Genomic DNA, 415,684 nt, shown 5'->3' on the forward strand with positions numbered 1-415,684 from the left:
CGAGTTCGAAGCCGAGGACGGCAAGAACGTCGAACACCGCCACGGACGCTGGCAGGAAGCGGTCAAGCGTTCGCGCGACTGGGCGCGGGAGGCCTAAGCGATGGAGTCGGTGTTCCTGCAGCTTCCGATTATCGACGTCTCCGTCGGGGAGTTCCTCGTGCTCGCTATCGCGGCGCTCGCCGGCGGCGCGTTCGGCGCGGCGCTCGGTGCGCTCCCAGCGTTCATCTTCACTGGTTTCGCCGTGTTTCTCGGTGAAGGCCTCAACGTCCTACAGTCGGAACTCGTCTCGCGCGGCGTCATCGATTCGGCGTTTCTCGACATAACGGGTGCTATCGGGTTCGGCATGGTGTTCGGCCCACACATCGCTTTCGCTGGCGGTGTCGCCGCATCCGCGTACGTCGGCAAGCGATACCCGGAGATGGAACCGGCCGGATGGGACTACCACCCCGGAAAAGTCATCACCGCGGCGTACGGGACGAAACCCGACATCCTCGCGGTCGGTGCGGTCTTCGGCGTTATCGGGATGGTTCTCAACCAACTCATCGCCGGTCTCGGTGTCCCGACCGACAGCATCGCGCTGACGGTGTTTCTGTCCGCGTTGCTCGCCCGCCTCGTCTTCAGCTACCCGCTGATTGGCTCTCCCGGTGGCAGCTCGCTGTTCGACATGGGGCCGTTCGAGCGGGGCGAAACTCGTCCGCTCCCTGACGGCGGGGCCGAACAGTCGCAGATGGCGACCGAACCGTGGCTCCCCCACCAGTACAAATGGAGCGGTGTCACCGTCATCGGCGTCGTCGGCGGAGTACTCGGAGGCTTCATCTGGCTCCAAACGGGGAGCATATTCTTGGGCTACGCGTTCTCCGCGATGAGTCTGCTCTTTCTCAATCTCGGCGTCGAGAAGATTCCCGTCACTCACCACATCACGTTGCTGGGAGCGGTCGGTGCCGTCATCGCAACCGAGATGGTCGGTGGACCGGTCGCCGCTCTCGTCGTGGCCGGCGTCTTCGGTGCGGTGTGCGGTCTCTTCGGTGAGGCCACCCAGCGGGTGTTCTACTCGCACTCCGGAACACACGTCGACCCACCGGCGATGGCGATTGCGCTGTTCATGTTCATCATCGGCGTGCTCTACCTCGTCGGCCTCATCCCCACCTCGGGGTATCTGGGCCTCTGAACCGCATATCCGTAGAGCCGACTCGACACGACGTTTCGTCGGGTCGGTTTCGACGGCACTGACACCGAACGCACTCCCGTTCTCCCGGACGAGACCCTGAATCGGTTCGGTTTAGTAACGTTGACCCGCAGACGAAACACCACGACAGCCCTCGATTACGAACGCGACCGACGACAGATGGATATCAAGGAACGAATCGACCGACGCCGACGCTCCGAACCGGAGCGTGGACTCGTCTCGGACTACGAACCGCTCAGTCCGGTGTTTCACGTAGCCGAGCCGACCGACCGAGGGCAGATACTCGAACAGCTACTGGACGTTCTCGACCCCGTGTTCGAGGGAGACCTCCCTCCGACAACACACATCCACGGACCGAAGGGTTCCGGCAAGTCGGCCGTTCTGACGGCGCTGTTTGCACAACTCTCCGAACTCACCCGGCACTCGCGCTCTGCGATTCTCACGACGACGCGTGCGGAACCCGTCCGACTTCCGGCGTTCGTCTACATCGACGCCCGCGAGGCACCGACCGATTTCGCACTCTACCGGAGCGTCGTCGACGAACTCGTCGAGGAGTCGGTCCCGAAGCAGGGAATCAGCACCGACGCGCTCTGTGACCGTCTCTCGGAACTTCTCGACGACGGCGTCGTCGTCGCCGTCGACCACGTCGACGAACCGGGGACCCTCAGCGTTGCCGCGGTCCAACAGTTGTTCGAACCGTTCGGTGACGCTGTCTCGCTGCTCACGGCCAGCCAATCCGAACCGACAGGAGAGACAGCTTCGCCCGACCGGTTGGTCGCCTTTCCCCAGTACGAGCGACATCAACTGGTCGACCTGTTGGCCCGCCGTACGTCTCTGGGCCTCGCCAACGACACGATGACGCACGAGCAGTTGCGGCGTGTGGCCGAGTGGGCCGACGGCGACGCTCACGACGCACTCGCGGCGGTGTTCGGTGCGGTCGACACCGCTCGCGAGAACGGCCGCGAACGCGTCGCCGACGAGGACGTCGAAGCCTCGATGGACGAAGTACCGTGGCAGTGTGTCTCGCTCGGCCGCGTGCTCGCGCTTCCGCGTAACCGTCAGCAGGTTCTCGTCGCGCTTCTCACGCTCGACGACGACCAGCGGCGGTCGGTGACGGCGGCGGCGACGGCGATTGCGGCGTCGTCGACGGTCGACCTCTCGGAGGCGACAATCAAACGGTTTCTCTACGAACTCGCGGAGGTCGGCATCGTTCAACGGGTGAGAAACGAGGACGACGACGGCATCGGCCGACCGTCGAGTCGTGTCGAACCTCGGTTTCCGACCCGCGTATTCGACCGACTGCACGAGATTCGAGCGAGAAACGACCCGGAGCGGTGAGTGTCCCGTCGGGCACGGTGAAACGACTGTCCGAGTACACGCTCTCCGGGAAACACGCTGAGGACGGTGGGTACGACTTCTCCTCGCTCAGTTTTCGCTCGCGGTGCTCGTTGACGCGAGCACACGCTCACGATGAAGCGCTCGGAAGAACGTCCGGGTGCGAGAATCGAACTACGGTCGTTTCGCTCACTCCGTTCGCTTCACTCTCTGATTCGATTCTCTTCGACGTGACCTCTTCTCGCTTAGTGTTCGTTCGCGATGCTCGCTGGCGCGAGCACACGCTCACGATGAAGTGCTCGGAAGAACGTCCGGGTGCGAGAATCGAACCACGGTCGTTTCGCTCACTCCGTTCGCTTCACTCTCTGATTCGATTCTCTTCGACGTGACCTCTTCTCGCTTAGTGTTCGTTCGCGATGCTCGCTGGCGCGAGCACACGCTCACGGTGAAACGCTCGGAAGAAGGTCCAGGTGCGAGAATCGAACCCGCGTCTCAGCCTCCACAAGGCTGAAGGATGGTCCACTACCCCAACCCGGACACACCCAATCGTACTCCGCTGTGATTCAAATACGTTACGACTTGCCTGAGAGTGGCATCCGGCGACAGGGCGCACGGTTTCCTCGCCCAGAGAGGCGAGACGCTTTTGGGGCCGACCCGTCTATCGTCGCCCAACAGTGGCCATCACGGACAAAATCTACCTGAAGAACCACCGCCAAATCGCCTCCCAACTGGAGACGAGCATCCCGAAAGGCGCGTTCAAGGGCGCGACGCTCGACGTGTTGTACACCGGCGACGGCCTCGAAAAACTCGACGAGGCGACCCGCGAGCGCGTGCTGGATTTCGCCCAAGACTTTCTGGACTGCGACTGCGACACCAACCCCTACTGCGGCCATCCCGAACGCAAGTTCGTCAGCTATCTGCTCGACCTCCGCGCGCAAGGGCTGGGTCCCGACGCCATCGTCGACGTGATGACCGACGACTACATGCTGTACGCGTACCCCGGCGACGTGCTCTCGTTTCTCGACCAGTCGGTGCGGACGCTCGAAGCCGTCGAGTCGCTCGCCGCTGTCGACGGCAACCAAGAGATGCAGCAGAAATCCGCCGAGGCGAAGCGGTCGCTGACGCGGTAACGAGAGACGAGAAGAGAGAAAACTCCGGAGTACTCAGCCGAGACGGAACGGTTGGTCGTCGCGGTCGCCGTCGAGTTCCTCCAGTTGGATGACGTCGTCGTCGTTGCCGTCGAGTTCTTCGAGTTGCTCGCGGAGGTAGTTGACGTAGCGCTTGTGTTCTTCGAGTTGCTCGCGAAGGTGTTCGGCCTCCAGTTCGAGACGCTCGTGCTCGCGGATGAAGCTCTTCGGTACCTCGACTGTCGGTGGGAACCCCGTCGTCGCGTCGTCGTGACTCCGTTCTAACTCGTCTTCGGGGACGACGCGTACTTGGCCGTCGTGGGCAACGAGCGTGTCTACGTAGTCACGGAACACCGCCGACAGCGAGATGTCCCGCTCCTCGGCGATTTCGCGGAGGGTCTCGAATGCGTCCTCGTTGACGCGAAACGAGATCGTCTTGTTCTTGTTGCCCATGGCAGGGGTTCGGGCTTCGTGCTACTTAATCGTTCGTCAGACGAGCAACCAGTCCGTTCGGCTGTACGTCACGTCTTCGAACCAGCATCTCACTGACCGCCGCTGACGGCCGACTGGACGAACGTCTCGGCGCTTCGGTCGTCGACGTCGAACTGCGCGCCCGTCACGTCGACGGTCGAGTCGACGACGCTGACACGGTCGGCGGCGACGACGCGCACCCCGTCGCGTTCGCGACCTGACTGTCGAATCTCGCAGTTTCGAACTGTCGAGTCGTGCCGGCGGTTCCGGATATCGACGGCCATGCGTCCGAACTTCCCAACGCCCGCGGCGTCGCCGCGAATCGTCACATCCACCAGTTCGAGTCGCCGGTCCAGCGTCGCCGCATCGACCGTCTCGCCGCGTTCGACCATCGACGGCGCGTAAAACTGGCCGTCTTTCGCCGCGAGCGACCGGACCGCGTTGACGCCGTCGGCGTCGACGCTGATATCCGTCGCCTCGACGCACAGTCGACCCGCTTTCGCACCGTGGACAACGCCGCCCGAGATGCCCGGCATCGCCTCTGAATCGCTGTTTTCGTCGCCGAACGCGTCGCCGACGACCACGTCGCAGTCGGCGATACGAGTGTACTCACCCTCACGCGCCCAGATGCCACGCGTCGTCGACTCGTTCGGCAGCGTCTCGGGGTTGTCGAGCATCACCTCCACCCCGTCGACCAGCGCGTTCGGCCCGCCGGTTCGGACCTGCGCGACGTTGCTGTTCGCGTACCGTCCGCCGCGGACGACGAGCGGGCCGGCGTGTGCGCTGGCGTACAGTCCTTCGGTCCAGCCCTCCATCCGGCAGTCGACGAACGCGACGCACCCACCCGAGCGGAAGTCGTCGCTCGCTTCGAGGGTCGGGTCGACGAAGACGGCCGACGCCATTCCGCCGTCGGAGAGGTCGACGCGTTCGACGAGCAACTCGGTCGACTCGCCGGCGCATTCGAGAAGGAGCGCCTGATTGCGGGTGTGGTCGCCCGACTCGTCGTTCGGGTCGTACGCGCCGACGACGCGGTAGTCGCGGAGGCTGTTCGTCCCGCCGTCGACGACGAGTTTCGTCCGCGCGGGGGCTTCGGGGGACTGTTCGAGGTCGAATCCCTCGACGTGGACGTCGCTCGCGTCGCGGAGATGAAGCACGTCGTGCAGTCCCGACCCGTTCGAGACCAGCGTCGCACCGTCGGGCGCGTACAACGCCACGTTCGAGAGGCTGTCTTTCCGAACTGGTTCGAGCAGATATCTGCCGGGCGAGAACCGAACGAGCGTGTCGTCGTCGAGAAACCGGGCGACGTCGAACGGTCGTTCGCCTGTCGTGTCGGCTCCGACGTCCGCGGCGTCGACGACGGTCGTGTAGTCAGCGGGGACGGGTGAGTCGACGACCGGAGTCTCTGGAGGTGTTCGCATTCGAGGTGGAGGTACGCTCGGAGGGCGTATCAGTCGCGTGGCCGTCGTCAGCGGGGAGTGAGATTCGACGCCGAGACGCTCGACTCAGGCGTGACCCTCTCGGCGGGTCGGGCCGCGCTCTGACTCCGGTCGATTGGCTTCGTCGCTCTCGTCTTTGGCGTCGGCCTCGTCGGCGTAGGCGTCGATTCGCTCGTCGTCGAGGTGGTGTTCTCCGTCGTCTTCAGCGGTTTCGACGCCCATTGCCTCGTAGACGCGCCGCCAGTCGGCGCTCGGCGAGTCGCGGTCAGTCGGCATCGCGCTTCTCCTCCCCGTCTTCCCGGCCGTTCTCGGCGTCGCACCGGAAACAACCATCCCGAAGGCGTGGGTCGACGCTCTCGAATCCGCAGCGCTCGCAGCGCCAGTAGCGGTAATCGAGGCGACCGCGTTCGTCGTAGGCGGCGTGCGGTCCGGTGACGCCGCTCGTTCGCTGCTCGGTTCCCGTAGCTTCTTGTGAGAGTGGGCTATCAGTGCTCACTGGGCTTTCAGTGGATTGGATGCCCGGCGTTCGGGTGCTGCAACACCCGACGCGTTTCCGCTCGCGTCGTACCGGGCGGCGTTCGTCTGTCTGTTCTGTGCTTCTACAGCCGCGGCTCTCGGTGCGACTTCGTCGTCAGTTCTCGCAACTTGAAACCGACGCGTTGGGGGATGGTGGCGCGCGTGAGGCGCGCCGGTGGTGTGTCGCGTGTGGCGTCGGCCGAAAGCGACTACGCTTCGACTTCGAGTTCGTCGGTGGTTTCGAGGCTCTGGAGCGCGGCGATGGCGGCCTGTCGGTAGCTGTCGACCGGCAGGTCGTACTGCTCGCGGGCCATCCGGCCGTACTCGTTGCCTTCCTCTTCGAATCTGTCGACGCGTTCGAGCGTGCGCTCGGCCGTCTCGACGACCCAGCGGTCACGCGTCGCGGCGTCGACTTTGCTGATGGATTCGGGGCGGACCGAGACGTTCACCGTGCCGTCGTCGGTTTCGTACGTTCGCGGCTTGCCGACGATGGAGACGTACGAAGGTGCGTCGAGTTCGCGCAGGGCGCTCGCCGCCTCGGGCTGATACTGCCCGGCGTAGACGAAGAACGTCCCCGTTGGGTCGACGATGCGGCCCCGCCAGTACTCGTTGTCCTCGCCGACGTCCTCTTTCTCGGTCAGCGTACCGACGAGGAACACGCGGTTGGCCTGCGCGCCGGAGGGCAGAAGCAGGTAGACGGGCGCTCGCTCGTCGTCGGACTCTTTGAACGTGTATGCAGCGTCGTTGAACTCTTGAGCGAAGACGCGGCGGGCGACTTCGCGGGTGGGTGCGGATTGACTCATTTACATCGACCTCGCTTTGATGAGCACGGCCTCGGCGTCGACCGGACCGGTGAGCTGTTCGAACTCGTTGACGAGCACGTAGCGGCCGAGCGTCGGCCCGGAGACGCGGTAGTAGCGTCCGAGCACGTCCTCGGCCATCTCGTCGGCGACGATGGTCGTGTCGAGTGCGTCCATCGCCATCTGTTTGGCTTCCTCCAGCGTGATGCCGGTGAGTTCCTCGGTCATCTCCTTGTTGAAGATGATCTCCTGCACTTCGTTACCGTTGTCGAGGACGCCTTTGATGCGCAGGTCGAACTCGCCTTCGACGTTGCCGTGTTCCGAGCAGCGGCCGTTCTGGAGCACGCGCGTGCAGCCTTCCTCGGGGCAGCGCTTGATCAGCCCCGACCCGCTCTGGATGTCGACGAACGCGCCCTCGACGCTCACCGAGTCGTCGCCGACTTCGATGTCTTCGTCGAGTTCGGTGATGGTCGTCGTCCGGTTGAGTTTTACCGAGTACCGACCTTGGTACTCGTCGGTGACGACGTTCTGCAGCGAGTACACCGAGCCTTCTTTCAGTTCCGGAAGTTCGGACGTGGTGAAGGAGACGAACTTGATGGTGCCGGACTCGTCGCCGAGCAGGCCGACCTGCGAGATGGAGTCGCTACGCGGCTCCCACAGTTCGACGAGTTTGACCGTGATGTCGACCCACTGCTCGTCCTCGTCGATGTCCGAGACTTCGACGGCCTGACTCCCGCCGCCGCCGGCACGAATCGCGTCGCGTTCGAGGCCCGCCTCGTCGAGGTAGTGGTTGACGACGCTTCGGCGCGCTTCGTCCACGGGCACCTTGTACTCGTTGACGAGGTTGTCCAGTCGCTCTTCGATGTCGTCTTCGTCCACGTCGAGGTGGTCCGAGAACTGTTCCGCAATCTCCGCTGCGTGTGTACGCAAATCTGTCATGTGGTCTCACTGCCTCTTCTTTGGTTTCCTACGAGAGGCATACGTCCGTTGGCTCCTACCCCTATAAAAAGTTGCGCCACCGCGACGAAAGTGAAGACGTGGGTTTGACGCCGTCTCTCCCCCGTCTACGTCGGACGCGCGTCTGACGCTCGGGGCGCTCGTTTTCGCCCGTCTCCAGCCCTCGATTCGGCCACACTTGCCGGTACTCGTGTCCGCGAGCGAAAGTGAACCGGTGACTCCTGTCCGTCGAAAGCGCCATCCAGACCAGCCTGCGCCGTCGACTCCACGAGGGTTATTACTTCGCAACCACAATTCGAGCACATGGACCCGCGTCTCGAACGCTTCGTCCGACAGACGGTCCGCAAGGCGGGTCGACAGTGGGCAGAGTCCAAGCGTGCCTACCGCGAGGGACAGTCCGGCGGCATCCCCGAGGAACTGCCCACCGACGAGGAGGGCCGCGCGAAACTCGTCTGCCGTCGCTACGCCGAGCGGAGAGCCACCGTCGTCGACGAGGAGGGTCGTCCGGCCTGCTTCGACGCTGACCACCCCGACTGTCAGGGCTGTGCGGAGGACGTCCGCGCGGGCGTCGTCGAGACGTGGTGAACTCGGCTTCCCGACACCGCCGCAGTCGTTACCGTCGCCACTGTCGCCGCAGTTTTCTCCTCACCACGAGTTCGTGAGCTATGGACAGACCGCTCGTCGCACTCGTGCTCGCAGGCGGCACCGGCACCCGACTGTACCCCGCCAGTCGGAGCCATCGCCCCAAGCAGTTTCTCTCGCTCTCGAACGCCGGCGACGACTCGCTGCTCTCACAGACCGCCGAGCGTGCGAGTTTCGCCGACGAACTGTTCGTCTGTACCCGAAACGACTTCGCCGACGAAGTATCCGAACACGCCCCCGATGCGACGGTGCTCGTCGAACCCAAAGGCAAGGACACCGGCCCGGCGCTGACGTACGCGACCCACCGAATCCGCGAAGAAATCGGCGACTGTGTCGTCCTCGTTCTGCCGAGCGACCACACGGTTTCTGGGGATTTCGAATCTGTCGCCCGCGCGGGCGCTCGCGTCGCCGCGGAGACGGGCGCGCTGGTCACTTTCGGCGTCGAGCCCACTCGCCCAGAAACTGGATACGGCTACATCGAATCCGGCGAGAAGCGAGACGAACCGGAACCACACGCCGAACTCACGGCGTTCCACGAGAAACCGGATAGCGAGACGGCGGCCGACTACGTCGAATCGGGCTATCTCTGGAACGCGGGCATCTTCGCGTGGACCCCCGAGTCGTTCCTCACGGCCGCCCGCGACTCGGAACTCGCACCGCTCGTCGACGCACTCGACGACGGAAACGCGAGCGAAGGATTCGCAGCCGTCGACGACGTGAGCGTCGATTACGCGGTGATGGAACGCGCCGAACACGCCGCCGTCGTCTCGGCGGCGTTCGAGTGGGACGACTTGGGGTCGTGGGACGCGCTGGAGCGCGTGTTGGACGAAGACGACGCCGGCAACGTCGCACTCGGGGACTTCTTGGCTATCGACGCCGCGGACAACGTCGTCGTCAGCGACGACAAACACGTCTCCGTGGTCGGCGTGGAGGGATTAGCCGTCGTCGCCTACGACGACCGAGTGTTGGTGATGCCGAAAGAACAGGCCCAGCGAGTGCGGGAGGTCGTCTCTGCGCTGAAGGAGGAAGAGAGATTCTAACGTTCGGACCGCTTAGGACCGCATCTTCCCGCCGTCGACGGGCAGCGCCACACCGTTGATGAAACTCGCCCGGTCGCTGGCGAGAAATGCAACAGTATCGCCGAGTTCTCCGGGGTCGCCGATGCGGCCCATCGGAACGCCGTCCGACCAGCCCTCCAGACCTTCCTCGTAGCTGTCGACGTCCCCGCGTTCGACCGCATCTCCGACGAGTTCCTCGACGCGCGAGGTCTCGTGTGCACCCGGCAGCACGGCGTTGACCCGCACGTCGGGAGCGAACTCCCGCGAGAGCGACTTCACGAGGCCGATGACGCCCCGACGGACGCTGTTCGAGAGGATGAGGTCGTCGATGACCTCGCGGACACTCGTCGAGGTGATGCAGGTGATGGTCCCGGCGTCGCTCTCTTTCAGGTGCGGTTCGGCTTCTTTGACGGTCCAGACGGCGCTCATCACGAGCAGGTCGAACGCGCCGTACCAGTCTTCCGAAGACATGTCGTCGAAACTGCCGCTCGGCGGCCCGCCCGCGGAGGTGACGAGGTGGTCCAGTCCGCCGAACTCGTCGACGGTCGCCTCCACGAGCGCTGCGATGTCGTCGCGGTCGGTGAGGTCCGCCGGTACTCCGAGCACCTCGCCGTCGCCGACCGACTCCAGTTCCTCTGTCGCCTCTTCGAGTCGGTCTTCGTCGCGGCCGCAGACGACGACGTGTGCGCCCTCTCTCGCCAACGATTCGGCGCTCGCGTGGCCGAGGCCGCTCGAACTCGCCGTCACCAGTGCTACGTCTCCGGATACTCCGAGGTCCATGTGGTGTGCGAGGACAGTGCACGCAAAAGCGTCTTTCGAGTCGGCAAGCCATGCACTCTCGTCGATTTTCAACAGTGAGCTATGGACTGAGTGCGACTGTCCGCACGGAAAGCTTATCCTACGCTGTCAGTATCTGGAATCGTGAAACGAAGAACAGTTCTCCGAACTGCTGCTGTCTCTCCGCTGCTCGCGGGTTGTCTCTCGGTCGGCCGACGCGAACCGGACCCGTCTAACACCCCTCCAGTGGCAGGCGACTCTCTGTGCGGCAACACGAAGGAGTCCGAGGGGACCAAGACCGAGCACTCACCAGACCCTCTCACCTGTGGCGATTCCACGAAATCCAATCTACGAATCATCAACGAGAAATCCGACTGGGCTCCCCTACGGCTCGAACTGTTCGACGCAGCGACCGACGAACTGCTCTCCTCGTCTGACTACGACCTCGGGCCGAACTCGACGTACAGTATCGTAGATGTTTGCTCTATTTCGAACACATATCGTATTCAGGCTAAATCTGGACTCTTTTCGGACTCGTTGACGTGGGACCTCTCGCGCTCCTGCACGCCAGCGGAGGTTCGAGTCGGGAAGTACGCCGGTCTGCGTGTGAGCCAGATTGGTGAGGGATGAGTGATTGGGACTCTCGTTGACGCTTTTAACCGGATTCACAGTGATAGTACAGAACTCTCTCTTCCCCGCCTAGCCGGATATCGATATCCACATTGACGCAGGAAAACCCTGCCTCGGCCAAGTCGGTCTCGGACCACCCGCTCTCGTCGATTCTGGTTCGGAGGATATACCGCTCGGATTCGGAACCAACGCCGCGCCATTTTTTCGTCGAATCGTCGACGAGACGGTCGCCGTCGTACACCGCAGCATCGAGTCTGACGGACTCCTCGAACGTCAGTTCGTCGTCGACGACGATTTCAATATCGAGGGTGTGAGCGGTGTCGTCGGCGTTCCGTGCTAACAGCCCCGAGACCTCTATCGTCTGCTCGGTGTTGGAGGAACAACCGGCAAGCGCGAATGCGGCTACCAATCCCAAGAGGCTACGCCGCTTCATCGGGCGTAGTTGAGAAAGGTGGCTATATTATTCTATCTGTGTTTCCTTACGCAGAAATCAGACGGTAAACGGCTCTGGACGTTCCTGCCTACGTCGACCGCCGCACTCTCACCGCGCCCTCGCTCGTTACGCCGACGAGAAGGGGCACCCGAACTTCGCGCCCGCGGATGGCGTCGCCGGCGGCGTCGCTGACGATTTTCATCAGGTCGGGCGCGGTGTGGTTCACCTTCACGCCGGCGGCGTCGCAGGCGTCGTACACCTCTTTCGGCACGTCGTAGAGGTCGGTTCCCTCGGGGACTTCGACGCGGACGGGCGCGGTCAGCGCCTCGGCGAACGCCACCGTCTCGCGGGCTTTTTCGACGTTGTCGCGGGCGCTGGCTTCGATGCTGGAGACGTTCGCGCGCGAGGTGCCGAGAAACGCTGCGATGTCGGACTGACGGACGCCGCGTTCACGTAGCGCGAGCACCTCCGCCTGCCGACGCGTCAGGACGCTCTCGTCGGGCGCAAAGCCCGTCTGTTCGAGTATCTCGGTCACGTCCCCTTCGTCCATACGGGTGCGTCGAACGCCGTGGTGAAAAAGGGTACAGAAAAAGCGAAAGTCGGGACTGTCCGTGGATGCCGCGGCGGCGGCGAGCGTCGGTTACGAACCCCAGAAGTTGTCGCGGCTACCGAGCGCCGTGGGTCGTTTCGGCCCCTCGTCGTCGTCGCTGCTGGTCGGTTCGGGTTTCGGTTCTCCCTCCATCTCCTCCTCGGGGTCCATCGGCAGGCGCTCTATCTCGTCGGCGAGCGCGTGACTCGACTTCACCTGCGTAATCTTCACCAGCGCCCGCGCGTCCGGAAGCACGCCGTCGACCATCACGATGAACCCGTCGTCCGTGCGCCCGACACCGGCACCGCTCTCGTGGATGTCGGTCACTTCGACGACGACTTCTTCGCCGGGTTTGACTGGTTGCTGTTTCAGGTCGCGGATAGGCATGCTGTAGTGGCCACACCACTCGGCACCGCCGCGGTCACCGTAGTGTTGACACCCCATTCCTTGGATTCGCTCTGAGAAACTCGGGCAATCGTCGGCCAGTGGACAGTCCGGCATGGGCGTGAGTACTCAGGGTGCCGTCTAAACGCTTGTGTATCGCTCACCGGGTCGAAACCCGTTTTGCCGCCCCGTTCCAAAGAACCGACATGAGCCGCCACGTTCCGGAGTTCGCACTCGTTACCGGAGCGTTGCTCTCGCTGTCGTTTCTCGTCTCTTCGCTCGTCCTCACCGGCGACGTGCTCCGGTCGACGCTCGTCGCCGTCTTCCTCGGCTACCCGTTCGTCGCCTACGGCGTCGTCCACGACGACGACCCGACCAACGTCCTCCCGCCGATGGCCGTCCTCGCTCTCGGGGGCCTCGTGGGCGTCGTCCTCCTCGCCGAAGCGACGCTCGGCGGGAGTCGCGCGGCGACGCCGCTTTCGGGCTTCACCTTCGGCGTCCTCTTGGGACTTCTGGCGCTCCTGCCGCCACTCGTCTACTACCTCCGATACGGCGCAGCGGTGAACCCACTCACGCCTGGGAAGACGGCCCTCGGCTGTTTCGTCGTCGCCGTCGGCCTCTTGGCAGTCGGCTTTCTCGCCGACACCGTGCTGTACGCGACGGCTGACGCGCTTCTGGTGTCGCTCACCGGCGCACTGTACGCTGCCCGACGCGGGGCGCTTCCCTCGCCGTCGACGCGCCGACTACTCGTCTTCGGTGGCGTCGCTGCCGGCGTCTGCTTGCTCGCCGTCGGCAGCGCACTCGGCGTCACCCTCGACGAGTGGGTCGTCGTCGCGGCGGCGCTGACGTTCGGCCCCAGCGCGTACTACGCGTTGACGGTCGAGTACGCTTGAGAACCGGGTGCGCCGAAAAACCGGAGGGCGAGTCGACTCTACGCCAGCGACGTCCGCTCGACTACCGTGCCCTCCCACCTTTTTCCTTCGTCGTCGCACTCGCTTCGCTCGTGCTCCTCCTCGCAAAAATCTGGACCAAAAACCACACTTTCGCAACTACGCCAGCGGCGTCCGCTCGACTACCGTGCCGTCGACGGTCGGATACTGCTCGACGATTTCGCCTTTCTCTACGTCGCCCTCCTCGACCATCTCTTCGAGGAGCCACCACGCGAGTTCGACGTGGTCGGATTTCACCGTGTAGAACTCCTCGGGGACGCCGAGTTCCTGTAATCTGGCTTCGGGTTCCCACGTCTTCCCGTAGACGAGGGTGCCGTCGTCGGTTATCTCGTCGAACTCCCGGCGGATGTTGCGTGCCATCCGCTTCAGGCGGTTTCTGTGCTGGGCGGCGTCTTTGAACACCGAGGTGCAGAAGTAGACGCGTTCGTGGTCGCCCATCACGTCCAAGATAGCCTCTTTCGAGCCGTCGACGGCCGACATGTGGCCCTCTTGGAGTTCGTATCCTTCCTCCTGCATTCGTCGATAGTTGCCGTCGGACATCTCGAACTCGTTGATGTTGCAGAAGTCCGCCGCACCCTCGTCGAGGAACTCGAGGAACTCCTCTTCGGCGCGGATGCCCGGAATCTCGAAGGCGGGGGTGAGTCCCTCCTCGCGGGCGATGTAGAGGATGTCCTCCCACTCGGTGCCGTGCATGTCGCCCCACAGTTCCAACGGCGGGTGGAACCGAATCTCGTCGAGACCCGCCTCCGAGAGACGGCGCATGTTCTCGCGACCGCCCGGAATTCCGGTGTAGAGGTGGGTGTGGTGGTCCTCGCCGAACTCCTCTTTCAGCAAGCGGAGGTACCGACAGGTCTTGTCGAGCGCCTCTTGGGGTTCGCCGCCCGTGATAGAGGTGCCGAGTGCGTCCATCCGCTTGGCCTCTTGGATGATATCTTCGTCCTCCTCGACGAGTCGCTCGTTGGCGTACACGTCGGTGACGTTCTTTCTGTTCTCGCCGAGAGGGCAGTAGAAACAGTCCCGCTGGTCGCAGTACCCGTAGACGAAGAGTACCATCTTCCCTCCCATAGCGCACTGTTCGCAGCCCTTCGAAATCATTCGCTTGTCAACCGTCTATTCGGCGCAGCGTCAAAAGGCGTGCGACTCGTCGCTCGCCCGGGTGTGGCGCCTGTTCGCATTCGTCGACCCCGTCGCGCGACGGGAGAAGTCGGTGGGGTGTTGACGACGACGAGCGCGATAACCGACCGACCGAACGCCGGCGAACGCGTCCGCGCTCCCGAAAGCAAATATAGCATGCTGGCGTAGCCGCTGACGATGCTGCTCGTCCTCTGTGTCGACCTCGACGACGACCTCGGCCGCAAAACCGGTATGAAGACGCCGGTAGTCGGCCGAGACGCCGTCGAGGAAGCCGCAGTCGCGCTTGCGACCGTGGACCCCGAGGACTCGGACGTGAACGTGCTGTTTCAGGGGATTCACGTCCACGACGACCTCGTCGCCGAGTTCGAAGCCGGCGACCCCGACGACGCCGAAGAGGTGGAAGTCGCCGCCGTCACGGGGCTCAACGGCAACGACGTGAAAGCCAACCGCGCCGTCGGTGACGAAGTCGACGAAGTGTTGGCGAGCCTCCAAACGGGTGAGAACGTCCGTGCCGTCGTCATCACCGACGGCGCACAGGACGAGTCCGTGCTTCCAGTTATTCGCTCGCGGGTCCCCATCGACAGCGTCCGCCGCGTCGTCGTCCGGCAGGCCCAAGACTTGGAGTCGATGTACTACACCATCAAGCAGGTGCTCGACGACCCCGAGACCAGAGGGACGATTCTGGTTCCACTCGGCATCCTGCTTCTCATCTACCCGTTCGTCACCATCGCGACGCTGTTCGACGTCGCGGGAGCGACGGTGCTCGGCCTTATCTCGGCTTTACTGGGACTGTACGTTCTGTTTCGTGGCCTCGGTTTGGAGCGGTTCGTCGACGACGCGGCGGCGCGCGCGCGCAACATCTTGTACGCGGGCCGGGTGACGCTCATCACCTACGTCGTCGCCGCGGCGCTCATCATGGTCGGCGGCGCACAGGGTATCGAGACCATACGGGCGGTCGAAGGGGCTGTCGGCGGTTCGCTCACCGTCCCGGCGGTACTCGCAGCGTTCGTCCACGGTGCGGTCCAGTGGTTCGCTGCGGCGGGCGTCACCAGCAGTCTCGGGCAGGTGACCGACGAGTATCTCGTCGACGAGTTCAAGTGGCGTTACCTCAACGCGCCGTTCTACGTCGTCGCCATCGCACTCGTCCTCTACGCGCTGTCGGGCTTTTTCCTCGCGGGACTGTTCCCGACGGGTGAGTCGATTGCGCTGGTTCGGACGCTCACACTCCCGGATTTGGCGCTGGCGCTCACCGCAGGGACGCTTCTCGGCGTCTTGAGTACACTCACGTTCGCCATCGCGGAGTCGAAGTTCCCGACCGGCGCGGAACCGGCGTGAAGAGGACGCAGAACAGAGAGCGAAGAGAGAAAAAGAGAGACATCAGCGTTCGCGGACGACGACGAACTCCGCGAGGTCACGGAGATACTCCCGGGCGGCGGAGTCGGGAACGTCGGTCGCATCGAGTGCGTCGAGTGCGGCTTGCGACTGCGCGTGCGCCCGGCCGTCGGCTTCTTCGGGCGTCAAATCGGTAATCTGGACCAGCGACGGCCGTTCCATCACCTCGTCCTGTCCGGCGGGTTTGCCGAGTTCGTCGGCGTCGGCGGTCGCGTCCAGTACGTCGTCGCGGATTTGGAATGCGATGCCGACGCGTTCGGCGTACTCACCGAACGATTCGACGGCGAAGGGGTCGGCCCCGCCCGCCACTGCGCCGACTTCGGCGGCAGCGCGGAACAGCGCGCCCGTCTTCCGTCGCGCGAGTTCCATGTACTCCTCCTCGTTGGTCGGTTGGGCGACGAGTTCGGTGGCCTCGCCCTCGCCGAGTTCGACCATCGACTCGGCGACGACCTGCATCGCCTGTTCCTCCGAGGAGAACAGCGCGAACGCCTCGCCTAACAGCCCGTCCGAGGCGAGAATCGCCGGGCCGTAGCCGTACTCGGCCCACGCGCTCGACGATCCCCGGCGGAGGTCCGAGCGGTCGATGATGTCGTCGATGACGAGCGAGGCGTTGTGGACGAGTTCGACGCCGACGGCGAAGTCGACGGCGTCGGCGGGGTCGCCACCGACGGCCTCACAGACGAGGAGCGTCACCGTCGGCCGCACGCGTTTGCCGCCCGCGAGCGAGACGTGGCCGAGTTGCTCGGCCAACTCGTCGGGTTCGACCGACTTTACGACCGCTTCGAGGCGGTCGTTGACCATCTCGACCCGGCGCTCCAAATACTCCATTGGCTAATTCTCCGAGGCGACGAGGCAAGTACGTGACGGATTCCGGAGAACACACCGCCTGTGACCGATTCCCGACGCCTCTCTCCGACCGTTTCACACCGGCCGTCTCTCTCCGGTCCGTCTACGGGTCGTGTCGTGCTCGCAGACAGAGAAACGTCGGTTCTTTTGACACTCGTTCGTACGCCTCCGGACGCTTCTCACGGAACTGCTTCGTCGGTTTCGCCTCTCGAACGCGCTCCAACCGGAATCCGGCTTCGAGTATCGGGTTCAGGAGGGTTTCGAGCGGTCGCCGGTGGAACGGTACCGCTACAGGGTCGCCGAAGTCGGTCCACGTCTCGGTCACCGTTTCGACCTCGAAGTAGTCGTCGGGGTCGAGTCGCTGTGTCTCGGCGACTGGATGCTGGACCGAACAGACGACCAAGCCGTCGGGACGAAGGACCCGCGCGAGTTCCGAGAACAGCGACTGCCAGTCCTCCACGTAATCGAACGCGAGCGAGGCGTGGACGAGGTCGAATGTATCCGAACGGAACGGGAGCGGCCGACTCAAGTCCGCACGGACGAACGCGGCGTCTCTATCGGTTCGTGCTTTGGCGTGACCGAGCATCTTCGAACTCACGTCGAGTCCGACGACGTGTGCGCCCCCGTCGAGCAGTTCCTCGGTCGTGATTCCGGGGCCGCATCCGGCGTCGAGAACGGACAGTCCGTCGAGTTCCGGAAACAGCTGTCGCGTCGACGGCCGTTCGAGGTCCGCGTTGAACGGTTTCGTCGGCGCACGCGCCGCGAACTCGTCGGCGAGGGCTTCGTAGGCGTCGAGTACTGAGCGCTCGTCGGTCATGGGACTCACTCGAGGTAGAGTCGAATAATAGCGGTTCTGGAGTTCGAGTCCGTTACTCGAACTGCTCGATAAGTTCGGGAACGACCTCGAACAGGTCGCCGACGATACCGTAGTCGGCGATGTCGAAGATGGGTGCGTTCGGGTCGGTGTTGATGGCGATGATGGTGTCAGCACCTTTCATCCCGGCGACGTGCTGGACCGCCCCGGAGATACCGACCGCGAGGTAGATGTCGGGCGTGACGACCTTACCGGACTGGCCGACCTGTCGGTTCGGCGGCAGCCACCCGGCGTCGACGATAGGCCGCGACGACGAGAGCGTCGCACCGAGGGCGTCGGCGAGTTCCTCGACGAGTTCGAGGTTCTCCTCCTCTTCGATACCGCGGCCGACCGAAACGAGGACGTCTGCGTCGGTGATGTCGACGTCGCCGCCGGCGACTTCCTCGAACCCGAGTACGCGGGAACCGAGGTCGCCGTCGGGGCTGTAGTCGAACGCCGAAATCTCGGCGTCACCGGTGTCGGCGACGGCGGGCCACTCGCCGCCGCGAATCGTGACCGCGACGCGTTCGGCGTCGACCTCGATAGTCGTCTCGACCTTCGAACCGTACATCTCGCGGATGGCGGTCAGGCCGCCGTCGTACGAGAAGTCGACCGCGTCCGAAACGAGCGGCAGGTCGAGCGCGTTGGCGACGGCGGGTGCGTAGTCGAGGCCGTTGACGCTGTTGGGCATCAACAGAACCGTCGGGTCGACCTCGTCGTAGAGCGCTTCGACCGCGCCGGCGTACACGTCGTGGTTGAACTCCTCGCCGTTCTCGACGGTGTGAACCGTGTCGACGCCCGTGAGGTTGAGTTTCTCTCCGAACTCCTCGACGTTGCCGCTGATGACGGCGACGTGGAGGTCGCCGCCCGTCGCGTCGGCGAGCTGTCGGCCCGCGCTGACGAGTTCGTAGCTCACGTCGCGGAGGCTGCCGCGTCGGTGGTCGGCGATTGCGAGCACGGTCATTGTGCGCCCACCCCCTTCTCCCGCAGGACTTCAGCAAGTTGGGCGGCCGTCTCCTCGGCGTCACCCTCGAAGAGAGTGGCGTCGGATTCGCTTTCGGGTTCGCTCATCCCGGTGAGGGCGATGGGACTGTCGAGCGCGGAGGCGTCGAACCCGAGGTCGTCGAGGCTCATCGGCGCGATTTCCTTGCGCTGGGCCTGTCGAATTCCTCGAAGACTCGCGTAGCGCGGTTCGTTGATACCCGTCTGGATGGTGAGCACCGCAGGGAGGTCGACTTCGGTGAGTTCCTCGACGCCGCCTTCGAGTTCGCGGCGGACGTTGGCGACGCCGCCGTCGGCGTCCAAATCCAGTTCGTTGACGACCGCGGCCCACTCGAAGCCGACCTCGTCGGCGACGGAGACGCCCGTCGCGCCGAAGCCGTCGTCGGCGGCCTGCACGCCCGTCAGCACGAGGTCCGGGTCTTCCTTTTCGACGACGGCGGCGAGCAGACGCGTCTTCGCGGCCACGTCGAGCAGGTCGACGCTCTCGAAGGCGTCGTCCCAGACGCGAATCGCGCGGTCGGCACCCTTGGCGAGCGCCATCCGAATCGTCTCCTCGCTGCGTTCGGGGCCGATGGTGACGCTGACGACTTCCACATCGTCGCCGGCCTCTGCTATCTGGACCGCCTCCTCGACGGCGTAGTCGTCCCACTCGTTGAGGTCGTACTCGAGGTACGCCTCGTCGATTCCGAGCCCGTCGATTTCGAAGTCGTCTTCGACTTCGGCGACTTCCTTGACGGTTACGAGAATCTTCATCATCGACCACTACCTCCACTCGCCGGTAAACGTTTTCGGAACGTGGGGGCGACCGTGACGACACGTGACAAATTCGTACTCGGGTTCGAGTTCAACGGAAAGCCGACCGGTCAGTTCTCGTCGCTGCCCTCGCCGTTGTCGTCTCCCTCGTCGGGGAGCGAAATCAGGTTCTCGCGACCGAGACGGAGTTTCTCGACGCGTCCCTCGTCGGCCAGCGAGGAGAGCAACTGCGACACTTTCGCGTCGGACCACCCGGTTTCGCCGACGATGTTCGACTGTCGCATCCGTCCGCCGTTGCGTTCGAGGAGGTGTTCGACGCGTTCACCGTCCGACAGCAGCGAGAGGTCGACGTCGTCTTCTTCGGTCTCTTCGGGGTCGTCCGGTGGTGGGGCGACGGTTGCGGACCCGCCGTCGCCGGTCGTACGAGGTGTCTCCGGCCCGTCGACGGTGACGATGTTCTCGTCGACGTCGTCGAATCCCTGCCGACGGCGGAGGACGACGGCCGCGAGCATCGCCGCGAACACGAGCACCGCGCCGACACCGGCGATGATTCTGAGGTCCCCCTCAGCATCCCCTCCGGGCGTAGCTCTCCCCGACCCCTGATACTTGTACGACACGAAGATGACGTTTCCAGTGTCGGACTCGTCGGTGAGGTCCCGAGGCCCCTCGGCGACGAGCGACGAACCGTTCCGGGTCGCCTGGAAGTTCCGGTTTATCTCCCAGTTCGTCGGCGTCCGGATGACGAGTTCCTGACCTGCCTCCAGACGCGGGAACCACGTACCGCCGTTCGGCGTCTCGAATGCGTCGCCGACGATGAGGTCTTGGTCCGTTCTGTCGGCGAACTTCGTCCACGTGAACGTCATGTTCAGCGTGCCCGTTCCGTTCTCGACGGTGCCCTCGTAGGTGACGTTACGAATCTCCATCTCCCGACCGGTTGCCTCCGAAGAGAGTGCCGCGAACTGCTCGAAGGTTCGTTCGTCTATCGTCGCGTTGGCTTCGTCGGTGCGAAGGTCCGAAACGTACTGCTCGAACGCCGCCGTGCTGTTGTTGCCCTGCAGTCGATAGCGTGTGACGACCGACCAGTTGGCGTCGCCACTCCCTTGCACGTCGATGATGAGTCGCGTGTCCGGTGGGGCTTCCGTCTGGAGGACCGCTCGCTCTCCGCCGTCCGCGCCGGCGACGGTGGCGGCGACGGCCGGCGGTGCAAATCCGGCCGAGAGGACGAGGAAGGCGAGCACGAGGGCGACGTACCGCATACGGTTTGTCAACTCTCGGGGGTATGGCAAAACGCTTTCCATCGAACGTCCGACAGACAGTCGTCAGGACGTGTCCACCGGCCTGAACACGGCTGTTCGAACGGTTCGTTTTCGATATCTCCCCGACTGCGCCGGACCCGAGCGCGCTCCGGTTGGGGTGCGAACACCGACGCGAGTCGGTTACCTGTGCTCGTCACGGGTTTCCTGTCGGGCGCTCGTCGTGTATCCCGACAGCGACCGGTTTTAATATGATGACTGTGTACGCGCCGTTGATGAGACAGTTCGCCGCTTCCATCACTGCCCTCCTCTTGCTGCTCTCGTCGGTCGCCGGTGTCGTCGTCGCCGCACCACCGGCCGTCGAGTCGACATCGGCGCTCGCCACCGATTCGGAGCCGGCACTCGCCGAAATCGACAACGAGACGAGTGTCTTGACGCTGAGCGACGACGAGGACGTCGCCGCGTTCGGCGCGCCCTCCGCGAACCTGAGCGCCTCGCTGTCGGTCCGTGACACGCGAATACAGTCCGAACTCCGGACGCGGACGACCGCACAGCGACTCGCCGCGATAAACGACGAAAGCGAGCGACGCAGGGCAGTCCTACGGACGCTGACGGAACTCGAAATCCGTGCCGACGACCTCCGTGCGGAGGAACGAGCGGCGCTGGCCGCACACACCGACGGCGAGATATCGGCGAGCCAACTTCTGGTTCAGTTGGCACACGTCCACACCGAGGCGGCCGAACTTCGGTCGAACGCCACGATGCTCGCCCGGACGGCCAACGAAATCGACGGCCTCTCCATCGACGGCCGAGTCGGGTCGGTCCGACTCGAACTCCAGACGATGCGCGGGCCGATTCGAGAGCGCGCCGCCGACGCACTCCGCGGTGGCGTGGCGCCGACCCGGACCTACGTCCAGACGACCGACGACGGCGTCGTTCTCTCGATGGTCGACGACGGCGTCTACGTCCGCGAAGTGTACGACGCCTCGAAGCGGACTACCGGCGCGTCCGGCCGAATCACCGTCGGCGAACTGCCCGAGGTGATAGAGCGAGCGTATCCGGTCATCATGCAACGCGGCGAGTTCAACAGTCCGACCGGCGTTCAAGCCAGCAACATCTTCGTCGGCAAGGTGCGCTACATGGGTGGCGACCTCACCGCCTACGTCGACCGCAGCAACGACGGACAGGTGTTCAGAGAGGTCCAGCGCATCCGCCTCGACGAGGCCTACGTCGCGCAGTCGACCAACAGCACGCGTTCGGGTCTCGAACTCCGGGTTAATCCGACGTACGCTGGCGGTCCGCTCCGTATCGAACTCGTCAACGCGGCGACCGGCGACCCCGTCCAAGGGAACATCAGCGTCGGCCGGCCCGACAGCAACGAACAACCGACGTACCTCGGCCGGACGAACGCTAACGGCGTCCTCTGGACGACGGCCCCCGGCGACGAGTTCGTCGTGCAAGCGATTCGTGGCAACTCCTTCGTCTCGGTCGAACTCACGCCCGAGGACCCGATGAACGTCAGCGACCCGACCGACTCGCTCGTCGCACCACCGACACACGCCCGCGTCGTCGCTAACGCGTAGCGTCGTCTTTCTGCAGTTCGTCGTGCTCGCGCCCGTTCCGAACCCTTATGACCGATAGCGAGGCCACTCGGTGGCGTGTCGTCTCACGCTCGCCACGCCCGCGCTTCGGTTCCTGTCGTCGGTGTCGTGCTGTTGCTCTTGCTCTCTGTCGGTCTCGCCGCCAGCGTCGGAGCGTTCGCACTCGACCACGCCGAGAGTGTCGGCGACGGTGGGACGCGTGCGGCGCTGTCGCTCACGGCATCCGAGGAGACGCTTCGGTTCGTCCATCGTGGCGGAGAACCGCTCGACGTGCGACGACTCGACCTGCGAGTTCGCGTCGATGGAGTCGCACTCGACCACCAACCGTCGGTACCGTTCTTCTCTGCTAGTGGCTTTCGCCCCGGGCCGACGGGGCCGTTCAACAGCGCCGCCGACGCCGAGTGGACCGCTGGTGAGACGGCATCGGTCATCGTTGCCGGGACGAACGACCCCGAACTGACCGTCGGGTCGTCGGTCAGCGTCGACGTGCAGTACGACGGTCAACCGCTCGTGCGTCTGTCGGCGGTCGTTCGGTAGCAACAGTCGCTCGCTGTTGGCAGCGAGAGAGCGTGTCGTACGCCGACTGCGAGCGTCCGCTCCCGACGAAGCAACGACAACGAATGCCAACGAATCCGCGAAAAGGTGTCTCAGAGCGCTCGTCGCGCTACTTCTCGGGTGCGCGAGCGACGGTGGTGATGGCGATGTCGGGGTCGTACGACGGCCCCATCATCACGTGTTCGATGTCCTCGAAGCCGGCTTCCTCGAACATCCGGTCGGCTTCCTCCTCGTCGTAAAACAGCATGATGGAGTCGGCGACCTTCTGCATCACCGTCGTCTTCGGGTAGTTCGGGCCGACGACGAGTACCTCGTTGCCGGGTTTGACGACGCGGCGGAACTCTTCGAGCGCGTCGACGGGGTTCGGCCAGTACTCGATAGAACCGGACGACCAGATAACGTCGAAGCTGTCGTCTTTGAACGGCAGTCGCTCGGCGTCGCCGCGGTAGAAGCGGACTTTGTCGCGTTTGCCGAACTTCTGGAACGCCTTCTGCATCTGGTGGATGCTCTGGTCGATACCGTGGACGTTGTCGGTGTGCTGCAGCAGCCCTTCGGTGCCGAATCCGGTGCCACAGCCGACGTCGAGCACGCGGTCACCCTGTTCGATGTCGAGCAGCGCGAGTGCTTCCGCGCGCATCTCTTCGTTCCAGATGAACGGGTTGACCTGGTCGTACACCTTCGAGAGGTACTTGTAGAACAGCCGCGCCCGTCCTTTGTCCTCGAGGATACCCATTAGCGGCGCTTCGGACTCGGCGGGCATAATCCTGCGGATTCTCCGTGCGCGACGGGTCACGCGGGCGGACTGATTCGTTCGTCGACTCGTCGGGTCGGACGGTGGGTCGACGCGCGTCGCGTGCGTGTCTGTGCGACCGGCTTTCGCAAACACCTTATACGCCGGTGGTGCAAGTTTCCAACGATTAGTGAGTATGCCGAGACCAGAGGTTCTCGAACGGATAAAGTCGGCCGAGTCCGACGCCGACGACATTATCGCGCAGGCGGAGCGCGAGCGTGACGAACTGATCTCCGACGCCCGCGACCGCGCCGAGCAGATTCGGGCCGAGGCAGAATCGGAGGCGTCCGAGATGGAGGAACGCCGCCTCGCGGAGGCCCGCGAAGAGATCGAGGCCGAGCGCGAGGCTATCATCGAGGAGGGTGAAGACGCCCGCGAGGAACTCGTCGCCGAGGCGCAGTCGAACGTCGAGGAGGCGGTCGAGTACACCGTAGAGCGGTTCGAGGAGGCGGTGCATGCTCAGACCTGAGCAGATGAGCAAGGTCTCGGTTACCGGGGCCAAACGGTTCATGGACGACGTCATCGAGACGACACACGAGCTGAACCTGCTCGACGTCTCCGACTACGACGGCTCCTGGGAGGGGTTCTCGCAAGGGACGCCCGTTGCGGGTGCCGAGGAAGCGTCCGACAAACTCGTGACCGTTCGCTCGCTCGAAAGCATCCTCGACGTCGACGGCGACGACGCGGGTCCGACCCGCATCGTCACCGACGAGGCGCTGGAGGCCGAACTCGCGGAGGTCCGCGCGGAAGTCAACGAACTCGACGACCGCCGCGACGAACTCCGCGACGAACTCCGAACCGTCCAAGAGGATATCGACGCCGTCGAACCCTTCGCGGACCTCGGTATCGACCTCGACCTGCTGTCGGGATACGACACGCTGCAGGTCGCCGTCGGTGAGGGCAACCGCGACGACGTCGAACGCTCGCTCGTCGACGCCGACACCGTCGACTCGTTCGAAATCTACGAGGGCGACGACGTGTTCGCCGTCTTCGCGTACCCCGCGGACAGAACGAACGAAGACGCCCTCGACGAGGCGCTCGTCGGCACGGACTTCTCGACGTACGAGGTTCCCGAGTCCGAATCGAGCCCCGAGGAGTACGTCGGCGAACTCCGCCACCGCAAACAGCAGCTCCAGTCGCGCATCGCAACGGTCGACGACGAACTCGAAGAGGTCAAAATCGACGCCGCGGGCTTCCTGCTCGCCGCCGAAGAACAGCTCTCTATCGAGGTCCAGAAGACCGAAGCGCCGCTGGCCTTCGCGACGACGGAGAACGCCTTCGTCGCCGAGGGCTGGATTCCGACCGAGCGCTACACCGAGTTCGCCAGCGCGCTCCGCGACGACGTCGGCCAGCACGTCGAAGTCGAGGAGATAGAGCGCGCGAGCTTCAACAGCGACGGAGAGGAAGTCAGCCGCGAACAGGTGCCGAGCGGCACCGGTGGCGAACCGACCGCCGCCGACGGCGGCTCCGACGAACCGGAGGCGCGCGCCGACGGCGGCAGCGTCGTCACGAAGAACGACGACCCACCGGTGGTTCAGGACAACCCCGGCGCGGTCAAGCCGTTCGAGGTGCTCGTCAACGCGGTCAGCCGACCGAAGTACAGCGAGTTCGACCCCTCGGTGTTCGTCTTCCTGACGTTCCCGGTGTTCTTCGGGTTCATGATTGGCGACCTCGCGTACGGGATTCTCTACACGGCCATCGGGTATTTCCTCTACACCCGATTCGAGGACCGCCCGGCGTTCAAGAGTATGGGCGGTATCACGCTCTTCGCAGGCGGGTTCACGATGCTGTTCGGCATCCTCTACGGTGAGTTCCTCGGGCTGCACGTGCTCGGCGAGGTCATCTGGGGCGGCCACCCGCCGATGGAGAAAGGTCTCTCGCCCGCCGGTATCTACTGGGCTATTGGCTGGCTCGTGGTGAGCGTGTTCATCGGCATCATCCACCTCAACATCGGGTGGATTCTCGACTTCTTCGAGGTCGCCGAACACCACGACATCAAGCACGCAGTCCTCGAGAGCGGTTCGTGGCTGCTGATGATGAACGGCCTGTGGGTCTGGATTTTCAGTCTCCACTACGGCGACGCGAAACCCGCGTTCCTGTTCACGCTGTTCGACGGTAGCGGTGCTGCGCCGGAGTCCAGCCAGCAGTATATGCAGGCGATGTTCGAACTCGGCTTCAACGGCTTCCCGGCTATCGTCGGGATGGTGGGTCTGGGTGCGTTCTTCCTCGGACTCGTCCTCTTGGCCATCGCCGACCTCGCGGAGGTCGTCGAGTTCCTCAACGTGCTCGTGAACGTGCTGTCGTACGCCCGTCTCGGCGCAGTGCTGCTCGCGAAGGCCGGCATGGCCCTCGCAGTCAACCTGCTCGTGTTCGGTGCGTACCAGTACGAAGGTGAGATTCACTTCCTCACCAGCTACGGGCCGGAGTACGCCGCAAACGAGTACGGCGCGGAGGCCATCATGTTCAGCGGCCTGTTCCACGGCGGGGCAGCGCTGTTCCTCGTCGGCATCGTCGTGCTCATCTTGGGCCACGCGCTGGTGCTGGTGCTCGGTATCACGAGCGCCGGCCTGCAGGCCGTGCGTCTCGAGTACGTCGAGTTCTTCGGCAAGTTCTACGAGGGCGGCGGCCGCGAGTACGAACCGTTCGGCTACGACCGCAAGTACACGACCGAAGACTGACCCCGTCGGGACGGCCGACCTCGGGTCGCTTCGGTTTCGATTCTCTCCGCTTCTGACGACAATTTTCTCCAGCATGTGATAGCGAGTAGCAAACGCCACAGCGGCCGAATTGGCCGTCTGCTTTGGGAAGTTTTATGACCGCAGTACGGTCAACTACCAACTGTTCGGAGACGACTAACCGGAACCACACACCTATTCACCATGTACGAAACCCTACCAGAACTCGCTAACGTTGCACTGCAGGCTGAAGGAGCAAGCGGCCCGGCGCTCGACGGCGCCGCCGCCGCCGGTCTCGCGGTCGGTCTCGCCGCACTCGGTGCCGGCTACGCAGAGCGTGGCATCGGTGCCGCCGCAGTCGGCGCTCTCGCCGAGGACGACAGCCTCTTCGTTCAGGGCCTCATCCTGACGGTCCTGCCGGAGACGCTCGTCATTCTCGCGCTCGTCGTCGTGTTCATCCTCGGTTAAACCACCTCTCTCTTTCCACCATGAGTTTGGATACTGTCGTTGAGGACATTCGGGACGATGCCCGCGCACGTGCGGAGAACATCCGCGAGGAGGGCCAAGCGCGTGCCGACGAAATCGTCGCCGAAGCCGAAGCCGACGCAGAGGAACTGCTCGAAGAGCGCGAACGCGCCGTCGAGCGACAGATCGCCCAGGAGCGCGAACAGGCGCTCTCCAGCGCGAAACTGCAGGCGAAGCAGCAGCGCCTCGAAGCGCGCCGCGACGTGCTCGAAGACGTCTACGAGCAGGTCGAGGCCGAACTGGTCGCTCTCGACGGTGCCGAGCGCGAGACGCTCACCCGTGAGCTACTCGACGCCGCGTCGACGGAGTTCGAAGACGAAAACGAAGTGTTCGTCTACGGACGCGCCGACGACGAGACACTGTTGACGAAGATTCTCGCCGACTACGACGGCTACGAGTTCGCGGGTGACCGCGACTGTCTCGGTGGCGTCGTCGTCGAGGGACGAAACTCCCGTGTTCGGGTGAACAACACGTTCGACTCCGTCCTCGACTCCGTCTGGGAGGACAACTTGAAGGACGTGAGCGCCCGACTGTTCGAACAATGAGCGCAACCGGCAGCTCGAATCCGGAGTACGTCAACGCCCGCGTCCGAGCACGACGCGGTGCACTGTACGACGACGAGGACTACCGCAAACTCGTCCGGATGGGCCCCGCCGAAATCGCTCGCTTCATGGAGGAGTCGACGTACGAAGAGGAGATAAACGCCCTCGGGGCCCGTTTCTCGGGCGTCGACCTCGTCGAGTTCGCGTTGAACCGCAGCCTCGCAAAGCAGTTCAACGACATTCTCGACTGGGCCGGTGGGCGTCTGTACGACCTCATCGCCCGTTACCTCCGGAAGTTCGACGCGTGGAACGTCAAGACGGTCATCCGCGGCATCTACGCCGACACGCCGCGCGAGGAGGTCGAAACCGACCTCATCCGCGCCGGCGAGTTCGACGACCGTCTCGTCGAACGACTGCTCGAAGCGACCACCATCGAAGAGGTTGTCGACCGTCTGAGCGGCACCATCTACGGCCCGCCGCTTCGGACGGCGTACGAAGATTACGAGGAGTCGGGCGTGCTGGTCCCGCTGGAGAACGCCGTCGACCGCGCGTTCTACGAGAACCTGCTCACCGGCCTCGTCACGAACGAGGCGACCGAGCAGTACCGCGAGTTCCTGTACGCCGAAATCGACTTCCGCAACGCACGGAACGCACTTCGTCTCGCCCGCAGCGGGGCGAACATCGACCCCTCGGAGTACTACATCGACGGGGGTCGCCTGTTCAGCGCCAGCGAGCTATCGCAGTTGGCGTCGAGCCCGGAGGAACTCGTCACCCGTATTCGTGAGAGTACCTACGGTGACCGCCTCTCGGCGGCGCTAACCGACCTCGACCGCGCCGACAGCCTCATCGGCTTCGAGCGCGCACTCGAAGCGGCGCTTCTGGAGTACTCCGAGAGTCTCGGCCACGTGTTCCCGCTGTCGGTGTCGCCGATTATCTCCTACATTCTCGCCAAGGAGCGGGAAGTAGAGAACATCCGCGCCATCGCCCGCGGCCGCGAGGCAGGGCTTTCCGAGGACGAAATCGAAGAGGAACTGGTGATACTATGAGTCAGGAGATAGCCGTCATCGGCAGCCCCGACTTCACCACCGGCTTCCGTCTCGCCGGCGTTCGGAAGTTCCAGAACGTCGCCGACTCGGAGAAAGACGAGCATCTCGACGCCGCCGTCGAGGAGACGCTCGCCGACGACGACGTCGGCATCATCGTGATGCACGACGAGGACCTCGCGCACCTCTCGCGTAACGTCCGGAAGTCCGTCGAACAGAGTATCGAACCGACGCTCGTCACGCTCGGTGCGGGCGGCGCGGGCGGTGGCGGACTGCGTGACCAAATCAAACGAGCAATCGGTATCGACCTAATGGAGGACGAGAACCAATGAGCCAAGCAACACAAGAGACCGTCCGAGAGGACGGCCTGATTCAGAGCGTGAGTGGTCCGGTCGTGACCGCTGTCGACCTCGACGCCCGGATGAACGACGTCGTCTACGTCGGTGACGAAGGGCTGATGGGCGAAGTCATCGAAATCGAGGGCGACCTCACGACCATCCAAGTGTACGAGGAGACCTCGGGCGTCGGCCCCGGCGAACCCGTCGAGAACACGGGCGAACCGCTGACCGTCGACCTCGGTCCCGGCCTGCTCGACACCATCTACGACGGTGTCCAGCGACCGCTCGACGTACTCGAAGAGAAGATGAACAGCGCGTTCCTCGACCGCGGTGTCGACGCACCCGGTATCGAGATGGACGAACAGTGGGAGTTCCTGCCCGAAGTCTCCGAAGGCGACGAGGTCGCCCCCGGCGACGTGGTCGGGACCGTCGAGGAGACGGTCACCATCGACCACAAGGTGCTCGTCCCGCCGAACTTCGAAGGCGGCGAAGTCACCGCCATCGAGTCCGGTTCGTTCACCGTCCAAGAGACGGTCGTCGAACTCGACAACGGCGAGGAGATTACGATGCACCAGGAGTGGCCGGTCCGTCAGGCCCGTCCCTCCGCGGAGAAGAAGACCCCGCGTATCCCGCTCGTGTCGGGACAGCGCATTCTCGACGGTCTGTTCCCCATCGCCAAAGGCGGAACGGCCGCGATTCCGGGGCCGTTCGGCTCCGGCAAGACGGTCACCCAGCACCAACTCGCCAAGTACGCCGACGCCGACATCATCGTCTACGTCGGCTGTGGCGAGCGTGGCAACGAGATGACCGAGGTTATCGAGGACTTCCCCGAACTGGAAGACCCGACGACCGGCAACCCGCTGATGGCCCGGACGTCGCTCATCGCCAACACCTCGAACATGCCCGTGGCCGCACGCGAGTCGTGCATCTACACCGGCATCACCATCGCGGAGTACTACCGCGACATGGGCTACGACGTGGCGCTGATGGCCGACTCCACCTCGCGGTGGGCCGAGGCGATGCGCGAAATCTCCTCGCGTCTCGAGGAGATGCCCGGTGAGGAGGGCTACCCCGCTTACCTCGCCGCACGCCTCTCGCAGTTCTACGAGCGCGCCGGCTACTTCGAGAACATCAACGGGACCGAAGGGTCGGTTTCGGCAATCGGTGCGGTGTCGCCGCCCGGCGGCGACTTCTCCGAGCCGGTGACGCAGAACACCCTGCGTATCGTCAAGACGTTCTGGGCGCTGGACGCCGACCTCGCCGAACGGCGACACTTCCCGGCTATCAACTGGAGCGAGTCGTACTCGCTGTACAAAAACCAGCTCGACCCGTGGTTCGTCGAAAACGTCGCCAGCGACTGGCCCGAGGAGCGCCAGTGGGGCGTCGACGTACTCGACGAAGAGAGCGAACTGCAGGAAATCGTCCAACTCGTCGGCAAGGACGCCCTGCCGGAGGACCAGCAGCTGACGCTCGACGTCGCACGCTACCTGCGTGAGGCGTACCTCCAGCAGAACGCGTTCCACCCGACGGACACCTACTGCCCGCCGGAGAAAACCTACCTGCTCCTGACGGCCATCCACCACTACCACGACGAGGCGTTCAAGGCGCTCGAAGCCGGCGTGCCCGTCGAAGAGATTACGGCCATCGACGCCGCTCCGCGTATCAACCGCGTCGGCGTCCAGGAAAACTACGAGGAGTACATCGCCGACCTCAAAGAGGACATCGCGGCGGAACTCCGGGAGCTCTACTAATGAAAGAGTACCAAACCATCACCGAGATTAGCGGTCCGCTGGTGTTCGCCGAAGTCGACGAACCCGTCGGCTACGACGAAATCGTCGAAATCGAGACGCCGAACGGCGAGACCAAGCGCGGCCAAATCCTCGAATCCTCGGACGGCCTCGTCGCCATCCAGGTGTTCGAGGGAACCACCGGTATCGACAAGAACGCGTCCGTCCGTTTCCTCGGCGAGACGCTGAAGATGCCCGTCACCGAGGACCTCCTCGGACGGGTGCTCGACGGCTCCGGCCAGCCAATCGACGGCGGTCCGGACATCGTCCCCGACGACCGACACGACATCGTCGGCGAGGCTATCAACCCGTTCTCGCGGGAGTACCCCGAGGAGTTCATCCAGTCGGGTGTCTCCGCTATCGACGGGATGAACACCCTCGTCCGCGGGCAGAAACTGCCCATCTTCTCGGCGTCCGGGTTGCCGCACAACAACCTCGCGCTCCAGATTGCGCGTCAGGCGACGGTGCCCGAGGACGACGAGAGCGAAGACGACAGTTCCGAGTTCGCAGTCATCTTCGGCGCGATGGGTATCACCGCCGAAGAGGCAAACGAGTTCATGGAGGACTTCGAGCGCACCGGCGCACTGGAGCGCTCCGTGGTCTTCATGAACCTCGCGGACGACCCCGCAGTCGAGCGGACGGTCACCCCGCGGATGGCACTCACGACCGCCGAGTATCTCGCCTTCGAGAAGGACTACCACGTGCTGGTCATCCTCACGGACATGACCAACTACTGTGAAGCGCTGCGTGAAATCGGTGCAGCGCGTGAAGAGGTGCCGGGCCGACGTGGCTACCCCGGATACATGTACACCGACTTGGCACAGCTCTACGAGCGTGCCGGTCGTATCGAGGGCCGCGAGGGCTCCGTCACGCAGATTCCCATCCTCACGATGCCGGGTGACGACGACACGCACCCGATTCCCGACCTGACGGGCTACATCACCGAGGGTCAAATCTACATCGACCGGAACCTCAACTCGCAGGGTATCGAACCGCCCATCAACCCGCTGCCGAGCCTCTCTCGGCTGATGGACGACGGTATCGGCGAAGGACTCACCCGCGAGGACCACGGCGACGTCTCCGACCAGATGTTCGCCGCCTACGCCGAGGGTGAGGACCTCCGCGACCTGGTGAACATCGTCGGCCGCGAAGCGCTGAGCGAACGTGACAACACGTACCTCGACTTCGCGGACCGCTTCGAGGAGGAGTTCCTCGACCAGGGCTTCGACACCAACCGCACCATCGAGGAGACGCTCGAAATCGGCTGGGACCTGCTGTCGATGTTCCCGAAGACGGAACTCAACCGTATCGACGAGGAACTCATCGAGCAGCACTACCGCGAAGACGTCGGCGACGAACCCGCCGAAGAAGTCGCCGCGGACTAACCTCGACACTTTCTCTTCGTTTATCACCGCCGTCAGCGATAGCACCGCCTCGTGTGTCGGCCGCAGCGGCGAGAAAACAGAAAAAGGTTAACCGCCTCCATCCGCAAGCTTCCGACAACAATGGCCGAAGACGTCAAACCAACCCGCAAGAACCTCATGGAGATAGAGGACCGCATCGAACTCTCCGAGCGAGGCCACGACACCCTCGAACAGAAGCGTGACGGCCTCATCATGGAGTTCATGGACATCCTCGACCAGGCACAGGACGTGCGGTCGGGACTCTCCGACGACTACGAACGCGCCCAGCACAAAATCAACATGGCGCGCGCGATGGAGGGTGACGTCGCCGTCCGCGGTGCGGCCGCGGCGCTCAAAGAGTACCCCGAAATCACGACCCAGTCGAAGAACATCATGGGCGTCGTCGTCCCGCAAATCGAGTCCTCGCGCGTGAAGAAGTCCATCGACCAGCGTGGCTACGGTCTGCTCGGCTCTTCGGCACGTATCGACGAGGCCGCCGACGCCTACGAAGAGCTTCTGGAGTCCATCATCCTCGCCGCCGAAGTCGAGACGGCGATGAAGAAGATGCTCCACGAGATAGAGACGACGAAGCGCCGCGTCAACGCGCTGGAGTTCAAGGTGCTCCCCGACCTCTACGAAGGTCAAGAGTACATCGAGCAGAAACTCGAAGAACAGGAGCGCGAGGAAATCTTCCGCATGAAGAAAATCAAGGCCAAGAAGGAAGAAGAAGAGAAAGAAGCCAAAGAGGCCGACAAGGCCGCCGCGAAGGAACCCGGCACCGCCACGGCCGACTGAACTCCTCTACTCACACTCTCGGTTCTCTTTTTTCGTCTCCGCCCACTCGACAGTCGTCGGTGTCGCTCTCGTCGGCAGGCTCGGAACTGGCCCGTCGTTACCGAAAGCCACGCGTTTTTCGGCGTCGCCCTCGTCTCTCCCTGTATGAGTTGTCCAGTCTGTGAGTCACCGACTCTCTCCGTTGTCGTCCCCGAAGACCTCCGCGAGTACGCCCCCGAACGGAGCGAAATCGTCGAGTTCTGTACGGTCTGTCTGCGGACGCACGCCGGAGGCTCGGAGGAGTCGGCCGCGCCAGTGGACGCCGCCGACGCCGAGTTCTCTCACGTTCTCGAGTCGTTTCCCAGCGGCCGCGCGGGCGTCGCCTTCGCGCTGTTGCTCGGCAAACTCGACTCACTCGCCCTCGAACGCGCCGCTATCGAGACGCTGTACGCCGAAACCGAAGAGGCGGGTGGCGACCCGATGTTGACGCTCGACCGCATCGCCGCCGCGGGGTCGGTCCAGCCACACTTCGACATCGACCGACGTCGCCCGCAGTTAGCGCAGTTCGTCGACGACTGAGTTCGTCGGCCGAAGCCGTCGACGAGACCTATCCGAACCGCGCGGCGAGTTCATTGCGCAAGTCGTCGGGCGTCATCTCCTTCATCGAAAGAAGGACCAGAAGGTGGTAGACGAAGTCGGCGCTCTCGTGGGCCAACTCCTCGGTGTCGTCGTCTTTCGCCGCGAGAATTATTTCGGTCGACTCCTCGCCCAGCTTTTCGAGCACGGCGTTTTCGCCTTTCTCGTGGGTAAACAGCGATGTCGTGTACGAGCCTTCGGGTAGGTCCTCCTTGCGCTGTTCGACGAGTTCGAAGAGGTCGTCCAGAATGTCGTCGGCGTCGGCCGAGTCCGCGTCCGCCGACGGGTCCGTATCGCTCATACTCGGCCGGACGCGCGCCGTCGGTGAAAAACGTGTGTTTTGTCGCGGCTTACCGCTCGGAAGCCCCGAGACGACGCTCCAAAAACGACTCGAACAGTCGAAGCGTCTGCTGTCGCTGATTCGCGTCGGTCGTGTGGTGGCCGCGTTTCTCTATTTCGTGGTACTCGAACGCGCCGTCTTCGCCTTCTTCGTAGCCACGCTCTCTCAGCGCGTCGCGGAACACTCGCGCCTGCGACACCGGGACTCGGCGGTCGTTGACTCCGTGTGCCATCAGCAGCGGCGCAGCGAAATTTCCGGCGTGGGTGACGGGACTGCGCTCGCGGTAGCGTTCCGGATTCTCCTCGGGCGTGCCGAGATACTTCTCCATGAAGCCGGTTCGGAACTGCGGCATCGCCTCCTCGTACAGCAGTTCGAGGTCGGTGAATCCGACGACGGGGGCACCGGCCGCGTAGAGCTCCGGATACTGAATCATCTGCCAGTACGTCGAGTAGCCGCCGAACGACCCGCCGAAGACGCCGACGCGGTCTCTGTCGAGCCAGTCGTACCTTCCGAGGACGTGTTCGGTGGCGGTGGCGATGTCGCCTTGTTCGGCCCCGCCGAAGTCGCCGACGAGTTTCTGGGCGAACTCGCGGCCTCGACCGCTCGACCCGCGGAAGTTCACCTGCAGTATAGAGTATCCGCGGGAGAGCAGGTACTGCGTCCGGTAGTGGAACGTCTTTCTGTCAGCACGCCGCGGCCCGCCGTGGACGTTGACCAAAAGCGCCGACGGACGCTCGCCGGAGTCGTAGAACAGCGCCCCGATTTCGAGCGTCTCGTGAGGGTCGTGTTCAATCGCTTCCTGCCGGGTCTCTGGCACGCCGTCGGATTCGACGGTAAAGTACTCGGCGTCGACGAAATTGTCCGAACTGAACCGGCCGTAATCGGGGCGAAACAGCGTCTCTGTAACGTTCGTGTCGAGGTCGTAGGCGACGAGTGCCGTCGGGCGGACCGGTGTCGTGTAGGAGAGCAGAACCCGGTTCTCAGTGAGTAGGTTCGTGCTTCGCCACCCGAACTCGGCGACGCCGTCGGTGAGCGGACACTCGAACTCCTCGCCGGTGTCGACGTCGTAGACGACTGGAACGACGGCCGCGTCGCGGACGCGTTCGGTGAGAAACTTCGCCCCATCGGCAGTAAAACACGCAGGCGACTCCTCGTAGTCGAGGCCGCCGTACCACCGGGCTTCGTCGGCAGCGAGGTCGTAGACGCCGCAGCGGCCGAAATCCTCACCGTTGTCCGAGATTAGCAGTCGCTCACCATCGGGTGTCCAGTCGTGTGGGTCCGTCTGCGACCCGACGACGCCGACGGCGAGTGTCTCTTGATTCGCCCCGTCGATGTCGACGAGATACGTGTCTCTATTGTCGGCGTTCTCGGACTCGTTGGCCGCGTAGGCGACGCGCTCACAGTCGGGTGAGAGACAGGACTCCCAGACTTGGTCGTGGTCGGTGAGTCGCTCCATCCCGTCGGTCGGGAGCGCGTAGCGATACAGGTTCATCTCTCTCTCGTGGTTCGAGGCGACGAGCAGCGTCTCGCCGTCGTCGCCGACGGCGTGGAGGTTGGTCTGGCCGTCGGTTTCGACGACGGGTTCCGTCGCGCCGTCGCTCGTCAGCGCGTAGATATCGTTCTGCTCGTCGCCGTCGGCGTCGCGGTGAAAGAACAGTCGCTCGCCGTCGGCCGACCACGAGAGCGGCCACCACGCCTGTAGGTCGGTGCCGTCGCTCCACTGTTCGACGTCGCGGGTGTCGACGTCGAGAACGAAAATCTCGTTTCGGCCGGTCGTGTCGGAGTAGAACGCGACACGCTCGCCGGACGGTGAGGCGCTCGGTCTGGTTATCTCCGGGAGAGTCACCAACTCCTCCAGTAGCGTGTCGCCAGTCATGTATCAGCGAAAATACAATCACTGCAGTTAAAATGTCGTGTCGGATGAGTTTCCTGCGACGTTCCCTACCGCGACGCCGCCGCCTGCTCGAAGAACGCCAGTCGGTGCAGTCGAACGTCTTCGGTCAGTTCCGGGTGAAAGGAGGTAGCGACGACCGGACCCTGTTTCACCGCGACGGGCGTGTCGTCCCAGCGCGCGAGCACCGACACGTCGTCGCCCACCTCGTCGATGAGCGGTGCGCGGATGAACACCGCCGGGAAGGGGTCGGAGAGGCCGTCGACGTCGAGCGGAGCCTCGAAACTGTCCTTCTGGCGGCCGAACGCGTTGCGGTCGACGGTCACGTCCAAGACGTCGAGATTGTGGACGCGTTCGTCCTTCGCGTCGCGGGCGGCGACGATGAGGCCCGCGCAGGTGGCGAGAACGGGTTTGCCGGCGGCGACGTGGGCGCGAATTTCCTCGTCGATGCCTTCCTGTCGGAGCAGCCGCGAGATAGTCGTCGACTCGCCGCCGGGCATGAGGAGGACGTCGCAGTCGGAAACGAGACCCGAGTGACGAATCTCGACGAGTTCCGCATCTTCGCCGTGGGCGTCGGCGGCGCGTTCGACGGCGCGGGCGTGTTCGGACACGTCGCCTTGGACGGCGACGACGCCTGCGGTGAGCATACGCTCCGTTGGAGGGTGTCGCGGAAAAAGAACGCGTTGTCGCGGCGCTTACGCGACGAGGTTCAACACGAGGACGCCGATGCCGAACAGGAGGCCGAACGCGACGATAGTTTTGGGGTCGAATCGGATGGCGTTTCGGTCCTCGGCGTCGAAGTAGCGGACGAGACCCGCACTCGACATCAGGCCGCCGCTGTTGTCTCCCTTGCTCATGGAGGCACCTCTGTCGGTCGCCCGCCTAAACGTTTCGACTCGCGCTCTGACCGGTCTCGGCAGCGAACGAAGCACGGAACTCGGTACGAGGTGGCGGAATCGGCGGTCGATTTGCCCCTGATTTCGACCCATCGTGACCGACGGCGCTCGGGTACGCTCGTCGAACAGGTGAGAAACTCTTATGCGCGCCGATAGGTAACCCCGTGTCGGGATAACCATGACTGTTCGACTCAAGGACTTTTACGCGGACTGGTGCGGCCCATGTAAGACGCAGGACCCGATTCTCGAAGAACTGGAGGCCGACTACGGCGACGTCGACTTCGAGAAAGTGAACGTCGACGAGGAGCAGGACATCGCCAACCAGTATCAGGTCCGCTCGCTGCCGACGCTTGTCGTCGAGAACGACGACGGTGTCGTCGACCGATTCGTCGGTGTCACCCAGCGCGAAGACATCGAAGCAGCGCTGCAGGAAGCGGGCGCGTAGGCCGCACTCACTCGGTTTCTCGCCGCCGGACGCCGCCGCCGAGTTGCGACGCCGGCGGTGGGGCGTTCTCGCAAGCGTTATACGACTCGCACGGAAAGCAAGTTCCATGCCTAGCTTCGAGCACGCCGTCAACCGAACGCTTGAGAAACAGATCTGTATGCGCTGCAACGCTCGCAACCCGATGCGCACCGACTTCTGCCGCAAGTGCGGCTACAAGCACCTTCGCCCGAAGTCGAAGGAACCGCGCAACGCATAATCGCTCAGGTCTCTCTTCTATACAGCACGACGAGCACGCCGACGAGTGCTAACTGTGCGACTTTGTCGACGAGGGCGACGGTGCTGAACAGGTCGCCGGCGTTGAGCGCGACGTACGCGAGAATCTGGACGACGGTGATGGCGATGCCGGCGAGGTACAACGGACCGCGCGCGACGCCACGAATCAGTAGAACGACGCCACCCAGATAGCCGAGTCCAGCGAGAACGAACAGGATGCCGAGCGTACTGGGGACGTTGGGAACGCCGAGTGCGAGATGGATGACGCCCGTAACCGCGGCGAGAGCGATGCCGAGGTAGTGAAGTGTCCCCAGTGAGGCGGCGTCGGTGTGGCGAATCTGTGCAGTCGTCATAGCTCGTAGTGGTTCGCTGACAACATAACTGTCCGCACCATCCGAAAATCGCGTCTCTCGTCGCTACTGGTCGGGGTACTTGGGTTCGCGGCGCTCTGCGCGTTCGAGCGCGCGTTCGACCACGTCGCGGACGCTATCGCCACTCTCGTCGTCGCTCGCCTCGAACACGTTGCCGTGGCCGGCGTACATCGCTGTCACCGTCTCGGGCAGGTGCTCCAAGAGGTCGTGGAGGCTCTCGATGAGTCGCTCTCGGGACTGCCCGGCCATGTCGGTGCGGCCGAAACTGCCGTCGTCGAACGCGCCGTCGTTGTAGACGACGACGTCGCCGCTGTACAGTTTCGTCTCGGTGACGAACGAGACGTGGTCGGAGGCGTGTCCCGGCGTGTAGACGACTTCTGCCCTCTCGTCGCCGATGGGCACTCGCTCGTCGGGTTCGAGCGGGTGGGTCCGCCGCGGGTGGTCACCGTAGGCGTAGAGGTCGGCGTCGAACGCGTCGAGAACCGCGTCGAGTTCGCCGATGTGGTCGGTGTGTTGGTGGGTGAGCACGACGTTGTCGAGTTCGTCGGTGTGCTTGCGAACCACGTCGACGATGCCCGGCATCGTTCCGACGTCGACGAGCGTCGGGTGCTCGCCGAGGACGAGATACGCGTTGCAGGTGAACTCCTCGGCGTCCGCAGTGACGCAAATCGGTTCCATACAGACTCTCTCGGTTCCGACGGTGAAAACAGCGGTGAATGCGGCGTGATTGTCATTGTGTCTCATTCATTCCGAGAGGTTTTTCAGTGCGAATCAACAACGTTTAGATGCATGGGCTTTGGGAGCTACGACGAATCCGAACAAGACAAGCAGGAGTACAGCACCGACTTCGACGAAGAAGACGGCGTTGCAACCAGTGAGAACACCCACAAGGGGAGCGTGGAGTTCGACATCGGTGCGTCGAACGAGGAACTCCTGAGTACGCTCAAAGACATCAAAGACGAGTGAAACGCGGCGCGCGAGTACTCGGACTCGCGTTCTCCGACGGTGACGACGAGAGCGTCCTCGGCGGCGTCGTCGTGCGCGCGGACGGCGTCGTCGACGGCGTCGCGTTCGAAACCTGTACCGTCGGCGGTACGGACGCGACGCAAGCAGTGGTCTCGCTCTTCGAATCGCTCGGCCGAGCGGACGTTCGTGCTCTCGTTCTCGCGGGCATCGCCCCCGCGTGGTTCAATCTCGTCGACCTTCGGGCGGTCACCGCGACCGTCGACCGCCCGGTGCTTTCTGTCTCCTTCGAGCGAAGCTCTGGACTCGACGACGCGCTCTGCGAGCAGTTCTCCGGCGACGCACTCGTCGACCGACAGCGAATCTATCGCGCCCAGCCACCGCGCCGCGCCGTCGATATCGGCGACGAGACGGTGTTCGTCAGAGCCGTCGGCTGCGCCGACGACCGGGCGGCGGATATCGTCCGTACGGTGACGCTCACCGGCGGCCGACCCGAACCGGTGCGGGTCGCACGACTCGCCGCGCGCGGCGCGCGTCGCTGGGCTATCGACCGAACGGAGACGGGCGGTGTGCTGCTCACCGACGAGTCTTCGGACGAGACGAGCGACGAAACGACCGAGAGTTAAGGCGCTGCCGCCCGCGGATATCGCATGGAGGAGATGGACGGACTCTGTGTCCGCGACTGTACTCGGTGTCCCGAACTGGTCGAGTCGAGGAGTCGAATCGTCAACGGCACCGGCCCCGACGACGCCGAGTTGGTGTTTCTCGGTGAAGCGCCGGGGGCGAACGAGGACTCCGAGGGCGAACCGTTCGTCGGCCGCTCCGGAAGCGTCCTCGACAGCGCGTTACGCGACGTCGGCCTCGCACGTGCGGACGTCCGAATCACGAACTGCGTTCGGTGCCGTCCGCCGGAGAACCGCGACCCGAAAAAGGACGAACTCGCGAACTGCCGCGGCTATTTAGAGACCGAACTCCGACGCGTCGACCCGTCGCTCGTGGTCTCGCTCGGAAAGGTTCCATCACAGCATCTGTTGGGCCGTTCGGTCGCCGTCACCAAGGAAGCTGGAACGGTCGAGGACGTTAGAATCGGCGAGGAGTCGATTCGCGCACTCGTCTGTCTCCACCCGGCGGCGACGCTGTACGACCGAAGTCAGAAGGAGACGTTCGAGGAAGTCATCGCCCGCGCTGCCGACGTGGCTGGCGTCGGCGAGGGCGACGGCGGCCAGTCGAGTCTCGGCGATTTCTGAGCGCGGACCGCCAACTGTGGTGTTTGTTAGCTACCTTGTCATTGACTATCTCTGATATATAGAACACATAGAAACTACTAAATGCTGATAGTCGATGCTGTTCTTCATGTCCGACAAGTTCGGCTGGGCATCGAATCGGCGTACGTTTCTGAAAGCAACCGGTGCGGCGGGTATCGCGGGACTCGCTGGCTGTACCGACGGTGGGTCCGAAGACACCGGCGGCGACACCGGCGACAACGCAAGCGGTGGCGACACCGGCGGCAACGAGACGGGCGGCGACTCGGAGTCGACGGGGACGACGACGGGCGACGCCGAAGAGTCGGTCGTTCGATTCCTCCTGAACCCGGCGGAAGCCGACGTTGCAATCATCGACCAGTACCAGCCGATGTTCGAGTACCTCGAATCCGAGGTCTCGGTCAGCATCGACCCGACGCGCGCGGCCAGCTACACCGCGACGCTGCAGGCACTTCGCAACGACCAAGGCGAAATCGCCGACACCTCGCCTTCGGCAGCCATCGCGGGTAAGGATGTCGTCGACGTCGTCGGCATCCGCGTCGCCTACGGCGCGGCGCAGTACTTCTCGCTCATCACGACGACGCCTGACAGCGGCATCAGCCAACTCTCGGACCTGCAGGGCGAGACGGTTGCGATGGGTGACGTTCTCTCCGTGAGTGGCACGCTCGTTCCGCTGACGATGCTTCAGGACGCCGGACTCGACGTGGGCAACGCGCCGGACGGACAGGCCGGTGACTTCAACGCGGAGTACTCCGACCACACCACCGCGCGAGAGCAGATGATAAACCGTGGCGACGTCGCCGCCGCGTCGACGGGTGCGTTCTCGACGGCCGCACACGTCCCGAAAGCGCAGTTCGACGAGATGTCGCAGGACTTCGTCGACATCTCCGCGGAGTACGACAACGCCGGCAGCGCGGACCCGACGCTCGAACTGCTGTCCGTTTCGGACCCACTGCCGCGCGCGCCGCTCGTCTCGCGCAGCAACTGGGAGGACCCCGTCCGCGAGGACATCGAGCAGGCAATCTTGAACGCGACCGAAGACGACCTCAGCCACGACGAGGGCTACGACGGCGAACCGCTGTGGTTCACCGGCGTTCAGGAAGGAACCATCGACGACTACCAGCCGATACAGAAAGTGCTCGACGAACTCGGACTCGAGTTCGAAGACCTTTCGTAGACTGACTTTCGACTGTTTTTGACCAGCAAAATGAGTAACATTACTGTTGACGGGGTCACCAAGGAGTTCGGCGACACCGTCGCCTTACGCGACGTCAGCTTCTCGGTTCCGGAGGGCGAGTTCGTTATCGTACTCGGCGTCTCGGGGTCCGGTAAGTCGACGCTTCTTCGCTGTATGAACGGATTGACCAGTCCAACTCGCGGAGAAATTCGTGTCGACGGGACGCCCGTCAAGGACCCGCGAAAGGACATCGCGATGATTTTCCAGCAACACAACATCATCGGACAGATGAGCGCGTACTCGAACGCGCTCACCGGGTCACTCAGCCGAACTGGCCTCCTCAAAAGTCTACTACAGTTACAGGATACTGAAGAGAAATACCGCTCACTCGACGCGCTCGATACGGTCGGCCTCCTCGACGAGTCCCGCCAACGGGCCAGACAGATGAGTGGCGGCCAACAGCAGCGCGTCGGTATCGCCCGTGCGCTCGTCCAGCGTCCGAACATCCTCCTCGCCGACGAACCGGTGGCGAGTCTCGACCCCGGTAGCTCACAGCAGGTGATGCGGTATCTCCGGCAGGCCGCCAAAGAGCGCGACCTAACCGCCGCTATCAGCCTCCATCAGGTGAACCTCGCCCGGAAGTTCGGCGAGCGCTTCATCGGCCTCCGGAACGGCGAACTCGTCTTCGACGGCTACCGCGACGAGTTCTCGATGGACGTTATCGACGAGATTTACGGCGACATCGACACCGAAGGCATGTTCGAGGCCAGCGACGACGAAAACGCCGACGAACAGGCGGTGACGAAATGAGTACCGACACAGCCGCAGACAACCAGACGAAGACGGAACGAGACTCGCGTCTCCAAGCACAGTTCGACGAGATTCGACGGGGCCGCCGCATCCGATGGCTCCTCACCGGCCTCGGCATCACAGTCGTGTTGTTCTTCTTCTACAACGCGCTGTACACGACCGAACTGTTCCAAGCGGACCTGCCGCGATATTTCCCGGCCTTCCTCGACGCGCTCACCGACTACTTCCCCTTCCTCGACTTCTCGGCGTTCCCCTTCGTGGACCCGGGTGGGTTCGGGCAGTACTGGTCGTTCATCCAAGAGCGAAACCTCATCTACAACTCCAGTGCGGACCTCACTGACCCGTCGACGGGCGGTCCGTTCGCGCTGTTCGGCGTCGCCGGTCTGACGCTCGCAATGGGCTTTGCGGGGACGATTCTGGGCTTCCCACTCGCACTGCTGTTCGGAATCCTCGGCTCCGAGCGCGTGATGCCGTTCCCGTTCAACTTCCTGTTCCGCGGGGTCATGTCCTCGATTCGAGCCATCCCGGCACTGGTGTGGGCGCTCATCTACGTCCCGCTTGGCGGCCTCGGTCCGGCGACTGCAGTGCTTGCTATCGCCACCGACACCGTCGGGAACCTCGGGCGTCTGTACACCGACGAACTCGAGGAAGTCGAAGACGGTCCCATCGAGGCGATGCGCACGACGGGTGCGAGTCGCCCCCAGACCATCGTCTTCGGGATGTTGAGCCAAGTGACCACGCCCTTCATCGCGTGGACGCTGTACATCTTCGAGATAAACGTCCGCATCGCCGTCACGCTCGGTATCATCGGCGGCGGCGGCCTCGGACTGATACTGTCGGTCCAACAGAAGCTGTTCAACTTCACGAACATGATGGCGACTATCCTCGTCATCATCGTGCTCATCATCAGCGTCGAGATGTTCAGTCAACGGGTCCGCTCGCGGCTTCGCGCCGACGAGAGCCCGGAGGGCCTGCTCACGCTGTTGCTGGGCTTCCCGCGTCGGATGGCCGAGTCGCTGACGAAGTAACGTCGTCTGACGTCTCTTTCTTCTGCCCCTTCTCTCGCTGTTCTCCTTCCCTGTTCTCGCTGTTCTTTCTCTGTTCTCGCTTCCCGCGTTCTTTTCTCCGCGGTGGTCCACTCCGGCCACGCCCACGCCCACCGCCACGTTCGCCCGGACGGAAACACACTTAGACGCGCACTCTCCTATCTTCACGCATGAGTACGACATCACCAGCGCCCGACGAGGCGCTGGCCTCCGTGGTGGTGGTCGACTACGGCCTCGGCAACCTCCGAAGCGCCGTCCGCGGCCTCGAACGCGCGGGCGCTGACGTGACCGTCACCGACGACCCCGAAAGCTTCGCCGACGCCGACGGCATCGTCCTCCCCGGCGTGGGCGCGTTCCGCGAGGGGATGGAGAACGCCGACCCGTATCGAGAATCCCTCGAAGCGGCCAACGAACGCGGTCAGCCAATCTTCGGCATCTGTCTCGGCATGCAGATGCTGTTGACGACGAGCGAGGAGGCCGAACACGCCGGCGAGGGCGACGTGGAGGGTCTCGGCTTCGTTCCGGGGACGAACGTCCGGTTCGCGGAGGGACAGAAAGTGCCGCACATGGGCTGGAACGAACTCGCCGTCGAACGCGACCACCCGCTCGTCGAAGGAGTAGATAGAGAGCACGCCTACTTCGTCCACTCGTACTACGCCGTCCCCGAGAACGACGAGGCCGTCGTCGCGACGACGGACTACGGCGTCGAGTTCCCCGCTGTCGTCGCAAACGAGGCGGGCAACGTCTTCGGCACGCAGTTCCACCCCGAGAAGAGCGGTGAAACTGGATTGCAGATTCTGCGGAACTTCGTCGAGTTCTGCGCTAATCGCTGAGTTTCTCTCTCCGGATTCCCGGGTTCCTCGTCGCCACATCTGTCACACCCGACGCGTTTTTCCCCCGTTCCCGACAACAACGCGGCAATGCAGGCAGTCACCCTCGGTCCGGCGGGAACGTACTCGCATCGCGCCGCCAGCGCCGTCGCCGACGACGTGACCTTTCGAGAGTCGGTCGCAAGCATCGTCGACGCCGTCGCCGACGGCGAGTTCCGACGCGGCGTCGTCCCCATCGAGAACAGCATCGAAGGCAGCGTCACCGAAAGCTTGGACGCACTCGCCGACCGCGAGGTGAGCGTCGTCGGCGAACTCATCACGCCGATTCGTCACGCACTCGTCGCCCAAGGCGAGTCGTTCGACGTGGTCGCCAGCCACTCACAGGCGCTCGCGCAGTGCCGCGGCTACCTCGACGAGAACTACCCCGACGTGTCGCTGGAAGCCGTCGCCAGCACCGCCCGCGGCGTCGAACGCGCCCGCGAGGACCCTCACGTCGCCGGCATCGCCCACCCCGACACGGCCGGGGCGGACCTGCGCGTACTCGCCGAAGACATCCAAGACCGCTCGTCGAACGCGACGCGATTTTTGGTCGTCGCACCCGCCGACGAGCGGTCGGAAGCCGGTGGAAAAACTTCGCTCGTCGTCTACCCGAACGCCAACTATCCCGGTCTCTTGCTCGAACTGCTCGAAGCGTTCGCCGAACGGGATATCAACCTCTCGCGCATCGAGTCGCGTCCGAGCGGCAATCGCTTGGGCGACTATCTGTTCCACATCGACTTCGAGGCCGGCCTGTACGAAGCGCGTGCGAAGGAAGCCGTCGCCGACGTCGAAGAGATTGCGAAGAAGGGCTGGGTCCGCCGTCTCGGGTCGTACGATACCCGTCACGTCCTGTACTGAATCACCGTCCCGACGACCGATGTCCGCGAGGCGAACGACGGGCAATATTCTTACTTTCGGCCGACCCACTCTCTCGTGTCATGTCGGACCGCAACAACCCGTTCGAAGAGATAGAGCGTCTGTTCGACCAACTGGGTCGGAACTTCGAGTCGTCGGGAATGTCGAAACTCAGAGATATCGCCATCGACCTCGAGGAACACGACGACGCGTTCGTCGTCACCGCCGACCTCCCGGGGTACGAAACCGAGGATATCGACCTCGCCGTTCGGGACCGCCAACTGACGATTCGCGCCGAACACGCAGACACCACCGAGGACCGCGACGGCGACGACAGGTATCTCCGCCGGGAACGAACGCGACGAAGCACCTCCCGAACCGTCCACCTCCCCGAACCGGTCGAAGAGGAAGCCTCGGACGCCTCGTACCGACACGGCGTACTCACCGTTCGACTTCCCAAACGGCGCCACTCGGAGGACGAGGACGGCCATCGAATCGACATCGAGTGACTACATTAATTCTTGAAATATATTTTGGAACATGGCTCTAGGTGCGCTTAGAGCGGCTATAGCGTGCGAAATGCTATCTGCGTTCCAGCAACGTTTATACTCGAAGCGCGCCTCATATGCCGTCGGTGAATTAGAATGATGCGACGTTCCAACCCGTTCGACGAGTTCGAGGACCTGTTCGAGCGAATGAGCAAGCAGTTCGAGGGAATGAACCGACAGGTCGAGGAGACCCGTCCCATGTGGAACACCACGGGTATCTCCGTCGACGTCGCCGACGAGGACGACGAGTACGTCGTCACCGCCGACATGCCCGGTTTCGAGAAGGAAGATATCGACCTCTCGCTGTCCGGTCGGACCCTCACCGTGAGCGGTTCCCGCGAGATGGCCCGCGACGACGACTCCAGCGAGTACCTCCGCCGCGAACGCCGCAGCGAGTCCGTCAGCCGAACCATTCGCCTCCCCGAGGACGTCCGCGAAGACGACACCCACGCCACCTACTCCAACGGCGTGCTCACGGTCCACCTCCCGAAACGTACCGCTTCCGAGGAAGACGACTCCCACCGCATCGACATCGACTGAGTCCGTTCGTGATTCGGTCGTTTCGGCCCTCACCGGCCCTCGTGCGTGGTTCGCGGTTCTTGCGGTTTCTTGTGTAGTTCGGTCTTCGTGTGGGTTCGGTCTTCGTGTGGGTTCGGTCTTCGTGTGGCTCCGGACCTCGTTCGGTCTCGTGTGGCTCCCTCCGCCCCGCCTGTACCTCGGTCCCAATTCCATTTCCGGCCCCCGACTCCACTTCGGTCCAGACCCCTCCGTGGTTATCGGTCGCTGGCCGATTTTTCGCCTTTCGTGTCAGTAATCCAAGAGTGACTCTCCGAGTCGTGAGATATAAGTGAACTCTTCTCATACCCGTCGCCGTGACTTCGTATCGTCCGTCGCTGCGAACCGCACTCGTCGGTGGTGTCCACTGGGCGACGACGACGGCGTTCCTGTTCGCATCGCTGTTCGTCGGCGTCTCAATCGGCCTCGAATCGCTGGGTGTCTCGGCGCGTCCGGACCCGACGGCGTCGTTCGTGGTCGGCGTTCTCGCGGCGTTCGTCGGCGGCGTCCTCTGGGTCCGCCGTCGGACGTCTTCGCCCAACTCCGCCCGCCGAGCACACGCCCGGCGCGTCGAATCACTCGTCTTGCTCGTGGGGTGTGGCTTCGGTTTCCAAGTCGTCGCGTTCGGACTCGTATCGAACACGTCCCCCGGGACCGCTGTCGCAGCGGAAACGTTCGTCCCGGCCGTCGCCAACGTACTCGCGGCGGCGACGGCGTACGTCATCCCGTACGCGCTCGACGTCCACCCGTCGTCGGTCGCTCGCGTGTTCGATAGCGAGACGGTGTAAAAGTAGGTCCGCGGGTCGTCGTTCCGGCGCTCAGTCGATGTGAATCGCCGGTCGACCGGGACTCGCTTTCCGTGCGACGCTGTCGTCGGCTTCCTCAGCGCCGAGAACGCGTACTTCTGCGTCGAACTCCCGTTCTATGAGCCATGCGGCGCGTTCCAGTTCGGTGCGCTCCTGTTCCGCCGAGAGTGTCGCAGGCAGCGACTGTCGCTCTTCCTGAAGGTCCTGTCCGAACGTTGCCGCGGCGTCACCCTGCGCGCGAATCTCGTCGACCTGCATCAGTTCGCTGATTACGTTTGGGGCGTCGGACTCACGAGCGAGGTCTTGCGCGCGGAACTTCCACGGCGCAGCGACGACGACGTCGACGCGCTCGGGGTCGTCGATGCCGGCGACGTCGACGATGTGGCGAACGTCCGACCGCGTGTTCTCGACCAGCCGGCGCGCCAACGAGAGGTCCGCGGCGTCGCCCTCGAAGCTCGGCCAGTCGGCCTCGACGACGAACCCGTCGCCACCGAGGGTCTCCCACAGTTCCTCGCAGACGTGCGGTGCGACGGGAGCGAGCAGTTTGACGACCGTGCGGAGGCCACGTTCGACGGTCGGACCGTGCGGTGACTCCGTCTCGCGGTACTGTGCGAGCAACGAGGTCAACTCCCGCGTCTCGCGGAGCGCGGTGTTGAACGTCAGCGACTCGAACTCCTCGCGGGCCGTTGCGACGGTGGCGTCGATATCCCGTTCGACGTAGGCTGCCGTCTCGTCGTTCGCGCCGTCGTACTCGGTCTCGACGAACGTCCGGACCGCCTGCGCGAGTCGCTGCAAGTAGCGGTGACTCGACTCGACGCCCTCCTCGCTCCAGTCGAAGTCCCGTTCGGGTTGGGCGGCCTGCATCATGAACAGTCGCGCCGTGTCCGCGCCGTACTCCTCGACGATACGCTGCGGGGAGACGACGTTGCCCTTCGACTTCGACATCTTCTCACCCTCCAGTTGGACCATCCCCTGCGCCAGCAGGTTCGAGAACGGTTCGCGGTGGTCGAGTCCCTCGGTGTCGGCGAGCACCTTCGTGACGAACCGGCTGTACAGCAGGTGCATCACGGCGTGTTCGATGCCGCCGACGTACTGGTCGACCGGCATCCAGTCGTTGGCTCGGTCGACGTCGAACGGGGCGTCGACGAGTTCCGGCGAGACGTAGCGCAGGAAGTACCACGAGGAGTCGACGAACGTGTCCATCGTATCTGTCTCGCGGACGGCGTCGCCGCCGCAGTCGGGACAGGCCGTCTGCTTCCACTCCTCGGCGGCGTCCAGCGGGTTGCCGGTCGTGTTGACGAACTCGGGCAGTTCGACGGGCAACTCCTCCTCGGGGACCAGTACCGGGCCGCAGTCGTCGCAGTGAACGACCGGAATCGGCGTTCCCCAGTAGCGCTGTCGGGAGATACCCCAGTCTCGCAGGCGGTACTGCGTGGTGAACTCGGCGCGCTCGGTCTCTTCGGTGATGCGCTCGCGGGCGGTCTCGCTGTCGAGGCCGCTGTACTTGCCGGAGTCGACGAGCACGCCGTCTTCGGTGTAGGCCGTCTCGCTCACGTCGGGTGCAGCCGCGTCTCCCTCCTCGGATTCGGCGGCGACTACGGGACGGATGTCGACGCCCATCTTCTCGGCGAAGGCGTGGTCGCGGTCGTCGTGGCCGGGGACGCCCATCAGCGCGCCGGTGCCGACGTCCGACAGCACGAAGTCGGCGACGAAGACGGGGAGTTCCGCGCCCGTCACGGGATTCGTCGCGGTCAGACCGGTTTCGACGCCGTTCGGTTCGTCGCCCTCGGGGTCGGCTTCCTCCTCGACGAACCGTCGGACTGTGTCGTCCTCTGCGGCCAGTTCCTGTGAGATGGCGTGGTCCGGAGCGAGCGCGAAGAACGTCGCGCCGAAGACGGTGTCGGCGCGGGTCGTGAACGCCTCGACGGAACCGTGGTCTTCGACCTCGAACGTGAGGCGAGTGCCGTGCTGGCGGCCAATCCAGTTACGCTGCATCTGGCGAACGGAGGCGGGCCAACCGTCGAGTTCGTCGATGTCGTCGAGCAGTTCGTCGGCGTACTCGGTGATTCGCAGGAACCACTGCGAGAGTTCGCGCTGTTCGACGGGCGTGTCACAGCGCCAGCAGAGTTCGGCCTCGCCTTCGACTTGCTCGTCGGCCAGCACCGTCTCACAGGAGGGACACCAGTTCACCTCGGCGTCGCGCCGTTCGACGAGTCCGGCGTCGTGGAAGCGGCCGAACAGCCACTGGTTCCACTGGTAGTAGTCGGGTTCGCAGGTGGTGACCTCGCGTTCCCAGTCGTAGCCGAACCCCATCGACTCCATCTGCTCGCGCATCGTCGCGATGCAGTCGAGCGTCCAGTCGCGGGGATTCGTGTCCCGCTCCTTGGCGGCGTTCTCGGCGGGGAGGCCGAACGCGTCCCACCCCATCGGGTGGAGTACGTTGTCGCCGCGCATCCGTCGATACCGGGCGTAGGCGTCGGTGATGGTGTAGTTCCGGACGTGGCCCATGTGGAGTTTCCCCGATGGGTACGGGTACATCCCCAAGACGTACGTCGGGTCCTCGGCGTCGTCGTCCGTGTGAAACACGTCCGCCTCGGCCCACGCCGCCTGCCACCGTTGCTCGATTTCCGTGTGGTCGTAGTGGTCTTGCGCTTGCATTTGAGAAACCGCGTTGCCGCAACGTTCTCTTGTCGAACTTCTATAGGTTGCTATCTGCCAGTGTCCACTTTTGTACGGCAGTTGAGAGGAGCACGCAGTTCTTTACCCTCGCCCGTCTGGACTCCGATATGAGCGACTACGACCCGCAGGAACTCGAAGCGCGCTGGCGGGAGCGCTGGGCCGAGACGGGCCGGTACGAGGCCGACCCGGCGGACGCCCCCGACGACGAGGAGACGACGTTCATCACCGTGCCGTATCCGTATCCCAGCGGCGGGATGCATATCGGCCACGCCCGAACGTACACCGTCCCCGACGTGTACGCCCGGTATCGACGACAGCAGGGCGACAACGTCCTGTTCCCGATGGGCTGGCACGTCACCGGCACGCCAATCATCGGCGCAGTCGAGCGCTTGAAGAAGGGCGAAGAGACGCAACTGAGCGTCCTGAAGGACACGTACAACGTCCCCGAGGACACCCTCGAAGAACTGGAGACGCCGATGGGGTTCGCCCGCCACTTCATCGAACAGCACTACAAGCAGGGGATGAAGTCGCTGGGGTTGTCGGTCGACTGGCGTCGTGAGTTCACGACCAACGACGACCGCTACTCGAAGTTCATCACCTGGCAGTACGAGACGCTGAAAGACCGCGGCCTGCTGGAGAAAGGTCTGCACCCGGTGAAGTACTGCACGAACGAGCGGCAACCGGTGACGACCCACGACCTCTTGGAGGGCGAAACCGCCGAGTACCAAGAGTACACCCTAGTCCGCTTTTCGTTCGAGCGAGACGGTGAAACCGTCGTCGCCCCGATGGCGACGCTGCGACCCGAAACCGTCCACGGCGTCACGAACGCGTACATCGACCCCGACGCCGAGTACGTCGTCGCCGACGTAAATGGAGAATCGTGGTTCGTCTCCGCCGAAGCCGCGGAGAAACTGCGTCTGCAGGCGTACGAGGTAGCGGTCCACGAGACGGTCAGCGGCGAGGAACTCGTCGGCGCGCGCGTCACGAACCCCATCACCGACGACGAGGTGCTGGTGCTGCCTGCTTCGTTCGTCGACGCCGACAACGCGACGGGCGTCGTCATGTCCGTCCCGGCGCACTCGCCGGACGACTTCGTGGCGCTGCAGGAGGCGAAAGCCGACACCGAGCGCCTGCAGCAGTACGGTATCGACCCCGCGGAAGTGACGGCTATCGACCCGATTCCGATTCTGGAAATCGAGGACTACGGCGAGATTCCCGCACAGGTCGCCGTCGAATCTCGGGGCATCGAGTCGTCGGACGACCCGGCGCTGGCGGAGGCGACGAAGGAACTGTACAACACGGAGTTTCACAGCGGCGCGATGCTCGACATGTACGGCGAGTATTCGGGCGAAATCGTCGAAGACATCCGCGACCAGTTCCGCGACGACTACCGCGACTCCGGAGCGTTCGACACGATGTACGAGTTCTCCGAGGAGGTCATCTGTCGCTGCGGTGGCGACGTCGTCGTCGCCGAGCAGGACACGTGGTTCCTGCGCTACAACGACGAGGCGTGGAAGGCGAAGACGAAGGAAGTCGTCGACGGGATGGACGCCATCCCCGAGAACACCCGCGGCGAGTACGACCACACCATCGACTGGCTGAACGAGTGGCCCTGCATCCGCAACTACGGATTAGGGACGCGCCTGCCGTGGGACACCGACTTCGTCATCGAACCGCTGTCGGATTCGACCATCTACATGTCCTACTACACGGTGGCACACCGTCTGCAGGACGTGCCGGTCGACGAACTCTCCCGCGAGTTCTTCGACACGCTGTTCTACGGCGCAGAGGCGACCGACGACCCCGACGAGCGCGCGCTGGAACTGCGCGAGGAGTGGGACTACTGGTACCCGGTGAACTACCGGTTCTCCGCGAACGACCTCATCTCGAACCACCTGACGTTCTACCTGTTCCACCACGCCGAGCTGTTCGACCAGCCGAACTGGCCGCAGGGCATCGTCGTGATGGGGATGGGGCTGCTGGAAGGCGAGAAGATGTCCTCCTCGAAGGGTCACGTCGTCCTCCCCGGCACCGCCATCGAGAAGTACGGCGCGGACACCGTCCGCTTTTTCCTGCTCAACTCGGCGGAACCGTGGCAGGACTACGACTGGCGCGACGACCAAGTCGAGAGCGTCCGCAACCAGTTGGATCGATTCTGGAACCGCGCTCAGGAGCTAATAAACGGCCCCGAAGGCGACGAAGAACTGACGCACATCGACCACTGGCTGTTGTCGAAACTGCAGGACACCGTCGAGAGCGTCACCGAGTCGATGGAAACGTCTGAAACCCGGAGTGCGAGTCAGGCCGCCTTCTACGGCTTCGAGGAGAACCTCCGGTGGTATCGCCGCCGGACCGACACCGAGCGACCGGGCGCACGCTGGACCCTGCGGAAAGTGTTGGAGACGCGTCTGCGACTGCTCGCTCCGTTCGTCCCGTTCATGGCGAACGAACTCCACGAACAGTTGACCGGTACCGCCGCCGAAGACGCGCCGTGGCCCGACGTCGACGAGAGTCTGATTCGCCCGGACGTCGAACTGCAGGAGCGTCAAATCGAGCGCCTGACCGACGACGTGCACGACATCGTCGGCGTCACCGAAACGGACCCCGACGTGGTTCGGGTGTACGTCGCCGCCGACTGGAAGCGCGAGGTGTTCGACGTCGTTGCCAGACAGCGTCTGGCAGCCCGTCAGACTCCGTCTGACGACGTCGCCGACGCCGGCGACGACGTGGGCGCGGTGATGGGCCGAGTGATGCAGAACCCGGACCTGCGCGAGAAAGGCAACGAAGTGAACCAACTGGTCCAAGACCTCGTCGACGTAACGCGGGGACAGGACGACGACTCGGTCGACGCGATGGCCGAGATGGACGAGTACGCGACGTACGAGGAGACGACGGAGTTCCTCGCCCGCGAGTTCGACGCCGACGTCGAACTGTACGTCGAAGGCGAGGACGCCTACGACCCCGGCGACAGAGCCTCTGCGGCGGTGCCGTTCCGCCCGGCGATTCACATCGAGTAACTGGAGTCGGCGACGAGTCAGGCCCCCGTCAACCGGTCGGCGACGCCGACCATCGCCGCGCCGACGACGCCGAGCGCCCCGGAAACCGCGAAGGCGGGCGCGTAACTCGCAAACGCGTCGTAGACGAGTCCTGCAGAAGGAGGGGCCAAAAGCCCCGAAATCGCAAACGAAACCGAGACGAGGCCGAAGACGACGTTGATGTTGTCGGCACCGAACAGGTCCGCCGTGAGTGGCGACAACAGCGCACCGTTGCCACCGTAGGCCGTCCCGTAGACGAGTGCGAAGACGTACACCGCCGCTGCGGACTCCGTCATCGCCAGCACCATCGTGGACAGTCCCATCGTCGCCGAGCAGGCGACGAACACCTGTGACCGGCCGAGTCTGTCGGCGACGCCGCCGATACCGAGGCGGGCGACGCTCGTCGCCGCGCCGACGAGGGTGAGCCCCAAAACACCGACGCCGCGGCCGAGTCCCGCGTCGGCGGTGTAGACGACGAGATGCGCGAAGACGACGTACAGCGACGCGTAGATGAACACCCATCCGAAGAGAACGAGCAGAAATGCGGGCGTCCGCGCGACGGCGACCGTCTCTCGAAACTGCGTCCGCCACGGCAGCACCTCCCGTTCGAGGGGCGCACCGCCGTCGAACTCCACCTTGGCGTCGATGTCGAGGCGGCGCGGACTGTCGGCGACGAGTACGGCGGCGACGGCCAGCATCGCAAGCGCCCCGAGGAGGAACACGCCGTACGTCCAGCGCCAGCCAACAGCGACGATGAGTGCCGACGCGGCGGGCGTGGCGACCAGCATGCCGACGCCCGTTCCCGAACTGGCGATACCGCCGGCGAACCCGCGGCGGCGCTCGAACCACCGCGGGACCGTGGCGAAGGCGACGACGTAGACGACGCTCAGCCCCAGCGAGGTGACGACGCCGTAGAACAGGAGTACTTGGAGAAACGACGTGCTCAGCGCCAAGCCACCCAACCCGACGGCGAGAAAGCCCATCGACGCCAGAAGCAGCGGACGCGTGCCGTATCTGTCGACGAACCCGCCGACGACGGCCGCGCCGACGTACATCACGAACGTCTGGACGCCGAAGATGAGCGACGTCTCGCCGCGAGAGCGCCCGAACTCGGCGAGCATCTGGTCGAAGAAGACGCCGAAGGAGTACGAGACGCCGAAAACGACTGTCGAACCCAGAAAGCACGCGAAGGCGACGAACCAGCCGTAGTAGACGGCCGACCGTTTCACCCACGAGTACACGGAGTCACACCTCCAGACGGTCAGCGCGTTCGTAGGGGTCGAGTGATGCTCTCGCTTCCATCGTCACCGGTCGGCGCCGTCGTTTCTCTCGCCGTCGGCCTTCTCGCTCCCACCCGGTGTGTGCGGCAGGTCGGCGTCGCCGTACTGGTCCCGGAGTCGTTTCTTGTCGAACTTTCCAGTCGCGGTTTTCGGCACCTCTTCGACGAACACGACGTTGTCGGGAAGCCACCACCGCGGGTAGCTCTCTTCGAGAAACGCGAGCACGTCGTCGCCGGTGAGCGACGCCTCCGGTTTCGGCTGAATGCAGGCGACCGGTCGTTCCTGCCAGCGCTCGTGCGGCACACCGATGACCGCCGCTTCGAGCACGTCGTCGTGCTCCATCAGCGCGTTCTCCAGTTCGATGCTCGAAATCCACTCGCCGCCGCTCTTGATGACGTCTTTCACCCGGTCGACGAGTTCGAGGTAGCCGTCCTCGTCGACGACGGCGATGTCGCCGGTCTTCAGCCAGCCGTCTTCGAAGCTTCCGCGGTTGGCCTCCGGTCGATTGTAGTACTCGGAGACGACCGTCGGGCCGCGGACGTACAGTTCGCCGGCGGCCTCGCCGTCCCACGGCACTTCCTCGCCGTCGTCGCCGACGAGTTTCATCTCCATCCCCGGCGAGAGCAGTCCCTGTTTGGTCCGCTTCTCGAAGCGCTCGGCGCGGTCCCACTCGCGCATCCCTGTCTTGGGCCGCGAGACGCTGCCGATGCTCATCGTCTCGGTCATCCCCCACGCGTGTTCGATGGTGACGTCGTGTTCGTCTTCGAAGCGGCGCATCACGGCGCTCGGAGCGGCGCTGCCGCCGACGACGATGCGTTCGAGACTGCTGATGTCGGCGTCGTGGTCGTCGAGGTAGTCGAGCAGATTTATCCACACCGTCGGCACGCCCGCGGTGAGCGTCACCTCCTCTTCTTCGATGAGTCGCGCGAGCGTCTCGGCGTCCGGCGACGGCCCCGGATACACCTGTTTCGCGCCCGCCATCGCCGCCGAGAACGGCAGTTCCCACGAGTTGACGTGGTACATCGGGACGACGTGCATCACCACGTCGCTCTCGTCGACGCCGAGCGCAGACGGCGTCGCCACCATCATCGAGTGACTGTACATCATCTTCTGGGTGTACTCGACGCCTTTCGGCTTGCCCGTCGTCCCCGACGTGTAGCACATCCCCGCCGGTTGTTCCTCGGAGAGGCCGGGCCACTCCATGGGGTCGGCGTCGGCGACGAACGACTCGTAGTCGGTGACGCAGTCGAGGTCGGTGTCGGGAACCTCGTCGTCCATCACGACGAGTTCGCGGACGCCGTCGAAGCGGTCCCACAGTCGCTCTATCGTCTCGAACGGTTCGCCGGGGTCGACGAGCAACACCTCGTCGCCGGCGTCCTCGACGATGTACTCGACGTGGTCGTCGGGGAGGACCGCGTTGATGGTGTGCAACTGCGCGCCCATCAACGGGATGGCGAAGTACGCCTCGTAGTGGCGGTGGGTGTTCCACCCCACGGTTCCGACGCGGTCCCCCGGTTCGACGCCGAGCGACGACAGCGCGCCGGCGAGTTTCCGCGCCCGCTCGCCGAACTCCCGATACGTGTAGTGGGTCATCCCGTCCGGACCCCGAGAGACGACCTCCTTCTCGGGGAAGAGCTTCGTCGCACGCCAGAAGAACGGTCGAAGGGTCAGCTCCGTGGATGACATAATCTACCGTGACAGACGGTAGTCACCCCCATTAGTTCTGTTGGCACCGGTAGGGTTCGTCGGTGGTCGCCCGCTCACTCTCGGAGCGCTGCCTCGATAGCCTCGTCGGAGGATTCATCGCGGCCGCTCGCCAAGCCGGTGGCGTGAACGACGACAGCGGCGATATCGACGGCGGAGACGGAACTGCGGCAGCTGCCGACATCGGTGACTGCCACGAATCCGGCGACACCGACTGGCAGGCCGTCTTCTGGGATATCGGCGGCGTTCTCCTCGACGTCGACTCCGCACGCGACTCGCACCGCCGGTTCGCCGAGACGCTCGTCGAGACGTACGACCTCTCGTTGCCCATCGACGAGGCGCTGGAGACGTGGCGAAGCGAGGTGGGTCGTCACTTCCACGAGCGCGAGGGGACCGAGTTCCGGTCCTCGCGCGTCGCCTACGAACAGGCCGTCGCCGCCGTCGTCGGCGAGTCGGTTCCGACGGACGAATGGGAACCGCTGTTCTACCGCGTCCAGCGGGAGACGTTGCGGCCGAATCCGGGTGCAGTCGAAACCGTCGAACGCCTCGGCGAAACCGACCTCCACGTCGGCGTCGTCAGCGACATCGATACGGCCGAAGCGCGACTCATCTTCGATACTTTCGGCCTCGCGGACGCGTTCGACTCGGTGACGACCTCCGAGTCGGTCGGCTGGACGAAACCCGACCCGGCGATGTTCGAGGCGGCGCTCGCGGCCGCCGACGCGTCACCGGAGACGGCGCTGATGGTCGGCGACCGCTACGAACACGATATCGCCGGTGCGGCCGACGCCGGTCTGGCGACTGTCGCGTACGGGGCCGAGAACGGTCCCGCCGTCGACTATCGGGTCACCGACCTACGGGAGATTCTCGACATCGTCGGCGTTGACCGCTGAGCCACGGAACCGACGACTCCTGTCCGATGTCGGCTCCTCTGCCGCCGGCGATGAAGTTTAGACGATTGTTCGTGAACTGCTACCGATGACCAACAAGCGACGATACGAGGACCGACTCGTCGACGAGCGCAGACTCCGGACGTATCTCGCCTCGGAACTGGGCGACACCGAGACGTTCGCCGTCGAATGGCACCAAGAGGGCCACTCCAACGAAACGCTGTTCGTCACGTGGGGTGACCGCGAACTCGTGTTGCGGCGGCCGCCGCCGGGTGAGACGGCCGACACCGCCCACGACGTCGGCCGGGAGTTCCGCGTGATGGACGCCTTGCAGAGAACGGACGTTCCGGTCCCGCCGACGGTACTGTACTGCGAGGACGACTCGATAATCGGCGGCGAGTTCTACCTCATGGAGCGTGTCGACGGCGACGTGGTCCGCCTCGACGAACCCGAGCGCCTTGCGACTCCCGAACACCGGACCGAACTCGGCCACGAACTCGTCGACTCGCTTGCGGCGATTCACGCCCTCGATTTCGAGTCCGTGGGACTCGGCGAGTTCGGCCGTCCGGAGGGCTACCTCGACCGGCAGGTCGACCGCTGGAGAAAGCAGATGCAGTGGGCCGCCGGGCGGACCGAGCGCCCGGAGGGCCTCCCCGGCCGCGACGAAGTGGAGTCGTGGCTCGAAGCCAACGTGCCCGACTCGCCCGAACACACACTGGTCCACGGCGACTACAAACTCGACAACGTCATCCTCGCGCCCGGGACGCCGCCGGAAATCGGTGCCATCGTCGACTGGGAACTCTGTACGCTCGGCGCGCCACTCTCCGATTTGGGCTGGATGCTCCTCTTTTGGCACGACGACCCCGATGACGAACCCCCGATTCCGGAACTGATGCCGTCGTTCACGGCGCGGGAGGGGTATCCGACCCGCCGCGAACTCGCCGCGCGCTACGAGGAGCAGTCGGGTATCGCCGTCGACCACTCGACGTTCTATCTGGCGCTTGCGACGTACAAACTGGCGGCGGTCTGTGAGATGTTCTACGCTCGGCATCTCGCGGGCGACAGCGACGACCCGCTGTACGCCGCCATGGACGAGGGGACGCCGAGACTCGTCGCGTACGCGGAGAGCGTCATCGAGGGGTCGGAAGGGTGGTGAGCGAATGAGTCCGACCGAGACGCTGCACTTCGAGGAGTTAGCCGTCGGCGACACGTTCGAGACGGGCGGGCGCACCGTGACCCGCGCCGAAATCATCGCGTTCGCCGACCGTTACGACCCCCAGCCGTTCCACGTCGACGCCGAAGCCGTCGAGGACTCGGTCTTCGACGAACTCGTCGCCAGCGGGTTGCACACGATGGCACTCGCCAACCGCCTTGCGACCGACGACTTCTACGCACGCACGTCGGTGATGGGCGGGACGGGCATCGAGGAGGCGAACTTCCTCGCACCGGTCCGCGCCGGCGACACGCTCTCAGTCTGTGTTGAAATCGTCGAAAAGCGGCCGTCGGCGTCGAAACCCGACCGTGGTCTCGTCACCGTCGAGCAGACCGTCTCGAATCAAGACGAGGAGACGGTGTTGACGCTGCGAATCACGAGTTTCTTCGGGCGGCGGTCGGCGAGTGAGGAGTGAATTGGCTACGGCTGAGGCTGTCTGATTCGACATTCTGAATTCTGCTAATAGGCGGGTCGAACCCTTGCTTTCGAGCTAAGCCCACCAGAAGTGACCAATCTTCGTTCCATCATTCATCGATTAGATGCTTTCAGGCAGTCTCGATACCCCTGCTATCGAACGCATCGACCGCCTTTTCGAGTTCCCCGGAAGAACTCCTGAACAGCGACTTCGGGACCAATATCATTCGCTCACGTATCGAGTCGTTTGTTCGGTAGTTGATACTGAGTGCCGCCGTCAACACCTTCTCTCTCGCTTCGACGGACACTACACTGTCTATGGGTATCTCGTCTTCACCCGACGTGCCGAATCCGTGTGTTATCCGCAGATAAAGGTAAACCAACACAGACAGTGTGAACACCATTCCCAGCAACAGGACGACGCCGCTCTCCTGTGTGAAAACCACATAGAGCGAAAACAACGGAACGTACACTACGAGCAGGTAGAAATAGAGTTTATTCACGTAGTACGCCGTCTCCAACTGACCTCGCAGACTCTCTTCGATTTCTATCGAGTCATCGGTGATAGTGCATACCCCCGAGACCGTGCGAAACTCGTTCACACCGACATATTTGATACTCTAAATATAGATAGTTATCGTCCAATCGCCCTCAGTTAGAGAGGGTACACAGCCCGCTCAACTATGCGACTTCCGAGAGTCGAGAGAACCGCTCACTCCCCCTCGGGCCGTTTCCGAATGTACTCTAGCGTCTCACAGACCAACACCGTCCGCCCATCGTCGGTCGTCACCTCGTCGCGGAACGTCACGATACCGCCCGGTGATTTGTCGCGTTTGTCGACGATTTCCCGATGGACGGTAATCGTGTCGCCGACGAACGTCGCCGCCAGAATCCGCATCGAGTCCAAGCCATAATAACAGACGTTCGAGGCCTCGTTTCGGAAGTCGCTCGTGATGAGACCCTCCATCACCGAGTAGGTCAGCGGCGCGTGAACCGGTCGCTCGCCGAACTTGGTGTCGGCGGCGTAGGCGGCGTTCATCTGGAGTTCGTTCATGTCGCCGGTGTTGCCGGCGTGGGTGACGAGGTGAGTCTCCGTGATGGTGCGTCCGCGGGTCTCGAACGTGTCGCCGACCGAGAGGTCGTCGTAGTACCGAACTGGCCCTGACATCGGCCTGCGGTACGCGAACACCCCACATAACTTCTCGCTCGCAGGAAGATTTATACACGATTTATGCTAGCAGATAGCATGAATCTCGAACGCATGCTGGAGCGAACGGCGCGGCACCATCCCGACGCCGTTGCGCTGTCTGGGCGTGGCGTCGACGGCGACCGTAGCTACGAAGCGTTGGCCGACCGAGTCAGGCGACTCGCCGGCGGATTCGCCCAACTGGGCGTCGAACGCGGTGACCGAGTCGCACTGCTGACGAGGAATCACGCCGCGTTCGTCGAAACGTCGTTCGCGCTCTATCGACTCGGCGCGAGCAAAGTCCCGCTGAACTCGATGCTCACGCCCCGCGAACACGACATGCTCGTCGACGACGCCGATGCCAAACTGTTGGTAACGGAGGCGTCGTTCGCCGACCACTGCGAGCAGATGGAAGCGTCGCCGCGAGCGACGGTGGTCGTCGGCGACGGCGAAAGGATTCCCGAAACGTGGGGCGAGAACGCACACGCCTACGACTCGCTTCTCGACGCCGACCCGACCGACCGCCCCGCCGACGTCTCCTTGGACGACCCCTGCGCGGTGATGTACACCTCGGGGACGACGGGTCGACCGAAGGGCGTCCAGCACACCCACGGCACGTGGCTCTCGACGGCGCTCGCGCTGGGAGACGCCCTCGACCAAGCGGAAGGAGAGGTGACGCTGCACGCCGCGCCGCTAACACACGGCTCCGGGTTTCTGGTCGAATCCACGGTTCTCTCGGCGGGGACCAACCACCTCGAAGACGGGTTCGCGCCCGACCGGTTCCTCGACGCGGTCGAATCCCGCGGCGTCAACACCGTCTTCGTCGCGCCGACGATGGTGTACAAACTCCTCGACAACTACGACGGCGGCCGCGACACGAGTTCGCTGAAGAACGTCTACTACGCGGGGTCGCCGATGAGCGCCGCCCGACTCGCCGAGGGGATGGAGCGCTTCGGCGACGTGTTCGTCCAGTCGTACGGCCAGATGGAGTGTCCGATGCTGATTACGCTGCTCGACCACGAAGACCACCGGCGGGCGCTCGACGGCGAGAGCGACCGACTCGCCTCCGCGGGACGCGAAGTCGATATCGCTCACGTCCGACTCGTCGACGACGGCGGTCAGGAAGTCCCGCCGGGCGAACCCGGCGAAGTCGTGGTGACCGGACCGCACGTCACGCCGGGGTATCTGAATCTCGCCGAGAAAACCGCGGAGGCGTTCTCGGACGAATGGCTCCACACCGGCGACATCGGCCGCAGAGACGACGAGGGCTACCTCTACATCATGGACCGCAAGAAGGACATGATAATCACCGGCGGGATGAACGTCGTCCCCAGAGAAGTCGAGGAAGTCGTCATCGGCCACGACGCCGTCTCGAACGCCGCGGTCATCGGCGTCCCCGACGACTACTGGGGCGAGAAGGTGTCCGCAATCGTCGAACCGCGACCGGATGCGGAAATCGACGCCGAGACGCTCGCTGCAGAGGTTGAGACGCGCTGTGCGGAGTCGCTGGCGGCGTACAAGAAACCGAAGACGGTCGAAATCGTCGACGAACTTCCGCGGAGTTCCTACGGCAAAGTGCTCAAAACCGAACTCCGCGAGGAGTACTGGGAGGGCGAGGAGCGCCGCATCTGAGGGCATTCGCGCAGCGTCGCCATCACACCACTTCACACCTCACCACGCGGCTTCGAGGAGCGCGACGATATCGGAGGCGGTGACGCGTTTCGGATTGTTCGCCATCGCCGAGTCGTGCGCCGCAATCTCGGCCATCGCCTCGAAATCGTCGCGGTCGACGCCCACGTCGCGCAGGCGGTACGGGACGCCTATCTCCTCCTGTAACTCCCGAACCACGTCGCACATCGCCTCCAGCGTTGCTTCGTCCGTTGCTTTCCCGCCCTCGACTTCGACGCCCAGCGCACCCGCGAGACGCGCCATCCGCTCGGGGACTGCGTCGTAGGTAAAACGGATGCCGTGGGGGAGGAGGATGCTGTTGCCGTCGCCGTGGGAGACGGGGTGGCGCGCGCAGAGCGGGTGGTTGATGCCGTGGTTGATGCTGATGCCGCCGACGATGCCGAACCCGCTGAGACCCGCGCCGAGTTGTGCGGCCGCGAGCGCCTCTGGGTCACGGTCGTTGACGGCGGCAGGGAGGTTCGTCACGAGCAGGTCGATGGCTTTCTCGGCGGTCGCTTGGTAGAAGGGGTTCTCGGCGTGGCCGTCGGAGTACAGAATCTCGACGGCGTGGTCGAGCGCGTTCATCCCCGTGCTGGCGATAGTCGAGGCGGGTGTCGTCGCCGTCGCCGCCGGGTCGTAGACGCAGACGCGGGGTCGAATCTTCTCGTCGAGAATCACGACTTTGTCACCCGCTTTCTCGTCGGTGACGCCGAAGATGTTCGACACCTCGGCGGCCGACAGCGTCGTCGACACCGCGAAAACGGGCGTCTTCGGGGCAGGGAGGTCCGGGATGTGTGACTCGCCGTCGTCGGTCGTCTGCGTCTTCATCTCGTGGAGTGTTCTCCCCTCCTCGGCCGCGAACACCGAGATGGCTTTCGCGGTGTCGCTGGCGCTGCCGCCGCCGACGCTTACGAGGCCGTCGGCGTCGTGTTGCTCGAACGTTTCGACGCCGGTTTCGACCGTTCCGAGCGGCGTATCCCCCCGTGCGCCGGTGTAGGTGTGGACGTGTCGGTCGCCGAGGGCGTTCTCGACGCTGTCCATCAGTTCCTCGTTCGCCCCGACGTGTTCGCCGCAGACGACCATCGCCCGGTCGACGCCCGCCGCCGCGAGAACCTCACCCATCCGTTCTATCGCTCCCTCGCCCCAGAGAAACCGAGCGGCCTCGTACTGGTGTTCGCGTACCATACGACTGCCGGACGCCGAACTGTGATAAGTGTTGACTGGGGTCGTGATTACCGCCTGAGACAAATGTTCACGAATAACAATCTACATGTGGGCGATGGACGTACCCCCGGCCACGAATGCGCATCGAAGCACTGCTCGAAGCCCGGGTGGAGAAGACGCCGGCGAAGCCGTTTCTGACGTTTCCAGAGACAGGATACAGCTACGAGGAGACGGCCGCCGAGTCGAAGCGCTACGCGAACGCGCTGTCGTCGTTGGGCGTCGAGGCGGGCGACGCTGTCGGCGTCTTCCTGCCGAACTGCCCCGAGTTTCTGTTTCTCATGTTCGCAAACGGCTACCTCGACGGCGTCACCGCGCCGTCGAACCCCGAGTACAAACCCGACGAACTGCGTCACTCGCTGGAACTCTCGCGTCCGGAGTTGCTCGTCACGACGCCGGACCTTCTCGACGTGGCCGAAAAAGCCGTCGAGGGGACCTCTGTCGGGCGAATCCTGACGACCGAAGCCGTCGGCGACTACGAGTCGCTACCGGCGCTCGCGGCCGACGAGTCGACCGAAATCACGGACCACGACGGCGACGACACCTCGGTCGGCCTCCACATGTACACCTCGGGGACGACGGGGCCGCCGAAAGCCGTCGAGTGCCAACACGAAAACTGGACGCTCAGCGCCATCGACTTCCAGAAACGGATGGGCCTCACCCACGAAGACACGCTGTTTACTGCGCTGCCGCTGTTTCACGCCAACGCCCAAATTTACTCGACGCTCGGCGCGGCGGCGGCGGGCGCGGAAGTCGTCGTCTACGAGCGCTTCTCCTCCTCGCGGTGGTGGGACTGGTGCCGCGAACACGACGTAACGGAGTTCAACGCGATGGGAAGCATGCTGAAGATGCTCGACAACGTCGCCGAATCACCGGATGATTCGGAGAACCCGGTCGACCTCGTCTTCTCGGCGGGGACGCCGCCGGAACTCATCGAACCGTTCGAGGAGCGCTTCGGCCTGCGCGTCGTCGAAGGCTACTCGCTCACCGAGGACCCACTTCTGATGCTCAATCCGACCGACCCCGAGAAGCGACGCATCGGCAGTATCGGCCTCCCACCGGCGGAAAAGCGAATCAAAGTCGTCGACGACGACGGCGACCCGGTCCCGCTGGGTGAGAAAGGCGAGATAATCCAGAACTGCCCGGCGTTGATGGCGGGGTATCACCGCCAACCCGACAAGACGGCCGAAGCCGTTCACGACGGCTGGTTCTACACGGGTGACTACGGCAAACTCGACGAGGACGGCTTCGTCTACTTTCTCGACCGCAAGAAGGACATCGTCCGGCGAGCGGGCGAGAACATCTCCTCGTACGAAGTCGAGGGCGTCATCAAAGCGTTGGACGCCGTCGACGAAGTGGCGGTCATCCCGAGTCCCGACGAGTTCTACACGGAGGTCGTCAAAGCGCTCGTCCGCGTCAAGGAGGGCCACGAGTTGACCGAGGCGGAAGTCGTCGAGACGTGCCGCGAGCATCTCGCATCGTTCAAAGTGCCTCGCTATATCGAGTTCGTCGAGGAGTTCCCGTACACGCCGACCGGGAAGATACAGAAACAGAAACTCCGGACGCGCGAGAAGGAAGAAGAGCTGAGTCACTGGGACCGTGAGTCCGAATCCGAGTCCGATTCAGGCTCCGGTTCTGATTCCGATTTGAGCAGCGCGTCCGAGGAGGCCGACCGATGAACGCACTCGACTCCTTCGACCTCTCCGGGCGCGTCGCCGTCGTCACCGGCGGGACGCGCGGAATCGGCCTCGCCATCGCGGAGGGACTCGCCTCCGCCGGTGCGACGGTCGTTCCGACCTCTCGGACCGAATCGGACGTCGAAGCGGCCGCCGAGACAATCGAATCCTACGGCGTCGACAGCCTCGTTTCGCCGACCGACGTGACCGACGACGACGATATCCACGCCCTGTTCGAGGAGACGGCCGACGCCTTCGGCGGCGTCGACGTCGTCGTCAACAACGCCGGCGTCAACCCGGCCGCCGCACTCGGCCGACCCGAGGACGTCGACACCGAGGGCTACGAGTTCGTTCTCGACGTGAATCTGGGCGGCGCGTTTCGTTGTGCACAGGAGTCCGCAAAGTATCTCGCCGAGAGCGACGGCGGGTCGCTCGTCAACGTCGCCAGCGTCGGCGGCCTCGTCGGCTTGCCGCGCCAGCATCCGTACGTCGCGTCGAAACACGGTCTCGTCGGCGTCACGAAGAGCATCGCGCTCGACTGGGCTCCCGACGTTCGTGCGAACGTCGTCGCGCCCGGGTACGTCGCCACCGACCTCACCGAAGAAGTACGTGAAAACGAGACGCTCAAACAGTCGATAATCGACCGAACGCCGCTTTCGCGCTTCGCCGACCCCGAAGAACTCGCCGGTCCCGTGGTCTTTCTCGCCAGCGACGCCGCCAGCTACGTCACCGGTGCGTGTCTCGCCGTCGACGGCGGGTGGACCGCTCGTTGAGAGGTCAGAAACTCACCGATTTTCGGGGGCTAGCGCCTCGATAGTCTCCAGCGTCAGGTCGTCGTCGGCTTGTCGCGGCACGGTGAGCATCGGCCGGTCAAGCAGTTCCAAGTCGAGAATCGTCTCCAACTGCTCGGTTGCTTCGTCGGGCGTTCCGGCGACGCCGAGAGCGCGGACCATCTCGTCGGTGACGGCGTCGCTGGCGGCCGCTCTGTCGCCGTTTCGCCACGCCTCGGCGACCCGGTCGGCCTCGTCGGGGAACGCGGTGGCGACGGCGCGTCGGTAGCCCTCGCCGCTGCCGACGTAGTACGCGAGGTGGCCGCGGACGGCGTCGTACGCCTCGGTCTGGTCGTCGGAGACGGCCGCCGGAACGTACGGCGCGACGGCGGTTTCTTCGGGGTCGCGTCCTCGTTCTCGCGCCGCGTCGGCGACCACCTCGAACGCGTCGTCGAGGGTCTCGAACGGGATATTGTGGGGAATCCAGCCGTCGCAGACGCGACCGGTCGCCCGACGGTTGGCGGGGCCGAGCGCCGCGTTGAACACCGGAATCTCGGCGTCGAGCCCCGGGAAGTCCGCGGTGTCGAACAGTTTCCCTTCGTAGTCGACGGCGTCCGCATCGCTCAGATACGATTTGACGAGTTCGACCGTCTCGTGGATGCGGCGGACGGGGTTGTCGTACTCCATGCCGTGGAGGTCCTCGATGGCCTTGGGCGTGCTCGCGCCGACGCCGAGCGTCACCCGCCCCGGCGCGAGTCGGTCGACCGACGCCGCGGCCATGGCGATGACTGCCGGCGAGCGCGAAAACACGTTGACGATGGCGGTGCCGAGGTCGATTCGTTCGGTTCGGGTGGCGAGTTCGGTGAGTTGGACGAACGCGTCGGTTCCCCAGAGTTCGCTCACCCAGACGGCGTCGTACCCCCACTCTTCGGCGCGCTCGGCGACCGACACCGGCGATTTCTCCGAGAGGTCCGGGAGCAGCAGACCCAGCGGCGTCGACGTCGACACGGGCCTACTCCCCGTACCGCGCGATGTTCTCCAGTTCCGAGTCGTCGACCTCCGAAAACGCGTCGCGGGCGATGACGCGCTTGTGGACTTCGTCCGCGCCGTCGACGAAGCGGAACTGCCGGACGTTCTGGTAGAAGTCCGCGAGTGGCAGGTCCTCGCCGACGGCGTTCGCACCGCACATCTGCATCGCCGTGTCGATGGCGTCTTGGACGACGTTCGAGGCGTAGAGCTTGCTCATCGACACCTCGATTCTGGCCTCGTCGCCGGCCGTGATTCGGTCGGCGGCGTGGCGGACCATACAGCGCGCCGCGTGGAGTTCGGTTTCGGCCTCTGCGACGGCAAAGCGAATCGCCTGCTTTTCGGCGACGGGCGACCCGAACGCCTGTCGCTCGCTGGTGTAGGCTTTCGCCACGTCGAGTGCGCGCTGAGCCATCCCCGAGTAGCGCATGCAGTGGGTGAGTCGCGCGGGGCCGAGACGCTGCTGTGCGATGGAGAACCCCTCGTTCTCCTCACCCATCAGGTTCTCGACGGGGACGCGGACGTCCTCGAACTTGATTTCCGCGTGACTCGTTCCCAGCAGGCCGTCGGCCATGTGCGGAATCCCGCGTTCGATTTCGACGCCGGGCGTGTCGGCGGGAACGAGGATGATAGAACAGCCGCTGTAAGGGTGGGCGTCGAAGTCCGTGCGGGCCATCACGAGGAAGATGTCGGCTTCTAACCCGTTCGTCGTCCACCACTTGTGGCCGTTGATGACCCACTCGTCGCCATCCTTTCTGGCCTCGGTTTTGAGCATCTTCGGGTCCGACCCGCCGCCCTGCATCGGTTCGGTCATACAGAATCCCGAGCGAACCTCCCCGGCGACGAGCGGACGGAGCCACTCGTCTTTCTGTTCGTCGGTGGCGACGAGTTCGAAGGTGTGCATGTTCCCCTCGTCGGGGGCGTCGACGCGGATGGCGGGCGCGGCCAACAGGCTCCGGCCGGCCTCCTCGAACGCCGGCAGCACGTCGCGGAACTGCATGCCCATCCCGCCGTACTCCTCGCTTATCTGCGGCGCGTAGATGTCGCGCTCGCGGGCTTCCTCCTGTAGGACGGCGAGTTGCTCCTCGCTCACCGGCCCATCGCCCAGTAGCTCACGCTCGACGGGGATGACCGTCTCGTCTACGAACTCTCGGACCCGGGCCGCGACGGCCTCCGCCTGCTCGGAATCGTCGTACTCCATAATCGTTCATGCGCGTTCTGTGCTAAAAGCTCTCTCACCGCGGCGATTTCCATGACGTTGAGACACGACCGACGACTTTTCCGGAACCGGACGAACTATCGACTTCTGTGCGGGTTGTCACCACATGACGAAACACGTCACCTACGAGTTCGCCGACGGCGTGAGTACGATACGACTCGACCGACCCGAGAAACTGAACGCGATGACGCTCCCGATGTGGGACGCCGTCGCTGACGGACTCGACCGCGCCGACGACGACGGCGCTCGCGCGGTCGTGCTCACCGGTAGCGGCCGCGTGTTCTGTGCGGGCGACGACATCCAGTCGTTGGCCGACATCGAGAATCCCCGGGACGCCCGCGAACTCGCCGACACCGTCCTCGGCTGTTTCGGCGCTGTCGAACGTTCACCGGTGCCCGTCGTCGCTGCGGCGAACGGGTCGGCGTACGGCGGCGGCTTCGAACTCCTCATCTCGGCGGACCTCACCGTCGTCCCGCGCGACGCCGTCTTCGCACTCCCGGAGACGCGCATCGGCGCGTATCCCTTCTACGGCGCGAAGCGACTCGCCCGTCTCGTCGGGCGACAGCGCGCCGCGGACCTCGCGTTGACCGGTCGCGAACTCGGCGCGGAGGAAGCCGTGGAGTGGGGACTGTTCGCCAGAGCCGTCGACGAAAACGAAGTCGAGGATACCGTTTCCGACATCGTGGCGGCGCTCAAGCGGTCCTCGCCCGCGTCGTTGGAGACGACGAAGACGTGGCTCAACGCCTCGCTGCGCTTTCCCGGTGAAGACGAGGCGATGCGAAACGGGCTGGGTTACCTTTTCTCGGGACCGGATGCCCGCGAAGGAGCACTGTCGTTTCTCGAAAATCGGGACCCCGAGTTCGCCGAGTAGTCGGCGGCGTCCGCCCCGACACCGAAGTTTATGTGCTCCTGTTCGAATCGGCATGGTATGAGCACACAACGCATGGTCGGGCGACCGGGGGCGGTAACCACGACCGGCACGCCCGAGACGACCGACCGGGGGACAGACCGATGACCTCCTACGAGGAACTCCGCGATTCCTTCTCGTGGGACCGAGTGTGGGACGGGTTCGACTGGGACGCTCCCGAGCGGTTCAACGTCGCCCACGAGACGGTCTGTCGGCACGTCGGCCGCGGGCCGGCCGTCTACTGGGAGGGCGCCGCCGAGGGCGAACGCGAGACGCTGACGTACGCCGACCTCGACGCACAGAGCGCACAGGTAGCCAACGCCCTCGAATCGCTGGGCGTCGAACGCGGCGAACCGGTGGCGACGCTCGTTCCTCGTCTTCCAGAACTGTATCCGACGTTCTTGGGAATCTGGCGACGCGGCGCGGTGTACGTCCCGCTGTTCACCGCCTTCGGACCGGACGCCATCTCGGTTCGTGCGGCCGACGCGGGCGTGAAGACCGTGGTCACGACGACCGAGTATCGAGAAAACATCGCCGCCGTCGAGGACGAGATAGGTATCGAGAACGTCGTCGTCATCGACCGCGTGAGTGGCGAGGTAAACGGCGCTGACGCGAGCGTCGGCGACAGGGGTGTCTCCGGCGACGACATCGACTACAGGACGCTCGTCGGTGAGCAGTCGACGGAGTACGACACAGCAGAGACATCGGCGGACGACCTCTGTACGCTGGAGTACACGAGCGGAACAACCGGTCCACCCAAAGGCTGCGAACTCACACATCGCGTGCTGGCGGCACTCTACCCGTATCTGGAGTGTTCGATGGACCTCGGCGACGACGAGACGGTGTGGGGTGCGGCCGACCCCGGATGGATGTACGGGCTGTTGACGGCGGGTATCGCGCCCGTGAGCATGGGCGTCCCGAACGTCGTGTACGAAGGCGAGTTCGACCCCGAGGCGTGGTACGCCGTGATGGAGCGCTACGACGTGACGAGTCTCGCCACGAGTCCGACCGCGTATCGGGGCCTCGTGGCCGCCGGCGACGCCCACGAGTCGTACGACCTCTCGCTGCGGAAAGGAAACAGTGCGGGCGAACCGCTGAACCCGGAGGTGATGCGCTGGTTCGACGAGGAACTCGGCGTGACGGTGTACGACCACTACGGCGTCACCGAGTGCGGGATGGTCGCCGGCAACCACCACGCCTGCGAGATGGCGGTCAAACCGGGGAGCATGGGCCGCCCGCTACCGGGGTTCGACGTGCGCGTCGTCGACCCGGAGACTGGCGCGGAGACCGAACCGGAGGAAGTCGGCGAACTCGCCGTCGCCTGCGGCGAGTCGACGTACTTCGGCGGCTACTGGAACGAACCGGAGAAGACCGCGGCGGCGTGGGTCGAAGGTGAGGACAAAGAACTGTTTCTGACCGGCGACGCCGCCGAACGCGACGGCGACGACTACCTCTGGTTCGTCGGCCGCGCCGACGACGTCATCCTCTCGTCGGGCTACCGAATCGGCCCGTTCGAGGTGGAGAGTACGCTGCTCGAACACGAGGCCGTCGCGGAGGCGGCCGTCGTCGGCGTTCCGGACGAGAAACGCGGCGAACTGGTGAAGGCGTACGTCGTCACCACGGATGGAATCGCTCACGACGACGAACTGGCCGCGTCGATTCGGGAGTTCGTCCGCGAGCGACTCGCCAAACACGCCTACCCCAGAGAAGTGGAGTTCCTCGACGAGTTGCCGAAAACCTCCAGCGGGAAGATTCGGCGCGTAGAACTCCGCGAGTAGCGTCGTCGCCGGTGGACAGTCCCACCGACTCGGTGAACGTTCACTATCTCAGCCGTCGTAGTTCGTCTATGAACTGTCGTTCGGGAACGCCCGACCCGATACCGACCGGGACGGGAGAGCGAGACTGATGGCGAGTTTCTTCGACCCCGGTCACGGTTTTCTCTCCTCGGCCGACGAGATAGCCGTTGCACTGCTCGCACTCGTCTTCTTCGTCGTCGTCGGTAGCGTCGCGGAGTATCTCGGCGATGCGAAGGGCGGCATGGTCCTCGGCGCTCTCGTCGGGTACGTTGCCGTCCTCCTTTACTGGGCTCCGCCCGTCTTCGCCAACGAGTGGCATTACGCGCTCGTCGCCGCAGTTCCGGTCGCCGTTCTCGTCTACTTCTACAGGGGTCGCCGCGATAGGTCGTAACCGGCAGTACCCGTCGGTGACCACTGACGACCGTTCAGGGAACGACGACCAGTTTCCCCAGAAAACTCTCCTCTCGGACCCGTCTGTGGGCCTCCGCCACCTCGTCGAAGCCATACTCGCCGGCGACGTCGACCCGGAGCAAGTCGTCCGCGAGGAGTCTGTCGACGCGCGAGAGCGGGTCGGCCAGTCGCGGCGCGTTGTACATGCTCATCAGGTGAAACTGCAGTTCCTTGCCGCCGGCGGCGGGGACGTTCGTGAACCCCGCCTCCAGATGCCGATTCCGGAAGAGGACGATGCGAGCGTACGGCGCGGCGACGTCGCAGTCGAACTGCAGGTAGCGTTCGAGCATGTGGTCGACGACGACGTTCGGGCCGCCCTCGGTCGCTTCGACCACCGCCGACTGGAGGTCGTCGCGGCGGTAGTCGAGCGTCGTCCGCGCACCGAGGTCCGACAGCGTGTCGTGATACTGTTCGCTCGCCGTCGTGACGACACGAGCGCCCGACGCGGCCGCAATCTGAACTGCGGCGTGGCCGACGCCGCCGCTGCCGCCGTGGATGAGACAGTATTCGGCGGGTTCGAGCGCCGCGTGGTCGACGATAGCGCGCCACGCCGTGACGGCGGCGACGCCCGCCGCCCCCGCTTCGACGAACGAGACGCCGTCGGAGAGGTGGGCAACGCGGTCGGTCGGCGCGGTGACGTACTCCGCCGTCCCCCCGTAGCGGTCGTTGCCGAGGCCGGTGCCGAACACTCGGTTGCCGGCGTCGAACTCGGTGACTTCCGACCCCACCTCGTCGACGACGCCCGCGAAGTCGACGCCGGGGACCATCGGGAGCGTGAACGGCTGGTACGACCCGTCGCGGAAGTACGTATCGACGGGGTTGACGCCCGCGGCCTTCACTTCGATTCGAATCTCGCCGTCGCTCGGAATCGGCTTCTCCACCTCGTCGACGCGGAGCACGTCCGGGTCGCCGTGTTCGTGGTACCGTATGGCACGCATGAGCGGCTATTGACTCGGGGAGAGAAAAATGCGACCCCCGGGAACGGGGATTCGGCCTCGATTTCCTCCCCTTGCGACTACACCGCCTCGAAGTAGAAGACCCCGTCCCGTCGTTCGACGAACTCCACCGGGTCCTCGGGACCGACTTCGGGGTTGTCCTCGATTCGAGCGGTCACCCGCACGGACTCCGCGCCGCCGACGTCGACGACGGCCACCTCGAACGGTTCTTCGCCCTGTTGGTCTGAGCCGGGTACGCGAATCGTCGTCCGCGCGTACACCGTCCCGGACCCGTCGAGCGGCGCGTCCTCGAACTCCTCGGAGCTACACTCGCGGCAGACGAACGCCTCGTGGCCGTACAGTGCGCCACAGTCCGCACAGCGCGTCGCCGGGAACTGTGACGGTTCGGAGTCGGAGTCGAACTCAGACATGCGACGGCCCTCCGAGGACGGTGACGGTGCTCACCGCGCCGCTGCCGCCGAGGTTGTGCGCCAGTCCGACCTCCGCGTCGTCGACTTGATTCTCGTGGTCGCCGAGCAACTGGAGACACACCTCGTAAATCTGTCCGATGCCCGTCGCCCCGACGGGGTGACCTTTCGAGAGCAACCCACCGCTCGGGTTGATGGGTATCTCGCCGTCGACGGCGGTTCGGCCCTCCGCGACAGCCGTTGCGCCCTCGCCTTTCTCGAAGAAACCGAGGTCCTCGGAGTCGCCGATTTCAGCCGCCGAAAAACAGTCGTGGAGTTCGACCACGTCGACGTCGTCCGGCGAGAGTTCCGCCGTCTCGTACGCCTCCTCGGCGGCGAGCGTCGTCGCTTCGAGCGTCGTCAGGTCGTCGTAGCGGTAGGCGGCGCTTCGGCCCGTCGCGTGCCCGCTGCCGAGCACCGAAATCGGCCTGTCGGTGAACGACTCGGCGACATCGGCGGACGCGAGCACGACGGCGGCCCCGCCGTCGGCGGCCGGACAGCAGTCGTAGAGGCGAAGCGGGTCGGCGACGAGTCGGGAATCGACGACGTCGTCGACGGTCACGGGCGAGCGAAAGCGCGCCCGCGGATTCGACGCGCCGTTCTCTCTGTTCTTCACCGAGACGGCGGCGACCTGTTCGCGGGTCGCGCCGTACTCGTGCATGTACCGGTCGAGCACGAGACCGTAGAAACCCGGAAACGTCAGTCCCGTCGCGCCGTCGGTTCCGTGGTCGGCGGCGCTCCCGAGCGCACGGGTGAACTCCGGCGTTTCGGCGTTGGTCATCCGCTCGACGCCGGTGACGACGACCACGTCGTGGATGCCCGTTCGAATCGCCTGATACGCCTGTCTGAACGCGATACCCGAACTCGCGCAGGCACCTTCGGTTTTCATCGTCGGAATCCCCGTGAGGCCGACGCTGTCGGCGACGAGTGGGGCGAGCGTCTCCTGACCTTCCAACATCCCTGCGACGAAGTTGCCCAGATACAGCGCGTCGACGTCGTCTCTGTCGACGCCACTGGACCGAAGCGCTCGTCCGACCGCCGTCACGCCGAGTTCGGCGATGCCCTCCTCGTGGACGCCGAACTCGGTCGTACCCATGCCAACCACACACACGCCATTCATCGGCGCAGTGTCCGTGGGCCCGGCCCTTAAGCATCACGTCGGCGGAGAGCGACGCAGCGAAACCGAAGCGAGTAGCTCTCGAACACGGCCTCCGGTGGCAAATAGTGACTGTACCAGTAGTGCACTTATCCTTCTCTCAAATTTCTGTTGGATGTGATGCGATAACATAGCAAACCATTATGTATGAATTATTCATTCGGGATTGTAGCGCATGGGATTCACTGATCCAGTAAAACGACTCGGCGAATGGTTCGCAGATATTGCAATGGAGTACGTACCTGACCCGTACGTACTCGTCATCCTCCTCACCTTCATCGCCGCGATTGGGGCGTTGTTGGTGGGGACTTCGCCGACAGGCGTCATGGACGCCTGGTTCGGCGGAGTTTGGACATTGCTGGTGTTCATGGCCCAGTTCGCACTCACCCTGATGGTCGGTGACGCCATCGCCAAGTCACCGGCGGTATCACGGCTCTTACGCCGCATCGCTGGGCTTCCCAACTCTCAGTTTTCGGCCGTCGCACTGACTTCCTTCGTCGCAATGGTCGCGGGCCTCATCTCGTGGGCAATCGGCCTCATCGTCGGCGCAGTCATCGCCCGACAGGTCGCGTTCCGTGGCAAGGAGAAGGGACTGAAGCTTCACTACCCGCTTCTCATCGCCGCCGGCTACACGGCGCTCATGATTTGGCACTCCGGCATCACCACGTCGAGCGGCCTCATCATGGCCGACCCCGCCGCCATTCCGTCGACGTTCCCCGAGTACGCACAGGGCGGTATCCCGCTCGGTGAGACCATCGGCAGTCTGACCAACATCGTCACCGTCGTGCTCCTGCTCGCGGTCATCCCCGTCGTGATGGGGAGTCTCCACCCGAAAGGCACCGAAGACATCACCGAACTGCCGGAGAACGTCTACGACGAGATTGCAACCGGTCTGCAGGCGAAAGACGACGCGCCGGACTCCGGTGTCGCCACCGACGGTGGTGTCGCTACTCCCGCCGACGCCGCCGCGGCCGGACAGTCACGTGTCACCGTGGCCGACCGACTCAACGATTCGCGGATTCTCGGCTTAATTATCGCGCTGTTCCCGGCGTACTACTTCCTCTCGGACGTCGTTCAGAGCGGCCTCGGCGCGATCAACCTCAACACCATCAACGCGTTCTTCATCTTCTGTGCCATCGTGCTGTGGGTGACGCCGAAGCGCATCGTCAACCAGATGGACAAGAGCGTGAAGAACGTCGCCGGTATCCTGTTCCAGTTCCCGTTCTACGCGGGTATCGCAGGGTTGCTCACCGGCACCGCGCTCGCCGCAACCATTGCGAGCTTCTTCGCCGAAATCGCCACGCCGCTGACCTGGCCGGTGCTCGGTCTCATCAGCGCGGGTATCGTCAACGTGTTCGTCCCCTCCGGCGGCGGTCAGTGGGTCGCACAGGGGCCGATTCTCCTCGAAACGACGAGAGAACTCGGCATGCCGCTGTACACCGCCGTCGTCATCGAGATGATGGGTGACCAGCTGACGAACATGATTCAGCCGTTCTGGGCCGTTCCGGCACTCGCACTGGCGCAACTGCGCGCCCGCGACATCCTCGGCTACACCACTGTCGCCATGGTCGCCGGCTTCGTCATCATGGCCATCACGATGACGCTGTTCCTCGGTATGGGCATCGGCGCGTAATCATCGACCCGACGCGCATCCGTTTTCGGTTCCGTTTTTCCCTCTCGAACGTCGAGAGACGTTGCCGTCTGTGACGCTCCGACTCGTCGGGTGACTAACGCTTAATCCGACAGACGACGTACGTTCTCCCATGAGTTCCGACGACGAGACGCCGGGGCTGATGACGAAAGCCTACCGCACGGTGACGCCGGGGTACACGAGCCACCCGGACACCGAGATGAACGTTATCGGCCTGACGTACGCGCTGTTGCTGGTGATTCTTATCGTACCGCTGCTGCCGTTCATGATTATCGTCTGGCTGCTCACGCGCGTGTTGGAGCGTGCCGAGCGACGCAGAGGGAGCGACGAGACGGACGCCGAGTAGTGCCGACCGGTTCGGAGTAGCGAACCGACCGACTACTCGGTGACCGTTAGGTAGCCGTAGAGTACGACGACCACGACACTGCCGAGTCCGACGTTTGCGACCCCGGCGAAGAACGCCGTGAGACTCCACGCGAGTGGGTGTTCGGTCGCTCCGACTCGCAGCCACGTCGTTCCGAAATACAGCAGAACGGCGACACAGAGCGGCGGTAAAAGCCCGATGAGGAGGGTGATTCCGATGTCCGGCCCGCCGGGAAGTTGGAGCACCGAACTGGCGAGAGCGTTCATGCGAACCAGTCACTGGCCGTTGATAAAGTAAGTCACGACGTACCGAGTCGAGGTCGTCTCTTCACGCGCCGTCCGTTCGCTCCTTCCGAACGGCGAAGTACAGCAGTCCGACGATGATACTGCCGACCCCCATATCGGTGAGTCCGGCGAAGAACGTCGCACCAGCCCAAACCAGCGGCCGTTCTGCATCGTTCGATGAAGCATGCCGATAGACGATGCTCGCCACCGTTACCGGAACGAGCAACGTTACCAGCAACAGTCGGAGTGGCCCGAGGCCGCCGTGCGGTCTGCCGGACGGAAGGCTCGATTCAGTCGCCATTGGTAGTTTAGACTACACGCCCGTCGGTGAAAAATACTGTCCGAAGCCGAAACCCAAGCCGAAGTCGAGTCCGGACGCCGTACCGATAACAGGTACTGCGGTGCCGGCTTAGCCGTCGAGACCGAGCAGGTCGAACGGGTAGCCGTTGTCGTTCTCGTCGGCGTGTTCGTAGACGACGTGGGCGGCGGCGACGTCCTGAATCGCCAGTCCCGTCGAGTCGAAGACGGTGATTCCATCGTCTGCGGTGCGGCCCTCCCGCTTGCCGACGACGATTTCACCAATCTGGCCGTAGATGTCGTCGTCGTCGAGGACGCCCGCGTTGTAGGGGACGTTGATTTCACCGGAGTGGGTCGTCTGGTCGTAGTCGTCGATGACGAGTTTGGCGTCGAGAAGCACGTCGTCGGCGAGTTCGTGTTTACCTTCGGCGTCGGCACCCATCGCGTTGATGTGGGTGTGGTCGCCGACGGCGTCGCGGGGAACGATAGGCGACTCGACGGGCGTCACCGTCGAGAGCACGTCGCAGGAGGCGGCTTCTTCGATGCTGCCCGCGCGGATATCGAACTCGTCTTCGAAGGTGTCGAGGAAGCGCGCGACGCGGTCCTCGTCGAGGTCGGAGACGACGACTTCTTCGATGGGTCGAATCTGCGAGATGGCGCGCAGTTGCGTGTACGATTGGACGCCCGCGCCGACGATACCCATCGACGTAGCGTCTTCGACGGCGAGGTGGTCGGTGGCGACGGCGGCGGCCGCGCCGGTGCGCTGCATCGTCAGTTCGGTGCCGTCCATGATGGCCAGCGGGAACGCCGTCTCGGGGTCCGAGTAAATCATCGTCCCCATGACCGTCGGCAGGTCGTGGTCGCCGGGGTTGTCGGTGTGGACGTTCACCCACTTGATACCGGCAGCGTCCCAGTCCTTCGCCTCCAAGTAGGCCGGCATCGACCGGAAGTCGCCGTTGTACTGCGGGAGGTCGATGTAGGATTTCGGCGGCATCTGGGCGTCGCCGCGTTCGTAGGCGGCGAAGGCGTCCTCGATGGCCCGGATGAGTTCCGGCATCCGAGCGTTGTGGTGTACGTCCTCGCTGTTGAGGAGCAGCGTCTTCATGCGCGCAAATTTTGCGGAGGGCCTATTTAGTTACTCCTAAGCTTCGACGGAGTTGGCGCGGCCGACGACTCCGAGGCCTCGGCAGTGACGGTCCGTTCGACTGCCTCCAATGGACTGTACAGCGAAAGTTCGATTTCGTCGCCGTCCTCGTCGGCGTACTCCGACGTTCGCATCTCGGTCGTCCATCTTTTCTCCGACCCGGCCGGAACGGACAGCGAAAACGGACCGTACAGCATCTCGTCGACGTTCGGACTTCCGCGAAACGTTCCGTCCGTCTCGCTCGTATTCCGGACGGTAACAGACATCTCGAAGAAGCCGTCGAGCGGCGCGGTTTCGGCTATCTCGACCTCGGCGTACTCGAAGGTCGGTAGTGGCGCGCGAAGCGTTTCCGCGAGTTCATCGGGGGGATTCCACGTCGCCGTCTCGTCACCCGCGGTCGCCGTCAGTCGGAGTTCGTCACCGTCGTACGGTGCCGGGACGGAGAATCCGACCCAGCCGTCCGGCCCATCGGCGTCGAGCAGTTGGTGCGGTCCGCTATCGGGGACGACTGAGTAGCCGGGACGGTTCCCGAAATCGGTGTACTCGCTGGTGTGCCCATCGGCGTCGACGAGGCTGAACCGCGATACCGGGAACGGTGACTCGGTTTCGACTGTTACCGACGCGAAGACGAATCGCGCCGAGTGAGCGGTGCGAACGTCCATCGAGTCGATTCGGGTGACGTAGACCGACTCCTGTGCGGTTATCGCCGACACGGTGACGGAAGCGCCGTCGATGTCTGCCGTCTCACCGATGTGAAATCCCTGCATCGGCGTCGCACTCTCGGCTTCTCCGTCGGTCGTCGTCCGATTCGACCGAGATTCGGTCTGTTGGTTCTCACCGGTTTCCCCCTCGTCAGTTGAAGCAGTCGAGCACCCGGAGAGAGCGACCAAGCCGGCAGCGACGACTGCACGTCTGGAGGGCATGGCTGCCGCTACTCGGGAATCCAGTATCTGTCTTGTGTCTGAAAAATTCGAGAGTCGGTCGAACGCCGATGCGACAGGCGGTAGGTGGCGATGCACTCTCGCTCACCGCGAGGGCCGTCAGGTCCGAGCGGGCCGAGGAGCGAACGGAGCGAAGCGGAGTGAGCGACGAGTGTTTTTGTTCGAGCTTTTACCGAACGAGGGCGGCGTTGCCGCCCGAGTGTAGCGTAAAAGGTCGTGTTACATCGCGCCGCCCATACCGCCCATGCCGCCCATGCCACCCATGCCGCCGGGTGCGCCGCCTTCCTCGTCGTCGTTGCCGCCGGTCGAGAGGTCGCCTGCGGCGATGATGTCGTCTATCTTGAGCACGAGGTTCGCGGCCTCGGTAGCAGACGAGAGCGCCTGCTCTTTGGCGTGTGCGGGTTCGACGATGCCTGCCTCGAACGTGTCCTCGACGTCGCCGGTGAACGCGTTCAGGCCGGCGCGGACGTCGCCGTCCTCGTGGGCCGCGCGGAGGTCGACGAGCGTGTCGATGGCGTCGAGACCGGCGTTCTCGGCGAGTACGCGCGGGACGAGTTCGAGCGCGTCGGCGAACGCCTCGACGGCGAGCTGTTCGCGCCCGGAGACGGAGTCGGCGTAGTCGCGGAGACGCGAGGCGAGTTCGACTTCGATAGCGCCGCCGCCGGCGAGCACGCGGCCGTCGGAGACGGTGGTGGCGACGACGTCGAGCGCGTCGTGGATGCCGCGTTCGAGTTCGTCGACGACGTGGTCGGTCGAACCGCGGAGCAGGAGCGTGACGCCGTGGGCGTCCTCACCCTCGACGTAGAACAGTTCGTCCTCGTCGTCGCGGCGGACCGAACCGAACCCGAGGTCGGCGTCGCTGACGTCGTCGAGGTCGGTGACGACGCTGCCGCCGACGACGTTCTTGAGGAACTCGATGTCGGACTTCTTCGTCCGGCGAACCGCCAGCACGCCCTGCTTGGCGAGGTAGTGCTGGGCGAGGTCGTCGATGCCTTTCTGGCAGAACACGACGTCGGCACCGGAGTCGACGATTTGGTCGACCTTCTTTTTCAGCTGTTCTTCCTCTTGGTCGAGGAACTGCTGGAGTTGGTCGGGGCTGTCGATGGAGACGTTCGTGTCGACGCCGGTCTCCTCGACTTCGACGGGTTCGTTGAGCAGCAGAACGTCGGCCTCGTCGAACTCGACGGGCATGTCGTCGTGAACGGGGTCTTTGTTGATGACCGCGCCGTGGAGCAGTTCGGACTCGCCGGCGGAGCGACCGGTCTGCGTCTCGATTTTGACGTTCTCCATGTCGACGACGTGCGAGCCGTCGTTGGCTTCGACGGTGACCTGCTGGACCGCGCCGACGACGAGGTCCGCGAGCACGTCTTTGTTGAGTTCCGCGCCCTTGCCCGTCATCGAGGTTTCGGCGACCTTCTTCAGCAGTTCTTCGTCGTCGGGTTCGACGCGTTCGGCGATGTTGTCGACTTCCTCACGGGCTTTCTCGCTGGCGAGGTTGTAGCCCTTGATGACCGCCGTCGGGTGGATGTCCTGTTCGAGGAGGTCTTCGGCGTTTTTGAGGAGTTCGCCCGCGATTGCGACGGCCGTCGTCGTTCCGTCTCCGGCCTCGTCTTCCTGCGTTTCGGCGACTTCGATAATCATCTCGGCCGTCGGGTTGTCGATGTCCATCTCTTTGAGGATGGTGACGCCGTCGTTCGTGACGGTGACGTCGCCCATCGAGTCGACGAGCATCTTGTCCATCCCTTTCGGGCCGAGTGTGGAGCGGACGGCCTCCGCTACCGCACGGGCGGCGCGAATGTTGTACGCCTGCGCGTCTTGGTCCTTGACGCGCTGGGAATCCTCTCCGAGAATTATCATCGGCTGACCCTGTTGCATTCGCTGGCTCATAGTCATCCCGGGATTGTTTGTGCTTCTATAAAAGAGTTTTGTGTGGCTGGTAACAAGGAACACGACAGAGTACGGCACACACGTGCGGCAAACACCCGTATGTGGGCCTTATGTTAGCGAATCGTGTTTTGTGCTAACACGAACGGTGAGCCGTCTTTTCTCCCGGAAAATCCGCTCTTTATATACTGAATCTCGGGGACGCCGACGGTCCGACGAGGAGACGCGTCGCTCGTCGGTCGGTTGGTCGATTCTCAAAAAAGCGGTAACGGGGGCCGTCTACTGGTTTCTACCGTTCGACGCGTAGAGGTTGAGGACGTCCTCGTCGAGTTCCTCTACCTCGTCGTAGATTTCTGGTTCGTCGTCCACGTCAAGCGTCCGTACCTCGCGTCGGGCGAGGTGGTGCTCCAGTTGCGCACGCTTGTTTCTGCCCTTTCTCTCGCGGCCGCTTTTCGTGTCAGGCATTTCGTGTTTGTGAATGTCTGCCACCCGTATCAACTTTTCCCTATGACAGCTGTCGTGTCTTTTCTGCAACTAGTATGTGGGTGCGTGTCAGTCCTGCCTGAGTTGTTCACTGCTCGTCGAGCGGTGAGACGCGTTGCTGCGGAGTGTTGTACTACAAAACACCACAACAGGGATTCGAACGACCCGAAACGGTCGCACTCGCTATGCAGTGCTCGCGGTATTGTTCGTCGGAAAACGCCAGGACAGGGATTTGAACCCTGGATCCCAGAGGGAACACGCTTTCCAGGCGTGCGCCTTACCACTCGGCCATCCTGGCTCGCATCGGGATTTGGCCCGTGTCTCGTTTAAACCCTTCCTTTCGCATCGCCCGACAGCACTACGGTACCACGGCCCGAAATCCCGACGATGGCAACGCTCACCACCGAAGACGAAGGGAAAGTACTGGTCGACGCCGTAGGCGAGAAACTCGGCCTCGTGAAAGCCGTCGAACGAAATGTCGCGTACGTCGACCCCGACCCGGGTATCACCGACGCAATTCTGGCCGTCTTCGGCCGTGAAGACGCCGATACCGACGACTTGGCTGTCGATGGCGAGTACATCGAGACGGTGAGCGAAGGCGAGATTCGCCTTCGAGAGGACATCTAACTCGGCGGACACTCACCGCGCGCTCATCGCGCGAGCAACCGCAGTTCTGTCGCGTAGGAGACGCCCGCAGCCACCGCGCCGACGACGAGTGCGATACCGATACGCCCGAGAAAGCCGACCGGTAACGGGCCGGCGACGAGGACGTACCCCTGTGCGAGCGCCAGAAAGGCGAACACGCCGACAGCGCCCCACAGGAGACTCGACTTGACGCGTCGGTTCACTCCAGCGACGCGATGGCTTCGATTTCGACGCCGACGCCTTTCGGGAGGTTGGCGACTTCCACGGCGCTGCGTGCCGGCGGTTCGTCGTCGAAGTACGTCGCGTAGGTCTCGTTCATCTCGTCGAAGTCGTCGATGTCGCTGAGGAACACGGTCATCTTCAGGATGTCGCCCGCGTCGGCGTCTTCGGCGTCGAGAATCGCCATCACGTTGTCGAGCGACTGCTCGGTCTGCGTGGCGATGTCGGCGTCGTCGAGGAGATCGCCGTCCGGCGTCAGCGGAATCTGGCCCGCGGTGAAGAGGATGGAACCGTTGGTCGTCGCCTGACTGTACGCGCCGACTGCCGCGGGCGCGTCGTCCGTGCTGATGATTCGCTTCATGCTCGGGGCGTCGCGGGGCGACGACTTAATACGCGGGGACCCGGCGAGGCAGACGTAGCTTCATCGTCTCCAACGGCGATACGTCTCCTCGTGAATATCTCCCGTTCTGCGCTCGTCGCTGCCGGCGTCGCGCTTTCGGCGTTCTTGGTGGTGGCTACGCTCGTCATCGAACTCGCGTCGTCGACGCTCGCGTTCTCCGTTCTCGTGGGGATTCCCGTGGGTTTCGTCGCTGCGGTTGTCGCGGGAGTCGCGACGAACCGCCGTTACGGTTCGTTCGCGCCCGGTCGTCGCCGACTCGTCGAGTTTATCGCTGGCTTCGGCTACTCGGTCGCCGCACTCGGGGCGCTTCGCTACGCGGTGCCGCCGACGCGGCCACTGCTCGGATTCGAGACCGTTCTCGCCGTCGCTGTCGTCGTCTCGCTCGCTCTCGCCGTCCGGTCGGTTGTCGAACAGTCCCCGTAACGGCGGTGAGTTTAGAACAGCCTCAGCATCCGCAACTCAGACGAGCACTTCGACTTCGTAGCCTCGCTCCCGAATCTCGGCGAGCAACGCGTCGACGTGGTCGGGGCCGCGCATCTCCAAGTCGAGTTCCACCTCGGTATCGCTCATCCCGATGTCGCGGGAGGTCCGGTCGTGGCGGATGGCGTAGATGTTCGCCTGCTGCTCGGCGACGACGTGGATGAGGTCTTCGAGCGACCCCGGGCGGTCTTTGAGCACGGTCCGAATCTTCAGGTAGCGACCGGTTTCGACCAACCCTCGGAGAATCACGGTGGTGAGGGTGTTGAGGTCGATGTTGCCGCCGCACAGCGCCGGGACGATAGTCTCTCCCTCCTCGTAGTCGAAGGTGTCCGAAAGCAGTGCAGCGAGCGCCACCGCCCCCGCGCCCTCGACGAGCGTCTTGCTGCGTTCGAGCAGGTACATCAGCGCGACGGCAATCTCCTCGTCGGAGACGGTGACGACCTCGTCGACGTGTTCGCGGATGACCTCGAACGGGGCCGTTCCGACGTTTCGTGTGGCGATGCCGTCGGCGATGGTTTCGACGCTGTCTAGCTGGTGAATCTCGCCTTTCTGCAGAGAGTCGGCGACGCTCGACGCGCCTTCGGCTTGGACGCCGATGACGCGCACGTCGGGCTTTTTGGCTTTCACCGCGGTGGCGATACCGGAGATGAGTCCACCGCCGCCGATGGGGACGACGACGGTGTCGAGGTTCGGGCAGTCCTCGACGATTTCGAGTCCAATCGTCCCTTGACCGGCCATCACGTACTCGTCGTCGAACGCGTGGACGTACGTCCGGTCTTCGGCTTCCTCTATCTCGTGGGCCGTCGTCTGCGCGTCGTTGTAGTCCGCGCCCGACAGTACCACCTCGCCACCGTACCGTTCGGTCGCTTTCACCTTCGAGATGGGCGCGTGCTTCGGCATCACGATTTTCGAGTTCACGCCCGCGCGCGTCGCCGCGAGTGCGACACCTTGGGCGTGGTTACCGGCGCTCGCGGTGACGACGCCGGCGGCCTTTTCGGCTTCCGAGAGCGTGACGATGCGGTTCGTCGCGCCGCGTATCTTGAACGACCCCGTCCGCTGGAAGTTCTCCAGTTTCAGGTGGACGTCCGCGCCGGTCATGTCCGAATACGTGTGCGAGTACTCTAGTGGCGTGTGCCGTGCAACTTCGTTGACGCGTTCGCGGGCCGCCAGAACGTCCGACAGAGAGAGCATACCGGAGATACCTATCGGTGGTTGTTAATCGTTTATCCTTAGGGGAAAGGGGAATGCACGTGTGACGTGCAACCTCTCGTAGGCGGGGTGCCTATATAAACGTCAGGCACGCGGAGTGAAAGTGAAAGTGCAAGACTGCGTCGACTTCTCTCGACCGTCAGACGCCTGTCGGCCACCCGTCTGTCACCCGAATGTGTAGATGAAATATCAAATTGTTACGCCTCTGAAACCATCACTCAAGTTCGTGAACAACCACGTCTTCGTCCGCAACGTATCGCCGGATTCGTGCTTCGAGTGGCCCCTCCCCCGGCCACGAAATCGGTTCGTCGCTGTCGAGACGGGCGGGGTCGCCGACGTACACCGCGACGTCGTCGAGGCGGTCGTTCTCCCCACTTTCTGACTTTTTGTCACTCTCCGTCGTACCTTCGCTTACCGCGACTCGCGGTACGTCGACGCGGACGTACAGACCGGCGTCGACGCCCTCGTAGCGGTCTAACGCATCCACGTCGTCGGTTCGCAGCAATCGCCCCGCCACTTCGCCGCCGGGTGCGAGCGTCGGATAGCGACCGGAGACGGGGTGGAGGCCGGCGAGCCGAGCGGGGCCGACGAAGACGTACGAGTCGACCAACTCGGCGACGCGCGCGGGGTCGGTGAGCGTCCCGTAGACGAAAACGTCCATGGTACAGAGAGTACCGGCAGCCACTTCCCCCTTCGGGGGGTGTAACACCGATTGCACCTTCGTTCCCGTATGCGCGGAGACGACGAGGGCCGACCGTGAGTCTGTGGCGGCGACTCCGACCGGTCTGGCGGCGGGTGCTCTCCTTGGCGTGGCCGGTGATGGCCGAGCAGACGTTTCGGACGCTGATGCGGACGACGGACGTCATCGTGACGGCGCTGTTCTCGCCGGCGGCCGTCGTCGCTATCGGCCTCGCGGACCTCTACGCGCGCTTTCCGTTACGAATCGGTCTCGGCCTCGGCGGCGGGGCCATCGCGCTGTCGAGTCAGGACACCGGCAGCGGGTCGACGGCGAACCGCGACGAGGCCATCACGCAGGCGCTGTTGATGGGCATTCTGGCCGGGATTCCGTTCGCGCTGTTCGGCCTCTTCTTCGGCGAGTGGGCGATTTCGATACTCGGCGCGTCCGACCGAGTCGCACAGCTCGGCGGACAGTATCTCGCGCTCATCTTCGCCACCGCGCCCGCACGCCACGTCGCACTCATCGGCGCGCGCTCGCTGCAGGGCACCGGCGACACGCGGACTCCGATGTACATCAACGTGTTCGCCAACGCGCTCAACATCTCCGGCACCGTCGTTCTCGGTCTCGGTCTCTTTGGTTTCCCGGAACTGCGCGTCGTCGGCGTCGGCGTCGCTACCGCCGCTGCCAACGTCGTGACGGCGTCGCTTCTCTTGCTTGCGATGTGGAGTTCGTGGAGCGACGCGTCGTTCGCCCGGCCCCGCGATTTGGTCATCGCCCGCCAACTCGTCGAGGTCAGCACGCCTCGCATCGCCGAAGGGTTCGTCGCTACGCTCGCGGAGTTCCCGTTCAACTCTCTTCTCTTGGGCTTCGGTACCGCCGTCAACGCCGGCTTCCAAATCGGCCGCCGGATGTACCAACAGGTGACCGGCCCGCTCTCGCGCGGCTACAGCGTCGCCGCGAGTGTCGTCGTCGGGCAGGCGCTCGGCGACGCCGACCCCGACAGAGCCAGATTCGAAGGCTGGGCCGTCGCGGCGCTCGGCGTCGTCACCGTCGGCGTCGTCGGCGTTCTTCTCGTCGTCGGCGCGGGGTGGTTCGTCCGGTTGTTCTCCGACGACCCCGAGACGGTCTACTACGCAACGAACTTCGCTCGGGTGTACGGACTTTCGGGCGCTGTCCTCGCCGTCTTCGTCGCGCTCTCGGGGGCGCTGCAGGGCGCAAGCGAGACGCGAACACCGTTTCTCGCGCGTGCCAGCGGGATGCTCGGGTTCTTCCTCGGCGTCTCGTGGCTGGTCGGCGAGGTTCTCGGATACGGGCCGGTCGGCGCGTATCTCGGTATCGGCCTGAGCTACCTCTGGATGGCGCTCGTCGTTGCGTGGAGTTTCCGCCGCAGCGACTGGGCGAGTCGGGCCGCACGCATGATGGACGAGCGCGGAAGCGTCGCTGATGGCTGATGGCGGCGGCCGTTCGGGCTGAAAATCAGCGGCGTAGTGTCGGTTTCGCGTCGTTCGACATCGTCGCTCTCAATCCGTCGTCGGTTCGTCTGGCGACGACACGCCCGTTGTCGTAGACGGTGACCTCGCACTCACAGAACCCGAACACGGTGAGATACAGACCATCGGCGTCGGCTCTTCGGTGACTTCCGTCGAACAGGTTGTCGAGCGCGTCCGGGTCGATGACTTCGATGAGCGGCCGTTCGAGTTCTAACGGGGTCGTGTTTCGACACTCGGCGACGGCTTCGACTGCAGTGATAGACACTGGACGGGTGGCTGTCGCCCATTTAGTTACTGCCTCTGACATTCTCGGTAGATTATAAACGGTCCAACCTCATGGGACGTTTCACTATCCACATCGGTTCTCGAATCTCCGGGGGCGATACTGATAGGTCGCCTCTCAATCTTCGCGGTAGAGCAACTCCAGTATCTTCCGCTGTCCGGCCCGGAGGTGGCCGTTGAGAGTCGATTGGGCGATTCCCAACCGTTCGGCAATCTCCCGCTCGCCGCTCGTCCGAGGCGACTCGAAGAAACCGTTGACGAGTGCCGTTTTCAGCGCCTCTCGTTGTCGGTCGGTGAGCTGTTCGCTGAGTTCGGTGCGTACCTCACCGAGCGTCGTCGAGCCTTTCGGCTGCTCCCGACGGGCAGTCAGTTCGACGTGGTCGTACTTCGCCCGCAACATCTCGACGAACGCTCGGACGTCGAACTGCTCGGAGACGGTGACGGTGACGGAGCCGACACCGTCGCTCGCGTCGAACTCCCGAGGGACGACGCCGTGGTCGACGAACACCTGAAAGATGTGTTCGACGCCGACCGTACACTCGCACACGCTCTCGGCTTCCGATTCGTCGATGAGGCGAGGTTTTCCGACGTCCAGTTGTTGGTTCATGAACGCGACCACCGAATCCGCATCGGCCCCGCGTGCGGTGAAGATTGCCTGTAGCCCGTCTTCTTCCGGTGTGAGCAGGTCGTCGAGCGTGAGAGTACAGTCTAACTCTTCGCTCGCGCGAAGATACGAACTGGAGTCGTCTTCGACTGTGAGTTCGAGTTCGACGTCGGAGTCACCGACGAGACTGCGCTTGCTCTCTGCTGCGTTGATAGCGTACGCTGCCGTGTTGCTCAGTTCGCGCAGCACGGAGCGCTCCATCTCGTCGAACACGTTCGGCCGGTCGGCGTACACGCAGAGTACGCCGTACGACGTCCCGCGGTACCGAAGCGGGAGACAGATGAGCGACTGATAGCCGCGTTTCAACGCCTCGCTCCGCCAAGGGTCGAACGGGGGGTCGTCGTGTAAGTTGTCGACGACGACGGGGTCGATTCCTTCGGCCGCTCGTACCGACGGATGCGACGGGTCGGTCAGTTCTCGAAGTCTAGCGAGATAGCCGCTGTCGAATCCGGCGGACGTCCGCGGGGCGACGGTGTCGTCGACGATGCTGTGGCTTCCGACCCAAGCGAACCGGTACGGTCCGGTGGTCGTCAACTGTTCGCACACCGACCGCTCTATCTCCGTTCGAGAGGTCGCGTCGACGAGCGTCTGTAGAATCTGACGGGTGACGTCGTTGACTCGGTTGAGGCGTCCGAGCGTCTGGTTCTGCTCGCGGAGTTGGTTCTGCTGGTCGACGAGACGCGCCTCCCTGTCGGCACGGTCCAACGCCGACTCGGTGTTCGCCGCGAGAATCCGCGCGAAGTTCGTGGTCTCGGGGGCGTCGCTCTCGCCGAAGATGAACACGCCGTGTCGTCCGAGCGGGTAGACGACGACGTCGAACGACGCTGTCTCGTCGTCGATGGCCTCGACGCCGCGAAACACCGACGGGTCGTCGTCGGCGTACACTTGCCACGCGAGCTCCGTATCCGGATCGAGTAGCTGTTCGATGTCGACGAAACGCTCGTCGCCCGGCGACCGAGTCTGTGGCCGAAGTGCGCCGCTTTCCTCGTCGTACAGCGAGACGGAGACGAACGACCCGTCGAGCGCGGTTTCGGCCGCCTCGACAGTGATAGCGGCGATTTCCTCGGGAGAGTCCGCGTTCAGCAGTCGCCCGGTCGCCTCCGAGAGCGATTCGAGTTGCTGTTCGCGTTCTCTGTGTTCTGTGATGTCGCGGACGACACCGACTCGTCCGTACCCACCACCGTCGCTCGGGAACGGCGTAATCGTCGTCGCCGCCGGGAACACGGTTCCGTCGCGCCGCCGAATCCTGCTCTCGACGGTCGCTTTCCCTCGCTCACCGTCGAGTTGCTCCTGCGTTAGCATCTCGACCGTCTCGCCGATGTCGTCGGCGCGAAGCAACTCGCTTTTCGTGCCGAGCAGTTCCGAGCGGGAGTAACCGACGAGCGAGACGAACGCGTCGTTCACCAGCGTGAAGCGAGCGTCGTCGTCGACGACGTACACCGCGTCGTCCACCGTCTCCACTATCGCTTCGTACTGTTCGAGTTCCTGCTCTCTGCGACACTGCTCGGTCACGTCTCGAAAGTACACCGAGACACCAGTCTCCGAGGAGTACGCCCGAACCTCGAACCACTTCGAGAGCGGCGCGAAGTACTCGACGAACGTCGTCGACCCTTCCCGGTCCATCAGTTCTCGGTACTCCGACTCGAACGTCGTGCCGACGGCCTCGGGAAACGCCTCCCACACCGACTCGCCGATGAGTTCCGCTTCGCTTCGCTGGAGCAGTTCCTCGCCGGTGTCGTTGACGTACGTGAACCGCCACTCGGTGTCGAGTGCGAACACCGCGTCGGTTACACGTCCATGCACCTCGCTGAGTTCGGTTCGGAGCTGTCGTCGTTGCCGTCGCAGTCGCTCGGTCTGTTGTTTCTGCTCGGTGATGTCCTCGGCAGCAGCGACGACGTGGCTGAGTTCGCCCGCTTCGTTTCTGACGGGGACCGCGTCGACGAGAAACGACCGACGGTTCTCGGCGGTTCGTTCGACCACCAGTTCCTCGCCGTACACCGGTTCGAGCGTCCGCTCTGCGCGAACGCTCGGCCGGTCGTCGACCGGTATCGGGTCGTCGTCGGCGTCGAAGAACCGAACCGGCTGTTCGGACGTCTCCGGGCCGTTCTCGGCGACGAGACCGAACAGTTCTCGCCCTCGTGCGTTACCAAGTGTTACCCCTGTCTGGCTGTCTCTCACTGCGAGTGCGACCGGCGCGGTGTCGAGCAGACGCTGGACGACCTTGCGCTGGTGTTCGGGCGTCGACGTACCGCCGACACGTTCGGAGACGCTCTCGATAACCCCGACACTCCCGCGGACTCGCTCGTCCGAGCCGATTACTCGACTGCGAACCTCACACTCGAGTGTCGCGTCGGTCGCCGTCTCCAGCGTAGCTGTCGTCGTTCGGTTCTCGGCGACGCCGGTTCGACCGGCCGATTCACCGAGCGGGTGAAGTCTATCGACCGTTTCGGCGTCGAACAGATGCGAGGCGTGTTTGCCGAGCAGCGTCTCTTGGCTGTACCCGGTTATCGACGCGACACCCTCGGAGACGGTGACGAACCGCCCGTCGGTGTCGAGTCGATACAGCGCCTCCTCTGCCACCTCGAACAGTCCGGTGGAGATATCCGACTCGACGGCCCGTCGGTCACGTTCGTCGCAACTGGGGTCGAGCCCTCCGTTTGCGCCCTCGGCGTGTCCCCCGGGGTCGGGTTCGACAGCCGATTCGTCCGCACGGACGTCGGACTCCGGGTAGTCGAGCGAGACGTCCGCTTCGAGGGCTGTCTCGTGGCCCGACCCGTCGCCGTCTGCGTTTCGGACCGAGTACTCCGACCCCGTGCTGCGAAGAACGGCGACGAACTCGTTTCTTGTTCCGGCCTCCGTGGGTCGAACTTCCAGTTCCAGCGGGTGTCCGTCGTCCCCGCGGGACCGTCCGACCGATTCGGCACGACCCTCACGCCTCGCGGTCGCACACAGTGCCGCCGGTGTTTCGTTTTCTTCGTTCGACCGGTAGAACGTCGAAAACGGCTGTTCGAGAACCTCGTCTCTGCTGTGACCCGTTATCCGCGCTGCACCGTCGTTCCACGACACGACCCGTCCCTCGGCGTTCAGAACGAACACCGCAACACCCTCGGCACACTCGAGTAACGTACGGAACTGCACCTCCGTCGCCACAGCGGCCCTGTCGTCCATCGGATATCTGTCCTCGCTCCTGGGACAAAAACGCTGTGTGTGGACGATATTACATTCTCCGTGATGGGTTAGTATCCCGCAGTGGACAGCACGACAGTCTTACACGAGTGGTGATAAAAACGCCGGACCCGGGGCTGGTGGCCGAGCGACGAGGACCAAAAGAAACGAAGAGCAGTCGCCGACGTTACCGCTGCCGTTTGAACGCCCAGCGCGACAGCACACCAACCGCGACGCCCGCGGCGAACGCCTTCGCCATGTCTTCGCGGCGACGCTGCTGGTACTGTTTGGGGAAGTACTCCTCTGCGGCCTCGACGGCGAGTTCGCCGAGTCGAGAGCGGAGTACGTCCGCCTGTTTGTCGGCTTCGGCCTTGGCTCGAACTTTCGCTCGCTGCTTCATCTCGTCGGTGTCGACGCGTCGTTGTGCCATGCAGCGCCGCGTAAGCCGCTAGCGTGTAAAACCCTTGTGGCTCGGTGGTATTCAGTTCCAGCGGACGGTAGATGCACGATACGTCAGCGGACGCGCTCGCCGTCAGCGAGGTACGACGCGACGCCCGACCGTTTCGAGTGCGGCGAGCGTGAGATACGCGCCGGTCCCGCCGACCAACAGTGGAATCCCACCGCGAAGCACCGTCAGTGGAAGGAGACGATAGACTGCGAGTGCGAGCACGTTCAACCCGACCATTCGCTCGGCGTACGCCCGCGGGTGCGGCGGGTCGAGCGGCCCCGTCGTCTCGTTCGCGCGGCGGACGATGCGCCGAAACGCCACCACGACGGAGAGGCCAACCCCGCCGCCGAGTGTGACCGCTTCGACGCTCAACGGGATGTGGTCGGTCCACGCGACCCAGAGGGTGCCTGCGAGAAACGCCACTGCGGCGAGCGCCGGGAGGTAGCCGAGCGTGTTACGAGTCGCCATACCACACAGTACGTCGACACCGGTGGTAAAACGTCAGTAGCGAACACGAGACGGTCAGAAAATACGGCGGGTTCTCGCCCGCCAAAACTCAGTTGCTCTACCGCTCGTCGATATCGACCCACTCGTTGTCCTCGTCGCCGACGTAGCGGGCGCGCGGACGGATGAGTCGGTTGTCGTCGTACTGTTCGAGAACGTGGGCTATCCAGCCGCCGACGCGCGAGAGCGCGAAGATGGGCGTGTAGATGTCGATGGGGATGCCCATCTGGTAGTACGTGGAGGCGGAGTAGAAGTCGACGTTCGGCGCGAGGCCTTTCTCCTCACCGATGTACTCCTCGATGGCGACGCTCATCTCGTACCACTTCGTGTCGCCTGCCGCCTCGCCGAGTTCCTCGGATTTCTCGCCGAGAATCTTCGCGCGCGGGTCTTTGACGTTGTAGACGCGGTGGCCGAACCCGGGCACGCGGCGACCCTCGTCGAGTGCGTTCTTCACCCACTCGGTCGGGTCGCTGTCGCTGTCGTCGACCTCTTTGAGCATCTTCATCACGTTGGCGTTCGCGCCGCCGTGGAGACTGCCCGAGAGCGTCCCGACTGCGCTCGTGATAGCGCTGTGCAGTTCCGCGAGCGTCGACGCGGTGACCATCGCCGAGAACGTCGAGGCGTTCAGGCCGTGGTCGACGTGGAGCACGAGCGCCATGTCGAACGTCTCCGCGAGCACCTCGTCGGGTTCCTCGTCGTTGAGCATGTAGAGGAAGTTCGCCGCGTGACCGAGGTCCTCGCGCGGTTCGACCGGTTCCTCGCCGTTGCGGAGGCGGTTGAACGCCGCCAGTGCGGTCGGAATCTTCGCCGTGATGCGCCGGCCCTTGCGGGCGTTGACGTCCTCGTCGGTGACGTCCTCGACGTCGCTGTCGGGGTCGTACGCCGAGAAGGAGGAGACGACGGTTCGCAGCGCCGCCATCGGTTCCTCGTCCTGTTCGGCGAGTTCGCGGATTTCGTCGTACGCACCGGCTTCGAGGTGGCGTTCCTCGGCCATCGACGACGAGAACGAGTCGAGTTCCTCGCGTGTGGGGAGGTCGCCGTGCCACAGCAGATAAAGCACTTCCTCGTAGCTCGCGTTGCGCGCGAGGTCTTCGATGGTGTAGCCGCGATAGATGAGACGGCCCGCGTCACCGTCGATATGACTGAGTTCGGATTCGGCGACTAGAACGCCTTCAAGCCCCCGCTTTAGCTCGTCTGCCATGTCACGAAGGTTCATGACCCTTTCAAAAAAGCGTTGCCGTTTCCCGCCCTGCCAACCGGGAGCGAAAGCCCGACCAACCCCTCAATCCTTTTGCCGTCAGACCGAGAACGCTCCGGCATGGACCCCGGAGAGGTCAAGTACGAACCCGTGAGCGTGAAAGCGGTGCTCTCGGAGATGAAAGACACCGCCGAACTGCTCATCGACCTCTCGTACTCCGCCGTGTTGCACGGGAGCGACCCCCTCGCCGCCGAGGTGTTGACGCTCGAAGAGCAGATGGACATTCTCCAACTCAAAGCCCGCATGAGCCTCCTGATGTCCGCGCGCAGCACGGAGGACGCCGAGGCGCTTGCACCCGTTCTCGGCGTCGTCGGCGCGGCGGAGAAAATCGCCGACGCCGCCGGCGACATCGCCAAAATCGTCCTCGAAGATATCGGCCTGCCGGAGGCGATGCGCGCGGCACTCCCGGAGGCCGTCGAGGTGGTCGTCCGCGCGGAACTCGCCGACGACACGCCCTACGATGGGCGGACCCTCGAAGAGATAAACATGGAGACCGAGACCGGCGTCCGCGTTATCGCCATCCGGCAGGCGCACCCGACGGGCAAGACGGGGTGGTTGACGAACCCCGGCCCGGACGCGACGCTGCACGCCGGTGACGTGGTCATCCTCAGAGGCCGGTCGGAAGGACTCGAAACGGTGTACGAGACGGCGACGGGCGAACCGTACGAAACACCGGACGCCCCGGACCCGACCATCGACGACTTGGGTCGCGCCGTCGACTCCATCGTGCTGATGAAGAACATGAGCGAACTCGCCGTCGACCTCGCCTACGGCGCGGTGCTGTTCGACAGCGAGGGTGTCGCCGAGGAGGTCCACGAACTCGAAGCCGAAGTCGACGCCCTGCAGTCGCGTTTCGAGGCGTGGGTGCTTCGCGCCGCCGCGCGCGTCGAAGACCCCATCTCGCTTCGTGGTCTCGTCCACCTCGCCACCGCCACCGAGGAGATAAGCGACGCCGCCCTCGAAATCAGCGAAGGTGTTCTCAGAGGGTTGGACACCCACCCGGTCGTCGCCGCCGCCGTCGAGGAGTCCGACGAGATTATCGTCCGTCTCGCCGTCGGCGACGGGAGTACGCTCGCGGACGCGACCCTCGCCGAACGCATGGTGAAAACCGAGACCGGAATGCGGGTCATCGCCGTTCGTCGCCCCGACTCCGCGGCGGACGGAAACGGCGGCGAGTGGGTCGTCTCCCCGGGACCGACGACGGAACTGCACGCCGGCGACGTCATCATCGCCAAGGGGACTCGCGCAGGGGCCGAACGACTCAGCGAACTGGCGGGCGACCCCCGAGAGTTCGAGTAGTCGGCCCACGTTTCTGACGCTCTCTGGTTCAGAGGTCACGCGCCAGTCGAAGCGCCGAGACGACGGTCAACGCGGCGGTGACGAGCATCGCCGTCGTCGTGGCGAGGACGAACGCGAGGAGGAGAAACCAGCCTTCCGGGCCGACGAACGGAAACTCTTGGGTTCCCCCGAACGGCCCGAACAGTTCGAGTACGCGGAACAGATACGCACAGAGCGCCAGCGCCACGCCCGCAAGAACGCCGACTTTCGCGTGTTGTGGAACCGACAGCGCTTGCACGAGGCCGCCCGACTCGGGCCGTTCTGGAACGTCGCTCACGCGTAGAGTATGGTGACAGTCGGTCAAAATCTCGTCGCTCCGGGGCCGCTACGCGTAGGCGGCGAACTCCTCGCCGAAGACGAGAAAGTACGCCGTCCCGGCGACGCCGACGACCGTCGCCACACTGAACGCCAGCGTCGGCGACGAGGCGTACAGCCACCCGCCGACGACGGCGCTCGGAATCGTCACCGCGTTGCGCACGAGGTAGTACGACCCCGTGACCCGGCCGCCGGCGTCGCGTTCGGCGGGGCCGACGATGAGCGCCTTGTGCGCGGGCAGGCCGGCGAAGCGAAGTCCGGAGAAGACGAACAGAAGCGCGAGTACCGTGGCGTTCACCGTCACGACCTGGGGTGCGAGAATCAACATCGCCGGGAACACCGCGTAGACGGCGAAGCCGAGCGCAACGACCGGTTTGAGGCCGACTCGACGCGCGAGGTTGGCGACCGGAACCATCACCAACAGCGCGACGGCCATCTCGATTGCCAGAAGCACCCCGAAGTACGCGTCCGCGTCGAGTGACCCGACGACCGGGAGCGTCACTCCCACGTCGAACAGTTCGGTGACGACGATGACGAAGAACACGTACACCATCCCGTTGGCGAAGCGAACGAGGGTGTCCGCGACGAGAAGCGGGCGAAGCGGGTCGGGAAGCCCTCGGAGGTCGGAGACGATAGCACTCACCCCTGCGAACGACTTGCCGAAACTGTCCTCCGAGGAGTCGTAGAGCAGATGCTGGGCGGCGGTGGCGAGAAGGCCGAATCCGGCGGCGACCAAGAGGACGTAGCCGAATCCGACCTCGAAGGTGTACGACGCCAACAGTCCGGCGGCGATGAGCGGTCCGAGCAGAAACGCCGTCCGTCGAAACGTCTCGGTGCTCGCAAATCCGGTTGCGAGACGGTCCGCGGGGACGCTCTGCTTGACGATGGCGAACGTTGCGCCGAGTCCGAACGACTTCCACGCCTGTGAGAGCACCAGTCCGAAAAAGACGACGACGACGGCGAGATTCGTCGGGCCGACGGCGACGTTCTTCACGAAATCCGCGCCGTACCAGAGCAGAAAACCCAGCGTCGACGTCAGTCCGAACAGCGTCAGCGCCACGCGCGACCCGATGCGGTCCGACAGCGCGCCGCCGGGGTACGGGTAGACGGCGCTGATGAGGTTTCCGAAACTACCGTAGAGACCGATAACGACGCTTCCTGCCCCGATGACGCTCAGATAGCGCGGCATGTACCGACCGGTCATCTGAAAGCCGAGGCTGAACGCGAACATCGCCACCGAGAGTACGAGAACGTCACCTTCCAGTGCGAAAAACTGCTTGAACGGCGAGAGCGGGTCGGCGTCTTCGCGCTGCTGCATGCTTTTTCATTCGTTTCGGGGCGCAAAACTGCTCTGCCACGGAGTCCTATTGCGTTCTCCACAGATATCTTTTCGTCACTGTAGACGATACTCTCACGTCCAATCTGTTGGAGTTTTTAGCACTATAAATTTATAAGATTATTTTAGTTAATTAAATCATGTTACCGCATCTCGTGGTAGATGTACATGAGCGAACACCCACTCGCAACCTACCTGCGCGACCACCCACGAATGATTGGCGTCCTGTTCACGATGACCCTGCTTCTCTCACAGGCGGGCGCTGTGGCGGCGAACAACGCGTTCTGCATCAAAGGCCCGTAGTCAGTCGCGTACGTCCATCTCGTCGCTCCACTGGAGCGTATCGTCCATTTTCACTGGCACTCGCTCCATACCGAGGAACTCCTGCAACTCGGTGGATTTGACCTCGAACTCGCCAACTTTCGAGGCGGCAAGATAGTACCTGTCAACGCTTTCGATGAGCGGCTTCACGATTGACCCGAGGTCAGACGAACCCGCTGGATAGTAGTCTACGCCAATCTCGAACCGTTCGTCCTCTTTCTTTTGCAGTGTGAGCACGCTCGGAACTCCCGTCTCGTTCTGGCACAACGACAACCCTCCGTCGCCGAGTACGATGTATCGGTTCCCGGTGAACACTTCGCGTTGGGCGATGACCAACGCCGACCGGAGCGTAAAGCCGCAGTTCAGCAACCGTGCGAGGGTCTGTCCCAGTTTCGTCGCCGTCGAGTTCGCTACGTCCGAGAGCGTCACGACGCCGCCGTAGCTTCCGGCGTCGACCAGCGCTTCGCCCTGTCTGTACGAACTACAGGCGTTGAGCAGGAACGACTCGACGGCCACCGCGTCGAGTTCCTGTGCGTCGAGAAAGCCGTCGGCGCACTGCATCCCGCGGTGGTCGACGTGGCCGATGTAGTGCAGGAAGTTCGTCGGCCGCGACAGTACCTCGGCGAGTTCCTCGCAAGTGAGGTCGTACTGGATGTCGATTTCGAACTGTAGCAGGTCTCTGAGACCGTACAGTTCGGCGACGACGCCCTCCTCGCGCATCTGCTCGTCGTTACAGACGACGGTGATGTCGATGCTCGTCCGGTCGGAGACGTCCCGTTCGAGACGGCGTCGGTAGGAGGCCGCCGTCGCCTTGCTCGCACCCAGCGGAAACCCCTCGCCGACCCACGCGTGTTCGACGGTCTCCGCCGGCCGTGGATGGACTATCTCCTCGGGTTCGTTCGTCTCGGACGCGCCGCGGACGAACGTTTCCGCTGTTTCGGTAGCCGTTGCGCTCCCTCCGGCCGCTGGCTCCCCTGCAGGCGCCGGTTCGCTTCGTCGGAAGAAGTCGGTCACCGCCTTCGGTTCGGGGTCCGGCGGTGTCAAAGACAACCGGTCGGGACACCGAACCAACGAGAGGTCGTTGGCGACGAACGGGAGCATCTCGACGTTCTCGGCGGTCGGTCGAACGTCCGTCGTGAGGTTCCACGCCGGTAGATGCGGTTCGAGCTCGGCAAAGGGTATCGAGAGATACGCCGCGAGTCGTTCGTCCAGCGGCAACTCGTACAACGAATCGAACGTCACGTCGAACGCCGACTCGACGGTGTGACGCTCGTGGAGGTCGACCGGGTAGTACCCTTCTGTCCGCGTGAGACAGTCCAAGAAGAACACCTGCCGGAGCGTCCGCCCGAGTTCACCCTCGACATCGCCATCGGGTGCGAGCGGGAACGACCGGCCGGCGGCGTCGAGTCGGGCCTCCGACCCCGGAACGACCGTCGCACCGAGGTAGTACGCCAAGGGCGCGCTGGCGTACACCGTCGAGCGTTCCGGCGGAAGCACTAATGTTACGCCTGTCTCCGGCCTTTCGAGGTGAGCGGGGGCCTCGAACGACTCCCCGCGTTCGACGAGTGGTGGATGGCCACGCAGCGTCGGGAACGACCGTTCCGGCGTCGTCGTCTTCAGCGCCGACCCGAGAAGCGAGATGGCGCGCATCGTCTCCTCGGGGTCGTCGGGGGTCGCAATCGTGCCCGCCGGTCGCTCGTGGAACGACCGCGCACCGACGTACACCTGCGTAGGTTCGCCGAACTCGAAAACCGTACTTCGCTCGTCGTAGCGTATCGAGACGGCGGCGTCGACGGCGACGAACAGTTTCATCGGTGCGGTCGTCACTTCGATGTCGTAGCCGTCGGCGTCGAGCGAAAGCCCGTTGCGATTCATCGACTGTGTGACGGTCCGCCCATCCTGCATCCGCACGATTGCGCCCGCCAACTTCGGTAAGCGAAGCGAGGCGGTGTGGAGTTCGACCGCGAAATCGACCGGGAAACAGAACGCCGAGGCGCTGGCTTCGACCGGCGTGGCCGGTTCGGGTGTGTACAGTTCGAACCGCGCGTTCTCGATGCTGTCGACCAGACAGATTCCGTCTCGATTCTCCGCAGGGACGCAGTGCAACGCCGTCACGACTGCCCCCTCATATCTGTATCCACCCCGTCGTTCCGTATCCGGGGACGTGCCATCGCTGTTCGGGGCCGTACGGTTCGCGCTGGCGGAGTTCGATGCGCGCGTCGAACAGATGCGCGAACCGACTTACTCGGGGACTGTCGTCGGCCACCGAGAGGTGGTAGTGACCCATCCCACGGCGGTCCTCGATGGTCGCACAGACACGCCGGAGAAACTCACGGAGCGGCTCGGTCCGGTGCTGTTCGGAGAGCGCACCCAACGAATCGACCGACAGTCGAAGTTCGCTCGGTCCGAACCCGCTGCCGTCGTCCAACGAGGTGATTGCACGCGAGATATCGAGTTCGAGGTGGCGGAGTTCGGCGTCGCCACGCTGGCCGTTCCGGTCGACGCTCTCGGCGGCCGACCGCTCGACGCGTTCGCGTTCGACGACCCGTACGTCGGCGTCGTCTGTGGAGACGCCGACGGGAAGGCGCGCGTCGATACCCTTCGTCGGCGTATCGGTGAGTGTCACGAGCCGTTTCCGCTTCTCGACGGGCGACCCGAGCAACCGTTGTGTCGCCCGCACCGTCACCGACTCCGACACCCCACCTGTGACGAGGATGTTGCAGCCTCGGTCTTTCAACCGCATCAGCTCCGCTCGGAGGGAATCTACCGACTCCTCTCCGCGACTTCGACCCTCGGCACGCATTTGTCTTTTGTTAGTTAACGTATATGATAAAGATTTGGAATCAACGACCTGATTTCGCCTGCCGACCCGGCGACTCACTCGCGGGGACCGAACCCCTAAAGGTAGGTGCGTCCGTCCATCGACCAATGACGACGACGCTCGGAACTGCGAGCGCGGCCCCTGGCGAGTTCGACACGGGCCGACTGGAGGTCGGTGAGGCACGCGACGGCAGTCCGGTCGGGCTTCCCGTCGCGGTGATAAACGGCGCTCGTGACGGTAAGACGCTCTATATTCAGGCGGCAAGCGACGGCGACGAACTCAACGGCGTCGGCGTCGTCCAACAGTCCATCCCCCAAATCGACCCCTCGACGCTGTCGGGGACGATACTCGTCGTCGGCATCGTCAACTACCACGCGTTTCAGGTCGCCCAGCACCGCAACCCCATCGACGACACGAAGATGAACCGGGCGTACCCCGGTGACCGCAACGGCACTTCGACGGAACGAATCGCGGCGGCGACGTTCGAGGCGGCGACTCGCGCCGACATCATTCTCGACCTCCACCAAGGCTCGACGAGTCGAATGATAAACGAGGTGCGGGTTCGCTGCGGTCCGCGCCACCGCCTGCACCGTGAGTGTCTCGAACTGGCGAAGACGTTCGGCTGTGGCTACATTCTCGACCAGAAAGGACCGGACGGGCAACTCGCCCGCGCGGGTCCCGACGAGGGGATTCCGACTATCGACCCCGAACTCGGCGGCTGTGTCGGATGGGACGACGAGAGCATCCGCCTCGGCGTCCGGGGTGTGTTCAACGTGCTCCACGGCTACGGCTTCCTCGATGGCGACGTGGACTCCGAACCCCAGACCCGCGCTGGCGGCTTCGACCAATACGGGTCGCCTGCCGGCGGCCTCGTCGACTTCCAGTGTGACCTCGGTGACCGCGTCTCCGCTGGTCAGACGCTGTTCGAGGTGACCGACGTGTTCGGTCAACTGAAAGGCCGCGTCACCGCCGACAACGCGGGTATCTTCTGGCGCTCGCGGCGACTCCCGCAGGTCGCCTCCGGCGAGTACGTCTGCTCGGTCGGTGTGAACATCGATTCGGTCTAAAACACTCACCTTTTGCGCTGTCATCGAAAAGCGATTCGCGCCTTCGAGGGTTCCTCGGCCCGTTCGCTCACGCCGGGAGAGCGAAGCTCTCCCAAGCTCTCGTTCGTCTCCGGCTCACGAGAACTCCGTTCGCTCGCGGTCGTCCTGCTTGGGACTTCTACGCTCCGCCTACACCGTCCAAACCGTCAGTTACTGGTGCGTAGGCACTGGTTACGGCTGTATGACGAGCCACCTCTCTTGCCCAGATTGCGGCCGAAGCTACGAGGACCGCTGGCGCTGTGAGTGCGGCCATCCCCTCGACTTCGCCGAGCGTCCGCTTCCCGACGGCCCTGCGCCGGGCCCGTCGTCGTTCGACGCCCGCGACGGCCTCTGGTCGTTCTCGGAGTTTCTACCCGTCGAACGCCGCGTCTCGCTCGGCGAGGGGATGACGCCGCTCGTCGAAAGCGACGAGTGGAACGCCCAGTTCAAGTTGGAGTACGTCTTCCCGACAGGCAGTTTCAAAGACCGCGGCGCGACGACGACGCTGTCGCGGGCGGCGGAACTCGGCGTCGACACCGTCGTCGAGGACTCCTCGGGTAACGCGGGCGCGGCAATCGCCACCTACGCCGCCCGCGCCGGTATCGACGCCGAAATCTACGTCCCGGCGTCGGTCAAACAGTCGAAACTCCGCGCTATCGAACGGGCAGGTGCGACGCCGGTCCGAGTCGAAGGTTCGCGCCAAGACGTGACCGACGCCTGCCTCTCGGCGGGCGACTCCGGCGACGGCTGGTACGCCAGCCACGCGTGGAATCCCGCGTTCTTCGCCGGGACGGCGACGTTCGCCTACGAGACGGCGCTGCAGCGCGACTGGGACGTACCCGACGCCGTGGTCACGCCGCTCGGTCACGGGACGCTGTTTCTCGGTGCCTACTCCGGCTTTCGCGCCCTCTACGACGCCGGATGGACCGACCGAATGCCGAAACTACTCGGCGCACAGGCCGCGGGCTACGCCCCAATCGCGGCGGAGTTACACGACGAAACTGCCGAAGAAAGCAACGACGTGGCCGACGGCATCCAGATTCGGGAACCGGTTCAGCGGGAGGCGATTCTTCGCGCCATCGACGACACAGACGGTGACGCTATCGCCCTCGGCGAATCGGTTGTCGCCGACGAACTCACCGAACTCCATCGCAACGGCTTCTACACCGAACCGACCTGTGCGGTCGCACCCGCCGCACTCCGAGCGTACCGCGAACGCGGCGTCCTCGACGCCGACAGCGACGTGGTCGTTCCGCTCACGGGGAGCGGGTTGAAGCAGTAGAACAGTCGATTCGACGTTCCGAGCGTGGCGGATGGATTTTTCGTGTCGCACCGAAAACAGGTCGTCGATGCCCGACTGGACGGACCCCGACACCCTCGCCGAACAGTACGCCGACGCTTCGAACCTCGACGCCCGGGTCGCACTCCACCGCGACTACAGCACTGCAGAACAGGACCTCCACGAGTGGCTGTTCGACCAGTTCGAGTTCTCGTCGGGTGCGCGCGTGCTCTCACTGGGTGCGGGGCCAGCACATATCTGGCGCAAAAACGTCGGTAGAGTTCCCGAAATAGACGTGTTCGTCACCGATTTCTCGGGTGGGATGGTCCGTGAGGCGCGGTCGGCACTCCCCGAAGATGGGCGATTTCGGTTCGCGCAGGTCGACGCCGCGTCGATTCCCTTTGCGGCGGATTCGTTCGACGTGGTCACGGCCAACCACATGCTGTACCACGTCGCCGACCGCGAGCACGCGATTTCGGAAATCGCCCGGATACTCCGTCCCGACGGCGTGTTCTACGCAGCGACTAACGGCGAATCGAATCTCGAAGAACTGCACTCGGTCGTCGAAAAACACCACGGCGGAGACAGTCCGTTTCGCGTCTCTTCGCGCTTTACGCTCGAAAACGGAGGTGCACAGATTCGAGAGCGCTTCGAGACAGTCGAGGTGCGACGACACGACAACTCGCTTCGCGTGACGGCGGCCGAACCGGTGGTCGCGTACGCACTGTCCGGGAACATCGTCGAATCGGAGAACGCTGAGGCGTTCGCTCGTCTCGTCGAGTCACGGATGGACGGCGGCGTCTTCGATATCGCCAAGGACGTCGGGCTATTCGTCGCGCGGAATCCGGTGTAACCCGTCGCTCAAAGCATCTCGTCGAGAGGGATGTACGCGCCCTCGTCGGCCGACACCCACGTGCTGAGCAGTTCTTCGTCGGTCGCGTCCGCTGGAAACAGTGTGCACCGGTCGGGGCCGAAACTGCTTGGCGAGATAACGTGGTCGACTTCGAACAGCCACGAGAGCTCAGGGGGAGTTTTCCACTCGTTTGTCACGGTTAGTGCTTAGAGACCCTCGGTCTTTACTATCGACTCGCTACCGACTGTACGGTTGTATTTACTGCGGCGTAACCTCCGATGTACTCGTCGGAAAGAACCGTTACGCCGAGTTTCGCTCGCGTGCGAGTTCGTTACCGTTCGGGATGCGTCGGCGTGTCGAACCCGCCTCTGACGAGCGGTTTTGCGATGTGTCGGCGCGCGCAAGGCGGCACTTCGTACCAGCCTTCTTCGAGGTCACGGTCGACGTACTGTTCGATTTTTCCCGCCTGCGTCGTCTTGCAGTCCCGACAGCGGTATCCCTGATTTCGACCGGCGCTCTCCATCCGACTGCCGCAGTCCGGACAGTCGGGAACGACCCTCTCGACCCGGTTCAGCGTCCGAACGGCGAACTTTTCCAGTTTCAGCGTGCCGTTCGATACCTCGCCGCAGACGGTGAGTTCGTCGCCCGTTCGAAGCGCCCGGACCCGGTTACGGAAGCGCTTCGTCGGTTCGAAGGCGACACAGGGGAGCGTCTCGCCCCCCTCGCTTTCGTCACCTTCGAGGGTCACGAACACGTGCCCTCCCGCCCGCGTCTCAGGTTCGGCGTACACGCGGCCGTCGAGGCGGTAGGCCCGCCCATCTTCGACGCTATCGAGCGTTCCAGCGCGTAAGTGGGCGTCCGTCCCTTGATTGGTCAGAAACAGCGCCGTCCGTTCGACCGGTTCGCTCTCGATGGCGGCGGCGACACGTTCGACCGACTCGGCGTCGTCACCGCGAATACCGTACAGAATCGGGCCGGGCGCGTTCGGCACGCAGACCGCCTGCCCTTCCTCGGTGTCGACGGTGTCCCACGCCTGTGGGTAGGCGGCCTCCGCGGCGGCGAACACCGAATCGACGTCGACGTCCCGGGGCGTTCCACAGCGCTCGAACTCACGATACGAGATGCGCTCGTACGTCCACTCCTCGAACGCCGCCCACGCGCCGACGGCCGCCAGCGCACCGATGCGTCCGCGGCCACCGTGCCACCCGCGGTGTCGGTAGCCTGCCGCCTCGGCGAGTTTCACTGCATCGTCGGTCGTGTGGAACTCGCGGACGCCGTCGCGCGCGAACTGCTGAATCGATTCGGACACCGCCGTCGGGTCGTCGTCGGCGACGACGACGCCGGGACTCGTTCGGGGGTCGTCACCGACTGCAAGACGGTCGACGACCGACGAGGCGAGTTCCATGGCTGTCTCGGGTGACACGTCGGTGTGAATCGCCAACGCGGCATTTCCTCGCGTTTTGTGCTTCACTGCGGGGTTGAGCCGAATCAGAAGCCGGCGTTCGACGTGCCCGCCGACCTCCCGAACCGCATCGGCGACGAGCGTCGCCGCGTACGTCGTACACATTCCCTGCTCTCGGGAGTCGGTGTCGTCGAGGCCGATGACTGTCACTGTCGGCGATTGTCGGGTGGGCCACATCCCGCTTTCGGGTCGTTGTTCTTCACTTAACGCTACCGGCCATGCGTGAAAGTAATCGACCGACGGCGGGCAGGTGGTCGGCGAAACGCCTATGTAGGTGGACGGGCTTATTACCCCCCATGTCCCGCTCCGCTCTGCTGGGGAACGTCACCGCGATGCTGCGCGACGCCGACTTCGTCGTCAGCGAACGCTGTGCAGTTCGCCCGAAGAGCTTCGACCTCGCCGCTCGCCGCGGCGAGGACCTCCTCCTTCTGAAGGTTCTGGGGAACATCGACGCCTTCGACGCCATCACGGGCGCGGAGATGCGCCGCCTCGGCAACTACCTCTCGGCGACGCCGATGGTGCTCGGCATGCGGACCCGCGACGAGGACCTCAAGCCGGGCGTGGTGTACTTCCGCCACGGCGTTCCGGTGTTCAACCCCGACACGGCGTACGACCTGTTCATCGAGGAGGTGCCGCCGCTCATCTACGCCGCTCCGGGCGGACTGTACGTCGACATCGACGGCGACCTGCTCGCCGACGAACGCGAGCGCCGTGGTTGGAGTCTCGGCCGCCTCGCCTCCGAACTCGGCGTCTCGCGTCGAACCGTCTCGAAGTACGAAGACGGGATGAACGCCAGTATCGACGTGGCCATCCAGTTAGAAGAGCTGTTCGAGCAGCCGTTCAGCACGCCCGTCTCGGTACTCGATGGGGCCGACGAGGTCCACGACGCCGACCCGACGCCGCAGGACCCCGAAGCCGACCCGGAGGACGCCCACGTCGTCACCGTGCTCACCCGCGCGGGCTTCGATATGCATCCGACGGCGCGCGCGCCGTTCAAAGCCGTCGGCGAGGACAGTGGCAGCAGCGAGGAGAACCTCCTGACGGGCCACTCGGCGTTCACCCGCTCCGCCGAGAAGCGTGCCCGCATCATGTCCTCGCTCGGTGAAGTCACGCGAACGCGTTCTGTGTACTTCGTCGAGAAACGCGCCAAGCGCGACTCGGTCGAAGGGACGGCGCTCGTCGGCTGTGACGAACTCGAAGCGATGACCGACCCCGACGACGTCCGCGACCTCATCCGCGAACGCGCCGACGAACCGGCGGACTGAGCGTCGAACGCCCGATTTTCTGGACAGTCCGAATGGCGGACCGACGGCGAGTTCTTGCGTTCGCGTGTTGTATGTGAACACATGGTCTACCCGAGTGCCGAGCGGTCGGGGCGGCTGAGCGAAGCCTTCGAAAATCTCGTCCTGTCGTGGCCGAACGTCCAAGTAGACTATCGACACGGCTACGCGACGTACTGCGTCGGAACCCGACCGTTCGCCGTCGTCGACGGGATGCGCTTGGCACTTACGGACCTCACGGCCGAGTCACGGGCGGCGCTCGAAAACGGGTGGTTCGTCGACCCGTTCCGCGGCGAGACGGGCGTCATGGAGACGTGGTCAACGGTGTGTATCTCGCCGGACGAACTCGAATCGTTGGTGCCGTTCGTCCGCCGGAGCTACGAGACGGCCAGAGAAGTCGGGCGGTAGCGATTAGCTCGCCGACCCGTACGTCTTTTCGAGGTACGCGACGATGTCGTCGCTTTCGGGCATCTACGTCCACCTTTTTCCGCCTCGGGTCCGCAAAGCGGACCGCTCGGCGCAAAAACCTGGGCGAAAAAAGCCGCTCGCTCTCTTCGGTCGCTCGCGGTTTAGCTCGCCGACCCGTACGTCTTTTCGAGGTACGCGACGATGTCGTCGCTTTCGGGCATCCCGTGAACGTCGTGTTCCTCGTCGACGAGTACGGGAACGCCGGTCTGTCCGCTCACTTCCTTCACTTCGGTGCGCTCGGAGTGCGAGCGCGGGACCATCTTCGACTCGTACTCCAAGTCGAGTTCGGCGAGTTTGTTCTTCACTTTCGCGCAGTACGGACAGCCCTCAAGTTCGTACAGGACGAGGTCGGACATCACCGGACGTTGGGTCGCCAGAAAATAAAGCCCACCGGGTGCGTGCAGCGGGCGCGCACACGGTGGAGGACTGTCTGCCTTCGAGTCGTCCCGATTACAGTCGCTGGCGCGTTGCCGCGACGCGTCGTCGGATGTGACCGCGGTTGACGACGAGTTCGGCCGCGGCCCAGCCGGCGAGTAGCAGTGCGCCGAGCACGGCGTAGACGAAGCCCCAACTGGAGAGCCACGCCGGCCGAATCCACGGCGTGAGGTGGCCCCACACCGTTGCGAACTCGCCGACCGGTTCTTCGAGTGGCGTGTCGAGGAACGGGCCGACAATCCAGTTACTGAAGGAGACGCGGTCACCTTCGCCCGGCGAGATGCCGGCGCTACCGGAGAGTTCGTAGCTTCCTTCGGTCCCCATGTCGCTCGTCGTCGGGCCGTTCGACCCGCCCCCGTGGGCGACGCGTTCGGCGTCGTACGGCCCCCACGTCGCGTAGTACTCCCAGACGATTTCGCCCTGCGGCGTCACCTCGATGACGCGGTGGTTCATCGTGTCGGTGATGAGCGTGTTGCCGTTCGGCAGGCGGTCGGCGTCGCGCGGCCACGTCAGTTGGCCTTCACCGACTTCCCACGTCTGGACCCACTCGCCGTCGCTGCTCACCGCTTGCGACACGTTTCCGCTCGCGTTGCTCTCGGAGTCGTTGTCGACGTACTCGTACTCGACGACGCGGTGGTTCTCGGAGTCGGCGACGAGGATGACGGGGTTGCCGTCCTCGCTCATCATGAAGTCGGGGTTGTGCTGCTCGTTGAGCACGTCGTGGTTGTCGTCGGACCCGAGTCGGAGGTCTATCTCGCCGCTGGTTCGGTTGACGAGGATGGCTTGGTCGAAGTTCCGCGGCGAGAGCAACAGATGCTCGTCGCCGACGGCTTCGATGTCGTTGACGTGCGACCAGTCGTCGTTCATCCCGCCGTCGGTGTTGATGTCGTAGTGGTCGCGGAAATACCACTCCCAGGTAATCTCGTCGGTCGTACGGTTGTAGATGAAGATTCGGTCGTCGCTGCGGCCCGCCGAATCGTTCCACTCGCGCATGTTGGCGACGGCTATCTCCTCGTCGTTCAGCATCGTCGCGTCGTGGGTGTCGACGATGTCGAACTCCTCCTCCCAGACGCGTTCTTGCGTTTCGGGGTTCAGTTCGTAGGTGAGCGTCTTGCCGGGGCGCGTCGAGACGACGAACAGATTTCCGTTGTCGAGCGGGTCGACGTCGTAGAACCACGTCGCACCGCGTTTCTCGCCGTCGTACACCCACTCGGTCTCACCGCGTTCGTCGACCGAAACCAGCCGTGCGGGCTTCTTGCGGTTCCCTTCGCCTTGGAAGTGAAATCCTTGGACGCTGATGACCGTCGACCCGTTGGCGCGGTCGGTAACGGTTCCGCGCTGCAGCGACGTCTCGTCGTCGGGGTCGTACGTGACGGCGGCCATGCCGGCCGGGACGAACAGACCGACGACTGCGAACGCGACGAGCGCTCGCAGTATCCACCGTGTGGAGGGCATATCCATGCCCTTCGATTAGTCGTTACTGCTATGAAAGTTGATGTTCACGCCGCCGGTCGGTTCAGCGGCGTTCTCGTTCGATATCCCGAGGCCGGGCGAGACTACAGTTGCCCGGCGAGAACACCGCTGGTGCGAACGAAGAAATAGAAGACGAACGCGGCCGCCAGTGCCCACTGACCTACGCCCACGTCGTCGATTTCACCGGCCGCGAGTTTGACGAGCGGATACGAGATGATGCCGGCGGCGATGCCGTACGCGATGGAGAACGTAAACGGCATCACGAGGATGGTCAGCCCCGCGGGCACCGCCTGCGTGATGTCGTTCCAGGCGATGTCGACGACGTTGCGAAGCATCAGCACCGCGACGACGACGAGCGCGATGTGAGAGGCGTACTGCGGAATCGCCGCCGCCAGCGGGACGAGCGCCAGCGACGCGACGAACAACAGCGCGACGACGAGCGCGGTCATCCCGGTCCGGCCACCCTCCTCGACACCGGTGGAGGATTCGATGTACGTCGTCACCGTGGAGGTTCCGAGAATCCCGCCGACGGTGGTGCCGACGGCGTCGGCCATCAGCGGTTGGTCGATGTCGGGCAGGTTGCCGTCCTCGTCGAGGAAGCCACCGGTCTGACCGACGCCGACGAGCGTTCCGGCCGTGTCGAAGAAGTCGACGAAGAAGAACGTGAAGACGACGAGCGAGAAGGCGAGCGCGTCGACGTTTGACAACCCTTCGATGAACGCGCCGATGAGCGGAGTGATATCGTAGCCCGCGGGGTCGTAGGTGAGCGTCGTATCACCGACGAGTGACGAGGAGAGAAGCGTCGTCCCCTGCGGTGCTTGGTCGGCGGGGAAGGCGTTGTACCCCAGCGCCGACGCCGCGTAGCCGACGACCGAGGTGAGAACGATACCGAGCGCGATAGAACCGCGGACGCCGCGAGCGTACAGCGCGAACGTCACGAACAGACCGACGACGGAGATGATGGCGACGGGGTCCTGTGCGAAAACGGGGTTGAACGTGACGAGCGTCGACGCGTCGCCGGCGACGACGCGCATCGCCTGCAACCCGATGATGGCCAAAAAGAGGCCGATACCACCGCCGACGGCGAACTTGACGGGTTCCGGAACGAGGTTGATGACGTACTCACGCGCGCCGATAGCGGTGAGAAAGATGAACAGCAGTCCTTCGACGACGACGGCGGCCAGCGCCGTCTGCCACGGAATCCCGAGTCCCAACACGACGGTGAAGGCGAAGAAGGCGTTCAACCCTAAGCCGGGCGCCTGCGCGAACGGCCGTTTCGCGTACAGCGCCATCACGAACGTCGCCACCGCCGCCGAGATGAGCGTCACGACGGCGAGCATCTGCACCGTCTGCGCGTCGGTTCGGTTCCCCACGTCGATGGCCGCGCTCAGAATCTGCGGGTTGACGACGACGATGTAACTCATCGTCAGGAACGTCGTGATGCCCGCGAGAACCTCCGTTCGTAAGTCTGTCCCGTGCTCCTCGAATTCGAAGTACGAATCCAGTAACCCCATGTTGGTCGATGATGCATTATCGACTTAAGAATTACCATCTAATCGTGCATAGTTGTGCATCTATGCGGATACGACTCTGTCGAAAAATTCCGGCTCCGGGGTAGAGTGCCGGACCGCTCAGACGCCGATGCCGCCCGCTCGCAGGTAGAAATAAACGACGAACGCGCCCGCAAGCGCCCAGTGACCCGCTCGCGTCTCGTCTCCTTCACCCGCAGCGAGTTTGACGAGCGGATACGAGACGATACCGGCGGCGATGCCGTAGGCGATGGAGTAAGTAAACGGCATCACCAGAATCGTGAACGCCGCCGGGACCGCGTGGGTGATGTCGTCCCACTCGATATCCACCACGTTTCTGAACATGAGGATGCCCACCACGACCACGGCGATGTGCGAGGCGTACAACGGCACCGCCGCGGCCAGCGGGACGAGTACGAGCGACGCGAGAAACAACAAGCCGACGACCAGCGCGGTGAGGCCGGTTCGGCCACCCTCCTCGACGCCCGCGGCGGACTCGATATACGTCGTCACCGTGGAGGTGCCGAGCATCCCGCCGACGGTGGTGCCGACGGCGTCGGCCATCAGCGCCTCGTCGGCGTCGGGAACGTCACCGTTCTCGTCGAGGTCGCCCGACACCTGCGCGACGCCGGTCAACGCCCCCGCCGTGTTGAAGAAGTCGACGAAGAACAGCATGAACACGACCAGCGCGAACGTCGCGGGGTCGACCGTCGAGAGTCCGGCGACGAACGCGCCCGCCAGCGGCGTGATGTCGTAGGTTACCGGGGGCAGCGCCGCGAGGTCGACGCTGCCCGTCCGAACCGCGTCGACCGCGAGAACGCCCGGGTCGACGACGCCGGTGAACGCCGCGACGGCTCCCGCGACCGTCGTCGTGAGCAGTCCGAGGACGATAGCGCCGCGAACGCCGCGCGCGTACAGCGCGACGGTGAGAAACAGTCCGGCCACCGAGAGCATCGCCACCGGGTCGGCGGCGACGGCACCGAGGGTGACGAGCGTCGACTGGTCGGCGACGACCACCCGCATCTCCTGAAGTCCGATGATGGCGAGAAACAGCCCGATACCGGTCCCGACAGCGAACTTGACGGGTTTCGGGAACACCCCCAGCACGTACTCACGCGCGCCGACCGCCGACATCGCTACGAAGAGTAGGCCTTCGACGACGACGGCGGCCAGCGCCGTCTGCCACGGGACGCCCAGCGCTCCGACGACGGTGAACGCGAAGAACGCGTTGAGGCCCATCCCCGGTGCTTGCGCGAACGGGCGGTTCGCGTACAGGGCCATCACGAGCGTTCCGGTCGCAGCGGCGAGAACCGTCGCCACCGCAATCATCGCCTGTACCTCGGCGACGCCGTAGCCCGGAAGCACGATACCCGGTTTCTCGCCGGGTATGCCGGCGAGTATCGCCGGGTTGACGACGACGATGTAACTCATGGTCAGAAACGTCGTCAGCCCCGCCAGCACTTCGGTCCGTGCGTCGCTTCCGCGTGCGACGACACCGAACCGCGATTCGAGCGCTCGTTCAACGCCCGTCGCCGACGGGTCGACTCGGCGCTGCGATTCGTCTGCTGCGTCCTGTTTTTCCATCGGTTACCCTGCCATCGAAGTGGAAGCGTTCGTATAGACGTTGCTATCGAAGGCAGACGGCTATGCAAGAACGTGTGTTTCGGGCTCAGTCCAGCGTCGTCAGCGCGCCGACGGGTGCGTCGGTGAGTTCGCGCGCTCGGCCGAGTCCTTTGTCGCTGACGCCGATGAGCGCAAACACGCCCGTGACGGTCGTATCGGCCTGTTTGGCGATGTCCAACAGCAGTTCTTGGGTCTCGCCGGAGCGAATCAGGTCGTCGACGACGAGAACGCGCTGACCCGACGAGAGCGCGCTGGCGGGGAGATAGTAGGTGAGTTCGATGCCCGAAGCGAGACGCTGGCGCGACTCGATGAACTCCTCGACGGCGGTCTCTTTCGATTTTTTGGCGTAGGCGAGTCGGGCGTCGAAGTACCGCGCCATCGCCGCACCGAGGGTGATGCCGTCGGTGGCGGCGGTGAGAATCACGTCGGGTCGCTCGAAGCCGAAACTGTTGGCGGCGACGGGTGCGACGAGGTCGAGAAACGACTGGTCGAAGACGACACCGGAGTTGTCGACGTAGCCCTCGTCGTCGAAGCGGACGCGCGCTTCCAGTTCCGACGAGAGCGCGTCGCGGCCGACGCCTTCGACGACTTCGCGGGCGCGTTCGCTCCCGGGGAGGACGTGCCCGTTGACGTAGCGATTGAGGTCACCGGCCGGGAGTCCGGTCACCGACGAGAGTTCGTCGTACGTACGCGTCTCCTTCAACATCCGGAGGACAGCGACCGCCTGCAGTTGGAGGGCGGCCTTCTCGGCTCTGTTCATACTCCGCGTTTCGCCTTTGCACAACAATGAACACTTCGATATACTCGACCGCGGATTTACGCACGGGTGTGGTTGTCAGTCGCCTTGTGAAACGCCGGTTATCGGTCCGCCAACAGGTCTGTCGCGGTCAGAAGCGACTGGAGTTCGATGTCGTGTTCGGCGAGCAGTTCTTCGGCACCTTCCTCGCGGTCGACGACGACGAGCACGCGGTCCACCGTCGCTCCCGCTTCGCGCAGTGCTTTAACCGCATCGACGGCGCTCTGTCCGGTCGTTGCGATGTCTTCGAGCACCAGTACTTCCTCTCCTTCGTCGAGGCGACCTTCGATGCGCTTTGCGGTGCCGTACTCCTTGGCCTTCTTGCGGGCGATGACGTACGGTCGGTCGGTCTCGACGGACGTGACGGCGACCAGCGGCACTGCGCCGAGAGCGACGCCTGCGAGTTTCTCGTCGTCGACACGTTCGGCGAACGCCTCGGCGACGAGTTGGAGACACCGCGGGTCGGTCTCGAACAGGTACTTGTCGACGTAGTAGTCGCTCGTCCCGCCGTGGGAGAGTTCGAACTCGCCGTATCTGACCGCCTCCGAGTCGCGAAGCGCTGCGATGAGTTCCTCTTTCGCCATTGGTCGGTGTGGGTCGGGCGAGCGTGATAAACGGGCCGGTTGGCGGCGGTGAGACATCGGTCTCCGTACCGCGAGTGAGTGAAACGAGCGAGCGGGCCGAGAAGCGAACGGAGGTCGCAAAGCGACCGAAGTGAGCGACGAGTGCTTTTGGCCGAGCTTTTGCCGAGGGGCGGAGAAGCCGCCCCGTAGCGCAAAAGGTCGCTTACCAGGGTTCGTCTTTCAAACCGAGCAGGTAGGCGATGCCGTTCGTCACGAGGTGGAGCACGGGCGTGACGAGAACGACGACGACGAGCCGAACCGGCGTGAAGGTGCGCGAGAACCACGACGGCGACAGCAGTTTCGCCAATCCGAGCGCACCGACGACGAAGTCCAGTTGGTCAACGAGTGGGAACGAAGCACCGCGCTCGCGGCCCGTTCGACGCTTGAGAAACGACGCCGCGATGTCGCCGAGCATCGCGCCCACCGAGAGGCCGACGGCCCCACCGAGGCTGAACTCGGGCAGCGAGACGCCGAGTTTCGTCTCCGCGCGTTCGCGGACGAGATTGAGAACGACGGCGAGAACGACGCCGACGACGCTGCCGACGGCGGTCCCGCGCCACGTCTTGCCGTCGCCGAGTAGTCGACGGCCGCCTAACGTGCGACCGCCGTCTATCGGGTCGCCACCGCCGGAGAGCACGGCGGCGTTGTTCGGTACGTACGCGGGCAGCATCGACCAGACCGCAGAGACGAGTTGCGAGATGACCATACGGCGGCCACTCAGCGACAGCATTTAACCGCTCTCCTGTCAGGTCACGGCCGAACTTCCGAGAGGATAACGCTGATAACAGGGTGGTCGTAACTGAGTTGCATGATTCCGCCCATCGCCGGTCGGTTCGTCGCGGGTGAGACGCCAGCAACGGCGCTCGAACACACCCGGCGGACGAACGCCGACGGCGTAAAGGTCATCCTCAATCTGTTAGGCGAACACTACGACAGCCGAGAACCGGCCGACGCCGACGCCACCGCGTACGTCGACCTCCTCTCGGACCTCGGTCGGACCGACCTCGACGCCTGCGTCTCGGTCAAGCCTTCCCAAATCGGCCTCGACATCGGCGAGGACGTGTTCCGCGAGAACCTCGAACGCATCACCGACGCCGCGGCCGAACACGACGAGTTCGTCTGGGTCGACATGGAGGACCACGACACGACCGACGCGACGTTGTCGGCGTACGAGACGTTCGCGGAGGCGACCGGCGGCAACGTCGGTGTCTGCGTTCAGGCGAACCTTCGGCGGACGCGAACCGACCTCGAACGCCTCGTCGACGTGCCCGGGAAGGTCCGTCTCGTCAAAGGCGCGTACGACGAACCCGAAGACATCGCGTACACGGACAAAGCCGACGTCAACGAATCCTACCGCGAGAATCTGGAGTTCATGTTTCAGGAGTTCGACGGCGGCATCGCCGTCGGCAGCCACGACCCGGCGATGATTCAGTACGCCACCGACCTTCACGACGAGTACGGCACCGACTTCGAACTCCAGATGCTGATGGGCGTCCGTGAGGACGCACAGCGAGAACTCGCCGAAGACGGCTACGAGGTGTGGCAGTACGCGCCCTACGGCGGCAAGTGGTTCTCGTACTTCTACCGGCGAATCCGCGAACGCAAGGAGAACGCGCTGTTCGCCCTCCGCGCCATCGCGGGCGTCTGAGGCTCGGTCGACCCAGTTGGGTCGCTCGTCTCAGCAGAAACGAGCGACTCGGTAGAAGACCTCTTAACCCCGCCGGTCGGAGTGTCGTTTGAGAATGTCTACGTGGAAACGCGACTTTGCGAGCGGTCTCGTGGTCCTCACGCCCCTCCTGGTTATCCTGCTCGTTCTCAACTGGTTCTATCAGCAGATAGCCGACCTCCCGATTATCGAGTACTTGGTCGGGCAGATAGAGTCGGAAGCGGTTGCGGTACTGACGATTCTCATCATCTTTCTCATGCTCGTGTTCTCGGTGGGGTATCTCATGCGGACGACGTTCGGCCGCCTCGTCGAGGACGGTATCGACGCCGCGATGAATCAGGTCCCGCTCATCCGCGTGCTGTACAACGCCTCCAAACTCGCGGTCGAAACCGCGCTTACCGGCACCGAAGAACTCCAAACCCCCGTTCGCATCGAGACGTGGAACGGCCTCCGCATGACCGCGTTCAAAACCGGTAAGCGAACCGACGACGGTCGTGTCGTGCTCTTTCTGCCGACCGCTCCGAACATCACCTCCGGGTTCGTCATCGAAGTCGAAGAAGAGCGAGTCGAAGAGATAGACGAACGCGTCGAAGAAGCCTTGACGCGCATCCTCAGCGCCGGATTCGCCGAGGAGTCGGACCCCGGTATCGACATCGACGTCATCGACGAGATGTCCGTCGACGACATCAAACGGACGAACGACGACTGACGGCCGGTGCGTCCTTTCCCACGACTGTTTCTGCGCGTCGGAGACCCGCTATCACTCGGCGCTGTCGCTGCGACGGTTGAAATACGATGACGGCGCAATCCGCCAGCATGCGTTGAGTAAACGCTGCGTCGAGGCCGAGGCGGGTGCGCGAGACACCTCGATGCAGAGTCGACACGAGAACTACCGTACGTCTCGCCTGTTCGCCCCTGCCCCGTCTCTGATTAGATGTAGTCGAACCACTCCTCGTGGTCGTCGGTGCGACGCTCCACGAGGTCGAAGAAGGCCGACTGCAGTTCTTCGGTGACGGGCCCGCGCGACCCGTCGCCGATTTGGACGTTGTCGACCTGCCGAATCGGGGTCACTTCTGCGGCGCTGCCGGTGAAGAACAGTTCGTCGGCGGTGTGGAGTTCGCCACGACTGATAACGGCGCTGTCGTCGACTTCGTAGCCGCGTTCGCGGGCCAGTTTGATGACCGTGTCGCGGGTGATGCCGTCGAGGATGCTCTGGGAGAGTCCCGGCGTGTAAATGGTCTCGTCGCGGACGAGGAAGATGTTCTCGCCCGGCCCTTCGGCGACGTTGCCCTCCTTGTTGAGGACGATGGCCTCGGCGTAGCCGTTGCGCCGTGCTTCCTCGCCGGCCAGCAGGCTGTTGACGTACAGCCCAGTCGTCTTCGCGTTCGTCGGAATCTGGCTGGAGGCGTGCTTGCGCCACGAAGAGACCATCACTTCGATGCCGTTCTCCAGCGCGTCTTCACCGAGGTACGCGCCCCACGGCCACGCAGCGATAGCCACGTCGGTCGGGCAGTCGCCGGGACTGACGCCCAGCGAGTCGTAGCCGTAGTACGCAATCGGCCGGATGTAACAGCTCTCGAGGTTCTGGCGACGGAGGAGTTCGAGCGTCGCCTCGGTCAGTTCGGACGGCTCGTACGGAATCTCCATGTCGTACGGTTTCGTGGAGTCGTAGAACCGCTGGAGGTGTTCGTCCCACCGGAAGATAGCCGGTCCGTTCTCGGTGTCGTAGCAGCGAACGCCCTCGAAGATACCCGTCCCGTAGTGGAGGCCGTGCGACAGCACGTGAATGTTCGCGTCGTCCCAGTCGAGGAACTCGCCGTTCATCCAGATGGTGTCGACGTCCATCTCGTCGAAGCCCATGACGGGTCCATTCGCGGGTGACTGTATAAAACACCCCGTATTCTTCACGGTCTGTCCTCCTCTCTTCGACCTCTCGCCGGGAGAGGGTCTATGTCACCGGAACCCGCAGTTCGACGCATGTCTCTCGAAACCGTCGCTGTCACCGGTGGCAACGGACAGGTCGGCCGAGCGGTCCTCACACATCTGTGCGACCACGGCTATCGGACCGTGAATATCAGTCGTGGCTCGCGGCGCGAGTCCGTCGCCGACGGCTACCGCCGAACCGACCTCCTCGACGCCGGTGAGGTGTACGGGTCGCTCGCAGCCAGCGACGCCGACGCCGTCGTTCACCTCGGGATGGTCCCACGACCCGACTCCGGTCCGGGTCACGTCACCTTCGAGAGCAACGTAATGAGTAGCTACCACGTGCTCGAAGCCTGCCAGCACCTCGGAGTCGGCCGCGTCGCCGTCGCGTCGAGCATGAGCGCTCTCGGCGCGGGTTTCGACCCGGACCCGGTTCGACTCGACTACCTCCCGGTCGACGAGTCACACCCAGTCGACCCGCGGGACCCGTACGCACTCGGTAAGCGAGTGCTCGAGCAGACGGCCGAAGGCATCGCCCGCCGAAACGACGGGCCGCAGACGGTGAGCGCCCTCCGATTCCCCATCGCCATGGACGACGAGCAGATGCGAGAGACGCTCGTCGACGCCGACCGCTCGCTCGACACGCTCCGCGAGGCGTCCTTCTTTCACTCGGCGCGCAACACCCTGTTCGCGTACGTCTACCTCGACGACCTCGCAGACGCGTTTCGTCGCTGTCTCGAAGCCGACTTCGAGGGCTACGAGACGTTCTGGGTGGCCGCCGCGGAGACGACGGTGGACTGCCCGACGACTCAGTTAGCCGCGGAACTGTATCCGGACGCCGAGGTGCAAGGGGAACTATCGGGCTACGAGAGCCTCGTCGATACGTCGAAGGCGAGACGGATGCTTGGGTGGGAGCCGACGCGTCGCTGGCGCGGGGAGTGACGACCGGAGAAACAACAACGCTCGGTTACGCCAGTTCGTCGACCAACTGTTGGCCTTCGAGGTAGACGAAGCCGCGGCGGTCGGCGTACGCGCGGGCGTCAGCGGGCGAGAGTGCTCTGCCGCTCTCGTCGTCGAGCATCTCACAGACGACCACCGCAGCGGGGAGGTCCGCTTCGGCAGCGAGTGCGAGTCCGAGTTCGGTGTGGCCGCGTCGGTCCGCGAGCAACTCGGGCGCACCCCGGAGCAGGTTGACGTGGCCGGGCGAGCGGAACTCGGCGGCGAACTCGTCGGAGCCGTATTCGACGGCCTCTGCGTCGACTGCCGTCGCCGCTTCGGCGAGTTTCGTAATCGTGAGCGCGCGGTCCTCGTCGGTGATGCCCGTGAATGTGTCGCGGTGGTTCACCGGCAGCGAGAACGACGACCGACTGTCGTATCTGAGGTCGTGGTCGCCGGCGCTCGGGTGGTCGAGGGCGTCGTCGAGAAACGGCAGGCCGACGGCGTCGGCAACGGCATCCGAGAGCGCCGCACAGACCAGTCCGCCGGCGTCGTTTCGCAGGTGTGAGACGGCCGTCGGCGTCACCGCGCCCGCGGGGTAGACGATGTCGGTCTCTCCCTCTCGGTCGTCGAAGTCGTGGATGAGCACCGGTTCGCCGCGTCGGAACGCGTCGACTGCGGTTCGAACGCCACCGTCCGTGCTCGTCGTCGCGTCGTCGCTCGCGCGTTGGGTCATCAGACGTCCTCCACGTAGACTGTGACCGTCGTTCCGTCTTCTAATCCGAGGACGTCGCGGAGTTTCTCGGGGGCGATAATCTCCAGTTGGCGCTCGTCGTGGTGGGTTCGCTCGGGAACGATGATGTGGGCCGTCTCGTACGTCGACCCCTCGTGTTCGACCGTCGCTGCGTAACAGGCGGCAGGGCCGAACGTCCGTTCGTCGTCCTCCCAGCCGTCGATGGGGACGGCGTCGAGGTTCGCCATCCCGGCGCGGGTGCGGACCGACTCGTCGGTGAGTTCGACGTTGAGCGTCCCCGCGAACGGTTCGTAGCCGAGGCGCTCTTCGAACTGCGCCATGTACCCCGACAGCGAGATGTAGTGGCGACCTTCGCCCATCCCGCCGGTGACGGTTCCTTCGAGGGTGAGTTCGGTGTCGTCTTCGAAGATGCGGCGATAGTCGGCGTACTCGCCGCGGAGTGCGGCCTCGCCGTCGTCGGTTATCGACACCCACTGTCCGTCGCTGACGATGTCGCGTTCGACGAGTCCGGCCTCGTCGAGCCGTTGGAGGCGGCGTGACGCCGTCTGGTTGGACGCGTCGAGTCGCTCGGCGAGTCCGGCACAGGAGACTTTGACGGGGCCGGCTAATCCGCCATCGAGAGCGACGTGCTTCAACGCGGCCACTTCGTCGTGGCCGACGGCGACTACCGTTTCTGGCATACGTCTCACTCCGGTCGCCGCCCGCATAAGTATGACGAATCTGAGATGCGTCTCAGATGTGTTATGCGGGGTCTACTGTCGAAAAGTACTGCCTACCGAACGTAATGACCTTCTCACATCTAAGTTCATCGGTCGCGGTGATACGTTACCAGCTACCGTGTGACAGCTTCGTCCATTGGTTCGGAAATACATTTATCCGACCCTCGAAAACCAACGGGCATGTTCAGACAGTTTCGCACGCAGGTCGAGTCGGCGCTGACCGACGCGCTGTCGTCGCTCGACGCGCCGACCGACGACCTCGGCGTCGAGGAACCGCCCGAAGACGTCGACGCCGTACTCGCCTCCAGCGTCGCGTTTCGCCTCGCCGGCGAGTTCGGCGCGGCGCCGCCGCAGGTCGCCGCCCAACTCGTCGACGAACTCGACCTCGACGAACACGAGTATATCGACGAAGCGACGACACAGGGTCCGTACGTCAACTTCACCGCGACCGACGCCTACCTCGCGGACACGCTCGACGCCGCAGCGACCGACGAGGAGTTCGGTCGCCTCCCCGACACCGGAAAGTCGGTGGTCGTCGAACACACCAGCGCCAACCCGACTGGGCCGGTCCACGTCGGCCGCGCGCGCAACCCGATTCTCGGTGACGCCGTCGCGCGCGTACTCGACTACGCGGGCAACGACGTCGAACGCCACTACTACGTCAACGACGCGGGTCGGCAGGTCGCGGTGTTCACCTGGGCGTACGAGACGTTCGACGAGTCGGAACTCCCCGAACCCGACCGCGACCGCGCCGACTACGACCTCGTTCGCTACTACCGGAAAGGCAACCAGTTCTTGGAGGAAGCCGACGCCGCCGACGTCGAGGAGGCGGAAGCCGAAATCGAGGCCATCATGCAGGGCTTGGAGGAGGGGAACGAGGAAACCTACGAACGCGTCGAAGTCGTCGTCGACCAAGTGCTCGGAGGAATGCGCCAGTCGCTGGCGCGTCTGCCCGCGGTGTTCGACGAGTTCGTCAAGGAGTCGCGGTTCATGCGCAACGGCGACGCCGACGACGTGGTCAAACGGTTAAAAGAGTCCGAACACGCCGTCTACGAGGAGGACGCGTGGCAACTCGACCTCACCGACTGGGACATCGAGAAGAAGATGGTGTTCCTGCGCTCGGACGGGACGACGCTGTACACGACGCGTGACCTCGCCCACCACGAGTGGAAGTTCGCAAACTACGACGAAGCGGTCACCGTCCTCGGCGAGGACCACAAACTGCAGGCCGAACAGTTGAACGCGGCGCTCGAACTGCTCGGCAACGACACCAGTCAACTCCGCCACGCCATCTACTCGTACGTCAACCTCCCCGAGGGGAAGATGAGCACTCGCGCGGGCACGGGCGTCGACCTCGACGACCTGCTCGACGAATCCGTCGCCCGCGCCCGCGAGGAGGTCGAATCCCGCCTCGACTCGCGCATCCGTGACGACGACCTCACCGAAGAGGACATCGAACGCATCGCCCGCCAAGTCGGTATCGGGGCGGTCCGCTACGACATCGTCTCGAAACAGCCGACGAAGGCCATCACGTTCGAGTGGGACCGCGCGCTCGACTTCGAGGCGCAGTCCGCGCCGTACGTCCAGTACATCCACGCGCGCTGCTGCGGCATTCTCGCCGAAGCGGGCGTCGACATCGCTGAAGGCGGCTCGCTCGACGTCGGTACTATCGACGCCGACCTGCTCGACACGCCGGAAGAGCGCGCGCTCGTTCGGACGCTCGCTCGGTTCCCGGCGGTCATCGAGGAAGCTGCAGACGACCTCGAACCGCACGTCGTCGCCACGTACACCCGCGAACTCGCGGAGACGTTCAACGCGTTCTACCGCGAGTGTCCGGTGCTCACCGCCGAGGGCGAACACAGAGCGGCACGTCTGGCGCTCGTCGCCGGCGCTCGCCACGCGGTCGCCAACGCCCTCGACGCGCTCGGAGTGGAAGCACCGACGTCGATGTGAGGTCGTCCTCGGGAGTGGTTAGAAGAGGAACGGGAGTGCGAAGCCCGCGATGAGACTTCCGCCGACGGAAGTGACTGCTATCGCGCCTGCACCGAGTGTGAGAGCGAGAAACAACACGACCCACCAGAAGGGGACGGGTTCGTCTTCGGCCATACCGTTGCTGTGACGGGTCGCCTAAAAGAACTTCCCGTTTTCACCGCAGCAGTCGACCGAGAAAGCCCGTGTTCTTGCCGTCGCCCGATTCGGATTCCGCCTCACCGGTCTCCTCGTCGCCTCGCTCGCTGTTCTGACCGTCCGTCGAATCGACCGACTCGCCGGACTGCGCGGGGTCGTTCGGGCCGGGGGACTCGCTGGACTCGGCGGCCGTCCCGGATTCGTAGTTCTCGCTGGACGACCCTGATTCGACGCCGAGGCCAGCGGTTTCGGCCTCCGCGACGAGTGCGGTGTCGTACACGCCGCCGTCTTCGTCGTCTCGGTCGACTTCGCTCTCTTCGCCTTCGGCCTCGGTTTCCGAGACGTCGGTCGCCTCGTCGGCGTTCTCGGCTTCGGCGATTGCGTCGGCGACCGGTTCCGCGTTTTCGACGTCCAGTTCCGTCTCGTCACCGTCCGATATCTCGTCCTCATCGTCGATTGCTTCGGTTTCGCCGTCCTCGAACGCCACAGGTCCGTCGGCGTCGATACCGAGTTTCGCCTCCGCACTGGCGATGGAGAGCGCTCCCGTCGCGGCGTCGGCATCGTCCACGTCGTCCGACGGCGTCGGGTCAGTCGCGTCGCTCTCGTCGGCCTCGATTGCTTCGCTGAGTTCGTCACTCTCGTCACTCTCGTCGCTCTCGTTGGCCGTGTCGACCGCCGACTCGCCATCGACAGTCTCGTCGGCGGCGCTATGGTCGTACGATTCGACGGCTTCGGCGAGTGCTCCGTACGCAGTCGCGGCGGGGCTGTCGGGTGCGTGCGCGGCCACCGGTGTCGACGCCGCAACCGCTTCGGTGACGGCGTCGTCGGCGGGGATGGCTTCGACGACTGTCGCGTCGAGACGCGCTGCGACCTCCTCGGCGTTGGGGTTCTCGGGGTCCACGCGCGTGAGGACGACACCGGCGACGGTGCCCCCGAGACGCTCTGTCACTTCGCGGGTCTTGTCGGTGTCGCCGAGTGCGTCGCGTTCGGTGTTGCAGACGAGAAAGACGGCGTCGGCCAGTCCGAGGGGGAGAACGGCGTCGTGGCTCAGACCGCTGCCGGTGTCGACGAGCACGAAGTCGTAGGAGTCGAGTTCGGAGAGAACGGCGTGCAGTTCGGTCGGTTCCGCGGCGGCGAAAGCATCTAAACTGTCGTCGCCGGGAAGCACGTCGACGCCGGCGTCGGCGGTGTAGGTCGCATCGGCGACGGACGCACGCCCGGCGAGCACGTCGTGAACCGTCGCATCAGTATCAGTGACACCCAGTGCGGCGGCGAGATTCGGCATCGCGAGGTCGGCGTCGACGACGGCGACGTCGTGGCCCGCCGCCGACAACGCCGCACTCAGACTCGCCGTCGTCGTCGTCTTCCCGACGCCACCTTTCGCGCTGGCGACTGCGTATATCCAAGCCATGGTTGAGTTGTTCACATCCTCCCGTGACGGGGATATAAATGTAGCCCCCGGAGTCGAAGTCGGCCTGTAGTCGGACCGTAGTCGGCGCACAGTCGGTTCGCGTCCGGTCCACGTCGGCCCGCGGTTGGGCCGTCTCCGGCCGTGAGACGCCCTCGCAGTCGGCGACCCGCCAGTCAAAGCATACTTACCGCCCGACTGGACTAGTAGTGGTAATGAGTGCTGACGCCGAGGGGCCGAGCGACGACCGCCGGAAGTACGAGTTCCGGAAGGTCATAGAGGAGTTGTCGGAGTACGAAGGCTCCGGAACCCAGCTCGTCACCATCTACATCCCTCCCGACAAGCAGATTTCCGACGTGGTCGCTCACGTCACACAGGAGCACAGCGAGGCGGCCAACATCAAGTCCAAGCAGACACGGACGAACGTCCAAGACGCACTCACGAGCATCAAGGACCGTCTGCGCTACTTCGACACGTTCCCGCCGGACAACGGTATCGTCATCTTCTCGGGCGCTATCAACTCCGGCGGCGGCCAGACGACGATGGTCACGAAGACTCTGGAGAGTCCGCCCGAACCGGTCCAGTCGTTCCGCTACCACTGCGATTCGGCCTTCCTGACCGAACCACTGGAGCAGATGCTCTCGGACAAGGGGCTGTTCGGCCTCGTCGTTCTCGACCGCCGCGAGGCGAACGTCGGCTGGCTGAAAGGCAAACGCGTCGAACCGGTCAAATCCGCCTCCTCGCTCGTGCCGGGCAAGCAGCGTAAAGGTGGTCAGTCCGCCCAGCGTTTCGCTCGTCTCCGCTTGGAAGCCATCGACAACTTCTATCAGGAGGTCGCCGAGATGGCCAACGACCTGTTCGTCGCCAAGCGCCACGACATCGACGGCGTCCTCGTCGGCGGTCCGTCGCCGACGAAAGACGAGTTCCTCGACGGCGACTACCTCCACCACGAACTGCAGGACAAAGTCGTCGGCAAGTTCGACGTCTCCTACACCGACGAGTCGGGTCTGTACGACCTCGTCGACGCCGCTCAGGAAGTGCTGGCCGACCAAGAGGTGATGAAGGACAAAGCCCAGATGGAGGAGTTCTTCGAGAGCCTCCACGACGGCAACCTCGCCACCTACGGCTTCGAGGCGACCCGCAAGAACCTGATGATGGGCTCTGTCGACCGTCTTCTCATCAGCGAAGACCTCCGCAAAGACGTGGTCGTCTTCGACTGCGACGGCCAAGAGGAGTACGAGGTCATCGACGCTCGTCACTCCACGCCGACGCACGAGTGCGTCGACGGCGGCGAAGCCGAGATGGTCGAACGCGAGGACGTCATCGAGCATCTGATGGGAATCGCCGACCAGCGCGGCACCGAGACGAAGTTCATCAGCACCGACTTCGAGAAAGGCGAACAACTGTACGACGCCTTCGGCGGCATCGCGGGCATCCTTCGGTACTCTACCGGCGTCTAAGCCCTAAGCCGGCTTTCGGGAGATATCTCTCCCGGCCTCTCTGACTCCGTTCTCCGACTTCTGGAACCCCCCAAATCTCCGCGAACACCGCCTCGCCCGGACTCCGCTTCGTCTCTTTGCCCGACCAGCGCGTCCGTCGCCGTCGACGGAGTAACTCCTGAGCCGTACGGTTCGCTCGCCGACAATAATTGTTAACACGTGTCAGTGAAAACTCCACTCGGAGTGTTCGAGACGCAGTCAGGTCGGCGAGGCGGCGTCTGGTAGAATCGGGCGCTTCAACCGGAGGAGAGCGATGAAAATAGCGAAAGAAGAGATACCGACGAAGATAGACAGTCCGAACGCCGTTGCCCAGCACGGGCGTGGATTCGGTGAAGCGACCGGGTACGAAGCCATCGCCGCAGAACGGTTCACGATATCGGAAGGCACCGACATCTCTGGACTTCTCGAAGGGTTGGAAGACGACCTCTGTCAGTCACCACACTGGGGCTACGTGGTGGACGGGGCGCTCACCGTCACGTACGCCGACGGGAGCGAGGAAGCCGACGAGGGCGGCGACATGTTCTACTGGCCACCGGGTCACACTCTGCGGGCCGACGAGGACACCGAGTTCGTGCTGTTCAGTCCACAGCACGAACACGGCGAGGTACTCGACCACGTTCTGAACAAGATGGAGGAGAGCGCCTGAGCGCGACTCTCCTTCTCTCCGCATTTTTCCTCCGACACGGTCGACCTCCCGAACGCTCGACGATTCGACGCAGCAAAACGGTTCGACGCCGACTTTCGACGTTACTCGAACCGGACGCCCAAATCGTGCAGTCCGTCGTTGTTCATCGCCACGTTCACGAGAAGCGGCGTCACGCTCTCGACTTCCGCCGCGTTGGCGATGCCGCCGGCGTCGAGTGCCCGGAGGCCCTCGATTCCCTCGGTGAGCATCCGAACTGTCTCCTTTGCGTCCGGGTCGTCGCCGACGAGCAGCACGTCGATGTCGAGTTCCGCGTCCAAGTCGGCCAGTCGCCCGGCCGCGAGGTTGTGGAACGCGCCGATAACCGGCACGTCGTCGGGCGCGCTGTCGGCGACCAACTGTGTCACGCTGCCGGCGCTCGGGGGATGGTAGTGAAAGCCGTCGTCGTCGCGCTTCATCCCTGTCGCGGGGCTAACGAGTACGTCCGCGTCGTCGAGTTTCGACGCCACGGAGTCGATAGTGTCGGCGACGTGGTACGGCGGGACCGCGAGTACGACGATGTCCGCTCTGTCCGCGGCCATCGCGTTGTCGAAGCCGTTTATCTTCACGTCGACGCCGCGACTGTCGAGTTCCGTCTCGTACTCCTCGGCTTTCTGTCTGGCGCGGTCGGGGTCCCGAGAACCGATGAGTACCTCGTGGGGCGTGTCGTACGCCCACCGGAGCGCCAGTCCCTCGCCGATGTCGCCGGTGCCGCCGAGTAACGCGATTCGCATGGTGGATGTGAGGCGGGCCGTCCCCTAAACGTTGCGCGAGCGGAGAGAACTGTCGGCAGTTGTCGTCCGATTTCACCGACCGTAACTGGCACCGAGATTTATCCGTCCAGCGTCGAATCACGTCGCATGAACGGTCCCTCCTCGTACGACGTACTCCTCCGACCGACGCCCGATGCCCGGTTCCGACCCGGCCGACTGTTCCTCGGCGACGAAGCGTTTCTGCTGGCCCCCTCCCGTCACGGTCGCCTCGCGCGATTCGCCTACGGTGCCGTCGCCGGTCTGTTCAGTAACCTCCCCGAGTCGTTGGGACTGTACGACCCCCACGCGGTGTCCCGAGCGGAGGCGACACACGACCCGGAGACGCGCCGTATTCGGTACGCGAACCTCGACGCACTCGCGCCCTTCGTCCGCCCCACCGGCTTCTCGCTGGCGCTTCGAGTGACCGACAGTGACAGCGAGATACACCTTCGGTTCCGCTCGAACGACGAGCGCACCGAAGCAGTCGAACTCGCGCGGGCACTCCGTCGTCGCGCCCGTTCCGCGGGCGTCGATGTGAGCGTCTTCGACCCCGGCGGACGGACGCGGGTGCTGTCGCTCGATGCCGAGACCGACGGGTAGCATCTGCCCAACGCTCAAAAATCGCCGAACAATTGGCGAACGCTCAGAACGCCTGCGGACCCACCGCGAAACCGCACTCACTCGCCGTCGGTCGATTCTTCCGACTCCGTTTCCGGCGACCAGACGCCGAGGCGTTCGAACCCGCCGCGGTAGGCCAACCAGAACGCGAGCGCCGGAATCGTCGCCAACACGGCGGCGAACACCATCAGTCGCGCCGTCGGGTCCGGCGGCACCACGAACGGGATTGCGACGAGCATCACGGCGTCCAACGCCAACATGGTGAGCAGGAACGCCCAGAAGCGCCGTCGGGCCATTAGGGTTCTAACAGCGCGGGGAGGTCGTTCACGCTGTCGACGACGGCCGCTGCGCCCGCCGATTCGTACTTTTGTCGGCCTTCTTCGCCGGTGAGGCCACCGGTCAGCACGCCCACGCCGTGGTACGTTCGGCTCGGGTCGGATTCGGCGGCGTTCACCGCCGTTCGGACGTCGTCGAGGGTGTCGCCGACGAACGTCACCGTCTCCGCCTCGAACCGCTCGGCGAGCGTCATCAGCGCCTTCGGGTGCGGTTTGCCCTCCTCCCAGTCGTCCATCGTGAAGCGGTGGTCGCCGTCGAGGTGGAGGCCGACTCTGTCGAGTGCGACGTCGGCTTCGGCGCTCGGTCGGCCGGTGACGACGCCGACGTCGAACCGCGAAGTGAGCGCCGAAATCGTCTCCTCGGTGAGAATGACCGGTTCGTCGTTGATGTACCCCTCCGTCTCGAACGGCGGGTCCCCGCCCTCGAACTCGCGGTAGCGGTCGCTGCCGAGGTAGAGCGCCTGAAACACCTCGTGGAGGCGTTCGGTGTCCCACTTGTCGCGGACTCTCGCCTGCGAGATGCTCGGCATGTCGGCGACGACCGACTGGGCGGCGTCGAGGCCGCCACCGCGTTCGGCGATGTGTGCCGCGAACTCCTCCGGCGGCATCTTCAGCCCTTCTCTCCGGGCGAGTACGTACAGTGCAACGGCGTACGTCAACTCCCAGTCGTTGTTGAACCCGCCGGCGTCTTTGAACGCTTGAAGCGTCTCCACCGGGACGGTCCGTCCGTACACCCGGTCGACGGACTCGACGACGGCGCGGCGGTAGGAGTCGGCGACGTCGACGAGCACTCCATCTACGTCGAGAACGACCGCGTCGGTCTGCATACCAACCGTGCGAACCGGAGACAGGAAATGCGTTCCGGATAACCCCCGAACTCGCCGGCTTCCAACCCCGAGTCGAGAACCCCCGTGTTAGGCTCTCTCGTGTCGGCCACTCTGCATCCGTGAGTTCGCTACCGTCGCTTCGGTTTCGACGAGGGTCCACTGCGCACGTCGGCGTCGGCGACGTACAGCGTCTCGCCGTCCAGTTGTTCGCGTCGAACCGGGACGGTGGGTTCGTCGAAGCCGAGCGTCGTAAACAGACAGTCCGCGGAGACGGCGCGGGCCACCGCCCGAAACGGACGGTGCAGTTCCGGCGGCAGGTTCAGCGCGTACAGCGCGTCGACGCGGTAGTGGTCGCCGGGTGTCGACTCGCTGGCGGTCACGATATCGTCGCGGACGAACCGGACGCCGTCGGGAACCGGAAACTCGCGGACGTCCGTCGCGGTGACGGCGCACCCGGCGTCCGCCAACGCTCGTGCGACGTCGGGGCGACGGCCGACGCCGACCTCACAGAGCGAGTCGTACGTCGACAGTCTGGAGACGAGTGCCGATTCTCTCCGATTGTTCACGTCGGGAAGTTTATGACAGGTCCCAACTTAACCGCTTGCATGCTTGTCGACATCGTGCCTATCGGGGACGTGCCGGCGCAGGTCAAACGAGAGGCCTCCGCCGCGCTGCGGTCGGTTTACAGTTGCGACGTGACGGTTCACGACGAGCAGGGCATCCCCGAAGGCGCGTACGACCGCAATCGAAATCAGTACCGGGCAGAGCAGTTCATCGAACTGGCGAGCCGTGTGGGCAACGGCGAGAAAAACATCGGCGTCACCCCGATGGACCTCTACTACCGACGCCGAAACTACGTCTTCGGCTTGGCGTATCTCAACGGCAACGGGTCGGTCATCTCCACGTACCGCCTCCAGACCTCTTCGGACGGTGGCATCTCGACGAAACCCGCCACCGAAGTGTTCGCCGACCGCGTTCGAAAGGAGGTCGTCCACGAAATCGGTCACACGTTCGGACTCGAACACTGCGACAACTCCAAATGCGTCATGAGTTTCTCTCCGACCGTGCGCGAAGTCGACGTCAAAGAAGAGAACCTCTGCGGCACCTGTAGTCGAACGTTCGGCTGATATCGCGGCCAATGTCGGAGCCAGTCGGTGTTCGCGTCGACTCCGCATCGCTCCCTCATATCGGCGTGTACGTTCCGGTCAGTGTCGTCTCTTCGAGTCTATGACCGTCCATCGCCGCCTCGATTTCCCGCTTCGTCGCCCCGGCGAAAAGCGACAGCGACGTGTCGAGTGCGTAGAGTCGGAAGCGGTAGCGATGGGTACGGTCGGGTGGGCTCGGACCGCCGTATCCCACCTCACCGAAACTGTTCTTCCCTTCGATTGCGTCGTTTCGCCCCGGTGACCACGCCTCGGGAATCGCCAGCGGTTCTGCTTCGATGTTCCAGACGAGCCAGTGGTCCCACACTTTTCCCGCCGGTTCCTCGGCGTCGGGGTCGTCGACGACGAGGACGAGCGATTTTGCCTCCTTGGGGACGCCCTCGACGTGCAATGGGGGATTGACGTTCTCGTGTTCGTAGCCGTAGCGGTCCGGTATCGACTCGCCGTCGTCGAACGCCGGACTCGTGAGTCGAAGCGGCATGGGCGGGAGTTCGACACGCTCGGACAATACCCTTGTCACATCTTCACAATCTCGGACGAGTCTGGCGCAAAACGTACCCACTACGGGTTCTCGATGCGCTCTTCGGGTGGGACGAACGACCCCACCGAGACGGTGTAGAGCGTGAGTGTCGCCACCCGGAGCAGATACGACATCAACAGTGCGATAGGCGCGAAGACGACGGCGGCGACGACGCTGGACAGCCAACGGAGCGTCTCCGCTGTGAGCGTCGGCGACATCGACGAGGGACTCTTGTACACCTGCGTGAAGCAGTAGACGACGACGAGCGCACCGAGACCGAGATAGATGAGTCGCCGCGAAAGCTGTGCGAGGTCCTGCTGGATGGCGAGCGTTTTGAAGAACTGCCGGACGGTAGCCACGCCTTTCAGCAGTTCGAGAACGTGGTCGAACTGCTCGTTTGCGTCCTCCGACAGTCTGTCGTCGTGACGTCGTTTCAGTTTGCGCGTCCTGTCGAGGTGGTCGGCGTACTCGCTGCCGAGACAGATGAGAAGCACCCTGACGGTGCTCTGTGAGTTTCGGGCCTCCGTGAGATGGTCGCCGTAGTCGACCAGTTCCGACGTGTACTCCTCGACTTCTGCGGCCAGCGACTCGTCCTCCTCGCGGAGTCGTTCCTGAAGCGACCCCGCTTCCCGCTGGAGCGCGTCGCCGAGAAACGCCAGAAACGGCCCCGGTTCGTTCGGGCTGTTCGGCTCGCCGACGACGTCTTCGACGGTGCGCCGAAAGTCGAGATTCCCCTCCAAGCGGTCCGAGAGCCCCGACGGCGACCCGAACACCCGCGAGAGGATGAGTTGGTTGATGGAGAGTACGACCGTCACGAGCGTCAACAGTCCCGAGAACACCCCACTACCCATCAGCGTCGCCAGATAACTGCCACTGGCGACGTGGAGAACTCCCACTTCGGTGAGGACTCTGACGACGACGAACACGCCGAGAACGACGACCAGCGTGATGACGCGTCGACTCCCCGTCAGATACAGCCATTTCTCTACGACGTTCAGCGAATCGTCTTCCTCGTTCGCTTGGTCTTCGTCGCTCATCGACGTCTCATCTCGGGTTCGAAATGCGACGACGATTCCGATAAACCGTCTGGCGAAGAACTATGTCGTCTCAGTCGCGGCGTGCGAACTCGTCAACCGTCAAAAACGACCGACAGCGTTAGGGTGCGTAGTAGTACTCGCCCTGTTTCTTCTGCTCGCGGTCCAACTGGCTGCCGGGCTTGTTGATGCGCGGACGGCCGGTTCGCTCGTCGCGGCGGAACGTGATTTCGAGGTCCGAGAGGAAGTCGTTCATCCCGGCGCGCATCTCTTGGGGCATCGACGCGTGACCGTGCTCGGCGGGTTCGCCGTCGAACACCATCAGGCGGTCAGCCAACAGGTCAATCATGTAGATGTCGTGGTCGATGACCAGCACCGTCGCGTCGTGGTTCTCCGCGTAGCGACGGATAGCCGTCGTCGCCTGCACCCGCTGTTCGACGTCGAGGTGCGCCGAGGGTTCGTCGAGCACGTAGAGGTCGGCGTCTTTCGACAGACAGGCCGCGATAGCGACACGCTGGCGCTCACCGCCGGAGAGGTCGGTGAGGTTCTGCTCCATGATGCGGTTGAGTTGCAGCGGTTGCGCGACTTCGGTGTTCCAGTACGACGACCCGAAGTCGTCGGTGATAGACGAGAGGAAGACGTCGACGCGCATCGGCTGGTCGATTTCGATGTACTGCGGCTTGTAGGCGATGTCGAGCAGGAAGTCCAGTTCCCCCTCGTCGGGTTCGAGCTGTCCGGCGAACATCTTCGCCAGCGTCGACTTCCCGATACCGTTGGGACCGACGACGCCCAGCACCTCGCCGTGGTGGATGGTGCCGCCCTCGACGTCGAGTGAGAACTCGCCGTCGCCGTAGGATTTGCTCAGGTCGGGATACTCGACGAGCGGCGCGCTCTTTGCCGTCTCGCGCGGCGCGTGTTGCTCGAAGGTGATAGCGCTCGGTCGGATGCGCATGTTCTCGTTCGTGAGGTAGCCCTTCAGATACTCGTTGATGCCGTTTCGCACCGACTTCGGCGGCGTGACCACACCGAACGCGCTCGGCTCACCGTAGGCGATGTGGAGCGTGTCGGTCAGCAAGTCGAGAATCGCCAAGTCGTGTTCGACGACGAGCATCGAGCGGTCCTCGTCGTCTTCGGCGAGTTCCTGAATCAGGCGCGCGGCTTTCACGCGCTGGCCGATGTCGAGATACGGCGTGATTTCGTCGAGGAAGTAGAAGTCGGCGTCGCGGGCGAGCGTCGCCGCCAGCGCGACGCGCTGGAGTTCGCCGCCCGAGATGGAGTCGATGGCTTGGTCCATCACCGGGGCGATGGAGAGTTCGTCGACGAGGTAGTCGAGTTGCCCGCGTTCGTCGGTGTGTTCGAGCAGTTCGCGGGTCTTGCCGTCGAACTGCTTCGGAATCTGGTCGACGTACTGCGGCTTGCGGGCGACTTCGATGTCGCCGTCCATCAGCCGCTCGATGTAGTTCTGCAGTTCCGTTCCTCGATACCGGTCCAGCACCGTCTCCCAGTCGGGGTCTGCGCCGTAGTCGCCGAGGTTCGGCGTAATCTCTTCGGCCAGAATCCGCACCGCGGTGGATTTCCCGATACCGTTGGGGCCGAGGATACCCGTCACCTTCCCGGGTTCGGGCACCGGAAGCCCGTAGAGTCCGAAGGCGTTCTCACCGTAGCGGTGAGTCGGGTCTTCGGTGAGTTCCTGCGGCAGGTTGATAATCTCGATAGCGTCGAACGGACACTTCTCGACGCAGATGCCGCAGGTTTCGCCGAGACATATCTCCTCGGAGATGCGAATCTGGTCGGGGTCGCCCTCTTCGGTGTCCTCGCCGCGGGTGGTGATGCACTCTTTGCCCGTCCGGTTCGGCGGGCAGTAGTTCGCACACTCGTAGTTACAGCGGTCGGGTTGACACCGGTCGAGGTCGACCACGGCGATACTGTCGTCGGCCATTAGAACGATACACCCGTGCTCAGGAAGACGGTGTAGCTGATGAACCAGAGCGCGAACGTCATGAATACGACGTAGAGGTAGTCCTTCGCGCCGAACCCGTCCATGTCGACGCCGACGAGGCGCAACAGGGGGAACTGCACGAGGACGAACGCCCCGAACACGGCAAGCGAGAGCCTGTTCGCGGCGTCGTCGATGGTCGTCCCCACCACGATGCCGGAGGTGACGGCCGCCCCGATACCTGCGAGACATGAGAGCGTCGTGACGGTCACCCCCCGCATGTGACTGGAGAGACCGGTCGCTGTTTCGGTCGCCATACCCGAAGGTGTGATATGCGGCGTCAAAAGCCGTTCGCTCTCGGTGTGTGCGTGCAATCTGTGATTGTCCGCTTTCGCGGTAGAATAGAGACGGCGAACCAATGCTCGAAACTGATGTTTGGCGGACACGAACTCGTCGACCGCTGGTCGCTCTCGGAGTCGCTCCCGTATCGTGACCCTGTGTCAGACCGCTCTCGCGTCGGTGCTGTCGAGAGTGCAGCGCATGACGGAGTTTGTGAGTGTCAGGTTCTGGAAGGCGTCTCCGTCCCCTAGTTGCACCGAGTTGACGCGTACCATTCCATGAACCTTTATGCTCATGCACCGTTTCGATTCGTAACGATGGCTGGAACAGAACAGGAGAGTCTCGACGACCTCCCCCCAAGCGCAAAACTCGTTTTCAAAGTACTCGAATACAACGGCCCTCTGACTCAGAAAGGCATCGTCCAGGAGTCGATGCTCTCTGCTCGGACCGTTCGCTATGCACTCGAACGCCTCGAAGGCATCGGCGTCGTCGACGAGGACGTTTACTTCGCCGACGCACGACAGAATCTCTACCAACTCACCGAGAAACCGAAAGCCGCCGTCGACGGCGGCTCTGAAGCCTGTACCGCAGAGCAGTAATCGACGACCCGGGCTGAACGTCGATTTCGCAGACTCTTCGCTTTTTACTGTCTCAGAAGGCTTCCGAGCGATACGGCTCCGAGTCGGGAAGTCGCTCAGAAGTCCGATAGTGAGAGTCGTCGTGGTCGTTTCGAGAGTGCGACGCCCCCATGCGAGCGCCAGCGAGCAGCATGTTGTCGTGCCCGCTACGCGGGTACGACAGGTAGTTCGCCGAACGAAGTGAGGCGAACGTCGTCGTACCGGTTATGCCGGTACGACGGTACTTCTGCGAGCGTCAGCGAGCAGCAGTTTGTCGTGCCCGCTACGCGGGAACGACGGTGATTTGCTGCTTGCGGTCGATGGCGTCCTCCAACTCGTCGGCGATGGCGCTGCCCCGCGACACTTGGATGTCGCCGCCGCGGCCCACCGTCGCGGTGAACAGGTACTCGCCGCCGGCGCGGACTTCGACCGTCTCGCCGACGTGGCCGTCCATCCGGACGACGATGTGTCGGGAGGTTATCTCGGGTGTCACGATTTCGCCTTCGGGAGCGTTGATGCCGCCGCTTGCACCGCCTGCACCGCCCGCGCCGCCGCTACCGTTTTCCGCTGACCCCGACGACCCCATCTTCGGGTTCTCCTCGTGGGTCCGAACGTCGATGTCGATGCCGAGGCGCTCCTCGATGTCGGTGATACGACCCCCGCCTTTCCCGATGACGTAGGAGATGTCGTTCTCTTCGACGTACACCGCGGCGCGGTCTTGGCCTTTCAGTTCGACGTCGACGTGGCCGCGAGCGATGGAGCGAATCTCGCGCTCTATCTCCTGTTTAGCGATGCGGCTGACACCGGACTCGTTTCCACGGCCGTCGTCGCCGCCCAGTGGGACGGTGACGACCTGCCGGTTGAACGTGTAAATCTCGAACTCGGGACGTCCGGTCTCGAAGTTGCGGACCTGTATGACCGGACGCGCGAGGTCGTCGGCGGTCAGGCCTTCGGGCACCTTCACCTCGGTCGTCACGTCGTACACCGTGTGAACCTCACCGGCTTCGATGTAGACGACGGTGTCGACGACCTGTGGAATCATACCGAGTTCGACCCGGCCGATGAGTCGCTGGAGCGCGTCGATAGCGCGGGTCGCGTGGACGACCCCGACCATGCCGACGCCCGCCAGTCGCATGTCGGAGAACACCGAGAAGTCGTTCGTCTTGCGGACCTCGTCGTAGATGGTGTAGTCGGGCCGGACGAGCAACAGCGAGTCGGCGGTCTTCTCCATCTGTCCGCCGAGCGCCGTGTACTGCGTGATTTCGGGGCCGACCTGCAGGTCACGCGGTTTCTCCATCGTCTTGACCGCGTAGTCGTTGTCGTTGAGGAACTCCGCGACGGCCTGTGCGAACGTCGATTTACCCGCACCGGGCGACCCGGAGATGAGCACGCCGCGCTGACGTTCGAGCAATCTGTCTTTGAGTTCGTCGACGAACTCGTAATCTTCGAGGCTCGTCTTGGCGATGGGTCGCACGGCCGTGATTTCGATGCCGTCAGAGAAGGGTGGGCGAGCGACGGCGATGCGGTAGTTGCGGAACTGGACGATTTTCATCCCCGGTTCCGACAGTTCGATGAAACCTTGGTTGCTGGAGCGGGCGCTCTGTTCGATGTCGTCGGCCCACTCTTTCATCTGCACCTCGTCGGAGACTTCGTCGGAGATGATTTCGTAGTGCATCTCCGAGAGCGCGCCGCGTTTGGCTTTGGGTTTCGTCCCCGCTTTCAGGTGGACGCTCATCGTCTCGTCGTCGAAGAACTCCTCGATGGCGAGGCTCTCGCCGCCGCGGATGCGCGGTTCGACGTACTCGACGTCGATGCCTTTCGCGCGGCCGACTTCCGCCTGCACCACGTCGCTGGTCAGAAGCGTCGCCTCGTGGTCGTCGGCGATGTCGCGGATGAGCGCGTCGATGTCGCCTTCGTGGGCGGCGTCCTGTTCGCCGACGGACGGGCGACGACCGACGAACTCGACGTTTATCGTCCGGTCGTCGACGTACTCGGCGAGTTTCTGCAACTCTTCGAGTCCCTCCCAGCCGCTGTCGTAGCCGGCGTTGGCCTGTGACTCCAGTTCGCCGACCACCGCCTCGGGGACGAGCACGGTCACGCCGTCGTACGCCCCGCTCTCTACTCGTTCGGACACGCGGCCGTCGATAACCGCGCTCGTGTCCGGGACGATGTTCATACCCCCATTCCGTCCGGGAGCGTCATAAGAGTGTTTAAGCGGTGGGTGTGAACGCCGCACGCGGGTGTCGATAGCACTCCGCAACTGCGTCCTCTGGGTCGCTGTCGCCACCGTTCTCTGGTTACGAATGTCGCCGTGGGCTTCGGGTTTCGCTGTACAAGCCTCAGTTTGTTGACGCTGCTCGTCGCCCACACCGTGTGTTCTATCACGAACCGGAACTCCAGTTCGAGGTCGAAGTCGAAGAACCGGACCCGTACTTCGCGAAGATGCTCCAGCAGGCCATCGGCGGCGCGGAAGGCGAGATGCGCGTCGCGCTGCAGTACATGTTTCAGGCCTTCGCCGTCCCCGCGGAGAAACAGGAGTACCGGACGCTGCTGATGGAGACGGCCGTCGAGGAACTCGGCCACATCGAGATGCTCGCCACCGCCGTGGCGAAAAACCTCCAAGGCGCGCCCGAGCACATGCGGGAGGAAGCCCGCGAGAACGACGCCGTCATCGACGCGATGATGAGCGGCGGCCAGCCCCGACAAGCGCTCTCGGCGGGGCTGCACGCTATGCCCGTCGACAGCAACGGCGTTCCCTTCACCGGCGGCTACATCGTCGCCTCCGGAAACCTCGCCGCCGACATGTACGCCAACGTGATGGCCGAGTCGACGGGTCGGTTGCTGGCGAGTCGACTGTACGAGATGACCGACGACCCGGGGATGAAAGATATGCTGTCGTATCTGGTTGCCCGCGACACGATGCACCAGAATCAGTGGCACGCGGCGCTCGAAACGATGGAGGACCACGTGCCGGTGCCGGCAAGTTTCGACCAGTCGAAGGAGAATCAGGACGTGAACTACGAGTTCATGTCCACGTTCCGCGAGCAGCGCGAGAACCCCGACCAGCGCTGGACGCAGGGGCAGTCGCCCGACGGGAAAGGCGAGTTCTCCTACAGTCCGGAGCAACCCGGCGGCGGGATGCCGGATTTGGAGGAGGTCATCGACGAGATGTACAACAGTCCGAGCGACGAGTAATCCCAAAGCACTCTCGGCGTTTTATCTTCAGTATCTTGATGATGTGTTGATTTGCAGACGTAGTCGATGGCCCCCTCGAAGAAAACGGCTACAGACTCGGAATCGTGTTGCTCGGATACGGAATCTCTCGGCAACTACTCCAGTTGGGCGGCCACCGCGGTCACCTCGTCGTCATATTCGCCACCAGTCTCGCCGCTCTTGCCATCTTCTACGACACGGTAGATGTCGCAACCTCGATGCTCGGTGACCGTAGCCAATCAAAAACCGGGACAGAGTAGTCCAAGTTCACGTCCCTTCCATCGGCGGCGTCCCATCCTCCCTGCGCTCCGCGCGGACGACGAGCAAGCCTGCAACCAATAGCACGACGCTTCCGACCAACCACAGAACGTCGAACGCATCGGGCTGAAGCCCTTGGGTCACGTGGTGCATCTCCAAGAGGTAGTGGTCGACGGTGCCGTCGTAGATGTTGAAGAGTGCCATGCCGACGACGACGGCACCCGCGTAGAGGCCGGCGGACCACGGCACGTCGGGTCGGTCGGCGGTCTTCCAGAGCATCCCGAACCCGACGGCCATGATGGCGAGCATCAGCATCGAGAACGCGCCGTCGGCGAGGAGATTCAACTGCAACGCCTGCGGCGTCGTCGGCGGCACCCACCCGGAGATGAGGTGGTGGGTCCGGAGTATCAGGTGGAACACGAGCACGTCGACGAGGCCACCGAGGCCGACGCCGAGGACGACGCCCGCGCGGAGCAACGGTCGGTCCGTCGTCTGCTCGGCGGTCTCCGCTGCGGATGCCGTCCGTGACCCGACCTCGCGCTCTCGTTGGGTCGCCACGTCAACCGCCCTCTGCGTCGTCGGGGTTCTCGTGTTCGGACGCGACCCACTCGTCTTCGGAGATGTCGCTTTCGCTGCCGTCGCCTCCGCTGCTTTCGTCACCCTCGTTTTCGCCACCCTCGTTTTCGCCACCCGCGTCGCCGCCATCGTCGCCGACGTGTTTGCTCGGGTCGTCCTCGTCGTACTGGGTGTCCTCCTCGCCGCCGTAGTCGCCCTGTACCTTCTCGTCGTCGTTCTCCTCGGGGTGGTCGTCGCTCATGTCGTGAACAGAGACGGACAGCAGTCAGTTAGTGGCGGTGCTGGTACTCACAACGTCCGGAAACGAGCGTTGCTTTGCCGACACACACTCCCTTATTGTATCGCCACTCGCTACCGCACGACATGAACTCCCTCGACGACGTGACGACGTTGACGCACGAACTCGTCTCGATACCCAGCCACGAGGACGAGACGGCCGCCGGCGACGCCATCGAGACGTGGTTGCGCGAGCACACCGACGGCGACGTGACCCGCGACGAGACTGGGAACGTCATCGCCCGCAGAGGCCCGAGCGACGAGAGCGGAGGTGGCAACAGCAGCGACGACACCCCTTCGCTGGCGCTCGTCGGCCACCACGACGTGGTGCCGCCCGCACCCTCCCAACTCGACGGCGAAGAGTACGTCGTCGACACGCGCGACGGACGCCTCTACGGTCGCGGGGCGGCCGATATGAAAGGTGCCGTCGCCGCGTCGATGCTCGCGTTCCGCGACGCCGACCCGAACTGTGAACTCGTCTTTGCGAGTTTCGTCGGCGAAGAAATCGGCGGAACGGGTGCCCGAGCGGCCATCGACGAGGGGTTCGTCCCCGACTACGCCATCGTCGCCGAAGGCTCGACGAACTACTCGAAACCCGGCGTCACCGACGTGGTGGTGGCGCACAAAGGCCGCCGCGGCAGCACCATCGTCGCCGAAGGCTCGGCGGCGCACGCCAGCGAACCCGAAGCGGGCGAAAACGCCATCTACCGTGCCTCGGACGCCATCGACGTCGTCCGCGAACTGGAGTTCCCCGAAGTCGACGTGTTCGGCGAGAATTTGCGGGGAACTGTCGCCGTCACCGGAATCGACGGCGGTACGGCGTGGAACGTCATCCCCGACGAGTGTGAGATAACCGTCGACGAGCGGACCGTGCCGGGCGTCCGCGCCGAACTGGAGCGCGTCGAGGAAATCGACGGCGTGGAGTGGACCGTCGACCAGGACCTGCCGCCGATGGACTGTGACGACGAAGGCTTCGCCGACACGGTGTTGCAGGCGGCGATAGCGGCCCAAGACGGCGACCCCGAGTTGGTGACGAAACCACACGCCACGGACGCCGGGTGGTTGGCACAGGCCGGAACGACGTGCGTCGTCTGTGGCGCGTCGGAACCCGGTGAGGCACACACGAAAACCGAGAGCGTCGGCATCGACGTGCTGGAGCGCTGTTATCGTATCTACCGGAACACAGCGGAGTCGATGTAATACCTGGTCGGACGAACTGGCACGGATGCCCCGTGTGGCGTCGGTACGACTCAGATTTTAATACACCTGTCAGATAACTCGGAGTATGCCCGGTCCCGTCTTCTTGCGCGGCGAACGAGTCACACTCCGACCAATCGAACGGGAAGACGCCCACATCGTCCAACGAGCGTACAACGAACCCGAGTTTCACGACGGCTTCTTGTTGAACGCTCCGAGCAACCGCGAGACGATAGAGTCCCAAATCGAACGGCGTGAAGCGGACGACGACAGCATCGTCCTGTTCGTCTGCGTCGACGAGACGCCGGTCGGACGGGTCTATGTACGAGATATCGAACAGGACCACGGGATGCTCGGCTACTGGCTCTTGCCGGAGGAACGCGGCCACGGCTACACGACCGAAGGGGCGGCGGTTCTCGTAGACCACGTGTTCGAGATAGTCGGCCTCCACCGCGTCTTCGCGTGGACCATCGACGACAACGACGCCTCCCAGCGACTGCTTCGACGCCTCGGGTTTTCACACGAAGGGACGTATCGAGAACACGTCTTCACCAGAGGCGCGTACCGCGACACCGAACACTACGGGCTGTTGTCCTCGGAGTGGCCGGGTGTCGACGCGGTTCTCGACGACTGGCGGTAATCGAACCGCGCGCTCTCGTGGTGAGCGTTCGACGAGTCATCGATTCTGTATCCGTGGTGCCAAGAAGTACAGTACCTCCCCGGTTCCGTCGGCGAACTCGTAGCTCAGTCGCATCGGAAACTCCTCGCCGAGTTCGAGTGTCAGTTCCGTGTCCGTGGGGACGACGCGGTTCATATCGGCGAGGTAGTCGAGCGAGAACAGCGAGTGCGCCGGGGCGACGTCGAGGTCCACGAGGTCGTCGTCGTCCAGTTCGTAGTGAACCGTATCCATGTCACCCTCGGCGTCGACGTACAGTTGTTCCTCGCCTTCGTCGACGCCGACGGCGACGTGGGTCGAGACCATCTCGGCGGCTCGTATCGCTTGGTCGAACTGCCGTCCCTCCACAACGGCGCTGGCGGGCAGTTCGAGCGCGTCGAGGTCCGGTTCCTGCCGGACGACGTCGGGGTCGACGAGCGCCAGCGTGTACTCTAAGCCCCCGATTCGAATCCGAAGTTGTCGCGTCTCTTCGTCGAGTTCGAGATGGACGAGGTCGTCCGAGTTCGCCATGCCGACCACGTCGTCGAGTCGCTCCACGTCGACACCGACGACGCCGCCGTCGGCCTCGTAGGACTCGAAGGCACGTCGGTCGAGAGAGAGTTCGACGACGCCGACCGTCGCGGGGTCCATCGCCGAGATTCGCAAGCCCTCGGCGTCGAGGTGGATGCGGCATTCGTCGACGAGGGTACCGACGGGGGAGAGCGTCTTCGAGAGTGTGTCCGCGCTGGCGACTGCAGTGAACATACGCTATCGTCTCAACTGAGCATCATAAACGCGAGCCAGCCGGAGTGAAAGTGAACGTGGTCCGGTCGGCCTTTGGTGGGTCACGAACCGGCTTCGACGACCGGAAACACCTGTTTAATTAGTATCGATTCGAAAGGTCAGACGATGGCAACCGAAGCCTCCACCGAGTCTGCGCCCGAGGCGTACGACGAACTGGTAGCGAAAGTCAAGCGAATCTCGAACGTCCAGAACGCGGCGGGCGTACTCGGCTGGGACCAGCAGGTGATGATGCCCGACGAGGGGACGCCCGCGCGCTCCCAACAGCTCTCGGCGCTGTCGGCTATCAGCCACGAGTTGCTCGTCGAGGACGGCATCGGCGACCTGCTCGACGACCTCGACTCCGCGGACCTCTCCGAGGAACAGGCCGCCGTCGTCCGCGAGGTCCGCCGAGAGTTCGAACGCGCCGCACGCGTCCCGACCGAACTCGTCCAAGAGATTTCGGAGACCTCTTCGGAGGCGCTTCCGGCGTGGAAGGAGGCGAAAGCCGAAAACGACTTCTCGAAGTTCGCACCCCTCCTAGAGCGCCACGTCGAACTCAAGCGCGAGTACGCCGAACACATCGACCCCGACAAAGACCCCTACGAGGTGCTTTTCGCCGAGTTCGAGCCGTGCCTGCCGCTCGAACAAGCGGAGGAAATCCTCGACGAAGTTCGCGAGACGCTCGTCCCGATGATAGACGAGATTCGAGAGTCCGAATCGGACCTCGCCACCGACGCCTTCGCGGGCACGTTCGACGAGGACGAGCAGATGGAACTCTCGCGTTCGACCCTCGACACGCTCGGCTACCCGTGGGAGCGCGGCCGCATCGACGTCGCGCCACACCCGTTCTCGACGGGGACGATGTTCGACGCTCGCGTGACGACGCGCTTCGACGAGTCCGACCCGCTTGGAGCCGTGTTCTCGACTATCCACGAGTTCGGCCACGCGACCTACACCCACGGCCTGCCGGACGAGCAGTACGGCACGCCGCTCGGCGAGGCGCGTGACCTCTCGGTCCACGAGTCGCAGTCGCGGCTCTGGGAGAACCACGTCGGCCGCTCGCAGGCCTTTTGGCAACAGTTCCTGCCGACCTTCCAAGAGCACTTCTCGCAGTCCGAAGACGTGACCGTCGAGGAAGCGTACGAGGCCGCCAATCAGGTGTACGAGGACAACCTCATCCGCGTGGAGGCGGACGAACTCACCTACCACATGCACATCATCATCCGCTTCGAAATCGAGCGGATGCTCATCTCGGGCGACCTCGACGTCGAGGACGTTCCCGAAGTGTGGAACGACAAGTACGAGGAGTACCTCGGCGTTCGCCCCGAGACCGACTCCGAAGGCTGTCTGCAGGACATCCACTGGAGCCACGGCAACTTCGGCTACTTCCCGACGTACTCGCTCGGTAGCGTGATGGCCGCACAGCTCTTCGCCGCTGCTGAGGAGGATATCGACGACCTCGACGGCCAGATTCGTGAGGGCGAGTTCGACGACCTCCACGAGTGGCTCACCTCGAACGTCCACAGCCACGGCCAGCGCTACGAGACGAACGACCTCGTCGTCGAAGCGACGGGCGAGGACTTCGTTGCCGACTACTTCCTCGACTACGTGACCGAGAAGTACGGCGAACTGTACGACCTCGACTCGGCGTAATTCGAGTTCGAGCGTTTCGTTTCTTTTTTCGGAGTCGTTTGTGCGACCTCTCCTACTGCATCGAACGCAGCGACGACCGCACGGTAGCCGGGCGCATCGAGACGCCTCACCCTCCCCAACCGACTCCTTCGCTCGCACTCCGCGCTCGCTCAGTCGCCCCTCGCACGAGTAGTCGCGTCGATAAAACGGCGCTCTGGCGCGCGCCGGAGGGCGGCTCCGTCCGCCCGACGAATGCGCGAGGGAGCAGTCGGCGCTCGTGCCGACTGCGAGGTTGGGGAGGTCTGAGGCCAGCGGTGGCGGTGCGGTCGTCTCGTTGTGACTCGGCAGCAGTCGTCTGCGCCTCGACCGACCGAAAGCGACAGAGTGCACACCCACCGGCTCGTCCAACCCATTCGAAGCACACGAACTGCCGGTGCCCGGACGTTCATATCCGTCCCAAGTAACCACGAGACATGTCATCGACCCCCGAGACAGCCGAGGCGTACGACGACCTCCTGAGCCAGTACAAGCGCATCTCGAACGTCGACCACGCCTCCGGCTACCTCATGTGGGACCAGCACGTGATGATGCCGAACGGCGGCGCGCCCGCCCGCGCCGAACAGCAGTCCGCGCTCTCGGCGGTCCACCACGACCTGCTCACGAGCGACGACCTCGCTGCGGCCCTCGATGCTGTCGACGAATCCGAACTCGATGGGGAAGAGAAAGCAGTAGTGACCGAAATTCGACGCCAGCACGAACGCGCCGCGAACGTCCCAAGCGACCTCGTCGAAGACCTCACGAAAGCCCAAGCCGAGGCCCACGAGGCGTGGCAAGAAGCGAAAGAAAACGACGATTTCGACACCTTTGCGCCACACCTCCAGAAACTCTTGGACCTCCACTGTGAACGCGCCGAACATATCGACCCCGACCGCGACCCCTTCGAGGTGATGTTCGAGGACCGCGAACCGCATCTCCCGCTCTCGAAAGTCGAGGAAGTCTTCTCGGACCTCCGCGAGACGCTGATTCCGCTCATCGAAAATGTCCGAGAAAACGGCGACGACCTGCCGACACCCTTCACGAGCACCTATCCCGAGAACGCCCAGCACGAACTCTCGCAGGCGGCGCTCGACGCCTTCGGCTATCCCGAGGACCGGGGAAGACTGGACACCTCCGCGCACCCGTTCACGTTCGGCACGCAGTTCGACGCCCGGGTGACGACGCGCTACCACGACGACGACCCGCTGGACGCGCTGATGGCGACGATTCACGAGTTCGGCCACGCCTCCTACCAACTCGGCCTGCCCGACGACAAATACGCGACCCCGTTGGGCGAGTCGGTTTCGAGCGGGATTCACGAGTCCCAGTCCCGATACTGGGAGAACCACGTCGGCCGGACTCGCGCTTTCTGGGAGTTCTTCCTCCCCGAGGTCAAATCACACCTGCCCGACGCTGAGGACGTGACGGCCGAGAACGCTTACGCCGCCGCCAATCGCATCAAACCGGACAACCTGATTCGCGTTGAGGCCGACGAGGCCACCTACCACCTGCACATCATCCTCCGATTCGAAATCGAGCGCCAACTCGTCGCCGGGGAAATCGACGTCGAAGACGTGCCCGAGGTGTGGGGCGACACGTTCGAGGAGTATCTCGGGATTCGTCCCGACAGCGATTCGGAGGGCAGTCTGCAGGATATTCACTGGTCGAGTTGGTTCGTCTCGTTCCAGAACTACACCATTGGAAGCGTGTTCGCCGCGCAGGTGGACGCGACTATCCGCGAGGAGTTCGACGACGTGGACGGGATGATTCGTGAGGGCGACTTTGCGCCGCTGTGGGAGTGGCTCACCGAGAACGTCCACAGCCACGGCAAGCGGTATCCGACGGACGAGTTAATCGAGGAGGCGACGGGCGAACCGTTGACCGCGGAGTACTTCACCGAGTACGTGACCGAGAAGTTCGAAGACCTGTACGGGTTGTAGGTCGCGTTCGTCGTTGATTCGTGGTTTGATGCGGTTTTCCTCGTTGGTTCCGGGAACTCAGTGACGACACGGTAGCCGGGCGTGCCGAGACAGAAACCCAGTGTAAAACAGAACTGTACAGTCTCAGTCGAAACCCTACTCCGGCTGATACCCTTCCAACATGTTTTCCACATACTTCGCCACCACGTCGACTTCGACGTGAACCGAATCGCCCACGTCCTTCTCGGAGAGCGTCGTCACCTCGTACGTCGTCGGAATAATCGCCACCGCAACCGAGTCCGAACTCCGTTCGGCGACGGTCAAGCTAATCCCGTCGAGCGTAATCGACCCCTTCGAGACGACGTACTGGCGCATCCCCTCGGGCATGGCGAACTCGAAGCGCCAGTCGTCGCCGACGCGCTCGATTCCCGTCACTTCGGTCGTCGCGTCGACGTGTCCCTGTACGACGTGGCCGTCGAATCGGCCGTCGGCGGGCAACGCGCGTTCGAGGTTCACCACGTCGCCTTCCTCGACTTCACCCAGATACGTCTTATCTACGGTCTCCGCCGCGAGAAACACCGAGAACCACGCGTCGTCGCCCGCGTTCTCGAACTCCTCGACGGTGAGACAGACGCCGCTGACGCTGATGGACTGGCCGTGGTGTAAGTCGTCGAACCCCGGCGCACTGATACGAAGGCGGCGTCCGCCCTCGGCGTCTTCGACTGCCGTCACTTCGCCGGTGCGCTCGACGATTCCGGTAAACATGCGCTCGAATTGGCGGCAACGGCGTGAAAGCGTTGTGTTCGGTGCCGGTTCGTCGCCGCGGAACCGAGACACGGTCACCGCACCCACCGCGCCCAGCGCACTCGTCGCATTTTTCTCCCCGCGCCGGATACTCGCGGCAATGGCGCTCGGAATCTTGGACACCATCGGACTGGCGGCGACGCTCGTCTTCGCTATCCCCGTGGCGATTTACGGCATCGAACAGTTGGTGAGCGGCGAGACGCTGTTCGGCGTCGCCCTCCTCGCGGTCGCCGCCGCGATGGTGCTCGTCCCCCGATACGTGACGACACCCGACGACATCCCCGGCAAAGCCGCCGAGAAAGCCGTCGGCTCGGCGGTCAAAAGCCCCGAAAAGAACGAAGAGCCGAAACAGCAGGAGTAGCGCCGCCTAGCGCTTCTGCGGGACGATTCCCGTCGGATACGCCGCGAGCACTTCGTAGCCGTCCTCGGTGACGACGACCAAATCCTCGATGCGGACGCCACCCTGCGACGAGTCGTAGACGCCCGGTTCTACCGTGACGACCATCCCCGCTTCCAGCGGTTCGTCGGCCCGTAGTGACGGCGCTTCGTGAAGACTCACGCCGACACCGTGGCCGGTTCCGTGCGTAAACCCGGGTTCCTCACCGACCGAGAAGCCGTAAGCGGCGATTTCGGCGGCCGCTTCCCTGTGGACCGCACTCGCGGCGACGCCCGCACCAGATTCGAGTTCGTCGAATGCGGCCGTTTGGGCGGCTTCGACGGCGACGTACGCGCGGCGCTCCCACCCGCCATCGCCGTCGACGACGAACGTCCGGGTCAGGTCGCCGTAGTAGCCGTGTGGGCCACGCGGCGAGATATCCAAGAGAACTGTCTCGCCGGGCGCGATGTCGTCCGTTCCCGTGAAGTGCAGGTCCGCACACGACGGCCCCGCGCCGATGACAGTGTTGCCCGCGTCGCGGACGCCGTAACTCGCTAGGGTGGCGTTGACTTGCCGGCGCAGTCGCTCCGTCGACAGCGGTGCGCCCTTCCAAAGCAGTTCGCCTCCCTCTGCGCTTGCCTCTGCGAGAATCTCCTCCGCCCGTGCCATTCCACGGGCTGTCGCCCGCTGAACACGACGCAGACAGTCCAACTCTTCTTCGGTCTTCACCGCTCGCGCATCGGTGACGGCGCTCGTCGACTGCAGTTCGTAGCCCCCGCGTTCGAGGTACAGCGCCGTGTCGTGCGGAATCCCCTGCGGGACGAGGACCGTTCCAGTACCGTCGAGTGCGTCGTCGAGAACGGCACGCGCGCGTTCGCCTGCCGGGTCGCCGACGTTCTCCATCCGAACCACGTCGCCGGAGAACTCGCGGTTAGCTTGTTCTTCGAAGAGTGCGGGCGCACAGAGCGTCGCGGTGTCACCCACGAATACGAACGCGTAGTCGCGGTCCGGCCCCGAAAACCGCGTCAGATACCGCATATCGTCGTCGAATCGGTCGCCGACGGCGACGAATGCATCGGCGTCGGCCTCTGCGAGCGCGGCGTTCAGAAACCCGTAGTCGGTACTCGGCTGGTCCGGCCACGACGCCATCGTGGACGTGTTGCCGGCCGATTCGCCTTCGGCCTCGGAGTCGCCTGCCATCGCCTACGGTTCCGGCGCTGGCGGTTCTTGGGCTTCCTCCAGCATCTCCTCGACCGGTTCGTCGCGGATTTCGTTGTGCAAGAGGACGCTGATGGGCAGCGTCGGTGCGCCGTCGACGAGGTTCTCCATGAGGACGAGGCGTTCGCGGGCACGGCTCATCCCGACGTAGAACACACGGCGTTCGTTGTTCGTGAGAACGGGAACGGGACTCGTCGTCTTCGTGAACTCGTCGACGCCGTCGATTTCGATACCCTGCTGGTCGACCGTCGCCGCCATCTGTTCGACGACCTTCTCGGTGAGGTCGGTGGCGACGAACACGTGGTCGGCCTCACGACCCTTCGCGGAGTGGATGGTGCCGATGCGGACGCGGTTGGGGTCCATCCCTTCGTACTTCCCGCCGAAGTACGCCTTGATGGATTTGCGCTGGAAACTCGTCACCTTCCGGACCATGTCGCTGGCGGAGGTCGGGTCGGGGGCGAACGGTGCGAGACTCTTGATTTCGTCCTTCGAAATCTCGATTTCGGCGAGGTCGTCGGTCTCGCTTTCCTCTTCGTACTCGTCGATGAGGTCGTAGAGGTCGTCGCGGTCGTTCGACCCGAACGCCGAGTCCTGCAGCATATCAGCGAGGCGACGCGCTTGCAGGCCGGTGATGGGTTCGTCCTCTTCGATGCGCTCGACGGCGCGGACGTACTCGGTGAGGCGGTCGGTCCACATCCGCTGGTCGGTGAGCACGCTGAACGGGATGCCCTCCTTGATGAAGTCGTCGATGAACTGGAACATCTGGTAGCGCGCCCGGAACAGGAGCATGATGTCGCCGTCGTCCTTCTGGACCGTGTAACGGACGTTGCGGACGAGGTTGAGCATCGACGGACTCTCGACGGCTTCGACGACGCCGCCTTCCTTTCTCGGCTTGAGGTCTTTCTCCTGACGCTTGTCGATGTGGCGAATCTCCTTGTTGACGACGTTGAGGATGCGCGAGGGGAGTCGGTAGGAGTTCGGCAGCACCTCGTCCTCGTCGCGTTGGGCGTCGAGCAGGAGGTTCGGGTCCGCACCCTGCCACGCGTAGACGACCTGGTCGTCGTCGCCGGCGATGAGCACGCGCTTCATGTGCGGTTTCCACTCCTCGTACACCTCGTACTGCAGCGTCGTGATGTCCTGGAACTCGTCGATGACGAGGTAGTCGACGCTCGGCAGCAGCGAGCGCTGTTTCACCCGCTGGAGCATGTCGGCGAAGCCGACGAGACCGTTCGTCCCCTTGTAGTTGCGCCACGCCCGAATCGCTTCGGGGATGTCGACGCGGTCGTCCGAGGAGGGCCACGTCGGCGTGTACTTGTTGCCCTCTTGGGCGTTCGGGTCGATTTCCGGCGGGAGACGGACTTTCTCGACGTTCCACTGGAAGGGAACGTCGTACCAGTCGGCGACGTCTCGCTGGGTCCGCTGGAGCCACTGACTCGTTGCGATGACCTTGTTGCCGATGGTCGTCGACCGGGCGGTTCGACGGCCCTTGCCGCCGTACTCGTCTTCGTACTCGATGCCGAACTCCTCGGCGAACTCCTTTTTGTTCTTCTCGCCGACGACGTCGCCGCGTGAGAGGTTGAGCAGTTCGTACGCCTTCGCGTGCATCGTACAGACGTTGCCTTGGAGCGCGCGAGGGGAGATGTCGAGACGCTCGGCGAGGCGTTCTCTGACCTCTTGTGCGGCCGCACGGGTGTAGGAGACGACCAGGATGTCGCGGAACTCTACGTCGTCTTGTTCGAGTAACTCTTCGACGCGGTTGAGGAGAGCGGTTGTCTTACCGCTACCCGGGCCACCGAACAGTCGGGTGACGGTGGGCGCTGTCTCAGCCATTATCCCGGTTCACGCCCTACGGTGTGATAAACCACGTGGCTTGTTTCGGTGGGGCCGAAACGGGTATCGAACACTGCCTGCACGGCCCTCCGCGAGTGCGAGTTACGCGCTGACTGTGGCTACCGCTCGGAGCTTTCGAACAGACAAAAAACAGGGGGACCGTGCTGAATCGTTCTCTACGCGTCGTTCAGGCGTAGGGGTCCCAACCGCAGACGCTACACGTCATCGCGTCGTCGTCGTGAAGCGCTCCGCAGTCGGGACACTGTTTCTTGTTATACGATTGGTCCCAGCGTTCGGGTTCCGTCTCGTGACCTCGGTCAGCCAAAAACTGGTCGAACACGTCGTCGCTGGGTGCGGATGCCATACATGCTGTGCTATGGCATGACAGTACATATCCTTTTGGGCTCTCTCGCGTCTCTGGCGGTTTCGGGACTTCACGAGGTTGCGGCGCTCACGAACAGTCGGCTCTACTCGACGGTCGAATGGGCTTTTCAGGCCTCGGAATCGGACGAGGCTCCTCCACCTTGTTCGAGTCGCTCGTACAAGTAGTACGAGTACACCACGGTCACGGCGGCGGTCAAAACGGCGGGTACGACGAGAAAGTAGAGGGCGTAGTCGCCGAAGAGAAGACCGACCAGCGTGGCTATCGCGGTGAGTTTGAACAGTCGCCCGCCGAGTGCATGCGTTCGCCGCCACACCTCGTCGCTGCTGAGAGTCCACGGCGTCCGGATGCCGACGAACCAGTTTCGCTCCGCGTTCGCAACGACGACGCCCGCGTAGTAGAGGAGTCCGGCGCTTCCGGCGAGAACGAGGGCGGTGAAGTCGAACTCGTAGCCGAGATTGAACGCGACGACGCCAGCGTGAACGACGAGCATGTATCCGGTGAAGACGACGACGAACCAGTCGTAGTACGGACGGAACGCGGCGATATTCTCGCCGAGCGGGTCGATGCGAGGAATCGAAGCGAACACGACGAGGAGGCCCGCCGTCATCGCGGGAACGAGCCAAAGTGCGAGCGACTTGGGGAGCGTTCCGTTCGGTTCTCCCGCCGTGTTCCAGTTCGTGACGAGTCGGGCAGGGAGCGAAGGGGCGGCGAGCAGACTCAGGAGTGCGGCGAGAACGACGAACCCGGCCGCAAGTCCGAACCGCCGATGAGTATTCATGCGGACTGTTATGACCGCGTTGCAGATAAACAGGCGCTCGTTTCCTGTGACACCCTCTGGAACATGCCCTCGGTTGGGAGCTTCCGAAGCCGAAAGCCGCCGACTACGTCGATTCCTCGACGACGCTCTCGTCGCGGACGGTTTTGTCGTCGTGGACCGCCCAGTAGGTGTTACGGTAGCGCTTGATTTTCCGGTAGAGCAGGTAGCCGAAGAAGCCGTCGTAGAGGATGACGTACGCGAGGTAGGCGGCCAGTTGCGGCACGGCGAACGGCACGACGACCTGCATCGCCAACCAGATGAGTCCCGACCCGAGGCCGACGGTGGTGTTGTACGTGCCGTGGATGAACGCGGCGATGAGCAGGCCTTTGACGACGATGGGGCCGCGGTTCTCGTTGTTGAACTTTGCGAGACCGAGGTAGTAGCCCGCGAACGCCGAGTAGATGACGTGGCCCGGGCCGGCGAGCGCACGAACCGCCGTAATCTGGCCGCCGACGCCGATGAGTTCCGCACCGAACTCCAACTGTGCCGGTTCGACGCCTTGGGTGATGTACAGTGCGTTCTCGATGGTCGCAAAGCCGAGACCGGCCATCGCCCCGTACACCGCACCGTCGATGACGGCGTCGAAGCGGTCGCTTCGGTACGCGTACAGTCGCACTGCCAGAAGCTTGACCGTCTCCTCGACGGGGCCGACGATGAGATAGTAGAAAAACACCATGCCGACGACCGGAATCAACTGGAAGTACGGCGAGAACGCGCTGTTGATGAGCGCCGCGAAGTTCGCCGTCAGCACTCCCAAAAGAAACGTGGCGACGAGCAACGACAGCGGTTCGTTGCTCGTCACGTCGGAGTAGTAGACGTAGCCCGCCAGTGCGAGTGCGGGAATCACCGACAGGACGGTGAGAACTCCGATTTCGAGCGGCGAAGTGATGGAGAAGCCGACGATACCGATGAGAAGCGCCAACGCGACGAGGATGATAACGGACCGGAACGTCACCGCCATCAGCTTCCAGAGAAACACCGACAGTCCGTCGAGCGAACTCCGCTCTTCCCACGTCGAGACGTCGTAGAGGTCGAGTGACCCCGAGGACGCACGTTCGATAGGGTCCCGTTCGTTCGTCATGTCGCTATATCACCGGGAACTATCTAATCTCTTGGGCCTGCTCGCATCGCTCGCAGCGGATACTGTCGCACCGAACACGACGCTAACGGCGCCACGAACACAGACGAGGTACGCTGAAAACCCCTCCCGCCCAACGTCGGGTATGCACTTCGATTCGCGCACACAGGCGGCGCTCCGGGAGGTCGGCCTCGACATCGACCGAATTCGTGAGGCGTCCGACCTCGTCACCGAGGCGGTCGCAGACGATGCGGACGCGCTCTCGGCGTTCTTCGCCGATGCTGATTCCATCTACTCCGATATGGAACTCGCCCACAGCAGCGACGAGATTCAACAGCACAGCGTCGACCACGTCGACCTCTACACCCACGGCGCGAGTATGCGCGGCTACCTCCAGTTCGACTCGTGGGGCGTCCCCATCGAGGGCGGACGAATCCTCTCCGACGACGTGGTCGAACTGACGCTCGGACCGACGGTCCACGACCGGGTGCGATTCGCCCGCAACGCCGACCTGCTATGAAGGTCCGCGTCCGCGGTATCTACACGACGGCGCTGACTCGATTGTTCCTCGACGCCGGCGACGACGTGGTTCAGGCGTCGGGACCCATTCGACGGCGCTTCGACGAGTCGTTCGACGCCGACAGCCACGACGTGGCCGTCGAGACGACGACCGACCGACAGGGTGTCGGCGTCGCCGGCGACGAGACGGCCGTCGAAGACGCCCGCGAACGACTTCGAGGGGTCGGTGTCGACGCGTTCGCGTGGACCGACCCAGCACCCGAAGGCGCAGTGTTCGACGCAGAGGTGACAGAAACGCTCGGCGGCGGCGCGGTCGTCGACCTCGGCGTGACCGACGGCTACCTGCCCTACAGAAATGCCGACGACCACGTCGAAACGGGCGACGCGCTCAGAGTACAGGTGACCTCGTCGTCGCCGCCGTGGGACGACGACCGGCCGCAGCTAGGAACAGAAATCCGCGCCCACGACGGCCTCGTGACGCTCGTTCCCGGACAGGAAGGGACGACGGTGGCGACGCACGACGACGCGGCCGGGCGGGAACTCGCCGGGATGACCGACCTCTTAGACCCCAAGATTCCCGACGGCTGGGGCATCCGCTGGCGGCACAGCGCGACGGAAGCCGACATGGGGGCGCTCCGAGAAGCGCTCGACGGCGCGGCCGAGCGCGCCCGAGCGATGGACGCAGCGCTCTCCGAGCCAATTGAAGACCCCGGCGTCGTCGTGCCCGCCGCCGGTGCGTGGGTCTGGTTCGGCCGCGAGTCCAGATTCGAATTGGACGCGCTCAGACGCGAGGTGTCGACGACGATGCCCGGCCACCATCGAACGAAAGCCGCGGCGAACGCTGCGAGTTCGGGCGTGGACCTCGCGGAAGCGCTCTGTACGCTCGACGGCGACGGCGAGTTCCCGTTCGGTGTGGTCGCCGACCAGTTCGGCCCCGTCGAAGGCGACACGGTGAGCATCGGTCACGGGAAACCGGACGGTCGGCTCATCACGCTCGGGTCGGGCGAGGTGGTCGAACGCGACGACGAAGGCACCGTCGCCGTCGAACGGTCGATGTCCGGCGGCGGACGCTACGACGCACTCGGCACACGGCGGGAATCGGGTGACACGGCGCTCACGAAGTTCCGCGAAGGTCGGTGGTGGTATCCGACGGTGTATCGAGGCAGCGACGGCGAGCGCAAAGGAACGTACGTCAACATCTGCACGCCCGTCGAGTGCTTCCCCGACGAGATTCGCTACGTCGACCTCCACGTCGACGTGGTGAAACACCCCGACGGGAGCGTCGAACGCGTCGACGACGACGAACTCGACGCAGCGGTCGAAGCGGGACACATCTCCGAGCAACTGGCGGAGAAGACGCGGGCCGTGGCGTCGAGTCTGGAGACCGCCCTCGGGTCGTAGTCGCGCTGTTGGGGTCGTAATCGTGTTCTGGGGGTCGGGTCGGCGTCTCGTCACCGGGGGTCGCAGGTCAGGAACGTGCTGGTGCCGTTGTCGAGGAACCGAAACCCGCTTTTCGTCAGCGAACGGTCACTGCCACACCCTGTCCGAGACGGCGTGTAGCCCGTTGTAACCCACGTCCCGTTCTCTTCGACGAACGCGACGAGGCTCACGTTGGCGTCGGGTGGGACGTTTTCGCCGACACCGAACGTCGCCGCGGTCGGGTCGAGGTTAGTTCGGACGGTCGACGCGGCACCGACTCCCGTCACCGACGGTGCGTCCGCGAGCGCCCGGCCCAGTTCGGGACTGTCGGCGGCGAGACGCGAGGTAGAACCGTTCGGATGGATGACTCGGTACTGTTCGACCGGATGCGCTCCGAACGAGACGACTACGCGAATCGCCGAGTCGTTTCGGTCGTTTTCGACCCACCACTCTACGTCGTGAGTCGTCGACGCCGTCGGATCGGTCGTTTGCGTGCGGGCGTCCTCCGTTTCGACCACGGCGGGCGTCGCCGAACGGGCGTCGGTTCCTGTCGGCAGCGGCGTTTCGGATGCGGCGGGCGTCTCGCTCGGGACGGAAGTCGGTAGCGGCGCGACGGGAGAGCCACCGCACCCTGCGAGGAGAACGGTGAGAGCGACGAAAAGCGGCAGGCTCCGGGTCATCTACTCGATACGCGACGAGTGTGTAGATAGTCGTGTCGAAAACACAACCACACTGGTGGTTGCGACAGACGGAGAACGCGCTCACGAGGGAAGAAGCGCTGAGAGAACGTCGTCCGTCGCCGTCAGAAGTGCTCGGCGGACTCGTTGGAGAACTGCAGTTCCCCGCCGCGGCCGCCTTCCACGGTGCTACTTCCTTGGTCGCCGGTGCTCGGCACTTTCACCGTCACGTCGCGGACGTCCTCGAAGTCGCGGATGAGGTCGGCTTTGATGTTGGTCGCGGTGACGTTGCTGATGCCGCACCCCGAGCAGGTTCCGCCGAGTTCGACGACGACTTCGCCCGTCTCCGGGTTCGCTTCGCGCACGACGCTCGTCCCGCCGTGCATCTGGATGATGGGCATCTGACCGACCATCCAGTTCTCGATTTGCTCTTTGAGGCTGTCGTCGCTCATTGGCGATGTTTGGGTCCCCACCTATGCGTAAGTTGTGGTTCGCTGTGGCATCCTTCGTGAACAATCGGGACGAACCCGCCGCCGGCCTCCGCTTGCGAACCCGCTACCGGCCCCCGCTTGTTTTGTCCCTGCACCGCGAACAGTGCGGGTACATGGAAGCTCCCGTCGTCGCGGCCCGGTTGTTCGCCGGACTGCTCCTCATTCTCGCAAACGGCTTCTTCGTCGCCATCGAGTTCGCACTCACGAGGGTCCGGCAGTTCCCAGAGTCCGAATTCCAAGGCTCGAAGGCGCTCGAACGCGCGTGGAACATGACCGACCGCCTCGAAATCTACCTCACGAGCTGTCAGGTCGGCATCACCGCGACCAGCATCGCCGTCGGTATCGTCGCCGAACCGGCGCTGGCAGCCATCTTCGAACCGTACATCGAAGGAACGTTCCTCGCCTCGATCAGCGCAGGTGCGATTCTGGCGTTCCTCATCATCAACCTCGTCCATCTTACCCACGGCGAACAGACACCCACCTACCTCGGTGTCGAACGCAGCAAGTGGGTCTGCAAGTACGGCGCGACGCCGCTGTACTACTTCGCGATGTCCATCTACCCAATCATCAAACTCGGTGACGGCGTCGCCAAGTGGACGCTCCGTCTGTTCGGCGTCGAACTCACCCGCTCGTGGACCGAAGCCGAGGAGGACAGCGTCGAGAACCGCGCGGACCTCCGCCGACAGATGGCGTCGATTCTCGAAGCGGGCGACCTCTCGGAGGAGCGCCGCGAGGAAGTGATGAACGCGCTCGAAGTAGGTGAGCAACCGATTTCGGAGGTGATGGTCGACATCGACGAGGTGGCCATGCTCTCGACCGAGTTCTCCGTCGAAGAGAACCTCGCCGTCGTCGAGGCGAACCCACACACGCGATTCCCGCTCACCGGCGAGTCGGTCTCCGACTTCCGCGGCATCGTCTACGCGCCGACAGTCGTCAACGCGTACGAGGAACTCTCGTCGGGCGAGGCGACGTTCGAAGATATCGCCGCACCGCCGCTGACGTTCGACGCCGGGATAACGGTGAGCGAGGCAATCGACGGGCTTCAAGAGGAAGAACAGGAGCTGGCGTTCGTCGAAGAGAACGGCGAAATCGTCGGGTTACTCACCGCGACCGACGCCCTCGAAGAGGTGATGGGCGAGATGCGCGACCCGACGGACAGGAAAGCCGACACCGACGTTCAAGCGACGTCGTAGCCGCATCGGCCCTGCGACGCGCGTTACTGATTGTTCCCGTCTCGTCGCTTCGCCCACCACGCGCCTGCGCCGAGCGCCGTCACCGCCGTGCCAACGCCGAACCCGGGAGCAACGATAGCCGACGAGTCGTCGATGTCGCCGCTATCACCCGCACTCGCCGGAGTTCCGGCATCGCTTCCACGGCTCGCATCGTCTCCCGAGTTCGGTCCCGGCGTCGGGGTCAACACGTCCACGTCGCTCGCGTCCGCCTGTCCCAACGACGGCGGGTTCGTCTGCTGACCTGCGTGGTCGGGGAAGACGTACAGTCGCCCCGGCGTGTCGCCCGTCCCCCTGCTACTGGCGACGAGCATCTGTCCGGGACGCGCGAGGCGGGCGGTCCAGAAACTCGCCTCGGCGGGTTCGCGCCACCACGCAAGTTCCTCCGGGTTCCGCGGGTCCGAGATGTCGTGGCGTTTGACGCCGCCTCGGTACCACGAGGTGTACAGTCTCCCGTCGCGCAGTTCGAGGTTGTGCGCGGTGGTCCAGACGCCGTCGTACGTCGGGTCCGGCGACGCCGGCGGTTCGATAGTCGAGAGCCGTTGCGGGGCCGTCCGGTTCGAGATATCCCACAGTTCGACGCCGCTCGGCCCACCGACGAGTTGGCCGTCGCTGCGGACGCCCCACGACTCCTTGCCGACCGCCAGAAGGGTTCCGTTCTCGTTCGTCGCCACGTAGTGGTCGTTACCCGGCGGAATCCGCGACTCCAGTCGGGCATCTCCCCCATCGCCGGCGGCGAGTTCCGACGGCGGAACGCTTTCGAGACGACCGATGGTCCGCGGATTCGACGGCGTCGAGACGTCGACCATCCACGTGCCGGCGTCCCAGTGGGCGAGGTAGGCGACGCCGCCCTGTACCCAGATATCGTGGACCGTTCGACGGCCCGCGGAGACGGCCTCCCACTCGGGGTTCTCGTCGAGAAGCGACCACTCGCCGACCTGCTGCGGTTCGTCGCCGCGCACGTCCACGACGACGAACGGGTTACGGTCGTACTCGTTGGCGGTCAGATACGCGTAGCCGCCGCTGACGTAGCAGTTGTGAATCGGGTGGTCGGTCTCGAAAAAGGCGAGCGTCTCCGGGTTCGCGGGGTCGGAGACGTCCTCGACGAGCATCCCCGAGAGCGCGCCCGGGATGCCGTTCGCGGGGCCGACGACGAACAGCCGATTCCCAGAACCGTCGAGTTTCACGTCCCACACCTGTCGAAGTGGGCCACCCTCACGCTCGGCGAGGAGGTCCTCTCGGCTGGCGACGACTTTCGGTTGGTCGGCGACGGAGATGTCGACGACGGCGTAGCCGTTGGTTGAGGCGACGAACGCCGTCTGTCCGTCGGGTCCGACGACAGCCTCCTTCGCACCGTTCACGTCGACGAACCCGTACGGCCGATACGGCCCGGGATGAGCGGCCGCTCGGTCGGTCGTCAGCGAGGGTACTGCGGACAGTCCGAGCGCGGCGGCGCTTCCGCGCAGCACGTCACGTCTGCGCATGGGTGTTACTGTGCGTGCAAATGAATAAGCGACGCGGGTACGTGTTCGGTACGGAATTACTGTGTTCGGCTGATAGTTCGGCCAGTCGAAGTCGGGCCGTACTAGCCGGTGTGCGCTACAGTTGCGCTCGGTCGCCTGTGCCTCCGGTCATTGCACTGGCGAGCGCACCGCGAACCACGACGTCGTCGCCGAGCGTCGTCAGTTGGATGTCGGGGACGTTGATGAACACCATTTCGTCCATCTTCCGGCGGATGGGTTCGAGAATCTCCTCGGGGTTGTTCAGCGCCACCGCGCCGCCGATGAAGATGACGAGCGGCGCAAAGGAGTGAATCGTGTTGGCGACGCCCATCGCGTTCCAGTGGCCGACTTGGTCGATGACGTAGTCGGCGAACTCGTCTTCGCCGGCGTTCTCGAACACGTCGATAGCCGAAAAGTCGGGGTCTTCGACGGGGAGAACGGTGTCGACGGGGTCCTCGGCGTGCAGTTCCTCCGCATAGCGCGGGATGTTGTTCCCCGAGCAGTACGCTTCCCAGTGACCGTCGTGGCCGCACCCGCAGGTTCTGAACCCGTGGGGGTCGATGGTCATGTGACCGACTTCGCCCGCGTTGCCGTCCCACCCGCTGAGTACCTCGCCGTCGACGCAGACGCCCGCGCCGATACCCGAGGAGATGGTGAGGTACACCATGTCGTCGGGGTTGCGGTCGGAGTAGAACCGCTCGCCGATGACGCCCGCGTTCGTGTCGTTGTGGAGGTAGATTTCGTCGGTCTCCAAGAGGTTCGACAGTGGCCCTGTCAGGGGGATGCGGTCGATAGTGTCAGGCAGGTTCGCCGGTTGCTCTATCGCTCCTTCCGCGAGGTCCAGCGGACCGATAGAGCCGATGCCTGCGGCGACGGCGTCGGTCGGGTCGACGCCTGCTTCGTCGCAGGCCTCGCGGACGACGCTGAGCACCTCTTCGGTGACCGCGATTCCGGTTGGGCCGCGCGGCGTGCCGTGCTTCGTGTTTCCGAGGATGGTTCCGTCGTCGTCGGCGACGACTGCTCGGACGTTCGTCGCGCCGAGGTCGACGCCCACGTAGTAGGCCATTGTACTCACAACCACGGTCACGCCACTTAACTGCACAGATTCGATGCGTCAGATGCCGGCGCTTATCTCACGTAATCAGCCAGTAGGCACCCCCTACTGTACGGATTAAGTCACCGAATAACAGTGTACTCGGTCTCTAGTTACTGTTTCCGGCGTTCGCCGTGTTCGTCGGCAGTTTCGGAATCAACCACGTCAAAAACGCGTCGGGACTGCGCGTCTGCGTCCACACGCGACCGGGACCTTCGAACTCGCAGACGAGTCCCTCGCCGCTGAACAGCGTTGAGCGGAGGCCACCGATGGCTCGCACGTCGAACGACGCCGACGACTCGAAGGCGACGATATGGCCGGTGTCGACGGTGTACGTCTCACCGTCGGCCAGTTCTCGTTCCCGAATCGCGCCGTAACTGGAGAGAAACGCCGGTCCCGACCCTTCCAGACGGAGCAAGAACACTCCCTCGCCGCCGAAGAACGACCGTCCGCCACCGAACTGCGTGTCGAGTTCGATATCCCGCGCCGACGCGAGATACGACCCCGACTGGACGAACAGCGTCTCGTCTTCGAGGTAGCAGTCGACGATATCTCCCGGCAACGGCGGTGCGAGCGTCAGTTCGCCCGCCTCGCGGGCCGTAAACGTGTTCTGAAAGAAGCTCTCGCCCCCGAGCAAACTCCGCTTGAGCGACCCGAAGAGGCCGCCGTTCGCGCCCGTCTCGACGTCGATACCGGCGTCGCAACTGACCATCGACCCCGCTTCCGTACGAACCGCCTCGCCGCTCTCCAACGAGAGCGTGAGAAGCGAAAAGGAGGGTCTGAACTCGATTTCGTGCTCCATGTGGGTGTGCGCCACACGGAAGAAGATGAGTGTTCGCCTCGTTTCGGGCGGTCTCAGTTCTCGGAACGGACGAACGTCACCGGACACGGTGCCGAGAGCATGACTTCCTGTGCGGTGCTGCCGAAGACCGCTTTTCCGGTGGGAGAGCGCTGGCGGCCGCCGACGATAATCTGGTCGGCATCGACGCTCGAGGCGAGGTCGACGATGCTCGTACCGTGCTTACCGACGGCACCGCGAACGTCGTAGTCGATACCCGACTCGTCGAGCATCTCCGTCAGGTCGCGTATCGTCGCGTGGCGCGACGCCACGTCGTCGGGCGAGACTTCCTCGGCCGTCGTGTCGAACTCCAGTTTGTCTATCGTCTCGTCGTACTCCTGTCGGGTGAAGACGTGTCCGAGAACGACTGTCGCACCGGTCGGGCCGGCGATGTCGACGGCGACTTCGCCGAGTCGTTCGATGCGCTCGGCGTCTCCCGCACCGACTGCCAACAGAATCGTGTCTACTGCCATATCCATGCGTAATCCGGTCCCGGACTTAAAAGTGACGGAGGATTTACTCAATAACGAATAAACATTTCATGCCGCCTGCGGTCGCTCTACACCGATGGATGTGAGCAATACACATGAAAATTGTCCCGAACCCATCGATGGAGAGTCCGCGACGGTCCACACTTTTGCTCGCAGCGACCGATTGTGGCGTATGCTCGCTCCCGACCTCTCGGGTCGTACCGTTCTCGTCACTGGTAGCGCGAAAGGCATCGGCCGCGAACTCCTGCTCTCGGCGGCCGACTGCGGGGCCGACGTCGCCGTCCACTACCATTCGAGCGCCGACGAAGCCGAGGAGGTGGCCGCCGAAGCCGAAGAACGCGGCGTTTCGACGACCACGGTCCAAGGCGACGTGACCGACCCCGACGGCGTCGACGAGTTGTTCTCGACCGTCGAATCCGACCTCGGGAGCGTCGACGTGCTGGTCAACAACGTCGGCGACTTCGCGCCTTCACACTGGGAGGATATCGAGTTCGACACGTGGCAGCGCGTCGTAGAGACGAACTTCTACGGGACGTATCTCTGCTCGAAACGCGCGCTCTCGGGGATGCGCGACAACGACTGGGGCCGCATCGTCAGCGTCGGCTACGCAGGGAGCGAGAAGGCACTCGTCTATCCGAAGAACTTCCCGTACTTCGTCGCCAAAACTGGAGTCTTGATGTTCACGCGGATGCTCGCCGCCGACACCCAAGATTCGAGGATTACGGTCAACGCCATCTCGCCGTACGTCGTCGAGAACTCCGACGAGTTCCCCGACGAACTGCCCCGCGGCCGTCCGGCCTCCTTCGAGGATATGTCACAGGCGATGTTGTTCTTCCTCCACGAGGACAGCGACTACATCAGCGGCGAAAACATCGAAGTCGACGGCGGGTGGCTGCCGGAGACGCTCTGACACGACCTTTTGCGCTGCGGAGCGGCTTCGCCGCTCCTCGGCAAAAGCTCGACCAAAAGCACAGCGTCACCCCCTCAGGCGCTTCGCGCCTTCGAGGGTTCCTCGGCCCACTCGCTCGGCTTCGCCTCGCTCGTGGTCGAACTGCTGGCGGTGACCCTCCACCGGCCGGTCGTCGCTCGGCTGTTGTACCGCGAGCGACCGTAGGGAGCGAGCGGGCCGACGACCGAGCGGAATCGTTCGAGACGGCTTCGCCGTCTCGTGATGACGAAAATCGCCAGTGGCGATTTTCGAACCACGAAGTGAAGCGAGGGAGGAGTGCTTTTGGTCGAGCTTTTGCCGAGGGCTGGCGGAGCCAGCCCGCAGCGCAAAAGCTGGGTGTTCTAGACGTCAGGCGCGTCGTCTTCGACGGCGCGCTTCATCGACTCGCGGCGCGACTTCGCGTCCCGGCCCGTCACTTCGAGCAGGAAGTCGTTCTTGGCGCTGACGGCGTCTTGGGCGGCGTCGGCGTTGCCCTCGGCGATGACCTCTGCGGCGTCGCGCTCTTCGAAGTGGACGGCGAGTTGGTCTTTCTTGCCGCTGAACGTCGCCGCGCCGGCGACGATGCGCTCGAAGACCGGGTTGTCGGGGTCGCCGACGACGTACAGTTCGTGACCGTCGTGTTCCTCGGTGCCCGTGACCGGGCCGAAGTAGCCCTCGATGGTCGCTTTGAGGTCGGGTGCGTTCTCGTCGAGCGTCTCGCCGCGTCGCATCTTGTACTGCTTCATGCGCCACCGTTCGCGAGGGGATGGTTTACTTGTTTCGTCCGAGTCTGCCCTATATACCCGTGTCAGACGCTGACGGGTAGTTTGGCGCGCTCCTCGCCCTCACCACTCACTGCAAAAAAGGCTGCGGCTAGCGCTCGCGTTCGGTGATGTAGCCCCGACGGCACTCGGGACAGATGTCGCCTGCACGGAGCGAACTCCCGTTGGCGGGGCGGGCGAGGCCGCACTCCGGACAGGCGTACTCCGTCGGTACGTCCTCGCTTCGCGTCTCCAGTTCGACGGCCGATTCGGCACGGGTGAACCCCTCGGCGGTGTCGCTCGCGCCGTTGAGTTGCCCGTTGCCGTTACTGATGAACTCCGCGTCGTAGCCGTCGCGGTCCGGATACTCGGTGTCGTAGTCGCTGCGCTCGGGAGCGAGGCCGCCGAACGTTACGTCGGTTGCCGACCCGTCCGAAGGTTCGGCGTCGAACCCTTCGTCCTCGCCGGCGACTTCCGGCCACGGCGACGGGTCGTCTTCGGCCTCGTCTTCCTCGACGCTCTCACCGTTCTCGATTCCCTCGTCGCCTTCGAGTTCTTCGACGGTCGGCATCCGGTCGTCGTCTTCCGCACCGACGTTCGCCTCGGGCCACTCGCCGGGTTGTCGCTCCCGTTCCGGTTCGGGTTCGGGGTCGTCGTCCTCGTCGTCGAGAATGATGCCGTCGTCCTCTTCGGCGCTCTGCGGTGGCTCGAACTCGTCGTTCTCGTCGAACTGTTCGTCGATGGTGTCGCCGGTGAGTTCCGTCTCCGCTTCGAACTCGTCCGCCGGGTCGTCGTCGTGCGCCGCTTCAGCACCCGGAACCGCGGTAACCTCCTTGTTCTCGCTGACGACCTGCGTCTCGCCGCAGCGGACGCACGTTTTCACCTCGCGGATGGTGACAACCATCTCTTCGCCGCTTTCCTCCCGCTCGCGCTCTAACTCCGGTTCGCCGAAGTCGTGGCCGAGCAGACACCTGAGTCCCATTGCCGGGACTTCCGACCTCCGTGACTAAAAACTACCCCCTCGGCGTCTGACGCGCGGCCGACGCCGACGGGGGGGTGACGGCAGTCGACGGCGAGAGTCGCCACGGTCAGACGGGGTCGACTCGTCGGTGTTTGTCTCGGCCGCCCCCGACGTTCTACGACTTCTCACGACCTCTCCGACCGCTCGAACCCGACAGCGGGGACGACGACCACGGCCCGAGGACAGTCTTTTCGGTCGCCGGTAACGGTAAACCGGTTGAGAGGCATGCATACTGTATGAGAGCCAAGCGGGAGTATCGCAACAGAGGCGACGTAGACGTCGCGGTACTCGACGCGCTCGTCGACAGAGCCGACGACGGAATGACGGTTCTGGAACTACGAGCGGCCGTCGACGCCGACATCGACACGCTCGAATCCGCACTCGCGGACCTGAAAGCCGACAGTCTCATCACCGTCGACCAGACCGACGAACGAGTCGTTATCATGCCCGCCGACCGCGTCGTCCCCGACGCCGACGAAACCGTCGAAGCCGACCAGAGCCTCTTCGACTCCGTACGTGACCGACTCGGCCTCTGAGCCGACTATCGATTCGGAAACAATTGACCCGGGAACCGTCGACCCGGGTGGACACCGTTTTTATCGCGCGCCGACCTACGCCCCGTCGATGACTCTCGTCGGAGACCTCCACGACGACCACGGCGCGACCTACGAGACACGCGACGACCGGCGCGTCGTCGCCCACTACGGCCGCCCCGAGCGCACGCACAAAGCGGTCAGACACGGCGTCGGCGTTATCGAAATGGGGTACGGCGTCGTCGTCGTCTCCGGTGACGACCGAATCGAGTACGTCGACAACGTCGTCTCGAACCGCGTCCCCCGCGAAGACGGTGAGGGGACGTACGCGTTGCTCTTGGACCCACAGGGTCGTATCGAGGCCGATATGTACGTCTACAACGCCGGCGAGCGACTGCTACTTTTCGTGCCGCCACAAGTCACTGAGTCGCTCGTCGCCGACTGGCAGGAGAAAGTGTTCATTCAGGACGTCGAGATTCGAGACGCCTCCGGCGAGTTCGGCGTCTTCGGCGTCCACGGCCCGCAGTCGACGGAGAAAGTCGCCTCCGTGCTCAACGGCGCGGGCGCGCCGGAACCGCATCTCTCCTTCGTCCGTGGGTCGATGGGCGACGCCGGCGTGACCGTCGTCGCTTCCGACGCGCCGACCGGCGACGAGGGATACGAGGTGGTCTGCGCTGCGGACGACGCACCGGACGTGTTCCTGACGCTGCTCGTCCACGGTCTGAACGCCGTCCCGTTCGGCTATCGAACGTGGGAGACGCTCACCGCCGAGGCCGGGACGCCGCTTTTCGCCAGCGAACTCTCCGGACGATTGCCGAACGTTCTCGGCCTCCGAAACGGCCTCGACTTCTCGAAAGGCTGTTTCGTCGGCCAGGAAGTCGTCTCGAAGGTCGAGAACCGCGGCCGGCCGAGCAAGCGACTCGTCGGCCTCCTTCTCGACGAACTCCCGGACTCCGGCGCAGCGGTGTTCGACGGCGACACGTCGGTGGGCGAGATTACCCGCGCCGTCGACAGTCCGACGCTCGACCGACCTATCGCGCTCGCACTCGTCGACTTCGACCTCGACGAGACCGACCTCACGGTCCGCGTCGACGGCGAGGAGACGCCCGCGACGCGAACGGAACTGCCGTTCGTCGACGGCAACGACCGCTCGGGGCGGTTGCCGGTGTACGATGCGCTGACGCAGGAGTAGAAACGGAAACCGGACAACGCAAACACGACGACGCGACGACGCGACGATTAGGAGAAGAACGCTTTCAGTTGTTCTGCCGAAAAGAGCGACGACGGTCGGTCCATGTGGACGCCGATTCTTCCGGACATCGCTTTGAGTCCGGCACGCTGGACGGGTTGCGGCAGCGAGTACGCCCGTCGGACCCAGTGGCCGAGTCGAATCTCGCGTTCGAGGTCCGTCCGCCACGCCGTCTCGTACTCGCCGAGCGTCCGCGGGCGGTCGGGGTCGATTTCGCGGACCGCGTGGTCGGCGGCGGTCATCCCGTAGAGAATGCCGCCGCCGGTGAACGGTTTCGTCTGCGCGGCGGCATCACCGACGAGGAACACCCGACGAGACGTGACCGACGGCGGTGGGCCGATGGGAATCGCGCCCGAGCAGAAGTGACTCGTCTCCACGTCGTAGGTGCCGGTCAGCACGTCGAACATCTCTCTGACCTCTTTGCCCGGCGGCGCGGCGAGGCCGTACTCGACGCCCGCGTCGCCGCGGGGGATGCGCCACGCGAAAAAGCGCGGCACGGTCAGATGAACGTCGACGAAGTCGCTGTGGTCGGGTTCGTCGTCGAACGCCAGCACGCCGTGGAGCAACTCGCCGGGTTCCGGCAAGCCGACTTCACGGCGGACTTTCGAGATGGGGCCGTCGCAACCGGCGACCATCTTCGCCTCGAACGTCTCCTCGTCGCCGCCGACGCTCGCCGTGACGGTGACGCCGTCGGCGTGTTCTCTCACGTCCGTGACGGTGTGACCTTCGCGTACGTCCGCGCCGGCGTCGCGGGCGGCCTCCGCGAGCGTCCGGTCGAGTTCGACCCGGTCGATGACGTTCGATATCTCCTCGTTTTTGTAGAAGGGGTTCGCGGCCGTGTCGGGGCCGCCGATGCGGAAGTTTGCGCCGTAGATACGGTTCTGAAACAGTTTCTCCTTCGCCGCGTCGGGGACGTACTCCCAGATGTCGGTGCTGACGTGGCCCGAACACGCCAGCGGAGTGCCTACCTCCCCTTTTTCGAGTGCGAGCACGTCGTATCCCGATTCGGCGGCACGTCGGGCGAAACGTGCACCGGCGGGACCGACGCCGACCACGACGAAATCGTACATCGGTCGTGACTGACCCGCCGGACGATTATATACCTTCTCGGTTCGGTCGCTTGTCGGACTGGCCTTGTGGTTACGATTGCGGTTCCGAAACGACCGCCAGTCCGCGCGCCGTCTGCGACTCGTAGGCTTCGGGCCACGGAATCTCGACGCGTTCCCACGATTTGCCGCTGTTCGGCGACCGGAAGATACCGCGGTTCGACAGCGCGTAGAACGACCCGTTGCCGTCGGTTGCGAGTACGGGGCGCGTCACGCCCTCGCCGGTCGGCAGGCCGTCGAGTCGCGTCCACGCTTCGCCGGGTCGCCGTCGGTAGACGTACGATTCGGCCGAACTGGCGTTGTGCGCCGACCGAGCGCCGCTGGCCGCCGAGACGAGGACGTTTTTCGCCTCGCGGCCGACGGCGACGCTCCAGCAGTAGCGGTGGTCGAGGCCCTCCTGCGGGTGGTCCCACGTCTCGCCGCCGTCGTCGCTCTCGGCGTAGCCGTCGCCCGCGGCCGACCACACGCGTCCGGAAGCGTCGGGATGCGTGGCGAGGCTGTGGTTGTCCCGTCGCGCCGAGGGGGCACGGTCCTCCCACGTCTCGCCGCCGTCGTGGCTCTGGACGAGCGCTCCCGCCTCGATACCGACGTAGAGATGCTCGGAGTCGGCCGGGTCGACCGCTATCCAGCGGACGTGGTGTGTATCCGGTCGTGGCGGGAACGACCAACTGTCCGCCGACGGTAGGTCGGTCAGCCCCCCGCACTGTTCCCACGTCTCGCCGCCATCGTCGGAACGATACACCGCGCTCGGTTCGGTGCCGACCCAGACTCGGTCGGGGTCGCTCGGGTCGACGGTCACCGACATCACGGGGTCGGTGAGCGTCTCGTCGCCGACGCGGTACCACGTCTGCCCTTCGGTGTCGGTCCGCCAGAGGCCGGCGTCGAACGTCCCGCAGAACGCCACGTGACCGCCGGGAGCGGCCGCGACACACTCTATCTGGTGGTCGGTCAGTCGCTTGTCGACGAGTCGCTCGCCGGGGCCGCCGCGGACGATGAGGAGGACATTTCGCAACGCCGCGTACTGTGTTGTCATACCTCGCGGTTTGGCCGCGGTCCAAATAAGCCCGCTGGCGAACCTTCCGGACCGTCCGGTCAGCGAGAATTTATCAGTGAGAGAAAGACCAGACGCTCTCGATGTAACGTCGTGCCGCGACGGGGTCGAGGCGGCTGCCCGGCGACCCCCGCGCGGAGAGAATCGTTTCGCCGGCTGTTCGCCCCTTCCGGAGCGTTGCCCTTCTCTGTTTCAGTCGTCGGTGGTCGGCTTCGCGGGTTCGCGTTTGTCCGCACGCGGCCCCTCGATGTCGACAGCGGGGAGCATGTCGCGGAGGTAGCGTCCCGTATACGACGACTCCTCGCGCGCGACTTCTTCGGGCGTTCCGGCGGCGACGACTTCGCCGCCGTGTTCACCGCCCTCGGGACCGAGGTCGAGAACGTGGTCAGCGTTCTTCACCAAGTCGAGTTCGTGTTCGATGACGGTGACGGTACTGCCGTTGTCGACCAGTCGGTGCAGTACGTCGATGAGCTTCCGCTCGTCCTCTTTGTGCAGCCCCGTCGTCGGTTCGTCGAGCAGGTACAGCGTGTCGCCGGTGTCGCGCTTGCCCAACTCCTCGGCGAGTTTGATGCGCTGAGCCTCGCCACCCGAGAGCGTCGTCGACGGCTGTCCGAGCGTCATGTAGCCGAGGCCAACGTCTTTGAGCAACTGCAGACGGCGACGAATCTGGGAGTTCGCCTCGAAGAACTCGTAGGCGTCGTCGACTTCCATGTCCAGCACGTCGGCGATGGTCTTGCCCTTGTAGGTCACGTCGAGCGTCTCGTCGTTGTAGCGCTTGCCACCGCACTCCTCACAGGGGACGTACACGTCCGAGAGGAAGTTCATCTCGATTTTGACGTCACCTTGGCCGCCACACTCCTCGCAGCGGCCGCCTTTGACGTTGAACGAGAAGCGACCCTTCTCGTAGCCGCGCTGTTTCGACAGTTTCGTCTCCGCGAACAACTCGCGGACGTAGTCGAACACGCCCGTGTACGTCGCCGGGTTCGACCGTGGCGTCCGACCGATGGGCGACTGGTCGATGAGTCGCACCGTCTCTATCTGGTCGATGCCGTCGATAGCGTCGTGGTCGCCGGGGTCGACGGAGGTGTTGTTGTTCATCTCGCGGGCCAGTCCCTTGTAGAGGATATCGTGGATGAGCGTCGACTTCCCCGACCCCGAGACGCCTGTGATGGCCGTAAAGGTCCCCAGTGGTAGCGATACTTCGAGGTCTTTCAGGTTGTGCTGTCGAGCGCCGCGAACCGTCAGTTCGCCGTCGCGCTCACGGCGCGTCTCGGGTACTGGGATGTCTTTTCGTCCCGAGAGGTAGTCGGCCGTAATCGAACCCTCGGCCTCACACACCTCGTCGAAGTCGCCTTGCACGACGACCTCACCCCCGCGCTTGCCCGGCCCCGGACCCATGTCGATGATGTTGTCGGCGCGGCGCATCGTCGCCTCGTCGTGTTCGACGACGAGCAAGGAGTTGCCGAGGTCACGGAGGCCTTCGAGCGTGTCGAGCAGTTTGTCGTTGTCGCGCTGGTGGAGGCCGATAGATGGCTCGTCGAGCACGTAGAGCACGCCGACGAGTCCGGAACCGACCTGTGTCGCCAAGCGAATTCGCTGACTCTCACCGCCCGAGAGCGTCGACGCCTCCCGGTCGAGCGTCAGGTAGTCGAGACCGACCTCGGTCATGAAGCCCAGTCGCGCGCGAATCTCTTTGAGAATTTCCTCGGCGATGGTGCGCTCGCGGTCGGTGAGGTCCGCCTCCAGACTCTCGAAGTGTGCGAGTGAGTCGCCGATGCTCATTCGGTTCACCTCGGTGATGGCGGTGCCGTCGACGTAGACGGAGCGAGACTGCGGCTTGAGCCGCGTGCCATCACAGGCCGGACAGGTCGTCACGGCCATGTACTCCTCGATGTGCTCGCGGGTGCCTTTCGACTCCGTCTCGACGTGACGGCGTTCGAGGTTCGGGATGACGCCCTCGAAGCGTTTCGTCTTCCGACGGGTGCCGTTTCGTGTCTGTCGTTCGAAGACGACCTCCCGGTCGGTCCCGTAGAGGAACTGTCGCTGCACGTCGTCGTCGAGGTCTTCGAACGGCGTCGAGACGCTGACGCCGAAGTGCTCGGCAACCGAGTCGAGTCGCGTCCGGTAGTACGACCGCTTGTAGCTCCACGGCTCGAAAACGTGTTTGATGGGCTTCGAGGGGTCTTCGACGACGAGGTCTTGGTCTATCTCCTTCGTGTTCCCGATGCCCTCACACTCGGGACACGCGCCGTGCGGCGAGTTGAACGAGAACGACCGCGTCTCGATTTCGGAGAAGTCGATGCCACAGTGCGTACAGGCGAGTTCCTCGGAGAACTCGACGACGAGACGCTCGTCGCCGCCGCCGGCGAGGTCACCGGTTGCACGGGCCTCCGTGCCGAGGTGGAACTCGTCTTCGGCCGGCGGGTCGGGAACGATAATCTTCAGCGTGCCATCGGCCTCTTCGAGTGCCGTCTCGACAGAGTCGGTGATTCGTGAACGCGCTTTCTCGGATATCTTCACCCGGTCGACGACCACGTCGACGGTGTGGTCGTAGTTCTCGTCGAGGTCGGGTTTCTCCATGGCGAGGTCGAACTCCTCGCCGTCGACTTCGACGCGCGAGTACCCTTCGGAGACGAGTTCGTCGAACAGGTCCTCGAACGCGCCTTTCTGGTCGCGGACGACCGGCGCGGCGATTTTCGCACGCGTCCCTTCGGGGAGTTCGAGAATCCGTCGAACCATTTGTTGGGCGCTCTGCTCGCCGACTTCGCGGCCACACTCCGGACAGTGCGGTGTGCCGACCCGAGCGTACAGCAGACGAAGATAGTCGTGCAGTTCGGTGACGGTCCCGACCGTCGAGCGAGGGTTGTTTGCGGCGTTCTTCTGGTCGATAGAGATAGCCGGCGACAGTCCCTCGACGGACTCGACCTGCGGTTTGTCCATCTGACCGAGGAAGTTGCGGGCGTACGCCGACAGCGATTCGATGTACCGGCGCTGTCCCTCGGCGTAAATCGTCTCGAACGCGAGTGACGACTTCCCGGACCCCGACAACCCCGTGACGACCGTAAACGTTTCACGTGGGATGCGAACGTCGAGGTCTTTGAGGTTGTGTTCTTCGGCCCCTCGGACCTCGATGTAGTCCTTGCTCATCTGGAAACACGCTAAGTAGGGAACACCTGAATACTCGTCGGTCCTGCATGGCGTTCACACCCATGGAACGCCGACCATACAGCCGTTATTCGGTCCCTTCCGACTGTAGGAACCGGGTTTTCGAGCCGTCTCTGTGGTGGTGGTGGCGTATTACCGAAACAGCACGTTCGGATTTTCGAAACAGTCGCTAAGGGGGTACATACTGGATAATTTGTCTGAATGGGAGAACAAACCATCGGGACGAGGAGATATTCAGCGGCGCGTACTTTTGGTGCGCAAACACGTGCACCTTTCTATGCTGGTTCGGCAAGTCAAGCGCGCACGACAGAAATCATTCGACCTCACGCCCAACTGGGTGAAACCGGCTATCCAGAAAGCGTTCTACGTTCTTCATCCGGACGCCTCTTGGGAGACGTACAAAGACAAAGAGCTCACTCGCCAAGCGTTCATCGAGCGGTTCTTCGACAGTGAGGCGGAACTCGACTCGTACGAGGCCGAGTTCATGAACGGCGTCATCGCCGAGAACCTCAAACGGGCGTACGACGAACTCGGCGACGAGACGTTCTACGACATCCACAAGGACGACTGCGTACGCTACTACGCGTATATCCGGAAGTACAAACCCGAGACGGTCGTCGAGACGGGTGTCTTCCACGGCGTCTCTACGCTGGCGATGCTCGCTGCGCTCGACAAAAACGACCACGGGACGCTGTACTCTATCGACTACTCGTCGCTTCTGGACCCGACCGACGACGCCGACGTGGAACGGTACGAGCGTCGTCGACCCTCCTGCGCACAGCGCAACAGCCACCTAGTGCCCGAGGACAAGGAACCGGGCTGGATTGTCCCCGAGAAACTTCACGGCCGATGGGAGTACGTCGCCGGTCGGAGTCAGCGCGAACTGCCCAAACTGCTCTCGAAACTCGGGTCGGTGGATATGTTCGTCCACGACTCCGAGCACTCGAAGACGGGGATGCTGTTCGAGTTCGACCTCGCGTGGGAACACCTTTCGCCGGGCGGCATGCTGTTCTCGCACCACGTCGCCTGGAACGACGCGTTCGAGACGTTCGTCACCGAACGTGCACCGAACGCCGAGCACGGCAAGACGGCCGTCCACTACGTCCACTTCGACAAACACAGTCAACCGGGGTGGGGCAAGTACGCGCGGAAACCGTTCACCCACGTGACGAACGACACCCTATCGGCTCCACGACAGGCAGTATCGGACGACTAATTCGGGCGTCGGAGTCGCTGCCTCGGTGACTGACGCTCTTTGACCCGGCCGAACTTTCTGTGGCCGTTCTTTCTTTTCGATGTTTTCGCCTACCGAGTGAACGAACTCGTACGGGAGGCCATTCCACCGAGGAAGTCGTATATTACGCGTTGCTACGGTGCATCTAATTATGTTGGGGTAGGTTGTGACGTAGAAGTATGCAGGTCCCGTCTCTCAGCCGCGTACGTCGTGCTGCATACACGAGTGTCCCATCGTGGACCAAACCGTTGGCGACGAGATGTTTCTACACGCTCCACCCCGGTGCGTCCTGGTCGCTGTACGAACAGAAAGCGCGTTCCCGCGAAGCGTTCGCCGACCGCTTCTTCGACAGCAGAGCGGAGTTCGAAGCGTACGAAGCGGAGTTCGAACAGAGTCAGGTTCCCGGCCTCCTCTATCAAGCGTGGCAGGAACACTCCCAGCCGATATACGACTCGCACAAAGAGGAGTGTGTTCGCTACTACGCACTCGTCCGGAAGCTTCGCCCGACCTCGGTAGTCGAGACGGGCGTCTACAGCGGCGTGTCGACGCTGGCGGTTCTCGCCGCACTCTCGGTTAACGACCATGGCACGCTGTACTCTATCGACTGCTCGACGCAGTTCGACGAGTTCGACGACGATACGAAGCGCCACTACGAGCGCCGTCGCCCCTCCTGTTGTGAGGACGGCAGTCACCTCCTCCCGGGCGGGAAACAACCCGGATGGATCGTCCCCGACGACCTCCGCGACCGCTGGCAACTCGTCGCCGGACGTCCGCAGCGAGAACTGCCACATCTGTTGGAAGAACTCGGCGAGATAGACCTCTTCGTCCACGATTCGGAACACTCGAAGACGGGGATGCTGTTCGAGTTCGACCTCGCGTGGGAACACCTCTCGCCGGGCGGTGTCCTCGTCTCGCCGCACGTCGGTTGGAACGACGCATTCGACACGTTCATCTCCGACCGCGCCGCCGAGAGCGGCGAACTCGCCGTCCACTACGTCCACTTCGACGAGTACGACGGTCCCGGATGGTGTCGATACGCCAGAAAACCGGCCGTGGACCGCGAAAGGACGAGCGCTCACCAGTCGGTGAAAACAGCGCCAAAGTCAGTCGCCGACGACTGACCGCGGTCGACTTTTCGCAGTTAGTTCAGTTTCTGCCGAGCGATGCGGACGCCGGTCGGCGCGAGGATGAGTTGGTCGTCGCCTTTCTGGACGATGTCGCCGTCGACTTCGCGGGCGACCTGCTGGAGTTCGTCGACGATGTGTTCGACCGTCCGGTCCTGCGTGCGGAGTCGCGTGATGTCCGCGATGACGAAGTCGCCGTCGTAGACGGCGTCCTTGATGGCGATGACGTCCTGCTGGCCGGCGATTTCGGCGATGTGGACGGTCATCCCCGCGTCGCCCTGTGCGGTGTCGAAGTCGTCGAGGTTCAGTTCGACGTAGTCCTCGGTGGAGCGCTGTCCGTTCCCGAGAATCTTGCTCATAATGCCCATGGAAGCTACAGCGGTGGGTCGCCCAATAGTTCTTACGTCAGACGGCCGTGATTCGCCGAGTCCGTACGCGGTGAAACACACGAGTCGGTAGCCACCGGGTGAACGCCTTTCTGTCCCCCTCTGGTGACGACGGTATGAGTACGACGACATCCGAGTTCGTCGACCGAACCGTCGTCCGAACCGAGCGGACGCTCCGCGACCGGCCGTTCGTCACCGGTGCGTGGGCCGGGGCCGTCGCAACCGCGGTGATGACACTGTTTCGGCTCCCGGTTTCGCGGTCGCTGCCGCCAACCGGGGCGTTCTGGGAGCGGTACGCCGGTGGCGACCCGGACGCTCTCACTCCCGCGTTTCTACTCCACGTTCTGTACGGCGTCGGCGGCGGCGTTGCCTTCGCTGTCGTCGGGCGAGCGCTTCGTGGCCGGGAACTGACGACGACACTCGCCGCCGGCGTTCTCTACGGCCTCGTTCTCTCGGTGTTCGGCGTCCGGGTCGTTCTCGGTCGTCTGCTCGGGATGGAACTCGACCACGACGAGGCGGTCGTCTTCCACGCCGGCCACGTCGTCTACGGTCTCACGGTCGGTATCTGGTTCGGGACGCGCGAACCGCACGACGGTCGATGAGAGTCGAAGCACCGGGCGGTGGGGATTCGAGACGAGTGGCGACGACACTCGCTGCGACACTCGTCGTCGCGGCGACACTCTGCTCGCCCGCACTCGTCTTCGAGTGGTACGGACCCGTTCTCGTCGGCCTCTGCGCGCTCGTCGTCGCCGGCGGTCTCTGCAGGGCGTTTCTCGTGACCGCCGTCGCCTGCCTCCCGAACCCCGACCCACCGGAACTTCCGATGGCGTCTCCGCCGAACCCGCCGACGGTGGGCGTTCTCGTCACCGCCTACAACGACGCCGACACCCTCGACGAGACGCTGGACGCCTGTGATGCTCTCGACTATCCTGAAGACCGACTGCGAGTGCTCGTCGGATTCGAGGCCGCTTCGACCGACGACACGGAGGCGGTCGCCCGCCGCGCGGCCACGAGCGACTCCGGCGTCCGTGTCCGCGTAATCGAGCGGTCGGCACCCCCGGCCGGAAAGGCGGCGGCGGTTAATCACCTGCGTTCGCACCTCGGTGACGACGTCGACGTCGTGGCGAGTCTCGACGCGGGGCAACGTCTCGAACAGGGGTCGCTCTCGCGCGCAGTTCGATGGCTGGCCGACACGGAGACGTGGTGTGTCAAAGGCCGAAGCTACGGACGCAACGCCGACGAATCGTTGTTGGCGCTCTGTGCGACCGTCGAACGCCATCTCGCCGAACGTATCGCGTTCGTCGCTCGCTCGCGTCTGGGCTGGTTCTCACTTTTCACCGGCGGGCAGGCGTTCTTTCGGGTCGAGACGCTGGACCGACTCGGCGCGTTCGACGAGACGGCGTTGCTCGAAGACGTGGCGATGGCGACGCGAATCCACGCTCGTGGGGGTCGCGTTCGCGTCGACCCATCCATCGTCGCCACCGAACGCAACCCCACGACGCTCTCGGCGTGGGCCGGACAGCGGAGACGCTGGGCACGCGGCGGTATGCAAGTCGCGAGGCGGTCGCTCGGTCGGTTGCTCCGAAGTCCGACTGCTTCGGTCCCGACGCGCCTCGACGCGGCGTACACGTTCGCAGTGTTGCTGTGGGTTCCGGTCGCTGTTCTCCTCTCTCCGCTCGTGGCACTGACGGTGACGACATCGCCGACGACTGCGGCCCTCGGTTCGCTCTCGGGGTGGCTCCCACTCATCTCGATGGTATCGTGGGCCTTTCCGTACGCGCTGTTCCTGCGTGACGCTGTCGACGGCCGCCGCCACGACGGCCGCGAATACGCTGCACCGCTGTTGTTGCCGGCGTACTTCGCACTGCAAAGCGTCGTGGTGCTGGCCGCCTTCCTCGACGAGTTCGTCCTTCGTCGACCATCGGTGTACGTCACGAGTCGCAGCGAGGAGTAAGTCGGCACGACGGCCGAGTTCGTCCGACGGGTGAGACCAACGGCGTGGAGTCGGGCGAGAACGAGCACGCGACGTAACGTCGGGACGTGCCGGTACACGGAGTTTTTTGCGACGATACGCCAACCCGTCGACTGTGACGTTCAGCATCTGCGTCCGCGAGGAGTACGAAGACGATGACGGGAACGACCAGACACGCTTCGGCGTCGCGGTGACGACCAGACTGCCCGGCGTTGGGACGCTCTGTCCGTTCGCCAGCGAGAACGGCGCAGTGGCGACGCAGAGCCTCGTCAACGTCGATTTAGGACGCAAGGGCATCGAGTACATCGACGACGGCCTCGCCGTCGACGACGCCTTGCAGTCGCTTCTGAACGCCGACGAGGGGCGTGAGCAGCGACAACTCCACGGCGTCGATGCTGAGGGGACGTTCGCGTTCTCCGGCGACGAGTGCAACGGTTGGTACGGCCACATCGAAGCCGAGAGCTACACCGTCGCCGGGAACCTGCTGGTCGGCGAAGATGTCGTCGAGGCGACGGCCGATGCCTACGAGTCGAACGCGAACGGTGACGCGCCGCTGGCAGAGCGACTCGTCGATGCGCTCGAAGCAGGGCACGCAGTCGGCGGCGACAAACGTGAGGAACTGCCCGTTCAGAGCGCTGCGCTGCTCGTGACGCGCACGGAAGACGAACCCAGCGGCTTCACCGACGACCTGCGCGTCGACGCCACGGAGACGCCCGTCGCCGACCTCCGAGAGACGTACGAGGAGGCCAAGCGCGGCTACGAAATCATCCTCGAACAGCACGAGGCGGAGGAAGAAGCGGCCGAGGAACCCGGCGACTCTGAGCGCTCCAACGACGTCGACGCCGACTCCGACGACGAATCGTCCGACGCGTCCGCTAGCGAAGCAAAGTAAAAACGCAAAAACGTCGTCCGAGAGCGGTGTTGTCAGACGGTGAACTGGTAGAGGTCGTCGCCGACGTAATGGACCGACTCGACGACTTTTCCGGCGTCACCGACGAGCTCTGCGCCGTTTTCGAGCGCCCGCCCGACGGCCAGCACTTTCCCGTGTGTCTCCTCGACGATGGCCACTAAGTCACCGGCTTCGATGTCCTCGTCGGCGTCGACGATGCCCGGGCGCATCACGTCCGCGCCGCCGCTGACGAACGAGACAGCACCGGCGTCGACGGTAACGACGTGTTTCTCCGGCGGGTACTCGTTGGCCCCCTCGACCGTGAGAAACGGTTCGTCGCCCAGATACAGTACCGCGGGCGACCCGTCGACCAACACGAGGTCGAACTCGGTGCCGGTGAGTTCGACGAACTCGTACGTGTCACCGTCGAGGTCGACGCCGAGCGCCTCCGCGAGCGTCTCCTCCAGCGATTTGATGTCGTCGCTTCGGAGGTGATGCCGTGATTTGACGTTCATACGCCCTCCGTGACGTTCCGAGCGAATAAATCGCCCGCTCCGTGCGTTCGGGCGGTCGAATCGCTGGCCGCCCCGCCGGCGTAAACACGCGATTTACACGTTTCACCGACGAACACTGTCTCGGCAGTGGACGGGCGTCTGACACCGCACAAACGCTAAGTACGACCCCACCAACCTCTCTTCCATGTGGCGCTCCCGCACGGGCCGGGGCCGGAAAACCGTCGTCTGCATCGCCTGCGGTTCGTCGGTGTTGCGGTCGGAGGCCCGCGAGTACGACAAGGAGGGTGACCGCTGGAACCGCCACGGCAAACAGTTCGAGTATCTCTGCAAAGACTGCCATCGAGAACTCTGCTGGCAACCCCGCGGCGAACTGGAGTCGCTCATCCTCGATATCGAACAGGACGGCCTGCCGCAGTCAGAGTTTCTGACGCGGTATCTGCACGCGGTCGAAGACCGGTACGGTCGACCCGAAGAGTAGCAACGCACCCGCGACGACGGCGACGGTGACGCGTTTTCGAGGCGAGAGTCCGTCGTCTGACCCCGACACGACTAACTACCTCTCGCCCAATCTCTCGCGTATGTCGAACGACGCGCAAGCGCAGGCTGGCACCGCCGAGGGCCAGGGTCCCGTCGAAATCGACCCTGAACTCGACCGCCACCTGCAGAACAAACGCGAGGAACTGTTCGAGGAGTTCGAGATTCGAGACGGGTTCCCGCCGGAGGTCCGCCGCGAAGCCAAAGAGCGAACCGAGAACGTCGAGGAGGAGATTCACGAGGCTGTCTCGGAGCGTCGTGACCTCCGCGAGATGACGACGTGGACGACCGACCCCGCCGACGCCCAAGACTTCGACGACGCTATCAGCATCGAAGAGGACGACGAGGCGTACACGCTGTGGGTCCACATCGCCGACGTGAGCCACTACGTCCACCCCGGGTCGGAGATGTGGGCCGAAGCCGTCAAACGCGGCAACACGGTCTACCTCCCCGCTTACACCGTCCACATGCTTCCGCCGATTCTCGCGGAGACGGTCTGTTCTCTGGTCCCCAACGAAGAACGCCTCGCACACACCGTCGAGATGCGACTCGACAAGGAGAACCTCGGCTACGAGTCAATCGACATCTACAAATCCGTCATCGAGAGCGACGAACGTCTCACCTACAGCCAGTGTGAAAAGCGCCTCGACGACCCCGACGCGCCGCTGCACGACAAGATTACGCTCGCGTACGAACTCGCCGACCAGATGCACGAACAGCGCAAAGAAGACGGCTCGCTCGTGTTGAATCCGAGTCGTGACCACGCGCACACCATCATCGAGGAGTGCATGCTGAAGGCGAACAAAGCCGTCACGCACGAACTGATGTGGAGTCGCGGCGTCGAAGCGATGTACCGCGTCCACCCGCAACCGACGCCCGACCAGTGGGACAAAGCGCTGCGCGAAATCACCGAACTCGACAACGTCAGTATCCCCGGCGGGTCGTGGGACGACCCTCGGAAGGCCGTGAACGCGGCACTCGAAGAGGCGCCACCGCGGATGCTCAACAAGATTCAGCGCGCCGTCCTGAAAGTGATGCCCCGCGCCAAATACATGAACGACCCCTTCGGCGGCCACCACGCGCTGAACTTCGACATCTACGGGCACTTCACCTCGCCCATCCGCCGTCTCTCGGACCTCATCAACCACTGGATTGTCCACGAGAACGACGTCCCCGAGGACCTCGTCGAACTCTGTGACCGCGCCTCCGACCGACAGAAGGACGCCGAAACCGCCGAACGCCTCTACAAACAGTTCATGCAGGAAGTCGGTCTCGACCCCTACGCGGTGAACAGTCGCGGCCTCGTCGTCGTCGACGAAGACGAGGAGAACGACGATGGAGACGATGCCGGTGGAGACGGAGACGCCGCCTCCGACGCCGACGAGTAACCACATCTCTCTCGGACTCTTCTCTACTGTTCTAACGTTCTCCCCGACGAATCGGTCGGCGACGCCGCCGGGTGTCACACGCGCGACAACCTATTTGCCGGTCGCGTCCTTCACTGTCGTAATGAAGGCACTCGCCGCGTTTCTCACGTGTCTCCTCCTCGTCGTATCCTCGGTTCCGGTCGGGGCTGTCTCGGCAGGGCCGGGAGCGTCCGACGCACCAACTGCAAGCGACTTCGACGCGTCGACACCGCTCACACAGAGCGACGGGTCGACACTGCAGGTCTCCGCGCCACCGCTGCAGGTCGCCGGGCCCAACGCACAGATAGAACTCAACGCGACGGGTCTCGTCGCCCAGACCCGAAACCCGGCGACGGTGACGCTGTCGAACCCGACGACGACGCCGATGCGGAACGTCACCGTCACCGTCGGCATCCAGGGCGGTGACGCCGTCGTCGCCCGACAAACGGTCCCCGTTCTCGCCGCCGGAGCGAGTCAGGAACTCTCCTTTGCGCTCCGTCCGAACGAGGCTGGCGAGCGTCGGGTGACGGTTCGCGCATTCTACACCGTCAACGGCGACGAGGCGACGACGCGCTACCGCGAATCAGTTCGCGTGAGTCCGCTCGAAGACGATGTCGCCGTCCGCGTCGAGTCCGCACAGAGCGGCGAGGCCCAGCAGGACGCCGGCGGGCAACTCGGCGCACTGCTCGGCGGAGGCGGCGGACAGGGCGCACTCCAACAGAGTGGCGACGGTGAGGCGCAACCGGGTCAGATAGACGTCGTCGTGACGAACTTCGGAAACGCGCCGATACGCAACGTCGTCGTCGTGCCCGTGAGCAACGGGACGGAACTCCCGCGGCAGTCCATCGCTGGCCCACTCGCACCCGGCGAGTCTGCGCGAACGACCGTCGACCTGAGTTTCGTCGGTCGACAGGACAGCGTGACGTTCGAGGCGCGCTATCGCGTCGGCGGACGCGACAGCACCGCCCGGACCGAGTTCCCGTTCGACCCCGCGTCCGGGTCGATTTCGCTGACGAACGTCAACCTCTCGATGGGTCGAGACGGCGTGTTGCGCATCACCGGCAACGCGGGCAACCCCGGTGAGGGCTCCGTTCGAGGCGTCACCGTCTCCGTCGGCGACGCCGAACACGTCACCCCGACGTATCCCGTCCGCGACTACTTCGTCGGCACCATCGACGGCAACGAGTTCGCGCCGTTCGACCTCACCGCCGAAGTCGACCGCGAGAACGTCACCGTCGTTCCCGTCGACGTGACGTACGTGACGAACGGCGTCCGCTACACAGAGACGGTCGAACTCCCGTACGACCGCTCGCTGTCGCCGCCCGAACGCGAGCGTGGTATCCTCGCGCCCCTCTCGACTGGGGCGAGCACGCTCGTCGCGCTCCTCGGTGTGAGCCTCGTCGCGGTCGCAGCGCTTGTCGTCGTCCGCCGCCGCCGATGACCGACCAATCAGCGACGTTCGGCGCGGAGTCGGAGTCGAACGCCGACTTCGGCGAGGAGGCCGTCTCCGCGCACGACGGGCCGACGCTCGAACTCCGAGGTGTGAGAAAGGAGTACGAGACGGGCGGCGAGACGGTCGTCGCCCTCGGCGGGCGCAGTTCGGAGGGCGACGAACTGACCGGCATCGACTTCTCGGTCGCCCCCGGCGAGTTCGTCGCCATCGTTGGCCCCAGCGGCAGCGGAAAATCTACGCTTCTGAACATGCTCGGACTGCTGGACGAACCGACCGTCGGCGAGCGGTATCTCTTGGGACGAGACGTGACGACGCTCGACGACGAGGCGCAGACGAACGCCCGGAAGGAAGCCATCGGCTTCGTCTTTCAGGATTTCTATCTCATCCCGACGCTCTCTGCGACCGAGAACGTCGAACTGCCGACCATCTTCGAGAACGACCCCGAAGCGACCGAGCGAGCGCGCGATTTGCTCCGCCGGGTGGGCCTCGGTGACCGCCTCGACCACACGCCCAACGAGTTGTCTGGGGGGCAGAAACAGCGCGTCGCCATCGCCCGCGCGCTGGTCAACGAACCACGAGTGCTCTTGGCCGACGAACCGACCGGCAACCTCGACCAAGACACCGGCGCACAGATTCTCGACGAGTTCCGTCGCATCTGCGAGACTGGCGTGAGTGTCGTCGCGGTGACGCACGACCCGCAGGTGACGGAGTTCGCCGACCGGACGGTCCGTCTCGTCGACGGCGTCATCCGGGACCGCGACGCCGACGGCGCGGGGAGTGACGTGGTCGACGTACGCGCCGGAGCCGGTGAAAACGCACGGTCTGAGTCGGAGGCCGACCGATGAAACTCGACCGGCGCTTTCCGGCGGTACTCATGGCGTGGCGGAACCTCGACCGGAATCGGTTGCGGTCGGCGTTGGCGGCGCTCGGTATCGTCATCGGGGTGCTCGCCATCGCCACGCTTGGAATCTTCGGCAACGTCCTCCAGTTGTCGGCGACGAACGAACTCGGCGCTATCGGCAATCAGGTCGTCGTCGGGCCGAACCAGGACGCGGGCGTCACCTCGCTGAACACCCGCGAGGTGGAGACGATACAGCAACTCACCAGCGGACGAGGAACCGCGGTGCCGCTCATCAGCGACGGCGCAGTCGTCTCCAACGGTCGCGGACAGTCGTTTGCGACCCTCTACGGCATCTCGACGCCGACGGCGCTCTTTACCGCCTCGGAGGGGACACTCCCCGACCGACATAGACAAGGCGCAATCGTCGGCTCGTCGCTGGCGGACCGACTCGACCTACAGGTAGGGAGTATCGTCGACATCGAGGGCAACGAGTACCGCGTCATCGCCGTTCTCGCGCCGACAGAAGACATCTCGCCGGTGTCGCCCGACGACGGCGTCGTTCTCCCACCGGAGGAGTTCGTCAGCGACGAGTACAATCAGGTGGTCATCCGCGCCGACTCCGGGGAGGCGGCGACCGATATCGCGGCGTCGGTCCGCGAGCAACTGAACGCCCGCGAGGAGCGCGTCACGGTGTTCGAGTTCTCGACTATCCTCGACCAAATCGGCGAGTTCTTCGCGCTGTTGAACTCCTTCCTCCTCGGTTTGGCGGGTATCTCACTCGTCGTCGCCGGGGTGAGCATCTTCAACGTGATGTTGATGAGTACCTCGGAGCGTCGCGGAGAAATCGGTGTGTTACGTGCCGTCGGTGTCCAGAAAGGCGACGTACTGCGGATGCTGGTCGTGGAGGCGGCGCTGCTCGGGACGGTCGGTGGGGCGCTCGGGGCGGTGCTGAGTGGCCTCATCACCGCGGGCCTGTACTACTTCACGCCGGTAACGCTGGCGGTGGCTCTGGACCCGAGCAACGGTCTCTATCTCGTCGGTGCGTTCGTCTTCGGCGTCGTCGTCAGCCTCGTCAGTGGCCTCTATCCAGCATGGAAAGCCGCGAACGAACCGCCCGTCGAGGCGCTTCGTGGCTGAGTTTCGTCGCCGGCGAGAACAGAACGCGGTTCAGTACGTGCTACCGCGACTGTCTTCGACGATGAGGCGCGCGACGAGTGCGAGGAGGATAATCGGAATGCCAACGCCGGAGATGATAAGCAACAGGAGGATGAGCGCTTTGATGAGCGTCCCCTGGCGGTCCCACACGCGACGCGTCACGTTGTCGATACTCCGCGCGACGTTCTGTATTGCTCCCATAGCGGGAGATACGACGTTCGACGGAATCACTTTTGGGGCCAGACACAAGCGGGTTGACAGGTACTCGACGGGTGCTTAGCTACAGACGAGCGTCGTGCCGCGGTTTCGGTTGTCGTCACCTCCCGTGTACGACGCGTCGTACTCGATTCGAATCCGATGTTCGGCGATGGGTTTGTTGCTCGGTTCGTGATACAGCGTGACGACAGCAGCGTCCGCTCCCGTGTCACAGAGTGAGACACCGCTCACGTCGTAGCGAAGTTCGTCACCGGCGCCGAGTGTCCCACTCACGAGCGGCGGGTCCACCACCCGTTCGTCGCCTGCAGTGACGACGATTCGTATCTCCTCGCGACTGACGGTCGCTCCGGCCTCGTGAGCGACGAGAACGTACTCGGCGATAGCACCTTCCGTGTCGTACTGAGCCTCTATCTCGGTGTCCGTCGCAACCTGTGGAGCGGCCTCCTCGACGCCGATACCGAGGAAGATACCGCCGGCGGTCACCGCCAAGAGGACGACGATTGTGACCAGCAGTGTGACCCCGACGACGGGGCTGACGGCGCGGCTGTCGGGGTGCATGACGTTCGTTTATAGGAGAATTTCGATGGTGAAATAAATCTATCCCGGCGACCCCACGTTCGGGGTGACGGCGACGCTTCCGCCCCAGCAGTTACGTTTCTGGGCGTTGCTCTATTCGGTATGCGAACCAGTACAATCGTGTTGCTCGTCGGTATCGTGCTGCTGTTCATCCCAATTCCGCCGTTTGCGACCATCGCTGGGATTCTCACCATTCTCGCGGGCTTGGCGATGCGGTTCCTCGGCGGCAGCTAATCCGGTCGCTGCCGAGTAGCCGAACGCTCTTTTCGTTCGTTGTGCATCCGCGTTCGAGTGGGACGTCTCGCGTTGTTTCGCCAAAAAATAGTGGAGTCGTCGAGTGCTCCGCGTCGCTGCTTACTCGTCCGACTCGTCGTCGTGGCTCGTGTCGTCGCTTGCGACGTCGACCCAACCATCGATTTCGCCGTTGACGCTCACGTAGTCGCCGTCTTCGGTGACGCCGACAACCGTGACTTCATCGTAGTCTTCCGGCACCAAGTCGAACGAAACCGTCTCGGACTCACCGGGTTCGAGCGTCACGTCGAACTCCTTCAGGTACGTTTCGACTGTCAGGCTGACGCGTTCGTCACCGGTGTTCTCGATGGTCACGTTCTCTGGTTCGTCGGAGTAGACAGTGACGTCGTAGTAGTCGTGGCTCGTGTCGTCACTTGCGACGTCGACCCAGCCGTCGATTTCGCCGTTGACGCTCACGTAGTTGCCGTCTTCGGTGAGACCAACGACCGTAACCTCACCGTCGTCCTCCGAGACTAACTCGACCGAAATCGTCTCGGATTCGCCGGGTTCGAGTGTCACGTCGAACTCCTCCAAGAACGTCTCGACTGTCAGGTGGACGCGTTCGTCACCAGTGTTCTCGATGGTCACGCTCTCGGGTTCGTCGGAGTACGCAGTGACGTCGTAGTAGTCGTTGCAGGCGTCGACGGTGACGGAGTTGTCCGTGTCTCCGTCGACCGGAATCTCCGTTCCGGCGTAGTAGTCTGCCAGCGCGTGACCGTACACTCGCGTGTCGTCGTGGTAGCCGGTGTCGATAGTCGTCGTCTCGCCCGCGTCGAGTGAGACCGATTTCAGGTCGGTGCCACCCCAGTTCTCGTCACCATTCGTTCCGTAGAAGAACTCGACCTCGTACTCGTTCGGGTTGCTGACGGTGAGTTGCCCACAGTCATCGGAGACGAATTCGACGGGTGCGGCGGTGTCTGTGAACACGTCCTGCTGCGAGCGCAGTTCGACCGGAATTGGACCGTTCTCGCCGTTGACGAGGTAGTCGCTACCGTTCTCGGACCACGTCACCGCGATAAGTGCGCGTTCGGTGTCCGAGACGCTTCTGTACGGTGTTATCGTCTTCGTCTCCGTCGCGTTGACCGAGACGCTACTGCTGGTACCGCCGTCGGCCCACCAGATTTCGATGTCTTCGTCGGTCGGGTTCGTCACGTTCACGCCCCACCCCGAGTCCTCCACGGTGATGGACTTCTGCGCCTCGTAGTCGACTGTGACCGACGCCGGTTCGTCTTCAGTACTCACCGGGGTGTCGTCGTCGACAGTCAGTTCCATCCAGCCGTAGGTGCTGCCGTACACCGCCTCGGCGCTTCCACCCTCGGCCATTACGTCGATGTCGTCGCCCTCGACGGGAACGAACGCGCCGTCGTCAGCGCGCATCGCTTGCGCGTAGATTTGGACGCGTTGGCGGGAGTCGTCGCGTTCGACATCGAGCGTCTTCGTCTCGCCTGCATCGAGCGTCACCGACTCGTTGAGGGTGTCCGCACGCCATCCGTAGGCGACTTCGACGGCGAACTCGTTCGGGTTCTGCAGGGTAATCTGTTCGGCCTGTTCGGAGGTGAGGTATATCGGCGCGAACTCCTCGACCGGGCCGCTGTCGGCTTCGACGTTCGTCCGCTGCGGCGTCGCCGCGAGGTTGCCGTTCAGGGCGACGAGCGCATCGTCGCTGACGCGTCGCGCTTTCGCGGCGACGGTGCCGTCGTTGTCGACGGACACTTCTCGCGTCTCACCGGCCGCCACGACGACGTGGTGGTCGGTGCCGTCGACACGGTAGGTGAACTCCACGTCGAACTCGTTCGGGTTCGTCACCGTGACCGTCTCCGAACTCTCGGAGACGACGTGAACCGACTCGACGGTCGAGTCCGCACGTTCGAGGTCGATGCCGGTGTCTTCTGCCTTCGTCGCGTTCTCACCGTTCAGCGGGACGACGGTCCCGTCGTGTGCGTGTCGCGTCTTCGCGTACACGTCGAGCGAGCGATTCTCGCCGAAGGCGTCGGTGTTCAACAGCAGCGTCTCCGTCTCGCCCCCGCGGACGTACACCCGCTCGGGGCCGTCCAAGTCGAGCGTCAGTCGGACCGCAAACTCGTTGGGGTTCGTGACGGTGAGTTCTTGGGCGCTCTCCGAACTGAGTTGGACCGACTCGACGGTGTCGTCGGAGTCGTCGCTGTCGTGTGCATCCGTCGAACCGTCGGACCCGGCCGAGTCGCTCGACTCGTCACCGGTGTTCGACTCGTCGACCGCACCCGCGTTGGAACGGTCGTCCGAGCTCGACGACTGTCGGTCGTCTGCATCGTTGGAGGGTGTGCTATCCGAGTCGTCGGAACTGTCTGAATCCGGTGAGTCGTCCGAGGACGTCTCGGGGTCGTCACGCTCGTCGGCGCTTCCAGAGTTAGTATCTGACTCCGTGGACGCTTGTGACGATTCTTCGTTTGCGTTCGAGTCGGTGTCACTTACACCGCCGTCGTCGGTCTCTCCGGTTTCGACCACCGCGTTGTTCTCCGCCGCCGGGTCGCTGGCGTCGGTGTCGTTCGCCACCTGCCCGAACGGAAGTCCCACGAAGGCGATAGCGCCCGCGAGGACGACTATCGCTGCGAGACCAACCGCCAGGAGGGCGTGCTGTCTACGTCGTGTTTTCGGCTCGTTCGCCATCGAGTCATCAAACACCTGAATTGTGTATTGTTATAGACGGACGACACGAACCGCAGGTTCCCCCTTCGTCTGATAGTGTCGAACTTTGTATGTGTATCTCCGACGTTCTTTCGTCTTCTACCCGAAATACACAACGCCATCTAACACAGCTAAATGTCTCGTAAGCACCACTCAGACGCTATTTATTCGGTGTCAACAATAGTGATACACTCGTATCCCAAGCGTGACGTTCGCCAGACGTCGGAGGTATTGACAACGAAAGTGATACTCGTTGGTGAGAGAAAAAATCTGCATCTCAGGGAATTTCCACATCGACAAACAGCAGGGACACCCGTTTCTCGCCCAGAAACGTCAAAAACCGCGGTGGACTCGCGGGGGTCACGCGAACGAGCGGAGCGAGTGAGTGTGACTACGCGAGTCCATTGACTGGAGCGAACGAAGTGAGCGAAAGGAAATGGACTCGCGGGGATTTGAACCCCGGGCCTCTTCCTTGCGAAGGAAGCGATCTGCCACTGATCTACGAGCCCTCGTCTGCAACCCAACTAACCCGTCGGCTGTACTTGTAGCTTCTGTTTTCGCGCGCCTCCGCGAGGAACTCACACGCTGAGCAGGCGGAGTCGTCCGGCGACGAGGCCGAGAACGAACCCCGTGCCGTGCGCGACGATAGCGATGTTCGGCCCCGCACTGAGTGCTGCGACGAGGGCCGCCGCAGCGACGACGAGGATAACCTTCCCTCGTCCGTCCAGATTCAGGCGACCGAGTACCGAGTCGGTCACCGGGTTCGCCGCGAGGAGATAACCCGCGAGCGCGAATATCGCGCCGCTCGCGCCGACGACGGGGACGGCTTGACTGAACACCGAGTCGAACCCGATTTCGGCGAGTCCGGCGAGGATGCCGGTCGTCAGGAAGAACGCGTGGTACCGCCACCGCGTCGTCCCCTGTTCGACGAGAAAGCCGACGACGACGAGGGCGACGGCGTTGCTCAGCAGGTGACCGACGCCCGCGTGTGCGTAGACACTCGTGACGAGCGTCCACGGGTCCTGCCCGACGGGCGGCGAGAGCGCGAACAGACCGACAGGGCTTACGACCAATCCGGCGGCGTTTCCGAGCAAGCCGAGGAAACTCTGGACGAGGAAGACGACGCCGAAGACGACGAGCGTGTCCAACGTGGGACTGCCCCAACGGGAGACCATACCGGAAAAACGGTCTACGCCCGCAAAAGCGTACCTGCGGCTACGGCGGTGAAAAATCGAAGAAAGGGGATGGTGGAGACACCGTCGGACTCCGACGGGCCGTAGCGTCAGTCTTCGAGGACGATTTCGATACTGACGTCGTTCGGCACTTGGATGCGCATGAGCTGGCGAAGCGCGCGTTCGTCCGCGTCGATGTCGATGAGACGCTTGTGAACTCGCATCTCCCAGTGCTCCCACGTCGCGGTGCCTTCTCCGTCAGGCGACTTCCGACACGGAATCTCGAGCGTCTTCGTCGGCAGCGGAATCGGGCCGCTGAGGCTGACGCCCGTCTTGCTCGCGATTTCGCGGACGTCGTCGCAGATGTCGTCGAGGTCCTCGGGGCTCGTGCCGGCGAGGCGAACGCGTGCTTGCTGCATTTATCGCTCGTTGACCTCGAGCACCTTGCCGGCCGCGATGGTCTGACCCATGTCGCGGATGGCGAAGGAACCGAGTTCCGGAATCTCGCCGGACGGCTCGATGCTGAGCGGCTTCTGTGGTCGAATCGTCACGATAGCGGCGTCGCCGGACTTGATGAAGTCCGGGTTCTCCTCTGCGACCTCACCCGAGGCGGGGTCGAGTTTCTGGTCGATGGACTCGACGGTACACGCGACCTGCGCCGTGTGGGCGTGGAAGACCGGCGTGTAACCGGCGGTGATGACCGACGGGTGCTGCATGACGACGACCTGCGCCTGGAACGTCTCGGCGACCTTCGGCGGGTCGTCGGCCGGGCCACAGACGTCGCCGCGGCGGATGTCGTCCTTGCCGACGCCACGGACGTTGAAACCAACGTTGTCGCCGGGTTCGGCCTTCGGGACCTCTTCGTGGTGCATCTCGACGGTTTTGACCTCGCCGGAGACGTCAGACGGCTGGAACGAGACGTTCGCGCCGACGTCGAGGGTACCGGTTTCGACACGGCCGACCGGGACCGTACCGATGCCGGAGATGGTGTAAACGTCCTGAATCGGGAGTCGGAGCGGCGCGTCCGTCGGCGGCTCGACTTCCGGCAGGTCGTTGAGTGCTTCCAGCAGCGTCGGGCCGTCGTACCAGGACGTGTTGTCGCTGCGTTCTGCGATGTTGTCGCCCTCGAACGCCGAGATGGGGACGTACGTCGCGTCGTCGGAGTTGAAGCGGACCTGGTTGAGCAGGTTGCCGACTTCTTCCTTGACTTCCTTGTAGGAGTCTTCGGAGTAGTCGACGACGTCCATCTTGTTGACGCCGATGATGAGCTCGTTGATGCCGAGCGTGCGGGCGAGGAACACGTGCTCGCGGGTCTGCGGCGCGACACCGTCGTCGGCGGCGACGACGAGAACCGCGTTGTCAGCCTGCGAGGCACCCGTGATCATGTTCTTGACGAAGTCACGGTGGCCGGGGCAGTCGACGATGGTGAAGTAGTACTTGTCCGTGTCGAACTCTTGGTGGGCGATGTCGATGGTGACACCACGCTCTCGCTCCTCTGCGAGGTTGTCCATCACGTAGGCGAACTCGAAGCCGCCTTTGCCCTTCTCTTCTGCTTCTTCGCGGTGCTGCTCGATTACGTGCTCCGGAACCGACCCTGTCTCGAACAGGAGTCGGCCCACGAGCGTGCTTTTTCCGTGGTCAACGTGACCGATAATGGCCAAGTTCTGGTGCGGTTTGTCTTCGCTCATTGTTTAGCTCACGCGCTAAGGCGCTATGTGGAGTTTCTTTTGGTTGAGGACCCTAAAACGATTTCGATACGTCGCACGACCCACCCCGACGCAGTCTTGCGGTTTGACACTGCTTACCGTGGGGTAAGCGCTACCGACGGCTACTCGAGTCGGCGAACGTCGGACAGAACTGCGCTGGCTGTCTCGGGGCCGCCCGCCCCTCGACCGCTGATGTTCAACCGACCCGCGTGGGTCGTCTCCAGTTGGACGATGTTTTGAGTGCCGGTCACCGCGAGCGTCCCGTTTTCGGGGACGAGTCGCGGACCGACGCGAACGCCGTCGGGCGTCGCTTCGCCGATAAGCCGAATCGTCTGGCCGTCTTCGGCCGCGAGTTCGAGCGCGCTCCCCGGGATGTCACGAATCCCTTCGACCGTCGCGTCGGCCAGCGAGTAGCCGCCGTCGTGGAGCACGTTGCCGAGAATGACGCATTTCAGCGCCGCGTCGGTTCCTTCGACGTCGAAGGAGGGGTCTGCTTCGGCGACACCGAGGTCTTGGGCCTCCGAGAGCACGTGGTCGTAGTCGAGTCCCTCGGCGGTCATCCGCGAGAGGATGAAGTTCGCCGTCCCGTTCAACACGCCTCGGGCGGCGGTGATGTGGTCCGGGCCGAAGTCGTCGATGGCCGACAACACCGGAATCGCGCCGCCGACGGTGGCTTCGAACAGCACGTCGCCGTCGCTCCCGTGTTCGAGGTCTCGGAGGTCCTCGTACCGTTCGGCGACCGGTCCTTTGTTCGCCAACACGACGTGTCGATTCGACTCCAGTGCCGCCCGCACGTGCGAGAACCCGGGTTCGGCGTCGCCGAGCGTCGTCGGCGTCGCCTCGACGAGTACGTCGTACTCTGCGGCCAACGCGTCGCTCACCTCCATGTCGCCGACGCTTCCGTTCGCTTCTTTTCGGGAGAGCGCCGCGGCCACGTCGACACCGTCGGCGTCGACGACGGCACCGCGTGAGTCCGCGAGCATCGTCACCTCTTGGCCGTAGTCGGCGGCCAACTCGGCGACGGAGCGACCGACTGCGCCGGCACCGACGACGGCGACTCTCATTTCGACCCCTCCGCGAGCGGTTCGACCACTCGAAGTTCCTTCCGGTCGGCAATCTCCCGGACGACGCCGAGCACGTCCGCACGCTTGCCCGCCTGCGTCGCCAGTCGGAGTCGGGCGCTGGACTCCTCGTCTCGACCCTCGGGTGCCGACACCGAGAGGTCTTCGAGCGTCGCACTCGCACACTTCTCGATACTCCGAAGCGTGTCCGAGAGGTCGGTGTCGACGAGGTGGCCGACTAAGAGAACCGTCAACTGCTCGCCGTAACGTTCCGCACCCGCCTGAATCACGTTGACGCCGTTCTTGCGGAGCGCGTCGACGACAGTGCCGAAGCGGTCCGGCGGACACTCCAAGTCGACTTCCACGGGAATGTGTCCACGCGGCGTGAGGTTGCCGCGTTCGTGGTAGATTGAGAGGAGGTTGCCGCCGTTGTCGGCGATGGGTCGCAGCGCCGCGAGCAACTGGCCGGGTTCGTCGACGAGTTCGAGTCGAACCGTGTGCGGTTGCGGCGTTTCGCTGTCGCTCATCGACTCACCTCCGCGACGCCGCACCCGCCTGTTGTCGACAGGGAGCGGTCGCTTTCTGGCTCCGTGTCGATACTCCGCGGCTGGTGTGCGCCAATCCGCATACTACGCCTCTGACGCTACGTGCGTTATAACTCTTCGTCACTCGCAATTCTGTCCGAGAGTCGCTGCACTGTCACGACTGGTCCGTGTTTCGTACGGGTATAGTCGACCACTGCCGACAGTCACCGCGTCGACGACGCCGCAGCGTCGAACGCGACTACAGTAAGCAATGGCACGCGAACTGCGTCGACAGCGGCCGACGTACAAAAACAGGTGGGAGCTACGAACCGAGTTCGGAGCACAGCACAGACGCGTCCACGGCGTCGAACGGTTTCGACGACGCCCGGAAGCGTTGCGACCGAGCAGTCGACTCGGTTACTCGACGACGAATGGTTCGACCGCTTCCAGCACTTCGTCCATCGACAGCGCTTCGTCGAACGCGTTCGGGAACGGAATCTCGCCGTTGGCGAGGTTCAACATCCCGGCGTGGCGCGCTTCGACGCTGTGGATGCTGAGCGCCGGCGGGATGAGGTCGGCGTTCTGAATCAGCGGGGCCGCACCGGCGTACGCGGCGACGCCGGTGTTCTCCAGCACCTGTGCCGTCGCGATGAACTCGTTTGCGTCTTCGAGGGGGAACTGGAACTCGGGTTCGACGGGGGTGCCGCCGAGGTCCTCGATGGTCGACGTGAGCACGTCGACGTGTGCCTTCTCGTGGTCGCGGATGACGCCGATGAAGTCCGTGACGGACCAGCGGATGCTGGCGTCGAGTCGAGCCACCGAGTTCGCGTTGGCGATGTCACGCTCGTCGAACATCGAGAGGCCCTCCTCGTAGAACTCGTACTCCAGTTTCTCCAGCGTCAGCGCGTAGTTGAGGATGTCGACGTCGGACGGCCCCTCCATCTCGTCGCCGTCTCCGTCGCCGGTGTGGTCGTCAGCGGCGGCCGTCCCCGCGCCGCCGAGCGCCAACATCGCGCCGATGCCGCCTGCCTTTGCGGTGTTCGAGAGGAACGACCGCCGGTCGGGTGTCCAGTCGCTCAGTGTTCGTCGTCCGCTCGCCGTGTCGTCCCGGGTGTTCTCGTCGGTCATAGGTTTGGTGCGCACCGTTTTGCGCATCATAGAGGAAGACAGATTGATAAAAAGGCATTTTCCGGATTCAGACCCAAATTCTATCTTGACGAAACGATTGTAAATTACTATTTCAACCGAGAAACAATCAGAATAAGAAACAGTCTTCTGAAAGTGGCGGACGCTCGGAGCCGCGAAAGAACGGAAAACGAGCGCTGAGGCCCGCAGTTAGATGTAGTCGATGGCCGGCGAGAGTTCGAGCTTCATGCCCTTGCGCTCGCGAATCTCCATGATTTTGTCGCGCTGGAGACTGTCCGAGAGCACGCGGAAGCCGGCGTTCTCGGTGTTCCACGACGCACGACCCTCGGTCGCAGAGCGGATGTCCGAGGAGAACCCGATCATCTCTTCGACGGGCGCGATGCCTTCGATGACCATGAGGTCACCTTCCTGGTACATGTCGTCGACGCGGCCACGGCGACCCTGAATCTCGCCGGAGGCCGAGCCCATGTAGTCGGAGGCGACGTCGATGCGGACGTTCTGAATCGGTTCGAGCAGTTTGATGTTCGCGTCGATGAGCGAACGGTGGACTGCTTCACGAACGGCCGGGATGACCTGTGCGGGACCACGGTGGATGGTGTCCTCGTGGAGACGGGCGTCGTGCAGGCGGAGCAGGGTCCCCTGCACCGGCTCTGCGGCCAGCGGACCGTCGTCGAGCGCCTCTTCGAGACCCTCGATGACGAGTTCCATCGTCTCGTTGAGGTGCTGGATACCCTTCGTGTCGTCGATGAGGATGTTGGTGCCGAAGATGTGTTCGACGTTCTGGGAGGTGTCTTTGTCCATGCCGGCTTCCTGCAGCGCTTCGCGGCGCTCCAGTTCGGGCATGTCCATCGCCACTTCACCGAGCTTGATGGAGTCGACGATGTCCTGGTCCATCGGCTCTGCGGTGATGTAGAACTTGTTGTGGCGGTTCGGGGAGACACCCTCGACTTCGCGGGATTTCTCCTGCGGCTGCTCGCGGTAGACGACAATCGGCTCACCGGTGTGGACCGGGATGCCTTGGTTGTCGCGGATACGCTGCGTGATGACTTCGAGGTGGAGTTCACCCTGTCCGCTGATGAGGTGCTCGCCGGTGTCCTCGTTAATCTCGACGCGGATGGTCGGGTCTTCCTTGGCGACCTGCTGGAGCGTCTGGATGAGCTTCGGCAGGTCGTCCATGTTCGTCGCCTCGACGGACTTGGTGATGACCGGCTCGGAGATGTGTTCGATGGACTCGAACGGCGTCATCTCGACGCTGGACACCGTGGAACCGGCGATGGCGTCGCGGAGGCCGGTGACGGCGGCGATGTTGCCGGCCGGAACACGGCTCACTTCCTCACGGGAGTCACCCATGAAGATACCGACGGACTGAATGCGGTTCTTGCCCGCAGTACCGGAGACGTAGAGTTCCTGACCCTTTTCGAGGGTGCCGGAGAACAGACGTCCGGTAGCGATTTCGCCCGCGTGGGGGTCCATCGAGATGTCGGTCGACATGAAGACGACTTCGCCTTCGTCGTCGACGAGACGCATCTGCTCGGCGAGTTCGGACTCGGCGTCGCCACGCCAGATGGTCGGGACACGACGAGGCTGGGCGTCGAGCGGGTCCGGGAAGTGCTCGGCGACCATGTCGAGAACGACGTCCGACAGCGGCGTGCGGTCGTGGAGTTCGTCGCGGTTACCCGACTCTTCCATGTCGATGATGTCGCCGAAGGAGATACCAGTCTCTTCCATCGACGGGATGGAGACACCCCACTTGTACAGCGCGGAGCCGAAGGCGACGGTCCCCTCATCGACGGAGACGGTCCAGTCGTAGTCTTTCTCCTCGGTCATGCCGCGGATGAGCTCGTTAACGTCGGTAATGACGTCGAGGAGCCGCTCCTGCATCTCCTGTGGCCCTTCCTGCAGTTCGTTGATGAGGCGGTCGACCTTGTTGATGAACAGCGCCGGCTTGACACCCTCGCGGAGTGCCTGCCGCAGCACCGTCTCCGTCTGGGGCATCGCGCCCTCGACGGCGTCGACGACCACGAGCGCACCGTCGACGGCGCGCATCGCGCGCGTCACGTCGCCACCGAAGTCGACGTGGCCCGGGGTGTCGATGAGGTTGATGAGGTGGTTCTCGTCTTCCCACTCGTGGGTCATCGAGACGTTCGCGGCGTCGATGGTGATGCCGCGTTCCTGTTCGTCCTCTTTGGTGTCCATCGCGAGCTGCTGTCCAGCAGTCGCGTCGGAAATCATGCCGGCACCGGCCAGCAGGTTGTCCGAAAGTGTCGTCTTCCCGTGGTCAACGTGAGCGGCGATGGCAATGTTCCGGATCTGCTCCGGCTTGTCCATCAGTTTCTCACATTCCTGTACGATTTTCTTTCGTCGGCCCATTATGAGTGCCCCTACCGGCAGGAGGGTCAAAAGGGTAGTGTTTTGCCGACGCCGAATCCGTCGAAAACGGCCGTCTGAGGTAGCTCCGTGTGGGAACATATCACTTGGCAAACGCTCGAACTGCCGTCCGAAACGAGTGCCCGGTATCGGCCGTCACACTGCCCCGTCTCGTCCGCCGTATCCGAACGTCTCATCGCCCTTTCGCCCACGACGAGAGTTGGCACAAGAGTCATACCGTCTCGAACCGTGTCACTAATACGCATGGACCTTCGCGTGCAGGGGCCTGCCGCCCCCGACGCCTTTCTCAGCGCGGCAGACCTGTTAGAGACGGAGTACGAGTTGTCGTGGCCGGTTCACGTACGCGTCAGAGACGACCCCGACGAACGAACGTGGGCAGGACACTACAGCAACGCCGCCGGCGACTACCACGTGTTGAACATCTCACGACAGGCCGCGACCAGCGCGATGGCGCGCGAACTCGCCCTCCACGAGTTCTCACACATGGCCCGCTACGAGCAGTCGCATCCCTCCCACGTCCAGTCGACCGAAGAGGCGTTGTATCTCGCACTGACGGGCCGGAGCGTCGAACGCCGCAAGCTCGCGCACTGTTACCAGATTGCCAACCACATGAAAGATATCTACGCCGACGACATCACCATCTCGGTCGCCCCGGCGGAGAAACTCGTCTACTTCCTCGAATCACAGTTGGCGGCGGCGCTCGCCGACCAACCGTCGGCCGTTCCGCGCGCGGACTGGACCCGAACGACTGCCGCGTCGGACCCCGAAATCACGGCCGTCAACGCGGCGTTTGCGCTCGCACTCGTCGAACGTCACGGGCTCGTCGACGACGACCACCGCCTGTACGACCTCGCGCACGCGGCCGACGACGACGCGCCCAACGTCCGTGTCGACGAGTTCAAACGCCAGTTCCGTTCGCTGGCCCCCGAGACGAACACCAGCGACTACCGAAAGGCGCTCGTCGACGTGACGCGAGCTTACGCCGTCGGCAGCGGTGGCGGGCCGCAGGCCGCCGACTGATGTAGCCGTTCGGTCGCTCGCCGTTTCGCGTCCGCATAGACCCGTCGCTGTCGCTCAGCGCCGAAAAAACGAAAGAGAAGATTCGCAGATTAGCGGGCCGCGGCGGCGACGCGCTCGCGTTCTTCCTTCTGGCTGATTGGGTACGACTGAACGTCGTACTCGGCCGCACCGAGAAGCTGCTGTGCGAGTGCCTCGGACGCCGATGTCGTCGACTTGTAGCTCGCGGAGGCGACGCCGTCGGCGATGAACTTCAGCGCCTGGTCGACGCGACGCTGGGGTGCGACGTCGACGGCCTTCGGGACGGAGATGCCACCGTACTTCAGGCGGACCGTCTCCTCGCGCGGGGCCGCGTTCTCGACGGCGCGGACGAGAATCTGAACCGGGTTCTCCTCGCTGCGCTCGTGGACGATGTCGAAGGCGTCGCGGACGATGCCGAGTGCCTTCTGCTTCTTGCCCGTGTTCTCCTCGGTCTGCATCAGGCGGTTGATGAGACGCTCGACGACGGAAATCTCGGACTTGCGGAACTGCTTGGAGGCGTGGCGACCCATCGTGTGCGCGATGGGCGTCACGTTGAGGTAGCGCTGGGTGCTGGGGTCGGTGTACTCGATTTCGGAGACGTCCCAGACGCCGAACAGGAGCGCGTTCGTCTGCGCTTCCTCGCTGTCGGCCGGTGCCTCGGGTTCGGGGGATTCGTTCTCTGCGTCAGACATCTTAGCGTACCGGTTTCTCCGCGTTACCGCGCACGAGTTCGAGCATCGCGACGCCGTTGACTTTCTCTACCTTGTAGTTGACACCGGAGAGGTCACCCATGGCGCGACCCTTCGCGCCACCGATGCCCGCGATGGTCACCTCGTCGTGTTCGTCGATGAACGAGATGGCACCGTCGCCGGGGCAGAACGCCGTGACCTGCTTGCCGTTCTTGATGAGCTGAACACGGACGCATTTCCGAATCGCCGAGTTCGGCTGTTTCGCTTCGATTCCGACCTTCTCGAGGACGATACCGCGCGCCTGCGGTGCGCCTTCGAGGGGGTCCGATTTCTTCCGAAGACCGCGCTCGCGCCGTGCGTACTCCGAGTCGGACCATCGTCGCTTCTGACGGTCCTTCTTGAGTTTGCGGGCGGCGTATTTGCCGTTCGCCATAGTGCAAGAGCGTACTTAGTCGAGCTACTTAAGCGTCCTCTTTTCGACTCGGCGAAACGGCCTCAGATTCCTTCTTTCACCCCGCTACTCGAATCTGCGCCCGTTTCGTCCGTTCGAACGAATCGTTCTCAGCGCGGCGCAGGTCGAACGCGGCGCGGAGAACTCTTCGTTTCTCACTCGCCGGCGAGGCTACAACACCCGAAACGCTGTCGGCGCCGGCAACGTTACCGACTCGCTGCACTCACTCGCGGACGCGTCCGACTTCGAGGTCACCGCCCATATCCACCGCCGACGTCGCACCGAGCGTGATTCCAGCGTTCTCACACCGCGCTTGCACCCGCCGTGCGTACTCTGAGAACGTATCGAGAACTGTCCGTCGTGACGGGTCGGAGACCCAGAACAGCACTTCCAAGCGGATGTGGTCGCCCTCGAAACCGGTGACACGAACCTTCGGTTGCGGGTCAGAGAGAATAGCCGGGTCCGTCACCGCCTCGTCGCGAAGTATTCCGATTGTCTCCTCCAACTCCTCCTCGTAGTAGACGCCCACCGTCTCGTTGACGCGGAACTGATTTTGGCCGTAGGGCTTCGTGATGACGTTCGTCGTTAGCTCCGTGTTCGGAACGCTGATTATCTCGTTGTCGACGGTTCGGACGCGCGTCACCCGAAAGCCGATGGTCTCGACGACGCCCTCGGTGTTCCCCCACGCGATGTAGTCGCCGACGTTGAAGTCCGGGTCGACCACGAGAAACAGCCCGCCGACGAGCGTTCCGAGTACCTCCCGACCGGCGACACCCACGGTCAACGAGACGATGGCGACGGCGATGGTCGACCGTGTGAGCACCTCCGTGTAGCCGGCTGCCGCCAGTGCCGCACCGAACGCGACGGCGACGATGACGATGTGCAGGTAGAGTTCGACAGCACCGACTATCGTCGGGTTGTTCACGTTTCGGACTCTGACCGCCCGCAGCAACAGCGGTTCGACGACCACGCGACCGACTCCGTAGACGACGACGAACGCGACGAGGAGTTTCGTCGCACGGGCCACTACCCCATCACCGAGCAACAGTTCTACGAACGAGTTAGCGACCTGCAACGCTACGACTGCTCCCATACGGACTGTACGATAGCCCGACCAATAGCTCTGGAGGCTCTGAAACCCCTCGACATCGATGTCTTCGACCACCCTAACGTCCGCTGTCTGTTGTGTCGCGGTCGTCAGTGGTAAAACAGCAACTCGAACTCGTCACCACAGTCACCGCATCGAACGGGCTTCCCACAGAGTTCTCCGTTGAGCATCGGGTCAGCACTCGATTGGTCGGCCGTCGGTTGGCCGTCTTCTGCCGTACTTCCTCCGTCGGTGGCGACTGCGCCACCATCGACGCCCTCGGTCTCCGGGTAGTCGGCACCGTGGTTCGATGGGCTCGGTTCGGATTCGTCGTCGGAAAGGCCGAGCGTCGCGTCGACGCGCTTGTCGCAGGAAGGACATGGTATCGTGACGGACGGTCGACGCTGTTCTTCCGTGGCCGTGTCTGACCCCGAGACGGCCGGTTGCGGTTCGTCGGAGGCTGACGGCTGGTGCTCGGATTGTGACATACTGTGACAAGACGGCACACTGACGGTTAGTTATAGAGCTTGTAAACCTGAGAAGGAACAGCCCACAATCGGTAGACGGAAGCAACCTCACCGAGTAGGATGGCGCTACGGCCGCGACGCGTTCACGTCAGTTGGATGTCGTCGATGTCGTAGTGTCGCCGCGCCAATCGCCGCGCCGTCTCGATATTCTGACCGCGCTTGCCGATAGCGACGCCGCGGTCACCGTCGGCTACTTCCACGTAGGCGACCCGGTCGTTCTGGTCGCTGATGGTCACGTGTCGGACCGTCGCCGGTGCCAGCGCGCTGGCGACGAACGCTTCCGGCGTGTCCGCATCCTCGACGAGTTCGACGGTGCGACCGAGTTTGCGTTCGAGTCGCTGCACCGTCTTGCCGCCGGGTCCGATGGCTTTGCCCATCTCGCCCGCGCCGACGAGGACGACGATTCGGTCGTCGTACACCAGACAATCGGTGGCGCTCGCGCCCGTCTCCTCGTCGAACGCGCCGAGATAGCGGCGAGCGTCGTCCGACAGCGTGACACGCATCGGTTAGTCGTCCGAGGGTTGCTCGGTGTTCGCGCTGAACGAACCCATGCGGAGGTCGACGTCGCCGGTGCCGATAGCGACCGGCTTCCCGACGATGACGTTCTCGATGACGCCGTTGAGGTCGTCCTCTTCGCCGTGGATGGCCGCGTCGAGCAGGTGGTTGACCGTGACCTCGAACGCTGCACGCGCGAGCACCGACTCCTTCGACCCCGAGATACCGTGGCGGCCGATGGACTCGATGGTGCCACGGTTCGTCATGATGTCTGCGACGAGCATCAGGTGGCGGACGTTCACGTCGTCGAGGCCCTGTTCTTCGAGCGTCTCCATCGTCTCGTTGATGATGGCTTCGCGGGCGGCTTCGACGCCGAGATTTCGGTGAATCTCGTGGATGTTGTTACACGTCGTCCGCGAGGCGTCGACGCCTTCGATGGCGAGCACGTCGCCGAACGCCGACCCTTCGGTGTAGAGGACGAACTCCTCGCCGTCGTCGGTTTTCTCCTTGCGGATGACGACGCGAGTGACCTCCTCGATGCCTTTGAACACGACGTCGCGGAGTTCTTCGACCAGTTGCAGGAGCCGACGGTAACTCGGCTGGTCGGGGCCGAACTCGATGACCGTTCCGACCTGCTGGGTCGAGACGCCGAGAGCGTCCTCGATGGTCTCGGCTATCTCCTCGGCGACTTCTTCGACGTTCGAGGCGCGGGGCCACCGCTCCATCAGCGTATCGTCGTTGAGGTCGACCTGCACGAGCATGTCGGCGACGTTCGTCGATACGTCACCGAGTGCGAGGATTTTCGAGGCCTCGATGCTCCAGACGACCTCGTGGGCGCGTTCGCGGTCCTCGGCGTACTCGTCTTCGAGGTGGACCGTCATCATCGGCGTGTCCGGCGTCTTCCGCGCGTCCACGAGTTCGATGAGACGCGGCAGTCCCTGCGTCACGTCGATTTCGGCGACGCCCGCGTAGTGGAACGTGTTCATCGTCATCTGCGTTCCCGGTTCACCGATGGACTGCGCGGAGACGGTCCCCACGGGGTCCAGCGGGTCGACACGCGTGTCGAGGTAGCGGACCTCGACGGCGCGAGCGATGTTGTCGGCCTGCTCGACGCTGACGTCGTCTCGGTCTTCGATGGTGCGGTACACCCGGTCTTTGAGGCGTCGCGGGAGTTGGGTGTCCTCGACGACGGCCTCCATGTCGTCTGTAATCTCAGTCATCGGATTCTACCTCCGGCGCTCGCGCGTCGCTGAGTCGCGGTTCGGCGTGTTCGGAGAGATTCGTCGGCGGTTCCTCGCGGCCGAGGAACTGCTGACGAGTCGCCTCGTCGTCGAACTCGGCGTCCATCACGCGGTCGGCGATGCTGTCGACGTCGATGTCGTTGTCCTTCGAGGAGGACACCTTCACCGGCGACGTGCCGTCTTCGCCGAACTCGAACTGAACGATGGTGCCCGAGGTGTCGCGCACCGTGCCGTCGTACTGCGTCTCCAGTTCGGAGAGCGCGTTGATGAGACGACGCTGCAGGTATCCGGATTTGGAGGTCCGGACTGCCGTGTCGACGAGACCCTCGCGGCCACCCATCGCGTGGAAGAAGAACTCCCGCGGCGTCAGGCCGCCACGGTAGGAGTTCTCCACGAACCCGTGGGCTTCCGCGGAGAGGTCGTTCGGTTTGTAGTGGCTGAGCGTACGGTCTTCGTAGCCGCGGTTGATGCGCTCGCCGCGAACTGCCTGCTGGCCGACACAGCCGGCCATCTGCGTGAGGTTCAGCATCGACCCACGCGCGCCCGAGCGCGCCATGATGACTGCGGGGTTGTCGTCGCCGAAGTGGTCGTCGGCGATTTCACCGGCGGAGTCACGCGCTTTGCCGAGCGTCTGCATAATCTTCATCTCCAGCGTCTCGTCGACGGTCCGACCCGGCAGCGATTCGAGTTCGCCCGCGTCGTACGTGTCGATGAGCTCCTCGATGCGCTCGTAGGCGTTCTCGATGGCCTCGTCGACCTGCTCGCCTGCCTCCTCGGGGATGGACTCGTCGTCGATACCGATGGAGAACCCGAAGTGCATGATAGCACGCATCGCCAGCGAGGAAATCTCGTTGACGAAGATGCGTGCACGCGTCTCCGAGTACACTTTGGTGATGGTGTCGACGATTTCCCCGCCGAACGCGCCGACGGCGTCCTCGTCGATGGTGCCACCGAGCAGTTGACCGTCCTCGATGAGAACGTCGTCGCCGGTCGACGAACTGAACTCGAGAGACAGGTCGTCGGGCAGGAGTTCCGAGAAGATGGAGTGGCCGGTCCAGTACGCCTTGCCGTCCTCCTCACCGTCGGGTTCGGGCAGTTCGTCGACACGAGTCGCTCGCAGCAGGTCCAGCGCCTGCGTCTCCGTGAAGTGGGGGTTCTCGTGGGTCAGCAGGTAGGTACCCGAAATGTGGTCCTGAATCGCGCCGATGATGTTCTCACCGAAGCGCGGGCTGAGAATCTGTTCCTGCACGCGCATGAGGACGCGCGCTTCCGCGCGGGCCTCCTCGTTCTGCAGCGCGTGCATGTTCATCTCGTCGCCGTCGAAGTCAGCGTTGTACGGCGGACAGACGACGGTGTTGAGTCGGAACGTCTTGTACGGCATCACGACCACTTCGTGGGCCATGATGGACATCCGGTGCAGCGACGGCTGTCGGTTGAAGATGACGATGTCGCCGTCGACGAGGTGTCGGTTCACTTCCCAACCGAGTTCGACTTTCTCGGCGAGTTCCTCGCAGTTCTTTTCGGTCACCTTCAGCCGTCGGCCGTCGGGGCGCTTGACGTAGTTCGCACCCGGGTGGCTCTCGGGGCCGTTGCGGACGTACTGCTGTGCTTCCTCGATGTTCCGCTCGGTGACGTTCATCGTCTGGGTCATCTCGCTGGCGACGCGGTCCGGAACACCGACCTCGTTCAGAGAGAGCGTCGGGTCCGGCGAGATGACGGTACGCGCCGAGAAGTTGACACGCTTTCCGGAGAGCGAACCGCGGAAGCGACCTTCTTTGCCTTTGAGGCGCTGACTGAGCGTCTTCAGCGGACGGCCCGAGCGGTGTCGTGCCGGCGGCGTACCCGAAATCTCGTTGTCGATGAACGTGGTGACGTGGTACTGCAGCAGTTCCCAGAGGTCCTCGATAATCAACTGCGGCGCACCGGCCTCGCGGTTCTCCATGAACCGCTGGTTGATGCGGATGATGTCGACGAGTTTGTGGGTTAGGTCGTCTTCGGAGCGCTGGCCGTTGTCGAGTGTGATGGACGGACGCGCCGTGACCGGCGGCACCGGCAGTACGGTGAGAATCATCCACTCGGGGCGTGCGCGCTCGGAGTCGATGCCGAGCGTCTCCATGTCGTCGTTCGGGATGTCCTCGAACCAGTCGCGGATGTCCGAGGGCATCAGCTTGTTCATGTCCTCGACGGTGAGGTCGATGGAGAGTGCCTTCTCGATGGCCTTTCGGTCTTCTTTGCGAGGTCTGAACTCGCCGGAGAGAATCTGGTTGACGCGCTGGAGGTCGATGTCGGTTTTCTCCGCGAGTTCCTGCGGAGCCATCCCTTCGCGGTCTTCTTCTTCGTCGGGTTGCATCGCCTCGGCGATGAGTTCGGAGTACTCGCCCGAGAGGACGTCTTGGACCTCGTAGTACGTCGTCGGTTTCTCGTGTTTGATGTCGTGCTGCGGTTCGTTGCAGTGCGGGCAGCGTTTCGCTTTCCGTGCCTGCCGGACCGCGGCCTTCATCACGTCGCTCCAGTCCTCGCTGAGTTCTTCGGCGCGCTGCATGCGCGAGCGGAACTCGGCCTGCTCGTCGTCGGTCAGCGCGAGTCGACCGCACTGGCGACACGTCGAGCGCAGGAGTCGTCGGATGAGCTTCGTGAAGCCGACGTGGATGACGGGCGCGGCCAGTTCGATGTGACCGAAGTGCCCGTTACACGACCCCGAGTGCTGCCCACACGTTCGACACTCCAGACCGGGGTCGATAACGCCCAGTCGCGGGTCCATCAGGCCCATGTCGATGGGGTAGCCGTCGTCGTCGTAGGTGTCCGCAGTGATGACTTTCGTCGCGGACATGTCTCGATACGTCTCCGGGTCCATCAGCCCGAAGCGGATGCCGCCGATTTCTTTCGGTGTTTGCATTGACATTTAAACTGCGTCCTCCAGTTCGAGTTTCGGCCGGATGCCGAGCGCTTTCATCTCGTCGAGGAGGAGTTTGAACGCGTAACTCACCTCGACGCGGTGGATGTTGTCCTCGTCGCCGGTGACGGGGTCGTAGATACGCCGCTGTTCGCGGTCCTCGACTGCGACCATCCCGGTGTCCGCCGAGATGTACACTTCCTCGCGGTCCGAGGAGTCCAGCAGTCGTTCCTTGAGGGCCATCGCCGCGCCGTGGCCGATGAGCACCTCACGCTCCATCTCACCCACACGGAGACCACCCTCGCGGGCGCGACCCTCGGTGGGTTGGCGGGTGAGCACCTGCACGGGGCCGCGCGAGCGGGCGTGCAGTTTGTTGCTCACCATGTGGTACAGCTTGTGGTAGAAGATGACGCCCACGAAAATCTGGGCTTCAATCTTCTCGCCGGTGACACCGGAGTACATGACCTCCTTGCCGGAGGACATGAAGCCGTGGTCTTCGAGCGCGCCACGGAGTTCGTCTTCGTTCTCGCCTTGGAACGCCGTCCCGTCAACGCGCCGGCCTTCGAGTGCGCCGACTTTGCCGCCGAGCATCTCCAGCACGTGGCCGACCGTCATCCGCGACGGGAGCGCGTGCGGGTTGAGAACCAGGTCGGGGACGAGGCCGTCCGCGGTAAAGGGCATGTCCTGTTGTGGTGCGAGGTGGCCCACGACGCCTTTCTGTCCGTGTCGGGACGCGAACTTGTCGCCGAGTTCCGGAATCCGCTCGTCGCGCACCGAGACCTTCGAGAGCTTCGAACCGTCCTCGCCCTCCATCAGCGTCACCGTGTCGACGACGCCGTCTTCGCCCGAACGCATCGTGACGGACGTCTCGCGGCGTTTCTGCGGGCTGAGTCCACCCATATCGTCGGGTTCTTCGAGGAATCGTGGAGGAGAGGTCTTGCCGAGAAGTACGGAGTTCTCGTCGACCACCGTTTCCGGATTGACGAGGCCGTCGTCGTCGAGGTGCGTGTACGCGTCTTCCCCGCGCGCACCGCGCACGTCCTGCGACGGAATCTCGAAGCGGTCTTCCTGACCGCCAGGGTAGCGGCGTTCCTCACCCTCGTAGGTGCGGAAGAAGTGCGACCGAGCCAGCGCGCGGTCGACCGACCCTTTGTTCATGACGAGCGCGTCCTCGATGTTGAACCCCTCGTAGCTCATCACGGCGACGACGAAGTTCTGCGCCGCCGGACGCTCGTCGAAGTTGATTTGTTCAGTTGTCTGCGTCTTCACCATCGCCAACTGCGGGTAGTGCATCAGGTGCTGACGCGTGTCCGGGCGAATCCGGTAGTTCGCCGACGGGATGCCGAGCGACTGCTTCATCATCCCTGCGCCCATCGTAATGCGGGGCGAGGCGTTGTGTTCCGGGTACGGAATCATCCCGGCACCGATACCGAAGATGAGCTGTGGGTCGATTTCGAGGTGGGTGTGGTCGGCGGTGAGTTCGTCCTCGTCGACGCCGACGAAGATGTCCTCTTCCTCTTCGGCGTCGATGAACTCGATGTAGCCGCGGTCGACGAGGTCTTGGAACTCGAGTTCGCCGCTCTCGACGGCCTCTATCTCCTCGTCGCCCAAGAGGGGCTCGCCGTCTTCGACGACGATGAGCGGACGACGGGCACGGCCCGCGTCCGCGTTGATGATGACTTCGCGGGTTCGACCTTTCACCGAGACGTTGACCATCTCGCTGACGTCGCCGCGTCGTCGTGCTTCCCGAATCTGTTCTGCGAGCTGGTGCGGGTCCGGATGGGTCCCGACCAGACTGCCGTTGACGTATACTTTCGCCTCTCGTGCCTGAGCCATGTTAGTCGTCCGCCGTAGTTGGTTCGACGCCTTCGAGTCCGGGCATCCCCTCGACACCCATCGACGCCAGTTCTCGTTTCAGTGCCTGTTCGTCCTCGACGTTCTGGGAGAGCTCCATCGCCTGCGCGAAGTTCTTCACCAGCCCACAGTTCGGTCCCTCGGGAGTCTCGGAGGGGCAGATGCGACCCCACTGGGTCGCGTGCAGGTCACGTGCTTCGAAGTGCGGTTGTGAGCGCGACAGCGGCGAGCGGAGGCGACGCAGGTGGGAGAGAACCCCCATGTAGTCGGTCCGGTCGACCAGCTGTGAGACGCCCGAACGCCCGCCGACCCAGTTCCCCGTTGCGATGGGGTGTTCGAGTCGCTCGGTCAGCACGTCGGAGCGAACGACGGTGTTGACCGTCAGATTCCGGTTCCGCATGTTCGCGCGTTCGAGCTGGTACTTCACGTCACGCGCCAACTTGTTCAGTGCCGTCCGGAACAGGTCTTTCATCAGGTCGCCGGAGACCTTGAGACGCTTGTTCGCGTAGTGGTCTTTGTCGTCGGCTTCGCGGCGCTGGAGTGCGAGTTCGAAACACGCCTCGGCCATCCGGCAGAGGTAGAACGCCTTGTTGATGCGGACTTCCTCCTCCTCGACGCCCTCTTCGTGGAGGTGCGGCAGGAGGTAGCGGTCGATAACGTAGTTGGCGCGTTTCAGCTGGTAGTTTTTGCCTTGGCCGGAGGCGACGCGCTTGCCGAGGGTCTCGATGGCTTCCTCGGTCGTCTGCACGTCGGCTTCCTCCAAGTTCTCCAGCATGAACTTGACAATCTCGGGGTCGTCGGAGACGCGGTGGACGATTTCCTCGTCGGATTCGAGGCCCAGCGCGCGCACGAGCGTCACGAAGTTCACCGAACCCGAGACCGAAGGGAACGAGACTTCGAGCAGGCCGTCGCGGCCGCGCTCACACAGTACGAGCGCACGGTAGCCACGACGCTGCGAGAACGTCTTTGCGACCTGAATCTCGTCGCCGTACTTCGTGTCGTACTCGGCGAGAATCTTGTTCGGCGCGAGGTCCTCCGAGGTCATCAGCACGCGCTCGGAGCCGTTGACGATGAAGTAGCCGCCGGGGTCGACGGGGTCTTCACCGATTTCGACGAGTTCGTCGTGGTCGAAGCCGGAGATGTTGCAGCGTTCGGAGCCGACCATGATGGGCATCCGGCCGACTTTCGTCTCCGTGGAGTCGACGACGACTTCTTCTTCCTCCTCGCCGCCGCGAACGATGGACATCTCCATGAACACGGGCGCCGAGTAGGTGATGTTGCGCAGGCGTGCTTCCTGTGGGTACAACAGTTCCTCGCTGCCGTCGGCCTCCCGCACGCGCGGGGTGACGACACGCACGTCACCGAGTTCGACGTAGACGGGTTCCTCGCCCTCCTTGTCGCCGATGTCGGTGTCGATGGTCTCTTTCTCGTCGACGACTTCCTGCATACCGCGTCCGAGGAAGGCGTTGAACGAACGGAAGTGGTGCTCTGCGAGCCGTTCGTCCGAAAAGTACTGTCGGGAGATGCTGCGTCGGTCTTCTCGATTCATTCGATCACCAGTCGGTATACGACTGCTTGGTCTGTGGTTCGCGAGTCGCGTACGATTCTGACGACGTCACCGGACTCGGCTTCGTCCGGGACCGCCGGGTCTTTGCGTTTGATCTTCGGCAGGTTCGTCCGTTCGACGTTGTACTCCTGCAGCACCTCGTCGACGGCCTCCTCGTCGACGAGCGTGTGCTCCGGGACAAGTTTGTGTTGGCTTACGTCTACCATGGGTGGGGCTTGTGGGAAGAAGCTCTCACGAGATACTACAGCGGCATTGACGACCCACCCATATAACACTTGTCAACCGCGCGGCGCACCGCTATCCGGCCGTGGGAAACTCCACGACGGGGGACCTGCGTTACCCTGCAACTGAACGTGCCTAATTATATGCCTTCCGGCCACGCGGGTCGCGGTATCTCGGCACACGGTGCCTTCGGATGGTAAGTGTTATTTACGACACCGCAAAACGAATGAGTGCAGCAAGCCCGGGTGGTGTAGTGGCCTATCATACGACCCTGTCACGGTCGTGACGCGGGTTCAAATCCCGCCTCGGGCGCTTTCTCTGAACTTCAACCCCTAAGCGAGTCGCTTGTGGCCAACTACGGAAGTCTTCTCGTGTACAGTTACAAACCCGGTCCACGTGAGCTGTTTCTGTATGAACACATCTCGGCGAGGTGATGAAACCGAAGCGATAGTACTTGCTTCCCTGATGAAAGTTGGACTATCGGTTTCGGTCCCATTCGGAGACAGTGACCGCTACGACCTCCTCGTTGACGACTACGAGACTCTCTATCGCGTCCAATGCAAAACTGGAAGCTGGGTAAACGGCTCTATCCGGTTCAATCTCTACAGTTCCACTGTGGAGGAAAGTGGTCGGGTCGATACCGACTACACGCCCGACGAAATCGACGCGTACGCTGTGTACTCCCCGAAAACTGAACACGTCTACTGGGTTCCTATCGGAGACACCGGAAACGGTGAGATGCGACTGCGGGTCGAAGACCCGCACCCCAAAGCGCCGAAGTCCCGAATCAACTGGGCCGAGGAGTATCGACTCACGGAACAGATAATATGAGTCCGGTTCTGCGGGTCGAGACGAGGACACCTGGTCGCAACGGATATCGACACCCATTAATAACCCCGACCAGTACGTTTGGATGCGTTACAGGCCCGGGTGGTGTAGTGGCCCATCATACGACCCTGTCACGGTCGTGACGCGGGTTCAAATCCCGCCTCGGGCGTCATTTTGCCGCGAACAACTCCGACGAGCACCGCGTAGCGTGTGCTCGTACACCCTGAGCGGGAGACGGCCAACGGAAGGGATTCGTGTCAGGGAGCGAAGCGAGCAACGAGCGAAACGACCGTGGTTCAAATCCTGCCTCAGGCGTTATTCTTGGTTCGATTGTTGAGTGAGAGACGTTCGTCGGTCGTACCCAGACCCGCTCACCCGAACACGTACAGAAGCCCACCGACGAGGAAAAACAGCGACAGGAGCAAGAGCAGCGCGACCATCACCGCCAGAAACGGCTTTCCGGTCGCACCGTCGACGAGTCGAGCGAGTATCGAGGGGTTCGCCGAGTCGTCAGCCATGTCTCGACGTTCGGCCTCCGGCGGCCTGTAGCTGTCGATGTTTCGACCCGTGCTCGCGACCAGCTTCGGTGAACTGACTCGCCCGCGGACTCCCCCCACGGTGAGCGGTCTCACGCTCACGGATTCGAACCGCGTGTGCCGACTCGGTCGTGTCGTCGACGACGAGTGCATCGCCGGTCCGCGTCGGCAGCCGCTCGCGTATCGTCCCAGCAAGGTACGTCGGTTGCGCGGCCGTCAGCGCGTCTACGTCGGCCTGCATCGTCAACCGATGGGCGACGAGGAGGTCCGCCTGCGACAGCGCCACGTCGGGCAGTGCGCTCGGGCGCTGCGTCGCAGCGACGAGACTTACACCCGGCGCACGTCCCCGCGTGAGCACCGTCCGTAGCGCATTCGCAGCGACGCCGTCGAAGAACACGTGTGCCTCGTCGACGAACAGCCACGGAACTCGTGTCGAATCCTTCGGCCCCTCCGGACCTTTGGGGTTCGCGCGTGACGCACTCGACACACGGCGCTCGTACAGCCCCCCAGCGACCGCCGCACAAACCGCGTTCGAGGGTGCGTCCGCAACTCCCGAGAGGTCCAACACGGTCACTTCGTCGCCGAGGAAGTCGGCGGCGACGAGTCCATCGGAGTCGAACACGCCCCACGACTCGGCCAGTTCGAGGTGGTTTCGGGCCGACCGTCGGACGTCCTCCGTCGCGTTCGCGTCGGCGACGTGTGTTTGCATCGCCGCGAGCGACGACGACTCGCTCGCTGCTTGCCAGACGAGTGCTCCCACTGGACTCTCGGCGTCCAGACCCACCAGTGTAGGCCACGACGACGCCGGCAACGTATCCGCCGCGACGGTGGGGTTTCTGACGACGGTGGCGGAGATTTCGGCCGCAGACCCTTCGTTGGCCGCCAATCCGGAGAACACGCCCATCGGGTCGACGACGACGGGTGCGACGCCGTGCGCTCGCGCGGCCGCTTCCGCGAGCACACCTAGCGTGTACGACTTACCGCTACCGCGCTTGCCGACGACGAGCGCTGCGTGAGGGCTGTCGAGGTCGATACCGACGGGTGCGGCGTCGCTGCCGTCGCGGGCGCGGTACGTCCCGAGTCTGCCGGTCGGCCGAGGAGTCCGAGATTCGGCGGCGGCGTCTCGGGACTCGTTCTCGGCTTCGCTCTCGTCTCCCGTGTCCTGCCGGTCGCTCCACGAATCCGTCCCTTTGCGTCCGAGTACTTGCACACCATCGGGAAGCCTCGCGTTCGGCTTTCAACCCTCGGACGAGCGTTTATCAGTGAAGACGGAACCAGACCGGCGTATGTTCGACCGATGTAAACGGCAGTTCGGCAGCCTCAGACGACAGTTCGACGGGTTCCGCCGGGACGAACGCGCTATCGAAGGCCTCCCTATTCGCCTCGTCATCGCGCTCGTGGTCGGCGTCGCCAGTCTCAGCGTGATGATGAACATGATAACGGGGATTCAGGGACTGGCGGTCGTCGAGGTGGACGTTCGTCCGTCGCCGGACGTCGTCTCGCCCGGCGAGGAGACGCTGACGCTCACCGCCGTCGACGCGAACGGTGACCCCGTCGCCGACGCGACGGTCGTCGTCAAAAGCGGCACTGCGGGTCTCGAACAGGTCCAGACGGCGACGACCGATACGAACGGCGAAGCAACGGTGAGAATCGACTCCTCGCTCGGCGCGAATCAGGAAGACGGCACGCTCGTCGTGGAAGTCAAGCCACCCGCAGGAAGCGAGTTCGTCGACCGCCGAGCGAACACGAAGATACTGGTGATTCGCGGCGTCTGAGTGGCGGGGTAGCGCGCACCTGTCTCTCTGTCCTCTCCCGTCTCGTCTCAGAGATGCTCGTCCCAGTCGACCCAGTCCTGTTCCCAGCCAGTTCGCGCGTGCCACCCGCTCTCGTTGTACTCGCGGTCCTCGCGCACCGTCCGGTTCCGGGCTAACCCATCGGGTTGCTCGCCGTCGACGAGCATCGGGGCGAACTCCGCCGGGCCGAAGCGTTCGACGACGCCGTCAGGGCCGGCGGCGTCGGGACCGGACTCGACGGCGACGAGCGTCTGCTGTGGCCCGCCCATCGGAAAGACGAGTCTCCCCGACGGCGCGAGTTGGTCGACGAGCGCACGCGGCGGCCGAATCGCGGCGGCTTCGAGGAGAATGCGGTCGAACGGCGCGTACTCGGGGTAGCCGTTCGCGCCGTCGCGGCAGTCGACCAACACGCCCTGGTAGCCGGTCTGAGCGAGGCGCTGGCGGGCGTAGTACACCATCCGACGCGAGATATCTATTGCTTGGACGTTCGACTCGCCGACCAGTTCGGCGGCGACGGCGGCCGTGTAGCCGACGCCCGCGCCGACGACGAGGACGTTGTCGTCCGCCGCCGGGTCGAGCGCGGAGAACAGGCGTGCGACCGTCGACGGTGCGAGAATACGACTGCCGTCTTCGGTCGTGTCCTTGTTCGCGTAGGCGTGGTCGTCGACGTACTCGTGGCGCGGGACGGTCCGCATCGCAACGTCGACTCGCTCGTCCAGTCGCTCGCCGAGCGCCTGTTCGAGGCCGTCGACCATATCCTCGCGCAGTACCGCGGGGTCCATACTCCCCTTGCGGGACGACGACTAATCAACTCCGCGCTTGTACCCCCCGACCGCCTGCCGGTCGGTGCCGGGGACGTCGTCGACGCGAACGTCTTCGAGACCCGCCTCGCTGAACCACGTCCGGAACTGGTCTTCGTCGTACGCGCCGCCGTGGCCGCTGGCCAGTGCCTCCGTCGCCGCTCGAACCGTCGTCGCCGTCGCGGCACGTCCTCGGACTGGTTCGACGAACACGGCCGCGCCACACGGTGAGAGGGCGTCTCTCACCGTCGACAGCAGCGTTCGGTTCTCGGCGACGGTGAGCGCCCGACAGAGGTCGTCGCCGAAGACGAGGTCGTACGACCCGTCGGCGAGCGTCGCCAACGACCGCGTTTCGAGGGTCACGTCCGCGTGTTCGAGCGTCGGAGCGACGTACTCGATAACGTCGTCACCGTCGCACATCGTTACCTCGAAGCCGCGGGCGGCGAACTCGCGGGCGTAGACGCCGGAGCCGCCGGCGACGTTCAGCACACGCTCTGCCTGCGGTGCGATGCGAACCGCGGCAGTGACGCTGGCTCTGACGACGGACTCGTCGGTCGCAGCGTGTGCGCCCAGTCGGTTCACCATCGACCCCGCGGACTGCTCGGGCGGATGTCCGGTCCGCATCGTCTCCGGAAGCGCCACGTAGCTGTCGAGGATGTCGAGTGCGTGCGGCAGGCGTCCGATAGAGCGGACGTCACGTTTGGCGAGAAATCCGAGCGCCCGATTCGTCACCTCGAACTCGTCGCCGACGCGTTCGAGAAACCCGAGGTCGGCGAGTGACTCGACGACCACGCGCGCCGCCTCCGGCGTCACCTCGGTTTCGGCGGCGACGGCGTCGGCCGTCCCGGCCCGACTCGTCAGTGCGTCGAGGACACCCGTCTCGCGGGCCGCCCACAGCAGAAACAGGGTTTCGGTGTCGAACCCCGAACGATGTACGGTCGGCATGGTGGAGAGTAGGGGCCAGCCGAGAAAAATCGGTCGCCCCGAGCGGTGAGGTCGTCGGGAGGCCACAGGGCGGTTGCGGGAACGTCGCGGCCCCTCCACCGTCGCCTCAGTCGCCGCGTCGCATCGGAACGAACCGGACGCCGCCGTGCGTCTCGCGGTCGATGCCGCCGTCTTCGCGTCGCCACGCGCGAACGAGCGTCTGCCGTCCGCGGCCGACCGGTCCGACGAGACATCCCCCCGGGCGAAGTTGTTCGAGGACGTGCACCGGGAGCGAGTCGGGTGCGCAGGTCAGATACGCGCGGTCGTACGGCGCGTGCTCGGCCCATCCCTCGTAGCCGTCGCCAGTACGAACGCGAACGTTGTACCCGTGTTCACTGAGTGTTTCGCGGGCTGAATCGGCCAGATTCGGGTCGTACTCGACGCTGTAGACGCCTCCTTGTTCGCTCCGCTCGTCGTCGTTTTCCGGCAACTGGCCCAGCGCTTCGGCGGTGACCGCGGCGTGGTAGCCGCAGCCAGTACCGATTTCCAGCACCCGGTCACCGGGGTCGAGGGAGAGAAGGTCGGTGACGATGGCGACCATGTGGGGTGCGCTGATGGTCTGGCCGCCGCCGATGGGAAGCGGTCGGTCCCGGTAGGCGCTCTCGTGGTGTTCGGGCGGGACGAAGGCGTGGCGAGGGACGGTTCGGAGCGCCTCGGCGGTCGACTCTCGGTCGATGCGCCCACGCTCGGCGAGTCGGTCGACCATCCGTCTGCGGGCGGTTTCGAAGTCCATTGGTGGAACCTCCGCCGTCGATGTCGGCGCAGATACCGGCGTAGTCGCCGTCAGTTCACCACGCCGACCACGCCGAACTCGTCTCGTCGCGGCCGTAGATGCGTTTGATGTCTTTGGCGAACACCATGTCGCCGTCGCGGTCGAACTTGTCGAACCGGTAGTTCGTCGCGTTCAGGCGGACGTGGATACCCTCGATTTCGAACTCCTCGTCGTTCAGTTCCTCCGTCTCGCCGACGACGAACTCGTAATCGCCGGGCACGCTGAGTTTGAAACTCCGCGTCTCGTCTCGGCGGCCGTCGCCGGGGTGGAGCGTGACGGGAACCTTCACGTTGTCGACGACGCGCGTCCACACCGTCGAGACGTCCTCGGCGGGCGCTTCCTCGACGCGCTGGTCGTCGCCGATATCGAGCGAGGTGATACGGACGAGCATGATGGCCTCGGGCGTGTCGGCGATGAACTCCTCGCCGACCGCCAGCGTCTCCTCGGCGGGAGCGTCGACTTTGGTGCTGAACGACTCGCCGTCTTGGGAGACGATGACGCTCAGTTCGATTTCGCGTTCCTCTTCGATAATCGTCTTGTGCGTGTGACCGCACTCGGTGCATCGGACGGTCGTCTGTCCACCCGGTTTGAGTACCTCGTGGACGGTCTCCGTCCCCGGTGAGCAGGACGGACAGACCACCGCGACGCGTTCGCTTTGGCTCATACGACGGCGTAAACCATCTGGGCGTAAAAGTCCGCGCTTCTCCGGACGACAGACGAAGCCCCTCGAACGGCCGCGACGGGGACCGTGGCCCGCCTTGACGCACGGATTCACACGATTAACCAACGACAGTACTAACCGTGTCGACGTGGTTGGTCAACTGTGGCACACGAACCGCTGTAGGGACGGTCGACGACCGGTGATACGCTCGACCGAGACCGTCCTGTGGACTGGGGGAACACAAGATGGACGACGACTCATTCGACAGTCAGACGACGGGGGGTAACGGGGAGACCGACGAACCGGAGGCGTTTCCCGACGCCGTTCGGGTCGAAGACACCGAGGCGTTTCCACTCGACGCGGTGTTTCAAGTGCTCAACGACCCGCGCCGACGGTACGTGCTGTACCACATCGAGTCGTGTCGCTATCCGGCGACGCTCTCGGAGGTCGCAGAGCAGGTCGCCGCCTGGGAGTACAAACGTGACCCCGAGCGGATTCCCAACGAGGCAGTCGAGCAGGTTCGCGCCGATTTGCATCACTCACATCTTCCGAAGCTATCGGACGCCGGAATCGTCGAGTACGACGCCGATGCGAACGTCGTGACGATGGCTGAGTGTACCCGACCGCTCGACGAGTTCGTGGAGTTTACTCGCCAGTACGAACAGTATCAGAAGTAGCGTACAAGCAGTACCAGAAGTAGCGCCCGAACAGCGTCCCCACGAAGGGCGTTCGTCTTCGGTCGCTTATCGAGGAAGCTCGACTTCCGCGCCGTCCGCGTACACGGTCGGGTCACGGATAATCCCGTCAAGATGGAGCGGTGCGACGGTGTCGCCGCCGATACCCGCGTCGTCGCCGATAGCGATGTGGACCGTTCCGGCCGCCTTCTCGTCCAAGAGGACCGACCCGACCAACTCGTCGACGCCGACGTTCGTGCCGATGCCCAGTTCCGCAAGGTTGTACGCGTCTCGACCGACTTCCTCGGCTCCCGTCTCGACCTGTTCTCGCACGTCGTCGTCGGAAATCTCGGTGACGAAGCCGTCTTCGACCTCGAACCGGAGTTCCTGTCCCTCGTCGAGGAGGCCGTACGGCATCATCGTCCCGTCGACGACGTAGGTACCGTCGACGGTTTCGGGGCTGACGAACACCTCGCCCGCGGGGAGGTTCGAGAACTGCCCCTCGTCGTGGACCATCCCGGTGTCCGAGAGCCACTCGCGGTCACCGGGGACGAACGTGATGTCGGTTCCCTTCTCGGTAGTCACGCGAACCTCGTCGGCGTCGACGACCTGTTCGAGAACCGTGAGGCTGTGGCGCGCGATGGCCTCGTAGTCGGCGTCGAGGCCGGCGAGCATCACTTCCTCGGTGATTCCGGGCATCGTTGCGCCGCGAGCGCCGGCGTCGCACGCCTCGCTGCGTGCGCGAGTGTGACTCAGACTCTTCGTCGTCGGCGCAACGAACACGTCGGCGTCGCGCATCGCCGCCGCGACGGGGGCCGGCGGTTCCGCACCGTGTTGTGGTCCCGGTGGGTAGCGAACGATAACGGCGTCGTCGGAAATCTCGCTGGCTACCTCGTACAGCGCCTCGCCGATAGGCGCGCGTTTGTCGTCGGTGACGACCGCACAGGACTCGTCGGACTGGAGGTTCAGACACTGTTCGAGTGCCGTCTCCGCGGCGGCGCGGAGCGCGTCGTCGGTGTCGTGGTCTGTCATACCCGAGAGGCCGTCCGGCGACGGGTTAGGCTTTGTCACATCGGTCGCTCCGACGCCGAGTAATATTCTCACTGAGTTGTCGAAATATCCGCGCAGAGTGTCCACGAAACCGAAACATGGTTACTCGCCACGGAGTTAATTTCTAAGCGTTAAGCTCCGAAATAACTATGTCCTTCCCGGTAGCAGGTCCGAACATGCTCAAGGTGGGCGTCAATGGCTACGGAACAATCGGCAAACGCGTCGCGGACGCGGTCTGCGCGCAACCCGACATGGAACTCGTCGGGGTCGCAAAGACGCGGCCGAACTTCGAAGCCGAGACGGCAGTCCGAAACGGTTACTCCCTCTACGCCGCGCTTCCAGAGCGCGTCGACCAGTTCGACGACGCGGGCGTTCCCCTCGCAGGCGTCGTCGACGACTTGGTCGCCGAAAGCGACGTGGTCGTCGACACCACTCCCTCCGGAATCGGCGCACAGAACCGCGAGTTGTACGAACGCCACGACACGCCGGCCATCTTCCAAGGCGGCGAAGACGCCGACATCGCGGACGTGAGCTTCAACGCGCGCGCCAACTACGACGAAGCGACCGGTGCGCAGTTCGTCCGCACCGTCTCCTGTAACACCACCGGCCTCTCACGACTGCTCGCACCGCTCGACGAGACGTACGGCGTGAAGAAGGCGCGCGTGACGCTCGTCCGCCGTGGCGGCGACCCGGGACAGACCGGTCGTGGCCCGATTAACGACATCCTACCGGACCCCGTCACGCTGCCGTCGCACCACGGCCCCGACGTTCAGACTATCTTCCCCGAGTTGAACATCGATACGCTCGGGCTGAAGGTTCCCGCGACGCTGATGCACACCCACAGCGTCAACGTCACGCTCGAATCGACGCCGGCGGCCGAGGAGGTCCGCGACCTGCTCGCCGGCGAGTCACGACTGTTCTTCGTGCCCAAACACGCCGGTATCGACGGCGCGGGGAAACTCAAGGAGTTCGCCATGGACGCCGGCCGTCCACGCGGTGACCTCTGGGAGAACTGCATCTGGGAGGAGTCCATCGCCGTCCAAGACGACGACCTCTACCTGTTCCAAGCGATTCACCAGGAGAGCGACGTGATTCCCGAGAACATCGACGCCGTCCGCGCCATCACCGGCAGTGCGAGCAAAGAAGAGAGCATCGCGCTGACGAACGAGTCGCTCGGTGTCGGCCTCGACAGCGTCTTCGCAGGTCAGAACCAGCCGTTCGTCGCCGCCGACGATTAACTGCGCGTTCGAACTCCCGTTTCCGCGCACCCGACCGCCTGCGCGCCGCGGACGCAGCGAACAGACGCCCCCTTTTACGCAACCTCGTACGACGACACCTCACCGGTTTCCGTGTCGAGAACGGCGACGTGGAACCTGTCGTCCGCACCCAGAATCGGTAGACCGCCGGGGTTGACCCGGACCGTCTCGCCGCGTTGTTCGATTTCTCGCTGATGGGTGTGGCCGTGGAAGACGTAGTCGTAGTTTCCTGAGTCGACGAGTGCGTCCACGAGCGTCCCGCTCGTTCCGTGGTAGACGGCTATCTCGCACCCGTCGAACGTGAGTTCGCCCGCCTCGCCGAGGTAGGTTCCGAACGAGTCGACGGCCGACTGCAGGTTCCACTCGCCGTCGTTGTTGCCGCGGACGGCGTAGAACTCGAACTCCGAATCGAACGGCGTCGCCGAGAACGGCGCGACGACGTCGCCGCAGTGGACGACGGCGTCGACGGATTCCGACTCGAAGTGGTCGACGGCGGCTTGCACACAGTCGAGGTTGTCGTGGGTGTCTGAGACGATTCCGACGAGCATAGCGACGGTTCGGGCGTGAGAGATAAAATCGTGGTGTCAGTCGAAATCGAAGTCGACGAACGGGAGACGGTCTTCGAGTCCGGCGAGAATGGTGAAGCCGGCAACGACGAACAGAACTGCGCCGACATACGCGACGAGCGGGTACGGATCGAGTCCGACCCGTTCTATCGGCTCGCTGAATAGGTTGATTCCTAAGAGTCGAAGCGAACTGAACGCCCAAACACCGGTTGCGAGTGCAAGCGACCCGGCGAGTCGCCGATTATCCGGGCCGAGGCTCTCGCTTCGATTCGGATACGAGTTTTCGTGGCGGTACTCCCAGTAGAGAAACAGGAACGGCAAGGCTCCGAACACGAACAGCATCGACGACGTGACGACTGCTGTGAACAGGTCGTCGCGGTGTATCCAGAACACGAACGCGCCGACGAGAAGGACCCAGCCTCCGAAGAAGGCGAACCGAAGATACAGTCCTCTGGGACTTTGCTCGGTTGTCATAGCCACGTGACAGTTAGTTGGATAGAACGATAGCAGTTCCGGCCAATCCACCCATCCAGAACCGCCTTCGAGCGAGTTCCTCTCCGGCGACGAACTTTGGACCGAAGCAGTTAGCTGTCACCTCTCCAAAACCAGCCCGTGAACACCGACGCCCTCACCAGAATCGGCATCGGCCTCGTCGTCCTCGTGTGGCCGCTCTACCGCGTGTTCAACTATCTCAGCTACGCGCAGTCGGCGAACCTCCTCGATGGCGCGAACAGCGCACTCTGGTGGGGTCCGGCCGACACCATCACCGTCGTCCTCTTCTTGCCACTCGGTCTCTATCTCGTCGGCACCGGTCTGCGGGCGACGACGCGGCACCGCGCCGACTGAGTTAGTTCTCCTTCGCTTGCTGTTCGAGCACTTCGACCACCGGGAGCGGTTCGCCTGTCAGCGCGCGGATGTACGCCCCGCCGGCGATGGAGACGTGTGAGAAGTCGTCCTCGTCTAGGCCGTACATCTCGATGGCGCGGGAGGTGTCGCCGCCGCCGACGACCGAAAAGCAGTCGGTCTCCGCGATGGCTTCGAGAACGCCCACGGTACCGTCGGCGAAACGCTCGTCTTCGAACATGCCGAGTGCGCCCTTGACGAACACCGCCTCGGACTCGTGGACGGTCGGGGCGTACCCCTCCACCGTCTCGGTGCCGACGTCGAGGTAGCCCGTCTCTTTCTCGTCGATACGCTCCACCGAAACCTCGGCGCGGTCACCGTCGTCGTTTTCGTATGCCAAATCGACCGGGAGGCGAACCTGGTCGGCTCTCCGGTCGAGTACGTCCTCGATGACGTCTTGGTTGTTCTCCCACTGCTCGTCGAAGAGGTCCATGTCGCCGACGTCGGTGCCGACCGGATAGCCCTCCGCGCGGAGGAACAACTCGCCGGCGATACCGCCGACGAGGAACTGGTCGACCTTCTCGCCGATAGCGTCCATCACGCCGATGACGTCGGTCGCTTTCGTCCCGCCGACGACCATCGTCACCTGTCCGTCGAACTCGCGGGTGGCGATGCTGGAGTTCGCCTCGTACTCGGTCTCCATCACGCGCCCCGCGTAGGCGGGCAGCACCAGCGGGAAGCCGACGAGCGAGGCGTGTCTGCGGTGTGCCGCCGAGTACGCGTCGTTGACGTAGGCGTCGAACTTCGGGGCGAGCGTCTGGACGAACTCGGTCTCGGATTTCTCCACCGGTGACTCCTCGGGCAGTTCGTCGTCGACCATCCGGACGTTTTCGAGCAAGAGGATTTCACCGGGTTCGAGCGCGTCGATGGCCGCCATCGCCTCGTCACCGTAGGTGTCGGCGACGAACTGTACGTCCGTTCCGACGTGTCCTGCGAGGATATCGGCGTGCTGTTCCAGCGAGACGAAGTCGTCGTCGCCGGGGCGGCCTTGGTGGGCCATCAGGACGACGCGGTGGTTGTGGTCGACGAGTTCCGACACGGTGCTCGCGTGGCGCTCGAAGCGGCGGTTGTCCTGTACCTCGCCGTCTTCGACCGGCGAGTTCAAATCGAGGCGGACGAGGACTCGCTGTTCGGCGTCGAGGTCGTCGAGCGTGTTGAACGAAGCCATCTCCTCTACACAGTCGCGCGACTGCTACTTAGTCGTGGGCGAATCAGCCACTCACACGGACCCGACGGTGGTGGCTCGTCGGTTCGGCAACGCAGAAAAACGGGGACTCAGCTGTGAGTCGGGGTTTACTCGTCGGTGATGTAGCGCGCGACGTCGAGCATCCGGTTCGAGAAGCCGTACTCGTTGTCGTACCACGTCAGAATCTTGGCGAGACCGCCGTTCTCCAGTACGTTCGTCGAGTTCAGGTCGACCGTCGAGGAGAACGGTAGCCCGAGGATGTCCGTGGAGACGACTTCGTCGTCGGTGTAGCCGAGCACGCCCGCCAGTTCGTTGTCGGCGGCGTTCCGGAACGCCTCGTTGATTTCGTCGGCGTCGGGGTCACCCTGCAGGTCGACGACGAGTTCGGTGATGGAGCCGTTCGGCACAGGCACGCGAATCGCCATCCCGTCGAGTTTGCCGTCGAGTTCGGGCAGAATCTCGGTCGTCGCCTTCGCCGCACCCGTCGTGGTCGGGATGATATTTTCGGCGGCGGCGCGCCCGCGGCGCGTCTTGCCCTTCGGCGCGTCGATGAGGCTTTGGGAACCGGTGTAGGCGTGGACCGTCGTCATCAGCCCGGAGTTGATGCCGAACTCGTCGTTGAGCACCTTGGCCACTGGCGTGATGCTGTTGGTCGTACAGGAGGCGTTCGACACCACGTCCTCGCCGTCGTACTCGTCGTGGTTGACGCCGTACACCAACTGCTTGACCGGCTTGTCACCCTTCGGCGGCGCGGAGATGACGACCTTGTCCGCGCCCGCTTCGACGTGGTCGTGGGCGTCGTCGTACGTGCGGAAGATACCCGTACACTCGAAGGCGACGTCGACGTCGAGGTCGTCCCACGGCAGTTCGGCGGGACTCTGGACGTTGAGAACCTCTGCGGAGGTCCCCTCGATGCTCAGGTGGCCGTCCTCCAGCGTCACGCCGTCGAGTCGACCCATGACGGTGTCGTACTTGCCGAGATACCGCATGTCCTCGCCGTCCATCACGTCGTTGATGGCGACGAGTTCGATTCGGGGGTCGTCCATCACCGCGCGGAACACGTTCCGCCCGATACGTCCGAAGCCGTTAAGCGCGATGCGCACGACTTCCGACTCGTCGACTTCTTCGCCGGCCGCTAGGTACGATTTTTCACTCATAGCTGAGTTAGTGCCTGAATAGTATTTAAATCCCGCCTCGTATAGTGGTTTTGGAACGTCTCATTCCGCCGAATCAATCGGGATAAACTCACAAAAACGAAACCGACAGAAGGCTTTTGAGCGAATACGACTTAGCGTGCCGCATGAAGCGAGACGACCGTGACGACCCCTTCGGCGACATTTTCGGCGAAATCGAACGCATGATGAACGAGATGACCGGCGGGTTCGACGACCGAACCGGCTTTGCGAGCGAAACGCACGTCGACGTTATCGACGAGGGTAACCGGATTCGCGTCGTCGCCGACCTCCCCGGCGTCGACAAAGACGATATCGACCTGAAGTGCGACGGCGAACGGCTCACTATCAGCGCCGCGAGCGACCGCCGCGAGTACGACGAGCGCATCCAACTGCCCGCCCGCGTCGACGAACACTCCGCGAGCGCGACGTTCAAAAACGGCGTCCTCCAAGTGACGCTCGACCGCGTCGAGGACTCCGCCGAAATCGACGTCGAGTAGCGACGCCGCGCCGACATCGTCGTCACTCCCTCCACGTTTCGTCCCACACACCGCCAGCGACCGCTCTCGAACCCTCGGGCTCTTCTCACTCGACCTGTCGCTTCACGAGCGCCGCCAGTCGGTCGTAGAAGCCCGAGTCGTACTTCGCGTCGTCGTCGATAGTCGGCCGCGCGTTCGTCTCGCCGACCACCAGCCGATTTTCGGTTTCGAGCAGGTCGACGCCGAGATACGGAATTTCCAGCACCTCGGCCACGTTCTCGGCGAGACGGCGGTGTCGGTCGGGGAGTTCGACGCCCGTCGCTACCGCCCCGCGGTGGACGTTGTGTTTCCACCGGCCGTCCTCTCGTGCCTCGGTCGACAACCGGCGTTCGACGCCGCCGACGCACTCGCCGTCGACGACCATCGCTCGGTAGTCGCGCGCGTCGGGCAGAAACTCTTGGAGCAAGTAGGACTTGTCACCCGTCGCGTTGTAGTCGTGGACGAGACGAAGGTAGTCGGCCACCCCGGACAAGGAGTCGGGGTCGTCGACGCGGACGATTCCCGTCCCGCGAGTCGTCGAGTTCGGTTTGACGACCAGTGGACCGTCGAAGGATTCGGCGGCCGCGAGGAGTTCGTCGTCGTCGACGGGGTTCGACACCATCGTCGTCTCCGGCACAGGGAGGTTCGCCCGCGAGAGCGCCGAAATGACGCCGGCTTTGTTCCGCGAGGTAAGAACCGCTTCACGGTCGTTCACCCACGGAAGGTCGTGGAGCGCGTCGAGTGCCCCGCCTTCCATGAGTCGCGTCGGGTAGACGAACCCCACGTCGAACGTCTCCGTCGGTGACTCGGTGAGTCGTATCGTGCGCCCCTTCGCGGGGAGGTGACGGACGTCGATGTCGCGGGACGACAGCGGGTCGCGCATCCGCTCGAACGTCTCGGAACTGGTCGTCACCGCGAGTCGGAGCATGCGCTACGGGTTCGCTGGAGGAGGGAAAAGCGTGTGTGTCCGCCGTCGGACAGTGCCGTCGCGTCGATTACGCGACGAGTTCTTCTTCGCCGCGTTCGACGACGATGCGGCACGGCGGCGACATCTTGTTGTACGCGCGGCGGAAGGCGTCTTTGACGATTTCTGCGTCCTCGGGGTTGCAGTAAGCCGTGAAGACGGCGTCGTTGCGCTGGACGCGCGCGGCGGTGCCGACCGGCTTCCCGAACGCCTGACGCATTCCGTCGGAGACACGGTCCGCACCCGCACCGGTCGCCTGCTTGTTCTCGCGCAGGACGTGGTGGGGGAACTTGCGGAGCACCATCTTGTAGTTCGGCTGGCCGACGTGCTTCAGGAGCAGGCGGTTCGCCGACAGGCGCGCGGATTCGAGCGAGCCGTGTCGAATCTGGCACTCCTCTTCGACGCGGAGGCTAATCTGAACCGGGTAGTCCTCCGGACCCGTCTGCAGGTTACCCATGTTGTGCTGTGCAATCTTCGAGCCAGGAATCCCCGTGATGTACTCTCGCCGAGTGTACGGCTTTTTGGAGATCTCCCGGTACATTGAGGCCGGTTTGTCTGCCATAGTTACTTGCGCTGAACAAGGCCAACGCCGTGAATAAAGCCTTCGATGCGTCTTCTCCCCGATTTGCCAGTCGTTGCCACGGCTGTGGCCCTTCCGGCACACTCGTACTCGCCAGTTCCGTCGGCGGTACCGCTCGGATTCCTCCCTCGTTCGGTCTGCAGTACCGTTATCACTCCGCGCGTCCGACTGCGACCGATGATTCTGGTTCTGGCAAACGAAGTGAATCCCAAAGCGAACTACTTCGTTCACGAACTCGCCAGCTACTTTCCGGACGCCGTCGTCCACGACTACGCCCGCGACGGCGGCCCACGAACCGTCGCGGCACTGGACGATATCGAAAGCGTCGACGACGTGTCGACCGTCGACGGCGTCGTTCTCTCGGGCAGCACCGCGGGCGTCTACGAGTCCGACGCCTACCCGTGGATGGACGACCAGCGAACGCTGGTTCGTGACCTACTAAACGAGAACGTGCCGACGCTCGGCGTCTGTTTCGGCCACCAACTCGTCAACGACGCGCTCGGCGGCACTGTCGAGCATCGTGGACTGAAAGCGACACTCGTTTCGCTGGACCTCGCAGACGACCCGCTGTTTTCGGGCGTAGACGAGACCGTTCCGATGGTCCACGGTGACGTGGTCGTCGACGCCGGAACGGGGATGGAACCGATAGCTAGCGCCGACTACTATCCGCTCGTTGCGACGCGACACGAGAACGCGCCGCTGTGGACGACGCAGTTCCATCCGGAGTTCACGAGCGCGCTCCACGGACGAGTTCGACGCGACTTCGGCTGGACCGACTCCGAACGAACGTTCGACGAGGTGACGGCCGCACGCGTGTTCGAGAACTTCCGGCGACTCGCGGGCGACTCGGTGTAAGCTCTGGGCATCGTATCGCTCCCGTCATCTACTCCTCGCTTTTCTCCGGTGGCCGCCCCGTCGTCGGGTCCAGTGCGACGAACTCCAAGCCGTGTTGGTCGAGAAGCGCCGCCGCACGGTCTGTAACCGACGGCGCGACCAGAATCCCGCGAACCGTCGCACCGTCACCGAACTCCTCGCGGAGTGCAGCGACGTACCGCTGTAACTGCCCTGCCGCCGAGGGACCGACCCGCCGCCGTTTCAACTCTACCGCGACGGCGACGCCCTCGTCGTCTTCTCCATATATGTCGATTGGCCCGGCGCTCGTCTCGCGCTCTGTCGCCAGCGGGAGAAAGCCGGACTCGACGAGTTCGGGGTCGTCGAGGATGTGCTGTCGAAGGTCCTCCTCGCTGCCCTGCAAGTCGAGGTCTCGCCCTCCCGTGACCGACAGCGCCGAGAACTGGTGAACCGCCTCGAAGCGAACGTCGAGCGTCTCCGCGGGAGTCGTGCGCTCGCTGCGAATCCGGAACTGACCGTCCCGGACCGCGGCGTGGTGTTCGCTGCCCGGCGGTTGCCAGTTGACGGGTGTTCGTTTCTCGTCGGTGTGGACGAGCGCCGCGCCGTCGGGCTTGAGAATCACGAGTCGGTTGCCCAACCCGAGCGTGCTCGCGGCGCGGCCGTCGTACTCGACGGTGCAGCGGCCGAACAGCGTTATCATGTCACCGCGCTCGAACGCGTCTTCGGTCTGCCAGAGCACTTCGCGGTGCGTCGGACGAGACAGCGTCACCGCGTCCGTTCGGAGACCTGTCTCGGCACCGGCGATGTTCTCGTCGTCTTCGGCATCGTGGTCGGAGTCGCCATCGTCACCGCTCTCGACTTCTTCGACTTCCCCGACCCGCTCGTCGTCCGTCATTCGTGGTTTTCGAACCTTCGGGTGGTAACGACAAAAGCGACTCGCGTCCGGGCGGTTGCGATGGAGGCAATGATGTAGCCGTCGCTCGCCGGGAGAGTCCAATAAAAGGGTGTTCGAGAGTAATCGCGTTCTGAAAAGAACGGCGTTTACAGTCGGGTGACGTTCGTCGCGCGCGGACCTTTCGGGGCCTGCTCGATGTCGAACTCGACTTCCTGACCCTCTTCGAGGTCCGGGCCGCCGACGTCTTCCATGTGGAAGAACACGTCGTCGTCTGCGTCTTCAGTTTTGATGAATCCGTAACCGCCAGTGTCGTTGAAAAAGTCAACCGTACCAGTTGCCATTACTTTTGAGAGGAGTCCGTCGGTACTCATAACCCTTCCGAGTCTTCGGTGTTAGTTGAATCGAACAACCCGGCGAGAGCGGCGCTCGGCGGTGAACTCGTGCACCCCGCTCTCGAATCTCCTTCTCCGGTCGTTCTCCTCGAAGCACGCTACAGATACCGTTCGAGCAGGTCGCCGTCGTGGAGTCGCTCCGGAAGCGTCTCGAACCAGCGCGCCGCAGTTATCTCGTCCGCCGAGACGCCCAACTGCTCTGTACTCGGTATCTCTCCTTCTGCACGCGCCGCGTAGACGACGTACTCGGCCGAAAATGCAGCCTCACCGGCTTCGTTCTCGTAGCTCTGGTCGACGACGACGACCACGTTTTCGATGGTCGCCTCCAACCCGGTCTCCTCCCGTACTTCACGCTGGGCGGCCGCTACCGGGCGCTCGCCGGGTTCGACAGCGCCGCCGGGGAGAATCCAGCCACGGGACCACCGATTCTGTACCAAGGCGGTTCGTCCCTCGGAGTCCCGCACCCGCGCCGCGGCAGTGCGTGCGGTTCCGTTCTCGGCCCACTCGCGGAACGACGCCAGTCGCTCCTCGGAGAGTCGTATCGTCTGTCGCTCGCGGGGGGCGTCTGGAGCGAATCGGTCGGGCATCTCGGGTATCTCAGGCACCTCGGTCATTTCGGAAGCTCAGTCGTCTGCGACTGCCGACCCCGGACGGAACTTCCGACTGACGAGTTTCCACTTGCCGGTGGAGAAGCGGTAGTAGTTGAGCGCCGCCGGCACCGTCGTCTCCGCGACGAACGAGAGATACAGCCCCCAGTAGGCGAGTTCGGTCGTCGCACCGAGATAGGCGACCGGAATCGAGAACGCGAACATTCCGAGCGCTTGGCTGAGGAACGGCCACGTCGTGTCGCCGCTGGCGTCGAGCGGACCCGCCGAAGCCCCGCTGACGCCCTGTGCGATGACCGCGAAACAGGAGACGTAGACGAGCGTCACCGCGGTAGAGAACGACGGGTCGGCGCGCGACCCGACGAACCCGAGGACGATGGGTTCGGCGAACACCGCGACCACCGCCGCCGCGACGACGTACGTGGCGACCGAGAACAGCACGATTTCTCGGCCGTACGCCTCGGCGGTCCGCTCGTTTCCGGAGCCGAGTTCCTGCCCGACGAGACTGCTCGACGCGAGGCCGAAGCCCCACCCGGGTGTGTTCATGATGCCCCAGATGCGGCGACTGATGACGTAGGCGGCCAGCACCGGCGCGCCGAACATGCCGACGATTGCGAGCATCGGGAAGTTGGCGACGGTCCACACCATGCTCCGGCCGACGACCGGGAGGCCGATTTCGACTATCTGTCGCATCGTCGGCCAGTCGACGTAGCTCCCGGTGAGGTCGACGGTGACGGGCAGTTCACCCGCGCCCGGAAGTCGCCCGGTGACGACGCCGACGGTGAACGCGACGGTCACGAGAACGTTCGCCAAGAGCGTGCCGTACGCCGCGCCCGCGACGCCCAAATCGAAGCCGAAGATGAACAGCGCGCTGAAGACGATGTTCGATATCGCGCCGCCGGCGCGGACGAGCATAGGGGTCCACGCGTCGTCGACGCCGATGTAGATGCGACTGCCGATGAGGTTGACGCCTGCAAAGGGGACCGCAAAGCCGACGATTTGGAGGTAAACCGCGCCGAACGTGATGGCTTCGGCCTCGTTGTTGATGAGACCGACGAGTTCCGTCGGGAGGAAGACGAACGCGAGCATCACCGGAATCGTCGCGGCGACGACGACGAGAAGACTGGAGCGAACGGCTTGGCCGAGTTCGTCGAACGCGTTCGCACCGTATCGCTGTGAGACCAACGCGATGGTTCCGGCGGCGAATCCGCCACCGAGCGCGAACGCGATACCCCAGTAGGCGCTCGCCAGACCGACGCCGGCGATGGCGGCGGGGCCGATAGCGATACCGACCATCGCCACGTCGACGGCGTTTTTCGACATTCGGGCGACGCCGGTGACGATGCGCGGCCAGGAGAGGTCGGTGGTTCGACGGACTCGCTCGGGGGCGACGAGACCGATTCTCGCCAGTGCGAGTCCGATGAGTAAGATTACACCTCGAATAGGATTTGGAAAGCGGGACACTCGTTACTGTAGTATTTCGAACCGAAACCATAGGTCTTTCTTCATCGGAACGCCGTGCGAATAGATGTCTCGCTACCATGCCTCACACCGGCGTAGTCCGAGGCTCGGAGCCTCGACGCACCCGGCACCTGCAACCCGAAGCACGATACCGCTCGGTGTGGCACACTCTCGTGATGTTCAGAGCTATCCGCTCGCTGTTGCGAACGATAATCAACTTCATTATCGCCGTCATCACGTTCCCACTCCGACTGCTTCGGTCGTTGCTGTAACCCGAGCTATCGAAGGGAACGGCCCGACTACTCCGTGAGCGACCGTTTCATGAAACCCCAGTCGTCACGAATCTCGGCTGGGGCGTGTGACTCATCGTACGCGGGCGTGAACTCGAACCCGAGTTCACCGTACAACGAGCGTGCGCTCTCGTGGTACGGCGCGACGCCCAGTCGGAGCGTCTCGAAGCCGTCGGCTCTCGCCGCCGCAAGCAACGACTCCACGAGTTCACGCCCGATACCCCGTCCTCGATACGACGGTCTCACGTAGAGTCGCTTGACCTCCGCCGTCGTCTCGTCGAGTCGCTTCAGTTGAATCGACCCGGCCGGTTTCTCCTCGGTTCGCTTCTCGCGGTGGAGTGCCAGAAACAACGGTTTCTCAATCGTCGCCGACGCGAGTCGTTCGAGGTCGGCGGCGACTATCTCCTCGGGAGATGCACCGAACTCCTCGTCGTCGAACCAGGCCCGTCCCTGTTCGTTTGCTTCGACGAAGTAGTCGACGAGCAACGCACGGAGTTCGTCCTCGTACCCGTCGAGGTCCGTTCGGACCACTGCTGTCGTCTTCACGTCAGTTGTCTGTCGGTCGAGTCGAAAAGAACCCACTGGTCGCTGAAACGGTGTCCCGTCGGACACCGACGAACGTCTCATCTATCTCCGTTCTGTACTCTCCGTTCGGTCGTAACGAACGTATTTGCCGCCAGCAGGTGAGTATACCCCGACTGTGCCGTCGCTGCGCCCTCACTGCATCGTCGGTTCGGCGTCGTGGCGTCGTCGTTGCGCCAGTCACGAGTGGGTATCCAATGAGTGGTCACGAACCAGACACCGAAAACAGCACGAACGAACAGGCGTTAGAGGTCCTTAGAGCCGGGCTGAGGGGCCTCCACGACCAGCTAGAAGAGCAAGCCGTCCACAACGTGGCGCAGGTCGCGTACTCGACTGACGGACGGACGTTCGAGTACGAAGCGCCGCTCTCGTTTCCCTTTCCGGTCGGCAGCTACGTTCTCCTACAGAGCGCTGACGGCCAAGAGTATCTGGGTCAGATAACGACGAAAGAGACCGTCAAACAGCAGGGTGCGGAAGTCGACTTTTCGATAGACGAACGGCAGGCCGACTTGTTCCCGGAGGGACTGAGTATCACCGGCATCAGAGACCGTCTGCGTGTACTGGCGCTCGAAGGGTCCGGCGTTCTTCTCGGGACCGTGAGCGCCGACAGCATCTCCCCAACCACGAGCAGCGATACCTTCCGAAAGGCCACCGTCGCTCGGGTCGATGCTGCTGTCGTCAGTCGCTATCTGTCCGGCTCCAGTGAGCGTGCGAAACTACCGGTCGGACGGGCGCTGTACGTGGACGGTGAGGCGACTGTCAGCCTCGACGCAGGCGGGTTTGCCCGACACACGTTTCTCTGTGGTCAGTCCGGTTCGGGGAAGACGTTCTCGCTCGGTATCGTCCTCGAACAACTGTTGCTCGAAACGGACCTCCGGATACTCGTTATTGACCCCAACTCCGACTTCGTCAATCTGAACCAAGTTCGCCCCCACGAGGAGGTCAACCAGTTCCGGTCTGCTCCGCTCTCCGAAGACGCGTACGACGCACTGAAAGAGCGCTATCAGGATGCGACCGCCTCGCTACAGGTCTGTCGACCGGCGTCGATGGCCACCGACGGTGACGACGTGCTGCGGGTTCGCTTCGGCGACCTCAGTCGACGCGAACAGGCGACGGTTCTCGGCCTCGACCCGCTCGAAGACCGCGAGGAGTTCAACGCCTTCTGGAACACGATAGACGATATCGGTCGACAGGACTACTCGTGGGACGACGTGCGAGACGCCGTCTCTCACGACTACTCGGCGGAGGCCCGCCAGCTTGGTATGCGCATCGAGAATCTGGGCCTCGCCGAGTGGGAGGTGTGGTGTTCGCGGGGTGAGACGTCGCTCGTCGACACGATTGCGCACTCCGACTGGCGGTGTCTCGTCCTCGACATCGGAACGTCCGGGTCGCCGTCGGAGAAGATGGTCATCACCAACGCCGTCCTCACCCGCCTCTGGGAGGAGCGTAACCAGCGTCGCCCGACGCTCGTCGTCGTCGACGAAGCTCACAACGTCTGTCCACGGAACCCGGCCGACGATTTGCAGTCGATTTCGACCGAAGCGGTGGCTCGTATCGCGGCCGAGGGCCGTAAGTACGGACTGTACCTACTGCTGTCGACGCAACAACCCGGCAAGATTCAGGCGAACACTCTGTCGCAGTGTGCGAACCTGCTGCTGATGCGGATGAACTCCACCCCGGACTTGACGCAGTTGGGGGATATCTTCTCACACGTCCCCACCAGCCTGCTCGAAGAGGCGAGCAAGTTCGGACTCGGCGAAACGGTGATTGGGGGACGTCTCGTCGGGAATCCGACGTTCGCCAAGTTCGAGGGTCGGCTGTCGGTCGAAGGTGGTGGCGACGTCTCGAAGGCGTGGGCGACACCCCACGAGTGAGTCCCGATTTCGACGAGACGCCTCGCTGTGAAGTCGGAATCAGAAGAATGCCGCCTCCCGGATTTGAACCGAGTCGAGACGGACCGCTCGCTTCGCTCGCGGTTGCGACTCGCCGGGTTCAGAATCCGCTCGCAGAGCAGTTTCACCGCTCACCGCCGCAGTCGCTCCGCTCTTTCGTCGGTTCGCAGGAAAATGCCGCCTCCCGGATTTGAACCGGGGACAGCTCGATCTTCAGTCGAGTGCTCTCCCAGTCTGAGCTAAGGCGGCGCACTCTGATGGATGCGGATGGTAGCAAAAAGGATTTCGGAACACGGCGACGGGATTCGACGGACAGTCAAGGAGACACGACCCGCGAGGCGACGTTCGCTTACGCGACTTTCCGCCGTTCTTCGAAGCTGAACGTCCCGCTCGCGGTCGTCACCGTCGTCTTGACGGTGATGTAGCCGTCGTTCTGCTTTATCTTGTAGGCGTCCATGTAGCCGAGTTCGACGCGAATCGTCTCCTGTTGGCTCGCCGCGGCGTCGACGGAGCCCACTTCGACGTTGCCGTCCCACACTTCGTCGTCGTCCGCGAAGATGTGAACCTCCACGTCGATGTCGTCGATGGACTCGTTGCCGGTGTTTCTGACCTCTGCGGTCACGTCCCGACACGTCGTTCCGCACTCCTCGATTTCTCCGACCGAGAACCGAAGGGGTTGGTCGTACGCGTCCTGTACGGCTTCGTCGCCCCCGTCGCCTCCGTCCGACGCTGCGCTCGTATCGTCGCTTCCGCCGTCGGTTTTCACGTCGGGAGATGCGTCGTCGCCGACCTTATCGGTTATGCCATCCACGCCGGCCAAGTCCGCCGGTGTGAACCCGAGCGCCAGTGCGCCGCCGACGCCGGCGACGACGACGAGTGCGAGTACGCCGACGCCTGCGAGTGCAGTTCGGAGCATTAGATATTCACCACTAGTAGATAGTCAGCATCAGCTACTTGTATATATTTGTTACTGAATATATGAGAAAATACGTCGAATCAGTCACGAACTGAGGCGCCGAATTCGGCGAAAAATACCGTCAGAGGCCGTCCTTTCCGACACCAAAGTTGGAAATCTGATACATCTCTCCCCGATTTCGTTCGCTCACCGACGGCGAGCGCTCTCGTGGTCACGTTCGGCCGGTCTCCGAGCAGGGCGGTGATTTTTCACCGTGGTTTGCGATTGCTCGCTCGTCGAACGATGGACGATTCGTCTGCTCCGCCGACCGACCGCGTCGTAACACTTCTCGAACGGACCGAGTCAGCGGAGGCTGTCGCGTGTCTCGAACGGTTTCGCACTGCATCGGCCGAGACGCGAAAACGCGTCGTGAACTCGGTTCGACAGCTCACCGACGAATCACCGGCGTCGACGGAGCCGATTCTCCCGGTATTGGCGTCGTTTCTCGTCGACGAAAACAGGTCCGTCCGACTCACCACCGCGAAACTGTTCGTCGCCATCGCGGAAGCCGCCCCGAGCCTTCTCGTTCCGAACATCCCGTCGCTTGCGAGCCGATTGGCCGACGACGACGAGTTCTACTACGTTCGCGCTCGCGCAGCGGAGGCGCTCGGCTACATCGCACTCGAACATCCGACCGCTGTCGCGTCGCCGGAGACACTCGCGGACCTGCGAGTCGGTCTCTCGTTCGACGAACCCGAGGTGAAAGAGAAGTTGGCGAAAGCGCTCGAACTCGTTGCACTCGGCAATCCGAAACGACTCAGACATCAGGTGTCGAATCTCGCCTCACATCTCGACGACGAGCGCGTTCTCGTCCGATATCATCTGTGTACTGCTCTCGTCGTCGTCGGGTGCGAGTATCCAGCGGCACTCGCCGATGGAAAGCCCGAACTGGCGGACCGACTGTCCGACGAAAACGTCTACGTTCGCGGACGGGCGGCAGAAGCGCTCGGAGTTCTTTCGCGGGGGACTTCTGAAGCAACGTCCCTCCCGGAGGTGGCGCTCTCGGCGTTGCGGGACGACGACGAGTCGTTCGTCGCTGACCGCGCTCGGTTCGCACTCGGCACGCGAGACGGCGAGACGGATTCGAAGGCGTCGCCCGATAGCATCGGAACCGTCGAGGCAGTCAACGGAACGACCGACGAGTTCGTCGAGCGTATTGTTTCTCCCGGCGGCGACGACGAGTGTCGAAACTGCGGACTCTCGTTCTCCGAGAGTCGTCCCCCGATGTGCCCTCGCTGTGGCGTGCCCTGCTGAGCCTTATTTTAGGCCAGCCGAAAATCCGGAACGGTTATTAGGAATTAGGCAAGCCTAAAACCACTGGGCTGGCGCAACCTCCTCGGAGACTCGCATAGTTTAGGCTGGCCTAAAAACCGAAGCTGTTAAATTGTTTTAGGTGAGCCTAAATCACATGTCGAACGACGCGGACGAGAGCAGAACAGCAACACGACGGGAGTATTTGCAGTACGGCGTCGTCGCCGGTGCGGGCCTGCTGGCCGGGTGTGCCGGTGACAGTCAGTCGAACGCCGCGAACGAGTCGGCGTCGGGAGAGACGCCGACCGAATCCACCGCGACTCAGACCGAGACGGACTCGACCACGACCGAAGCGGCGGACGAATCTACCGAGACTCCCGCTTCGAGAGAGTCTTGGACCGTCGAAATGAAACCGCGGACGGAGATCACCTTCGAGCAGATTCCCGAGTCGGCCGTCGTCTACCGAGCGGATTACGCCGACATGATGATTGCACTCGGACAAGGTGACGCACTCGTCGGGATGCAGGACACCCAGAGCTTGCCGATGGAGATGCTCGACGAGCTTCCAGATGTTTCGGTGGCCCCCGACGGGATTACTCCTCTCCGTGAGGGTGGCGAGTACGACAAGGAGGTGTTCTACGAAATCGGTGCCGACCTTCATCTCATCGACCCGAACAACGCGAAGAACTACTTCGGGTTCGACGAAGCCGACATCACCGAACTGGGTACGAACGTGGCTCCGTGGCTCGGAAGCTTCATCCGCAGACCACAGGACTCTATCGGTCCAAACTATCCGTACTACACCCTCTACGAGGCGTTCGAGAAGGTCGCTGCTGCGTTCCGAGAGCGCGAGCGATACGAAGCACTGGCTACAGTACACGACGAACTCCTGATGTCCATCTCCGAACAGTTGCCACCGAAAGCAGAACGTCCGACGGTGGGACTTGCGTACCTCATCCCCGGCGAGGACTATGTCGGGTCCGGCGTCTTCTACCTCAACGACGCGACGCAACCCGGGATGGCGATGAAGCAGTACCACGACCTCGGCGTCGGGAACGTCTGGGAACGAGCGGACGTGAGCATGGACGGGCAGGTCAACTACGAGGCACTGCTGCAAGCAGACCCCGACGTACTCATCGCGCACAACGCGTTCGGATACACCGACTCTATCGAGGAGTTCCGGACCGGTGTCGTCGACGTAATGCGTGAGGACGAACTCGGAAGCCAGTTGACTGCCGTCCAGAACAGTCGCGTCTATCGAGGCGGAAAGAACGTGCAGGGGCCGATTATCAACCTCTTCCAAACCGAAATCGCTGCAAAACAAATCTACCCGGAGACGTTCGGTGAGTGGCGAGGGCTCGGAGAAACCCCCGAAGAAGAACGGTTGTTCGACCGCCAGCGACTCTCGGCTATCATCAACGGAGACAGCTGAACGTGACCGAAGAGACTGCTCCACGGACACGAAACCACAACCGAGAGTCCAAGCTCCCGGAGCGAACTGGACGCAGCAGTATGCGCGCCCGTCAGTGGGCTATCGCGTACAGCTTCCGTGAACCGGCAGACTACGGCGTTCCGGAGTTACCTGCGTGGACGGTGCGCCGGAGAGGCCGAAGCGGGGTCTCCTTCGCCGAAAACGAAGAGTCTGGACCGTTTATCCGCGCGGAAAACCCGGTTCGGGTGCGACGATAGCGGAGTCGAAACCAGATGACAGAACACGAAACGACGGAGACGACGGGCGGACCGCAAGGGCGACTCAAATCCGCTGCCAGCGCGCGCTGGAACGACGCGCGAAGCGCCGAGATGTGGGGGCAGTACGCCGACGGGGTGACACAGCACGACGGCCGACGAGCGTGGGAACGCGTTATCCGCGATATCGTCGGTGACGACTCCCGACGAGTCCTCGACGTGGGGACCGGTGCGGGCTTTCTCGCTGGACTGTACGCCCAACTGGGTCACGATGTCGTCGGCTGTGACTTCTCCGAACCCATGCTCGAACAGGCCCGCGAACGCGCCGAGAGAGACGGCTTCGACGCCCGGTTCACTACCGGCGACGCCGAGGCGCTCCCGTTCGACGACGCGAGTTTCGACGTCGTGACGAACCGCGTGATGATTTGGTCGCTTCCGAATCCGGGCATCGCGGTCCGCGAGTGGTACCGAGTGCTTCGACCCGGTGGACAGGTGGTGCTGTTCGGCAACCATCCCGAGGACCCGACACGGAGCCTCACTGAACGAGCGGTTCGTCGACTGTACGCCGCTTCGCTTCGCGTCCGACGGGGGAAGTCGGCGAACAGTCTCGACGACGACACCCAGCGCACGTGGTACGAGGCCAAGACCGACCTGCCGTTTCACCACGCGCCACCGTCGAAGATTCGGTCGCTGTTCGACGCCGCCGGATTCGTCGACACCCGCATCGTCGACGTCGCGGAGACGTTCGACCAATGGCGAACGCTCGGTCCGTGGCGCGAACGGGTTCCGTGGCACGTCGTCGTCGGCCGAAAACCGGAGTGAGAGAGACGAACGATGGTTGGAGCGACGCTCGCCGAAATCCGCAAACACGTCGAAGCACTGGCGAGCACCGACGGGACGTACGTCGTCCACTGTGGACGGACGGGAGAGCGACCGATTCCGACCGCTGGAAAGAGCTTCGAGAGTCGTCTGGTCGCCGAACACGCCGTCTACGCCGCCACCCAGTACCGCGCGGCACTGCGGCGATACGACCCACGACTCCCGCAGTACGACCTCACCGTCTCACAGGATATCGGGTCGTACCGGTCAGGAAGTCAGGAACCGACGGAATCGCCTCGTGAGGCGTCCCCATCTGCTGCTTGCGACACCGACTTCGGGTCGGCGACGCCGTCGGTGCACTCCCCGCTGGTCGAGTTCTGTCACCGCGTCGCAGCGGGGGTGTTCGAGACGCTCTGTGAGTCCGGCCACAGGGCTGTAGAGACGGCGGTGATGCACGTCTACTTCGACCTCGCGGAGTCGGTTCGACATCCCGACGAACTCTGTCTCTGTCTGCTCGAAAGCATCGCCGCCGAACTCACCCATCGGTTGACGCCGGCCGAGCAAGCCAGTGTCCTCGCGGAGACGGTCACACGTCTCCCGCCAATCGAAGCGGCCGACGACCCCGTTTCGGCGACGCTGGAGACGCTCGCAGCACGTGGCTTCCTCTCGACGTACAGCCAGTCACCGTCGTCGGTCGACCTCGACGCTGGAAGGCGGTCGGTGGTCGTCCGGGTTTCCGAGTACGCACTGTCTCCACGAGCGGACCACCTTCCCGTGCTTCCGTTCGTAGTCGAACTCTCCCGGCACCGACCCGAGTGGCCGCTCTCGTCGCTTCGAGTCGTCGACACCGACGACGGGTGGACACTCGTACTCGTGCAGTCGAGAGACGACGCCCCGACTGGTCTCGCCAGCGTGCCAATCGAACACTCGGAGGAGGACTACGGAGAACACAACCAGATGAGTGAGGATACGGATAGATGAGCGGTGTCGTTCAGTATCTCCTCGGCCTGTACATCGCCGAGCATCGGGAGTCGGCACCCGTCTCACCCGGTATCGTCGCCGAGATGGTCGGTCGGTCGCCGGCGACGGTTATCGAGGCGTTTCGACAGTTCGAGGCCGACGGTCTCCTCGTCTACGAACCGTACGACGGCGCGACACTGACCGACGCCGGGCGACAACGGGCCGAAGAGCTACACAGCACCTACGTGACGCTCTCGTGGTTCTTCCGGAGCGTTCTCGACCTCGACGAGTACGAAACGGAGGCGATGGAGATGGCGGGCGTCGTGAGTCCCGACGTCGCTGCGCGCCTCGCAACGACGCTTCCGTTCGAAGACGAGCGACCCAGAGAGTGAGCGAGTCCGAACAGCGGAGAGTCCGTCCGCTCGTAGTCCGTCGACTACGCTGGTCGAACGGCCGACGGATGAAAATACGAATTGGTTGGTCCCGCCCGCGTTCTGTCGATGGGTTTGTTCGATTCGATTAGAACGGCGGCGAGTAGTCTCGGTACTCGTCCATCTCCTCCATCTCTAGCGTCTTGCTGGGCATCACCGCTGCGCGCGGACCGCCCGCACGGCGGACGGTCACCTTCGAGATTTCGTCGACTTCGTCGGGGAGTCGGTGTCGAATCGCCCGCATCGTCATCGGTGCGATACCGCATCCAGAGCAGGCACCGCCGATAGCGACGGTCACTTCGCCGCTTTCCTCGTCGACTTCCTCGATTTCGAAGTAGCCGCCGTGGTCTTGGATTTGCGGGACGTTGTTGCTCAGATAGCTCCGGGTTCGCCGTTCGAGGCCTTCGGCACTCATACACGTCTATTCACGCGGGTATCTGTAATCAATTTATGGTGTTTGGTGGCCCTAAAACAAACGTATGGTTGTTTGGAAGGCCTAAAATTGGATGTATGGGATTTTCTACCCGACGACGAACGAGCTCCGGACCTATCGGAGAGAAACGGTGAGAGAAAGCGCTCGTACAGGCTGGTGCGTTCGGGCGGAGTCGAACTTCGGTCTCTCCACTCGCTCCGTTCGTCGTGATGCGTCGTCAGAAGTGGGTTCGGGCGGATTCGACCCGCGCCGACCTCGTTCGCTACGCTCACTCGTCGTCAGGTTCGACCGTCCTCTCGACACAGATTTGTGATTCACCGTACGGTTCGTCACAGAAATATGGGCTCGGGCGGATTCGAACCACTTCGTCAACCTCGCTACGCTCGGTTGCCGCAAGGTTCGACCGCCCTCCCGTCACGAAAATCCTGCTCGCTGTCGCTCGCAGATTTTAGTGGGCTCGGGCGGATTCGAACCACCGACCTCAGCCTTGTAAAGGCCGCGTCATAACCAACTAGACCACGAGCCCGCGTATCGCCACGAATCGCTCCGCTCGAATAACTGTTTCTCTCTGCGTTCGGGCCCGGAACGCTTACTCGCGTGGGGTCCGTTCACACGACTGTGCGCACGCGAGCTCTCTTCGCCGGTCTCCTCGTCATCTCACTGACGGCGGCGGGCGGCGTCTTCGCACTCGACTACGTCCGGAGTCCACCGGAACCGAGCGAGTACAACACGACGACGGTGACCGCCGTCGACGAAGCCAACGGGACCCAACTCACGGCCGTCGACGTCCGAATCGCCGACACGTTCAGCAAACGCTACACCGGGCTGAGCAACACGACGTCGCTCGACGACGGCGAGGGGATGCTGTTCATCCACGACGACGAGGACCAGTACTCGTACGTCATGCGGAACATGGACTTCCCGCTCGACATCGTCTTCGTCGACGCCAACGGCACTATCACACGGATTCACCACGCGCCGCTGGACCCACCGGGTACGTCCGAAGCACAACTGACGCGCTACACCGGCTACGGGAAGTACGTCCTCGAAGTGCCGATGGGCTACACCAACCGGACCGGCATCTCCGAGGGGGACACGCTCCTGATTCCGAACGAAACGGCCGGCGAGAACGAACCGATGAACCGGAGTATTTCGATTCGTAGGTAATGCTTTTTAAGCGCGAACACTTGTTACGAAGGTAATGGGAACGGCCGTAGACGAAGACGACCCTTTCGAGGCGCAACGGGAGCAGACGGACAACCCGATGCGCCGACTGTTCAGCAAGTACGGCCGGCAGAACACGACGCAGTTCGTCGTCGGGTTGTTCGCTTCTGTCGTCGCGCGTTTGCTCGATTTGCTCCCCCCGGTGGTGCTCGGTATTGCTATCGACGCCGTCTTCGGCGACAAGGAGTACGCACAAGCCGTCGCCGACACGATTCCTATCTCCGCGGCCGCCGTCTCGGGTGTGATTCCGGCCACACAGACCGACCAGTTCTACTTCTCGGTCGGTCTCATCGCCTTCGGCTTCTTCGGCGGCGCAGTGTTTCACTGGACGCGTAACTGGGGCTGGAACTCCTTCGCACAGAACATCCAGCACGCCATCCGCACCGACACGTACGACAAGATGCAGCGGCTGAACATGGATTTCTTCGCCGACAAGCAGACTGGCGAGATGATGTCCATCCTCTCGAACGACGTCAACCGCCTCGAACGGTTCCTCAACGACGGGATGAACTCCTTCTTCCGCCTGTCGGTGATGGTGCTCGCCATCGCCGCGATTCTCTTTTCGATGAACTGGCAACTGGCGCTCGTCGCCCTTCTCCCGGTGCCACTCATCGCGCTTTTCACGTGGAAGTTCGTCGATATCATCCAACCGAAGTACGCCGACGTTCGCTCCTCCGTCGGGACGCTCAACTCGAGACTCGAAAACAACCTCGGCGGTATTCAGGTCATCAAAACCTCGAACACCGAGAACTACGAGTCCGACCGCGTCGACGACGTGTCGATGGACTACTTCGACGCCAACTGGGACGCGATTCGCACGCGCATCAAGTTCTTCCCCGGCCTCCGCGTGCTCGCCGGTATCGGCTTCGTCGTCACGTTCATGGTCGGCGGTCTCTGGGTGGTCAACGGCCCGCCCGGTCCGCTCTCCGGGACTCTCTCGGTCGGCCAGTTCGTTACGTTCATCGTTCTCACCCAGCGGTTCATCTGGCCGATGGCGCAGTTCGGCCAAATCATCAACATGTACCAGCGCGCCCGCGCCTCCTCGGCGCGTATCTTCGGCCTGATGGACGAACCCTCGCGCATCGCCGAGGACCCCAACGCCGAGGAACTCGTCGTCTCCGAGGGCCACGTCGAGTACGACGACGTCACCTTCGGCTACGACGAGGACGAGACCATCGTCGAAGACGTCGACTTCGTCGTCGAAGGCGGCGAGACGCTCGCACTCGTCGGTCCGACCGGGGCGGGCAAATCGACCATCCTGAAACTCCTGCTTCGGATGTACGACGTCGACCAAGGGAAGATAGAGGTGGACGGACAGGACCTCCGCGACGTGACGATTCCGAGCCTCCGACAGGCCATCGGCTACGTCAGTCAGGAGACGTTCATGTTCTACGGGACCGTCCGCGACAACATCGCCTACGGCGCGTTCGACGCGACGGACGAGGAAATCGTCGAGGCTGCGAAAGCCGCCGAGGCGCACAAGTTCATCCAGAACCTCAAAAACGGCTACGACACCGAAATCGGCGAGCGCGGGGTGAAACTCTCGGGCGGCCAGCGCCAGCGACTCTCCATTGCCCGTGCTATCCTGAAAGACCCCGAAATCCTGATTCTCGACGAGGCAACCTCCGACGTCGACACCGAGACGGAGATGCTCATCCAGCGGAGTCTCGACCGCCTCACCGAGAACCGGACGACGTTCTCTATCGCCCACCGGCTTTCGACCATCAAGGACGCCGACCAAATCGTCGTTCTCGAAGGCGGGAAAATCAAAGAACGCGGCACGCACGCCGAACTGCTCTCGAACGACGACCTGTACGCGCATCTCTGGGGTGTGCAGGCCGGTGAGATAGACGAACTCCCCGAGGAGTTCATCGAACGCGCGTCCCGTCGGCAGGCGCGAACCGAAGCCCAAGACGACTGACGGTCGGCGTTCGATACGGGTTCGCTTTTTTCTCGGTCGCTATCGGTCGGTCCGACCCGTCGTCGGTCGACCGTGACGACCGTTCAGAACGATTCTTGGTCTTCTGCGTCTTCGTCGGCCCCGCGGTCGCTGTAGCCCTGACGGCCGACCGCCTCCGACCCGACCATGTTGAGCACCGCCTGCTTGACTTCGCCTGCGTCTTCGAACTCCTCGCCGGCGTCTTCTTGATACGGTTCCATGATTTCACCGAACGTCGTCGTCCCGTTGGGGAGTTCGAGTTCGTGGTCGCCGTACTCGTCGACGAGTTCCTCCGTTGTCGCCGGGTAGTCGTACGATTCGAGTTCCCCCTCCAACTCACCGAACTCGACACCCAACTCTCGGCTGTCGTCGGCTTCGTCGTTACTCATGCGAGTTTGTGGTCAACGCCGCGGCAAAAACCGATTCGCATCGTTCAGTTTTCGTGAACAAATCGCCTGACACGACGGTGGTCGTGGGGGGTCGACACAACGACGCCGACGTCGACAGCGGTCACGGAAGTCGACACAGTGAGGTCAAGCAGACCCCGGACTACAAGCCCTCTCGGCGTGTGCGGCCGATATGCATCTCACCGACGCCACGTGGACCGACGTCCGGGACTTCGACACCGACCTCGCGCTCTTGCCTGTTGGCAGCACCGAACAGCACGGCCCTCACGCCCCACTCGGCACCGACTTTCTGGCCGCCGAAGCCGTCGCCGAGGCGGGTGCGGAAGCGTCGGACCACGACGTCGCCGTAGCCCCCACGATTCCCGTCGGTGTCGCGGAGGAACACCGACAGTTCCCGGGGACGCTGTGGGTCTCCGAGGAGACGTTCCGGTCGTACGTCCGCGAGACGGTGGGGAGCCTCGCGTCCCACGGCTTCGACCGTATCGTCGTCGTCAACGGTCACGGCGGGAACGTGGACGCACTCCGGGAGGTCTGTGGGACGATTGTTCGCCACGACGACGCCTACGCCGTTCCGTTCACGTGGTTCGAGGCCGTCGGCGAGCACGCGACACGGATGGGTCACGGCGGTCCATTGGAGACATCGCTACTCAGACACGTCGCGCCGGAGAGGGTCCGCGAAGACCGAATGAAAGAGGCCACAGAAGGGGCGGCCGAGCGCTGGGGCGAGTGGGTCGCAAGCGTCAACTTGGCGTACGACTCCGCGGAGTTCGCAGAGAACGGTGTCGTCGGCGACCCGAGCGACGGTGACGCGGCACTGGGCGAAGAGTTACTCGACGCTGCGGCGGCGGCGCTGGCGCGAGTGCTAGACGCAGTCGACGAACGGGACGTGTCGCGTCCTGAGCGACGAACGTAGCTGTCGAGTTACTCCTCGTCTTCTTCGTCCTCGTCGTCCTCGTCGTCGGCCGCCGTCTCGTCTTCGCCTTCGTCGTCGTCTTCGTCGTCGTCTTCTGGCTCATCCTCCGCATCTGCCGCTTCTTGGGCTTCGTCGAGCGCGCCACGGAGTTGTGGAATCGTGCTGGCGAGTTCCCCGACGTTCTCGTGGGCCCCGGTAATCTGTTCGAGCAGTTCCTCGACGTCCTCGATGGCCGCTGCGAGGTCCTCTGCGTCCTCGAAGGCGTCGGCGCGTTCGCCGATGGTGTACCACTTCTTCGCCTGTCGGAGGTGGTCTTCGGCGTCGCCGGTGTCGAGCGCCGAACGCAGGCCGTTGAGCACGCCGAGTACGTTGTCGGCTTCGGTCTCCCAGATGTCGTCGCCTTCGGGGAGCGTCTCACGTGCGGCGTCGAGGTGTTTCTCGACGTCTTCGCGCATCTCCGCGGCCGCCTCGCCGAACAGGTCGTCGTCGCCCAGTTGCGATTGGCTCATACCCGGCTTTTCGACCCGACCCATTTTAAACGCACGCCCGAAAGTGAAAGTGAAATCCGGCGACTGTCGCGGTCTCGTGGCGAAATTTCGTGTCGTCTCGGTAGTCGCCGCGAAACGACTGCAACGACCGTGCGGCGATGGACGGCGACGGTGGACGACGGCGACGGTGGACGACGGCGACGGTGGACGACGGCGACGGTGGACGACGACGAGTTACTCTCCGACGCCGACGAGTTTCATCAACGGATAGCCGTCTTCCATCTCCATGCGCGTGCGGACGAGACAGCCCTCGTATCGAATCTCCATCTTGACCTCCATGAGCGACCCCGTCAGTTCGGTGTAGCCGTTCTCGTGGTCGATGGCGGCGTCGACGCGGTCGTCGAGAATCCGCACCGCGACCGCCTCGCAGTGCGGTTGGTTCTCGATGGCTTCTGCCATCGCGGTTTCGAGACTCCGGGCGCTATCGACGCTGACGGGCGTCCCCGCGAACTGGTGGTACAGCGACCCGAACTTGATTCCCGCCTCGAAACACGCCTGCTGTGCGTCGGTGACCATGCGCAGTCGACTCCGTCGGCCGGTTAATGTCTGTCGGGCGACGATGCCCCGCCGTGTCGGGCGGCCGGGGCGTCGGTCGACCGCCTCGAGAACGGAACCGTGCGTTACTTAGCCTCCGTATATCCATCTACACTCGAATGGACGACCCGGTTTTACTGACGGGCGCGGGTGGGCGCGTCGGGCAAGCCATTCTCGGTGGTATCGGCACGGACCACGACTGGCGACTGCTCGACCGTGAACCGCTGGCAGAGAAGAAACTTCCCCCAGGAACGACCCAAGACGACGTATACATCGCCGACGTTACCGACCGCGACGCGCTCTCCGATGCCGTCTCCGGCGTCGGCACTATCATCCACCTCGCGGGTGACCCCCGTCCGGAAGCGCCGTGGGGCAGCGTCCTCCGGAACAACATCGACGGGACGCAGGCGCTGTTCGAGGCGGCCGTCGAAGCCGACGTCGACAAAGTCGCGTTCGCCTCCTCGAACCACGCGGTGAGCGCCTTCGAGACCGACCGCCGGACGCCCGACATCTACCGCCCCGAAAGCGAGTTCCTGCTCGATGGGTCGGAACTGCCCCGACCGGGCAACCTCTACGGGGTGAGCAAAGCCGCCGGCGAGACGCTCGGCCGCTACTACCACGACCAGAGCGATCTCTCTGTTGTCTGCGTCCGCATCGGCAACCTGACGCGCGACCATCCGCCTATCGACTACGAACGCGGGCAGGCGATGTGGCTCTCCTACCGAGACTGCGCGCATCTGTTCGACTGTTGTATCCGCGCCGACTACGGCTACGAAATCGTCTACGGCATCAGCGACAACGACCGCAAGTACTACTCCATAGAGCGCACCCGCGAAGTGCTCGGCTACGACCCCGAAGACAACTCCGCCGAGTTCGAGTGACCCCAACGCTCGTCACCACGAACTACGTTTGAGCGTCCGCTCGTTGTCTTCTCTCTGCCTCGAATCCGACGGCATCCTCACACGCCAACAGGTCTGGAGTCTCAATAGCCAAGCCGTCGTATCCCCCGTATGAACGACACCAAACTCACCGACTTCGACCGTTCCATCTTAGCGCGGTTACGCGGGAGAAGGCTAACCATCACAGAGCTAATCGGCCGTCTGAGCGCAGGAACCGATAGGGAAACGGTTTCGAGACGACTCGCGCTGCTGGCGGACAACGACCTCGTTCGGGAACTGGACGACGGTGGCGGCAGTGACGACGGTGACGATAGTGGCGGCAACAGCGACGACGTCGACGACGAGAACGCCCGATACGCACTCACCGAGAGCGGGCGACGAGTGCTTCAGTCGCCCAACACGGCGGCCGCCGACGAGGCTGTCGACCTGCCGCCGAACGTTCGGGAGGCACTCTCGCAAGCCTCGGTCGGTGTCGACTGTACCGAGACGCTGAAACACGCGTTTACGTTCCTCCGCGAGTGGGGCGAGGTGACGATTCCGGAACTGAAGGCGGGCGTCTTCCCAGAGACGACCACTGGTTACCGCGACGCCGACGAGTGGTGGGACGACTGCGCCCGCGACGTGTTCGCCGAGTTGCCCCGCGTCGACCCCGGAAACGAATCCGACCCGTTCTGGCGATACGTCGGCGACTCGGCCGCCGACGGAACGGCCGAAGACGAACCCCGACGTGACGGGCGGGCGGTGTTACGGAGTCGAGACGACGGTCCCCAGTACGCGAACCTTACGCACGTACTCGTGAGTCGGAAGGTAACGAGAGAAGAGCGAGTCGCAGCGGCAGCGGCATTTGACGCCCTCCGCCGACGAGGCGAAGCGACGACCGACGAACTTCGCGCTGCTGCATCCTCCGGGACTACTCGCGGCCGTCCGAGCGAGACGTGGATTCGAGACGACTTGTTCGGCCTGCTGGTGGATGTTCCCTCTGTCGAACGTCTCGACGCCGACCGGTGGCGACTGAGAACCGACGAGTCGTAGTCGGGCGTTACCGGTCGTTTCGGTCGCTCGCTGCCTCGGTCAGTCCACTTCTACTCACTCGAACAGTCCTTCGACGTCCCGGCGTTTCTGGGTGCGGCGTTCGAGATGGTCGCAGAGACGTTGGTAGACCACTGGCCGTTCGGCGTCGCTTCCCGTCGCAAAATCCATCACGAGCGCGATATACCGCGTCCTGTGGCCATCTTCGAGTTCCTCTCGGGCGGCGCCGACACCAGCGTCGAGACGGTTCTCGTCGAATCGGTCGTCGTGTTCGGCACGGACACGTGCGACGACGGCCGCCGCCTCGAAATCGAGGTCCGCAAGTTCGAGTCCCTTTCCGTCGTACGTGAGTCGAATCGGTCGCCGTCGCTCGATACGTTCGGGGTCGGCGGCGAGTCGTGCGAGTTCCGCTCGGACGCGTTCGACGTTCACGCTCCGGTAGTCGTCCGGAAGACCACCGAGATACTCGCCGGCACTCGTGGCGAGTCGCTGCGCGCCGCTCCAGTTCCGACGACGGGCGTGGTGGACGACGGCGGTGAACTGGATGAGGCCGTGGAGCAACTGCTCGTCGTCGGTTCCGTCGGCGGCGTCCAGCCACCGTCGCTCCCACGCGTCGTGGGCGTCGTGGTACTCGCCGGCGTTGTAGATGGCGACGCCCGCCCGGAGCGCGTTCTCCATGCTGCATACGTCCGCTCGCTCGGACAAAACACTGACGTGAGACCGTTGCTCTCGGCGTTCGGAATCCGCGATTTCGGCTTTTCGAACGAGGCGCGTTCCGAGCTTTCCGCTCGAATATCTCGCCATCCGACCTGTCTTCTCCCTTCATGGTACTTTGTGCCAAACAATCAGCCACAAAGTCAGGTATCTGACGGATACTGTCGGTGACGGTTGATATTCTGCCTTCGGTGGTGTTTATATTTCGTGAATATACCCTCGTTGCTATCACTATTCTTGTAGCGACACTTTTGGATTCACGAAGGGAACCGGACAACTATATGGTAGATGTCAGTAGCGTTCGACGGAGTCACACTCTGTGCAAAATTCTGACATATACACGGAATCTCGAAACGATGACGACCGAACGCAGACTGCTGAGGAGACGCGTTCGACCGGTCGCCGGCCCTTCCTCCGCGGTGTCGGCGCAACTATCGCGGCGGCGGGCGGTCTTGGAACGGCCGGCGCTGCGGCCGCGGACCCCTCGACCTCTCTCAAAGCTGTCGGTGACGGTTTCTACTCGTTCAGAACCTCCGGCGAGATAGTCGACGGCGGACGGGCGAACACCGACAAGGAGGACGTAATCGACGGACAGTCCGCCAACGGTGAGGTCGCCAACAACGGCACCGACTCGTACTACTTCGCGGGCGAACTCACCGCGCTCGACGCCGACGACGGCGTCACCGTCACGGTCGACGGTGACGAGGTCGACCCCTCCGAGTTCGACTCGACGGACGCCGGCGAAGGCCGCGGCGACACACCCGACGAGGAGGAACAAGCCGAAGAAGCGGACGACGAGGAAGAAGTCGGCGGCAACGAGTACGAGACTATCGTCGTCGACGCAGGTGAGACGCACGACGAGAGAGTCTGGGGCGGCGAAACACTCGAAAACGTTCTCTACGACATCACTGCCGACGGTGCAGCACTCAACATAGATGCCAGCGGGACCGACTGGGCTATCCGGAACATCGGTATCAGAGGCGAGTACGAGGACCCGTCCATGGACAACCTCTTCACGTTCGAGGTCACTGACGACGACGCGACTGGCCTCGTCGAGAACGTCTACGCCGCCGAAGGCAGCTACGAGACGGACTTCGCGTTCGTCCGCAAGGCCCACGAAGGCGAACTGACGATTCGGAACGTCTACTTAGAAGGCTGGCAGGAAGGCATCTACGGGAGTGCGCCCGGCATCGCCGACGGTGGCGGCGACGGCCCGGTGTACATCGAAAACTGTTACGCGAAGAACAACGGCGTCGCTAACTACCGCCTCGGCAGCGACGGGTCGTACGTTCGAGACTCCGTCGCCCACGTCGACGAGCGAACCTCGTACTCGGGGTACTCCCGCGGTGTCTGGGTCCGAAACGGCGGTGACGTCGAAGCGTCCGGAATGGACATCCTCCTCGAATACAGCGACGCCGGGTGGGGCGTCGCCGAGAACGACAACATCGAAACTGGTGGCGTCATCGACCTGTTCGACTCACACGTTGATTCTCCTGGCGGGCGCGGAAGAATCGACGGGACAGTCGAGACGAGCGACGTCGGCGACGACCCCGACGTGAGCGTCCCCGACGCGGTTCCCGAGAGCGCCGAGGACGCGGCGAGTCGGTAAACGTCGCTCTCACGGGCGTCGGACGGCGAATCGAGTGCGCCGTTTCGGCGTCTCGCTTCGGTCAACCCGCAAGGCCGAGTTACAAAAGAGTTCGACGTGGGCAGGCTATATCATCTCGATGCTGCTGAGTTCGCCCGACCCGCACCGCTCGCACTCGAGCTGGCGGATATCTGACTCTCTACGCACGAAGTCGGTGTAACAGATATCACACTGGTACCGGAAGCGCGGCGATGCGGTCTCTCGGTCTAAGTGTCGCCTGAGCTGCGTGAGTAATTTGATCGTCTATTCACCCATTTTTCGATACACCGTTGGCTGATTAGTTCTTTTTCAGCCTGAGATAGACTCTCTAGCACGTGGTAGCGTCGCAGCGAGGATTGTGTTGGAATACAAACCCCAGTTCGGTCACCGAGACCAACAGCGGCCAGTGAGTCTACGAGTACGTCTGAAGAAACCGTCCTGACGGAGTCTCACGCGAGCGAGAGGCTCGCCAAGTTGTGAACGAAGGAAACGTCCTGACGGAGATTTGAACTCCGGTCCCTGGCTCCGCAAGCCAAGAGGATAGTCCACTACCCTACCAGGACTCATTCATCGATACACCCGACCCACATAAGTCGCTTCCGATTCGGCGGCACTGAACGGTACGGTATCGCGGCACATTCGATAGACGGCGCACTGTCTCCGCGTCGATATTTCACGTCGGCTCACTGCACCCACACACCGGAATCAAAGTGTTCTGCGAGTGGAAGTGGGATAGGGTCGACTGACTACTCCGAAACGACCTCGAACACTGCCTCGGCGTCGACAGAGAGGTCGTACTGATAGAACTGTCCGCCGGCGCGACCTTTGTTCGTCCGACGCTGCTCGACGAACCCGAGCATCGTCAGGTCCGCGAGGTGGTCTCGAACGCGGTGTTCCCCGAGAGGGTCGCTGCCCGCACCGCGAGCGACGCGTTCGTAGATAGGAAGGAGTTCCTTGAGTCGAAGCGGCGTTTCCTGTCTTCCGTACGCGCGTGCGAGCGAGAGGAGGATGTGCTTTCCGTGCGCGGTCAAATCACGGATACCGTCTTTCAACCGACCGCGTTCGACGCGGGTGACCGCCTCGTCGACGTCGGTCTCTCCGACCGCGTCTCGCCCGTCGGCGTCGGCGACGTTACCCGCTTCACGGAGCAGGTCGATGGCCTGCCGTGCAGAACCACTGTCGCGCGCGGAGATGGCCGCACATTTCGGGATGACCGCCCCGTCGAGGACGTCCTCTTTCATGCCTTTCTCCGCGCGGTCTTCGAGGATGGTTCGCAGTTCCGCGGCATCGTACGGCGGGAACTTGATTTCGTCTTCCTGGAGCGTGTCTTTGACTTTCGAGGAGAGGTTGTCGCGGTACGTGTAGTCGTTGGAGATACCGATGACCCCGACGTGACTCCGTTCGACGTAGCCGTTCGCCGAGGCACGGGGGAGTTCGTAGAGAATCTGGTCGTCGTCGCCGAGGAAGTCGATTTCGTCGAGAATGACGTAGACGGTTCCCTCACGCTGTTCGACCTCCGCGTAGAGCATATCCATCGCGTCGGCGAACCCGTACCCTTTTCCAATCTCCTCGCGGTCGGTATCGCGGCGCATCGCGTTCACCAGCGCGACGGCCGCCTGATACGACGAGGTGTGGTGGCCGCAGTTGACTTTCACGACGTGAATGTCGACGCCTTCGTCGCGGCGTTCGGCCTCCGAGGAGAGCATCTGGGTGACGTGGTCGGTAACGACCGTTTTCCCGACGCCCGTGTTGCCGTAGACGATGATGTTCTTCGGCGTCTCCCCGAACAGGGCGTCTTCGAGATAGCCGATGTACTCGGAAATCTCCTCGTCGCGTTCGAGAATCTCGTCGGGGTCGTAGCCCTCCTTGAACACGTCCTTGTTCGTGAAGACGTTTCGTTCGGTTCTGAATGTCGTCCTCATCTTCTGTCGTCTGTCTGTCTTTCTCGAACGTACGGATATAGCTGACGTTCTATGTGTTCTAACTGTTCTATCTGCTTTACGAACTGAACTGGGCTCCTCGCCGTTTCTTCCAGTCGAAACACCTACACGTGCCGCCGACACCACTTCTCTGTACTACCTGCTCCCGATAGGTCGGACAGACACACCGTTTTCTAAGTGTTCTACCTCTCGAAATCAGGGGACGACGCTGACACACTTTTTGCCCCTATGGGGACCTTTATATTTGAGTTCGAGGCGACACGTCGAGTCGTTCTCTCACCACATCGTTTCGACCAGAACACTTCGGATATGGTGTCCGTGTGTTCTCGACGCGACTCGACGTCTGCACCCCACCGCTCGCATCTCAGTTGACAAACGTGACTGTGACCACCGTCTCCGAACACTTAGAAAACGGTGTGTGACGGACCAGACGGGCCGGCAGCAGTACTCGCTCGGAGATGCAGATTCGAGTCAGAACGAACAGTCGCCGGTGGCCTCGATTACACAAAGAGAATTTTGACCGTTCCGAAAGCATATGAAAAGAGGTCTCGTTGAGCCAGTATGGACCGACGAACGTTTCTCGAACGGACAGCTGTGCTCGCTGCGGTCGGCGTCGCCGGATGTACCTCGACTGGTGCCGACGGTGGAGACAGCGGTGGCAACGGAAACGACAACACTGGGAACGGAACTGACGAGAACGGCACCGAGGACGACAGTGGTGACGATACGACGACAGAAGGAGACTCCGACGGGAGCGACACAGCGATAGCCGACCGAACCTTCGAGCGCACGGGCGAGTGCAACAGTTCCGGTACGACCACCGTCAGTCGCGAGGACGATGCCGTCGTCGTAGAGGGTTGTATCCGCGGTAGAAACGGCTGTTCGGTCCCTGTGCTCGACACCGCAGAATACGACGCAGACGCCGACCGTCTCTCGGTCGTCGTCGGAACGGAAGTCGAGAAAGAAGAAGACGAGATGTGTTCACAAGCGCTCGTTAGCCTCGGCTACGAACTCCGTGTTTCCTTCGACGGTCCCGTTCCCACCGACATCGCCGTTGCTCACGACGGACCCGACGGACAGACGACGGTCACGTCGTCGAATGCGAGCGAATAGTGCCGCAGAACTGACCGAGTCGCGTTGCCGCCGACCCTCGATTTCGGGCTGCACAGGTGTAGCGATTCTCACGAGCGTTTTTCTGCAAAGACGAAACTAAGCCCGAGTATGACTTTCATCGAGACTGACCCTCTAATCGACGGACAGCGTCGCCGTACCACGGCAAGGACAACGCTTAAGCGCGGGCCTTCCCTGCTTCGCTACACGATTATGGGTGTCGCAGATTCTACGGATTGGGAACACCGACCGCAGGGGTGGCGTTGAGATGGGCGCGATAGAGGACGTGTACGAGGACCTCGACACCGACGTCGAGTTCGAGGAGTTCGAAGCGGCCGTAAACGAGAAAGTCGAACAGATGGGCGGCCTCGCCGACGACGAGACGGCGGCGATGCTCATCGCGCACGAACTCCGCGACGAGGAGGTAAACGGCATCGCCGACGTCGCACCCGGCATGGACGAGGTGAAGTTCATCGCCAAAGTCGTCAGCGTCGGCGACCTCCGAACGTTCGAACGCGACGGCGAAGACGAAGACGGCCGCGTCATCAACGTCGAAGTCGCCGACGAGACGGGACGCATCCGCATCTCCTTCTGGGACGAGATGGCCGAATCCATCTCCGAGGGTGAACTCGAAATCGGGCAAGTCCTCCGCATCAAGGGCCGCCCGAAAGACGGCTACAACGGCGTCGAGGTGAACGTCGACCAGGCCGAACCGGACCCCGACGCCGAAGTCGACGTCCAGATTCTCGACAGCTACCGCGTCGAGGACATCTCGCTGGGCCTCTCGGACGTCAACCTCAAAGGCCAAGTGCTCGACAGCGGCACCGTTCGCACGTTCTCACGCGACGACGGCTCGGAGGGTCGCGTCTCGAACCTCGCACTCGGCGACCCGACCGGCCGCATCCGCGTCACGCTCTGGGACGAACAGGCCGACCTCGTCGAGGAGTTCAGTGCAGGCGAAAGCGTCGAAGTCGTCGACGGCTACGTTCGCGAACGCGACGGCAACCTCGAACTTCACGTCGGTTCTCGGGGCGCAGTCGAACGCCTCGACGAAACGGTTCAGTACGTCCCCGAGACGACCGACATCGGGTCGCTCGAAATCGACCAGACCGTCGATATCGCCGGGGGCGTCATCGAAGCCGACCCCAAGCGGACGTTCGAGCGAAACGACGGCTCGGAGGGGCAGGTCAGAAACATCCGCGTGAAGGACGACACCGGCGACGTTCGCGTGGCGCTCTGGGGCGAGAAAGCCGACACCGACGTCGAACTCGCCGACCACGTGATTCTCGCGGACGTCGAAATCAAAGACGGTTGGCAGGAGGATATCGAAGCCTCCGCCGGCTGGCGCTCGACGGTGACCGTCCAGAAGGACGCACCCGTCTCCGGCGGAGACGGCGGTGCGAGCGGGAGCAGTGATGCGGACTCGAACGCCGGCGGTCTCTCCGCGTTCGGTGGGGAATCCGACAGTGACTCCGCTGGCAGTTCCAGTAGTTCGGATACCACGGGCAGTTCCGGCAGTTCCGACACCGCCACCAGTTCGAGTGAGTCCGCTGGTTCCGCTTCCACCGGCACCGCTGCGGCGGCAGTCGAAGCTCAGAACACGAGCGCAGACGGCGAGACGGTCGAGTTCACGGGGACCGTCGTCCAAGCGGGCGACCCGGTCATCCTCGACAACGGAACCGAGACGCGCAGCGTCGACACCGGCGCGAACCTCCGACTCGGCGAGACGGTCACCGTCCGCGGGACGCTCTCGGGCGACCGTATCGACGCCGACGAAGTGCTCTGAACGCGGCGGCCCCGACGCTCCCGACTTTCGGTCCCCGTGCCGACCCGACACGATACGGAACTCGCAGGCTCGGTCACCAACGCAAAGCATTATACACCGCACCGACTGGTATCAGGGTATGAGTGTCGAGTTACCGTTCGCCCCCGTCGATACGCTCATCCGACGGAACGCGGGCGAACTCCGAGTCAGCGCCGACGCGGCCGAAGAACTCGCACGTCGCATCCAACTCCACGGCGCGCGACTCGCCGAGGACGCCGCCGAACACGCGACGGCGGACGGTCGAAAGACACTGATGGCCGAGGACTTCGGCGTCGAACAGGTTGTCAGCCGCGACGCGCTCGAACTCCCCATCGCCCCAATCGACCGCATCGCGCGACTCGACATCGACGACCAGTACCGCGTCTCGATGGAGGCGCGAATCGCGCTCGCAGACATTCTCGAAGATTACGCCAACAACATCGCAAGCGCGGCTACCAAACTCGCCCACCACGCCGACCGACGCACCGTTCAAGCCGAAGACATCGAGACGTACTTCTCCCTCTTCGAGTAGCCATGAAGTTCGGCTACAACGAGACCTGCCTCGACCACGACACCGGCCCGCGCCACCCCGAGACGGCCGACCGTCTCCGAGCCATCCGCGAAGGACTGAAGAAACGCCACGGCGTCGAGTACGTCGACGCCGACCCGGCGACGGAGTCGGAGGTCATGCGCGTCCACGAGGACGACTACGTCCAAGAGGTCAAGGAGTTCTGCGCCAGCGGCGGCGGCAACTGGGACCCCGACACCGTCGCCTGCGAGGAAACGTGGGACGCCGCCCTCGCCAGCGCCGGTCTCTCCCAGTGGGCCGCCCGCACGGCGCTCGACGGCGACGACGGCCGAAACACGCCGTTCGCACTCGGCCGCCCGCCGGGTCACCACGCCGTCTTCGACGACGCGATGGGCTTCTGTTACTTCAACAACGCCGCCGTCGCTGCCCAGACGGTCATCGAGGAAGGCGGCGCCGAACGCGTCGCTATCTTCGACTGGGACGTCCACCACGGCAACGGGACGCAGGACATCTTCTACGACCGCGGCGACGTGTTCTACGCCTCGGTTCACGAAGACGGTCTCTACCCCGGGACGGGCGAACTCGACGAGACGGGCGAGGGCGACGGCGAACTGACGACGTTCAACGCCCCGCTGTCGGCCGGCAGCGGCGACGCCGACTACCAGTACGTCGTCGAATCCGGACTCGGGCCCGTTCTCGACGAGTTCGACCCGGACCTCCTCATCGTCAGTGCGGGCTTCGATGCGCACCGCTACGACCCCATCTCGCGGATGCGCGTCTCGACCGAGGGGTACGCCATTCTGACCGACGCCGTTCGGACGCTCGCCGAGGAGAACGACGCCGCACTGGCGTTCGTTCTGGAGGGCGGCTACGGACTCGACACGCTCTCTGAAGGTGTCGCTACCGTCCACGAGACGTTCGACGGTCGCCGACCGATGGACCCCGAAGAGGACCTCGACGAGGAGACGGTCGAGATGGTCGACGACCTGCTCGACCGATTCGGTCTCGATTCCGCGTAGGCAACGCTCTAAATTCGGCGTAGACGACGCTCTAAATTCCTCATTCTACGGTTTCGGCTCGAAGTACGCACGGAGTTCGGCACCGAACTCGTCGGCCAACGCCGCAACGTCGTCGCCGACGAGCACCTCGTATCGCTCTTCAAGTACCGACTCGACCTGTGCGCCCAGCGCCACGTCGAACAGTGCGTCGCTCGATAGGAACGACTCGGGCGTGGTGAACTCGCGGTCGCGTTCGACGACGTAGCGGTCGCCGTCGATGAACGGTCCGTACACGCCCTCGATTGCTTCGTCTTCCTCGTCTTCCTCGTCTTCCTTGTCTGCGTCGCCGGCGCGGTCGTACTTCTCGAAAAACCCCATCGCGTGCTGTCGGACGGCGACCGGCGGCCCGTCGTGACGCGCGACCTGCGGGAGTTCGGCCACCGAACACTCGACGAACAGCACTGCTCGGTCGTCGGCTATCGCCGTCGCCCGTAGCGGTTCGAATCCCAGTCTGCCGAGTTCCGAGACGACGCCCGACAGCGACTTCTCCAACTGCGGGTAGAGTTGGTCTTCGACGACTTCCGGAGCCTGAAAAACGACGGCGACCGGGTGGGTCCCGCGTCGGTCGAGATGCTCGCGGACGTCGAACCGCGAGTACGACCGCTCCTCCGCCGGGAAGAACAGTTCTTCCCGTGGTTCCGCGAGCAACTCTCGGGCGTAGTGCTGGAGTCGAGCGACGTTCGCCGCCGAGAGGACCGCGGCGACGTTCCGCTCGGGGTCGGTCGGGTCGATGACGACCAACGGGTCGTCGAACGTCGCCCGGCCGTGTTCCTCGGGGTCGAACTCGACGGGCGGGTGCCAGTCGGCAGCGGCGTGAAGCAGCGGTTCGAGGCCGCCGTGTTCCAGAATCAGCAGTTCCGAGAGATACCCCGAGAAGCCCTTCGTACGGAGGTCGCTGCCGTACGCACCGATGCCTTTCAGAAACCGTTTGAACACCCGCACGTCGGCGCGAAGACCCTCGTCCAGCCGAGCGTCGAGGTAGGCGTTGTGGAACGGTGTTCGGTCGACTGCCGACTGGATATCGGTCGCCTCGGCGACGTCGTAGCAGGGGACGAGGTCCACGTCGAACCCCTCGAAGTCGCCTTTGACGTACGGATGCTCGGCGTACTCCTCGTGGCCGCCGGGGAGGACGGCGCGGCCGACTTCCAGTCCGTAGCGTTCGAGGTCTTCGCGCGGGAGGTCCGGCGGGAAACGGACGAACAGGTCGATGTCGCGGTCCCCGGAGAGCCACGTCCCCCGGGCGGTGCTGCCCACTTGGACGGCGTCGGCGTCGACGGGGAGTTCGGAAACGGTGGCCTCGACACGCTCGCGGAGGGCGGAGACGGCCGCGGCGAGGGCGGCGCGTTCGTCGGCGTCGGGGTCGATGCGCTCGCGGACGGCCGCGACGACGCTATCGAGGTCGGTCATTGCTCCGGCTTCGCCCGGTCGTGGCGAAAACGTGTCGGTGCGCGGGCGTGGCGATGCGTGCTGGTGAGTGCCGATGTGGGGACGTGCTGGCGCTCTCGTTTCCAACGCCTCTACGGTGTGTGACCGACAGACGAGGTCGGGGCAAAACGAAAGCCCTATCAAATCAACCCGAATACGAAGAGGTGCAGCAAGCCGTCGTAGCTCAGTTGGTAGAGCACCTCGCTGTTAAGGTGAGGAGTCCCCGACTGTTCACCGCAGTCACGAGGTGGTCCCAGGTTCGAGTCCTGGCGACGGCGCTTCTCTTCGACTTTCCTCCGGTGAGCACTCGCCGTCGATTTCGGATACGACGCATCGTCTACGAAGTCGATAGATAACGCTAAAGGGAAGCCCGATAGTACGACGAAGGGAGGGCCCTTAGCTCAGTCTGGTTAGAGCGCTCGGCTCATAACCGAGTGGTCGTTGGTTCAAATCCGGCAGGGCCCATCCAGATTCTACACTTCCATCGTCAGAACTCGCCAGTGACGATATCGGCGACTCGCTGTCGGTCGAACAGTTGCTCGTCGCCGAACTCGTCGGCGTACAGTCCCTGTGCGGCGCGTTCGAGTTGGAACAAGTGGATAATCGGCCCCTGGTACGTCAGGCCACCGTAGACGACACGGTCGTCTTCGACCGCCTGCAGTTCGCTTGCGATGTCGTGGTTGCGCAGGTGCGAGACGATTTCCTGCTCGAAGTACTCCTGCGTGATTTCTCCCTGAAGCCGCACCGCGATGGCGTCGGGGTCTATCTCCAAAAGCGCCTCGTAGTCGATTGTGGACCCGCCGGCCTGCGCGTCCGTAACGTCGTTCTGTGCGAGTGCGTCGCCGACGTTCAGGTCGTTCCAGTGTTTCGACTGCGTCCCGGAGCCGATGAGGTACGGATAGAACGACTCCGGCGGCATCTCCGCCGGGTAGAGCACCGCTACGTCGGGCGTCTCGCTCGGTAGACGGCTCTCAACGGTTGCGAGAATCTCGTCGTGATACGCTTCGAACGCGTCGTAGCGCTCCTGTTGCTGGAACATCTGTGCGACTTTCTCGAACGCCTCGTACATCGAGTAGTCGGCGTAGTCGTGCCACGAGTAGACGCGCGAGAAGATGGTGTTGCCGAAAAACGGCGCGACGTTGCTGTCGATTTCGTCGACGTCGCTTTGACTCCACTGCAACCGGTTCACCATGAAGTTCGGGTCGACGATGTGGACGTCGGCATCGAGTTCGTAGAAAATCTCCTTACTGGTTCCGTCCTGCCAGAGTTGTGTGAGCTCTTCTTTGTTCACCGAGACGCCCGGCAACTCCTCGTAGAGGTGCGCGCCGAATCGCGCACGCACACCGATAGCCGAGAGGCCGTCGGCCTGCCCGAGTGCAACACCCATATCCGCGTAGTCACCGGTGTACGGGAACCATGTCTGTGGGGCTTCCTCGAACTCGACGGCTCCCACCGGCTCCATAGAGACCGAGTACGGTTTGTTCCCGTTCTCGGTGGTGGTCGTCTCCGTCGACGCTTCCGTTTCCGCTGTAGCTGTCGACGCCGACGTCTCGGCGGCTGCGTCGGACGCCGACTCCGAATCAGTATCACCGGCGCATCCGGCGAGTAGCCCTGCACCGATGACTGCGCTACCGTACTTTACGTACTCGCGTCGTGTCGGCTCGTTTGCGCTGTTCGTCTGTTTTGGCATAGATTTAGGCACACCTAAACAGATAAACCAGTTTCGGAATTTAGGTCGACCTAATCTCTTCCACTCTCGCGCCTATCATCCCATCATCACGACACCGTGATAGGCGGACGTAACACCGATATCTGTCGAGAGGGATTGACGCGGAGTGGAGTCTGTTTTCGAGAGATACGACGTTCCGGACAAGACGTATGGGTGTCTACGTCGTATCGATACTCATACAGCGCTTCGTCGACGAGAGTGCTACCGACTGGTGTGTTCCAGTTTAACAATGACCCTCCTCCGCAATAACAATCTCCGGATTATTAGATGCGTCTAATTCACAAGTTCGGCAGGAACTATTTTGTAGTTCGAGTACCCAGTAGAGAGTAGTTAGCAACTATGACGACTATTCGAGGTCCATCTCCTCTCCGAAGGACCATCTCTCCGACGATGCCTCATCTGAGACGGACGGAACAGCCATCGAGACTGACGAGTTCGGGTACGACCGATAGTGGGGAGGTGACGACCAGATGATTGGCGCACAGGAAGCCATCGACATTTTCGTCTACTCGGTTCGAGACGGCTTCGTTCAGGTCAGCGCGTTCGTCGCCGTCACCGTTCTCCTGTTCAGTTACATCCAGTACCGGACGGGCGGTCGTATCGTCACGTTCCTCGAAAACAACAAACGACTCCAACCCATCGCCGGTGCGCTCCTCGGCTTGACGCCCGGCTGTGGCGGCGCTATCATCGCAATGCCGTTGTACATCCGCGGGACGATTAGTTTCGGTACCGTCGTTGCGACGCTCGCCGCAACCGCCGGTGACGCCGCGTTCGTCATCCTCGTCCTCGCCCCGGAGGCCGCCCTCTACGCGTACGGCATCGCGTTCGTCGCCGGCGTCACGTTCGGCTACGCCATCGACATCTGGGGTCTCGGTGTCGGCCGCGTCGACCGCGCCGTCGACCGCCTCAGCCGACCGATGACCGACGGCGGGTTCAGCACGACGAGCGTCGCCAGCGGCGGTCCAAGCGTTTCCGGCTACGAGATGGACAACTGTGGACACGACCACGGCGGCGATACCGAACCCAGCGGCCCGTTGACGACGTTCAGCCACGCGGTTCACGTGATTTGGTGGGCCGTCGCGTTCTCGGGCCTCGTCGCGGGCGTGCTCTACTTGGCTCGCGGCGCACCCGAGGTCCCGCTGGAACTCGCGCCGACGTTCTTCGGTCTGTTCACCGTCGCCGGGTTGGTCGGCACGACGCTGTCTTTCTACCTCCATTTCGTCGGTCGTCGCTACATCGGCGAAGGCGAAGCGGGACGGATTCGTGACGACTTCCAGAGCGCGTACGAGACGTTCCAGCACGCGGCGATGGAGACGAGCATGGTCACCGTCTGGGTCATCGGCGCGTATCTCGTCTACGAGTACGGTGTCGCCATCTTCGCTATCGACATCGGCGCGCTGACCGCAGCAGCAGGTGTCTTAGCGCCGATTGCGGGCGCAGCGCTGGGTCTCATCCCCGGGTGTGCCCCACAAATCGTCTTCGCGGGACTGTACGCCGAGGGCGCGATTCCGTTCTCGGCGCTGACCGCCAACGCCATCAGCCAAGACGGCGACGCGCTGTTCCCACTGATGGCAATCGACATGAAGGCCGCCATCATCGCGACCATCTACACGACGATTCCGGCGCTCATCTCCGGGATACTCCTGTACTACTTCTGGCCGTTCGCCAGTTTCGGGTTCGGGGTGCTCGGATGACGACACTGGACCACGTTTTCGTGGGCCTGTCCACGGACGTTCCACCGGGAGAAAGCGACCATGTATAATCGAATCCTCGTTCCAGTCGACGGGAGCGACCAGTCCGCAGCCGCTGTCGAACACACGCTCGACCTCGCCGAGAAGTACGACGCGGACGTGCACGCAGTCTACGTGGTCGACACCGGGACGAACCTGTTGACGGTCTCGAAAGACGAAGTCCGCGACACCCTCAGAGACCTCGGAGAAGAGACCGCCGAGGGCGTGCTTCGAGAGGTCGAGGGACGCGTCGGCGACGCGGATGCCGATATCGACCTCGTCGTCGACGTTCTCGAAGGGAAACCCGACGAGGAGATACTCCAGTACGCCGACGAACACGGTATCGACCTCGTCGTTATGGGTACGCACGGACGGACCGGGGTGAAGCGACGCCTACTCGGGAGCGTTACCGAGCGAGTCATCAGAGACGGTGACATCCCGGTTCTGACCGTGGGTGGGCCGTCGACTTCGTAGCCGGACCCGACCGACGTACTCGGCTCTCTCTTTCTCACACCTTCGAACGTCCGACCCACGCAGAGATAACAAGTGAGTTAACGCTCGCTAGACGAGTAGCGTTCACACGAGGCCGACTACCACAGCCACCTATGTCCGAGAACTACGATTTAATCATTGTTGGCGGCGGAATCAGCGGGGCGTCGTTGCTCTATGCGGTGTCGAACTTTACGGATATCGACCGCGTCGCGCTGTTCGAGAAGGAAGACGACATCGCGGCGGTGAACTCCCACCACACGAACAACTCTCAGACGCTTCACTTCGGCGACATCGAGACGAACTACACGCTCGACAAAGCCGAGGAAGTCAAAGAGGGCGCGGAGTTGCTGGCGGGCTATCTCGAAAACGTCGACCCCGACCGAGAGATGCACGCAAAGCGCAGCAAGATGGTCCTCGCCGTCGGCGACGAGGAAGCCGAGAGTTTGGAGGCGCGCTACGAGGACGAAGGATTCGGCGAGCTGTTCCCGAAACTCCGCGCCATCGGCCGCGAGGAAATCGCAGAGCTCGAACCCGCCGTCGTCGAGGGCAGAGACCCCGACGAGCGACTGCTCGCGCTCCAGACGCCCGACGGCTACGTCGTCGACTACGGCGAAACCTCGGCGTCGTTCGTCAGCGAGGCGACCGAACAGGACGGTGTCGACGTGTACACCGGTACGAAGGTGACGAACCTCGCCGACCGAGGCACCGCCTTCAGCGTCGAGACGGACGCCGGCCGGTTCCACTCGGACGCCGTCGTCGTCGCCGCAGGCTCTCACAGCCTCCAAATCGCCAAGGAGATGGGCTACGGCGAGAACATGTCGCTGCTTCCGGTCGCTGGCAGTTTCTTTCTCGCCGACGACCTGCTGAACGGGAAGGTGTACACGCTGCAGATGAAGAAACTCCCGTTCGCGGCCGTCCACGGCGACGCCGACGTTCACGACGACTCCGTCACGCGCTTCGGCCCGACGGCGAAACTCGTCCCGGCGCTCGAACGCGGCCGACTCTCGACGGTCGGCGACTTCTTCGACGTGTTCGGCCTGAGCGCCGATTCGTTCCTGAGTTACGCGAACATCCTCTCGGACCGCATCCTGCTGCCGTACGTGCTCCGGAATCTGGTGTACGACCTCCCGGAGGTCGGCAAACGCGCTTTCTTGCCGAACGTCCAGAAAGTCGTTCCCTCGGCGGAACTCGACGACATCGAACGCGCGAAAGGCTACGGCGGCGTCCGTCCGCAAATCGTCGACACCGACGCGAAGGCCCTCGACATGGGCGAGGCGACGATTCTCGGCGACAACATCATCTTCAACATCACGCCGTCGCCCGGCGCGTCGACCTGCCTGAAGAACGCGATGAACGACGCACAGCGCGTCGTGGAGTTCCTCGGCGACGACTACGAGTTCGACGAGGAAGCGTTCCGCGCGGAGACTATCGACCAGTTCCCGCGTGCGGAAGAACTCGAGACGTAACGGGCGCTTCGTCCTTCGTTTCGACAGCAGCAGTGCCCGTTATCGCGGGCAGTCGTACGTCTCCCGCATCGTGTTCGCCAACATTCCTTCCTTCTCGAAGACGATGTAGACGACGACGAACTGACCGTCGTCGGGGCGCATCACGAACATCTCGCGTGGGTCGTCGTCACCGCGTTCCTCGTTGACGCGTGCGACGAGCGGTTCTAAGGGGAGCACGCCGCTTCGGAACTCGTCGAACAGGTCGCGTGCGCCCGGTTGCTCGGCGAACACGTACAGCGCGCCGTTGGGCCGGCCGTCGGTGTCGCGCGTCGTCCGCGAGTTCATCCCCTCGCCCGCGGCGACGGCCTCGTTCCACGTCTCGCGGGCCGCCTCGAACAACCCCGTCACGTCGTCGACGAACTCGACGAGACTCCGTCGTTCGACGGAAACCGCATCGAACGCGGGCGTGCCGTCGTCGTCCCACGACAGCGTCGCCTCCACGACGTATCCGGGACGCAGCGACCCCACCTCGTCGTCGAGACTGCCCTCGTAGCCGTCGGTCCGAACGTACGTCGGGTCGAACGAGTCGTCGTCGAGTTCGACCAACAGCAGTTCGTCGGGGTCGCGCGGGCGGCCGAGCACCCGGTATCGACCGCGCGTCGTCAGTTCCATGTCCGACGTTTCGTCGTCGCAGACATAAGGCGGACGATGTTCGTAACCGGTCGTCCCGACGAGTCACATCCCGACGAGGGAGTGCCACGATAACAAAACTTATTGCAGATTGACTGACTCGCTTATGTATCATCTCTCTCCCCCTATGAAATCTGTTGGTCGAACGTTGGGCTATCTCACTGTTTTCGGACTCGCAGTCGTGACCGCAGCGGTGTACACGCTGCACGGACTCCAAGGGACGAGTTCCATCCCGACGTTCATCTTCGGGGCGTTCATTCCGTTCTGCGTCGCACTCATCTTGTTTCTCTGTGGCATCTGGCTCACCCACCAGGACCTCGACGACGCCAACGTCGCCAAAGTCGGCTTCTGGTGCGTCGCGGGCGTCGTCGTCACCTGCGGCATCGTCGCGCTGATGATGCTGTATCAGTTCTCGGAGGGCATCGTTCTCGAAAACTGGGGCGTCGTCTTCGTCGGTGGGATGACGAGCGGCGCACTCGTCGGCTTTCTCGTCGGCGTCTACGACGTCCGGCGGAAGGCGACAGAACACCGCTTGGCGACCGAACAGGAGCGGACGGCGCGACTCAACCAACGACTGCGCGTACTCAACCGCGTGCTCCGCCACGACGTGCGAAACCACTCGAACGTCATCCTCGGCTACGCGGACCTCTTGACCGAAGACGACGACCACCTCGACGAACACGCCGAGATAATCGAGCGGACGGCACACGACCTCGTCTCGCTCGGCGACAACGCGCGACGAATCGAACATCTCCTCTCGGACGCCGACCGGACGGTCGTCGACCTGCGGGCGTTGGTCGACCGTGAGGTGGCGACGATTCGTGCCGAACACCCCGACGCGCGAGTAGAGACGGCGTACGACGAGGCAGAGTCGGTCCAGGCGAACCAACTTCTCGGCATCGCGGTGAACAACCTCCTCGAAAATGCCGTCGTCCACAACCCCGACACCCATCCGTTCGTCCGCGTCTCGCTCGACGTCGGCGACGACGGACGAATCGACTGCTGTGTCGCCGACGACGGCCCGGGCATCCCCGAAGAAGAGCGCTCTGTGTTTCGGTCGGGACAGGAGACGCAACTCGCTCACGCCAGCGGAATCGGCCTCTGGCTCGTCAACTGGATTGTCGACGACTCGAACGGCAGCGTCGAGTTCGACGACAGAACCCCGCGCGGAACCGTCGTTCGGGTCTCGCTACCCGTCGCCGACGAAGGCGAACTCGCCGAGAACGCGCCGACGCTCGTTCATCGCTGACCGGCGGAGAGTCGTCGTTGGAGAAGTCGTGACCGGCGGTCGGTCGGCGTCACAGATGTCGAGTCCTCACCGGCGGCGGCGGTCAGTCGTCGCCGATAGATTTGACCGCGCCGCGAATGCCTGCGGTGGTGTCCTCGTCTTGGTAGGTGATGCGCCAGCCGGTGACCCCCATGAACAGGAGAATGAACGGCGAGATGAGGCCGAGGAAGTAGTACGGCGCGTACTCGAGCGTCGGCACGCCGAGAACGCCCGCCATGTAGACGCCGCCCGCGTTCCACGGGATGAGCGCGCTCGTCGTCGTGCCCGCGGCTTCGACGGCACGCGAGAGGTTTCGGCTGTCGAGGTTCTTCTCGTCGTAGATGCCGCGCAGACTCATCCCGGGGACGACGATACTCATGTACTGTTCTGCGGCGAGCACGTTCATGCCGAACGCTGAGACGGCGGTGCCGGCGGTGATGCCCGCGACGCTATGGAGACTCTTACTCAGGTGATACGCCAACACCGCGAGCACGCCGGTCCGCTCCAGCAGTCCGCCCAGCGCCAGCGCCGCGACGACGATGGTGATGGTCCACGACGACCCGATGAGGCCGCCGGTCTCCAACAGACTGTTGACGAGGTCGACGCTCGTCTCGGGGGCCGTGCCGTTCTGGGCGACTTCCCAGACGTGGATGAATCCTTCGAGGCTCAGGCGGTTCTGTGCGACCATGCTGGTGAACGCCCCGGCGAACACGCCCGCGGTCAGCGACGGCAGTGCGGGGAGGCCGTACAGCGCGAGGCCGAACGTCACCACCAGCGGCAGGAAGACGAGCGGACTCACCGAGTACGTACTGACGATGGCGTTCTGTATCTCGCCGACGCGGCCGGCGGGAATCCCGCCCGTCGCCGAGAGGCCGAGATAGCTGTAGAGGACGAGCGAGATGAGAAGCGCGATGCCCGTCCCGACGCGCATCGTCCGGATGTGGGTGTAGAGGTCGGTGTTCGTCACCGCGGAAGCGAGGTTCGTCGTGTCCGACAGCGGCGAAATCTTGTCACCGGTGTACGCGCCGGTGAGCACCGCGCCGGCGGTCATCGGTTCCGGCACGCCGAGTCCCGACCCGATACCGATGAACGCGACGCCGAGGGTCCCGGCCGTCGTCCACGACGACCCGACGGCGAAGGCGACACCCGTCGCCAGAAGCGCCGTCACGGGGAGAAAGATGGTCGGCGAGAGCAGTTCCAACCCGTAGTAGATGAGGCCGGGAATGGTTCCGGCGTCAGTCCACGTGGCGATGAGCATGTAGATGATAAACAGGATGAGAATCGCCTGCATGCCCATACGAAGTCCGTCGACGATGCCTTCGTACATCCGCTGCCAGGAGACGCCGTACCAGAACCGACCGACGAGGCCGGTGAGAACGATACCCCACAGAAGCGGCATGTGCGCGTCGAGTTCGAGCCAAATCGCACCGACGCTCAGGAACAACAACATGCCGACGACCGGAACGAGCGCCTGTCCCAGCGAGGGACGCTCGTCCTCGGGTATATCGTCGTACGCCAGCGGTTCGAACGACAGTGATGCCATGTACACCCCACATATGCGGCTGACGCATTTGTATTTGGCTATTCATGCGCCCCACTTATTGTAACTTCGAGAACACGTGATACAGAGTCCCACGCAAGGTGTGAGGGCTATTGGGTCGGAACGTTCAGCGGAGTTCTTTCTTCGCTGCGCGCAGCAACCCGTCGATGATTTCGGGCGTCGTCGGGTGGTACGCGCGGTCCGGAATCTCGTCGACGCGCATCTGGCGTTCGACGACCACCTGCATCGTCTTCGCCATCACGTCGGCGTGGTAGTGTAGGCCTTGATACCCCAAAACAGTCCCATCGTCGGCGTCGACGACGAGTTTCGCCCGGCCGCGGGTGGCGTACTTCGTTTTGAACACGCCGTCGTCGCTGGCCTGCCGCGAGACGGAAATCGCATCCAAACCGGCGTCTGCGGCCGACTCCTCGGAGTGGCCGACGCGGACGTACGGGTACACCGACGCCCCCGAGAAGATGACGTGGTGGTGGACGTTCTCGTACGGGTCGAGGTCCTCGCCCGCGGCGTGCGCTAACACGTTGTCGGCGGCGAGAAAGCCCTGCTCCTTGGCGACGTGGAGAATGGGTTCGTGCCCGTTGACGTCGCCGACGACGAACACCCGGTCGTCGTCACGGGCCTGCATCGTCTCCTCGACCCACCCCTCCTCGGATTTCAGCCCCGCCGCGTCGAGGTTCAACCCGTCGACGTTCGGCCGCCGACCCGTAAAGAGGAACAACTGGTCGGCTTCGACGAGTTCCTCGGCGCTTTCGCCGGTGAGGTACATCCTGACGCCGCCGTCGTCGGTTCGCTCGACGCGCTGTTCGGAGACGTTCGTCCGCACGTCGATGTCGAACTCCTCTCGATACAGCGCCAACAGGTCGTCACCGAACTCGTCGTCGGCCTCGTCCATCGGTCGGTCGTCGTGTTCGATGACGGTGACGTCGACGCCCGCCTCCGAGAGGTACGCGGCGAGTTCGACGCCGACGTAGCCAAATCCCATCACGATTCCCGACTCGCCGAACTCGGTGGCGTCGAGTACGTCGGCGCTCGTCGAGTAGGGCACCTCGTTTAGTCCGGGCGTGTCGGGGACGTTCACCGCAGAGCCGGTGGCGACGACGACGTAGTCGGGGGTCAACTCTCGGTCGCCGACAGCGAGCGTCCGTGCCCCGGTGAAACGCGCGTTCTCGTGAACAAATTCGACACCTTCTCTCTCCGCCAGCGAGTGAACCGCGCTCCGGCGATGCTCTGCGAAGTTGGTGATATGGGCGTCTTTCGAGGCGACGACGCGTTCGAGGTCGATGTCCGGCGGGTCGCCGACGAGACGTTCGTCGTGGCGGGCGTGATAGCGGTGTGCGGCCGCCGACAGCACCTCTTTGGAGGGCATACAGCCGCGAAGGATACAGAGGCCACCGCCGGGTTCGCCGCCGTCGAGGAGCGTCAGTCGGTCGACTTCGTCCGCGTCGGCGAGGCGTTCGGCGACGGCGACGCCGGCGCTCCCGTACGCTCCGATGATGGCGACGTGCATACCCGATAAACGGCCGCGTGAAAATTAGTCGTTGTGCCCGAACGTCCCGACTCCGACCAGCGGTCTACCGCGAGATGCCAGCGCCGTCTTCGCCGACGACGGCGTCGACTTCCTCGGGTGTGACCACCGCAATGTCGCCGTCGATAGTTCGCTTCAGCGCCGCCGTCGCCGCCGCGTATTCGAGTCCAGTCGCCACGTTCTCGCCGTCGAGTCGCGCCGCGAGAAAGCCGCCGACGAAGGCGTCGCCGGTGCCGACGGCGTCGACGGTGTCGGCCTCGTAGACGGGTTGGTCGTACGTCTCGCCGTCGTGCAGCGCGAGCGCACCCTCGTCGCCGCGGGTGAGGATGACCGTCTCGAAGTCGTAGTCGTCGGCGAGTCCGGAGACGAGGTCCTCGGGCGTTCCGTCGCGGCCGAGCACCTCGCGGGTGTCGCGTTCGGCGGCGACGAGCACGTCGACGGCGTCGAACAGCGCGCGGTAGCCGACGGCGGCCTCCTCGGGCGTCCAGAGCTTCGAGCGGTAGTTCAAGTCGAACACCGTCGTCGTGCCGGCGTCGTTCGCCGTCTCCAAGAGCGTCGCCGTCGCTTTGGCCGCTGCTTCCGACAGCGCCGGCGTGATACCGCTGGTGTAGAACATCTCGCTCTCGCGGATGCGTTCGGTGGGGAGTTCGTCCGCGGAGACGGTGGTGATGGCGGCGTCGGCACGGTCGTAGATGACGTTCGTCCCGCGGGGCGCGCCGCCGTGTTCGATGTAGTACGTTCCCATCCGCGTCGCGTCGTCGTCGCTCCACGCCACGGGCGTGTCGACGCCGTGGCTCTGCAGTTCGACGGTGACGCGCCGACCCAGCGGCGAGTCCGGGAGTTTCGAGAGCCACGCGGAGTCGAAGCCGAGGCGGGAGACGGCGGCGGCGACGTTGCTCTCCGCGCCGCCGATGCGGAGGTCGAGGTCGTCGGTCGTCTCCAATCTGTGTCCCTGCGGCGGCGAGAGGCGAAGCATCGTCTCGCCGAAGGTGACGAGGTCTGTCATGCTCCTCCGTTCTTGCGAGGGTCACATAAGTACGGGGAGTTGCGGCGGATATACCCCGATTGTGGACTCCCCGCTGTACCGCCTACTCGCCGATTACTCCTCCACCCGCCGCCCGGCGTGGCCCGGATAATCGCGCTCGAAGCGCGCTTCGATGTCGTCGCGGCCGAACTCGATAATCACGGGCCGACCGTGGGGGCACGCGTACGGGTTTTCGCACGCATCCAACGTCTCCAACAGTTCTATGACCGACCCCTCGGTCAGCGACGTGTTGCCCGTGATAGAAGGGTAACACGCCAAATCCGCGAGCAGCGAGTCGGCGACGGCGTCGACGGTTCGCTCGCCGCCGTCGTTCTCCTCGGCGACGAACGCGCTCACCACGTCGCGGAGCAACTCGGGGCCGAGCGTCGCACCGAAGACCGCCGGCACGGTCCTCACCTCGACGATTCTGTCGTCGGTGCGTCCGGCGTGGAAGCCGACCTGCGCCAGAGCATCAGAATACTCCTCGAACAGCGCCGCCTCCCGGGCGGTCAACTCCAGTTCGACGGGGTCTGCGAGCGCCTGTGTCGGCGTGTCGCCCGCGAGTTCGTTCTGCAACCGTTCGTAGTTGACGCGTTCGTCGGCGGCGTGTTGGTCGATGAGGACCAACCCACTGGGCGTCTCGGCGACGACGTAGGTGTCGTGGAGTTGGCCGAGCACGCGCATCCGCGGCAGACTGTCGAACGTCGTCTCCGGCGTCGCGTCGTCGCCCGACAGCGTTCGCTGTGTCGTCGGCGCGGTGATTCCGCCCGAAAAGTCGATGTCGTCCGTCTCCGTCGATGTCTCCGGATGACTCGCCGCCAGCGACGACTGTTCGCGTTCGGCGTTGTCGACGCTCTTGGAGCTCTCGGCTGTCGACCCGACTGTCGACGGGTGTTCTGGGGTAGATGCTGTCTCTTCGGGGGCAGTGTCCGTCTCCGACGCGCTCGCTCCGGTGTCGATAGCTGGCGTACTCGTCTCGTTTTCGCTCTCTGTCGACCCGGTCGGTCGGTCGGCCGCGGCTCTCGGGGCGCTGCCCTCTGCCGCCGACTCGTCCGAGCGAGACGACGGAGGCGACGCATCGCCGAACGACTCCGTTCTGTCACTCTCACCGTCCACTCGCGTCGCTCGCCGGTCGACGCGACTCGTCCGCCCGGCCACGTCGCTCGCGGCTTCGTGGGCGGTGCCCGCGCCGCCGACGACCTCCGTCTCGTCTCTCTTGCCCGGTTGGACTTCCGTCTCGTCGGGCGCGGAGAGTCCCCGCGGCGCGGAGGAGCGGACGAGGCCGTGGTCCAGAAGGGCTTCTTCGACGGCGTCGGTGACGGCGCGCTTGGCGCTGGACTCGTCGTCGAAGCGAACCTCCATCTTTCGCGGGTGGACGTTCACGTCGACGGCGTCGGGTTCGACCTCGACGAACAACACGGCGAACGGGTAGCGGTCGGGAGCGAGTTGCCCGCCGTAGGCGTCCAAGACGCCTTCGCGAAGCGTCGCGGCGGTGACGTAGCGGTCGTTGACGAACGTCGAGAGGTACTCGCGGCCCGCGCGGGTGGTTTCGGGGTGGCTGACGACGCCCGACACCGACTGGACGGGACCGGGTCCGGTGGCCTCGAAGTCGACGTGGACCATCGCCTCGGCCACTTCGCGGCCGTAGACCGACAGCACCGCCGACGGTAGGTCGCCGTTGCCCTCGGTGGCGAACACCTCGCGGCCGTTGTGTTCGAGCGAAATCGCAACGTCGGGGTTCGCCAGCGCGTACTGCGTGACGACGGTGTTGACGTGGTCGAACTCGGTGGGGTCGGTCTTGAGAAACTTCTTTCGGGCCGGTGTGTTGAAAAAGAGGTCGTCGACTTCGACGGTCGTACCGGCCGGACAGCCTGCGGGCCGAAGCTCCCCGGAGTCGCCGCCTTCGACGGTGAGTTCGGCACCCGCTCCGGCCGTGCCACTTGCGCCGCCAGCACCGCCGTTGCGCGGTTTCGACCGAACGGTGAGCCGAGACACCGCGCCGACGGTGTGCAGCGCCTCGCCGCGGAAGCCGAGCGTTCCGACGCCCGCATCGAGGTCCGAGATGTCGCGTATCTTGCTCGTCGTGTGTTTCTCGACGGCGCGTTCGAGGTTCGACTCGGTCATCCCCTTTCCGTCGTCGCGGACGCGGATGCCGTCTTTCCCGCCGTTCTCGACGGCGACGGAAACCCGAGACGCGTCGGCGTCGAGACTGTTCTCGACGAGTTCTTTCACGACCGACGCAGGGCGTTCGACCACTTCGCCCGCCGCGATTTGCCGAATCGTCGCGTCGTCGAGCGCACGAATCTGTGGGTTATCGGTGGTAGCCTCGGTTTCGTCGCTCTCCGGAACGTCGCTCACGGGGCGGTCACCTCGACTCCGCGTCGAGTCGGACTGGTCCGCTGATTCATGAACGGAGCTACCGAGAGCAACCTACTTGAACGCGCGGGTCACTGCGGTCCGTTCGACGGGCGCGGCGTCCAAGGGTGCTGACTGTATTCGTCGGCATCCACCGACGTACGTCACCGGCAGAGAGACACGGCGATATTGTCAAATGTTACCATTTAACAATACTCGTCGGGTAGCCTCTAGTATGGCGACGAACGGGGGCGTAAGCGAATCGGAGAGTACAGCAATCGACGGGAGAGTCGTCGAGGATGCAGCCATTCCGATTACGATTCGCGTCGTCGCCGTTGCGATGGCCGGCGGGTTGCTCGGAACGGTGCTGATGTTGCCGGTGCTCGTCGGCGTCCCGGCGGTGTTCGGACTGTTCGACACCGCACCCGTGACGCGCTTTGCCGGATTCGCGGGGTATCTCGGCGTCGACCCGACGCTGGCGCTCGGCGTCGTGCTGTTCGGTGTCGGCGGAACCGTCGTGTTACCGCTCGTGTTTCTCGTCGTCGGGTCGTTTCTCCCGCCGGGCCAGCCGAGAGCGCTCCGCGGCGTCTCGCTGGCGACGATTTTCTGGTGCGGGTTCGTTCCCGCGTTCTGGCCGACCGGTGGAGTGCTGACCGTCGCCCTCTATCTCGTCTTCTCGCTTCTGGCGCACTGGGTGTACGGAGTGACACTCGGCACGGTGCTGGACCGGACCATCGGCATCCCACAGCACGACGTTTGAGGGCGACTCTCTGATTCTCTCGTCCTTCTTGCGTGCTACCGAGCGTTTCTCCGGCCGATGTGGGAGCAGTCTCCTCGTGCATTTAAACCACCACACGATTGACACCATCTACCGTACTCATCGCTCCGTCGTACTGTCTCATTTACGTCACAAAATTGGTATATAGGGTTGCTAACATCCTTACACTAGGCTAGGTGGTAGCAATGCTCATGGGACTGCGGTACGTCCTGTCCGCACTCGCCCTGCAGTCGGAGTTGATTCCACGCGGGTCCAGAACGTTCGTGTTCCAGCGAATCTTTGTCGTCTTCTTGGTTCTCGGGACGCTCGTCGGCATCGTCGTCATCACCTACATGCTCTACACGGCGTACAGATATCGTGACGGCGAGGACCGCGCCGACGACGGAGTCGACCGCCCGACACTCGGCGAACTACCGAGCGTCGGGAGTGGAGGCGGCGGACGAAAACTCCTCCCGTCGTTCACGCTGAGCGTCGTCATCGTCATTTCGCTCATCTCGTGGACCTACGGGACCTTGTTGTTCGTCGAGGAAGGTCCCTCGGCCGAGGAATCGATGGAGGTTCAGGTCGAAGGCTATCAGTTCGGCTGGGAGTTCACCTACGAGAACGGTCACACGACCGACGGCGTCCTCCGCGTTCCGGCGGGTGAACCGGTTCGGTTGCGCGTCACCTCTGCGGACGTGTTCCACAACTTCGGGGTCCCCGAGCTAAAGGTGAAGACGGACGCGATACCCGGCCAGCGGACCGACACGTGGTTCGTCGCAAACGAGACGGGCAACTACACCGCACAGTGTTACGAACTCTGCGGCGCGGGCCACTCGTACATGACGGCGGACGTCGTCGTCATGGAACCCGACGAGTACCGCGAGTGGTACGCAAACACCAGTAACAGTTCGAGTGCATCATGAGCGAGCGACGGCCACCGACCGACACTGACGATGGAACCGCCGGCGAGAGCCTCCCCGACGACGGAACTGTCGGCGAGCGCGTACCCGATGGGGGAATGACTGACGGTGGGACCACCGACGGCGGTACAGCCCACTCGGACCGTACGTTCGTGAGCGGCGAACACGACGCCGACGGCCACGCCTTTCCGTCGACGAGCGAGATACGTCGGTGGCTGGTCACGACCAACCACAAGGACGTCGGCATCCTCTACGTCGTCACTTCGCTCTTTTTCCTGCTTCTCGGCGGGGTACTCGCGTTGCTCATCCGCGTTCAACTGTGGGCACCCCGGGCCGTCGGCGAGACGATACTCAACCCCGCCGCGTACAACCAAGCGGTCTCCGCACACGGCCTACTGATGGTCTTTTGGTTCCTCTCACCCTTCGCGTTCGGCTTCGCCAACTACGTCGTCCCGCTGCAAATCGGCGCGAAAGACCTCGCGTTCCCGCGACTCAACGCACTGAGTTACTGGCTCTATCTCGCGTCCGGCCTCCTCTTTGCCGTCTCCTTTTTCCAAGGCGGCACCTTCGCGGGCGGTTGGACGATGTACGCGCCGCTGAACGTCCCGACGTTCATGCCCGACGTCGGCGCGAGTACGGCCGTTCTCGCCCTCGTTCTCTTCGTCACCTCCGTCACCGTCTCCTCGGTCAACTTCATCACGACGATACATCGGATGCGAGCGGAAGGGCTGACGCTCCGCAATCTGCCGCTTTTCACGTGGACTATCCTTCTGACCGTCTGGATGATGCTGTTCGCCTTCGCCGCTCTGTTGGCGGCGTTGCTCATCCTCTCGTCGGACCGCCTGCTCGGGACGACCTACTTCGCGCTGGAGTCGCCGGGCGGGTCGCTGCTGTGGACCCACCTCTTTTGGTTCTTCGGCCACCCGGAGGTGTACATCGTCTTCTTCCCCGCGCTGGGCGTGATGGCCGAGACGTTCCAGACGTTCACGGGTCGCCGTATCGTCGGGCGCAAGTGGTTCATCGCGGCGATGATTCTCGTCGCCCTCCAGAGCTTCGTCGTCTGGATGCACCACATGTTTCTCACCTCTATCAACCTCCAAATCAAGACGCTGTTTATGGTGACCACCATCGGCATCTCGCTCCCGTTCGACCTGATGGTGTTCGCGCTCATCTACACGATGATAAAGGGCCGAATCCGATTCACGACGCCGTTTCTGTTCACCTTCGGCGCACTCTTGCTCTTCATCATCGGCGGCATCACCGGCGTCTTTCTGGGGGCCGTCGTCCTCGACTACGAGTTCCGCGGCACCTACTGGGTCGTCGCGCACTTCCACTACGTCATGGTCGGCGGCGTCACCGCGCTCGTCGGCGGCCTCTACTACTGGTTCCCGAAGATGACCGGCCGAATGTACGACGAGTTCTTGGGGAAACTACATTTCGGCCTCTACTTCGTCGGGTTCAATCTGCTCTATTTCCCGATGTTCGTCGCGTGGCAGACGCCGCGGCGGGTGTTCGACTACGCGCCCGGTCTCGCCCCGTGGCACAAACTCGCCACCATCGGCGGGTTCGTCCTCGCGGCGTCGTTCGTCGTCATGTTCTACAACCTGACGAAGAGCGCGTTCGCGGGCGACCCCGCCGAAGACAACCCGTGGGCGTACTCGACGACCGCCGAGTGGGCTATCCCGTCGCCGCCGCCGCTGGAGAACTTCCCCGGCGTTCCGACGTACCGCGACGGGACGCTCTCGTTCCGGAGTGACGCGCCGCAACTGACGGCCGAAGCCGACGGCGGGACGGCGGTCGGTTCGACGTCGTCGGCGACGCCGCCAGCGGCGTACGACGCCGCCCGAGAGGCGCACGACGAACCCGCCAGTCACGCGAGCATCTGGCCGCTCGCGCTGAGCGTCGGGATGTTCGTGCTCTTCTTCGGCCTCTCCGGACTCCGAGGCGGGTCGTTCGTCTCCGGTGCGATGGGGGCCGTCTATCTCGCGTCGTCGGCCGTGGGCGGCGCAGTCACCTTCGGGTCACTTCTCCTGTGGGCGCTCGAACCGTTCGACGCGCCGGCGGGCGGGTTCGGCGAGGCGTGGCCGTTCGCCGGCGTCGAGAACGGCAAAGTCGGCATGTGGGTGTTTCTCGCCTCAGACGTGGTGCTGTTCGGCGGCGTCATCGGCGCGTACGTCTTCACGCGCGTCGCCTTCGGCTGGACCGGGTGGGAGCCGATTCCGACCGACCCGATTCCCGGCCTGCTGAACACCTACATCCTGCTGACGAGCAGTTTCACCGTCGTACTCGCACTCGTCGCCGCCGAGAAACGCAGTCGTATGGGCGTTGTGGCGAGTCTCGTCGCCACCTTCCTCCTCGGCGTGGGCTTTCTCGTCAACAAAGGAATCGAGTGGCAACACCTGTTCCACGAAGGCCTGTGGCTCTCGACGAACGTCCGCTCGTCGACGTTCTTTCTCACCACCGGACTTCACGCGGCGCACGTCATCGTCGGGTTGCTCATCACGCTGTTCCTCGTCGCTCGCGCGTGGCGCGGGGCGTATCTCGACGACAGTCAAACGGTGGAGTACTTCGGCCTCTACTGGCACTTCGTCGACATCGTCTGGCTGTTTCTCTTTCCGCTGTTCTACATCCTGTGAGGTGACCGAGAATGGTTTCGACAAAACTGTACACGGCGATTTACGTGGTGTTGTTCGTCTCGGCGACGATTCAGGTACTCGTGGAGTTCGCGGGTCTCGCGTACTGGACGGCGTTTGCGGTCATCATCGTGCTCTCGGCGGTGAAGGCTATCCTTGTCGCGGCGTACTTCCAGCATCTGCGCTTCGAACCGCGCTCGCTCACCTATCTCGTCGTCACCGGCTTGCTCGCGGCGTTGGCGCTGACGCTGGCGGCGTCGTACTCGATTCTCTGAGAGGGTGAGACGATGGCGAATCACTCGAACGAAACGTTGGCTTCCGAGTCCGCCGAGGCTGCCGAATCCGCCCGGTCCACCGAATCGGCGGCGTCCGACGACCCCACTGGCTCCACCCGAACACTGGTCGCCTACGCGCTTCTGTTCTCGGTTCCGGTCGGTGTCGGCGTCGCCGTCGGCGTCTCGCGGGCGGCGGGCGAGGGCTTTCTCGACCCGGTAGTCGCGCTTCCGGGTGTCGTCGCGGCCGTCGGCGTGTTTCTGTTCGTTCTCGCCATCGGCTACGGTGGTAGTCCGGAGTAGCGACGAGGTAGAGGTGACCGACCGACGGTTGAAGTAGGGTGTCGTGGTACCAATACACATGAGTCTCTCGGAGAGTCCGCTCCCGTACGTCGTCTCGCTCGCCGGCGTCGTCATCGGCTTAGCCGTGCTTCTCGTCGGCGAAGCGCTGGGGGCCATCGATGCGCTCGTCGTCGGCGGTGGCGTCGTCGTCCTCGTCGGCGTCGGCGTACTCACCGCCGCAGTGGCGATGCACCCGACACCGGAGGAGATGACCGAAGAGACACACTCCCCGTAGAAGTCGACACCCCGGTGACGGACCGCCGACTACCCGGCGAGACTGAACGCCACGATAGCGAGCACGATGAACCCCGCGTAGACGGCCCCGAGCGCGGCGAACACCTTCAAGTGGAAGACGAACAGGTCTTCGGCTTCGGCTTCCAGCGCGGCGTCGTACTGCGCTCGAAACGACGCGTCGCCCGAACCCTTCGAGCCGTCCCGTGGCCCCTCGCGCTCCGAGTGGACCTCGCCGACGTGGAGCGTCCACTGGCGCTCGCGTCTGAACGGTCGCTCGCAGTACGGACAGACGGCCGCCGGAGTCTCTCCCGGCGGGACGGACGTCTCGGGAACGATTTCGTTGGACATGGTCACGTGAGCGGGGCGGCGAACGGTTGGGCGACTATCCAGAGGCTACTCGTCGTATAGCAGATAGCGACGACGACAAGCGGGTACTGGCTCCGAATCGGCTGCAGTCGGCCCGGAAACAGCCCGAAAGCGCGCGCGTGTGCTACCCAGACTGCGAGTAGATGCCCGGCGACGACGAACACGAGTTGGAGCGTTCCGAACCACGCCGGAAGCACCAGCGTCGGCAACTCGTACGGCGGCGCAAGCGGGTCGAACCCGACGACGACGAGCGTCGGTGCGAGGCCGAGAAAGAAGCCGAGGAAGTGCGCGAGATGGTAGCCCGCGGCGATGGGCAGTAGCGACGGCGCGAACCAGCGGCCGATGAATCCGGGCGTGACGTACGTCTCGGCGGTTCGTCGAGCGAGACGAGCGGACAGACGATACGCCCCGAAGAGGAGTGCGAAGCCGACGAACACCGTGATGAGATGGACGAGAAGCGGCGGGACACCGACACGACTTGCGGCCCGGACGACGTCGTTCCACGGGGCCGTGGAGACGAGGCCGTCGTAGGTCGTCACCCACAGGAGCGCGACGACGAACGCCACGTCGTCCTCGGTCATCGGCGTTGGCTGTCGTGCGAGCGCCGCCCCCGGAAACGAGAGTCCGTATCCGTCGGCGGTCCGTTGTACGGGTGCGAGTCGCCCGTAGAGGTGGAAGACGCGACTGACGGGGTCGACGCGCGCAAACCACGCGTCGCCGTAGACGGCCGCTCCGGCGATAGTGACGACCGAGTAGCCGACGACGACCGTCGCTAGCCATCGCGGGTTCTCCGAGACGGGGCTGACGACTTCGAGCCACACTAGAAACAGGAGTCCGACGACACTCACCCACCTGCCGAGTCGCGCCGGAAGCGGGCGACGACCCACGGAAAGCGACGTCGACAGCGTCCGCCACGGGTTGACGACGGGCCACGAGTTTACGACGAGATACGTCGATATCGTGTACCCCGGCCACCACCCGACCCAGACGACGAGCACTGCGAGGTTTCGCAACGGTTCGGCGGGGCCGACGAACCCCATCACGACGACGCCGACGAGCGCCGCCACGGATAGCCAGCGGACGGCCGGAAGCACGACGGCCCGAGCGTCCGCTATCGACGGGACGCGGATACGGCGCCCGTTGAGCGACCGAATCGCCTCGTGGTCGGTCACGAGCGTCGTGAACAGAAACGAGACGCCGACGACGCCGCCGCCGGAGACGACCACCAACCAGAGCGGAACCGAAACCGGCCGAAGCGACCCGCTGAGCGACCCCGCGTGAGCGAGCGCCGACTCCGAACACGTCGCAACGACAGCGATGACGACGATGGCGACGGTTCTAGCCGCACTGACGACGGGGCAAACTGTCGGTCGGGCTTTCGGCGTCTCCGGTGTCTCCGTCCGAGTGTTCATCGGTGGTCTCTCTTCGGCTTCTTTCGGGTCGTCGAACTCACGACCGGTGAGTCGTCGGACGTCGCAACCGCGGTCGGACCGCCAGAAGCGCCACTGCGCCGACGAAGACGAGTGTCGAGATGTCGATAGAGAGCGTTTCGAGCGCGACGACGCCCGTTCCGCCGACGGCCCCCGCGGCGAGCGACCCGGCGATGGGGAAGCTACAGCCGATACAACTGGCGAGACCGAGAACGCCCGACAGCACCGCCGCGGCGGCGTCGACGAGCGTCGCGTAGACAAGATACGACAGCGCGAGGTAGCCCAGAACGCGATACGGGACGAAGTTGACCGTCACGAGCGACCCGGCGTAGCCGACGCGTGGCCCCCACCCGGGCGCAGCCATCGTGAACTGGAAGCCGTGGACGTGGCTGTGTGTGTGCGCACCGAGTTCGAGTCCTACCAACCCGGCGAGTGCGGCTAGCGCCAGAAAGTACAGCACCGCGACCGTCGCAGCCACGAGTCGTACGTGGCGGGTCGCGGACGCGGGCGTCGTCCGGAGGACGGCAACAGCACCGACGTTTATCCAGACGAACGGGTAGAGCACGTACCGAGGGTTCGTCACCGTCGCGTCCGTGAGCGCGAAGTAGCCAACGAGCGCCAGCACCTCGAATGCGACGAGCGCCAACAGTAAGCGTAGTTCGGCCGACAGACGGCGATAGGGGCCGACGACCGAAGCCGTCCAGTAGCTCATAGTTCGACCCTCAGACGAGGCCCAGCAGTTTGACGACGACGGCGGTGATGAGCAACAGTCCGAGCGCCCACGAGCCGATAGCCGCTGCCTGTGCGCGATTCAGTCCGCGTCCGCGTGCGGAGACGAAACTACCGTAGAACAGATACAGCGCGAGGCCGAGGACGAACCCTCCGGCGAGAACGGTTCCGGCGGTTTGTGTGGCCCACTCCGGCGTGGTCGTTCCGCTGACGAAAACGACCGTCGCCCCGCCGACGGCGACCACCGCGAGTAGGAAGACGACGGCCCACGCGGTGGGACTGTCGGCCGTCCGCGAAACCACTGACCGTTTTTCGGTTCGGGCGACGTTCGAGACGCTTCCCCCGCCGGCGACCGCGTACTGCCGCCACTCGTGTCTGGAGATGTACGCGACGGTCGCAACGAGTACTATCCCGAACAGCACGCTGAGGAGGACAGCCGATTGTGCCATGTGAACATTCCTCTCTATTTCGTTGGTACTCGGTAGTCGGGCAAAAGTGTTCCTTCGGAACGAAGTTGGCCGTCAGTACGACGAGGCCGACGGCGCAGTCGCTGCCGCTCTTTCGGCAGCAGGAGACAGTCGGGGTCGGTTGTATTCGAGTAAGCGAAGGAGGCCGAGTAGGCGGATTACTGCTCGTGAATCTCCCACGCGCAGACGACGGCCTCCGTCTGGGTCTCGCTCAGTCGTTCCGTAGCCGTCTCGCGGACGACCCACTCGTACTCGGTGTGTTCGGCACTGAGCGACACCGTCTTCCCATCGACGGTGCAGTAGTAGTAGACCGCAAAGCGGCCGCGGCCGGCGTCGTTGAGCCACGCGTGGGTGTGAACTGGCTCTTCGACGTCCGGGTCCAGATTCGTCTCCTCCTCGATTTCGCGTTGCAACCCCTCGACGACGGGTTCGCCGCTCCCGAGGCGACCACCTGGGAGTTCCCACCCGTCGTCGCTCGCGCGTCGAACCACGAGCACCTCGCTGTCGGGGCCGAACAACACGCCGCGCAGGCTCACCGTCGCCCGCAGTGGTTCTTCGGTCATCTCTCCTTGTCTAAGTGTGCTTGCCACTCTTGTACCTTCGCCATAAGTTCAATCGGCGAGAGTTCGTCGAGGTTCGTCTCCGACAGTGCGTCCAACACCGGTTCGGGGTCGTCGTACTCCGTGAGGAACGCGGAATCAATCGCGCCGTTCGCGGCGGCGTCGACGGCTCTTTCGCTCGTCGCGCCCGTCTCTCCGCCTTCGTCCGTCCCCGCGGAATCGGCGGCCGTGGCGTCGGCGCTTCCGCCGTCGCCGGCGGCGAACTGCCCCGACTGGAGGTCGAAGACGGCTTGGACGGGTTCGCCGCCCCCGCCGCCTTTCGCCTCGATGGCTTTCTCGGTGCGGAGTCTGTCGAGTACGTCCGTCGCACGTGTTACGACCGGGTCGGGGACGCCCGCCAACTCCGCAACGTGGATGCCGTACGACCGGTTCGTCGGCCCGTCGCGGACGGTTCGAAGGAACGTCACGTCGCCGTCCGTCTCGTCGGCGGCGACGTGGACGTTCTCGACTCTGTCGAGGTGGTCGGCCAGTCCCGTGAGTTCGTGGTAGTGTGTCGCAAACAGCGTCTTCGCGCGCACCTCGTTGTGCAGATACTCCGTTGCCGCCCACGCGATAGAGATGCCGTCGTACGTCGCGGTCCCCCTTCCCACCTCGTCGAGGATGACGAGCGAATCCTCCGTCGCGGAGTGGAGGATGTTACTCAGCTCTTGCATCTCCACCATGAACGTCGAGCGACCCTGCGCGAGTTCGTCGAGCGCACCGACGCGGGTGTAGATGCCGTCGACCAACCCCACTGTCGCCGACCGAGCGGGGACGAAACTCCCCACTTGCGCCAGCAGCGTGATGAGCGCCGACTGTCGCATGTACGTCGACTTGCCGCTCATGTTCGGGCCGGTGACGATGAGAAACGCCCGTTCGCGGTCCAGATACAGGTCGTTCGGTACGAAGTCCGTCGTCGTCTCGACGACCGGGTGCCGCCCCGCTTCGATTCGCAGTGGACCGGCCGCCGTCAGTTCGGGACGAACCCAATCGTTGCCGGCGGCGTGCGTCGCGAGCGAGGCGAGCGCGTCGATTTCGGCGACAGTGCGGCCCACGTCCTGCAGCAGCGCCGCGTGGTCGGCGACCCTCCTTCGTAGTTCTTTGAACAGTTCGTACTCCAACTCGCCGCGAACCTCTTCGAGGCGGAGGATGTCGCGCTCTCGTTCTTCGAGTTCGTCGGTGACGTATCGCTTCGAGTTCTTCAGCGTCTTTATCTCGCGGTACTCGTCGGGGACGCCGTCGGTCTGGGATTTCCCGACTTGGATGTAGTAGCCGTCTGTTTTGTTGCGCGACACCGAGAGGTGGTGGAGTCCGTGCCGCGATTTCTCGCGCTCGGCGAGGCCGTCAATCCAGCGGTTGGCCTCCTCGTGACGCTCGATGAGTTCGTCGAGTTCGTCGTCGTAGCCGCGGCAGATGAGGCCGCCCTGCGTCAGCGTCTTCGGTGGCTCCTCCGCCAGCGCGCCGTCCAACTCGTCGTGCAGCGCCGCGGCGGCGTCGTGGTCCGGACGGGCGACGACGTCGGAAAGCGGCGAGTCGGCGAGACGCCCGTCGATTGCTTCCCGCAGTTCGGGGAGGACCGCGAGCGTGTCCCGTACCGACAGCAGGTCGTGTGCGCCCGCGCTTCCGGAAGCGGTTCGACTCGTGAGTCGTTCGAGGTCGTACGCGCCGTCGAGGGTGTCGCGGACGCGTTCTCTGTCGAGCGCCGCCGACGCGAGCGCTTCGACGCTGTCGAGTCGGTGTTCGATATCGGGTTGCGAGCGTCGTGGTCGGGTGAGCCACTCCTTCAGGAGGCGGCCGCCCGGACTCGTCACCGTGTGGTCGATGGTGTCCAGAAGCGACCCCGAGCGGTCGCCGTGCATCGTCTCGGTGAGTTCCAGATTCCGTTGGGTGGTCGCGTCGAGTTCGAGGTGGTCGGCGACGCGGTACGCCTGCAAGCGCGTCATCGACTGGGCGACGCCGACGCCCGTCTCCTCGACGTACGACAGCGCCGCGCCCGCGGCGCGAATCGCTCGCTCGCCGTTTAGGCCGACGCTGTCGAGCGCCTCGCGGCCGAACTGCTCGCGGAGGGCGTGTTTCGCGCGCCCCGGTGCGAAACTGTCGGCGTCGTGCAAGGAAAGCGAGGCGTCGCTCGACTCGCGGAGGCGGTTCAGAAACTCGTCGTCGTTGCGAATCTCGGGGCCGGGCAGAATTTCGACCGGACCGAAGCGGTACAGTTCGGCGTGGGCGTCGGCCTCCGTCTCCGTGTCGGTGACGAGAAACTTGCCAGTCGTGGCGTCGGCGAAGGCGAGGCCGTAGCCGTCGTCGCCGCGGACGACGGCGGCGATGTATCGGGCGTCGGCGTCCGTCGTCTCCAACAGCGTCCCCGGCGTGACGACGCGCGTGATTTTTCGCGCGTGGCCGTTGTCGGTCTCGTACTGGTCGGCGACGGCGACGCGGTAGCCACGTTCGACGAGCGCCTTCAGATACGGCGTGAGGTCGTTCAGCGGCACGCCCGCCATCGGATACGACGACCCGTGTGAGGACTTCTGTGAGACTTTCAAATCCAGTTTCTCGCCGACGAACTCCGCGTCGTCGGCGAAGAACTCGTAGAAATCGCCGCACTGCATCGCCAACAGGTCGGCGTCCGTCTGTTCTTTGAGAGAGAGGAACTCCCCGACGATTCCCTGTGCGGTCATACGTTTTCTCGGGAAGTGCGCGGCTAAAACACTGCGGGTTCGTCGAGTCGCGGACTCGAAAAGTCGCGGAGTGCCGGCCGAACCCCTACCCTCGACCTGGCACCGCGACACCGAAAGGTGTGTTCGGGAGTTGTTTTGTCTTTTTGTCTCCGAGTCGTGTCACCGAGACGACTGTCTTCTCGAGACGACGGACTCTCGGGTGTTCGACGGGCGAGGCTTTTAACCGAGTGTCACGAACTACCGTCCATCATGAACCGTCCACTCAGCGCCATCGCCGGTGGTGTCACGGGCATCGCCGTGATGTCGTTGCTGTTGCTGTTTCTGGAGGTAGAGACTCGTTCGAACCTCGCCATCTTCGAGGCCGTCGCTCGCTTCGCCGGCATGCCCGGCAACGTGACTCTCGGCTTCATCCTGTTCCTCCTCGCGGGTGTGTTCGCGTGGCCGCTGGCGTTCATGGCGCTCGAACAGTACATTCCCGGGGGCCCCGACCCGGCGACGCGTGGGATGGTACTCGCCGTCGCGCTTTGGGTCGTGTTCGTGCTCACCGGTCGCGGTGACCTCTCGGGTGGCCTGCTCGCCATCTACGTCATCTTCACGCTGTTAGCACACCTCTGCTACGGCTTCCTGCTCGGGGCGGTGTACGGTCGTCTGACGAGCGAGGGGCCGTTGGAGACCGAGCGATACGACCCGACCGACGTTTCGCAGTGAGTGCAACCCGACCTCCCGAAGAGGACTGAATTCGGCCGAATTCTGCGAACGCCACCGCATCTATATCTGCGTACAATCCTAAGTTGAGGCCGTGGTCCTCGACCGTGTCGAAGGACATGATTAGTGTGTTTACAGAGATACCTGGCTTGCTCGTCGCCACTTGGGTGCTACTCGGGTTGGCGATATACGCAGGCTACAAACAGAACTGGCAGTTGCGGAGCGTCGCCGCCGACGGTGGGTACCTCTCGGGACTGGGCTTCGAGTCGGAGAAACCGACGGGGCTGTTCCGGTGGCTGACCACCGTTGACCACAAAGACATCGGTATCCTCTACATCGTCTTCGCGTCCGGGGCCGCGCTATGGGGTGCCACCGACGCGATGATGATTCGGACGGAACTGTTCACCGCCGGGACCGACGTTTGGAGCGCGGAGACGTACAACGCGCTCTTTACGACCCACGGGTTCACGATGCTGTTCTTCTTCGTGACGCCCGCGTTCACCGGCCTCGCGAACTACTTTATCCCGCTTCTCGTCGGTGCCGACGACATGTCGTTCCCGCGCATCAACGCCATCGCCTTCTGGCTGCTCCCGCCGGCGTTCTTCATGGTCCGCGCGGGCCTCATCACGGAGGTGATGGGCAAGATGCTCGCCGCCGTCGGCATCCGCTGGGAACTGTTGTTCTCGCTGCGCCCGCCGACGACGGGGTGGACGCTCTACGCGCCGCGGTCGATTCTCATCACCAACCCGCAGGTCGACCTCGTGCTTCTCGGCCTGCATCTGAGCGGGCTGGCGACCATCATGGCGTCTATCAACATCATCGTCACGCTGTTCACCGAACGCGACGAGGGCGTCACCTGGGGCAACCTCGACATCTTCTCGTGGACGATGCTCACGACCAGCGGTATCGTTCTCTTCGCGTTCCCAGTGCTCGGCAGTTCACTCTTGATGCTCATCACCGACCGTAACTTCGGGACGACGTTCTTCGCCGTCGAAGGCGGTGGTCCCATCCTCTGGCAGCACCTCTTTTGGTTCTTCGGCCATCCGGAGGTGTACATCCTCTTCTTACCGGCGGCGGGGCTGGTGAGTCTCATCCTTCCGAAGTTCGCCGGACGAAAGCTGTTCGGCTTCAAGTTCATCGTCTACTCGACGCTCGCCATCGGCGTGCTCTCGTTCGGCGTCTGGGCACACCACATGTTCACCACGGGTATCGACCCCCGTCTCCGTGCCTCGTTCATGGCGGTGACGCTCGCTATCGCCATTCCGAGTGCGGTCAAGACGTTCAACTGGATGGCGACGCTGTGGGGCGGTAGCCTCCGACTCACCGCGCCGCTCATCTTCTGTATCGGCGGCATCATGACGTTCATCATCGGCGGCGTGACGGGCGTGTTCCTCGCCTCGATTCCCGTCGACGTCGTCCTTCACGGGACGTACTACGTCGTCGGTCACTTCCACTTCATCGTGATGGGCGTCATCACCTTCGCCGCCTTCGCCGCCAGCTACTACTGGTTCCCGCTCATCACCGGACGGATGTTCAACCGGCGACTCGGTCGCATCCACGGCTACCTCAGCATCGTCGGCGTGTTCGTCACGTTCCTCCCGATGATTCTCATCGGCTACGGCGGCCTGCCGCGCCGGTCGGCGTCGTACCCCGAGGCGTTCGAGATTCTCCAGCAGGTGTCGTCGTTCGGTGCGGTCATCATCGGTGTCGGGACGCTCATCTGGCTGACGAACATGGTGCAGTCGTTCCGCCTCGGCCCCATCGTCACCGACGCCGACGTGTGGAACCTCCGCGAAACGGGGCAGTTTACCCGCGAGTGGCAGTGGTTCGAAAAACAACTGGAAGACCGGACGAAGTTCCGCCGCTGAGGCGGTCGGTCGTTCTCCCCGCAACCGGTCGCTCGTTTCCTGCGTTCTACGGTTCGACTCCTCTGAGTTTTCGTTTCAGGTGCCCTCGACGAGTCGTTCCAACTGCTCCGGCGGGACGGCCCCGCGGGCGGCGTAACCGTCGTAGGCGAACGTCGGAACGCCGCTGACGCCCTGTTGATGGGCTTCGGTGAACTTCTCGCGTAGTTCCGCTCTCAGCGTCTCGTCGTCGAGCGCCGACCGAACCTCGTCGCTGTCGACACCCGCGTCCGCGGCGAGTTCGACGAGCAGTTCCCGGTCGCCGATGTCCTTTCCATCTTTCCAGAGCGCATCGAAGACGGCCTCGTCGAACGTCAGCCACGTCTCGTACGGGTAGTGCTGTTTGACGTAGTACGACGCGACCTGTGCGTCCAGCGAGTCGATGTCGGTGGCGATGTCGACGGTCATCTCCACGTCGTATTTCTCTTGGAGGCGACGGACGTTCTCCTTCGCTTGCTCGTAGTACTCGTCGTCTTTGCCGTCGTCGGCCGACTGGTCGATTTCGCCGTCGGGGCCTCGTTTCTGCGCTCGGAGGTCGAACGGATGCCAGTCGATGGCCAGTTCGTCGTCTCTCGACTGCTGGTACTGTCTCAGCGACTCGCGGCCCAGATAACAGAACGGGCAGACGTAGTCCGAGAAGACGGTGACCGTCGCCTGCGATTGCTCGCTCATACGCACGAAATTCGACTGCTCGGTGAAAAAGAAACGGCGTCTTGGCACGGCCGGTACACAAGTATTCTCTCGATACTCGTTCGTGTCGGTCCGTAGAACCATAGTCTCGGACCACTTACTGAGAATATGCACCTTCCAGCGGGGGAGACGACCGCCACCGTCAAAGCGACGGTTCAGAAGGTACGAGACGAGAACCTCACGTTTCTGGCCGGCAGCCTCGCGTACAACGCGTTCGTCTCGCTCATCCCGCTGTTGCTGTTGCTGCTTCTCGCTGCGGGCACTATCGGCGACGAGGCGCTGACCCGCCGAATCACGGTGTTGACGAACGAGTATCTCACGCCGAACGCCCAAGAACTCGTCACCGAGGCGGTCACAAACACCAGCGGTCAGACCGGCCTCTCGGTGCTGGGCGTGCTGGTGCTTCTGTGGGGGGCGCTGAAGCTGTTCCGCGGCCTCGACGTCGCCTTTGCTGAGGTGTACAACACGACGGACGAACTCTCGTTTCTCGGTCAACTGCGCCACGGGTTCGTCGCTTTCGTGACGGTGGCCGTCTCGCTTTTCGCCGTGGGTCTGGCCGGCGGCGTGTTCGCGTATCTTCAACTGCCGTTTCTCCACGTTCTCAACCCACTTTTACTCCTTTGCGGCCTCAGTCTCGCGTTCCTACCGATGTACTACGTCTTTCCGAGTGTCGACGTCCGTCTCGCCGAAGCACTGCCGGGGGCCGTCGTCGCCGCCGGGGGATGGGCGCTGCTCGAAATCGGGTTTCAACTGTACGCCGCAAACGCGGGTCAGTACGAAGCGTACGGCGTCATCGGCGGCGTGCTTCTGCTCGTGACGTGGCTCTACTTCAGCGGTCTCGTGTTGCTCGTCGGCGCTGCTGTCAACGCGGTCATCTGGGAGCAACGGTACTCGGCGGAGTTCGCTCCCCCCGACCACGCCGACTCTACTGCGCCCACTGTTTCCACCACGCCCGCCGCCCCCACCAGCTCTTCTGACCGGACAGAACGTACGAGCGAGGTGCGGTCGTCGCACCTTCTCCCCTCCGGAAGCGACGACACGTCGGTCCGTGCGCCGTCGGCCGATGAACCGGAGACCGCTCTCGACGCCGACGACGCTGAGTGGCAGGCCGGGTCCTCGTCGAGTTCTTCGACTGGCAGTCGCCGCGACGAGAACGACGGCGGCGCTCGTTCGTTTCTCCTCGGCGTCGGTGTCGGTATCTGTGGCTGTGTCGCGCTCTCGACGCTGGCGCTCTGGCGACTGGTTCGGTGATTGGCGATTTGTCGGTGGTCGAACGACCGGTCCGACGAGAGGACGCTGTCGATTCTCGGCGACTCCCTCAGCGCTGACCGACGTTCGACCGACTCTCAGGTAAACCGCAACAAACGGTTATCTCCTGAGTGCGCGTCTACCTCTTCGCTGGCGATTCTATCGCTTTGGGAGTTTTGCCCCGAGGAGTCGAAGCAGAGCGGAGTGACCGCTATGGAACAGACGATAACATTCACCGAACGTGACGAAGGAAAGCGCGTCGTAGATGCAACCGGGACCGAGGCGGGACGTGTCGTCGACGTTCGTCACGGGACGGCGTACGTCGACCCCGACCCGAGCGTCTTCGAGACGCTCAAGGCGAAGTTAGGCTGGGAGACAGCCGACGAAGCGTCGGGTGCGTACCCCCTCCAGGCCGCCGAGGTACAGGAAGTAACCGACGACGAAGTGCGACTCACCCGCCTCTGAGGACCCGAACATGACATTCACACTCCCCCAACTGGCGAGCGTCCTCGCACCGCTGCAGTTCAGCGGCGACTTCCTCTACTACGCTGTCGTCTTCTTCGTGTTAGCGATAGTCGCGTACGTCGTCGGTGCGACCGGCGTCGCCGGAATCTCGATGGAGATAGCGAGAATCCTCGTGCTGATATTCGTCGTCGTTGCGATTATCACGCTGATTCTCTGACCTCACGCAATTTTTGATTTTTCGGCTTCTCTCCGGCGTGGTTAGCCGAGTCCGGACGGGCCAGTCACCGGTCGTCGAGTTCGGGCGACCCCGTCCCCCACGCCGTCTCGCCGTCGCCGCCGCCGGTTTTGAACACGCCGCGAGCATCGGCGACGTGCGTCCCTTCGACGTCTCGTATCTCGATGTCGGTGACGGCGACGCTGTTGCCGTTTCTGACGACCTCTGCTTCGGCGACCAAGTCGTCCTGTCCGGGCGCGAGATAATCGATGCGCATGTCGATGGTCGGCGTCGGTGCGTAGTGCAGTGACATGACCGACGCGCCGCCGACAGTGTCCGCGAGTGCGTAGGCGACGCCGCCGTGGGCGATTTTTCGGCCCGGAACCGACGACAGTTCGGACGTCAACTCGACGTGGCCGCTCGCGTAGCCTTCGTCGACGTCGTCGATTTCGATGCCGAGATGTTCGACGAACGGGAGACCGTTCAGAAGCGACTCCAAACTCATTGTCCGACCGTCTCGGTGACGGCGTAAACCCGTGTTGGAACCCGCGACAACCGTCTTAGGGTTTGTACCCTGATTGCATATCGCACGAACGCTACGGTTTTCCGGGGAAGTTCACGAACCGGTCGAGTTTCTTCTGTCCGCCTTCGAGCACCGACGACCCGTGGAAGACGAGCACGGCGTCGAACTCGTACTCCAGCAAGCGTTCGAGGTTCTCTTCGGCCTCGTTGAGGTCGTCGGAGAACACCGCCGGCGGGAGAATCAGGTACCCTTCTGGAAGCCCGCGCTGGTCGGACCCCGACACGGCGTCGCCGGCGACGACGACACCACGCGCCGCATCCACCAGTGCGTGATTGTCCGGTTCGTGGCCCGGGACGTGGACCGCCTCGAACGGACCGAGTTCGTTGCCGTCGCCGTAGCGGGAGACGTCCGACTCCTCGACGCCTTCCACGTCTGCGAGGTCGGTCTGTTCGGGAACGAACACCTCGGGGTCGAAGCGGTCGATAACGGCCGACAGTCCGCCGATGTGGTCGCCGTCGCCGTGAGTGATGACGACGCGTTCGGGGTCGACGCCGAGGTCGTCGAGTCTCGAAAAGAGGCGGTCGGTCGTCGCGGCCAGACCGGTATCGACGAGCGTCGGCGTCGATTCCGAGTCGTCGGAACCGTCGAAGAGATACGCACGCAGTCGGCGGTCTGTCCCCTCCATCACGGTGATGTCGTACACACCCGAGAGCAGTTCGGTGGGCATACGTGACGGTCGGGGGCGACGACGATAACTCACGGGGCGAGTCGGACGGTGGCCGACAGCGCTCGAACCGAGATTTATTCTGAACGCCTCCGTAGTCGAACCGTGCCGAGTGTTGTCGTCGACGCCGCCATCATCGCTGTCAGTATCGTCGCGCTCTGGACCGGTCACCGTCTCTCGCGCCCCGAAGGTGGGGTGCTCGTCGGGTCGGAAGTCGTCCGCTGGCTGAGTTCGATTCTGTGACGGATTTATCCCGTTACCGGCGTATCTATCCGACGTGAACGTCGGTGTGCTCTCTTCGCTCGTGCTGTTCGTCGTCGCGGTCGCCCTGCTGTGGGTGGGTGCCGAGCAGTTCGTCGAGGCTGCCGTCCGCCTCGCGCGGCGCTTCGGCGTCTCCGCGACCGTCGTCGGACTGACCGTCGTCGCCGTCGGAACTTCACTGCCGGAACTCGCGGTCACCGTCGAAGCGTCGCTCGCCGGTCGGTCGGTGCTCGCCGTCGGCAACGTCGTCGGCAGCAATATCTACAACATCGCCGTCGTTCTCGGCATCGTCTCGCTGGTGCGCCTGATTCACATCCCTCAGCGGGTGCTACACCGGGATGTACTCGCTGTCGCGGGTGCGACGGCACTTCTGCTCGTCGTTCTTTTCGACGGTGCGGTCTCCCGTCTCGAAGGCGTGGTGCTGCTCGCGGTGTACGCCGCCTACGTCGTGGTCCTGGTCCGCTACGGGAGCGCCCCCGACCATCAGACACCCGACGCGGACCCGCCGAAACGCTTCGATACGGTTCGTCTGCTCGGCGGTCTCGTCGTGGTCGTCGTCGCCGGGCAGGTGCTCGTCGGCGCTGCCGTCTCGCTTGCCGAGTTCGTCGGCGTCTCCGACTACGTTATCGGTGCAACGGTGGTCGCGTTCGGCACCTCGACGCCGGAACTCGCCGTCTCTATCGTCGCGCTCAACCGCGGGCGCGGTGGCGTCTCCGTCGGCAACGTTCTCGGGAGCAATCTGCTGAACGTGCTCGTCGTTCTCGGCCTCGCGGCGGCGATTCAGCCGCTGTCTGCGAGCGCCGCTGCCTTCGACGGGGCGTTGTGGCTCGCTGGACTGACGGCACTCTTGGCGATTGCACTCTGGTCGGGCCGTCGACTCACCCGCCCGGAAGGCGGGCTATTGGTCGGGTCAGAAGCGGTTCGCTGGTTGCTCGGCTTCGGATAACGCACCGTCACCGGTGACGCGACGAGAACGGTGTGAACGCTCGGAGAGCAGGGACCGAAAGTCCCTGTTGTCAGAGACACCCTCGGTTGACAGAGGCGCGGTTGCCGGCACCGAGACCCCGAGATATCGAGTCCCTGTGGAACACCGTGTGGACGAACTGGTCCGTGTTTCTCCCCCGTGTCCGAGCACGCAAGCGAGCGTCGGCGCCGGCATTCGAGAGTGCCACACAGTAGTGTATATAATTTGCCACCAGTCGACGGGTGTGAATGGCTGCTTCGTGAACAGAAGTCCGAGAGCAGAATGACCCGGTTCTCACGTCGGCTCCGGTGCTCGGACGGACCCGAAGAACAGCGCTGGCCGCTCAGTCCGCCCGCACCGCACATCCGCCGGTGTACTCCACTTCGTCGACGGAGCTGATTGGGTCGTCACCACAGACCGGACAGTCGGGGTTCTGTCGGTACGGAACCGTCTCGAAACTCATCTCCATCGCGTCGTAGAACAGCAACTTGCCGGCGAGCGGTTCGCCCGCGTCGATGAGCAGTTTGACCGCTTCGGTCGCTTGGATACAGCCGAGCGTCCCCGGAAGCACGCCCAGCACGCCCGTCGTCGCGCAGTCGGGGACCGTCCCGGGTTCGGGCGCTTCGGGGAACAGACACCGATAGCAGGGTCCGCCGGGGACGAGCGTCGTCGCCTGTCCCTCGAACTTGTAGATTGCGCCGTGAGCCACCGGAATCTCGGCGAGTCGGCAGGCGTCGTTGACCACGTATCGAGTTTGGAAGTTGTCGGAGGCGTCGACGACCACGTCGTAGTCGGCGACGAGCGATTCGACGTTGTCGGGGCCGACACGCAGGTGGTGCTGTTCGACGGTCACGTCGGGATTGAGGCGGGTAACGAAGTTCGCGGCGCTCTCGACTTTCGGCACGCCCACGTCGGCGTCGGCGTGGATGACCTGTCGTTGGAGGTTCGAGCGTTCGACCACGTCGTTGTCGGCGACGCCGATGGTCCCGACGCCTGCGGCGGCGAGATACTGGATGACCGGCGCACCCAGTCCCCCCGCGCCGACGACCAGCACGCGCCCGTCGAGCAGTTTCTTCTGTCCTTCTGGCCCGACTTCGTCCATGATGATGTGCCGCGAGTAGCGGTCCAACTGTGTCGCGTCGAGAGAGAGGTCGCTCATGTCCGTGCGTAAGCGAAGCGGTGAGATAAACGTCGGGGCGAGGTCGCGCAGGGTCGACGGTGCGGCAACCGACGACCGCCGAACGACTGCGGTCCTTGGTACTCTGTAGCAAATGGTAATGTGGTGGCTTCCGTACCGTACCCCGTGACAGACACGAAATCACAGGTCGAAGAGATGCAATCGGAGACGGAAACGGAGACCGACGTCGCCGACGACGGTGGTCACGGTGTGATACTGAAACTCGCGCGCCTGCTGTTCGGCGTGGCTGTGGGATACGCGACGGTGACGAACTTCAAGGACATGGAAGGCAGTATCGGCTACGCGCAGTCGAAGAACGTCCCGAACGCGGAGACGCTCGTTCCGTTCGCCAGCGGGATGGGCACAGTCGGAAGTCTCGGACTCATCCTCTGGCGTGCACCGGTGCTGTCGGCCGGGGCCGTCTTCGCGTACCTCGTCGGCGTGACCGCGTTCATGCACGACTTCTGGAACATCGACGACGAGATGGAGAGTCAGAACGAACTGTACCACTTCCTGAAAAACGTCGGCCTCATCGGTGGCGCACTCGCGTTCCTGATTCACGCCGGAAAGAAGTAGCCGCTCGCTGGCTTGCCCGGCCGCTGGTCGACCCGCTCGGCCGCTGGCCGGCGTAGCTTTATCCATCGAGCGAACCACTGTCGGCTATGTCGTCCTCCACCGAAACCACCGCTTCCGAGTCGGTGACTGCCTCCTCCTCGCTCGGGTCGTTCGTCCGACGGAGCGCTGCGCTGTTCGCGCTCGGTCTCGTCGGCATCGTCGCTCTCGGCGCGACGGTCGCCGTCCAACTCGACGCGTCACCGCTCCCGCCGGGCATCGACCTGTCGCCCTCGGTTCTCGTCGTGGTGTCTATGATTCAACCCGCGCTGCTCTTGCTCATCGCCGTCGTCGTCGGGACGTACTGCGCACCGCGTGCGGGTTTCCGCTCGCACGTCGACGAGCGTGTCGCGCGCGGCACGCCGGTGTTCTCGAACCTCCGCCCGGAACTCTCGATTGCTGTCGCCGTCGGCCTCGCGGCGGGTGTCGCCATCGTCGGCTTGGACCTCCTCGCCGCACTCGTCGTCCCGGAAGTCGCCCAGTTGCAACGCGCTGGGGGGACGCCCTCGCTCGCAGCCGTTCTCGTGACGGTGCCGATGCGGTTTCTCTACGGTGGCATCGTCGAGGAACTCCTCCTTCGATGGGGTCTCGTTTCGCTTCTCGTCTATCTGGGATGGCGAGTTCTCGGGTCGGGCGTCGGTCCCTCTCGGCGCGTCGTCTGGGCCGGTATCCTCGTCGCCGCCGTCGTCTTCGGCGTCGGCCACCTCCCGGCGCTTCTCAACACCGCCACGTCGCTCGGTATCTCGACGAGTTCGGGTCTCGTCGTCCGGACGATACTGCTCAACGCCGTCGGCGGCGTCGCCTTCGGGTGGCTGTTCTGGCGACGGAGTCTCGAAGCCGCGATGGTCGGCCACGCCGCCTCGCACGTCGTCCTCGTTGGCGCGTCGCTGTTGGCGCTCGTGTTGTAGTCTCCGGTTCGAGAGGTCGCACCTCGCTTCGTGCGACGCTGTTTTCGGCTCGGTGGTTGCGATTCGAGGTTGTGTCTGCGCCCATCGGCGCGCGCCCTCCGTGAGATGACGGCGACTGAGAGCCGACCATCGCTACCCGACGTCCTTTCCGACGAAGCAACGATTATCAGAATTCGGCCCCTGTGTACGACCGAATGAGAGAGTCACTTGACTCGGCGTTCGGAGGTGACGACGCGTGAGCGTCGGTAGCGCAGTCGTACGAGCGGTGTTCGTCCTCGGTCGGACGATATTCGGCGGGTTGCTCGCGTACATGGGCGTGAAGAACCTCCAGAACCTGAGCGGCCGTATCGCCTACGCGGAAGCAAAGGAGATTCCGAATCCCAAGGTGCTGGTCCCGGCGTCGAGCGGCGCGCTCATCGCCGGTGGCGTCGGCATCGCACTCTGGAAGTACCCACGTCTCGCCGCTGCGGGCGTCGCCACGTTCCTCGCCGGCGTCACGCCGACGATGCACGACTTCTGGAACATGGAAGACGAAGACCGGATGAACGAGCGAAACGCGTTCCTGAAGAACGCGGCGCTGTTCGGTGCTGCGCTGGCGCTTCTCGGCAGCGGTAACGGCGCACACCCGAACGCCTCGCCGGCAGTCGAGACGGCCGAAGCCGACGACACGGAAGCCGTCGAGACGGTCGACAAAGTCGAGTAACTGGTCCGGTCTCGGACCCGATTTCTATCGTCCCCGACCCGGTAGCGACGGCTATCGACACCGTCGTGGCGAGGCTCTTGCGCTTCGAAACCGGAACGTCTGCGGGAACTGAGGCGACGTATTTCCCCGTCGGCGCAGTACGAACGGTGGTGAACATCGTGAAAGGAGAGACGTTCCCTATCCAGTGTCCTATCTGTCGCAACGACGTAACCGACCTCGCCCACCACCTGTCGGCGTTTCACTCGAAGGAGGAACTCGCCGAGCGGGTCGCCACAGCATACAAGGAGCGACTGGGCGAAGAGGGCGTTCTCGGCTGACCGGAGACAGTCCCCTGTTTGCGAGCTATCGAGAGCGCGGAGCAGTCGCTCGTCGGTGAGAATAAACGGAGAGAATCGAAGCGACAGCAGAGACGCGGTTACTTGCCGCGGCCTTTGCCGCCGGTGACGCTCGGGCGGTTGTGCTCGGTGCCTTTGCCGCGGTTGTTGAGGCCGCGGTTCTTCTTGCCCTCGTTGGAGAGGCCACGGAAGGCGCGGCCTTTGTGCTTGTCCGAGCAGATCCAGTTGAGGTCGTCGTCGTTCTCGATTGCCGGGTGGTTCGGGTCGACCAGAATCATCTCGAACCACTTCTGGGAGCCGTCTTCGCCGACCCAGTAGGAGTTGAGCAGGCGGAGGTTCACGTACTTCCGGGAGGCGCGTTCCTCGGCGATGCGCTGGATGCTCTTGCGGCGACCGATGCGGTTGACACCCTGGCGCTTCGAGCGGCGACCCGCCTTGTGGCGGCGCTTGCGGGCATTACCTTTGCGGACCGAGACGCGCACGACGACGATACCCTGTTTGGCCTTGTAGCCGAGTTCGCGGGCTTTGTCGAGGCGCGTCGGGCGCTCGATGCGTTCGATTGCGCCCTGTCGGCGCCAGTCCTGTTTTCGCTGCCACTGGAGTTCGGCGAGTTTACCGTCGCCGGGGGTCTTCCAGGCGTCCTTGATGTGGGAGTAGAAGCTTTTTGCCATGTTAATCACCACGGGCGCTTGCGATTCAGCCGAGAGGCGCGACACCTCGGAAGCCACATTTCGTCCCGTCCGCCGGGAGGCGGGGTCGGGTGCCCGCTGGCGGCCCGTCGTCCAGCGAGTTATCCCTACTTTCCGTCATCGGCGTTTAAGAACTTCGAATCCGAATCCGAGCCATTCGCGTGCGGGTGAGTCACACGTTCTCGGTGGCGTTTCCGACACGTCGCGACTCCGCGCACAGTTCTCGCCGCATCGACACTCGTTAGGTCGTCTCCGCTGAACCCGAACCCATGAGCGCCGACCCAGAGTGGCACCCCTACGACCTGACCGACGACCACACCGTCGTCGGCGACGTGCTCGTCTCCGAGGAACTCGACCCCGACTCGCCGAAACTGCCGTCACGACGGATTCTGGTGTATCTCCCGCCGTCGTACCGCGAGGGCGACGACTTCAACGAGACCGACGGCGACGACGCCTACCCGGTGCTCTACATGCACGACGGACAGAACCTCTTCGACGAACGCACGAGCAACGCCGGCGAGTGGCGCGTCGACGAGACGATGCAGGCGCTCGCCGAGGAGGCACTCGAAGCAATCGTCGTCGCAGTTCCCCACGGTCTCGACAATCGCCACAACGAGTACACACCGCACCCGAGCGAGGAGTTCGGCGGCGGCGACGCCGACGCGTATCTCGACTTTCTCGCCTCGGAACTCAAGCCAGTACTCGACGACGAGTTCCGCACCCGGACCGACCGCGACGCGACCGGTCTGATGGGGTCGTCGCTCGGCGGCCTCGTCAGTCTCTACGGCTACTTCGAGTATCCCGAAATGTTCGGCTTCGCAGGCGTGATGAGTCCAGCGTTCTGGTGGAACCGTGAGATATTCGACTACGTGGAGTCGCAGTCACACGTCTCGGGAAAACTGTACGTCGACGTCGGCGGCAACGAGCGACCCGACGACCCCGAACGCACGAGAGAGTACGTCGAAGATGCCGAACGGATGGTCGAACTCCTCAGAAGCAAGGGATACGACGAGGACGAACTCCGCTTCGTCGTCGACGACGAGGCGATTCACCACGAGGACGCGTGGGCCGACAGGCTACCCGACGCAGTTCGGTTCCTGCTCGGATAACCGCTCTCGCTTGCTCTCGCTTACGCCTGCCAGTCGCCGACGTACTCGCCAGTCGAGTCGACCGGAGCGGTGTACTGCCGGTTCGACCCCGACTCCCAGGTGACGTTACCGCTGCCGTCGATTTTCACGAACTTGAACTCCACCGTCGCGCCCGCGGGGAGGTTCACGTCGTAGTACCACGTCGGGTACTGGTAGACGACCTGATTGAAGAACGACCCCACCGCTCGGTCGGTGTTCCAGTCGCCCAACTCGTGGACGCTGCCGACGACGTAGACGTTCTCACCGCTCACCGTCTCGGCGTTGTTGACGACGAATCTCACGGAGACTTGGTCGCCGCTGAGTACTTCGTAGCCTTCGAACGCGCCGCTCTGGGCGCCGTCGGCGTCGGTGACGGTCACGTCGTAGTAGCCCCCTGAAACCGAGGGGACGGTCGCCTCAATCTGTGTGTCGGACCACGAGACGACCGAGGCGTTCGTCGACCCGAACTGCACGGAACCGGCAGTGCTGCCGAAGCCCTCGCCGCTTATCGTCACGGTGTTGCCGGGTTGGCCCATCGTCGGCCCGACGTGGCCCAGCGTCGGTTCGGTTGTGTTGCCGCTGTACTCCCAGACGCAGACCGTCTGCGGACCGAGCGAGAACTCGTCTATCGACCCGTCGGCGTTGACCGTGGTCGAAAAGCCGCTCAGGAGACCGCCGAGCGCGTCGGAGTACGACCCTTCCGGGAGCGCCGTGTAGACGCCCGACACGTCGTACCAGTCGAGACTGCGGTTGATGGCGACCAACACGACGTTGTCGCCGAACTCACGCTCGTAGACGAACACGTCGCTGTTTATCCAGCGCTGTTCGGTGTCGCCGAAGGCGAGCGCCGCGTTCGATTTTCTGAGTGGGGCGAGCGTCTGGATTACTTCATATGCCGTCGTCGTGGTGTCGAACGACGGCATCGGCTTGCGGTTGTTCGGGTCGTTGCCGCCGGTGAGATACTGCTCCGTGCCGTAGTAGACGGTGGGCGTCCCGCGGGAGGTCAGAAGCACCGCCAGCGCCATATCCGTGTTCCGCGTGTCGCCGCCGGCGACGGTGAACCGTTCCATGTCGTGGTTGTCGATAAAGGGCACTTGGTCGACGACTTGGTCGTGTTCGCTAGCAGTCTCCTGCAGCACCGACCAGAAGCCGTTCCAGTCGTCGCTGAAGTCCCGGAGAACTTGCCGAATCTCTTGCCCGAAGCGGAAGTCGAGCAGGCTCATCCCGCTGTCGTTCGAAAAGTCGTAGTAGCGCTGGTTGTACTGGTCCGCGCCGAGGAACCACTCGCCGAAGGTGAACACCGGGCGGTGGTCGTAGATGGTGTCCATCAGCGTCTTCTGCCACTTCGGCGCCATGTGGGCGACGGCGTCGACGCGGAGGCCGTCGATACCGGTGTCGAGCCACTGCTTGATGGCGTCTTTCAGATACTGGTCGATGTACGCCTCTTGGTGGTCGAAGTCGGCGAGGTTGTACAGGTTCCGGTAGATTTGGTCCTCGTAACTGGAGTAGTCGGTGCCGCCGTTGTGGTGGAAGTAGCTGTTGGGGTCGTCGCTGTAGGCGGCGGCGTACTGGTCGTCGTCGTAGAGGACGCCGTCTTCGAGTTCGCCGTCCGCCGTCGACGGCGAGGTGTGGTTCGGCACGAAGTCGATAACGACTTTGATGCCGTTGGCGTGGGCGGTGTCGACGAGGTTCTGGAACGTCTCCATATCCCCGAAGAAGGGATTCGGGTCCTCGAAGTCGCGCGCCCAGTAGCCGTGGTACGACGCGCCGCTGTCGGAGTCGACTTCGGTGATGTTCTCGAACGGCGGCGAAATCCAGACGGCGGAGACGCCCATGTTGGTGAGGTAGCCGTCCTCGATTTTGTCGATGATACCCTGCCAGTCACCGCCGCAGTACCGCCGGAGGTTCGAGCAGTCGCTGCTGTACAGTTCGCCGCTTGGGTTGTTCGAGCTGTCGCCGTCGTTGAAGCGGTCAGAGACGATTTGGTAGATGACGTCGTCGGTGAAGTCCACCGGACTCCACGTTGCGGCCATCGTCGTCGACTGCTGCGTCGTGTACGACAGCTCTGCGTTGGCGCTGCCCGCACCCGCAGCGCCGATGGCTCCGAGTCCGATTCCTTTCAGTAGATTTCTGCGATTGAGTTTCATCTGGGAATCTCTGTTGAACAATCACTACAGACTTGCACATAAATATTCCTTACAAATTCTGACAAAACTATCTTCGAAAACGAATAACACATCACCAGCAAGCTGCGCAAAAAGCGCCGCAGGGAGCTCCGAGGCCGTACTAACTCTGGAAAAACCGAACGGTGTGGGTGTCCGCTTACCCTTCCATGCCGCTGAACGACAGGCCACCTTCGATGTAGCGCTGTGCGAACAGATAGACGAGCATGATGGGCGTCGCAAACGTAAGCGCGAACGCGGAGAACCGCGCCCACGGGATAGAGTACTCGCTGATGAGCGAGTACAGACCCACCGGCAGGGTGTAGTTGTCGGTCCCTAGGAGCGTCTGTGCGACGACGAACTCCGTCCATCCGGTCAGGAACGTGAAGATGAACACCGTCGCCAGTCCCGCCGCCGACAGCGGCAGGATAACTTCGGTGACGACGCGCCACGGCGGCGCACCGTCGACGACGGCGGCTTCCTCGTAGGATACGGGGATGCCGTCCATGTACGTCTTCAGCAACCACGTGTTGAACGGCACCGCAGTCGCCGCGTAGTAGACGGCGAGTGCGAGTTTGTTGTCGTTGATGCCGAGTTGGACGTACACCGCGTACAGACCGATGAGCAGCGCGATACCGAGGCCACCGCCGACCTGCGTCAACAGCACGTAGAGGAACAGAATCTTCCGGCGGAAGATAAACTCACGGCGCGAGAGCGCGTACGACGCCGGGATGATGAGACACATCGCCAAGATGACCGTCGGGATGGCGACGGTGAGGCTGTTGGCGAAGAACTGCTTGAACGTCGAGGGGTTCTCGACGGGTCCGACGCCGAAGCCGGGGAACATCTCGATGCCGCCGACGGCGATGCGACCGACCGTTCCCGACTGGATTGCGCTAACGTCCAAGAAGACGAGTTGGGGCGTGTTGAACACGACAGCCAAATCGCTCAGCGGGACGTTCAGGCTGATAGAGTAGCCGGGAACGATGAGGTCACCGATGACCCACAGGAAGGGAACCAGCGACGGCTGTTCGGGCAGCAGTCGAAGCCCACTCGTCGAGTAGATAGAGCCGCCGGTACCCGACAGCGCCGCGATGAGTATCCAGTAGATGGGAAACAGCAGCGCCGAAACCAGCACCAACGCCCCGATGGTCGCACCGACGCTCTTCAGCGGTTGGACGGGCGACATCTCGCCGCGGCGAATCGCACCCGCGGTGTAGCGAGCGTCGCGCGCCGCCTCGATTGGCGTCGTGACGACGTTTCGGGTGTCCTCTTTCAGTTTCCGGCCGATGCCGTCGAAGAGGCTCATGCGTCGCTCACCCCGTCGGCGAGGCGGCCACGCTTGACGTTCAGCCACATGAACGCGCCGATGAAGACGAGCGCGATGATGCTAATCGCCGCCCCGCGACCGTACTCGGCGAACGACAGCGCCTCGCGGTAGCCGTAGACGACGATGAGTTCGTTCTGCCGGGCCGGGCCGCCTTCGTTGAAGACGTACGGGATGAGGAACTGCTGGAACGACGCCGCCGCCGTCAGAATCGAAGCGAACAGCACGGGCTTCTTGACCGAGGGTAGCGTGACGTGCAGGAACCGTGAGAAGTAGCCTGCGCCGTCGACCATCGCCGCTTCGTGCAGTTCGTCCGGAACGTCCTGCAGCGCGCTCACGGTGATGATGACCATGAACGGGTACGCCAGCCACGCCTCCGTGATATTGTAGGCGAGAAACGCCATCCAGCGGTTGCTCAGCCACGAGACCGTGCCGAGGCCGAGCGAACTCAGTACCTGATTTGCCAACCCGAACTGCGCGGAACTGAAGATGCCCCGCCAGACGGTGATGGTGAAGATGGCCGGCAGCCCCATCGGGAGGATGATGAGCGAGCGCATGATGCGCTTGCCACGGACCCGGTCGCCGGTGACGACGAGCGCGATACCGAGGCTCAGCGCGATTTTGAGCGTAACGCTCGTCGCGACGAACAGCCACGTCACCCCGAACGAGTTCCAGAACGTCGGGTCGGTCAGTACGTCGATGTAGTTTTCGATGCCGATGAACGTCGCCTCTCCGAACGTTAGAACCGATAGCGCACCCTCGCCGGCGAACAAGTTCGACGGTGCCGCGTCGGTAAACGAGATACCGATGAGGTACAGTATCGGGAACAGCATGAACGCCGAGAATATGAACAGTCCCGGCAGAACGAAGAGAAGCGACGCGTCCCGCTTGTCGAGGAACGGAACGTCCTCGACCCGTTGCGCAACGCGTGAAACGGTGCTCATTGTTCGACGTGATTACTCCCAGTTACTGCGGATTTCCTCTGCGGCCGTCTTCATCGCCTGTTCGACGCTCTGGCCGTTGAAGCCTTTCGTGAGTGCGGCTTTCACGGGGTCCCACACCTGATTCATCATCGGGTCTGCGGGCATCGGGTAGCCCTGTGCGACGGCGTTGGAGAACCCTTGGACGTTCGCGGGGAGGTCGCCGCCTTCGGCGACGCTCTTGAGAACGGGGATGCTGCCGGTCTCTTCGGCGGCCTGCTGCTGGATGTCCTCGTTGGTGACGTACCACTCGATGAACTCCTGAGCGGCGGCGGTGCCGGCGTCGTCGTTCTCCATGCTTTTCGAGAAGTACCAGAGCGTGATTCCGGTGTACGGTCGTGGCTCGCCACCCTCCGGTTTGGGGAGTTTGACGACTTCGTAGTTGACGCCCTTCTCGTTGAGCGTGTTGAGATACCACGGGCCGTTGATGGCGAAGGCGGCGTTGCCCTCGGCGAACGCCGACGCCTGTGGTTCGTACGCCGGGTCGTTCGGCATGTACGGCACGAAGTTGTCGACGGCGAACTGGATACCACGGATGGTCTCTTGGTTGTCGACACCGAGCATATCCTCTTTCGAGGAGTCGAAGTAGTAGCCGCCGAAGGCGTGTGCCCACGCACTCAGGAAGTACGGGTCGGCAAAGGGCATCCCCATGCCGTACTTGTTGTTACCGGGGTCGTGGAACTCGTCCATCACCGACTGCATGTCGGCGACGGTCTCGGGCGCTTCGTCGACGATGTCGGTGTTGTAGACGAGTGCGACGGTCTCTGCGGTGTGGGGCAGACCGACGACGTTGCCGTCGAACTGCGCTGCTTCGGCGGCCGTTCCGGTGAACTGGTCGAGGTTGACGTTCAGCGAGTCGCCACGGCCGACGATGAAGCCACGGTCGAGGTAGTCGCCCGCCAGGTCGTGCGCCCACTCGAACGTTTTCGGACCCTGACCGGCCGGGATGGCGCTGGTCGTCTTCTTGCGCATATCCGAGATGTCCGCACCCTCGATGGTGTGCTTGGACTCGTTGTTGAACGCCTCGATGTTCTCCTCACGCGTCGGCAGTTCCGTGTCCGAGAGCGCGTACCACGCTTTTGCGGTGCCGGCCGGACCGGACGACTCCGTGCTGTCGGAGCCGCTCTCGTTACCGCTGCCGCCGCTGCTCCCGCCGCCGTTACTGTCGCCGCCGGAGGAGTCCGTCTCGCCCTGTTCCTGCACACCGACACAACCCGCGAGCGCGCCGATTCCGCCGGCGACGCCGAGGTTTTTCAGTAAGGTTCTGCGGTCCATTGTCATGGATGAATATGAGAGGAATAAGTAGTTCAAACCTTAAATCTTCGGATGTCCTGCGATTGTTAACACAATCGTTATATACGGGATAGGGAGCCTGAAAGTCGATAATATGGCAATTTGCGCGTCTCCAATGAGAGAACTAATATGTCGCTCAGTTGCCTACACTGAGAATATACTACGAAATTATGCGTCACAGATTTCGATTCGAGAGTAAGAACTATACCGTCGGCTCTCTACTCGTGGAGACAATGGGAACTGTAACGCTCGATAATCTCAGAAAGGAGTTCGACAACGGCCAAATCGTCGCCGTCGACGACGTCTCCCTCGACGTCGCGGACGGCGAGTTCATCACCGTCGTCGGTCCCTCGGGGTGTGGGAAATCGACGACGCTGCGGATGCTCGCCGGGTTGGAACAACCGACCTCGGGTCGCATCTCCATCGGCGACGAGGACGTGACGAACGTCCACGCCCGCAAGCGTGACGTGGCGATGGTGTTCCAGAACTACGCGCTCTACCCGCACAAGACGGTGAGACAGAACATGGCGTTCGGCCTTCGGATGAGTACTGACCTCTCGAAGGACGAACGACACGAACGCGTCCGCGAGACGGCGGAGATGATGGGCATCGAAGACCTGCTCGACGACCGCCCGAACGAACTCTCCGGCGGCCAGAAACAGCGCGTCGCCCTCGGCCGCGCCATCGTCCGCGAACCCGACGTGTTCCTCTTCGACGAACCGCTGTCGAACTTGGACGCCAAGCTCCGGACGACGATGCGCACCGAGATTCAACGTCTCCAAAACGACCTCGCAACCACCTCCATCTACGTCACCCACGACCAGGAGGAGGCGATGACGATGGGCGACCGTATCGTCATCCTGAAAGACGGCAAACTCCAGCAGGTCGGCGCGCCGAAGGAAGTGTACCAGAACCCCGCCAACGCGTTCGTCGGCGGGTTCGTCGGGTCGCCGTCGATGAACTTCATCGAGGTTCACGCGAGCGTCTCCGGCAACAGCATCCGTCTCGAAGACCAGTCGGGTCGCTTCGACTACCGCCTCGACGGGGCCGACTACCCGAGTATCTCCGACGGCGACCGACTCTCGTTCGGCATCCGACCGGAGGACGTCTACGTCGCCGACGCCGGCAACGGCATCGAGACGACTGTCGAAGTCATCGAACCCATCGGCAGCGACAACTACCTCTACTTGGACCTCGCGCCGGACTTCATCGCCCGCGTCGACTCCAGCATCGAACCCGAACCCGACGACACCGTCGCCATCACGTTCGACGAGAGCGACATCCACCTCTTCGACGGCAGCACCGGCGAGTCGCTGGCGTACCGAGAGCAGACGGAGACGGTCACGACTCCGTCGGCGTAACTCCGAGAGTTCGAGACCACTCGCAGTTCAGTTCTCTTCGTTTTCGAGATGGTAAAAACGGAACCTGTCGTAGCCGTGCTGTTCGACAGCACCCGTCGTTGCGACGTTCTTGCGACGTTCGGCTAGCGAACGTACCCGTCGTTCAGTCGGCGAGCGTCGCTGCCCGCGCGGACACTTCGATACCGAGTTCGTCCGCCAGCGCAACCGTCGCCAGTCGGAGCGCGTGCGGCCACCCCAGCGGCGTCGCGCTGTCGGGCGTGCCGTCGTCGAACACCTGCTCGGGCAGGTAGCCCGTCTCCATACAGAGCGGTCCGTCCGGGAGGACGAGAGACAGCAACTCGCCGGTCTGCTCTTCGAACGCCGCTGCGCGACTGTCGCCTTCGTCGCCGAGCAGCGCCGCGGTCGATGCAGCGGCGTGTGCGCCCCACGCCGTCGAGACGGACCAAATCTTCTCGTGGCCTTGCCAACGCTGTCGCCAGCCGTCGCCCTCGTAGCGGACGAGGCCACGTACCTCGCTCTCGTCGGAGTCCGACCAGAGACCCTCGACGGTGTTCTCGACGTGCGAGACGAGACGGTCGAGTCGCTTCTCGTCTACTTCACCGACGCGGGCGTACTGTCGGTGTGCGGCCGCCAGCGCCAGCGTCGCCGAGTCGTATCGGGGGTCGAGTTCGCCCGCCCCGAACCCTTCTGCCTCGTCGGCTTCCTCGCACTCGCGGAGCGCGTAGATGTCGCGGTCGTCGACCCAGAGGTCGTCGAGCGCGTCGTAGATGCGGTCGGCCTGCTCTTTCGCGTGCGCCGTCGTCTCCGCGTCGAGGTCGGCGTCGGCGACGGCGGCGTACGCTTCGAGGAACGTCGCCGCGGTGTGGCTGAACCGGCCGTTCGCGTCTTCCCACGCGTTCTGGCAGGCGATGGGGCGACCGTCGGCGGCGAGCGTATCGTCGAGGCCGTCGAGGGCGTCGTCGAGCGCCGCCACCACTTCTTCGCGGAGGTCGGCGTCCACGTCGTCGACGACCGACGCGAGGAACGTCACGACGCTACCGGTCTGGTCGGCCTGGTAGTCGAGGCCGTCGCCCGCTTCGAGGCGGCCGTTCGCCCATCCGGGCGCGAGCGTGCCGTCGCGGGGCCAGACACGGTGCGGCCACGTGCCGTCGCGCTGTTGGGTGAGCAGGTACGCTCGGGCGCTACGGTCGGCCCACGAATCGAGGTCCAGACCCACGTAGTCGGCGGCCTCGTCGACGAACAGCGAAATCTCGGCGTCGTCACGGAACCACGTGTAGCCGTATCCGCCCGAATGAGCGTAGTAGGGGTCGAAGTCGGGGCCGGCGATGCGGAGGCCGGTCTCCGCCGAGAGCAGTTGGAGCACGCGGACGTCCGCCGCCACCGCCTCGGGGTTCGGCGCGTCGTCGGGAACCGACAGTGTCTCGGCTTCCGCGCTTCGGCGGAGCGAGTCGGCATCGGCGAACGCGGTCGTGAGTTCGTCCAGTCGGCCGAGTGCGGCCTCGCGGTTCGTCGTATGGTCGTCGGTGAGCAGCGTCACGAGCGTCGTACTACCGGATTCGAGGGGAAGGAACGCGACGAGGTCACCGCTGAGGCGGTCCTCCTCGTAGCGGTTCTCCGAAACCGGGCGAGGGAGGTCGACGGCCGTCTCGCCGAGCACCTCGTCGAAGCGCGCCGGAACCTGTCCGTGGAGGTCCGAAAAGCCGGTCGCACTGCCGACGAAGTCGTGTTCGGTCGTGTGGTACAGTTCGACGGCGTCCTCGTGGCGGAGTTGCCCGATTCGCGTGTCCTGAGCGTTCGGCGCGAGACCGACGTAGGCGACGAGTTCGACGTCTCGCTCGTCGTCGCCCTCAAGTTCGATATGTGTCGCGTGCGCGTCGTCGACGGTGAGGTCGTACTGGGAGAGCGTTCCGACCGGCGTCTCACGCTCGGTGACGACGAGCGCCGTTCCCTCGTGATACGTCTGCGAGACGGTGTCGTCGGCGTCGAACCAGTGAACGTCGTCGTCGACGCGGAGACCGAGGCGACTCCGGTCGATGCCGTTGCGCCCGGTCAGCGGGTAGCCGAAGTCCCGAAGCGACCCGTCGCGTTCGACGTGGACGAGTCGGCCGCCGAACCCGGAGAACAGCCCCGTGGTCGACCGGCGTTCGCCCGGGAATCGCGTGTCGTGACCCTCGTGTCGTTTGTAGTCGTCGAGGGCGTCGCGGAGTTGCATTGAGAGTGTGACGCCGCGCCGGGGTAATAACTCTTGGTGTAATTGTTGTTCATAGTTTTCGGCCGAAGCGCAACAGTGATACTGTCTCACTCGTCTCCCCTTGTATGCATCATCCCGGTCCGCCGCGCTTCGTCTCGGTCGGTGAATCCGTCGAACTCGCCCCCAGAACCCCCGACCCGACGGGGTCGTACCGCTGGTCGGTCGCCGCTGCGCCCGAGGAGAGCTCCTTCGACGCGGGTGCGAGTATCCCCGTCGGCACGCCCGCTGGCTACCCGGCGTCGGATGTCGACGAGAAGGCTGAGAGCGACGAGACCGGTCCCGTCGTCCACTTCCATCCGGACGTTCCCGGCGCGTACACCGTCGAACTCGACGCGCCCGACGGCACTCACGAACTGACCGTTCGCGCGTTCCCCGACGAACGACACGCCGCGCAGTTCTCCGTCGCTGCCGAGGAACTGCCCGTCGATGAATCGAAACTCGACGATACCCCGATTTCGGTCAGCGGGCCGTTCAACCACCACCTGATGGCGACGAAGCGCCCGCGCCGCGTCGGCGACGACTACGTGCTCGACGTCCAGTTGCTGCCGGGCGAGCACACCGCCGCCTTCTCCGTCGAGGACGACCTCGCGGAGGGCGTCCGAACCAGCGTCGAGGTCGAGGGACCGGGTCGACCCCGAATCCGACTCGACGCCACCGTCGAAGACGACGAGGTTGTCGTCACCGCGACGCCGAAAGCCGCCCCCGACAGCGAGTTTTCGGACGCCGACCTGCCAGTCGAGTTCTACCTCGACGGCCGCGACGAACTCGGCGAGACGGATGTGACAATCGACGGCCGCGAACTCCGCGTGGCGGCCGACGCACTCTCCGACCGCGCCCGTATCCACGCCGTTACCGCGGGCGAACGTCGTAGTATCGGCGACACCGTCGTTCTCGACGCAACGGGTTCGGACTCCGTCGCGGTCACCCGCCCGAACGACCCGCCGGCGTGGGCCGAGACGCCGACGGTGTACGAGATTTTCGTCCGTTCCTTCGCGGGCGAGACGCTGCCGACGACGTTCGGCGAAATCGAGCGCCGCGTCGAGTATCTCCAGTCACTGGACGTCGACTGCCTCTGGTTGACGCCCGTTCTCGCCAGTCCGACCACCCACGGCTACCACATCACCGACTACCTCGACACCGCCTCCGACCTCGGGTCGCGCGCGGCGTTCGAATCACTCGTCGACCGCTGTCACGACGCGGGCATCAAGGTCGTCTTCGACCTCGTCATCAACCACACTTCGCGGGACCACCCAGCGTTTCAGATGCACGCCGCCGGCGTCGACGAGTACGCCGACCACTTCCGCCGGGTCGACGGCGACCGGAACGTCGTCGACACCGACTGGGCCAGTCTCCGAGACGGCGAGGACGTTCCCGAGTACTACTTCAACTGGTCGCGCATCCCCAACGTGAACTACGACTCGCTTTCCGTTCGCTCCTGGATGCTCGACGTGGTCGACGAGTGGGCGGGCGTCGTCGACGGCTTCCGCTGCGACGTGGCGTGGGGCGTTTCCCACGCCTTCTGGAAGGAGGTCCGTGACCGCGCGCCCGACGACTTCCTGCTCCTCGACGAGACTATCCCGCGGGACGCCGCCTACCACGAGGGCGAGTTCCACATGCACTACGACACGACGCTGTACGAGACGCTACGAGACATCGGTGAGGGCGAGAAACCCGCCGACGCCGTCCTCGACGCCCTCGACGACGCGACGTGGGCCGGATTCCCCGACTCCGCGGTCCACCTCCGCTACGTCGAAAATCACGACGAGGACCGCTACATCGACGAGTGCGACGAGGCGTCGCTGCGCGCGGCCGCCGCGGCGACGTTCACCGTCCCCGGCGCACCGATGATTTACTACGGACAGGAACGCGGCGTCCCCGAACAGCGCGGCCCGATGCGCTGGCACGACGGCGACGCCGACCTGACCGCGTTCCACCGCGCGCTCACGTCGCTTCGCGCCGAGACGCCGACGCTCCGTGAGGGGAGCGTCGAAGCGGTCGACTACGACGTCGTCACCGGCGACGGGAAGGCCGACGCCGACGCGGTGACCGCCTACGCGCGCGAAGACGAGAACGGCCGTTACGTCGTCGTTCTCAACTTCTCCGACGACCCGGCGACGGTATCGCTGGGCGAGAACGTCGAATCGACGGACCTGCTGTCGGGTGAGGCTGTCGTCGCCGGCAACGACCTCGATGTCGTCGACGCCGTCGTGCTTCGCACGGCGTAATCGGACAGTCCGCTCGCTCTCGGTCTTCGTTCTGCTATCGTTCCACGAACGCGCTCGATTTCGTGCGCTCGCTGCAGAAATCCGTTCTCTCGCGGCGATTCTATCACCGAGTCTTAAGTACCCCACCGGGATTTATACACGTATGGACGACGCCGCACTCGGAAACGTGCTCCAACAGTTCGGGCTTTCCGACAAGGAGATAGACACGTACCTCACGCTCTTGGAACACGGTGAGGCGAAGGCGAGCACCGTCGCCGACGCCGCCGGCGTCTCGAAACGCTACGTCTACAGCATCAGCGAGAAACTCGAAGACCGCGGGTTCGTCTCGGTGAACGACCACGTGGTGCCGACGACGATTCGGGCGAACCCGCCCGAGGAGGTCATCGAATCGCTGACGGAGAACATCGAGACGATGCGCCCGGCGTTGGAGGCACGCTACTCGCAGGTCGCCCCCGAGACCGAGCGGTTCGAGGTCATCAAATCGCGCGTAACAGTGCTCAAACGGATTCGTTCGCTCATCGACGACGCCGACGAGGAGGTGACGCTGTCGCTTCCGGCGGCGAACCTGAACGAAGTCGCAGATTCGCTTCGCGCCGCCGTCGACCGTGGCGTCCTCGTGTTGCTCGTCGTCGCCGACGCCGACAGCACACTTCAGACGGAACTTGATGGCGTCGCCAGCGTCGCCCGCGCGTGGACCGAACCGATGCCGACGATGCTCACCGCCGACCAGCGTGTCGGCCTCGTCGCGCCGACCGAGATGATAACCCGGTCGAACAGCGGCGCGCGCGCCATCTCCTTTACCGAACCCCGTCTCGGCCCGGTTATCGTCGGGTCGTTTCTCGGCAACTACTGGCCGATGGCCCAACAGGTGTACGTCGCCGAACCGGTGTCGCTGCCGGCGACGTACACGAACTTCCGCCACGCCGTGTTCCAGACGACGCTTCACCTCCGCGCGAACACCCCGCTTCGGGCGCGAATCCGCGGCCGGCGCACTCGCGGCCGCAACGGCTCAGACGAACTCGTCGGCCACGTCGTCGACGTGCGACAGGGACTCGCCGCGCCCTCGAACAACTCCTTTCCCGTCGAGAACACGCTCGTCGTCGAGACGAGCGAGGGACTGGTCACCGTCGGCGGCGGCGGCGCGTTCGTCGAAGACGTCGAAGCCGAGAGCGTGACGCTCGAACGCGCGGAGATTCGAGAGAGCGACGACGAATAGCACCCTTTCGACGACTCTCCGGTCGTCTCGCTTCTCAGCCGTTCGACTCGACGAGCAACGACCCGCCGAGTGCGAGCAACGCACCGCCGCTGAGCCACCGAAACAGTCGACTGCTCCCGTCGCCGCCGAACGTCTCACCGACTCGCGTCGCAAACAGCGCGACGCTGCCGAGGTACACGAGCGTCAGCACGGCGTACACCGTACCGAGCGTCGCCAACTGTCCCGCGGTTCCGCTACCGTCGACGAACTGCGGCAGAAAGGCTAAAAAGAACAGCGCAACCTTGGGATTCGAGACGTTGACGACGACGCCGCGAAGAAAGCCGCTCCGTCTGGGTGCCGAGGCGGTGGGCTCTCGGGAGTCGTCGACGCCGCCGCCGTTCTCGACGGGCCCTGTCTCGACACGACTCTTTATCCCCGATTTTTCGGCGTTCCCGCCTCGAAGCGTCTGGACGCCGAGGTAGACGAGATACGCCGCGCCGAGATACTTCACCAGTCGGAACGCGAGCGCCGACTCCCGGAGGAGAATCGACAGCCCAGCGGCCGCCGCGGCGGTGTGGACGAGAACGCCGACGCTCACACCGGCGGCCGCCGCGACGCCGACGCGCCGTCGACTCCCGGTCGACTGCGTCAACACGTAAATCGTGTCGGGGCCGGGGGCGAGAATCAGCGCGAGCGACGCGGGAACGAACGCGGCGAGCGTCTCGGGACCGACCATCGTCGAGACGTGCGCCGCCGACTCACTTAGTCGTCTACGCTTCTTCGTCGCGCAGCGGCGGCACGTCGTCGGGCACGTCGAAGTCGTGGTAGTGTTCGCCTTTCTCCTTCGAGAGGATGTCCAGCGCCGCCGCGGCACCGTCGCCCGCCGAGATGACCGCCTGCCACTCTTGGTCGCGGACCATCGCGCCCGTCGCGTACGCGCCCTCGATGCTCGTCTCCATGCTCAGGTCGACGTCGACGGTGTCGTTGTCGTTTTTCTCACAGCCGAGTTCCTCGGCGAGGTCTTTCTTCGCACCCGTCGCGAACACGACGTAGCGGGCCTCGTGGTCGCCGTCGTCGGTCGTGACGGTGAAGCCGTCGTCGGTGGATTCGACGCCGGTCACCTGCTGCTCTCTGAGTTCCGCGCCGCGGTCTTCGGTCTGCCCGCGCGCAATCGTCATGAACTCGTCGCCGCCGAGGCTCCGAATCCCGAGGTAGTTGAACAGATGAGCCTTGTGCATCCACGTCTCGTCGGTGTCGAAGACGACGGTGTCGAGGCCGTTTTTCGCGGCGAACAGCGCCGCGCTCAATCCTGCCGGACCGCCGCCGATGACTGCTACATCCGTCATAGAGCGTACTACGGACTCGTGCCTCATAACGGTTGACCAGGCGGTCAATCTGACTGGTCGCCCGCGTCGGACATTAGACACCGGACGCCGACCCGGAGTCACTCATCGGGTCCCGTCGACACGGCTTCTGACGACTCGCCATCCACCGACAGCAGCGACGCTGACGACGACGGCGACGAGTATCGCAGCCACTGGATTCGCACTCGCCACGTCGAGCAAGCGGTCGAACTGCGTACCAAGAATCTCGCTGGCGACGTGGTACACCGACTGCTGGCGGCCGTAGTAGACGACGGCGGCGACGGCGGCGTTGAACACCAACCCGCCGACGGTGGAGTAGACGAGGAACTTCCACATCGCCATGCCCGCGAATCCGGCGGGCAACGAAATGACAGAGCGGAGTACGGGCAGCAACCGCCCCCACAGCACGGAACTCTCGCCCCACTTCTCGAACCACCGGCTAGCAAATTCGAGTCGCCGTTCGGAGACGTTCACCCTGCCACCGTGGGCTTCGAGCGCCTCGTGGCCCTTCTCGCCGAAAAAGCGGTATGCGACGACGCTCCCGACGGTCACCCCGGCCGTGGTCGCGGCGACGAACAGCGCGAACGAACTCGGCCCCGAGACGAGCAGCCCCGCCGCGACGGGAAGGACGACTTCGCTCGGCAGGAGCGGAAACAGCATCGACGACTCCAGAAACGTGAAGACGAAGATGGCGAGATACCCGTACTGCGCCACGAGGTCCAACGCCGTCTGGGTGAGTCCGGAAGGCACATCCGACTGTACGCGAGCCGAGTGTATCGTTCTTGTCGCCGGCGTAGTTCGCTCGCGTGGACACCCGATGAGCCGTGATAGTGGACTCGACCCGCATGTCGGCACCCGTGTGCCGCGTATCGGTGGATTCCGTATTTTGTATCGCAGCAACTAGTTTACGACTCGCTGTACTCGCGCACCGTCTCGAACGACCCGTCGGCGATAGCCCCCGCGACGGCCGCGATATCGACCGATTCGGGCATCGGCTGCGGGTACTTTCGCTTGAAGTAGCCGACGAGGTTTCGCACGTCGCGTTCGAGGAACTCCGCGGCGTTGTCGTGGTCGGTGTCGACCGCCTGCGGCCAGTCGAAGATGGTGATACCGTCTTCGCTAACCGAGACGTTGTACTCGCTCATGTCCGCGTGGACGTAGCCGCGGCCGTAGGTGACGACGAGTTCGCGCAAGACGAGGTCGAGCACGCCGACGGCCTGCCCGTCCGGAAGCTTCGCACGCGCGAGTTCCACGCCCGGCAGTTTTTCCATCACGACGGCGTGGCGGTTCTGGTCGACCGGTCGGGGAACCGAGACGCTGGGGTAGAGGTCGTGAAGTACGTCGTGTTCGCGTTCGGCGGCTTTTCGGGCGGTGTAGAGCCAGGAGACGTGGTGGTTGTCCGAGGTGTAATCGCGTTCGCGGTTCACCTCGCGAAAGTTGGTGTAGCCCTCGCGGTGGTACTTCAGCGCCAGCGGTTTGTACGACTGTACTTCGTACACGTCGCTCTCCTTGCCGACGCCCAGCGGTGCGCCGATTCCCTCGACGCTGTCGCGTTCGGCGAACGCCCGCAACGCCAAGGCGTCGTACCCCTCGAACGTGAGGCGGTAGCCCTCGTACTGGATGGTCTGTTTCTCGACGAGGTCTCGTCGCATACACCGGTCGAGGCGGTAGTCGACCTCCTCGGCGGTGAGTCCCGAGTAGTCGGGTAACTTCTCGCGGTTGACCCACTTCCCGAAACGCATCCCCTGTTCGACACCCGAGAGGAGATAGAAGTCCTCGGGTTCGAGGTCCACCATCACGCCCGCGATGTTCTTCACCATACCTTCCGGTGGGGTGTCGTCGCCTAAAAGGGCCACGTGTCGCCGGATTTCGTTCTGGTAAACTCTTGATTGCGATACAAAAAATCCCATATCGACCGACGAACGTCTGCGTCGGTGCCGACTCTACTGACGGGTCTCCACTGGCCTACTACTCTACGAGCGCTCGCACGTCATCTCGAATACGCTCTATCACCGCCAGTTCGCGTTCTTCGGGCAGGTCGAGGTGGTGAAAGTCGTTCATGATTCGGACCAGCGCCAGCGCCTCGTACAGCGGTTCGGGCGTCGCAACTGTCTCGGCGCGGTCCGGTGCAGTCGACCGATAACCGGCGAGCATCGCGTTCCGGACCAGCGGACGACGGTCGGTGACGTCGGATAGACCGGCGAGAAACGCGCCGCCGTAGAGGTAGACGGCGAACTCGAAGTCGAACGCCGCCGGCACTGCGAGCGTGTACCCCCAGTCGAGTATCGCCGTCACTTCGCCCGTCTTCGCGTCGACGAGGAGGTTGTGGAGGCCGTGGTCGTTGCGTCCCAAGATGGGGTCGAAGGGGCCTTCCAGCCTGTCGATACCCGCGTCGAACCATCGTCTCAGTTCGGGTGTCAACTCGGAAAAGCGAGAGTCGGCGTGGCGCTCGAGTTCGCTGTCGACGCGTTCGCGCAGATACGTCGGCCAACTCTCGCGGGGCGTTCCGACGGTCAATGTCGCCGGGTCGTCTCCGGGGTGGCCGCCGGTCAGTTCTGGTCCGACGTGGCGGACGTGACCGAAGCTTTCGACCACCGGAACGCCGTGCAGTTCGGCCAGATACGCCCCCATCTCCCGGGCGAATCGCTGGAGTGCGTCGTCGTCGAACCGAACGATGTGTTCGTACGAAGTGGCGTCGCCGCGAACTGCACTCATGAGGTAGTACGGCGTCGGATGCGTCTCGTGGTCGTCGACGACGCCGAGCACTTCCGGAACAGGTATCGACGTCTGCGCGGCGAGGACGGCCTGTAGTCGTGACTCGGTCGGGATAGCCCACGCCTGCCCGTCGGGAGAACACTTCAAGTATCGCGCCCGTTCGACGCCGTCGCGCTCGACCACGAGTCTATACACCGAACAGAACCCGCGTTCGACGGCCGTCGACTCCCGAAGTTCCCACTCTGGTGTCGTCTCGTGAACCATCGCTTCGAGCGTCGGCCCCGAAATCTCGCGGGACTCGGGAATCTCGTCCATGGTCGGAGTGTCGTATCAAGCAACAGGATTCTTCCGGTAGTGTGACAGCCGATACCGAAGGGAGTCGCTGACTCCAGCCCCGACTAGAACGTCACCCGTTCGAGCATCCGACGAGCGAACGGCGGCCGGCGCGACTCGCGCGGGTAGACGGTGACGGTGGTGCACCCCGGACTCGGGAACACCGGTCGCTCGTCGAACAGTGCGTCTCGAACCCTGTCGTCGGCACCGCGGCGTACCAACAGGTCGGGGCGAGACGGTTGCCCGCCGTCGGTTCGAATCGACTCGGCGCGAACCGGAACGGAGAGCATCTCCGAGAGTTCGGACTGGTACTCGGTTATCGTTCGTCTGTGCTCGTCGGTGCTGCGGTCGGCGGGATACCACAGCGAGATGCCGCCGCCGTTCGACGCGGCGACGGCCTCGGCGACGTTCACCGCCAGCGGCGAGTACGGCCCGCTGTCCTCGGAGAGAACTATCCGCTTGGGGTTGTCGTAGCCGAGGTTATCGACGAGCAGCACGTCACAGGGCGCGTGTCGGACGACCCAGTCTATCGGGTCGCCGACCAGCCGAGACCGAAGTCGAAGCGGTTCGTGTTCGGCGACTATCGAGTCGACCCCGCGGTTGGCGGCGAAGTTGACGACGGCGTGCTTCGTGTCGTGGCTGACGATTTCGTCGGCTTCGACGTCGACGCCGAACTCCTCAGAGAGCGCCTCCGTCCGCGTCTCGAAGGAGATGTCCGAGGACGACTGCACCGTCGCGTCCTCCGTCAACGGCGCTTGGTCGGGTATCTCCTCGAAGCGGACGGCAACGACGCGGCCGTCGTCGGGACGGACGAGGTCGGCGGCCAGCGCGACGAGCGCGTGTTCGCGGGCTTCGTCCGCGTTCTTCGTGAGCGCGACGAGCACTTCACGCGGGTTCTCCGACAGACTCGACTCGACTTCCGTGAGCGCGTCCCTGCCGACCTGCCGTCGAATCGCGTCCGTCGCTGCGCCTTCGCGGCTCACCCGTGGCCGGACGTAGAGGAAGTACCAGCCGACGCTTGCGACCGTGATGAGTACGGCCCCGGCGAGCGCGATGGTTCCCATCTGCGTGAGCAGCAGTACGCCGGTGATAGTGCCGAAAATCTGGACCCACGGATACAGCGGTGAGGTGAACTCGGGGTCGTACTCGGCACTGCCCTCCCGGAAGGCGACGACGGCGAGATTTATCATCGCAAACACCATGATTTGGAAGGCGCTGGCGAGTTTTGCGATATCCAGAATGGGGACGAACGCGATGAGAACCAAAAGCACCGCGCCGGTGAGCGTAATCGAGTTGACGGGCGTTCCGAGTCGGTCACTGACCGCCGACAGCGACGGCGGTGCCAACTTGTCTCGGCTCATCGCAAAGGGATAGCGCGACGAGGAGAGAATCCCCGCGTTCGCCGTCGAGATGAGCGCGAGGATGGCCGCGAGGATAACCGCCACCACGCCGACCTGACCGAGCGTCTGTTCGGCAGCGACGGCGACGGGCGTGAGCGACCCGGCGACGCTTCCGGGGTCGGTGACGCCGACCAGCACTGCCACGATAGCGACGTACAGCACGGTCGTGAACGCGAGCGACCCGAGGATGCCGAGCGGAATGTTCCGACCGGGGTTCTCGACTTCCTCGGCGACGCTTGCGACCTTGGTCACACCCGCGTACGAGACGAACACGAGTCCGGTCGCAGCCAACAGGCCGCCGATGCCGGCGTCGAAGAAGTTGGCGTAGTTCGCAGACTGGACGCTGGGGGCGCTCCCGGCGGTGAACCAGCCGAGCGCCGCCAGCATGACGACGACGATGACGACTTGGAGTCGGCCGGTCTGTTTCGCACCGACGACGTTCACGAGGATGAGCACCGCTGCGAGGCCCAGTGCGACCGGTTTCAGCGGGAGGTCGAACAACAAGAGGAGATACGGGACGCCGCCGACGAGCGCGAGTGCACCCTTGAACGAGAGCGAGAACCACGTGCCGACACCGGCGATGGTGCCGAGCAGCGGACCCATGCCGCGTTCGATGTAGATGTACGTCCCGCCCGCTTCGGGCATCGCCGTCGCCATCTCCGACTTCGACAGCGCCGCTGGCACGACGAGCAATCCGGCCAGCGCGTAGGCGACGATGACGGCTGGGCCGGCGATTTCGAGCGCGAGCGCCGGGAGGATGAAGATGCCGCTGCCAATCATCGCGCCGATGCTGATAGCGAGAACGGAGAGCAGACCGAGGTCGCGTTCTAACTCTTTCATCGCTCACCCACGGCGGCGTCGCAGGACAGTACCACGATACGGTGACCAGCGGAGACACGAGAGGATACCGCCGTGTCGCCGGTGGGTCGGCAATCTCCTTGGAGTTCGTTCGAGGTCATGAATTGTGAACCGATATCGGTCGCCGAACCGAGTTGGCGACCGGTTGCTATCGCCGAATAGATACTGAAAACGCATAAACAAGCCGGTTTGATTCTCGATTCGGGAAGTAAAACCGTTACATTTCTCGTATCGTTATCGGAGATTCGTCGGTCTTCACGCTCTAGGCGTTTTTTGGTTGACACAAACTGTCGACACGACCGACGCTCGACGCGGCTAACGCTGACCCGACGGGTGCTCGGCCGTCGTCGAGTGAGACGTGGGAGCACACTTATTCCGACACTCCTCCTCGTCGGACTGTGCAATTCGTTGCGAAGACGCTCGATTTCAACCTCGCGGCCCGCGGCTACGCGGCTATCTCGCCCGCTGCGCTCCGACGCAGTTCGTTTGATGACGGTGACGTTATCCGACTGTCGACCGCCTCCGGGTCGAAAGCGTACGCACGGGTGACGCGAAGCACCTACGAGGACGACGACCGACTCCCCGTGGTCGGCATCGACCACTACCTCCGGGACTTGCTGGGCATCGAGTTCGGTGACCGCGTCACCGTCGACGACGTTTCGGTTGCTCGCGCCGACAGCGTCACGGTCCGTCTGCCGACGGTCGTCAACCTCGCCGGCGACCAAGCCGCGGTCGTCAAACCCCGTCTCGTCGGCCGACCGCTCGTCGAAGGAACTCCCGTCGCACTCGCACTCGATATCGACGACGGCGACGCCGAACAGCATCTGCCGATTCGCCCGACCGAACTCTACCCCGCTGGACCGGTCGTGGTCACCGAAGAGACGGAAGTCGAGGTGGCGCAGGACCTCGAACTCTGGGACGTTCGACACACCCCCGACGCGTCGACGAAGTCGCTTGAGGAGGTGGGAGGACTGGACGCCGAACTCGAACAGATGCGCGAACTCGTCGGCCTCCCCATCGAACACCGCGACCTGTTCGACCGTCTCGGCGTCGAAGCACCCTCGGGACTGCTGTTACACGGGCCACCGGGAACCGGCAAGACGCTCATGGCGACAGCGCTCGTCACCGAGATGGAGACGACGCTCGTCCACCTCAACGGCTCGGAACTCGCCGGTCCGATGCGCAGCGTCGCCGCCGACGCCCTCCGTGAGGCGTTCGAGGAGGCGCGGGCCGAATCTCCCTCGGTGGTCTTCATCGACGAAATCGACGCTATCGCCCGCAAGCGCGACGACAGACGGGCGAGACCCACCGAGAGTCAACTGCTCCCGCAACTGCTGACGCATCTCGACGACCTCAGCGGCCGCGACGACGTGGTCGTTCTCGCGGCGACGAATCGCCTCGACGACCTCGATTCGGCGCTTCGTCGCGGCGGGCGGTTCGACCGCGAACTCGAAATCGGCGTTCCGGACCGCTCGGGCCGGCGCGCGATTTTAGACATCCACACCCGCGAGATTCCGCTGGCCGAAGACGTAGCACTCGACGACTACGCCGCTCGAACCCACGGGTTCGTCGGCGCGGACCTCCGGACACTCGTCGTCGAAGCGGGGATGCACGCCGCCCAGCGCATCGACAGACAGTTCGACCTCTCGACGGTGTCGGCGGCCGCGGCGTTGCCGACAGCGGACCTCGTCGTCACCGTCGACGACTTCGACCACGCGCTCACACAGGTCGAACCGTCGGCGATGCGCGAAATCGCCGTCGAAGTGCCGACCGTCGGGTGGGACGACGTCGGCGGCCTCCACGACGTGAAGCAACGACTCCGCGAGTCCATCCAGTGGCCGCTGAACCACGGGTCGACCTATCGGCAGTTGGACATCGAACCCGCCGCGGGTGTGCTCCTGTACGGGCCACCCGGGACCGGCAAAACGCTGTTGGCGCGTGCCGTCGCCAGCGAGACGCACTGTAACTTCATCTCCGTGAAGGGGCCCGAACTGATGAACCGCTGGGTCGGCGAATCCGAGCGCAACGTCCGTGAACTGTTCGAGAAGGCGCGGACGCACGCTCCCTGTGTCCTGTTCTTCGACGAGATAGACGCCATTGCGGGCCAACGCGGGGCCTCCGCGGGTAGTTCGGGCGTCACCGACCGCGTCGTCTCCCAACTACTGACCGAACTCGACGGCATCGACCCGCTCGAACACGTCAGCATCGTCGCGGCGACGAACCGTCGCAACCTCATCGACGAGGCGTTGCTCCGGCCGGGGCGTCTCGACTACCAACTCGAAGTCGGCCTGCCCGACGCCGAGGCCCGCCGAAAGATATTCGAGATTCACACCGCGGAGAAACCGCTCGCCTCCGACGTTTCGCTCGAAACCTTGGTGGCCGAAACCGAGGGTGCCTCCGGTGCAGAAATCGAAGCCATCTGCCGGGAGGCGGCGCTCGAATCCCTTCGGGCGGCGCTCTCGGATGGCTCGTACACGTTCGACGACGATACCCCGCCGGTAGTGAGAAACAGAGAGTTCGACGCGGCGCTCGAAACGACGCTCGAGCGCTGACGGCGAGACGTGTCTCGCCGACGAAACGCCCGTAAGAATCGCGCCGTTCGAACCTCTCATCTCCAAAATCGTTGCGGTGGGTGGCGATTCGTGCTTCGGCTACCCTGAGACACCTTCTGCGGCGAACAGTTCCTTGAGATTGTCCTCGTCGTCCGGCGAGAGGTTGGTCTCGATGATGTCGAACTCGAACTCGTCCATCTCGTCTTTGATGCGTTCGACCTGTGCGTCCCGTGCGAGCAGGAACAGTGCGGAGTGCCCGGGTTCGATGCTCTCGCTGACTTCTTCGATGAACTCGTCGTCGACGCCGATGTCGCTGAACTTCCCGCCGAGTGCTCCCGAGGCGGCACCGACGGCGGCGCCGAGCCACGGCATCCAAAACAGCGTCCCGATGAGCAGGCCCCAGAACGCGCCGCCGAGCGCACCTGCGCCGACGAGGCTGTGCGCCTGCTTGACGTTCACTTTCCCGTTCTCGTTGCGCTGGACGACTGCTGCGTCCTCCAACGTAATCAGCTCCCGTTTCTGGAGTTGGTACAACTTCTCTCTGGCCGCCTCAGCGCCGTCGATATCGTCGAACGACAGCACGACTAGTGAACTCATGTGAATTCACGAGTTCGTACAGTTACATATCAGATAAGCTTAATTAACGGGGATAGGAGTGTCCCGGCTACCCGAACGTCTGTGGGCTCGGACTCTCTGTCGATGAAGACGAAGCGATGTCAGGCAGGCTTCGTCCGCCGACCGCGGACCGCGTACGCGACGCCCGTCGCCGAGGCGACGAGCGTGCCGAGGACAACGCCGACCACGAGCAACTGTGCGAAAAGCGGCGTCAGCACCGACTCGACGCCCGCCGCCGACAACGCTGCGAGCCACATCGCCGTCGCTCCGGCGAGGAACCCGACTCGGTAGCGGCCGTGCGCGCCGTGGGCGGCGTCGAGACACAGCACTCCGCAGCAGAGAAACAACGCGAGCGTCGCCGAATCCGCCATCGCCTACACGTGTTCCTCTCGGTCGGTGTCGGCGCGGCGGTACCGGTCGACGCGGCGGTAGCCCGTCACGGTCCCACCCTCGTCGAGTTGAATTTCGTACGCGCCCAGAATGTCTTGGGTGTCCGGCACGGACGGCCGTTCGATGACCTCGACCACGCCCTCCCAGCCGTCGTCGACTCGACGGAGTTCGGTGACGCCGTCGAGTTCGTGGCCGATGAGTTCGGTGGCGACGTTTCGCACCGACTCCTTGACCGACATGATGTCGGCGGTTTCGCTTTGGTTCGACGAGTCGTTCTCGTCGCTTTCGTCCTCGTCTTCGTCTCCGGAGCCGTCGGCTTCCGGTTGCGGTTCTCCCTCGGCGACTTCGTCCAACCGCCGACGAATCGCTTCCTTGGCGCTCGAACGGTCTTCTCCCGACTGTTCGGCCTCGTAGGCGTCGCGAAGCGTCGCTTGGTCGTCTATCTCCTGCAGTTCGTCTTCGAGTTCGTCGACTGTGTGTTCGGTTGGGTCTAACTCTGGCATCGGTGGCTCCGGTCGGATTCCTCAGTTTTTGCCGTGGGTCCTGCCCGGACCGCCCGTCGGCGCGAGTACGCCGACTTACGTCGTCGGTTCGTTCGGGTGCGTAGGCGTATCGACTTCGATTTCGTTGATGTCGTAGTCGCCCTCCCCGGACGTCGCTTGCTCTATCTTCGATATCTCGTGTGCGTAGTGCAGGAACGTGTCGACGGACGCGGCGACGATACGAGCCTCGACGGTGAGTATCTCGATACCGACGACCGACACCCGTGCCCAGATGTCGACGACGATACCTTTGTCGAGAATGCGGTCGAGCACTTCCGCGAGACTCGTGCTGTCTGGAGTATTCTGCATCGTACCGTATGAACCACGACTGCAACGTTAGCCACTTGGCCTGCAAATGCAGGGAGTACATATCCGTTCGGCGGAACGTGTTCGAAGTTTGTCGGTCGTCCGCGTATAAACACCCTGCACCTGCCGGCACAAGGGTACACTGGATTGCCGCCGATACTGACGGCAACGGCAGTCGAAGCTCCCATGACTCAGTATCTCTACACGTACGGGGTGACCGACGACGGGTCGTTCGAGATGGACCTCCCGGGCGTCGACGACGCGACGACGGTGTACACCGTCGATTACCGACGGTACTCGGCTATCGTCTCCGACATCGAGACGATGGAACCCGAGGAAACCGACGAGAACGCCCGCCTCCACGACGACGTGCTTCAGGCGGTCATCGAAGACCGAACCGTGGTTCCGATGCGCTTCGGGATGACGTTCAAAAACGGCCGCGCGCTGAAAGGCGTCCTCCGCGGCGGACAGCGCGCGTTCCGCCGGGCGCTGATGAACGTCGACGGGAAGGTCGAACTCGGCGTCAAACTCGTCACCGAGGAGGGCGTCGAAATCGACCGAGACGCCGTCCGCGAGGACGTGACCGAGCGTCTCGGCGCGGTAAGCGACCAACGCGCCGAGAACGACCTGTTCAGCGACCGCCTCGTCGTCAACGACTCCTATCTCGTCGCCCACGAGGACCGCGAGGCGTTCGGCGAGGTGATGGGCGACGTGACCGAGACGTACGAGGGTGAACTGAAAGTACAGTACACGGGGCCGTGGGCGCCGTACAACTTCGTCGACATCGAAATCGGGGCGCAGTGATGTTCATCATCGACGACCTGTTGATACGGCCCTTCGTCACCATCGCGGACACGCTGCACACGATGGCGGTCAAGGAAGTGTACGACGTAGGGACGATTCAGGACGAACTGAAAGAGACCCGACTGCTGTACGAACTCGGCGAGTTGGACAGAGAGACGTACGAAACGCGGAGCGAACAACTACGAGAAGACCTCGAACTGGCCAAAGAGATGCAACAGAAACTGCTCAGCGGTAACGTACAGGTGGCACAGGCGTGAGCGACGACCCAGTCGATAGACACAGCGACGACCCCGGCGAACCCGAAGAGTGGCCCTCCCGCGGCATCGTCGCGCGGGTCCAGTCGCTTCTGGAGACGCTGGCGGCGATGGACAGAGACGACGAGACCCGACGTGTCGGAACCGGGGGCGGCCGCTCCGGACCGGCCGACTTCGACTTCGGCTACTCGATTCGGACGGGTATCACCGACCGACCGGAGAACGGACCCGACCGAACTGACCGGACCTACCGCACCCCCTCCGACGAGTCGTTCGACCCCGAACGCGTCCACCTCGACAGTCGCGTCGACGACGACGGCTACCACGTCGTCGCCGATATCCCCGGCATCTCGGCGTCGCGTATCGACGCGGAACTCCGCGAGGCCGACCGGACGCTCGTGGTCACTGTCGACGACGACCCAGTCGGACGAGTGAAGTTCGACCGCCCGATGCGACTCGTCGAGACCGCCGTCCGAAACCACATCCTCCGAGCACGACTCGAACTGGAGACCGAACCGTGAGCGAGCAAACCACATCCGACTCGGATGCGAATTCGGCGACCGAGTCCGCGGACGGACCGATGGATGCGCTCGCCGATGTCGACGACCTGTACGAGACGGCCGTCGAGATTCTGGGCCGCCTCACCGACGACGGCAACGGCGACGGCGAGGAAGGGTCCACAGGCGAACAGATAGCGACCGACCTCGACTTGCTCGTGGACGTCGCCGTCGAAGCGGCCGAGCTACTCGACGAAATCGAACTCTCGACACTTCTCGACACCGTGAACGTCGACGAACTACCGGAGGCGATTTCGTTCGAAGAACTGCCGGAGGCGCTCGCCGACAGTAATCCGCGCGCCGCGGTGAACGTCTCGAAACTCGTGCAACTCATCAACTTGAGTACGCTGTTGACCGAGACGGACCTCCAGCGTACGCGCGAGGAGTACGCCGAACTGGAGGAAGCCGTCGACGCGTTCACCGACGACGGGATGGTTCAGACCGACGACGACGGGGACGAAGACAAAAACGGCGACGACGACCTGTTCGGCGAGTCGTTCGGGGACTCACTGTTGGGAGGCGACGAGGAGATGTCGATGGTCCAGACGGAGATGTCGCAGGCGGTGATTCAGTCGGAGTTGAGCGCGGCCGTCGAGGAGTTCCGCCGAGGTATCGTCGCCGCCCACCAGAAACTGGACCGACTACGGAAGTACAACGAGAAGCGGTTCCGCCAGCGGGCCAGTTCGACGAACAACTCCCGGAACCCGACCGCTCGGTCGTTGCTCCCGAAATCGCAGTCACCCGTCGGCGCGACACGGTTTTCGACGGTCCCGAAGCAGGTTCGACACTCCGGCGTGGAGGGCCACAAGCGAATCTACGGTCCGCGGTTCGAGGAGGAGAAGGCCGATGAGTAGTGCCGGCCCCACCCGAACGAGCGACAGTCTGGCGGACGTCGTCGAGATGCTTCTGGACAAAGGTATCGTCATCAACGCCGACATCGTCGTCTCCGTCGGGCAGACGGAACTGCTCGGCATCGAACTCCGCGCGGCCATCGCCTCGTTCGAAACGGCCGCCCAGTACGGCTTGCAGTTCCCAGAGGGAACCAACATGGACCGCGTCGAGGCGGCGTCTGGCCGCGACGCGCTTCCCGGGGACGAGAACGGGCCACTCGCGCCGGTCATCGACGCAGCGAACGCCGGTGACGACGAATCGAGCGAGGGGACCGACGACACCCACGACTCGGGAGCAGGCGAAAGCAGCGACGATGAAACGTCGCAAACGGCCGAAGAGGACGACGCCGACGACGAAGAGACCGAGACGACCGAAGCGACCACCGAATCGGGAGGTGACGATGCCGACGGTTGATATCGACGGTGACGAGGCTTCAGACGGCCTGTTCGCACTCGTCATCGCCGTCGTCGAGATACTCGTCGACGCGCTCGAACGCGAGGCGATTCGGCGCATGGAATCGGAATCGCTCACCGACGCGGAGATAGAGCGCCTCGGCAGCCACCTCGCGGAACTGGAGGCCGAAATCGACCGGTTGAAAGAGGAAGTCGGCGTCGGCGACGACGTGGACCGCCTGCGCGGTGACCTCGACGGTCTCGTGAGCGACGCGCTGTTGGACCTCGACGACAGCAGACCGGGGGTCGACTCACGGTGAGCGCACCGACGGCCGACCCCGGAACGAGTGTCTCGGACGGACGATACGTCTACTGCGTCGTCGCCGTCGAAGAAGACGAAAGCGACGAGCGAGACGACTGGTCCGAACCGAACGGCGTCGACGGAGCGGAAGCCTACCTCGTGACGAGCGACGGCGTCGGTGCCGTCGTCCATCGCTGTGAGCGGACACCGAACCCGGCCGACCTCTCGTCGGTCAAGCGGTCGCTGCTCAGACATCAACACGTCGTCGACGCAGCGGGCGAGGCGTTCGGGACGCCGCTCCCGTTTCGCTTCGGGACGGTCGTCGAAGGCGGCGACGAGGCGGTCGAACGGTGGCTGACGGAGACGGCAGACACCCAGAGAAAGCATCTCGACGCACTCTCGGGCAAGTGGGAGTACCGCATCGAGGTCGGATGGGACGAGGACGCGCTGGCGGAGACGGTGGAATCGAACGACGACCGACTGCGCGAACTCGCCGAGAAACTGGAGGACTCCTCGGAAGGGACATCGTATCTGCTCCAGAAGCAGTACGACAAACGGCTCTCGGACCTCGTGTACGGCGAGCGGGAAGCGCGAGTGAGCGACCTCGTCGAGCGACTCGACCCGCTAATCGACCGGATGGAGGAACTCGGCCGCCCGTCGGTGTCGCTCGAAGACGACCAGGGGTCCGACCGGCAGTCCGACGACGGCCCGACGCTCCGGGTCGCTGTGTTCGCACCGAAACAAAACGAGATTCCAATCGGCGACGTACTCGACGACGTGGAGGCCGACCCCGAGACGACGGCGGTGCAGTACACCGGCCCGTGGCCACCGTATACGTTCGCGCCGTCGCTCGGCGACGAAGGAAACGGTAACGGCGAATCGACCGAGAGTAACGCCGACACGACCGACGTCGGCCCCGGAGCAGGTGGGGCGTAACGTGCGGCCGACCCGTCGGGACGACGACGCGGTCGTCGACCTCGTCGACGTGTTGCTCACCAAGGGCGCGATGATACAGGCGGACCTCGTCATCACCGTCGCGGACATCCCACTCGTCGGGGTGCAACTGCGGGCGGCGCTCGCCGGAATGGAGACCATGCTGGAGTACGGACTCCTCACGGAGTGGGACGAGAAGACGCGCGAACGGGCGCTACGCCGCCAGCGACGGGCACAGGAGACACGAGGCGCTCGCCCGAGTTCCGGCGTTCGACCCGCACCGAGAACACCCAACGGGGGCGACGAACACGACGAAACAGGCCGAGATTACGCGCGTCCGAACAACCGTTCCGCCGACGAAAGCACCCAGTAATCCAAACTGTTCTGCGTATCCGGCCCATTACTAATCCCCTTCGAGCACGTATCTCGGTGTTATGAGCGTCGTCGCAACCCTCGAACATCCGACCGAGCAGTTTCCACTCCAGAGCACGCTCGCCAGCGTGCCGGGTCTCGAAATCGAAGCGGAGTCGGTCGCCGCCCACGGCACCGACCGCCTGCTCGCGTTCGTTTGGATGCGGTGCGACGACTGGGGCGCACTGGACCAAGCGCTCGCCACCGACCACACGCTCACCGACGCCGCTCTCCTTAAAGAACAGGGCGAACGACGACTCTACCGACTCGACTGGGCGGAAGGCTTCGAACCGGTCGCACGACTACTCGACGACGAGGGGGCGACCATCATGAACGCCTCCGCTCGCAACGACGCTTGGACGTTCCGCATCCTCTTTCCACACCGTGACTCGCTCTCGCGGACGCTTCGCGTCACCGAGGAGGAAGCCGCGGGCTTCTCGGTCCAGCGGATTCGGGAGTTCGACACCGCCCGTAACGGGTCGGACGTAGACGACACGTTCGGTCTCACCGCCTCCCAGCGCGAGGCGCTCCGGGTAGCGCTCGACGGCGGCTACTATCAGGTGCCCCGCGGGGCGGAACTCTCCGAACTCGCCGCCGACCTGAACATCAGCCACCAGGCGCTCTCGGAGCGTCTCCGCCGCGCCCACGGCCATCTCGCCGCCTACGCCGTCGAACAGTTCGGCCCGTAAGCGGACGATTCGCTTATCTCGTTCTCTCGGTCTCTCCCTTCTCGACGCACGCCGTAACCGCTTTCCGCCGTTCCTGCTTACCGCCGGCTATGACAGACGACGCGCCGGCCGACCGACAGTGGCGACTCGTCCGCGAGGAGTCCCGGTCGGGGCCGATGAACATGGCGCTCGACGAAATCGCCGCCGAGACGGCCGCCGACGGCGGCCCGCGAACCGTTCGCGTCTACCAGTGGGAGCCGAGTACGCTGTCTCTGGGCTATCGACAAGAGCCCGAGACGGTCGACTGGGCGTTCTGCGAGGACGAGAAAGTCACCGTCACACGCCGTCAGACCGGTGGTGGCGGCATCTACCACGATGAGTTCGGCGACATCTCCTACTCCATCACCGCCCCCGCCGACGAACTCCCGAGTCGACTGCTCGACTGCTATCACCTGCTCTGTACGCCCGTCCTCGACGGCTTCGAGCGGATGGGCGTCGCCGCCGACTTCGCCGACGAGGAACTGCCGGCTATCCACCAGCCGGCGTGTTACCTCCGGGAACTCCACCCCGCCCACGACGTGGTCGCCGGCGGGCGGAAAATCAGCGGAAACGCACAGTACCGCCGGCGCGACGCCGTCATCCAACACGGGTCGTTGACCTACAGCGTCCTCGCCGACGAACATCTGGGCGTGTTCGCCGACCCCGGTATCGACGCCGAACGCTTCCGCGAACGCGTCACGGGTATCGACGAACAGGCGGACATCTCCCGGGAAGACGCGGTGTCGGCGCTCGAAGCCGCCCTCGGTGAGTGGGTCGACGCCGAGGAAGGTCAGTGGACCGACGAGGAACTGGAGCGGGCCAGAGCGCGTGCACAAGAGAAGTACGAGAGCGAGGAGTGGGTGCAACGACGCGCCGAGTCGCGGTAGCCGTCAGAACCCGAACGTCTCCGCCCCGCCGTCGCCGAGTTCAGCCTGAATCGCGTCGTGAATCTCGCCGACCGGCGGCGTGTCGCGCGTCGGGTCTAACCAGTGTTCGCCGACCCATTTGTACCGAACCGTCATCGACTCGTCGAGGAGAAAACAGGAGCGCCGCGAGCGGCGTGAGAGACCGAACGCTCGGTAAGCGACGCCGAACGCCTCCGCGATAGCGAGGTTACCGTCAGTGTACAGCGGAAAGCCGAGATTCAGGCGTTTGATGAACTGTTTGTGGGTTCGAGCGCCGGATTTGCTCACGCCGACGACCTGTACCTGCTCGCCGGTCGAAAACCAGTCGAAGTCGCGGAACGAACACCACTCTTCGATACAGTCGGGGCTGAAATCCGCGGTGTAAAACGACAACAACACCGGTTTCTCCGCCGCCAGTGTCGACAGCGACACGTCTTCTACCTCACCGTCGGGTCGAACGAGTTGCCCGGTGACGTCGGGGGCGGAGTCGCCCACGTCGACGCCGATTTGTTCGGCCATGGAACTCTCTTTGATTGCAACAGGTTAGCTGTTCGTGTCTCGGTATGGACCGAGTGGCATCGTCACCGCGACTCCGAAGTTCCTATGCCCGTCGGATTCTTCGGCGCTGATATGCGAGTCGGAGCACACGTCTCGATTGCGGGCGGCGTCGACAACGCCGTCGAACGGCAGACGAACGTCGGTGGCAACTGCGGACAGATATTCACCCACTCTCCACAGGTGTGGAAACACACCGAGATAGACGACGAGGACGCGGCGACGTTCCGCGAGGAGACGACAGAGCAACTCGACGGCCCGTGGGTCATCCACTCGTCGTATCTCGTCAACCTCTGTACGCCGAAAGACGGCCTCCGCGAGAAATCCATCGACTCGATGCAGAAGGAGGTCGACGCCGCGTCTCGACTCGGCGTCGAGTACGTCAACGTCCACCTCGGCGCGCACACCGGCGCGGGCGTCGACCAAGGCCTCGAAAACGCGGCGTCGGCGCTGGAGGAACTCGACGTCCCCGACGGCGTGACGGTGCTCGTTGAGAGCGACGCCGGCAGCGGCACGAAACTCGGCGGCGACTTCGAACATCTCGCCACCGTCATCGAGAACTCCGACCTCGATATCGACGTCTGTCTCGACACGGCGCACGCGTTCGCCGCGGGCTACGACCTCTCGACGGCCGAAGGCGTCGATGACACTGTCAGTGCCTTCGACGACGTAATCGGCCTCGAACATCTCAAATGCGTCCACCTGAACGACTCGAAACACGAGTGCGGGACGAACAAAGACGAACACGCACACATCGGCGAGGGCTACATCGGTGAGGAAGGGATGGACGCGTTCGTCAACCACCCGGACCTCGCGGACGTGCCGCTCGTCTTGGAGACGCCGAACGGCGAAGAGAAAGGCTTCGAGTGGGACATCGCTCGCGTGAAGGAACTCCGCGAGAACTAACGCTTTTCTCTTAGCTGCTGGGCCTTTCGACGACGAATCCCCTCGCTTATGGGCGGCGTCACCGAACAGCGAGTCATGCGCCGGTTCACCGCCGAGTATCTCGAACGCACCCGCGAGGGAATGTGGGGCGGGTCACGCGAGGCACTCGCCGATCTCGATTTGCCGAACCGGGACCGGATTCTCGACGTCGGTTGTGGGACGGGCGAACTCGCCCGCGTTCTCGCCGAAGACGCACCCGACGCAGCGGTCGTCGGCGTCGACGCCGACCCGCGCCTGCTCCGTGTCGCCCGCGAGCAGGCCGGAATCTCGGTCATCGGCGGCGACGCGACTCGCCTTCCCGTCGTCGACGACGCCGCGGACCTCGTCGTCTGTCAGGCGCTTTTGAGCAATCTCCCGTCCCCGAGCGAAGCGGTTTCGGCGTTTGCTCGGGCCTCCTCGGACCTCGTCGCGGCCGTCGAACCCGACAACGCCTCGGTGGGCGTCGACTCTTCCGTCGCCGCCGAGGTAACGCTCGAACGCAGCGTCCGTGAAGCGTATCTCGACGGGGTAGAGACCGACGTTTCGCTGGGCGACCGAGTTTCGGACCTGTTCGCCGACGCGGGTCTCTCCGATATTCGGACGCGCCGCCACCACCAACGGAAGGTCGTCGAACCACCGTACAGCGAGGGCGACGTGAAGAGCGCGCGGCTGAAAGCGACCGGCGAGGGTCTCGACAGATACGAGACGGAACTCCGGCAGACGCTTTCTGACTCGGAGTTCGACGCACTCCGCGCCGAGTGGCGCGAGATGGGCCGGTCGGTGGTCGACCAGATGCAGGCCGGTCAGTACCGGCGCGCAGAAGTAGTTCCGTTCGACGTGACCGTCGGACGGGTGTTGGATTGAGATTACTCGCCGGCGTTCGGACCGGTGAGCGAGTCGTCTTCTTCGCCACCCTCGCCACCCTCGCCACCCTCGCCACCTTCTCCGCCTTCTTCCCCTTCTCCGCCTTCTCCGCCTTCGCCACCCTCACCCTCTTCTCCTTCGCCACCGGGTGCCGAACAGCCAGCCAGTCCGACTGTGGTGGTGACGCCTACGGCACCTGCGATACGGACGAACCGTCGTCTCGACGTGTGTTCTCGACTCATCGAATCGAGGGTCACGGCCGAGGAAAATAGAACGTCGGACTGTCAGGTGTTTCGAACGGTCGAGTCGGCTCAGACCACGTCGCCGCGGACGGTCGTCCCGGTCTGTTCGGCGCGGTACTCGCGCATCCGCGACGCGGCGGTTTGTGCCTCCTCGTCGTCCATCCCGAGCATCTCCAAGGCACCCGAAAGCGTCGGGAAGGGGAGTTCGCCGCCGCGGAGTTTTTCGAGCGTTTCGTCGCCGCGTTGACCCTCTAACCAGAGACAGACGCCGCGAGGGTCGAGAATCTCCTCGTAGGCGTCGCGGGCGACGGCCCCTCGAAGACGCTGGGTGACGTTGTCGTCGAAACTCGCGTTGCACACTTCGAGGTGGACGGGTTCGCCGTCGTCGAGCAGGTGGGCGGCGAGGCATTTCTCGGGGGCGGCGTAGCCGTTGTCGTTGGCGCGGACGGACTCGGGGAACTGCTCGGCCCAGTCGGCGGAGACGCTCTTGCCGATGCCCTTGACACCGAATCGGCGCTCCAACTCGGCCGCCCGTTTCTCGTCCGCGTCACCGCGCATCATGATATCCTTCGTGAGGTAGACGTCGAGGCGGTCGATGGGGTCGAGTCCGAGCGCCACGTCGCCGTACACCCATATCTCGCGGACCGGCACGGGCATCGTCTCGGATTCGACCGTATCGACGAGTGCTTCGACGCGGTCGAGAGCTTCCTGTCGCTCCATCGTCGGAGCATCCGTACCCCGCAGGCAAAACGGTTTCCGACCGCAATCGGCTCTACATTCGACATTCGACCGAGTCACCGGGGAGACAGCGCTTTTGTTGACTCCACCCCTATCTGTGGTAGATGTTCTACCGCGTGCCCGCGTCCGACTCACACACCTCTCCGTCCGTCACGGCCTTGCCGACAGGTTCCGACTGTTCGACCGACAGCCGACTCGTCCGGAGCTAACCAGTGCGGGCCGCGTTCACACCGATTGGCGAGTACGGCGTCGTCGGTAACCTCGAAACCTGTGCACTCGTCGCCCCCGACGGTTCCGTCGAGTGGCTTCCGTTTCCGGCGCTCGATTCGGCGTCGGTGTTCGCTTCGATGCTCGACCTCGACCGGGGCGGTCGATTCCGTATCGGCCCCGTCGGCGAGTTCGATGCCGAACGACAGTATCTCTCGCGGACGAACGTCCTCCAGACGACGTTTCACACCGACTCGGGCACCGCGACGGTCACCGACTTCATGCCGATACCCGATGAGACGCCCGGAACGCATCGAGCCTTGTACCGTCGCGTCGCCTGTACGGAGGGAAGCGTCGATATGCGCGTCGAGTTCGCCCCCCGATTCGACTACGGCCGCCTCGGCGCACGGTTCGAGCGGACCGAACAGGGAGTCCGTGCGGTTGTCGAGGGCGACCCGGAGGAGTGTGAGACCGTAACCGACGACGGACCCGACGGATACGTTCCGCTCTACCTCGACTGTTCGACTCCGCTTTCGACCGGAGAGCGAGATACGGCGACGACAACACTGGCGCTCGAACGCGACGAGACGGAGTGGTTCGTTCTCCGCGCCGACGACCCGGAGTCAGACGACTCTGCGGACTCTGCGGACTCTGCGGACTCGTCGCAGCCACCGCAACTCCCGGACCCGACAGCGGTTCTCGATGCGACAGTCGAGTACTGGCGCGAGTGGATTCACTCCTGTGAGACCGCCGACTGTATCTTCGACGGCCCGTGGCACGACGTCACCGTCCGGTCTGGGCTGACGCTGAAACTGCTGACGAACCACGAGGCAGGGTCGATAGCCGCCGCGGCGACGACGTCGCTGCCGGAGGACATCGGCGGCGTCCGCAACTGGGACTACCGTTTCAGTTGGCTGCGCGACAGCGCGTTCACCGTCCAAGCGCTGTCGAACCTCGGCCACGTCGACGAGGCGTCGGCGTACTTCGAGTGGTTGCTCGGCCTCTGTCAGGTCGACGACCCGACGGAGATTCAACCGGTGTACGGCCTTCACGGCGAGACGGAACTCGACGAACAGGAGCGCGACTATCTCACCGGCTATCGGCGCTCGAAACCGGTTCGCGTCGGCAACGACGCCGCCGGTCAGACGCAACTCGACATCTACGGCCAACTCGTCCTCGCCGTCGCGGAGACGGCCCGCTACGGCGAGTCGGTGACGCCCGACGACTGGACGGCGCTGTGTCGCATCATCGAACACGTCCGCGAGGTCTGGACCGACCCCGACGCCGGTATCTGGGAGGTCCGAGACGGCCCCAAGCAGTTCGTCCACTCGAAGGTGATGTGCTGGGTCGCACTGGACCGTGGCATCGAACTCGCGGAGACGTTCGACCGCGACGCGCCACTCGACGACTGGCGCGAGACGCGAGACGAGATACGTGAGGAAGTTCTGGACCGCGGGTACAGCGACGAACTCGGCAGTTTCACCCAGACGTACGACGGCGATTCGCTGGACGCGACGGCGCTTCTTATCCCGGTACTCGGCTTCCTGCCGTTCGACGACGAACGCGTCGAAGGGACCATCGAAGCGATTCGGGAACGCCTCGAAGACGACTCGGGACTCGTCGCCCGTTACGACGGCGACGACGGCTTACCCGGTGAGGAGGGCGCGTTCGTCCTCTGCTCCTTTTGGTTGGTCGACGCGCTGGTGCTGTCGGGTCGCGTCGACGACGCCCGCGAGTTGTTCGAGCGACTCGTCGAATGGACGGGGCCACTCGGACTACTCGCCGAGGAACTCGACTCCGAGAGCGGTCGGCAACTCGGAAACTTCCCGCAGGCGTTCAGCCACATCGGTCTCATAAACAGTGCACTCTACCTCGGCGCGGCGATGGGCTACGACACACCCGGACCTGCACCGATGGGGATGCGTCTGGAAAACGGCTCGGCGCACTGACGCCGGAAACGGTGAGTCAGTCGTTCACTCGTCGAGTTCGACTGCCGAATTGTCCCGCGGTCGGTACCCGATTGCGTGTCGCGTTTCGGTCAAGGAGAGATATCGGCCGTCGTTCGCGGAGACGCCGTGGGCCGTCACCGCTTCGCCGCCGGTGTCGCCGAGTCCGTCGCCCTCCAGCGACGCCGTCGTCGCCGCGCGAACGACGCGCCGACAGTCGGCGGGGCTGAGCCACATCGCGTGGAGGAACTGCGAGTCGACGCCGGAGTCGGCATCTTTCTCGCGGAGGTCGTCTGGAGTGAGCAGCCACCCGATGCGCAGATTGACCACGTCGATGTCGTGTCGCGCGGCGTACAACTGTCCCAGCGCTTCGCCGGAGACTTTCGAGACGCCGTAGAAGGAGTCCGGAAGCGTCGGGTCGTCGGGGCGGACGGTTCGCACGCGGTCGGTCATCGACTCGGGGTCGTCGGCGTCGGAGACGTTGTACTGGTGGACGGCGTGGTTCGAAGAGGAAAAGACGACCCGGTCGAGGCCGTTTTCGACGGCCGCCTCGTAAGCGTTGTGCGTGCCGTCGATGTTCGTCTCGAAGACGCCGTCCCAGTCGGCGGTCGGCGAGGGGTTTGCGGCGAGGTGGACGAGTACGTCGTGTCCGGAGAGCGCCTCCGAGAACGCCTCCGCGTCGGTCACGTCGAGGACGACGCTGTCGATATCGTCGTGTTCACGGTGGGTTATCGCTGTCACCTCGTGCTCGGTGTTCTCGAACGCACGTAGCGCCTCTCTGCCGACGTTTCCTGCTGCACCGGTGATTGCGACCTTCGCCATAGGAACTGTACCGTAGTCAGCGCGAAATAGCTCGGGGCGTACTCGTTTCGGTCGTCGGTGAACCGCGTGAACCGCGCCGTTACCGATTCACTCGTCGCGGCGGACGTACAGCGTCTTCGAGACCTCGGCGTACACGTCGCCGTCGGCGTCGAACAACTGGAGGTCGTACTCGCGGTCGGTCGACTCCCCAGGTTCGAGCGTCTCGCGAATCGCCTCGACTTCCTCGTCGGGAACTCGGAAGTCGGCGTACAGCGTTCGGTCTCCCGGCCGCTTGAACTCGATGTTCGCGGCGCGGTCCCAGACGGTGAACTCGTCGCCGAGACGCCGATTCAGCATGATGACGTACACCGGGTCGACGGCGGCGTACATGCTCCCGCCGAACATCGTGCCGTAGACGTTCTTCGTTCGCCACGTCAGCGGGAGTTCGACCTGTATACGACTCCAGTCGCGTTCGATGTAGCGGACTCTGCCGCCGGTGCTTCGATACGTGGGGTGGAGGTTGAAGCCGAGACGGGAGAGACGCGTCCGCAGCGATTCGCTCATGCGCGTCCGTCGGAGGGTCGCCGGAAGTCAGTTCGGATGTCGATTTGTAGGCACTCCGCGGAGACGAAACGGTCATACGCGTGAGACGGCAACGGTCACGAAAATGGAGTGCGACAAGTGCGACCGCGACGCCGTCATGGTCGCGAGTTATTCGGGGGCGCATCTCTGCGAGAACCACTTCTGCGCCTCGGTCGAAAAGCGCGTCCGACGGCGCGTCCGCGAGGACAGTCTCGTCCCCCGCGACGCGAGTCCCGACGACCCAGACACGTGGGTTATCGGCCTGTCGGGCGGTAAAGACAGCGTCGTACTCACCCACATTCTGGACGAGACGTTCGGTCGGGACCCCCGCATCGAACTCGTCGCGCTCTCCATCCACGAGGGAATCGAAGGCTACCGCGACAAGAGTCTCGACGCCTCCGTCGAACTCTGCGAAGACCTCTCGCTGCAGCACGAGGTCGTCTCCTACGAGGAGGAACTCGGCGTCCGCATGGACGACGTGGTGGAGAAAGACCCCGAGAACATGGCTCCGTGTGCGTACTGCGGCGTGTTCCGCCGCGACCTCCTCGAACAGTACGCCGAGGAACTCGACGCGGACAAACTGCTCACAGGTCACAACCTCGACGACGAGGCACAGACGGCGCTGATGAACTTTCTCGAAGGCGACGTGACCCAGGTCGCAAAACACTTCGACGCCAGCATCGGCGGATTCGAAGAGCGGGCGCTCACCGACGACTTCGTTCCTCGGGCGAAACCACTGCGCGACGTTCCCGAGAAAGAAGTCGCGCTGTACGCGCATCTGAAGGACCTCCCGGCGCATATCACCGAGTGTCCACACGCGAGCGAGGCGTACCGCGGCGAGATTCAGCAGTTGCTGTTGAAACTCGAAGAGAACCATCCCGGGACGCGTCACTCTATCATGGCCGGGTACGAAGAACTCGCACAGATGGCCGCCCAGCAGTACCGCGGCGACGGCGACGAGAACGTCGAACTCAACGAGTGTGAACGCTGCGGGTCGAAAACCGGCGGCACCGTCTGCCGGAAGTGCAAACTCGTCGAGGCTGTCGAAGCGGTATAGAGTCTCGCCTCCGTCGTTCTCTCGCCTCCCCACCTGTTTTCTGTTGCCGGTCGACTCGTAGCCGTGGCTGTTGCTCGCCGAAGTGAACGTACCGAAGATAGAGAACAGCGAACCCGGCCGCAGACAGTCGGGTCGTTAGCGGATGACGTCGAGGCCGTTGTTCCGTTCGACCTCGTCGCGTCCGCCGTCGGACTGCCACGAACCGTTGGGGTTCGTGTTCGTCTGACGCTGTCGGTTCTGGTTCGTCTCGAACTCCGAGCTACCCGAATTGCCGTCGAGGCTGGCACGCGAGCGGTCGGCCTGCTTCTGGGTCGTCGGGCCGAGAACCTGCGCGCTCTGGACGCCGGTCATGATGGCCATGACGCGGACTTTGCCTTTGTACTCCTCTTGGATGCGTGCGCCCCAGATGACGTTGGCGCTCGCTTCGAGGCGTTCGGTGATGTTGTCGGCGATGCCCTCGGCCTCCTTCAGCGTGAGGTCCGGGCCGCCGGTGATGTGGACGAGACCACCCGACGCACCGCGGTAGTCGACGTCCAGCAGTGGGTGGTTCATCGCGTCGCGAACCACTTCCTCCGTCTTGTTCTTGTCCTGAGTCTCACCGACCAACATCACGGCGACGCCACCTTGGTTCATGATGGTGGACATGTCGGCGTAGTCGAGGTTGATGAGCGACGGTTGGGTGATGGTCTCCGAAATCCCCTTGACCGTCTCGGCGATAATCTGGTCCATCACCGAGAACGCCTTCCCAATCGGGAGGTTCGGGACGTAGTCGAGCAGGCGGTTGTTGTCGAGGACGATGATGGAGTCCGCTTCGTTGCGGAGTTTCTCCAGGCCTTCCTCGGCTTTCACCGTGCGGGCACGCTCGACGTTGAACGGCGTCGAGACCATACCCACGACGATTGCGCCCTGTTCTTTGGCGATTTTGGCGACGACGGGGGCCGCACCGGTACCGGTGCCACCACCCATGCCGGCGGTGACGAACACGAGGTCGGCTTTGCCGAGAACCTCTTTGACGGTTCCCTGCGCCATCTCGGTCGCCCGCTCACCCATCGAGGGGTCGCCCCCGGCACCGAGGCCGGAGGTCAACGATTTGCCGACGAGAATCTTCGTGTCGGCTTCGATCATCTTCAGGTGTTGTTTGTCGGTGTTGATAGCGACGGTGTCTGCCCCTTCGACGCCGATGTTGTAGAGGCGGTTGATGGTGTTGTTCCCGGCACCACCACAGCCGACGATGACGATTCGGGGTTCGCCGAACTCGTCGTCGTCGGACTGTGCTTCCATATCCCGCTGCTCGGCTTCGGCGTTTTCGAGTGCGTCTTGTACGATGTCTTGCATCGATTACACCTTCGCCCAGCTGCGCTTGGTGCGCTCGGGACGTTTTGCGTCGCGTTCATCGGCCTGCTCGTTGAGCATCTCGCGGACGGCCGAACGGATGGCTTCGCTGCGGTTCGGGAACTCTCCCGTTTCCACCATCTGTTCGACCTCCTCGATCTGCTGCTTCGGAATTCGTAGTGTCACACGCTCCATATTTGCATTCCCCCGGTAAGACGTTCGGGCGCATGCCCGACACCGTCTCACGCACCGAAATCGCACGAAGAGGGCGACTTTGCCCCGCGGAGTTCGGAACGTAAGACGACCGTCTTACGCGAACGTAAGCACAGACCGATAGGATATAAATGTAACGGCGACTGTAAGACACAGCCGAAAATCGGTGTTTACGCGGCGTCAGTTGTCCGTCAACGACGTTCGAGTACGTCAGCCGCCGGTGTCCGACGGCCACAACCCGGACAGAACGCCCAATCCGAACGTACTTCGTCGCCGCAGTCACAGAACAGCCGTCGAGACGCTTTCTCGCCGCAATTCGGGCAGTACATCTGCCCGTCGGACAGTTCTTCGCCGCACTGACTGCAGGATTTCTCGTCGGTCTCTTCGGTGCCGTCGACGGTTGTCTTACGCTCTTCGTCGTCTCCCGCTCCGTCGAGACTGATGTTGACGTTTACGTCCTGTGGACGGCTGTTCTCTGCCCGACGGAGATACTCGCCGACGAGTTCGTCGACCCGGTCGCGGACGAGGTCGTCGATTCGTTCCGGTGTCGGTGTGGCTGCCGTCCCCGCAATATCGTCGTCACGGTCCGACGCGTCGAGATACGCGCGAAGCGCCTCCCGCATGACCTCGCTTTTGGAGGCGTCTAACGCCTCCAGTCGCTCGACGAGGTCGTCGTCCGCGCGGAACGTGACTTTACTCATCTTCGTTGAGAGGAATCATGCGACAGTATTTCAATCTTGCCCAATCATCGCCATTCGTTCACGCACGACGCGCCGAACAGTAATCGTTATACCCCAGAATGCGGTACGACAGGGCACCGCTCTTAGCTCAGCCTGGCAGAGCAGCCGACTGTAGATCGGCTTGCCCCCCGTTCAAATCGGGGAGAGCGGACTTTTCGGGCGAATCCGGTCGACCCGGATTGAGCACAGAAGTCACAGCCCGGGAGCGAACGGAGTAAGCGACCCGGAATGTCTTCGGGAGTTCAAATCGCCGTGACTTCGCTCCGCTCGTCACGAGCCTCGTTCACTACGTTCACGAGGACAGGGAGAACGGTTCACTCACCGGCCGTCGTCCACTTACCACTCGAACTCAGAAACCGGCAGTTCTCGAACACCACCGCTTCGTCGCTCCCCACAGGTTCGAGTCGAATCCGGAACGGTTCTTCGCGCGCGAACAGTTCGTGGACGATGTCGGCGTGGTCACTCGTCGTGAGGACGCCGTCGACCCACTCCTCGTCCGGGCGACGCCGAAGGCTGAGCGAGAGGTCGTCGACGACGACACGGCGACCACGCTCGAACACCACTCGAACGTCGTCGCCTTCGGCAGTGTCGTACTGCTCCACGCCGTGTCGTTCAGCCTGCACGACCCTGAACGCTGTGTTCGTCCCAGCGCTTACCGGCGAACGGACACTTACGGCGTTTCGCCGCTATCACACAGATACGTCATGCAACATCGTGAACTCGGGACCACCGGCTACGACGTGACCGAAGTCGGCCTCGGCACGTGGAACATCGGCAGCGACTGGGGCGACGTAACGGAGGAAGAAGGCCGCGAGGCGGTTCGCGCGGCGCTCGACGCTGGCGTGGACTTCATCGACACCGCCGACGTGTACGGTGACGGTGCGAGCGAGAGACGCATCGCCGAGGTGTTGGACGAGGAAGGCGCCCGCGACGACGTGACCGTTGCGACCAAAGCGGGCCGCCGTCTCGACCCCCACGAACCCGACGGCTACAATCACGAGAACCTCGAACGGTTCGTCGACCGAAGCCGAGAGAACCTCGGCGTCGACTCGCTCGAACTGCTCCAACTGCACTGCCCGCCGACGGAGGTGTACTACCGCCCCGAGACGTTCGAGGCGTTAGAGGAGTTGAAGGACGCGGGGAAAATCGACCACTACGGCGTCAGCGTCGAGAAAGTCGAAGAGGGGTTGAAAGCCATCGAGTACGACGGCGTCGAGACGGTTCAAATCATCTTCAACCCGTTCCGGCAGCGGCCCGCCGACCTGTTCTTCCGGGAGGCGCTCCGCCGTCGAGTCGGCGTCATCGTCCGCGTTCCTCTCGCTTCTGGGCTGCTCACCGGCCAACTGTCGGCCGACGACGAGTTCCCCGAAGACGACCACCGCAACTACAACCGCGACGGCGACGCGTTCGACGTGGGTGAGACGTTCGCCGGCGTCCCCTTCGAGACGGGCGTTCGCGCCGCCGATGCGCTCGAACCGGCCGTCCCCGACGACGCGACGCTCGCGCAGTTCACCCTGCGCTGGATTCTCTCCTTCGACGCCGTGAGCGCGGTCATCCCGGGGTCGACGATTCCCGACCACATCCGGCAGAACGTCGCCGCCGCGGACCTTCCCGAACCCTCCGCCCAGCAACACGAACTGGTTCACGAGGTGTACGACGAACACGTCCGCGACCACGTCCACCAGCGCTGGTAGGTCGGGAGTCGGCGTCTACGTCGGAGTCGTCGCGGCACCCCGACGAAACAGCGAGGCGACCCAACGACTATCGTATTCGTCGTTGTACGAGTGCAGGTCACGATGTCGGAGAAGACACACAGCGACGCCCCGATTCGAGTTGGTATCGTCGGTCTCGGCTACATCGGCACGACCGTCGGCGACGAGTTTGCTCATCACCCGCAGGCCCGTGTCGCGGCCGTCTGCGACGTGGCCGAGTCCGCGCGCGTGGACGCCGGAGAGCAGTTTTCGGTCCCACCGGAAGCGCGGTACGAACAGTACGAGGAGATGCTCGACGGCGAGAACCTCGATGCAGTACTCATCGGTACGCCGCACACGCTCCACTACGACCAAGTCGTCGCCGCACTGGAACGCGGTCTACACGTCCTCTGTGATAAACCGCTGACGACGGACCTCGAACAGGCGCGAGACCTCTACGAACGTACGCAGAACGCCGACGAGGTGCTGATGGTCGGCTACCAGCGTCACCTCAACCCCGCGTTCGTCGAAGCGAGACGGCGCTGGACCGAGAGCGGCCGAACGCCGACGTGGATAACCGCCGAAATCAGCCAGGACTGGGTCGATCGCTTCAGCGGCACGTGGCGGGCGAACCCCGACCTCAGCGGCGGCGGCTACCTCTACGACACCGGCAGTCACATTCTCGACGCCATCCTCTGGACGACGGACCTCACGCCGACGGCCGTCCGCGCGGACATGACGTTCGTCGACGACGACCAGCGCGTCGATGAACGCGCGGAACTGTGGATAGAGTTCGAGGAGGGAGCCAACGCCAGCGTCTCGGTGTACGGGAAGACGCCGGCCACGCGCGAACACATCCACATCTGGGACGACGAGGGGGCGGTGTACCTCGACGGCCGCGAGTGGGAGGAGCGTCAGTTCTCCGAAATCGACGCCGACAGCACGACGCACACGATGTATCTCGGCGGACGTTCACACCCGAACAAAGCCCAGTCGTTCGTCCGCGCCATCCGCGAGGGGACGCCCCCGGCCGCGACGCCGATGGACGGCCTCCGCGTCACCGCGGTTACCGAGGCGGCGTACGAGTCCGCTCGGGGCGACAGCGACTGGGTGAGCGTCGACCTCTAGGCCGCTTTCGTTTTCGGGTGCCACTACGCCTTTTTGACTCCGCGCCGTACTACGAACCATGGCCGACGAACCCGACGAGACGCCCCAGACCGACCCGAGTCACGAGAGCGTCATCGAGAACTCCCGACAGCGAAAGGACGAACGCGCCGACAGCGTCGAGAACATCATGGAGCAAGTCGACCGGCATCTGGAGGGCCAGAAGTTCCCCGTCCGCGGCGAGGAACTCGCCGAGGAGTACGGCGGCCAACCCGGCGACATGCCGAACGAGACGGAGTCGCTCGGCAGCGTCTTCGACCGACTCGCACAGGACGAGGAGTACGAGTCGGTCGAGGAAGTACGGGAGGCAGTGTACGGCGAGGTGACCGGTGAAGCGGGCGGCGAGAACGAGTACAACACCGAACGCGAACTGCAGGAGATAGCCGAGGACGTCGTCGACGACGAGTCGAACACGAACGTGAACTGAGCCGGAAGACCGACGGTCCCGGACGTTTTCGGAGGTTTCCGGAGAACATCGGAACGCACTGAGACCTCGAAGATTCCGGAAGTCCTCGTCACCCATCCCCATACTTTTGAACTGTGCAGAGAAGGTGGCTGCATGGCGACCAGACTTCCATCTTCGGAGTTCGAGGCGCGTCTCGACAGCATCCGCGGCGCACTCGAAGACACCGACGCCGACGCCGGCGTCTGGTTCGGCGCGACCAGCATCGAATATCTCACCGGCTTTCACCACATCCAGACCGAACGGCCCGTCGTTCTCGCGGTGACGCCGAACCGCATCGAACTCACCGTCCCGCGACTCGAAGTCGAACGTGTCGAACCGAACCCCCGAATCGACGCCGTCCACCACTACTTCGACTACCCCGGCGGCAAGCCAATCGAGACGGCCGTCTCGATGCTCCGCGGGATGGGCGTCGACGCCGTGGCCGCCGACGGAGACGGCGCACCCGGCGTGATGGGCTACGAGGGGCCGAAACTCTCGGAGTTCCTCGACGTCGAGACCCAGAGTTGGGTCGGTCGCATGCGCTGGGAGAAGACAGACGCGGAAGTCGACCTCATCCGCGAGTCCGCGAAGTGGGCGAACCTCGGCCACCGCTATCTCACCGACTACACCGAAGTCGGCGCACACCCGGCGACGGTCAGCCAGCAAGCGTCCACCGACGCCTCCCGCGCGATGCTCGACACGCTCGGCGACCGCTACTCGGTCCGCGTCCGCGGCAACGGCCCGGTCCACGCCGGCTACATCAGCGGCACCGAAACCGCACTCCCACACGGTCACACCCCGAACGAGCGACTCTCGGAGGGCGACGTCCTCGTCACCGGCGCGTCGGCGAACGTCGACGGCTACCACTCGGAACTGGAGCGGACGATGTTCGTCGGCGACCCGACCGACGAGCAGGAACACTACTTCGAACTGATGCTCGAAGCCCAAACCATCGCTATCGACGCGCTCGGTCCGGGCGTCTCCATCAGCCACGTCGACCAAGTCGTCTGGGACTACTTCGAAGAGCAAGGCGTTTCGGACCTCGCCCAGCACCACGTCGGCCACAACATCGGCCTCGGCGGCCACGAACCGCCGTACATCGACCGCGGATGGGACGAAGCCCAAGACGACCCCGCCGACGCCGAGATGGCACCGGGACAGGTGTACACCATCGAACCCGGCATCTACACCGACGAGTTCGGCTACCGTCACTCCGACACCATCGCCGTCACCGAACAGGGCACCGAGTGGCTGACGTTCTTCCCGCGCGACCTCGAATCGAACATCATCCGGTAGGCGCGTCACGTTCGCCCGCTTCAACCTTCTTTAGACCTGTACGTCCAACCCGGTCACCCGCCGAATCAGCGCTTCGAGCACTGCCGGATTCGACCGGGGGTCCGAGCGGTCGATAGTCCAGACGTTCGACGATTCGACGACTGCCACGTCGCCGTCGCCGTTGTCGTCGCCCTCGGTTAGTGCGACGACGACGCGCCGGACGTTGTCGAGTCGAATCCCGTTCGCGCCGTTCTCGCGGGTCGTACTTTCGAGTATCGCCGACGCTCTGACGCGGGTGAGTTCGACACCGTTGTCGGCGTTTCCGTTGACGACGTTGCGCGCCAACACCGCGCCGCGAACGTCGGTCACGTTGATGCCGTCGGCCCCGTTCGCCCACACCCGATTGTCGAGAAGACGCGTCTCCGCCGAGCGGTGGAAGCGAACGCCTTCCGCTCCGTTGTCGAACACCTCGTTGCGCTGGACGACGTTTCGGTCGCCGCCGTAGTCGATTTCGATACCGTCGTCGCCGCTGTCGCGGACGACGCTTCCTTGGACGACGTTCGCCGTCGCGTTCCGGAGGACGATACCGTCGCGGCCGCTGTCGGCGACGGTGTTTCTGACGATGCGGTTGTCGCGGGCACCGAGGCGAAGGAGAATGCCGTCGCGGGCGCTCTCAGTTACCGTGTTGCGTCGGACGAGGTTGTTCGACGCCTCGCCGCGCAGCAGGATGCCGTCGCTGCCGCTGTCGTGGACGACGTTGTCGACGACGCGGTTGTTCTTAGCCGCTCCAAGCGGAATCCCGTCGTTCTGGTTTCCAGTGACGGTGTTGCGAGCGACGACGTTGTCGTTCGAGCGAGCGACGTCGATGCCGTCGTCGAGGTTGTCACGCACCGTGTTGCGCCGGATGATATTGTCGTCGGAGTCACGCAGTTCGATGCCGTCGGCGTTCTCCAGCCCGACGTTCGAACGGATGAGATTCGACTCCAGTAGGTTGCCGCTGGCGTTGTCGAGGTCGATGCCGTCGTCGACGTTCTCGTCGGTCACGCTGAACCGAATCACGTTGTCGTTCGAGTCGTTTCGCAGGAGGATGCCGTCGCCGCCGTTGTCGCCGCCGTTACGGCGGAACGCACTGTTCACGATGCGATTCTCGTCGGCGTTGTCCAACACGAGGCCGTCGTCGACGTTCTCGTCGGCACGCGTCGAGACGACGAGGACGCCGCGCGTCGAACGGAGAACGATTCCGTCGTTACTGTTGTCGGTGGCGGCGACCCCACGGAGCGTCCCGTCGTTGACGCCGCGGAACTCGATGCCCGTCTCGAACTCGGTGACCGAGAGGTTCTCGATGGTGAGGTTCGCCACGCCGTCGGCGACGATGCCGACACCGTCGCCGTCGCCCGAGAGCGTGCGGTCGTCACCGACGATGCGCACGTCGTCGGCCGTCACGCGCAGACACGGGTCGGACTCCGCCGCCGAGAGGTCGTCGCCGAGTACGTACGTGCCGGCGGCCGAAATCGACGTACAAGCCGAGAGTTCGACGGCGTCTCGTGCTACGTCCGGTGTCTCTGCTGTCGTCACCCCGACTGCCCCTGCTGAAAAAACGACCGCAGCGACGACGAGCAACGTCGCCACCCGGTGCACGCTTGCTCTCCCGGACATCTATCTCGTGAACATATTACCGCAGGCATTCATTAACATTCACATGTTCAAGTTTGGAATATAGTAGCGAACACGTGTCTGTTCCCGATGCAGGTCTGTCTCCGGTACGCGTCTGTCCGTCGTTGGGGTCTATCTCTGGGGTGGAGTAGTCCGCTTCTCGGCTTTGTCTCGGGTTCGTGGCCGTCGTCTGGTGCGTCGTCGCGCTCGGTTCGCTCGGCAACCGAACTCTCCGCATCAGTATCTTCAAGTTCGATTTCCCCAATCACCCTGCAGTGGCAGTTACCTTCGACCTCTTCGGGACGCTCGTCGAGGCCGCCTATCCCGACGACCCCGCGGCCGCCGTCGCCGCCGAACTCGACACGCTCGGCGTCGCCGTCCCCGACGACTGGGACGACGCGTACCTGGAGGTCCACATCGACGCACCCGAGGGCGCGGAGGTTCCGCTCCCAGCGCACGTCAGCGCCGCGCTCGGAAGTCGTGACGTCGACGCGCCGAACAACGCCGCCCGTCGCGCCGTCGTCAACGCGTTCGACCCCGAGATACGGACGCGAGCGGACGCGGTGGCGGCCGTCGAAGCGGCGGCCGACCGCGGTCCGGTGGGACTGCTTTCGAACTGTAGCGTTCCCGAACTCGCACGTCGGACGCTCATCCGCTCCGAGATACCCAACGACGCCTTCGACGCGACGGTGACGAGCGTCGCCTGCGGGTGGCGCAAACCCGACGCACGGGCGTTCGAGACGGTCGCTTCCGCGCTCGGCGTCGCCCCCGCCGACCTCGTCCACGTCGGTGACGACGCTCGAACCGACGGCGGCATCGAGGCTCTCGGCGGCGAGTTCGTCGACGTGAGCGACACCCCGCTCTCTGCGGTGGCCGCGCGATTCCAGTCGGGGCGCACGGGTGACTGCTCCGGCGGTCCCACTGACGACACCGACGACACCAACTGCACGGAACACGCCGACCCCGACACGGAGGCCGAATGATGATTCCGGCCGCGAGCGGAGCCATCGCGCTCGCGGCCGCACTCGACTGGCTGTTCCGCGAGCCGCCGGCGCGAGTTCACCCGGTTGCACTGCTCGGCCGACTCGTCTCGCGGGTCGACCAGCAGTGGTCACGTCCCCGTCTCTTGGGTGCTGTCGCGGCGTTCACGCTCCCGCTCGTCGCCGCCGGAGCGGCGGCGCTTCTCGTCGGACTCGCCGCGTTGGTCGGTCACACCGCGATGCTTCTCGCCACCGGGTTCGTCCTCTTTTCGACGACGAGTCTCCGGATGCTTCTGGACGCCGCACGGAGCGTCGTCGACGACAGCGACACCGACCCCGACGCCGCAAAGCAGAACCTTCGGGCGCTCGCGGGGCGCGACCCGACCGACCTCTCGTCGGGCGAACTGCGGAGCGCCGCCGTCGAGAGCGCGGCCGAGAACCTCGCGGACGGACTGGTCGCGCCGCTTCTGGCCTTTACCGTTCTCGCCCCGCTGTCGCTTCCGGTCGCGGCGGCGGCGGCAGCGTGGGTCAAAGCCGTCAACACGCTCGATTCGATGCTCGGCTACCGCGACAAGCCGGTCGGCTGGGCACCGGCGCGCCTCGACGACGTCGTGATGTGGCTGCCGGCGCGAGTTAGCGCCGTTCTCGTCGCCGTCGCCTCGGGGGACCTCGGGTCTCTCGCGCGCGCACGCGAGTGGTCACAGAACCCGCCGTCGCCGAACTCCGGGTGGCCGATGGCGACGCTCGCGGCGGTTCTCGACGTCCGTCTGGACAAACCGGACGTGTACGTGCTAAACCGAAACGTCGCTCTCCCGACTCCAGCGGACGCCACCCACGGAATCCGCATCGTCGCCGTCGCCGGCGCATTTGCGTGGGGTCTCGCGTTCGCGTCGACGCTTCTCGCCTCTCGGTTCTCGATACTCGACCTGCTCTCGGGGGCCGCAGCGTGGTTCTGAGCGCGCTTCGCGGCGGTCTCGCGTTTCTCACACGCTTGCCGGTCGGCGGCGGCGAACGTGAGTGGGACGCGTTCCGAACGACGCCGGTCGTGTTCCCACTGGTTGGCTACCTCGTCGGTGCACTGGCGGCGCTTCCCTTCACCCTACTCTACGCAGTCCCCCAACCCGGCACTGTCGCCGCACTGTATCTCGCTACGTTGTATCTCGTGACGGGCATCACCCACGCCGACGGACTCGCCGATATCGGCGACGCGGCGGTAGTCCACGGCGACGCCGAACGCCGCCTCGATGTCCTGAAAGACTCCCAGACGGGCGTCGGCGGTGCGCTCGTACTCGTGCTCTCGGTCGTTGCGCTCGCACTCGGCGCGTTCGGCCTCGTCACGGCCACTGCGAATCCTATCGTTGCCCTCCGTATCGTCGTCGCCGCGGAAGTCGGCGCGAAAGCAGGAATGGCGCTGTTGGCGTGTCTCGGCACGCCCGCTCACGAGGGGCTGGGTTCGGCCGTCGTCGCCGAGAACGACGTTTCCGGACTCCTGCCGGTCTCCGTTGCCCTCCTCCCGGCGCTTCTCGCTGCGCCGCCGTCGGCGACGCCCGCGCTCGTTTGCGCGCTCTTCTCGGGGCCGGCCGTCGCGTTGCTCGTCCGCCGATGGTCACAGGCGGCGCTCGGCGGTGTCTCGGGCGATGCGCTCGGTGCGACGAACGAACTCGGGCGCGTCGTCGGCCTCCACGCGGGGGTGGTCGCGTGGACGCTCTTCTGATGTGCGGCGGCCGCGGGACGCGACTCGGCGGCGAGGCGGAGAAACCGTTGGTCGAGATAGCGAGAACACCGATGGTCGACCGAGTGCTCGCGGCGCTGTCGGCGAGTCGTGTCGAGACCGTTCACGCCGTCGTCTCCCCGCACGCACCAAAGACACACGAGCATCTCGCTGAAGTCGCAGGCGACGACGCCGATTTGGAGATTCTCGACGCACCCGGTGACGGCTACGTCGAAGACCTCGGATACGCGCTCGACAGTGTCGGGAAGCCGGTGGTCTCCGTCGCTGCCGACCTCCCGCTGGTAGCGGCGGCACACGTCGACGAGGTCGTCGCCGTCGCGGTCGGTGACGAAGACACGGCGCTCGACAGCGACGCTCGCTCGACACCCGACAGCGACGCTCGCTCGGTCACGGTCTGCGTGCCAGCGGCGCTGAAACACCGACTCGGGGCGAGTGTGGACACGACGTTCGACTCGGGCGGTCGGAATCTCGCTCCGACGGGGCTAAACGTGGTCGCCGCCGGAGATGAGTACGTACACGTGAGCTACGACGCCCGACTCGCCGTGAACGTGAATCGCCCGCCGGACATCGCTCTCGCGGAGGCGCTGTGCGACTGATACTCGTCGCGGGTGCGACCGACACCGCGAAAATCGACGGCATCAGCGCCGCCGGTGCGGATTCGGACCTCCTTGCACACACCCCGAGCGCCGACCTCGAACTCGTCGAGTACGGGTCGCTCGTCCGCGCGCCCGAACTCCCCGTGAGTCCGACCGGTTGTCCCACGCCGGCGGCCGTGACGCGGGCGGTTCGGGAACGTTTGGACCTCGATTTCCTCGCCGTCGACGCCGGCCTCTCGGTGCCGACGGGTGCGCCGACGGTGAGCGTCGGTGCGAAACGCGGCCGCGACATCCGTGAGACCGACCCCGTTCCGACCGCTCCCGGTTCGTTTCTCGCCGCTCGCCAGTTAGGTCAGAAACTGCCCGACGACGAACTCGTCGTCGGCGAGACCATCCCCGGCGGGACGACTACGGCGCTCGGGACGCTCCGCGCGCTCGGCGAGGAGTGGGCTGTCTCATCGTCGTTCCCCGAAAACCCGATGGCGCTCAAGCAGTCTGTGGTCGCCGACGGACTCGACGCAAGCGGTATCGATGTCGGCGAGTTCGCCTACGAACCGCTGTTGGCGGTGCGGGCGATGGGCGACCCCGTGTTGGCCGTCGTCGCCGGACTCGTCGCGGGCGCGCTCGACGACGACAAAGACGTGATTCTCGGTGGCGGCACGCAGATGCTCACCGCCGCCGCACTCGTCCGCCACGAAGGTATCGCGGGCCCGCTGACGCTGGCGACGACGAGCTATCTCGCCGACGACGTGCCCGTGTTGGCAGAGGCCTCGAACTCACTGGATGTCGAACTCGCCGTCACCGACCCCGGATTCGGCCAGCGCGACGACGCACTGGCGCAGTACGCGGCGGGCGAAGGAAAGGAAGGGGCAGGAATGGGTGGGGCGCTCCTGCTCGCCGACCGCGCGGGCGAGTTGGAACACGTTGGGGAAACAACAACTAAGGTTGTAGACGCTGCGGGTGTTACATATGGACCCTGAGGCCGTCGAATCCGTCGAACAGGTGCCCCACGGCGGTGTCGACGACCCAACCGTGCTGGATTTCAGTGCGAACACGAATCCGGAGCGGCCGCCGGGTGTCGTCGGCGTCTACGACGCGGCGCTGTCGGTCGCTCGGCGCTACCCCTCCGACTACTGTGAGTTCCGCACCGCGGCGGCCGAGACCGTCGACTGTGAACCACGGTCGGTGATTCCGACGCCGGGCGGCCTCGCGGCGATTCGACTCGCGCTCTCGGTGACCGTCCGACCCGACGACCGGGTGTTGATTCCCGCGCCGAGTTTCGGCGAGTACGCCCGCGAGGTACGTCTGCAGGGCGGCGACCCCCGACATCTCCACCACGACGAACTGCTCGACGCCGACCCCATCGACTACGCCGTCGTCGTCGTCTGTACGCCGAACAACCCGACCGGCGAGGCCGCAGACCCCGACCGACTCCGCGAGTTCGCCGCCCGCTGCCGGGAGACGGACACGGTGCTTCTCGTCGACGAAGCGTTTCTCGACTTCACCGAACTGCCGAGTCTGGCCGGCGAACCGGGCGTCGTCGTCGCCCGCTCGTTGACGAAGATGTACGGCCTGCCGGGACTTCGTGTCGGGTTCGCGGCGGCGACCGGCGACCTCAGAGAGCGACTCGACACCGCACGGATGGCGTGGTCACTCGGAACGCCCGCCGCAGAGGTCGGCACACACTGTCTCGAACAGACCGAGTTCGTCGAGAAGACCAAAAAGCGAGTCGACCGAGAACGAAAACGGATGCGGATGTCGCTCTCACGGCAGTTCGACGTCTACCCGTCCGACGCGCCGTATCTCCTCCTCGACGTCGGGCGACGGGACGTCTCGGACGTGGTCGACGCCGCCCGCGCAGAGGGCATCGCCATCCGCGACGCGACCACGTTCCGCGGCCTCGACTCGCACGTCCGCGTCGCGGTCAAACGCGAACACGAGAACGACCGACTCCTCGACGCGCTGGCGGATGTGTAGGCCCGGTTTCGAGACGACGGTCCGAGACGGCGTGCTTCGCTTCTCGCGGCCGGGAACGCGGTGGCTCTCTTCGGGGTTCGACGGCGGCGAGTCACGCGGACCGGCCGCGTACAACGTCACCGTTCCCGACGGGTTCTCCCGAACTGACCTCGCGGCGTTCGCCCGCGAGCGACGCGACGCCGTGGGGTTCGAGGACGAAGGACCGACGCTGCTGACGGGCGTCCACATGCGCCACGCCCGGCGGGCGCGACTCGGTCCCGTCGACGTCGTGGCGACGGCGGGTGTGTCGAATCCGGCGGCGCTGCCGGTCGAAGTCGACGGAGACGTCGTGGAGTCCGACCCGAAACCCGGGACTGTCGCCGCCGACGAGACCCCGCCCCGAACGGGCACGGTGAACCTGCTGGTCGGGACGACGCGGGCGCTCGACCCCGGTGCGCTGGCGAATCTACTCACTGTCGTCGCGGAGGCGAAGGCGGCGACACTACTCTCGTCTGTCAACGTGCCCGGAACGACGAGCGACGCTGTCGTCGTCGGCTGTGACCCGGCAGGCGAACGAACACGGTTTTCGGGGAGTTCGACCGACGTCGGCGCGGCGGCGCGGGCCTGCGTACGAGACGCTGTCCTCGCATCGTTGCAGTCGCGCTACGCCGACGAGGAGATGCCGACGAGCGTCGACGACGCGCCATACGGTGTCGTCACTGACGAGCGAGCGGACGTATCGACGCCGGAGTGAGGTTCGACGCGGTCTCTCCGGGCGTCACGGGATTTTGACGTACTCGTACCCTTCCGACTGGAGTCTGACGAGTTCGCTCACCCCGCTGGGCACTAGTTCGACTCCCGGGAGGACGTCTCTCGGCAGGTTCCGTGCATCGAGACACGTCGACCCGGCTTTGACGCTGACTCCCGTCTCGATTAGCTCCGCGACTCGGCTTCTCTCCGGAGCGTCCGGGGTAACCAGACGAACTCCGTCGCGGTGTGCGAGGAGCGTTATCTCGTCGAGCGCCAACTCCTCGTTGCGTCGCAGAGCGGACGCACACCTGATGGCGAAGTCCCTGTCCGCCTCGCCCTCTCCAGTCAAGTGAACAACAGCTTTCATCGAACTCTCTACGCGCAACATCGAGATAAACGCTCACGCGACCAGCGGTGCGTCCTCCGGCCTCAACGAAACCGATTTGGTCCGGGATGGCTCACCAGCGAGTGACACATGAACGTCACGCCGCTTCTCTACGTTCTCTGGTTCTTCCTCGCCGTCGCCATTGCGGGTCTGTTCGTCATCGAAGGCAAACCCGCACAGACGCTCGTCTGGGGGTTTTCGGCCGTCGTCGCCGCGACGTTCTTCTGGAAATCACAGGGAGACGACGCGGCCGACGCGTGAGCGGACGACTCCGGACGCCCTCGCCTCGTTTTCCAGCAGTGCCGTCTTCGGTTCTCCCGGATGCCGCTTGGGTTCAGTCGTCTGCGGGTGTCTGCCTTGGGTTTCGCTCCGGCACGCCGGCACCCGACTGCTGGGGGTCGTACATCCACGCCCGTTTCCACGTCTGGTCGACGTCGGCCATATAGAGCGCGCAGTCGAACGTCGCGTCGAGGTCGAACGCCTCGACGAGGTAGTCGAGGAGCGCGGAGTCGAGGTCGAACTCGTGACAGAAGGAGACGTCCCAGTCGGGGTAGTCGATGTCCTGAAACGAGAGTTTGCCTTTCTGGAAGTTGTACCCGCAACTGCCGTCGAGTTCGAGCACGAAATCGGTCGCTTCCTCGACGTCCGCGAACGCCGTCGTCTCCGGCGGGTCGTCGCTGACAGCGTCCAGTGACGCGGTGAGTTCTGCGTTGCAGAGCGGGTCTGCGGCGCGACAGCGAAGTTCGTACGTCTTCCCGTCGTCGACGCGGGCGAACGACGACGTCGCCTTCCGGAAGTGCGAGAAGTAGCCGCCGCACAGTCCTAAGAGACGTGACGAGGTGTCCGAGCGCAGCGTGTAGTACGCCCGGCGTCGCTCGCCGTTCTTCGGGATGGTGACGCTGATGCGACAGAGCATCTCGTTCGTGTGGACCTCCGGCAGTGGGATGGGGCCGAACTTCGTCACCGAAAAGTCACAGGCACACATGCTGAGCATCCCCATCCCGGTGTCACGAATCTCTTCGGGTGCGATGGCCCCCGGCAGGAGTTCTTCGAGTTGCTCCAGTGGGACGCGGTAGTTCACGGTGATTCGCTTGTTGGTCCACGACTCCACGTCGACCGGTTGGTGGTTGACTCGTCCGAGACGCTGTTGGAGCGAACGCGCCCGCTGTGAATACTGTTCCATGCTAACAGTAACATGAATGTGAATATTCATATACATTCGGACAGCACTCACCGACTCACAACCACTGTCGACACGATATCTTTGCGAACACGGGCTGGTGGTGGCAAAAAAGACAGAATAGGACTCCGAGGAGACCCGTACGGGATTCGCAGTGGTCGATAAACCACCGCCGACCCGGGCGTCTTGCTAACCGTCCTCAGCTGCTCCCCGTTGTCGAGAGAGTCAGACCGTGGCAGGAACCGACCGACTCAACGCAGCGAGAGGTTGATGGTTTTCGTCTGTTGGTAGTGGTCGAGTGTCTCCGAGCCAAGTTCACGGCCGATACCCGACTGCTTGTAGCCGCCGAACGGGAGGCCGGGGACGAGGTCGTGGTAGCTGTTTATCCAGATGTAGCCCGCCTCGATGTCGCGGGCGGTGGTGTTCGCCTGCGTGATGTCGTCGGTGATGACCCCGCCCGCGAGTCCGTACTCCACGTCGTTGGCGAGGCGAATCATCTCGTCGTAGTCGTCCCAGCGGAACACGCTGAGAACCGGCCCGAAGATTTCCTCTTGCACCGCGTCGCTGTCGTGGTCCAGTCCTTCGATGAGCGTCGGTTCGACGTAGCAACCCGCCGAGAGCGCTTCGTCGTCGGGGCGGTCACCGCCGGCGAGGAACTGTCCGCCGTCGTCGCGCGCTTTTTCGAGGTAGTCGAGCGTCCGGTCGACCTGTTCGGCCGACACCTTGGGGCCGAGGTCCGTCTCCTCGCGCAGCGGGTCGCCGATGGTCATGTCGTCGATGGCGGCCACCAACCCATCTAAAACGTCGTCGGCGACGTCCTCGTGGACGAACAATCGGGAGCCAGCCTCACAGCACTCGCCGGTGTTGTAGAAGATAGCGGATTTGACGAGCGCAACCGCTTTGCCGACGCTCACGTCGGGGAAGACGACGATGGGACTCTTGCCGCCGAGTTCGAGCGTCACGTCGGTGACGGTGTCGGCGGCGCTCTTCATCACCTGTTTTCCGACCGCCGTCGACCCGGTGAACGCCACTTTCCGGACGTCGGGGTGGCCGGTCACCGCCGTGCCCGCTTCCTCGCCGTAGCCGGGAACGATGTTGACGACGCCGTCGGGGACGATGTCGTCGACGAGTTCGGCGAAACGAAGTGCAGAAAGCGGCGTCTCCTCGGCGGGTTTCAGCACCGAGCAGTTGCCGCCGGCGAGCGCGGGCGCGAGTTTCCACGACGCCATGAGCAGCGGGAAGTTCCACGGGATGACCTGTCCGACGACGCCGTACGGTTCCTTGATGACTTGGCCGTAGCGCGACCCGGCGTTCATCGTCTCGCCGGGGTTTTCGCGGACGAGGCCGGCGAAGTAGCGGAACTGTTCGGCCGCGCCACGGACGTCGATTTTCGCCTCGGAGACCGGCTTGCCGTTGTCCAGACTCTCCAAGCGCGCGAGTTCGTCGACGTGGTCTTCGATAGTGTCGGCGATATCGGTCAGAACGCGCTGGCGACGGCCGGCCGAGTAGTTCGACCACGTCTCGTCGAAGGCGGTCCACGCCGCGTCGACGGCGGCGTCGACGTCCGCCGCGTCGCCGCGCGCGACGGAGGCGAGTACGTCACCCGTCGTCGGGTCGACGGTGTCGAACGTCTCGCCGCTGTCGGCGGCGACGAACTCGCCACCGATGTACAGGTCGGTGTGTTCGGGGAGAAGTTCTTGGGCCGCCTGCTGGTGTCGCTCTCGGACGTCGCTCAGTTGGTCCGTCGGGGACTCTGATTCGCTTGACATCGGTGTCGGAAAGTCGGCGAGCATCGTGAAAGCGCTTTCTGCCGACCGTCGGTAAACGAAACCTGTTTAGGTTTCCCGGATGCGTTTTACTGCTCTCCGAGTTACGATATTCGGTTGCTCGATTCCGTTACTGAATCGAGAAGCCGCCGTCGACCATCAGCGACTCGCCGGTGATAAAGGAGGCTTCGTCGCTGGCGAGGAAGGCAATCGCGTCGGCGATTTCGTCGAGTTCGCCGAGACGCCGGAGCGCGTAACCCCGGCGCGAGCGTTCGCGCGCCGCCTCGGGGTCGTCGAAGGAGTCGAAGAACTGCTCGCCGAGGCCGCCCTCGACGAATCCCGGACAGACCGCGTTCGCGCGGACGCCGGCGGGACCCGCCTCGACGGCGACAGTACGAGTGAAGTTGACGACCGCGCCTTTCGACAGCGAGTACGCGCCGAGGTTCGGCGACCCGATGACGCCCGCCAGCGAGGCGACGTTGACGATAGCGCCGGACCCGCGGGCTTTCATCGCCGGGAGCGCGGCCGCACAGCCGTTCCAGACTCCCGAAATGTTCACGTCGAAGACGAAGTCGCGCTCGGCCGGGGGGAGGTCCTCGACGGGTTTCGGGCTGTGACCGACGCCCGCGTTGTTGACGAGTACGTCGAGACCGTGTTCCTCGTCGACGGCCTGAACGACCGAGATGAACGCCTCCCGGTCGCGGACGTCGAGTTCGTGGAACGTCGCGTCTCCGTCGTCGGCCTCGATTCGGTCGACCGTCTCCTCGCCGCCGGTCGTATCCACGTCGGTGACGACGACGTGTGCGCCGGCGGCGGCGAGTCGTTCTGCGGTCGCTTCCCCGATTCCCGATGCTGCACCGGTGACCAGTGCCGTCTGTCCGTTCAGTTGCACGAGATGGAGTTCACGGGGAGACGACATAACGTTCGGGACCGCTTCGTCGTATGGGTGCGGATTCCAGTCGAAGCCGGTGTTGACTCTCGGAGTGAGGTTCGAGTAGTCTCTCTCGAACGTCGCTCCCACGGCAGCACTCTCGTCCAAACGACCCGCCACCGAACAACTCAAATACAGTTGCAGTAAAACCACTGTAGTAGAATATGAACGGAGTCGTCATCGCCGGGGTCGCCTCCGGCGTCGGCAAGACAGTTGCAACGTTGGCCGTCTGTCGGGCGTTGCAGCGAACCGGACGAGTCGTCCAACCGGCGAAAGCCGGGCCGGATTTCATCGACCCGAGTCACCACGAGGCGGCGACGTGGCGTGCCTCCAGAACGCTCGACCCGTGGCTCGAAGGCGAGTCGGGGATGCGCCGCAACTACGCCCGCGGTAGTGGAGATATCTGTGTCGTCGAAGGGATGATGGGCCTGTACGACGGCGACACGAGCACGGCGACCGTCGCGGAGTTGCTCGACCTCCCGGTCGTTCTCGTCGTCGACGCCAGCGCCGGAATGGAGAGCGTCGCCGCGACGGCGCTCGGATTCCGCAAATACGCCGCACGCGCCGGGGTCGATATCGACGTTGCGGGAGTCATTGCCTCGCGCGCGCACGGAGGAAAACACGAAGCGGGCATCCGCGACGCGCTGTCCGACGACCTGACGTACTTCGGCCGGATTCCGCCGCGCGAGGACCTCGAAATTCCCGAGCGACATCTCGGGCTAGAGATGGGCGACGAATCACCGCTCTCCGCGAAAGCGCTCGACGCAGCGGCCGACGGAATTCGCGTTGAGGCGCTTCTCGACGCGGCCCGGCAACCGGACTGGTTTGCATCGGTCGAAACGGAGGGTGAGGCGTCCAGTTCGATTACCGACGCCGACGACCGACCGACCATCGCCGTCGCCCGCGACGACGCCTTCCGGTTCGTCTACACGGCGACCCGCGAACGCCTCCGCGAGCGCGCCGACGTAGTCACGTTCGCACCGACCGCAGGCGACGACTTGCCCGACTGCGACGGCGTTTACCTCCCCGGCGGCTACCCCGAACTGTACGCCGCCGAACTCTCGGAGGGTCCGGCGCTGGCGACGCTCGCCGACCGGGCCGCCGAGGGCCTGCCGACTTTCGGCGAGTGCGGCGGCCTGATGGCGCTCTCGGAGTCGTTGACGACTGTTGACGGCGACACTCACGAGATGGCGGGCATCCTGCCCGCGGACGTGACGATGCGCGAGCGCTATCAGGCGCTCGACCACGTCGAACTCAGAGGGAAAGACGAGACGCCTATCTGTCCCGAGGGCCAGACGCTCCGCGGCCACGAGTTCCACTACTCCGACGCCGACCCGGCGGCCGACGCTCGCTACGCGTTCGACGTGGTTCGCGGGAAGGGTATCGACGGCGACCACGACGGCCTCACTGAATACCGGACGCTCGGTACCTACGCGCACGTTCACCCCGAGAGCGGAGCGTTCGACCGATTCGTCGATGCGGTGACAAAGAAAGACTGGACCCGAAACGGTCACGGCGGTTCGCGTGCCCAGCACTGACATGCACGACCAACGCGACGAAAGCTCGAACGACAGTCGCGCCGACACCGTAGAGCGCCGCGAGGAAGCGCTCGACGTGCTCCGGTCGAACCGCGCCGACGGCTACACCATCCCGTCGGCGACGCTGTACCCCTTTCAGTGGAACTGGGATTCGGCGTTCATCGCTCTCGGTCTCGTGGACGTCGAACCGGATGCGGCGAAAAAAGAGCTAGAATCGCTCTGTGCGGCGACGTGGGAGAACGGCCTGTTGCCACATATCGTCTTCCACACCGACGCCGAGGGCTACTTCCCCGGTCCCGAGGAGTGGGGCGTCGAGATAGATGGGACGGAGACCAGCGGCATCACCCAACCCCCGATGGTCGTCCCCGCGGCCCGCCACGTCTACGAGGCGACCGGCGACGACGCGTTTCTCGACCGGGTGTATCCCGCGCTCGAACGCCACTTGGAGTGGTGGGTCCGCGAGCGGTCGTTCGATAACTCGACCGTCTACGTTCGCCACCCGTGGGAGACCGGGATGGACGACTCGCCGGCGTGGACCAACCCGCTCGCAGCGTTCGACCCCGGCGACGTCGAGTACGAACGCGAGGACCGCAAATCCGACGAACTCGCCGACCAGCGGCCGACCGACTGGGACTACGACCGTTACGTCTCGCTCGTCCGCGAGGCCCGTGCCGCAGAGTGGAACGAACTCGAACTCCGGCAGTCGTGTCCGTTTCTCGTCGAGGACGCGCTAACGAACGCCATCTTCGTCCGCGCCTGCGACGACCTCGCGGCGCTCGCGGCCGCCCGCGGCGACGACGCGGCGGCGACGACGTGGCGCGAGCAGGCCGAGCGGTCGCGCGAGACGATTCGTGAGCGTCTGTGGAACTCCGACCTAGAAACGTTCGTCTCCTACGACCGCGTCGGCGACCGGCAACTCGACGCGAACTCCGTCGCGGGTCTCGCCAGTCTGTTCGGCGAGATTCCGACGAACGAGCAGTTCGAAAAACTCCGCCGGACGCTCCGCGACGAGTTTCTCTCTCGGGAGTTCGCCGTCTCCTCCTACGTCGGCGAGGCGTTCGACCCCGACCGCTACTGGCGCGGGCCGGTGTGGATAAACACGAACTGGCTCGTCGCCGACGGCCTTCGCCGCTACGGCGCGACCGACCTCGCCGACCGAATCGACCGAGACAGCCGCCGCCTCGTCGAACGCGAGGGCTTTTGCGAGTACTTCAACCCCGAGACGGGCGAGGGTCGCGGAAGCGACCGCTTCTCGTGGAGCGCGGCGTTGTATCTCGAACAGACCGACGGCAAGAGAGAAAACGACTCATGACCGACGACACTCCCTCGAAAGACGAACTACGTACGAACACCCCCGGTCGCGGCATCACCCCCGAAGCCCACGATATCGAACCCGACGCCCCCGACGAGTTCGGCCTCGTACAGGTGTGGTGGGGCGACGGCAAAGGCAAGACGACGGCCGCGATGGGCATGGGCTTTCGCGCCGCGGGCCACGGCTTCCGCGTCCACATGCTCCAGTTCATGAAAGGCGGCGCGGACAGCGTCGACGCCGTCCGCGGCGAGTACAACGCCGTCGCCGCGATGCCCGGATTCAGCTACGAGAACACCGGCCACTACGGCTGGCACGGCCTCAGAGACGGCAGCGACGACGACGACCACCGCGCGAAAGCACAGGGTGGACTCGAACGCGCGAGAGAACTCGTCGCCGCCGCGGCCGACGCGGACCTCGACTCGCCGCTCGCACTCGACGGCCCGCCCGAAGATGGCGTTCATATGCTCATCCTCGACGAGGTGCTGTACGCCGTCGACCAAGGACTGCTCGACGAAGAAGACGTACTCGGACTCGTCGATTCCAAACCCAAGAACCTCGAACTCGTGCTGGCGGGCAGCCACACGAAACCCGACTATCTGTACGACGACGCCGACCTCGTGACGCAGGTGAAAAAAGAGAAACACCCTATCGACGCCGGCCAGCGCGCGCGACGCGGCACCGAGTACTGACGTGTCAGATTCCAACGACTCCAGCGATATCGCCGACACCTCCGGCTCCTCGGACACCTCCGGCACCGTCGACACCGCCCGGACGCTCCTCGTCGCCGGCACCGCCAGCCACGTCGGCAAGAGCACCGTCGCCGCCGGTCTCTGTCGTCACCTCTCTGACCGAGGCGTCTCCGTCGCGCCGTTCAAAGCGCAGAACATGAGCAACAACGCCCGCGCCGTCCCCCGCTCGCCCGCACTCGACGGAAGCGAGGCGTTCGGCGAAGTCGGCGTCTCGCAGTTCGTCCAAGCGCGCGCCGCCCGTGTCGCGCCGACGACCGACCACAACCCCGTTCTGTTGAAACCTCGCGGTGACGGCGAGTCACAACTCGTCGTCGACGGCGTCGCAGTCGGCCACTTTGCCGCCGGGAACTACTACGACGAACACTGGAACCGCGCCCGCGACGCCGCCGAAGCGGCCCACGCGCGACTCGCGGCCGACCGCGAGGTGGTCGTCGCCGAAGGCGCAGGCTCAATCGCCGAAATCAACCTCCATCATCGGGATTTGGCGAACGTCGAGACCACCAGATTTGCTGACGCCGACGTTCTTCTGGTCGCCGACATCGAACGCGGCGGCGTCTTCGCCAGTCTCGTCGGAACGCTCGAACTCGTCCCCACCGACCTACGGGACCGTGTCGTCGGCGCGGTCATCACGAAGTTCCGTGGCGACGTGTCGCTTCTCGACCCCGGCCTCGACGCGTTCGAGGAGCGCACCGGCGTTCCGATTCTCGGCGTTCTCCCGTACGACGACCCCGGATTGCCCGAGGAGGACAGCGTCTCGCTGCCCGCCGAAGGCGACCGAGCCGTCATCGGCGACGACGACGGTGTCGCTTCCGACTCCTGTGTCACCATCGCCGTCCCGCGTCTCCCACGCGCCTCGAACGTCACTGACCTCGAACCGCTCGCCGGCGAACCCGGCGTCCGCGTCGCGTACGTCCCGCTCACCGACGACCTCTCGCATGCGGATGCAGTGGTTCTCCCGGGGACGAAAAACACCGTCGACGACCTGCTGGCGCTGCAAAAGACAGGATTCGATGACGCGCTATCGACGTTCGACGGGCCGGTCGTCGGTCTCTGCGGCGGCTATCAGATGCTCGGCGAGCGAATCACGAACACAGGTGTCGAAAGCGCCGCCGTCGATGCCTCCGACGAAATCGAGGGGTTCGGGTTGCTCCCGGTCGAAACCGTGTTCTCGACCGACAAGCGCGTCGAACAGTCGACGCTCTCGCTTCGGGGAACGGGACCGCTCGACGGCGCTGACGGTGACGTATCCGGATACGAGATTCACGCCGGGGAGACGCACCTCGCTGGCGATGCGGACGCGGCCAGCATCGAGACACCGTTCTCGCGCAACGGCGACGCGTCGGCGGCGCTCGGCGTAGCGTCGCAAAACGTGCTCGGGACGTACCTCCACGGCCTCTTCGAGAACGAGAGCGCCAAAGAAGCGTTCGTGACTTCGGTGTTCGCATCCGCGAGGCGGACGCGGCCGGAAACGGTCGACGACGACGACCACGACCGGCGGTCACCGTACGACCGCGCCGCCGCCCTCGTCGCCGACCACGTTGACCTCGCGGCGCTCGGCTTTCCCGCTTAGTCGTCAGCGCCCGCGCGCTCGGGGTCTTCGTCGGCCTCGACGCTGAAATCGGGTTGTTCGAGCGGTAACGGGTCGACGTCGGGGTCCGGGCCGAGTGGCGCGATGCGGACGCTCGTCACCTTGTACTCGGGAATGTACGACGTCGGGTCGAGTTCGTGCTGGGTGAGTTCGTTGATTGCACCCTGTGCGAAGTGCATCGGGATGAAGACGACACCGGGGTCGGCGGTGTCTTCGACGTTCGCCTTCACGACGATGTCGCCGCGGCGGGATTCGACGCGGACGTACTCGCCGTCTTCGACACCGAGGTCCTCGGCCATCTTGTGATGGATGGTGACGAAACTCTCGGGGACGTGGTGCATCAGCGCCTCGACGCGGCGCGTCATCGTGCCCGTGTGCCAGTGATACAGCACCCGACCCGAGGTGAGCATCAACGGGTACTGCTCGTCGGGCATCTCGACGGGACCGGCGTAATCGGCCGGCACGAACCGCGCGAGTCCGTCGTCGAAGTTGAACTCCTCGTCGTAGAGGTAGGGGGTTCCGGAGTGGTCGTCGTCCCAGACGGGCCACTGCAGGCCCTCGGGCGTCGATTCGAGGCGGTCGTAGTTGACTCCCCCGTAGATGGGGACGAGTCGGCTGATTTCGTCCATCACGTCGGCGGGACCGTCGTACTCCCACTCGTAGCCAAACCGCCCGGCCACATCGGTGAGAATGTCCATGTCCGTCCGCGCCTCGCCCGGTGACGAGACGGCAGGGCGAACCATCTGGATGCGACGCTCGGTGTTCGTGAACGTCCCGTACTTCTCGGCGGCCGACGCCGCCGGCAACACTACGTCGGCGAACTGCGCCGTCTCCGTGAGGAAGATGTCTTGGACGACGAGGAAGTCGAGTTTCTCGATAGCGTGTTCCGCGTCGCGGATGTCCGGCTCCGACAGCACCGGGTTCTCGCCCATGATGTACATCCCACGGATGTTCCCGTCGTCCATGGCTTCGTACTGTTCCGGGAGGCGGAGGCCGACCCTGTCCGGCGGGCGGACGCCCCACTCGCTCTCGAACTTTTCGAGCACGTCCTCGTCGGTGGGGTCCTGATAGCCCGGCAGGTTGTGCGGGGCGGGACCCATGTCGCCGCCGCCGCCTTGGACGTTGTTCTGCCCGCGGAACGGCGAGACGCCGGCGCGCGGTTTCCCGAGGTTGCCCGTGACGAGCGCCAAGTTCGTGATGGCGAGAACGTTCCGGGTGCCGTGGGCGTGCTGGGTCATCCCCATCGCCCACCCGAAGATACAGGAGTCGGCTTTGGCGATGGTCTCTGCGGCGTTCGTGAGGTCTTCTTCGGAGACGCCCGCGAGTTCCTCGACCTTTTGGGGCGTGAACGGTTCGACTTTCTCCTTCAGTTCCTCGAAGCCTTTCGTGCGCTCTTCGATGAACGACTCGTCGTGGAGGTCCTCTTCGATGATGTGGCGAACCATCCCGTTGAGCCACGCGATGTCCTCGCCGGGTTTCGTCCGGGTGTACTGCGTCGCGTGTTCGGCGAGGCCGATTTTCCGTGGCTCGAAGACGAACAGGTCCGCACCCTCGTCGACGTTTTGCTTGATTCGCGTCGCCAGCACGGGATGACTTTCGGTGGTGTTCGACCCGGTGATGAGATAGCAGTCGGTCTCGCCGATGTCCTCGTTGATTCTGTTGCTCATGGCGCCGAAGCCGAGCGTCTGCTTCAACCCGGCGACGGTCGAGGAGTGACAGAGGCGCGCGCAGTTGTCGACGTGCGGCGTGTTCAGCACCTGCCGGGCGAACTTCTGATTCAGGAAGTTCTCCTCGTTGGTCGCCTTCGACGACGACGTGACGGCGACCGAATCGTCGCCGTGTTCGTCTTGAATCTCGGAGAGTCGGTCGACGACCAAATCGAGCGCTTCGTCCCACGACGCCTCGCGGAACTCGCCGTCTTCCTTGATGAGCGGCGTTTCGAGGCGGTTCGGACTGTTGACGAACTCGTAACCGAACTTCCCCTTCACGCAGGTCGAGAAGTCGTTTGCGGGCGTCGCCTCCGGGTCGGTGGGACGGACGCCGAGCACTTCGCCGTCTTTTCCATAGAGTTCGAATCGACAGCCGACGGCGCAGTACTGACAGGTCGTCTCGGCTTTGGTGACGCGCTTCATCCGCCCGGTGCTGACGACTTTGGCAACGTCGAACAACTGACCGATTTCGAGCGAGTTCGCCGCCGTCGCCTCCGCGACGTGTTCGAACTGTTCGAGCGACTCGTCGGCGACGCGACTCGCCATCGACTGCGCGCCCTGCTTGGCTTTCGCCATGAACCGGGCGACGCCGGATTGCCCTTCGACCTGTTCACCAGTTAGCTCCTCGTACTCGCCGGGAACGCGACGGTTCGGCGACGGCGACGTGTCGGCCGTCTCCACGCCCTCGTGTTCGATGACTTTGCCGATGGAGTTCTTCTGCGTGAACCCGGGGAACGGGAGGGTCGTCGCGTCGACGAGTCCCTTCTCGACCAAAGAGCCGGTCGGACAGACCGTTGCGCAGTGCCCACAGGAGACGCAGGTCGACTCGCCCATCGTCTCCGCCTCGGGTTTCTGGAAGCCGATGCGGGTGTCGGGGCCTTGGCCTTCGATGCGGAGGACGCCTTCGACCTGCACGTCGTTGCAGGCTTCGACGCAGCGGTTACACAGAATGCACTTGTTGCGGTCGATTTGGATGACCGACGACGTGTCGTCGAGCGGTTCGTACTCGTCTCGCTCCTCGAAGACGCCGTAACGGGGTTCTTGGACGCCGTTTTCGATGGAGGCGTCCTGCAACTCACAGCGGCCGTTCTGCCCGCAGGTCGTACACCGGAGGTTGTGATTCGACAGCACGAGGTCGAGGTTCACGTCTCGGGCTTCCTCGGCCTCGGTCGCGTCGGTGTGGACGGTCAGGCCGTCCTCGGCAGGGAACGAACAGGCAGGGACGACGCCGTGTTCGTCGGTGTCGACCATGCAGGTCCGACACTCCGAACGCGGGCCGATGTTCTCCGACTGTTCGGTGCCGCGGTCGTAGTAACAGAGCGCCGGAACGTTGCTCTCGGTTTCTATCGTCTCGATAGCGTCGATAATCGTCGAACCGGGCGGCAACGCGACTGGCTCGCCGTCGACGGTGACGGTTGTCATCTCCGTGCCGACGCTTCCCACTTCGGGGTCGTTGGCGGTGCCGGTGACGAAATCCTCGGTCAGCGGTGTACTCGGTCGCGGGTCGACGACGTTCGGCACGCCCGGCAGCGAGTCGGCAGGGGCGGTCTCGCCCGGTCCCGGTCGGTTCTCGTCCGCACTCATGTCTTTGGGGTCTTCGGTACTCATATCAGGCCTCCTCGCACGCGCCGCTCGGACAGCGGCCGTCGGCGTGTGCGCGGAACTCGGTCTCGAACTCGTCCATCGCCGTCGTGACGACGCGCGCGGCCGACGACCCGAACGCGCAGGTGCTCGAAGACGACATCACCCGCGTCAGCTCTCTGAGGCCGTCGTCGTCGAACTCGCCGTCGTAGACGTTTCGCAGTTTGCTCAGCAGTTGTTTCGAACCCTCGCGGCAGGGGACGCAGCGGCCGCAGTTCTCGTCGCGCGCGAACCGCGAACGACTGCCCGCCGTCGCCACCGCACAGTTGGTGTCGTCGAACAGTTCGACGACGCCCTCGGTGCCGAGGTCCGCACCCGCGAACGCGGCGGCGCTCGGGGTGTGGTCGAGCGTGCGGGTGAACCCGCCGAACTGCCCGCCGACGCAGGCCATCTTCAACGGCCCTGCGAACTCGACGACGTCGCGGACAGAAGAGAGCGACCCGCCAGTCGACAGTTCGACCGTCGCGGGCGCGTCGACGTCGCCGGTCACCGTCAGCAGTCGGGTCCCGGGGTCGGCGTCGTCGGCGTCGAACTGCTCGGGGGTGAGCCACAACTCGCGAACCTGCGCGAGCGTCCGCGGCGTGTGAATCAGCGTCGGTCGGCCGTACAGACCGTGTCGCGCGGGCGTCGGCGGTCGGAGGCGCGCCTCCAATCGGTCGTTGCCCTCCAGCGACTCCAGTGCCATCGTCGGTTCGCCCGCGATGTACGTGTCCGGCCCGGTGACGACCTGCGGCGCGGTGTCGAGGTCTCGGGCGTCGACCACCGAGGAGACGGCCGCGCGCATCCGGTCGTGCGCCAGCGTGTCGGCGTCGTTGAGATAGACGACGATATCAGACGTGTCGACGCCGACGAGTTCGGCGACGGCGAGTGCACCGTCGAGAACCGCAATCGGGTCGCTCTCGACGAGCGTTCTGTCCGTCTCGTTTCGCCGGTCGCTCTCGTTTCCGTTGACGACGAGCACCGGGTCACCGGGCGTCTCCCGGGCGACGTCCCACTCGACGGCGATGGGGTCGTCGGGCGTCGAATCGCCGCGGCCGCGGCCCAGTAGACCGACCGTTCGGACCAGTTCCATCGCGGCGTCGGCGTCGTCGCCGACCACCTCGCTGGCCCAGTCGTCGTACGCGTCGGCGTCCCCCGGTCCGACCCAGCCACAGCGCGCGAGAACGCGTCGGTTGCCGACCGAAAGCGGCCCGCTTTCGGGGACCGGAAGCGTCCTCGTGTCGGCGTCGTGTTCGACCGTCCCGTCGCCCGGTTCGGCGTCGCCGGATTCGAGCGCTTCGACGACTCGCGTCGTTCGCTCCGGTCTACAGTCGCGGTAGAACGTCGTCTCACCTCCTTCCGTTACGAGCACGAGCGGTGCGTCACCGCCGACCCCGGTCGGGCCGACTTCGACGACGTGCGCGTCGCTGGCGGCCGCCCGTGCGGCGTCCGCCGTCGCTTTCGCCCGGTCCGTCGTGCTGCCTACGCAGACGCGGACGACAGCGTCCGATTCCGTGTCGTCTTTCATCTAGTATACGTGCGGCCGCATCTCAGGAAAGGATTACTTAGACGGCGAAGAGTATCCGGAAATCCATCAACAAAACTAGAACGGCGCGGAGAGTTGTGGCCGACGACTCCGACGCCAGAGCACGGTGCCCACGACCACGACGAGAACTGCGAACACGGTCAGTGTGAGCGCCGATGCGCTAGGCGTCGTTTCCTCGTCTCGTTCCTCAGTCGCCGACGAACCGTCTGTTTTCGAGGTCACAACTGGAGAGTACGGCCGCCCGAACGATATCGGTTCGGTCGGCCGGGGTTCACACCGAAGTTCAGTTCGACTCGTCGCTCTGGACGTGACGCCACAGCGGCGCGTGTTCGCGCCACAACCAGAACAGGGTCAGACCGACCAGTGTCACTGTCGTTCCTGCGGCCGCGACGCCGATACGTCGACCCCGGTCGGATTCGCTCTCGGTGGGCATGGGAGTGTGTTCGGGCGACTGTGAAAAAGACGTTCGGGCGAGATGTGGGAGAGGTGATTCGGGAGGCGAATGCCGAAAGACGAAGACGGACGGTCTTCTCTCAGGCGGTTTCGGCCGCATTTTCGCCCGTCGGAAGGCGGAGAGTTTAAATCACGGAATGGGAGTAACGAAAGCCATGGTCGAAGCGTTCGCCGTCGCAAGCGGGAAAGGCGGCACGGGGAAGACGACGAGTACGCTCGCACTCGGTATGGCGCTGGCCGCCGACCACGACGTCACCGTCGTCGACGCCGACACCGGGATGGCGAACCTACTGTTTCACGCGGGTCTCGACGACGTGGAGGTGACGCTACACGACCTCCTCGTCGAGGAGACCGGTACGCACGTCTCCGAGGCGACGTACGACCGCTTCGGGATGTCCGTCGTCCCGTGCGGAACGAGTCTCGCGGCGTTCGAGGCGGCCGACCCTGCCCGTCTCCGAGATGTCGTCGCCGACCTCGCGGGCGACACCGACGTGCTACTCCTCGACTCGCCCGCTGCACTCGGGTCGAAAAGTGCCGTGCTTCCGGTCGTCCTCGCCGACCGGGTCGTCGTCGTCCTCCAACCGACGGTGCCGGCGCTGTCGGACGGCCTGAAAGTCCAAGAGTACGCGCGGTCGTACGGCACCGAGACGGCGGGCGTGCTGTTCAATCGAGTCCACGACGACGCCGGTATCGACCGCATCGTCGACCGCGCGAGCGAGTATTTCGGCGGCGAGACGCTCGCAACAGTGCCCGACAGCGATGTCGTGCGCGCGGCCAGACGCGCCGGCGAACCGCTGTTGGCACACGCACCGGAGTCGGTTCCGGCCGCCGCCTATCGGGAGGCCGCCGCCCGCATCGACGTTCGCGCGGGCGACGAAGGCGACGTGGCCGACCGCTTCCGCAGCGCCGTCGTCCCCGACACGCCATGAACACGCCGGAGGACTACTCGGACGACCGATTCTCCATCCCGCGCGGCGACCTCGTTCGCTCGCGCGTCGTCACCGACGTCGGCGAAGCGCTCGCGGCGGCGCTGGCGCGCGAACTCACGGGCTATCTGGTTCTCGAACCGCAGGACGCGCTTCTCCTCGGCGGCGAGACTCGCGGCGTACTCACCTTCGAGGCCGGCGTTCCCGTCGTCGCCTACAGCGTCGAAACCGACAGCGGCGGCACCGACGCGCTCGCGGACCTCGCGGTTCCCGGCCCGTTCCGCGTCGACGTGTTCGAGTCGCCGTCGACGGCGCTCTCGGAAGCCCACGACACCGACGAACTGTGGGTGCCGCCGGGGTCGCCCGCCGAGACGCTGGCTGACGCGCCGGACCTCGCGGCGCGAACGCGCGACGCCGCCCCCGACGAGTGGCTCCAGCGAGGCGACGACGACACCGACGCGGTGGCGGCGTTTCTCGAAGACGACGCGAAACTCGACGCGATACGCCAGCAAGCGCGCGCCGAGGCCGAAGCGCGCGCCGAGCAGTGGGGGCTGACCGGGCAGTTGGCCGACGACACATAGCTACTTGTTGGCACGCTGAGAACTGCGCGGCATGAACTGGTCCCTCCTCCTCGGCGGAACGGTTCGGTACACCCTCCTCTACGGCGGTTCGAGCGTCGCCGTCGTCGCACTCGTGACGCGGAGTCAGATTGCGGCGCTTCTTCTCGCCGCCACCGGCGGTGCGCTCGTGCTTTTCGCACTCGGCCGCAACTCGGGGACGAACTACGCCGTCGTCGCGTCGAACGCCGACTCGGCCGGCTTTGCGGGCACGGTGATGGACCCCGGAAAAGCGGGTTTCGGTGGGTCGATGCGACTGTTCTTCTACGGTCTCGGCCTCCTCGTCTTCGGAGCCGTCGCACTGGTCGCACTCGCCGTCTTTTTGTAACGGTGTGAGCCGGTGCGACGGCGTGACGGCGTGACGGCGTGACGGCGTGACGGCGTGACGGCGTGACGGCGTGACGGCGTGACGACGTGACGGCGTGGCTGCTATCGCTCGCCCTCGAAGGCGTCGAGTCGTGACGACACCATCTCGGCGACGCCCGCCATCGTGCTGCCGACGTTGAGAATCTGGTACCCTTGGTCGACTTTCTCGTTCACGTCGTCCATCCCGAAGCCGAGTCCGCCGAGTGCCACGTCGCTGTCGAGCGTCGCATCCCGAATCGTCTCCACCCGCGACTGTACTTCCTCGTGGTCGACCTCGCCCGGATGTCCAGTATCCACCGAGAGGTCGTACGGGCCGACGAAGACGAACCCCAGTTCGGGCACCGAGAGGATGTCGTCTATCTCGTCGACCGCTCGCTGGTTCTCGACGGTGACGCCGACGAAAATCTCCTCGTCTTCTGTCGCCGGGTAGTCGTCGGCGAGGCCCCAGCGACTCGCCCGCGGCGCGGCCAGACCGCGCTGGCCGGGTTCGTCCTCGTACTCGAAGCGGGCCGCACGAACCGCTTCGCGGAGTTCGGCCGCCGAGCGGACCCGCGAGAGGAAGACGTTTCGGACGCCCGCGTCCAACACCTTCCGCATCAACGCCGGTTCCGAGACGGGGATTCGGACGAGGAGTTCGGTACCCGTCGCGTCCGCGGCGCGAAGCAGGTTCGACAGCGTCGCCGCGTCCCACGGACTCGGGCCGGCGTGTTCGAGGTCGTGCCAGACGAAGTCGACACCGAGGTCACCGCAGAGTTCGACTACGTCGGGGCTGTACAAGCCGTCGAGCACGCCGAGGGCGACGCCGCCGTCGTCGACGGTTTCTCGGAGCGCGTTCGTTCGTGCATCCGTCATCGGGGTTCGTGCGACGGCGTCGGCTATAGCTTCGCGCAGCGCCCAGTGAGGCGGACTGTCACCGCGTCAGGATTCTCGCCGAGTGTATCCGTTCATGTGCGGTCGGCCCCTACGTCAGGTGTGACCGTCTTTCGCCTCGCGGCGCTGCGAACTGCCGAAGACTTCGCCGACTGGTACCGAATCGGGGCCGACTACGTCGCCCACATCGCCGACGGCATGGAGTTCGACTGTGGCCCGTTCCGAGAGGACGCCGTCGCAGGCGTCGAGGCCATGCGCGCGGGACACACCGACGTCGAACCGAGAGTCGCTCGGTCTATCGCGGCGACGCTTCTGGCCGACGCGGCGTTCTGTGAGCCGTTCTGTGAGTGGCTGCCGTTGTGGTACGAACTCGCGTTGGCGGGGCCGAACGCGCTGGCGGAGTACCGACTGACTCGCGTCGCGCGGATGTACGCGAGTGACCTTCCGCACGTCTCCGTCCCGCAGTACAGCACGCCGAAGGAAGTGTTGGTCGAAGGCCGACCCGCGCTCTCGCACGTCTCGGGGTTCTCCGACCGGTTCGTGCTCACGGACGCGATTCTCCATTTGGAGTGGTTCGTCCACGTCGCCCGCGAGTCGGGTGTCGACCTGCCGCCGGAGTTGCTCGCGCGGACGCGCGAGGAGACTGTCGCCTACTACACCGGTCGGCGCGAGTCGCTCTCGCCGGACGTTCATCGGTTCCAGTCGCTCCTGTTCGCGGACGACGAGTGGGTCAGAAAAATTAATCGTACATACGGACTCGACAGCACGCTGTTCGGTGTCTGGGAGGGAATACTGCGGCGTGCCCGGACGGACCTGGAAACGGCTGCGAGCGGTTCGGCCGACTAACAGTTCTCGAACTGCGATTCCATCTCGGCGCGGCAGGCGTCGGCGTCGGAGTTCGACACCGACATCGAACTCGCGCCTTCGGCCGTGGCGGATTCGACGACTTGGTACGTCCCGAAGTAGCCGCTGGGGAGACTGATGGTCGTCGTTCCCTCGATGATTTCGTCGGCGTTCAGCCCGAAGACGTACTCCTGTTCGGAGAAGCGCGGACCCGGTCCGCAGTCGCCGTCGGAGGCGAGTACCGACAGCGACACTTGGTCGAAACTGCCCGTCACTTCGACCGTCGTGCAGTCGAGGAACTCCATGCCCGGTTCCGACCCGTTGCCCGTCTGTCCGCGGCCGTCGTCGCCGTCGTCGCTGCCGTTACCGTCGCCGCTCGACCCGGGCCCGGTGTACTCCTGACCGTTGAGATACGCCGTCCCGCCCGAGAGGTCGAACTCCGTGACGTCGCCGGCGATACGGAAGGCGTCGGCACCGCCGAACACCGTGCCGCTGACCGACCCGGCGTCGACGCTGTCTGCGGTCTGCTGGGAGGCGAACGCGCTCGGTGCGCCGCCGGTCATCTTCGTTTTGGCGACGTCGCCGTCGACCTCGAAACTGTAGTCGGTTTTCGACCCGTCGCCGACGACGGCGAGGTAATCGTACGAACTGCCGACGCTGTCGGGGTCTATCTGCGTGCCGTCGACGTACACCGTCGCATCGCCGTCCACGGACAGCAGCGTCAGGTCGCCTCTGAACCGGTACGCGTCGACACCGCCGACGACGACGCCGTCGGCGAAACTTCCGTCGAGCACGTCGTTGGCGTTTATCGAGGCTCCGGAGACGGGTGCACCGCCCGTCTCGGCCGTCTTTTCGAGCGTGTCGGTCGCCTCCAGTTCGTAGCGAACCGGCCCGGTGCCCGGCGTCCCGGAGACGACGACGTAGCTCCACTCAGACTGCTGTGCTTGAACGGTCATCGTTGCCGTGGTTGCGCCGAGGGCTGTGAGACTGCCAGCGAGGAACGTACGGCGGCTTGTATGTGTTTCCTTCATTGATTTCTCCGCTTCCGGCTAAGGCCACATTGAGTTGCATCTTAAGCTTTTTTCACGCGTGTGTACTTGTGTATTTATCTGACTATCAGGAGATAGTGAACGTTACCTCGCGCGTTCGATTGTCAATTCGATATTACGTAGTCGGAATCGCAGGTAAGAGCGACGTTGACGCCGAAATTCGACCTGCCGACGTCGCCGAGAGATGGTAGCAATCCACACCTTCTGGCGGGCAATCGGCGGTTACGCCTCCAGCCCGAAGATTTTCACTAGTTCGGGAACGTCTCGCTTCGACAACTGTCCGCATTCGTGTTCGTTACGTCGAGTTGCTCGCCGTCGGGGTAGACCACTGTCGCTCGCTCGGCGACCTGATAGGGACCGAACTCGTCGGCCGGAACGGTGACCGTCGTCTCCTCGGAACCGTCGCCCGCGACGGTGTACACCTCTTCCATCGGCGTCGTCGGCGGCACGTCGTCTTGGACGAGCACCTCGACGACGACTTCCTCGAACGCGCCCGTGACCTGCACGGTCGTACAGTCGACGAACTCCACGTTCCGAAGGGCCGGGAACGTCTCCTCGCGGCAGGCGTCGGCGTCCGGGTTGACGGCGTCGAGCGTCTCTCCGTCGCCGTACGTGAGAGAGACGGCTTCGACGACCTGGTAGGGACCGAACTCGCCGTCTGGGACCGAGATGGTCGTCTCCGCGGACCCGCCGCTTTCGACGGTGTACACCTGTTCCATCGGCGTCGTCTCGGGGCTGTCGTCCTCGACGAGCACGTCCATCGACGCGGACTCGAACGCACCGGAGACGTCCACGGTCGTACAGTCGACGAACTCCACGGTCGGTGCCGGCGACGGGAACGTCTCGTCGCGGCACGCACCCGCGTCGGGGTTCGTCGCGCGGGTCGTCTGGCCGTCGCCGTAGGTGACCGACGCCGCCTCGACGACTTGGTACGGTCCGAACTCGCCGTCCGGGACCGAGATGGTGGCCGTCGTCGCGCCGTCGGCGTTGTCGTACTCGTACACCTGCTCCATCGGCGTCGTCGCCGGGTCGTCGTCCTCGACGAGCAGTTCCAACGACGCCGACTCGAACGCGCCCGTAATCTGCACGCTCGTACAGTCGGGGAACGCGAGTTCGGGTGCTTCCTGCGTGTCGTCACTTTCGCCGGAGTCACTGTCGCCCCCGTTGTCCTCGTCGGTTCCGCCGGTGTCACCGCGCCCGTCCGAAGGGCCCGCGTACGCGCTCCCATCGAGGTAGCCGGTCAGACCGCTTCCGAGGTCGAACTCGGTGACTGCCCCGTCTACGACGTAGGCGTCGGTGCCACCGAACACCGACCCGCTGACCGACCCGCCGTCGACGCTGTCGGCGGCGTTGAGCGAGGCGGGCGGGACGTCCGCGCCACCGGTGAGCGTCGTCTTCTCGACGGTGCCGTCGACGGCGAACGTGTACTCGCCGTTGCCGGTAATCGTGAGCACGCCCGATGTGGGGTAGTCGCTGGGGTCCACTTCGTCGCCGTCGACGTAGACGGCAGCACCGCCTTCGACGACGAGGTTCGTCACCGACCCGGTGAACTGGTACGCGTCCGCGCCACCGTAGACGCGTCCCTCCGCGGTTGCTCCATCAACCGTGTCGTCGCCGTTGAGCGAGGCGAACGCTCTCGGTGCGCCGCCGGAATCGGTCGTCTTCTCTACGTCGCCGTCGACGCTGAACCGGTACTTCGCCGGACCGTCACCGGTCGCGTTGACGACGGCGAAAGTCTGCGTCGACGCCTGCGCGCTCGCACCGCCGGCCAGTAGTGACAGCGAACTGAGTGTCGCCGCGCTCCCCGCGAGAAACCGTCTTCGTGTCTGATTTTCTCGTGTCATGCACTTTCGTACCGGCAGGACACACGGAACTATCCGGGTTTAGTATATTCCGGCTATCCGAGAGTAGGTGTCGCTCTCTCAATGTCTTTCGATTTCGCCGAATCGTCTGACACAGAAAACGTGGATATCGACGTAGCGACGTTCTACGAGACTGACGATTCGTCTGAGAGATGAGGAAATATCATCGTTCGTTCGACTAGGTCCTGTGACACGAACACTAGCCGGGTGCTACCGGACTGTTTCGAAGTCGAGGCAACCTCCAGTTCGGCGCCGTTACCGACCGTTATCGGTGCCTACTGTCAGTAGATGGGCACTACGTTCTTCCGCGCTGGAGAGTTATCTCAAGTTGAATTTACTGCTCGAGGTACTGAGTGGGCCGAGATTCGGTGCTATTTCTGATATGTCCTTCGCCACACACACTGTTTCGTCGAGAACTACCAGATTTTGTATCATACTGCCGCCGATGGAAAAGCGGCTACAGATGGCGTTTTAGCGGCCATTACCGCGTTTCGATAGTTCTGAGACTAGCGTAAGTCCACTCACACTTAATTAATTAGAAAGTTATATAACCGGTCCTCTGACTGTACTACTAAACAGAGGGAAAGCAAAATGCGAAAGTCCAGCACCTCAACCGAAGCCGCCCAGTCAGAGTCCCGCTACACCCGCCGTGGTGTCCTCAAAGCATCGCTCGTCCTCGGCGTCGCCGGCACCGGCGCCGCCGCCCAGCGTGGCAGCGCCGCCTCCACCTCCGACGTCGAAGCCCACCGTCTCGCGGCGACCCAACACTGGAGAACGCAGGCGTTCGACTCCTCGTACACCAACCCCGTCGTCGTCGCCCTCCCGGTCTCCACCAGCGGCTACCAGCCGGCGACTTCACGCGTTCAGGAAGTCGATGGCCGGTCGTTCGAGTACCGCGTACAGGAGTGGAACTACCTCGACGGCCCGCACGTCGAAGAGGTCGTCGGCAGCCTCGTCGTCGAAGCCGGTACGTCCGCCGTCGAAGGTCTCCAACTGGAGTCGGGGACCGTGAAGGCGACGACGGGATGGACCGGCGTCTCCTTCGACGAGGCGTTCGACAAACAGCCGGTCGTGCTCACCCAACCGCAGTCGACCGACGGCTGGCAGGCGGTCGTTTCGCGGAACCGCAGCATCTCGAAGCGCCGGTTTGCAACGCGACTGCAGGAAGAGGAGGCCAACGACAACTGGCACCACGACGAAACCGTCGGCTACGTCGCCGTCGAACCCGGCACGGGGAGCCTCGGTGGCGCGCCGTTCGAGGCCGGCCGCGAAGCCAGCGTCGGCCACGAGTGGCAGACCCTCGAGTTCGACGAGTCGTACGACAACCCCGTATTCGTCGCCGACGTGGAGACGTTCAACGGCAACAACCCGTGCAGTCTTCGCTACCGGAACCTCACGCGCACGAGCGTCGAAGTCCGCGTCGAAGAAGAGCGAAGCGCCGACGACGAACAGTGGCACAAGCCCGAGACGGTCGGCTACGTCGTCGTCGAAGGTGACGACATCGAGACGTTCTACGGCGAAGGTCGCTACGGCGCGGACGGCTTCGGCGCGTAACGACGCGTCCTACCTTCGGCGCTCTCCGCCGCCCTTCGATTCGCGTGCACCTTCCGGACCCCGTTTTTCGTAACCCGTTTCGTCGGATTTTCCCCGTTTTCTGAACTCTCCTACCAGGTGAGCCCTTCGTACTCGATACCCGCTCTCGGTTCGACGATGCGGCGGCCGTCGACGACGACCGGACGGGCCATCGCGTCGAACTCCTCGTCTAACGCCGCGAACTCGTCCCAGTCGGTGACGACGACGGCGGCCGTCGCGCCCGACAGCGCGTCCGCCGCGCTACTGGCGTACTCGATATCCGGGAACTCTGCGCGCATGTTCTCGGTGGCGACCGGGTCGTAGCCGACGACGGTCGCGCCGCGTTCGAGTAGTCCCTCGATGGTCGGAATCGCACGCGAACTCCGAATATCGTCGGTGCCGGATTTGAACGCCAGACCGAGCACCGCCACGCGTTCGCCGTTGACGTCGACGTGGTCGTCCAGAATCGACAGCAGTCGCTCGGGTTGGCGGTCGTTGACGCCGACGACGGCGTCGAGTAGTTCGGGGTCGTAACCTGCGTCGCGGGCGGCGGCGATGAGCGCCGCGACGTCTTTCGGGAAACACGACCCGCCCCAGCCGACACCGCTGCGGAGGAACTGGGGACCGATTCGGTCGTCGAGGCCGATGGCGTCCGCGACTTCGTAGGCGTCGACGCCGAACTCCTTGCAGATGTTTCCGAGTTCGTTGATGAGGCTGATTTTCGAGGCGAGGAAGGCGTTGTTGGCGTACTTTATCATCTCCGCCTCCCGGATGCCGGTTCGGACCACCGCGGTGTCGGTCCGCTCGAACAGCGGGGCGTACAACTCGTTGAGGGTCTCGTACGCGCGCGCGTGTTGCGCGCCGAAGACCACCTTGTCAGGATGGAGGAAGTCCGAAACCGCCGTTCCTTCGCGGAGGAACTCCGGGTTCACCGCCACGTCGAACGCCTCACCGACGGTCGACCCCGACCCGCGTTCGAGCGCCGGTATCAGTTCGTTCTCCGTCGTTCCCGGAACGACCGTGCTCTTGACGACGACGAGGGGTCGTTCCTCGCTCTCCGCTAACGCCGCGCCGAGTTGCTCGGCCCCGGCGGTGATTATCGACGTGTCGATTCGTCCCTCGGCGTCCGTCGGCGTCGGCAGCGCGATAAAGACGACGTTGGCACGCGTCGCCACGTCGTAATCCGTCGTTGCCCGGAGTCTCTCGCCGCCGTGCTCGGCGACGAGTTCGTCCAGTCCCGCTTCGTGAATCGGGGCGACGCCGCTCTCTATGGCTGCGACGATCTCCTCGTCGATGTCGACGTTCGTCACGTCGTGTCCGAGGTCAGCGAGACACGCCGCCAGCGTCGTCCCCACGTAGCCGCTGCCGATGACGGTGACCTGCATGGTCGAACACTGCCGCGGACGCGTATATAAAAGCAGACGTTCGTTCGACGAACTGTCGTCTCGCGGAGAGGATACGTCGCACGTTGTGTCGATTCGACAGACTGTCTGTGAACCGTAGTGACCGTATAGTAATACGGTTCGGCGTCGCATACATCTCGCCATGAAAGCAGTAGTGCTGGCAGCGGGGAAGGGGACCAGACTCCGACCCCTCACAGACGACAAGCCGAAAGGGATGGTCGAAGTCGACGGCAAGCCGATTCTCGCTCACTGTTTCGAGCAACTCGCCGAACTCGGTGCCGAGGAGTTCATCGTCGTCGTCGGCTACAAGAAAGAGGCGATTATCAGCCACTTCGGGGATAGCTTCGAGGGCATCCCCATCACCTACTCCCATCAGCGCGAGCAGAAGGGACTGGCACACGCACTCATCACCGTCGAGGAGCACATCGACGACGACTTCATCTTGATGCTTGGCGACAACATCTTTCAGGCGAACCTCTCGGACGTCGTCAAGCGACAGCAGGAAGAACGCGCCGACGCTGCCTTCCTCGTCGAAGAAGTACCGTGGGAAGAGGCGAGTCGCTACGGCGTCTGTCGGACGAACCCCTACGGCGAGATAACCGACGTCGTCGAGAAACCCGACGAACCGGAGTCGAACCTCGTGATGACCGGCTTCTACACGTTCACGCCAGCCATCTTCCACGCCTGCCACCTCGTCCAACCCTCGGCGCGCGGCGAGTACGAGATAAGCGACGCTATCAACCTCCTCATCCAGAGCGGACGCACTATCGACGTGCTGCGACTGAAAGGCTGGCGCGTCGACGTCGGCTACCCCGAAGACCGCGAGCGGGCGACGAAGTTGCTCCGCGGCGAAATCGACGTCGAGAGCGAGGAAAGCGACGACATCGAACAGATATCCGTCGAGTGACCTGCCTGTCTGCGGTGACGGCCCCTAGTTTCCCGCGACGCTGCGGCGGACCGATGCAGTCAGTACGCTGCCGCTCCGGTACACAGCAATGATGCCCTGGGGTCACCTCGGTTTCGGGTACGTCCTCTACACCCTGTACGTCCACGCCGTCTATCGACGCAGTCCGGCGGACGTGCCGACGCTCGTCCTCGTGTTCGCCACGCAGTTTCCGGACCTCGTCGACAAACCCTTAGCGTGGGGTCTCCAGTTGCTCCCGAGCGGTCGCTCGCTCGCGCACTCGCTGTTCGTCGCCGCCGCGGTCATCGCCCTCGTCGCCGTCGTCGCCAGTCGGCGCGGCTATCCCGAAGTCGGCCCCGCGTTCGCCATCGGCTATCTCTCGCATCTTCTCGGGGACTCGTACCGAGCGCTCCTCGCGGGGCAGTTCTACGAGGTGAGCTTTCTGCTCTGGCCGCTGTACCCCATCACCGAACCCGACGACGTAGACGAAGTGTTGACCGACCTCACGACACTGACGTTCGGGCCGGAACTCGTTTTCACTCTCGTCGTCGGCCTCGGCGTCTTCGCGCTGTGGCTCGCGGACGGCCGCCCCGGCCTCGGGATTCTCACGTCGGTCACCCGTGGCTTTCGCGGCCGCCTCGCCGTCCTGTTCGACTGACCGACAATCCGTCGTTACCCGTCTCGAAACCGGCGGCTGAGACCTGTCGTTCGTATGAACGCTACACAACATACAAGCCACACGGCGTTGCACGAACGTTCAGTACATGGACGACCGGAGACGGCTTCGGACGAAACTTCTCGCCCTCGTCGGTGTTGCGCTGCTCGCGCTCTGCGCCGTCTACGTCGCCGTGGGTCCGCCGGCGACGACGTACGAAATCAACATCTACGGCGCGTATCCCGTCTGGTTCTGGCTCGCCATCTGCGGTGCGCTCGTCGTCGGCCAACTGCTCGTGTTGCGGGCTATCTCGCCCGCCACAGACGCAAGAGCGAACGCGGACGCCGACGCAACGACCGGCTCCGGCTGGCGCTACGGGGTGGCGCTTCTGCTCGGCGCGAACGGCCTCCTACTGTCGTTGCCGTATCTCCGGTACGGCTTGTTCGCCGTCGGTAAGGGTGATATGCTGACGTTCGTCGGGATGGTCGACTCGCTCGGACAGACGGGCCGACTCGACCCGGAGAACTACTACCCCGGACTGAACGCGCTCACGGGCGTCTTCTCGAACGTCACGGGCCTCGACCCCGCGGAACTCGTCAACTTGCTGCCGCCGTTCGTCTCGCTGTTCTACCTCGGTGGCCTCTACTTCCTCTTGGACACAGTCACCGACCGGAAGCGAGACGTGCTGTTCGTCCTCCCCGTCGCGTTTCTTCCGCTGTTCGGCTACGAGAACGTGATGTACTCGCCCAGTATCTTCGCGTTCTCGTTCGTCCCGTTCGTGCTGGGACTGCTGTTTCGGACGAACACGTGGGAGCGACGGACGCAGTACGCGTCGCTGCTCGTCCTCTCGGTGGTCGCTATCGTCTTCTTCCATCCGCTGACGACGCTGTTTCTCATCGGTCTGTTCGCACTCGCCAAAGCGCCCGAACTGTACGGACGCGTCACCGCACGGCGGACCACCCGTCCGGTCCCGGTGTTGGCAGTCGGAGCCATCGCCAGTGTACTGTTTTTCGCGTGGCACTACACGTTCGAGTCAATCGAGGGGAGCACGTACACCGTCGTGGCCCGTCTGCTGGGTGCGAACGCCGTCCAGTCCTCGGAGTTCGGTAGTCTGAGCGGGACGGCCGCTCGGACGACGCCCCGTCTCGTCGACCTGCTCCAGACCGGCCTCTACACCTACGGTCTGTTCGGACTTCTGGCGAGTTTCGCCGTCGTGTTCGCGTGCTATCTGCTCGTTCGACTGCTCCGCGGCGACACCGAACTGAGCGAGGTGTCGCTGTTCTTCCTCGCGGTGTTCGTCGTGTTTACCGGCCTGTCGGCGCTCGCGTTCTTCGTCGACATCACGGTCGGATTCACCCGCATCTCCCGGTACGCTCGGTTCACCGCGGCGATACTCGTCGGCTTCGGCGCGTCGGCGCTGTGGGCGCGTTCGAACCGCCGCTGGCAGCGGTCGACACTTCTGGGGGCGTTCTCCGTCGGACTCGCAGCGCTCGTGTTTCTCTCGGTGTTCTCGCTGTACGCCTCGCCGCTGTCCAACGGCGCGAACGGACAGATAACCCAGAGCGAAATCGAGGGGATGGAGTGGGTGCTCGACAACCGCAACGAGTCACTGCTCATCGACGAGTACGGGACCAGCCAGTCACGGTTCCAAGAGATGCTCGAATACGGGGTCGACGCCGAGAACATCCGTTCTGAGGGGACGAACCCGCCGATAGGCTTCGCCTACGGCGCGCCGCCACCCGACGGCCCACCAGCGTACCAGTACCTGCTCATCACCGACCTCGGCCGACAGGTGAACCCGACGTTCTATCCCACCTACCGCTCGTTCTGGCGGTACACCCCGGCGGATTTCGACGGGTTGGAGCGTCGGTCGACGGTCGCTCGCGTCTACGACAACGGCGGCTTCCAGTCGTATCTGGTGACGACGAACGAGACGGAGGTCGAAAGCTCCGTCGCGTCGCCACCGACGCGAACGTCGGTGTCGTCGTCGTCCGGTTCGGCGGCGTCCGGTTCGGCGACGTCGCTCTCAACGACATCGGGGACGCCGCCCGCCCCGACTACTCGTGTTCCTCTCGAAGTCGGTTCGCCGTCTGATACAGTCGCCGACCGAGTCGAAAGGCGTTCCAGCGAACCGGCGCACAACCGCGCTCCCACGAGAGCGTCGGCACGACACGCCCACCGAAGCGCTCTTTGAACCGAAACAGTCCGTCGCGGAAGTCCGGACTCGTCTCGCCGAAGTCGTAGTACCGATAGCCGTTCTCGATGCCCCACTTGATGGCGCCCTCGTGCAACAGTTCCGAGGCGTTGTACTCGAAGTGGTCGCGTTCGACCGCCGAGAAGAAGTAGTGGACCGTCGACTGCTCGTCGTCAACGAGAACGAGGATGCTCCCTGCAGGTTCGCCGTCGGCCTCCAGCGAGAACTGACGCACTCGGCCGTCCATCGCCGCCAACTCCTCGAAGAACGACTGCGGGTACGCGTCGCCGTCGACGCGGTCCATGACGCGACTGTAGCCGCCGTGAAACGCCCGCAGGTCGTCTCGGTCCGGCACGGCGTCTTCGACGTGAACGTCGGCTTTGTGCCCCGAGCGTATCGCGCGACGACGCGAACTGCTCATCCGGTCGTACACCGACTCCCAGCCGTCGGCCAAGTCGACGACGAACCGACAGCTAGCGACCGTCTGACTGTACCCACGTTCCTGAAGTCGGCGCTGATACCGGACGGCGCTCTCGTCGACCGTCCGAAACACGTGCGCGACGATGTCGTCCCCGCAGACGTGTTCGGCACCGTCGAGTAACGCGTCGAGCGTCTCGTCCTCGTCGGAGGCGACGACCGGGCCACCGAACCCCGGGTCGGGCGAACAGAGACGCTCGAACGGCGTCATCGGCAGCGAGTCGACGGTCGAGGCGAAGACGCCGACCGGGTCGTTGTCGTCGTCCTCGGCGACGACGTACCGTCCCGACTCCGCACACCCACGTTCGACGGCAGCAAGCCACCGATACCGGTGGAAGACGCTCCCGTGGGGTGACTGTTCGACGACACGGTCCCACCGTTCTCGGGGGACGCTCTCGATGGTGCGGTGTATCTCGACGTTCATCGCTCACCTACACACACGTCGCTTCGTCTCGCGGGTCGGCCGCGAGGCAACCAGTCGATGACGACACTCATACGACAGTTCACAGAGCACGCGCCCATATACGTTGTCGCGGACGACGCTCGATTCCCACGGCGACCCATGTTTTTTGGTTGTCATCACCGTTCTCATCCGTATGATTCGACGTGACGTGGGTCGACGCCGGGCGGCGGTGAGTGTCCGATGATGTTTCCTCGCTTTCGCCCCGGCGACTCGAAGACGCTGAGAGACGCTGCGTGGCTGGCAGGCGAGCGTCTGCATCGCTCGAGACTGTTCGGTGGGGGAACACCCGCACTCCCGTCGACGCCGGCCGACGGCTCGCTGTGGGACGACTACGGGCAACCGTGGGCGACGCCAACGCCGTCGCCCGGACCGTTCTCGCTCGTTCCGGGTCGCGGCGTCGTCAACCCCGTAATCACTGCAGCGGACGTCACCGACTTCGGTGACGCAGACTTCGTCGCCGACCCGTTCCTGTTCGTCACTCCGGACGGCCGCTGGCATCTCTTTTTCGAGGTGTTCAACCGCGACCGGACGCCCACCGCCGCAATCGCCCACGCTGAGAGCGACGACGGTAAACACTGGACGTACAACCGGGTCGTCCTCGAAACCAACGACCACCTCGCGTTTCCGTATCTGTTCGAGTTCGAGGACCACTACTACATGCTCCCCGAGCGCTGGGACCGCGAGACCCCCGCAAGCGCGCTGCTGTACCGGACGGAGTCGCTGCCCTACGGATGGTCGCCGGTGGCCGAACTCGTCACCCCCGACCGGTTTCTCTCCGACTTCGTCGTGTTCAGACACGACGGGCGGTGGTGGGCGCTCGCCGGCAGCGACGACGACGACGCCGACCTGTTCGCGTTCTACAGCGACGAACTCGAAGCCGACGACTGGACGCCGCACGACGCGAACCCAGTCGTCGAAGGTCGCCCAAAAGCGGCCCGTCCGGGCGGCCGACCGCTCGTCCGCGACGACGACATCGTCGTGTTCCTGCAGGACTGCGAGGCCCGCTACGGCAACCGCCTCCGCGGTTACGTGATAGACGAACTGACGCCGTCGACGTATCGGGACCGAGAACTTCGGAGTTCGCCGATTCTGGAGGGAACTGGGACGCGCTTCGGGTGGAACTCCGGGCGGATGCATCATCTCGACCCGTGGCCGGTCGGCGACGGGTGGCGCTGTGCGGTCGACGGCAACATCGAGTTCGGCGGGCGCGTGTTCGGTGCGGACCACTGGGCCATCGGTATCTACGAGTCGCTGTGAGACGGAGGAGAGTCCGACGGAAACGAGCGAATGAGCGGAGGGAGAAACTCAGACGAGCGACCGAACGCGGTCCGGCAGTCGGTTGTACAGCGTCGACACCCCGCGCATCAGCGGCCGCTGTCGCTGGACGAGATACAGCGCTCTGGGTACCGGTGAGAACTGTGATTTGTACCGACAGAGGCTCGGAACCATTCCGCCGACGAAATCGTACCGCGAGAGGCCTCGTTCGGCGGCGTCGCGTATGGCGTACCACTCGACGAGTTCGTTGACGGGTATCTCGACTTCTTCGACGTTCGCGGCGCTGACCCACGCGTATATCGTGTCACCGAGTTCGACGGTGAGTCTCGCGCCGACGGGACGACCTTCCACGGAGAGTACGTACGGTCTGACACAGCCGTCGGGGAGCGAATCGTACAGCGCCTTGCAGAGTCGGGTGGAGACGCCAGCGTTCTCGTAGCGGACGTGGTACTGGTCGACGGCGTACTCGATGCCGTCGTGGCCCCACACGTCGATGTCGTAGTCGTCCACGTCGCGGACGTATCGTCTGGTGCTTCGGCTGAACTGGCTCTTTATCTGCTCGGGCCCGGGTTCGAGGTCGAGAACGTACGTGTACGCCGGACTCACGTCCAACTCCTCCCAGATGAACGGTCGTACGTCGGGGTAGCGGTCGACGGTTCGGATGTCGAGGTGGTCGGGGTCTATCTCCTCGTCTATCCACCGGCAGACCGACTCGATGAACTGGTGGTTCAGCATCTCTCGCTTCCGCTGTGAGAGGTGGTTGACGTCGAGCCACACCGGCCCCAGATACGGCACGTCGTGTTCTGTCGGCGGGCATCGGACCGACGAGAACGGGCCGATACTCCCCTCGAACACCGGGAAGATACCGAACACTTCCTCTCCGTCCCGGCCGACGAGCAAGTGCAAGGTCGTGTCGCTCACGTCGCGTAACGCTTCCAACGCCTCCAATCGGTGAAACGGCGTCGCGTGCGGCGCTCGCTCGACGTACGTGTTCCACGACTCGCGGTCTGTGCCCGTCGCTTTGGACACGGTTATCGCCATAGGGACTCTGTGCGAAAGCTGACGGTATTAAACATCGTTTTTGTCAACGAACTGTCTCACCGACCGGACGACCCGCGATATCCAACCAGTCGACTCATCATGTTCGGTGGGTCGACGCGTCGCATTTTGCCGGGCGACGCGCTACGTCTGCCCGGTCGACGCGCTACATTCGACCAGCCGAGCCGCTACACCCGACCGGTCGACTCGGCGACCAGAAACGCCGCGGCGGCGACAGCACCGACGACGAACACGAACCACGCCAGTCGAACGTCGGCCAGAAACGGACCGCCACGACTCGTTACGAGCGTCGCGCTGTGGAGGAGGACGAACGCGACGACGCCCGCGGTGAACACGCCGAGCGTGAGCAGTTCGACGGGACGCCGACGGAGACGCTCTTTTTCGGCCATCGTGTCAGTTCACGAACGCCGAGAGCATAAAACGAAGCCCCGGTCAGTAGGCGTTCGCACTCCACCACCACTGGAGGTTGCCGTCGCCACCCTCCGGAGCCGACTGGTACGATACTTCGATAGCGTCGCCGTCCTGTGCGACGCTGAACGGACCTGCAGCGGCGTCGCTGGCGGCTGTCACGCTGACCGACTGCGGCGGCGCTGCGAGGCCGTGTTGCCACCGGAACGTCGTCGTCGACCCGTCGCCGCTTTGTGTCTGGTTCCCTCGGTTCGTGGTTCGATAGCCCGCGGCGTTCGAGACGGTCAGTTCCGGTGGTGGGTCCTCTCGGAACCACAGCGGTTGCGTTCCGGCGTTCCGCAAGTCGACGTCACGGATAGTTATTGGACCCGCGTCCGCTCCCGCCGCGATGCGGACGCTGTAGCTGTTGTCGGTGAGTTCGCCGCCGTAGAGGACGACGTGTCTCGGCGAGGAGGAGTCCTCGTCTCGAATCGTGACGCCGCCGGCGTTGGGTCCACTGTGGCCGTCCGACCGCGGGTTTAGAATCGACGCCCGGACCCCGCCGTCGAGCAGGATTCCCGAGCGACCGTTCGCGCGTGCGACGACGTTGACCGCCGAGACGCGACAGTCGACGAACTGGATGCCGTAGTTCTGGTTCTCGTAGGCTCGACAGCCGACGACGTCGAACCGCGCGGCGGCGTCGTTGCTCTCGATACCGCCGTCGATGATGAAGCCGCTTCGTCCGTTGTTCCGGCTGAGACAGTTGTAAAAGGCGTTGTCGAGCGACTCCCCTTCGACCGTGGTCCCGCGGTCGTTGATACCGTCGACGCCGTTGTTGTTGGTGATACAGTGGCCGAGCCAGTTGAAGTAACCGCGACCCTCCGTGTCGGTTCCGGGATGGATTCCGTGGCGGAAGTTGTCGTGCGAGCGGATGCCGTTGAGCACGCAGTCGTTGCACTCGTAGAGGTCGACGCCGTAGTAGCCGCCGTTTTGGACCTCCGTGCCGTCGACGATGATGCCGTCGGAGTTGCTGAGCGTGAGCACGGCGAGATACTGCTCGCCGTCGGTCTGTTCGCTTCCGTCGAGGAGACCCCCGACGATGGCCGCTTCCGACGCATCGTTCACCAACACTGCGGCGTAATCGCCGCCGGCGCTGAGACGAGCGTTTCTGAGGTTCAGTACGGTCTGTTCGCGAAGGCTGACGGGCTGAGAGAGACTGTAGCTGCCGACCACCTCGACGCTCTGGATGCCGGCTTGCTGTGCTGACGCGTCGAGTGCGGCTTGGATGACCGTCGCTGGCTGTCGCCCCGACTCGATAGCGCCGCCGCCGGTCTCGGCGCGGACGACTCCGTCGCCGTCCTGCCAGACGATAATCGACGGCGGCATCTCTCCGACCTCGTTTCCGGTCGGCGTCTGTCCGTTCTCGGGTTCGTCCCCACCGAACAAGGCGTAACATCCTGCGAGACCGACCGCTCCGGCGGCCCCGGCCGCTGCCAGCAACTGGCGACGGGACAACCCGCCAGCGGTTCGGTCCGAGTCGTTCGACCCCGGCCGTCCCGTCGGGCGGTCGTCGTCAGCCATCTGTTTTCTCGTCTGCAGGTACGGTCGAACGAGTAGCGGACGTCGCCGGAGAGAATCGACAGTCTGCTCGGAACACAGTTTCCGCGGTCATGATGCACGACATACTCGCATGCTATACCCCTAAGTGTACTGTACTATCCGGCTGTTGACACCAACTGAAAGAACCGCACGGCGCACAACGTCGGGGAATATAGTAGTACTGTGAACAACATATAATATGTAGTCCGGACTACACAGTCGTATCGATGTGGTCACCGGAGTTGGAGTTCGTCTGCGAGCACTGTGGGTCCGCGCTCCGCTATCGACAGCAGTCGCGGAACGGTCAGTGCCACGCCGATTGGAAGGTAGACGACGACGGCATCGTTCGACTGCTCGGCGACGGTAACGTCACCGAAGCGATGGACGCGCTGGTCGAGGCGCTGTGTGCGGACGGAATGACACCGTTCAAGCGCGCCGAGAAGTTCGAATCGGAACTCCAGCAACTCTACCCGGAGTTCGAGTACGAGTCGTGGCTCAACCCGGACCAAGCCGACTGGGTCCGTATCGAACCGCTGGCGGGCAAAACGGTGCTCGAACTCGGCAGTCGATACGGCGCGCTCACCCGTTCGCTCACGCGACGCGCCGACCACGTCGTTGCCGTCGACACGAATCTCGATGGGCTGAAGTTCTCGGCGGCGATGAACGCGCCCGCCGATATCGACAATCTCACCCTCGTCCACGGCGACGCCACGGACCTTCCACTCGGCGACGACCAGTTCGATGTCGTCGTCCTCAACGGCGTGTTGAAGCACGTTGGAAGCGGCGACGGCAGTGACGCCGACGCCGACGGTACGGACGCCCAACGGACGCTCTTACGGCAAGTGCGTCGATGGCTCCGTCCGGATGGCCGTCTCCTCCTGAGCGAGTGGAACAAACTGTACCCGCTTCGTCTCGCGTCCACTGTCGTCCCCACTGCCGTCGAAAAACGGCTCTTCGGTGGCGACGACCGGCAGCATCCTTCGGCCTCGGCTCGACTCCACTCCGAACGGGGCTACGTCGGACTGCTCGAACGTGCCGGCTTCCGGAACGTGACGGTGTCGTACGCCGTCCCGGACCGGCGCTCGCCGGCGTTCATTTTCTCCGATGACCGGTTGTTGGCGGCGTTTCTCAAACGAAAGCTGGTGTCGCTTGGGTCGTGTCTCCACGGCGCTGTCTCCCCGCAGGTTCTCTCCCGAGTGCCGTTGCCACCGGGGACGAGACGGCTGCTCGGAGCGCTCACACCGGCGTTCAAAATCACCGCCGACGCCGCATGATAGCCGCTCTCCTCGACCGCGTTGCCGACCGATTCGACGCCGACCGGTCGGCGCTGTCGTACAGTCTGTACAGCGGCACCCGCGGCCCGACCGGCTACATCACGGTGTTCGTTTACGAATCGGAGAACCCGGTGGCTGTCTGTCGCTTCGCACGGTGGGACGACGCCGAAGTTCACGGCGAGTGGGAGCGCCTCACCCGTCTCCGTGACCTCGTCTCGTCGTCGGAACGCCTCCGAACGACCGTCGAGACCCCACTCGACGTCGAATACGTCGACGACACGCCCGTCATCTTCAAGGAGTTCCTCGGTGGGCAACCGGCGCACTACTCGTTTCGCCACTTCGACCAGTACGCGGAGACGTTTCTCTCGAACGCCACCGACTGGCTGGTCGCCTTCGCCGAGGGGACCGTCGACGCCCGAACGTACGACTCGGCGGCGAAACGAGAACAGCTCTCGGCGTCGACGCTTCCCGGGTCGGACGCGTACGTCGAGCACTTCGCTACCGACGACCAGTTCTTCCTCGGACCGACACACGGTGACTACGACGGCACGAACATCCTCGTCGGGTCGAACCTCGACGTGCGGTCGGTCATCGATTTCGAGTACTTCCAGACCGACGGCGTTCCGCTCGTCGACCTGTTGAAGCTCATCATCGAGACCGCGCTGTACGTGTTCGACAGCTACACCGAGGCGACGAACCGCGCGTTCTTCCGGGACTGTCGGTTCTCGCGCGCAGTCGGACGATGTGTCTCGACGTACTGTTCGGGAGTCGGTATCGACGAACGTCGCTTCGTCGACGTGCTACCGTTGTATCCGGCGCTCAGACTCGGACCGACACCGAGAGCGGACCACACGCCGTGGAACCTGCGGTTCTATCGGCATCTCTACGATACGCTGTCGCTCACGGATGCTATCGTCTGGGCACCCGACTGCAAAAATAGTCGCTGAGAGACCACGGGCCGTCGCCTCTGACGACCGTTCGGAATCTCGGCGGTGATGCGTCTCAGTCCAGCGGACCGCTCGTCGACATCTGGAGGTTGTCGAAGTAGAGCATGTTGTCGCTGGGCGAGGTGTCGCCGCCGCCGTGGTAGATGTTGAACCACAGCGTCTCTATCTTCAGGTCTTCGGTGTCACGGAACCGAACGTCGGTCTTCTCCATCGCCTGCTCGCCGTCTATCCACCCGCGGAGGATACCGTCGTTCTCGCCGGGGGTGTTGAGTTTGACGTAGCTGTCGATCTGGTAGTACTGACCGGGTTCGATGGTGCCGTCCCAGCCCCACCACTCGCCCCAGTTGTTCATATCCGCGTGGTAGCAGTAGAACGAGAGTTCGGCGCCGCCGCCGTCGGCCGGCATGAACGCCATTCGGGCGGACCAACCGTTCGTCCCGTCGGCGGCTCTGCCGCCCCAACCGGCGTTGTCGTAGGTGCCGGCGGGGCCGGGAAGCTTCCCACCGTCGGAGGTGACGTCGAAGCCGGGGTCCAGACGGAGGTAGTAGCGCGTCCAGAGTTCTTCGGGTTCCGACATGCCGTTGTCGCTGAAGTAGTACTTCATGTCGGTGCCGTAGTGGCTCCCCTCTTCGAGGTGGACCTGCAGCGCCGTGTCGGTGCGCGCTTTCTCGCCCTCGATGATGTCGTTCCACCCCGACTCGCTGACGTCGAACTTGTCGAGATACGAGTCGTCGGCGAAGTTGATTTTCACGTCGGCGTTGGTCGCCCCACCGGTGTCGCCGCGGCCGTCGTCGCTCCCGCCGGCCTCGCCGCTGGCGAGCGTCTGTACGCCGTTTGCCATCTGGACCTTGAGGGTGTTCTGGTCGGTTCGGAGCCACATGTCGCCGACCTGTGCGTTTTCGGGGTCCTGTTCCCGCGTCGGAACGCGGAAGCGGTTCTGCGCCGTCAGGTTGCCGACTGTACCGCGCTGCGGCAGCGGCGCGAGGTTCCACTGCTCGCCGTCGCCGAGATATCGGTTGCCCGTGTCCATCGCCAGGAACTTCGCGCCGGCGGCCGGCGTGTACGAGTCGAGCTTCGATTCGACGTCACGAATCTCGACGTCTTTATCTATCTTCTTGAAATTCTCGTTTAGAGGTACGTTCCAGTCGGCGGTTCCTTTCTTCGGAGTGTTGTAGCCGTGATTTTGCGTCATAGATATGGGATGTTTTGTACGAAGTATTTCGAGTTACGCTGCCCGAACCGTTGCCTCGGACGCGCGGTTGGCAGCTCGCGTGAGACGTCTGCGACGCCGACTCAGCGTAGACCATCTTCCGGAACTATCAGATATCATAGTTTCACATTTCCTCGTGCAGACTCTGTTTCCCACGCACAACGGCAGTTCGGACAGTCGAAGGTAAACCTTCTGATTCTTCGGTTAAACACGTATTTACAGCTAGATTTTCGCTCGGCGACCGCCGGACGTAGCCGGGGTATGCGCCGACCCGACGACGGCTGATTTCTTGTCAGTTCAATGGTTAATTACGCCCTCGTTTTCGGTGCAGCCGACGCCGATGTTGTAATAGTCAGATTCCGTTCACGAGGGTAGATTTATATGCTAGATTACAGTTATCCGAACTGTGTCGGTACGCGACTCGCTCGTCGTTCAGTTTCTTGACCTCGTCCTCTGTGCGGTTCTCGTGGCCGCGTACGGCGTACTAGTAGCGACGTTCGGCCTCTCTTCGCCGGGTATCGCACTTTTGGGAGGTCTGTTGGTGGGGTTCGTTCCCGGCTACGCCATCGTCTCCGCGCTGTTTCCGAAAGCGGAGACGAGCGTCGACCTCCGCGGCGACGCGAAACGGCTCACGTTCGGCCATCGAGTCGTTCTCTCGGTCGGGACGAGTTTTATCGTCGGTGCGCTCCTCGGACTGGTGTTGGCCAGTTCGCCGACTGGTCTTTTCGCCGGACCAACTATCGTCGCCGTCGGGGCGCTGAACGTGGTCGGACTGCTCGTTGCGGCGGGACGACGGTGGGCGACACCGCCCGACCGCCGGTTCAGCCTTCATCGGCCGCGCGGCGTGACCTTCTTCACCGCGTCGAGCGGCCTCGAACGGATTGTTACGGCGCTGCTCGTCGTCGGCGTTCTGGTCGCGTTCGGCGGTATCGGCTACGCCGTCGTCACGCCCGACCGAGGTGAGACGTTCACTGGCTTTTCGGTGCTGACCCAGAACGACACCGGCGAGTTGGTCGCAAGTAACTACCCGACGAACGTCGTCTCCGGGGAGTCGAGCGACCTCTACGTCGAGATAGCGAACGAGGAGAAAAGAGTGGTCGACTACACCGTCGTGGTGTTGCTCCAATCGGTCGACGAGGAGACCGGCGCGGTCACCGCGAGTTCGGAACTCCGGCGGTTCGAGGCGAGCGTCCCCGCCGGTGAGACAGCGACCCGCCAGTTCACGTTCCAGCCGGACCGTGCGGGCGAGAACCAGCGAGTCCAACTGCTGCTGTACCGGGGGTCGCCGCCGACCGACCCGACCCGGGCGAACGCCTATCGGTCGGTGCACTTCTGGACGACGGTCAGTGCGACGGGCCAAGCGAACGCGTCGGTCGTCCCCCGAGCGGATACGTCGCTTGCTCCCGCTCTCCGAGCGGACGTTCCGCCCGTCTCGGCCGTCTGGTCTTCGGGAGGTTCCGTCTGATGTCGGCGTCGGGTCCACACCGTCTCGTCCTCGTTACGGCGGTCTGGGCGACGCTCGGAACGACGTGGCTCGCCGTCGTCGGCGCGCTCACCCCGGGGTTCGTCTTCGCCATCGTTCTCTCGGGATTCGCCGTCGCGTTCGAGTTGACGACCCCCTCGCATCACCGCCCGGTGTGGGTCGTCCGTGCAAGACGGGCACTCGTCGCGCAACTGCTGCTGTTCGGTCTGTACGTGCCGCTCAGGCTGTACGACCTCTACGTCGGATTCTGAGACTGCGGCGGCGTCAGTCGAACGTCTGCACCGTCAATCGAGCGACTGCTCCGCCGACCGTGCGGACTGCTCCGCTGACCGTGCGAACTCGTCGCCGGTTTCGACGCTGCACTCGACGAGGTAACTCCCCTCGGGTCGGCCGGGTTCGGCGTCGACGCGAACCGGTTGGCCGAGTCCGGACGCCATCGCGGTCCCGAGAAACGACGTGGTTGGATGGTCGAACCGCGTCAGCGGCGTGAGCGCACAGCCGAGCAGTCGGAAAGTGGTGGAGTCGTCGCTTCGGTCGACGACTTCGACGGCGTCGGCGAGGCCGAACCCGTCGACGACCGCCTCCGCCAGTTGGTCGGAGAGGCGACGTGGCTCTGCGGCGAGCGACTCGTTCGTCTCGGCGAGATACGATTCGAGCAGTTTCGCACCGACGGGCCGACTCCGTCGTCCGACCGACGTGTTCCCCGCCGATGCGGACGCGAGCGACGCGTCGTCGCCGGTGAGAATCAGTCTGATGTCGCTTCCGCCGACGTCCATCTTCGTCGACGGAACGTACACCTGCCGTGCCGACTCGTCGACGACGTCGTGACCGTCGACGTAACTCCCGTACACCCCTTCGGTGACGAGGTCCGAGACGGCCGTCTCGGGTGCGAGATAGTAGGTGAGCACTGCGACGTACAGCGTGACCGCACCCAACGCAGCCAGCAGCCACTGCTGGGTGAGAACCCCACCGGCGGCGAGTACGAGGCCCAACGCCGCCCCCACCCCCGCTACGACAACCCATCGTCGGGAACGTGAACGGACTCGTCCGGCCCCGTCGAGTCCGGGGACGGAAACGTCCGTCTCGGTACTCGTCGAAGAACTGTTTCGTCGACTCTGCTCCGACCGTTCGACCACGTCGGAGGTCTGTTTCTCGGTCATAGTTGGCGTGTTCTCCCCACAGACACTGCGTGTCCGGTTCGTACGCTCACGTTCGGGAAGCGACGGTATTATATTACGCATTATTTCCCGAACGAAACGTTCTGCGAAAGATACTGTTTTCTCGCATACATTTTCACCGGCGAGAGGGAGAACGCTGTAACGACGCGCTCCGGGAGTTCGGAGGCGTTTCCGGGGTGCTATCAACCCCGTCTCGCAGTGGTCACGCAGCGAACAGTTATGGGCGCTGCCTCTGAGTGGTGACGTAAATGGACGAAGCAGTCGTACCGACCCGAGTACACGCGTCGATACCACGCTCCTGTGGACGACCGGCCCACGACGCCGAAACGGTGAGTCGCTGATGCGCGCCGTCGGATTCACCGACCTGCGGCCGTTCGAACTCGAAGCGCCGTTGTCGGCGATGGACGCCGAGAGCGTCGTCGTCTCGCTGGACCCGGACGCGGGCGCGTTCGAGCGGACGCTCTCACACTTTCGCCGCGGCCGTGAGGCACTTCGTGAGAGCGATACGGACGTGTTGGTCGTGTACAACGGCTCCGGAATGCTGGGCATCGTCTCGGTGCTTCTCAGCCTCCTATACGGGGTTCCGCTCGTCGTCAGAGCCAACGGCGACCTGTTCAGACAGCACGACGAGAAACGACAGGAGTACCGACAGACGAGACAGTGGGGGCGATGGCTGGCGTACTGTGCGCTCTCGGCGCTCACCCGCGCGACGTTTCACTACGCGGATGGGTTCGTCGCCGTCTCGGAGTCGCTCGCGGAGACGCTCGCACGGGAGACGTCGTGTCCGCGCGAGCGGATTCGCGTCGTTCCCGGTCCGGTGACGCCCTCACAGTACCGACGAACCGCCGTCGCAGACGGTGCCTCCGAGGACCCCGCCACCGGCACGATGACCGTCGTGACCGTGACGAACCTCCAGTACCGCGGGAAGTACGACGGCGTCTGCCGACTCGTCGACGCGATGGTCGAACTCGGCGAACGCCGAGACGACGTCAGTCTGGTCGTCGCCGGCGACGGTCTGTACTACGATGCGGTCGAACGCTACGTCGAGGCACGGACGGAAGACGACCCGCTGGGGACGCGTATCCACACGCTCGGCTACGTGAGCGACGTCGCGGGGTTGTACGCCTCGGCGGACCTCTTCGCGTACGTCTCCGAGATTGACGCGTATCCGAACGTCGTCATCGAAGCGCAGGCGGCGGGACTGCCCGTCGTCGCCAGTCGGGGCTACGGTATCGACGAACAGATAACCGACGGGGAGACGGGCGTTCTCGTCGACGCCGACGACACGACGGCGCTCGCGTCGACGCTCGACGACCTGCTCTCGGACGCCGACCGACGCCACCGACTCGGCACGACTGCGGCCGACCGGGTCGCAGAACGGAACGCGCCCGAGACGCTCGGCCCACAGATGCAGCAGGCGCTCGAAGCGATTCTCGCCCGCGTCGAGTAAGTCCGTGGGCGAGGTTCCGTAGATACCCGCCGACGAGCGCTCACGGTACTCTGTGAACGCAGTCGACGTAGTCGACACGGCCGACACACAGCACACTCGACACAAACGCTATTTACCTGACTGCTGACCTGTCCCCAGATGGGATTGGATATCTTACAGTTGCACCGGGGACCGGTCTACCCGCCGTCGAACGGCGAGGAGGTCCGCATCTGGGAGACGACGAAGGCGTTGGCGGACACCGGACGGGTGTGGCTGGCGTATCCGGATGCCGACGGTACCGAGTACCCACCCGGCGTCTACGCGCTCGACCTCCAGAATCCGTTTCTCGACTACAAAACGACCCGAATCTACCTCTGGAACGCGCTCTTGGGTCTCGATTCGGACACGCCGATAGAACGTCTCCAGACACAGCGGACGGTGCGGACCGTGAAGCGATATCCGGTCGAGTTCGACGTGGTCTGCAGCGAGTCACCGCAGGTACTCGGCGCGGCCCGCGAACTCGCAGACCACTACGGTGCGGCGCTGTTGTTGAACAAACACAACGCGATGTTCGACTTGCTCGACCAGCAGTTGCGTTCTCGCAACGTGCCGGCGCCGATTCGCCGGCGCGCGGTGGCGAACCTCCACGCCTACGAGCAGGCGGGTATCGACGACGCCGACGCCGTCGTGTTCCAGTCGGCCGACGACCGCACGCAGTTCGAGATTCCCGACGGCGTCAGATGCGAGGTCATCACCAACGGGACGAACTACGAGGATATCGCCGCCGGCGGCGACCCCGACGCGGTGCGCCGGCAACTCGGACTCCGCGAGGACCGGACGGTCTGTCTGTTCGTCGGCGCGTGTGACTACGAACCGAACGAAGTGGCTGCTCGCCGCATCGTCGACGAGTTCGCCCCCGCACTACCCGACGTCGAGTTCGTCATCGTCGGCCGCGACCCACCGAAAACGGCCCGCGAGAACGTCCACACGCCGGGGTTCGTCGACGACCTGCCGGGCGCGCTCTCGATGGCCGACGTCGCGCTCTGTCCACTGACGATGGGGTCGGGGACGAAACTGAAGATGATGGACTATCTCGCCGCGGGCCTCCCTATCGTGACGACGCCCGTCGGCGCACAGGGTATCGACATCGTCGACGGCGAGACGGCGCTCGTCCGCGACGTGGGCCAGTTCGAGGAAGCGATTCGAGAACTCGACGCGTCGCCGGAACTCGCTGCCCGACTCGGCGAAAACGCACAGGAACTGGGGCGACAGTACTCGTGGCACGAACTCCTCTCGGCGTACGACGAACTCGTCACCGACATCGCCGGTCAACGCATCATCGTCGACTGACCCGGACGGCTGATTTGATTCTCGCGGAGGCGGTTACGCCGGGTGACCGACGCTCACTTGTTGGCCGTTTCCCACGTCACCACGTTGCGACTGTTGACGAAGTTCCACGCCCCGACGAGCAGGCTGTAGTTGCCCACGAGGAAGTAGTACGGCACGTGAAAGAGGTTCGGTACTTTCCGTCGGCCGTCTTCGAGAAGATAGCCGACGAGGCCCAAAAGGAGGAAGCCGACGCTAGCTGAAAACGGCACGAGGTACAGAAACGACCCGGTCAGCGTGACGAGCGCTCCCAATGCGACGAACGCGACCGCAGAGAGCATCGGCGTACTCCACCACAACACGGTGTCACTGGCGAACTTCACGGAGAAGAACCCGTACCGAAGCGGGTTCAGCAGGTGTAGATACTGTGCGACAGTGTGCCACGAGCGCGTCGTGATGCGGACTTTCCGCCTGAGTTCGGCGTCGACGCTCCTTGCGGTGTGTTCTCGGGCGATGGCGTCGGGTTCGTAAACGACACGCCATCCCTCGCTGCGAATCGAGAGCGGTTCGGCGAAGTCGCTGATGGCGTCGGCGGGAAGCGGAACGTACGCTTCCGAACGGATGGCGTAGATGGCTCCGTTTCCTTTGACGACCGACCCGAGTTTCGACTCGTACTCCTTGATGAAGCGGGTGTACTGCCACCAGATGGACTCGCCTTCCACGTCGTCGGTTTCGCGGGAGAGTCGGAGTTCGCCGACGACGCACCCGACCTCCGGTCCCATCGACGAGACCAGTTTTCGGACCGCATCGGGTTCGTACATCGAGTTCGCGTCCGAAAAGACGAGCACTTCGGCGTCGACTCTCTCGGCTACTGCGTTCTGACACGCCGTCTTACCGACGCGGCCCTCGATGCGTTCGAGTCGAACCCCTTGGTCGGCGTACGACCGGACGATGTCGTCGGTTCGGTCCGAGGAGGCGTCCGAGAACACCACGATATCGAGTTTCTCGTCGGGGTAGTCGAGTTCGAGACTGTTCTCTAGCTTGTCGGCGATGACTGCTTCCTCGTTGTACGCGGCGATGATAAGCGCCACTTTCGGGGGTTCGTCTCGCTCCCACTGTGGCACCGTCGCCGGAGCGACCGAAGCGACCGCCCACAGTCCGAGCGGATACAGCGCATAGGCGTACACCACCAGAAACGCACTGACGAGAACTACTGCAACGAGTGCGCTCTCCACAACTGCCATATACAGATATATGCCTGTGTGTTCATAAAAAAGTAAAGTCAGTTGACAACATCTTCAGCCGGGGTGATAGGACGTGTGACGGTGACAATGTTCAACTAACTGGCAGTCGCACTGAGGGGTATGGCTGCGGCAACTCGTCCTCTCGTCAGCGTCGTTCTCCCCACCTACGACCGGCCAGCGTATCTCCGCGCTGCCGTCGAGTCGGTGTTCGAGCAGACGTACGACGCCGTCGAACTTCTCGTCGTCGACGACCACTCGCCCCGGCCGGCCGCACCCGTCGTCGACGAGATGGACCACGACGGCCGCCACACCGTTCGCGTCATCCGCCACGACGAGAACCGCGGGGGGTCCGCCGCCCGCGCGACGGGAATCCGTGCGGCGACGGGCGAGTACATCGCGTTTCTCGACGACGACGACGAGTGGTTGCCGACCAAGTTGGAGAAACAGGTCGCGGTGATGGACGCGCATCCGAAGGTCGGACTCGTGTACACCGGCACGCAGGTGATAGACGGCAACGGCGACGAACTGGAGTCGATACGCCCCGTCTCACACGGTGACATCACGAAGACGCTGCTGTGTCAGAACGTCATCGGGTCGTTCTCGAAGGTCATGGTCCGGCGCTCGCTCGTCGAGGAAGTCGGAACGCCGGACGAGCGGTTCCCCAGTTGGCAGGATTTGGAGTGGTACATCCGCCTGTCGAGACACTGCTCGGTCGCCGGTATCCGCGAACCGCTCATCCGATATCAGACGGACTCACCCGGCCGAATCACCGACGACGTCGACGACGCGTTGGTCTCTCGACGGCTGTTCGTCGAGAAGTTCGACCCGCTCGCCCGCGAACACGGCCGCCTGTTCGCTCGAAAGTTCCGAGCGTGGGCCGCCTACCGCGTCGGCCGTCTGCTCGTCATGCACGGCGAGTTCGATAGAGCGCGTCCGCTTCTCGTGTCCGCCACCCGACTGTACCCGTTCGAGCCGACGTTTGCGACGTTTTTGCTCCCGACGCTGGGCGGACGACGCGCCTACCGGCTCATCAAAGCGGGCAAACGACTCGTCGGAACCGACGCCTGAGTCGCTCGTCGTTTCCGCGCTTCCGTCGGTCGCTCCGTTTTGCGCTCATATCGACGTTCGGGTTTCCTCCCCTTCGACTCGCTCGTGTGTCGAGACACGGGGTGAGAGTCAGTCACACTGGTCAGTGAACGTGTATCCGACACTATACTTATGCCCAACGCTTCTGACAGTAGCTTAGATGGGACGGAACGTCGTACGTGGGTTTCTTTCGATTTTCAGCTCCGACGTTGGTGTGCTCATACTCTCGATTTCCATAACGCCGATACTGGTTCGCGTGTTGACGAGCGCGGAGTACGGCAACTACGCGTTCGTGATGTCGGTGCTCAGCATCACGATGATCGTCATCAACGCGGGCATCTTCGACGGGATACGCAAGTACATCGCAGAACAGCGCCCCGACGCCGACTGGGACTCCAACGTCTTCGCGTACTACATGCAGGTGGGACTCGCGCTGGCGTTCGCCGCCGTGGTCATCATTCTGGTCGTCCTCCAACTTGGCGTCATAGAGCGTCTTTTCACCCCCGAGTTCGAGACGTACTTCTACATTCTCGCGGCGTTGGTCGTCATCAGACAGCTGTGGGCTATCGGCCGCGGGACGCTGATGGGACTCGGCTACGAGCACATCTCCGAACCGACGAAGATGGCCCGTTGGGTCATCTTCGCGCTGGTCGGGGTGCCGCTGGCAGCTATCGGGTGGGGCGTCGTCGGCGTGCTCATCGGCCGCGTCGTCGCCCGTGGCCTCGTCGCGCTCGCGGTGTTCTGGTACGTCTCGAAGTACGTCTCACTCGGCTCCGTGTTCCGCAAAGTGCCGTCGGAGTTCCCCCGCAGAGAGCTACTGTCGTACAACTCGTTCAGCGTGATTCTCATCCTCCTGACGAGTTCGCTGTACCACGTCGACCTGATTCTTTTGCGAACGCTGTCGGGCGCGCAACAGACCGGCTACTACAACGCCGCGCTCATCGTCGCCGAGTTCCTCTGGTTCGTCCCGACGGCGATGCAGACGGTGTTGCTCCAGTCGACGTCGGAGTGGTGGTCACAGGACAAAGTCGACACCGTCACCGACGTCACCAGTCGGGCGACGCGCTACGTCGTTCTCATCACGGCCATCATGTGTATCGGCATCGCGTCGCTCGCAAACCAGTTCGTCTCGCTGTACTTCGGCGCGGAGTATCTGGCCGCCGTCGACCCGTTGCTGCTGCTGTTGCCCGGGACGCTCGGGTTCGCCGTTGCACGCCCGATTTTCGCCGTCGGACAGGGTAAGGGTGAACTCCGATTGTTGATTCTCGCCACCGGTGCGGCGGCGGCGCTCAACTTGGTGCTCAATCTCCTCCTCATCCCCCGGTACGGGACGCTCGGTGCGGCGACGTCGACGAGTATCGGCTACGGGTCGATGGTCGTGTTCCACGTACTCGTCGCGCGCCGAATCGGCTTCGACCCTATCTCGGACCTGCGTCTGGGGCGAATCGTCGCCGCGACGCTCGTCGCCGCGATTCCCGTCTTCGGCCTGCCGTTCGTGCTGAACGGCGACATCCTCGAACTGGCGATAGTCCCGCCGGTCGGATTCGTCGTCTTCGTCGTCGCCGCGGTGCTGTTCGGCGCTATCGACCGCTCGGAAGTAAACGAAGTGAGACAGCGACTCTCGACGGTGCTGCCGACTGGCTGACGGACGTTCGAGTCACTGCGAGCGTTCGAGGTCGGAGGAACTGACGGCGGCGAACGCTCGCCGGCGCGCGTTTCGTGGTGTCGCCTCTCGACGGAGTAGACCGGGACGGGACGTGTTCGTCGTACTACGGAGACCGGACGCTTCGCAGCGACTGGTGGACGATTGCGAAGACGCTGGCGAAGAACCCGACGAGCAACAACAGCCCCGAGAGTCCAACGAGTGCCAAGGGGAACTCGCCGCTCTGTCCGTACTCGAACATCGACCAGTATCCGACGCTCAGTCCAGCGAACGCGCTGATGAATCCGGGCACGCCGAGCGTCGTCAGCGGCCGGTCCCGTTCGATGAGCCGAAGCACGCCTTTCACTACCGAGTAGCCGTGAAGCAGCGGATTGTGGGTGTACGTGTCTTCGAGGTCGTACCGAATTTTGATGCCGATTTCGTCGATAGCGTACCCGCGTTTTCGGGCGTGAAACAGGATGTCGGTGCTGGCTTCCATGCTCGACCCGAGCGTGTCGTCTTCGGCGAGAGACTCGATTGCTCTCGGGCCGTACGCTCGGAAGCCACTCTGTGTGTCACCGATACGCTCGCTCTTGCGAAACGTGCCGAGTCCGAGGTTGGTGAGCGTGTTGATGACCCAGAGACCGAACCGCCGGTAGAGCGGAATCTCGCTCGCTACGTCGCCTGTAAACCGACTCCCGATGACGATGTCGGCGCTGCACTCCTGTTGCCGCCGCAAGAGCCGTTGTACGTCGCCGCCGTCGTGTTGGCCGTCCGCGTCGATGACGACCAGACTCGACGCGTTGCGCTGCTTGCCCTCGACGAACAGCGTCTGCAACGCCGCCCCGTAGCCGCGGTTTCTCGAGTGTCTCACGACGACTGCGCCGGCCGCTGCGGCCCGCTCTGCGGTACGGTCGCTGCTGCCGTCGTCGACGACAACGACGATGTCGGCGTAGTTCTGCACCTCTTCGACGACCGACCCGACGACTTTCTCCTCGTTGTAAGCGGGGAGACCGACGACGATGGGCGCTTCGACCGGTTTCTCCTCGATGAGTCGAGGCCGCGACTCGACTGCGAACGAGTCGTCGGTTTCGAGTGCGTCGAAGCTAGCTTGAAAGTCGATGCGCCTCTCGGGGTTTTCGTGAACCACGAGTCCGCGGAAGCCGTGCGACTGTGCGATATCGACCAGCGTCTCCCGTATCGTCTCACCGTCGGCCGATGCGTAGTCTTCTCCCCGCTGTACCTCCAGCGGTTCGTCGTCGAGTCCGACGGCGTACAGCACGGTCCCGTCCCGACGAATCGCCAACAGCGGGCAGCCGTACTGTCCGGCACGTGAGAGAAGACGAAGCAGATGCTGGTCTTCGTCCTCGTCGAACACAACGCCGAGCGCGTAGGCTTCCCCTCCCAGTACCGCTCCTGTACCCGAGTAGTCGTCTTCGATATAGCTCCCATCCATCGCGTGTGTCCCTCCATGTGACTGATGACAGAGGCATATCTTGTTATGGCGTACATAGAGATAGAGACCACTGATGGAACTGGTCGGAAATACTCGATTTTTGCTAAAACGTTCAGGTACATCGGTTTGTATTCGGTGTTGTTACACTACATGTGAGATTATATACATTCATATCCGTGTACAGCCACAGCAGTGAAGCAGAGGGAGAACACGACGCTCTTGCCGTACGATTCGGGTCGGCTTCTGCCGACCGTGACGAAAAACGCAACTCGGTCGATCTCACCACGGATTTCCCGCTGCAACGCGATTTTCGGGATAATACGACGTTACCGGTCGAGTGGCGCCGAAAGGAGACAGACAGGACGCCCGGCGTTGAGACTCCGTCTACAGTTCCCACTTTAGACGACCGAGATTGCCGTTTCGTCCGAGGATACGCTTCGGATGCGGGCCGTACCACCAGAGAAACAGCATCGTCTGACTCGATTTGATTCGTTTTATCGTCTCGCGGTCGACGACGTTCCGTTCGGCGCGTAGACGGTCACGCTTCTCGTACAGGCGACGGAAGACGTTGACGAGAGACGAGAGGCTTCTCGTCAGGAGAACGACGTAGACCGAATAGATAACGGTCGTGAACAGTACGTACCGCCATGGGAGGTTTCGGACGGCGATGTTGATTCTGTTCTCGACCAGACGCTCTTTCGTCTCCTTGTCGGAGAGTCGTCCTTCGGGAGTCTTCTTGTGGTACACCGCAACCGAGGGTGTGTAGAGGATATCGTACCCCGCGTCGAGAACGCGTATCGAGAGGTCCATCTCCTCGAAGCCGTAGACGAAGTTGTCAGGGTACAGTCCTGCTTTCTCGAACACCTCTCGTCGGAACGCCGTCCCCATGCCGATGAAACTCGTCGTGCGGAACTGTTCGTCGGGTTCGATGTGGAACTCGGGGGGGTCGGGTGTCTCGTCGACTTTCACATCACCACTGTAGTAGTCCAGCGACTGAAACGCCAAAATTCCGACGTCGTCGTAACTGTCGAACAGTCTGAGGACTTCGTCTGTCGCGGTGTCGTCGGCTAGGACCGCGTCGTCGTCCATCTGCACGATGATGTCGCCGGACGCCCGCTCGATGGCGGCGTTCTTTGCACCGGGGGCACCCATTCGCTCGGCGAAGTGGTAGTACTGCACATCGTGGCGGTCGAGTCGGCCGCCGTCACTGAACAGTTTGTCCTCGCGGGTTCGGTCGGTCGAGTTGCTGACGACGACGACTTCTATCGGCCGGTATCGCTGGTCGAGTGCGGATTCGACAGCGTCGACGAGACTGTCGACGCGGTTGTACGTCGCAATGATGTAGGAGACAAGTGGCGTGTCGCGCCCGTTGTGTCTCTCCGCTGCCGTCCCGTTCGCTGTTACCGTCGTCGAGTCCGTTTCTTGCATCGCTTACACCCTCTCTGAGGCACCGCGTGTGGTCCGGTGCGGGACGTCCGCGCTGTCGCCGATTGCCGGGACGAGACGTTGTTGATTCGTCTCGTTCGTTGTGGTTCCGTTTTCGGTCATCGTCCCGTCGGCGAACGCTGCGGGCCTGACGCTGACGACGGTGACCGACCCGCTACTGTAGACGACGTTGTGTGCGGATGTGACAGCCGTCTCGTTGTTACTCGATAGCCTGCTCGTCGGAACGTCGGTGTTCGTCTCGGAGACGCCTCGTTCGCGGATGTACACGTATCCTCTGTCGATGTTTTCTATCTCGAACTGAGGGCTCCACTCGTCTTTGAAATGTCTCGTCTCGGTGTTGTAGTAACTTTCCGGAAGTTCTGACCTGAGCATCTGACTAGTCACGATATCAGTGAACACGGGGATTTCCTGTGGTCTTTCGACGTCCCCGGTTTGGTACGCCTCCGTCTCGGAGACGTTCGTATTGGCGATGAGCCATCCTGCACCCGCCCGCTCGCTGTTGCTGAAAACGTAGTCGTGTGCGTCACTGTTGAACGTCGCACTGTGGGAGGTTCCGATAGCTGCGAACAGGAACCCGGAGTTGAACGCCAAGAGGATGACGAGAAGAACGGCTAACACTGTCCAACTCGCTCCTTCCGGAACGACGGCCTGTGGCGTGACACGACGGCTCAGCGCGCCCGCTTTTTCGACGAGAACCCGATAACCGATGGGCATGAACGGGGCGAGAACGACTAATACAATCTGATAGGCTCTGTCGGCCCAGAGATTGAGAGTGAAAAAGTACGACGACCCGAGGAAGATGAAAAGCGGTACTGCCAGTGCGGTGTACTCGACGTACTTGGGCGACCGTCCCGTGTGAATCTCGTACAGTTGGGCGAGCACTTGCCACGCCAGTCCGATGCTGAGAAGCATCGTAAAGAGAATGTAGAGAGCGAGATGCATGTCGTCGAGCGTTCCAGAGCCTTCGGAGACGTAACTCCCGCCAGACCCCTCTACGAGGCCCGTCCGAAGAAGCGTCACCACTTGGTCAGCGAGACTTAACGGGACGGACTGGAGTGTGGCGATGAGTTCCGGCGACGAGTAGGCGTACCACGCCGTCGCACCGAACAAAAGCAGAACGGGATAGGTAAGCGAGAGTCGGTGTTCGACGTCGCCAACGACACGCTGTACGACGAAGAGTCCGACGACAGCGGCCAGAAGTGAGAAGCCGAATACGTACGTCACCCCGTAGTGGCTGTAGATGAGGCCAACGGCGAGCAGTACGCCCGCGAGTTTGCTTCCGAGCGTCTCGAAGTACGTTCCGAAGTAGACGAGCAACAACGCGACGACGAACAGTTCGGCGATCAACTGCTTGTCGGGTGTGAAGTAAAACGAGAGATGGTAGAGCGTGAAAAAGAGGCTGCCGTACAGGGCAATTTCTGTATCGAAAATCTCACGAGTGAGATAAAACAGTCCGACTGGGGCAAGCGCGAACAGGAGGACGTAGACCACTTTGTACGTCGTCGTCAGTTCGATACCGGTGAGTATCGTCACCGAAGCGGGGACGGCGCTCACCATCGGAACGGCAATCGACGACCCGCCGATGGCCGGTCCCCAAACGTGCGTGCTGCCGACGACTGTCGCGGTGTAGAACATGCTCTGTATGTCGGCGCCGATGACGTGTCCGCTCAGTAAGTTCCGATGCAGGAGCATCGACACGGAGACGACGAAGAGCGAGAACGGATAGAGTCGCTGTGGGATGAACTGAAGTAAAGCGAGCATCACGATGGCCGCCGTTGCGAGTACGAACACGTACATTCCGAGGTTGGACCCGAACTGGTTCATCACGATAGCGGCGAGTGCGGCAATTCCCGGAAGGAACGCAACAAGTGCCAGAACCATCGGTGAAACGTCCAACTGGTAGTTGAGACGAGGCAACGTCGTTTCCGTCGAGGAGACGAGAACTGCGAGAGCCACGACGACCAGCGTGAGTACGAGCGCGAGAGGGACGAACGCCAGAGGTGCGCTGACACCGAATACCGGGAGTGTGAGGCCCGAGAGTACGGTGACGATAGCCACGAGAGCGAAACTTAGCCCAACTGAGAGTATAGTGAACGGACCGAACGTTCCGACTCGGAGGTTGAGGAGCCGTACCAACAGCGCACCGGGGAGAAAGAGGAACAGCGCGCTCGCAGTGAGTATCCGAACACCGAGCAGTATCTCCGACGATGCGGGAACGAGCGTACTTCCCCAGAACGCGACAAGCAGTCCTGCGATGAAGGTCACTGTCGCTTTCGGACTCCACTCTACTGGCATCTCCGTCTGTGTGGTCTGTGATATATTTCGTGACATGTGTGAGGTTCGCCTCGTCTGTGTTATTTTCTACCAAAGAGGAAACATCGTGACAGCCCAGTTTCAAGAGATTTACCAGACTGATTCATATATAATTTCTCTCACTTTGGTCGATGGGTCATACGTAGCTGACTATCACATCGCAAAGGTAGGTCACTGTTAGCGCCAATCGACCTGTGAGCCGATAACCCGCAACCCTGGAAGAACGATTTGTCTCCGTACGTCGGGGATGACGACCGATGCGACGAGGTAGATGGCTGCGCCGAGTCCGACCTGTGCAACCAAGAGCACGAGGCCGGTGACAGGGAGTGCCGATTTTACGGCAAACAGAATACCACCCATGACGACCGACATCACGGCGTACCACCCGACGAGTCGGTACGGGATGTCGATGGTAATGTACTGTGAGAGATACTTCGTATGAAGAACCGTGTTTACCATCCACGAGACCGTCGTCGCAATGGCGGCACCGACGAACCCGATGGAGACGATGAGTACCGGGTTGAGAACCAAGTTGATTCCGACAGAGACGACTGTCGCCCTCGCGGCGAGGTCCGGTCGGTCGATTGCACGGACGGAGTCGCCGACGACGTCGTTGAACGATTGGAACAGTTTCTCTATCATCAAAATGACGAGCACCAGCGAGGCGATGGTGTACTCGGGACCGAAGATGTAGCGCAGAATCTCCGTCGAGTAGAGCGCCGATCCGATAATCGCCGGAATAGAGACGAAGACGGCGAAACTGATGGCCGTGGACACCGTCTCCTCGATTCGGTCGATTGACGCGGTGGCGTTCCACTGACTTATCTGCGGGAACAGTGTCAGCGATATGGACTTGCTCACCATGATGACGAGAAGGGTAATCTGCCACGCGATTTCGTAGGCGCTGACGAACTGCGCGGCGAGGAAGAACCCGATGAACGCCGAGTCCATCCACTGGTAGATCTCGGCACCGACGGAGTTGATGGTGTCGTACTTCGAGAAGACGAAGAGTGATTTCGTCTCTGCCATCGAGGGTCTGCCAATACTCGTGGTGCATTTGGTATACGCCCAGACGAACGCGACCACCGACCCGAACATGAGACCGTAGACGATACCTCGGATGCCGAAATCCAACGTGATGAGCAGTATCGCTACGGTGACCCACGTAAGTCGTCGGGCGAACTCGATAGAGGCAGTCTCACCGACCCGAAGTTCGCCGCGAACCGCGTGGATGTACAGAAGCGACAGTTCCCGAAGTGTAACGGTGGCGATGAGCAGATACGCGAGGTCCGCACCGAGATAGTCGTTCAACCACGGACGGGACACGAATATCCCGAGAGACACTATCGTCAGTAAAACCAACTTGAACGCGACCGCCGACCCGAGTACCGTCTCCGGGTTTCGTCCTTCGCTGAGTCGTTTCTCCAGTGCACCACGGAGGCCTAAATCGGCCGGTATCGAGAGAAGCCCCTGTACGGCGAAAAAAAGGAAGAAAATCCCCAACTGTGTAGAGTCCAGACTCCGTGCGAAGAAGGTGATAGCGGCGAACATCAGGAGGGCGCCGCCGCCCTTCGAGAGAATCATGTTGAACGATGAGCGACCGATATCCATGTGTTAGTCCCGTGTTATCGTAGCTGCCCGCTCTGCGAGTGTTCGGGTTCGATACTGTCGCAACGCCCTGTGTGTCCTCGACCGTTTGGTGTCCCCGAGTACGGCGCGTCTGTGCGCCGACATCGAGTTATCGACCCCGCGATAGCGTGTTGAGAACGCCTTGTGCGAACGGTCGTGGGTCGTCTAAACTCACGAAGTCGAAGTGCGGATGTTCGTATATCGACGACGCAACCTCCCAGGTAGCGGTCCGAATCGAGGGTTTGTCGACGTTCGGGTAGTTGTACCGCAGCACACTCCAGAGATACTGGATTTCTCCGGCGAGGAGGTGTGTAGCAACGCCTTCTTGGTACCCCGGGTCAATCTCGTCCGTCTGACCCTGCGTCATGAGCCAGTAGTTGTACGGGTAGTCGGCACCGGCGCGCACGTCGAGTAGCACCGACGCCCAGATTCGCGGGTTGATTTCGAGGAGATAGAACTCTCCTGTCTCGTGGTCTTTGATGAACTGCACCGAGGCTAAGCCGTGCCAGTCGAGGTGACTCAGCAGTCGTTCGCCGAGTTCTTCGACTTCGGGGTCGTGAGTCATCTCGCGGAACACGCTCATCCCCCCTGCGTACGTCTTCCCGCGTAGTTGTCGTCGAAGACTCGTCGCAACCGGTTCACCGTTCTCGTACAGTGCACGGAACGAGTACTCCATGCCCGTGACGATTTCTTGGGTGATAGGGACGTGACCGAGCATCTTCTCGATGACTGCGTCCGTATCGGGTTCGGACCCGGATTCGAGATATATCGGGTCCATTCTGCCCTCACACGTCCCCGGTTCGAGAAAGTCGACGTAGTCCTCGGCGAGCAGCGAGTACCGCTGTTTGGCGATGAGTTTACGGTTCCAGTCGGTGACCTCGTCGAGAACCTCGGTTTTCGGAACGGGGATGTCGAGTTCCTCTGCGGTCTCCGCCAGCTCCTTGCCATCTTGAGCAGTCCGAAGCGAATCGAACGAAGGCCATCCGACAGTGACGTGTTCTGCAAACTCTTCGCGGTACTTCGAGAGGATGTACGCGTCCATCTCCCGCGTAGGGACGACCGTCCGCACGTCTGGGCGGGCCGCCAGCGCGAGAAGCGACTCCTTGTAGGCCGGGAAGTTGTCGTACGGTGACGGCATCAGTACTTTCTCGTCGCAGTATTTCGAGGCGAACGCCGGAACGTCGTCGTGTTCGGAGACGACGATGGTGTGGACGTCTCGTGGCGCGAGCGACCGGAGACAGGCGACGGCGTTTATCGAGAAATTCGCGGGAACGATAATCGAGTTCCACTGTCCGGTAGTCGTTGTCATTTTCGTGAACACCTCATGTGCTGTGGGGAATCACAATGTGACAGGTAATTAAGGTCTATTCGCGTGAACGGGAAAGTCGGTCTTACGACATGATTGCGGTGGGTTCCGTAACCAGTACCAAGAGCAGTTCTCTCCGACGAAGTCTACATACGTGACAGGAGCCCCATTCCCAGACATTGTCATATCGATAATATGACGAAAAGCTTAGTAGATGGCTACTGACTCGGTAGCTATGTCGCTCGTAGGCTCACTCGCGGACCTGCTATGGGGAACTCCCGCCTACACGTACGGTGTGAAGCTGTATCAGTCCGCAGTGAACGCGTATCTGCGAGTCTCACCGACGTATCATCTCACTGTTGACGACGCAAGCGCTGTTTTCCGCCCGGCGACGTTTATGGAGTGGAACAACATCGAAAATAGAATCTGGGACGAGGAGGCAGTGCTCAAACACCTACTCGCACACACCGAGGCGGACGACGTGTTCTACGATATCGGCGCGAACATCGGTATCTACAGCTGTCTCGTCGATAGTCTGCTGACCGACGGCACCGTCGTCGCCTTCGAGCCGTACCCGCCGAACGTCGAACGATTGCGCATCAACCTCGCGGCGAACGGCATCGACACCCCGGTCCAACAGCGGCCGCTTTCGGACCGTCCTAAGACGGCGACGTTCTACCTGTACGACACCGACAAAGCGGGGGCACAACACGGCTCGCTCGACACCGACTATCCCAGCGGCGACCCGATTGGCTCTTTCTCCATCGACACGGTGGCGGGCGACTGGCTCGTCGAACGTGGCGAGATTCCCGCACCAAGCGTCGTGAAAATCGACGTCCAAGGGACAGGAACGGCCGTTATCGACGGTCTCGAAGAGTCGCTATCGGCCGACCGTTGCCGACTCGTCTACGCCGAAGCCCACGGCAACGCCGAGCAGTTGCGAAGCCGACTGCAGAGACTCGGCTTCTCCACCGTCACACTCGGTGTTGACCGACCGGGAAAGGAACCGACCGTCGTTGGCTACCGCGATGGCGTGAGTCTGCCAACTGCGGACGCTGAAACGACATCAACTGCCGTGTTCTGACTCGCTCGCTCTCGTTCCGGTGAGTCTGTAGTACGCATGTTTTAAGAGTGATTTGAGCGCTCCCGGTCCCGGTGTTCCATCGAGTATCCAGAGGACCACGACGGCGAGAATGACGAGAAACTGAGGGCCCAGAAAGTCACCGACGTCCAGTTGTGCTACGCGGTACAGGAAGCCGTACTCGACACCGTAGTCGGTGTACATGAGCGGATACAACAGGAACGCTAGCTCTCCGTACTCGCCTTCGAGAAACGCGGAAAGCGAGTCACCAACGAGGTGCGACGCGTAACCGATGCCGAACGCGGTGACGAGGTCGGTTCGTCGGTACTTCCGGGCTATGACGTAGAGCACAGCTACGACGAGTGCCATGGTGAGTATCGAGTGAGCGAGCGAACGCCCGCTCGGAAGCAGCCCAAACGTCCACGCTAACGGTTTGTCGACGAGGTCCGGAAACTGTGTGCCGAGTGCGACCGCGAGGGTCGAAAGACCGGTCGGTGGTCTCCGTGTTGTCGCCCGACTCCACACCGAATACCAGACGTACCCGAACGCCAGATGCCCCCAAGGCCACATATGCCGTAGAGTCTCCGAACGATGTTAGTGATTCCCCAGATTGCCGGGATATGACTCAAATCTGAGAGTTCGGTCGGCTCAGGCGACGAGAAATCACCCAGACGAACGTCTGTTTCGTGTAGGACTCCGACAGGAACTGCAACCGGCGAAGAAAGAAATGAATTTCTGATATTTCGGACCCGCCTACGTTGACTCAGTCAAGAAAGAACAACTATCTAATAATACTTTCCTTGGATATTTACTATCGATATAGTGAGAAGTCCAATAAGTGTTTTAGAGCATTTAGTGGCCCTATAGACGCAAATCTAGATATCAGTAACTTTTTCCAGACATGTTCTATAGCAGGTTACTGACGACTCTTCCGAATTTTTAACAGTTTGACTATTACTAATAGATATCTAGACATATGTTTGCTTTTCAGACTAGATTGTCTAGGTGCAGAAAACTAATCCCGCTACATTAACACATTCACAAAGAAAAGAATTATTAGTGCCAACTACTGTCTCGAAGTCGTACGCATGGCACGTGAAAAACTGTCAGGCGAGACGCACAGTGACGAAAAAGAGGACGACAGCGGACTTTTGGACCGGCGAGACTATCTCAAACTCACCGGTGCGAGTGCCGCCGCACTCGGCGGAATCGGTGCCGGAGCGAGTAGTGTCGCAGCCGTGACCGAAGGAGGCCCCGCAAACCAAGACGAGTGGACGCTCGCGTTCGAGGACACCTTCGACAGCGGGTCGCTCGACACCTCGAACTGGGGTATTGGGTTCGGGTGGGGTATGGAGACGAACGCCTCGCCCGAGAGCATCTCCGAAGAGTACGTCAACATCACCGACGGACAGCTCCGCATCGGCGCGTCGCCCGACAACGGTGTCGAGGCGGGCGCGGTGAACACGAAGGACAAACAGTACTTCGGTCCCGGTAGCTACTGGGAGGCGAAAATCAAATTCCCCAAGCGCGTCGGCTTCCTGCCGGCGTTCTGGGCGAAACCGAACAGCGAGGCGTGGCCGCCGGAGATCGACTTCGTCGAGTTGTTCCAGACGGACGGCTCCTCGGACGACTACACGGAGTCGCACCACCACATCCACTACTCCTCGGACACGCAGCCGAACGGCCCCCACGAGGACGACGGCGCAAGCTACGACGTGGGCGACGACCTCACCGAGAACTTCCACATCTACGGCTGTGAATGGCAGGAGGACGCCATCCGTACCTACGTCGACGGTCAGCTCGTCGCCGAACGCACCGCCGACACCATCGTCGAGTCGTGTAACAACGGCGCGCCGTTTTACATGATGTTCACCATCCATATCGACCGCGTCGGTACGACCGACAGGTCGGCCAACTGGGACGAAGAGATGGTAGTCGACTGGGCCCGCGTCTGGGAGTACGGTAACGACGGTAGTTCCGACGGCGGGTCGGACGACGGTTCGAGCGGTGACGACTCCGGCAACACCGACGACTCCGACAACACTGACGGCTCCGAAGGGGACTCCAGCGGCGACGACTCCGAAGCCAGAGAACATTTCCTCTGGCTCCGTTCGGAGTACGACGGCGGTGAAGCGTCGTTCGAGTTCTCCGCGAGCGGCGGCAACATCGACCTGCAGACGAACTTCTCCGCGGAGTACACGGTCTCAGACGACCGAACCTCCGCAAGCGGGACGGTTACCGAGCGCAGCAACGACCTGCCGGGGTTCTGGTACGACGGCGAGATAACCGAGTTCGACTACAGCGGTCCGCTGCAGGTGTTTATCGACAACCAGTACGTCGACCCCGACACGCTGCCGGAAGCGGAGAGCGACGGACGAGGCGACACCGGCGAAGACGACGAGACGGGTTCGTCGTTGCCGAACACGCTCACCATCGACACCAGCGGGTCCTCGGGAACGACGAACTACGAGCTATCCGTTAGCGGAAGCCTCGAAGCCGACAGCGGCGCGAGCAACGAGGCGTCGATTTCGAGCGGCTCTGCGAGTGGTTCAGTGAGCAACGGTCAGGCTACCTTCGGCTTCGAGGGCGAACTCGAAGCACTGTCACTCGACGGCGACGCCGCTGTCTCTGTTAACGGGCAACCGGTTCAGTTGCTCCGTGTCCGGCGTTCGGCCGACAGTAACGGCCTCGTCAAGTACATCGTCGAATCTACGGGCAGACTGCTGAAAGCCGACGTTCCCCGCTCCTCGATTAACCCGGACGACGAAGTGGGCAGCAGCAAAATCTTCGGCAAGGTCGTCGGCGGAACCGACGCGTACTGGCTCCTCGAAGGCGAGATTACCGACGTCTCGGCGTTCGGCGGCGACGTCGTCACAACGCTCGACGGCGCGGAGACCGACTTCACGAACTGAACCCGGGAGTTACACCCGAGCACCGACAACAGAACGCCACGCCGCATTTTTTCTCGCTACCGCTCCCAGGCTCTGACGCGCTCGATCTCGTAGGTTGCCGGGAGGTCATCCGGACTCGGATACCCCAAGAACTCAGCACCGAGGCCAAAGTTCAGAATCAAGTACATGTTCTCGAACTTGATGTTGTCGCCCGTGTAGCGGAACCGTTCTTCACCGTCGATATACCAGACGACACGATACGGCGGGTCCCAGTCGACGCTGAACTCGTGATAGTCGGCGCTGTAGTCGGGTCCTTCGTACGTCTCTCGGACCTGTTCGCTCCCCTCTCCTTCTCCCTCGTAGTGGTACGTCATGTACACTTCCGGGTCGTCACCGAAGAACTCGAAGATGTCTACCTCCGGCGGCCAGTAGGACGCGGAGGTGAGCCAGAACGCCGGCCACGACCCGGGAAACCGCGGCGGCACCTTCATCACACCCTCGAAGTAGCCGGGACTGAAGATGTACTTCGCCGAGACGACGCCGGTCGTGTACGACTTTCCTCCCTGTGGTTTGTTCTCGCCTCTGAGCACGAGTCTACCGTCGTTCACGGAGACGTTCTCGTCGGCGGCGTAGGCGTCGAAGTTGTGTGTCCGAGCGTCCCACGGGAACTTCGTTCGCCACTTCGAGCGGTCGAGTGAGTCGCCCTCGAACCAGTCTTCGAAGACGAGCGTCATATCGGACGTGTCGACCGGTTTGTCTCCCGGTGCGGTCGGCGGTTCCTCTTGTTGTACGCTGTCTACTATGGTGTCGAGCGGACCGTGGCGTCCTGTTGTGAGACATCCGACGGTGAGGGGGGCTGTGGCTACTGCACCCGACTTCAGCAGATTTCGTCGGGTAGTCAGGGTTCGACGGTTCTCTACGTTCTCTGCATTCTGTTTTCTCATTTGCTTGCTGCTGGTGAGTGGGTTGCGCGCTGGCGCTCGGCGAGTCGCTCGTACAGTCCGAGGTGTCGTTCAGCGATGCTCTCCCACGATAGCCGTTCAGCCATTTTGAGGCTGTTTTCTCCCATCGACGCTCGCTTCTCGTCGTTCTGTAGCACGTCGACGAGCGCCTCTGCGAGCTTTTCGGGGTCCTCTGGCGGGACAACTGTCCCGGCACCACTCTCTTGGACCTGTTCACGGAACTCTCCGGCCGTCGACGCGACGACCGGTTTTCCGAAGGAGAACGCCGTCGATACCGCGCCGCTGTGACCCTTCGTGCCGCCCTGACTGCGATACGGCGCGACGACGATCTTGGCGCGTCCGAAGAGATTCTTGACCTCGTCGTTCGGTAGATAGTAGTTGTGCACCTCGACGTTCTCGGGATGGTCTTTCTGCAACTGTTTGAGCTTACGCGGGAGGTTCCCTTCACCGGCAACCAGTAGCTTCACGTCGGGAACCTCACGCTTGACCAGCGGAATCGCTGCCGCGAGTGTGTCGAGACCCTTCGGTGGAACGATGTGACCGAAGAACAACAAACTGTTCGAGTCGACGTCGACGTCGACGTCTTCGTGCGTTCCGAACACCTCGTACGCTCCGTGCGGGATGACATCGATGATGTCGCTGTCGATTCCGTGTGTGGCCAGTGCTTCTTTCTGTTTGCCCGAGTGGACGATGTACTGCGATTCGTACACGTCCGGGAGTACGGCAAGCAACATCTCTTCGGCGAACACCGGCGGCCGCGAGAGCGAGAACCGGTCGACCACTACTTCGTGTCGCGTGACGACGAACGGCCAGCGTTCCCCGACGTTGTGTCTTGCTGCATAGAGCTTCATCTGCGGGAACAGGTCGGACGGGTCGTGGACGATATCGGGGTCGACTTCGTCGAGAAGTTTGAGGTTGTCGTAAGACCGGATTCCGCGGACGAAGTCGAGCGGGTTGACATCGAAGCTGTAGAGCTGTGGCATCGAGACGCTGATCGGTTTGAACGCGTCGATGACCTCGACCCGGTCGTCGAACATGTCGTCTGCGGTCGTCTCATCGGGTTTCAACACGGTCACCTCGGCGTGTTTCGACACGGCGTTAGCGAGTTCAGCGGTGTAGTGTGGAAGTCCGCCGGTACTCTGACCGACGACGTAGGCGATGTGCAGGCTCATAGGCTAATCTGCCCCCGAATCCGCGGTCCGACGTACTGCGTCACCGGAATCGGCAGTCGCTGCCACACGTCCTTCGCCCGGTCGTACGTGTCGTCGTCGGGGTGCGGCAGTTCGCCGGTCCCGGTCGGGAAGTAGTGGTAGTCGTCGTACCACGTCTTCTGTCCGCCGAAGCTCTTCTTGAACAGGTAGACGCCCGACCCCTCGCGCGTTCGGCCGAACTCGTAGCTCTCGTTGCCCGCCTCGCTCGCACGTTCGAGTGATTTCCAGAGTGCGAGGCTGCCCCCGTTCAAATCACGGTACTCGTAGTCGTTGACGACACCCCACTGGTAGACGGTCGACCCGAGCGAAAAGTCCAAAATTGCGTTTATCAACTCGCCGTTGAGTTCGACCATCCCGAGGTGAACGTTGTCGTCGCCGAGTCCCTCCCAGATGGTTCGATGAAACGCGAACGAATGCGGTGGCGTTCCGTGACCTCGCATCGACCGCAACGACAGCCGATAGTACGCTTCGAGGTCGGACAGCGAGTCACCTTCTCGATAGGTGAGTCCCGCATCCTCGGCCTGCGAGACTTGGCGCTGTCGACTGTCTTTTACTCCATCCCACACCTCCGACGGGGAGTCAAGTGGGACACGGAAGGTGACGAACCGATTTTTCTGCTCGAACTTGGGGAGGTCCGCGACGCGACTCCCACGGAGGCTGACGAAGTCGACACCGAGTGCGTCCGCCAGCGCCCGTGTCCGTTCGAGGAGATGGTCGATAGTCCGGTCGGTTTCGCCATCGGCGTCACCGACCAAAAGCGACCCACGCTCGCCGTACGGCGGCGAGACGAGTTTCGACCCGAAGAGCCGACTCTCCATGTGGACGAGCGGGAGTCCGGCGACGATATCGCCGTTCTTGCGAGCGACGAGATACCACCGGTCGTGGCCGTACGTCGCAGCGGCGTCTCCCCACCCCCACAGCGCGAACGGCGGTCCATCGACTCGTTCGACGAACCGATTCCACTCGCGCGAATCGGTGCAGCGTTCGATAGTCAGTTCGGCTGTTGTCGAATCTGTCGTTTTCGTGTTGCTCATGTCGGTTACTCACTCGTCGGTAGTTCTGGGGTCAGTTCGCGCCAACCTCGGGTGGCGAGGTCGGACGCGTGCGTTCCGAACTCGAACGTCTGGAGCAGTCGCTCCAGTTTCGCGGCGGTGCGGTCGATGCCGTGGAAGCTGATGAAACGGTTCGTAAACGAGGGGGTAGGTATCGGCACGTTGGGGTTGAACTCCCACGGGTGGAAGTACACCGTCGCCGGGATACCACGCCGGTTGAGTCGCCGAATTCCCCACTCGAGCAGTTCTATCGGGAGCAGTCGTGCGTAGAACCCCCCGGCAACGGGCAACCGAAGCGGCGTGTCGGTGACTGCCACGGGGTACTCTACGAGACGACTCTCCGCCGTCGTCGTGTCCGTCGTCGGTTCGAACGGTCGGTCCGGACTGACGAGGTACGGTCGCAGTGAGCCTTTCGAGACGCCGTACATCGGCGTTCTCATCGGGAAGATACTCGAATCGTAGACGTAATCGCTCGATTTGAGCACGTCGAGCGCCCACTCGGTCCCGCGGGTCACCGAGAAGTTCGGCGCACGGAATCCGACAGGTCGCTCACCACAAGCCCACTCCAACGCATCCGCCGACGCCGAGAGTTCGCCCTCGAACGACCCCGGATTGAGGTCGAAAATCGGCGTGTGTGTCTGGCCGTGCGACGCGATTTCGTGTCCCTCGTTCGCTATCTTTCTGACGAGTCCCGGATGTGTCTCGGCGAGTTCGCCGACGACAAAGAACGTCGCCGCGACGTCGTGTCTCCGGAGGATATCGAGGACGAGGTCCGTCGACTCGTGTATTCGGTCTACCGACTCTTCGACGCTGTCGCACAGCAACGTCGCGGAGTACCAGTGCTCGACGTCGAAGCTGAGGATGTTCGTCGGACGAGTGTGTGTGTTCATCGGTGAATCCGTCTCGCAGTGTCCAGTTGCTGTTTTTCTGTCACTCTGGTCGCCTGACGCTGAGACGACTGCATCGGTCGGGTTCTCGGCTTCCGAATCCGCTCGGAGACACCTCCGGATGGTGTCGTCACCGTGGCTCGCGTCACCGTGTTGCCGACGGCTCGACGGGAAGCCACGGGATGCTGTCGGTCACTCATCGGCCACACTCACCCAGATGTACGTCGTCCGGTACGCGTTCTCGACGGTCGGTTGCTGTGGCGCGTCGCCGCGGTAGAGCAGATACGTGAGTCTGACTCTCTCGCCGCTAACGCGTTCGTCGGGAACGACACGGTGCGGAATCTGCCACTGTTCACCGGAATCGAGACTCCGGTTGATGCGAGCAACCCGCTGGCTCTCGACCACGGTCGGTTCCGATTCGGAGTCGGTACCGGCGTCGACTCGTTGGAGTTGAACGACGAGCGTGTACGCCTGCGCTGTCCCCTCGTGGTTTTCGACTCCTGCGAGCAGTCGCGTCGGTTCGCCCACGACGAGTTCGTCGGGGTACGTGGAGGCGTCGGGTTGACCGCTCTCACTGGCGTTGAGAACGTACAGTTCGGTGTACTGCTCGCCTTGGGCGTCCGTACTGACGCTGTACGCCACCGTTCCAACCGAGAACACCAATGCCGCGGCCAGAACGACGTTCGTTACCGAGACCGAGTTCGCCACCCCGACGAGCCATCCCCGGAGACGGGCCGTTCTCGACGGCTGGTTGCTGTTGTTCTCGGCGTCATCTCGGTTCTCGCGGCTCATCTGATGTCGGCCTCCCGAAGCGACTGGTGGACGACTGCGACGACACTGGCGACGAAGCCGACGAGCAACAACAGCAGCGAAGCGAGGACGGCTTCCACCGGGAACTGTCCCGACTGACCGTAGTCGAACACCGACCAGTATCCGAGACTCAACCCAGCAAAGGCGCTGACGAATCCGGGAACGCCGAGTGTCGTCAGCGGTCGGTCCCGTTCGATGAGCCGAAGCACGCCGTTGACAACCGAGTAGCCGTGCGTAACCGGGTTCTCCGTGTAGGTGTTTTCGAGGTCGTAGCGGACGCGAATCCCCACTTCGTCGATTTCGAAGCCCCGGTTGCGCGCGTGAAACAGGATGTCCGTACTCGCCCGCATGTTCGACCCGAGCGTCTCGTCTTCGGCGAGCGAGTCGATAGCTCTCGGGCCGTACGCCCGAAAGCCGCTCTGTGTGTCGCTGATGCGGCTGGATTTCCGGAACCCCCCGAGACCGGCGTTGGTAAGGACGTTGATCGTCCAGATGCCGAAGCGACGATACAGCGGGATGTCGCTCGTGACGGTGCCGGTGAAGCGGCTTCCGATGATGATGTCGGCGCTGCACTCCTCCTGTCGCCGGAGCAGTCGTCGGATGTCGCTCGGATTGTGTTGACCGTCGGCATCGATGACGACGAGACTCGACGCGTTTCGCTGGTGTCCCTCACGGAACAGTGTCCGGAGCGCCGCCCCGTACCCGCGATTTTCCGTGTGTTCGACGACGACTGCACCGGCCTCGGCGGCCCGTCTGGCAGTGTCGTCGTCGCTGCCGTCGTCGACGACGACGACCACGTCGGCGTACTCCTTGGCTTCGGCGACGACGGTTCCGACCGCTCGTTCCTCGTTGTATGCGGGAATGCCGACGATGACGGGCGCTTCGACCCGGTTGAACTTCGTTGTCTCCGAGCGGGCTTCGACGACGAACTCGTCTTCGGCTTCGAGTGCACCGAAACTCGCGTCGAGGTCGATTCGCTCCGTCGGGTCCGTCTGAACGACGAGTCCGTCCAAACCGTTCGTGCGCGCGAGTTCGACGAGCGTTTCGCGTGCCGTCTCTGTCTCGTCGACCGGCGCTCCGGTGTGTTGATGTATCTCCATCCGGCCGTCGGCGGTTCTGTCCGCGTGCAGTATCGACCCGTCACGTTCGACCGAGAACAGTGGACAACCGTACTGTGCAGCGTGAGCAAGAATCTGAAGAAGATGCTGCTCCTCGTCCTCTCCGATTACGACTCCGAGAGCGTACGTACGGCGTAGCGACGGTGATAGCGTCTCTGAATGATTGTTCTCGATATATCTCCCATCCATCTGTTTCCTCCCAAGTGTCTGATATCAGACATGGCTATTGTTATGCCGTTCATAGTATGTGAGGCTCCTGAGGCCAATCCCAAAACACCTGATTTCTAGTTGAAACACTCACACGCTGCGGTCTCTCTTCCGTACTTGGCAGATGTGGCTAATATCCGACAAGAAACCACCCGAACGTCATCGTCTGTTCCGCGATGAATCGGCGCTACGCGCGAACTCCCACTCGGTTTAGATAAATTTGTGACACAAAGAGACGTTCGTGACCGCTGTATCGTTGAGCAGGGTATCGAACCACTTCCCGTGGAATCTAATTTAAAAATCAGACATTATTCGGCCGTTGGAGGCCCTGTGGTCGCCACTCCGACTCCGGGAGGTTACTGTCGTCACCTCAAACACGTCGCACGCGGGTTACCCACCGCACCCCACGGTCCGTCGTCACTCGTACGTCGGTGGCGACGGCGACGACGGCCGTCTCTCCGGCCCGTTCTTGGACGACGACGCCGCCGAACGACTCGCAGGGGCCGAACTCGCGGTTCGGTCCGGTCGGGCACTCTGTTTCGGCCCACCGCCGTGCGGCCGTCCCGTTCTCGTCAACACGGTAGACCACACCGCGTTCGACCCGTGAAGACTCGATTTCGTCGACGTAGCCGGCGAACGTCTCCTCGAAAGCGGCGACGGCAGCCTCGCGGTCGCCCCACGAGTATTCGCCGTCGTGGCGGGTTGCGGACGCGTGGACCGCTCTGTCGAGTGTCCGCGCGACGTTCTCGCCGTTGGCAGTCGGTTCGGCACTGGCACTCACGTCCTCGTGGTAGCCGAGTTGGTGGTACGCCAACGCCATCGGGACGAGTGCGACGGCGATGACCGCGGCGTGAGTCAGTCAGGAAACATTGCTAACGCCGACCCACTGGAACTTCCCATTCCGACCAGCCATGACCACACTGTAATCCGCAACGGTGAGTCGATACAAATTCTCTGTCGTCGTTTTCCGAGACATGTGTTCCTTCGGCTGTACGCCGTCGAAGACCTCTCGAATATAGATCTGCCAAACACCTCGGCGGCGTGTGTAGCGTGGCTTGTAGCCCAACTCAAGTGCCAATCGAAGAACGTCACTCGCAAGTCGCTCACTTGCTGTGTAGTACGTCCGACGATCGTTCCCGTCCCCAGAAAGTAGTACTTCGAGGAGTAGCTCAAGTTGATCTCTCGCAAGATTCCACACGAATTCGGGGAGTCGTTTATTGGCACTCTTTTCACCACAGAGGCTCACCAAGAGTCGCCCGAACACCTCAGAACCCATCTCATACCGACGCTCATTAGAATGGAAGTCCAGGTTCATTCGCTCAAGAAGTGTTGCAATTGACCTTCGGTGAGAGTCGATTTCCTGAGCGATCTGCACCTGTGCGGTGTTCTTGTCAGGTGGCCAGTAAACACTGCCCTCAGTCACGAACCACCCGATAAACGCAATGAAATCGTCACCGTCGAACAGATATGGACGACCACGCTGATTCGGTCCTCCCCGAATTAGCGCTGTATCGGCAGTGGCCTCGATTTCGGATTGGTACTGCTCAAACACAGTCGGCGTGAAACAGTATCCGGTGTGACTGTTGTTCCACTGGGGTTCACATCCGTCAGGGAGAGAGGCACGAAAGGTGTGGCCGTGGACTTCGGCTGTCGCGCAGATTTCGTAGTCATCTAAGAACCGAGTGATATCGAACTGTTCGACCCGTTTTCGAGGCACTCGATTCCACTCTTTGACGAATTTGAAGTACTGCCATTCTCTGAGATTCTCTGCAGTCTCAATCCGTGGTGTTGAGATATCTTTTGTCTGAAACGGAATTCGCTGTTTTGCGGCAACTCGAAGATTTGACCGCTTCGTATCTATCTCGATAACCTCTGACTCACCACTGACGGTCTGAATCGCTGTGACTGGCTTCGTCTTGATAATCTGGGTGGTCGGGTCTAATGCATACACCAAATCATTCTGTGAGAGTTTCGATACCGCGACGGGACCGCGTACCGTCATAATCTCTGTGTCTCCGCTGAGGCCACCTTCTGTAAGTTGTCCTCCAATTTTGCTGTACCATTTGGACGTATCTCCATTTTCAGATTCTGTTATCATACGGGGCACTCCTTGTGCCCGTAGATAAACTTTCAAAGCGCCTCTTTCGGAGATATGACTGTCGTGAGTGCCACCGAAGCCAGTAACTCGTAGACAGTGCCGAACACAGAAGTTGGACCCCAAGACTCGGCACAAGAGACAGACGAGATACGATCACCAAAGCGAAAAAGTAACACAGGCGATTCCTCGAACCCCTATCATGCCTACCCGCCCGATCTACAATATCGCCTATCTTCAGGAGCATGGTCCGTCACCAGAAAATGAGTTGCCGACAACCCCACGAATTCGGCATCGAGAAGCTGGACTCCGATTTTTTGCTGTGGGGAGAGGTCGAGGTGGGACCCAGGCGTTCAACGGTGTTGTCACCAAAGTCGCTTATCTCGAAGATCACGACCGTGAAACCGTCCTCCGTGAGTTTCTCGATGAGAATTCACAGTTGGTGGAAGCAATAAATCGCCGTGCGCTCACGCAATTACTCGGTCAGATGGGTCGCTCGTGGTCGAAACTTTCGAGCGACGTGCTTGACGACTACTACGAAGATGTCAGCTCCCGCGGGCCGACTGGATTCGGTGGTCAGACACAGGACTGCCCGTTCTGCGGAGCGGAAGTCAAAAAGGGCGGATTGCCGAGCCACATTGCTGGGAAGTGTGAGGAAACCTAGCCGCGTGGGTCTCTGTCTGACTGGGAGTCTTGGACAACCACGACGAGATGTACAATCACTCAGTATCCGGAAACATTGCTATGCACCCAATGTGTACAGGGTAGATTGTTCTGACTCAGTCTGAGTTAGTCCACACAACTGCCGTCGAAGAAACGCTTCGTCGAGATTGCGACCAGAGACTCTCTACGCCGATTTTGTTGACAACACCGATTGACGAGTCAACACTGTATTGTGCGACAATCGTCTCGATTCTGTCGAACTCGAATTCTCCATACAAATGGCCTCTCGCCCATGATTTCATGGAAGAACAACTCTCCAAGGACATCGCCGTCAGACCTCACTTATTAACTCAGAAACACCGCTTTCAGAGCTTCTAGATGCTGCTAATGGTCGAAAAAGCGTCTCAATACGTTTGCCTTGGTATCGCATCATCGTCTGTTTTGACCCACTGTTATCGGCGTACAAATCCATCACGTACTGCGGTTTGGTGAGTCTGCCAATAGCCAAATTTGTTCCATTCATCGATTATTAAACAGCGCACAAAACGTGACTCAGAGACTCTCTGTGCAACGATCTATCTTTCCAACGTAGCTTCGCTCAGTCCACCTGTGGCTCTTCGTCGACAACCTATCCTGTACACACTGTTTAGACCACTATATTCCGGATGGACGTCTCGCTGTACAGCCACTAAACCTATCAATAACTAGCTTCGAACTGGCCCGGAAACCATGAATTCGACATGGAAACACAAGTGTACCGGCCGTTTTCAAAACATCATCTATAGTCGAATTCGAAGTGCTCATTGCGTCGGTTGCTATCTGCATCGAGTGAACAGAGATGACGACAGTGGAGTTACCAAGCCGGGCAGGGCTCCCCGAAGCGCTCGTCGCTCGTGACCAATGGGTGTGCTGGCGCGAGGAGAGTCGCAGCGGGAAGCCAACGAAAATCCCAGTCAATCCCGAAACGAAACGCTACGCGTCAACGACTGACCCCGACACGTGGGCCTCGTTCGACGTGGCTCACGAAACAGCGACAGAAAAATCTGGATACGGACTTGGGTTCGTATTCACCGCAGCAGATTCACTCGTCGGTGTCGACCTTGACGACTGCCGTGACTCCGAAACCGGAGAGGCGACTGGGTGGGCAACCGAGATCGTCGACACACTCGACTCGTACACCGAAGTCAGCCCCTCAGGAACAGGCTATCACGTGATCGTCCACGGCAAACTGCCTGGTGACAGAAACCGATCGGGAGACGTCGAACTGTACGAGAATGCACGCTTTTTCACCGTCACTGGCGACCACGTCGAGGAAACTCCAACCGAAGTCTGTGAACGAGATGAGGAACTCAGCGTAGTCCACGAAGCGTACGTGGGGTCGACAACGATATCTTCTGCTGAAGACGACCATTCAGACACGCAGAATCAAGACGACGACAGTGAGGCTGTGAAGCGCTCTGAGAGCGGGAGTGATGATTCAGCTAGCTCAACCCTATCATCGCCATCCGGCTCAGTGATCGATTTGGACGACGAAACACTGCTCCAGAAAGCACGGAGTGCTGGAAACGGCGAAAAATTCGGTCGGCTCTGGCGTGGGGACACGAGCGGATATGAGAGCCAGTCGGAGGCGGATTTCGCGCTGTGTTCGCTGCTTGCTTTCTGGACCGGTGGTGACGAGCACCGTGTCGACCGACTGTTCCGCGACTCTGGATTGATGCGCGAGAAGTGGGACGAACGGCACTTCGCCGACGGCAGTACGTACGGTAAGAAAACAGTCGAGCGAGCGGTTTCAGGGACAAGTGAGTTCTACAGTCCGCAAACGACTACCGAACAATCGGAGTTGCAGTCGACGGAGACCGCCACTACGTCGTCACCATCTCCCAACGGCAATCAAAACGCTGGGGCAGTATCGAAGAGTCCAGCTAGCTCGACACATCTCGAAAACGTTCGAGAGCGTGAGCAAGCCCGACTGGAGACGATTACAGAGCTAGAGCAGGTGGTTCAACGGCTTCGTGGTGAGATCGAGACCTTGGAGACGGAACTCGAAGCCGAGCGCTCTCGTCGACGAGCACTCGAACAGGAGACCGAAAGCAGTACTGGCACCTCAGAGAGTTTCTTTGCCGTTTTCCAGTCAGTTCTGCCGTGGAATTAGTCTGTTACTGGATTCTTCTAAAATTGGTGCTGAGTGTTTTCACTGAACAGTAGAGTTGTCTCTGTCGAAAATCGATAGGCTACTCCATGAATCCTACTCAAATCCTCTGGTTAAGCTAATCACGACGTCAGGATAGCTACTGCGAGATTCTGCTTCATCGCCAGCATCGTTGATGTCAGATAACATTGTATGAGTTCTCATGAGTAGAGTTGCGTGGATAGCTGCCTCAACGACTCTTACCTACTTTGCCAAGCAGTACTTCGGTGAGGATAGCCTTCCTGCCGACATGGGAATAGCTCTAATCGATGTCCACACGACCGATCCAGAGGTGATCAATGGGATCCGTCGGATAGAGTCTGAATTAGCCGGCATTCGGCAGGACCTGGTTGCCGTAAAACATGGACCATACAACACCGGCCACCGTTACCTCAAGAAGGCGTTGCGGTTGGAGTGGGGTTCTCCTGAGCGTGAAGACAACCTTCGGAATGCAATATGGATGTTTACTCGGGCATCGGGCCAAGAATCTATTGTAACCACAGTCGATGCTCTCTGTTTAGCTTCTATGTGTCACTTATTACTCGGTGAAAGCACCCTTAGCAAGATTACCTTTGAGGAGGCATATGAAGAGGGTTGGCATGGTCTTTCTTCTCTCGAAACGGAGTATAATGATGTCCACTTTGAGAGGTGGCGGGATGTAAACTCGTGGTCACTTCTCGAAACTTGGGGTGTGGGTTCTAAGGGTAAAGCAGCCTGGCAACGACTGGACGAGTATACTGCAGAGCAACAAAGAATAGTAGCTGACGCTTGGATGACGATTGCTCAGATGGAAACCCTCGTAGAGATATTAGAAACGTTTGATTCTCCTCTTCTGCGAGACAAGAAGCTGGAAGACTTGCGTGGATTTTGGGAATCTGACTCTGAGTCTTCGAGTAGTTCGGGTTCATCTGGTGCCTCTGGTCTCAATAACTCTGAAAGAACCCCTGAAGAGATAATTGGTGATGCCCTTTGGGGAATGTAAACACCGATTAATTTCACACACGGGTGATTTGTTTCTGGACCCTACTGAAGCAACGTATCCCGAATGTATCGCATCGTCCCAATCTCGGTTAATCCTGGTCGATCAATGCTGAACCGCTGTGGCGGCGAATTCCGACTGTAGGTCTTCTCGACACGTGGGTCGCCCTCAGGCGGGTCATTGAGCATCTCGACGACATCGTGAGCATCGTCTCGCGTCCGAACAATCCAAATCGCCGCTTCAGGGTCGAACGCTGCCATCTTGTCGAAGTCTTCAGGGATAGCGCGACGTCGGTCGTTGTTGATGCGTTCGGCTTCGAGCGTGACGACGACTTTTCCATTCTCGTCGAGACAGACAGCGTCGAGACGATGGTCGTCGTTCTCGTCGCTGTAGTAGGTGACGACCTCTGCGGCTTCGGACTCTGGATTCTCGACGAACGCCTGTTCGAGATACTGTCGTCCCACTTCGACCATCGCCACGTGGAGACTCGATTCGCTGAGGTCACCGCGTCCATCGCCGTGAGCAATCCCTTCACGATGGCCGACCTGAATTTCGGCTCGACCCTTCGGTGTGACTGTGTAGAGCTTGTAGGGGTGGCTGCAGTCCTCGTTGAGCAGTCCCTCGTCGATGAGTTCGTCGACGGCGTCACGTTCGATGCCCGCGTATTCGATGAGACGAACCATGCTGTCGCGGGTGATATCGTACTCCCACTCGGTGTCGTAACGCTTCTGGTGAGCATTGTAGACGACCTGGAGGAACGCGAGTTGGCGATCTGTGTACTCGCTTTGGCGGCGCTCTGCAGTCGAGAGTTTGAGGTTCACATCACAGACAGGGATATCGTCGCGGTCGATCTCAGCGAGTGAGTGACAGCACTGAATCCCCCGAAGGATTCCGTTCTGGGTTGGGTCGTATCTCGTCTCACAGTTCTCACAGACAAGGGCATGTGCGCCGATATCGTACGTAATCGCGTCGGGTAGACGATTCGTGAGTGGGAACGCCGTATCCAGTGGTGGATTCGAGCCGTCGAACTCGCCAGTAGTGAGATTCGTGCTGGAGCGTCCTTCGGGTGCAGAAAGTTCGAGACCGTAGTCGAGACGCGTCCGGTCACGCACAACATCGAAGGCCGCATCGAACGCCGTCTGGCCTGCGTGTCTGAGTGGGTCGTCTCCGTCTGGGTGACCTGGTGGGAGTGGGGCCGACCCGACGAGGAACGGCCGCGGTTCGGATTCGTTGAACGGCGCGGGGAGACTGACGAGCCACTGGCCACGACGGAGTGCTCGAAGTCGATTGCCAACGTCTTTTGCGTCCATGTCCGCGGTAGCGAGTCGACGAGCGAGGTCACGGTCGACGGCGACGTTCCCTGTGACGATCGTGGAGACGTTGTTCAACAACTCCGCGTAGGCTTCGCGTGATCGTTCTCGGAGTTGGGCGGGGAACTGCATCGAAAGCGTGACTGAGAGGCCGAACGACCGTGATTGGGCGAGTAGATCAGTCATCAGGCCAGTGGCCGCAACCTGAGATGCCTCTTCGAGATAGAGATTGACCAGTGGATGCTCTTTCGAGTCTGATTCTCGGGTGCGACGCTGCAGTGCACTCCAGAGTTTCGAGAGGAGCACAAGCGTGATGGCACGGCGACTCTCCGGTCTGAGCCCGCCTGTGTCGATGAGGATGACTGCGTCTTCGTCGATGAGTTTTCGAAAATCGAGTTCGGGGTCCATGTCGTCCTCGGGAACGTGGTTGAACAGTCGCCCAAGACGGTCGTCGATTGGAACCTTCTCGATACGGTTTGCAACCCCCTGCATCAGTTCGTCGAACGACCGTTGGCTGTTGGACGCGACGCCAGCGAGCATTCCTTGGAGGTCAGGGTCGCTCACTGGTGGGGCGTCGCGTGTCTGGTGCATCCGTCCCGTGATGTGCTGGAACTCCCGGTGGCTGAAGGCATCCGAACCATGCACGGGGTCGAACAGTGCTTTGACGAGATATCGGATGATGTCGGGTGAGCGGACCGCTTGCTCGAAGCGATCTCTACCCATGATACCCTGCAGAATTTCGATATAGTGGTCGACGACGTCTTCGACGGCCGTCGTCCGGTCGATGCCTGCGTCGAGTTGATCTCGAATATCGAAAAACGAGAGCGCGGGGAGGACGTTCGCACAATCGAAGTAGTAGACGTTTTCGAGGGTGCCGTATTCGGCGTAGTGCGCTCGCAGATACTCGACGGGCATCCCATCGCCTTTCGGGTCGATAAGGATGTCCGCGCCATCTGTGGCGTCGTGGTTCGTGAGCATCGCGTTGATGAGCGAGGTCGATTTGCCTGAGCCAGTTCTCCCGAACCATGCGAGATGGAGTGGTTGGAGTGAGGGTGGGAGGACGAGTGCGTCATCGTCGGGGGTGCCGTCTTGGGTGAGCGGGTGGCCGAGTGTGAGACCTGCTCCGTGGTAGTGTGTGAGTTCGCTTGCTGGCGGTCGTGGTTGGGCGGTGCGTTCACCGAGTGTTGGGTCGATGGCGCGTTTTGCTGCAGTGGTGAGTGCCGAACCATCGAGGACAGTGAAGTTGCCAAGTTCCTGTGGGTCAGCGATGATTGCTTTCGAGCGCGTCGGCGTCCACGGGAGTCTGGTTCTGAGTGTGTCGTAGTCGGGCTGGTGGACTGTTTGGGTTCGGACGTCGTCGAGTACGTCTCTCGGGGTTCGTTTCGAGTCGGGTGTTCGGACCACACCCGTGATATCGTAGTTCGTGTGGCCCACGTCACTCAGTGTCGTACTGAGTTCTTGAGCGACGGTTTTAGGAGTTGGTGAACTAGGTTTCGAGGAGTTTTCATCCGCGACGGTGGCCGGGTCGGTGGTGACGGCGCGGGCGTTCACGACGAACGTATGGCGAGCGTCTCGGGCGTCGATCTCTTCGAGGCGAGGTTTTGCGCTATCGGGAATCTGCGTGTTCTCTGGAGTCTCCGTTGTCGTTGGCCCGAACAGCGTCGCAGCAGCCCGTTGTGTGGCCGTGTCCTCTCCGTTCTTGAGTTGGTGTTTGCGATAGCTGGCGTCACCACGCCAGTCACGATACGGATAGACGAGTGCTTGGTAGACGACCGGAAGCGGTTGATTAGCTATTGTTTCGACGACGGCGGCGAGCGGGACGCGGGCCGTGTCGTCGTCCGAAAAGTCTGCAAGATGTGTCAGCTGTGTCTGCCAGTCGTCGTAGCGGTCGACGTCGCCGCAAAACTCGACTGCAGCGCACGCTTCTGGTTCGGTAGGTTGGTCGAGTGGGTGCTCGACGAGTTGTGTTCGCTTGAACTCGTAGGTCTCTGGAAACAGCCCACGGAGAATCCGTTCGAGTTGCGTCAGGAGTGAGTCTGTGGTTTCGGTCGATTGGGTTTCTGTGGTTACGCCGACGTAGTAGGTGACGCTTGAGTCGCTTCCACCATCACTGACGAGCAACCATTCGAGCGTGGGTTTGTGGGTGTTGTTGAAGAGCGTGGTGAGCCAGTTTCCGTCGACGTTGTATTCGAGATTGTGGAGGCGCTTCCAGTGTCTTGCGACAGTGTCTGGGTCGACTGTGTCGTCACTCGGTGTGATCTCGATGTATTCGGATGATTGGTCGTCGGTATCGGTGTCAGAACTGTTAGTAGAAATATCGTCGGTGGCCATTGTTGGTTGCTAGGAGTGTCTGAAAGTCTGTTTCTGCGTAGTTTTTGGTGAGTAAAGAATCAGTCATAAATGCTCCTGTCTTCGAACGCCCCCGGCGTCGTCGAGCCCCGCGACTCGCTGCGCGCCTCACTCCGCTCGGTGCTTACATCGTCGGGGGACCGCGACGACGCCGGCCCCGTTCATTCCCGCCCTGTCGGGAGGATGGTCGAGTGTCTGTACCGGGTTTGAGTGGTGTGTGCGACAGCGAGTTTATCGGCCCCCTGATGGGCGGAGGGCAATTCAATGAGTCTGCTTTCACAGTCCGACAGTCGTATCGCTTGTCTCTGGATTCGGAGTCTTCGCGCGTTTGGGCGACAGCCTATAGCACCTGTTCCAGTTCGGTGTGAACATCCAACCGCTGACCGAGAAACCCACCTCACGGGTGGTTGGTACATCCGTTCCTGCGAGCACTGTGGAGAAGTATTGGATCGGCGTCGACTGGCGTCAGAACAGTGCGACTCGTGACGACCGTGCTTCAGAGGAAATGCAGTATACAGCTAACTAGCAGTCAACCATATAGGAAATTATTCCTCGAAGCAAGAACTATATCCGTAACCGCGCAAGATCGACTTATGTCTAATACAGAATTCCCAGACGGCCCCCCACCCTTTGAGGACCCGTTTCGTGGCGAGGACGTCGAACAGCGCATCTACGGAACAATCCTCCAGACACGCGAGCCGACAGCCGCGAGTGCTATCGCCAAGCAAGTCGATTGTGACCCGAAGACTGCCCGGAAGTACCTGAGTTGGTTTGCTGACCTTGGGATTGTCACGCCTCACGACGGTCACCCGACCACCTACGAGCGTAACAACGCGTACTTCGAGTGGCGGCGAATCAACCGGCTCGCAGCCGAGTACTCTATTGAGGAACTCCAGCAGCGAGTCCAAGAGCTGACCACGCGTATCGAAGAATACGAAGACACATACGACGCTGCGATGCCTGCGGCTGTCGACGCTGTCGCTACTGCAGAAGCGAGTGACAACCGGACAATCGACGACATCTATAGTGATCTCGGTGACTGGGCGACCGCTCGTGAGGAACGCACGCGCTATGAACGCGCTCGCCAGCAACGCGCTGGTGCTAAGAGTGAGTAGACGTCTGGGTGTACATTTCCGTCTTCAGAGTCAGATAGAGCAGACCCCCACACCACATTTCGAATGAATTCTCCTCCGAACAAGTAGGCGGGTTAGATTCCCAACGGTGGTCTGTTTGATGCCGAAGACCGAACTCACGCGTACAACGCATACTGCTGCGGGCTATTCACGTGTTTTTAGAGAGCTTGAGTTCGACGATTCGTTTGCAGTATAGTATCTTGTGGAGTAGGAAATATAATACAGATCAAGCCCCACTAGGACCACTCCTCTGGCCGTAAGAAGGAGGGTGATCTGCACTCACTGATTTTTCTGGTGTACCTTTATATACTCTGTTCGAGGTAGATTCGAGATTCTGAAAAACTTCTCATTGCATAATCTACAGAACACCATCTTTCAGATGATTTCTGGCTAACAGCCCGTCTATAGAGTATCTGGCCACCACAGAGAGACCATGCACGTGAACGCAGGAATCTTCTGTTATTCTCTATGCTCTGAATTCATCTGAAATCCGGTGTGGGTGTGTCCTGCTCATTTCGTAGCAACAAGAGAGCCAAACATTTGGTTAGCCCTGTAGTGGTGAGTTCACTCGTTGAAGACGTGTTTCGAGAGGAATTCAATTGAAATGTGGTGTTGTGGCCCAAGCAGGTATTCAACACTACACCATCACCGACAACAGAGATCGTAGACATCTGTGTGGCCTCTGGATACGTCTTTCACTGGTCTATTCAGCTGAACAAGAAAGACCTAAGTCGAATTCATTTGAAATTCGGTATATGGTTTCACAGACGGAACAGCCGTCGACACTCGGTGAGTACGCGGCCGAGCATGGGGCTGTTGCGCACTCTCGTTCTACCGCTCGTGATGATCCACTCTCTGTCCTCGACGAAGAAGACCCGATTTTTGCTAACGAAGACCTGCTACGTATCGACCATATCCCAGATCACGACAAAATCGTCGGTCGTAACAGTCAGATCGAGACAGTTGCTCGTCGACTCAAACCAACAATCACCGGTGGGTCTGGGAAAGGAACTCTCCTCTTAGGCAAATCTGGGTCGGGAAAGACGCTTGTGACTCGGTACGTGAGTCGCGAGGTTGAGGACCGTGCTGCCAACAACGATGTTCGGATCGGACGTGCAGTCATCGACTGTGCTCAGCGTCGTTCTGAGGTTCAGACAGTCATTCATCTCGCAAGGAGCCTTAACGACCCCACAGAAACTGGAATCAAGATCCCCCACTCGGGAATCGCTACAGGAGCGTACTACGACCGTTTGTGGAGCGTCATCGACGCCCTGTATGATGCTGTTATCGTTGTTCTAGACGAAATCGATCGTCTTGCACCGTCCGATGACGGGAAAAACATCCCTCCAGAGGAAGCTGATGACAGCAAACTGCTCATGCAACTCTCACGAGCAGGCGAAGAAAACGACGTTGAGGCCAGCATCACTGTCGTCGGTATCAGTAACGACCTCAAATACGGGGACCGACTTGACACCCGTGTCGAGAGTTCGTTCGCACCTGATGAAATCGTATTCCCCGCATACGACGCAAACCAACTGGGCGACATACTCGACCGACGACGTGACGCCTACCGCGACGGGGTGCTCTCAGACGCCGTCATCCCACTTTGTTCAGCGTTCTCTGCCCAAGAACACGGCGATGCACGACGTGGCCTTGATCTCTTTCGGTTGGCTGGTGAAGTCGCTCGTGATGATGACGCCGACCAAGTCCGCGAAGAGCATGTCCACGCGGCTAACGACGACGCTGAAGTGACGCGTATTCAAGATCTAATTCGCGGGTGTCCAACGCAGGCGAAGGTCGCAATCGCCGCTCTGGCTGCCCTCGACGAGTTTACAGAGCATTCGCATTTCAAGGCGACACAGATGTATCGCGTCTACCGTGACTTCGCTGAAGCGATCGGGATGACTGTACTTGGACAGAAACGAATCACCGACCAACTTCGAGAGTATGAAACGCTGAAAATCATCGATATGACTCGAACCAGCGACGGCTACCGAGAGGGAACATATCTTCAACTCTCACTGCTTGACGAGGCAAGTCTTCTCCTGCAGTCTGTTGGTCTTGATGAGCAGTGTGCGCAGATCCCAATCGATTCGCACATGCGTCGACAGTTTCGTAGCATCGCTCAACAGTAATTCCGACTACTGTTGTTTGTAGTTCCCACGTAATCTGATTCTTGATTCGACATTTGCGATAGCGAGTTTATCTGGCCCCCTGATGGGCGGAGGGCAAATCAATGCGTCAGCTTTCGCCGTTCGACAATCGTATCGTTCGTCTCTGGATTCGTAGTCTTCGCTCGTTTGGTCGACGACCTACAGTATCAGTTCCAGTATCGTGTGACCATCCAACCGCCGACCGAGAAATCCACCTCACCGGAGGCTGGTACATTCGCTCGTGTGAGCACTGTGGAGAGATGCTCGATCGGCGTCGATTGGCGCAGAGCAGTGTGGGCGAGTTAAGTGACTAACCTCGGTTCACGGTGTCAGCCAACTCAGTGGGAAGATTTTAGAAAATTCCCGTATTACGTGCTAGTCATACCACCTATGTCGAAATCTACTGACGAGCGCGGACGTATCTACCTCCCGAAGGACGTTCGCAAACGATTCGGAGACAAGTATCGTATTGTCGAACTCCCGAGCCATATCGCGTTGTTCCCTGTCGACGACGACCCACTGGAAGGACTCCGTGCGGCTGTCGGTGACGCCTTCGAGGGGGATGATGCAGACCAACTGAAATCCGACGCTCGAAAGCGAATCGCACAAGAGGCTGAGGATGAGGCAGCCGAACGTTCATCTGAGCGTGAGGACTGAACTGTGTACGTAGAGACCGATTTTCTGACAGCCTTAGTCAAGGAGGAAGACTGGCTTCGTGAATCTGCACTCCGCGCACTCGAAGACCGTGACGATATTCACACTTCGATTTTGGCGTATGCAGAGATACTGGTCCTCTTCTACGACCGTGAACAGGCAGCCTATGAGATTGATGCACCACGAGCTATCTCCAACCTTCTAGAGTTAGTTCCAATTCAACCGAGCAAACACGAGGACGCAGTTCTCGCTGCAGCAGCGTTTCTAGATGAGTATCAGATGACTCCGTTCGATGCACTCCACGCAGGAATCGCTACGACGAGAGACGGAACAGTACTCTCTAGCGAGAAAGATTACGACACCATCGGTCTGGATCGACTTCCGTTAGAGACGTACCTCGAAGAGTGAGTCCGTGACGAAGTTAGTGGAGACTCACAGAGGGGGGGGGGGG

411 protein-coding genes, 11 tRNA genes and 1 pseudogene are annotated in these 415,684 nt (G+C 63.5%); 197 read left to right on the forward strand and 226 right to left on the reverse strand.

What is annotated here, in order from left to right; genetic code table 11:
• The first annotated feature begins 100 nt into the window (after positions 1-100).
• Together AUR64_RS02970 and AUR64_RS02975 are read left to right on the forward strand one after the other, a co-directional pair.
• Complete coding sequence (locus tag AUR64_RS02970; protein ID WP_058580470.1) at positions 101-1,168, forward strand: hypothetical protein; 1,068 nt, start codon at positions 101-103, stop codon at positions 1,166-1,168.
• Between the two features lie 177 nt (positions 1,169-1,345).
• Positions 1,346-2,524 (forward strand): Cdc6/Cdc18 family protein, encoded by a 1,179-nt coding sequence (locus AUR64_RS02975; RefSeq protein ID WP_058580471.1) that lies wholly within the window; start codon positions 1,346-1,348, stop codon positions 2,522-2,524.
• Between the two features lie 461 nt (positions 2,525-2,985).
• Here the strand turns inward: AUR64_RS02975 and AUR64_RS02985 are convergent.
• A tRNA-His gene (locus AUR64_RS02985) sits at positions 2,986-3,058 on the reverse strand.
• 137 nt (positions 3,059-3,195) lie between these two features.
• Here AUR64_RS02985 and AUR64_RS02990 point away from each other — a divergent pair.
• Positions 3,196-3,651: a DUF5814 domain-containing protein gene (locus AUR64_RS02990; protein WP_058580473.1), complete on the forward strand. Its 456-nt coding sequence runs from the start codon at positions 3,196-3,198 to the stop codon at positions 3,649-3,651.
• 33 nt (positions 3,652-3,684) lie between these two features.
• On the opposite strand, the gene AUR64_RS02995 is transcribed toward AUR64_RS02990, so the two are convergent.
• The 6 genes from AUR64_RS02995 to AUR64_RS03015 form a co-directional block, all read right to left on the reverse strand.
• Positions 3,685-4,101, reverse strand: a complete 417-nt coding sequence (locus AUR64_RS02995) for a ribbon-helix-helix protein, CopG family (protein ID WP_058580474.1) — start codon at positions 4,099-4,101, stop codon at positions 3,685-3,687.
• Positions 4,102-4,190: 89 nt separating this feature from the next.
• The gene (locus AUR64_RS03000) at positions 4,191-5,537 is read right to left on the reverse strand and encodes a hypothetical protein (protein WP_058580475.1); all 1,347 of its coding nucleotides are present in this window, start codon (positions 5,535-5,537) and stop codon (positions 4,191-4,193) included.
• Between the two features lie 84 nt (positions 5,538-5,621).
• Complete coding sequence (locus tag AUR64_RS03005; protein ID WP_155120492.1) at positions 5,622-5,831, reverse strand: hypothetical protein; 210 nt, start codon at positions 5,829-5,831, stop codon at positions 5,622-5,624.
• Positions 5,821-6,051 (reverse strand): hypothetical protein, encoded by a 231-nt coding sequence (locus tag AUR64_RS20380; RefSeq protein ID WP_155120493.1) that lies wholly within the window; start codon positions 6,049-6,051, stop codon positions 5,821-5,823. The genes AUR64_RS03005 and AUR64_RS20380 overlap by 11 nt, the downstream gene beginning before the upstream one ends.
• A gap of 229 nt (positions 6,052-6,280) precedes the next feature.
• Positions 6,281-6,874: an RPA family protein gene (locus tag AUR64_RS03010; RefSeq protein ID WP_058580477.1), complete on the reverse strand. Its 594-nt coding sequence runs from the start codon at positions 6,872-6,874 to the stop codon at positions 6,281-6,283.
• Complete coding sequence (locus tag AUR64_RS03015) at positions 6,875-7,810, reverse strand: replication factor A (protein ID WP_058580478.1); 936 nt, start codon at positions 7,808-7,810, stop codon at positions 6,875-6,877. It abuts the gene before it with no gap.
• 321 nt (positions 7,811-8,131) lie between these two features.
• Here AUR64_RS03015 and AUR64_RS03020 point away from each other — a divergent pair, with 321 nt between their 5' ends.
• Together AUR64_RS03020 and AUR64_RS03025 are read left to right on the forward strand one after the other, a co-directional pair.
• Entirely contained in the window at positions 8,132-8,413 is a 282-nt protein-coding gene (locus AUR64_RS03020) for a DUF7091 family protein (RefSeq protein ID WP_058580479.1), read from the forward strand.
• A gap of 80 nt (positions 8,414-8,493) precedes the next feature.
• Complete coding sequence (locus AUR64_RS03025; protein ID WP_058580480.1) at positions 8,494-9,510, forward strand: mannose-1-phosphate guanylyltransferase; 1,017 nt, start codon at positions 8,494-8,496, stop codon at positions 9,508-9,510.
• A gap of 12 nt (positions 9,511-9,522) precedes the next feature.
• On the opposite strand, the gene AUR64_RS03030 is transcribed toward AUR64_RS03025, so the two are convergent.
• On the reverse strand, positions 9,523-10,308 hold the full coding sequence (locus AUR64_RS03030; protein ID WP_058580481.1) for an SDR family oxidoreductase: 786 nt from the start codon (positions 10,306-10,308) through the stop codon (positions 9,523-9,525).
• Between the two features lie 141 nt (positions 10,309-10,449).
• On the opposite strand from AUR64_RS03030, the gene AUR64_RS03035 reads away from it, so the two are divergent.
• The gene (locus tag AUR64_RS03035) at positions 10,450-10,935 is read left to right on the forward strand and encodes a hypothetical protein (protein ID WP_155120495.1); all 486 of its coding nucleotides are present in this window, start codon (positions 10,450-10,452) and stop codon (positions 10,933-10,935) included.
• A gap of 25 nt (positions 10,936-10,960) precedes the next feature.
• On the opposite strand, the gene AUR64_RS03040 is transcribed toward AUR64_RS03035, so the two are convergent.
• The 3 genes from AUR64_RS03040 to AUR64_RS03050 all read right to left on the reverse strand — a co-directional run bounded on the left by AUR64_RS03040 (position 10,961) and on the right by AUR64_RS03050 (position 12,458).
• Positions 10,961-11,368 (reverse strand): lipoprotein, encoded by a 408-nt coding sequence (locus AUR64_RS03040; RefSeq protein WP_155120496.1) that lies wholly within the window; start codon positions 11,366-11,368, stop codon positions 10,961-10,963.
• 88 nt (positions 11,369-11,456) lie between these two features.
• Positions 11,457-11,918: a Tfx family DNA-binding protein gene (locus AUR64_RS03045; RefSeq protein ID WP_058580484.1), complete on the reverse strand. Its 462-nt coding sequence runs from the start codon at positions 11,916-11,918 to the stop codon at positions 11,457-11,459.
• Between the two features lie 90 nt (positions 11,919-12,008).
• Positions 12,009-12,458: a TRAM domain-containing protein gene (locus tag AUR64_RS03050; protein ID WP_058580485.1), complete on the reverse strand. Its 450-nt coding sequence runs from the start codon at positions 12,456-12,458 to the stop codon at positions 12,009-12,011.
• Positions 12,459-12,547: 89 nt separating this feature from the next.
• Here AUR64_RS03050 and AUR64_RS03055 point away from each other — a divergent pair, with 89 nt between their 5' ends.
• A complete protein-coding gene (locus tag AUR64_RS03055; protein WP_058580486.1) occupies positions 12,548-13,234 on the forward strand; it encodes a hypothetical protein in 687 nt (228 codons plus the stop codon).
• Positions 13,235-13,390: 156 nt separating this feature from the next.
• Here AUR64_RS03055 and AUR64_RS03060 read toward each other — a convergent pair whose 3' ends face one another.
• Positions 13,391-14,386, reverse strand: a complete 996-nt coding sequence (locus AUR64_RS03060; protein ID WP_058580487.1) for a radical SAM protein — start codon at positions 14,384-14,386, stop codon at positions 13,391-13,393.
• Positions 14,387-14,602: 216 nt separating this feature from the next.
• Here AUR64_RS03060 and AUR64_RS03065 point away from each other — a divergent pair, with 216 nt between their 5' ends.
• Positions 14,603-15,760 (forward strand): DUF373 family protein, encoded by a 1,158-nt coding sequence (locus tag AUR64_RS03065; RefSeq protein ID WP_058580488.1) that lies wholly within the window; start codon positions 14,603-14,605, stop codon positions 15,758-15,760.
• Positions 15,761-15,802: 42 nt separating this feature from the next.
• On the opposite strand, the gene AUR64_RS03070 is transcribed toward AUR64_RS03065, so the two are convergent.
• From AUR64_RS03070 to AUR64_RS03090, 5 genes are all read right to left on the reverse strand, one after another.
• Entirely contained in the window at positions 15,803-16,645 is an 843-nt protein-coding gene (locus AUR64_RS03070) for a polyprenyl synthetase family protein (RefSeq protein WP_058580489.1), read from the reverse strand.
• A gap of 121 nt (positions 16,646-16,766) precedes the next feature.
• A complete protein-coding gene (locus AUR64_RS03075; protein ID WP_058580490.1) occupies positions 16,767-17,480 on the reverse strand; it encodes a class I SAM-dependent methyltransferase in 714 nt (237 codons plus the stop codon).
• A 52-nt stretch (positions 17,481-17,532) separates the two neighbouring features.
• Positions 17,533-18,480 (reverse strand): electron transfer flavoprotein subunit alpha/FixB family protein, encoded by a 948-nt coding sequence (locus tag AUR64_RS03080; RefSeq protein ID WP_058580491.1) that lies wholly within the window; start codon positions 18,478-18,480, stop codon positions 17,533-17,535.
• Positions 18,477-19,271 (reverse strand): electron transfer flavoprotein subunit beta/FixA family protein, encoded by a 795-nt coding sequence (locus tag AUR64_RS03085; RefSeq protein WP_058580837.1) that lies wholly within the window; start codon positions 19,269-19,271, stop codon positions 18,477-18,479. The genes AUR64_RS03080 and AUR64_RS03085 overlap by 4 nt, the downstream gene beginning before the upstream one ends.
• A 110-nt stretch (positions 19,272-19,381) precedes the next feature.
• A complete protein-coding gene (locus AUR64_RS03090) occupies positions 19,382-20,527 on the reverse strand; it encodes a helix-turn-helix transcriptional regulator (RefSeq protein ID WP_058580492.1) in 1,146 nt (381 codons plus the stop codon).
• Positions 20,528-20,799: 272 nt separating this feature from the next.
• Here AUR64_RS03090 and AUR64_RS03095 point away from each other — a divergent pair, with 272 nt between their 5' ends.
• Both AUR64_RS03095 and AUR64_RS03100 read left to right on the forward strand, forming a co-directional pair.
• A complete protein-coding gene (locus AUR64_RS03095) occupies positions 20,800-22,107 on the forward strand; it encodes a DUF7096 domain-containing protein (protein ID WP_155120498.1) in 1,308 nt (435 codons plus the stop codon).
• A 75-nt stretch (positions 22,108-22,182) separates the two neighbouring features.
• The gene (locus AUR64_RS03100; RefSeq protein ID WP_276203527.1) at positions 22,183-22,662 is read left to right on the forward strand and encodes a type IV pilin; all 480 of its coding nucleotides are present in this window, start codon (positions 22,183-22,185) and stop codon (positions 22,660-22,662) included.
• A 127-nt stretch (positions 22,663-22,789) separates the two neighbouring features.
• On the opposite strand, the gene AUR64_RS03105 is transcribed toward AUR64_RS03100, so the two are convergent.
• Positions 22,790-23,413 carry a methyltransferase domain-containing protein gene (locus tag AUR64_RS03105; protein ID WP_058580839.1) on the reverse strand — a complete coding sequence of 208 codons (624 nt, stop codon included), beginning with the start codon at positions 23,411-23,413 and terminating at the stop codon, positions 22,790-22,792.
• Positions 23,414-23,606: 193 nt separating this feature from the next.
• On the opposite strand from AUR64_RS03105, the gene ahaH reads away from it, so the two are divergent.
• The 10 genes from ahaH (at position 23,607) to AUR64_RS03155 (ending at position 33,136) form a co-directional block, all read left to right on the forward strand.
• On the forward strand, positions 23,607-23,939 hold the full coding sequence (ahaH, locus tag AUR64_RS03110; protein ID WP_058580494.1) for an ATP synthase archaeal subunit H: 333 nt from the start codon (positions 23,607-23,609) through the stop codon (positions 23,937-23,939).
• Positions 23,926-26,148, forward strand: coding sequence for a V-type ATP synthase subunit I (locus tag AUR64_RS03115; RefSeq protein WP_058580495.1), 2,223 nt, complete (start codon positions 23,926-23,928; stop codon positions 26,146-26,148). The genes ahaH and AUR64_RS03115 overlap by 14 nt, the downstream gene beginning before the upstream one ends.
• Positions 26,149-26,349: 201 nt before the next feature.
• Positions 26,350-26,613: an ATP synthase subunit K gene (locus AUR64_RS03120; RefSeq protein WP_058580496.1), complete on the forward strand. Its 264-nt coding sequence runs from the start codon at positions 26,350-26,352 to the stop codon at positions 26,611-26,613.
• Positions 26,614-26,633: 20 nt separating this feature from the next.
• On the forward strand, positions 26,634-27,215 hold the full coding sequence (locus AUR64_RS03125; RefSeq protein WP_058580497.1) for a V-type ATP synthase subunit E: 582 nt from the start codon (positions 26,634-26,636) through the stop codon (positions 27,213-27,215).
• A complete protein-coding gene (locus AUR64_RS03130; RefSeq protein ID WP_058580498.1) occupies positions 27,212-28,258 on the forward strand; it encodes a V-type ATP synthase subunit C in 1,047 nt (348 codons plus the stop codon). Before AUR64_RS03125 ends, AUR64_RS03130 begins: the two co-directional genes overlap by 4 nt.
• A complete protein-coding gene (locus AUR64_RS03135) occupies positions 28,255-28,587 on the forward strand; it encodes a V-type ATP synthase subunit F (protein ID WP_058580499.1) in 333 nt (110 codons plus the stop codon). Before AUR64_RS03130 ends, AUR64_RS03135 begins: the two co-directional genes overlap by 4 nt.
• Entirely contained in the window at positions 28,584-30,344 is a 1,761-nt protein-coding gene (locus AUR64_RS03140; protein ID WP_058580500.1) for an ATP synthase subunit A, read from the forward strand. Before AUR64_RS03135 ends, AUR64_RS03140 begins: the two co-directional genes overlap by 4 nt.
• A complete protein-coding gene (locus tag AUR64_RS03145; protein ID WP_058580501.1) occupies positions 30,344-31,765 on the forward strand; it encodes an ATP synthase subunit B in 1,422 nt (473 codons plus the stop codon). The genes AUR64_RS03140 and AUR64_RS03145 overlap by 1 nt, the downstream gene beginning before the upstream one ends.
• Before the next feature lie 120 nt (positions 31,766-31,885).
• On the forward strand, positions 31,886-32,578 hold the full coding sequence (locus AUR64_RS03150; RefSeq protein WP_058580502.1) for a V-type ATP synthase subunit D: 693 nt from the start codon (positions 31,886-31,888) through the stop codon (positions 32,576-32,578).
• Positions 32,579-32,722: 144 nt separating this feature from the next.
• Positions 32,723-33,136: a DUF6276 family protein gene (locus AUR64_RS03155; protein ID WP_058580503.1), complete on the forward strand. Its 414-nt coding sequence runs from the start codon at positions 32,723-32,725 to the stop codon at positions 33,134-33,136.
• Between the two features lie 28 nt (positions 33,137-33,164).
• Here AUR64_RS03155 and hisE read toward each other — a convergent pair whose 3' ends face one another.
• The 4 genes from hisE to AUR64_RS03175 form a co-directional block, all read right to left on the reverse strand.
• The gene (gene hisE, locus AUR64_RS03160) at positions 33,165-33,494 is read right to left on the reverse strand and encodes a phosphoribosyl-ATP diphosphatase (protein ID WP_058580504.1); all 330 of its coding nucleotides are present in this window, start codon (positions 33,492-33,494) and stop codon (positions 33,165-33,167) included.
• 49 nt (positions 33,495-33,543) lie between these two features.
• The gene (locus tag AUR64_RS03165) at positions 33,544-35,409 is read right to left on the reverse strand and encodes a S9 family peptidase (protein ID WP_058580505.1); all 1,866 of its coding nucleotides are present in this window, start codon (positions 35,407-35,409) and stop codon (positions 33,544-33,546) included.
• Positions 35,410-35,474: 65 nt separating this feature from the next.
• Entirely contained in the window at positions 35,475-36,071 is a 597-nt protein-coding gene (gene pdxT, locus AUR64_RS03170; RefSeq protein ID WP_058580506.1) for a pyridoxal 5'-phosphate synthase glutaminase subunit PdxT, read from the reverse strand.
• 48 nt (positions 36,072-36,119) lie between these two features.
• Positions 36,120-36,281 carry a preprotein translocase subunit Sec61beta gene (locus AUR64_RS03175; protein WP_058580507.1) on the reverse strand — a complete coding sequence of 54 codons (162 nt, stop codon included), beginning with the start codon at positions 36,279-36,281 and terminating at the stop codon, positions 36,120-36,122.
• A gap of 217 nt (positions 36,282-36,498) precedes the next feature.
• On the opposite strand from AUR64_RS03175, the gene trxA reads away from it, so the two are divergent.
• Positions 36,499-36,765 (forward strand): thioredoxin, encoded by a 267-nt coding sequence (trxA, locus tag AUR64_RS03180; RefSeq protein WP_058580508.1) that lies wholly within the window; start codon positions 36,499-36,501, stop codon positions 36,763-36,765.
• Positions 36,766-36,871: 106 nt separating this feature from the next.
• Entirely contained in the window at positions 36,872-37,021 is a 150-nt protein-coding gene (locus AUR64_RS03185) for a 50S ribosomal protein L40e (RefSeq protein ID WP_058580509.1), read from the forward strand.
• Positions 37,022-37,025: 4 nt separating this feature from the next.
• Here the strand turns inward: AUR64_RS03185 and AUR64_RS03190 are convergent, their stop codons facing one another.
• Positions 37,026-37,391: a DUF7475 family protein gene (locus AUR64_RS03190; protein WP_058580510.1), complete on the reverse strand. Its 366-nt coding sequence runs from the start codon at positions 37,389-37,391 to the stop codon at positions 37,026-37,028.
• A 63-nt stretch (positions 37,392-37,454) separates the two neighbouring features.
• Entirely contained in the window at positions 37,455-38,087 is a 633-nt protein-coding gene (locus AUR64_RS03195; protein WP_058580511.1) for an MBL fold metallo-hydrolase, read from the reverse strand.
• Between the two features lie 111 nt (positions 38,088-38,198).
• On the opposite strand from AUR64_RS03195, the gene AUR64_RS03200 reads away from it, so the two are divergent.
• The 11 genes from AUR64_RS03200 (at position 38,199) to AUR64_RS03250 (ending at position 46,282) form a co-directional block, all read left to right on the forward strand.
• Entirely contained in the window at positions 38,199-38,375 is a 177-nt protein-coding gene (locus AUR64_RS03200) for a DUF5786 family protein (protein ID WP_058580512.1), read from the forward strand.
• On the forward strand, positions 38,372-38,998 hold the full coding sequence (locus tag AUR64_RS03205; protein ID WP_071391199.1) for an endonuclease dU: 627 nt from the start codon (positions 38,372-38,374) through the stop codon (positions 38,996-38,998). Before AUR64_RS03200 ends, AUR64_RS03205 begins: the two co-directional genes overlap by 4 nt.
• A 24-nt stretch (positions 38,999-39,022) precedes the next feature.
• A complete protein-coding gene (locus tag AUR64_RS03210; RefSeq protein WP_058580513.1) occupies positions 39,023-39,619 on the forward strand; it encodes a uracil-DNA glycosylase in 597 nt (198 codons plus the stop codon).
• Between the two features lie 106 nt (positions 39,620-39,725).
• The gene (locus AUR64_RS03215) at positions 39,726-40,811 is read left to right on the forward strand and encodes a PhnD/SsuA/transferrin family substrate-binding protein (protein ID WP_058580840.1); all 1,086 of its coding nucleotides are present in this window, start codon (positions 39,726-39,728) and stop codon (positions 40,809-40,811) included.
• 30 nt (positions 40,812-40,841) lie between these two features.
• Positions 40,842-41,621 (forward strand): phosphonate ABC transporter ATP-binding protein, encoded by a 780-nt coding sequence (locus AUR64_RS03220; protein WP_058580514.1) that lies wholly within the window; start codon positions 40,842-40,844, stop codon positions 41,619-41,621.
• Positions 41,618-42,649, forward strand: coding sequence for a phosphonate ABC transporter, permease protein PhnE (phnE, locus tag AUR64_RS03225; RefSeq protein WP_082230562.1), 1,032 nt, complete (start codon positions 41,618-41,620; stop codon positions 42,647-42,649). The genes AUR64_RS03220 and phnE overlap by 4 nt, the downstream gene beginning before the upstream one ends.
• A gap of 188 nt (positions 42,650-42,837) precedes the next feature.
• Entirely contained in the window at positions 42,838-43,500 is a 663-nt protein-coding gene (gene hisH / locus AUR64_RS03230) for an imidazole glycerol phosphate synthase subunit HisH (RefSeq protein ID WP_058580515.1), read from the forward strand.
• Between the two features lie 87 nt (positions 43,501-43,587).
• Positions 43,588-44,394, forward strand: coding sequence for a prephenate dehydratase (pheA, locus tag AUR64_RS03235; protein ID WP_058580516.1), 807 nt, complete (start codon positions 43,588-43,590; stop codon positions 44,392-44,394).
• 80 nt (positions 44,395-44,474) lie between these two features.
• Positions 44,475-44,900 carry an Hsp20/alpha crystallin family protein gene (locus AUR64_RS03240; protein WP_058580517.1) on the forward strand — a complete coding sequence of 142 codons (426 nt, stop codon included), beginning with the start codon at positions 44,475-44,477 and terminating at the stop codon, positions 44,898-44,900.
• Between the two features lie 135 nt (positions 44,901-45,035).
• Positions 45,036-45,479, forward strand: coding sequence for an archaeal heat shock protein Hsp14 (gene hsp14 / locus AUR64_RS03245; protein ID WP_058580518.1), 444 nt, complete (start codon positions 45,036-45,038; stop codon positions 45,477-45,479).
• Positions 45,480-45,811: 332 nt separating this feature from the next.
• Positions 45,812-46,282 (forward strand): hypothetical protein, encoded by a 471-nt coding sequence (locus tag AUR64_RS03250; RefSeq protein WP_058580519.1) that lies wholly within the window; start codon positions 45,812-45,814, stop codon positions 46,280-46,282.
• A gap of 30 nt (positions 46,283-46,312) precedes the next feature.
• Here AUR64_RS03250 and leuS (AUR64_RS03255) read toward each other — a convergent pair whose 3' ends face one another.
• Positions 46,313-48,958 carry a leucine--tRNA ligase gene (gene leuS / locus AUR64_RS03255; RefSeq protein WP_058580520.1) on the reverse strand — a complete coding sequence of 882 codons (2,646 nt, stop codon included), beginning with the start codon at positions 48,956-48,958 and terminating at the stop codon, positions 46,313-46,315.
• A 128-nt stretch (positions 48,959-49,086) separates the two neighbouring features.
• Between leuS (AUR64_RS03255) and leuS (AUR64_RS03260) the strand changes: the two genes are divergently transcribed.
• Positions 49,087-51,996, forward strand: coding sequence for a leucine--tRNA ligase (leuS, locus tag AUR64_RS03260; RefSeq protein ID WP_058580521.1), 2,910 nt, complete (start codon positions 49,087-49,089; stop codon positions 51,994-51,996).
• Between the two features lie 17 nt (positions 51,997-52,013).
• Here leuS (AUR64_RS03260) and AUR64_RS03265 read toward each other — a convergent pair whose 3' ends face one another.
• Positions 52,014-53,255 carry an MFS transporter gene (locus AUR64_RS03265; RefSeq protein ID WP_205628367.1) on the reverse strand — a complete coding sequence of 414 codons (1,242 nt, stop codon included), beginning with the start codon at positions 53,253-53,255 and terminating at the stop codon, positions 52,014-52,016.
• Positions 53,256-53,318: 63 nt separating this feature from the next.
• On the reverse strand, positions 53,319-54,980 hold the full coding sequence (locus tag AUR64_RS03270; protein WP_058580523.1) for a long-chain fatty acid--CoA ligase: 1,662 nt from the start codon (positions 54,978-54,980) through the stop codon (positions 53,319-53,321).
• A 200-nt stretch (positions 54,981-55,180) separates the two neighbouring features.
• Between AUR64_RS03270 and AUR64_RS03275 the strand changes: the two genes are divergently transcribed.
• From AUR64_RS03275 to AUR64_RS03285, 3 genes are all read left to right on the forward strand, one after another.
• Positions 55,181-55,891: an HAD family hydrolase gene (locus AUR64_RS03275; RefSeq protein ID WP_058580842.1), complete on the forward strand. Its 711-nt coding sequence runs from the start codon at positions 55,181-55,183 to the stop codon at positions 55,889-55,891.
• Positions 55,892-55,976: 85 nt separating this feature from the next.
• Positions 55,977-57,044, forward strand: coding sequence for a phosphotransferase family protein (locus AUR64_RS03280; RefSeq protein ID WP_058580524.1), 1,068 nt, complete (start codon positions 55,977-55,979; stop codon positions 57,042-57,044).
• Between the two features lie 4 nt (positions 57,045-57,048).
• A complete protein-coding gene (locus AUR64_RS03285; protein WP_058580525.1) occupies positions 57,049-57,516 on the forward strand; it encodes a MaoC family dehydratase in 468 nt (155 codons plus the stop codon).
• A 130-nt stretch (positions 57,517-57,646) separates the two neighbouring features.
• Here the strand turns inward: AUR64_RS03285 and AUR64_RS03290 are convergent, their stop codons facing one another.
• Positions 57,647-58,117 (reverse strand): hypothetical protein, encoded by a 471-nt coding sequence (locus AUR64_RS03290; RefSeq protein ID WP_058580526.1) that lies wholly within the window; start codon positions 58,115-58,117, stop codon positions 57,647-57,649.
• A 110-nt stretch (positions 58,118-58,227) separates the two neighbouring features.
• A complete protein-coding gene (locus AUR64_RS03295; protein ID WP_058580527.1) occupies positions 58,228-58,683 on the reverse strand; it encodes a MaoC/PaaZ C-terminal domain-containing protein in 456 nt (151 codons plus the stop codon).
• Positions 58,684-58,761: 78 nt separating this feature from the next.
• Between AUR64_RS03295 and AUR64_RS03300 the strand changes: the two genes are divergently transcribed.
• Positions 58,762-60,333 (forward strand): AMP-binding protein, encoded by a 1,572-nt coding sequence (locus tag AUR64_RS03300; protein WP_162265523.1) that lies wholly within the window; start codon positions 58,762-58,764, stop codon positions 60,331-60,333.
• 39 nt (positions 60,334-60,372) lie between these two features.
• Here the strand turns inward: AUR64_RS03300 and AUR64_RS03305 are convergent, their stop codons facing one another.
• Complete coding sequence (locus tag AUR64_RS03305; RefSeq protein ID WP_058580529.1) at positions 60,373-61,554, reverse strand: iron-containing alcohol dehydrogenase family protein; 1,182 nt, start codon at positions 61,552-61,554, stop codon at positions 60,373-60,375.
• A gap of 116 nt (positions 61,555-61,670) precedes the next feature.
• Here AUR64_RS03305 and AUR64_RS03310 point away from each other — a divergent pair, with 116 nt between their 5' ends.
• Positions 61,671-63,269: a class I adenylate-forming enzyme family protein gene (locus AUR64_RS03310; protein WP_082230564.1), complete on the forward strand. Its 1,599-nt coding sequence runs from the start codon at positions 61,671-61,673 to the stop codon at positions 63,267-63,269.
• Complete coding sequence (locus tag AUR64_RS03315; RefSeq protein ID WP_058580530.1) at positions 63,266-64,039, forward strand: SDR family NAD(P)-dependent oxidoreductase; 774 nt, start codon at positions 63,266-63,268, stop codon at positions 64,037-64,039. The genes AUR64_RS03310 and AUR64_RS03315 overlap by 4 nt, the downstream gene beginning before the upstream one ends.
• Before the next feature lie 12 nt (positions 64,040-64,051).
• On the opposite strand, the gene AUR64_RS03320 is transcribed toward AUR64_RS03315, so the two are convergent.
• The gene (locus AUR64_RS03320) at positions 64,052-65,044 is read right to left on the reverse strand and encodes an LLM class flavin-dependent oxidoreductase (protein WP_240479574.1); all 993 of its coding nucleotides are present in this window, start codon (positions 65,042-65,044) and stop codon (positions 64,052-64,054) included.
• 4 nt (positions 65,045-65,048) lie between these two features.
• On the reverse strand, positions 65,049-66,263 hold the full coding sequence (locus AUR64_RS03325; protein ID WP_058580531.1) for an acyl-CoA dehydrogenase family protein: 1,215 nt from the start codon (positions 66,261-66,263) through the stop codon (positions 65,049-65,051).
• Positions 66,264-66,387: 124 nt separating this feature from the next.
• On the opposite strand from AUR64_RS03325, the gene AUR64_RS03330 reads away from it, so the two are divergent.
• The 3 genes from AUR64_RS03330 to AUR64_RS03340 all read left to right on the forward strand — a co-directional run bounded on the left by AUR64_RS03330 (position 66,388) and on the right by AUR64_RS03340 (position 69,375).
• Positions 66,388-67,152 carry an enoyl-CoA hydratase/isomerase family protein gene (locus AUR64_RS03330; protein ID WP_058580532.1) on the forward strand — a complete coding sequence of 255 codons (765 nt, stop codon included), beginning with the start codon at positions 66,388-66,390 and terminating at the stop codon, positions 67,150-67,152.
• Positions 67,153-67,292: 140 nt separating this feature from the next.
• A complete protein-coding gene (locus tag AUR64_RS03335; protein WP_058580533.1) occupies positions 67,293-68,966 on the forward strand; it encodes an acyl-CoA synthetase in 1,674 nt (557 codons plus the stop codon).
• Positions 68,967-69,093: 127 nt separating this feature from the next.
• Complete coding sequence (locus tag AUR64_RS03340) at positions 69,094-69,375, forward strand: hypothetical protein (protein WP_058580534.1); 282 nt, start codon at positions 69,094-69,096, stop codon at positions 69,373-69,375.
• Positions 69,376-69,409: 34 nt separating this feature from the next.
• Here the strand turns inward: AUR64_RS03340 and AUR64_RS03345 are convergent, their stop codons facing one another.
• The 3 genes from AUR64_RS03345 to AUR64_RS03355 all read right to left on the reverse strand — a co-directional run bounded on the left by AUR64_RS03345 (position 69,410) and on the right by AUR64_RS03355 (position 71,956).
• Positions 69,410-70,372: an NADPH:quinone reductase gene (locus tag AUR64_RS03345; protein ID WP_058580535.1), complete on the reverse strand. Its 963-nt coding sequence runs from the start codon at positions 70,370-70,372 to the stop codon at positions 69,410-69,412.
• A gap of 77 nt (positions 70,373-70,449) precedes the next feature.
• The gene (locus AUR64_RS03350; protein ID WP_058580536.1) at positions 70,450-70,800 is read right to left on the reverse strand and encodes a Zn-ribbon domain-containing OB-fold protein; all 351 of its coding nucleotides are present in this window, start codon (positions 70,798-70,800) and stop codon (positions 70,450-70,452) included.
• Complete coding sequence (locus AUR64_RS03355) at positions 70,793-71,956, reverse strand: thiolase domain-containing protein (RefSeq protein WP_058580537.1); 1,164 nt, start codon at positions 71,954-71,956, stop codon at positions 70,793-70,795. The genes AUR64_RS03350 and AUR64_RS03355 overlap by 8 nt, the downstream gene beginning before the upstream one ends.
• Before the next feature lie 211 nt (positions 71,957-72,167).
• On the opposite strand from AUR64_RS03355, the gene AUR64_RS03360 reads away from it, so the two are divergent.
• Positions 72,168-73,625, forward strand: coding sequence for a short-chain fatty acid transporter (locus AUR64_RS03360; RefSeq protein ID WP_082230565.1), 1,458 nt, complete (start codon positions 72,168-72,170; stop codon positions 73,623-73,625).
• A 130-nt stretch (positions 73,626-73,755) separates the two neighbouring features.
• Entirely contained in the window at positions 73,756-73,989 is a 234-nt protein-coding gene (locus AUR64_RS03365) for a DUF7535 family protein (RefSeq protein ID WP_058580539.1), read from the forward strand.
• Positions 73,990-74,021: 32 nt separating this feature from the next.
• Here the strand turns inward: AUR64_RS03365 and AUR64_RS03370 are convergent, their stop codons facing one another.
• The 7 genes from AUR64_RS03370 to AUR64_RS03400 form a co-directional block, all read right to left on the reverse strand.
• Positions 74,022-74,273 carry a hypothetical protein gene (locus AUR64_RS03370; protein WP_058580540.1) on the reverse strand — a complete coding sequence of 84 codons (252 nt, stop codon included), beginning with the start codon at positions 74,271-74,273 and terminating at the stop codon, positions 74,022-74,024.
• A 61-nt stretch (positions 74,274-74,334) separates the two neighbouring features.
• Complete coding sequence (locus AUR64_RS03375; RefSeq protein WP_058580541.1) at positions 74,335-74,592, reverse strand: hypothetical protein; 258 nt, start codon at positions 74,590-74,592, stop codon at positions 74,335-74,337.
• A gap of 108 nt (positions 74,593-74,700) precedes the next feature.
• Complete coding sequence (locus AUR64_RS03380; RefSeq protein WP_058580542.1) at positions 74,701-75,693, reverse strand: ornithine cyclodeaminase family protein; 993 nt, start codon at positions 75,691-75,693, stop codon at positions 74,701-74,703.
• Between the two features lie 26 nt (positions 75,694-75,719).
• On the reverse strand, positions 75,720-76,655 hold the full coding sequence (locus tag AUR64_RS03385) for a hypothetical protein (protein WP_058580543.1): 936 nt from the start codon (positions 76,653-76,655) through the stop codon (positions 75,720-75,722).
• 237 nt (positions 76,656-76,892) lie between these two features.
• Positions 76,893-78,530, reverse strand: coding sequence for a thermosome subunit beta (thsB, locus tag AUR64_RS03390; protein ID WP_058580844.1), 1,638 nt, complete (start codon positions 78,528-78,530; stop codon positions 76,893-76,895).
• 306 nt (positions 78,531-78,836) lie between these two features.
• Complete coding sequence (locus tag AUR64_RS03395; RefSeq protein ID WP_058580845.1) at positions 78,837-79,022, reverse strand: hypothetical protein; 186 nt, start codon at positions 79,020-79,022, stop codon at positions 78,837-78,839.
• Positions 79,023-79,257: 235 nt separating this feature from the next.
• Positions 79,258-79,338 (reverse strand) — tRNA-Ser (locus tag AUR64_RS03400).
• An 89-nt stretch (positions 79,339-79,427) separates the two neighbouring features.
• On the opposite strand from AUR64_RS03400, the gene AUR64_RS03405 reads away from it, so the two are divergent.
• Entirely contained in the window at positions 79,428-79,667 is a 240-nt protein-coding gene (locus tag AUR64_RS03405; RefSeq protein ID WP_058580544.1) for a hypothetical protein, read from the forward strand.
• A gap of 23 nt (positions 79,668-79,690) precedes the next feature.
• Here AUR64_RS03405 and AUR64_RS03410 read toward each other — a convergent pair whose 3' ends face one another.
• Together AUR64_RS03410 and AUR64_RS03415 are read right to left on the reverse strand one after the other, a co-directional pair.
• On the reverse strand, positions 79,691-79,888 hold the full coding sequence (locus AUR64_RS03410) for a hypothetical protein (protein WP_058580545.1): 198 nt from the start codon (positions 79,886-79,888) through the stop codon (positions 79,691-79,693).
• Complete coding sequence (locus AUR64_RS03415) at positions 79,885-80,265, reverse strand: Rid family detoxifying hydrolase (RefSeq protein ID WP_058580546.1); 381 nt, start codon at positions 80,263-80,265, stop codon at positions 79,885-79,887. Before AUR64_RS03415 ends, AUR64_RS03410 begins: the two co-directional genes overlap by 4 nt.
• Positions 80,266-80,355: 90 nt before the next feature.
• On the opposite strand from AUR64_RS03415, the gene AUR64_RS03420 reads away from it, so the two are divergent.
• Positions 80,356-80,727, forward strand: a complete 372-nt coding sequence (locus tag AUR64_RS03420) for a hypothetical protein (protein ID WP_058580547.1) — start codon at positions 80,356-80,358, stop codon at positions 80,725-80,727.
• Positions 80,728-80,763: 36 nt separating this feature from the next.
• Here AUR64_RS03420 and ilvA read toward each other — a convergent pair whose 3' ends face one another.
• Complete coding sequence (gene ilvA / locus AUR64_RS03425) at positions 80,764-81,975, reverse strand: threonine ammonia-lyase (protein ID WP_058580548.1); 1,212 nt, start codon at positions 81,973-81,975, stop codon at positions 80,764-80,766.
• 232 nt (positions 81,976-82,207) lie between these two features.
• Positions 82,208-82,654, reverse strand: a complete 447-nt coding sequence (locus AUR64_RS03430) for a gamma-glutamylcyclotransferase family protein (protein ID WP_058580549.1) — start codon at positions 82,652-82,654, stop codon at positions 82,208-82,210.
• 95 nt (positions 82,655-82,749) lie between these two features.
• Here AUR64_RS03430 and AUR64_RS03435 point away from each other — a divergent pair, with 95 nt between their 5' ends.
• The gene (locus AUR64_RS03435; protein WP_240479575.1) at positions 82,750-84,123 is read left to right on the forward strand and encodes an MATE family efflux transporter; all 1,374 of its coding nucleotides are present in this window, start codon (positions 82,750-82,752) and stop codon (positions 84,121-84,123) included.
• Between the two features lie 25 nt (positions 84,124-84,148).
• Here AUR64_RS03435 and AUR64_RS03440 read toward each other — a convergent pair whose 3' ends face one another.
• The 5 genes from AUR64_RS03440 to citZ form a co-directional block, all read right to left on the reverse strand.
• Entirely contained in the window at positions 84,149-84,427 is a 279-nt protein-coding gene (locus tag AUR64_RS03440) for a HalOD1 output domain-containing protein (RefSeq protein WP_058580551.1), read from the reverse strand.
• A 135-nt stretch (positions 84,428-84,562) separates the two neighbouring features.
• Positions 84,563-88,276 (reverse strand): PAS domain S-box protein, encoded by a 3,714-nt coding sequence (locus AUR64_RS03445; protein WP_058580552.1) that lies wholly within the window; start codon positions 88,274-88,276, stop codon positions 84,563-84,565.
• Between the two features lie 184 nt (positions 88,277-88,460).
• Positions 88,461-88,703, reverse strand: a complete 243-nt coding sequence (locus tag AUR64_RS03450) for a hypothetical protein (RefSeq protein WP_058580553.1) — start codon at positions 88,701-88,703, stop codon at positions 88,461-88,463.
• A 102-nt stretch (positions 88,704-88,805) separates the two neighbouring features.
• Positions 88,806-89,189 (reverse strand): hypothetical protein, encoded by a 384-nt coding sequence (locus AUR64_RS03455; RefSeq protein WP_058580554.1) that lies wholly within the window; start codon positions 89,187-89,189, stop codon positions 88,806-88,808.
• A gap of 97 nt (positions 89,190-89,286) precedes the next feature.
• Positions 89,287-90,426 carry a citrate synthase gene (citZ, locus tag AUR64_RS03460; protein ID WP_058580555.1) on the reverse strand — a complete coding sequence of 380 codons (1,140 nt, stop codon included), beginning with the start codon at positions 90,424-90,426 and terminating at the stop codon, positions 89,287-89,289.
• A 117-nt stretch (positions 90,427-90,543) separates the two neighbouring features.
• Here citZ and AUR64_RS03465 point away from each other — a divergent pair, with 117 nt between their 5' ends.
• Positions 90,544-91,782, forward strand: coding sequence for a potassium channel family protein (locus tag AUR64_RS03465; protein ID WP_058580556.1), 1,239 nt, complete (start codon positions 90,544-90,546; stop codon positions 91,780-91,782).
• A 28-nt stretch (positions 91,783-91,810) separates the two neighbouring features.
• Here the strand turns inward: AUR64_RS03465 and AUR64_RS03470 are convergent, their stop codons facing one another.
• Both AUR64_RS03470 and AUR64_RS03475 read right to left on the reverse strand, forming a co-directional pair.
• A complete protein-coding gene (locus AUR64_RS03470; protein ID WP_058580557.1) occupies positions 91,811-92,098 on the reverse strand; it encodes a DUF7536 family protein in 288 nt (95 codons plus the stop codon).
• A gap of 48 nt (positions 92,099-92,146) precedes the next feature.
• Positions 92,147-93,454 (reverse strand): MFS transporter, encoded by a 1,308-nt coding sequence (locus AUR64_RS03475; RefSeq protein ID WP_058580558.1) that lies wholly within the window; start codon positions 93,452-93,454, stop codon positions 92,147-92,149.
• A gap of 186 nt (positions 93,455-93,640) precedes the next feature.
• On the opposite strand from AUR64_RS03475, the gene AUR64_RS21210 reads away from it, so the two are divergent.
• A complete protein-coding gene (locus AUR64_RS21210) occupies positions 93,641-93,775 on the forward strand; it encodes a DUF7503 family protein (RefSeq protein ID WP_276203528.1) in 135 nt (44 codons plus the stop codon).
• On the opposite strand, the gene AUR64_RS03480 is transcribed toward AUR64_RS21210, so the two are convergent.
• Both AUR64_RS03480 and AUR64_RS03485 read right to left on the reverse strand, forming a co-directional pair.
• Positions 93,776-95,908 (reverse strand): hypothetical protein, encoded by a 2,133-nt coding sequence (locus tag AUR64_RS03480; protein ID WP_058580559.1) that lies wholly within the window; start codon positions 95,906-95,908, stop codon positions 93,776-93,778.
• 10 nt (positions 95,909-95,918) lie between these two features.
• Positions 95,919-96,536, reverse strand: coding sequence for a DUF7504 family protein (locus tag AUR64_RS03485; RefSeq protein WP_155120500.1), 618 nt, complete (start codon positions 96,534-96,536; stop codon positions 95,919-95,921).
• 185 nt (positions 96,537-96,721) lie between these two features.
• Here AUR64_RS03485 and AUR64_RS03490 point away from each other — a divergent pair, with 185 nt between their 5' ends.
• From AUR64_RS03490 to AUR64_RS03500, 3 genes are all read left to right on the forward strand, one after another.
• Positions 96,722-97,681, forward strand: coding sequence for a succinylglutamate desuccinylase/aspartoacylase family protein (locus tag AUR64_RS03490; RefSeq protein ID WP_058580561.1), 960 nt, complete (start codon positions 96,722-96,724; stop codon positions 97,679-97,681).
• Positions 97,682-97,901: 220 nt separating this feature from the next.
• Positions 97,902-98,981, forward strand: coding sequence for a threonine synthase (locus AUR64_RS03495; protein WP_058580562.1), 1,080 nt, complete (start codon positions 97,902-97,904; stop codon positions 98,979-98,981).
• 67 nt (positions 98,982-99,048) lie between these two features.
• Positions 99,049-99,831 (forward strand): class I SAM-dependent methyltransferase, encoded by a 783-nt coding sequence (locus AUR64_RS03500; RefSeq protein WP_058580563.1) that lies wholly within the window; start codon positions 99,049-99,051, stop codon positions 99,829-99,831.
• An 8-nt stretch (positions 99,832-99,839) separates the two neighbouring features.
• On the opposite strand, the gene AUR64_RS03505 is transcribed toward AUR64_RS03500, so the two are convergent.
• Together AUR64_RS03505 and AUR64_RS03510 are read right to left on the reverse strand one after the other, a co-directional pair.
• Entirely contained in the window at positions 99,840-100,028 is a 189-nt protein-coding gene (locus AUR64_RS03505) for a DUF7511 domain-containing protein (RefSeq protein ID WP_058580564.1), read from the reverse strand.
• A 134-nt stretch (positions 100,029-100,162) separates the two neighbouring features.
• Positions 100,163-101,443 carry a tRNA(Ile)(2)-agmatinylcytidine synthase gene (locus AUR64_RS03510; protein WP_058580846.1) on the reverse strand — a complete coding sequence of 427 codons (1,281 nt, stop codon included), beginning with the start codon at positions 101,441-101,443 and terminating at the stop codon, positions 100,163-100,165.
• Between the two features lie 146 nt (positions 101,444-101,589).
• Here AUR64_RS03510 and AUR64_RS03515 point away from each other — a divergent pair, with 146 nt between their 5' ends.
• Both AUR64_RS03515 and AUR64_RS03520 read left to right on the forward strand, forming a co-directional pair.
• Positions 101,590-102,558 (forward strand): transcriptional regulator, encoded by a 969-nt coding sequence (locus AUR64_RS03515; RefSeq protein WP_058580565.1) that lies wholly within the window; start codon positions 101,590-101,592, stop codon positions 102,556-102,558.
• An 81-nt stretch (positions 102,559-102,639) separates the two neighbouring features.
• Positions 102,640-102,981, forward strand: a complete 342-nt coding sequence (locus AUR64_RS03520; RefSeq protein ID WP_058580566.1) for a hypothetical protein — start codon at positions 102,640-102,642, stop codon at positions 102,979-102,981.
• Positions 102,982-103,142: 161 nt separating this feature from the next.
• Here AUR64_RS03520 and AUR64_RS03525 read toward each other — a convergent pair whose 3' ends face one another.
• The 7 genes from AUR64_RS03525 to AUR64_RS03555 all read right to left on the reverse strand — a co-directional run bounded on the left by AUR64_RS03525 (position 103,143) and on the right by AUR64_RS03555 (position 110,226).
• Entirely contained in the window at positions 103,143-103,397 is a 255-nt protein-coding gene (locus tag AUR64_RS03525; protein WP_058580567.1) for a glutathione S-transferase N-terminal domain-containing protein, read from the reverse strand.
• 94 nt (positions 103,398-103,491) lie between these two features.
• Entirely contained in the window at positions 103,492-104,937 is a 1,446-nt protein-coding gene (locus tag AUR64_RS03530) for an arylsulfotransferase family protein (protein ID WP_058580568.1), read from the reverse strand.
• A 95-nt stretch (positions 104,938-105,032) separates the two neighbouring features.
• Positions 105,033-106,463, reverse strand: a complete 1,431-nt coding sequence (locus tag AUR64_RS03535; RefSeq protein WP_058580569.1) for an NCS2 family permease — start codon at positions 106,461-106,463, stop codon at positions 105,033-105,035.
• 117 nt (positions 106,464-106,580) lie between these two features.
• Positions 106,581-108,062 carry an NCS2 family permease gene (locus tag AUR64_RS03540; RefSeq protein ID WP_058580570.1) on the reverse strand — a complete coding sequence of 494 codons (1,482 nt, stop codon included), beginning with the start codon at positions 108,060-108,062 and terminating at the stop codon, positions 106,581-106,583.
• 85 nt (positions 108,063-108,147) lie between these two features.
• Complete coding sequence (locus AUR64_RS03545; protein WP_058580571.1) at positions 108,148-108,861, reverse strand: phosphoribosyltransferase family protein; 714 nt, start codon at positions 108,859-108,861, stop codon at positions 108,148-108,150.
• Between the two features lie 98 nt (positions 108,862-108,959).
• Complete coding sequence (pyrE, locus tag AUR64_RS03550) at positions 108,960-109,481, reverse strand: orotate phosphoribosyltransferase (protein WP_058580572.1); 522 nt, start codon at positions 109,479-109,481, stop codon at positions 108,960-108,962.
• Between the two features lie 202 nt (positions 109,482-109,683).
• Positions 109,684-110,226: a CDP-2,3-bis-(O-geranylgeranyl)-sn-glycerol synthase gene (locus AUR64_RS03555; RefSeq protein WP_058580573.1), complete on the reverse strand. Its 543-nt coding sequence runs from the start codon at positions 110,224-110,226 to the stop codon at positions 109,684-109,686.
• Positions 110,227-110,328: 102 nt separating this feature from the next.
• Here AUR64_RS03555 and AUR64_RS03560 point away from each other — a divergent pair, with 102 nt between their 5' ends.
• Positions 110,329-111,168, forward strand: coding sequence for a proline dehydrogenase family protein (locus tag AUR64_RS03560; protein ID WP_058580574.1), 840 nt, complete (start codon positions 110,329-110,331; stop codon positions 111,166-111,168).
• A 94-nt stretch (positions 111,169-111,262) separates the two neighbouring features.
• Positions 111,263-111,895, forward strand: a complete 633-nt coding sequence (locus AUR64_RS03565) for a DUF502 domain-containing protein (protein WP_058580575.1) — start codon at positions 111,263-111,265, stop codon at positions 111,893-111,895.
• A 221-nt stretch (positions 111,896-112,116) separates the two neighbouring features.
• On the opposite strand, the gene AUR64_RS03570 is transcribed toward AUR64_RS03565, so the two are convergent.
• Positions 112,117-113,046: a branched-chain amino acid transaminase gene (locus AUR64_RS03570; RefSeq protein WP_058580576.1), complete on the reverse strand. Its 930-nt coding sequence runs from the start codon at positions 113,044-113,046 to the stop codon at positions 112,117-112,119.
• Positions 113,047-113,163: 117 nt separating this feature from the next.
• On the opposite strand from AUR64_RS03570, the gene AUR64_RS03575 reads away from it, so the two are divergent.
• Positions 113,164-114,051, forward strand: coding sequence for an NAD-dependent epimerase/dehydratase family protein (locus AUR64_RS03575; RefSeq protein WP_058580577.1), 888 nt, complete (start codon positions 113,164-113,166; stop codon positions 114,049-114,051).
• Between the two features lie 25 nt (positions 114,052-114,076).
• Here AUR64_RS03575 and ribB read toward each other — a convergent pair whose 3' ends face one another.
• The gene (gene ribB, locus AUR64_RS03580) at positions 114,077-114,781 is read right to left on the reverse strand and encodes a 3,4-dihydroxy-2-butanone-4-phosphate synthase (protein WP_058580578.1); all 705 of its coding nucleotides are present in this window, start codon (positions 114,779-114,781) and stop codon (positions 114,077-114,079) included.
• A complete protein-coding gene (locus AUR64_RS03585) occupies positions 114,781-115,479 on the reverse strand; it encodes a DUF120 domain-containing protein (RefSeq protein ID WP_058580579.1) in 699 nt (232 codons plus the stop codon). The genes ribB and AUR64_RS03585 overlap by 1 nt, the downstream gene beginning before the upstream one ends.
• Before the next feature lie 219 nt (positions 115,480-115,698).
• On the opposite strand from AUR64_RS03585, the gene argS reads away from it, so the two are divergent.
• On the forward strand, positions 115,699-117,471 hold the full coding sequence (gene argS, locus AUR64_RS03590; protein ID WP_058580580.1) for an arginine--tRNA ligase: 1,773 nt from the start codon (positions 115,699-115,701) through the stop codon (positions 117,469-117,471).
• An 18-nt stretch (positions 117,472-117,489) separates the two neighbouring features.
• Here argS and AUR64_RS21215 read toward each other — a convergent pair whose 3' ends face one another.
• Complete coding sequence (locus AUR64_RS21215; RefSeq protein WP_276203529.1) at positions 117,490-117,624, reverse strand: hypothetical protein; 135 nt, start codon at positions 117,622-117,624, stop codon at positions 117,490-117,492.
• Between the two features lie 40 nt (positions 117,625-117,664).
• Positions 117,665-119,056, reverse strand: a complete 1,392-nt coding sequence (locus AUR64_RS03595) for a MinD/ParA family ATP-binding protein (protein WP_058580581.1) — start codon at positions 119,054-119,056, stop codon at positions 117,665-117,667.
• A gap of 212 nt (positions 119,057-119,268) precedes the next feature.
• Here AUR64_RS03595 and prf1 point away from each other — a divergent pair, with 212 nt between their 5' ends.
• Both prf1 and AUR64_RS03605 read left to right on the forward strand, forming a co-directional pair.
• Positions 119,269-120,513 carry a peptide chain release factor aRF-1 gene (gene prf1, locus AUR64_RS03600; RefSeq protein ID WP_058580582.1) on the forward strand — a complete coding sequence of 415 codons (1,245 nt, stop codon included), beginning with the start codon at positions 119,269-119,271 and terminating at the stop codon, positions 120,511-120,513.
• 292 nt (positions 120,514-120,805) lie between these two features.
• Entirely contained in the window at positions 120,806-121,198 is a 393-nt protein-coding gene (locus AUR64_RS03605; RefSeq protein ID WP_058580583.1) for a hypothetical protein, read from the forward strand.
• Between the two features lie 101 nt (positions 121,199-121,299).
• On the opposite strand, the gene npdG is transcribed toward AUR64_RS03605, so the two are convergent.
• On the reverse strand, positions 121,300-121,968 hold the full coding sequence (gene npdG, locus AUR64_RS03610) for an NADPH-dependent F420 reductase (protein ID WP_058580584.1): 669 nt from the start codon (positions 121,966-121,968) through the stop codon (positions 121,300-121,302).
• Positions 121,969-122,094: 126 nt separating this feature from the next.
• Between npdG and AUR64_RS03615 the strand changes: the two genes are divergently transcribed.
• The gene (locus AUR64_RS03615; RefSeq protein WP_058580585.1) at positions 122,095-122,586 is read left to right on the forward strand and encodes a hypothetical protein; all 492 of its coding nucleotides are present in this window, start codon (positions 122,095-122,097) and stop codon (positions 122,584-122,586) included.
• A 77-nt stretch (positions 122,587-122,663) separates the two neighbouring features.
• Here the strand turns inward: AUR64_RS03615 and AUR64_RS03620 are convergent, their stop codons facing one another.
• From AUR64_RS03620 to AUR64_RS03630, 3 genes are all read right to left on the reverse strand, one after another.
• Entirely contained in the window at positions 122,664-122,900 is a 237-nt protein-coding gene (locus AUR64_RS03620; protein WP_058580586.1) for a DUF7534 family protein, read from the reverse strand.
• Complete coding sequence (locus tag AUR64_RS03625; protein WP_058580587.1) at positions 122,900-123,766, reverse strand: TIGR01548 family HAD-type hydrolase; 867 nt, start codon at positions 123,764-123,766, stop codon at positions 122,900-122,902. The genes AUR64_RS03620 and AUR64_RS03625 overlap by 1 nt, the downstream gene beginning before the upstream one ends.
• Before the next feature lie 128 nt (positions 123,767-123,894).
• A complete protein-coding gene (locus tag AUR64_RS03630; RefSeq protein WP_058580588.1) occupies positions 123,895-124,332 on the reverse strand; it encodes a UPF0146 family protein in 438 nt (145 codons plus the stop codon).
• A gap of 39 nt (positions 124,333-124,371) precedes the next feature.
• On the opposite strand from AUR64_RS03630, the gene AUR64_RS03635 reads away from it, so the two are divergent.
• Entirely contained in the window at positions 124,372-124,893 is a 522-nt protein-coding gene (locus tag AUR64_RS03635; protein ID WP_058580589.1) for an archaemetzincin family Zn-dependent metalloprotease, read from the forward strand.
• Positions 124,894-124,948: 55 nt separating this feature from the next.
• Here the strand turns inward: AUR64_RS03635 and AUR64_RS03640 are convergent, their stop codons facing one another.
• The 4 genes from AUR64_RS03640 to AUR64_RS03655 all read right to left on the reverse strand — a co-directional run bounded on the left by AUR64_RS03640 (position 124,949) and on the right by AUR64_RS03655 (position 128,736).
• Positions 124,949-125,410 carry a YbhB/YbcL family Raf kinase inhibitor-like protein gene (locus AUR64_RS03640; protein ID WP_058580590.1) on the reverse strand — a complete coding sequence of 154 codons (462 nt, stop codon included), beginning with the start codon at positions 125,408-125,410 and terminating at the stop codon, positions 124,949-124,951.
• Positions 125,411-125,490: 80 nt separating this feature from the next.
• Complete coding sequence (locus AUR64_RS03645) at positions 125,491-126,486, reverse strand: hypothetical protein (RefSeq protein ID WP_058580591.1); 996 nt, start codon at positions 126,484-126,486, stop codon at positions 125,491-125,493.
• 118 nt (positions 126,487-126,604) lie between these two features.
• Positions 126,605-128,422 (reverse strand): ribosome biogenesis/translation initiation ATPase RLI, encoded by a 1,818-nt coding sequence (locus tag AUR64_RS03650; RefSeq protein ID WP_058580592.1) that lies wholly within the window; start codon positions 128,420-128,422, stop codon positions 126,605-126,607.
• A complete protein-coding gene (locus tag AUR64_RS03655) occupies positions 128,422-128,736 on the reverse strand; it encodes an EMC6-like membrane protein (protein ID WP_058580593.1) in 315 nt (104 codons plus the stop codon). The genes AUR64_RS03650 and AUR64_RS03655 overlap by 1 nt, the downstream gene beginning before the upstream one ends.
• Before the next feature lie 339 nt (positions 128,737-129,075).
• Here AUR64_RS03655 and AUR64_RS03660 point away from each other — a divergent pair, with 339 nt between their 5' ends.
• Positions 129,076-129,357, forward strand: coding sequence for a MarR family transcriptional regulator (locus AUR64_RS03660; protein ID WP_058580594.1), 282 nt, complete (start codon positions 129,076-129,078; stop codon positions 129,355-129,357).
• A gap of 301 nt (positions 129,358-129,658) precedes the next feature.
• Here AUR64_RS03660 and AUR64_RS03665 read toward each other — a convergent pair whose 3' ends face one another.
• Complete coding sequence (locus tag AUR64_RS03665; protein WP_058580595.1) at positions 129,659-131,551, reverse strand: PINc/VapC family ATPase; 1,893 nt, start codon at positions 131,549-131,551, stop codon at positions 129,659-129,661.
• Positions 131,552-131,748: 197 nt separating this feature from the next.
• Between AUR64_RS03665 and AUR64_RS03670 the strand changes: the two genes are divergently transcribed.
• Positions 131,749-132,570: a manganese catalase family protein gene (locus tag AUR64_RS03670; protein WP_058580596.1), complete on the forward strand. Its 822-nt coding sequence runs from the start codon at positions 131,749-131,751 to the stop codon at positions 132,568-132,570.
• Between the two features lie 285 nt (positions 132,571-132,855).
• Here the strand turns inward: AUR64_RS03670 and AUR64_RS03675 are convergent, their stop codons facing one another.
• Positions 132,856-133,404, reverse strand: a complete 549-nt coding sequence (locus AUR64_RS03675; RefSeq protein WP_058580597.1) for a DUF2243 domain-containing protein — start codon at positions 133,402-133,404, stop codon at positions 132,856-132,858.
• A gap of 1 nt (position 133,405) precedes the next feature.
• Positions 133,406-133,663, reverse strand: a complete 258-nt coding sequence (locus AUR64_RS20725; protein ID WP_058580598.1) for a hypothetical protein — start codon at positions 133,661-133,663, stop codon at positions 133,406-133,408.
• A gap of 122 nt (positions 133,664-133,785) precedes the next feature.
• On the opposite strand from AUR64_RS20725, the gene AUR64_RS03685 reads away from it, so the two are divergent.
• Together AUR64_RS03685 and AUR64_RS03690 are read left to right on the forward strand one after the other, a co-directional pair.
• The gene (locus AUR64_RS03685) at positions 133,786-134,898 is read left to right on the forward strand and encodes a M20 family metallopeptidase (protein ID WP_058580599.1); all 1,113 of its coding nucleotides are present in this window, start codon (positions 133,786-133,788) and stop codon (positions 134,896-134,898) included.
• A gap of 85 nt (positions 134,899-134,983) precedes the next feature.
• Positions 134,984-135,535 carry a GNAT family N-acetyltransferase gene (locus AUR64_RS03690; RefSeq protein ID WP_058580600.1) on the forward strand — a complete coding sequence of 184 codons (552 nt, stop codon included), beginning with the start codon at positions 134,984-134,986 and terminating at the stop codon, positions 135,533-135,535.
• Positions 135,536-135,571: 36 nt separating this feature from the next.
• Here the strand turns inward: AUR64_RS03690 and AUR64_RS03695 are convergent, their stop codons facing one another.
• Positions 135,572-136,315, reverse strand: a complete 744-nt coding sequence (locus AUR64_RS03695) for a DNA polymerase sliding clamp (RefSeq protein ID WP_058580601.1) — start codon at positions 136,313-136,315, stop codon at positions 135,572-135,574.
• A gap of 144 nt (positions 136,316-136,459) precedes the next feature.
• Here AUR64_RS03695 and AUR64_RS03700 point away from each other — a divergent pair, with 144 nt between their 5' ends.
• The gene (locus AUR64_RS03700) at positions 136,460-137,986 is read left to right on the forward strand and encodes a carboxypeptidase M32 (RefSeq protein WP_058580602.1); all 1,527 of its coding nucleotides are present in this window, start codon (positions 136,460-136,462) and stop codon (positions 137,984-137,986) included.
• A 452-nt stretch (positions 137,987-138,438) separates the two neighbouring features.
• Positions 138,439-139,941: a carboxypeptidase M32 gene (locus AUR64_RS03705; protein WP_058580603.1), complete on the forward strand. Its 1,503-nt coding sequence runs from the start codon at positions 138,439-138,441 to the stop codon at positions 139,939-139,941.
• A 135-nt stretch (positions 139,942-140,076) separates the two neighbouring features.
• Here AUR64_RS03705 and AUR64_RS03710 read toward each other — a convergent pair whose 3' ends face one another.
• On the reverse strand, positions 140,077-140,685 hold the full coding sequence (locus tag AUR64_RS03710) for a riboflavin synthase (protein ID WP_058580604.1): 609 nt from the start codon (positions 140,683-140,685) through the stop codon (positions 140,077-140,079).
• A 139-nt stretch (positions 140,686-140,824) separates the two neighbouring features.
• On the opposite strand from AUR64_RS03710, the gene AUR64_RS03715 reads away from it, so the two are divergent.
• Positions 140,825-141,085, forward strand: coding sequence for a DUF7533 family protein (locus AUR64_RS03715; protein WP_058580847.1), 261 nt, complete (start codon positions 140,825-140,827; stop codon positions 141,083-141,085).
• Between the two features lie 6 nt (positions 141,086-141,091).
• Here AUR64_RS03715 and AUR64_RS03720 read toward each other — a convergent pair whose 3' ends face one another.
• The 5 genes from AUR64_RS03720 to AUR64_RS03735 form a co-directional block, all read right to left on the reverse strand.
• Positions 141,092-142,249, reverse strand: a complete 1,158-nt coding sequence (locus AUR64_RS03720; RefSeq protein WP_058580848.1) for a M24 family metallopeptidase — start codon at positions 142,247-142,249, stop codon at positions 141,092-141,094.
• Between the two features lie 54 nt (positions 142,250-142,303).
• A complete protein-coding gene (locus tag AUR64_RS03725) occupies positions 142,304-144,148 on the reverse strand; it encodes a UvrD-helicase domain-containing protein (RefSeq protein WP_058580605.1) in 1,845 nt (614 codons plus the stop codon).
• Between the two features lie 187 nt (positions 144,149-144,335).
• Positions 144,336-144,512 (reverse strand): HVO_0416 family zinc finger protein, encoded by a 177-nt coding sequence (locus AUR64_RS20385; RefSeq protein WP_155120504.1) that lies wholly within the window; start codon positions 144,510-144,512, stop codon positions 144,336-144,338.
• Between the two features lie 127 nt (positions 144,513-144,639).
• Positions 144,640-145,311: an SdpI family protein gene (locus tag AUR64_RS03730; protein WP_058580606.1), complete on the reverse strand. Its 672-nt coding sequence runs from the start codon at positions 145,309-145,311 to the stop codon at positions 144,640-144,642.
• Between the two features lie 103 nt (positions 145,312-145,414).
• Positions 145,415-146,431 carry a PrsW family intramembrane metalloprotease gene (locus AUR64_RS03735; protein ID WP_058580607.1) on the reverse strand — a complete coding sequence of 339 codons (1,017 nt, stop codon included), beginning with the start codon at positions 146,429-146,431 and terminating at the stop codon, positions 145,415-145,417.
• A 142-nt stretch (positions 146,432-146,573) separates the two neighbouring features.
• Between AUR64_RS03735 and AUR64_RS03740 the strand changes: the two genes are divergently transcribed.
• Positions 146,574-146,948, forward strand: a complete 375-nt coding sequence (locus AUR64_RS03740) for a DUF7532 family protein (protein WP_058580608.1) — start codon at positions 146,574-146,576, stop codon at positions 146,946-146,948.
• Positions 146,945-148,348, forward strand: a complete 1,404-nt coding sequence (locus AUR64_RS03745; RefSeq protein WP_058580609.1) for a DUF402 domain-containing protein — start codon at positions 146,945-146,947, stop codon at positions 148,346-148,348. The genes AUR64_RS03740 and AUR64_RS03745 overlap by 4 nt, the downstream gene beginning before the upstream one ends.
• Before the next feature lie 50 nt (positions 148,349-148,398).
• On the opposite strand, the gene AUR64_RS03750 is transcribed toward AUR64_RS03745, so the two are convergent.
• Both AUR64_RS03750 and AUR64_RS03755 read right to left on the reverse strand, forming a co-directional pair.
• On the reverse strand, positions 148,399-149,046 hold the full coding sequence (locus tag AUR64_RS03750) for a hypothetical protein (RefSeq protein WP_058580610.1): 648 nt from the start codon (positions 149,044-149,046) through the stop codon (positions 148,399-148,401).
• Positions 149,047-149,168: 122 nt separating this feature from the next.
• Entirely contained in the window at positions 149,169-149,495 is a 327-nt protein-coding gene (locus tag AUR64_RS03755; protein ID WP_058580611.1) for a NifU family protein, read from the reverse strand.
• Positions 149,496-149,647: 152 nt separating this feature from the next.
• Between AUR64_RS03755 and AUR64_RS03760 the strand changes: the two genes are divergently transcribed.
• Entirely contained in the window at positions 149,648-150,727 is a 1,080-nt protein-coding gene (locus tag AUR64_RS03760; protein ID WP_058580612.1) for a CNNM domain-containing protein, read from the forward strand.
• Between the two features lie 23 nt (positions 150,728-150,750).
• Here the strand turns inward: AUR64_RS03760 and AUR64_RS03765 are convergent, their stop codons facing one another.
• The 4 genes from AUR64_RS03765 to AUR64_RS03780 form a co-directional block, all read right to left on the reverse strand.
• Positions 150,751-152,247 (reverse strand): LVIVD repeat-containing protein, encoded by a 1,497-nt coding sequence (locus tag AUR64_RS03765; protein WP_058580613.1) that lies wholly within the window; start codon positions 152,245-152,247, stop codon positions 150,751-150,753.
• 115 nt (positions 152,248-152,362) lie between these two features.
• Positions 152,363-153,331 (reverse strand): ROK family protein, encoded by a 969-nt coding sequence (locus tag AUR64_RS03770; RefSeq protein ID WP_058580614.1) that lies wholly within the window; start codon positions 153,329-153,331, stop codon positions 152,363-152,365.
• A 136-nt stretch (positions 153,332-153,467) separates the two neighbouring features.
• Entirely contained in the window at positions 153,468-154,160 is a 693-nt protein-coding gene (locus AUR64_RS03775; RefSeq protein WP_058580615.1) for a TIGR00266 family protein, read from the reverse strand.
• A 53-nt stretch (positions 154,161-154,213) separates the two neighbouring features.
• The gene (locus AUR64_RS03780) at positions 154,214-154,669 is read right to left on the reverse strand and encodes a universal stress protein (protein ID WP_058580616.1); all 456 of its coding nucleotides are present in this window, start codon (positions 154,667-154,669) and stop codon (positions 154,214-154,216) included.
• A 190-nt stretch (positions 154,670-154,859) separates the two neighbouring features.
• Here AUR64_RS03780 and AUR64_RS03785 point away from each other — a divergent pair, with 190 nt between their 5' ends.
• Entirely contained in the window at positions 154,860-155,597 is a 738-nt protein-coding gene (locus AUR64_RS03785; RefSeq protein WP_058580617.1) for an SDR family NAD(P)-dependent oxidoreductase, read from the forward strand.
• Between the two features lie 74 nt (positions 155,598-155,671).
• On the opposite strand, the gene AUR64_RS03790 is transcribed toward AUR64_RS03785, so the two are convergent.
• The 3 genes from AUR64_RS03790 to AUR64_RS03800 form a co-directional block, all read right to left on the reverse strand.
• Positions 155,672-155,893, reverse strand: a complete 222-nt coding sequence (locus tag AUR64_RS03790; protein ID WP_058580618.1) for a hypothetical protein — start codon at positions 155,891-155,893, stop codon at positions 155,672-155,674.
• Positions 155,894-155,977: 84 nt separating this feature from the next.
• A complete protein-coding gene (locus AUR64_RS03795; protein ID WP_058580619.1) occupies positions 155,978-156,361 on the reverse strand; it encodes a DUF5611 family protein in 384 nt (127 codons plus the stop codon).
• Between the two features lie 127 nt (positions 156,362-156,488).
• The gene (locus AUR64_RS03800; RefSeq protein WP_058580620.1) at positions 156,489-157,358 is read right to left on the reverse strand and encodes a DUF7093 family protein; all 870 of its coding nucleotides are present in this window, start codon (positions 157,356-157,358) and stop codon (positions 156,489-156,491) included.
• A gap of 275 nt (positions 157,359-157,633) precedes the next feature.
• Between AUR64_RS03800 and AUR64_RS03805 the strand changes: the two genes are divergently transcribed.
• Together AUR64_RS03805 and ygfZ are read left to right on the forward strand one after the other, a co-directional pair.
• Positions 157,634-157,933 carry a DUF6432 family protein gene (locus AUR64_RS03805; RefSeq protein ID WP_058580849.1) on the forward strand — a complete coding sequence of 100 codons (300 nt, stop codon included), beginning with the start codon at positions 157,634-157,636 and terminating at the stop codon, positions 157,931-157,933.
• Positions 157,934-158,021: 88 nt separating this feature from the next.
• Positions 158,022-159,122 carry a CAF17-like 4Fe-4S cluster assembly/insertion protein YgfZ gene (ygfZ, locus tag AUR64_RS03810; RefSeq protein WP_058580621.1) on the forward strand — a complete coding sequence of 367 codons (1,101 nt, stop codon included), beginning with the start codon at positions 158,022-158,024 and terminating at the stop codon, positions 159,120-159,122.
• A 47-nt stretch (positions 159,123-159,169) separates the two neighbouring features.
• Here the strand turns inward: ygfZ and AUR64_RS03815 are convergent, their stop codons facing one another.
• From AUR64_RS03815 to uvrA, 3 genes are all read right to left on the reverse strand, one after another.
• Entirely contained in the window at positions 159,170-160,249 is a 1,080-nt protein-coding gene (locus AUR64_RS03815) for a geranylgeranyl reductase family protein (protein WP_058580622.1), read from the reverse strand.
• 70 nt (positions 160,250-160,319) lie between these two features.
• Positions 160,320-161,318, reverse strand: a complete 999-nt coding sequence (locus AUR64_RS03820; protein WP_058580623.1) for a WD40/YVTN/BNR-like repeat-containing protein — start codon at positions 161,316-161,318, stop codon at positions 160,320-160,322.
• Between the two features lie 210 nt (positions 161,319-161,528).
• Positions 161,529-164,483, reverse strand: a complete 2,955-nt coding sequence (gene uvrA, locus AUR64_RS03825) for an excinuclease ABC subunit UvrA (protein ID WP_058580624.1) — start codon at positions 164,481-164,483, stop codon at positions 161,529-161,531.
• 295 nt (positions 164,484-164,778) lie between these two features.
• On the opposite strand from uvrA, the gene AUR64_RS03830 reads away from it, so the two are divergent.
• A complete protein-coding gene (locus AUR64_RS03830; RefSeq protein ID WP_058580625.1) occupies positions 164,779-165,717 on the forward strand; it encodes a class I SAM-dependent methyltransferase in 939 nt (312 codons plus the stop codon).
• Between the two features lie 266 nt (positions 165,718-165,983).
• Positions 165,984-166,856, forward strand: a complete 873-nt coding sequence (locus AUR64_RS03835) for an O-methyltransferase (RefSeq protein WP_162265525.1) — start codon at positions 165,984-165,986, stop codon at positions 166,854-166,856.
• Positions 166,857-166,876: 20 nt separating this feature from the next.
• Here AUR64_RS03835 and AUR64_RS03840 read toward each other — a convergent pair whose 3' ends face one another.
• Positions 166,877-167,227, reverse strand: coding sequence for a cell division protein SepF (locus AUR64_RS03840; protein WP_058580627.1), 351 nt, complete (start codon positions 167,225-167,227; stop codon positions 166,877-166,879).
• Between the two features lie 134 nt (positions 167,228-167,361).
• On the opposite strand from AUR64_RS03840, the gene AUR64_RS03845 reads away from it, so the two are divergent.
• The 3 genes from AUR64_RS03845 to AUR64_RS03855 all read left to right on the forward strand — a co-directional run bounded on the left by AUR64_RS03845 (position 167,362) and on the right by AUR64_RS03855 (position 170,109).
• Positions 167,362-167,847 carry a hypothetical protein gene (locus AUR64_RS03845; protein WP_205628369.1) on the forward strand — a complete coding sequence of 162 codons (486 nt, stop codon included), beginning with the start codon at positions 167,362-167,364 and terminating at the stop codon, positions 167,845-167,847.
• Positions 167,844-169,199 (forward strand): glycosyltransferase, encoded by a 1,356-nt coding sequence (locus AUR64_RS03850; protein ID WP_082230569.1) that lies wholly within the window; start codon positions 167,844-167,846, stop codon positions 169,197-169,199. The genes AUR64_RS03845 and AUR64_RS03850 overlap by 4 nt, the downstream gene beginning before the upstream one ends.
• 133 nt (positions 169,200-169,332) lie before the next feature.
• Entirely contained in the window at positions 169,333-170,109 is a 777-nt protein-coding gene (locus tag AUR64_RS03855) for a DUF1028 domain-containing protein (RefSeq protein ID WP_058580629.1), read from the forward strand.
• Positions 170,110-170,141: 32 nt separating this feature from the next.
• On the opposite strand, the gene AUR64_RS03860 is transcribed toward AUR64_RS03855, so the two are convergent.
• Entirely contained in the window at positions 170,142-170,621 is a 480-nt protein-coding gene (locus AUR64_RS03860; protein WP_058580630.1) for an RNA-binding protein, read from the reverse strand.
• A 184-nt stretch (positions 170,622-170,805) separates the two neighbouring features.
• Here AUR64_RS03860 and AUR64_RS03865 point away from each other — a divergent pair, with 184 nt between their 5' ends.
• From AUR64_RS03865 to AUR64_RS03885, 5 genes are all read left to right on the forward strand, one after another.
• Positions 170,806-171,099: a DUF7562 family protein gene (locus AUR64_RS03865; RefSeq protein ID WP_058580631.1), complete on the forward strand. Its 294-nt coding sequence runs from the start codon at positions 170,806-170,808 to the stop codon at positions 171,097-171,099.
• 100 nt (positions 171,100-171,199) lie between these two features.
• Entirely contained in the window at positions 171,200-172,543 is a 1,344-nt protein-coding gene (locus AUR64_RS03870) for an RNB domain-containing ribonuclease (RefSeq protein ID WP_058580632.1), read from the forward strand.
• Positions 172,544-172,664: 121 nt separating this feature from the next.
• Complete coding sequence (locus tag AUR64_RS03875; RefSeq protein ID WP_155120506.1) at positions 172,665-174,002, forward strand: CARDB domain-containing protein; 1,338 nt, start codon at positions 172,665-172,667, stop codon at positions 174,000-174,002.
• Complete coding sequence (locus tag AUR64_RS03880) at positions 173,999-174,859, forward strand: ABC transporter ATP-binding protein (protein WP_071391200.1); 861 nt, start codon at positions 173,999-174,001, stop codon at positions 174,857-174,859. The genes AUR64_RS03875 and AUR64_RS03880 overlap by 4 nt, the downstream gene beginning before the upstream one ends.
• Entirely contained in the window at positions 174,856-175,992 is a 1,137-nt protein-coding gene (locus AUR64_RS03885) for an ABC transporter permease (protein WP_058580634.1), read from the forward strand. Before AUR64_RS03880 ends, AUR64_RS03885 begins: the two co-directional genes overlap by 4 nt.
• A gap of 30 nt (positions 175,993-176,022) precedes the next feature.
• Here the strand turns inward: AUR64_RS03885 and AUR64_RS03890 are convergent, their stop codons facing one another.
• Together AUR64_RS03890 and AUR64_RS03895 are read right to left on the reverse strand one after the other, a co-directional pair.
• Entirely contained in the window at positions 176,023-176,211 is a 189-nt protein-coding gene (locus AUR64_RS03890; protein ID WP_058580635.1) for a hypothetical protein, read from the reverse strand.
• 75 nt (positions 176,212-176,286) lie between these two features.
• Positions 176,287-176,784: a type IV pilin gene (locus AUR64_RS03895; protein ID WP_058580636.1), complete on the reverse strand. Its 498-nt coding sequence runs from the start codon at positions 176,782-176,784 to the stop codon at positions 176,287-176,289.
• Positions 176,785-176,904: 120 nt separating this feature from the next.
• Here AUR64_RS03895 and AUR64_RS03900 point away from each other — a divergent pair, with 120 nt between their 5' ends.
• The gene (locus AUR64_RS03900; RefSeq protein ID WP_058580637.1) at positions 176,905-177,036 is read left to right on the forward strand and encodes a hypothetical protein; all 132 of its coding nucleotides are present in this window, start codon (positions 176,905-176,907) and stop codon (positions 177,034-177,036) included.
• A gap of 120 nt (positions 177,037-177,156) precedes the next feature.
• Here AUR64_RS03900 and AUR64_RS03905 read toward each other — a convergent pair whose 3' ends face one another.
• From AUR64_RS03905 to AUR64_RS03945, 9 genes are all read right to left on the reverse strand, one after another.
• Positions 177,157-179,739 (reverse strand): hypothetical protein, encoded by a 2,583-nt coding sequence (locus AUR64_RS03905; RefSeq protein WP_058580638.1) that lies wholly within the window; start codon positions 179,737-179,739, stop codon positions 177,157-177,159.
• Between the two features lie 455 nt (positions 179,740-180,194).
• Positions 180,195-180,266: transfer RNA gene (locus AUR64_RS03910), tRNA-Ala, on the reverse strand.
• Positions 180,267-180,335: 69 nt separating this feature from the next.
• Positions 180,336-180,932, reverse strand: a complete 597-nt coding sequence (locus AUR64_RS03915) for a rhomboid family intramembrane serine protease (protein WP_058580639.1) — start codon at positions 180,930-180,932, stop codon at positions 180,336-180,338.
• Positions 180,933-181,039: 107 nt separating this feature from the next.
• Positions 181,040-181,348: a 30S ribosomal protein S10 gene (gene rpsJ / locus AUR64_RS03920; RefSeq protein WP_058580640.1), complete on the reverse strand. Its 309-nt coding sequence runs from the start codon at positions 181,346-181,348 to the stop codon at positions 181,040-181,042.
• A complete protein-coding gene (gene tuf, locus AUR64_RS03925; RefSeq protein ID WP_058580641.1) occupies positions 181,349-182,617 on the reverse strand; it encodes a translation elongation factor EF-1 subunit alpha in 1,269 nt (422 codons plus the stop codon).
• A gap of 140 nt (positions 182,618-182,757) precedes the next feature.
• A complete protein-coding gene (locus tag AUR64_RS03930) occupies positions 182,758-183,699 on the reverse strand; it encodes a homoserine dehydrogenase (RefSeq protein WP_058580642.1) in 942 nt (313 codons plus the stop codon).
• Entirely contained in the window at positions 183,696-184,223 is a 528-nt protein-coding gene (locus tag AUR64_RS03935; RefSeq protein WP_058580643.1) for an amino acid-binding protein, read from the reverse strand. The genes AUR64_RS03930 and AUR64_RS03935 overlap by 4 nt, the downstream gene beginning before the upstream one ends.
• Positions 184,224-184,637: 414 nt before the next feature.
• The gene (locus tag AUR64_RS03940) at positions 184,638-185,348 is read right to left on the reverse strand and encodes a ferritin-like domain-containing protein (protein WP_058580852.1); all 711 of its coding nucleotides are present in this window, start codon (positions 185,346-185,348) and stop codon (positions 184,638-184,640) included.
• 207 nt (positions 185,349-185,555) lie between these two features.
• On the reverse strand, positions 185,556-187,736 hold the full coding sequence (locus tag AUR64_RS03945) for an elongation factor EF-2 (RefSeq protein ID WP_058580644.1): 2,181 nt from the start codon (positions 187,734-187,736) through the stop codon (positions 185,556-185,558).
• 261 nt (positions 187,737-187,997) lie between these two features.
• Between AUR64_RS03945 and AUR64_RS03950 the strand changes: the two genes are divergently transcribed.
• On the forward strand, positions 187,998-188,774 hold the full coding sequence (locus AUR64_RS03950) for a DUF5781 family protein (RefSeq protein ID WP_058580645.1): 777 nt from the start codon (positions 187,998-188,000) through the stop codon (positions 188,772-188,774).
• Positions 188,775-188,863: 89 nt separating this feature from the next.
• Here the strand turns inward: AUR64_RS03950 and AUR64_RS03955 are convergent, their stop codons facing one another.
• The 10 genes from AUR64_RS03955 to AUR64_RS04000 all read right to left on the reverse strand — a co-directional run bounded on the left by AUR64_RS03955 (position 188,864) and on the right by AUR64_RS04000 (position 199,802).
• Positions 188,864-189,484 (reverse strand): 30S ribosomal protein S7, encoded by a 621-nt coding sequence (locus tag AUR64_RS03955; protein ID WP_058580646.1) that lies wholly within the window; start codon positions 189,482-189,484, stop codon positions 188,864-188,866.
• 1 nt (position 189,485) lies between these two features.
• Positions 189,486-189,914, reverse strand: coding sequence for a 30S ribosomal protein S12 (locus tag AUR64_RS03960; RefSeq protein ID WP_058580647.1), 429 nt, complete (start codon positions 189,912-189,914; stop codon positions 189,486-189,488).
• Positions 189,915-190,155: 241 nt separating this feature from the next.
• Positions 190,156-191,025 carry a mechanosensitive ion channel family protein gene (locus AUR64_RS03965; RefSeq protein ID WP_071391214.1) on the reverse strand — a complete coding sequence of 290 codons (870 nt, stop codon included), beginning with the start codon at positions 191,023-191,025 and terminating at the stop codon, positions 190,156-190,158.
• Positions 191,026-191,129: 104 nt separating this feature from the next.
• On the reverse strand, positions 191,130-191,507 hold the full coding sequence (locus tag AUR64_RS03970; RefSeq protein ID WP_058580649.1) for a hypothetical protein: 378 nt from the start codon (positions 191,505-191,507) through the stop codon (positions 191,130-191,132).
• A 122-nt stretch (positions 191,508-191,629) separates the two neighbouring features.
• Positions 191,630-192,049 (reverse strand): NusA-like transcription termination signal-binding factor, encoded by a 420-nt coding sequence (locus tag AUR64_RS03975; RefSeq protein WP_058580650.1) that lies wholly within the window; start codon positions 192,047-192,049, stop codon positions 191,630-191,632.
• Positions 192,050-192,052: 3 nt separating this feature from the next.
• On the reverse strand, positions 192,053-193,261 hold the full coding sequence (gene rpoA2, locus AUR64_RS03980; RefSeq protein ID WP_058580651.1) for a DNA-directed RNA polymerase subunit A'': 1,209 nt from the start codon (positions 193,259-193,261) through the stop codon (positions 192,053-192,055).
• Positions 193,254-196,178: a DNA-directed RNA polymerase subunit A' gene (locus tag AUR64_RS03985; protein ID WP_058580652.1), complete on the reverse strand. Its 2,925-nt coding sequence runs from the start codon at positions 196,176-196,178 to the stop codon at positions 193,254-193,256. Before AUR64_RS03985 ends, rpoA2 begins: the two co-directional genes overlap by 8 nt.
• 6 nt (positions 196,179-196,184) lie before the next feature.
• Positions 196,185-198,011 (reverse strand): DNA-directed RNA polymerase subunit B, encoded by a 1,827-nt coding sequence (gene rpoB, locus AUR64_RS03990; protein WP_058580653.1) that lies wholly within the window; start codon positions 198,009-198,011, stop codon positions 196,185-196,187.
• Position 198,012: 1 nt separating this feature from the next.
• Positions 198,013-199,578: a DNA-directed RNA polymerase subunit B'' gene (locus AUR64_RS03995; RefSeq protein WP_058580654.1), complete on the reverse strand. Its 1,566-nt coding sequence runs from the start codon at positions 199,576-199,578 to the stop codon at positions 198,013-198,015.
• Positions 199,575-199,802, reverse strand: coding sequence for a DNA-directed RNA polymerase subunit H (locus AUR64_RS04000; RefSeq protein ID WP_058580655.1), 228 nt, complete (start codon positions 199,800-199,802; stop codon positions 199,575-199,577). Before AUR64_RS04000 ends, AUR64_RS03995 begins: the two co-directional genes overlap by 4 nt.
• 255 nt (positions 199,803-200,057) lie before the next feature.
• Between AUR64_RS04000 and AUR64_RS04005 the strand changes: the two genes are divergently transcribed.
• The 3 genes from AUR64_RS04005 to AUR64_RS04015 all read left to right on the forward strand — a co-directional run bounded on the left by AUR64_RS04005 (position 200,058) and on the right by AUR64_RS04015 (position 200,815).
• Positions 200,058-200,130: transfer RNA gene (locus tag AUR64_RS04005), tRNA-Asp, on the forward strand.
• A gap of 99 nt (positions 200,131-200,229) precedes the next feature.
• Entirely contained in the window at positions 200,230-200,649 is a 420-nt protein-coding gene (locus tag AUR64_RS20730) for a group I intron-associated PD-(D/E)XK endonuclease (RefSeq protein WP_071391201.1), read from the forward strand.
• A gap of 93 nt (positions 200,650-200,742) precedes the next feature.
• Positions 200,743-200,815, forward strand: a tRNA-Asp gene (locus AUR64_RS04015).
• Positions 200,816-201,017: 202 nt separating this feature from the next.
• Here the strand turns inward: AUR64_RS04015 and AUR64_RS20395 are convergent.
• Positions 201,018-201,164, reverse strand: a complete 147-nt coding sequence (locus AUR64_RS20395; protein ID WP_155120511.1) for a hypothetical protein — start codon at positions 201,162-201,164, stop codon at positions 201,018-201,020.
• Positions 201,157-202,392 carry an ATP-binding protein gene (locus AUR64_RS04020; RefSeq protein ID WP_058580657.1) on the reverse strand — a complete coding sequence of 412 codons (1,236 nt, stop codon included), beginning with the start codon at positions 202,390-202,392 and terminating at the stop codon, positions 201,157-201,159. Before AUR64_RS04020 ends, AUR64_RS20395 begins: the two co-directional genes overlap by 8 nt.
• Positions 202,393-202,468: 76 nt before the next feature.
• Here AUR64_RS04020 and AUR64_RS04025 point away from each other — a divergent pair, with 76 nt between their 5' ends.
• Positions 202,469-202,957 (forward strand): DUF7382 domain-containing protein, encoded by a 489-nt coding sequence (locus AUR64_RS04025; protein ID WP_058580658.1) that lies wholly within the window; start codon positions 202,469-202,471, stop codon positions 202,955-202,957.
• A 47-nt stretch (positions 202,958-203,004) separates the two neighbouring features.
• On the opposite strand, the gene AUR64_RS20400 is transcribed toward AUR64_RS04025, so the two are convergent.
• The 4 genes from AUR64_RS20400 to AUR64_RS04045 form a co-directional block, all read right to left on the reverse strand.
• Entirely contained in the window at positions 203,005-203,757 is a 753-nt protein-coding gene (locus AUR64_RS20400) for a protein-L-isoaspartate O-methyltransferase family protein (protein ID WP_058580659.1), read from the reverse strand.
• A 21-nt stretch (positions 203,758-203,778) separates the two neighbouring features.
• A complete protein-coding gene (locus tag AUR64_RS20405; protein WP_058580660.1) occupies positions 203,779-204,720 on the reverse strand; it encodes a class I SAM-dependent methyltransferase in 942 nt (313 codons plus the stop codon).
• Positions 204,721-204,826: 106 nt separating this feature from the next.
• Positions 204,827-205,492, reverse strand: coding sequence for a protein-L-isoaspartate(D-aspartate) O-methyltransferase (locus AUR64_RS04040; RefSeq protein WP_058580661.1), 666 nt, complete (start codon positions 205,490-205,492; stop codon positions 204,827-204,829).
• A gap of 55 nt (positions 205,493-205,547) precedes the next feature.
• Positions 205,548-206,195: an HVO_0476 family zinc finger protein gene (locus AUR64_RS04045; RefSeq protein ID WP_058580662.1), complete on the reverse strand. Its 648-nt coding sequence runs from the start codon at positions 206,193-206,195 to the stop codon at positions 205,548-205,550.
• A gap of 242 nt (positions 206,196-206,437) precedes the next feature.
• On the opposite strand from AUR64_RS04045, the gene AUR64_RS04050 reads away from it, so the two are divergent.
• Entirely contained in the window at positions 206,438-206,869 is a 432-nt protein-coding gene (locus AUR64_RS04050) for a DUF7344 domain-containing protein (protein WP_058580663.1), read from the forward strand.
• Positions 206,870-206,935: 66 nt separating this feature from the next.
• On the opposite strand, the gene AUR64_RS04055 is transcribed toward AUR64_RS04050, so the two are convergent.
• Positions 206,936-207,898: an aminopeptidase gene (locus tag AUR64_RS04055; RefSeq protein WP_058580664.1), complete on the reverse strand. Its 963-nt coding sequence runs from the start codon at positions 207,896-207,898 to the stop codon at positions 206,936-206,938.
• 194 nt (positions 207,899-208,092) lie between these two features.
• On the opposite strand from AUR64_RS04055, the gene AUR64_RS04060 reads away from it, so the two are divergent.
• A complete protein-coding gene (locus AUR64_RS04060; RefSeq protein ID WP_058580665.1) occupies positions 208,093-209,154 on the forward strand; it encodes a type II glyceraldehyde-3-phosphate dehydrogenase in 1,062 nt (353 codons plus the stop codon).
• Between the two features lie 74 nt (positions 209,155-209,228).
• Here AUR64_RS04060 and AUR64_RS04065 read toward each other — a convergent pair whose 3' ends face one another.
• Both AUR64_RS04065 and AUR64_RS04070 read right to left on the reverse strand, forming a co-directional pair.
• On the reverse strand, positions 209,229-209,720 hold the full coding sequence (locus AUR64_RS04065; protein ID WP_058580666.1) for a metallophosphoesterase: 492 nt from the start codon (positions 209,718-209,720) through the stop codon (positions 209,229-209,231).
• A 36-nt stretch (positions 209,721-209,756) separates the two neighbouring features.
• Complete coding sequence (locus AUR64_RS04070; protein ID WP_058580667.1) at positions 209,757-210,212, reverse strand: hypothetical protein; 456 nt, start codon at positions 210,210-210,212, stop codon at positions 209,757-209,759.
• Between the two features lie 138 nt (positions 210,213-210,350).
• Here AUR64_RS04070 and AUR64_RS04075 point away from each other — a divergent pair, with 138 nt between their 5' ends.
• Positions 210,351-210,584 carry a hypothetical protein gene (locus tag AUR64_RS04075; protein WP_058580668.1) on the forward strand — a complete coding sequence of 78 codons (234 nt, stop codon included), beginning with the start codon at positions 210,351-210,353 and terminating at the stop codon, positions 210,582-210,584.
• Between the two features lies 1 nt (position 210,585).
• Here AUR64_RS04075 and AUR64_RS04080 read toward each other — a convergent pair whose 3' ends face one another.
• Both AUR64_RS04080 and gap read right to left on the reverse strand, forming a co-directional pair.
• Positions 210,586-211,809: a phosphoglycerate kinase gene (locus AUR64_RS04080; RefSeq protein WP_058580669.1), complete on the reverse strand. Its 1,224-nt coding sequence runs from the start codon at positions 211,807-211,809 to the stop codon at positions 210,586-210,588.
• A gap of 125 nt (positions 211,810-211,934) precedes the next feature.
• Positions 211,935-212,984, reverse strand: a complete 1,050-nt coding sequence (gene gap, locus AUR64_RS04085; protein WP_058580670.1) for a type I glyceraldehyde-3-phosphate dehydrogenase — start codon at positions 212,982-212,984, stop codon at positions 211,935-211,937.
• A 143-nt stretch (positions 212,985-213,127) separates the two neighbouring features.
• Between gap and AUR64_RS04090 the strand changes: the two genes are divergently transcribed.
• Complete coding sequence (locus AUR64_RS04090; RefSeq protein ID WP_058580671.1) at positions 213,128-213,499, forward strand: Hsp20/alpha crystallin family protein; 372 nt, start codon at positions 213,128-213,130, stop codon at positions 213,497-213,499.
• An 85-nt stretch (positions 213,500-213,584) separates the two neighbouring features.
• Here AUR64_RS04090 and AUR64_RS04095 read toward each other — a convergent pair whose 3' ends face one another.
• Positions 213,585-214,445 carry an ATP-grasp domain-containing protein gene (locus AUR64_RS04095; protein WP_058580672.1) on the reverse strand — a complete coding sequence of 287 codons (861 nt, stop codon included), beginning with the start codon at positions 214,443-214,445 and terminating at the stop codon, positions 213,585-213,587.
• Positions 214,446-214,512: 67 nt separating this feature from the next.
• On the reverse strand, positions 214,513-215,043 hold the full coding sequence (locus tag AUR64_RS04100; protein ID WP_058580673.1) for a 50S ribosomal protein L16: 531 nt from the start codon (positions 215,041-215,043) through the stop codon (positions 214,513-214,515).
• Positions 215,044-215,238: 195 nt separating this feature from the next.
• Here AUR64_RS04100 and AUR64_RS04105 point away from each other — a divergent pair, with 195 nt between their 5' ends.
• The gene (locus tag AUR64_RS04105) at positions 215,239-215,916 is read left to right on the forward strand and encodes a type 1 glutamine amidotransferase (RefSeq protein ID WP_082230570.1); all 678 of its coding nucleotides are present in this window, start codon (positions 215,239-215,241) and stop codon (positions 215,914-215,916) included.
• A 28-nt stretch (positions 215,917-215,944) separates the two neighbouring features.
• Here the strand turns inward: AUR64_RS04105 and nucS are convergent, their stop codons facing one another.
• The 5 genes from nucS to AUR64_RS04130 all read right to left on the reverse strand — a co-directional run bounded on the left by nucS (position 215,945) and on the right by AUR64_RS04130 (position 220,102).
• Positions 215,945-216,808 carry an endonuclease NucS gene (gene nucS / locus AUR64_RS04110; RefSeq protein ID WP_082230571.1) on the reverse strand — a complete coding sequence of 288 codons (864 nt, stop codon included), beginning with the start codon at positions 216,806-216,808 and terminating at the stop codon, positions 215,945-215,947.
• Positions 216,809-216,954: 146 nt separating this feature from the next.
• Positions 216,955-217,149, reverse strand: a complete 195-nt coding sequence (locus AUR64_RS04115) for a cold-shock protein (RefSeq protein WP_058580855.1) — start codon at positions 217,147-217,149, stop codon at positions 216,955-216,957.
• Between the two features lie 149 nt (positions 217,150-217,298).
• On the reverse strand, positions 217,299-217,814 hold the full coding sequence (locus AUR64_RS04120) for an NUDIX hydrolase (RefSeq protein WP_240479576.1): 516 nt from the start codon (positions 217,812-217,814) through the stop codon (positions 217,299-217,301).
• Positions 217,815-217,823: 9 nt separating this feature from the next.
• Positions 217,824-219,269, reverse strand: coding sequence for an MATE family efflux transporter (locus tag AUR64_RS04125; RefSeq protein WP_058580675.1), 1,446 nt, complete (start codon positions 219,267-219,269; stop codon positions 217,824-217,826).
• Positions 219,270-219,565: 296 nt separating this feature from the next.
• A complete protein-coding gene (locus AUR64_RS04130) occupies positions 219,566-220,102 on the reverse strand; it encodes a GNAT family N-acetyltransferase (protein WP_205628370.1) in 537 nt (178 codons plus the stop codon).
• A gap of 233 nt (positions 220,103-220,335) precedes the next feature.
• Between AUR64_RS04130 and AUR64_RS19930 the strand changes: the two genes are divergently transcribed.
• Entirely contained in the window at positions 220,336-222,012 is a 1,677-nt protein-coding gene (locus AUR64_RS19930; protein WP_058580677.1) for an ATP-binding protein, read from the forward strand.
• 193 nt (positions 222,013-222,205) lie between these two features.
• On the opposite strand, the gene AUR64_RS04140 is transcribed toward AUR64_RS19930, so the two are convergent.
• Both AUR64_RS04140 and AUR64_RS04145 read right to left on the reverse strand, forming a co-directional pair.
• Positions 222,206-222,279 (reverse strand) — tRNA-Phe (locus AUR64_RS04140).
• A 100-nt stretch (positions 222,280-222,379) separates the two neighbouring features.
• Positions 222,380-222,946: a hypothetical protein gene (locus AUR64_RS04145; RefSeq protein WP_058580678.1), complete on the reverse strand. Its 567-nt coding sequence runs from the start codon at positions 222,944-222,946 to the stop codon at positions 222,380-222,382.
• A gap of 282 nt (positions 222,947-223,228) precedes the next feature.
• On the opposite strand from AUR64_RS04145, the gene AUR64_RS04150 reads away from it, so the two are divergent.
• The 5 genes from AUR64_RS04150 (at position 223,229) to AUR64_RS04170 (ending at position 228,093) form a co-directional block, all read left to right on the forward strand.
• Positions 223,229-224,239, forward strand: a complete 1,011-nt coding sequence (locus AUR64_RS04150; protein WP_058580679.1) for a HEAT repeat domain-containing protein — start codon at positions 223,229-223,231, stop codon at positions 224,237-224,239.
• Positions 224,240-224,393: 154 nt separating this feature from the next.
• Entirely contained in the window at positions 224,394-225,668 is a 1,275-nt protein-coding gene (locus AUR64_RS04155; protein ID WP_058580680.1) for an ABC transporter substrate-binding protein, read from the forward strand.
• Between the two features lie 272 nt (positions 225,669-225,940).
• Positions 225,941-226,744, forward strand: coding sequence for a class I SAM-dependent methyltransferase (locus tag AUR64_RS04160; protein ID WP_058580681.1), 804 nt, complete (start codon positions 225,941-225,943; stop codon positions 226,742-226,744).
• 12 nt (positions 226,745-226,756) lie between these two features.
• Positions 226,757-227,722, forward strand: coding sequence for a DUF7551 domain-containing protein (locus AUR64_RS04165; protein ID WP_058580682.1), 966 nt, complete (start codon positions 226,757-226,759; stop codon positions 227,720-227,722).
• Positions 227,719-228,093: a metal-dependent transcriptional regulator gene (locus AUR64_RS04170; protein ID WP_058580683.1), complete on the forward strand. Its 375-nt coding sequence runs from the start codon at positions 227,719-227,721 to the stop codon at positions 228,091-228,093. Before AUR64_RS04165 ends, AUR64_RS04170 begins: the two co-directional genes overlap by 4 nt.
• A gap of 127 nt (positions 228,094-228,220) precedes the next feature.
• Here the strand turns inward: AUR64_RS04170 and AUR64_RS04175 are convergent, their stop codons facing one another.
• Positions 228,221-228,547 carry a NifU family protein gene (locus AUR64_RS04175; protein WP_058580684.1) on the reverse strand — a complete coding sequence of 109 codons (327 nt, stop codon included), beginning with the start codon at positions 228,545-228,547 and terminating at the stop codon, positions 228,221-228,223.
• A gap of 470 nt (positions 228,548-229,017) precedes the next feature.
• Positions 229,018-229,091 (reverse strand) — tRNA-Val (locus AUR64_RS04180).
• A 92-nt stretch (positions 229,092-229,183) separates the two neighbouring features.
• Here AUR64_RS04180 and AUR64_RS04185 point away from each other — a divergent pair.
• Together AUR64_RS04185 and AUR64_RS04190 are read left to right on the forward strand one after the other, a co-directional pair.
• Positions 229,184-229,732, forward strand: coding sequence for a DUF192 domain-containing protein (locus AUR64_RS04185; RefSeq protein WP_058580856.1), 549 nt, complete (start codon positions 229,184-229,186; stop codon positions 229,730-229,732).
• A 34-nt stretch (positions 229,733-229,766) separates the two neighbouring features.
• Positions 229,767-231,710 carry an ABC transporter ATP-binding protein gene (locus AUR64_RS04190; RefSeq protein WP_058580685.1) on the forward strand — a complete coding sequence of 648 codons (1,944 nt, stop codon included), beginning with the start codon at positions 229,767-229,769 and terminating at the stop codon, positions 231,708-231,710.
• Positions 231,711-231,793: 83 nt separating this feature from the next.
• On the opposite strand, the gene AUR64_RS04195 is transcribed toward AUR64_RS04190, so the two are convergent.
• Entirely contained in the window at positions 231,794-232,117 is a 324-nt protein-coding gene (locus AUR64_RS04195) for a DUF5789 family protein (protein WP_058580686.1), read from the reverse strand.
• A 190-nt stretch (positions 232,118-232,307) separates the two neighbouring features.
• Here AUR64_RS04195 and AUR64_RS04200 point away from each other — a divergent pair, with 190 nt between their 5' ends.
• Complete coding sequence (locus AUR64_RS04200) at positions 232,308-233,048, forward strand: creatininase family protein (protein ID WP_058580687.1); 741 nt, start codon at positions 232,308-232,310, stop codon at positions 233,046-233,048.
• Between the two features lie 8 nt (positions 233,049-233,056).
• Here AUR64_RS04200 and AUR64_RS04205 read toward each other — a convergent pair whose 3' ends face one another.
• The gene (locus AUR64_RS04205; protein WP_058580688.1) at positions 233,057-233,557 is read right to left on the reverse strand and encodes a DUF5790 family protein; all 501 of its coding nucleotides are present in this window, start codon (positions 233,555-233,557) and stop codon (positions 233,057-233,059) included.
• Positions 233,558-233,770: 213 nt separating this feature from the next.
• Positions 233,771-234,112, reverse strand: coding sequence for a dihydroneopterin aldolase family protein (locus tag AUR64_RS04215; RefSeq protein ID WP_058580690.1), 342 nt, complete (start codon positions 234,110-234,112; stop codon positions 233,771-233,773).
• 137 nt (positions 234,113-234,249) lie between these two features.
• Between AUR64_RS04215 and azf the strand changes: the two genes are divergently transcribed.
• Together azf and AUR64_RS04225 are read left to right on the forward strand one after the other, a co-directional pair.
• Entirely contained in the window at positions 234,250-235,011 is a 762-nt protein-coding gene (gene azf, locus AUR64_RS04220; RefSeq protein WP_058580691.1) for an NAD-dependent glucose-6-phosphate dehydrogenase Azf, read from the forward strand.
• Positions 235,012-235,140: 129 nt separating this feature from the next.
• Positions 235,141-236,061, forward strand: coding sequence for a hypothetical protein (locus AUR64_RS04225; protein ID WP_058580692.1), 921 nt, complete (start codon positions 235,141-235,143; stop codon positions 236,059-236,061).
• A gap of 54 nt (positions 236,062-236,115) precedes the next feature.
• On the opposite strand, the gene AUR64_RS04230 is transcribed toward AUR64_RS04225, so the two are convergent.
• Positions 236,116-236,736 (reverse strand): DUF309 domain-containing protein, encoded by a 621-nt coding sequence (locus AUR64_RS04230; RefSeq protein WP_058580693.1) that lies wholly within the window; start codon positions 236,734-236,736, stop codon positions 236,116-236,118.
• 355 nt (positions 236,737-237,091) lie between these two features.
• On the opposite strand from AUR64_RS04230, the gene AUR64_RS04235 reads away from it, so the two are divergent.
• On the forward strand, positions 237,092-238,381 hold the full coding sequence (locus AUR64_RS04235; RefSeq protein ID WP_058580694.1) for a hypothetical protein: 1,290 nt from the start codon (positions 237,092-237,094) through the stop codon (positions 238,379-238,381).
• Positions 238,382-238,889: 508 nt separating this feature from the next.
• Here AUR64_RS04235 and AUR64_RS04240 read toward each other — a convergent pair.
• Positions 238,890-238,962, reverse strand: a tRNA-Arg gene (locus AUR64_RS04240).
• Between the two features lie 183 nt (positions 238,963-239,145).
• Positions 239,146-240,321 (reverse strand): orc1/cdc6 family replication initiation protein, encoded by a 1,176-nt coding sequence (locus AUR64_RS04245; protein WP_058580695.1) that lies wholly within the window; start codon positions 240,319-240,321, stop codon positions 239,146-239,148.
• A gap of 579 nt (positions 240,322-240,900) precedes the next feature.
• Between AUR64_RS04245 and AUR64_RS04250 the strand changes: the two genes are divergently transcribed.
• From AUR64_RS04250 to AUR64_RS04265, 4 genes are all read left to right on the forward strand, one after another.
• Positions 240,901-241,452, forward strand: coding sequence for a hypothetical protein (locus AUR64_RS04250; RefSeq protein WP_058580696.1), 552 nt, complete (start codon positions 240,901-240,903; stop codon positions 241,450-241,452).
• A gap of 265 nt (positions 241,453-241,717) precedes the next feature.
• A complete protein-coding gene (locus AUR64_RS04255; RefSeq protein WP_058580697.1) occupies positions 241,718-243,235 on the forward strand; it encodes a single-stranded DNA binding protein in 1,518 nt (505 codons plus the stop codon).
• Positions 243,236-243,353: 118 nt separating this feature from the next.
• On the forward strand, positions 243,354-243,785 hold the full coding sequence (locus AUR64_RS04260; RefSeq protein ID WP_058580698.1) for a histone: 432 nt from the start codon (positions 243,354-243,356) through the stop codon (positions 243,783-243,785).
• A 2-nt stretch (positions 243,786-243,787) separates the two neighbouring features.
• Positions 243,788-244,801, forward strand: a complete 1,014-nt coding sequence (locus tag AUR64_RS04265) for a histone deacetylase family protein (protein WP_058580699.1) — start codon at positions 243,788-243,790, stop codon at positions 244,799-244,801.
• Positions 244,802-244,846: 45 nt separating this feature from the next.
• Here AUR64_RS04265 and cca read toward each other — a convergent pair whose 3' ends face one another.
• Positions 244,847-246,247: a CCA tRNA nucleotidyltransferase gene (gene cca / locus AUR64_RS04270; protein WP_058580700.1), complete on the reverse strand. Its 1,401-nt coding sequence runs from the start codon at positions 246,245-246,247 to the stop codon at positions 244,847-244,849.
• A 191-nt stretch (positions 246,248-246,438) separates the two neighbouring features.
• Here cca and AUR64_RS04275 point away from each other — a divergent pair.
• Positions 246,439-246,543: transfer RNA gene (locus AUR64_RS04275), tRNA-Asn, on the forward strand.
• Positions 246,544-246,655: 112 nt separating this feature from the next.
• Positions 246,656-246,730, forward strand: a tRNA-Ile gene (locus tag AUR64_RS04280).
• A 22-nt stretch (positions 246,731-246,752) separates the two neighbouring features.
• On the opposite strand, the gene AUR64_RS04285 is transcribed toward AUR64_RS04280, so the two are convergent.
• Positions 246,753-247,955 (reverse strand): ABC transporter substrate-binding protein, encoded by a 1,203-nt coding sequence (locus tag AUR64_RS04285; RefSeq protein WP_058580701.1) that lies wholly within the window; start codon positions 247,953-247,955, stop codon positions 246,753-246,755.
• Positions 247,956-248,464: 509 nt separating this feature from the next.
• Between AUR64_RS04285 and AUR64_RS04290 the strand changes: the two genes are divergently transcribed.
• The 3 genes from AUR64_RS04290 (at position 248,465) to AUR64_RS04300 (ending at position 251,682) form a co-directional block, all read left to right on the forward strand.
• Positions 248,465-249,688 (forward strand): putative manganese transporter, encoded by a 1,224-nt coding sequence (locus tag AUR64_RS04290; RefSeq protein WP_058580702.1) that lies wholly within the window; start codon positions 248,465-248,467, stop codon positions 249,686-249,688.
• 60 nt (positions 249,689-249,748) lie between these two features.
• On the forward strand, positions 249,749-250,198 hold the full coding sequence (locus tag AUR64_RS04295; RefSeq protein WP_058580703.1) for a universal stress protein: 450 nt from the start codon (positions 249,749-249,751) through the stop codon (positions 250,196-250,198).
• Between the two features lie 131 nt (positions 250,199-250,329).
• The gene (locus AUR64_RS04300) at positions 250,330-251,682 is read left to right on the forward strand and encodes an FAD-dependent oxidoreductase (protein WP_058580704.1); all 1,353 of its coding nucleotides are present in this window, start codon (positions 250,330-250,332) and stop codon (positions 251,680-251,682) included.
• Positions 251,683-251,721: 39 nt separating this feature from the next.
• On the opposite strand, the gene AUR64_RS04305 is transcribed toward AUR64_RS04300, so the two are convergent.
• Positions 251,722-252,333, reverse strand: coding sequence for a DUF6663 family protein (locus AUR64_RS04305; RefSeq protein WP_058580705.1), 612 nt, complete (start codon positions 252,331-252,333; stop codon positions 251,722-251,724).
• Positions 252,334-252,478: 145 nt separating this feature from the next.
• On the opposite strand from AUR64_RS04305, the gene AUR64_RS04310 reads away from it, so the two are divergent.
• Positions 252,479-253,600 (forward strand): ATP-binding protein, encoded by a 1,122-nt coding sequence (locus AUR64_RS04310; protein ID WP_058580706.1) that lies wholly within the window; start codon positions 252,479-252,481, stop codon positions 253,598-253,600.
• Positions 253,601-253,682: 82 nt separating this feature from the next.
• On the opposite strand, the gene arcD is transcribed toward AUR64_RS04310, so the two are convergent.
• The 4 genes from arcD to mutL form a co-directional block, all read right to left on the reverse strand.
• Positions 253,683-255,161, reverse strand: a complete 1,479-nt coding sequence (arcD, locus tag AUR64_RS04315) for an arginine/ornithine antiporter ArcD (protein ID WP_058580707.1) — start codon at positions 255,159-255,161, stop codon at positions 253,683-253,685.
• A gap of 124 nt (positions 255,162-255,285) precedes the next feature.
• Positions 255,286-256,683: a dihydrolipoyl dehydrogenase family protein gene (locus AUR64_RS04320; protein WP_058580708.1), complete on the reverse strand. Its 1,398-nt coding sequence runs from the start codon at positions 256,681-256,683 to the stop codon at positions 255,286-255,288.
• Between the two features lie 64 nt (positions 256,684-256,747).
• Positions 256,748-257,707 carry a bifunctional 2-dehydro-3-deoxygluconokinase/2-dehydro-3-deoxygalactonokinase gene (gene kdgK1, locus AUR64_RS04325; RefSeq protein ID WP_058580709.1) on the reverse strand — a complete coding sequence of 320 codons (960 nt, stop codon included), beginning with the start codon at positions 257,705-257,707 and terminating at the stop codon, positions 256,748-256,750.
• A 93-nt stretch (positions 257,708-257,800) separates the two neighbouring features.
• Positions 257,801-260,083: a DNA mismatch repair endonuclease MutL gene (gene mutL, locus AUR64_RS04330; RefSeq protein ID WP_058580710.1), complete on the reverse strand. Its 2,283-nt coding sequence runs from the start codon at positions 260,081-260,083 to the stop codon at positions 257,801-257,803.
• Positions 260,084-260,315: 232 nt separating this feature from the next.
• On the opposite strand from mutL, the gene AUR64_RS04335 reads away from it, so the two are divergent.
• The 6 genes from AUR64_RS04335 to AUR64_RS04360 all read left to right on the forward strand — a co-directional run bounded on the left by AUR64_RS04335 (position 260,316) and on the right by AUR64_RS04360 (position 265,242).
• Positions 260,316-260,840: a DUF6789 family protein gene (locus tag AUR64_RS04335; protein WP_058580711.1), complete on the forward strand. Its 525-nt coding sequence runs from the start codon at positions 260,316-260,318 to the stop codon at positions 260,838-260,840.
• Positions 260,841-261,049: 209 nt separating this feature from the next.
• On the forward strand, positions 261,050-261,763 hold the full coding sequence (coxB, locus tag AUR64_RS04340) for a cytochrome c oxidase subunit II (RefSeq protein ID WP_058580857.1): 714 nt from the start codon (positions 261,050-261,052) through the stop codon (positions 261,761-261,763).
• 95 nt (positions 261,764-261,858) lie between these two features.
• Complete coding sequence (locus AUR64_RS04345; protein WP_058580858.1) at positions 261,859-264,396, forward strand: cbb3-type cytochrome c oxidase subunit I; 2,538 nt, start codon at positions 261,859-261,861, stop codon at positions 264,394-264,396.
• 11 nt (positions 264,397-264,407) lie between these two features.
• Positions 264,408-264,668 (forward strand): cytochrome C oxidase subunit IV family protein, encoded by a 261-nt coding sequence (locus tag AUR64_RS04350; RefSeq protein ID WP_058580712.1) that lies wholly within the window; start codon positions 264,408-264,410, stop codon positions 264,666-264,668.
• Positions 264,669-264,680: 12 nt separating this feature from the next.
• Entirely contained in the window at positions 264,681-264,968 is a 288-nt protein-coding gene (locus AUR64_RS04355; RefSeq protein WP_058580713.1) for a hypothetical protein, read from the forward strand.
• A gap of 58 nt (positions 264,969-265,026) precedes the next feature.
• Positions 265,027-265,242 carry a hypothetical protein gene (locus AUR64_RS04360; RefSeq protein ID WP_058580714.1) on the forward strand — a complete coding sequence of 72 codons (216 nt, stop codon included), beginning with the start codon at positions 265,027-265,029 and terminating at the stop codon, positions 265,240-265,242.
• A gap of 29 nt (positions 265,243-265,271) precedes the next feature.
• Here AUR64_RS04360 and AUR64_RS04365 read toward each other — a convergent pair whose 3' ends face one another.
• The 6 genes from AUR64_RS04365 to mutS all read right to left on the reverse strand — a co-directional run bounded on the left by AUR64_RS04365 (position 265,272) and on the right by mutS (position 271,507).
• On the reverse strand, positions 265,272-265,589 hold the full coding sequence (locus tag AUR64_RS04365) for a DUF7410 domain-containing protein (RefSeq protein ID WP_058580715.1): 318 nt from the start codon (positions 265,587-265,589) through the stop codon (positions 265,272-265,274).
• A gap of 2 nt (positions 265,590-265,591) precedes the next feature.
• Positions 265,592-267,019, reverse strand: a complete 1,428-nt coding sequence (locus tag AUR64_RS04370) for a hypothetical protein (protein WP_155120514.1) — start codon at positions 267,017-267,019, stop codon at positions 265,592-265,594.
• 37 nt (positions 267,020-267,056) lie between these two features.
• Entirely contained in the window at positions 267,057-267,749 is a 693-nt protein-coding gene (locus AUR64_RS04375) for a DUF7546 family protein (protein ID WP_058580716.1), read from the reverse strand.
• 10 nt (positions 267,750-267,759) lie between these two features.
• A complete protein-coding gene (locus AUR64_RS04380) occupies positions 267,760-268,215 on the reverse strand; it encodes a hypothetical protein (RefSeq protein ID WP_058580717.1) in 456 nt (151 codons plus the stop codon).
• Between the two features lie 176 nt (positions 268,216-268,391).
• On the reverse strand, positions 268,392-268,796 hold the full coding sequence (locus AUR64_RS04385; RefSeq protein ID WP_058580718.1) for an NUDIX hydrolase: 405 nt from the start codon (positions 268,794-268,796) through the stop codon (positions 268,392-268,394).
• Entirely contained in the window at positions 268,793-271,507 is a 2,715-nt protein-coding gene (gene mutS, locus AUR64_RS04390; protein ID WP_058580719.1) for a DNA mismatch repair protein MutS, read from the reverse strand. Before mutS ends, AUR64_RS04385 begins: the two co-directional genes overlap by 4 nt.
• Positions 271,508-271,756: 249 nt before the next feature.
• Between mutS and AUR64_RS04395 the strand changes: the two genes are divergently transcribed.
• Both AUR64_RS04395 and AUR64_RS04400 read left to right on the forward strand, forming a co-directional pair.
• Positions 271,757-272,215, forward strand: coding sequence for a DUF6789 family protein (locus tag AUR64_RS04395; protein ID WP_058580720.1), 459 nt, complete (start codon positions 271,757-271,759; stop codon positions 272,213-272,215).
• A gap of 116 nt (positions 272,216-272,331) precedes the next feature.
• Entirely contained in the window at positions 272,332-274,080 is a 1,749-nt protein-coding gene (locus AUR64_RS04400) for a cbb3-type cytochrome c oxidase subunit I (RefSeq protein WP_058580721.1), read from the forward strand.
• Between the two features lie 75 nt (positions 274,081-274,155).
• On the opposite strand, the gene AUR64_RS04405 is transcribed toward AUR64_RS04400, so the two are convergent.
• A complete protein-coding gene (locus AUR64_RS04405; protein ID WP_058580722.1) occupies positions 274,156-274,788 on the reverse strand; it encodes a DsbA family oxidoreductase in 633 nt (210 codons plus the stop codon).
• A 126-nt stretch (positions 274,789-274,914) separates the two neighbouring features.
• On the opposite strand from AUR64_RS04405, the gene AUR64_RS04410 reads away from it, so the two are divergent.
• From AUR64_RS04410 to AUR64_RS04420, 3 genes are all read left to right on the forward strand, one after another.
• Positions 274,915-276,057 carry a YihY/virulence factor BrkB family protein gene (locus AUR64_RS04410; protein ID WP_071391202.1) on the forward strand — a complete coding sequence of 381 codons (1,143 nt, stop codon included), beginning with the start codon at positions 274,915-274,917 and terminating at the stop codon, positions 276,055-276,057.
• A 210-nt stretch (positions 276,058-276,267) separates the two neighbouring features.
• Complete coding sequence (locus AUR64_RS04415; protein ID WP_058580860.1) at positions 276,268-276,519, forward strand: hypothetical protein; 252 nt, start codon at positions 276,268-276,270, stop codon at positions 276,517-276,519.
• Positions 276,520-276,529: 10 nt separating this feature from the next.
• The gene (locus tag AUR64_RS04420) at positions 276,530-276,736 is read left to right on the forward strand and encodes a DUF1328 family protein (RefSeq protein WP_058580723.1); all 207 of its coding nucleotides are present in this window, start codon (positions 276,530-276,532) and stop codon (positions 276,734-276,736) included.
• 64 nt (positions 276,737-276,800) lie between these two features.
• On the opposite strand, the gene AUR64_RS04425 is transcribed toward AUR64_RS04420, so the two are convergent.
• Together AUR64_RS04425 and AUR64_RS04430 are read right to left on the reverse strand one after the other, a co-directional pair.
• Positions 276,801-277,238, reverse strand: a complete 438-nt coding sequence (locus tag AUR64_RS04425) for a PaaI family thioesterase (RefSeq protein WP_058580724.1) — start codon at positions 277,236-277,238, stop codon at positions 276,801-276,803.
• A gap of 91 nt (positions 277,239-277,329) precedes the next feature.
• On the reverse strand, positions 277,330-277,983 hold the full coding sequence (locus AUR64_RS04430; protein ID WP_058580725.1) for an MBL fold metallo-hydrolase: 654 nt from the start codon (positions 277,981-277,983) through the stop codon (positions 277,330-277,332).
• Between the two features lie 102 nt (positions 277,984-278,085).
• Here AUR64_RS04430 and AUR64_RS04435 point away from each other — a divergent pair, with 102 nt between their 5' ends.
• Both AUR64_RS04435 and AUR64_RS04440 read left to right on the forward strand, forming a co-directional pair.
• Positions 278,086-278,223: a hypothetical protein gene (locus tag AUR64_RS04435; protein WP_155120516.1), complete on the forward strand. Its 138-nt coding sequence runs from the start codon at positions 278,086-278,088 to the stop codon at positions 278,221-278,223.
• Between the two features lie 34 nt (positions 278,224-278,257).
• Positions 278,258-279,187 (forward strand): calcium/sodium antiporter, encoded by a 930-nt coding sequence (locus AUR64_RS04440; protein WP_071391203.1) that lies wholly within the window; start codon positions 278,258-278,260, stop codon positions 279,185-279,187.
• Positions 279,188-279,548: 361 nt separating this feature from the next.
• Here AUR64_RS04440 and ubaA read toward each other — a convergent pair whose 3' ends face one another.
• Positions 279,549-280,364 (reverse strand): SAMP-activating enzyme E1, encoded by an 816-nt coding sequence (ubaA, locus tag AUR64_RS04445; RefSeq protein ID WP_058580728.1) that lies wholly within the window; start codon positions 280,362-280,364, stop codon positions 279,549-279,551.
• 144 nt (positions 280,365-280,508) lie between these two features.
• On the opposite strand from ubaA, the gene AUR64_RS04450 reads away from it, so the two are divergent.
• The 4 genes from AUR64_RS04450 (at position 280,509) to AUR64_RS04465 (ending at position 282,922) form a co-directional block, all read left to right on the forward strand.
• Positions 280,509-280,958 carry a DoxX family protein gene (locus AUR64_RS04450; RefSeq protein WP_240479577.1) on the forward strand — a complete coding sequence of 150 codons (450 nt, stop codon included), beginning with the start codon at positions 280,509-280,511 and terminating at the stop codon, positions 280,956-280,958.
• A gap of 86 nt (positions 280,959-281,044) precedes the next feature.
• A complete protein-coding gene (locus tag AUR64_RS04455; RefSeq protein ID WP_058580729.1) occupies positions 281,045-281,902 on the forward strand; it encodes a CPBP family intramembrane glutamic endopeptidase in 858 nt (285 codons plus the stop codon).
• A 235-nt stretch (positions 281,903-282,137) separates the two neighbouring features.
• A complete protein-coding gene (locus tag AUR64_RS04460) occupies positions 282,138-282,605 on the forward strand; it encodes a DoxX family protein (RefSeq protein ID WP_071391204.1) in 468 nt (155 codons plus the stop codon).
• A 149-nt stretch (positions 282,606-282,754) separates the two neighbouring features.
• Complete coding sequence (locus AUR64_RS04465) at positions 282,755-282,922, forward strand: hypothetical protein (RefSeq protein ID WP_155120518.1); 168 nt, start codon at positions 282,755-282,757, stop codon at positions 282,920-282,922.
• A 98-nt stretch (positions 282,923-283,020) separates the two neighbouring features.
• Here AUR64_RS04465 and AUR64_RS04470 read toward each other — a convergent pair whose 3' ends face one another.
• Complete coding sequence (locus AUR64_RS04470) at positions 283,021-283,611, reverse strand: 50S ribosomal protein L15e (protein WP_058580731.1); 591 nt, start codon at positions 283,609-283,611, stop codon at positions 283,021-283,023.
• Positions 283,612-283,898: 287 nt separating this feature from the next.
• On the opposite strand from AUR64_RS04470, the gene AUR64_RS04475 reads away from it, so the two are divergent.
• On the forward strand, positions 283,899-284,738 hold the full coding sequence (locus tag AUR64_RS04475) for an alpha/beta hydrolase (protein WP_058580732.1): 840 nt from the start codon (positions 283,899-283,901) through the stop codon (positions 284,736-284,738).
• A 20-nt stretch (positions 284,739-284,758) separates the two neighbouring features.
• On the opposite strand, the gene AUR64_RS04480 is transcribed toward AUR64_RS04475, so the two are convergent.
• The 4 genes from AUR64_RS04480 to AUR64_RS04495 form a co-directional block, all read right to left on the reverse strand.
• Positions 284,759-286,903, reverse strand: a complete 2,145-nt coding sequence (locus AUR64_RS04480; protein ID WP_058580733.1) for an alpha-amylase family glycosyl hydrolase — start codon at positions 286,901-286,903, stop codon at positions 284,759-284,761.
• 175 nt (positions 286,904-287,078) lie between these two features.
• The gene (locus AUR64_RS04485) at positions 287,079-288,227 is read right to left on the reverse strand and encodes a sugar ABC transporter permease (protein ID WP_058580734.1); all 1,149 of its coding nucleotides are present in this window, start codon (positions 288,225-288,227) and stop codon (positions 287,079-287,081) included.
• Positions 288,224-289,189: a carbohydrate ABC transporter permease gene (locus AUR64_RS04490; protein WP_058580735.1), complete on the reverse strand. Its 966-nt coding sequence runs from the start codon at positions 289,187-289,189 to the stop codon at positions 288,224-288,226. The genes AUR64_RS04485 and AUR64_RS04490 overlap by 4 nt, the downstream gene beginning before the upstream one ends.
• 12 nt (positions 289,190-289,201) lie before the next feature.
• Positions 289,202-290,506: an extracellular solute-binding protein gene (locus AUR64_RS04495; protein ID WP_058580736.1), complete on the reverse strand. Its 1,305-nt coding sequence runs from the start codon at positions 290,504-290,506 to the stop codon at positions 289,202-289,204.
• A 245-nt stretch (positions 290,507-290,751) separates the two neighbouring features.
• Between AUR64_RS04495 and AUR64_RS04500 the strand changes: the two genes are divergently transcribed.
• Positions 290,752-291,879: an ABC transporter ATP-binding protein gene (locus tag AUR64_RS04500; RefSeq protein ID WP_058580737.1), complete on the forward strand. Its 1,128-nt coding sequence runs from the start codon at positions 290,752-290,754 to the stop codon at positions 291,877-291,879.
• Positions 291,880-292,021: 142 nt separating this feature from the next.
• Here AUR64_RS04500 and AUR64_RS04505 read toward each other — a convergent pair whose 3' ends face one another.
• Positions 292,022-294,091, reverse strand: a complete 2,070-nt coding sequence (locus AUR64_RS04505) for a hypothetical protein (RefSeq protein WP_058580738.1) — start codon at positions 294,089-294,091, stop codon at positions 292,022-292,024.
• 104 nt (positions 294,092-294,195) lie between these two features.
• Between AUR64_RS04505 and AUR64_RS04510 the strand changes: the two genes are divergently transcribed.
• Both AUR64_RS04510 and AUR64_RS04515 read left to right on the forward strand, forming a co-directional pair.
• Positions 294,196-296,355 (forward strand): alpha-amylase family glycosyl hydrolase, encoded by a 2,160-nt coding sequence (locus tag AUR64_RS04510; protein ID WP_058580739.1) that lies wholly within the window; start codon positions 294,196-294,198, stop codon positions 296,353-296,355.
• A gap of 142 nt (positions 296,356-296,497) precedes the next feature.
• A complete protein-coding gene (locus AUR64_RS04515) occupies positions 296,498-297,571 on the forward strand; it encodes a TrmB family transcriptional regulator (RefSeq protein ID WP_058580740.1) in 1,074 nt (357 codons plus the stop codon).
• A 34-nt stretch (positions 297,572-297,605) separates the two neighbouring features.
• On the opposite strand, the gene AUR64_RS04520 is transcribed toward AUR64_RS04515, so the two are convergent.
• The 6 genes from AUR64_RS04520 to AUR64_RS04545 form a co-directional block, all read right to left on the reverse strand.
• A complete protein-coding gene (locus AUR64_RS04520) occupies positions 297,606-298,286 on the reverse strand; it encodes a LysE family translocator (RefSeq protein ID WP_058580741.1) in 681 nt (226 codons plus the stop codon).
• A gap of 34 nt (positions 298,287-298,320) precedes the next feature.
• Positions 298,321-298,896 (reverse strand): NAD(P)/FAD-dependent oxidoreductase, encoded by a 576-nt coding sequence (locus tag AUR64_RS04525; protein ID WP_058580742.1) that lies wholly within the window; start codon positions 298,894-298,896, stop codon positions 298,321-298,323.
• Between the two features lie 102 nt (positions 298,897-298,998).
• Complete coding sequence (locus tag AUR64_RS04530) at positions 298,999-299,664, reverse strand: DedA family protein (RefSeq protein WP_058580743.1); 666 nt, start codon at positions 299,662-299,664, stop codon at positions 298,999-299,001.
• 155 nt (positions 299,665-299,819) lie between these two features.
• Complete coding sequence (locus tag AUR64_RS04535) at positions 299,820-300,734, reverse strand: serine/threonine-protein kinase RIO2 (protein ID WP_058580744.1); 915 nt, start codon at positions 300,732-300,734, stop codon at positions 299,820-299,822.
• Between the two features lie 148 nt (positions 300,735-300,882).
• Complete coding sequence (locus AUR64_RS04540; protein ID WP_058580745.1) at positions 300,883-301,944, reverse strand: phosphotransferase family protein; 1,062 nt, start codon at positions 301,942-301,944, stop codon at positions 300,883-300,885.
• An 83-nt stretch (positions 301,945-302,027) separates the two neighbouring features.
• Positions 302,028-304,202: a universal stress protein gene (locus AUR64_RS04545; RefSeq protein WP_058580746.1), complete on the reverse strand. Its 2,175-nt coding sequence runs from the start codon at positions 304,200-304,202 to the stop codon at positions 302,028-302,030.
• 416 nt (positions 304,203-304,618) lie between these two features.
• Between AUR64_RS04545 and AUR64_RS04550 the strand changes: the two are divergent.
• Positions 304,619-306,670, forward strand: a pseudogene (locus AUR64_RS04550) (AAA family ATPase); the annotation flags it as partial.
• A 201-nt stretch (positions 306,671-306,871) separates the two neighbouring features.
• Here the strand turns inward: AUR64_RS04550 and AUR64_RS04555 are convergent.
• The 4 genes from AUR64_RS04555 to gvpA all read right to left on the reverse strand — a co-directional run bounded on the left by AUR64_RS04555 (position 306,872) and on the right by gvpA (position 308,628).
• Positions 306,872-307,336, reverse strand: a complete 465-nt coding sequence (locus tag AUR64_RS04555) for a DUF1269 domain-containing protein (protein WP_205628374.1) — start codon at positions 307,334-307,336, stop codon at positions 306,872-306,874.
• 152 nt (positions 307,337-307,488) lie between these two features.
• On the reverse strand, positions 307,489-307,758 hold the full coding sequence (locus AUR64_RS04560; protein ID WP_058580748.1) for a hypothetical protein: 270 nt from the start codon (positions 307,756-307,758) through the stop codon (positions 307,489-307,491).
• A 3-nt stretch (positions 307,759-307,761) separates the two neighbouring features.
• Positions 307,762-308,280 (reverse strand): gas vesicle protein GvpO, encoded by a 519-nt coding sequence (locus AUR64_RS21220; protein WP_058580749.1) that lies wholly within the window; start codon positions 308,278-308,280, stop codon positions 307,762-307,764.
• A 75-nt stretch (positions 308,281-308,355) separates the two neighbouring features.
• Complete coding sequence (gene gvpA / locus AUR64_RS04570) at positions 308,356-308,628, reverse strand: gas vesicle protein GvpA (protein ID WP_058580750.1); 273 nt, start codon at positions 308,626-308,628, stop codon at positions 308,356-308,358.
• A 183-nt stretch (positions 308,629-308,811) separates the two neighbouring features.
• Here gvpA and AUR64_RS04575 point away from each other — a divergent pair, with 183 nt between their 5' ends.
• The 10 genes from AUR64_RS04575 to AUR64_RS04620 all read left to right on the forward strand — a co-directional run bounded on the left by AUR64_RS04575 (position 308,812) and on the right by AUR64_RS04620 (position 314,762).
• Positions 308,812-309,429 (forward strand): GvpL/GvpF family gas vesicle protein, encoded by a 618-nt coding sequence (locus AUR64_RS04575; RefSeq protein ID WP_058580751.1) that lies wholly within the window; start codon positions 308,812-308,814, stop codon positions 309,427-309,429.
• Complete coding sequence (gvpG, locus tag AUR64_RS04580) at positions 309,429-309,686, forward strand: gas vesicle protein GvpG (protein WP_058580752.1); 258 nt, start codon at positions 309,429-309,431, stop codon at positions 309,684-309,686. The genes AUR64_RS04575 and gvpG overlap by 1 nt, the downstream gene beginning before the upstream one ends.
• Positions 309,683-310,204: a gas vesicle protein GvpH gene (gene gvpH, locus AUR64_RS04585; protein ID WP_058580753.1), complete on the forward strand. Its 522-nt coding sequence runs from the start codon at positions 309,683-309,685 to the stop codon at positions 310,202-310,204. Before gvpG ends, gvpH begins: the two co-directional genes overlap by 4 nt.
• Positions 310,201-311,094, forward strand: coding sequence for a hypothetical protein (locus AUR64_RS04590; protein ID WP_155120520.1), 894 nt, complete (start codon positions 310,201-310,203; stop codon positions 311,092-311,094). Before gvpH ends, AUR64_RS04590 begins: the two co-directional genes overlap by 4 nt.
• Complete coding sequence (gvpJ, locus tag AUR64_RS21365) at positions 311,087-311,545, forward strand: gas vesicle protein GvpJ (protein WP_058580755.1); 459 nt, start codon at positions 311,087-311,089, stop codon at positions 311,543-311,545. The genes AUR64_RS04590 and gvpJ overlap by 8 nt, the downstream gene beginning before the upstream one ends.
• Positions 311,532-311,843, forward strand: coding sequence for a gas vesicle protein K (locus AUR64_RS04600; protein ID WP_058580756.1), 312 nt, complete (start codon positions 311,532-311,534; stop codon positions 311,841-311,843). Before gvpJ ends, AUR64_RS04600 begins: the two co-directional genes overlap by 14 nt.
• A complete protein-coding gene (gene gvpL / locus AUR64_RS04605; RefSeq protein WP_058580757.1) occupies positions 311,840-312,760 on the forward strand; it encodes a gas vesicle protein GvpL in 921 nt (306 codons plus the stop codon). Before AUR64_RS04600 ends, gvpL begins: the two co-directional genes overlap by 4 nt.
• 1 nt (position 312,761) lies before the next feature.
• Positions 312,762-313,130 carry a gas vesicle protein GvpM gene (gvpM, locus tag AUR64_RS21370; protein WP_071391206.1) on the forward strand — a complete coding sequence of 123 codons (369 nt, stop codon included), beginning with the start codon at positions 312,762-312,764 and terminating at the stop codon, positions 313,128-313,130.
• A 61-nt stretch (positions 313,131-313,191) separates the two neighbouring features.
• A complete protein-coding gene (locus tag AUR64_RS04615) occupies positions 313,192-313,857 on the forward strand; it encodes a helix-turn-helix domain-containing protein (RefSeq protein WP_058580758.1) in 666 nt (221 codons plus the stop codon).
• 89 nt (positions 313,858-313,946) lie between these two features.
• The gene (locus AUR64_RS04620; protein WP_058580759.1) at positions 313,947-314,762 is read left to right on the forward strand and encodes a lipoate--protein ligase family protein; all 816 of its coding nucleotides are present in this window, start codon (positions 313,947-313,949) and stop codon (positions 314,760-314,762) included.
• A gap of 3 nt (positions 314,763-314,765) precedes the next feature.
• Here the strand turns inward: AUR64_RS04620 and AUR64_RS04625 are convergent, their stop codons facing one another.
• The gene (locus AUR64_RS04625; RefSeq protein ID WP_058580760.1) at positions 314,766-315,299 is read right to left on the reverse strand and encodes a redoxin domain-containing protein; all 534 of its coding nucleotides are present in this window, start codon (positions 315,297-315,299) and stop codon (positions 314,766-314,768) included.
• 111 nt (positions 315,300-315,410) lie between these two features.
• On the opposite strand from AUR64_RS04625, the gene AUR64_RS04630 reads away from it, so the two are divergent.
• A complete protein-coding gene (locus tag AUR64_RS04630; protein ID WP_058580862.1) occupies positions 315,411-316,241 on the forward strand; it encodes a deoxyribonuclease IV in 831 nt (276 codons plus the stop codon).
• A gap of 75 nt (positions 316,242-316,316) precedes the next feature.
• Entirely contained in the window at positions 316,317-317,123 is an 807-nt protein-coding gene (locus tag AUR64_RS04635; RefSeq protein ID WP_082230597.1) for a class I SAM-dependent methyltransferase, read from the forward strand.
• A gap of 2 nt (positions 317,124-317,125) precedes the next feature.
• On the opposite strand, the gene AUR64_RS04640 is transcribed toward AUR64_RS04635, so the two are convergent.
• Positions 317,126-317,365: a hypothetical protein gene (locus AUR64_RS04640; RefSeq protein ID WP_058580761.1), complete on the reverse strand. Its 240-nt coding sequence runs from the start codon at positions 317,363-317,365 to the stop codon at positions 317,126-317,128.
• Positions 317,366-317,434: 69 nt separating this feature from the next.
• Positions 317,435-318,085, reverse strand: a complete 651-nt coding sequence (locus AUR64_RS04645) for a DUF7095 family protein (protein WP_058580762.1) — start codon at positions 318,083-318,085, stop codon at positions 317,435-317,437.
• Between the two features lie 230 nt (positions 318,086-318,315).
• Here AUR64_RS04645 and AUR64_RS04650 point away from each other — a divergent pair, with 230 nt between their 5' ends.
• The gene (locus AUR64_RS04650) at positions 318,316-320,259 is read left to right on the forward strand and encodes a glycoside hydrolase family 15 protein (protein WP_058580763.1); all 1,944 of its coding nucleotides are present in this window, start codon (positions 318,316-318,318) and stop codon (positions 320,257-320,259) included.
• 24 nt (positions 320,260-320,283) lie between these two features.
• Here AUR64_RS04650 and AUR64_RS04655 read toward each other — a convergent pair whose 3' ends face one another.
• Together AUR64_RS04655 and AUR64_RS04660 are read right to left on the reverse strand one after the other, a co-directional pair.
• A complete protein-coding gene (locus AUR64_RS04655) occupies positions 320,284-321,078 on the reverse strand; it encodes an NAD-dependent epimerase/dehydratase family protein (RefSeq protein WP_058580764.1) in 795 nt (264 codons plus the stop codon).
• Between the two features lie 87 nt (positions 321,079-321,165).
• Positions 321,166-321,621, reverse strand: coding sequence for a PaaI family thioesterase (locus tag AUR64_RS04660; RefSeq protein WP_058580765.1), 456 nt, complete (start codon positions 321,619-321,621; stop codon positions 321,166-321,168).
• Between the two features lie 103 nt (positions 321,622-321,724).
• On the opposite strand from AUR64_RS04660, the gene ncsA reads away from it, so the two are divergent.
• Complete coding sequence (gene ncsA / locus AUR64_RS04665) at positions 321,725-322,696, forward strand: tRNA 2-thiolation protein NcsA (RefSeq protein WP_058580766.1); 972 nt, start codon at positions 321,725-321,727, stop codon at positions 322,694-322,696.
• 135 nt (positions 322,697-322,831) lie between these two features.
• On the opposite strand, the gene ftsZ is transcribed toward ncsA, so the two are convergent.
• From ftsZ to AUR64_RS04680, 3 genes are all read right to left on the reverse strand, one after another.
• Positions 322,832-324,031 (reverse strand): cell division protein FtsZ, encoded by a 1,200-nt coding sequence (ftsZ, locus tag AUR64_RS04670; RefSeq protein WP_058580767.1) that lies wholly within the window; start codon positions 324,029-324,031, stop codon positions 322,832-322,834.
• Positions 324,032-324,034: 3 nt separating this feature from the next.
• Entirely contained in the window at positions 324,035-324,223 is a 189-nt protein-coding gene (locus AUR64_RS04675) for a ribbon-helix-helix domain-containing protein (RefSeq protein WP_058580768.1), read from the reverse strand.
• A 209-nt stretch (positions 324,224-324,432) separates the two neighbouring features.
• Complete coding sequence (locus AUR64_RS04680; RefSeq protein ID WP_058580769.1) at positions 324,433-324,942, reverse strand: zinc-ribbon domain-containing protein; 510 nt, start codon at positions 324,940-324,942, stop codon at positions 324,433-324,435.
• Positions 324,943-325,058: 116 nt separating this feature from the next.
• Here AUR64_RS04680 and AUR64_RS04685 point away from each other — a divergent pair.
• A tRNA-Tyr gene (locus AUR64_RS04685) sits at positions 325,059-325,132 on the forward strand.
• A 163-nt stretch (positions 325,133-325,295) separates the two neighbouring features.
• Here the strand turns inward: AUR64_RS04685 and AUR64_RS04690 are convergent.
• Positions 325,296-325,583, reverse strand: coding sequence for a hypothetical protein (locus AUR64_RS04690; protein ID WP_058580770.1), 288 nt, complete (start codon positions 325,581-325,583; stop codon positions 325,296-325,298).
• A gap of 102 nt (positions 325,584-325,685) precedes the next feature.
• Here AUR64_RS04690 and AUR64_RS04695 point away from each other — a divergent pair, with 102 nt between their 5' ends.
• The 4 genes from AUR64_RS04695 (at position 325,686) to AUR64_RS04710 (ending at position 329,577) form a co-directional block, all read left to right on the forward strand.
• On the forward strand, positions 325,686-326,675 hold the full coding sequence (locus AUR64_RS04695; RefSeq protein ID WP_058580771.1) for an aldo/keto reductase: 990 nt from the start codon (positions 325,686-325,688) through the stop codon (positions 326,673-326,675).
• A 102-nt stretch (positions 326,676-326,777) separates the two neighbouring features.
• Entirely contained in the window at positions 326,778-327,800 is a 1,023-nt protein-coding gene (locus AUR64_RS04700; RefSeq protein WP_058580772.1) for a Gfo/Idh/MocA family protein, read from the forward strand.
• Between the two features lie 58 nt (positions 327,801-327,858).
• Positions 327,859-328,263, forward strand: coding sequence for a DUF5789 family protein (locus AUR64_RS04705; RefSeq protein WP_058580773.1), 405 nt, complete (start codon positions 327,859-327,861; stop codon positions 328,261-328,263).
• 132 nt (positions 328,264-328,395) lie between these two features.
• Complete coding sequence (locus AUR64_RS04710) at positions 328,396-329,577, forward strand: M24 family metallopeptidase (protein WP_058580774.1); 1,182 nt, start codon at positions 328,396-328,398, stop codon at positions 329,575-329,577.
• A 30-nt stretch (positions 329,578-329,607) separates the two neighbouring features.
• On the opposite strand, the gene AUR64_RS04715 is transcribed toward AUR64_RS04710, so the two are convergent.
• The gene (locus AUR64_RS04715) at positions 329,608-331,212 is read right to left on the reverse strand and encodes a right-handed parallel beta-helix repeat-containing protein (RefSeq protein ID WP_082230575.1); all 1,605 of its coding nucleotides are present in this window, start codon (positions 331,210-331,212) and stop codon (positions 329,608-329,610) included.
• A gap of 272 nt (positions 331,213-331,484) precedes the next feature.
• On the opposite strand from AUR64_RS04715, the gene AUR64_RS04720 reads away from it, so the two are divergent.
• The 7 genes from AUR64_RS04720 to AUR64_RS04750 are packed head-to-tail and all read left to right on the forward strand — an operon-like array spanning position 331,485 to position 337,227.
• On the forward strand, positions 331,485-332,192 hold the full coding sequence (locus AUR64_RS04720; protein WP_240479578.1) for an HAD family hydrolase: 708 nt from the start codon (positions 331,485-331,487) through the stop codon (positions 332,190-332,192).
• Entirely contained in the window at positions 332,192-333,145 is a 954-nt protein-coding gene (gene cbiB, locus AUR64_RS04725; protein WP_058580776.1) for an adenosylcobinamide-phosphate synthase CbiB, read from the forward strand. The genes AUR64_RS04720 and cbiB overlap by 1 nt, the downstream gene beginning before the upstream one ends.
• Positions 333,136-333,903, forward strand: a complete 768-nt coding sequence (gene cobS, locus AUR64_RS04730; protein ID WP_058580777.1) for an adenosylcobinamide-GDP ribazoletransferase — start codon at positions 333,136-333,138, stop codon at positions 333,901-333,903. The genes cbiB and cobS overlap by 10 nt, the downstream gene beginning before the upstream one ends.
• Positions 333,903-334,517, forward strand: a complete 615-nt coding sequence (locus AUR64_RS04735; protein WP_058580864.1) for an NTP transferase domain-containing protein — start codon at positions 333,903-333,905, stop codon at positions 334,515-334,517. Before cobS ends, AUR64_RS04735 begins: the two co-directional genes overlap by 1 nt.
• Positions 334,508-335,497, forward strand: a complete 990-nt coding sequence (locus AUR64_RS04740; protein ID WP_058580778.1) for a nicotinate-nucleotide--dimethylbenzimidazole phosphoribosyltransferase — start codon at positions 334,508-334,510, stop codon at positions 335,495-335,497. The genes AUR64_RS04735 and AUR64_RS04740 overlap by 10 nt, the downstream gene beginning before the upstream one ends.
• Positions 335,487-336,494, forward strand: a complete 1,008-nt coding sequence (gene cobD, locus AUR64_RS04745) for a threonine-phosphate decarboxylase CobD (RefSeq protein ID WP_058580779.1) — start codon at positions 335,487-335,489, stop codon at positions 336,492-336,494. Before AUR64_RS04740 ends, cobD begins: the two co-directional genes overlap by 11 nt.
• Entirely contained in the window at positions 336,487-337,227 is a 741-nt protein-coding gene (locus tag AUR64_RS04750; protein ID WP_058580780.1) for an adenosylcobinamide amidohydrolase, read from the forward strand. The genes cobD and AUR64_RS04750 overlap by 8 nt, the downstream gene beginning before the upstream one ends.
• A 24-nt stretch (positions 337,228-337,251) precedes the next feature.
• Here the strand turns inward: AUR64_RS04750 and AUR64_RS04755 are convergent, their stop codons facing one another.
• Positions 337,252-337,590, reverse strand: a complete 339-nt coding sequence (locus AUR64_RS04755; protein ID WP_058580781.1) for a DsrE family protein — start codon at positions 337,588-337,590, stop codon at positions 337,252-337,254.
• 108 nt (positions 337,591-337,698) lie between these two features.
• Here AUR64_RS04755 and AUR64_RS20410 point away from each other — a divergent pair, with 108 nt between their 5' ends.
• On the forward strand, positions 337,699-337,869 hold the full coding sequence (locus tag AUR64_RS20410; protein ID WP_155120522.1) for a hypothetical protein: 171 nt from the start codon (positions 337,699-337,701) through the stop codon (positions 337,867-337,869).
• A gap of 73 nt (positions 337,870-337,942) precedes the next feature.
• On the opposite strand, the gene AUR64_RS04760 is transcribed toward AUR64_RS20410, so the two are convergent.
• The 3 genes from AUR64_RS04760 to AUR64_RS04770 form a co-directional block, all read right to left on the reverse strand.
• Entirely contained in the window at positions 337,943-338,791 is an 849-nt protein-coding gene (locus tag AUR64_RS04760; RefSeq protein ID WP_058580782.1) for a DUF2071 domain-containing protein, read from the reverse strand.
• A 248-nt stretch (positions 338,792-339,039) separates the two neighbouring features.
• A complete protein-coding gene (locus AUR64_RS04765; protein WP_058580865.1) occupies positions 339,040-340,557 on the reverse strand; it encodes an aldehyde dehydrogenase family protein in 1,518 nt (505 codons plus the stop codon).
• 127 nt (positions 340,558-340,684) lie between these two features.
• Positions 340,685-341,446 carry an SDR family NAD(P)-dependent oxidoreductase gene (locus AUR64_RS04770; RefSeq protein WP_058580866.1) on the reverse strand — a complete coding sequence of 254 codons (762 nt, stop codon included), beginning with the start codon at positions 341,444-341,446 and terminating at the stop codon, positions 340,685-340,687.
• Positions 341,447-341,649: 203 nt separating this feature from the next.
• On the opposite strand from AUR64_RS04770, the gene AUR64_RS04775 reads away from it, so the two are divergent.
• From AUR64_RS04775 to AUR64_RS04790, 4 genes are read left to right on the forward strand one after another with little or no spacing between them, the layout of a single operon-like run.
• Positions 341,650-343,023, forward strand: a complete 1,374-nt coding sequence (locus AUR64_RS04775) for a cobyrinic acid a,c-diamide synthase (protein WP_058580783.1) — start codon at positions 341,650-341,652, stop codon at positions 343,021-343,023.
• 1 nt (position 343,024) lies between these two features.
• The gene (locus tag AUR64_RS04780; protein ID WP_058580784.1) at positions 343,025-344,335 is read left to right on the forward strand and encodes an amylo-alpha-1,6-glucosidase; all 1,311 of its coding nucleotides are present in this window, start codon (positions 343,025-343,027) and stop codon (positions 344,333-344,335) included.
• A complete protein-coding gene (locus tag AUR64_RS04785; RefSeq protein WP_058580785.1) occupies positions 344,332-345,024 on the forward strand; it encodes a cob(I)yrinic acid a,c-diamide adenosyltransferase in 693 nt (230 codons plus the stop codon). Before AUR64_RS04780 ends, AUR64_RS04785 begins: the two co-directional genes overlap by 4 nt.
• A 28-nt stretch (positions 345,025-345,052) precedes the next feature.
• Complete coding sequence (locus AUR64_RS04790) at positions 345,053-346,654, forward strand: cobyric acid synthase (RefSeq protein ID WP_058580867.1); 1,602 nt, start codon at positions 345,053-345,055, stop codon at positions 346,652-346,654.
• Here the strand turns inward: AUR64_RS04790 and fdhF are convergent.
• The 3 genes from fdhF to AUR64_RS20415 form a co-directional block, all read right to left on the reverse strand.
• The gene (fdhF, locus tag AUR64_RS04795; RefSeq protein ID WP_082230578.1) at positions 346,651-349,989 is read right to left on the reverse strand and encodes a formate dehydrogenase subunit alpha; all 3,339 of its coding nucleotides are present in this window, start codon (positions 349,987-349,989) and stop codon (positions 346,651-346,653) included. The genes AUR64_RS04790 and fdhF overlap by 4 nt on opposite strands.
• A 1-nt stretch (position 349,990) precedes the next feature.
• Positions 349,991-351,529 (reverse strand): NADH-ubiquinone oxidoreductase-F iron-sulfur binding region domain-containing protein, encoded by a 1,539-nt coding sequence (locus tag AUR64_RS04800; protein ID WP_058580786.1) that lies wholly within the window; start codon positions 351,527-351,529, stop codon positions 349,991-349,993.
• 301 nt (positions 351,530-351,830) lie between these two features.
• The gene (locus AUR64_RS20415) at positions 351,831-351,980 is read right to left on the reverse strand and encodes a hypothetical protein (RefSeq protein WP_155120526.1); all 150 of its coding nucleotides are present in this window, start codon (positions 351,978-351,980) and stop codon (positions 351,831-351,833) included.
• A gap of 175 nt (positions 351,981-352,155) precedes the next feature.
• On the opposite strand from AUR64_RS20415, the gene AUR64_RS04805 reads away from it, so the two are divergent.
• Genes AUR64_RS04805 through AUR64_RS04815 form a run of 3 tightly spaced genes read left to right on the forward strand, consistent with a single transcriptional unit; the run spans position 352,156 to position 353,871 of the window.
• Complete coding sequence (locus tag AUR64_RS04805) at positions 352,156-352,929, forward strand: nucleotide-binding protein (RefSeq protein WP_058580787.1); 774 nt, start codon at positions 352,156-352,158, stop codon at positions 352,927-352,929.
• Positions 352,926-353,507 carry a hypothetical protein gene (locus AUR64_RS04810; protein ID WP_058580788.1) on the forward strand — a complete coding sequence of 194 codons (582 nt, stop codon included), beginning with the start codon at positions 352,926-352,928 and terminating at the stop codon, positions 353,505-353,507. The genes AUR64_RS04805 and AUR64_RS04810 overlap by 4 nt, the downstream gene beginning before the upstream one ends.
• 31 nt (positions 353,508-353,538) lie before the next feature.
• Entirely contained in the window at positions 353,539-353,871 is a 333-nt protein-coding gene (locus tag AUR64_RS04815) for a hypothetical protein (protein ID WP_058580789.1), read from the forward strand.
• A gap of 101 nt (positions 353,872-353,972) precedes the next feature.
• Here AUR64_RS04815 and AUR64_RS04820 read toward each other — a convergent pair whose 3' ends face one another.
• Positions 353,973-354,761, reverse strand: a complete 789-nt coding sequence (locus tag AUR64_RS04820; protein ID WP_058580790.1) for an HpcH/HpaI aldolase family protein — start codon at positions 354,759-354,761, stop codon at positions 353,973-353,975.
• Between the two features lie 120 nt (positions 354,762-354,881).
• On the opposite strand from AUR64_RS04820, the gene AUR64_RS04825 reads away from it, so the two are divergent.
• On the forward strand, positions 354,882-355,625 hold the full coding sequence (locus AUR64_RS04825) for a hypothetical protein (RefSeq protein ID WP_058580791.1): 744 nt from the start codon (positions 354,882-354,884) through the stop codon (positions 355,623-355,625).
• On the opposite strand, the gene AUR64_RS04830 is transcribed toward AUR64_RS04825, so the two are convergent.
• Together AUR64_RS04830 and AUR64_RS04835 are read right to left on the reverse strand one after the other, a co-directional pair.
• Positions 355,622-356,578, reverse strand: a complete 957-nt coding sequence (locus AUR64_RS04830; protein WP_058580792.1) for a hypothetical protein — start codon at positions 356,576-356,578, stop codon at positions 355,622-355,624. The two genes, AUR64_RS04825 and AUR64_RS04830, sit on opposite strands and share 4 nt — an antisense overlap.
• A gap of 341 nt (positions 356,579-356,919) precedes the next feature.
• Positions 356,920-358,515 (reverse strand): hypothetical protein, encoded by a 1,596-nt coding sequence (locus AUR64_RS04835; RefSeq protein WP_058580793.1) that lies wholly within the window; start codon positions 358,513-358,515, stop codon positions 356,920-356,922.
• A 609-nt stretch (positions 358,516-359,124) separates the two neighbouring features.
• Here AUR64_RS04835 and AUR64_RS04840 point away from each other — a divergent pair.
• Positions 359,125-360,087, forward strand: a complete 963-nt coding sequence (locus AUR64_RS04840; RefSeq protein WP_058580794.1) for a hypothetical protein — start codon at positions 359,125-359,127, stop codon at positions 360,085-360,087.
• A 110-nt stretch (positions 360,088-360,197) separates the two neighbouring features.
• On the opposite strand, the gene aglM is transcribed toward AUR64_RS04840, so the two are convergent.
• A complete protein-coding gene (gene aglM, locus AUR64_RS04845) occupies positions 360,198-361,490 on the reverse strand; it encodes a UDP-glucose 6-dehydrogenase AglM (RefSeq protein ID WP_058580795.1) in 1,293 nt (430 codons plus the stop codon).
• 160 nt (positions 361,491-361,650) lie between these two features.
• Between aglM and aglF the strand changes: the two genes are divergently transcribed.
• Together aglF and AUR64_RS04855 are read left to right on the forward strand one after the other, a co-directional pair.
• Positions 361,651-362,415 carry a UTP--glucose-1-phosphate uridylyltransferase AglF gene (aglF, locus tag AUR64_RS04850; RefSeq protein ID WP_058580796.1) on the forward strand — a complete coding sequence of 255 codons (765 nt, stop codon included), beginning with the start codon at positions 361,651-361,653 and terminating at the stop codon, positions 362,413-362,415.
• A gap of 91 nt (positions 362,416-362,506) precedes the next feature.
• A complete protein-coding gene (locus AUR64_RS04855) occupies positions 362,507-363,070 on the forward strand; it encodes a metal-dependent hydrolase (protein ID WP_205628371.1) in 564 nt (187 codons plus the stop codon).
• A 2,054-nt stretch (positions 363,071-365,124) separates the two neighbouring features.
• Here AUR64_RS04855 and AUR64_RS19940 read toward each other — a convergent pair.
• Positions 365,125-366,162: a GNAT family N-acetyltransferase gene (locus tag AUR64_RS19940; protein WP_082230579.1), complete on the reverse strand. Its 1,038-nt coding sequence runs from the start codon at positions 366,160-366,162 to the stop codon at positions 365,125-365,127.
• Between the two features lie 219 nt (positions 366,163-366,381).
• Between AUR64_RS19940 and AUR64_RS04875 the strand changes: the two genes are divergently transcribed.
• The gene (locus AUR64_RS04875) at positions 366,382-367,458 is read left to right on the forward strand and encodes a glucosamine inositolphosphorylceramide transferase family protein (RefSeq protein WP_058580801.1); all 1,077 of its coding nucleotides are present in this window, start codon (positions 366,382-366,384) and stop codon (positions 367,456-367,458) included.
• 48 nt (positions 367,459-367,506) lie between these two features.
• On the opposite strand, the gene AUR64_RS04880 is transcribed toward AUR64_RS04875, so the two are convergent.
• The 3 genes from AUR64_RS04880 to AUR64_RS04890 form a co-directional block, all read right to left on the reverse strand.
• Positions 367,507-368,517 carry a GNAT family N-acetyltransferase gene (locus AUR64_RS04880; RefSeq protein WP_058580802.1) on the reverse strand — a complete coding sequence of 337 codons (1,011 nt, stop codon included), beginning with the start codon at positions 368,515-368,517 and terminating at the stop codon, positions 367,507-367,509.
• A 185-nt stretch (positions 368,518-368,702) separates the two neighbouring features.
• Entirely contained in the window at positions 368,703-368,924 is a 222-nt protein-coding gene (locus AUR64_RS04885; protein ID WP_058580803.1) for a hypothetical protein, read from the reverse strand.
• A 43-nt stretch (positions 368,925-368,967) separates the two neighbouring features.
• The gene (locus AUR64_RS04890; protein WP_058580804.1) at positions 368,968-370,503 is read right to left on the reverse strand and encodes a right-handed parallel beta-helix repeat-containing protein; all 1,536 of its coding nucleotides are present in this window, start codon (positions 370,501-370,503) and stop codon (positions 368,968-368,970) included.
• Between the two features lie 245 nt (positions 370,504-370,748).
• On the opposite strand from AUR64_RS04890, the gene AUR64_RS04895 reads away from it, so the two are divergent.
• Entirely contained in the window at positions 370,749-371,795 is a 1,047-nt protein-coding gene (locus AUR64_RS04895) for a class I SAM-dependent methyltransferase (protein WP_058580805.1), read from the forward strand.
• A complete protein-coding gene (locus AUR64_RS04900; RefSeq protein ID WP_058580806.1) occupies positions 371,792-372,742 on the forward strand; it encodes a hypothetical protein in 951 nt (316 codons plus the stop codon). The genes AUR64_RS04895 and AUR64_RS04900 overlap by 4 nt, the downstream gene beginning before the upstream one ends.
• A gap of 55 nt (positions 372,743-372,797) precedes the next feature.
• Here AUR64_RS04900 and AUR64_RS21020 read toward each other — a convergent pair whose 3' ends face one another.
• Positions 372,798-373,934, reverse strand: a complete 1,137-nt coding sequence (locus AUR64_RS21020) for a polysaccharide lyase (protein ID WP_058580807.1) — start codon at positions 373,932-373,934, stop codon at positions 372,798-372,800.
• Positions 373,935-374,358: 424 nt separating this feature from the next.
• Between AUR64_RS21020 and AUR64_RS04910 the strand changes: the two genes are divergently transcribed.
• Together AUR64_RS04910 and AUR64_RS04915 are read left to right on the forward strand one after the other, a co-directional pair.
• The gene (locus AUR64_RS04910; protein ID WP_058580808.1) at positions 374,359-375,417 is read left to right on the forward strand and encodes a DUF1616 domain-containing protein; all 1,059 of its coding nucleotides are present in this window, start codon (positions 374,359-374,361) and stop codon (positions 375,415-375,417) included.
• Positions 375,417-375,686, forward strand: coding sequence for a hypothetical protein (locus AUR64_RS04915; RefSeq protein ID WP_058580809.1), 270 nt, complete (start codon positions 375,417-375,419; stop codon positions 375,684-375,686). The genes AUR64_RS04910 and AUR64_RS04915 overlap by 1 nt, the downstream gene beginning before the upstream one ends.
• Before the next feature lie 33 nt (positions 375,687-375,719).
• On the opposite strand, the gene AUR64_RS04920 is transcribed toward AUR64_RS04915, so the two are convergent.
• The gene (locus AUR64_RS04920) at positions 375,720-376,595 is read right to left on the reverse strand and encodes a hypothetical protein (protein WP_058580810.1); all 876 of its coding nucleotides are present in this window, start codon (positions 376,593-376,595) and stop codon (positions 375,720-375,722) included.
• A gap of 358 nt (positions 376,596-376,953) precedes the next feature.
• On the opposite strand from AUR64_RS04920, the gene AUR64_RS04925 reads away from it, so the two are divergent.
• A complete protein-coding gene (locus tag AUR64_RS04925) occupies positions 376,954-378,063 on the forward strand; it encodes a glycosyltransferase family 4 protein (protein WP_058580811.1) in 1,110 nt (369 codons plus the stop codon).
• 138 nt (positions 378,064-378,201) lie between these two features.
• Positions 378,202-379,392, forward strand: coding sequence for a glycosyltransferase family 4 protein (locus AUR64_RS04930; protein WP_058580812.1), 1,191 nt, complete (start codon positions 378,202-378,204; stop codon positions 379,390-379,392).
• Positions 379,393-379,445: 53 nt separating this feature from the next.
• On the opposite strand, the gene AUR64_RS04935 is transcribed toward AUR64_RS04930, so the two are convergent.
• Entirely contained in the window at positions 379,446-380,612 is a 1,167-nt protein-coding gene (locus AUR64_RS04935; RefSeq protein WP_082230582.1) for a glycosyltransferase family 2 protein, read from the reverse strand.
• 120 nt (positions 380,613-380,732) lie between these two features.
• Between AUR64_RS04935 and AUR64_RS04940 the strand changes: the two genes are divergently transcribed.
• Together AUR64_RS04940 and AUR64_RS04945 are read left to right on the forward strand one after the other, a co-directional pair.
• Positions 380,733-381,680, forward strand: coding sequence for a glycosyltransferase family 2 protein (locus tag AUR64_RS04940; protein ID WP_058580813.1), 948 nt, complete (start codon positions 380,733-380,735; stop codon positions 381,678-381,680).
• A gap of 178 nt (positions 381,681-381,858) precedes the next feature.
• The gene (locus AUR64_RS04945; protein ID WP_058580814.1) at positions 381,859-383,343 is read left to right on the forward strand and encodes an oligosaccharide flippase family protein; all 1,485 of its coding nucleotides are present in this window, start codon (positions 381,859-381,861) and stop codon (positions 383,341-383,343) included.
• Between the two features lie 124 nt (positions 383,344-383,467).
• Here AUR64_RS04945 and AUR64_RS04950 read toward each other — a convergent pair whose 3' ends face one another.
• The 5 genes from AUR64_RS04950 to AUR64_RS04970 all read right to left on the reverse strand — a co-directional run bounded on the left by AUR64_RS04950 (position 383,468) and on the right by AUR64_RS04970 (position 391,493).
• Positions 383,468-384,796 carry a glycosyltransferase family 2 protein gene (locus AUR64_RS04950; RefSeq protein ID WP_058580815.1) on the reverse strand — a complete coding sequence of 443 codons (1,329 nt, stop codon included), beginning with the start codon at positions 384,794-384,796 and terminating at the stop codon, positions 383,468-383,470.
• A 384-nt stretch (positions 384,797-385,180) separates the two neighbouring features.
• Positions 385,181-386,224 (reverse strand): glycosyltransferase family 2 protein, encoded by a 1,044-nt coding sequence (locus AUR64_RS04955; RefSeq protein WP_082230584.1) that lies wholly within the window; start codon positions 386,222-386,224, stop codon positions 385,181-385,183.
• Positions 386,225-386,227: 3 nt separating this feature from the next.
• Positions 386,228-388,573 (reverse strand): DUF2206 domain-containing protein, encoded by a 2,346-nt coding sequence (locus tag AUR64_RS04960; RefSeq protein WP_082230586.1) that lies wholly within the window; start codon positions 388,571-388,573, stop codon positions 386,228-386,230.
• Between the two features lie 159 nt (positions 388,574-388,732).
• The gene (locus AUR64_RS04965; RefSeq protein WP_058580817.1) at positions 388,733-390,166 is read right to left on the reverse strand and encodes a flippase; all 1,434 of its coding nucleotides are present in this window, start codon (positions 390,164-390,166) and stop codon (positions 388,733-388,735) included.
• 127 nt (positions 390,167-390,293) lie between these two features.
• Complete coding sequence (locus AUR64_RS04970) at positions 390,294-391,493, reverse strand: carboxylate--amine ligase (protein WP_058580818.1); 1,200 nt, start codon at positions 391,491-391,493, stop codon at positions 390,294-390,296.
• 232 nt (positions 391,494-391,725) lie between these two features.
• Here AUR64_RS04970 and AUR64_RS04975 point away from each other — a divergent pair, with 232 nt between their 5' ends.
• Positions 391,726-392,574, forward strand: coding sequence for an FkbM family methyltransferase (locus AUR64_RS04975; protein WP_058580819.1), 849 nt, complete (start codon positions 391,726-391,728; stop codon positions 392,572-392,574).
• Here AUR64_RS04975 and AUR64_RS04980 read toward each other — a convergent pair.
• Complete coding sequence (locus AUR64_RS04980) at positions 392,557-393,141, reverse strand: metal-dependent hydrolase (RefSeq protein ID WP_071391208.1); 585 nt, start codon at positions 393,139-393,141, stop codon at positions 392,557-392,559. The two genes, AUR64_RS04975 and AUR64_RS04980, sit on opposite strands and share 18 nt — an antisense overlap.
• 518 nt (positions 393,142-393,659) lie before the next feature.
• Between AUR64_RS04980 and AUR64_RS04985 the strand changes: the two genes are divergently transcribed.
• Positions 393,660-395,483, forward strand: a complete 1,824-nt coding sequence (locus AUR64_RS04985; protein WP_058580821.1) for a glycoside hydrolase family 16 protein — start codon at positions 393,660-393,662, stop codon at positions 395,481-395,483.
• Positions 395,484-395,539: 56 nt separating this feature from the next.
• Here AUR64_RS04985 and AUR64_RS04990 read toward each other — a convergent pair whose 3' ends face one another.
• The 8 genes from AUR64_RS04990 to AUR64_RS05025 form a co-directional block, all read right to left on the reverse strand.
• Entirely contained in the window at positions 395,540-396,196 is a 657-nt protein-coding gene (locus tag AUR64_RS04990; protein WP_058580822.1) for a glycoside hydrolase family 16 protein, read from the reverse strand.
• A 206-nt stretch (positions 396,197-396,402) separates the two neighbouring features.
• Positions 396,403-397,596, reverse strand: a complete 1,194-nt coding sequence (locus AUR64_RS04995; protein ID WP_240479580.1) for a glycosyltransferase family 4 protein — start codon at positions 397,594-397,596, stop codon at positions 396,403-396,405.
• Positions 397,593-398,669, reverse strand: a complete 1,077-nt coding sequence (locus AUR64_RS05000) for a GNAT family N-acetyltransferase (RefSeq protein WP_058580823.1) — start codon at positions 398,667-398,669, stop codon at positions 397,593-397,595. Before AUR64_RS05000 ends, AUR64_RS04995 begins: the two co-directional genes overlap by 4 nt.
• 5 nt (positions 398,670-398,674) lie before the next feature.
• Positions 398,675-399,577 (reverse strand): polysaccharide deacetylase family protein, encoded by a 903-nt coding sequence (locus AUR64_RS05005; protein WP_058580824.1) that lies wholly within the window; start codon positions 399,575-399,577, stop codon positions 398,675-398,677.
• Positions 399,578-399,766: 189 nt separating this feature from the next.
• Positions 399,767-400,366, reverse strand: coding sequence for a DUF1616 domain-containing protein (locus tag AUR64_RS20865; protein WP_058580825.1), 600 nt, complete (start codon positions 400,364-400,366; stop codon positions 399,767-399,769).
• Positions 400,363-401,691, reverse strand: a complete 1,329-nt coding sequence (locus AUR64_RS05015; RefSeq protein WP_082230589.1) for a glycosyltransferase family 2 protein — start codon at positions 401,689-401,691, stop codon at positions 400,363-400,365. Before AUR64_RS05015 ends, AUR64_RS20865 begins: the two co-directional genes overlap by 4 nt.
• 388 nt (positions 401,692-402,079) lie before the next feature.
• On the reverse strand, positions 402,080-402,568 hold the full coding sequence (locus tag AUR64_RS05020) for a DUF7261 family protein (protein ID WP_058580827.1): 489 nt from the start codon (positions 402,566-402,568) through the stop codon (positions 402,080-402,082).
• Positions 402,569-403,807, reverse strand: coding sequence for a hypothetical protein (locus AUR64_RS05025; RefSeq protein ID WP_058580828.1), 1,239 nt, complete (start codon positions 403,805-403,807; stop codon positions 402,569-402,571). It lies immediately after the preceding gene.
• A gap of 199 nt (positions 403,808-404,006) precedes the next feature.
• Here AUR64_RS05025 and AUR64_RS05030 point away from each other — a divergent pair, with 199 nt between their 5' ends.
• From AUR64_RS05030 to AUR64_RS05040, 3 genes are all read left to right on the forward strand, one after another.
• Positions 404,007-404,468, forward strand: a complete 462-nt coding sequence (locus AUR64_RS05030; protein WP_155120527.1) for a hypothetical protein — start codon at positions 404,007-404,009, stop codon at positions 404,466-404,468.
• Positions 404,469-405,305: 837 nt separating this feature from the next.
• Positions 405,306-406,619, forward strand: a complete 1,314-nt coding sequence (locus AUR64_RS05035; RefSeq protein WP_058580830.1) for a phage NrS-1 polymerase family protein — start codon at positions 405,306-405,308, stop codon at positions 406,617-406,619.
• 199 nt (positions 406,620-406,818) lie between these two features.
• Positions 406,819-407,637, forward strand: a complete 819-nt coding sequence (locus AUR64_RS05040) for a hypothetical protein (protein ID WP_058580831.1) — start codon at positions 406,819-406,821, stop codon at positions 407,635-407,637.
• A 41-nt stretch (positions 407,638-407,678) separates the two neighbouring features.
• Here the strand turns inward: AUR64_RS05040 and AUR64_RS05045 are convergent, their stop codons facing one another.
• Complete coding sequence (locus tag AUR64_RS05045; protein ID WP_058580832.1) at positions 407,679-411,275, reverse strand: type IV secretory system conjugative DNA transfer family protein; 3,597 nt, start codon at positions 411,273-411,275, stop codon at positions 407,679-407,681.
• 611 nt (positions 411,276-411,886) lie between these two features.
• Here AUR64_RS05045 and AUR64_RS05050 point away from each other — a divergent pair.
• From AUR64_RS05050 to AUR64_RS05065, 4 genes are all read left to right on the forward strand, one after another.
• On the forward strand, positions 411,887-412,408 hold the full coding sequence (locus tag AUR64_RS05050) for a DUF7342 family protein (protein ID WP_058580833.1): 522 nt from the start codon (positions 411,887-411,889) through the stop codon (positions 412,406-412,408).
• A 773-nt stretch (positions 412,409-413,181) separates the two neighbouring features.
• A complete protein-coding gene (locus AUR64_RS05055) occupies positions 413,182-414,561 on the forward strand; it encodes an AAA family ATPase (RefSeq protein WP_058580834.1) in 1,380 nt (459 codons plus the stop codon).
• A 408-nt stretch (positions 414,562-414,969) separates the two neighbouring features.
• Positions 414,970-415,236 carry an AbrB/MazE/SpoVT family DNA-binding domain-containing protein gene (locus AUR64_RS05060; protein WP_058580835.1) on the forward strand — a complete coding sequence of 89 codons (267 nt, stop codon included), beginning with the start codon at positions 414,970-414,972 and terminating at the stop codon, positions 415,234-415,236.
• A gap of 3 nt (positions 415,237-415,239) precedes the next feature.
• Entirely contained in the window at positions 415,240-415,641 is a 402-nt protein-coding gene (locus AUR64_RS05065; RefSeq protein WP_058580836.1) for a PIN domain-containing protein, read from the forward strand.
• Positions 415,642-415,684 lie beyond the last annotated feature (43 nt).

The sequence above is a fragment of the Haloprofundus marisrubri genome (assembly GCF_001469955.1).
GTDB classification, from domain to species: Archaea; Halobacteriota; Halobacteria; order Halobacteriales; family Haloferacaceae; genus Haloprofundus; species Haloprofundus marisrubri.

Coding starts and splice junctions, on each gene's coding strand:
- AUR64_RS02970 (WP_058580470.1), top strand. CDS start 101: ATGGAGTCGGTGTTCCTGCAGCTTCCGATTATCGACGTCTCCGTCGGG.
- AUR64_RS02975 (WP_058580471.1), top strand. CDS start 1,346: ATGGATATCAAGGAACGAATCGACCGACGCCGACGCTCCGAACCGGAG.
- AUR64_RS02995 (WP_058580474.1), bottom strand. CDS start 4,101: ATGGGCAACAAGAACAAGACGATCTCGTTTCGCGTCAACGAGGACGCA.
- AUR64_RS03000 (WP_058580475.1), bottom strand. CDS start 5,537: ATGCGAACACCTCCAGAGACTCCGGTCGTCGACTCACCCGTCCCCGCT.
- AUR64_RS03005 (WP_155120492.1), bottom strand. CDS start 5,831: ATGCCGACTGACCGCGACTCGCCGAGCGCCGACTGGCGGCGCGTCTAC.
- AUR64_RS03010 (WP_058580477.1), bottom strand. CDS start 6,874: ATGAGTCAATCCGCACCCACCCGCGAAGTCGCCCGCCGCGTCTTCGCT.
- AUR64_RS03015 (WP_058580478.1), bottom strand. CDS start 7,810: ATGACAGATTTGCGTACACACGCAGCGGAGATTGCGGAACAGTTCTCG.
- AUR64_RS03020 (WP_058580479.1), top strand. CDS start 8,132: ATGGACCCGCGTCTCGAACGCTTCGTCCGACAGACGGTCCGCAAGGCG.
- AUR64_RS03025 (WP_058580480.1), top strand. CDS start 8,494: ATGGACAGACCGCTCGTCGCACTCGTGCTCGCAGGCGGCACCGGCACC.
- AUR64_RS03030 (WP_058580481.1), bottom strand. CDS start 10,308: ATGGACCTCGGAGTATCCGGAGACGTAGCACTGGTGACGGCGAGTTCG.
- AUR64_RS03040 (WP_155120496.1), bottom strand. CDS start 11,368: ATGAAGCGGCGTAGCCTCTTGGGATTGGTAGCCGCATTCGCGCTTGCC.
- AUR64_RS03045 (WP_058580484.1), bottom strand. CDS start 11,918: ATGGACGAAGGGGACGTGACCGAGATACTCGAACAGACGGGCTTTGCG.
- AUR64_RS03050 (WP_058580485.1), bottom strand. CDS start 12,458: ATGCCGGACTGTCCACTGGCCGACGATTGCCCGAGTTTCTCAGAGCGA.
- AUR64_RS03055 (WP_058580486.1), top strand. CDS start 12,548: ATGAGCCGCCACGTTCCGGAGTTCGCACTCGTTACCGGAGCGTTGCTC.
- AUR64_RS03060 (WP_058580487.1), bottom strand. CDS start 14,386: ATGATTTCGAAGGGCTGCGAACAGTGCGCTATGGGAGGGAAGATGGTA.
- AUR64_RS03065 (WP_058580488.1), top strand. CDS start 14,603: ATGCTGCTCGTCCTCTGTGTCGACCTCGACGACGACCTCGGCCGCAAA.
- AUR64_RS03070 (WP_058580489.1), bottom strand. CDS start 16,645: ATGGAGTATTTGGAGCGCCGGGTCGAGATGGTCAACGACCGCCTCGAA.
- AUR64_RS03075 (WP_058580490.1), bottom strand. CDS start 17,480: ATGACCGACGAGCGCTCAGTACTCGACGCCTACGAAGCCCTCGCCGAC.
- AUR64_RS03080 (WP_058580491.1), bottom strand. CDS start 18,480: ATGACCGTGCTCGCAATCGCCGACCACCGACGCGGCAGCCTCCGCGAC.
- AUR64_RS03085 (WP_058580837.1), bottom strand. CDS start 19,271: ATGAAGATTCTCGTAACCGTCAAGGAAGTCGCCGAAGTCGAAGACGAC.
- AUR64_RS03090 (WP_058580492.1), bottom strand. CDS start 20,527: ATGCGGTACGTCGCCCTCGTGCTCGCCTTCCTCGTCCTCTCGGCCGGA.
- AUR64_RS03095 (WP_155120498.1), top strand. CDS start 20,800: ATGAGACAGTTCGCCGCTTCCATCACTGCCCTCCTCTTGCTGCTCTCG.
- AUR64_RS03105 (WP_058580839.1), bottom strand. CDS start 23,413: ATGGGTATCCTCGAGGACAAAGGACGGGCGCGGCTGTTCTACAAGTAC.
- ahaH (WP_058580494.1), top strand. CDS start 23,607: ATGCCGAGACCAGAGGTTCTCGAACGGATAAAGTCGGCCGAGTCCGAC.
- AUR64_RS03115 (WP_058580495.1), top strand. CDS start 23,926: ATGCTCAGACCTGAGCAGATGAGCAAGGTCTCGGTTACCGGGGCCAAA.
- AUR64_RS03120 (WP_058580496.1), top strand. CDS start 26,350: ATGTACGAAACCCTACCAGAACTCGCTAACGTTGCACTGCAGGCTGAA.
- AUR64_RS03125 (WP_058580497.1), top strand. CDS start 26,634: ATGAGTTTGGATACTGTCGTTGAGGACATTCGGGACGATGCCCGCGCA.
- AUR64_RS03130 (WP_058580498.1), top strand. CDS start 27,212: ATGAGCGCAACCGGCAGCTCGAATCCGGAGTACGTCAACGCCCGCGTC.
- AUR64_RS03135 (WP_058580499.1), top strand. CDS start 28,255: ATGAGTCAGGAGATAGCCGTCATCGGCAGCCCCGACTTCACCACCGGC.
- AUR64_RS03140 (WP_058580500.1), top strand. CDS start 28,584: ATGAGCCAAGCAACACAAGAGACCGTCCGAGAGGACGGCCTGATTCAG.
- AUR64_RS03145 (WP_058580501.1), top strand. CDS start 30,344: ATGAAAGAGTACCAAACCATCACCGAGATTAGCGGTCCGCTGGTGTTC.
- AUR64_RS03150 (WP_058580502.1), top strand. CDS start 31,886: ATGGCCGAAGACGTCAAACCAACCCGCAAGAACCTCATGGAGATAGAG.
- AUR64_RS03155 (WP_058580503.1), top strand. CDS start 32,723: ATGAGTTGTCCAGTCTGTGAGTCACCGACTCTCTCCGTTGTCGTCCCC.
- hisE (WP_058580504.1), bottom strand. CDS start 33,494: ATGAGCGATACGGACCCGTCGGCGGACGCGGACTCGGCCGACGCCGAC.
- AUR64_RS03165 (WP_058580505.1), bottom strand. CDS start 35,409: ATGACTGGCGACACGCTACTGGAGGAGTTGGTGACTCTCCCGGAGATA.
- pdxT (WP_058580506.1), bottom strand. CDS start 36,071: ATGCTCACCGCAGGCGTCGTCGCCGTCCAAGGCGACGTGTCCGAACAC.
- AUR64_RS03175 (WP_058580507.1), bottom strand. CDS start 36,281: ATGAGCAAGGGAGACAACAGCGGCGGCCTGATGTCGAGTGCGGGTCTC.
- trxA (WP_058580508.1), top strand. CDS start 36,499: ATGACTGTTCGACTCAAGGACTTTTACGCGGACTGGTGCGGCCCATGT.
- AUR64_RS03185 (WP_058580509.1), top strand. CDS start 36,872: ATGCCTAGCTTCGAGCACGCCGTCAACCGAACGCTTGAGAAACAGATC.
- AUR64_RS03190 (WP_058580510.1), bottom strand. CDS start 37,391: ATGACGACTGCACAGATTCGCCACACCGACGCCGCCTCACTGGGGACA.
- AUR64_RS03195 (WP_058580511.1), bottom strand. CDS start 38,087: ATGGAACCGATTTGCGTCACTGCGGACGCCGAGGAGTTCACCTGCAAC.
- AUR64_RS03200 (WP_058580512.1), top strand. CDS start 38,199: ATGGGCTTTGGGAGCTACGACGAATCCGAACAAGACAAGCAGGAGTAC.
- AUR64_RS03210 (WP_058580513.1), top strand. CDS start 39,023: ATGGAGGAGATGGACGGACTCTGTGTCCGCGACTGTACTCGGTGTCCC.
- AUR64_RS03215 (WP_058580840.1), top strand. CDS start 39,726: ATGTCCGACAAGTTCGGCTGGGCATCGAATCGGCGTACGTTTCTGAAA.
- AUR64_RS03220 (WP_058580514.1), top strand. CDS start 40,842: ATGAGTAACATTACTGTTGACGGGGTCACCAAGGAGTTCGGCGACACC.
- phnE (WP_082230562.1), top strand. CDS start 41,618: ATGAGTACCGACACAGCCGCAGACAACCAGACGAAGACGGAACGAGAC.
- hisH (WP_058580515.1), top strand. CDS start 42,838: ATGAGTACGACATCACCAGCGCCCGACGAGGCGCTGGCCTCCGTGGTG.
- pheA (WP_058580516.1), top strand. CDS start 43,588: ATGCAGGCAGTCACCCTCGGTCCGGCGGGAACGTACTCGCATCGCGCC.
- AUR64_RS03240 (WP_058580517.1), top strand. CDS start 44,475: ATGTCGGACCGCAACAACCCGTTCGAAGAGATAGAGCGTCTGTTCGAC.
- hsp14 (WP_058580518.1), top strand. CDS start 45,036: ATGATGCGACGTTCCAACCCGTTCGACGAGTTCGAGGACCTGTTCGAG.
- leuS (WP_058580520.1), bottom strand. CDS start 48,958: ATGCAAGCGCAAGACCACTACGACCACACGGAAATCGAGCAACGGTGG.
- leuS (WP_058580521.1), top strand. CDS start 49,087: ATGAGCGACTACGACCCGCAGGAACTCGAAGCGCGCTGGCGGGAGCGC.
- AUR64_RS03270 (WP_058580523.1), bottom strand. CDS start 54,980: ATGTCATCCACGGAGCTGACCCTTCGACCGTTCTTCTGGCGTGCGACG.
- AUR64_RS03280 (WP_058580524.1), top strand. CDS start 55,977: ATGACCAACAAGCGACGATACGAGGACCGACTCGTCGACGAGCGCAGA.
- AUR64_RS03285 (WP_058580525.1), top strand. CDS start 57,049: ATGAGTCCGACCGAGACGCTGCACTTCGAGGAGTTAGCCGTCGGCGAC.
- AUR64_RS03295 (WP_058580527.1), bottom strand. CDS start 58,683: ATGTCAGGGCCAGTTCGGTACTACGACGACCTCTCGGTCGGCGACACG.
- AUR64_RS03300 (WP_162265523.1), top strand. CDS start 58,762: ATGAATCTCGAACGCATGCTGGAGCGAACGGCGCGGCACCATCCCGAC.
- AUR64_RS03305 (WP_058580529.1), bottom strand. CDS start 61,554: ATGGTACGCGAACACCAGTACGAGGCCGCTCGGTTTCTCTGGGGCGAG.
- AUR64_RS03310 (WP_082230564.1), top strand. CDS start 61,671: ATGCGCATCGAAGCACTGCTCGAAGCCCGGGTGGAGAAGACGCCGGCG.
- AUR64_RS03315 (WP_058580530.1), top strand. CDS start 63,266: ATGAACGCACTCGACTCCTTCGACCTCTCCGGGCGCGTCGCCGTCGTC.
- AUR64_RS03325 (WP_058580531.1), bottom strand. CDS start 66,263: ATGGAGTACGACGATTCCGAGCAGGCGGAGGCCGTCGCGGCCCGGGTC.
- AUR64_RS03330 (WP_058580532.1), top strand. CDS start 66,388: ATGACGAAACACGTCACCTACGAGTTCGCCGACGGCGTGAGTACGATA.
- AUR64_RS03335 (WP_058580533.1), top strand. CDS start 67,293: ATGACCTCCTACGAGGAACTCCGCGATTCCTTCTCGTGGGACCGAGTG.
- AUR64_RS03340 (WP_058580534.1), top strand. CDS start 69,094: ATGGCGAGTTTCTTCGACCCCGGTCACGGTTTTCTCTCCTCGGCCGAC.
- AUR64_RS03345 (WP_058580535.1), bottom strand. CDS start 70,372: ATGCGTGCCATACGGTACCACGAACACGGCGACCCGGACGTGCTCCGC.
- AUR64_RS03350 (WP_058580536.1), bottom strand. CDS start 70,800: ATGTCTGAGTTCGACTCCGACTCCGAACCGTCACAGTTCCCGGCGACG.
- AUR64_RS03355 (WP_058580537.1), bottom strand. CDS start 71,956: ATGAATGGCGTGTGTGTGGTTGGCATGGGTACGACCGAGTTCGGCGTC.
- AUR64_RS03360 (WP_082230565.1), top strand. CDS start 72,168: ATGGGATTCACTGATCCAGTAAAACGACTCGGCGAATGGTTCGCAGAT.
- AUR64_RS03365 (WP_058580539.1), top strand. CDS start 73,756: ATGAGTTCCGACGACGAGACGCCGGGGCTGATGACGAAAGCCTACCGC.
- AUR64_RS03370 (WP_058580540.1), bottom strand. CDS start 74,273: ATGAACGCTCTCGCCAGTTCGGTGCTCCAACTTCCCGGCGGGCCGGAC.
- AUR64_RS03375 (WP_058580541.1), bottom strand. CDS start 74,592: ATGGCGACTGAATCGAGCCTTCCGTCCGGCAGACCGCACGGCGGCCTC.
- AUR64_RS03380 (WP_058580542.1), bottom strand. CDS start 75,693: ATGAAGACGCTGCTCCTCAACAGCGAGGACGTACACCACAACGCTCGG.
- AUR64_RS03385 (WP_058580543.1), bottom strand. CDS start 76,655: ATGCCCTCCAGACGTGCAGTCGTCGCTGCCGGCTTGGTCGCTCTCTCC.
- thsB (WP_058580844.1), bottom strand. CDS start 78,530: ATGATAATTCTCGGAGAGGATTCCCAGCGCGTCAAGGACCAAGACGCG.
- AUR64_RS03395 (WP_058580845.1), bottom strand. CDS start 79,022: ATGCCTGACACGAAAAGCGGCCGCGAGAGAAAGGGCAGAAACAAGCGT.
- AUR64_RS03405 (WP_058580544.1), top strand. CDS start 79,428: ATGGCAACGCTCACCACCGAAGACGAAGGGAAAGTACTGGTCGACGCC.
- AUR64_RS03415 (WP_058580546.1), bottom strand. CDS start 80,265: ATGAAGCGAATCATCAGCACGGACGACGCGCCCGCGGCAGTCGGCGCG.
- ilvA (WP_058580548.1), bottom strand. CDS start 81,975: ATGCTCTCTCTGTCGGACGTTCTGGCGGCCCGCGAACGCGTCAACGAA.
- AUR64_RS03430 (WP_058580549.1), bottom strand. CDS start 82,654: ATGGACGTTTTCGTCTACGGGACGCTCACCGACCCCGCGCGCGTCGCC.
- AUR64_RS03445 (WP_058580552.1), bottom strand. CDS start 88,276: ATGGACGACAGGGCCGCTGTGGCGACGGAGGTGCAGTTCCGTACGTTA.
- AUR64_RS03450 (WP_058580553.1), bottom strand. CDS start 88,703: ATGGCACAACGACGCGTCGACACCGACGAGATGAAGCAGCGAGCGAAA.
- AUR64_RS03455 (WP_058580554.1), bottom strand. CDS start 89,189: ATGGCGACTCGTAACACGCTCGGCTACCTCCCGGCGCTCGCCGCAGTG.
- citZ (WP_058580555.1), bottom strand. CDS start 90,426: ATGGCAGACGAGCTAAAGCGGGGGCTTGAAGGCGTTCTAGTCGCCGAA.
- AUR64_RS03465 (WP_058580556.1), top strand. CDS start 90,544: ATGGACCCCGGAGAGGTCAAGTACGAACCCGTGAGCGTGAAAGCGGTG.
- AUR64_RS03475 (WP_058580558.1), bottom strand. CDS start 93,454: ATGCAGCAGCGCGAAGACGCCGACCCGCTCTCGCCGTTCAAGCAGTTT.
- AUR64_RS21210 (WP_276203528.1), top strand. CDS start 93,641: ATGAGCGAACACCCACTCGCAACCTACCTGCGCGACCACCCACGAATG.
- AUR64_RS03485 (WP_155120500.1), bottom strand. CDS start 96,536: ATGCGGTTGAAAGACCGAGGCTGCAACATCCTCGTCACAGGTGGGGTG.
- AUR64_RS03490 (WP_058580561.1), top strand. CDS start 96,722: ATGACGACGACGCTCGGAACTGCGAGCGCGGCCCCTGGCGAGTTCGAC.
- AUR64_RS03495 (WP_058580562.1), top strand. CDS start 97,902: ATGACGAGCCACCTCTCTTGCCCAGATTGCGGCCGAAGCTACGAGGAC.
- AUR64_RS03500 (WP_058580563.1), top strand. CDS start 99,049: ATGCCCGACTGGACGGACCCCGACACCCTCGCCGAACAGTACGCCGAC.
- AUR64_RS03515 (WP_058580565.1), top strand. CDS start 101,590: ATGTCCCGCTCCGCTCTGCTGGGGAACGTCACCGCGATGCTGCGCGAC.
- AUR64_RS03520 (WP_058580566.1), top strand. CDS start 102,640: ATGGTCTACCCGAGTGCCGAGCGGTCGGGGCGGCTGAGCGAAGCCTTC.
- AUR64_RS03525 (WP_058580567.1), bottom strand. CDS start 103,397: ATGTCCGACCTCGTCCTGTACGAACTTGAGGGCTGTCCGTACTGCGCG.
- AUR64_RS03530 (WP_058580568.1), bottom strand. CDS start 104,937: ATGGATATGCCCTCCACACGGTGGATACTGCGAGCGCTCGTCGCGTTC.
- AUR64_RS03535 (WP_058580569.1), bottom strand. CDS start 106,463: ATGGGGTTACTGGATTCGTACTTCGAATTCGAGGAGCACGGGACAGAC.
- AUR64_RS03540 (WP_058580570.1), bottom strand. CDS start 108,062: ATGGAAAAACAGGACGCAGCAGACGAATCGCAGCGCCGAGTCGACCCG.
- AUR64_RS03545 (WP_058580571.1), bottom strand. CDS start 108,861: ATGAACAGAGCCGAGAAGGCCGCCCTCCAACTGCAGGCGGTCGCTGTC.
- pyrE (WP_058580572.1), bottom strand. CDS start 109,481: ATGGCGAAAGAGGAACTCATCGCAGCGCTTCGCGACTCGGAGGCGGTC.
- AUR64_RS03555 (WP_058580573.1), bottom strand. CDS start 110,226: ATGGTCATCTCGCAACTCGTCTCTGCGGTCTGGTCGATGCTGCCCGCG.
- AUR64_RS03560 (WP_058580574.1), top strand. CDS start 110,329: ATGATTCCGCCCATCGCCGGTCGGTTCGTCGCGGGTGAGACGCCAGCA.
- AUR64_RS03565 (WP_058580575.1), top strand. CDS start 111,263: ATGTCTACGTGGAAACGCGACTTTGCGAGCGGTCTCGTGGTCCTCACG.
- AUR64_RS03570 (WP_058580576.1), bottom strand. CDS start 113,046: ATGGGCTTCGACGAGATGGACGTCGACACCATCTGGATGAACGGCGAG.
- AUR64_RS03575 (WP_058580577.1), top strand. CDS start 113,164: ATGTCTCTCGAAACCGTCGCTGTCACCGGTGGCAACGGACAGGTCGGC.
- ribB (WP_058580578.1), bottom strand. CDS start 114,781: ATGACCCAACGCGCGAGCGACGACGCGACGACGAGCACGGACGGTGGC.
- AUR64_RS03585 (WP_058580579.1), bottom strand. CDS start 115,479: ATGCCAGAAACGGTAGTCGCCGTCGGCCACGACGAAGTGGCCGCGTTG.
- argS (WP_058580580.1), top strand. CDS start 115,699: ATGTTCAGACAGTTTCGCACGCAGGTCGAGTCGGCGCTGACCGACGCG.
- AUR64_RS21215 (WP_276203529.1), bottom strand. CDS start 117,624: ATGGCCGAAGACGAACCCGTCCCCTTCTGGTGGGTCGTGTTGTTTCTC.
- AUR64_RS03595 (WP_058580581.1), bottom strand. CDS start 119,056: ATGGCTTGGATATACGCAGTCGCCAGCGCGAAAGGTGGCGTCGGGAAG.
- prf1 (WP_058580582.1), top strand. CDS start 119,269: ATGAGTGCTGACGCCGAGGGGCCGAGCGACGACCGCCGGAAGTACGAG.
- AUR64_RS03605 (WP_058580583.1), top strand. CDS start 120,806: ATGAAAATAGCGAAAGAAGAGATACCGACGAAGATAGACAGTCCGAAC.
- npdG (WP_058580584.1), bottom strand. CDS start 121,968: ATGCGAATCGCGTTACTCGGCGGCACCGGCGACATCGGCGAGGGACTG.
- AUR64_RS03615 (WP_058580585.1), top strand. CDS start 122,095: ATGAACGGTCCCTCCTCGTACGACGTACTCCTCCGACCGACGCCCGAT.
- AUR64_RS03620 (WP_058580586.1), bottom strand. CDS start 122,900: ATGGCCCGACGGCGCTTCTGGGCGTTCCTGCTCACCATGTTGGCGTTG.
- AUR64_RS03625 (WP_058580587.1), bottom strand. CDS start 123,766: ATGCAGACCGACGCGGTCGTTCTCGACGTAGATGGAGTGCTCGTCGAC.
- AUR64_RS03635 (WP_058580589.1), top strand. CDS start 124,372: ATGCTTGTCGACATCGTGCCTATCGGGGACGTGCCGGCGCAGGTCAAA.
- AUR64_RS03640 (WP_058580590.1), bottom strand. CDS start 125,410: ATGCCGCTTCGACTCACGAGTCCGGCGTTCGACGACGGCGAGTCGATA.
- AUR64_RS03645 (WP_058580591.1), bottom strand. CDS start 126,486: ATGAGCGACGAAGACCAAGCGAACGAGGAAGACGATTCGCTGAACGTC.
- AUR64_RS03650 (WP_058580592.1), bottom strand. CDS start 128,422: ATGGCCGACGACAGTATCGCCGTGGTCGACCTCGACCGGTGTCAACCC.
- AUR64_RS03655 (WP_058580593.1), bottom strand. CDS start 128,736: ATGGCGACCGAAACAGCGACCGGTCTCTCCAGTCACATGCGGGGGGTG.
- AUR64_RS03660 (WP_058580594.1), top strand. CDS start 129,076: ATGGCTGGAACAGAACAGGAGAGTCTCGACGACCTCCCCCCAAGCGCA.
- AUR64_RS03665 (WP_058580595.1), bottom strand. CDS start 131,551: ATGAACATCGTCCCGGACACGAGCGCGGTTATCGACGGCCGCGTGTCC.
- AUR64_RS20725 (WP_058580598.1), bottom strand. CDS start 133,663: ATGAGCGACGACCACCCCGAGGAGAACGACGACGAGAAGGTACAGGGC.
- AUR64_RS03685 (WP_058580599.1), top strand. CDS start 133,786: ATGAACTCCCTCGACGACGTGACGACGTTGACGCACGAACTCGTCTCG.
- AUR64_RS03690 (WP_058580600.1), top strand. CDS start 134,984: ATGCCCGGTCCCGTCTTCTTGCGCGGCGAACGAGTCACACTCCGACCA.
- AUR64_RS03695 (WP_058580601.1), bottom strand. CDS start 136,315: ATGTTCACTGCAGTCGCCAGCGCGGACACACTCTCGAAGACGCTCTCC.
- AUR64_RS03700 (WP_058580602.1), top strand. CDS start 136,460: ATGGCAACCGAAGCCTCCACCGAGTCTGCGCCCGAGGCGTACGACGAA.
- AUR64_RS03705 (WP_058580603.1), top strand. CDS start 138,439: ATGTCATCGACCCCCGAGACAGCCGAGGCGTACGACGACCTCCTGAGC.
- AUR64_RS03710 (WP_058580604.1), bottom strand. CDS start 140,685: ATGTTTACCGGAATCGTCGAGCGCACCGGCGAAGTGACGGCAGTCGAA.
- AUR64_RS03715 (WP_058580847.1), top strand. CDS start 140,825: ATGGCGCTCGGAATCTTGGACACCATCGGACTGGCGGCGACGCTCGTC.
- AUR64_RS03720 (WP_058580848.1), bottom strand. CDS start 142,249: ATGGCGTCGTGGCCGGACCAGCCGAGTACCGACTACGGGTTTCTGAAC.
- AUR64_RS03725 (WP_058580605.1), bottom strand. CDS start 144,148: ATGGCTGAGACAGCGCCCACCGTCACCCGACTGTTCGGTGGCCCGGGT.
- AUR64_RS20385 (WP_155120504.1), bottom strand. CDS start 144,512: ATGGCATCCGCACCCAGCGACGACGTGTTCGACCAGTTTTTGGCTGAC.
- AUR64_RS03730 (WP_058580606.1), bottom strand. CDS start 145,311: ATGAATACTCATCGGCGGTTCGGACTTGCGGCCGGGTTCGTCGTTCTC.
- AUR64_RS03735 (WP_058580607.1), bottom strand. CDS start 146,431: ATGACGAACGAACGGGACCCTATCGAACGTGCGTCCTCGGGGTCACTC.
- AUR64_RS03740 (WP_058580608.1), top strand. CDS start 146,574: ATGCACTTCGATTCGCGCACACAGGCGGCGCTCCGGGAGGTCGGCCTC.
- AUR64_RS03745 (WP_058580609.1), top strand. CDS start 146,945: ATGAAGGTCCGCGTCCGCGGTATCTACACGACGGCGCTGACTCGATTG.
- AUR64_RS03750 (WP_058580610.1), bottom strand. CDS start 149,046: ATGACCCGGAGCCTGCCGCTTTTCGTCGCTCTCACCGTTCTCCTCGCA.
- AUR64_RS03755 (WP_058580611.1), bottom strand. CDS start 149,495: ATGAGCGACGACAGCCTCAAAGAGCAAATCGAGAACTGGATGGTCGGT.
- AUR64_RS03760 (WP_058580612.1), top strand. CDS start 149,648: ATGGAAGCTCCCGTCGTCGCGGCCCGGTTGTTCGCCGGACTGCTCCTC.
- AUR64_RS03765 (WP_058580613.1), bottom strand. CDS start 152,247: ATGCGCAGACGTGACGTGCTGCGCGGAAGCGCCGCCGCGCTCGGACTG.
- AUR64_RS03770 (WP_058580614.1), bottom strand. CDS start 153,331: ATGGCCTACTACGTGGGCGTCGACCTCGGCGCGACGAACGTCCGAGCA.
- AUR64_RS03775 (WP_058580615.1), bottom strand. CDS start 154,160: ATGGAGCACGAAATCGAGTTCAGACCCTCCTTTTCGCTTCTCACGCTC.
- AUR64_RS03780 (WP_058580616.1), bottom strand. CDS start 154,669: ATGGCAGTAGACACGATTCTGTTGGCAGTCGGTGCGGGAGACGCCGAG.
- AUR64_RS03785 (WP_058580617.1), top strand. CDS start 154,860: ATGCTCGCTCCCGACCTCTCGGGTCGTACCGTTCTCGTCACTGGTAGC.
- AUR64_RS03795 (WP_058580619.1), bottom strand. CDS start 156,361: ATGAAGCAGTACAAGATGCGACGCGGCGAGACGCTCGACGAGAACGCA.
- AUR64_RS03800 (WP_058580620.1), bottom strand. CDS start 157,358: ATGGGACTCAGGTGTCTGCTCGGCCACGACTTCGGCGAACCGGAGTTA.
- AUR64_RS03805 (WP_058580849.1), top strand. CDS start 157,634: ATGAGAGCCAAGCGGGAGTATCGCAACAGAGGCGACGTAGACGTCGCG.
- ygfZ (WP_058580621.1), top strand. CDS start 158,022: ATGACTCTCGTCGGAGACCTCCACGACGACCACGGCGCGACCTACGAG.
- AUR64_RS03815 (WP_058580622.1), bottom strand. CDS start 160,249: ATGTACGATTTCGTCGTGGTCGGCGTCGGTCCCGCCGGTGCACGTTTC.
- AUR64_RS03820 (WP_058580623.1), bottom strand. CDS start 161,318: ATGACAACACAGTACGCGGCGTTGCGAAATGTCCTCCTCATCGTCCGC.
- uvrA (WP_058580624.1), bottom strand. CDS start 164,483: ATGAGCAAGGACTACATCGAGGTCCGAGGGGCCGAAGAACACAACCTC.
- AUR64_RS03830 (WP_058580625.1), top strand. CDS start 164,779: ATGCTGGTTCGGCAAGTCAAGCGCGCACGACAGAAATCATTCGACCTC.
- AUR64_RS03840 (WP_058580627.1), bottom strand. CDS start 167,227: ATGGGCATTATGAGCAAGATTCTCGGGAACGGACAGCGCTCCACCGAG.
- AUR64_RS03845 (WP_205628369.1), top strand. CDS start 167,362: ATGAGTACGACGACATCCGAGTTCGTCGACCGAACCGTCGTCCGAACC.
- AUR64_RS03850 (WP_082230569.1), top strand. CDS start 167,844: ATGAGAGTCGAAGCACCGGGCGGTGGGGATTCGAGACGAGTGGCGACG.
- AUR64_RS03860 (WP_058580630.1), bottom strand. CDS start 170,621: ATGAACGTCAAATCACGGCATCACCTCCGAAGCGACGACATCAAATCG.
- AUR64_RS03865 (WP_058580631.1), top strand. CDS start 170,806: ATGTGGCGCTCCCGCACGGGCCGGGGCCGGAAAACCGTCGTCTGCATC.
- AUR64_RS03870 (WP_058580632.1), top strand. CDS start 171,200: ATGTCGAACGACGCGCAAGCGCAGGCTGGCACCGCCGAGGGCCAGGGT.
- AUR64_RS03875 (WP_155120506.1), top strand. CDS start 172,665: ATGAAGGCACTCGCCGCGTTTCTCACGTGTCTCCTCCTCGTCGTATCC.
- AUR64_RS03880 (WP_071391200.1), top strand. CDS start 173,999: ATGACCGACCAATCAGCGACGTTCGGCGCGGAGTCGGAGTCGAACGCC.
- AUR64_RS03885 (WP_058580634.1), top strand. CDS start 174,856: ATGAAACTCGACCGGCGCTTTCCGGCGGTACTCATGGCGTGGCGGAAC.
- AUR64_RS03890 (WP_058580635.1), bottom strand. CDS start 176,211: ATGGGAGCAATACAGAACGTCGCGCGGAGTATCGACAACGTGACGCGT.
- AUR64_RS03895 (WP_058580636.1), bottom strand. CDS start 176,784: ATGCACCCCGACAGCCGCGCCGTCAGCCCCGTCGTCGGGGTCACACTG.
- AUR64_RS03900 (WP_058580637.1), top strand. CDS start 176,905: ATGCGAACCAGTACAATCGTGTTGCTCGTCGGTATCGTGCTGCTGTTC.
- AUR64_RS03905 (WP_058580638.1), bottom strand. CDS start 179,739: ATGGCGAACGAGCCGAAAACACGACGTAGACAGCACGCCCTCCTGGCG.
- AUR64_RS03915 (WP_058580639.1), bottom strand. CDS start 180,932: ATGGTCTCCCGTTGGGGCAGTCCCACGTTGGACACGCTCGTCGTCTTC.
- rpsJ (WP_058580640.1), bottom strand. CDS start 181,348: ATGCAGCAAGCACGCGTTCGCCTCGCCGGCACGAGCCCCGAGGACCTC.
- tuf (WP_058580641.1), bottom strand. CDS start 182,617: ATGAGCGAAGACAAACCGCACCAGAACTTGGCCATTATCGGTCACGTT.
- AUR64_RS03930 (WP_058580642.1), bottom strand. CDS start 183,699: ATGAGAGTCGCCGTCGTCGGTGCCGGCGCAGTCGGTCGCTCCGTCGCC.
- AUR64_RS03935 (WP_058580643.1), bottom strand. CDS start 184,223: ATGAGCGACAGCGAAACGCCGCAACCGCACACGGTTCGACTCGAACTC.
- AUR64_RS03940 (WP_058580852.1), bottom strand. CDS start 185,348: ATGACCGACGAGAACACCCGGGACGACACGGCGAGCGGACGACGAACA.
- AUR64_RS03945 (WP_058580644.1), bottom strand. CDS start 187,736: ATGGGCCGACGAAAGAAAATCGTACAGGAATGTGAGAAACTGATGGAC.
- AUR64_RS03950 (WP_058580645.1), top strand. CDS start 187,998: ATGGACCTTCGCGTGCAGGGGCCTGCCGCCCCCGACGCCTTTCTCAGC.
- AUR64_RS03955 (WP_058580646.1), bottom strand. CDS start 189,484: ATGTCTGACGCAGAGAACGAATCCCCCGAACCCGAGGCACCGGCCGAC.
- AUR64_RS03960 (WP_058580647.1), bottom strand. CDS start 189,914: ATGGCGAACGGCAAATACGCCGCCCGCAAACTCAAGAAGGACCGTCAG.
- AUR64_RS03965 (WP_071391214.1), bottom strand. CDS start 191,025: ATGGGAGCAGTCGTAGCGTTGCAGGTCGCTAACTCGTTCGTAGAACTG.
- AUR64_RS03970 (WP_058580649.1), bottom strand. CDS start 191,507: ATGTCACAATCCGAGCACCAGCCGTCAGCCTCCGACGAACCGCAACCG.
- AUR64_RS03975 (WP_058580650.1), bottom strand. CDS start 192,049: ATGCGTGTCACGCTGTCGGACGACGCTCGCCGCTATCTCGGCGCGTTC.
- rpoA2 (WP_058580651.1), bottom strand. CDS start 193,261: ATGACTGAGATTACAGACGACATGGAGGCCGTCGTCGAGGACACCCAA.
- AUR64_RS03985 (WP_058580652.1), bottom strand. CDS start 196,178: ATGCAAACACCGAAAGAAATCGGCGGCATCCGCTTCGGGCTGATGGAC.
- rpoB (WP_058580653.1), bottom strand. CDS start 198,011: ATGGCTCAGGCACGAGAGGCGAAAGTATACGTCAACGGCAGTCTGGTC.
- AUR64_RS03995 (WP_058580654.1), bottom strand. CDS start 199,578: ATGAATCGAGAAGACCGACGCAGCATCTCCCGACAGTACTTTTCGGAC.
- AUR64_RS04000 (WP_058580655.1), bottom strand. CDS start 199,802: ATGGTAGACGTAAGCCAACACAAACTTGTCCCGGAGCACACGCTCGTC.
- AUR64_RS20730 (WP_071391201.1), top strand. CDS start 200,230: ATGAACACATCTCGGCGAGGTGATGAAACCGAAGCGATAGTACTTGCT.
- AUR64_RS20395 (WP_155120511.1), bottom strand. CDS start 201,164: ATGGCTGACGACTCGGCGAACCCCTCGATACTCGCTCGACTCGTCGAC.
- AUR64_RS04025 (WP_058580658.1), top strand. CDS start 202,469: ATGTTCGACCGATGTAAACGGCAGTTCGGCAGCCTCAGACGACAGTTC.
- AUR64_RS20400 (WP_058580659.1), bottom strand. CDS start 203,757: ATGGACCCCGCGGTACTGCGCGAGGATATGGTCGACGGCCTCGAACAG.
- AUR64_RS20405 (WP_058580660.1), bottom strand. CDS start 204,720: ATGCCGACCGTACATCGTTCGGGGTTCGACACCGAAACCCTGTTTCTG.
- AUR64_RS04040 (WP_058580661.1), bottom strand. CDS start 205,492: ATGGACTTCGAAACCGCCCGCAGACGGATGGTCGACCGACTCGCCGAG.
- AUR64_RS04045 (WP_058580662.1), bottom strand. CDS start 206,195: ATGAGCCAAAGCGAACGCGTCGCGGTGGTCTGTCCGTCCTGCTCACCG.
- AUR64_RS04050 (WP_058580663.1), top strand. CDS start 206,438: ATGGACGACGACTCATTCGACAGTCAGACGACGGGGGGTAACGGGGAG.
- AUR64_RS04055 (WP_058580664.1), bottom strand. CDS start 207,898: ATGACAGACCACGACACCGACGACGCGCTCCGCGCCGCCGCGGAGACG.
- AUR64_RS04060 (WP_058580665.1), top strand. CDS start 208,093: ATGCTCAAGGTGGGCGTCAATGGCTACGGAACAATCGGCAAACGCGTC.
- AUR64_RS04065 (WP_058580666.1), bottom strand. CDS start 209,720: ATGCTCGTCGGAATCGTCTCAGACACCCACGACAACCTCGACTGTGTG.
- AUR64_RS04070 (WP_058580667.1), bottom strand. CDS start 210,212: ATGACAACCGAGCAAAGTCCCAGAGGACTGTATCTTCGGTTCGCCTTC.
- AUR64_RS04080 (WP_058580669.1), bottom strand. CDS start 211,809: ATGGCTTCGTTCAACACGCTCGACGACCTCGACGCCGAACAGCGAGTC.
- gap (WP_058580670.1), bottom strand. CDS start 212,984: ATGAGTGAAAAATCGTACCTAGCGGCCGGCGAAGAAGTCGACGAGTCG.
- AUR64_RS04090 (WP_058580671.1), top strand. CDS start 213,128: ATGAAGCGAGACGACCGTGACGACCCCTTCGGCGACATTTTCGGCGAA.
- AUR64_RS04095 (WP_058580672.1), bottom strand. CDS start 214,445: ATGCTCCGACTCGCGGTGACGACCAGTTCCGAGACGTTCGAGCGGATG.
- AUR64_RS04100 (WP_058580673.1), bottom strand. CDS start 215,043: ATGGCAGACAAACCGGCCTCAATGTACCGGGAGATCTCCAAAAAGCCG.
- AUR64_RS04105 (WP_082230570.1), top strand. CDS start 215,239: ATGATTCTGGTTCTGGCAAACGAAGTGAATCCCAAAGCGAACTACTTC.
- nucS (WP_082230571.1), bottom strand. CDS start 216,808: ATGACGGACGACGAGCGGGTCGGGGAAGTCGAAGAAGTCGAGAGCGGT.
- AUR64_RS04115 (WP_058580855.1), bottom strand. CDS start 217,149: ATGGCAACTGGTACGGTTGACTTTTTCAACGACACTGGCGGTTACGGA.
- AUR64_RS04120 (WP_240479576.1), bottom strand. CDS start 217,814: ATGACCGAGGTGCCTGAGATACCCGAGATGCCCGACCGATTCGCTCCA.
- AUR64_RS19930 (WP_058580677.1), top strand. CDS start 220,336: ATGAGTGGTCACGAACCAGACACCGAAAACAGCACGAACGAACAGGCG.
- AUR64_RS04145 (WP_058580678.1), bottom strand. CDS start 222,946: ATGCTCCGAACTGCACTCGCAGGCGTCGGCGTACTCGCACTCGTCGTC.
- AUR64_RS04150 (WP_058580679.1), top strand. CDS start 223,229: ATGGACGATTCGTCTGCTCCGCCGACCGACCGCGTCGTAACACTTCTC.
- AUR64_RS04155 (WP_058580680.1), top strand. CDS start 224,394: ATGTCGAACGACGCGGACGAGAGCAGAACAGCAACACGACGGGAGTAT.
- AUR64_RS04160 (WP_058580681.1), top strand. CDS start 225,941: ATGACAGAACACGAAACGACGGAGACGACGGGCGGACCGCAAGGGCGA.
- AUR64_RS04165 (WP_058580682.1), top strand. CDS start 226,757: ATGGTTGGAGCGACGCTCGCCGAAATCCGCAAACACGTCGAAGCACTG.
- AUR64_RS04170 (WP_058580683.1), top strand. CDS start 227,719: ATGAGCGGTGTCGTTCAGTATCTCCTCGGCCTGTACATCGCCGAGCAT.
- AUR64_RS04175 (WP_058580684.1), bottom strand. CDS start 228,547: ATGAGTGCCGAAGGCCTCGAACGGCGAACCCGGAGCTATCTGAGCAAC.
- AUR64_RS04190 (WP_058580685.1), top strand. CDS start 229,767: ATGGGAACGGCCGTAGACGAAGACGACCCTTTCGAGGCGCAACGGGAG.
- AUR64_RS04195 (WP_058580686.1), bottom strand. CDS start 232,117: ATGAGTAACGACGAAGCCGACGACAGCCGAGAGTTGGGTGTCGAGTTC.
- AUR64_RS04200 (WP_058580687.1), top strand. CDS start 232,308: ATGCATCTCACCGACGCCACGTGGACCGACGTCCGGGACTTCGACACC.
- AUR64_RS04205 (WP_058580688.1), bottom strand. CDS start 233,557: ATGAGCCAATCGCAACTGGGCGACGACGACCTGTTCGGCGAGGCGGCC.
- AUR64_RS04215 (WP_058580690.1), bottom strand. CDS start 234,112: ATGGTCACCGACGCACAGCAGGCGTGTTTCGAGGCGGGAATCAAGTTC.
- azf (WP_058580691.1), top strand. CDS start 234,250: ATGGACGACCCGGTTTTACTGACGGGCGCGGGTGGGCGCGTCGGGCAA.
- AUR64_RS04225 (WP_058580692.1), top strand. CDS start 235,141: ATGAACGACACCAAACTCACCGACTTCGACCGTTCCATCTTAGCGCGG.
- AUR64_RS04230 (WP_058580693.1), bottom strand. CDS start 236,736: ATGGAGAACGCGCTCCGGGCGGGCGTCGCCATCTACAACGCCGGCGAG.
- AUR64_RS04245 (WP_058580695.1), bottom strand. CDS start 240,321: ATGAGGACGACATTCAGAACCGAACGAAACGTCTTCACGAACAAGGAC.
- AUR64_RS04250 (WP_058580696.1), top strand. CDS start 240,901: ATGGACCGACGAACGTTTCTCGAACGGACAGCTGTGCTCGCTGCGGTC.
- AUR64_RS04255 (WP_058580697.1), top strand. CDS start 241,718: ATGGGCGCGATAGAGGACGTGTACGAGGACCTCGACACCGACGTCGAG.
- AUR64_RS04260 (WP_058580698.1), top strand. CDS start 243,354: ATGAGTGTCGAGTTACCGTTCGCCCCCGTCGATACGCTCATCCGACGG.
- AUR64_RS04265 (WP_058580699.1), top strand. CDS start 243,788: ATGAAGTTCGGCTACAACGAGACCTGCCTCGACCACGACACCGGCCCG.
- cca (WP_058580700.1), bottom strand. CDS start 246,247: ATGACCGACCTCGATAGCGTCGTCGCGGCCGTCCGCGAGCGCATCGAC.
- AUR64_RS04285 (WP_058580701.1), bottom strand. CDS start 247,955: ATGCCAAAACAGACGAACAGCGCAAACGAGCCGACACGACGCGAGTAC.
- AUR64_RS04290 (WP_058580702.1), top strand. CDS start 248,465: ATGATTGGCGCACAGGAAGCCATCGACATTTTCGTCTACTCGGTTCGA.
- AUR64_RS04295 (WP_058580703.1), top strand. CDS start 249,749: ATGTATAATCGAATCCTCGTTCCAGTCGACGGGAGCGACCAGTCCGCA.
- AUR64_RS04300 (WP_058580704.1), top strand. CDS start 250,330: ATGTCCGAGAACTACGATTTAATCATTGTTGGCGGCGGAATCAGCGGG.
- AUR64_RS04305 (WP_058580705.1), bottom strand. CDS start 252,333: ATGGAACTGACGACGCGCGGTCGATACCGGGTGCTCGGCCGCCCGCGC.
- AUR64_RS04310 (WP_058580706.1), top strand. CDS start 252,479: ATGAAATCTGTTGGTCGAACGTTGGGCTATCTCACTGTTTTCGGACTC.
- arcD (WP_058580707.1), bottom strand. CDS start 255,161: ATGGCATCACTGTCGTTCGAACCGCTGGCGTACGACGATATACCCGAG.
- AUR64_RS04320 (WP_058580708.1), bottom strand. CDS start 256,683: ATGCACGTCGCCATCATCGGAGCGTACGGGAGCGCCGGCGTCGCCGTC.
- kdgK1 (WP_058580709.1), bottom strand. CDS start 257,707: ATGACAGACCTCGTCACCTTCGGCGAGACGATGCTTCGCCTCTCGCCG.
- AUR64_RS04335 (WP_058580711.1), top strand. CDS start 260,316: ATGGCGACGAACGGGGGCGTAAGCGAATCGGAGAGTACAGCAATCGAC.
- coxB (WP_058580857.1), top strand. CDS start 261,050: ATGGGACTGCGGTACGTCCTGTCCGCACTCGCCCTGCAGTCGGAGTTG.
- AUR64_RS04345 (WP_058580858.1), top strand. CDS start 261,859: ATGACTGACGGTGGGACCACCGACGGCGGTACAGCCCACTCGGACCGT.
- AUR64_RS04350 (WP_058580712.1), top strand. CDS start 264,408: ATGGTTTCGACAAAACTGTACACGGCGATTTACGTGGTGTTGTTCGTC.
- AUR64_RS04355 (WP_058580713.1), top strand. CDS start 264,681: ATGGCGAATCACTCGAACGAAACGTTGGCTTCCGAGTCCGCCGAGGCT.
- AUR64_RS04360 (WP_058580714.1), top strand. CDS start 265,027: ATGAGTCTCTCGGAGAGTCCGCTCCCGTACGTCGTCTCGCTCGCCGGC.
- AUR64_RS04365 (WP_058580715.1), bottom strand. CDS start 265,589: ATGTCCAACGAAATCGTTCCCGAGACGTCCGTCCCGCCGGGAGAGACT.
- AUR64_RS04370 (WP_155120514.1), bottom strand. CDS start 267,019: ATGAACACTCGGACGGAGACACCGGAGACGCCGAAAGCCCGACCGACA.
- AUR64_RS04375 (WP_058580716.1), bottom strand. CDS start 267,749: ATGAGCTACTGGACGGCTTCGGTCGTCGGCCCCTATCGCCGTCTGTCG.
- AUR64_RS04380 (WP_058580717.1), bottom strand. CDS start 268,215: ATGGCACAATCGGCTGTCCTCCTCAGCGTGCTGTTCGGGATAGTACTC.
- AUR64_RS04385 (WP_058580718.1), bottom strand. CDS start 268,796: ATGACCGAAGAACCACTGCGGGCGACGGTGAGCCTGCGCGGCGTGTTG.
- mutS (WP_058580719.1), bottom strand. CDS start 271,507: ATGACCGCACAGGGAATCGTCGGGGAGTTCCTCTCTCTCAAAGAACAG.
- AUR64_RS04395 (WP_058580720.1), top strand. CDS start 271,757: ATGAACCGTCCACTCAGCGCCATCGCCGGTGGTGTCACGGGCATCGCC.
- AUR64_RS04400 (WP_058580721.1), top strand. CDS start 272,332: ATGATTAGTGTGTTTACAGAGATACCTGGCTTGCTCGTCGCCACTTGG.
- AUR64_RS04405 (WP_058580722.1), bottom strand. CDS start 274,788: ATGAGCGAGCAATCGCAGGCGACGGTCACCGTCTTCTCGGACTACGTC.
- AUR64_RS04410 (WP_071391202.1), top strand. CDS start 274,915: ATGCACCTTCCAGCGGGGGAGACGACCGCCACCGTCAAAGCGACGGTT.
- AUR64_RS04415 (WP_058580860.1), top strand. CDS start 276,268: ATGGAACAGACGATAACATTCACCGAACGTGACGAAGGAAAGCGCGTC.
- AUR64_RS04420 (WP_058580723.1), top strand. CDS start 276,530: ATGACATTCACACTCCCCCAACTGGCGAGCGTCCTCGCACCGCTGCAG.
- AUR64_RS04425 (WP_058580724.1), bottom strand. CDS start 277,238: ATGAGTTTGGAGTCGCTTCTGAACGGTCTCCCGTTCGTCGAACATCTC.
- AUR64_RS04430 (WP_058580725.1), bottom strand. CDS start 277,983: ATGCCCACCGAACTGCTCTCGGGTGTGTACGACATCACCGTGATGGAG.
- ubaA (WP_058580728.1), bottom strand. CDS start 280,364: ATGAGCGACCTCTCTCTCGACGCGACACAGTTGGACCGCTACTCGCGG.
- AUR64_RS04455 (WP_058580729.1), top strand. CDS start 281,045: ATGTCGTCCTCCACCGAAACCACCGCTTCCGAGTCGGTGACTGCCTCC.
- AUR64_RS04470 (WP_058580731.1), bottom strand. CDS start 283,611: ATGGCAAAAAGCTTCTACTCCCACATCAAGGACGCCTGGAAGACCCCC.
- AUR64_RS04475 (WP_058580732.1), top strand. CDS start 283,899: ATGAGCGCCGACCCAGAGTGGCACCCCTACGACCTGACCGACGACCAC.
- AUR64_RS04480 (WP_058580733.1), bottom strand. CDS start 286,903: ATGAAACTCAATCGCAGAAATCTACTGAAAGGAATCGGACTCGGAGCC.
- AUR64_RS04485 (WP_058580734.1), bottom strand. CDS start 288,227: ATGAGCCTCTTCGACGGCATCGGCCGGAAACTGAAAGAGGACACCCGA.
- AUR64_RS04490 (WP_058580735.1), bottom strand. CDS start 289,189: ATGAGCACCGTTTCACGCGTTGCGCAACGGGTCGAGGACGTTCCGTTC.
- AUR64_RS04495 (WP_058580736.1), bottom strand. CDS start 290,506: ATGACAATGGACCGCAGAACCTTACTGAAAAACCTCGGCGTCGCCGGC.
- AUR64_RS04500 (WP_058580737.1), top strand. CDS start 290,752: ATGGGAACTGTAACGCTCGATAATCTCAGAAAGGAGTTCGACAACGGC.
- AUR64_RS04505 (WP_058580738.1), bottom strand. CDS start 294,091: ATGCAACTCCGCGACGCCCTCGACGACTACAAACGACACGAGGGTCAC.
- AUR64_RS04510 (WP_058580739.1), top strand. CDS start 294,196: ATGCATCATCCCGGTCCGCCGCGCTTCGTCTCGGTCGGTGAATCCGTC.
- AUR64_RS04515 (WP_058580740.1), top strand. CDS start 296,498: ATGGACGACGCCGCACTCGGAAACGTGCTCCAACAGTTCGGGCTTTCC.
- AUR64_RS04520 (WP_058580741.1), bottom strand. CDS start 298,286: ATGGTCGGTCCCGAGACGCTCGCCGCGTTCGTTCCCGCGTCGCTCGCG.
- AUR64_RS04525 (WP_058580742.1), bottom strand. CDS start 298,896: ATGACGGATGTAGCAGTCATCGGCGGCGGTCCGGCAGGATTGAGCGCG.
- AUR64_RS04535 (WP_058580744.1), bottom strand. CDS start 300,734: ATGGTGAAGAACATCGCGGGCGTGATGGTGGACCTCGAACCCGAGGAC.
- AUR64_RS04540 (WP_058580745.1), bottom strand. CDS start 301,944: ATGGACGAGATTCCCGAGTCCCGCGAGATTTCGGGGCCGACGCTCGAA.
- AUR64_RS04545 (WP_058580746.1), bottom strand. CDS start 304,202: ATGAAAGAGTTAGAACGCGACCTCGGTCTGCTCTCCGTTCTCGCTATC.
- AUR64_RS04560 (WP_058580748.1), bottom strand. CDS start 307,758: ATGGCGGATTCGGCGACGCTCGCGTTGTTTCTCTGCTGCGGAGTGCTG.
- AUR64_RS21220 (WP_058580749.1), bottom strand. CDS start 308,280: ATGCCAGAGTTAGACCCAACCGAACACACAGTCGACGAACTCGAAGAC.
- gvpA (WP_058580750.1), bottom strand. CDS start 308,628: ATGCAGAATACTCCAGACAGCACGAGTCTCGCGGAAGTGCTCGACCGC.
- AUR64_RS04575 (WP_058580751.1), top strand. CDS start 308,812: ATGACTCAGTATCTCTACACGTACGGGGTGACCGACGACGGGTCGTTC.
- gvpG (WP_058580752.1), top strand. CDS start 309,429: ATGTTCATCATCGACGACCTGTTGATACGGCCCTTCGTCACCATCGCG.
- gvpJ (WP_058580755.1), top strand. CDS start 311,087: ATGAGTAGTGCCGGCCCCACCCGAACGAGCGACAGTCTGGCGGACGTC.
- AUR64_RS04600 (WP_058580756.1), top strand. CDS start 311,532: ATGCCGACGGTTGATATCGACGGTGACGAGGCTTCAGACGGCCTGTTC.
- AUR64_RS04615 (WP_058580758.1), top strand. CDS start 313,192: ATGAGCGTCGTCGCAACCCTCGAACATCCGACCGAGCAGTTTCCACTC.
- AUR64_RS04620 (WP_058580759.1), top strand. CDS start 313,947: ATGACAGACGACGCGCCGGCCGACCGACAGTGGCGACTCGTCCGCGAG.
- AUR64_RS04625 (WP_058580760.1), bottom strand. CDS start 315,299: ATGGCCGAACAAATCGGCGTCGACGTGGGCGACTCCGCCCCCGACGTC.
- AUR64_RS04630 (WP_058580862.1), top strand. CDS start 315,411: ATGCGAGTCGGAGCACACGTCTCGATTGCGGGCGGCGTCGACAACGCC.
- AUR64_RS04635 (WP_082230597.1), top strand. CDS start 316,317: ATGCGCCGGTTCACCGCCGAGTATCTCGAACGCACCCGCGAGGGAATG.
- AUR64_RS04640 (WP_058580761.1), bottom strand. CDS start 317,365: ATGAGTCGAGAACACACGTCGAGACGACGGTTCGTCCGTATCGCAGGT.
- AUR64_RS04645 (WP_058580762.1), bottom strand. CDS start 318,085: ATGGAGCGACAGGAAGCTCTCGACCGCGTCGAAGCACTCGTCGATACG.
- AUR64_RS04655 (WP_058580764.1), bottom strand. CDS start 321,078: ATGGCGAAGGTCGCAATCACCGGTGCAGCAGGAAACGTCGGCAGAGAG.
- AUR64_RS04660 (WP_058580765.1), bottom strand. CDS start 321,621: ATGAGCGAATCGCTGCGGACGCGTCTCTCCCGTCTCGGCTTCAACCTC.
- ncsA (WP_058580766.1), top strand. CDS start 321,725: ATGGAGTGCGACAAGTGCGACCGCGACGCCGTCATGGTCGCGAGTTAT.
- ftsZ (WP_058580767.1), bottom strand. CDS start 324,031: ATGCAAGACATCGTACAAGACGCACTCGAAAACGCCGAAGCCGAGCAG.
- AUR64_RS04675 (WP_058580768.1), bottom strand. CDS start 324,223: ATGGAGCGTGTGACACTACGAATTCCGAAGCAGCAGATCGAGGAGGTC.
- AUR64_RS04680 (WP_058580769.1), bottom strand. CDS start 324,942: ATGAGTAAAGTCACGTTCCGCGCGGACGACGACCTCGTCGAGCGACTG.
- AUR64_RS04695 (WP_058580771.1), top strand. CDS start 325,686: ATGCAACATCGTGAACTCGGGACCACCGGCTACGACGTGACCGAAGTC.
- AUR64_RS04700 (WP_058580772.1), top strand. CDS start 326,778: ATGTCGGAGAAGACACACAGCGACGCCCCGATTCGAGTTGGTATCGTC.
- AUR64_RS04705 (WP_058580773.1), top strand. CDS start 327,859: ATGGCCGACGAACCCGACGAGACGCCCCAGACCGACCCGAGTCACGAG.
- AUR64_RS04710 (WP_058580774.1), top strand. CDS start 328,396: ATGGCGACCAGACTTCCATCTTCGGAGTTCGAGGCGCGTCTCGACAGC.
- AUR64_RS04715 (WP_082230575.1), bottom strand. CDS start 331,212: ATGTCCGGGAGAGCAAGCGTGCACCGGGTGGCGACGTTGCTCGTCGTC.
- cbiB (WP_058580776.1), top strand. CDS start 332,192: ATGATTCCGGCCGCGAGCGGAGCCATCGCGCTCGCGGCCGCACTCGAC.
- AUR64_RS04735 (WP_058580864.1), top strand. CDS start 333,903: ATGTGCGGCGGCCGCGGGACGCGACTCGGCGGCGAGGCGGAGAAACCG.
- cobD (WP_058580779.1), top strand. CDS start 335,487: ATGGACCCTGAGGCCGTCGAATCCGTCGAACAGGTGCCCCACGGCGGT.
- AUR64_RS04750 (WP_058580780.1), top strand. CDS start 336,487: ATGTGTAGGCCCGGTTTCGAGACGACGGTCCGAGACGGCGTGCTTCGC.
- AUR64_RS04755 (WP_058580781.1), bottom strand. CDS start 337,590: ATGAAAGCTGTTGTTCACTTGACTGGAGAGGGCGAGGCGGACAGGGAC.
- AUR64_RS20410 (WP_155120522.1), top strand. CDS start 337,699: ATGAACGTCACGCCGCTTCTCTACGTTCTCTGGTTCTTCCTCGCCGTC.
- AUR64_RS04760 (WP_058580782.1), bottom strand. CDS start 338,791: ATGGAACAGTATTCACAGCGGGCGCGTTCGCTCCAACAGCGTCTCGGA.
- AUR64_RS04765 (WP_058580865.1), bottom strand. CDS start 340,557: ATGTCAAGCGAATCAGAGTCCCCGACGGACCAACTGAGCGACGTCCGA.
- AUR64_RS04775 (WP_058580783.1), top strand. CDS start 341,650: ATGAACGGAGTCGTCATCGCCGGGGTCGCCTCCGGCGTCGGCAAGACA.
- AUR64_RS04780 (WP_058580784.1), top strand. CDS start 343,025: ATGCACGACCAACGCGACGAAAGCTCGAACGACAGTCGCGCCGACACC.
- AUR64_RS04785 (WP_058580785.1), top strand. CDS start 344,332: ATGACCGACGACACTCCCTCGAAAGACGAACTACGTACGAACACCCCC.
- fdhF (WP_082230578.1), bottom strand. CDS start 349,989: ATGAGTACCGAAGACCCCAAAGACATGAGTGCGGACGAGAACCGACCG.
- AUR64_RS04800 (WP_058580786.1), bottom strand. CDS start 351,529: ATGAAAGACGACACGGAATCGGACGCTGTCGTCCGCGTCTGCGTAGGC.
- AUR64_RS20415 (WP_155120526.1), bottom strand. CDS start 351,980: ATGCCCACCGAGAGCGAATCCGACCGGGGTCGACGTATCGGCGTCGCG.
- AUR64_RS04805 (WP_058580787.1), top strand. CDS start 352,156: ATGGTCGAAGCGTTCGCCGTCGCAAGCGGGAAAGGCGGCACGGGGAAG.
- AUR64_RS04810 (WP_058580788.1), top strand. CDS start 352,926: ATGAACACGCCGGAGGACTACTCGGACGACCGATTCTCCATCCCGCGC.
- AUR64_RS04815 (WP_058580789.1), top strand. CDS start 353,539: ATGAACTGGTCCCTCCTCCTCGGCGGAACGGTTCGGTACACCCTCCTC.
- AUR64_RS04820 (WP_058580790.1), bottom strand. CDS start 354,761: ATGACGGATGCACGAACGAACGCGCTCCGAGAAACCGTCGACGACGGC.
- AUR64_RS04830 (WP_058580792.1), bottom strand. CDS start 356,578: ATGACCGTTCAAGCACAGCAGTCTGAGTGGAGCTACGTCGTCGTCTCC.
- AUR64_RS04835 (WP_058580793.1), bottom strand. CDS start 358,515: ATGACACGAGAAAATCAGACACGAAGACGGTTTCTCGCGGGGAGCGCG.
- AUR64_RS04840 (WP_058580794.1), top strand. CDS start 359,125: ATGCGAAAGTCCAGCACCTCAACCGAAGCCGCCCAGTCAGAGTCCCGC.
- aglM (WP_058580795.1), bottom strand. CDS start 361,490: ATGCAGGTCACCGTCATCGGCAGCGGCTACGTGGGGACGACGCTGGCG.
- aglF (WP_058580796.1), top strand. CDS start 361,651: ATGAAAGCAGTAGTGCTGGCAGCGGGGAAGGGGACCAGACTCCGACCC.
- AUR64_RS04855 (WP_205628371.1), top strand. CDS start 362,507: ATGCCCTGGGGTCACCTCGGTTTCGGGTACGTCCTCTACACCCTGTAC.
- AUR64_RS19940 (WP_082230579.1), bottom strand. CDS start 366,162: ATGAACGTCGAGATACACCGCACCATCGAGAGCGTCCCCCGAGAACGG.
- AUR64_RS04875 (WP_058580801.1), top strand. CDS start 366,382: ATGATGTTTCCTCGCTTTCGCCCCGGCGACTCGAAGACGCTGAGAGAC.
- AUR64_RS04880 (WP_058580802.1), bottom strand. CDS start 368,517: ATGGCGATAACCGTGTCCAAAGCGACGGGCACAGACCGCGAGTCGTGG.
- AUR64_RS04885 (WP_058580803.1), bottom strand. CDS start 368,924: ATGGCCGAAAAAGAGCGTCTCCGTCGGCGTCCCGTCGAACTGCTCACG.
- AUR64_RS04890 (WP_058580804.1), bottom strand. CDS start 370,503: ATGGCTGACGACGACCGCCCGACGGGACGGCCGGGGTCGAACGACTCG.
- AUR64_RS04895 (WP_058580805.1), top strand. CDS start 370,749: ATGTGGTCACCGGAGTTGGAGTTCGTCTGCGAGCACTGTGGGTCCGCG.
- AUR64_RS04900 (WP_058580806.1), top strand. CDS start 371,792: ATGATAGCCGCTCTCCTCGACCGCGTTGCCGACCGATTCGACGCCGAC.
- AUR64_RS21020 (WP_058580807.1), bottom strand. CDS start 373,934: ATGACGCAAAATCACGGCTACAACACTCCGAAGAAAGGAACCGCCGAC.
- AUR64_RS04915 (WP_058580809.1), top strand. CDS start 375,417: ATGTCGGCGTCGGGTCCACACCGTCTCGTCCTCGTTACGGCGGTCTGG.
- AUR64_RS04920 (WP_058580810.1), bottom strand. CDS start 376,595: ATGACCGAGAAACAGACCTCCGACGTGGTCGAACGGTCGGAGCAGAGT.
- AUR64_RS04925 (WP_058580811.1), top strand. CDS start 376,954: ATGCGCGCCGTCGGATTCACCGACCTGCGGCCGTTCGAACTCGAAGCG.
- AUR64_RS04930 (WP_058580812.1), top strand. CDS start 378,202: ATGGGATTGGATATCTTACAGTTGCACCGGGGACCGGTCTACCCGCCG.
- AUR64_RS04935 (WP_082230582.1), bottom strand. CDS start 380,612: ATGGCAGTTGTGGAGAGCGCACTCGTTGCAGTAGTTCTCGTCAGTGCG.
- AUR64_RS04940 (WP_058580813.1), top strand. CDS start 380,733: ATGGCTGCGGCAACTCGTCCTCTCGTCAGCGTCGTTCTCCCCACCTAC.
- AUR64_RS04945 (WP_058580814.1), top strand. CDS start 381,859: ATGGGACGGAACGTCGTACGTGGGTTTCTTTCGATTTTCAGCTCCGAC.
- AUR64_RS04950 (WP_058580815.1), bottom strand. CDS start 384,796: ATGGATGGGAGCTATATCGAAGACGACTACTCGGGTACAGGAGCGGTA.
- AUR64_RS04955 (WP_082230584.1), bottom strand. CDS start 386,224: ATGCAAGAAACGGACTCGACGACGGTAACAGCGAACGGGACGGCAGCG.
- AUR64_RS04960 (WP_082230586.1), bottom strand. CDS start 388,573: ATGTCACGAAATATATCACAGACCACACAGACGGAGATGCCAGTAGAG.
- AUR64_RS04965 (WP_058580817.1), bottom strand. CDS start 390,166: ATGGATATCGGTCGCTCATCGTTCAACATGATTCTCTCGAAGGGCGGC.
- AUR64_RS04970 (WP_058580818.1), bottom strand. CDS start 391,493: ATGACAACGACTACCGGACAGTGGAACTCGATTATCGTTCCCGCGAAT.
- AUR64_RS04975 (WP_058580819.1), top strand. CDS start 391,726: ATGTCGCTCGTAGGCTCACTCGCGGACCTGCTATGGGGAACTCCCGCC.
- AUR64_RS04980 (WP_071391208.1), bottom strand. CDS start 393,141: ATGTGGCCTTGGGGGCATCTGGCGTTCGGGTACGTCTGGTATTCGGTG.
- AUR64_RS04985 (WP_058580821.1), top strand. CDS start 393,660: ATGGCACGTGAAAAACTGTCAGGCGAGACGCACAGTGACGAAAAAGAG.
- AUR64_RS04990 (WP_058580822.1), bottom strand. CDS start 396,196: ATGACGCTCGTCTTCGAAGACTGGTTCGAGGGCGACTCACTCGACCGC.
- AUR64_RS04995 (WP_240479580.1), bottom strand. CDS start 397,596: ATGAGCCTGCACATCGCCTACGTCGTCGGTCAGAGTACCGGCGGACTT.
- AUR64_RS05000 (WP_058580823.1), bottom strand. CDS start 398,669: ATGAGCAACACGAAAACGACAGATTCGACAACAGCCGAACTGACTATC.
- AUR64_RS05005 (WP_058580824.1), bottom strand. CDS start 399,577: ATGAACACACACACTCGTCCGACGAACATCCTCAGCTTCGACGTCGAG.
- AUR64_RS20865 (WP_058580825.1), bottom strand. CDS start 400,366: ATGAGCCGCGAGAACCGAGATGACGCCGAGAACAACAGCAACCAGCCG.
- AUR64_RS05015 (WP_082230589.1), bottom strand. CDS start 401,691: ATGGATGGGAGATATATCGAGAACAATCATTCAGAGACGCTATCACCG.
- AUR64_RS05025 (WP_058580828.1), bottom strand. CDS start 403,807: ATGATAACAGAATCTGAAAATGGAGATACGTCCAAATGGTACAGCAAA.
- AUR64_RS05030 (WP_155120527.1), top strand. CDS start 404,007: ATGCCTACCCGCCCGATCTACAATATCGCCTATCTTCAGGAGCATGGT.
- AUR64_RS05035 (WP_058580830.1), top strand. CDS start 405,306: ATGACGACAGTGGAGTTACCAAGCCGGGCAGGGCTCCCCGAAGCGCTC.
- AUR64_RS05040 (WP_058580831.1), top strand. CDS start 406,819: ATGAGTAGAGTTGCGTGGATAGCTGCCTCAACGACTCTTACCTACTTT.
- AUR64_RS05045 (WP_058580832.1), bottom strand. CDS start 411,275: ATGGCCACCGACGATATTTCTACTAACAGTTCTGACACCGATACCGAC.
- AUR64_RS05050 (WP_058580833.1), top strand. CDS start 411,887: ATGTCTAATACAGAATTCCCAGACGGCCCCCCACCCTTTGAGGACCCG.
- AUR64_RS05055 (WP_058580834.1), top strand. CDS start 413,182: ATGGTTTCACAGACGGAACAGCCGTCGACACTCGGTGAGTACGCGGCC.
- AUR64_RS05060 (WP_058580835.1), top strand. CDS start 414,970: ATGTCGAAATCTACTGACGAGCGCGGACGTATCTACCTCCCGAAGGAC.